General features: G+C 71.9%; 390 protein-coding genes, 15 tRNA genes, 6 rRNA genes, 5 pseudogenes and 2 riboswitches (2 of these 418 running past the window's edge). Of the genes and pseudogenes, 173 read left to right on the top strand and 243 right to left on the bottom strand.

Annotated elements, in window-relative coordinates; all coding sequences use genetic code 11:
• Positions 1 to 117: the end of a VOC family protein gene (locus tag SMD11_RS18330; RefSeq protein ID WP_087927474.1), read on the top strand. Its footprint begins 264 nt before the window's first position; 117 of the gene's 381 nt are visible here — the last part of the coding sequence; its start codon lies off the left edge, out of view; the stop codon is at positions 115 to 117.
• Positions 118 to 202: 85 nt separating this feature from the next.
• Here SMD11_RS18330 and SMD11_RS18325 read toward each other — a convergent pair whose 3' ends face one another.
• Positions 203 to 1,396, bottom strand: coding sequence for an RtcB family protein (locus tag SMD11_RS18325; RefSeq protein ID WP_087927473.1), 1,194 nt, complete (start codon positions 1,394 to 1,396; stop codon positions 203 to 205).
• A gap of 164 nt (positions 1,397 to 1,560) precedes the next feature.
• Between SMD11_RS18325 and SMD11_RS18320 the strand changes: the two genes are divergently transcribed.
• Both SMD11_RS18320 and SMD11_RS18315 read left to right on the top strand, forming a co-directional pair.
• Complete coding sequence (locus SMD11_RS18320; protein ID WP_087927472.1) at positions 1,561 to 2,424, top strand: hypothetical protein; 864 nt, start codon at positions 1,561 to 1,563, stop codon at positions 2,422 to 2,424.
• Positions 2,425 to 2,535: 111 nt separating this feature from the next.
• Complete coding sequence (locus SMD11_RS18315; protein ID WP_087927471.1) at positions 2,536 to 3,252, top strand: hypothetical protein; 717 nt, start codon at positions 2,536 to 2,538, stop codon at positions 3,250 to 3,252.
• Between the two features lie 82 nt (positions 3,253 to 3,334).
• On the opposite strand, the gene lysS is transcribed toward SMD11_RS18315, so the two are convergent.
• Positions 3,335 to 5,095: a lysine--tRNA ligase gene (gene lysS / locus SMD11_RS18310; RefSeq protein ID WP_418952452.1), complete on the bottom strand. Its 1,761-nt coding sequence runs from the start codon at positions 5,093 to 5,095 to the stop codon at positions 3,335 to 3,337.
• 144 nt (positions 5,096 to 5,239) lie between these two features.
• Between lysS and argS the strand changes: the two genes are divergently transcribed.
• Positions 5,240 to 6,994, top strand: a complete 1,755-nt coding sequence (gene argS, locus SMD11_RS18305; RefSeq protein ID WP_087927469.1) for an arginine--tRNA ligase — start codon at positions 5,240 to 5,242, stop codon at positions 6,992 to 6,994.
• A gap of 19 nt (positions 6,995 to 7,013) precedes the next feature.
• Here the strand turns inward: argS and SMD11_RS18300 are convergent, their stop codons facing one another.
• The 6 genes from SMD11_RS18300 to SMD11_RS18275 all read right to left on the bottom strand — a co-directional run bounded on the left by SMD11_RS18300 (position 7,014) and on the right by SMD11_RS18275 (position 13,441).
• Complete coding sequence (locus SMD11_RS18300) at positions 7,014 to 7,487, bottom strand: ATP-binding protein (RefSeq protein WP_087927468.1); 474 nt, start codon at positions 7,485 to 7,487, stop codon at positions 7,014 to 7,016.
• Positions 7,488 to 7,631: 144 nt separating this feature from the next.
• A complete protein-coding gene (gene hemB, locus SMD11_RS18295; RefSeq protein WP_087927467.1) occupies positions 7,632 to 8,624 on the bottom strand; it encodes a porphobilinogen synthase in 993 nt (330 codons plus the stop codon).
• A complete protein-coding gene (locus SMD11_RS18290) occupies positions 8,621 to 10,282 on the bottom strand; it encodes a uroporphyrinogen-III synthase (RefSeq protein WP_087927466.1) in 1,662 nt (553 codons plus the stop codon). The genes hemB and SMD11_RS18290 overlap by 4 nt, the downstream gene beginning before the upstream one ends.
• Positions 10,279 to 11,247, bottom strand: coding sequence for a hydroxymethylbilane synthase (hemC, locus tag SMD11_RS18285; protein ID WP_087927465.1), 969 nt, complete (start codon positions 11,245 to 11,247; stop codon positions 10,279 to 10,281). The genes SMD11_RS18290 and hemC overlap by 4 nt, the downstream gene beginning before the upstream one ends.
• Positions 11,244 to 12,665 carry a glutamyl-tRNA reductase gene (locus SMD11_RS18280; RefSeq protein ID WP_087927464.1) on the bottom strand — a complete coding sequence of 474 codons (1,422 nt, stop codon included), beginning with the start codon at positions 12,663 to 12,665 and terminating at the stop codon, positions 11,244 to 11,246. Before SMD11_RS18280 ends, hemC begins: the two co-directional genes overlap by 4 nt.
• Entirely contained in the window at positions 12,662 to 13,441 is a 780-nt protein-coding gene (locus SMD11_RS18275; RefSeq protein ID WP_087927463.1) for a redox-sensing transcriptional repressor Rex, read from the bottom strand. Before SMD11_RS18275 ends, SMD11_RS18280 begins: the two co-directional genes overlap by 4 nt.
• Positions 13,442 to 13,792: 351 nt before the next feature.
• Here SMD11_RS18275 and SMD11_RS18270 point away from each other — a divergent pair, with 351 nt between their 5' ends.
• From SMD11_RS18270 to SMD11_RS18255, 4 genes are all read left to right on the top strand, one after another.
• On the top strand, positions 13,793 to 14,071 hold the full coding sequence (locus SMD11_RS18270) for a glutaredoxin family protein (protein WP_418952451.1): 279 nt from the start codon (positions 13,793 to 13,795) through the stop codon (positions 14,069 to 14,071).
• A gap of 92 nt (positions 14,072 to 14,163) precedes the next feature.
• Entirely contained in the window at positions 14,164 to 15,120 is a 957-nt protein-coding gene (locus SMD11_RS18265; RefSeq protein WP_087927461.1) for an HAD family hydrolase, read from the top strand.
• A gap of 565 nt (positions 15,121 to 15,685) precedes the next feature.
• Positions 15,686 to 16,492, top strand: a complete 807-nt coding sequence (locus tag SMD11_RS18260) for an ECF subfamily RNA polymerase sigma factor, BldN family (protein ID WP_087927460.1) — start codon at positions 15,686 to 15,688, stop codon at positions 16,490 to 16,492.
• A 204-nt stretch (positions 16,493 to 16,696) separates the two neighbouring features.
• Positions 16,697 to 17,905 carry a DUF5667 domain-containing protein gene (locus SMD11_RS18255; protein WP_087927459.1) on the top strand — a complete coding sequence of 403 codons (1,209 nt, stop codon included), beginning with the start codon at positions 16,697 to 16,699 and terminating at the stop codon, positions 17,903 to 17,905.
• A gap of 93 nt (positions 17,906 to 17,998) precedes the next feature.
• Here SMD11_RS18255 and SMD11_RS18250 read toward each other — a convergent pair whose 3' ends face one another.
• From SMD11_RS18250 to SMD11_RS18205, 10 genes are all read right to left on the bottom strand, one after another.
• Positions 17,999 to 19,060: a lysophospholipid acyltransferase family protein gene (locus SMD11_RS18250; RefSeq protein WP_087927458.1), complete on the bottom strand. Its 1,062-nt coding sequence runs from the start codon at positions 19,058 to 19,060 to the stop codon at positions 17,999 to 18,001.
• Positions 19,061 to 19,074: 14 nt separating this feature from the next.
• Positions 19,075 to 20,121: an NAD-dependent epimerase/dehydratase family protein gene (locus tag SMD11_RS18245; RefSeq protein WP_199843907.1), complete on the bottom strand. Its 1,047-nt coding sequence runs from the start codon at positions 20,119 to 20,121 to the stop codon at positions 19,075 to 19,077.
• Positions 20,122 to 20,361: 240 nt separating this feature from the next.
• A complete protein-coding gene (locus tag SMD11_RS18240; protein WP_003948845.1) occupies positions 20,362 to 20,460 on the bottom strand; it encodes a 30S ribosomal protein bS22 in 99 nt (32 codons plus the stop codon).
• A 110-nt stretch (positions 20,461 to 20,570) separates the two neighbouring features.
• Positions 20,571 to 20,780: a helix-turn-helix domain-containing protein gene (locus SMD11_RS18235; RefSeq protein WP_067299677.1), complete on the bottom strand. Its 210-nt coding sequence runs from the start codon at positions 20,778 to 20,780 to the stop codon at positions 20,571 to 20,573.
• Between the two features lie 128 nt (positions 20,781 to 20,908).
• Positions 20,909 to 21,724 (bottom strand): phosphatase, encoded by an 816-nt coding sequence (locus tag SMD11_RS18230; protein ID WP_087927457.1) that lies wholly within the window; start codon positions 21,722 to 21,724, stop codon positions 20,909 to 20,911.
• A 257-nt stretch (positions 21,725 to 21,981) separates the two neighbouring features.
• Positions 21,982 to 23,154, bottom strand: a complete 1,173-nt coding sequence (locus SMD11_RS18225; protein WP_087927456.1) for an acetoin utilization protein AcuC — start codon at positions 23,152 to 23,154, stop codon at positions 21,982 to 21,984.
• A 57-nt stretch (positions 23,155 to 23,211) separates the two neighbouring features.
• Positions 23,212 to 23,856 (bottom strand): HAD family hydrolase, encoded by a 645-nt coding sequence (locus tag SMD11_RS18220; RefSeq protein ID WP_087927455.1) that lies wholly within the window; start codon positions 23,854 to 23,856, stop codon positions 23,212 to 23,214.
• A gap of 67 nt (positions 23,857 to 23,923) precedes the next feature.
• Positions 23,924 to 24,040: ribosomal RNA gene (gene rrf / locus SMD11_RS18215) — 5S ribosomal RNA — on the bottom strand.
• A 75-nt stretch (positions 24,041 to 24,115) separates the two neighbouring features.
• Positions 24,116 to 27,241, bottom strand: a 23S ribosomal RNA gene (locus SMD11_RS18210).
• Positions 27,242 to 27,516: 275 nt separating this feature from the next.
• A 16S ribosomal RNA gene (locus tag SMD11_RS18205) occupies positions 27,517 to 29,040 on the bottom strand.
• The 16S, 23S and 5S rRNA genes sit together here, the layout of an rRNA operon.
• Positions 29,041 to 29,787: 747 nt before the next feature.
• Here SMD11_RS18205 and trpS point away from each other — a divergent pair.
• Positions 29,788 to 30,786 carry a tryptophan--tRNA ligase gene (trpS, locus tag SMD11_RS18195; RefSeq protein WP_087927453.1) on the top strand — a complete coding sequence of 333 codons (999 nt, stop codon included), beginning with the start codon at positions 29,788 to 29,790 and terminating at the stop codon, positions 30,784 to 30,786.
• A 136-nt stretch (positions 30,787 to 30,922) separates the two neighbouring features.
• On the opposite strand, the gene proC is transcribed toward trpS, so the two are convergent.
• Positions 30,923 to 31,732: a pyrroline-5-carboxylate reductase gene (gene proC / locus SMD11_RS18190; protein WP_087927452.1), complete on the bottom strand. Its 810-nt coding sequence runs from the start codon at positions 31,730 to 31,732 to the stop codon at positions 30,923 to 30,925.
• A 356-nt stretch (positions 31,733 to 32,088) separates the two neighbouring features.
• On the opposite strand from proC, the gene SMD11_RS18185 reads away from it, so the two are divergent.
• Entirely contained in the window at positions 32,089 to 33,642 is a 1,554-nt protein-coding gene (locus tag SMD11_RS18185) for a SulP family inorganic anion transporter (protein ID WP_087927451.1), read from the top strand.
• Positions 33,643 to 33,758: 116 nt separating this feature from the next.
• Here the strand turns inward: SMD11_RS18185 and SMD11_RS18180 are convergent, their stop codons facing one another.
• The 6 genes from SMD11_RS18180 to SMD11_RS18150 form a co-directional block, all read right to left on the bottom strand.
• The gene (locus SMD11_RS18180; protein ID WP_087927450.1) at positions 33,759 to 34,844 is read right to left on the bottom strand and encodes an NAD(P)/FAD-dependent oxidoreductase; all 1,086 of its coding nucleotides are present in this window, start codon (positions 34,842 to 34,844) and stop codon (positions 33,759 to 33,761) included.
• Between the two features lie 57 nt (positions 34,845 to 34,901).
• Positions 34,902 to 35,777 carry an RNA polymerase sigma factor SigJ gene (gene sigJ / locus SMD11_RS18175; RefSeq protein ID WP_087927449.1) on the bottom strand — a complete coding sequence of 292 codons (876 nt, stop codon included), beginning with the start codon at positions 35,775 to 35,777 and terminating at the stop codon, positions 34,902 to 34,904.
• A 199-nt stretch (positions 35,778 to 35,976) separates the two neighbouring features.
• Positions 35,977 to 36,093: ribosomal RNA gene (rrf, locus tag SMD11_RS18170) — 5S ribosomal RNA — on the bottom strand.
• Positions 36,094 to 36,168: 75 nt separating this feature from the next.
• A 23S ribosomal RNA gene (locus tag SMD11_RS18165) occupies positions 36,169 to 39,292 on the bottom strand.
• Between the two features lie 275 nt (positions 39,293 to 39,567).
• Positions 39,568 to 41,091: ribosomal RNA gene (locus SMD11_RS18160) — 16S ribosomal RNA — on the bottom strand.
• 578 nt (positions 41,092 to 41,669) lie between these two features.
• Positions 41,670 to 42,218, bottom strand: a complete 549-nt coding sequence (locus SMD11_RS18150; RefSeq protein ID WP_087927447.1) for a MarR family winged helix-turn-helix transcriptional regulator — start codon at positions 42,216 to 42,218, stop codon at positions 41,670 to 41,672.
• 152 nt (positions 42,219 to 42,370) lie between these two features.
• Between SMD11_RS18150 and SMD11_RS18145 the strand changes: the two genes are divergently transcribed.
• Positions 42,371 to 43,693, top strand: a complete 1,323-nt coding sequence (locus SMD11_RS18145) for an MFS transporter (protein WP_234366080.1) — start codon at positions 42,371 to 42,373, stop codon at positions 43,691 to 43,693.
• A 113-nt stretch (positions 43,694 to 43,806) separates the two neighbouring features.
• On the opposite strand, the gene SMD11_RS18140 is transcribed toward SMD11_RS18145, so the two are convergent.
• Positions 43,807 to 45,714: an ATP-binding SpoIIE family protein phosphatase gene (locus SMD11_RS18140; RefSeq protein WP_087927446.1), complete on the bottom strand. Its 1,908-nt coding sequence runs from the start codon at positions 45,712 to 45,714 to the stop codon at positions 43,807 to 43,809.
• A gap of 266 nt (positions 45,715 to 45,980) precedes the next feature.
• The gene (locus tag SMD11_RS18135; RefSeq protein ID WP_234366418.1) at positions 45,981 to 47,276 is read right to left on the bottom strand and encodes an NAD(P)/FAD-dependent oxidoreductase; all 1,296 of its coding nucleotides are present in this window, start codon (positions 47,274 to 47,276) and stop codon (positions 45,981 to 45,983) included.
• A 450-nt stretch (positions 47,277 to 47,726) separates the two neighbouring features.
• On the opposite strand from SMD11_RS18135, the gene SMD11_RS18130 reads away from it, so the two are divergent.
• Both SMD11_RS18130 and SMD11_RS18125 read left to right on the top strand, forming a co-directional pair.
• Entirely contained in the window at positions 47,727 to 48,467 is a 741-nt protein-coding gene (locus SMD11_RS18130) for a TetR/AcrR family transcriptional regulator (RefSeq protein WP_087927445.1), read from the top strand.
• A gap of 417 nt (positions 48,468 to 48,884) precedes the next feature.
• A complete protein-coding gene (locus SMD11_RS18125) occupies positions 48,885 to 51,029 on the top strand; it encodes a sigma-70 family RNA polymerase sigma factor (RefSeq protein ID WP_087927444.1) in 2,145 nt (714 codons plus the stop codon).
• 44 nt (positions 51,030 to 51,073) lie between these two features.
• Here SMD11_RS18125 and SMD11_RS18120 read toward each other — a convergent pair whose 3' ends face one another.
• Positions 51,074 to 53,299, bottom strand: coding sequence for an asparagine synthase-related protein (locus tag SMD11_RS18120; RefSeq protein ID WP_087927443.1), 2,226 nt, complete (start codon positions 53,297 to 53,299; stop codon positions 51,074 to 51,076).
• An 823-nt stretch (positions 53,300 to 54,122) separates the two neighbouring features.
• Between SMD11_RS18120 and SMD11_RS18115 the strand changes: the two genes are divergently transcribed.
• The 5 genes from SMD11_RS18115 to SMD11_RS18095 all read left to right on the top strand — a co-directional run bounded on the left by SMD11_RS18115 (position 54,123) and on the right by SMD11_RS18095 (position 60,053).
• On the top strand, positions 54,123 to 55,571 hold the full coding sequence (locus tag SMD11_RS18115) for an MFS transporter (protein ID WP_087927442.1): 1,449 nt from the start codon (positions 54,123 to 54,125) through the stop codon (positions 55,569 to 55,571).
• Positions 55,572 to 55,881: 310 nt separating this feature from the next.
• On the top strand, positions 55,882 to 57,099 hold the full coding sequence (gene lhgO, locus SMD11_RS18110; protein WP_087930585.1) for an L-2-hydroxyglutarate oxidase: 1,218 nt from the start codon (positions 55,882 to 55,884) through the stop codon (positions 57,097 to 57,099).
• Between the two features lie 158 nt (positions 57,100 to 57,257).
• Positions 57,258 to 58,052: a tRNA (guanosine(46)-N7)-methyltransferase TrmB gene (gene trmB, locus SMD11_RS18105; RefSeq protein ID WP_234366079.1), complete on the top strand. Its 795-nt coding sequence runs from the start codon at positions 57,258 to 57,260 to the stop codon at positions 58,050 to 58,052.
• A 124-nt stretch (positions 58,053 to 58,176) separates the two neighbouring features.
• Positions 58,177 to 59,508, top strand: coding sequence for a PrsW family intramembrane metalloprotease (locus SMD11_RS18100; RefSeq protein WP_087927441.1), 1,332 nt, complete (start codon positions 58,177 to 58,179; stop codon positions 59,506 to 59,508).
• Positions 59,509 to 59,645: 137 nt separating this feature from the next.
• Complete coding sequence (locus tag SMD11_RS18095) at positions 59,646 to 60,053, top strand: very short patch repair endonuclease (protein WP_234366417.1); 408 nt, start codon at positions 59,646 to 59,648, stop codon at positions 60,051 to 60,053.
• Here SMD11_RS18095 and SMD11_RS18090 read toward each other — a convergent pair.
• The 4 genes from SMD11_RS18090 to SMD11_RS18075 all read right to left on the bottom strand — a co-directional run bounded on the left by SMD11_RS18090 (position 59,970) and on the right by SMD11_RS18075 (position 65,214).
• Positions 59,970 to 61,193, bottom strand: coding sequence for a DNA cytosine methyltransferase (locus tag SMD11_RS18090; RefSeq protein WP_087927439.1), 1,224 nt, complete (start codon positions 61,191 to 61,193; stop codon positions 59,970 to 59,972). The genes SMD11_RS18095 and SMD11_RS18090 overlap by 84 nt on opposite strands.
• Before the next feature lie 69 nt (positions 61,194 to 61,262).
• Positions 61,263 to 63,077 (bottom strand): DEAD/DEAH box helicase, encoded by a 1,815-nt coding sequence (locus SMD11_RS18085; RefSeq protein WP_087927438.1) that lies wholly within the window; start codon positions 63,075 to 63,077, stop codon positions 61,263 to 61,265.
• The gene (locus SMD11_RS18080; RefSeq protein ID WP_324614751.1) at positions 63,077 to 64,528 is read right to left on the bottom strand and encodes a hypothetical protein; all 1,452 of its coding nucleotides are present in this window, start codon (positions 64,526 to 64,528) and stop codon (positions 63,077 to 63,079) included. Before SMD11_RS18080 ends, SMD11_RS18085 begins: the two co-directional genes overlap by 1 nt.
• Positions 64,525 to 65,214 (bottom strand): hypothetical protein, encoded by a 690-nt coding sequence (locus tag SMD11_RS18075; protein WP_087927437.1) that lies wholly within the window; start codon positions 65,212 to 65,214, stop codon positions 64,525 to 64,527. Before SMD11_RS18075 ends, SMD11_RS18080 begins: the two co-directional genes overlap by 4 nt.
• A 325-nt stretch (positions 65,215 to 65,539) precedes the next feature.
• Between SMD11_RS18075 and SMD11_RS18070 the strand changes: the two genes are divergently transcribed.
• Positions 65,540 to 66,259 carry a hypothetical protein gene (locus SMD11_RS18070; RefSeq protein ID WP_087927436.1) on the top strand — a complete coding sequence of 240 codons (720 nt, stop codon included), beginning with the start codon at positions 65,540 to 65,542 and terminating at the stop codon, positions 66,257 to 66,259.
• Between the two features lie 351 nt (positions 66,260 to 66,610).
• Positions 66,611 to 67,447, top strand: coding sequence for a hypothetical protein (locus SMD11_RS18065; protein WP_087930582.1), 837 nt, complete (start codon positions 66,611 to 66,613; stop codon positions 67,445 to 67,447).
• Positions 67,448 to 67,467: 20 nt separating this feature from the next.
• Here the strand turns inward: SMD11_RS18065 and SMD11_RS18060 are convergent, their stop codons facing one another.
• The gene (locus SMD11_RS18060; RefSeq protein ID WP_087927435.1) at positions 67,468 to 67,935 is read right to left on the bottom strand and encodes an AtaL-like protein; all 468 of its coding nucleotides are present in this window, start codon (positions 67,933 to 67,935) and stop codon (positions 67,468 to 67,470) included.
• A 128-nt stretch (positions 67,936 to 68,063) separates the two neighbouring features.
• Between SMD11_RS18060 and SMD11_RS18055 the strand changes: the two genes are divergently transcribed.
• A complete protein-coding gene (locus tag SMD11_RS18055) occupies positions 68,064 to 68,504 on the top strand; it encodes a MarR family winged helix-turn-helix transcriptional regulator (protein ID WP_087927434.1) in 441 nt (146 codons plus the stop codon).
• Between the two features lie 85 nt (positions 68,505 to 68,589).
• Entirely contained in the window at positions 68,590 to 68,889 is a 300-nt protein-coding gene (locus tag SMD11_RS18050; protein ID WP_087927433.1) for a hypothetical protein, read from the top strand.
• A gap of 160 nt (positions 68,890 to 69,049) precedes the next feature.
• On the opposite strand, the gene SMD11_RS18045 is transcribed toward SMD11_RS18050, so the two are convergent.
• The 11 genes from SMD11_RS18045 to SMD11_RS17995 all read right to left on the bottom strand — a co-directional run bounded on the left by SMD11_RS18045 (position 69,050) and on the right by SMD11_RS17995 (position 82,535).
• On the bottom strand, positions 69,050 to 69,994 hold the full coding sequence (locus SMD11_RS18045; protein ID WP_087927432.1) for an aldo/keto reductase: 945 nt from the start codon (positions 69,992 to 69,994) through the stop codon (positions 69,050 to 69,052).
• 29 nt (positions 69,995 to 70,023) lie between these two features.
• Positions 70,024 to 71,514 carry an MFS transporter gene (locus SMD11_RS18040; RefSeq protein WP_087927431.1) on the bottom strand — a complete coding sequence of 497 codons (1,491 nt, stop codon included), beginning with the start codon at positions 71,512 to 71,514 and terminating at the stop codon, positions 70,024 to 70,026.
• Between the two features lie 89 nt (positions 71,515 to 71,603).
• A complete protein-coding gene (locus SMD11_RS18035) occupies positions 71,604 to 72,644 on the bottom strand; it encodes a M23 family metallopeptidase (RefSeq protein WP_418952528.1) in 1,041 nt (346 codons plus the stop codon).
• Between the two features lie 470 nt (positions 72,645 to 73,114).
• A riboswitch (cyclic di-AMP (ydaO/yuaA leader) is annotated at positions 73,115 to 73,283 on the bottom strand.
• Between the two features lie 234 nt (positions 73,284 to 73,517).
• The gene (locus SMD11_RS18030; RefSeq protein ID WP_234366078.1) at positions 73,518 to 74,693 is read right to left on the bottom strand and encodes a PP2C family protein-serine/threonine phosphatase; all 1,176 of its coding nucleotides are present in this window, start codon (positions 74,691 to 74,693) and stop codon (positions 73,518 to 73,520) included.
• A gap of 272 nt (positions 74,694 to 74,965) precedes the next feature.
• On the bottom strand, positions 74,966 to 76,651 hold the full coding sequence (locus SMD11_RS18025) for a DEAD/DEAH box helicase (RefSeq protein ID WP_087927428.1): 1,686 nt from the start codon (positions 76,649 to 76,651) through the stop codon (positions 74,966 to 74,968).
• Between the two features lie 241 nt (positions 76,652 to 76,892).
• Positions 76,893 to 77,096, bottom strand: coding sequence for a cold-shock protein (locus SMD11_RS18020; protein WP_037661310.1), 204 nt, complete (start codon positions 77,094 to 77,096; stop codon positions 76,893 to 76,895).
• 234 nt (positions 77,097 to 77,330) lie between these two features.
• Entirely contained in the window at positions 77,331 to 78,215 is an 885-nt protein-coding gene (locus tag SMD11_RS18015; protein ID WP_324614748.1) for a DUF6227 family protein, read from the bottom strand.
• A 614-nt stretch (positions 78,216 to 78,829) separates the two neighbouring features.
• Positions 78,830 to 78,902, bottom strand: a tRNA-Lys gene (locus SMD11_RS18010).
• 132 nt (positions 78,903 to 79,034) lie between these two features.
• Complete coding sequence (locus tag SMD11_RS18005) at positions 79,035 to 81,287, bottom strand: DEAD/DEAH box helicase (protein WP_087927427.1); 2,253 nt, start codon at positions 81,285 to 81,287, stop codon at positions 79,035 to 79,037.
• 204 nt (positions 81,288 to 81,491) lie between these two features.
• Positions 81,492 to 82,001: a hypothetical protein gene (locus SMD11_RS18000; protein ID WP_159395317.1), complete on the bottom strand. Its 510-nt coding sequence runs from the start codon at positions 81,999 to 82,001 to the stop codon at positions 81,492 to 81,494.
• A gap of 183 nt (positions 82,002 to 82,184) precedes the next feature.
• Positions 82,185 to 82,535 carry a metallopeptidase family protein gene (locus SMD11_RS17995; protein WP_087930580.1) on the bottom strand — a complete coding sequence of 117 codons (351 nt, stop codon included), beginning with the start codon at positions 82,533 to 82,535 and terminating at the stop codon, positions 82,185 to 82,187.
• A gap of 274 nt (positions 82,536 to 82,809) precedes the next feature.
• On the opposite strand from SMD11_RS17995, the gene SMD11_RS17990 reads away from it, so the two are divergent.
• From SMD11_RS17990 to SMD11_RS17965, 6 genes are all read left to right on the top strand, one after another.
• A tRNA-Glu gene (locus SMD11_RS17990) sits at positions 82,810 to 82,882 on the top strand.
• 39 nt (positions 82,883 to 82,921) lie between these two features.
• A tRNA-Asp gene (locus SMD11_RS17985) sits at positions 82,922 to 82,996 on the top strand.
• 23 nt (positions 82,997 to 83,019) lie between these two features.
• A tRNA-Phe gene (locus tag SMD11_RS17980) sits at positions 83,020 to 83,093 on the top strand.
• 97 nt (positions 83,094 to 83,190) lie between these two features.
• Complete coding sequence (gene hrpA, locus SMD11_RS17975) at positions 83,191 to 87,171, top strand: ATP-dependent RNA helicase HrpA (RefSeq protein ID WP_087927425.1); 3,981 nt, start codon at positions 83,191 to 83,193, stop codon at positions 87,169 to 87,171.
• A gap of 106 nt (positions 87,172 to 87,277) precedes the next feature.
• A tRNA-Asp gene (locus SMD11_RS17970) sits at positions 87,278 to 87,352 on the top strand.
• A 107-nt stretch (positions 87,353 to 87,459) separates the two neighbouring features.
• A complete protein-coding gene (locus tag SMD11_RS17965; protein WP_159395316.1) occupies positions 87,460 to 87,726 on the top strand; it encodes a DUF6274 family protein in 267 nt (88 codons plus the stop codon).
• Between the two features lie 470 nt (positions 87,727 to 88,196).
• On the opposite strand, the gene bldC is transcribed toward SMD11_RS17965, so the two are convergent.
• Both bldC and SMD11_RS17955 read right to left on the bottom strand, forming a co-directional pair.
• Complete coding sequence (gene bldC / locus SMD11_RS17960; protein WP_003949541.1) at positions 88,197 to 88,403, bottom strand: developmental transcriptional regulator BldC; 207 nt, start codon at positions 88,401 to 88,403, stop codon at positions 88,197 to 88,199.
• 501 nt (positions 88,404 to 88,904) lie between these two features.
• Positions 88,905 to 89,750, bottom strand: a complete 846-nt coding sequence (locus SMD11_RS17955; protein WP_087927423.1) for a hypothetical protein — start codon at positions 89,748 to 89,750, stop codon at positions 88,905 to 88,907.
• 201 nt (positions 89,751 to 89,951) lie between these two features.
• On the opposite strand from SMD11_RS17955, the gene SMD11_RS17950 reads away from it, so the two are divergent.
• Together SMD11_RS17950 and SMD11_RS17945 are read left to right on the top strand one after the other, a co-directional pair.
• Positions 89,952 to 91,058, top strand: coding sequence for a Leu/Phe/Val dehydrogenase (locus SMD11_RS17950; protein ID WP_087927422.1), 1,107 nt, complete (start codon positions 89,952 to 89,954; stop codon positions 91,056 to 91,058).
• A 386-nt stretch (positions 91,059 to 91,444) separates the two neighbouring features.
• Positions 91,445 to 91,702, top strand: a complete 258-nt coding sequence (locus SMD11_RS17945; RefSeq protein WP_087927421.1) for a DUF3073 domain-containing protein — start codon at positions 91,445 to 91,447, stop codon at positions 91,700 to 91,702.
• A 68-nt stretch (positions 91,703 to 91,770) separates the two neighbouring features.
• Here the strand turns inward: SMD11_RS17945 and purM are convergent, their stop codons facing one another.
• From purM to purS, 6 genes are all read right to left on the bottom strand, one after another.
• Positions 91,771 to 92,841, bottom strand: a complete 1,071-nt coding sequence (gene purM / locus SMD11_RS17940) for a phosphoribosylformylglycinamidine cyclo-ligase (protein WP_087927420.1) — start codon at positions 92,839 to 92,841, stop codon at positions 91,771 to 91,773.
• A 39-nt stretch (positions 92,842 to 92,880) separates the two neighbouring features.
• On the bottom strand, positions 92,881 to 94,398 hold the full coding sequence (purF, locus tag SMD11_RS17935) for an amidophosphoribosyltransferase (RefSeq protein WP_087927419.1): 1,518 nt from the start codon (positions 94,396 to 94,398) through the stop codon (positions 92,881 to 92,883).
• A gap of 336 nt (positions 94,399 to 94,734) precedes the next feature.
• A complete protein-coding gene (locus SMD11_RS17930; protein WP_087927418.1) occupies positions 94,735 to 95,535 on the bottom strand; it encodes a maleylpyruvate isomerase family mycothiol-dependent enzyme in 801 nt (266 codons plus the stop codon).
• A 218-nt stretch (positions 95,536 to 95,753) separates the two neighbouring features.
• The gene (gene purL, locus SMD11_RS17925) at positions 95,754 to 98,003 is read right to left on the bottom strand and encodes a phosphoribosylformylglycinamidine synthase subunit PurL (RefSeq protein ID WP_087927417.1); all 2,250 of its coding nucleotides are present in this window, start codon (positions 98,001 to 98,003) and stop codon (positions 95,754 to 95,756) included.
• Positions 98,000 to 98,680: a phosphoribosylformylglycinamidine synthase subunit PurQ gene (gene purQ, locus SMD11_RS17920; protein WP_087927416.1), complete on the bottom strand. Its 681-nt coding sequence runs from the start codon at positions 98,678 to 98,680 to the stop codon at positions 98,000 to 98,002. The genes purL and purQ overlap by 4 nt, the downstream gene beginning before the upstream one ends.
• The gene (purS, locus tag SMD11_RS17915; RefSeq protein ID WP_087927415.1) at positions 98,677 to 98,931 is read right to left on the bottom strand and encodes a phosphoribosylformylglycinamidine synthase subunit PurS; all 255 of its coding nucleotides are present in this window, start codon (positions 98,929 to 98,931) and stop codon (positions 98,677 to 98,679) included. Before purS ends, purQ begins: the two co-directional genes overlap by 4 nt.
• A gap of 305 nt (positions 98,932 to 99,236) precedes the next feature.
• On the opposite strand from purS, the gene SMD11_RS17910 reads away from it, so the two are divergent.
• The 10 genes from SMD11_RS17910 to SMD11_RS17865 all read left to right on the top strand — a co-directional run bounded on the left by SMD11_RS17910 (position 99,237) and on the right by SMD11_RS17865 (position 104,591).
• Positions 99,237 to 99,554 carry a histone-like nucleoid-structuring protein Lsr2 gene (locus SMD11_RS17910; protein ID WP_087927414.1) on the top strand — a complete coding sequence of 106 codons (318 nt, stop codon included), beginning with the start codon at positions 99,237 to 99,239 and terminating at the stop codon, positions 99,552 to 99,554.
• Positions 99,555 to 99,643: 89 nt separating this feature from the next.
• A tRNA-Gly gene (locus SMD11_RS17905) sits at positions 99,644 to 99,715 on the top strand.
• Positions 99,716 to 99,760: 45 nt separating this feature from the next.
• Positions 99,761 to 99,832 (top strand) — tRNA-Gly (locus tag SMD11_RS17900).
• 47 nt (positions 99,833 to 99,879) lie between these two features.
• Positions 99,880 to 99,951 (top strand) — tRNA-Gly (locus SMD11_RS17895).
• 78 nt (positions 99,952 to 100,029) lie between these two features.
• Positions 100,030 to 100,102, top strand: a tRNA-Gly gene (locus SMD11_RS17890).
• 270 nt (positions 100,103 to 100,372) lie between these two features.
• Positions 100,373 to 101,371, top strand: coding sequence for an ABC transporter ATP-binding protein (locus SMD11_RS17885; RefSeq protein WP_087927413.1), 999 nt, complete (start codon positions 100,373 to 100,375; stop codon positions 101,369 to 101,371).
• Positions 101,371 to 102,141, top strand: coding sequence for an ABC transporter permease (locus tag SMD11_RS17880; RefSeq protein WP_087927412.1), 771 nt, complete (start codon positions 101,371 to 101,373; stop codon positions 102,139 to 102,141). The genes SMD11_RS17885 and SMD11_RS17880 overlap by 1 nt, the downstream gene beginning before the upstream one ends.
• A 53-nt stretch (positions 102,142 to 102,194) precedes the next feature.
• Positions 102,195 to 103,829, top strand: a complete 1,635-nt coding sequence (locus SMD11_RS17875) for a histidine kinase (RefSeq protein ID WP_087927411.1) — start codon at positions 102,195 to 102,197, stop codon at positions 103,827 to 103,829.
• On the top strand, positions 103,826 to 104,485 hold the full coding sequence (locus SMD11_RS17870) for a response regulator transcription factor (protein ID WP_087927410.1): 660 nt from the start codon (positions 103,826 to 103,828) through the stop codon (positions 104,483 to 104,485). Before SMD11_RS17875 ends, SMD11_RS17870 begins: the two co-directional genes overlap by 4 nt.
• Before the next feature lie 33 nt (positions 104,486 to 104,518).
• A tRNA-Gly gene (locus tag SMD11_RS17865) sits at positions 104,519 to 104,591 on the top strand.
• 73 nt (positions 104,592 to 104,664) lie between these two features.
• Here the strand turns inward: SMD11_RS17865 and SMD11_RS17860 are convergent.
• Together SMD11_RS17860 and SMD11_RS17855 are read right to left on the bottom strand one after the other, a co-directional pair.
• Positions 104,665 to 106,047, bottom strand: coding sequence for a HAMP domain-containing sensor histidine kinase (locus SMD11_RS17860; protein WP_199843906.1), 1,383 nt, complete (start codon positions 106,045 to 106,047; stop codon positions 104,665 to 104,667).
• Positions 106,044 to 106,745 carry a response regulator transcription factor gene (locus SMD11_RS17855; protein ID WP_087927409.1) on the bottom strand — a complete coding sequence of 234 codons (702 nt, stop codon included), beginning with the start codon at positions 106,743 to 106,745 and terminating at the stop codon, positions 106,044 to 106,046. The genes SMD11_RS17860 and SMD11_RS17855 overlap by 4 nt, the downstream gene beginning before the upstream one ends.
• A 139-nt stretch (positions 106,746 to 106,884) precedes the next feature.
• On the opposite strand from SMD11_RS17855, the gene SMD11_RS17850 reads away from it, so the two are divergent.
• On the top strand, positions 106,885 to 108,096 hold the full coding sequence (locus SMD11_RS17850) for a UDP-N-acetylglucosamine--N-acetylmuramyl-(pentapeptide) pyrophosphoryl-undecaprenol N-acetylglucosamine transferase (RefSeq protein ID WP_087927408.1): 1,212 nt from the start codon (positions 106,885 to 106,887) through the stop codon (positions 108,094 to 108,096).
• 111 nt (positions 108,097 to 108,207) lie between these two features.
• Positions 108,208 to 109,248, top strand: coding sequence for an SDR family NAD(P)-dependent oxidoreductase (locus SMD11_RS17845; protein ID WP_087927407.1), 1,041 nt, complete (start codon positions 108,208 to 108,210; stop codon positions 109,246 to 109,248).
• Between the two features lie 70 nt (positions 109,249 to 109,318).
• Here SMD11_RS17845 and SMD11_RS17840 read toward each other — a convergent pair whose 3' ends face one another.
• The 4 genes from SMD11_RS17840 to purD all read right to left on the bottom strand — a co-directional run bounded on the left by SMD11_RS17840 (position 109,319) and on the right by purD (position 115,469).
• Positions 109,319 to 110,218: a phosphoribosylaminoimidazolesuccinocarboxamide synthase gene (locus tag SMD11_RS17840; protein WP_087927406.1), complete on the bottom strand. Its 900-nt coding sequence runs from the start codon at positions 110,216 to 110,218 to the stop codon at positions 109,319 to 109,321.
• A gap of 68 nt (positions 110,219 to 110,286) precedes the next feature.
• Entirely contained in the window at positions 110,287 to 111,777 is a 1,491-nt protein-coding gene (locus tag SMD11_RS17835; protein ID WP_087927405.1) for a N,N-dimethylformamidase beta subunit family domain-containing protein, read from the bottom strand.
• Positions 111,778 to 112,053: 276 nt separating this feature from the next.
• Positions 112,054 to 113,820, bottom strand: coding sequence for a hypothetical protein (locus tag SMD11_RS17830; protein WP_234366414.1), 1,767 nt, complete (start codon positions 113,818 to 113,820; stop codon positions 112,054 to 112,056).
• Positions 113,821 to 114,209: 389 nt separating this feature from the next.
• Entirely contained in the window at positions 114,210 to 115,469 is a 1,260-nt protein-coding gene (gene purD / locus SMD11_RS17825) for a phosphoribosylamine--glycine ligase (RefSeq protein ID WP_087930578.1), read from the bottom strand.
• 222 nt (positions 115,470 to 115,691) lie between these two features.
• Between purD and SMD11_RS17820 the strand changes: the two genes are divergently transcribed.
• A complete protein-coding gene (locus SMD11_RS17820) occupies positions 115,692 to 116,423 on the top strand; it encodes an SLATT domain-containing protein (protein WP_234366077.1) in 732 nt (243 codons plus the stop codon).
• A gap of 63 nt (positions 116,424 to 116,486) precedes the next feature.
• Here the strand turns inward: SMD11_RS17820 and SMD11_RS17815 are convergent, their stop codons facing one another.
• The 4 genes from SMD11_RS17815 to SMD11_RS17800 form a co-directional block, all read right to left on the bottom strand.
• The gene (locus SMD11_RS17815; RefSeq protein ID WP_087927403.1) at positions 116,487 to 117,137 is read right to left on the bottom strand and encodes a hypothetical protein; all 651 of its coding nucleotides are present in this window, start codon (positions 117,135 to 117,137) and stop codon (positions 116,487 to 116,489) included.
• Between the two features lie 81 nt (positions 117,138 to 117,218).
• The gene (locus tag SMD11_RS17810) at positions 117,219 to 119,666 is read right to left on the bottom strand and encodes a dolichyl-phosphate beta-glucosyltransferase (RefSeq protein ID WP_087927402.1); all 2,448 of its coding nucleotides are present in this window, start codon (positions 119,664 to 119,666) and stop codon (positions 117,219 to 117,221) included.
• A 159-nt stretch (positions 119,667 to 119,825) separates the two neighbouring features.
• A complete protein-coding gene (locus SMD11_RS17805; protein ID WP_087927401.1) occupies positions 119,826 to 120,530 on the bottom strand; it encodes a GntR family transcriptional regulator in 705 nt (234 codons plus the stop codon).
• Positions 120,531 to 120,655: 125 nt separating this feature from the next.
• Positions 120,656 to 122,011, bottom strand: coding sequence for an aspartate aminotransferase family protein (locus SMD11_RS17800; protein WP_087927400.1), 1,356 nt, complete (start codon positions 122,009 to 122,011; stop codon positions 120,656 to 120,658).
• A 391-nt stretch (positions 122,012 to 122,402) separates the two neighbouring features.
• On the opposite strand from SMD11_RS17800, the gene SMD11_RS17795 reads away from it, so the two are divergent.
• The 3 genes and pseudogenes from SMD11_RS17795 (at position 122,403) to SMD11_RS37080 (ending at position 124,559) form a co-directional block, all read left to right on the top strand.
• Positions 122,403 to 122,606 (top strand): cold-shock protein, encoded by a 204-nt coding sequence (locus SMD11_RS17795; protein WP_015607926.1) that lies wholly within the window; start codon positions 122,403 to 122,405, stop codon positions 122,604 to 122,606.
• A 127-nt stretch (positions 122,607 to 122,733) separates the two neighbouring features.
• A pseudogene (locus SMD11_RS17790) lies at positions 122,734 to 123,930 on the top strand (serine/threonine-protein kinase); the annotation flags it as partial.
• A gap of 74 nt (positions 123,931 to 124,004) precedes the next feature.
• A complete protein-coding gene (locus SMD11_RS37080) occupies positions 124,005 to 124,559 on the top strand; it encodes a hypothetical protein (protein ID WP_107421962.1) in 555 nt (184 codons plus the stop codon).
• A 103-nt stretch (positions 124,560 to 124,662) separates the two neighbouring features.
• Here the strand turns inward: SMD11_RS37080 and SMD11_RS17785 are convergent, their stop codons facing one another.
• Positions 124,663 to 125,949, bottom strand: a complete 1,287-nt coding sequence (locus SMD11_RS17785; protein WP_087927399.1) for an adenylosuccinate synthase — start codon at positions 125,947 to 125,949, stop codon at positions 124,663 to 124,665.
• Between the two features lie 265 nt (positions 125,950 to 126,214).
• On the opposite strand from SMD11_RS17785, the gene SMD11_RS17780 reads away from it, so the two are divergent.
• Entirely contained in the window at positions 126,215 to 127,321 is a 1,107-nt protein-coding gene (locus SMD11_RS17780; RefSeq protein ID WP_087927398.1) for a hypothetical protein, read from the top strand.
• A 149-nt stretch (positions 127,322 to 127,470) separates the two neighbouring features.
• On the opposite strand, the gene SMD11_RS17775 is transcribed toward SMD11_RS17780, so the two are convergent.
• The 13 genes from SMD11_RS17775 to SMD11_RS17715 form a co-directional block, all read right to left on the bottom strand.
• The gene (locus SMD11_RS17775; protein ID WP_087927397.1) at positions 127,471 to 128,130 is read right to left on the bottom strand and encodes a response regulator; all 660 of its coding nucleotides are present in this window, start codon (positions 128,128 to 128,130) and stop codon (positions 127,471 to 127,473) included.
• On the bottom strand, positions 128,127 to 129,416 hold the full coding sequence (locus SMD11_RS17770) for a sensor histidine kinase (protein WP_087930576.1): 1,290 nt from the start codon (positions 129,414 to 129,416) through the stop codon (positions 128,127 to 128,129). Before SMD11_RS17770 ends, SMD11_RS17775 begins: the two co-directional genes overlap by 4 nt.
• A 379-nt stretch (positions 129,417 to 129,795) precedes the next feature.
• Entirely contained in the window at positions 129,796 to 130,548 is a 753-nt protein-coding gene (locus SMD11_RS17765; protein WP_418952450.1) for an alpha/beta hydrolase, read from the bottom strand.
• Positions 130,545 to 131,753, bottom strand: coding sequence for a kynureninase (gene kynU, locus SMD11_RS17760; RefSeq protein WP_087927396.1), 1,209 nt, complete (start codon positions 131,751 to 131,753; stop codon positions 130,545 to 130,547). The genes SMD11_RS17765 and kynU overlap by 4 nt, the downstream gene beginning before the upstream one ends.
• Positions 131,746 to 132,621: a tryptophan 2,3-dioxygenase gene (locus SMD11_RS17755; RefSeq protein WP_087927395.1), complete on the bottom strand. Its 876-nt coding sequence runs from the start codon at positions 132,619 to 132,621 to the stop codon at positions 131,746 to 131,748. Before SMD11_RS17755 ends, kynU begins: the two co-directional genes overlap by 8 nt.
• 161 nt (positions 132,622 to 132,782) lie before the next feature.
• Entirely contained in the window at positions 132,783 to 133,196 is a 414-nt protein-coding gene (locus SMD11_RS17750) for a DUF3151 domain-containing protein (protein WP_087927394.1), read from the bottom strand.
• Between the two features lie 214 nt (positions 133,197 to 133,410).
• Entirely contained in the window at positions 133,411 to 134,859 is a 1,449-nt protein-coding gene (locus tag SMD11_RS17745; RefSeq protein WP_087930574.1) for an MFS transporter, read from the bottom strand.
• Positions 134,860 to 135,161: 302 nt separating this feature from the next.
• Positions 135,162 to 136,184: a class II fructose-bisphosphate aldolase gene (gene fbaA / locus SMD11_RS17740; RefSeq protein ID WP_087927393.1), complete on the bottom strand. Its 1,023-nt coding sequence runs from the start codon at positions 136,182 to 136,184 to the stop codon at positions 135,162 to 135,164.
• A gap of 200 nt (positions 136,185 to 136,384) precedes the next feature.
• On the bottom strand, positions 136,385 to 136,930 hold the full coding sequence (pyrE, locus tag SMD11_RS17735) for an orotate phosphoribosyltransferase (RefSeq protein ID WP_199843904.1): 546 nt from the start codon (positions 136,928 to 136,930) through the stop codon (positions 136,385 to 136,387).
• A gap of 4 nt (positions 136,931 to 136,934) precedes the next feature.
• On the bottom strand, positions 136,935 to 137,747 hold the full coding sequence (locus SMD11_RS17730; RefSeq protein WP_087927392.1) for an aldose epimerase: 813 nt from the start codon (positions 137,745 to 137,747) through the stop codon (positions 136,935 to 136,937).
• 52 nt (positions 137,748 to 137,799) lie between these two features.
• A complete protein-coding gene (locus tag SMD11_RS17725; RefSeq protein WP_087927391.1) occupies positions 137,800 to 138,606 on the bottom strand; it encodes an SRPBCC domain-containing protein in 807 nt (268 codons plus the stop codon).
• Positions 138,607 to 138,791: 185 nt separating this feature from the next.
• Positions 138,792 to 139,442: an NAD(P)-dependent oxidoreductase gene (locus SMD11_RS17720; protein ID WP_087927390.1), complete on the bottom strand. Its 651-nt coding sequence runs from the start codon at positions 139,440 to 139,442 to the stop codon at positions 138,792 to 138,794.
• 47 nt (positions 139,443 to 139,489) lie between these two features.
• Positions 139,490 to 140,113, bottom strand: a complete 624-nt coding sequence (locus tag SMD11_RS17715; protein ID WP_087927389.1) for a DsbA family protein — start codon at positions 140,111 to 140,113, stop codon at positions 139,490 to 139,492.
• A 198-nt stretch (positions 140,114 to 140,311) separates the two neighbouring features.
• On the opposite strand from SMD11_RS17715, the gene SMD11_RS17710 reads away from it, so the two are divergent.
• A complete protein-coding gene (locus SMD11_RS17710; RefSeq protein ID WP_087927388.1) occupies positions 140,312 to 141,265 on the top strand; it encodes a helix-turn-helix domain-containing protein in 954 nt (317 codons plus the stop codon).
• On the opposite strand, the gene SMD11_RS17705 is transcribed toward SMD11_RS17710, so the two are convergent.
• From SMD11_RS17705 to SMD11_RS17695, 3 genes are all read right to left on the bottom strand, one after another.
• On the bottom strand, positions 141,253 to 142,845 hold the full coding sequence (locus SMD11_RS17705; RefSeq protein ID WP_087927387.1) for a polyamine aminopropyltransferase: 1,593 nt from the start codon (positions 142,843 to 142,845) through the stop codon (positions 141,253 to 141,255). The genes SMD11_RS17710 and SMD11_RS17705 overlap by 13 nt on opposite strands.
• 171 nt (positions 142,846 to 143,016) lie before the next feature.
• Positions 143,017 to 143,535, bottom strand: a complete 519-nt coding sequence (locus SMD11_RS17700) for a DUF2617 family protein (protein ID WP_087927386.1) — start codon at positions 143,533 to 143,535, stop codon at positions 143,017 to 143,019.
• Between the two features lie 338 nt (positions 143,536 to 143,873).
• Positions 143,874 to 145,040, bottom strand: a complete 1,167-nt coding sequence (locus tag SMD11_RS17695; protein WP_087927385.1) for an aminotransferase class I/II-fold pyridoxal phosphate-dependent enzyme — start codon at positions 145,038 to 145,040, stop codon at positions 143,874 to 143,876.
• Positions 145,041 to 145,438: 398 nt separating this feature from the next.
• Between SMD11_RS17695 and SMD11_RS17690 the strand changes: the two genes are divergently transcribed.
• Positions 145,439 to 146,650 (top strand): hypothetical protein, encoded by a 1,212-nt coding sequence (locus tag SMD11_RS17690; RefSeq protein ID WP_199843903.1) that lies wholly within the window; start codon positions 145,439 to 145,441, stop codon positions 146,648 to 146,650.
• Between the two features lie 39 nt (positions 146,651 to 146,689).
• On the opposite strand, the gene SMD11_RS17685 is transcribed toward SMD11_RS17690, so the two are convergent.
• Together SMD11_RS17685 and clpB are read right to left on the bottom strand one after the other, a co-directional pair.
• Entirely contained in the window at positions 146,690 to 147,226 is a 537-nt protein-coding gene (locus SMD11_RS17685; protein WP_087927384.1) for a YbjN domain-containing protein, read from the bottom strand.
• A 162-nt stretch (positions 147,227 to 147,388) separates the two neighbouring features.
• Entirely contained in the window at positions 147,389 to 150,037 is a 2,649-nt protein-coding gene (clpB, locus tag SMD11_RS17680; protein WP_087930571.1) for an ATP-dependent chaperone ClpB, read from the bottom strand.
• A 258-nt stretch (positions 150,038 to 150,295) separates the two neighbouring features.
• On the opposite strand from clpB, the gene SMD11_RS17675 reads away from it, so the two are divergent.
• The 4 genes from SMD11_RS17675 to SMD11_RS17660 all read left to right on the top strand — a co-directional run bounded on the left by SMD11_RS17675 (position 150,296) and on the right by SMD11_RS17660 (position 152,315).
• The gene (locus SMD11_RS17675) at positions 150,296 to 150,703 is read left to right on the top strand and encodes a pyridoxamine 5'-phosphate oxidase family protein (RefSeq protein WP_087927383.1); all 408 of its coding nucleotides are present in this window, start codon (positions 150,296 to 150,298) and stop codon (positions 150,701 to 150,703) included.
• Between the two features lie 26 nt (positions 150,704 to 150,729).
• Positions 150,730 to 151,248 (top strand): hypothetical protein, encoded by a 519-nt coding sequence (locus SMD11_RS17670; RefSeq protein WP_234366076.1) that lies wholly within the window; start codon positions 150,730 to 150,732, stop codon positions 151,246 to 151,248.
• A 98-nt stretch (positions 151,249 to 151,346) separates the two neighbouring features.
• Positions 151,347 to 151,715, top strand: coding sequence for a hypothetical protein (locus tag SMD11_RS17665; protein ID WP_087927382.1), 369 nt, complete (start codon positions 151,347 to 151,349; stop codon positions 151,713 to 151,715).
• Between the two features lie 102 nt (positions 151,716 to 151,817).
• Positions 151,818 to 152,315, top strand: a complete 498-nt coding sequence (locus tag SMD11_RS17660; protein WP_087927381.1) for a peptidylprolyl isomerase — start codon at positions 151,818 to 151,820, stop codon at positions 152,313 to 152,315.
• A gap of 113 nt (positions 152,316 to 152,428) precedes the next feature.
• On the opposite strand, the gene SMD11_RS17655 is transcribed toward SMD11_RS17660, so the two are convergent.
• Positions 152,429 to 153,346, bottom strand: a complete 918-nt coding sequence (locus tag SMD11_RS17655) for a MerR family transcriptional regulator (protein WP_087927380.1) — start codon at positions 153,344 to 153,346, stop codon at positions 152,429 to 152,431.
• A 99-nt stretch (positions 153,347 to 153,445) separates the two neighbouring features.
• Between SMD11_RS17655 and SMD11_RS17650 the strand changes: the two genes are divergently transcribed.
• Positions 153,446 to 154,930 carry an alpha/beta fold hydrolase gene (locus tag SMD11_RS17650; RefSeq protein WP_087927379.1) on the top strand — a complete coding sequence of 495 codons (1,485 nt, stop codon included), beginning with the start codon at positions 153,446 to 153,448 and terminating at the stop codon, positions 154,928 to 154,930.
• 241 nt (positions 154,931 to 155,171) lie between these two features.
• On the opposite strand, the gene SMD11_RS17645 is transcribed toward SMD11_RS17650, so the two are convergent.
• Genes SMD11_RS17645 through SMD11_RS17630 form a run of 4 tightly spaced genes read right to left on the bottom strand, consistent with a single transcriptional unit; the run spans position 155,172 to position 156,591 of the window.
• Entirely contained in the window at positions 155,172 to 155,360 is a 189-nt protein-coding gene (locus tag SMD11_RS17645) for a DUF397 domain-containing protein (RefSeq protein ID WP_087927378.1), read from the bottom strand.
• Positions 155,361 to 155,540: a DUF397 domain-containing protein gene (locus SMD11_RS17640; protein ID WP_087927377.1), complete on the bottom strand. Its 180-nt coding sequence runs from the start codon at positions 155,538 to 155,540 to the stop codon at positions 155,361 to 155,363. It abuts the gene before it with no gap.
• A complete protein-coding gene (locus SMD11_RS17635; protein ID WP_087930569.1) occupies positions 155,541 to 155,726 on the bottom strand; it encodes a DUF397 domain-containing protein in 186 nt (61 codons plus the stop codon). It lies immediately after the preceding gene.
• Between the two features lie 10 nt (positions 155,727 to 155,736).
• Positions 155,737 to 156,591: a helix-turn-helix domain-containing protein gene (locus SMD11_RS17630; protein WP_087927376.1), complete on the bottom strand. Its 855-nt coding sequence runs from the start codon at positions 156,589 to 156,591 to the stop codon at positions 155,737 to 155,739.
• 229 nt (positions 156,592 to 156,820) lie between these two features.
• On the opposite strand from SMD11_RS17630, the gene SMD11_RS17625 reads away from it, so the two are divergent.
• A complete protein-coding gene (locus tag SMD11_RS17625) occupies positions 156,821 to 157,282 on the top strand; it encodes an ATP-binding protein (RefSeq protein WP_159395315.1) in 462 nt (153 codons plus the stop codon).
• Positions 157,283 to 157,298: 16 nt separating this feature from the next.
• On the opposite strand, the gene SMD11_RS17620 is transcribed toward SMD11_RS17625, so the two are convergent.
• The 6 genes from SMD11_RS17620 to dnaK form a co-directional block, all read right to left on the bottom strand.
• On the bottom strand, positions 157,299 to 157,895 hold the full coding sequence (locus tag SMD11_RS17620; protein WP_234366075.1) for an RloB family protein: 597 nt from the start codon (positions 157,893 to 157,895) through the stop codon (positions 157,299 to 157,301).
• A 52-nt stretch (positions 157,896 to 157,947) separates the two neighbouring features.
• Positions 157,948 to 159,276, bottom strand: a complete 1,329-nt coding sequence (locus SMD11_RS17615; RefSeq protein WP_087930568.1) for an AAA family ATPase — start codon at positions 159,274 to 159,276, stop codon at positions 157,948 to 157,950.
• Positions 159,277 to 159,496: 220 nt separating this feature from the next.
• Entirely contained in the window at positions 159,497 to 159,961 is a 465-nt protein-coding gene (locus tag SMD11_RS17610; protein WP_087927373.1) for a heat shock protein transcriptional repressor HspR, read from the bottom strand.
• A 1-nt stretch (position 159,962) separates the two neighbouring features.
• Positions 159,963 to 161,138, bottom strand: a complete 1,176-nt coding sequence (gene dnaJ, locus SMD11_RS17605) for a molecular chaperone DnaJ (RefSeq protein ID WP_087927372.1) — start codon at positions 161,136 to 161,138, stop codon at positions 159,963 to 159,965.
• Positions 161,139 to 161,180: 42 nt separating this feature from the next.
• Positions 161,181 to 161,819, bottom strand: a complete 639-nt coding sequence (gene grpE / locus SMD11_RS17600; RefSeq protein ID WP_087927371.1) for a nucleotide exchange factor GrpE — start codon at positions 161,817 to 161,819, stop codon at positions 161,181 to 161,183.
• Positions 161,816 to 163,678 carry a molecular chaperone DnaK gene (dnaK, locus tag SMD11_RS17595; protein WP_087927370.1) on the bottom strand — a complete coding sequence of 621 codons (1,863 nt, stop codon included), beginning with the start codon at positions 163,676 to 163,678 and terminating at the stop codon, positions 161,816 to 161,818. Before dnaK ends, grpE begins: the two co-directional genes overlap by 4 nt.
• Before the next feature lie 336 nt (positions 163,679 to 164,014).
• Between dnaK and SMD11_RS17590 the strand changes: the two genes are divergently transcribed.
• The 3 genes from SMD11_RS17590 to SMD11_RS17580 all read left to right on the top strand — a co-directional run bounded on the left by SMD11_RS17590 (position 164,015) and on the right by SMD11_RS17580 (position 168,258).
• Entirely contained in the window at positions 164,015 to 166,291 is a 2,277-nt protein-coding gene (locus SMD11_RS17590) for a (Fe-S)-binding protein (RefSeq protein WP_087927369.1), read from the top strand.
• Positions 166,292 to 166,482: 191 nt separating this feature from the next.
• Positions 166,483 to 166,989: a MarR family winged helix-turn-helix transcriptional regulator gene (locus SMD11_RS17585; protein WP_087927368.1), complete on the top strand. Its 507-nt coding sequence runs from the start codon at positions 166,483 to 166,485 to the stop codon at positions 166,987 to 166,989.
• Between the two features lie 249 nt (positions 166,990 to 167,238).
• Entirely contained in the window at positions 167,239 to 168,258 is a 1,020-nt protein-coding gene (locus SMD11_RS17580; RefSeq protein ID WP_087927367.1) for a Yip1 family protein, read from the top strand.
• Positions 168,259 to 168,341: 83 nt separating this feature from the next.
• On the opposite strand, the gene SMD11_RS17575 is transcribed toward SMD11_RS17580, so the two are convergent.
• Positions 168,342 to 168,839, bottom strand: a complete 498-nt coding sequence (locus SMD11_RS17575) for a phosphoribosyltransferase (RefSeq protein ID WP_087927366.1) — start codon at positions 168,837 to 168,839, stop codon at positions 168,342 to 168,344.
• 29 nt (positions 168,840 to 168,868) lie between these two features.
• On the bottom strand, positions 168,869 to 169,444 hold the full coding sequence (gene dcd, locus SMD11_RS17570; protein ID WP_030366976.1) for a dCTP deaminase: 576 nt from the start codon (positions 169,442 to 169,444) through the stop codon (positions 168,869 to 168,871).
• A 562-nt stretch (positions 169,445 to 170,006) separates the two neighbouring features.
• Between dcd and SMD11_RS17560 the strand changes: the two genes are divergently transcribed.
• Positions 170,007 to 170,080, top strand: a tRNA-Gly gene (locus SMD11_RS17560).
• An 87-nt stretch (positions 170,081 to 170,167) separates the two neighbouring features.
• Here the strand turns inward: SMD11_RS17560 and SMD11_RS17555 are convergent.
• On the bottom strand, positions 170,168 to 170,896 hold the full coding sequence (locus SMD11_RS17555) for a DUF4232 domain-containing protein (protein WP_087927365.1): 729 nt from the start codon (positions 170,894 to 170,896) through the stop codon (positions 170,168 to 170,170).
• A gap of 207 nt (positions 170,897 to 171,103) precedes the next feature.
• Between SMD11_RS17555 and SMD11_RS17550 the strand changes: the two genes are divergently transcribed.
• From SMD11_RS17550 to SMD11_RS17535, 4 genes are all read left to right on the top strand, one after another.
• Complete coding sequence (locus SMD11_RS17550; protein WP_087927364.1) at positions 171,104 to 172,513, top strand: helix-turn-helix domain-containing protein; 1,410 nt, start codon at positions 171,104 to 171,106, stop codon at positions 172,511 to 172,513.
• A 187-nt stretch (positions 172,514 to 172,700) separates the two neighbouring features.
• On the top strand, positions 172,701 to 173,228 hold the full coding sequence (locus SMD11_RS17545) for a DUF4232 domain-containing protein (RefSeq protein ID WP_087927363.1): 528 nt from the start codon (positions 172,701 to 172,703) through the stop codon (positions 173,226 to 173,228).
• 179 nt (positions 173,229 to 173,407) lie between these two features.
• Positions 173,408 to 175,084, top strand: coding sequence for a serine/threonine-protein kinase (locus tag SMD11_RS17540; RefSeq protein ID WP_087927362.1), 1,677 nt, complete (start codon positions 173,408 to 173,410; stop codon positions 175,082 to 175,084).
• 100 nt (positions 175,085 to 175,184) lie between these two features.
• Positions 175,185 to 175,433 (top strand): SCO4226 family nickel-binding protein, encoded by a 249-nt coding sequence (locus tag SMD11_RS17535; RefSeq protein WP_087927361.1) that lies wholly within the window; start codon positions 175,185 to 175,187, stop codon positions 175,431 to 175,433.
• Between the two features lie 57 nt (positions 175,434 to 175,490).
• Here SMD11_RS17535 and SMD11_RS17530 read toward each other — a convergent pair whose 3' ends face one another.
• From SMD11_RS17530 to SMD11_RS17450, 17 genes are all read right to left on the bottom strand, one after another.
• On the bottom strand, positions 175,491 to 176,369 hold the full coding sequence (locus tag SMD11_RS17530) for an SAM-dependent methyltransferase (protein WP_234366074.1): 879 nt from the start codon (positions 176,367 to 176,369) through the stop codon (positions 175,491 to 175,493).
• 102 nt (positions 176,370 to 176,471) lie between these two features.
• Positions 176,472 to 178,262 (bottom strand): immunity 49 family protein, encoded by a 1,791-nt coding sequence (locus SMD11_RS17525; RefSeq protein ID WP_087927359.1) that lies wholly within the window; start codon positions 178,260 to 178,262, stop codon positions 176,472 to 176,474.
• Positions 178,263 to 178,269: 7 nt separating this feature from the next.
• A complete protein-coding gene (locus tag SMD11_RS17520) occupies positions 178,270 to 179,037 on the bottom strand; it encodes a hypothetical protein (protein ID WP_087927358.1) in 768 nt (255 codons plus the stop codon).
• An 8-nt stretch (positions 179,038 to 179,045) separates the two neighbouring features.
• Positions 179,046 to 180,065, bottom strand: a complete 1,020-nt coding sequence (locus tag SMD11_RS17515) for a hypothetical protein (protein WP_159395314.1) — start codon at positions 180,063 to 180,065, stop codon at positions 179,046 to 179,048.
• A 98-nt stretch (positions 180,066 to 180,163) separates the two neighbouring features.
• Positions 180,164 to 181,396, bottom strand: coding sequence for an NlpC/P60 family protein (locus SMD11_RS17510; protein ID WP_199843901.1), 1,233 nt, complete (start codon positions 181,394 to 181,396; stop codon positions 180,164 to 180,166).
• Positions 181,397 to 181,400: 4 nt separating this feature from the next.
• Entirely contained in the window at positions 181,401 to 182,198 is a 798-nt protein-coding gene (locus tag SMD11_RS17505; RefSeq protein WP_087927355.1) for a hypothetical protein, read from the bottom strand.
• Complete coding sequence (locus tag SMD11_RS17500; RefSeq protein ID WP_087927354.1) at positions 182,195 to 184,252, bottom strand: hypothetical protein; 2,058 nt, start codon at positions 184,250 to 184,252, stop codon at positions 182,195 to 182,197. The genes SMD11_RS17505 and SMD11_RS17500 overlap by 4 nt, the downstream gene beginning before the upstream one ends.
• A 13-nt stretch (positions 184,253 to 184,265) precedes the next feature.
• Positions 184,266 to 184,877 carry a hypothetical protein gene (locus SMD11_RS17495; protein WP_159395313.1) on the bottom strand — a complete coding sequence of 204 codons (612 nt, stop codon included), beginning with the start codon at positions 184,875 to 184,877 and terminating at the stop codon, positions 184,266 to 184,268.
• Entirely contained in the window at positions 184,874 to 187,441 is a 2,568-nt protein-coding gene (locus SMD11_RS17490; protein ID WP_087927352.1) for an ATP-binding protein, read from the bottom strand. Before SMD11_RS17490 ends, SMD11_RS17495 begins: the two co-directional genes overlap by 4 nt.
• On the bottom strand, positions 187,438 to 188,034 hold the full coding sequence (locus SMD11_RS17485; RefSeq protein ID WP_087927351.1) for a hypothetical protein: 597 nt from the start codon (positions 188,032 to 188,034) through the stop codon (positions 187,438 to 187,440). The genes SMD11_RS17490 and SMD11_RS17485 overlap by 4 nt, the downstream gene beginning before the upstream one ends.
• Positions 188,031 to 188,264, bottom strand: coding sequence for a hypothetical protein (locus SMD11_RS17480; RefSeq protein WP_087927350.1), 234 nt, complete (start codon positions 188,262 to 188,264; stop codon positions 188,031 to 188,033). The genes SMD11_RS17485 and SMD11_RS17480 overlap by 4 nt, the downstream gene beginning before the upstream one ends.
• Positions 188,265 to 188,344: 80 nt before the next feature.
• On the bottom strand, positions 188,345 to 189,598 hold the full coding sequence (locus tag SMD11_RS17475) for a conjugal transfer protein (RefSeq protein ID WP_087927349.1): 1,254 nt from the start codon (positions 189,596 to 189,598) through the stop codon (positions 188,345 to 188,347).
• Positions 189,599 to 189,760: 162 nt separating this feature from the next.
• On the bottom strand, positions 189,761 to 190,792 hold the full coding sequence (locus SMD11_RS17470) for a hypothetical protein (RefSeq protein WP_087927348.1): 1,032 nt from the start codon (positions 190,790 to 190,792) through the stop codon (positions 189,761 to 189,763).
• The gene (locus SMD11_RS17465; RefSeq protein WP_087927347.1) at positions 190,789 to 191,280 is read right to left on the bottom strand and encodes a hypothetical protein; all 492 of its coding nucleotides are present in this window, start codon (positions 191,278 to 191,280) and stop codon (positions 190,789 to 190,791) included. Before SMD11_RS17465 ends, SMD11_RS17470 begins: the two co-directional genes overlap by 4 nt.
• Positions 191,280 to 191,963, bottom strand: a complete 684-nt coding sequence (locus tag SMD11_RS17460) for a hypothetical protein (RefSeq protein WP_087927346.1) — start codon at positions 191,961 to 191,963, stop codon at positions 191,280 to 191,282. Before SMD11_RS17460 ends, SMD11_RS17465 begins: the two co-directional genes overlap by 1 nt.
• Positions 191,960 to 193,126, bottom strand: a complete 1,167-nt coding sequence (locus tag SMD11_RS17455) for a hypothetical protein (protein ID WP_087927345.1) — start codon at positions 193,124 to 193,126, stop codon at positions 191,960 to 191,962. Before SMD11_RS17455 ends, SMD11_RS17460 begins: the two co-directional genes overlap by 4 nt.
• Before the next feature lie 26 nt (positions 193,127 to 193,152).
• On the bottom strand, positions 193,153 to 194,979 hold the full coding sequence (locus SMD11_RS17450) for a type IV secretory system conjugative DNA transfer family protein (RefSeq protein ID WP_087927344.1): 1,827 nt from the start codon (positions 194,977 to 194,979) through the stop codon (positions 193,153 to 193,155).
• Between the two features lie 240 nt (positions 194,980 to 195,219).
• Here SMD11_RS17450 and SMD11_RS17445 point away from each other — a divergent pair, with 240 nt between their 5' ends.
• Entirely contained in the window at positions 195,220 to 196,176 is a 957-nt protein-coding gene (locus SMD11_RS17445; protein ID WP_087927343.1) for a helix-turn-helix domain-containing protein, read from the top strand.
• Between the two features lie 109 nt (positions 196,177 to 196,285).
• Here SMD11_RS17445 and SMD11_RS17440 read toward each other — a convergent pair whose 3' ends face one another.
• A complete protein-coding gene (locus SMD11_RS17440; protein ID WP_159395312.1) occupies positions 196,286 to 197,374 on the bottom strand; it encodes a hypothetical protein in 1,089 nt (362 codons plus the stop codon).
• A gap of 360 nt (positions 197,375 to 197,734) precedes the next feature.
• On the opposite strand from SMD11_RS17440, the gene SMD11_RS17435 reads away from it, so the two are divergent.
• Positions 197,735 to 198,508, top strand: coding sequence for a 2,3-dihydro-2,3-dihydroxybenzoate dehydrogenase (locus SMD11_RS17435; protein ID WP_087927341.1), 774 nt, complete (start codon positions 197,735 to 197,737; stop codon positions 198,506 to 198,508).
• A gap of 324 nt (positions 198,509 to 198,832) precedes the next feature.
• Here the strand turns inward: SMD11_RS17435 and SMD11_RS17430 are convergent, their stop codons facing one another.
• From SMD11_RS17430 to SMD11_RS17415, 4 genes are all read right to left on the bottom strand, one after another.
• Positions 198,833 to 199,594, bottom strand: a complete 762-nt coding sequence (locus SMD11_RS17430; RefSeq protein WP_087927340.1) for an SDR family NAD(P)-dependent oxidoreductase — start codon at positions 199,592 to 199,594, stop codon at positions 198,833 to 198,835.
• A 73-nt stretch (positions 199,595 to 199,667) separates the two neighbouring features.
• Positions 199,668 to 201,203 carry an MFS transporter gene (locus SMD11_RS17425; RefSeq protein ID WP_087927339.1) on the bottom strand — a complete coding sequence of 512 codons (1,536 nt, stop codon included), beginning with the start codon at positions 201,201 to 201,203 and terminating at the stop codon, positions 199,668 to 199,670.
• Between the two features lie 109 nt (positions 201,204 to 201,312).
• The gene (locus tag SMD11_RS17420) at positions 201,313 to 202,980 is read right to left on the bottom strand and encodes an FAD-binding oxidoreductase (protein WP_087927338.1); all 1,668 of its coding nucleotides are present in this window, start codon (positions 202,978 to 202,980) and stop codon (positions 201,313 to 201,315) included.
• 20 nt (positions 202,981 to 203,000) lie between these two features.
• Positions 203,001 to 203,483: an SRPBCC family protein gene (locus SMD11_RS17415; RefSeq protein WP_159395311.1), complete on the bottom strand. Its 483-nt coding sequence runs from the start codon at positions 203,481 to 203,483 to the stop codon at positions 203,001 to 203,003.
• Between the two features lie 267 nt (positions 203,484 to 203,750).
• Between SMD11_RS17415 and SMD11_RS17410 the strand changes: the two genes are divergently transcribed.
• Positions 203,751 to 204,443 carry an SDR family NAD(P)-dependent oxidoreductase gene (locus SMD11_RS17410; protein WP_087927336.1) on the top strand — a complete coding sequence of 231 codons (693 nt, stop codon included), beginning with the start codon at positions 203,751 to 203,753 and terminating at the stop codon, positions 204,441 to 204,443.
• A gap of 123 nt (positions 204,444 to 204,566) precedes the next feature.
• Positions 204,567 to 205,745 carry a 3-hydroxybenzoate 6-monooxygenase gene (locus SMD11_RS17405; protein ID WP_087927335.1) on the top strand — a complete coding sequence of 393 codons (1,179 nt, stop codon included), beginning with the start codon at positions 204,567 to 204,569 and terminating at the stop codon, positions 205,743 to 205,745.
• 76 nt (positions 205,746 to 205,821) lie between these two features.
• Here the strand turns inward: SMD11_RS17405 and SMD11_RS17400 are convergent, their stop codons facing one another.
• Positions 205,822 to 206,346, bottom strand: coding sequence for a rodlin (locus SMD11_RS17400; RefSeq protein WP_324614746.1), 525 nt, complete (start codon positions 206,344 to 206,346; stop codon positions 205,822 to 205,824).
• A gap of 193 nt (positions 206,347 to 206,539) precedes the next feature.
• A complete protein-coding gene (locus tag SMD11_RS17395; protein ID WP_324614745.1) occupies positions 206,540 to 207,070 on the bottom strand; it encodes a rodlin in 531 nt (176 codons plus the stop codon).
• Positions 207,071 to 207,554: 484 nt separating this feature from the next.
• Here SMD11_RS17395 and SMD11_RS17390 point away from each other — a divergent pair, with 484 nt between their 5' ends.
• The gene (locus SMD11_RS17390; RefSeq protein WP_087927334.1) at positions 207,555 to 208,184 is read left to right on the top strand and encodes a TetR/AcrR family transcriptional regulator; all 630 of its coding nucleotides are present in this window, start codon (positions 207,555 to 207,557) and stop codon (positions 208,182 to 208,184) included.
• Between the two features lie 85 nt (positions 208,185 to 208,269).
• Here the strand turns inward: SMD11_RS17390 and SMD11_RS17385 are convergent, their stop codons facing one another.
• A complete protein-coding gene (locus tag SMD11_RS17385) occupies positions 208,270 to 209,448 on the bottom strand; it encodes an alpha/beta hydrolase (protein WP_087927333.1) in 1,179 nt (392 codons plus the stop codon).
• 267 nt (positions 209,449 to 209,715) lie between these two features.
• Between SMD11_RS17385 and SMD11_RS17380 the strand changes: the two genes are divergently transcribed.
• From SMD11_RS17380 to SMD11_RS17370, 3 genes are all read left to right on the top strand, one after another.
• The gene (locus SMD11_RS17380) at positions 209,716 to 210,270 is read left to right on the top strand and encodes a GNAT family N-acetyltransferase (RefSeq protein WP_087927332.1); all 555 of its coding nucleotides are present in this window, start codon (positions 209,716 to 209,718) and stop codon (positions 210,268 to 210,270) included.
• 137 nt (positions 210,271 to 210,407) lie between these two features.
• Positions 210,408 to 211,808 (top strand): carotenoid oxygenase family protein, encoded by a 1,401-nt coding sequence (locus SMD11_RS17375; protein WP_087927331.1) that lies wholly within the window; start codon positions 210,408 to 210,410, stop codon positions 211,806 to 211,808.
• 270 nt (positions 211,809 to 212,078) lie between these two features.
• Positions 212,079 to 213,461 carry a VWA domain-containing protein gene (locus tag SMD11_RS17370; protein ID WP_087927330.1) on the top strand — a complete coding sequence of 461 codons (1,383 nt, stop codon included), beginning with the start codon at positions 212,079 to 212,081 and terminating at the stop codon, positions 213,459 to 213,461.
• A 164-nt stretch (positions 213,462 to 213,625) separates the two neighbouring features.
• On the opposite strand, the pseudogene SMD11_RS17365 reads toward SMD11_RS17370, so the two are convergent.
• The 3 genes and pseudogenes from SMD11_RS17365 to SMD11_RS17355 form a co-directional block, all read right to left on the bottom strand.
• A pseudogene (locus tag SMD11_RS17365) lies at positions 213,626 to 214,662 on the bottom strand (sensor histidine kinase).
• Positions 214,659 to 215,312 (bottom strand): response regulator transcription factor, encoded by a 654-nt coding sequence (locus SMD11_RS17360; protein ID WP_087927329.1) that lies wholly within the window; start codon positions 215,310 to 215,312, stop codon positions 214,659 to 214,661. The pseudogene SMD11_RS17365 and the gene SMD11_RS17360 overlap by 4 nt, the downstream one beginning before the upstream one ends.
• Before the next feature lie 489 nt (positions 215,313 to 215,801).
• Positions 215,802 to 217,016, bottom strand: coding sequence for an RICIN domain-containing protein (locus SMD11_RS17355; RefSeq protein WP_087927328.1), 1,215 nt, complete (start codon positions 217,014 to 217,016; stop codon positions 215,802 to 215,804).
• 295 nt (positions 217,017 to 217,311) lie between these two features.
• Here SMD11_RS17355 and SMD11_RS35470 point away from each other — a divergent pair, with 295 nt between their 5' ends.
• The 5 genes from SMD11_RS35470 (at position 217,312) to SMD11_RS17335 (ending at position 220,443) form a co-directional block, all read left to right on the top strand.
• Positions 217,312 to 217,464: a hypothetical protein gene (locus tag SMD11_RS35470; protein WP_159395310.1), complete on the top strand. Its 153-nt coding sequence runs from the start codon at positions 217,312 to 217,314 to the stop codon at positions 217,462 to 217,464.
• A 66-nt stretch (positions 217,465 to 217,530) separates the two neighbouring features.
• The gene (locus tag SMD11_RS17350) at positions 217,531 to 217,794 is read left to right on the top strand and encodes a hypothetical protein (RefSeq protein ID WP_087927327.1); all 264 of its coding nucleotides are present in this window, start codon (positions 217,531 to 217,533) and stop codon (positions 217,792 to 217,794) included.
• Positions 217,782 to 218,051 (top strand): hypothetical protein, encoded by a 270-nt coding sequence (locus tag SMD11_RS17345; protein ID WP_087927326.1) that lies wholly within the window; start codon positions 217,782 to 217,784, stop codon positions 218,049 to 218,051. Before SMD11_RS17350 ends, SMD11_RS17345 begins: the two co-directional genes overlap by 13 nt.
• Before the next feature lie 132 nt (positions 218,052 to 218,183).
• Positions 218,184 to 219,902, top strand: a complete 1,719-nt coding sequence (gene metG / locus SMD11_RS17340; RefSeq protein ID WP_087927325.1) for a methionine--tRNA ligase — start codon at positions 218,184 to 218,186, stop codon at positions 219,900 to 219,902.
• Positions 219,903 to 220,074: 172 nt separating this feature from the next.
• Positions 220,075 to 220,443, top strand: a complete 369-nt coding sequence (locus SMD11_RS17335) for a response regulator (RefSeq protein ID WP_087927324.1) — start codon at positions 220,075 to 220,077, stop codon at positions 220,441 to 220,443.
• 66 nt (positions 220,444 to 220,509) lie between these two features.
• Here the strand turns inward: SMD11_RS17335 and aspS are convergent, their stop codons facing one another.
• Entirely contained in the window at positions 220,510 to 222,285 is a 1,776-nt protein-coding gene (gene aspS, locus SMD11_RS17330; RefSeq protein ID WP_087927323.1) for an aspartate--tRNA ligase, read from the bottom strand.
• A 176-nt stretch (positions 222,286 to 222,461) separates the two neighbouring features.
• Between aspS and SMD11_RS17325 the strand changes: the two genes are divergently transcribed.
• Positions 222,462 to 224,621, top strand: coding sequence for an ATP-binding SpoIIE family protein phosphatase (locus SMD11_RS17325; RefSeq protein WP_087927322.1), 2,160 nt, complete (start codon positions 222,462 to 222,464; stop codon positions 224,619 to 224,621).
• Between the two features lie 43 nt (positions 224,622 to 224,664).
• Here SMD11_RS17325 and SMD11_RS17320 read toward each other — a convergent pair whose 3' ends face one another.
• A complete protein-coding gene (locus SMD11_RS17320) occupies positions 224,665 to 225,618 on the bottom strand; it encodes a pirin family protein (protein ID WP_087927321.1) in 954 nt (317 codons plus the stop codon).
• A gap of 147 nt (positions 225,619 to 225,765) precedes the next feature.
• Here SMD11_RS17320 and SMD11_RS17315 point away from each other — a divergent pair, with 147 nt between their 5' ends.
• The gene (locus SMD11_RS17315) at positions 225,766 to 226,719 is read left to right on the top strand and encodes a trypsin-like serine peptidase (RefSeq protein WP_087927320.1); all 954 of its coding nucleotides are present in this window, start codon (positions 225,766 to 225,768) and stop codon (positions 226,717 to 226,719) included.
• Between the two features lie 17 nt (positions 226,720 to 226,736).
• On the opposite strand, the gene SMD11_RS17310 is transcribed toward SMD11_RS17315, so the two are convergent.
• Both SMD11_RS17310 and SMD11_RS17305 read right to left on the bottom strand, forming a co-directional pair.
• Positions 226,737 to 227,189, bottom strand: a complete 453-nt coding sequence (locus SMD11_RS17310) for an SseB family protein (RefSeq protein WP_087927319.1) — start codon at positions 227,187 to 227,189, stop codon at positions 226,737 to 226,739.
• 127 nt (positions 227,190 to 227,316) lie between these two features.
• Positions 227,317 to 227,925 (bottom strand): zinc ribbon domain-containing protein, encoded by a 609-nt coding sequence (locus tag SMD11_RS17305; RefSeq protein ID WP_087927318.1) that lies wholly within the window; start codon positions 227,923 to 227,925, stop codon positions 227,317 to 227,319.
• A 179-nt stretch (positions 227,926 to 228,104) separates the two neighbouring features.
• Here SMD11_RS17305 and SMD11_RS17300 point away from each other — a divergent pair, with 179 nt between their 5' ends.
• The 4 genes from SMD11_RS17300 (at position 228,105) to SMD11_RS17285 (ending at position 232,491) form a co-directional block, all read left to right on the top strand.
• A complete protein-coding gene (locus SMD11_RS17300; protein WP_087927317.1) occupies positions 228,105 to 229,934 on the top strand; it encodes an acyl-CoA dehydrogenase in 1,830 nt (609 codons plus the stop codon).
• Positions 229,935 to 230,005: 71 nt separating this feature from the next.
• On the top strand, positions 230,006 to 231,292 hold the full coding sequence (locus SMD11_RS17295) for a M18 family aminopeptidase (protein ID WP_087927316.1): 1,287 nt from the start codon (positions 230,006 to 230,008) through the stop codon (positions 231,290 to 231,292).
• 219 nt (positions 231,293 to 231,511) lie between these two features.
• Complete coding sequence (locus SMD11_RS17290) at positions 231,512 to 232,162, top strand: DUF4232 domain-containing protein (protein WP_087927315.1); 651 nt, start codon at positions 231,512 to 231,514, stop codon at positions 232,160 to 232,162.
• A 104-nt stretch (positions 232,163 to 232,266) separates the two neighbouring features.
• The gene (locus SMD11_RS17285; protein ID WP_087927314.1) at positions 232,267 to 232,491 is read left to right on the top strand and encodes a DUF6458 family protein; all 225 of its coding nucleotides are present in this window, start codon (positions 232,267 to 232,269) and stop codon (positions 232,489 to 232,491) included.
• Positions 232,492 to 232,591: 100 nt separating this feature from the next.
• Here SMD11_RS17285 and SMD11_RS17280 read toward each other — a convergent pair whose 3' ends face one another.
• Both SMD11_RS17280 and SMD11_RS17275 read right to left on the bottom strand, forming a co-directional pair.
• On the bottom strand, positions 232,592 to 234,391 hold the full coding sequence (locus SMD11_RS17280) for an NHL domain-containing thioredoxin family protein (protein WP_087930566.1): 1,800 nt from the start codon (positions 234,389 to 234,391) through the stop codon (positions 232,592 to 232,594).
• A 54-nt stretch (positions 234,392 to 234,445) separates the two neighbouring features.
• A complete protein-coding gene (locus tag SMD11_RS17275) occupies positions 234,446 to 235,228 on the bottom strand; it encodes a carbon-nitrogen family hydrolase (RefSeq protein WP_087927313.1) in 783 nt (260 codons plus the stop codon).
• 151 nt (positions 235,229 to 235,379) lie between these two features.
• Between SMD11_RS17275 and SMD11_RS17270 the strand changes: the two genes are divergently transcribed.
• Positions 235,380 to 236,210 carry a maleylpyruvate isomerase family mycothiol-dependent enzyme gene (locus tag SMD11_RS17270; RefSeq protein WP_087927312.1) on the top strand — a complete coding sequence of 277 codons (831 nt, stop codon included), beginning with the start codon at positions 235,380 to 235,382 and terminating at the stop codon, positions 236,208 to 236,210.
• Positions 236,211 to 236,268: 58 nt separating this feature from the next.
• Here SMD11_RS17270 and SMD11_RS17265 read toward each other — a convergent pair whose 3' ends face one another.
• From SMD11_RS17265 to pdhA (SMD11_RS17240), 6 genes are all read right to left on the bottom strand, one after another.
• Positions 236,269 to 237,573, bottom strand: coding sequence for an MFS transporter (locus SMD11_RS17265; protein ID WP_087927311.1), 1,305 nt, complete (start codon positions 237,571 to 237,573; stop codon positions 236,269 to 236,271).
• On the bottom strand, positions 237,570 to 238,244 hold the full coding sequence (locus tag SMD11_RS17260; RefSeq protein WP_087927310.1) for a GntR family transcriptional regulator: 675 nt from the start codon (positions 238,242 to 238,244) through the stop codon (positions 237,570 to 237,572). Before SMD11_RS17260 ends, SMD11_RS17265 begins: the two co-directional genes overlap by 4 nt.
• A 79-nt stretch (positions 238,245 to 238,323) precedes the next feature.
• Positions 238,324 to 239,169, bottom strand: a complete 846-nt coding sequence (locus SMD11_RS17255; protein ID WP_087927309.1) for a helix-turn-helix transcriptional regulator — start codon at positions 239,167 to 239,169, stop codon at positions 238,324 to 238,326.
• 239 nt (positions 239,170 to 239,408) lie between these two features.
• On the bottom strand, positions 239,409 to 240,881 hold the full coding sequence (locus SMD11_RS17250; protein WP_087927308.1) for a dihydrolipoamide acetyltransferase family protein: 1,473 nt from the start codon (positions 240,879 to 240,881) through the stop codon (positions 239,409 to 239,411).
• A gap of 22 nt (positions 240,882 to 240,903) precedes the next feature.
• Positions 240,904 to 241,884 (bottom strand): alpha-ketoacid dehydrogenase subunit beta, encoded by a 981-nt coding sequence (locus tag SMD11_RS17245; protein WP_087927307.1) that lies wholly within the window; start codon positions 241,882 to 241,884, stop codon positions 240,904 to 240,906.
• A gap of 1 nt (position 241,885) precedes the next feature.
• Positions 241,886 to 243,040 (bottom strand): pyruvate dehydrogenase (acetyl-transferring) E1 component subunit alpha, encoded by a 1,155-nt coding sequence (gene pdhA, locus SMD11_RS17240; protein WP_087927306.1) that lies wholly within the window; start codon positions 243,038 to 243,040, stop codon positions 241,886 to 241,888.
• Between the two features lie 364 nt (positions 243,041 to 243,404).
• Here pdhA (SMD11_RS17240) and SMD11_RS17235 point away from each other — a divergent pair, with 364 nt between their 5' ends.
• The 3 genes from SMD11_RS17235 to SMD11_RS17225 all read left to right on the top strand — a co-directional run bounded on the left by SMD11_RS17235 (position 243,405) and on the right by SMD11_RS17225 (position 245,929).
• The gene (locus SMD11_RS17235) at positions 243,405 to 244,064 is read left to right on the top strand and encodes a response regulator (RefSeq protein ID WP_087927305.1); all 660 of its coding nucleotides are present in this window, start codon (positions 243,405 to 243,407) and stop codon (positions 244,062 to 244,064) included.
• Between the two features lie 182 nt (positions 244,065 to 244,246).
• A complete protein-coding gene (locus SMD11_RS17230) occupies positions 244,247 to 244,708 on the top strand; it encodes a pyridoxamine 5'-phosphate oxidase family protein (protein ID WP_087930565.1) in 462 nt (153 codons plus the stop codon).
• Between the two features lie 180 nt (positions 244,709 to 244,888).
• Positions 244,889 to 245,929 (top strand): phosphotransferase, encoded by a 1,041-nt coding sequence (locus tag SMD11_RS17225; protein ID WP_087930564.1) that lies wholly within the window; start codon positions 244,889 to 244,891, stop codon positions 245,927 to 245,929.
• A 105-nt stretch (positions 245,930 to 246,034) separates the two neighbouring features.
• Here the strand turns inward: SMD11_RS17225 and SMD11_RS17220 are convergent, their stop codons facing one another.
• Positions 246,035 to 247,687 carry a protein kinase domain-containing protein gene (locus SMD11_RS17220; protein WP_087927304.1) on the bottom strand — a complete coding sequence of 551 codons (1,653 nt, stop codon included), beginning with the start codon at positions 247,685 to 247,687 and terminating at the stop codon, positions 246,035 to 246,037.
• A gap of 301 nt (positions 247,688 to 247,988) precedes the next feature.
• On the opposite strand from SMD11_RS17220, the gene SMD11_RS17215 reads away from it, so the two are divergent.
• Positions 247,989 to 249,704, top strand: a complete 1,716-nt coding sequence (locus SMD11_RS17215) for a protein kinase domain-containing protein (RefSeq protein WP_087927303.1) — start codon at positions 247,989 to 247,991, stop codon at positions 249,702 to 249,704.
• Between the two features lie 122 nt (positions 249,705 to 249,826).
• Here SMD11_RS17215 and SMD11_RS17210 read toward each other — a convergent pair whose 3' ends face one another.
• The 3 genes from SMD11_RS17210 to SMD11_RS17200 form a co-directional block, all read right to left on the bottom strand.
• Complete coding sequence (locus tag SMD11_RS17210) at positions 249,827 to 250,387, bottom strand: bacterial proteasome activator family protein (RefSeq protein ID WP_087927302.1); 561 nt, start codon at positions 250,385 to 250,387, stop codon at positions 249,827 to 249,829.
• A gap of 93 nt (positions 250,388 to 250,480) precedes the next feature.
• Positions 250,481 to 251,098: a hypothetical protein gene (locus SMD11_RS17205; protein WP_087927301.1), complete on the bottom strand. Its 618-nt coding sequence runs from the start codon at positions 251,096 to 251,098 to the stop codon at positions 250,481 to 250,483.
• A 92-nt stretch (positions 251,099 to 251,190) separates the two neighbouring features.
• The gene (locus SMD11_RS17200) at positions 251,191 to 252,168 is read right to left on the bottom strand and encodes an NAD(P)H-quinone oxidoreductase (protein ID WP_087927300.1); all 978 of its coding nucleotides are present in this window, start codon (positions 252,166 to 252,168) and stop codon (positions 251,191 to 251,193) included.
• 51 nt (positions 252,169 to 252,219) lie between these two features.
• Here SMD11_RS17200 and SMD11_RS17195 point away from each other — a divergent pair, with 51 nt between their 5' ends.
• Positions 252,220 to 253,323, top strand: coding sequence for a potassium channel family protein (locus SMD11_RS17195; RefSeq protein ID WP_234366073.1), 1,104 nt, complete (start codon positions 252,220 to 252,222; stop codon positions 253,321 to 253,323).
• A gap of 34 nt (positions 253,324 to 253,357) precedes the next feature.
• On the opposite strand, the gene SMD11_RS17190 is transcribed toward SMD11_RS17195, so the two are convergent.
• From SMD11_RS17190 to pdhA (SMD11_RS17170), 5 genes are all read right to left on the bottom strand, one after another.
• A complete protein-coding gene (locus tag SMD11_RS17190; protein WP_087927299.1) occupies positions 253,358 to 255,001 on the bottom strand; it encodes a molybdopterin molybdotransferase MoeA in 1,644 nt (547 codons plus the stop codon).
• On the bottom strand, positions 254,998 to 255,891 hold the full coding sequence (locus SMD11_RS17185; protein ID WP_087927298.1) for an NTP transferase domain-containing protein: 894 nt from the start codon (positions 255,889 to 255,891) through the stop codon (positions 254,998 to 255,000). The genes SMD11_RS17190 and SMD11_RS17185 overlap by 4 nt, the downstream gene beginning before the upstream one ends.
• A gap of 435 nt (positions 255,892 to 256,326) precedes the next feature.
• Positions 256,327 to 257,745 (bottom strand): dihydrolipoamide acetyltransferase family protein, encoded by a 1,419-nt coding sequence (locus SMD11_RS17180; RefSeq protein ID WP_087927297.1) that lies wholly within the window; start codon positions 257,743 to 257,745, stop codon positions 256,327 to 256,329.
• Positions 257,745 to 258,812 (bottom strand): alpha-ketoacid dehydrogenase subunit beta, encoded by a 1,068-nt coding sequence (locus SMD11_RS17175; protein ID WP_087927296.1) that lies wholly within the window; start codon positions 258,810 to 258,812, stop codon positions 257,745 to 257,747. Before SMD11_RS17175 ends, SMD11_RS17180 begins: the two co-directional genes overlap by 1 nt.
• The gene (pdhA, locus tag SMD11_RS17170) at positions 258,809 to 259,966 is read right to left on the bottom strand and encodes a pyruvate dehydrogenase (acetyl-transferring) E1 component subunit alpha (RefSeq protein ID WP_087927295.1); all 1,158 of its coding nucleotides are present in this window, start codon (positions 259,964 to 259,966) and stop codon (positions 258,809 to 258,811) included. Before pdhA (SMD11_RS17170) ends, SMD11_RS17175 begins: the two co-directional genes overlap by 4 nt.
• 182 nt (positions 259,967 to 260,148) lie before the next feature.
• Between pdhA (SMD11_RS17170) and SMD11_RS17165 the strand changes: the two genes are divergently transcribed.
• Positions 260,149 to 260,706: an Lrp/AsnC family transcriptional regulator gene (locus SMD11_RS17165; RefSeq protein WP_087927294.1), complete on the top strand. Its 558-nt coding sequence runs from the start codon at positions 260,149 to 260,151 to the stop codon at positions 260,704 to 260,706.
• A 67-nt stretch (positions 260,707 to 260,773) separates the two neighbouring features.
• On the opposite strand, the gene SMD11_RS17160 is transcribed toward SMD11_RS17165, so the two are convergent.
• A complete protein-coding gene (locus tag SMD11_RS17160; RefSeq protein ID WP_087927293.1) occupies positions 260,774 to 261,364 on the bottom strand; it encodes a TetR/AcrR family transcriptional regulator in 591 nt (196 codons plus the stop codon).
• Between the two features lie 2 nt (positions 261,365 to 261,366).
• Complete coding sequence (locus SMD11_RS17155) at positions 261,367 to 262,884, bottom strand: 3-hydroxyacyl-CoA dehydrogenase (protein ID WP_087927292.1); 1,518 nt, start codon at positions 262,882 to 262,884, stop codon at positions 261,367 to 261,369.
• Positions 262,885 to 263,061: 177 nt separating this feature from the next.
• On the opposite strand from SMD11_RS17155, the gene paaN reads away from it, so the two are divergent.
• Complete coding sequence (gene paaN, locus SMD11_RS17150; RefSeq protein ID WP_199843899.1) at positions 263,062 to 264,765, top strand: phenylacetic acid degradation protein PaaN; 1,704 nt, start codon at positions 263,062 to 263,064, stop codon at positions 264,763 to 264,765.
• 1 nt (position 264,766) lies between these two features.
• On the opposite strand, the gene SMD11_RS17145 is transcribed toward paaN, so the two are convergent.
• The 3 genes from SMD11_RS17145 to SMD11_RS17135 are packed head-to-tail and all read right to left on the bottom strand — an operon-like array spanning position 264,767 to position 267,424.
• The gene (locus SMD11_RS17145; RefSeq protein ID WP_087927291.1) at positions 264,767 to 265,525 is read right to left on the bottom strand and encodes a TrmH family RNA methyltransferase; all 759 of its coding nucleotides are present in this window, start codon (positions 265,523 to 265,525) and stop codon (positions 264,767 to 264,769) included.
• A 4-nt stretch (positions 265,526 to 265,529) separates the two neighbouring features.
• Positions 265,530 to 266,753, bottom strand: coding sequence for an HTTM domain-containing protein (locus SMD11_RS17140; RefSeq protein WP_087927290.1), 1,224 nt, complete (start codon positions 266,751 to 266,753; stop codon positions 265,530 to 265,532).
• Positions 266,750 to 267,424, bottom strand: a complete 675-nt coding sequence (locus SMD11_RS17135) for a DUF5819 family protein (RefSeq protein ID WP_087927289.1) — start codon at positions 267,422 to 267,424, stop codon at positions 266,750 to 266,752. The genes SMD11_RS17140 and SMD11_RS17135 overlap by 4 nt, the downstream gene beginning before the upstream one ends.
• Positions 267,425 to 267,614: 190 nt before the next feature.
• Between SMD11_RS17135 and paaA the strand changes: the two genes are divergently transcribed.
• The 6 genes and pseudogenes from paaA to SMD11_RS17105 all read left to right on the top strand — a co-directional run bounded on the left by paaA (position 267,615) and on the right by SMD11_RS17105 (position 272,578).
• Complete coding sequence (gene paaA / locus SMD11_RS17130; RefSeq protein WP_087927288.1) at positions 267,615 to 268,577, top strand: 1,2-phenylacetyl-CoA epoxidase subunit PaaA; 963 nt, start codon at positions 267,615 to 267,617, stop codon at positions 268,575 to 268,577.
• A complete protein-coding gene (gene paaB / locus SMD11_RS17125; RefSeq protein WP_087927287.1) occupies positions 268,574 to 268,861 on the top strand; it encodes a 1,2-phenylacetyl-CoA epoxidase subunit PaaB in 288 nt (95 codons plus the stop codon). Before paaA ends, paaB begins: the two co-directional genes overlap by 4 nt.
• Positions 268,858 to 269,607 carry a 1,2-phenylacetyl-CoA epoxidase subunit PaaC gene (gene paaC, locus SMD11_RS17120; RefSeq protein WP_087927286.1) on the top strand — a complete coding sequence of 250 codons (750 nt, stop codon included), beginning with the start codon at positions 268,858 to 268,860 and terminating at the stop codon, positions 269,605 to 269,607. Before paaB ends, paaC begins: the two co-directional genes overlap by 4 nt.
• A complete protein-coding gene (gene paaD / locus SMD11_RS17115; protein ID WP_087927285.1) occupies positions 269,601 to 270,110 on the top strand; it encodes a 1,2-phenylacetyl-CoA epoxidase subunit PaaD in 510 nt (169 codons plus the stop codon). The genes paaC and paaD overlap by 7 nt, the downstream gene beginning before the upstream one ends.
• Positions 270,111 to 271,202 (top strand): 2Fe-2S iron-sulfur cluster-binding protein, encoded by a 1,092-nt coding sequence (locus SMD11_RS17110; protein ID WP_087927284.1) that lies wholly within the window; start codon positions 270,111 to 270,113, stop codon positions 271,200 to 271,202.
• A gap of 168 nt (positions 271,203 to 271,370) precedes the next feature.
• Positions 271,371 to 272,578: pseudogene (locus SMD11_RS17105) on the top strand (acyl-CoA dehydrogenase family protein).
• Between the two features lie 149 nt (positions 272,579 to 272,727).
• Here the strand turns inward: SMD11_RS17105 and SMD11_RS17100 are convergent.
• From SMD11_RS17100 to SMD11_RS17085, 4 genes are all read right to left on the bottom strand, one after another.
• Entirely contained in the window at positions 272,728 to 273,075 is a 348-nt protein-coding gene (locus tag SMD11_RS17100; protein ID WP_087927283.1) for a rhodanese-like domain-containing protein, read from the bottom strand.
• A 10-nt stretch (positions 273,076 to 273,085) separates the two neighbouring features.
• Entirely contained in the window at positions 273,086 to 273,895 is an 810-nt protein-coding gene (locus tag SMD11_RS17095; protein WP_234366413.1) for a hypothetical protein, read from the bottom strand.
• Positions 273,896 to 273,999: 104 nt separating this feature from the next.
• Entirely contained in the window at positions 274,000 to 275,334 is a 1,335-nt protein-coding gene (locus SMD11_RS17090) for a DUF2252 domain-containing protein (protein WP_087927281.1), read from the bottom strand.
• A 252-nt stretch (positions 275,335 to 275,586) separates the two neighbouring features.
• A complete protein-coding gene (locus SMD11_RS17085; protein ID WP_234366412.1) occupies positions 275,587 to 276,576 on the bottom strand; it encodes a hypothetical protein in 990 nt (329 codons plus the stop codon).
• Positions 276,577 to 276,878: 302 nt separating this feature from the next.
• On the opposite strand from SMD11_RS17085, the gene SMD11_RS17080 reads away from it, so the two are divergent.
• Positions 276,879 to 277,313: a MarR family winged helix-turn-helix transcriptional regulator gene (locus SMD11_RS17080; protein ID WP_234366072.1), complete on the top strand. Its 435-nt coding sequence runs from the start codon at positions 276,879 to 276,881 to the stop codon at positions 277,311 to 277,313.
• A gap of 298 nt (positions 277,314 to 277,611) precedes the next feature.
• On the top strand, positions 277,612 to 277,947 hold the full coding sequence (locus tag SMD11_RS17075; protein ID WP_087927280.1) for a helix-turn-helix domain-containing protein: 336 nt from the start codon (positions 277,612 to 277,614) through the stop codon (positions 277,945 to 277,947).
• 63 nt (positions 277,948 to 278,010) lie between these two features.
• Here SMD11_RS17075 and SMD11_RS17070 read toward each other — a convergent pair whose 3' ends face one another.
• Positions 278,011 to 278,790 carry a hypothetical protein gene (locus tag SMD11_RS17070; protein WP_087927279.1) on the bottom strand — a complete coding sequence of 260 codons (780 nt, stop codon included), beginning with the start codon at positions 278,788 to 278,790 and terminating at the stop codon, positions 278,011 to 278,013.
• Positions 278,791 to 279,121: 331 nt separating this feature from the next.
• A tRNA-Leu gene (locus SMD11_RS17065) sits at positions 279,122 to 279,208 on the bottom strand.
• Between the two features lie 606 nt (positions 279,209 to 279,814).
• Between SMD11_RS17065 and SMD11_RS17060 the strand changes: the two genes are divergently transcribed.
• From SMD11_RS17060 to pknB, 6 genes are all read left to right on the top strand, one after another.
• On the top strand, positions 279,815 to 280,669 hold the full coding sequence (locus SMD11_RS17060) for an FhaA domain-containing protein (RefSeq protein WP_087927278.1): 855 nt from the start codon (positions 279,815 to 279,817) through the stop codon (positions 280,667 to 280,669).
• 10 nt (positions 280,670 to 280,679) lie between these two features.
• Entirely contained in the window at positions 280,680 to 281,207 is a 528-nt protein-coding gene (locus SMD11_RS17055; protein WP_087927277.1) for an FHA domain-containing protein FhaB/FipA, read from the top strand.
• 66 nt (positions 281,208 to 281,273) lie between these two features.
• On the top strand, positions 281,274 to 282,800 hold the full coding sequence (locus SMD11_RS17050; RefSeq protein WP_087930559.1) for a PP2C family protein-serine/threonine phosphatase: 1,527 nt from the start codon (positions 281,274 to 281,276) through the stop codon (positions 282,798 to 282,800).
• Between the two features lie 31 nt (positions 282,801 to 282,831).
• The gene (locus SMD11_RS17045) at positions 282,832 to 284,268 is read left to right on the top strand and encodes an FtsW/RodA/SpoVE family cell cycle protein (RefSeq protein ID WP_087927276.1); all 1,437 of its coding nucleotides are present in this window, start codon (positions 282,832 to 282,834) and stop codon (positions 284,266 to 284,268) included.
• Positions 284,265 to 285,722: a peptidoglycan D,D-transpeptidase FtsI family protein gene (locus SMD11_RS17040; protein ID WP_087927275.1), complete on the top strand. Its 1,458-nt coding sequence runs from the start codon at positions 284,265 to 284,267 to the stop codon at positions 285,720 to 285,722. Before SMD11_RS17045 ends, SMD11_RS17040 begins: the two co-directional genes overlap by 4 nt.
• A 161-nt stretch (positions 285,723 to 285,883) precedes the next feature.
• Positions 285,884 to 287,923 (top strand): Stk1 family PASTA domain-containing Ser/Thr kinase, encoded by a 2,040-nt coding sequence (gene pknB / locus SMD11_RS17030; RefSeq protein ID WP_087927274.1) that lies wholly within the window; start codon positions 285,884 to 285,886, stop codon positions 287,921 to 287,923.
• 70 nt (positions 287,924 to 287,993) lie between these two features.
• Here the strand turns inward: pknB and SMD11_RS17025 are convergent, their stop codons facing one another.
• The 6 genes from SMD11_RS17025 to SMD11_RS17000 all read right to left on the bottom strand — a co-directional run bounded on the left by SMD11_RS17025 (position 287,994) and on the right by SMD11_RS17000 (position 292,026).
• Positions 287,994 to 288,704, bottom strand: a complete 711-nt coding sequence (locus SMD11_RS17025) for a class E sortase (RefSeq protein WP_087927273.1) — start codon at positions 288,702 to 288,704, stop codon at positions 287,994 to 287,996.
• Between the two features lie 40 nt (positions 288,705 to 288,744).
• Positions 288,745 to 289,587: a class E sortase gene (locus tag SMD11_RS17020; RefSeq protein ID WP_418952449.1), complete on the bottom strand. Its 843-nt coding sequence runs from the start codon at positions 289,585 to 289,587 to the stop codon at positions 288,745 to 288,747.
• Entirely contained in the window at positions 289,584 to 290,222 is a 639-nt protein-coding gene (locus SMD11_RS17015; protein ID WP_087927272.1) for an aminodeoxychorismate/anthranilate synthase component II, read from the bottom strand. The genes SMD11_RS17020 and SMD11_RS17015 overlap by 4 nt, the downstream gene beginning before the upstream one ends.
• Positions 290,219 to 290,395 (bottom strand): hypothetical protein, encoded by a 177-nt coding sequence (locus tag SMD11_RS35910; RefSeq protein ID WP_087927271.1) that lies wholly within the window; start codon positions 290,393 to 290,395, stop codon positions 290,219 to 290,221. The genes SMD11_RS17015 and SMD11_RS35910 overlap by 4 nt, the downstream gene beginning before the upstream one ends.
• Before the next feature lie 68 nt (positions 290,396 to 290,463).
• A complete protein-coding gene (locus SMD11_RS17005; RefSeq protein WP_087927270.1) occupies positions 290,464 to 291,243 on the bottom strand; it encodes a class E sortase in 780 nt (259 codons plus the stop codon).
• 18 nt (positions 291,244 to 291,261) lie between these two features.
• The gene (locus SMD11_RS17000; protein ID WP_199843898.1) at positions 291,262 to 292,026 is read right to left on the bottom strand and encodes a DUF881 domain-containing protein; all 765 of its coding nucleotides are present in this window, start codon (positions 292,024 to 292,026) and stop codon (positions 291,262 to 291,264) included.
• Between the two features lie 144 nt (positions 292,027 to 292,170).
• On the opposite strand from SMD11_RS17000, the gene crgA reads away from it, so the two are divergent.
• Positions 292,171 to 292,428, top strand: coding sequence for a cell division protein CrgA (crgA, locus tag SMD11_RS16995; protein ID WP_087927269.1), 258 nt, complete (start codon positions 292,171 to 292,173; stop codon positions 292,426 to 292,428).
• Between the two features lie 332 nt (positions 292,429 to 292,760).
• On the opposite strand, the gene SMD11_RS16990 is transcribed toward crgA, so the two are convergent.
• Complete coding sequence (locus SMD11_RS16990; RefSeq protein ID WP_087927268.1) at positions 292,761 to 293,633, bottom strand: rhomboid family intramembrane serine protease; 873 nt, start codon at positions 293,631 to 293,633, stop codon at positions 292,761 to 292,763.
• 99 nt (positions 293,634 to 293,732) lie between these two features.
• Positions 293,733 to 294,260: a peptidylprolyl isomerase gene (locus SMD11_RS16985; protein WP_087927267.1), complete on the bottom strand. Its 528-nt coding sequence runs from the start codon at positions 294,258 to 294,260 to the stop codon at positions 293,733 to 293,735.
• 247 nt (positions 294,261 to 294,507) lie between these two features.
• Between SMD11_RS16985 and SMD11_RS16980 the strand changes: the two genes are divergently transcribed.
• Complete coding sequence (locus tag SMD11_RS16980; protein WP_087927266.1) at positions 294,508 to 295,170, top strand: DUF5324 family protein; 663 nt, start codon at positions 294,508 to 294,510, stop codon at positions 295,168 to 295,170.
• An 80-nt stretch (positions 295,171 to 295,250) separates the two neighbouring features.
• On the opposite strand, the gene SMD11_RS16975 is transcribed toward SMD11_RS16980, so the two are convergent.
• Positions 295,251 to 295,323: transfer RNA gene (locus SMD11_RS16975), tRNA-Ala, on the bottom strand.
• A gap of 118 nt (positions 295,324 to 295,441) precedes the next feature.
• Between SMD11_RS16975 and SMD11_RS16970 the strand changes: the two genes are divergently transcribed.
• Both SMD11_RS16970 and SMD11_RS16965 read left to right on the top strand, forming a co-directional pair.
• The gene (locus tag SMD11_RS16970; RefSeq protein ID WP_087927265.1) at positions 295,442 to 295,987 is read left to right on the top strand and encodes a helix-turn-helix domain-containing protein; all 546 of its coding nucleotides are present in this window, start codon (positions 295,442 to 295,444) and stop codon (positions 295,985 to 295,987) included.
• A 51-nt stretch (positions 295,988 to 296,038) separates the two neighbouring features.
• On the top strand, positions 296,039 to 297,220 hold the full coding sequence (locus SMD11_RS16965) for a serine/threonine-protein kinase (RefSeq protein WP_087927264.1): 1,182 nt from the start codon (positions 296,039 to 296,041) through the stop codon (positions 297,218 to 297,220).
• Positions 297,221 to 297,360: 140 nt separating this feature from the next.
• Here SMD11_RS16965 and SMD11_RS36430 read toward each other — a convergent pair whose 3' ends face one another.
• From SMD11_RS36430 to dnaA, 10 genes are all read right to left on the bottom strand, one after another.
• Complete coding sequence (locus tag SMD11_RS36430) at positions 297,361 to 297,495, bottom strand: DLW-39 family protein (RefSeq protein ID WP_003958712.1); 135 nt, start codon at positions 297,493 to 297,495, stop codon at positions 297,361 to 297,363.
• A 226-nt stretch (positions 297,496 to 297,721) separates the two neighbouring features.
• Positions 297,722 to 297,795 (bottom strand) — tRNA-Ile (locus tag SMD11_RS16955).
• 72 nt (positions 297,796 to 297,867) lie between these two features.
• The gene (locus tag SMD11_RS16950) at positions 297,868 to 298,710 is read right to left on the bottom strand and encodes a DUF3566 domain-containing protein (protein ID WP_418952527.1); all 843 of its coding nucleotides are present in this window, start codon (positions 298,708 to 298,710) and stop codon (positions 297,868 to 297,870) included.
• Positions 298,711 to 298,890: 180 nt separating this feature from the next.
• A complete protein-coding gene (gene gyrA, locus SMD11_RS16940; protein ID WP_087927261.1) occupies positions 298,891 to 301,521 on the bottom strand; it encodes a DNA gyrase subunit A in 2,631 nt (876 codons plus the stop codon).
• Between the two features lie 51 nt (positions 301,522 to 301,572).
• Positions 301,573 to 303,618, bottom strand: coding sequence for a DNA topoisomerase (ATP-hydrolyzing) subunit B (gene gyrB / locus SMD11_RS16935; RefSeq protein WP_087927260.1), 2,046 nt, complete (start codon positions 303,616 to 303,618; stop codon positions 301,573 to 301,575).
• A 393-nt stretch (positions 303,619 to 304,011) separates the two neighbouring features.
• Positions 304,012 to 304,554, bottom strand: a complete 543-nt coding sequence (locus tag SMD11_RS16930; RefSeq protein ID WP_087927259.1) for a DUF721 domain-containing protein — start codon at positions 304,552 to 304,554, stop codon at positions 304,012 to 304,014.
• Positions 304,551 to 305,675, bottom strand: coding sequence for a DNA replication/repair protein RecF (gene recF, locus SMD11_RS16925; RefSeq protein ID WP_087927258.1), 1,125 nt, complete (start codon positions 305,673 to 305,675; stop codon positions 304,551 to 304,553). Before recF ends, SMD11_RS16930 begins: the two co-directional genes overlap by 4 nt.
• Positions 305,676 to 305,718: 43 nt before the next feature.
• The gene (gene gnd / locus SMD11_RS16920) at positions 305,719 to 306,597 is read right to left on the bottom strand and encodes a phosphogluconate dehydrogenase (NAD(+)-dependent, decarboxylating) (RefSeq protein ID WP_087927257.1); all 879 of its coding nucleotides are present in this window, start codon (positions 306,595 to 306,597) and stop codon (positions 305,719 to 305,721) included.
• A 157-nt stretch (positions 306,598 to 306,754) separates the two neighbouring features.
• The gene (gene dnaN, locus SMD11_RS16915) at positions 306,755 to 307,885 is read right to left on the bottom strand and encodes a DNA polymerase III subunit beta (RefSeq protein ID WP_087927256.1); all 1,131 of its coding nucleotides are present in this window, start codon (positions 307,883 to 307,885) and stop codon (positions 306,755 to 306,757) included.
• 848 nt (positions 307,886 to 308,733) lie between these two features.
• Positions 308,734 to 310,701, bottom strand: coding sequence for a chromosomal replication initiator protein DnaA (dnaA, locus tag SMD11_RS16905; RefSeq protein ID WP_087927255.1), 1,968 nt, complete (start codon positions 310,699 to 310,701; stop codon positions 308,734 to 308,736).
• Between the two features lie 426 nt (positions 310,702 to 311,127).
• On the opposite strand from dnaA, the gene rpmH reads away from it, so the two are divergent.
• The 9 genes and pseudogenes from rpmH (at position 311,128) to SMD11_RS16860 (ending at position 317,887) form a co-directional block, all read left to right on the top strand.
• Positions 311,128 to 311,265 carry a 50S ribosomal protein L34 gene (rpmH, locus tag SMD11_RS16900; protein ID WP_003949374.1) on the top strand — a complete coding sequence of 46 codons (138 nt, stop codon included), beginning with the start codon at positions 311,128 to 311,130 and terminating at the stop codon, positions 311,263 to 311,265.
• Between the two features lie 25 nt (positions 311,266 to 311,290).
• Positions 311,291 to 311,659: pseudogene (rnpA, locus tag SMD11_RS16895) on the top strand (ribonuclease P protein component); the annotation flags it as partial.
• 62 nt (positions 311,660 to 311,721) lie between these two features.
• Positions 311,722 to 312,039, top strand: coding sequence for a membrane protein insertion efficiency factor YidD (gene yidD / locus SMD11_RS16890; RefSeq protein ID WP_087927253.1), 318 nt, complete (start codon positions 311,722 to 311,724; stop codon positions 312,037 to 312,039).
• A 3-nt stretch (positions 312,040 to 312,042) separates the two neighbouring features.
• The gene (gene yidC / locus SMD11_RS16885; RefSeq protein WP_087927252.1) at positions 312,043 to 313,137 is read left to right on the top strand and encodes a membrane protein insertase YidC; all 1,095 of its coding nucleotides are present in this window, start codon (positions 312,043 to 312,045) and stop codon (positions 313,135 to 313,137) included.
• A gap of 14 nt (positions 313,138 to 313,151) precedes the next feature.
• Positions 313,152 to 313,670: a protein jag gene (locus SMD11_RS16880; protein WP_087930557.1), complete on the top strand. Its 519-nt coding sequence runs from the start codon at positions 313,152 to 313,154 to the stop codon at positions 313,668 to 313,670.
• Between the two features lie 129 nt (positions 313,671 to 313,799).
• Positions 313,800 to 314,510: a 16S rRNA (guanine(527)-N(7))-methyltransferase RsmG gene (gene rsmG / locus SMD11_RS16875; RefSeq protein WP_087927251.1), complete on the top strand. Its 711-nt coding sequence runs from the start codon at positions 313,800 to 313,802 to the stop codon at positions 314,508 to 314,510.
• A gap of 308 nt (positions 314,511 to 314,818) precedes the next feature.
• The gene (locus tag SMD11_RS16870; protein WP_087927250.1) at positions 314,819 to 315,871 is read left to right on the top strand and encodes a ParA family protein; all 1,053 of its coding nucleotides are present in this window, start codon (positions 314,819 to 314,821) and stop codon (positions 315,869 to 315,871) included.
• Complete coding sequence (locus tag SMD11_RS16865; protein ID WP_087927249.1) at positions 315,868 to 316,968, top strand: ParB/RepB/Spo0J family partition protein; 1,101 nt, start codon at positions 315,868 to 315,870, stop codon at positions 316,966 to 316,968. The genes SMD11_RS16870 and SMD11_RS16865 overlap by 4 nt, the downstream gene beginning before the upstream one ends.
• A 301-nt stretch (positions 316,969 to 317,269) precedes the next feature.
• Positions 317,270 to 317,887, top strand: a complete 618-nt coding sequence (locus tag SMD11_RS16860) for a GNAT family N-acetyltransferase (protein WP_087930556.1) — start codon at positions 317,270 to 317,272, stop codon at positions 317,885 to 317,887.
• A 94-nt stretch (positions 317,888 to 317,981) separates the two neighbouring features.
• Here SMD11_RS16860 and trxA (SMD11_RS16855) read toward each other — a convergent pair whose 3' ends face one another.
• The 7 genes from trxA (SMD11_RS16855) to SMD11_RS16825 all read right to left on the bottom strand — a co-directional run bounded on the left by trxA (SMD11_RS16855) (position 317,982) and on the right by SMD11_RS16825 (position 327,527).
• Positions 317,982 to 318,311 carry a thioredoxin gene (trxA, locus tag SMD11_RS16855; protein ID WP_087927248.1) on the bottom strand — a complete coding sequence of 110 codons (330 nt, stop codon included), beginning with the start codon at positions 318,309 to 318,311 and terminating at the stop codon, positions 317,982 to 317,984.
• 51 nt (positions 318,312 to 318,362) lie between these two features.
• Complete coding sequence (gene trxB, locus SMD11_RS16850) at positions 318,363 to 319,331, bottom strand: thioredoxin-disulfide reductase (RefSeq protein ID WP_087927247.1); 969 nt, start codon at positions 319,329 to 319,331, stop codon at positions 318,363 to 318,365.
• Between the two features lie 116 nt (positions 319,332 to 319,447).
• A complete protein-coding gene (locus tag SMD11_RS16845) occupies positions 319,448 to 320,383 on the bottom strand; it encodes a hypothetical protein (protein WP_087927246.1) in 936 nt (311 codons plus the stop codon).
• Complete coding sequence (gene sigM, locus SMD11_RS16840) at positions 320,380 to 321,069, bottom strand: RNA polymerase sigma factor SigM (protein ID WP_087927245.1); 690 nt, start codon at positions 321,067 to 321,069, stop codon at positions 320,380 to 320,382. Before sigM ends, SMD11_RS16845 begins: the two co-directional genes overlap by 4 nt.
• 25 nt (positions 321,070 to 321,094) lie before the next feature.
• Complete coding sequence (locus SMD11_RS16835; protein ID WP_087927244.1) at positions 321,095 to 322,825, bottom strand: protein kinase family protein; 1,731 nt, start codon at positions 322,823 to 322,825, stop codon at positions 321,095 to 321,097.
• A 109-nt stretch (positions 322,826 to 322,934) separates the two neighbouring features.
• Positions 322,935 to 325,169, bottom strand: a complete 2,235-nt coding sequence (murJ, locus tag SMD11_RS16830) for a murein biosynthesis integral membrane protein MurJ (protein WP_087927243.1) — start codon at positions 325,167 to 325,169, stop codon at positions 322,935 to 322,937.
• 45 nt (positions 325,170 to 325,214) lie between these two features.
• Positions 325,215 to 327,527 carry a DUF6049 family protein gene (locus tag SMD11_RS16825; protein ID WP_087927242.1) on the bottom strand — a complete coding sequence of 771 codons (2,313 nt, stop codon included), beginning with the start codon at positions 327,525 to 327,527 and terminating at the stop codon, positions 325,215 to 325,217.
• A 206-nt stretch (positions 327,528 to 327,733) separates the two neighbouring features.
• On the opposite strand from SMD11_RS16825, the gene SMD11_RS16820 reads away from it, so the two are divergent.
• Positions 327,734 to 329,191, top strand: a complete 1,458-nt coding sequence (locus SMD11_RS16820) for a CCA tRNA nucleotidyltransferase (protein WP_087927241.1) — start codon at positions 327,734 to 327,736, stop codon at positions 329,189 to 329,191.
• A 102-nt stretch (positions 329,192 to 329,293) separates the two neighbouring features.
• Here SMD11_RS16820 and SMD11_RS16815 read toward each other — a convergent pair whose 3' ends face one another.
• The 3 genes from SMD11_RS16815 to SMD11_RS16805 form a co-directional block, all read right to left on the bottom strand.
• Positions 329,294 to 330,562 carry an MFS transporter gene (locus SMD11_RS16815; protein WP_087927240.1) on the bottom strand — a complete coding sequence of 423 codons (1,269 nt, stop codon included), beginning with the start codon at positions 330,560 to 330,562 and terminating at the stop codon, positions 329,294 to 329,296.
• A gap of 91 nt (positions 330,563 to 330,653) precedes the next feature.
• Positions 330,654 to 331,736 (bottom strand): inositol-3-phosphate synthase, encoded by a 1,083-nt coding sequence (locus tag SMD11_RS16810; RefSeq protein ID WP_087927239.1) that lies wholly within the window; start codon positions 331,734 to 331,736, stop codon positions 330,654 to 330,656.
• Positions 331,737 to 331,784: 48 nt separating this feature from the next.
• Positions 331,785 to 332,453 carry a PadR family transcriptional regulator gene (locus SMD11_RS16805; protein WP_087927238.1) on the bottom strand — a complete coding sequence of 223 codons (669 nt, stop codon included), beginning with the start codon at positions 332,451 to 332,453 and terminating at the stop codon, positions 331,785 to 331,787.
• A 371-nt stretch (positions 332,454 to 332,824) separates the two neighbouring features.
• On the opposite strand from SMD11_RS16805, the gene SMD11_RS16800 reads away from it, so the two are divergent.
• Entirely contained in the window at positions 332,825 to 335,455 is a 2,631-nt protein-coding gene (locus SMD11_RS16800; RefSeq protein ID WP_087927237.1) for a transglycosylase domain-containing protein, read from the top strand.
• Positions 335,456 to 335,589: 134 nt separating this feature from the next.
• Positions 335,590 to 337,086, top strand: coding sequence for a glycosyltransferase family 87 protein (locus SMD11_RS16795; RefSeq protein ID WP_087927236.1), 1,497 nt, complete (start codon positions 335,590 to 335,592; stop codon positions 337,084 to 337,086).
• Positions 337,087 to 337,118: 32 nt separating this feature from the next.
• Here SMD11_RS16795 and SMD11_RS16790 read toward each other — a convergent pair whose 3' ends face one another.
• From SMD11_RS16790 to SMD11_RS16780, 3 genes are all read right to left on the bottom strand, one after another.
• Positions 337,119 to 338,150: an alanine racemase gene (locus SMD11_RS16790; protein ID WP_087927235.1), complete on the bottom strand. Its 1,032-nt coding sequence runs from the start codon at positions 338,148 to 338,150 to the stop codon at positions 337,119 to 337,121.
• Positions 338,151 to 338,258: 108 nt separating this feature from the next.
• A complete protein-coding gene (locus SMD11_RS16785) occupies positions 338,259 to 339,377 on the bottom strand; it encodes a lipid II:glycine glycyltransferase FemX (RefSeq protein ID WP_087927234.1) in 1,119 nt (372 codons plus the stop codon).
• 101 nt (positions 339,378 to 339,478) lie between these two features.
• Positions 339,479 to 339,808 (bottom strand): hypothetical protein, encoded by a 330-nt coding sequence (locus SMD11_RS16780; RefSeq protein ID WP_087927233.1) that lies wholly within the window; start codon positions 339,806 to 339,808, stop codon positions 339,479 to 339,481.
• A 273-nt stretch (positions 339,809 to 340,081) separates the two neighbouring features.
• Between SMD11_RS16780 and rpsF the strand changes: the two genes are divergently transcribed.
• From rpsF to rplI, 4 genes are all read left to right on the top strand, one after another.
• Positions 340,082 to 340,372 carry a 30S ribosomal protein S6 gene (gene rpsF / locus SMD11_RS16775; RefSeq protein WP_058045341.1) on the top strand — a complete coding sequence of 97 codons (291 nt, stop codon included), beginning with the start codon at positions 340,082 to 340,084 and terminating at the stop codon, positions 340,370 to 340,372.
• 82 nt (positions 340,373 to 340,454) lie between these two features.
• Positions 340,455 to 341,045 (top strand): single-stranded DNA-binding protein, encoded by a 591-nt coding sequence (locus SMD11_RS16770; protein WP_087927232.1) that lies wholly within the window; start codon positions 340,455 to 340,457, stop codon positions 341,043 to 341,045.
• Between the two features lie 76 nt (positions 341,046 to 341,121).
• Complete coding sequence (rpsR, locus tag SMD11_RS16765) at positions 341,122 to 341,358, top strand: 30S ribosomal protein S18 (protein WP_004950692.1); 237 nt, start codon at positions 341,122 to 341,124, stop codon at positions 341,356 to 341,358.
• An 18-nt stretch (positions 341,359 to 341,376) separates the two neighbouring features.
• Positions 341,377 to 341,823, top strand: a complete 447-nt coding sequence (gene rplI, locus SMD11_RS16760) for a 50S ribosomal protein L9 (protein ID WP_087927231.1) — start codon at positions 341,377 to 341,379, stop codon at positions 341,821 to 341,823.
• Positions 341,824 to 342,057: 234 nt separating this feature from the next.
• Here the strand turns inward: rplI and SMD11_RS16755 are convergent, their stop codons facing one another.
• Positions 342,058 to 343,398 carry an MATE family efflux transporter gene (locus tag SMD11_RS16755; RefSeq protein WP_087927230.1) on the bottom strand — a complete coding sequence of 447 codons (1,341 nt, stop codon included), beginning with the start codon at positions 343,396 to 343,398 and terminating at the stop codon, positions 342,058 to 342,060.
• A gap of 469 nt (positions 343,399 to 343,867) precedes the next feature.
• On the opposite strand from SMD11_RS16755, the gene dnaB reads away from it, so the two are divergent.
• The gene (gene dnaB / locus SMD11_RS16745) at positions 343,868 to 345,376 is read left to right on the top strand and encodes a replicative DNA helicase (RefSeq protein WP_087927229.1); all 1,509 of its coding nucleotides are present in this window, start codon (positions 343,868 to 343,870) and stop codon (positions 345,374 to 345,376) included.
• Between the two features lie 12 nt (positions 345,377 to 345,388).
• Here the strand turns inward: dnaB and SMD11_RS16740 are convergent, their stop codons facing one another.
• Together SMD11_RS16740 and def are read right to left on the bottom strand one after the other, a co-directional pair.
• The gene (locus SMD11_RS16740) at positions 345,389 to 346,114 is read right to left on the bottom strand and encodes a dienelactone hydrolase family protein (RefSeq protein ID WP_087927228.1); all 726 of its coding nucleotides are present in this window, start codon (positions 346,112 to 346,114) and stop codon (positions 345,389 to 345,391) included.
• A gap of 111 nt (positions 346,115 to 346,225) precedes the next feature.
• The gene (gene def, locus SMD11_RS16735; RefSeq protein ID WP_087927227.1) at positions 346,226 to 346,888 is read right to left on the bottom strand and encodes a peptide deformylase; all 663 of its coding nucleotides are present in this window, start codon (positions 346,886 to 346,888) and stop codon (positions 346,226 to 346,228) included.
• Between the two features lie 155 nt (positions 346,889 to 347,043).
• Here def and SMD11_RS16730 point away from each other — a divergent pair, with 155 nt between their 5' ends.
• Entirely contained in the window at positions 347,044 to 347,613 is a 570-nt protein-coding gene (locus SMD11_RS16730) for an ArsR/SmtB family transcription factor (protein ID WP_087927226.1), read from the top strand.
• 45 nt (positions 347,614 to 347,658) lie between these two features.
• Here the strand turns inward: SMD11_RS16730 and SMD11_RS16725 are convergent, their stop codons facing one another.
• Positions 347,659 to 348,954, bottom strand: coding sequence for a PQQ-binding-like beta-propeller repeat protein (locus SMD11_RS16725; protein ID WP_159395309.1), 1,296 nt, complete (start codon positions 348,952 to 348,954; stop codon positions 347,659 to 347,661).
• Between the two features lie 251 nt (positions 348,955 to 349,205).
• On the bottom strand, positions 349,206 to 350,000 hold the full coding sequence (locus SMD11_RS16720) for an NAD(P)H-dependent oxidoreductase (protein WP_087927224.1): 795 nt from the start codon (positions 349,998 to 350,000) through the stop codon (positions 349,206 to 349,208).
• A 98-nt stretch (positions 350,001 to 350,098) separates the two neighbouring features.
• On the opposite strand from SMD11_RS16720, the gene SMD11_RS16715 reads away from it, so the two are divergent.
• Positions 350,099 to 351,061 (top strand): helix-turn-helix domain-containing protein, encoded by a 963-nt coding sequence (locus SMD11_RS16715; protein ID WP_087927223.1) that lies wholly within the window; start codon positions 350,099 to 350,101, stop codon positions 351,059 to 351,061.
• A gap of 13 nt (positions 351,062 to 351,074) precedes the next feature.
• Here the strand turns inward: SMD11_RS16715 and trxA (SMD11_RS16710) are convergent, their stop codons facing one another.
• Both trxA (SMD11_RS16710) and SMD11_RS16705 read right to left on the bottom strand, forming a co-directional pair.
• Positions 351,075 to 351,452, bottom strand: a complete 378-nt coding sequence (gene trxA / locus SMD11_RS16710; RefSeq protein WP_087927222.1) for a thioredoxin — start codon at positions 351,450 to 351,452, stop codon at positions 351,075 to 351,077.
• On the bottom strand, positions 351,449 to 351,883 hold the full coding sequence (locus SMD11_RS16705; RefSeq protein ID WP_087927221.1) for a MerR family transcriptional regulator: 435 nt from the start codon (positions 351,881 to 351,883) through the stop codon (positions 351,449 to 351,451). Before SMD11_RS16705 ends, trxA (SMD11_RS16710) begins: the two co-directional genes overlap by 4 nt.
• Positions 351,884 to 351,958: 75 nt before the next feature.
• Between SMD11_RS16705 and SMD11_RS16700 the strand changes: the two genes are divergently transcribed.
• From SMD11_RS16700 to SMD11_RS16690, 3 genes are all read left to right on the top strand, one after another.
• A complete protein-coding gene (locus SMD11_RS16700; RefSeq protein ID WP_087927220.1) occupies positions 351,959 to 353,368 on the top strand; it encodes a serine hydrolase domain-containing protein in 1,410 nt (469 codons plus the stop codon).
• A gap of 182 nt (positions 353,369 to 353,550) precedes the next feature.
• On the top strand, positions 353,551 to 354,678 hold the full coding sequence (locus SMD11_RS16695) for a pyridoxal-phosphate-dependent aminotransferase family protein (protein WP_087927219.1): 1,128 nt from the start codon (positions 353,551 to 353,553) through the stop codon (positions 354,676 to 354,678).
• Between the two features lie 313 nt (positions 354,679 to 354,991).
• Positions 354,992 to 355,675, top strand: a complete 684-nt coding sequence (locus tag SMD11_RS16690; RefSeq protein WP_234366069.1) for a TetR/AcrR family transcriptional regulator — start codon at positions 354,992 to 354,994, stop codon at positions 355,673 to 355,675.
• Positions 355,676 to 355,923: 248 nt separating this feature from the next.
• On the opposite strand, the gene SMD11_RS16685 is transcribed toward SMD11_RS16690, so the two are convergent.
• Positions 355,924 to 356,385: a MarR family winged helix-turn-helix transcriptional regulator gene (locus SMD11_RS16685; protein ID WP_087927217.1), complete on the bottom strand. Its 462-nt coding sequence runs from the start codon at positions 356,383 to 356,385 to the stop codon at positions 355,924 to 355,926.
• A gap of 201 nt (positions 356,386 to 356,586) precedes the next feature.
• Between SMD11_RS16685 and SMD11_RS16680 the strand changes: the two genes are divergently transcribed.
• Complete coding sequence (locus SMD11_RS16680; RefSeq protein ID WP_087927216.1) at positions 356,587 to 357,831, top strand: MFS transporter; 1,245 nt, start codon at positions 356,587 to 356,589, stop codon at positions 357,829 to 357,831.
• Between the two features lie 92 nt (positions 357,832 to 357,923).
• Positions 357,924 to 358,445 (top strand): GlcG/HbpS family heme-binding protein, encoded by a 522-nt coding sequence (locus SMD11_RS16675; RefSeq protein WP_234366068.1) that lies wholly within the window; start codon positions 357,924 to 357,926, stop codon positions 358,443 to 358,445.
• A 90-nt stretch (positions 358,446 to 358,535) separates the two neighbouring features.
• Here SMD11_RS16675 and SMD11_RS16670 read toward each other — a convergent pair whose 3' ends face one another.
• The gene (locus tag SMD11_RS16670; protein ID WP_234366067.1) at positions 358,536 to 359,177 is read right to left on the bottom strand and encodes a DUF2269 domain-containing protein; all 642 of its coding nucleotides are present in this window, start codon (positions 359,175 to 359,177) and stop codon (positions 358,536 to 358,538) included.
• Positions 359,178 to 359,269: 92 nt separating this feature from the next.
• Here SMD11_RS16670 and SMD11_RS16665 point away from each other — a divergent pair, with 92 nt between their 5' ends.
• Positions 359,270 to 359,902: an HAD family hydrolase gene (locus SMD11_RS16665; protein WP_087927215.1), complete on the top strand. Its 633-nt coding sequence runs from the start codon at positions 359,270 to 359,272 to the stop codon at positions 359,900 to 359,902.
• A 638-nt stretch (positions 359,903 to 360,540) separates the two neighbouring features.
• Entirely contained in the window at positions 360,541 to 362,058 is a 1,518-nt protein-coding gene (locus SMD11_RS36425) for a globin domain-containing protein (protein ID WP_267896831.1), read from the top strand.
• Positions 362,059 to 362,092: 34 nt separating this feature from the next.
• Here the strand turns inward: SMD11_RS36425 and SMD11_RS16655 are convergent, their stop codons facing one another.
• The 3 genes from SMD11_RS16655 to SMD11_RS16645 all read right to left on the bottom strand — a co-directional run bounded on the left by SMD11_RS16655 (position 362,093) and on the right by SMD11_RS16645 (position 364,255).
• Positions 362,093 to 362,611, bottom strand: coding sequence for an NUDIX domain-containing protein (locus SMD11_RS16655; protein WP_087927213.1), 519 nt, complete (start codon positions 362,609 to 362,611; stop codon positions 362,093 to 362,095).
• Between the two features lie 88 nt (positions 362,612 to 362,699).
• Positions 362,700 to 363,596, bottom strand: coding sequence for a LysR family transcriptional regulator (locus tag SMD11_RS16650; protein WP_087927212.1), 897 nt, complete (start codon positions 363,594 to 363,596; stop codon positions 362,700 to 362,702).
• A 278-nt stretch (positions 363,597 to 363,874) separates the two neighbouring features.
• Positions 363,875 to 364,255, bottom strand: coding sequence for a phage holin family protein (locus tag SMD11_RS16645; RefSeq protein WP_087927211.1), 381 nt, complete (start codon positions 364,253 to 364,255; stop codon positions 363,875 to 363,877).
• Between the two features lie 72 nt (positions 364,256 to 364,327).
• Between SMD11_RS16645 and SMD11_RS16640 the strand changes: the two genes are divergently transcribed.
• From SMD11_RS16640 to SMD11_RS16630, 3 genes are all read left to right on the top strand, one after another.
• Positions 364,328 to 364,645, top strand: coding sequence for a cupin domain-containing protein (locus tag SMD11_RS16640; protein ID WP_087927210.1), 318 nt, complete (start codon positions 364,328 to 364,330; stop codon positions 364,643 to 364,645).
• A 149-nt stretch (positions 364,646 to 364,794) separates the two neighbouring features.
• Complete coding sequence (locus tag SMD11_RS16635) at positions 364,795 to 365,016, top strand: DUF5326 family protein (RefSeq protein WP_087927209.1); 222 nt, start codon at positions 364,795 to 364,797, stop codon at positions 365,014 to 365,016.
• A gap of 373 nt (positions 365,017 to 365,389) precedes the next feature.
• Positions 365,390 to 365,836 (top strand): SsgA family sporulation/cell division regulator, encoded by a 447-nt coding sequence (locus SMD11_RS16630; protein WP_087927208.1) that lies wholly within the window; start codon positions 365,390 to 365,392, stop codon positions 365,834 to 365,836.
• On the opposite strand, the gene SMD11_RS16625 is transcribed toward SMD11_RS16630, so the two are convergent.
• Both SMD11_RS16625 and SMD11_RS16620 read right to left on the bottom strand, forming a co-directional pair.
• Positions 365,833 to 366,144, bottom strand: a complete 312-nt coding sequence (locus SMD11_RS16625) for a hypothetical protein (RefSeq protein WP_087927207.1) — start codon at positions 366,142 to 366,144, stop codon at positions 365,833 to 365,835. The two genes, SMD11_RS16630 and SMD11_RS16625, sit on opposite strands and share 4 nt — an antisense overlap.
• A 97-nt stretch (positions 366,145 to 366,241) precedes the next feature.
• The gene (locus tag SMD11_RS16620) at positions 366,242 to 367,612 is read right to left on the bottom strand and encodes a YibE/F family protein (protein WP_087927206.1); all 1,371 of its coding nucleotides are present in this window, start codon (positions 367,610 to 367,612) and stop codon (positions 366,242 to 366,244) included.
• A gap of 61 nt (positions 367,613 to 367,673) precedes the next feature.
• Positions 367,674 to 367,808, top strand: a riboswitch (TPP riboswitch).
• Between SMD11_RS16620 and thiC the strand changes: the two genes are divergently transcribed.
• The gene (gene thiC, locus SMD11_RS16615; RefSeq protein WP_087927205.1) at positions 367,802 to 369,577 is read left to right on the top strand and encodes a phosphomethylpyrimidine synthase ThiC; all 1,776 of its coding nucleotides are present in this window, start codon (positions 367,802 to 367,804) and stop codon (positions 369,575 to 369,577) included. It overlaps the preceding riboswitch by 7 nt.
• Before the next feature lie 79 nt (positions 369,578 to 369,656).
• Here the strand turns inward: thiC and SMD11_RS16610 are convergent, their stop codons facing one another.
• The gene (locus SMD11_RS16610) at positions 369,657 to 370,166 is read right to left on the bottom strand and encodes an NUDIX domain-containing protein (RefSeq protein WP_087927204.1); all 510 of its coding nucleotides are present in this window, start codon (positions 370,164 to 370,166) and stop codon (positions 369,657 to 369,659) included.
• Positions 370,167 to 370,280: 114 nt separating this feature from the next.
• Here SMD11_RS16610 and SMD11_RS16605 point away from each other — a divergent pair, with 114 nt between their 5' ends.
• The 3 genes from SMD11_RS16605 (at position 370,281) to SMD11_RS16585 (ending at position 374,151) form a co-directional block, all read left to right on the top strand.
• Positions 370,281 to 371,483 carry a helix-turn-helix domain-containing protein gene (locus tag SMD11_RS16605; RefSeq protein WP_199843897.1) on the top strand — a complete coding sequence of 401 codons (1,203 nt, stop codon included), beginning with the start codon at positions 370,281 to 370,283 and terminating at the stop codon, positions 371,481 to 371,483.
• 182 nt (positions 371,484 to 371,665) lie between these two features.
• Positions 371,666 to 372,166, top strand: coding sequence for an ATP-binding protein (locus SMD11_RS16600; protein WP_087927202.1), 501 nt, complete (start codon positions 371,666 to 371,668; stop codon positions 372,164 to 372,166).
• Between the two features lie 587 nt (positions 372,167 to 372,753).
• A complete protein-coding gene (locus tag SMD11_RS16585; protein ID WP_087927199.1) occupies positions 372,754 to 374,151 on the top strand; it encodes a VWA domain-containing protein in 1,398 nt (465 codons plus the stop codon).
• Positions 374,152 to 374,223: 72 nt separating this feature from the next.
• Here SMD11_RS16585 and SMD11_RS16580 read toward each other — a convergent pair whose 3' ends face one another.
• The 3 genes from SMD11_RS16580 to SMD11_RS16570 all read right to left on the bottom strand — a co-directional run bounded on the left by SMD11_RS16580 (position 374,224) and on the right by SMD11_RS16570 (position 377,782).
• Positions 374,224 to 375,111 (bottom strand): hypothetical protein, encoded by an 888-nt coding sequence (locus tag SMD11_RS16580; protein ID WP_087927198.1) that lies wholly within the window; start codon positions 375,109 to 375,111, stop codon positions 374,224 to 374,226.
• Between the two features lie 182 nt (positions 375,112 to 375,293).
• Entirely contained in the window at positions 375,294 to 376,400 is a 1,107-nt protein-coding gene (locus SMD11_RS16575) for a metallophosphoesterase (RefSeq protein ID WP_087927197.1), read from the bottom strand.
• Positions 376,401 to 376,684: 284 nt separating this feature from the next.
• Positions 376,685 to 377,782, bottom strand: coding sequence for a LacI family DNA-binding transcriptional regulator (locus tag SMD11_RS16570; RefSeq protein ID WP_087927196.1), 1,098 nt, complete (start codon positions 377,780 to 377,782; stop codon positions 376,685 to 376,687).
• A gap of 376 nt (positions 377,783 to 378,158) precedes the next feature.
• On the opposite strand from SMD11_RS16570, the gene hisC reads away from it, so the two are divergent.
• The 6 genes from hisC (at position 378,159) to SMD11_RS16540 (ending at position 388,814) form a co-directional block, all read left to right on the top strand.
• Entirely contained in the window at positions 378,159 to 379,238 is a 1,080-nt protein-coding gene (gene hisC / locus SMD11_RS16565) for a histidinol-phosphate transaminase (RefSeq protein ID WP_087927195.1), read from the top strand.
• 294 nt (positions 379,239 to 379,532) lie between these two features.
• Positions 379,533 to 381,110, top strand: a complete 1,578-nt coding sequence (locus SMD11_RS16560; RefSeq protein ID WP_087927194.1) for a cytochrome ubiquinol oxidase subunit I — start codon at positions 379,533 to 379,535, stop codon at positions 381,108 to 381,110.
• A gap of 24 nt (positions 381,111 to 381,134) precedes the next feature.
• Entirely contained in the window at positions 381,135 to 382,154 is a 1,020-nt protein-coding gene (gene cydB, locus SMD11_RS16555; protein ID WP_087927193.1) for a cytochrome d ubiquinol oxidase subunit II, read from the top strand.
• 13 nt (positions 382,155 to 382,167) lie between these two features.
• Complete coding sequence (gene cydD / locus SMD11_RS16550) at positions 382,168 to 385,803, top strand: thiol reductant ABC exporter subunit CydD (protein ID WP_087927192.1); 3,636 nt, start codon at positions 382,168 to 382,170, stop codon at positions 385,801 to 385,803.
• A 76-nt stretch (positions 385,804 to 385,879) separates the two neighbouring features.
• The gene (locus SMD11_RS16545; RefSeq protein ID WP_087927191.1) at positions 385,880 to 387,568 is read left to right on the top strand and encodes a GAF domain-containing protein; all 1,689 of its coding nucleotides are present in this window, start codon (positions 385,880 to 385,882) and stop codon (positions 387,566 to 387,568) included.
• Between the two features lie 106 nt (positions 387,569 to 387,674).
• Positions 387,675 to 388,814, top strand: coding sequence for a M23 family metallopeptidase (locus tag SMD11_RS16540; protein ID WP_087927190.1), 1,140 nt, complete (start codon positions 387,675 to 387,677; stop codon positions 388,812 to 388,814).
• A gap of 64 nt (positions 388,815 to 388,878) precedes the next feature.
• Here SMD11_RS16540 and SMD11_RS16535 read toward each other — a convergent pair whose 3' ends face one another.
• On the bottom strand, positions 388,879 to 389,760 hold the full coding sequence (locus tag SMD11_RS16535) for an HAD hydrolase family protein (protein ID WP_087927189.1): 882 nt from the start codon (positions 389,758 to 389,760) through the stop codon (positions 388,879 to 388,881).
• Between the two features lie 142 nt (positions 389,761 to 389,902).
• Between SMD11_RS16535 and SMD11_RS16530 the strand changes: the two genes are divergently transcribed.
• The 3 genes from SMD11_RS16530 (at position 389,903) to pspAB (ending at position 392,566) form a co-directional block, all read left to right on the top strand.
• On the top strand, positions 389,903 to 390,808 hold the full coding sequence (locus tag SMD11_RS16530) for an LLM class flavin-dependent oxidoreductase (RefSeq protein WP_087927188.1): 906 nt from the start codon (positions 389,903 to 389,905) through the stop codon (positions 390,806 to 390,808).
• 251 nt (positions 390,809 to 391,059) lie between these two features.
• Positions 391,060 to 391,962, top strand: a complete 903-nt coding sequence (htpX, locus tag SMD11_RS16525) for a zinc metalloprotease HtpX (protein ID WP_087927187.1) — start codon at positions 391,060 to 391,062, stop codon at positions 391,960 to 391,962.
• A 19-nt stretch (positions 391,963 to 391,981) separates the two neighbouring features.
• Positions 391,982 to 392,566, top strand: a complete 585-nt coding sequence (pspAB, locus tag SMD11_RS16520) for a PspA-associated protein PspAB (RefSeq protein WP_087927186.1) — start codon at positions 391,982 to 391,984, stop codon at positions 392,564 to 392,566.
• Positions 392,567 to 392,616: 50 nt separating this feature from the next.
• Here the strand turns inward: pspAB and SMD11_RS16515 are convergent.
• From SMD11_RS16515 to SMD11_RS16500, 4 genes and pseudogenes are all read right to left on the bottom strand, one after another.
• Positions 392,617 to 393,638, bottom strand: a pseudogene (locus SMD11_RS16515) (MerR family transcriptional regulator).
• Between the two features lie 114 nt (positions 393,639 to 393,752).
• Positions 393,753 to 394,679: a metal-dependent hydrolase gene (locus SMD11_RS16510; protein ID WP_087927185.1), complete on the bottom strand. Its 927-nt coding sequence runs from the start codon at positions 394,677 to 394,679 to the stop codon at positions 393,753 to 393,755.
• A gap of 51 nt (positions 394,680 to 394,730) precedes the next feature.
• Positions 394,731 to 396,506 (bottom strand): SDR family oxidoreductase, encoded by a 1,776-nt coding sequence (locus SMD11_RS16505; RefSeq protein ID WP_087927184.1) that lies wholly within the window; start codon positions 396,504 to 396,506, stop codon positions 394,731 to 394,733.
• Positions 396,503 to 397,351, bottom strand: a complete 849-nt coding sequence (locus tag SMD11_RS16500) for a M24 family metallopeptidase (RefSeq protein ID WP_087927183.1) — start codon at positions 397,349 to 397,351, stop codon at positions 396,503 to 396,505. Before SMD11_RS16500 ends, SMD11_RS16505 begins: the two co-directional genes overlap by 4 nt.
• 375 nt (positions 397,352 to 397,726) lie before the next feature.
• Here SMD11_RS16500 and SMD11_RS16495 point away from each other — a divergent pair, with 375 nt between their 5' ends.
• The 4 genes from SMD11_RS16495 to SMD11_RS16480 are packed head-to-tail and all read left to right on the top strand — an operon-like array spanning position 397,727 to position 401,379.
• Complete coding sequence (locus tag SMD11_RS16495; protein WP_418952448.1) at positions 397,727 to 398,791, top strand: ABC transporter ATP-binding protein; 1,065 nt, start codon at positions 397,727 to 397,729, stop codon at positions 398,789 to 398,791.
• Entirely contained in the window at positions 398,781 to 399,680 is a 900-nt protein-coding gene (locus SMD11_RS16490; RefSeq protein ID WP_087927181.1) for an ABC transporter permease subunit, read from the top strand. The genes SMD11_RS16495 and SMD11_RS16490 overlap by 11 nt, the downstream gene beginning before the upstream one ends.
• Before the next feature lie 49 nt (positions 399,681 to 399,729).
• Positions 399,730 to 400,641 (top strand): ABC transporter ATP-binding protein, encoded by a 912-nt coding sequence (locus tag SMD11_RS16485; protein WP_087927180.1) that lies wholly within the window; start codon positions 399,730 to 399,732, stop codon positions 400,639 to 400,641.
• Between the two features lie 18 nt (positions 400,642 to 400,659).
• Positions 400,660 to 401,379, top strand: a complete 720-nt coding sequence (locus SMD11_RS16480; protein WP_087927179.1) for an ABC transporter permease — start codon at positions 400,660 to 400,662, stop codon at positions 401,377 to 401,379.
• Positions 401,380 to 401,568: 189 nt separating this feature from the next.
• Here the strand turns inward: SMD11_RS16480 and SMD11_RS16475 are convergent, their stop codons facing one another.
• From SMD11_RS16475 to SMD11_RS16465, 3 genes are all read right to left on the bottom strand, one after another.
• Entirely contained in the window at positions 401,569 to 402,519 is a 951-nt protein-coding gene (locus SMD11_RS16475) for an aminoglycoside phosphotransferase family protein (protein ID WP_087927178.1), read from the bottom strand.
• A 157-nt stretch (positions 402,520 to 402,676) separates the two neighbouring features.
• Positions 402,677 to 403,945 (bottom strand): CynX/NimT family MFS transporter, encoded by a 1,269-nt coding sequence (locus SMD11_RS16470; protein ID WP_087927177.1) that lies wholly within the window; start codon positions 403,943 to 403,945, stop codon positions 402,677 to 402,679.
• A gap of 47 nt (positions 403,946 to 403,992) precedes the next feature.
• The gene (locus SMD11_RS16465) at positions 403,993 to 404,703 is read right to left on the bottom strand and encodes a FadR/GntR family transcriptional regulator (protein ID WP_087927176.1); all 711 of its coding nucleotides are present in this window, start codon (positions 404,701 to 404,703) and stop codon (positions 403,993 to 403,995) included.
• 86 nt (positions 404,704 to 404,789) lie between these two features.
• On the opposite strand from SMD11_RS16465, the gene SMD11_RS16460 reads away from it, so the two are divergent.
• The gene (locus SMD11_RS16460; RefSeq protein WP_234366066.1) at positions 404,790 to 405,590 is read left to right on the top strand and encodes a rhomboid-like protein; all 801 of its coding nucleotides are present in this window, start codon (positions 404,790 to 404,792) and stop codon (positions 405,588 to 405,590) included.
• On the opposite strand, the gene SMD11_RS16455 is transcribed toward SMD11_RS16460, so the two are convergent.
• The 9 genes from SMD11_RS16455 to SMD11_RS16415 form a co-directional block, all read right to left on the bottom strand.
• Positions 405,532 to 406,356 carry an HAD family hydrolase gene (locus SMD11_RS16455; protein WP_199843896.1) on the bottom strand — a complete coding sequence of 275 codons (825 nt, stop codon included), beginning with the start codon at positions 406,354 to 406,356 and terminating at the stop codon, positions 405,532 to 405,534. The two genes, SMD11_RS16460 and SMD11_RS16455, sit on opposite strands and share 59 nt — an antisense overlap.
• Positions 406,353 to 407,630, bottom strand: a complete 1,278-nt coding sequence (gene serS, locus SMD11_RS16450; RefSeq protein WP_087927175.1) for a serine--tRNA ligase — start codon at positions 407,628 to 407,630, stop codon at positions 406,353 to 406,355. Before serS ends, SMD11_RS16455 begins: the two co-directional genes overlap by 4 nt.
• A gap of 627 nt (positions 407,631 to 408,257) precedes the next feature.
• Positions 408,258 to 409,193 carry a prephenate dehydratase gene (gene pheA, locus SMD11_RS16445; RefSeq protein WP_087927174.1) on the bottom strand — a complete coding sequence of 312 codons (936 nt, stop codon included), beginning with the start codon at positions 409,191 to 409,193 and terminating at the stop codon, positions 408,258 to 408,260.
• A gap of 402 nt (positions 409,194 to 409,595) precedes the next feature.
• Positions 409,596 to 410,807: an iron uptake transporter deferrochelatase/peroxidase subunit gene (gene efeB, locus SMD11_RS16440; protein WP_234366408.1), complete on the bottom strand. Its 1,212-nt coding sequence runs from the start codon at positions 410,805 to 410,807 to the stop codon at positions 409,596 to 409,598.
• Positions 410,808 to 410,878: 71 nt separating this feature from the next.
• Positions 410,879 to 412,753: a FixH family protein gene (locus SMD11_RS16435; protein ID WP_199843895.1), complete on the bottom strand. Its 1,875-nt coding sequence runs from the start codon at positions 412,751 to 412,753 to the stop codon at positions 410,879 to 410,881.
• A 19-nt stretch (positions 412,754 to 412,772) separates the two neighbouring features.
• The gene (locus SMD11_RS16430; RefSeq protein ID WP_087927172.1) at positions 412,773 to 413,249 is read right to left on the bottom strand and encodes a copper chaperone PCu(A)C; all 477 of its coding nucleotides are present in this window, start codon (positions 413,247 to 413,249) and stop codon (positions 412,773 to 412,775) included.
• Positions 413,249 to 413,899 carry an SCO family protein gene (locus SMD11_RS16425; RefSeq protein WP_087927171.1) on the bottom strand — a complete coding sequence of 217 codons (651 nt, stop codon included), beginning with the start codon at positions 413,897 to 413,899 and terminating at the stop codon, positions 413,249 to 413,251. Before SMD11_RS16425 ends, SMD11_RS16430 begins: the two co-directional genes overlap by 1 nt.
• A gap of 96 nt (positions 413,900 to 413,995) precedes the next feature.
• Positions 413,996 to 414,736 carry a YcnI family protein gene (locus tag SMD11_RS16420; protein ID WP_087927170.1) on the bottom strand — a complete coding sequence of 247 codons (741 nt, stop codon included), beginning with the start codon at positions 414,734 to 414,736 and terminating at the stop codon, positions 413,996 to 413,998.
• A 103-nt stretch (positions 414,737 to 414,839) separates the two neighbouring features.
• Positions 414,840 to 415,667 carry a hypothetical protein gene (locus SMD11_RS16415; RefSeq protein ID WP_087927169.1) on the bottom strand — a complete coding sequence of 276 codons (828 nt, stop codon included), beginning with the start codon at positions 415,665 to 415,667 and terminating at the stop codon, positions 414,840 to 414,842.
• A 237-nt stretch (positions 415,668 to 415,904) separates the two neighbouring features.
• Between SMD11_RS16415 and SMD11_RS16410 the strand changes: the two genes are divergently transcribed.
• Positions 415,905 to 416,384 (top strand): ATP-binding protein, encoded by a 480-nt coding sequence (locus SMD11_RS16410; RefSeq protein WP_087927168.1) that lies wholly within the window; start codon positions 415,905 to 415,907, stop codon positions 416,382 to 416,384.
• Here SMD11_RS16410 and SMD11_RS16405 read toward each other — a convergent pair.
• From SMD11_RS16405 to SMD11_RS16385, 5 genes are read right to left on the bottom strand one after another with little or no spacing between them, the layout of a single operon-like run.
• On the bottom strand, positions 416,371 to 417,060 hold the full coding sequence (locus tag SMD11_RS16405) for an HAD family hydrolase (protein WP_087927167.1): 690 nt from the start codon (positions 417,058 to 417,060) through the stop codon (positions 416,371 to 416,373). The genes SMD11_RS16410 and SMD11_RS16405 overlap by 14 nt on opposite strands.
• Before the next feature lie 53 nt (positions 417,061 to 417,113).
• A complete protein-coding gene (locus tag SMD11_RS16400; RefSeq protein WP_087927166.1) occupies positions 417,114 to 418,118 on the bottom strand; it encodes a ScbA/BarX family gamma-butyrolactone biosynthesis protein in 1,005 nt (334 codons plus the stop codon).
• An 18-nt stretch (positions 418,119 to 418,136) separates the two neighbouring features.
• A complete protein-coding gene (locus SMD11_RS16395; protein WP_087927165.1) occupies positions 418,137 to 419,384 on the bottom strand; it encodes a beta-ketoacyl synthase N-terminal-like domain-containing protein in 1,248 nt (415 codons plus the stop codon).
• Entirely contained in the window at positions 419,381 to 420,622 is a 1,242-nt protein-coding gene (locus tag SMD11_RS16390; RefSeq protein WP_087927164.1) for a beta-ketoacyl-[acyl-carrier-protein] synthase family protein, read from the bottom strand. The genes SMD11_RS16395 and SMD11_RS16390 overlap by 4 nt, the downstream gene beginning before the upstream one ends.
• Positions 420,615 to 420,890: an acyl carrier protein gene (locus SMD11_RS16385; RefSeq protein WP_087927163.1), complete on the bottom strand. Its 276-nt coding sequence runs from the start codon at positions 420,888 to 420,890 to the stop codon at positions 420,615 to 420,617. Before SMD11_RS16385 ends, SMD11_RS16390 begins: the two co-directional genes overlap by 8 nt.
• A gap of 372 nt (positions 420,891 to 421,262) precedes the next feature.
• On the opposite strand from SMD11_RS16385, the gene SMD11_RS16380 reads away from it, so the two are divergent.
• The 3 genes from SMD11_RS16380 to SMD11_RS16370 all read left to right on the top strand — a co-directional run bounded on the left by SMD11_RS16380 (position 421,263) and on the right by SMD11_RS16370 (position 423,604).
• On the top strand, positions 421,263 to 422,327 hold the full coding sequence (locus tag SMD11_RS16380; RefSeq protein WP_087927162.1) for a 3-oxoacyl-[acyl-carrier-protein] synthase III C-terminal domain-containing protein: 1,065 nt from the start codon (positions 421,263 to 421,265) through the stop codon (positions 422,325 to 422,327).
• A gap of 82 nt (positions 422,328 to 422,409) precedes the next feature.
• On the top strand, positions 422,410 to 423,114 hold the full coding sequence (gene fabG, locus SMD11_RS16375; protein WP_087927161.1) for a 3-oxoacyl-ACP reductase FabG: 705 nt from the start codon (positions 422,410 to 422,412) through the stop codon (positions 423,112 to 423,114).
• A gap of 16 nt (positions 423,115 to 423,130) precedes the next feature.
• Entirely contained in the window at positions 423,131 to 423,604 is a 474-nt protein-coding gene (locus tag SMD11_RS16370; protein WP_234366065.1) for a hypothetical protein, read from the top strand.
• A 146-nt stretch (positions 423,605 to 423,750) separates the two neighbouring features.
• Here the strand turns inward: SMD11_RS16370 and SMD11_RS16365 are convergent, their stop codons facing one another.
• The 5 genes from SMD11_RS16365 to SMD11_RS16345 form a co-directional block, all read right to left on the bottom strand.
• A complete protein-coding gene (locus tag SMD11_RS16365; protein ID WP_087927159.1) occupies positions 423,751 to 424,959 on the bottom strand; it encodes an acyltransferase family protein in 1,209 nt (402 codons plus the stop codon).
• Positions 424,960 to 425,149: 190 nt separating this feature from the next.
• A complete protein-coding gene (locus SMD11_RS16360; protein WP_087927158.1) occupies positions 425,150 to 425,839 on the bottom strand; it encodes a response regulator in 690 nt (229 codons plus the stop codon).
• A gap of 80 nt (positions 425,840 to 425,919) precedes the next feature.
• Positions 425,920 to 427,044, bottom strand: a complete 1,125-nt coding sequence (locus SMD11_RS16355) for a sensor histidine kinase (RefSeq protein WP_159395308.1) — start codon at positions 427,042 to 427,044, stop codon at positions 425,920 to 425,922.
• A 353-nt stretch (positions 427,045 to 427,397) separates the two neighbouring features.
• On the bottom strand, positions 427,398 to 429,047 hold the full coding sequence (locus SMD11_RS16350) for an FAD-dependent monooxygenase (RefSeq protein WP_087927156.1): 1,650 nt from the start codon (positions 429,045 to 429,047) through the stop codon (positions 427,398 to 427,400).
• Positions 429,048 to 429,263: 216 nt separating this feature from the next.
• Entirely contained in the window at positions 429,264 to 430,874 is a 1,611-nt protein-coding gene (locus SMD11_RS16345; RefSeq protein ID WP_087927155.1) for an MFS transporter, read from the bottom strand.
• Between the two features lie 215 nt (positions 430,875 to 431,089).
• On the opposite strand from SMD11_RS16345, the gene SMD11_RS16340 reads away from it, so the two are divergent.
• From SMD11_RS16340 to SMD11_RS16310, 7 genes are all read left to right on the top strand, one after another.
• Positions 431,090 to 432,013, top strand: coding sequence for an LLM class F420-dependent oxidoreductase (locus SMD11_RS16340; RefSeq protein ID WP_087927154.1), 924 nt, complete (start codon positions 431,090 to 431,092; stop codon positions 432,011 to 432,013).
• Entirely contained in the window at positions 432,010 to 432,690 is a 681-nt protein-coding gene (locus tag SMD11_RS16335; protein WP_087927153.1) for a 4'-phosphopantetheinyl transferase family protein, read from the top strand. The genes SMD11_RS16340 and SMD11_RS16335 overlap by 4 nt, the downstream gene beginning before the upstream one ends.
• A gap of 130 nt (positions 432,691 to 432,820) precedes the next feature.
• Complete coding sequence (locus SMD11_RS16330) at positions 432,821 to 433,705, top strand: LysR family transcriptional regulator (protein ID WP_087930551.1); 885 nt, start codon at positions 432,821 to 432,823, stop codon at positions 433,703 to 433,705.
• 115 nt (positions 433,706 to 433,820) lie between these two features.
• On the top strand, positions 433,821 to 434,003 hold the full coding sequence (gene dmpI / locus SMD11_RS16325) for a 4-oxalocrotonate tautomerase DmpI (protein ID WP_087927152.1): 183 nt from the start codon (positions 433,821 to 433,823) through the stop codon (positions 434,001 to 434,003).
• Positions 434,004 to 434,195: 192 nt separating this feature from the next.
• The gene (locus tag SMD11_RS16320) at positions 434,196 to 435,896 is read left to right on the top strand and encodes a sensor histidine kinase (protein WP_087927151.1); all 1,701 of its coding nucleotides are present in this window, start codon (positions 434,196 to 434,198) and stop codon (positions 435,894 to 435,896) included.
• Positions 435,897 to 435,912: 16 nt separating this feature from the next.
• Positions 435,913 to 436,566, top strand: a complete 654-nt coding sequence (locus SMD11_RS16315; protein WP_087927150.1) for a response regulator transcription factor — start codon at positions 435,913 to 435,915, stop codon at positions 436,564 to 436,566.
• Positions 436,567 to 436,755: 189 nt separating this feature from the next.
• Positions 436,756 to 437,517, top strand: coding sequence for an SDR family oxidoreductase (locus SMD11_RS16310; protein WP_087927149.1), 762 nt, complete (start codon positions 436,756 to 436,758; stop codon positions 437,515 to 437,517).
• A gap of 66 nt (positions 437,518 to 437,583) precedes the next feature.
• On the opposite strand, the gene SMD11_RS16305 is transcribed toward SMD11_RS16310, so the two are convergent.
• Complete coding sequence (locus tag SMD11_RS16305; protein ID WP_418952447.1) at positions 437,584 to 439,041, bottom strand: aminopeptidase P family protein; 1,458 nt, start codon at positions 439,039 to 439,041, stop codon at positions 437,584 to 437,586.
• A gap of 143 nt (positions 439,042 to 439,184) precedes the next feature.
• Complete coding sequence (locus tag SMD11_RS16300; protein WP_087927147.1) at positions 439,185 to 440,756, bottom strand: PP2C family protein-serine/threonine phosphatase; 1,572 nt, start codon at positions 440,754 to 440,756, stop codon at positions 439,185 to 439,187.
• Between the two features lie 923 nt (positions 440,757 to 441,679).
• On the opposite strand from SMD11_RS16300, the gene SMD11_RS16295 reads away from it, so the two are divergent.
• Both SMD11_RS16295 and SMD11_RS16290 read left to right on the top strand, forming a co-directional pair.
• Entirely contained in the window at positions 441,680 to 442,444 is a 765-nt protein-coding gene (locus SMD11_RS16295; RefSeq protein ID WP_087927146.1) for a bifunctional DNA primase/polymerase, read from the top strand.
• A 451-nt stretch (positions 442,445 to 442,895) separates the two neighbouring features.
• Positions 442,896 to 443,714 (top strand): hypothetical protein, encoded by an 819-nt coding sequence (locus tag SMD11_RS16290; protein WP_234366064.1) that lies wholly within the window; start codon positions 442,896 to 442,898, stop codon positions 443,712 to 443,714.
• Between the two features lie 456 nt (positions 443,715 to 444,170).
• Here the strand turns inward: SMD11_RS16290 and SMD11_RS16285 are convergent, their stop codons facing one another.
• The 3 genes from SMD11_RS16285 to SMD11_RS16275 all read right to left on the bottom strand — a co-directional run bounded on the left by SMD11_RS16285 (position 444,171) and on the right by SMD11_RS16275 (position 447,565).
• The gene (locus SMD11_RS16285) at positions 444,171 to 445,139 is read right to left on the bottom strand and encodes a DUF5926 family protein (protein WP_087927145.1); all 969 of its coding nucleotides are present in this window, start codon (positions 445,137 to 445,139) and stop codon (positions 444,171 to 444,173) included.
• 945 nt (positions 445,140 to 446,084) lie between these two features.
• Positions 446,085 to 446,558 (bottom strand): ATP-binding protein, encoded by a 474-nt coding sequence (locus SMD11_RS16280; protein ID WP_234366407.1) that lies wholly within the window; start codon positions 446,556 to 446,558, stop codon positions 446,085 to 446,087.
• A 182-nt stretch (positions 446,559 to 446,740) separates the two neighbouring features.
• The gene (locus SMD11_RS16275; protein ID WP_234366063.1) at positions 446,741 to 447,565 is read right to left on the bottom strand and encodes a glycerophosphodiester phosphodiesterase; all 825 of its coding nucleotides are present in this window, start codon (positions 447,563 to 447,565) and stop codon (positions 446,741 to 446,743) included.
• Positions 447,566 to 447,863: 298 nt separating this feature from the next.
• On the opposite strand from SMD11_RS16275, the gene SMD11_RS16270 reads away from it, so the two are divergent.
• The 3 genes from SMD11_RS16270 to SMD11_RS16260 all read left to right on the top strand — a co-directional run bounded on the left by SMD11_RS16270 (position 447,864) and on the right by SMD11_RS16260 (position 451,954).
• Positions 447,864 to 449,546 carry a trypsin-like peptidase domain-containing protein gene (locus SMD11_RS16270; RefSeq protein ID WP_234366062.1) on the top strand — a complete coding sequence of 561 codons (1,683 nt, stop codon included), beginning with the start codon at positions 447,864 to 447,866 and terminating at the stop codon, positions 449,544 to 449,546.
• 168 nt (positions 449,547 to 449,714) lie between these two features.
• On the top strand, positions 449,715 to 451,724 hold the full coding sequence (locus SMD11_RS16265) for a SpoIIE family protein phosphatase (RefSeq protein WP_159395307.1): 2,010 nt from the start codon (positions 449,715 to 449,717) through the stop codon (positions 451,722 to 451,724).
• 140 nt (positions 451,725 to 451,864) lie between these two features.
• Positions 451,865 to 451,954 (top strand) — tRNA-Ser (locus tag SMD11_RS16260).
• 81 nt (positions 451,955 to 452,035) lie between these two features.
• Here SMD11_RS16260 and SMD11_RS16255 read toward each other — a convergent pair.
• The 3 genes from SMD11_RS16255 to SMD11_RS16245 all read right to left on the bottom strand — a co-directional run bounded on the left by SMD11_RS16255 (position 452,036) and on the right by SMD11_RS16245 (position 454,289).
• Entirely contained in the window at positions 452,036 to 452,752 is a 717-nt protein-coding gene (locus tag SMD11_RS16255) for a class I SAM-dependent methyltransferase (protein ID WP_087927140.1), read from the bottom strand.
• Positions 452,753 to 452,919: 167 nt separating this feature from the next.
• Positions 452,920 to 453,258, bottom strand: coding sequence for a DoxX family protein (locus SMD11_RS16250; protein ID WP_087927139.1), 339 nt, complete (start codon positions 453,256 to 453,258; stop codon positions 452,920 to 452,922).
• Between the two features lie 137 nt (positions 453,259 to 453,395).
• Positions 453,396 to 454,289, bottom strand: a complete 894-nt coding sequence (locus tag SMD11_RS16245) for a sigma-70 family RNA polymerase sigma factor (protein WP_087927138.1) — start codon at positions 454,287 to 454,289, stop codon at positions 453,396 to 453,398.
• A gap of 76 nt (positions 454,290 to 454,365) precedes the next feature.
• Between SMD11_RS16245 and SMD11_RS16240 the strand changes: the two genes are divergently transcribed.
• Complete coding sequence (locus SMD11_RS16240; protein WP_087927137.1) at positions 454,366 to 454,827, top strand: carboxymuconolactone decarboxylase family protein; 462 nt, start codon at positions 454,366 to 454,368, stop codon at positions 454,825 to 454,827.
• A gap of 75 nt (positions 454,828 to 454,902) precedes the next feature.
• Here the strand turns inward: SMD11_RS16240 and SMD11_RS16235 are convergent, their stop codons facing one another.
• The 3 genes from SMD11_RS16235 to SMD11_RS16225 form a co-directional block, all read right to left on the bottom strand.
• Positions 454,903 to 455,583, bottom strand: a complete 681-nt coding sequence (locus SMD11_RS16235) for a monooxygenase (protein ID WP_087927136.1) — start codon at positions 455,581 to 455,583, stop codon at positions 454,903 to 454,905.
• 47 nt (positions 455,584 to 455,630) lie between these two features.
• The gene (locus SMD11_RS16230; RefSeq protein WP_087927135.1) at positions 455,631 to 456,284 is read right to left on the bottom strand and encodes an antibiotic biosynthesis monooxygenase; all 654 of its coding nucleotides are present in this window, start codon (positions 456,282 to 456,284) and stop codon (positions 455,631 to 455,633) included.
• Between the two features lie 143 nt (positions 456,285 to 456,427).
• Positions 456,428 to 457,330 carry an SCO6745 family protein gene (locus SMD11_RS16225; protein WP_087927134.1) on the bottom strand — a complete coding sequence of 301 codons (903 nt, stop codon included), beginning with the start codon at positions 457,328 to 457,330 and terminating at the stop codon, positions 456,428 to 456,430.
• Between the two features lie 554 nt (positions 457,331 to 457,884).
• Between SMD11_RS16225 and SMD11_RS16220 the strand changes: the two genes are divergently transcribed.
• Positions 457,885 to 458,503, top strand: partial view of a S1 family peptidase gene (locus SMD11_RS16220; protein WP_234366061.1) — the 5' portion only. The gene runs 311 nt beyond the window's last position; 619 of the gene's 930 nt are visible here — the first part of the coding sequence; it begins with the start codon at positions 457,885 to 457,887; its stop codon lies beyond the right edge, outside the window.

Here is a 458,503-nt window from a genome sequence, read left to right as displayed (position 1 = left end):
ACCGTCACCGACGGCCCCGGCTCCCGCTTCGGCGCCCGCGGCGACGGCCAGTCCCTCTACGTCCTGGACCCGGACGGCAACACGGTCGAGCTGCGCTGGTACCAGCAGGACGCCTGACACACACGGCGAAGGGGCCCGGCACCCACCCGGGTGCCGGGCCCCTCCCGCGCCGGTCGCGTGCCCAGGCGCTCGACGCGGACGATCAGCCCTTGACGCAGACGACCTGCTTCAGCTTCGCGACGACCTCGACGAGGTCGCGCTGCTGCTCCATGACCTTCTCGATCGGCTTGTACGCCCCGGGGATCTCGTCGACCACACCGGCGTCCTTACGGCACTCCACACCGCGTGTCTGCTCCTCCAGGTCCCGCGTGGTGAAGCGCTTCTTCGCGGCGTTGCGGCTCATCTTGCGGCCCGCGCCGTGGGACGCGGAGTTGAAGGAGGCCGCGTTGCCGAGGCCCTTCACGATGTACGAGCCGGTGCCCATCGAGCCCGGGATGATGCCGAACTCGCCGCTGCCGGCGCGGATCGCGCCCTTGCGCGTGACGAGCAGGTCCATGCCCTCGTAGCGCTCCTCGGCCACGTAGTTGTGGTGGCAGGAGATGACCTGGTCGAAGGCCGGCTTGGCCTTGGCGAACTCCTTGCGGACCACGTCCTTGAAGAGCGCCATCATCAGCTCGCGGTTGTGCTTGGCGTACTCCTGCGCCCAGAACAGGTCGTGCCGGTAGGCCGCCATCTGCGGGGTGTCCGCGACGAAGACCGCGAGGTCGCGGTCGATCAGGCCTTGGTTGTGCGGCAGCTTCTGGGCCTGGCCGATGTGGTACTCGGCGAGCTCCTTGCCGATGTTCCGGGAGCCGGAGTGGAGCATCAGCCAGACCGAACCCGTCTCGTCGAGACAGAATTCAATGAAGTGATTCCCGGATCCGAGCGTTCCCATCTGCTTCGTGGCGCGCTCCTGACGGAACTTGACCGCATCCGCGACCCCGTCGAACCGCCCCCAGAAGTCGTCCCACCCCGACGTCGCCAGCCCGTGCAGCTTGCCCGGGTCCACCGCGGAGTCGTGCATCCCGCGGCCCACCGGGATCGCCTGCTCGATCCGGGAGCGCAGCCGCGACAGGTCGGCGGGCAGGTCCTCCGCGGTCAGCGAGGTCTTCACCGCCGACATCCCGCAGCCGATGTCCACCCCGACCGCCGCCGGGCACACCGCGCCACGCATCGCGATCACCGAGCCGACCGTGGCGCCCTTGCCGAAGTGGACGTCGGGCATCACCGCGAGGCCCTGGATCCACGGCAGGGTCGAGACGTTGCGCAGCTGCTGCATGGCGACGCCCTCGACCGTGGCCGGGTCGGCCCACATGCGGATCGGAACCCGGGCGCCGGGCACCTCGGTGTAGGACATGATTTTCCCCATTACCCCGTAAAAGAAAGATAACGCAAAAGCCGGACAAATCGCATGATTCATGGCAGTGAACCGGCGGACGCGGCGGCACGTGCGGTAGACATACTGTCCAGCCGCCGCCGGACCGGCGGCAACACGTTTTCGGGCGAGAGGGGCCACGGACAGTGCAGCGAAGGGCGTACGCACCGGCCGCCGCGCTGGTGGCGGCCGTGCTGACCGCGGGCCTCACCTCGTGCAGCGGGGCATCCGGCACCGGCGGCGGAGGCGACGACTCCAAGCCCGGCCAGCCCGGCTCCTCGGCCCCCGCCGGCGAGCCCGGGAAGTACCGCGGCCTCCCCGAACCCTGCGGCTACGTCAACCGCGACACGCTCCGCCGCCTGCTGCCCGCGGGCGAGAACGAGAGCGAGGCGGAGATCGAGAAGGTCTACAAGGGCCAGGCCGCCATCACCTACGACACCGACCGCCGCGTCGGCTGCCGCTGGCGGCTGGAGACCCCCGAGGGCACCCGCCACCTGTCGGTCGACTTCGAGCGCGTGGTGTCGTACCAGCCGGGCGTCAGCGACGAGCAGCGCGCGCAGCAGCTCTACGCCCGCGAGGCCACCGCCGCCCACATCCCGACCGCCGCCGCCTCGGCCTCCGGCTCGTCCGCCCCCGCCACCCCGGCGCCCTCCTCCGGCGCGCCGAGCGCCTCCTCCGGCGCGCACCCGCAGGGCGGCGCGGCGTCCGGCAAGCCCAGCGGCACCGCCTCCCCCTCCCCGTCGGTCCCGCCCTCTGGCTCGCCCTCGGGCCTGGCCCCGCGCGCCCTCGACGACCTCGGCGACGAGGCGTTCGTCGACGACAAGCTGAGCACCACGGGCTCCGGCGTGCACCGCGACATCGCGATCGTCTTCCGGTCCGCCAACGTCCTGGTGAGCATCGCCTACGACCAGTGGTCGACCGACCGGCAGCACGTCCCCAGCAGCGAGGACCTCCAGGGCCGGGCGCACGGCCTGGCCCGGGAGCTGGACGCGGGGCACTTCGGCAATTAGCCCGGCGAGTAACGTCCCACTTCGACCACGGCCGTGCGTCGGCCGCGTACCGTGCCGACCAGACCCGGGCGCAGCCCGGCCCGCCCTCGAACCTGAACGAGCGAAGGACCCATGCACCGAACAGCCCCGCGACTCGCCCGAATCCTCGCCTGCGCCGCAGTACCGGTGATGCTCGTCGCCACCGGCTGCTCGGACGACGACTCCGGCGACAAGAAGAAGGCCTCGGCCACGCCCTCCGCGGCGGCGACGCCCAGCGCCTCGCCGTCCGTCAAGGAGGCGACGTTCACCAAGCTGCCCGAGGTGTGCAAGACCGTCACCGAGAAGACGATCGACTCGATCGTGCCGAAGGCGAAGAAGAAGGAGGGGGAACCGCTCCCCGCCTCCGACTCCAACGACTCGGCGAGCTGCTTCTGGAACGGCCTCGACGACGAGGACCCCAAGGACATGCAGTTCCGCACCCTGACGGTCTCCCTGAAGCGCTTCGCCGCCGACCCGGCCCTGGGCTCGGGCGAGAAGCGCGCCCAGGCGTTCGTCGCCCAGCGGACCACCAAGGCGGCCACCGAGGACGGCGCCAAGGAGGCCAAGACCGAGAAGGTCGCCGACATCGGTGACGAGGCGAACAGCGTGGCCTCGGACTACCGCAAGAGCGACGACGACTACCGCAACGCGATCGTCGTCACCCGGACCGCCAATGTCGTGATCACCGTGAAGTACAGCGGCGCGGGCTACCAGGGTGCGAAGAACCCCGACGCGGAAGGTCTGATGAAGAACGCCCGGACCGCGGCGAAGGAGGCCGTCACGGCCGTCGCCGACGCCAACAAGAAGTAGCCGGCGAGAAGCGGCGGAACGGCGGAGGGCCGCCACCCGGTGTCACCGGGTGGCGGCCCTCCGCCGTGAACCGCTCGGGGCGTTACGCCGCCAGCAGCTTGCGCACCCGGTCCGCGCCCACGGCGAGGAGCAGCGTGGGCAGCCGCGGGCCGGTGTCCCGCCCGACCAGGAGCTGGTAGAGCAGGGCGAAGAAGGACCGCTGGGCGACCTTCAGCTCGGGCGTCGGCTTGGCGTCGGGCTCCAGCCCGGCCAGGACCTTGGGCACGCCGTAGACGAGCGTGGTGAGGCCGTCGAGCGACCAGTGCTCGTCGAGGCCGTCCAGCAGCAGCCGCAGCGAGGCGCGGGCCTCGTCGTCGAGGGCGGCGAGCGCCTCGGCGTCGGGCTCGGCGCGGACGACCGTGCGCGACTCGGCCGGGACCTGGGTGTTGATCCAGTGCTCGGCGCGGTCGAGCCGGGGCCGGGTCTCGTCCAGCGTGGTGACCGGGTTGGCCGGGTCCAGCTCGCCGAGGATCCGCAGCGTCTGCTCGTCGTGGCCGCCGGTGATGTCGACGACCGAGGCGAGCGTGCGGTACGGCAGCGGGCGCGGGGTGCGCGGCAGCTCACCGGCGGCCGTACGGGCGGCCCGGCTGTACGCGGCGGCGTCGGCGGGCAGCACCGTGCCGTCGGCGACCTTGGACTCCAGCTTGTCCCACTCGTCGTAGAGCCGCTGGATCTCCTGGTCGAAGGCGATCTTGAAGGACTGGTTGGGCCTGCGGCGGGCGTAGAGCCAGCGCAGCAGCGGTGCCTCCATGATCTTCAGCGCGTCGCCCGGCGTGGGGACGCCGCCCTTGGAGCTGGACATCTTGGCCATGCCGCTGATGCCGACGAAGGCGTACATCGGGCCGATCGGCTGCTCGCCGCCGAAGACCTTGCGGACGATCTGGCCGCCGACGACGAAGGACGAGCCCGGCGAGGAGTGGTCGACGCCGGAGGGCTCGAAGATCACGCCCTCGTAGGCCCAGCGCATCGGCCAGTCGACCTTCCAGACCAGCTTGCCGCGGTTGAACTCGCTGAGCAGCACGGTCTCGGAGTGCCCGCACACACAGGTGTAGGACAGCTCGGTGGTCGCGTCGTCGTACGCGGTGACGGTGGTGAGGTCCTTCTCGCACGCGCCACAGTACGGCTTGTACGGGAAGTAGCCCGCGCCGGAGCCGCTGCCGTCGTCCTCGGCGGCGGCGCCGGAGCCCTCGGCGGCCTCCAGCTCGGCCTCGTCGACCGGCTTCTGCTGCTTCTGCTGCGGCTTCTTGCCGGCCGCGGCGGGGTCCTTCTTCGTCCGGTACTGGTCGAGGATGGCGTCGATGTCACCGCGGTGCTTCATCGCGTGCAGGATCTGCTCGCGGTAGACGCCCGAGGTGTACTGCTCGGTCTGGCTGATCGGGTCGTACTCGACGCCGAGCTCGGCCAGCGCCTCGACCATGGCGGCCTTGAAGTGCTCGGCCCAGTTCGGGTACGCCGAGCCGGCCGGGGCCGGGACCGAGGTCAGCGGCTTGCCGATGTGCTCGGCCCAGGACTCGTCGATGCCGGGGACGCCGTTCGGCACCTTGCGGTAGCGGTCGTAGTCGTCCCAGGAGATCAGGTGCCGGACCTCGTGGCCGCGGCGCCGCATCTCGTCGGCGACCAGGTGCGGGGTCATGACCTCGCGGAGGTTGCCGAGGTGGATCGGGCCGGAGGGGGAGAGCCCGGAGGCCACGACGATCGGTTTGCCGGGGGCGCGGCGCTCCGCTTCGGCAATGACGTCGTCGGCGAAACGGGAGACCCAGTCGGCCTCGGTGCTCTGAGCCTGAGCCACGGCACTTCCTTCCATACGGTCCTGGCATGACCATTGTCCCAGACGAAAGGCGTGGCCCCGGGGTTGCCCGGGGTGCGGCGAAATCACCGAGGGGCCGTGGTACACGCATGGGATACTCGGTGGGACCTTCATGCCGCCTACCGGAATGGCACCCACCCCATGGCTTCGGTTCCCTCCCTCGCTTCCTCGCTCCACCAGCGCATCGCGGATGCCCTCTCGGCCGCCCTGCCGGAGGCCGGCGCCGCCGACCCGCTGCTGCGACGAAGCGACCGGGCCGACTTCCAGGCCAACGGGATGCTGGCGCTCGCCAAGAAGCTGGGGGGCAACCCCCGCGAGCTGGCGGCGAAGGTCGTCGAGGGCCTGCCCGCCGGTGACCTGATCAAGGACGTCGAGGTCTCGGGCCCCGGCTTCCTGAACATCACGATCACGGACGAGGCGATCGTTACGACCCTGGCCGCGCGCGCCGCCGACGACCGGCTGGGCGTGCCCTTCGCGGAGCACCCGGGCACCACGGTCATCGACTACGCGCAGCCGAACGTGGCCAAGGAGATGCACGTCGGCCACCTGCGCAATTCGGTGATCGGCGACGCGGTGGTGCGGATCCTGGAGTTCTCCGGCGAGCAGGTCGTGCGCCGGCACCACATCGGCGACTGGGGCACCCAGTTCGGCATGCTCATCCAGTACTTGATCGAGCACCCGCACGAGCTGGACCACGAGGGCGAGGTCTCCGGCGAGGAGGCCATGTCCTCCCTCAACCGGCTGTACAAGGCGTCGCGGACGCTCTTCGACTCCGACGAGGAGTTCAAGGCCCGCGCCCGGCGCCGGGTCGTCGACCTCCAGGCGGGCGACGAGGAGACCCTCGCACTGTGGCAGCGGTTCGTCGACGAGTCGAAGATCTACTTCTACTCGGTCTTCGACAAGCTCGACGTGGAGATCCGCGACGAGGACATCGTCGGCGAGTCCGGTTACAACGACATGCTCGCCGAGACCTGCCGCCTGCTGGAGGAGTCCGGCGTCGCCGTCCGCTCCAACGGCGCGCTGTGCGTCTTCTTCGACGACGTCAAGGGCCCGGACGGCAAGCCCTCGCCGCTGATCGTCCAGAAGTCCGACGGCGGCTTCGGCTACGCGGCCACGGACCTGTCCGCGATCCGCGACCGGGTGGGCAACCTCAAGGCCGACACCCTGCTGTACGTGGTGGACGCCCGGCAGTCCCTGCACTTCAAGATGGTCTTCGAGACCGCCCGCCGGGCCGGCTGGCTGCCCGAGGGCGTCAAGGCCGTCCAGCTCGGCTTCGGCACGGTCCTCGGCAAGGACGGCAAGCCGTTCAAGACCCGTGAGGGCGAGACGGTCCGCCTGATCGACCTGCTCGACGAGGCGATCGACCGCGCGACGGCCGTCGTCCGGGAGAAGGCCCAGGACCTGACCGAGGAGCAGATCGCCGAGCGCGGCGCCCAGGTCGGCATCGGCGCGGTGAAGTACGCGGACCTGTCCACGTCCGTCTCCCGCGACTACAAGTTCGACCTGGACCAGATGGTGTCCCTCAACGGCGACACCAGCGTCTACCTCCAGTACGCCTACGCCCGTATCCAGTCGATCCTCCGCAAGGCGGGCGAGGCCCGCCCGGCCGCCCACCCGGAGCTCGCGCTGGCCCCGGCCGAGCGCGCGCTGGGCATGCACCTGGACCAGTTCGGGGAGAACCTCGCCGAGGTCACCGCCTCCTACGAGCCGCACAAGCTGGCCGGGTACCTCTACCAGCTGGCCTCGCTCTACACCACGTTCTACGCCGAGTGCCCGGTCCTCAAGGCCGAGACCCCGCAGCAGGTGGAGAACCGCCTCTTCCTCTGCGACCTGACGGCCCGCACCCTGCGCCAGGGCATGACCCTGCTGGGCATCCGGACGCCCGAGCAGCTGTAGTCCGCGCCGGGGGGCGGGGTCAGTGCCCGCCCCCCAGTTCGAACCACATCAGCTTGCCGACCAGCCCCTGCGGCTGGTCCCGCAGCGCGAACCCGCCCCAGCTGTCGGCGCAGGTCATCACCAGCCCCAGCCCGCGCCCCTGTTCGGCCTCGCCGTCCGGCGGCGCGGCCCTGACCGGCGCCGGGAGCTTGGGGTTGGTGTCCCAGACGCTCACCCGCACCCGCTCCCCCTCGCCCTTCACCCGTACCGAGGCGGGGCCGTCGGAGTAGCGGTAGGCGTTGGTGAGCAGCTCGGAGGTCAGCAGCTCGGCGGTGTCGGCCACGGCGGCGAAGCCGTGCTGCTGGAAGATCGTGCGGAGGGTGCGCCGTGCGATGCAGGGGGCCAGCGGGTCGCGGGGGACCTGAAGCGTGTACTCCCAGTCGTCGGCCTGTTCCGGATCGGCCCGCTCCGGGTCGTCCTTCCTGACGTCGTCCTGCTCCGGGTCGTCGCCCATGCCCGCGCCTCCGTGGAGTGAGTGGCGTGGCACACACCGTAGAGCATCGGCTCTCCCCTGTGGCGGCCGGAGGCCGGGAACGCGAAGAGCCGGGAGCGGCCGTACGGATACGGTCGCTCCCGGCTCCGGCCGGATCGCGCGTGGCTAGAGCTGCCGCGCGACCTCGGTCGCCCAGTAGGTCAGGATCATGTTCGCCCCGGCGCGCTTGATGCCGGTGAGGGTCTCCATGATCGCCCGGTCGCGGTCGATCCAGCCGTTGGCCGCGGCGGCCTCGACCATCGCGTACTCGCCGCTGATCTGGTACGCGGCGACCGGCACGTCGACCGCCTCCGCGACCTTGGCGAGGATGTCCAGGTAGGGCAGGGCCGGCTTGACCATGACCATGTCCGCGCCCTCGGCGAGGTCGAGCGCGAGCTCGCGCAGCGACTCCCGGACGTTGGCCGGGTCCTGCTGGTACGTCTTGCGGTCGCCCTGGAGCGACGAGCCGACGGCCTCCCGGAAGGGGCCGTAGAACGCGGAGGCGTACTTCGCGGTGTAGGCGAGGACCGAGACGTCCTCGTGGCCGGTCTGGTCGAGCGCGTCGCGGATGACGCCGACCTGACCGTCCATCATGCCGCTCGGGCCGACCACGTGGACGCCCGCGTCCGCCTGGACCTGCGCCATCTCGGCGTAGCGCTCCAGGGTGGCGTCGTTGTCCACCCGGCCCTCGGAGTCGAGGACCCCGCAGTGGCCGTGGTCGGTGTACTCGTCCAGGCACAGGTCGGACATGATGACGAGGTCGTCGCCGACCTCGGCCCGCACGTCCCGGATGGCGACCTGGAGGATGCCGTCGGGGTCGGTGCCGGCGGTGCCGGCCGCGTCCTTCTTGGCGTCCTCGGGCACGCCGAAGAGCATGATCCCGGAGACCCCGGCCGCCAGCGCCTCGACGGCCGCCTTCCGCAGGGTGTCACGGGTGTGCTGGACGACCCCGGGCATCGCGGAGATCGGCACCGGCTCCTTGGCGCCCTCCCGCACGAAGGCGGGAAGGATCAGGTCGGCCGGGTGCAGCCGGGTCTCCGCGACCATGCGGCGCATGGTGGGGGTGGTGCGCAGGCGCCGGGGGCGGGACCCCGGGAACGTGCCGTACGTGGTGCTCAACTCCGTGCCCTTCTACGCGATCCGGGCCGCCGCTCGCTCGGGCGCGTGACCGGGTCGCCGGCCTCCAGGGCCGCGTCGCGCCGGGCCGCGCCGAAGTCCGCGAGCGCCTCGGCGAGCTTGTGCACCGAGGGCTCGGGCGACAGCACATCCACCCGCAGGCCGTGCTCCTCCGCCGTCTTCGCGGTGGCCGGGCCGATGCAGGCGATGACGGTGACATTGTGCGGCTTGCCGGCGATGCCGACCAAGTTCCGCACGGTGCTGGACGAGGTGAACAGCACCGCGTCGAAGCCACCGCCCTTGATCGCCTCACGGGTCTCGGCCGGCGGCGGCGAGGCCCGGACGGTCCGGTAGGCGGTGACGTCGTCGACCTCCCAGCCCAGCTCGATCAGGCCCGCGACCAGGGTCTCGGTGGCGATGTCGGCGCGCGGCAGGAAGACGCGGTCGATCGGGTCGAAGACCGGGTCGTAGGGCGGCCAGTCCTCCAGCAGGCCGGCGGCCGACTGCTCGCCGCTGGGCACGAGGTCGGGCTTCACACCGAACTCGATCAGCGACCTGGCGGTCTGCTCGCCGACGGCCGCGACCTTGATGCCGGCGAAGGCGCGCGCGTCGAGCCCGTACTCCTCGAACTTCTCGCGCACCGCCTTGACGGCGTTGACGGAGGTGAAGGCGATCCACTCGTAGCGGCCGGTGACCAGGCCCTTGACCGCGCGCTCCATCTGCTGCGGGGTGCGCGGCGGCTCGACCGCGATGGTCGGGACCTCGCTGGGCACGGCGCCGTACGAACGGAGCTGGTCGGAGAGCGAGGCGGCCTGCTCCTTGGTGCGCGGCACGAGGACGTTCCAGCCGAACAGCGGCTTGGACTCGAACCACGAGAGCGGGTCGCGCTGCGCGGCCGCGCTGCGCTCGCCGACCACGGCTATGACGGGCTGCCCGCCGTCCGGGGACGGCAGGACCTTCGCCGCCTTGAGGACCTGGGCGAGGCTGCCCAGGGTGGCGGTCCAGGTGCGCTGGCGGGTGGTGGTGCCGGCGACGGTGACGGTCATCGGGGTGTCGGGCTTGCGCCCGGCGGAGACCAGCTCGGCGGCGGCCGCGACGACCGAGTCGAGGGTGGTCGAGACGACGGCCGTGACCTCGCTCGCGCCGACCTCGGCCCAGCAGGTGGCCGAGGCGGTGCGGGCGTCCACGAAGCGGACGTCCGCGCGGCCCTTGCCGTCCCGCAGCGGCACCCCGGCGTAGGCGGGCACGCCGACGGCCGTGGCGACGCCCGGCACCACCTCGAAGGTGATGCCCTCGTTGGCGCAGGCCAGCATCTCGTCGGCCGCGTTGCCGTCGAGGCCCGGGTCACCGAGGACCGCACGAACGACCCGCCTGCCGCCGCGCGCGGCCGTCATGACAAGATTGGCGGTGTCCCGAAGGACAGGTACTTCCGGGGTACCGACGGTTTTTGATGACTCGTCAGTAACCGTCTGCGCAGGCATGTCCACATGGGCGCGCGCGTGCGCGCGCACCACGTCGAGCACCTGCGGATCGGCGATCAGGACGTCCGCTGCCGCGAGTGCCTCCACGGCGCGCAACGTCAGCAGTCCCGGGTCTCCGGGGCCGGCACCGAGAAAGGTGACGTGCCCGTGCACGGGGTGGTTCGGGGCGGTGGGGTTCAAAGTGCTCGCTCCCCCATAAGACCGGCCGCACCCTTGTCGAGCATCGCTGCGGCGAGCTCGCGGCCAAGGGCCACGGCTTCTTCGCTGGACGACGGCACGGGGCCGGTGGTGGACAGCTGCACCAGCGTCTTGCCGTCGGTCGAGCCGACGACGCCGCGCAGGCGCATTTCGGTGACAACCTGCCCGTCGGCCAACAGGTCGGCCAACGCACCCACGGGTGCGGAGCAGCCGGCCTCCAGGGCGGCGAGCAGGGATCGCTCGGCGGTCACGGCGACCCGGGTGTACGGGTCGTCGAGCTCGGCGAGCCGGGCGACGAGCTGCGCGTTGGTCGCTGCGCACTCGACTGCCAGGGCCCCCTGGCCGGGGGCGGGCAGAACTGCGTCGGGGTCGAGGAACTGGGTGATGTCCTCGGTCCGACCGATTCGGGCGAGACCGGCGGCGGCCAGCACGACGGCGTCCAGCTTCCCGTCGGTGACGAAGCCGATGCGGGTGTCGATGTTGCCGCGGATCGGCACGGTCTCGATCTCCAGCCCGAGCGACCGCGCCCAGGCGTTGAGCTGCGCCGTGCGGCGCGGCGAACCGGTGCCGATCCGGGCGCCCTTCGGCAGCTGCTCGAAGGTCAGCCCGTCCCGGGCGATCAGCGCGTCCCGCGGGTCCTGCCGGACCGGGATCGCGGCCAGGGCGAGGTCGTCCGGCTGCGCGGTCGGCAGGTCCTTCAGCGAGTGCACGGCGAGGTCGATCTCGTCCGCGAGCAGCGCGTCGCGCAGCGCGGAGACGAAGACACCGGTGCCGCCGATCTGCGCGAGGGACTCCCGCGAGACATCGCCGTACGTGGTGATCTCGACCAGCTCCACCGGGCGGCCGGTCAGCTGCCGCACGGTCTCCGCCACCTGCCCGGACTGGGCCATGGCGAGCTTGCTCCGGCGGGTGCCGAGGCGCAGCGGGCGCGTAGAGGTGTCGGTCATGCTGGCTCCCGTGCTGTGGTGTGCGTGTCGGCGCGCGAGTCGGCCCGGCTGACCGCGGCCACCGCCTGCGGGTCCAGGTCGAACAGCTCGCGCAGCGCGTCGGCGTAGCCGGCGCCGCCGGGGGTGGCGGCCAGCTCCTTGATACGCACGGTGGGCGCGTGCAGGAGCTTGTCGACGACGCGGCGCACGGTCTGCGTGATCTCCGCGCGCTGCTTGTCGTCCAGGTCGGGCAGGCGGCCGTCGAGCCGGGCGATCTCGCTCGCGACGACGTCCGCGGCCATGGTGCGCAGGGCGACCACGGTGGGGGTGATGTGCGCGGCCCGCTGGGCGGCGCCGAAGGCGGCGACCTCGTCGGAGACGATGGTGCGCACCTGGTCGACGTCCGCGGCCATGGGCGCGTCGGCGGAGGCCTCGGCCAGCGACTCGATGTCGACGAGCCGGGTGCCCTCGATGCGGTGGGCGGCGGCGTCGATGTCGCGGGGCATGGCGAGGTCGAGCAGCGCGAGGGTCACGGCCGGCGCGGCCGGCGCGTCACCGCTCTGCCGGGGCACGGCGGCGCCCCCGGGCGTACGGGCCGCGAGGGCGCCCCGTATGGCCTCGGCGGTCAGCACCAGGCCGGTCGCGCCCGTGCAGGACACCACGACGTCGGCGCGCGAGAGCTCCTCGGCGACGGCCGTCATCTCCACGGCCTCGGCCGTGAACCCGGCGGCCCCGGGGCCGCCCGGCTCGGTGAGGATCGCGGCGAGGCGCCGGGCCCGCTCGGCGGTGCGGTTGGCGACGGCCACGTGCGCCACGCCCGCGCGCGCGAGCGTGGCCGCCGCGAGGGAGGACATCGAGCCCGCGCCGATGACGAGGGCGCGCTTGCCCAGGGCCCACTCGGGCACGGCGGTGCCTGCCGCGAGCTGCTCCAGGCCGAAGGTGACCAGGGACTGGCCGGCCCGGTCGATGCCCGTCTCGCTGTGGGCGCGCTTGCCGACCCGCAGGGCCTGCTGGAAGAGGTCGTTCAGCAGCCGGCCCGCGGTGTGCAGCTCCTGGCCGAGCGCGAGGGCGTCCTTGATCTGGCCGAGGATCTGGCCCTCGCCAACGACCATGGAGTCCAGCCCGCAGGCCACCGAGAAGAGGTGGTGGACGGCCCGGTCCTCGTAGTGCACATAGAGATACGGAGTGAGCTCGTCCAGCCCGACGCCCGTGTGCTGGGCGAGCAGCGTGGACAGCTCGGCGACGCCCGCGTGGAACTTGTCCACGTCGGCGTAGAGCTCGATGCGGTTGCAGGTGGCGAGGACCGTCGCCTCGGTGGCGGGCTCCGCCGCGAGGGTGTCCTGGACGAGCTTGGCCTGCGCGTCCCGCGTGAGGGCGGCGCGCTCCAGCACGCTGACCGGCGCGCTGCGGTGGCTCAGTCCGACGACGAGGAGACTCATGCCGGCATCACGGCGGGGACATCCCCGTCCGGGCCCTTCCGGCTCGCCGAGGAGCGGACGCCCGCACCCGAGCGGGTGGCCGCCGCGGCGGGCGCGACGGAGGACGCGCTGTCCTCGCCGGCCTTGCGCTGCTCGTGGAAGGCGAGGATCTGGAGCTCGATGGAGAGGTCGACCTTACGGACGTCCACGCCCTCCGGGACGGAGAGGACGGTGGGCGCGAAGTTGAGGATCGAGGTGACCCCGGCGGCGACCAGGCGGTCGCAGACCTGCTGGGCGGCACCGGCGGGCGTGGCGATGACGCCGATGGACACGCCGTTGTCGCTGATGATCGCTTCGAGCTCGTCGGTGTGGCGCACGGGCAGCCCGGCGACCGGCTTGCCGGCCATGGCCGGGTCCGCGTCGATCAGGGCCGCGACGCGGAAGCCGCGGGAGGCGAAGCCGCCGTAGTTGGCGAGCGCCGCGCCGAGGTTGCCGATGCCGACGATGACGACCGGCCAGTCCTGGGTCAGGCCGAGCTCACGGGAGATCTGGTAGACGAGGTACTCGACGTCGTAGCCGACACCACGGGTGCCGTACGAGCCGAGGTAGCTGAAGTCCTTGCGGAGCTTGGCGGAATTGACGCCCGCCGCGGTCGCGAGTTCCTCGGAGGAGACCGTGGGCACCGAGCGCTCGGAGAGCGCCGTCAGTGCACGCAGATACAGCGGTAGCCGGGCGACGGTGGCCTCGGGAATCCCTCGGCTTCGGGTCGCCGGTCGGTGAGTTCGGCCAGTTGCCACGGTGCTCCTGCGGGTAGAGCGGGGCTGCGGGCGGCGCCTCGTCCCAGGACCGCCCCGTCGAACGCAGGCTATGCCTTTGTGAACGCGTGCACAAAGATGGTGTCCGCTTTGTCCGGGCAAAGTGACCGGCGTCACGCGGAGTTTCGACCCGATCCGGGAACCATCGACCGCACCTCCGCGACCGCCGTACGGGTGGGCCTCACACCCGGGGTGCACCGACGGGAACACGCGCCCACACTCCCCGTCTCCCTGACCCCGCTCACCGACAAATCGACACATGATGGTAGTCGACCCAGGCACCCATTCGGGACGTTTCGATCCCGGGCGAACGGGCGCGGCACAATGGCCGCCATGACTCCGCTGCTGGGCCGACGCGCCCGTAAGAACCCCGCCGACAGCACGGTCACCCTGATCGGCAAGCCCGGTTGTCATCTGTGCGACGCCGCCGAGTCCGTCATCGCCGAGGTCTGCGGCGAGCTGGGCGCCCGCTGGGAGAAGAAGGACATCACCCAGGACGAGGAGCTGCACCGCAAGTACTGGGAGCAGATCCCGGTGATCCTGGTCGACGGCGCGCAGCACGACTTCTGGCGGGTGGACCCGGCACGGCTGAGGCGCGCGCTCGGCGCATGACGCGCGGGGAGTGACCGGACCGTCGCAGGATGTTCACACCACCGAATCGTCCCGGCTCCGGTTACCCCGAACACACTGGCTATGCTCCCCGTATGGCCGCACTGGGATGGATCACTCCGCGCAGGCGCTCCGCCACGGCACGCAGCGTGCTCGCCGGCGAGGCCGCGGCGGAGGCAGCCCGCAAGTCCGCGCAGGAGAACGAGGAGGCCGCGGAGGCCGCCGCGCGCGCCGCGGAGGAGTCCGAGGGCCCCGCCGAGCCGGAGTTCCCCGTCGCCGGCGACGTCCGGGCAGCCGCCTTCTTCGACCTCGACAACACGGTCATGCAGGGCGCCGCGCTCTTCCACTTCGGCCGCGGCCTCTACAAGCGGCACTTCTTCCGCAAGCGCGAGCTGGCGCGCTTCGCGTGGCAGCAGGCCTGGTTCCGGCTCGCGGGCGTCGAGGACCCCGAGCACATGCAGGACGCGCGCGACAGCGCCCTGTCGATCGTCCAGGGCCACCGCGTCTCCGAGCTGATGTCCATCGGCGAGGAGATCTACGACGAGTACATGGCCGAGCGCATCTGGCCGGGCACCCGGGCGCTCGCCCAGGCCCACCTGGACGCCGGGCAGAAGGTCTGGCTGGTCACCGCCGCGCCCATCGAGACCGCGACGATCATCGCCCGCCGGCTGGGCCTGACCGGCGCGCTGGGCACGGTCGCCGAGTCCATCGGCGGCGTCTACACCGGCAAGCTCGTCGGTGAGCCGCTGCACGGCCCCGCGAAGGCCGAGGCCGTCCGGGCGCTGGCCGCGGCCGAGGGCCTGGAGCTGGCCCGCTGCGCGGCCTACAGCGACTCCGCCAACGACATCCCGATGCTGTCGCTCGTCGGCTACCCCTACGCCGTCAACCCCGACGGCCGGCTGCGCAAGCACGCGCGGGAGCACGGCTGGCGGCTGCGCGACTACCGGACGGGCCGCAAGGCGGCCAAGGTCGGCATCCCGGCCGCGGCCGGCGTGGGCGCGCTCGCGGGCGGCGCCGCCGCGGCGATCGCCCTGCACCGCCGCCGCCGCTGACCCGGGGCCGGGGCCGACGAGGCCCCGGCGGACACTGACGGGCACTGACCGGCACTGACCGGCACTGACGGACCCTCGCGGGCACTGACAAGGCGCTGCCGGGCCCCGGCAGGCACGGCGCCGGCCCCCGAGAGATCCCCGGCGGGCGCACGGCGGGCCCGCGGCCGCCTCCGGGCGTCAACGCGGGGCACTCACATCGCGCCACCGGAGAGCGACAGCCACCCGGCCGTTCGACCACGGTGCGTAATCACCCGTCACTCTCAGGCAATCCTTTCTTCATACCCTCACACGGCCCCCCTCAGTCCTCCCCTGCCCGGATTGCCACAACACGCTGCCCATTCGGCCACACCCTCGCCAAATCCGGTCAACTTCCTTTCATAGTTCGATATTTGATCGGTCACCAAGAGGTAAGAGATCGAACGGAAACGGTGATTTGAGCAACTCGGTGTAGTGCTGCCTGTACGAAGCGTTATTCTCCTCAGACGCAAACCGGTACCCCCTTGTCCCTACGACGAGTGAACGGTTCCGTACTGCACGTGATGGAAGCTCTGCCTCTGGGAGTCCCGTGTACCCACACGTCGGGGTTGACGCCTCGGGCCTGGCTACGCTGCGCGCAACGGTCCTCGACCGTCTGCGCGGCTTCGTCCCCACCGCGTACGCCGTCCCTGCCTTCGCCACACCCGTCCCCGCCGGTCCCTGCTACGCCGGTCCCTGCTACGCCCTCGCCGAGAGCGGTGCCGCGGTCGGCAGACGCGCCCGCCGCGGCGCCGGTTCCGGTACGTCCACGGCGCCCACGACCACCCGCCGTCCGAGCGCCGACAGCGACAGCGCCCGCATGCTCGACCTGGTCGAGCGCGCCCAGGCCGGCGAGGCCGAGGCCTTCGGCCGGCTCTACGACCAGTACGCCGACACGGTCTACCGCTACATCTACTACCGCGTGGGCGGCCGGGCCACGGCCGAGGACCTCACGAGTGAGACGTTCCTGCGCGCCCTGCGCCGCATCGGCACCTTCACCTGGCAGGGCCGTGACTTCGGCGCCTGGCTGGTGACGATCGCCCGCAATCTGGTCGCCGACCACTTCAAGTCGTCGAGATTCCGGCTCGAGGTGACCACCGGCGAGATGCTCGACGCCAACGAGGTCGAGCGCAGCCCCGAGGACTCCGTCCTGGAGTCCCTGTCCAACGCCGCACTCCTGGAAGCGGTGCGCAAGCTCAACCCCCAGCAGCAGGAGTGCGTCACCCTGCGCTTCCTCCAGGGCCTCTCGGTCGCCGAGACCGCCCGCGTCATGGGGAAGAACGAAGGCGCCATCAAGACCCTCCAGTACCGCGCGGTGCGCACCCTGGCCCGCCTCCTCCCGGACGACGCACGCTGACCCGGTGCGTCCGTTCACTCACCAGCGGTCACATCTCCCAGGGCGCGTAACCCGGCCGCCGCGCCGCTCGTTGTGCGGGATGCAGACTCCCTGCGGTCACGCCATGCCCGCAGCCACTCACTCGAAGGAGTGGATGCGCTCATGGCGTGCAACCCTCCAGGTTTTCAGGGGAGTCGACCGTCATGACGAGAGGAGGTGCCGCCTGTGATCGCGAACGTTTCGGCGCACCGGCGGGCGAACGCCTTCGCCCAGGCCCTGGAGGACCAGGAACTCCAGGGCGCGGCGGCCACACAGCCCGGCCCATCGGTGGACGACACCGAGAAGGGCAAGCTGCTGGCGCTGGTGGGCGAGCTCGGCGGCCTGCCCGCGCCCGAGCTCGACCCCGAGACGAGAACGGTCCAGCGGGCGCGGCTGATCGCCGCCATGGAGACGCAGTTCGCCGAGGGGTCCGCCGGGATCCCCGAGCCCCGCTCGGGCCGCTCGTCGAAGCGCGGCGCGCACCGCGCGCTCAACCGCCTCAAGCCGCGCTCCCGCTGGTCCAAGGGGCTCGCGGCCGGCGGCCTCACGGTCGGCGTGGCGGCGGGCGCGTTCGGCGGCGTCGCCGCCGCCAGCTCCAGCGCCCTGCCGGGCGATCACCTCTATCCGCTCAAGCGCGGCATGGAGGACTTCCGCCTCGGCCTCGCCGACGACGACTCCGACCGCGGCGGGATGCTGCTCGACCAGGCGGCCACCCGCCTCCAGGAGGCCCGCCGCCTCCTGGAGCGCGGCCGCTCGGGCCCCCTCGACCACGAGGACCTGGGCGAGATCCGCAAGACGCTGTCCGGCATGCGCCACGACGTCTCGGAAGGCCACCGCCTGCTCCACCAGGCGTACAAGCGGGACCGCTCCCTCGGCCCCATCCAGCGCCTCTCGTCCTTCACGGCGCTGCACCGGGAGGGCTGGAGCCAGCTGCGCGACAAGCTCCCGGTCCAGCTGTCCGACGTCGGGGACGACGTCAGCTCGCTGATGGCGGCCATAGACCATGAGGTCGGCCCGCTGCGGTCGCTGCTGCCCACCTCCTCGGGCAAGCACGGCGGCGCCGAGCCCCACCCCGGCGTGTCCTCCCACGGTGCCTCGGGCCGGTCCGGCCACTCCGCCCCGCCGCCCCAGGCGTCCGCGGAGTCCGAGGGCAAGCACCCCGGCGGCCACGGTCAGCGGCGCTCCACGGCCCCCGGCGGCCATGAGGACCACCAGGGCCTCATCGGCGGCACGGGGCTGCTCCAGCCCCCGCCCAGCCCCGGGGGCTCCACCCCCGCCGGGCCCACGCACGGCGGCAAGGACGGCAAGCAGTCCAAGCAGCCGGACATCACCATCCCGCCGCTCCTCCCGGAGATCCTTCCGGGCCTCGGCATCCAGGGCGACGAAGAGAAATAGGGCAGCGGCACCGGCCGCCGCCCCGGCGGTCGGTGTTCTTCCCTCGGACTCCAGAAGAACACCGGCCGCCGCGACCGCTTCAGAAGAACCCGATCAGAAGAAGACCGACCGACGCTGGACGAGCAGCTTGTACAGCGTGTGCTGAATCGTTTCTCGCACCTGGTCGGTGAGGTTGAACATCAGCATCGGATCGTCCGCCGCCTCCGGCGGATACCCGTCCGTCGGGATCGGCTCGCCGAACTGGATCGTCCACTTCGTCGGCAGCGGCACCACGCCCAGCGGTCCCAGCCAGGGGAAGGTCGGTGTCAGCGGGAAGTAGGGGATCCCGAGCAGCCGGGCGAGGGTCCTGGAGTTGCCCACCATCGGGAAGATCTCCTCGGCGCCCACGATCGAGCACGGCACGATCGGCGCCCCGGCACGCAGTGCCGTCTGGACGAAGCCGCCCCGCCCGAAGCGCTGGAGCTTGTACCGCTCCGAGAACGGCTTCCCGATCCCCTTGAACCCCTCCGGCATCACCCCGACCACCTCGCCGCGCTCCAGCAGCTCCTGCGCGTCCTCCGCGCACGCGAGGGTGTGCCCGAGCTTGCGGGCGATCTCGTTGACGACCGGCAGGACGAAGACCAGGTCCGCCGCCAGCATCCGGATGTGCCGCCCCGCCGGGTGGTGGTCGTGCACCGCGACCTGGAGCATCAGCCCGTCGACCGGCAGCGTGCCGGAGTGGTTGGCGACGATCAGCGCGGCGCCCTTGTCCGGGATGTTCTCGACGCCCTTCACCTCGACCCGGAAGTACTTCTCGTACAGCGGGCGGAGCGCGGACATCACGACCTGGTCGGTGAGCTCCTGGTCGTAGCCGAAGTCGTCCACCTCGTACTCACCGGTGATCCGCCGGCGCAGGAAGTTCAGCCCGTGGGCCAGCTTCCGGTCCCAGCCGCCGTCGCCCTCGGACGTACCCGCCCCGCCCCGGCCGCTCTCCGCCGGGCCCGCCTGCGCGGGGACGGTGGGCGCCTCGGCGTCCTGCTCGGGCGCGGCCTGCGTGAGGACCCTCCCGACGGGCGCCAGGGCCGACGTGCGGTCCGTACGGGCCCGGCCCACCCGCTTGCCCTTCCGCTTGGCCCGCGGCTCCTCACCGAACGGGATGACCTTCGCGTCCGCCATCGTGGGTGCGCTCCTCAGTTCTGGCCACGGCCGGCAGGCAGGGCCGCGGCGATCCGGTCGACGGTACGGGCGAGGGTGGCGGGTGGCAGCAGCCCCGGGGCCCGGCTGCGCGCGTAGTCCTCGAAGGCTCCCGCGGTGGTGTAGCGGGGTTCGAAGCCCAGTGTCTCGCGCATCTGGGTGGTCCGGACGACACGGCCATGGGTGAGGAGCCGGATCTGCTCGGGCGAGAAGTCCGTCATGCCGGCCGAACGCAGCGCGGAGCCGACCCAGGTGACGGTCGGCAGGAAGAACGGCAGGGTGGGCCGTCCGAGGCGCCGGGCGGCCTGGGAGAGCAGCAGCACCCCGTCGCCCGCGATGTTGAAGGTGCCGCTGTTGAGCGTGGCCCGGCGCGGCTCGCCGGCGGCTATCCGCAGCACCTCGATGACGTCGTCCTCGTGGACGAACTGGAGCCGCGGGTCGAAGCCGAGCACGGTGGGCAGCACGGGCAGCGCGAAGTACTGGGCGAGCGGGGAGTCCGCGCGGGGCCCGAGGATGTTGGCGAAGCGCAGCACGCACACGGCCACGTCGGGCCGGCGGCGCGCGAAGCCGCGCACATAGCCCTCCACCTCGACGGCGTCCTTGGCGAAGCCACCGCTGGGCAGGGACTTGGGCGGAGTGGTCTCGGTGAAGATCGCGGGGTCGCGGGGCGCGGACCCGTAGACATTGGTGCTCGACTTCACCACGAGCCGCTTCACGCTGGGGGTCTTCTGGCAGGCGCCCAGCAGCTGCATGGTGCCGATGACGTTGGTCTCCTTGACCGTGGCCCGGCTGCCGCGCTTGCCCAGGGGGGTGCCGTTCACATCCATATGGACGACGGTGTCGACACGGTGTTCGGCCAGAAGCCTGCCGATCGTGGGATGGCGGATGTCCGCCCGTAGGAAATCGGCCCCGCCGAGATGGTGCTCGGGTGGCACCGCGTCCACCCCGATGACCCGGTCCACGTCGGGCTCGCGCTGGATGCGCCGGACGAAGCGGCCCCCCAGTTGCCGTGCGACTCCGGTGACGAGCACGACCTTGCCCAAGATCAGCGCCTTCCTTCCCCGCCCATGCCCCGGTTTGCTCGGATCACTCGGGCCCGTCGCGTCGCGCCACGAGTGGTGCTGCCGCGGCCACCGTAGCGGGTCGTTGTTGCGCTGTGATGACCGGCCGCTGCACGGAGCTACATTTCAAGCCGTAGCGAAAGCTTCACGCACCGCAACGCACCGCAGCCCCCCCACCGCCTGAGCGGTGGAGGGGCTGCGGGTCGAGCACAGCGGCGCTGCTTACTTCTTGTTGCGACGCTGAACACGCGTGCGCTTGAGCAGCTTGCGGTGCTTCTTCTTGGCCATCCGCTTGCGCCGCTTCTTGATAACAGAGCCCACGACTACCCTCGCTTACATCGATTCACTCGGTGCGGGGCGTCCGAGCCCACACGACCTACATCGGGCCAGCCTACCCGGCACCGGGCGAACAGCGTAATCCGAGGTCCACGTCAGGCTGTTTCCACCCCCACGTAGGACTCTCGGAGGTACTCGTGCACCGCTTGCTCTGGGACCCGGAACGACCTTCCCACCCGGATCGCCGGCAGATGACCACTGTGCACCAAGCGGTACACGGTCATCTTGGACACTCGCATCACCGCGGCGACTTCCGCCACGGTCAGGAACACGACCTCGTTGAGAGGCCTCTCGCCAGCAGCCATGACACACCTGAACCTTCCGCACATGACGCGCACCGGCTTCCCCTCCGGTGACTCCTCGTCGCTGCGCGCTCACTCCCCAGGTTAGGGGCGCGTGATGCGAGTGGGGAAGAGGAGCAGCCATCGGCCGCCTACTGTGACAGACACGCTCGATTGAGTACATAGCGAGTAAGCGGTCGGTAGTAATCAGACCGCACAGTGTCATCAAGCGGAACCACGACGGACACCCGCCCCTCGGCCTCTCCGACGAACGGCGCGGGGTCGTCCGAGTCCGCCAGCCCAATGGCCTCAATGCCCAGCTGACCTGCCCCGCAGACCCATCCGTGGTCCCCCACGACCAGGGCCGGCAGTGGTCCGTCCCCGTCCATCGCGGCAGCCAGCGCCGTACGAAGCGGGAGCGGCGAATGCGTATGTGCGCCCGGCTCACTTCCCGCCCCTCGCGCGCCGGGTTCACGCACCAGCGCGACGCCTCGAACGTAGTCAAGGTTGTAAGTGCGTACCCCGAACCGGGTCGTTATGTCGACACTTCGACCCTGCGCCGGGGTGAGGACAGTGCATCCCTTCGCCGAGAGCCCGGCGGCCAACCCGGCGTAGAAACCCAGGAGTCGGTGGGGGTGCCCGGTACCGAGCAGCACCGGTGCGCCTGTGGCTGCCACCGTCGCGAGCCGGTCCGCGAAGGCATCGAGTGCCGCGATCGTACGATCGGGGTCGATCACATCCTGCCCCGAGGCATGGTCCGGGTCGGCCGAAACCCCACACCTTCGGCCCATCAGCTGTAACAAATCCCCCAGGAGCCAGTCCCGTTCGGGCTCCAGACCGATCAGCGCCCGGGGGTCCCGGGCCACGAACATGCGGTACCGGTTCAGGCTCCGCTCCCGCGTGGTCGCCACGGGACCGGCCAGCCGGGCGGCCAGCAGATGGGCACGCAAGGTGCCGGGGCTCAACACAGGTCCGATGCTGGCGGACGCCCGGGCACCGCGTCGAAGTTCACCCGGGAGTTCCCACGCCTGGCCTAACGTACCGGCAAGTAAGCAAGCCGCACAGGCCACTCCAAGGGCATCGGCACCACCAGACGTACGTCCATCCGGGTTGCACACCTGTCACTGGCGTACAGCCCGCCCCAGGACCTCCGTTGGCCCCTCGCCCGCGGGTTCCCCCGGCCACCCGCACGTGGACGGCGCGGAGAGCCCCCGGGCCGACCGGCTCAGGGCAGCAGCCCGTGCGCGGGGAACACCGCCCGCCGCGCCGCCAGTATCGCCTGGTCCAGCCGGTCCGCCGGGTCGTACCCGTGGTCGTCGAAATCCCGCCATTCCGGAGTCCGGCCGTCCGTCATCCGCAGCGGGCCCAACTGCCGTGTACGACGGAACACTTCGGCCCGCCACTCCTCCGGCACCTCCGACTCCGGCGGCACCGGCCGCCCGGCCGCGACGGCCACCAGATGCGTCCAGGACCGCGGCACGACGTCCGCCACGGCGTAGCCACCGCCGCCCAGGGCCACCCACCGGCCGTCCGTGTGCTCGTGGGCCAGCGCGTGGCACGCCTCGGCGACCAGCCGCTGGGCGTCGACCGACACCGCCAGGTGGGCCAGTGGGTCCTCGAAGTGCGTGTCGGCCCCGTGCTGGGTCACCAGCACCTGCGGCCGGAAGGCGGCCACCAGCTCGGGCACCACCGCGTGGAACGCCCGCAGCCACCCGGCGTCTCCGGTCCCGGCCGGCAGCGCCACGTTCACAGCGCTGCCCTCGGCCCCCGGGGCACCCGTCTCCTCGGGCCAGCCGGTCTGCGGGAAGAGGGTGCGGGGGTGCTCGTGCAGGGAGATGGTGAGCACCCGCGGGTCCTCCCAGAACGCCGCCTGCACCCCGTCGCCGTGGTGCACGTCCACGTCCACGTAGACCACCCGTTCGGCGCCCAGCTCCAGCAGCCGGGCCACGGCCAGGGCGGCGTCGTTGTAGACGCAGAAGCCCGACGCGCCACCGGGCATCGCGTGGTGCAGCCCGCCCGCGAAGTTGACGGCGTGCAGCGCCTCGCCGCGCCACACGGCCTCGGCGGCGCCCACGGACTGGCCGGCGATCAGCGCGGCCGCGTCGTGCATCCCGGCGAAGGCCGGCACGTCGGCCGTGCCGATCCCGTACGAGCCGTCGGCGGCCTCCGGGTGCGCCGAGGCCTCGCGGACGGCCGCGATGTAGTCCGCGCGGTGGGCCAGCCGGAGCGTCGACTCCCCGGCCGGCCTGGCCGCGGTGACCCGGAGGGCGCGGTCGAGCCCGAACGCCTCGACCAGCCTCATGGTCAGCGCGAGCCGTACCGGGTCCATCGGGTGCCCCGGACCGAAGTCGTAGCCCGTTACTGCCTCGTCCCACATCAGCTGTGCACGGCCGCTCATGCCCGACACCGTAGCGGGCGGTAACGGGCCCGGAGACGGGGGTCCACGGCACCGGGATCAGACCAGGAGCCGCGGGAGTTCCGTCATTTCGCCGAAGTACGCGGTGGCTCCGGGCATCCGATCGCGCGGGGTCATGGAGGTGAAGGCGAATACGTCCATTCCGGCGGCCACGGCGGCCTCGATTCCCCGTGCGCTGTCCTCGACGACGGCACAGCGCTGAGGGTCCACGCCCATGGACCGCGCGGCGTGGAGGAAGAGGTCCGGCGCCGGCTTGCCCTTGCCGACGTCCTCGGAGCTGAAGATCCACTCTTCTTCGAACCACTCGTCCATGCCGGTGCGCCGGTGTCCGACCCGGATCCGCTCATGGGTGCCGGAGGAGGCCACGCAGTAGGGAATGCCCTCGGCGACGAGGAGCTCCAGGACCTCGGTGGCACCCTTTATGGGCTGGAGGCGCTCTTCGAACGCGGCGAAGGTCCGCGAGTGCAGGGTGTGGTCGAAGTCCGCCGGCAGCTGCTGCCCGGTCCGCTCGAGTACGAGGTCGTGGACGCGGTGCACCGCGGCGCCCATGTAGTCGCGGAGGGAGTCCTCGTAGGTGGTGGGGTGACCCAGCTCCGTGAGGTATGCGGCGAGGATCGTGTTCGCGATCGGTTCGCTGTCGACGAGCACACCGTCGTTGTCGAAGATGACGAGGTCATAGCGCATGACGTCACCCTAAACGCAAAAATGCCTCAGGCCCCGAGTGAAAACTCGGGGCCTGAGGCTAAAAATTGTTCGGCGGCGTCCTACTCTCCCACACGGTCCCCCATGCAGTACCATCGGCGCTGAAAGGCTTAGCTTCCGGGTTCGGAATGTAACCGGGCGTTTCCCTAACGCTATGACCACCGAAACTCTATGAAATTAACGAAACCGGATATCGACACGGGTCGTTACTTCAGAACCTACACAGTGGACGCGAGCAACTGAGGACAAGCCCTCGGCCTATTAGTACCAGTCAGCTCCAACCGTTACCGGTCTTCCACACCTGGCCTATCAACCCAGTCGTCTACTGGGAGCCTTACCCTCTCAAAGGAGGAGGGAGTCCTCATCTCGAAGCAGGCTTCCCGCTTAGATGCTTTCAGCGGTTATCCTTTCCGAACGTAGCCAACCAGCCATGCCCTTGGCAGGACAACTGGCACACCAGAGGTTCGTCCGTCCCGGTCCTCTCGTACTAGGGACAGCCCTTCTCAAGACTCCTACGCGCACAGCGGATAGGGACCGAACTGTCTCACGACGTTCTAAACCCAGCTCGCGTACCGCTTTAATGGGCGAACAGCCCAACCCTTGGGACCGACTCCAGCCCCAGGATGCGACGAGCCGACATCGAGGTGCCAAACCATCCCGTCGATATGGACTCTTGGGGAAGATCAGCCTGTTATCCCCGGGGTACCTTTTATCCGTTGAGCGACGGCGCTTCCACAAGCCACCGCCGGATCACTAGTCCCGACTTTCGTCCCTGCTCGACCCGTCGGTCTCACAGTCAAGCTCCCTTGTGCACTTACACTCAACACCTGATTGCCAACCAGGCTGAGGGAACCTTTGGGCGCCTCCGTTACTCTTTAGGAGGCAACCGCCCCAGTTAAACTACCCACCAGACACTGTCCCTGATCCGGATCACGGACCCAGGTTAGACATCCAGCACGACCAGAGTGGTATTTCAACGACGACTCCACACACACTGGCGTGCATGCTTCACAGTCTCCCACCTATCCTACACAAGCCGAACCGAACACCAATATCAAGCTATAGTAAAGGTCCCGGGGTCTTTCCGTCCTGCTGCGCGAAACGAGCATCTTTACTCGTAGTGCAATTTCACCGGGCCTATGGTTGAGACAGTCGAGAAGTCGTTACGCCATTCGTGCAGGTCGGAACTTACCCGACAAGGAATTTCGCTACCTTAGGATGGTTATAGTTACCACCGCCGTTTACTGGCGCTTAAGTTCTCAGCTTCGCCTGGACGAATCCAAGCTAACCGGTCCCCTTAACGTTCCAGCACCGGGCAGGCGTCAGTCCGTATACATCGCCTTACGGCTTCGCACGGACCTGTGTTTTTAGTAAACAGTCGCTTCTCGCTGGTCTCTGCGGCCACACCCAGCTCAGGAAGTAAATTCCATCACCGGACATGGCCCCCCTTCTCCCGAAGTTACGGGGGCATTTTGCCGAGTTCCTTAACCATAGTTCACCCGAACGCCTCGGTATTCTCTACCTGACCACCTGAGTCGGTTTAGGGTACGGGCCGCCATGAAACTCGCTAGAGGCTTTTCTCGACAGCATAGGATCATCCACTTCACCACAATCGGCTCGGCATCAGGTCTCAGGCTTCATGCTGTCCGGATTTGCCTAGACAGCGCCCTACACCCTTACCCCGGGACAACCACCGCCCGGGCTGGACTACCTTCCTGCGTCACCCCATCGCTTACCTACTACAAGTCTGGTTCGTCGGCTCCACCACTCCCCTCAACTCCGAAGAGATCGGGGCGGCTTCACGGACTTAGCATCGCCTGATTCGATATTGGGCGTTTCAAAGCGGGTACCGGAATATCAACCGGTTGTCCATCGACTACGCCTGTCGGCCTCGCCTTAGGTCCCGACTTACCCTGGGCAGATCAGCTTGACCCAGGAACCCTTAGTCAATCGGCGCACACGTTTCCCACGTGTGTATCGCTACTCATGCCTGCATTCTCACTCGTGAACCGTCCACAACTCGCTTCCGCGGCTGCTTCACCCGGCACACGACGCTCCCCTACCCATCCCAGCCCCCGTTGGGGGTATGTGCTGGAATGACACGACTTCGGCGGTACGCTTGAGCCCCGCTACATTGTCGGCGCGGAATCACTTGACCAGTGAGCTATTACGCACTCTTTCAAGGGTGGCTGCTTCTAAGCCAACCTCCTGGTTGTCTCTGCGACTCCACATCCTTTCCCACTTAGCGTACGCTTAGGGGCCTTAGTCGATGCTCTGGGCTGTTTCCCTCTCGACCATGGAGCTTATCCCCCACAGTCTCACTGCCGCGCTCTCACTTACCGGCATTCGGAGTTTGGCTAAGGTCAGTAACCCGGTAGGGCCCATCGCCTATCCAGTGCTCTACCTCCGGCAAGAAACACACGACGCTGCACCTAAATGCATTTCGGGGAGAACCAGCTATCACGGAGTTTGATTGGCCTTTCACCCCTAACCACAGGTCATCCCCCAGGTTTTCAACCCTGGTGGGTTCGGTCCTCCACGAAGTCTTACCTCCGCTTCAACCTGCCCATGGCTAGATCACTCCGCTTCGGGTCTTGGGCGCGCTACTCAATCGCCCTATTCGGACTCGCTTTCGCTACGGCTTCCCCACACGGGTTAACCTCGCAACACACCGCAAACTCGCAGGCTCATTCTTCAAAAGGCACGCAGTCACGACGCACCGAGCAAGCTCGATGCGCGACGCTCCCACGGCTTGTAGGCACACGGTTTCAGGTACTATTTCACTCCGCTCCCGCGGTACTTTTCACCATTCCCTCACGGTACTATCCGCTATCGGTCACCAGGGAATATTTAGGCTTAACGGGTGGTCCCGCCAGATTCACACGGGATTTCTCGGGCCCCGTGCTACTTGGGTGTCTCTTAAACGAGCCGTTGATGTTTCAGCTACGGGGGTCTTACCCTCTACGCCGGACCTTTCGCATGTCCTTCGCCTACACCAACGGTTTCTGACTCGTCTCACAGCCGGCAGACTATGAAAAAGAGATCCCACAACCCCGCATGCGCAACCCCTGCCGGGTATCACACACATACGGTTTGGCCTCATCCGGTTTCGCTCGCCACTACTCCCGGAATCACGGTTGTTTTCTCTTCCTGCGGGTACTGAGATGTTTCACTTCCCCGCGTTCCCTCCACACTGCCTATGTGTTCAGCAGCGGGTGACAGCCCATGACGACTGCCGGGTTTCCCCATTCGGACACCCCCGGATCAAAGCTTGGTTGACAGCTCCCCGGGGCCTATCGTGGCCTCCCACGTCCTTCATCGGTTCCTGGTGCCAAGGCATCCACCGTGCGCCCTTAAAAACTTGGCCACAGATGCTCGCGTCCACTGTGCAGTTCTCAAGCAACGACCAGCCACCCGTCACCCCCACCTTGCAGTGGAGTTCACCGGGGCCGGCGTTAGAAGGTTCAGACCGAAGTCCGTACCCTCAGACACCCAACAGCGTGCCCGGCCCGACCCAGATGAAATTCACGTTCCACGCCGAAGCAGTACTAGTGATCCCACCGGATCGTGCCGAATAGTCAACGTTCCACCCATGAGCAACCGTGCGAGTCATTCGCTCGCAGTCGGCTATATGCTCCTTAGAAAGGAGGTGATCCAGCCGCACCTTCCGGTACGGCTACCTTGTTACGACTTCGTCCCAATCGCCAGTCCCACCTTCGACGGCTCCCTCCACAAGGGTTGGGCCACCGGCTTCGGGTGTTACCGACTTTCGTGACGTGACGGGCGGTGTGTACAAGGCCCGGGAACGTATTCACCGCAGCAATGCTGATCTGCGATTACTAGCAACTCCAACTTCATGGGGTCGAGTTGCAGACCCCAATCCGAACTGAGACCGGCTTTTTGAGATTCGCTCCACCTCACGGTATCGCAGCTCATTGTACCGGCCATTGTAGCACGTGTGCAGCCCAAGACATAAGGGGCATGATGACTTGACGTCGTCCCCACCTTCCTCCGAGTTGACCCCGGCAGTCTCCTGTGAGTCCCCATCACCCCGAAGGGCATGCTGGCAACACAGAACAAGGGTTGCGCTCGTTGCGGGACTTAACCCAACATCTCACGACACGAGCTGACGACAGCCATGCACCACCTGTATACCGACCACAAGGGGGCGACCATCTCTGGCCGTTTCCGGTATATGTCAAGCCTTGGTAAGGTTCTTCGCGTTGCGTCGAATTAAGCCACATGCTCCGCTGCTTGTGCGGGCCCCCGTCAATTCCTTTGAGTTTTAGCCTTGCGGCCGTACTCCCCAGGCGGGGAACTTAATGCGTTAGCTGCGGCACCGACGACGTGGAATGTCGCCAACACCTAGTTCCCAACGTTTACGGCGTGGACTACCAGGGTATCTAATCCTGTTCGCTCCCCACGCTTTCGCTCCTCAGCGTCAGTAATGGCCCAGAGATCCGCCTTCGCCACCGGTGTTCCTCCTGATATCTGCGCATTTCACCGCTACACCAGGAATTCCGATCTCCCCTACCACACTCTAGCCTGCCCGTATCGAATGCAGACCCGGGGTTAAGCCCCGGGCTTTCACATCCGACGCAACAAGCCGCCTACGAGCTCTTTACGCCCAATAATTCCGGACAACGCTTGCGCCCTACGTATTACCGCGGCTGCTGGCACGTAGTTAGCCGGCGCTTCTTCTGCAGGTACCGTCACTTTCGCTTCTTCCCTGCTGAAAGAGGTTTACAACCCGAAGGCCGTCATCCCTCACGCGGCGTCGCTGCATCAGGCTTTCGCCCATTGTGCAATATTCCCCACTGCTGCCTCCCGTAGGAGTCTGGGCCGTGTCTCAGTCCCAGTGTGGCCGGTCGCCCTCTCAGGCCGGCTACCCGTCGTCGCCTTGGTAGGCCATCACCCCACCAACAAGCTGATAGGCCGCGGGCTCATCCTGCACCGCCGGAGCTTTCAACCCACCGAGATGCCTCGGCAGGTATTATCCGGTATTAGACCCCGTTTCCAGGGCTTGTCCCAGAGTGCAGGGCAGATTGCCCACGTGTTACTCACCCGTTCGCCACTAATCCACCCCGAAGGGCTTCATCGTTCGACTTGCATGTGTTAAGCACGCCGCCAGCGTTCGTCCTGAGCCAGGATCAAACTCTCCGTGAATGTTTACCGGTAATCCGGTGCACACACACGAGAGCGGCACAACCGGACGGAATAAGTCCAGTCGTGCACAGCGTCCTCGCTGTGTTGTTGCCTGCCAGCCCCGAAAGGCTCACAGGACTTTTCAAAGGAACCGCGTCCCGACCGAACGGTCGAGGACGGGGTATTTTATAGTCTGGCGTTGACTTTTGGCACGCTGTTGAGTTCTCAAGGAACGGACGCTTCCTTTGTACTCACCCTCTCGGGCTTTCCTCCGGGCGCTTCCCTTCGTTGTTTCCAACCTTACCAGATCCGTTTTCCGTTCCGTTTCCGGTCCGAATTCCGTTTCCGGCCCCCTGTTGGAGCGGGGTGTTTCGCGCCTTCCGGCGTGATCACTACTTTAGCGGATTTCCCCCGCGACTCCTAATCGGAGTCCGTTCCGAATTCCGGACACGCCGAAATCCATCCCGTTCAAGGGCCGTGCAGTAGAGATTGCCACCGGTGTGGCGTGAGTGGCCGCCTCGCAGTCCCTGGGGACTCCGTGGCAACTCGAAGAACTCTACACGAGCACGTAGGACCCATCAAACCCGTGGCGCAACCGGGTTTCAGGGGCGTACGGTCGGCTCATGACTCAGCATGCGTGCAGCTGCACCCAGCAGTGGTGGACCGCCTGACGGCGGCCCCGACTCTGCGCATGCAACCAACGGCCGCCGCCTCGGCGGCCGTTTTGCTGTCTGTGGCGGTGGGCCCTCTTCAAGGAGGCAGGAACCGATGACACGGATCTTCAGCGGCATCAAGCCCACCGGCCATCTGACCTTGGGCAACTACCTGGGTGCCGTCCGGCAGTGGGTCGAAGTGGACCAGCACAAGGCCGACGCGCTGTTCTGCGTCGTCGACCTGCACGCCCTGACCGTGGACCACGATCCGGCCCGGGTACGAAGGCTCAGCAGGCAGGCGGCGACGCTCCTCCTCGCCGCCGGCCTGGAGCCCGCCCGCTGCACCGTGTTCGTACAGAGCCATGTGGACGAGCACACCCGGCTCTCCTATCTCCTGGAGTGCACGGCGTCCGACGGCGAGATGCGGCGGATGATCCAGTACAAGGAGAAGTCCGCGCGGGAGCGGGCGGCCGGCGGCGGGGTGCGGCTCTCCCTGCTGACCTATCCGGTGCTGATGGCGGCGGACATCCTCGCCTATTCGGCCGACGAGGTCCCGGTCGGCGACGACCAGGCGCAACACGTCGAACTCACCCGCGACCTGGCGGTCCGCTTCAACCAGCGGTACGGGCACACCTTCACCGTGCCGAAGGCCGTGGTCCCCTCCGTCGCCGCCCGGGTCATGGACCTCCAGGACCCGACGTCGAAGATGGGGAAGTCGCACGCGGAGACCGCGGGGATCGTCTATCTCCTCGACGAGCCGGACGCCGCGCGGAAGAAGATCATGCGTGCGGTGACCGACAGCGGCACCGAGGTCGTATACGACCGTGAGACGCGGCCCGGGGTAACGAACCTGCTGGAGATCCTCGCTTCGTGCACGGGCGGGAAGCCTGACGAGCTCGCCGGGACGTACGAGTCGTACGGGGCGCTGAAGCGTGACACCGCGGAGGCGGTGCTGGAGCTGCTGCGTCCGGTACGGGACCGGCACGCGGAGCTGTGCGCGGACCCGGGGTATGTGGACGCGGTGCTGCGCGAGGGTGCCGGGCGGGCGCGGGAGCTGGCCCGGCCGACGGTCGACGCGGCGTACGCGGCGATCGGTCTGCTGCCGCCCGCCTGAACTCCGCGGACGTCCCTCGCCCCGAAGTTCCGGGACGGCGTGCCCTGAGGCCCGCCGTCCCGGAGCTGCCCCGTCCTGTGTCCGGTACCGCCCGAAGCCCGGAGCCCGGAGCCCGTGTCCTGCTGCTGGCTGAAGCTCAGGCCTGCCCGGAAGCCAGTTCGCGGCTACGGTCGCGGGCTGCCTCGAGCGCGGCGATCAGCGCGGCTCGTACGCCGTGGCGCTCCAGCTCCCGGATCGCGCTGATGGTCGTACCCGCCGGGGAGGTCACCGCCTCGCGGAGCTTCACCGGGTGCTCGCCGCTGTCGCGCAGCATGACGGCCGCGCCGATGGCCGCCTGGACGATGAGGTCGTGGGCCTTGTCCCGCGGCAGGCCGAGGAGGATGCCCGCGTCGGTCATCGCCTCGACGAGGAAGTAGAAGTACGCGGGTCCGGAGCCGGAGAGCGCGGTGGCGGCGTCCTGCTGGGACTCGGGCACGCGGAGCGTCTTGCCGACCGGCTTGAAGATCGCCTCCGTGCGGAGCAGGTGCTCCTCCGCCGCGTGCGTGCCCGCCGAGATGACGGACATGCCCTCGTCCACCAGCACAGGGGTGTTCGGCATGACCCGTACGACCGCGGTGCCGGCCGGGAGCTTCTCCTCCAGGAAGGCCGTGGGGATGCCGGCCGCCGCGCTGATGACCAGCCGGTCCGCCGACAGGTGCGGGGCGAGCTCGTCCAGCAGCGCGGCCATGTCCTGCGGCTTCACGGCGAGGATCAGGGTGTCGGCGGCCTTCGCCGCCTCCAGGTTGCCGACCGCGTCGACGCCGTAGCGGGCGCGCAGGGCCTCCGCGCGCTCCGGGCGACGGGCGGTGACCAGCAGGTCGTCGGTCGACCAGCCGGCGCGGATCATCCCGCTGAGGAGTGCCTCGCCGATCTTTCCTGTGCCGAGGACGGCGACTTTCTGGGCCACGGAGCTCGCTCACCTCTTCGCTGCGCTGGGTTCCAGGGGCGTGCCCCGCCATCTTCGCACCCAGCGTGTGCGCCGCGCTCCGGCGCGAGGCGAACGCAAGACCACACAGGCACACGCCGGAGTGAACCGAGCATCCGATTCCGGCGGCCCGACCCCGCGTTTACACCGTGGTAACACGCCAACAGCTCAACCTACGGCGCCACTTGGACAGAATGACCGCGGGTGTCCACGGCACGCTCCGTCACCCTTTACCGTCCGCCGCCCCCACGACGACGTCTTCCCGCTGCCCGTACTCCCCCTTCGACAGGCAACGATCCGCATCGCTGTGCGCGCCGCCGCGCACTGGAGGCAAGCTCATGGACAAAATACCCTTCAGCCATGCCCGGAATGTGTTCTCCCGGGCCAAGCTCCGGTCAAACCATCCCCATGTCCGTCCCCGGACGAGCCTTGAGCGCAAGGCGGACCTCCGGGCCGACTTCACGGCTTCGCTCGTCGTCTTCCTGGTCGCGGTCCCCTTGTCCGTGGGCATCGCCGTCGCCTCCGGGGTCCCGGTCGAGCTGGGGCTCGTCACCGGCGTGGTCGGCGGCCTCCTCACCGGTCTCCTGCCGGGCAGCAGCCTCCAGGTCAGCGGCCCCGCCGCGGGACTGACCGTGCTCGTCTTCGAAGCCGTGCGGGAGTACGGGCTCGGGGCACTCGGCGCCCTGGTGCTCGCCGCCGGCCTGCTCCAGATCACCATGGGGGTGCTGCGCCTGGGGCGGTGGTTCCGGGCGATCTCCGTCGCCGTGGTCCAGGGGATGCTGGCGGGCATCGGCCTCGTCCTTATGGCCGGCCAGCTCTACGCCCTCGCCGACACCGCCCCTCCCGGCGGCGGCCTGGCCAACCTGGGCGGCCTTCCCGGACTGCTCGTCGACACCCTGGGCTCGTCGGACGCGATGTGCGCCGTCGCCGTCGGCGTCGGCACGATGGCCGTCCTGGTGCTGTGGCCCCGCTGGCGGCGCGGAGCCCAGGTCCTGCCCGGCCCCCTGGCGGCGGTCGCGCTGGCGACGGCCGCGGTGGCGGGCCTGTCGCTGCCGGTGGCGCGGATCCAGGTGAGCGGCCTGCTCGACGCCGTGCAGCCGCCCGGCTCCCGGGACCTCGCCCGGCTCACCGAGATGGGTGTGCTGGGCACCGTGCTGGCCTTCGCGCTGATCGCCTCGGCGGAGTCGCTCTTCAGCGCCGCGGCCGTGGACCGGCTGCACGACGGGCCGCGCACGGACTACGACAAGGAGCTGATCGCGCAGGGCGCGGGCAATACGGTGTGCGGGGCGCTCGGCGCGCTCCCGCTGACGGCGGTGATCGTCCGTAGCGCGGCCAATGTGAACGCGGGCGCCCGCACGAAGGCCTCTCGCGTCCTGCACGGGCTGTGGATGCTGGTCTTCGCCGCCCTACTGCCCTGGGCCCTGGAGATCATCCCGGTGGCAGCGCTCGCGGGTGTGCTGATCCACGCCGGCTGGAAGCTGATCCCCGGCCGCGACCTCGCCCGGCTGTGGCACGAGCACCGCGGCGAGGCGGTCGTGCTGGTGGTGACCACGGGAGCCATCGTCACGACGAACCTCTTCGAGGGCGTCCTCCTCGGCCTCCTCATGGCGATCGCCAAGGCGGCGTGGGAGACCTCCCATGTGCATGTGGAGACGGTCGGGGCGGAGGACGGCGTCGTCCGCGCCCGGGTGCTCGGGAACGCGAACTTCCTGCGCCTGCCGAAGCTGCTGGACGAGCTGGAGGAGTTGCCCCGCCCGGGGCACGGCGTGGAGCTCGACCTGAGCGGGCTGCGGCACATGGACCACGCTTGTAGGTCGGCGCTCTCCGCCTGGGCGGAGCGCAACGCCGCACCGCGGGGCGCGGTGGCGACGGGGCCACCGGTCGGGCCCTGAACCAGCACGCACCATCGGGGGCGCTCGGGGATTCCTGAGCGCCCTTCGACATGCGCCTCACTTCTTGCGCCGGCCGCACCCGGCTCTTCCACCAACTCCTCATGCCCCGAACGTCGTTACCGTCCCGCCTGGGCCCGCCGGAGCACGCGGGCCCGGGTCGCCGACAGGTGGAGGACCCGGACGGTGGACCGTACGACCTGCTCCTTGACGCGGGCTGCCGTGCGGCCGGTCAGGGCGGTGGGGCGGGGGCTGTCGTCCGCGTGCACCGGCTGGATGAGGCCGTCGGTCCGGCCGAGGCTGAGGCACTGCACGACGAAGCGGAAGTCGAGCGGCCGCGCGGGCCGGGACCGGAGGTCGGCGAGCACGCCCGCGGCGGCGTGGGCGCCGGTCGGCATGGCCGTCGCGCACGCCATGCGGAGGGAGCTGGCCGCCGCGTCGCCCGCCACGAAGACCGCGGGGTCGGTGGTCGAGCGGAGGGCGTGGTCGACGGCGATCCGGCCCGATGCGTCGAGGGCCAGGCCGGCCCCGGCCGCGAGGTCCGTCACCGGCCGCATGGCCGCCGCCCACACGACGACGTCCGCGTCGACATCGTGCGCCGACGCGGCCCGCCGGCCCTCCTCGACCCGTACGCCCATGGCGCCGAGGGTCGTACGGACGTGGGCGCGTCCCTTGGGCGAGAGGCCCGCGCCCAGGGTGCCGGCCGTGAGCAGGCGCGTCTCCCAGCGCGGGTTCGACTCGGCGATCTCCGCGGCGAGTTCGATGCCGGTGAGCCCACCGCCGACGACGGTGAGCCTGCCCGGTCCGTCCTGGAGCCGCTTGCGCAGTTCGGCCGCCGATTCCGCGGTGTAGGCGTGGTCGCCCACCGCGCGGGTGTCGGTGACGCTGCCGAGTGCGTAGACGAGTCGGTCGTAGAGGAGCGTGCGTCCGTTGTCCGTGCGGACCTGGCGGCCGGCCAGGTCCAGTTCGACGGCGCGGGCGGCGAGGTGCCGGATGCCGGTGCCCCGGAGGAACGCGGAGAGTGGGTGGCTCACCTCGGGGCGCCCTGCGGCGAGTTCGTGGAGCCGGACGCGTTCGGTGAAGCGGTCGGCGGGGTCGACGAGGGTGACCCGGGCATAGGGGGCCAGCCGGAGGGCCGCGGAGAGACCCGCGTAGCCGGCGCCGAGGACAACGACCTGCGAGGCGTGCGGAGAGTGCGTCATCATGCCCACTCGACGACGCGGCCGGCAGGAATGTGACATGGAGGCGGGGGCTGTTTCCGGTCACAGTGCCCGCACGTCCAGGTGCCGGAGTTTGTCGGGGTTGGCGACGGCGTCGACCTCGGTGATCCGGCCCTCGTGCACAGTGAACGCGAAGACCGAGACCCTGCCTCCCATGGGGTCGGCGAAAACCAGGCCGGGGGCGCCGTTGACCTCTCGCAGGAGGAGCCGCATGGTCAGCGGGTCGAGGCCGCGGCCGATCCCCAGGACGTAACGGGCCACCTTCTCCCGGCCGAGTACGGGCCGGCGCGCGGCCGAAACCTTGCCCCCGCCGTCCGACCGCCAGGTCACCTCGGGATCGAGGACGGCCAGCAGCCCGTCGAGGTCCGCGCCCAGGACGGCGGCGAGGAAAGCCTCGACGGTGCGCCGGTGCTCGTCCCGGTCGACGGACCGCCGCGGCGCTTCGGCCCGTACGCGCCTACGGGCCCGGGACGCCAGCTGCCTTACGGACACCGGGGTCCGCCCGACCACTTCGGCGATCTCACCGAAGGGCACGGCGAAGACGTCGTGGAGGATGAACGCCGTGCGCTCGGCGGGGGTGAGCCGTTCGAGGACGGCGAGCAGCGCTATGCCGACGGACTCGTCGAGCGTCACCCGGTCCTCGGGGCCGGGCGCGTCGGCGACGACGGGCTCGGGCAGCCACGGCCCCACATAGGTCTCGCGGCGCGCGCGGGCGGAACCGAGCTGGTCGAAGCAGATGCGGCTCACGACGGCCGTGAGGTACGCGCCCGGGTTGGCGGCCTCGTCGTCGGGCAGGTGCTGCCAGCGGAGCCATGCTTCCTGGAGGGCGTCGTCCGCGTCGGCCACCGAGCCGGTGATGCGGTAGGCGACGGCCCACAGTCGTGATCGGTGATTCTCGAAGTCGGCCAGCAGTGCCATGAGGGGCGCCGGCTCCTTCCGTCTCGTCCACGTCCGGTCCCACGGGGATTTCCATGGGACTCAAGGTGGGATCCGATGCGGAGCCCTATGCGGGGTCCGACAGGGGATCCATTGTGGAGACGAAAGAGGCCGGCAAAGTGTGACAACGCAAAAATGCCTCAGGCCCCGAGTGGAAACTCGGGGCCTGAGGCTAAAAATTGTTCGGCGGCGTCCTACTCTCCCACACGGTCCCCCATGCAGTACCATCGGCGCTGAAAGGCTTAGCTTCCGGGTTCGGAATGTAACCGGGCGTTTCCCTAACGCTATGACCACCGAAACTCTATGAAATTAACGAAACCGGATATCGACACGGGTCGTTACTTCAGAACCTACACAGTGGACGCGAGCAACTGAGGACAAGCCCTCGGCCTATTAGTACCAGTCAGCTCCAACCGTTACCGGTCTTCCACACCTGGCCTATCAACCCAGTCGTCTACTGGGAGCCTTACCCTCTCAAAGGAGGAGGGAGTCCTCATCTCGAAGCAGGCTTCCCGCTTAGATGCTTTCAGCGGTTATCCTTTCCGAACGTAGCCAACCAGCCATGCCCTTGGCAGGACAACTGGCACACCAGAGGTTCGTCCGTCCCGGTCCTCTCGTACTAGGGACAGCCCTTCTCAAGACTCCTACGCGCACAGCGGATAGGGACCGAACTGTCTCACGACGTTCTAAACCCAGCTCGCGTACCGCTTTAATGGGCGAACAGCCCAACCCTTGGGACCGACTCCAGCCCCAGGATGCGACGAGCCGACATCGAGGTGCCAAACCATCCCGTCGATATGGACTCTTGGGGAAGATCAGCCTGTTATCCCCGGGGTACCTTTTATCCGTTGAGCGACGGCGCTTCCACAAGCCACCGCCGGATCACTAGTCCCGACTTTCGTCCCTGCTCGACCCGTCGGTCTCACAGTCAAGCTCCCTTGTGCACTTACACTCAACACCTGATTGCCAACCAGGCTGAGGGAACCTTTGGGCGCCTCCGTTACTCTTTAGGAGGCAACCGCCCCAGTTAAACTACCCACCAGACACTGTCCCTGATCCGGATCACGGACCCAGGTTAGACATCCAGCACGACCAGAGTGGTATTTCAACGACGACTCCACACACACTGGCGTGCATGCTTCACAGTCTCCCACCTATCCTACACAAGCCGAACCGAACACCAATATCAAGCTATAGTAAAGGTCCCGGGGTCTTTCCGTCCTGCTGCGCGAAACGAGCATCTTTACTCGTAGTGCAATTTCACCGGGCCTATGGTTGAGACAGTCGAGAAGTCGTTACGCCATTCGTGCAGGTCGGAACTTACCCGACAAGGAATTTCGCTACCTTAGGATGGTTATAGTTACCACCGCCGTTTACTGGCGCTTAAGTTCTCAGCTTCGCCTGGACGAATCCAAGCTAACCGGTCCCCTTAACGTTCCAGCACCGGGCAGGCGTCAGTCCGTATACATCGCCTTACGGCTTCGCACGGACCTGTGTTTTTAGTAAACAGTCGCTTCTCGCTGGTCTCTGCGGCCACACCCAGCTCAGGAAGTAAATTCCATCACCGGACATGGCCCCCCTTCTCCCGAAGTTACGGGGGCATTTTGCCGAGTTCCTTAACCATAGTTCACCCGAACGCCTCGGTATTCTCTACCTGACCACCTGAGTCGGTTTAGGGTACGGGCCGCCATGAAACTCGCTAGAGGCTTTTCTCGACAGCATAGGATCATCCACTTCACCACAATCGGCTCGGCATCAGGTCTCAGGCTTCATGCTGTCCGGATTTGCCTAGACAGCGCCCTACACCCTTACCCCGGGACAACCACCGCCCGGGCTGGACTACCTTCCTGCGTCACCCCATCGCTTACCTACTACCACCTTGGGTCAGCGGCTCCACCACTCCCCTTTGTCCGAAGACTCCAGGGCGGCTTCACGGCCTTAGCATTAATGGATTCGATATTGGGCGTTTCAAAGCGGGTACCGGAATATCAACCGGTTGTCCATCGACTACGCCTGTCGGCCTCGCCTTAGGTCCCGACTTACCCTGGGCAGATCAGCTTGACCCAGGAACCCTTAGTCAATCGGCGCACACGTTTCCCACGTGTGTATCGCTACTCATGCCTGCATTCTCACTCGTGAACCGTCCACAACTCGCTTCCGCGGCTGCTTCACCCGGCACACGACGCTCCCCTACCCATCCCAGCGGGCGTTGGCCCTCATGCTGGAATGACACGACTTCGGCGGTACGCTTGAGCCCCGCTACATTGTCGGCGCGGAATCACTTGACCAGTGAGCTATTACGCACTCTTTCAAGGGTGGCTGCTTCTAAGCCAACCTCCTGGTTGTCTCTGCGACTCCACATCCTTTCCCACTTAGCGTACGCTTAGGGGCCTTAGTCGATGCTCTGGGCTGTTTCCCTCTCGACCATGGAGCTTATCCCCCACAGTCTCACTGCCGCGCTCTCACTTACCGGCATTCGGAGTTTGGCTAAGGTCAGTAACCCGGTAGGGCCCATCGCCTATCCAGTGCTCTACCTCCGGCAAGAAACACACGACGCTGCACCTAAATGCATTTCGGGGAGAACCAGCTATCACGGAGTTTGATTGGCCTTTCACCCCTAACCACAGGTCATCCCCCAGGTTTTCAACCCTGGTGGGTTCGGTCCTCCACGAAGTCTTACCTCCGCTTCAACCTGCCCATGGCTAGATCACTCCGCTTCGGGTCTTGGGCGCGCTACTCAATCGCCCTATTCGGACTCGCTTTCGCTACGGCTTCCCCACACGGGTTAACCTCGCAACACACCGCAAACTCGCAGGCTCATTCTTCAAAAGGCACGCAGTCACGACGCACCGAGCAAGCTCGATGCGCGACGCTCCCACGGCTTGTAGGCACACGGTTTCAGGTACTATTTCACTCCGCTCCCGCGGTACTTTTCACCATTCCCTCACGGTACTATCCGCTATCGGTCACCAGGGAATATTTAGGCTTAACGGGTGGTCCCGCCAGATTCACACGGGATTTCTCGGGCCCCGTGCTACTTGGGTGTCTCTTAAACGAGCCGTTGATGTTTCAGCTACGGGGGTCTTACCCTCTACGCCGGACCTTTCGCATGTCCTTCGCCTACACCAACGGTTTCTGACTCGTCTCACAGCCGGCAGACTGTGAAAAAGAGATCCCACAACCCCGCATGCGCAACCCCTGCCGGGTATCACACACATACGGTTTGGCCTCATCCGGTTTCGCTCGCCACTACTCCCGGAATCACGGTTGTTTTCTCTTCCTGCGGGTACTGAGATGTTTCACTTCCCCGCGTTCCCTCCACACTGCCTATGTGTTCAGCAGCGGGTGACAGCCCATGACGACTGCCGGGTTTCCCCATTCGGACACCCCCGGATCAAAGCTTGGTTGACAGCTCCCCGGGGCCTATCGTGGCCTCCCACGTCCTTCATCGGTTCCTGGTGCCAAGGCATCCACCGTGCGCCCTTAAAAACTTGGCCACAGATGCTCGCGTCCACTGTGCAGTTCTCAAGCAACGACCAGCCACCCATCACCCCCACCTTGCAGTGGAGTTCACCGGGGCCGGCGTTAGAAGGTTCAGACCGAAGTCCGTACCCTCAGACACCCAACAGCGTGCCCGGCCCGACCCAGATGAAATTCACGTTCCACGCCGAAGCAGTACTAGTGATCCCACCGGATCGTGCCGAATAGTCAACGTTCCACCCATGAGCAACCGTGCGAGTCATTCGCTCGCAGTCGGCTATATGCTCCTTAGAAAGGAGGTGATCCAGCCGCACCTTCCGGTACGGCTACCTTGTTACGACTTCGTCCCAATCGCCAGTCCCACCTTCGACGGCTCCCTCCACAAGGGTTGGGCCACCGGCTTCGGGTGTTACCGACTTTCGTGACGTGACGGGCGGTGTGTACAAGGCCCGGGAACGTATTCACCGCAGCAATGCTGATCTGCGATTACTAGCAACTCCAACTTCATGGGGTCGAGTTGCAGACCCCAATCCGAACTGAGACCGGCTTTTTGAGATTCGCTCCACCTCACGGTATCGCAGCTCATTGTACCGGCCATTGTAGCACGTGTGCAGCCCAAGACATAAGGGGCATGATGACTTGACGTCGTCCCCACCTTCCTCCGAGTTGACCCCGGCAGTCTCCTGTGAGTCCCCATCACCCCGAAGGGCATGCTGGCAACACAGAACAAGGGTTGCGCTCGTTGCGGGACTTAACCCAACATCTCACGACACGAGCTGACGACAGCCATGCACCACCTGTATACCGACCACAAGGGGGCGACCATCTCTGGCCGTTTCCGGTATATGTCAAGCCTTGGTAAGGTTCTTCGCGTTGCGTCGAATTAAGCCACATGCTCCGCTGCTTGTGCGGGCCCCCGTCAATTCCTTTGAGTTTTAGCCTTGCGGCCGTACTCCCCAGGCGGGGAACTTAATGCGTTAGCTGCGGCACCGACGACGTGGAATGTCGCCAACACCTAGTTCCCAACGTTTACGGCGTGGACTACCAGGGTATCTAATCCTGTTCGCTCCCCACGCTTTCGCTCCTCAGCGTCAGTAATGGCCCAGAGATCCGCCTTCGCCACCGGTGTTCCTCCTGATATCTGCGCATTTCACCGCTACACCAGGAATTCCGATCTCCCCTACCACACTCTAGCCTGCCCGTATCGAATGCAGACCCGGGGTTAAGCCCCGGGCTTTCACATCCGACGCAACAAGCCGCCTACGAGCTCTTTACGCCCAATAATTCCGGACAACGCTTGCGCCCTACGTATTACCGCGGCTGCTGGCACGTAGTTAGCCGGCGCTTCTTCTGCAGGTACCGTCACTTTCGCTTCTTCCCTGCTGAAAGAGGTTTACAACCCGAAGGCCGTCATCCCTCACGCGGCGTCGCTGCATCAGGCTTTCGCCCATTGTGCAATATTCCCCACTGCTGCCTCCCGTAGGAGTCTGGGCCGTGTCTCAGTCCCAGTGTGGCCGGTCGCCCTCTCAGGCCGGCTACCCGTCGTCGCCTTGGTAGGCCATCACCCCACCAACAAGCTGATAGGCCGCGGGCTCATCCTGCACCGCCGGAGCTTTCAACCCACCGAGATGCCTCGGCAGGTATTATCCGGTATTAGACCCCGTTTCCAGGGCTTGTCCCAGAGTGCAGGGCAGATTGCCCACGTGTTACTCACCCGTTCGCCACTAATCCACCCCGAAGGGCTTCATCGTTCGACTTGCATGTGTTAAGCACGCCGCCAGCGTTCGTCCTGAGCCAGGATCAAACTCTCCGTGAATGTTTACCGGTAATCCGGTGCACACACACGAGAGCGGCACAACCGGACGGAATAAGTCCAGTCGTGCACAGCGTCCTCGCTGTGTTGTTGCCTGCCAGCCCCGAAAGGCTCACAGGACTTTTCAAAGGAACCGCGTCCCGGTCAGAAGACCGGAGACGGGGTATTTTATAGTCTGGCGTTGACTTTTGGCACGCTGTTGAGTTCTCAAGGAACGGACGCTTCCTTTGTACTCACCCTCTCGGGCTTTCCTCGGGGCGCTTCCCTTCGTTGTTTCCAACCTTACCAGATCCGTTTCTCAGTCCGTTTCCGGTCCGAATTCCGTTTCCGGCCCCCTGTTGGAGCGGGGTGTTTCGCGCCTTCCGGCGTGATCACTACTTTAGCGGATTTCCCCCGCGACTCCTAATCGGAGTCCGTTCCGAATTCCGGACACGCCGAAATCCATCCCGTTCAAGGGCCGTGCAGTAGAGATTGCCACCGGTGTGGCGTGAGTGGCCGCCTTCGGACCGTCAGGCCCGTCTGGCAACCCGGAGAACACTACCCATGGGTCAAATCCGTGTCAACCCATGAGATGCCTTGCCTCAGTCGAGGTCGCTGAGCCTGCCGCCGGCGTCCGGCTGGGCCTCTTCCACCCGCCGCAGCAGGCGGGTGAGCATCTCGCCCAGCCGGTGCCGCTCCTCGCCCGAGAGGTCCTGGAGCAGCTCCTCCTCGAAGACCGTGGCCATCCGCATGGCCTCCAGCCACTTCGCCCGGCCCTCCTCGGTGATGCCGACGATCACCCGGACGCGGTTGCTCTCGTCGCGTTCCCTGGTGACGAGCCCCTCCGCGACCATCCGGTCGATGCGGTGGGTCATCGCGGCCGGCGTGAGGCCGAGGCGCTTGGCGAGGTCGCCGGGGCCCATGCGGTACGGGTCGCCGGCCAGGACGAGGGCCTTGAGGACCTCCCACTCGGGGTTGCTCATGCCGAGCTCGGCGGTCTGCCGCCCGTAGGCGACGTTCATGCGCCGGTTGAGGCGGCTGAGAGCCGAGACCACCTTCTCCACCTGCGGATCAAGGTCTTGGAACTCGCGCTGGTAGGCGGCGATCTGTTCGTCGAGGCTCGGCTCGGGGGCGCCGGGTGTGTCAGCCATGGGCCGCAGTATGGCACGAGTGATTGGCGTTAAAGCCCTTTGATGTGTACTCTTTAGCTTCGAAGTTTAGAGTTGAAGTCTTCAGCCTTGGACTGTCCCTCTCTATCGATCTTTCTTCCGATCTACCGATCTCTTCTACCTAAGGGGTGAGTGTGACCACCGCGATGGGCGCAGCACTGCGCCGGATCCAGCTGGGCAACGCGTTGAGCGCGTTCGGCAATGGCTTCACCGTTCCGTTCCTGTTCATCTATGTGTCTCAGGTACGGGACCTCGGCGCGAGCACGGCAGGCATCGTGCTCGCGACGTTCGCCGTGGCCGCGCTCGTCGTGCTGCCCTTCACCGGTCGGGTCATCGACCGGCGGGGTCCGCTGCCGGTCGCCGTCGCGGGTACGGTCTCCGCCGCCGTGGGTTCGATGGGCCTCGGGCTCGCGGACAGTCAGTCCCTGGTGGTCGCGGCCGCTGCCGCGCTCGGCGCGGGTATCGCGGTGGTCCAGCCCTCGCTGGCCACGATGATCGTGTGGTGCTCGACGCCGAGCACCCGCTCGCGCGCCTTCGCGACGCAGTTCTTCCTCAACAACCTCGGCCTCGGTGTCGGCGGTCTGCTGGGCGGGCAGCTGGTGGACACCTCGGACCCGTCGAGCTTCGTGCGGCTCTTCGCGATCGAGTCCGTGATGTTCCTGGTCCTGGGTGCGGCCATCGCGACCGTGCGGCTGCCGAAGGCGCCCAAGGTCGAGGACGCGGTGCCGACCGACGGTGCCAAGGGCGGGTGGCGGACGCTGCTCGCGGACCGGGCCATGGTGCAGCTGTGTGTGCTGGGCTTCGTGATGTTCTTCGCCTGCTACGGCCAGTTCGAGTCGGGTCTCGCGGCCTTCGCCGTCGAGGTCACCCGGATCTCGCCGGCGACGCTCGGCATCGCCCTCGCCGCGAACACGGCGGCGATCGTGCTGGCGCAGTTCGTCGTCCTGAAGCTGGTCGAGCGGCGGCGGCGCAGCCGGGTCATCGCGCTGGTCGGTGTGATCTGGACCGTGGCGTGGGTGGCGGCCGGGATCTCCGGGCTCGTCCCGGGGGCGCACGGTGTGGCGACCGCGCTGCTGATCTCGACGTACGCCCTCTTCGGCATCGGTGAGTCGATGCTCGCGCCGACGATGGCCCCTCTCGTCGCGGACCTGGCCCCGGCGCGGCTCGTGGGTCAGTACAACTCGGCCTTCGCGCTCGTGAAACAGCTGGCGCTGGCCGTCGGTCCGGCGGTGGGCGGTCTGATGGCCGGTGGCGGCATGTACGTGGCGTACATCGTGATGCTGGTCGTCTGCTCGCTCGGCATCTCCGGGCTGGCGCTGCGGATGGGCCGTCGGCTCACCCCCGCGCAGGAGATCCCGCCGCGGGTGTCGGCGGTGCGTGCGAAGGGTGGCGTGGTCCGCGCCGGCAAGGAGGCCGGACGGACCGAGGGTGTCGAGCGGGCGAAGGTGTCGGTCTGACCCCGCGGGGCTGCCGCTCCTTTCTCCCCTCCCCTTCTATAGGGGCCGCACATATATACGTGTCATCGAACGGCTGTGGCCCGGAAACCTGGTTTCCGGGCCACAGCCGTTCGTCATGGGTGCCCGGCCGGCAGCGCGAACTCGCACCACACCGCCTTACCGCCGCCCGGTGTGCGGCGCGAGCCCCAGGAGGAGGCGATGGTGGCGATGATCGAGATGCCGCGTCCGGCCTCGTCGACGGGCTCGGCGCGGCGGCGGCGCGGGAGGTGGTCGTCGCCATCCGTGACCTCGATGATCAGCCTGCGGTCGGTGCGGCGCAGGCGCAGCCGCATGGGCGGGGTGCCGTGCTGGAGGGAATTGGCCACCAGCTCGCTCGCGGCCAGGACCCCGAGGTCGCGCAGCTCGGTCGGGAAGCGCCAGCTGACCAGGACACCCGACGCGAAGGCGCGGGCGCGGGGTGCCGCCTCGACGCCGCCGAGGAGCTCCAGGGCGGCGTTGTGGAAGAGCTCGGCGTCGTGGCCCGTGCGGGCGGGGTGCTGGAGGACGAGGACGGCGACGTCGTCGTCGTGGTCGGCGGTGACGCCGAGGGCGCGGATGAGCCGGTCGCACATGACCTGGGGCGAGCCGGTGGCACCGGCGAAGGCACGCTCCAGGGCTTCGACGCCTTCGTAGATGTCCTCGTGGCGCCGCTCGACCAGGCCGTCCGTGTAGAGCACGGCGCTGGAGCCCGGTCCGAGGGGCATGGTGCCGGAGGTGTGGAGCCAGCCGCCGGTGCCGAGCGGGGGGCCGGTGGGCTCGGCGGCGCGGCGGACCGTGCCGTCGGGGTCGCGGACGAGGATCGGGAGGTGGCCGGCCGAGGCGTAGACGAGGCGGCCCTCGTTGGGGTCGTGGACGGCGTAGACGCAGGTGGCGATCTGGGTGGCGTCGATCTCGGAGGCGAGGCCGTCGAGGAGCTGGAGGACCTCGTGGGGCGGCAGGTCGAGGCGGGCGTAGGCCCTTACGGCGGTGCGGAGCTGGCCCATGACGGCGGCGGCGCGGACTCCGCGGCCCATGACGTCGCCGATGACGAGGGCGGTGCGGCCGGCGCCGAGGGTGATGACGTCGTACCAGTCGCCGCCGACGGCGGTGTCCTTGCCGCCCGGTTGGTAGGTGGCGGCGACGCGCAGGTCGTCGGGCTGTTCGAGCTCCTGGGGGAGCAGGCTGCGCTGGAGGGTGACGGCGGCCTCGCGCTGGCGGCGCTCGCTGGCGCGCAGCCGCTCGGCGGCCTCGACCTGGTCGGTGACGTCGGCGGCGAAGACGAGGACGCCGGGCCGGTCGGCGTCCGGGGTGCCCACGGTGATCGGGGAGCAGGTGAAGGTGTAGTAGCCGTGACGGCTGGGGCCCGGGGGCTCGGTGGCGGTCGCCGGCGTGTCGGTGGCGTGCGGGACGGGCCGGGTTTCCGTCGTACTGGTGTCCGGCCCGCTGCCGTCCGCGGGAGCGGCTTCCGTGGTGCGGGCTTCCGGGGTCCGGGCGTCCGCGGTGACACGGCGGGACTTGACCGTACGGGGCCGGCCGCTGCGCAGGACCTGGTCCATGAGGGGGAGCAGACCGAGCTCGGTCAGCTCGGGGAGGGCTTCGCGGGCGGGGGCGCCGGGGGCGCGGGGGCCGAAGAGGGCGGCATAGGCGTCATTGACGTAGGCGAGGCGGTGGTCCGGGCCGTAGACGACGGCCACGAGCGCCGGGACCTGGCCGAGGAGGTCGTGGACCGACAGTCCGTCGAGGGTGGGGACGGCGTCCTCGGGGCCGGGTGCGGGGCAGCTGGGGGCCGAGGGGGCCGGTGGAGCGGTCTCGGCGCGGGCGGCGGGCACGGAGCCGCCCGCCGGGGGCGGAGGCTGCGGTGCGGGTGCGCCGCGGTCGGTCCGGTCCTTACGGTCGGTCCGGTCCTTGCGGTCCTTACGGTCGGCGCGATCGTTACGGTCGGTGCGCGCTGCGGCTCGGCGCTGTGTTCCGGGGAACCGGGCGCTCCAGCGGGTGAAGTTCACAGAGGATTACCTCGCGGAGTCGTTCCGGACCAGCTCGGCGACGTGTGATGGCTGAGCCGCGCGCCCGGCGCGGGGCCGCGGTTGACGGTGCGGGGGCCGGCCCCCGGGGGAATGCTGCAAACGTCCGAATCCTCGTAATTGTCACTCTTCGCAGGGACGAGCCCACCCATGGTCACACGACCAGTGTGGCCGACCGGACTGACATCCGTCAGACGTCGACCCCCGTGGGGGAGTTCCCGGCCCGCTCTCCGGGCCCACGACCTGCGTCAACTCGCTTCCGGATGACGTCCGGTGTCCGCGGCGAGTTCGAATTCGGCGCGCGGGTTCTCCAGCGAGCCGAGGGAGACGATCTCGCGTTTGAAGAGCCCGGTGAGGGTCCACTCGGCGAGCACGCGCGCCTTACGGTTGAAGGTGGGGATCCGGCTGAGGTGGTAGGCGCGGTGCATGAACCAGGCGGGGTAGCCCTTGAGCTTCTTGCCGTAGACGTGCGCGACGCCCTTGTGGAGGCCGAGCGAGGCCACGGAGCCGACGTACTTGTGCCGGTAGTCCTTCAGCGGCCGGTCGCGCAGGGAGGCGAGGACGTTCTCCGCGAGGACCTTGGCCTGGCGCACCGCGTGCTGGGCGTTGGGCGCGCAGTACGTGCCCTCCTCCTCCGCGGTGAGGTCGGGCACCGCCGCCGCGTCGCCGGCCGCCCAGGCGTGTTCGACGCCGTCGACGGTGAGGGCGGCCGTGCACTTGAGGCGGCCGTGCCCGTTGAGCGGCAGGTCGGTCGCGGAGAGGACCGGGTGCGCCTTCACGCCGGCGGTCCAGACGAGGGTGCGGGTCGGGAAGCGGGCGCCGTCGCTGAGCACGGCCACCCGGTCGACGCAGGAGTCCAGCCGGGTGTCGAGGCGGACGTCGATGTTGCGGCCGCGCAGCTCCCGGAGGGCGTAGCGGCCCATGTCCTCGCCGACCTCAGGGAGGATGCGGCCGGAGGCCTCGACGAGGATGAACCGCAGATCGTCGGGTTCGAGGTTGTGGTAGTACCGGGCCGCGTAGCGGGCCATGTCCTCCAGCTCGGCGAGGGCTTCGACGCCGGCGTAGCCGCCGCCGACGAAGACGAAGGTGAGCGCCGCGTCGCGGACGTCCGGGTCCCGGGTGGAGGAGGCGATGTCCATCTGTTCGAGGACGTGGTTGCGGAGCCCGATGGCCTCCTCGACGGTCTTGAAGCCGATGCCGTGCTCGGCGAGGCCGGGGACCGGGAGGGTGCGCGAGATGGAGCCCGGGGCGAGGATCAGCTCGTCGTAGTGGACCTCGATGGCGCCCGTGCTGTCCTCGCGGGTGGCGAGGGTGCTGATGGTGGCGGTGCGTTTGGCGTGCTCGATGGAGGTGACCTCGCCGATGACGACCTGGCACTTGGGGAGGGTGCGGCGCAGGGGGACCACGACGTGGCGGGGGGAGATGGAGCCGGCCGCGGCCTCGGGGAGGAAGGGCTGGTAGGTCATGTACGGCTCGGGGTCGATCACGATGATGTGTGCTTCGCCCCGCTTCGCCTTCCGCTGGAGGCGGAGGGCGGTGTACATCCCGACGTAGCCGCCGCCGACGATCAGAATGCGCGCCGGTTCCTTCACCAAGGCCCCTCCTCGCGATGTCGCCCGGCCCGAGGGGTGTCCGGCCGGGGTGCCGGGTCGCCCCGGCGAGCACAGCTCCCTCCCATGACGCACCCCCGGCGACGGTTTGTCCACAGGCCCGGCGAAATGTATGACCGGTCATGGAGGTGATCCCTCCGCGGCCGGGGTCCTGGGGCGGGAGACAGGCGCGCAGGTCAGGGTGGCTGTGGTGGGGTTGTGAGGTGGTGCAGAATCAGGCCGGAAGGGGCCCGTACTCCAATCGGGGATGGCCTGTGCGGAACTACCTCTTCTTTCTTGACCTGGGCTCAACTATGTTCGTACTCCGTCGGGGTGTCAGAGACGTGCCCCGGCAGTCAGGGCGGGGAGTCTCCGGGGGGAGACGTCATAACCGGGGGAACACATATGCATATTCAGGGCTCTCATTGGTCGACCGCTGTCGCGTCCGCTGACGCAGGTGGTGGCCGGAGCACTCCGCTGCGCGTGGACGCGCAGCGGAATCTCGAGCATGTGCTGCGAGCGGCTCGCGAGGTCTTCGGCGAGCTGGGGTACGGGGCGCCGATGGAGGACGTGGCGCGCCGGGCCCGCGTGGGAGTGGGCACGGTCTACCGCCGCTTCCCCAGCAAGGACGTGCTGGTACGGCGGATAGCCGAGGAGGAGACGGCTCGGCTGACCGAGCAGGCCCGTACGGCGCTGGGCCAGGAGGACGAGCCGTGGTCGGCTCTCTCCCGGTTCCTCCGCACGTCGGTCGCCTCGGGCGCGGGTCGGCTGCTGCCGCCGCAGGTGCTGCGGGTCGGCGTCGACGTGGAGGCCGAGGAGCGGCTGGAGCCGAGGGTGCCGCAGCAGCGGCAGCCGGGCGCCACCGGTGGTCAGCTGCACGAGCTGCGGCTCGTCGAGCAGCGGCCGGCCCCGGTCGACGAGCGGGACGACTCGGGTGCGGCAGCGCTGCTGGAGGTCGTCGGCCGGCTGGTGGACCGGGCGCGGGCGGCGGGTCAGCTGCGCGCGGACGTCACGGTCGCCGATGTGCTGCTGGTGATAGCGACGGCCGCGCCGTCGCTGCCGGACGCGGTGCAGCAGGCGGCGGCGTCCTCGCGACTGCTGGACATCCTGCTGGAAGGCCTTCGGTCGCGGCCGTCGGAGCAGTAGGGCCGGGCGGAGCACGTCCGGGCGGGGCCGCGGGCGATCCGTGAGTGAGCCGCGGTGCGGGCCGTGAGAGCGGCCCGTGCCGCGGGCGCCTCGCTCAGTGTGCCGCGGTGGTGGCGGGCCTCTGGCGACGGGCACCGCCGTCGACAGGGGACTGCCGCCGACCGGGTCCGACGGCGCTCCGGCTTCCGTTCCGTTTCACGAACCGTCAGGCTCGCTTCACGAACCGTCAGGTGGTCTGCGGGAGCAGGTCACGGGGCGCGTTCGGGCAATCCTTCCCCTTTCGGGTGATCTCTAGTACTCCTGGTGCGCCAAGACACCACGGATGAGTGGTTGCGGCTCGCGCTGCCCTCGTGACGGCCGACGCTGTGCCACGCTTCCGGATGTCCAAATGTGCTGGTGTGTACAGGGGCCTCCGCTATGGGTGTTGACGGGCCGGAAGAACCGCGCGGGAGCGATGAGGAAGGTGAGTCACCGCTCCCCCGTCACCTGCCTGTGCACGACGACCTCTCCCTTCCCGCCCCCTTCTCGCCCGACCTGGGCGCGCGCGGCATCGACGCGAGCGTGCCCCGGCAGCGCCAGGGCAGACATCGCGGCGGGGCGGGCACGGGGGCCGGGGAGAGCACCGCAGCGGGGTCGAAGGGTGGATCGGACGGCGCATCGGACAGCGGGTCCGACGGCGCCCCCTCCGGTTTCCTCGCCGAGATCTTCTCCGGGGCGGCCGGGGATTCCGATGCGCCTCCCGGTGCGGGTGCCGAAGCCGACGTACCGCCGTCCGACCTCGAGCTCGTCTCGCGGATGCGGGGCGGCGAGAGCGTGGCGTACGAGGAGCTGTACCGGCGGCACGCCGCGGCGGTCCGCCGGTACGCCCGTAGCTGCTGTCGCGACGACCACACCGCCGAGGACCTGACCAACGAGGTCTTCGCCAGGACCTTGCAGGCGGTGCGGAGCGGCGCGGGACCGGATTCGTCGGTGCGCGCGTATCTGCTCACCACCGTCCGGCGGGTCGCGGCGGCCTGGGGGAAGACCGCCAAGCGGGAGCAGCTGGTCGAGGACTTCGCGGTCTTCGCGGCCTCGGCGGCCGGCGCGTCCACCGCTCCGGACGACGACACCCTCGACCTGGCCGCCGATGTGCTGGCCATGCGGGAGGCCGAACACTCGCTGGCCGTGCGGGCGTTCCGCAGCCTGCCCGAACGCTGGCAGACGGTGCTGTGGCACACCACCGTCGAGGAGGGCTCCCCCAGCGAGGTGGCACCGCTGCTGGGGCTGACCGCCAATGCCACGGCGGTGCTCGCGCACCGGGCCCGCGAGGGTCTGAAGCAGGCGTATCTCCAGGCGCATGTGAGCACCTCGCTGACGGCGGGCGGCAACTGCGCGCGCTACGCGGACCGGCTGGGCGCCTTCGCCCGGGGCGGGCTGCGGGTGCGGGCCGAGCGCGGCCTGCGCAAGCACCTGGAGGACTGCGCGCGCTGCCGCACGGCGGCGCTGGAGGTCGCGGACGTCAACGAGCGGCTGCGTGTGCTGCTGCCGGTGGCGGTCATCGGCTGGTTCGCCGCCGATTTCTCCGTCAAGGCGGTGGCGGGGCTGGCCACGGGTGCGGCGGGCGCCGGTACGGCCGTCGGGGCGGGTGCGGCGGCGGCCGCGAGCGGGACGGCCGGGGGCGCCGGGGCCGCTGGTTCCGGCAGTGCCGGAGGCGCGGGTGCGGGTGGTGGTTCGGGGGGTGCGGCGGCCGGCGAGGGCCTCGGCGCGCCCGCGAAGATCGGCATCGCGGCGGGGGCGGTGGTCGCCGCCGGTGCCGTGGCCGCGTACGCCCTGATCGGGAACTCCCCCGCGCCACCGAAGAAGCCGCAGGCCAAGGCCACCGCGGCGCCGGTCGTGCCCGCGCCGCCCCGGAAGCCGGCACCGACCCCCTCACCGACTCCTCCGCCTCGTCCGACACCCACCCCCAGCCCGAGTCCCACGCCGACGCCGTCCGTGAGCAGCAAGCCGCCGGAGCCGCGTCACGCGGCCGCGCCGAAGCCACGCCCCACGCCGACGCCGTCCGCGCCCCGGCCGCCGGCGCCCAGCCCGAAGCCCACGCCTCCCCGGCCGCCGGTACCCAAGCCGCCCCCGAAGCCCACCCCGCCGCCCGCCGCCACGTACCCCCTCAACGAGATGGACTACGCGGGCGTGGGCGACGGCACCGGCCCCGAGATCCGGCCGGGCGTCAGCAGCTGGCTCTGGCAGCGGTACGGGCTGCGGATCGGCGGCGTGACGTACCGCGACGGCGTGAGCGTGAACGCCATGTCCTCCGTGACCGTCGATCTCAACCGCTCCTGCACGTCCTACGACGCCCTGGTGGGCGTCGACGACATGACGTTCGGATTCGGCTCGGCCCGGTTCTCCGTCTACGGCGACGAGACACGGCTGTGGCGTTCGGAGGTCGTGCGAGGCGGCGAGGCGGCGGTTCCCGTGCATGTACCGCTGGCGGGACAGCGGACGATCCGGCTGGTCGTCGAGCCGGGCTCCGCCTGGGGCACGATGACGGTGGCGGACTGGGCGGCGGCCCGGTTCAGCTGCGGCTGAGGCCACCGGCCCCGGCTTTCCCGGTCTTCACCGGCCCTCGGACGTCACCGCCCCGTCCCCGGTCCCACCCCGCCCGCCACCGCGCGCTGCCGTGGGGCCGCCGCGCCCGTCCAGCAGGTGCCGCGCCGTGCGAGCAGCCGCCGCAGCCACACCTCCGTGGAGACCAGTTCCGCCAGGCCGTCCAGGGGCAGGGCCCGGCCGTCCGCGGCCGCGTTCAGGGCGGCTCGTACGACTCTGGCGTCGACGAGGCCCGCGTCGGCCAGCAGCGGGGCGTCGAAGAGCTCCAGCAGGGGCTTCACGGAGGCTCTGAGGCCCGCGCGCACGGCCGCGGCGTGGGCGGCGTGCGAGGTGGCGCCCCAGCCGGGCGGCAGTTCACGGACCCCGGCCCCGGCGAGGACCGCGCGCAGGACGGACGCGCGCGCCCCCGGCTGCACCCGGAGCGCCTCGGGGAGCGCGCGGCAGGCCCGTACGACCTGGTTGTCGAGGAAGGGGGCGTGCAGGCGCTGGCTGCGGACCTCGGCGGCCTGTTCGAAGACCCGGTGGTCGGCCGCATGCCGGGCGAGCGCGGCGGCGGCGCGGCGCTCGCCGGGGCGCTGGAGGAGCCCTGAGGGCCGTACGGCGGCGGCATGGAGGCGAACCGATACTTCGGCCAGTGCCTCACCGGTGAGCCAGCGCGCCGCCGGACCCGGCCGGCACCAGGTCAGGGCGGCGAGCGAGGCGTCGACGGCGCCGCCCGGAACCACCGCACCCGGGGGCGGGCCGACGCCGAGGCCGGCGCCCGGGACGGCGGGCCCGTGCGGATCCGGCGGCTCGTCCGCGACGGCCGGGAAGCCGGGTGCCAGCAGTTGGCCCGCCACCGTCTCCAGTCCTTCCCGGTAGGACGTACGGGCCAGCCGGCGCGCCGCGCGGTAGACGGTGAAGGGCACGAAGAGGGACTGCGCCGAGGGGCCCTCGGCGCGGGCCAGGGCCGAGACGGGCCGCAGCAGGTGGCGTCTGCGGCGGTCCAGCAGCAGGTCGGCGAGGCGCGCCGGGTGGGCGTCGAGCACCTGGCGCGCCCCGTGGCCCACGAGGTGGTCGGCGCTGCCCGCGGCCAGCCGTCTGCGGTGGCGTTCGGCGGTGACGAGGGAGGGGCCGGGCTCGTCGGTCAGCGGCCCGCTCGCGAGGTCGGCGTACGGGAGGGCCTCTTCGCCGGCCGCGACGACGACGTGGTGCAGGCGGGGGTTCGCGGCCATGGCGCGGGCCCGTTCGAGCTCGTCCTCCCGCGCGCGGCCGCCGTCGGCCGCCAGGTCGTTGAAGGTGACGGCGAGGAGGCGTTCGCCGGCGCCGCTGCCGTGGCCGAGCGGGGTGCCGGGCAGGCCCGGCAGACCGGCCGCGAGCAGCGCCAGGGTGGCGGAGGCACTGCCTCCGGAGAGGTCGGCGCCGATGCCGGGGGCGGGTACGGCGGCGCCGCGCGCCGCGCGCCGCTGGGCGGGGCCCATGCCGGGGACGGGACCGGGGTCGAGGCCGTCGAAGCCCGGCGGTTCCGGGGCGTGGCGGGGGGCGGCGAGCCGGGTGCGGACGGCCTCGACGAGGGCGTCCCGTATGCCTTCGACGGCCTGTTCGGGGGCGAGCTGGGGGCCCGCGACGGCGAGCGAGGCGGTGGGCTCGTACCCGGTGATGTCGCGGGCGCCGTCGCGCAGCACCAGCGCGTGGCCGGGCGGTACGCGCCGTACGCCCAGGTAGGGCGTGCCGTCGCTCAGGGCCTCCGGGGAGTCGGGGCAGGCGAGCAGGGCGGCGAGGTGGCCGACGTCGAGCTGTGCCTCGATGAGGTCGGCGAGGGGCAGGGCCGCCGTGGCGTACGCGGTGCCGCCCGCCCATGCCGTGTGGAAGACGGGGCGGGCGCCGGCGAGGTCGCCCGCGACCGTGATGCGCCGGCCCACCTGGGCGACCGCGGTGTAGCCGCCGGGCCAGGCGGTGAGGTGGCGGAGCGCGCCGCCGCGCGCCGCGATCAGCCCGACCCGCAGTTCCTCGTCGCCGGCGCCGCAGCGGCCTAGGACGGCGAGGCGGGTGAAGGGGTCGGCCTGGACGACGCGGACCTCGTCGGGGCGCCAGTCGCCGACGGCCCACAGGGGTGCCGGGTCGCCCCAGAGGAGCTGGGCGCCGACGGGGTGGACGGTGGGCCCGTCGAGGCCGGCCGGGGTGCCGAAGCGGTCCGGGCCGTCGCCGTAAGGGGGCGCGGCTCGGGGTCCGGCCCCTGAGGCGGTGCTGCTCCACCCCACCAACCAGCGCATCGCCGCCTCCACAGGCTGTGGACAACCAACAGGTGCAGTCATCATGCACAGTGGACCGTCATTTGCGACGGCGAAAGCGGCGACAGTTCTGTTTCCTTTTCTCCTCAACCCGCCTGATAGCGGGGCGAGGTGGCGCCCTGGCGCCGCCACCACGAGCGCTTCCACCCGGCTCGCCGGGGCGAACAACGGCCGTCCGTAAGGCCGTTGCGGAGCACCGCACCGACCGCCGGACCGGTCACGCCCACTGCACGGGACATGCTGTCACGAGCGGGGCCTTGGGTGCCCGAGGTGTGCGGGCGCGTCGCGGCACCGGCGGGCGGATGGCCGGCCGGTGGTGCTGCCGGGTGGACGGCCGGTCGGGCGGAAGGGCGCCATCCAGGCTTGCCCTGCGGCGAGTTCAGGCCAAACTCGGCGGCGACGGACAGCCGGGGGCGCACTCGCGGGACGCTTCTTTCCGCCTCGCCCGAAGTGTGGCGGTACGGGCCCGGCACGCGAAGGTCCGGGAGGCGGCAGACCGCCTCCCGGACCACTCCGCCGCCCGCGGGGAATGAGGCGGCGGCTCCCCCAGCCCACTGGATCCAGTACAGCGGGCCAACCCACGCGCCTTCCATGGAACCGCGGTTCCTATGGCGTGGACAGAGCGCACGATGGGCGCACAGCCACACACAACCGGAGCACGTGCCCCTCCGTGCACGTCCGCACGGACCAGAATCTCGCCATCCGGGACAACACCTCTTAACGGTCGGGATCCGGGGAACTACGCTGGGTTTACGAATGCCCCGCGCCTATGCCGGGCGGGCGTCGCCGTTGTCGAGGGGTGCGCATGTCCAGGGAGCCACGCGGGCCGAACGAGAAGCTCGGCACCGTCCTCGTCCTCGCCGGGATCAGCAACGCCGGTCTCGCGCGCAGGGTCAACGACCTCGGTGCGCAGCGGGGATTGACGCTTCGCTACGACAAGACGTCGGTGGCCCGCTGGGTCTCCAAGGGCATGGTGCCCCAGGGCGCGGCCCCCCATCTGATCGCCGCCGCCATCGCGAGCAAGCTCGGCCGGCCGGTGCCGCTGCACGAGATCGGCCTCGCGGACGCGGATCCGGCGCCCGAGGTGGGGCTCGCCTTCCCGCGCGATGTCGGCCAGGCGGTGCGGTCCGCCACGGAGTTGTACAGGCTGGATCTCGCCGGTCGCCGCGGGGGCGGGGGCATCTGGCAGAGCCTGGCCGGATCCTTCTCCGTCAGCGCCTACGCGACGCCCGCCTCGCGCTGGCTGATAACCCCGGCCGACAGCTCGGTCGCCCGCGAGGCCCATCAGGTGGCCAAGGAGGCCGAGGTCGGCGGTGGTTCGGAGGGCGGGGCTCCGCAGCGGGTGGGCCACAGCGACGTGACGAAGCTGCGGGAGGCGGCGGAGGACGCCCGGCGGTGGGACTCCAAGTACGGGGGCGGTGACTGGCGTTCGTCGATGGTTCCCGAGTGCCTGCGGGTCGACGCGGCGCCGCTGCTCCTCGGCTCGTACAGCGACGAGGTGGGCCGGGCGCTGTTCGGCGCCACCGCGGAGCTGACCCGGCTCGCCGGCTGGATGGCCTTCGACACCGGTCAGCAGGAGGCGGCCCAGCGCTATTACATCCAGGCGCTGCGGCTGGCCCGCGCGGCGGCCGACGTGCCGCTGGGCGGCTATGTGCTGGCCTCGATGAGCCTCCAGGCCACCTACCGCGGCTTCGCCGACGAGGGCGTCGACCTGGCGCAGGCCGCCCTGGAGCGCAACCGCGGCCTGGCGACGGCCCGCACGATGAGCTTCTTCCGCCTGGTCGAGGCGCGGGCCCAGGCCAAGGCGGGCGACGCGCCTGCTTGCGGTACGGCGCTGAAGGCGGCCGAGGGGTGGCTGGAGCGGGCGCGGGCCGGTGACCCGGACCCGTCCTGGCTGGACTTCTACAGCCAGGAGCGGTTCGCGGCCGACGCCGCCGAGTGCTACCGCGACCTGCGCATGCCGCGGCAGGTGCAGCGCTTCACCGAGCAGGCGCTGGCCCGGCCGACGGAGGAGTTCGTCCGCTCGCACGGGCTGCGGCTGGTGGTGTCGGCGGTCGCCGAGCTGGAGTCGGGCAATCTGGACGCGGCGTGCGCGGCCGGGACGCGGGCGGTGGAGGTCGCGGGGCGGATCTCGTCGGCGCGCACGACGGAGTACGTCCGGGATCTGCTGCACAGGCTGGAGCCGTACGGGGACGAGCCGCGTGTGGTGGAGCTGCGGGAGCGGGCGCGGCCGCTGCTGGTGTCTTTGGGGTGAGGGGGGCGGGTCCCCTGTTCCCTGCCCCCTGTTCCCGGTCCGCTGTCCGCTGTCCGCTGGGTGGCGGACCCGCCTCTACCCGCGGAACGCCCCCTTCCTCTTTCTTCCGTCTCCGCCCTCCCCTCCTTCCGCAGCCGTCTCCGCCTCCCCCGGCTCCGCCCCCTGTGTGATCCTTTCGGCTGGATCCCGGGCCTGACCTGGGTTTCGAGCCGTTGTCAGTGGCGCAGGTCATCATGGGGACGGTGGGTGAGGCGCCGAGGGCGCCGGGTGCCGGTCGCGGATGTCCGGCCGGCGCGGGGAGGTGACGGTGGTGAGGGCGTACGACTGCGACGTACTGGTGGTCGGGGGCGGGATCGTGGGCCTCTCGACGGCGTACGCGATCACGCGCGCCGCTCCGGGTACGCGCGTCGTCGTCCTGGAGAAGGAGGCCGGCCCCGCGCGGCACCAGACCGGCCGCAACAGCGGAGTGATCCACAGCGGGATCTACTACCGCCCGGGATCGTTCAAGGCGCGGTTCGCGGTGCGGGGCGCGGCGGAGATGGTGAAGTTCTGCGCCGAGCACGGCCTGCCGCACGAGGTCACCGGCAAGCTGATCGTCGCCACGGACCACGCGGAGCTGCCCCGCCTGCACTCCCTGGCCCAGCGCGGCCGGGAGAACGGCATCCCGGTGCGGGAGCTGGGTCCCGCCCAGATAGCGGAGCACGAGCCGCACGTCCGCGGGCTGGGCGCGATCCATGTGGGCACGACGGGGGTGTGCGACTTCGGCGCGGTGGCCGGCCGGCTGGCCCGCCTCGCGCAGGACGCGGGGGCGTCGGTGCGGTACGGCGCGGAGGTGCGGGTGATCAGCCGGCGGGAGTCGGGGGTCGCGGTGCGCACGGCCGCGGGCGAGGTGCTGCGCGCCCGGGTCCTGGTCAATTGCGCGGGGCTGTACAGCGACGCCGTGGCGCGGCTGGCGGGGGACGACCCCGGCATGCGGATCATTCCGTTCCGGGGGGAGTACTTCGCACTGGACCCGTCCCGCGCGGAGCTGGTGCGCGGTCTGGTCTACCCGGTGCCGGACCCGGCGTTCCCCTTCCTGGGCGTCCACCTCACCCGGGGTGTCGACGGCACGGTCCACCTGGGGCCGAACGCGGTCCCGGCGCTCGCCCGGGAGGGGTACACCCGCGGGACGGTACGCCCCGGCGAGCTGGCGGGGGCGCTGGGCTGGCCGGGCGCCTGGCGGATGGCCGGGCGGCACTGGCGGTACGGCGCCGGTGAGGTGCGGCGGTCGCTGTCGAAGGCCGCCTTCACGGAGGCGGTGCGGCGGCTGCTGCCGGAGGTCTCGGCGGACGACCTGATACCGGCGCCCGCCGGGGTGCGGGCGCAGGCGGTGCTGCGGGACGGCACGCTGGTGGACGACTTCCTGTTCGCCGAGTCCCCGCGCGTGGTCCATGTGCTGAACGCCCCGTCCCCGGCGGCGACGGCCTCGCTGCCGATCGGGCGGGAGGTCGCGCGGAGGGCGCTGGCGGGGCTGGCGGCGCTGGGCTGAGGGGGCGGCGGGGTCCGGGCGCGGCGGGTTCGGGTACCGCGGGCTCGGGCAGGGCTCCGTGGGTCCGGGCAGGGCTCCGCGGGTCCGGGCCTCTAGTGAGCGCGGTCACGCGTGAGCCCGGTCCGGGGCGCCGGCACGCCCGTAGAATTGGGAGCACTGTGCCCGAGAACAATGCCCCCACCCCAGACAGCAGCGTCCCGGCGTCCGACGCCCGCAGGCGTGAGCCGATGTTCCCCGACGGACCGGCCCCGGATCCGGCGGGTTCGCACCACGAGCGCCGCATCCGTTCGTTCCAGCCGCGCCGCAGCCGCGTGACCACCGGCCAGGGCGAGGCCCTGCGCCGCCTGTGGCCGAAGTGGGGCCTGGACATCGACGGCCTGAGCCGCCTGGATCTCGGGGAGCTGTTCGGCGACCCGAAGCTGCCCGTCGTGCTGGAGATCGGCTTCGGCATGGGCGAGGCGACGGCGCAGATGGCCGCCGCCGACCCGGGCACGGGCATCCTGGCCTGTGACGTGCACACCCCGGGCCAGGGCAATCTGCTCGGCCTCGCCGAGCGGAACGGCCTGGCGAACGTCCGGGTCGCCAACGGCGACGCGATCATCCTGCTCCGCGAGATGCTCGCCCCGGACTCCCTCGCGGGCATCCGGGTCTACTTCCCGGACCCGTGGCCGAAGAAGCGGCACCACAAGCGCCGGCTGATCCAGCCGGAGTTCCTCGCGCTGGCGGCGACGCGCCTGGCGCCGGGCGGGCTGCTGCACTGCGCGACGGACTGGGAGCCGTACGCCGAGCAGATGCTGGAGGTGCTCTCGGCGGCACCGGACTTCGAGAACACCCAGCCCGACGGCGGCTTCGCACCGCGCCCGGACTTCCGTCCGCTGACGCGGTTCGAGGGACAGGGGCTGGACAAGGGGCACGTGGTGCACGACGTGATGTTCACGCGCAGGGAGCGCTAGGCGGGACGCCGGTAGGACGGGCCCGTGCCGTGGGGGAACCCCGGCGGGGGCCCGTGGTGGGACGGATGTCTCACGGGCGGAAAACCGCCCACTCCCCGACAGGGCCCTTCGTTAGGGTCATCGGGTGCATGAGTCCCCGCCCCACCACCAGCCGATCGCCGGGCCGGCGCCCGCCCACGGACAGCAGCCGAGCTTCCCCGCACTGCCCGCGCCGGCGGGCTGGCGCTACAAGCCGCGCCGGGCCCTGTGGGACAACAAGGCGGTGCGCGCGGGCGGGCTGATCCTGCTGCTCGCGCTCTGCGGTCTGGTCATCCTCGCGCTGGTGCGGGAGCAGACGGGCACCGAGGGCTTCCTGGTGGGCCTGGGGCTGGCGGTGCTGCCCGTACCGCTGCTGGTGGCGGCGTTCCGCTGGATGGACCGGGTCGAGCCCAAGCCCTGGCGGAATCTGATCTTCGCGTTCGCGTGGGGCGCGTGCGCGGCCACCCTGCTGGCGATCCTGGCGAACGGTTACGCCACGAAGTGGCTGCTGAACACGGTCGACGCCACCCAGCGGGCGGACGCCAACACGTGGGGCGCGACGTTCGTCGCGCCGGTGGTGGAGGAGAGCGCCAAGGCCGCGGCGGTGCTGCTGCTGTTCCTGTACCGGCGCCGGGACTTCAACGGGATCGTCGACGGAGTGGTGATCGCCGGGATCACGGCGACGGGCTTCGCCTTCACGGAGAACATCCTCTACCTGGGCAACGCGTTCGCGAACGACCAGAGTTTCGGCTACTCGGGGCTGCGCTCGACGACGGCGGCGACCTTCTTCATCCGCGTCCTGCTGTCCCCCTTCGCGCACCCGCTCTTCACCTCGATGACGGGCCTGGGCTTCGGCATCGCCGCGACCCTCGCCCCGCACCGGCGCGTACGCCGCTTCCTGATCCCGCTGGCGGCCCTGCTCACGGCGATGGTCCTGCACGGGGTGTGGAACGGCTCGGCGAGCCTGCCCGCGGTCGGCTTCCTGGCGGTCTACAGCCTGTTCATGGTCCCGGTCTTCGGCGCGCTGACCTGGCTGACGATCTGGTCCCGCCAGAACGAGCTGCGCACCGTACGGGCCCACCTCCCCGCCTACCAGGCGGCCGGCTGGCTCACTCCGCCCGAACCGATCGCCCTGTCCTCGATGCGCGCCCGAGGCATGGCCCGCGACCTGGCCCGCCGCACCGGCGGCCCCCAGGCAGCCCGCGCCGTGGCCGAGTACATCTCCTTCGCGACGTCCCTGGCCTTCCTCCGCCAACGCGCCCACAACGGCACGGCGGGCCCGGACTTCACGGCCCGCGAGCAGGAACTCCTGCACCACCTCTGGCAGCGGAAGCACTTGGCGCAGCCGGCGCTGGCGCATGCGGCGGGTGCGGTGCCGCGGCCGTTTGTGCCCCCGCCAGCGTGGGGCTGGGCCCAGGGCCCTGGGCAGTATCGCTAGCGGATTCCTAGATCGCGCTGGTGGCCTACCGGACCGCCAGCGTCCAGGTCGGCACTACCCTCTGAACCGTGCCCGAAGACACCGAGTGGACGCCCCCGGAAGGCTCCTGGGCCTCATCAGCGGCCAGGCGCCGCAACATGCAGGCGATCCGCAACAAGGACACCAAGCCCGAGCAGCTGATCCGCCGCCTCGTGCATGCCCAGGGCCTCCGCTACCGCCTTCATGCGCGCCCCTTGCCGGACCTCCGCCGGACGGCAGATCTCGTCTTCCGCCCGGCGAAGGTCGCTGTCTTCATCGACGGCTGCTACTGGCACGGCTGCCCGGAGCACTACCTAGCACCCCGGGTTAACGCCGGCTACTGGTCCGACAAGGTCGCCCGCAACATGGCGCGCGACCGGGACACGGACGAGCGCCTTATCGCGGCGGGGTGGCTCGTGCTCCGCTTCTGGGAGCACGAATCCTCAGACGACTGCAGTCTGAAGATCGCCGACGTGGTCCGCCGACGCCGGGCTGAGCTCGGCCTCTTGCCGGGCGGCGGGGACTAGATCCTCCTGGTTGCCCTCAGGGCGAAGGACAGCGGCGATGGCCCTTCCTACCGCTTCGGCAACCGGCGGCGGGAAGGCATTGCCCACCTGGCGGTACCGGGCCGTCTTCCCGCCTTCAAAGTGCCAGTGCCGCGGGAATCCCTGGATGATGGCGGCCTGCTCAACCGTGAGCATCGGACCGTTCTTCCTGAAGAGGTCCCGGTCAGGATCACACCTATCAGGGTCGTTGGCTACGCCCATGCCATCGATACCCAGCTCAGCCCACGCAGCCTTTGCCCGGCTAGGTCCAAGATCAGCCCCACCATGCTTCTTGGATCCACCAACGAGAGTCGGCGCCACACCACGCCCCTTGGCATGATCCCGCCACTTTTCGAGCGCGGCCTGCCCTCTGGCTCCGTAGGGCTGGCATCGCTCGCTCATGGTTTGGTCAAGAGCTTCCGCCACGGTGAAGACGCTGTCATCGCCTACCGGCCACTCGAACTTCGCATCAACAGTGAACTTTTTGTCGATCATGACGAGGATGGCTCGAGGCCTGAGCTGCGGAACCCCGTAACGGCAGGCTTCAATCAGCTCCCAGCCGCAGAAGTCGTAGCCGTACCCTTTCAGCTCTGCGACGATCTCGTCGCGGTAGCCCTGGAACTTCTTCTCCAGGATCCCCTTAACGTTCTCGATCATCACCGCCTTCGGGCGGAGCAGATTCACCAGCTGCCGCATCCTGGGGAACAGGTCACGCTCGTCTTCTGCCCCCAGTTGCCGACCAGCGACAGAGAACGGCGGGCAGGGCACTCCACCAGCAAGGAGGTCCAGCTCTCCGGGCTTCAGCGCGAACTTCGCGAGTTGCTGGTGAGCGAAGGGATCGACGTCGATGACGTCACCCTCGACGACCTCACAGCCTGCCCATTCGGGGTGATCACGCACGTTCGTGCGCAGCGTCTTGCACGCGAACTTGTCGATCTCCAGAAGAGCCAGATGACGGAAGCCGGCGTTGTGCAGGCCAACAGCCTGTCCGCCAGCACCAGCGCAGATCTCGATCGAGGTCAACGGCTGGCGTTCTTCGGTGCCGGCGGTCACGGCGGGTTCCTCCTGGTGCGACGAAAGCAGTTGCTCAAGTTTCGCAGAGAGAGCGATGAGCAACAGCATCCCGCTCCAGGAGTGTCCCCCACCTAGATTTTCGTCACTTCCAGCAGGACAGGTACACGGAGCCTGTGGCTAGCTCCCGTCCATGTGGTGCAGCAGGGCCGCGATGTCACTCGTCCCGAGGCCCGCCCCGACGGCGGGCTCTTCCTGCAGGTCAGAGAGCTGCTGCACGGAGGGGTCATCGAGGATCTTGCCCATGAACTCCAGCTTCTGGTCAAGGCGCACCTCAACCACCTGATCGATCGTGTTGCGGGCCGCCAGCACGGTGACCCGCGTCTCAGTGCTGGGATCCAAACCGAGCCGATGGATGCGGTCAAGGCTCTGCAGGAAACGGCCAGCCATGAAGTCCCTGTCCACGTACACGGCGTCGTGGCACACATGGTGCAGGCTGATGCCCTCACCCAGGGTCGCCGGGTTGGAGATCAGGACCATACAGCTGGGGTCCTCCCGGAAGCGCCGGATCTGCTCTTCGCGGTCGGGGGTCCCGCCATAGACGACTGCGGGCCCATACGCCTCCAGCAGCTTTTCCAGCGTCGTCAAGCTCCGCACGAACGTCGTCCACACCAGCGTCTTGCGCCCCTGCGCCGCGTTCGCGGCAACGATCGAGACGGCCTCCTTGTACTTGGGGGACAGCTCGTAGTCCGGAAGGTCCTGCAGAAGAGTGAACAGCGAGTCACCCTGAGGTATCTCCAGAGGCGGCAGCTGATAGGCCAGGGGCTCGTACTGGGTGGCGCCTTCGAGCAGCAGCGCCGGGCTCGTCGCGGCCATCAGCAATCGAAGCGCCGTCTTGCCGAGCGTGCTGAGATCATCACGTGCCCCGTTGTTCACGCCGGTCACCAGGGAGTTGTAGATCTCCGCGTGCAGGCTAGGCATGTCCACGTAGCGCATACGCACCTCCATCGGAGGCAGCCCGAGCTCCTGCTTGGTGGTACGGGTAAAGAGCGGCCTCAGCACAGTACTGGCGTGGCGGAGGTCCCCCCCTGCCACGGCCTGCACCACAGACCGCTGGCCATGCCCCGGCCACACGAAGCCCAGGAGGTTTTCCAGGTCTTTCGGGCCGTTCGGGGCCGGCGTACCTGTCAGGATCAGCCGACGGCGCGCGAGCGGACCGAGCGCCATGCACGCCGCCCCGTACGTGCCGCGCGCCCCCAGCTTCATGCGGTGCGCCTCGTCAAGGATGATCATGGAGGGCGCCGCCTGAAGCCAAGCCGCCAGCATGCCCAGCGAGCGGTCCAGCCGCTCGTAGTTAACGATCAAGACCTCGGCAAACGGGTCATGCGGGCCATCGGGGAACCACGGCCGCAGCGCGTGAACGAAGCAAGCTCCAGTCTCGTACTGCCAGGACTCATAGGCGGACTTGGGGCAGACGACCAGCAGTCTGCTCACCTTTCCCTGTGCCTTCTGGGCGGCATACACCGCAAGGGCCACACGGGTCTTGCCGGCACCCGGGACACTGAAATTCGCACCGTGCTGAAGCGACAGAAGCTTGGCGATGTCACGCCGCTGGAAGGCATTCAGGTTGGCCGTCCAACCGTCCCCGAGCATGCCCGGAACGTCGTCAGGCGAGATTTCCGGTGCCTGGTCAGGAGCATCGAGGCGCTTCTTGACGGCATCGGCGTCCTGGAGGATGCCGAGCACCAGTTCGCGAAGCTCCGGGTCCCACTCCACGCCCGTGTGGTGGGGCCAGGTGCTGATCGCGTTCAGCTGCGCGAGCAGGTCATCGATCTCGACCGACACGGCCAGCGGGCCAAGCTGGCCGCCCGTACGAAAACGGGCAGCCAGCTGAACCAAGTCTTCGCGGTAGTCATCCGTGGTGCGCAGGATGACCTTCGTACGCGACTCGTCAAAGGAGAGGCGCAAGGACGCCTCTGTGGCCGATTCGGCCATCAGGAGACCTCCACCGTTGCGGCATCGATCAGCCATGAGACGCCATCGCCCGGGTGGGCAAGTCCGCGGCCGGCCTGCTGGGCGAGCTTGCGAAGGCTCTCCCTGAGCTTCAGGACGGCCTCGTCGAACGCCTCCTCGTCGAGAGTCCGGGAAGCACGGGCCTGCACCAGGTCCACCAGGCACTGGTCAATGTCCGCGCAGGCATCCGCGAGCCGCGCCGGGGCAAGCTGCTTCCGCTTCCGCACCCGTGCGTCTCGGCCGGCAGAGTCGATCGCCTTATCGAAGGCACCCTTCGCCTGGTCGAAAAGCTTCTGTGCGCTACCGCCCTGCGAGCCAAGCAGGTCGATTTCCGCGCTTCGAGCGGAAGCCTTGGCACGGAGCACTTGGTCGTTGAGCGCCCGCGCGGCGGCAACGGCCTTCGTCGCACCAGGAACTGTCGCACCGAGCCCGGGGACTGACACCGTCTCCGGCTCACCGACGCCCGACGCCTTCTTCAGCTCCTCCGGAAGCTCCTTCCCCAAGTAATCCTTCTTCAGGAATTCCTCGTCGATGTGGCGGACATCCGTCTTGGAGAACCCCAAGAGGATGGCGACCAGCCGCATCTCCTTGAGTACCTCCGCCTGGTCCCGGTCGACTACTGCCAGCTTCTCGTAGCTGCGGTGGAGCTCCTTCAGCTTCTCCTGGTCATCCTCGAAGTCGACAAGCCGGAGCGCCGCGCCACCCCCGCTCTTGCTGCGCTCGATCAGCTCGCGGACGGTGCCCAGGATCCAGCGCTCCTGATGGTAGGTAGCCGTGCGGATGCGGAAGTCCTTCGCGATTGCATCGGGGGTACGCCCCAGCGAGGCCTGCTCCTCCATGGCCAGCAGGCGGTTGATGTACGAATAGTCGCGGCGGTGGTCCTTACGGAGCTGGAGCGCCAGCTCCACCGCGTTGATGTCAGCCCAGGTAAAAGACTCCGGAAGGACGCCCACGCGCATGGACTGCGCACCGATTTCCCGCAAGGCGGCGGCACGGGTGTTGCCGTTCACCAGCACGCCGTGATGGGTCACCAGACCGGGGTCGTTCTGGCCGAACTCCTTCAAGCTGTCCTTCAGCTTGTCGAAGTCGACGTCCCGGCGATCCGGGTTCGCCGGCTCGGCCTGGAGCAGGAACTTCAGATAGTCCTGGCTTTCGGCGCTCCACGGGTCCTTGTCGAGTGCCGCGTCGAGCTCCGGCTTATGACTGCGCTGAGCGCGGATGCGGTGCGTTCCAGGGTTGAAGTAGAGCCCGTTGAGGGGGAGGGTGATCACCTCGACGTGCAGGGGCTGGCCATTCAGGTCGATCGTGACGGACTCCCGGGTACCGCCCTGGCTCTGCGCCTCCTTCAGCCTCGTCTTGATCAGCTCGCTGAACTCCTGCGCCCGCGGGGGCGTTGCAAACTCTCGCAGCATGGTTCCGATTCCCTCGCTCACTCTTCCTCGTTGGCCGCGGCCCGCTTGACCGCTTCCCGGGATTCCTCCGGAAGGGTCCGGTACACACCCCACAGCTTCTCCAGGGCACTGGGCTTGCGGCCGTCGGCCTCAAGCCATGCGGCGAAGACCTTCCGCTCCAAGGGAGCGAGAGCCGTCACCTGGCTGACCACCTCGCCGAGGTCCACTTCACGCTCCCGGCCGCCGATCCGACAGCGATTGCACTCGGTGACAAACTGCACCTGCACAGAACCGTCTGCCAGCACCACCTTCCGCCGGGCGATGTCGAGCTGGGAGTCCTGCCCGCCGTCGTAGTAGGACTCACCCGCGCCGATGCCACAGGACCGGCAGAGGAAGCTGTCGGCCATCATGACCTTGGTCCGCTGAGATGCGGTAAGGCTGGACTTCGACTTCAGCGTCTTCGCCTGGCCAGGGATCCAGACTTCGGCCCCCTTACTGACGTACCTCTGCTCCTCCTGCTTGAGGGCAGGGTCCTCACGGCGCGTGTGGATCGTCCAGTCATGGTCACGGAGATCACGCATCCGGCGGTCAATCTGTGCCACGTCCGGGAATGCCTCGCGCAACTGCGCCTTGGTGAAGATGTTGCCTTCCCCCACCTCGGACTCCAGCCACAGGGCCGCGCGCACCTTGGTCCCGTACTTTCCGTCCCGCCAAGACGGCAGCGTCATGTAGAGCCTCCGCTCATCGTGTCTGCGGGCTCCTCTGGCAGGCCTAGAGCCAGCCACCCCCGGAGCCCATCTGGCAACTACTTCAGCGCATGATCAAACGAAACGCCAGTGAAAACTCTTGTTGCGTCTGAGTTCGCAACAGACCACTGCTGCACACTTGGTGAGCACGCACCGGCACAGCAACCGTGGGGGATGGACTATGCAAAAGCGCCGTCAAGCGGGTGTCGAGATCGATGGTGGCCTGCTGCCAGGCAGGAAGGCTCTTGTCGATGGGCTCTCAGAGTTGCACGCATCGCTGGAGCCTTCGGCTGCCCCAGTCCGGACGGTGGCAGAGCTTCTTTCCAGCCACTGCCAGTACCGCATCGCCGCGAGCACGGTGCACCGCTACCTCAGTGGAAGGCTGCCAGCACCGCGGCACTTCATAGAGAACCTGCACACCCTGGCCAATCTCACCTCGGGAGATAGAGCAGCTATCAAGCCACTGTCTCACTACCTCGCGCTACGCCAAGCCGCCGAGAAGACGGACTGCAGCTCCTGCAGAGCTCTCCGCCAGCAGGTAAGCACTCTGGAAGAGAAGGTCACCGCTCTGGAAGACGAGTGCGCGCATACCCGAACAGAGACCGTCTCGCTTCGGCTGCCCGCCAAGGGGCCGCAGTCCCCGTCGGGGGCCGGCCACGCTGCCGTTCGAGGGGGCAGCGAACCGGCAGCGCACCTGCCGGTCCCCCCAGATAAGGGGGACCGGCAGCGCACCGCGTCAGATGTTGCCGCCGCCAGGCAACTCGCGCAGAGAGCGGCTGAGCTGCTGGCGGAGGATGAATCCTCCGCCCTCGGTCTCCTTCATGGGACCACCGACGTGCTGACACCACTGGAGAGCGCGGCGTCTCTCGTCCTTCTGCGACAGCAGCACGACCAGCTGGCTGACGCTTTCATCCAGATCTACGGGCGCGAGCAGTCAGAGCGTGCGGTGATGTCTGTCGCGTTGCAGCTCCACGAGTACGGCATGCCCGACGACGCCGGCGCTGTACTGCGGGCGGCGGTGAGATAGCTCTTGAGTTTTTGCCAACCCGCCCGAAGCTCGGGTTTCGGTGGCGGGTGGCTGCCATCCGGCCGTGTCACCAGGGGATTTGGGAACCTGAGACTCGGGAGTCGGGATCCGAGCGATCCATGTACGGAATGGACGGTGGGGCTCTCCCCACCCTCCCTCCCAGCTCGCGCGGGCACGCACGTAAAGCACATGTGTTGACTTTCTGCAACCGAGTCGCCACGCCATGCTGTTGCTGTGTAGCGTGCGGCGCAACAAACAACCCCGGCCGGTGCTACCAACACCAAGCCGGGGTCTGACCACCTAGATCAGGAACGTGATCTCGTGGCTGACGTCCAGCCTACCCCTGCCCCCATGGCCGCACCCGGCTACGGCAAGCGAACCGCCCCCGATCAAGCCCCGCGCACCCGGGACGACTTCGCTCATCTCCCCGCCCGCGAGGCGTCCATCGCCGCTCACCTCGACCGGCTCCCCGACGGTGCCGCCGTCGACATCAAGACCCTCGCCAAGGAACTTCCGGCCTACGGGCAGCAAGCCGTGGCCTCCGCGCTCAGGGCCCTGTCCGCGGCCGGTCACCTGCGGCGTTTCAGGGAGCCCGTCGAAGGCTGTACGCAGTGGGTGTCGCGCTCGTACTTCTCTCGCACCGCGCGTGACGATGCCTGGTGGGAGACCTTCCTGGCGCGCAACGCCCGGCAGTCCGCGCCTTCGCCGGCCGCGCCTCCAGCCCAGGAATCCGCCCGGCAACAGGCGCCGCATGAGCGCTCACCCGCGTACATCGCCCTGGCAAGCCTCGGCTGCTCCGACCCTCGACTGACGCTCTCCGCCGCCGAGTGCACCGCCCTCGAAGACCTCGCCGCCGAGTGGTTCGACCGGGGTGTCACGCCGTTGGAGTTCGCGCGGATCCTCACGGCCGGGCTCCCCGACGTCATTCACTGCCCGGGCGCTTTCACCCGCAAGAGGCTCATCGACAGGCTGCCTCCCGAGCGACCGGAGACCGCCTACGCACCATCGCCTCGCCGGGTGATGGAATGCACCGGCTGCGGCACCCCCGGCCGCCCCGAAGCGCTCCCTGGTGGACTGTGCCGTGTCTGCCGTAGTGAGGCGCCATCCCAGGAACCGTGGGAGCCAGCACAGGGCGTCGTCCACGCCCGTGTCTCTCAACTGCGCGCCCTCGCGCAGGCGAGCCGCTAGGCCACCCTCGCCACCACGGCCTAGCCCACGGAGACCATGCTCCCCGCGGCAACGTTCTCCCGAGTCCGCGCCAACGTCGTCCGCAAAGCCTCCAGGTACCCCACCCGCACCCGCGCCGCCTGCCCGTCGCCCTCCTCGCCCTCCTCGATCTCCATCGTGGCGCTGAAGGTGAGAGTGAGCCCGTTCTCGTCCTCGGCGATGTCGTTGTGGATCAGCCAGGTCGCGCGCTCGTCGTGGCGGGAGAAGGTGACCCGGCGCTTCGGGTGGAAGACCACCTCCTCGCGGATCCGCTCGCCGTGGATGACCACCTCGCGCACCAGGCCGTCCGGCCTGCGCTCCACGACCGTGCACTCCTGCATCCCGGCCACGTACGGCACCGCGTTCTGCGCCTTGTCGAGCAGCCCCGCCCACACGTCGTCGCGGTCCAGGTGGACCTCGTCCGGCCGGCCGGGCTCGTTGACGGGCACGGTCGCGCTGATGGTTCGCATGGCTTTCCTCCCCTGAGAAGCAGGATATTGCTTGTGCGGCCAATTAAATGTCTCGGGGGCGATCTTCGCAAGCAGTCCTAGGGGTCACCCGCCAGGATCGGCTACATCCTTGCTTGTACAATCACTTCATGTCCGCCACCCACGACACCGTCAGCCACGCCCTCGCCCGCGTCGCCCGCCTCCACCGCGCCGCCGCCGGCCAGCTGCTGCGCCGCCTCGGTCTGCACCCCGGGCAGGAGTTGCTGATGATGCAGCTGTGGGACCACGGGCCCCAGCCTCAGGCTCAGTTGATCGATCTGCTCGGCCTGGACGCCTCCACCGTGACGCGGATGGTCCAGCGGCTGGAGCAGGCGGGATTCGTCCGGCGGCGGCGCAGCGACACCGACCGCCGCGCTGTTCTCGTCGAGCCCACGGCCGCCGCGCAGGCGCTTCAGGAGCAGGTCGTCCAGGCCTGGCAGCAGCTGGAGGACCTCACACTGCACGGCCTCGACGAAGCGGACCGGGCCGCCGTCACCCGGCTGCTGGGCAGGATCGAGGGCAATCTCGGCCCTGCCGCCTCCGGCTCGTAGCGAAAGAACCCCGCCCGCCGAGCTCCGCGAGCCGTCGAGTTAGCTTGGGGCCAGGCAGTTCGTTCCTTGATGCGGAGGTTGCGGGATGGGTCGGATTCCGACGTCTGTTGTTGCCGCTGGTGGGCTCGTCGGTGGGTACGGCATCGCCCGGTGGACCAAGAAGCGGCCCCTTGGTGGGGTGGCGCTGGCGGCCGCCGGGGCCGTGGCCGCCCGGCAGTGGAGCGGCACGGTCGGGGCGCCCAAGGCCGCCGCGCTGACCGGGCTCTACGTGGCCGCGTTCGGCGGGTCGCACCCGCTGGCCAAGAAGATCGGGGCCTGGCCGTCCGTGTTCGCCGTGGCCGGCGGGGTCGCCCTCGCCTCCTGGGTCGTGGAGAGCCGGGCCTGAATACCTGGTCCGAAGAGCCGGGCCTGAAGGCATGGTCCGAAGAGCCGGGCCCGAAGGCATGGTCCGAAGGGCCCGAGTGTCTGGTCCGAAGGGCCTGAGTGCCTGACCCGGCAGGCCCCGGGTGGGCGGATCCTGAGCCGCCCACCCCTGCCCTCGGTCCCTACGCCGACGCCTCCGTCAACCGCGCCAGCTCCGCCTCCGTGAGCTTCAGGTCCGCCACCGCCAGCAGTGCCGGCAGTTGCTCCACCGTGCGGGCGCTCGCCAGCGGGGACACCACCGTCGGCCGGGCCGCCAGCCACGCCAGGGCGACCGTGGCGATCTCGGCATCGTGCGCCGCGGCCACCTCGTCGAGGGCCGCCAGGACGCGCGGGCCTCGCTCGGACGCCAAGTACTTGCCGGCTTTCTCCGCCCGCTGGCTGTCGACCGCCGTGCCGGGGCGGTACTTGCCCGTGAGGAAGCCCGACGCCAAGGCCCAGTACGGTACCGCCGCCAGCCCGTGCTTCGCCGCCACCTTCGCCAGTTCACCCTCGTACGTGTCCCGCGAGACCAGGTTGTAGTGCGGCTGGATCGCGGCGTACTTCGCCAGTCCCGCGGCGTCGGAGAATTCCAGCGCCTCCGCCAGGCGCTCCGGGGTGATGTTGGAGGCCGCGATCTCGCGGACCTTGCCCTCCTTCACCAGAGCGTCGAGTGTCGAGATGAACTCCTCGACCGGGACCGACGGATCGTCGTAGTGGGTGTAGTAGAGGTCGATGTAATCGGTGCCCAGGCGGCGGAGGGAATCCTCCACGCCCGTCTTGATGACGGTCGACGACAGCCCGCGCGGGTCGGGGATGCCCGCGCCGACCTTGGTGGCCAGGACGATGTCGGCGCGGTTGCCACGGGAGGCGAACCATTTGCCGATCACCGTCTCGGACTCACCGCCGCTGTTTCCCGGGACCCACGCGGAATAGACGTCGGCGGTGTCGATGAAATTGCCGCCCGCCGCCGCGTACGCGTCGAGGACCGCGAAGGACTCCGCCTCGTCCGCCGTCCAGCCGAAGACATTGCCGCCGAGTGCCAGCGGGTGTACGGAAAGGGTGCCGATCTTCTGGTGGATGTCAGCCATGTTCCGGTTTAACTCCCTTACGGAGGTGGTTATTCCGCGGTCGCCGGTACGGGCCCGGGGCGCTTCGCCGACAAGGGTTCCGCGATCGATTCCAGCGAGCGCCCCTCCGCACGTACCGCGAGGAACGCGGCGACCAGGCCCGCCAGGCACATCAGCGACGCGCCGACCTGGAAGGCCAGGACCGTGTCGCCGACGACGCCGCTGCTGGTCAGGTCGGAGAAGAGCAGGGGCCCGCTGATGCCGCCGGCCGCCGTTCCCAGGGCGTAGAAGAACGCGATGGCCATGGCCCGCGTCTCCATCGGGAAGATCTCGGAAACGGTGAGATAGGCGCTGCTCGCGCCCGCGGAGGCGAAGAAGAGGACGACCGCCCAGCACGCGGTGAGGGTCGTGGCCGTCAGCCGGCCGGCGCCGAAGAGCCACGCCGTGCCGAAGAGCAGGATCCCGGAGAGCAGATAGGTGGACGAGATCATGACCCGCCGGCCGACCGTGTCGAAAAGCTTTCCGAGCACCAGCGGGCCGATGAAGTTCCCCGCCGCGATGACCGCGAAGAAGTAGCCCGTACGCGAGGTGGAGACGCCGAAGAACGTCGTGAGGATGGCCCCGAAGCCGAACGTGATGGCGTTGTAGAGAAACGCCTGCCCGATGAAGAGCGACAGGCCCAGGACCGCCCGCCGCCGGTAGTCCGAGAAGACCGTGCGGGCTATTTCGCGGAACGTGATGGGGCCTCGCTGGTGGATGGTGATCTCACCCTCCGGCGGCGGCAGCCCGTGCCCCTTCTCCGCCTCCACCCGCCGCTCGATCGACGTGACGAGTTCCTCGGCCTCTTTTCCCCGCCCGTGGATGAAGAGCCACCGCGGGCTCTCCGGCACATGGCGGCGTACGAGCAGGATGACCAGCCCCAGGACGACGCCCAGCGCGAAGGTCAGCCGCCAGCCCACCTCCATGGGGAAGATGTCCGTGTCCAGCATGACGAGGGACAGCAGGGAGCCACCGACCGCGCCCAGCCAGAAGCTGCCGTTGATGATCAGGTCGACGCGGCCCCGGAAGGCGGCGGGGATCAGCTCGTCGATGGCGGAGTTGATGGCCGCGTACTCGCCCCCGATGCCGAAGCCCGTCAGGAAGCGGAACGCGAAGAACCACCAGGAGGAGAAGGACAGCGCCGTGAGCGCGGTCGCGGCCAGATAGACCGCGAGCGTCACGATGAAGAGCTTCTTACGGCCGTACTTGTCGGTCATCCGGCCGAAGAACAGCGCGCCACTACAGGCCCCCGCCACGTACAGCGCCGCCGCCAAACCCGTGACCTGCCCGGACGTCACGGGCAGGCCACTGCCGGACTCCGACAGCCGGCCGGCGATGTTGCCGACGACCGTGACCTCCAGGCCGTCGAGGATCCAGACCGTGCCGAGGCCGATCACCACCGTCCAGTGCCACCTCGACCAGGGCAACCGGTCGAGCCGGGCGGGCACGGAGGTGGTGAGCGCCGCGTCAGGGGTCGCGTCTGGCGTCGCGTGAGCCGTCACACGCGCCGGGTAACCACTCGGGCGCCGGATATGCAGCCCGGGCCCCCGCTACGGCGGACCGGACCTCCGCCAGGGCAGACCGGACCCCGCTACGGCTGAAGGCCCCTCGCGCGCAGCCACGACAGCGGGTCCACCGGGCCCGCGCCGCCCGGCCGGACCTCCAGGTGCAGATGCGGACCGGTGACGTTGCCCGTCGCCCCGACCCGGCCGATGACGTCCCCGGCCGCGACCTTCCCCGACGTCACGACCATCGACGACAGGTGGCAGAACCACAGCTCCGTACCGTCGTCCAGCCGCAGCACGATGCGGTAGCCGTACGCGCCCGCCCAGCCCGCCTGGGTGATCGTGCCGCCGCCCACCGCCTTGACGGGCGTGCCCGTCGGGGCGGCGAAGTCCTCACCGGTGTGATTCGCGGACCACATGTTGCCCGCCTGGCCGAAGCCCGCGGTCAGGGTGTACGAGCCGACCGGCAGGCTGTACGAGCCCGAGCGCGCGCCCGCACCGGACCCCGAGGACGACCCGGAGGACCCCTTGGAGGACCCATGAGAGGACCCATGAGAGGAAGGGGACGAGGACGCGTGCTCCCGCTTCTCCGCCTCCGCCTTCTCCTCCTTGGCCTTCGCCTCGGCTTCCGCCTTCTCCGCCTCGGCCGCCTCACGGGCCTCCGCCTTCGCGGCCTTCACCTCCGCCGCCCGCTCCCGGGCGGCCTCCCGCTGCGCCTCCACGGCCTCCCGCGTCTTGGCGTCGCGCGCCTCGTCGTCGGCGGCGTTCTGCTGGTACTCCGCCTGCTGGAGGATGCGGGCGCGCAGCGCCTCGCCGGCCGTCGCCGTGCCGCGGGCCACGTCCTCGGCGGACAGGCCCGCCCGGGTCAGCGGCTGATCGGCGCCGGGCGCGGCGGCGGCCGCTTCGACCGCGGCTCTTCCGGAGCCCGCGGCAGCCTTGCCCTTCCCGTCGGCGGCCTTCTCGGCCGTACCCGCGTCGCCCTTGCTCATGAACGCCCCGACGCCGGGGATCCCCGACAGGTCCGGCACGGATATCGGGGCCGGCGGACGGTCCTGGGCGCTCGCCATGCCGCCCGCGCCGACGGCCGCCATGACACCGACGCCGAGCACCGCGCCGCTGCGGGCCATCGTGCCGCCGCGCTGCTTGGCCACGCGGTGCCGGCCCCGGGCGGAGGCGGAGGAAGGAGCGGGGGCGGGGACCACGGGCCCGGCGCTCACCGGGCCGGAAGCCTCCTCCGGCTCGGCCCTCCCGCCCGGCTCGACGTACGCGGGCATGTATCCGGGAACGAGTCCGGGGACCGGTCCGGGCAACGGCTCGGACCCGTAATCGGCCGTGTACTCGGGTACATGGGCGTTTTCGTAACCGGCCGTATACGGGCCGGACGCGTACTCGGCCTCATAGCCGGACCCGTACCCGTACCCGGCCTCGTACTCGGGCGCGTATTCGGATGCGTATTCCGCCGCGTGTCCGGGCTCGGGCGCGTGTGCGGCGGCGTGGTCCGTCACGTACGGCATCCCGTACCCGGCGGGCAGCGAAGGGGCGTGCGGCAGTGGACTGTCGCCAAGGGCAGGCTCGTTGGACGCCACGGGGGCGTTCTCCTTTCCTTCCTTCTCGCCTACCGGGTTAGCTGACGGGTTCGGAGCAGGAAGGTCTCCTACGGGCCGGAGTGCGGCCCGATTCACCCCAGGGTTGGTGGTTCCCCGGTTCCCAGATACCGCTGGTGGATCAGGTGGAGCTGTGCCCGAGGGATTCGGCGAAGGCGCACGGCGCCGCCTCTTACGGCGGTTGTGAGGACCGCGCTGCGTTATCGAACGTTAATAGACTTGCCAGCCGGAATCCAAGCCGAAAGCGTGAATCCGCGGGCTTCTTGGCCAGACTTTACGATTCACGTCCAGGTGATCATTCGTCAGTTCGCACATCCGGGCGCTTACCTGAGCAGGCATCCGTTCGCACAACCGGCCGCCCTTCGGCCGTGCGCCGAGAGGGGAAATGCGCGCGGATCAAGATCCACTACGGACGGTGCCCGCCGGTTTCCGCACGGCCGTCGCACCGGACGCCGACCCGGTCACCGCGCGCTGATAGCGGCCGTCCCCGCGCCGAATGGCCAGCAGCGCCATGTCGTCCTCCGTGTGCCCGCCCGAGTGGTGGGTGACGTCCATGATGAGGACGTCGAGGAGCGACTCCGGGCTCCTGAAGGGGCGGCCCGACAGCCGGGTCCGTGGGTCGTAGAAGACGCCGTTCGCGTCACGGGCCTCTGTCACCCCGTCCGTGAACAGCAGCAGCATCGCCCCGGTGGGGAACTCCCACTCCTCCACCCGGTCCGGCCACATCCCCAGCTCCCCCATCCCGAGGGGCAGGGCCGGTACGGCCGGCTCCGCCTCCCCGACGCGGCCGTCCGCGTAGAGCAGGAGGGGCGCCGGGTGACCACGGTTGACCAGGCGCAGGACGGGCTCGCCGGGCGGCATCTCCCCCAGCACGGCGGTGGTGAAGCCCTCGAACTGATCAAGGTTCGCGCGCCGGGAGCCCTCCCTCTGCAACGCGCGCTCCAGCCGTGCCGCGAGCCCCTCCAGCGTGCGCTCCTGCTCGGCCGCCTCACGGAAGGCGCCGATCACCACGGCGACGGCCTCCACCGCCTCCAGGCCCTTGCCCCGTACGTCGCCGACGATGACGCGCACGCCGTGCGGGGTGTCCTGGACGGCGTAGAGATCGCCGCCGATCCGGGCGTCCGCCTGCGCCGCGACATAGCGCGCCGCGATCCGGAGGCTGTCGATACGGGCGGGCGGCACCGGCAGTACGGCGCGCTGGGCGGTCTCGGCGATGCCCCGGGCCGAGGCCAGCTGCTGGGAGCTGCGGCGGGCGAGACGGTTGATGCCGAGGGCGAGGAGGGAGACGACCGCGATGGCGAGGACCTCGCTCAGGGACGCCCCGACGTCGTCCGCGCTGGCGTGGAGGGCGAGCGCGATCGCGGCCGCGGTGGCCGCGGCGGCGGCGCCGGCGGTCGCGCGCCAGGAGGAGAGGGGGGCCGCGACGAGCGGCGCGGCGGAGAGGAGAGGGGCGCTGGTGTAGCGGGAGGGGGTGGCGAGGTCGAAGAGGACCCCGCAGGCGATCAGAACGGCCGGGAGTCGGCGGACGACCCGCCTGGCCACGGGGTTCCGGTGCCCGTTTCCGTTCCCCACCGCGCTCTCTCCTGACCGGACGTCCCGCACGTCACGCGGCCTACCCTTCCGGGTGGGGGGCGGTGGGGCGAACGGTGGTGGGCCAAGCGGGTGCGGCCTGGGGGGCGGGGGGGCGGTCTGTACGTGCCGGGTTTTCCCCTACCCGCCCCTTCCCGAACGTCCTCAGGCGCCGGACGGGCTGAAGAACAGCCCGTCCGGCGCCTGAGGGAACGAGGTCCGTACCGAACCCGGAGGAAGAAGAGCGAGGCCGGGAAGGCCCCGCCGGCTACGTCCTAGGAAGGACGCCGGGCGCCGCCGCCCGCGCCGCCGCCGCTGCGCCGGGGGCGGCCCGCCGCGGTGCCGGGGCGGGAGGCGCTGGACCGGCGGGAGCCGTTGCCGTTGCCGCCGGCCGCCAGGCCACGGAAGCCGCCGCCACCGGAACCACCGGAAGCGCCCGACTCCGCCGTACGCGTACGCCCGCGACCGCCCCGGCTGCCGCGCGAACCGGTCCCGGCGGAGGCGGCGGAACCGCCCGCCGCGCCCGAGCCGGAGCCGCGCGAACGCGAACGGGACGAGGACTTGCCGGAGCCCTGCGGCTGGGCCGGGGCCGGCGGCGCGATGACCACCGCGACACCACTGGGCTCACGGGCACCGGTGATCCGGACAAGCTCCGGGTCGCGCGGGTGGGTGTTGATGACGTTCGGGGTGATCTTCGCCGTGACCATCATGCGGCTCATCTCGCGCCGCTGCTCGGGCAGCACCAGCGTGACGACCGTGCCGGACTCGCCCGCGCGCGCCGTGCGGCCGCCGCGGTGCAGGTAGTCCTTGTGGTCCGTCGGCGGGTCGATGTTCACGACCAGGTCGAGGCCGTCGATGTGGATGCCGCGCGCGGCGACGTTCGTCGCGACCAGGGCGGTGACCTGGTCGGTGCGGAACAGCTCCAGGGTGCGGTTGCGCTGCGGCTGGCTCTTGCCGCCGTGCAGCGCGGCCGCCCGTACACCCTCGGACAGCAGCTTCTTCACCAGCCGGTCGGCGCCGCGCTTGGTGTCCACGAACATGATCACGCGGCCCTCGCGGGCGGCGATGCGCGTGACGGCGTCCTTCTTGTCCTGGTCCGTGAGGTGGAACAGGTGGTGGTCCATCGTGGAGACCGCGCCCACGGACGCGTCGACGGAGTGGGTCACCGGGTCCGACAGGAAGCGGCGCACGAGCCGGTCGACGTTGCGGTCCAGGGTGGCGGAGAACAGCATCCGCTGCCCGTCCGGGTCCACCTGGTCGAGCAGCTTGGTGACCTGCGGCAGGAAGCCCATGTCGGCCATCTGGTCGGCCTCGTCCAGGACCGTGATCGCCACGTCCCCGAGCTTGCAGTCGCCGCGCTGGATCAGGTCCGCGAGCCGGCCGGGGGTGGCGACCAGCACCTCGGCGCCGCGCGCCAGCGACTGGGCCTGCCGGCCGATGGACATGCCGCCGACGACCGTGGCGATCCGCAGGTTGACGGCGGTCGCGTAGACGCTGAGCGAGTCGGTGACCTGCTGCGCCAGCTCACGGGTGGGCACGAGCACCAGGGCAAGCGGACGCCCGGACTCGGCGCGGCGGCCGGCCGTACGGGCCAGCAGCGCGAGGCCGAAGGCGAGGGTCTTGCCGGAGCCGGTGCGGCCGCGGCCGAGGACGTCACGGCCGCTGAGGGAGTTCGGCAGCGTCGCGGCCTGGATCGGGAACGGCTCGGTGACGCCCTCGCGGGTCAGCGTGGCGAGCAGGCCGTTCGGCATGTCCAGGTCGGCGAAGGAGGCCACGGGCGGCAGCGCCGGCGTGGTGGAGACGGGCGTCTCGAAGTCCCCCTGGAGCGGAGCCGCGGCCGGGCGGCGGCGCGCGGACTGGCCGCCACGGCCGGACTGGCCGCCACGGGACGGCTGGCCGGCGCGGGAGCGGGGGGAACCGCCGCCGTCGGAGGGACGGGCGGGGCGGGCGGAGCGAGTCATACGGGGACCTTCCCTCAATGGGGTGGCACGCCCGAGATGAGGACTTCGCATCGCGAGGCCGTCCGGGACGGACGGGCGGCGGAAAAGCCTGGGCGCGCTGGTGCGGGGGCGACAATGGGGCCCGCACCCAGTGGTGCGGGCCCCATTGCGTCAAGCGTGATGCGTTGCCCGGCAGGGCCGTAGGGCCTGGGCCGGACCGGTCGGAGGACCGGTCAGCCTGCTGCCGGGCGGGCGATCATCGTCAGGCGGGGACGATGTTCTCGGCCTGAAGGCCCTTCTGGCCCTGCGTGACGTCGAAGGAAACCTTCTGGCCCTCGAGCAGCTCACGGAAGCCGGAGGAGGCGATGTTCGAGTAGTGGGCGAAGACGTCCGGGCCGCCGCCGTCCTGCTCGATGAAGCCGAAGCCCTTTTCCGAGTTGAACCACTTCACGGTGCCAGTAGCCATGTCTATCTCCTTGTGAATGGGATGGGCCCCACACCGGAATAGACCGGCTAAAAACAAAAATGCGCCTTCGGCTACATAACCGTCAGGCGCACACGAGTTCATGGGTACCACAACTGCAACTCGAACGACCATAACACACGCCGATGGCCCCCCGTAACCCCCTTCCACCGACGATCACACCTGGGGCCCGGCCGGGGCGGCCCGCCACCGGCCCCGGACCGCCCGTCCGGCCCGCTACAGCTCCACGCCCTGGGCGCGGGCGTGCCGGTCCGCCGCCACCTCGGCCTCCGCCTCGTCGAGATAGACCTCGCACACGAGCCTGCCGTCCGTGTTCATGTTGTGCTCCAGCTCCCAGAGGCTGACCTCGCCCCCGCCCTCCAGCAGGAACGCGTGCTCGTAGAAGCGGCACCAGGTCGCGTCGCGGCCCGCGCCCCGGCGCCTGGGCTTGGTGATCAGCGCGATGTGGTGGCCGAGCGCCCCCTGGAGCAGCTCGCGCACCACCTCGCCGGGGCCGTCCTCGTTCTCCGCGCGGCGCAGCAGGCGGCGGGCGTGGTCGGGCGAGGCGTCGCAGACGTACTCGCGGCGGGGCCGGGTGGGGCCCATGGCGAGCAGCAGCTCCTCGGCCAGCCACGCGGGCAGCTCCTCGGTCTCGCTGCCGGGGCCGATGCCGCCGCCGATCCGCTCGTGCACCCTGCTCTCGGCGCGGTCCAGGGCGTCCTCCCGGGCGTAGAGCTCGTAGCGGAACTCCTCCTCGGGGCCGGTGTCGTGCTCCAGCTCGTACAGCAGCAGGCTGCTGCCGTCGGCGAGCAGGAAGACGTGCCGGTAGGTGTTGCAGCGCAGGGGGCGCGATTCGTCGTTGCGCTGGCGGTACGAGCGGAGTTCGGCCTGGTGCATCAGGGCGGTCCGCAGCCGGGCGAGCAGCGGTTCGCCGATCTCGAAGCCGTTCTGCGCGCGGTCCAGCAGCTCGCGCACGTGCTCGGCGGGGGTGATGCCGTCGCCGCGCTCCCCGGCGGGCCGGCCGTGCGCCGGGCGGGCAGCGGGCCCGGTGCGCCCCTGGCACCGCTCGCGCTCCGTGCGCCCGCTCCCGCTTTCGCCCTCACCCGCTCGCGAGTTCTCCACGGCCCTCGACCTCCCGACCTTCGCCACACCCACCCCGCGCACTTACCGTAGCGGCGTGAACACGGCAGGGGGGCGGGATTCCGGCGAACTCGTCGGATGAGGGCCCGAGTCAGCGGAAGCAATGCTTCAGGGGGCTCGCCCCGGCTCTCCCCCGGCTCTCCCGCCGGGGCACGCCCGAAGCGCATGTCCCGTCGGCCGCCGGGGAATTCACGGCCGGGGCGGCCGGAGGGGGTGTCACCCGGCGGCCGGGCACCGGGCGTAGGCGCGCCGCCGCCCCGTCCGCCATGGGCGCCGGCGCGCCCCCTCCGGCGACCCGGTGCGCGGAAACCCCGCGCGGCCGACGAGACGAGACGTAGGAGACGACGCGCGGGCGCGTCACGCGACAAGAGGTGCGCGACAAGAGGTGTACGTGTCGTGCGATAGCCCTTTGGTACGACATCGACCTGAGGAAGCGGCGGAACGGTGCATACGGAAGAGATGTCTCCGCATACGTTCTCCGGCGGGGTGCCGACCGGCCCGTGAAGGGCCTCCCCAAACAGCGGAGCGCCCCGCCCGGTAAGCCCGGACGGGGCGCTCCTTCGCAGGTCAGCCGGGTTTCCCGGCGCCTGCCGCGGTAGGCCGTGTGGGACTCGAACCCACAACCAATGGATTAAAAGTCCACTGCTCTGCCAATTGAGCTAACGGCCCGCACCCCGCAGCATAGCCCGGCCGACCGCGTTATCCCGAGTCGTTATGGCCCACGCAACGGCCGGGGGTGGCGAAGCAGAGGGGCCCGTACGACACCGGTGTGTCGTACGGGCCCCAAGTCACCTGCGGTTATCAGCCGTTGCGCTTCCAGCGCGGCTTGTCGTCACGGCGACCGAAGGAGCCGGTGCCGGTGCCGCCGCGGTGGTCGTCACGACGGCCGTACGGGCGGTCGCCGCCGCCGGTGCGGTGGCCGCCGGAGGGGCGGTCGTCGCGGCGGTCGCGGTTGAACGGGCGGTCGCTGCCACCGGAGCGGAAGCCACCGGAGGGACGGTCGTCACGGCGGAAGCCACCGGACGGGCGGTCGTCACGGCGGAAGCCGCCACCGGCCGGACGGTCATCGCGGCGCTCGTCGCGACGGAAACCACCCGAGGGGCGGTCGTCACGGCGGAAGCCGCCACCGGCCGGACGGTCGTCACGACGCTCGTCGCGACGGAAACCACCGGACGGGCGGTCGTCACGGCGGAAGCCGCCACCGGCCGGACGGTCGTCACGACGGAAACCACCGGACGGGCGGTCGTCGCGACGGAAGCCACCCGAGGAGCGGTCGTCACGACGGTCGTCGCGACGGAAGCCACCCGAGGGACGGTCGTCACGACGCTCGTCACGGCGGAAACCACCGGACGGGCGGTCGTCGCGACGGAAGCCACCGGAGGAGCGGTCGTCACGGCGGTCGTCACGGCGGAAGCCACCCGAGCGGTCGTCGCGGCGGTCGAAGTTGCCACGCTCGTCACGGCGCTCGTAGGCCGGGGCGGCCTGGGCCGGCACAGCGGCGGCGGCAGCGGCCTTCTCGGCCTCGGCCTCGTTGGCGGCGGCCTCGGCCGCGGCGGCCACGGCGGCCTCCGGGTCCTCACCGCGCTCACGGGCGGCGCGCGCGGTCAGGCGGTCGGCCTCCTCGCGGAGCTCGGTCGCACGGCGCTGGGCGCGCTCGAGCTGACGGGTGAGCTCCTGGAGGTCGCGCTCGGCCTGCTTGGCGGCGTTGGCCGCGGAGTCGGCCTGGACCTCGGTGAGGGAGCGGGCGCCGGTGATCTTGGCGACCTCCTCGTCGAAGGCGCCGGAGCCGCCGACGATGTGGCGCGAGGCGTCGACGCCCGCGTCCTCCATCAGGCGGAAGATCTGCTTGCGCTGGTGCGGCAGGGCCAGGGAGACGACCGTGCCGGACTGGCCGGCGCGGGCCGTACGGCCGGAGCGGTGCAGGTAGTCCTTGTGGTCACCGGCGGGGTCGACGTTCAGGACCAGGTCGATGCCGTCGACGTGGATGCCGCGGGCGGCGACGTCGGTGGCGACCAGGCAGTTCACGTAGCCGGCCTTGAAGTCCTCGAGGACCCGGCTGCGGGCGCCCTGGGTCATACCGCCGTGCAGGGCGTCGGCCTTCACGCCGGCGTCGAGCAGCTGCTCGGCGACGCGGTCGGCACCCAGCTGGGTGCGGACGAAGATGATGGTGCGGCCCTTACGGGCGGCGATGGCGGCGGTGACCGGCGCCTTGTCCTTCGGCTTCACGACGAGGACGTGGTGGGTCATCGTGGTGACGGCGCCGGCGGAGGGGTCGACCTCGTGCGTGATCGGGTTGACCAGGTAGCGCTTGACCAGGGTGTCGATCTCGTTCTCCAGGGTGGCGGAGAACAGCAGGCGCTGGCCGCCGGCCGGCACCTGGTCGAGGATCTCGGTGACCTCGGGCAGGAAGCCCATGTCGGCCATCTGGTCGGCCTCGTCGAGGACGGCGACCTGGACCTTGTCGAGCTGGGCGGCACCGCGGTTGAGGATGTCGCGCAGACGGCCCGGGGTGGCGACGAGGATGTCGACGCCGCGCTCCAGGGCGTAGATCTGGTTGCCCATGGACGTACCGCCGCAGACGACCTTCATCTTCAGGCCGAGGACGTCGCCGTAAGGCTGGAGGGCGTCGGCGACCTGCATCGCGAGCTCGCGGGTCGGGGTGAGGATCAGGCCGCGGGGGCGCTTCTTCTCGGTGTGGCCGCCGGCCAGCGTGGACAGCAGCGGGAGGCCGAAGGAGAGCGTCTTGCCGGAGCCCGTGCGGCCACGGCCGAGGATGTCCTTGCCGGCCAGGGCGTCCGGGATGGTCGCGGCCTGGATCGGGAACGGGGTGGTGACACCGTTCTGCGCGAGCTTGCGGACGATCGCGTCGTCCAGACCGAGGTCACCGAAGGTGATCGTCGGCTCGGCGGGCTCGGCGGCCTCTTCGGCGACGGCCTCGGCGGCCTGGGGGGCGTCGGTGTCGAGGGCGTCAACGGCGTCGACGGTCTCGACAGCCTCGGTGACGACGATCTCGTCGCCCTCGGGCATGACGGTGTTCTCAGTGGAAATAGACATGCGAAATGCGAAACCTTCCGGAGTTTCGGCACGCGCCCAAGCTCCGTGTCGGCTTCACAAATGACCGCCTCGATGCGGTCAGCCACGGCAAGGTAAGGAACGCGCCACACGGCGCGCTTCTGTCAGGCGCCGGGCAAATGGGATCAAACGATCTACCACCATACGCACCCACCACCCCTGAGCGCAAGCCGCCCCCCGAATGGCCTACGCCACAGGGCCCGCCTGCGGGCCCGGCTGGGGCGCCGGCGGGGTGGTGGACGGCGGCGCCTGGGTGGCGGGCGGCGGCGGTGCGGGGCTGCTCGGCGGCGGCTGCGGCGCCTGGGAGGGCGCGGGCGGCTTGCCCGGTACCGGGACGGTACCGGGACCCGAGCCGGGCGGCTTGGGCTTGCCACCGGGCTTGCCCGGCTTCGCCGCCTCCGGGGACGCCTCGGGGTCGTCGGAGGGCGAGGCGGAGGAGGACGCGGCGGCCGCGCCCTTGGCCGCCGGGCTGCCGCTCGCGCCCTTCACGGCCCGCGCGTCCGGGCGGCCGGGCCGGCCGCCCGGGATCCGCACCCCGCCGTCCGGCTCCGGCGCGGCCTCGCGCCGCTTGTCCGCGCCCGGTGACGGGGTGGGCCGCTCCGGGTCGCTCACGCTCATGCACCCCCCGAGGGCCAGGGCCGCGACGGCCACCGCCGCGATCCGGGTGACGGCTGTGTGAGCTGAGGTGGAGCGCATGAAGGGGACCGCCTTCGGATCGCGTGGGACAGGCCCCCTGCCCAACTGGCCCCGCCCCGCGCAGGACACGCGCGGCACGCTGTCACGCGCCTCACCCGCCCCCGGGGCACCGGAGGCCCCTTCGGCCCCGCACTCCCGCCCTCTCCCACAGCCCGGCCCACCCCGCCCCCGGGGCGCGGCCGGTCAGCCGTACCCGAGCGCGTGCAGCCGCTCGTCGTCGATGCCGAAGTGGTGCGCGACCTCGTGAACGACCGTCACCTCCGTCTCGTGGACGACCTCTTCCCGGTCCTCGCACATCCGCAGCGTCGGGCCCCGGTAGATCGTGATCCGGTCCGGCAGCACCCCGGCGTACCACTCGCCGCGCTCGGTCAGCGGCGTCCCCTCGTAGAGGCCGAGCAGCTCAGGGTCGTCCGCCGGGGGCTCGTCCTCCACGAACACCGCGACGTTGTCCATCAGCCGCGTCAGCTCCGGCGGGATCCGGTCCAGGGCCTCGGCGACCAGTTCCTCGAACTCCTCGCGCGTCATCTCCAGCACGCTCGCCATTGTCCGGCACGGGCGCGCTCCGCGCCGTACCCCGGAACGGCCTTCGGCGCGGCCCCGGGCCCCGCACCCACCGGGACCGGCCACCCGCCCCCGCGGCCGCACCGGCCCCGCCCGTCACCCGCCCGCGCGGGGCCGCGCCCGGCCGCCGGCGAGCCGCCGAGCGGGCCGGCGACAAGCCGCCGGCAAACCGTTTTGGCGTTTCTCCCTGCATCCCATATGCTTCTCACGTCCCCGAGGCGCTGCGAAGCGCCCAGGTGGGCCATCAGCCCTCATCGTCTAGTGGCCCAGGACGCCGCCCTTTCAAGGCGGTAGCACGGGTTCGAATCCCGTTGGGGGCACGCTTTACCGTGTGCGAGACTAGTGCTCGCACATAGCAAGGTCCTGTGGAGCAGTTTGGAGTGCTCGCCACCCTGTCAAGGTGGAGGCCGCGGGTTCAAATCCCGTCAGGACCGCTGCGATCTCTCGTAGGTCGCGTGGCTGGGTAGCTCAGTTGGTACGAGCGTCCGCCTGAAAAGCGGAAGGTCGCCGGTTCGACCCCGGCCCCAGCCACAGCGTGAGCCCCTCGTCCTCGGACGGGGGGCTCAGTGGTTTGCCCCGGGAAATGCGTTCGCCGCTTTCCGGCGGCTGGTGCGATCCTGGACCTCGTATGTCTACGCAGCCTGCCTCCGCCACCTTCGCCGGCCTCGCCGCCCGCCTGCCCGAGCTGACGCCGCACGACGCGCAGCGGCTGGGCCGCCGGCTCGACGGTGCGCGCCGCATCCGCAAGCCAGAGGCCCGTACGGCCGTGCTGGCCGAGATCGCGACCGACGTCGACACCGCCGAGCTGCGCGTCGCGGCACGCCGGGCCGCCGTCCCCGAGATCACCTACCCAGAACAGCTGCCGGTCAGCCAGAAGAAGGACGAGATCCTCGCGGCGATCCGTGACCACCAGGTCGTGATCGTCGCGGGTGAGACCGGCTCCGGCAAGACCACCCAGATCCCCAAGATCTGCCTGGAGCTCGGCCGGGGCGTGCGGGGCCTGATCGGCCACACCCAGCCGCGCCGGATCGCGGCCCGCACGGTCGCGGAGCGGGTCGCCGAGGAGATGCGGACGCCGCTGGGCGGGGCGGTCGGCTGGAAGGTCCGCTTCACCGACCAGGTGGGCGGCGACACCCTCGTCAAGCTGATGACGGACGGCATCCTGCTCGCCGAGCTCCAGACCGACCGCGAGCTGCGCCAGTACGACACGATCATCATCGACGAGGCCCACGAGCGCAGCCTCAACATCGACTTCATCCTGGGCTACCTCGCCCAGCTGCTCCCCCGCCGCCCCGACCTCAAGGTCGTCATCACCTCGGCGACGATCGACCCGGAGCGCTTCTCCCGGCACTTCGGCGACGCCCCGATCATCGAGGTGAGCGGGCGGACGTATCCGGTCGAGGTGCGCTACCGGCCGCTGCTGGAGGAGGACTCCGAGGACTCCGACCGCGATCAGATCACCGCGATCTGCGACGCCGTGGACGAACTCCAGCGCGAGGGCGACGGCGACATACTCGTCTTCCTCTCCGGCGAGCGGGAGATCCGGGACACCGCGGACGCCCTGGAGAAGAAGTTCGGCCGCGCCGGCGGCGCCGTCGCGCAGACCACCGAGATCCTGCCGCTGTACGCCCGGCTGTCCCACGCCGAGCAGCACCGCGTCTTCCAGCGGCACACGGGCCGCCGTGTCGTCCTCGCGACGAACGTCGCGGAGACGTCCCTGACCGTGCCGGGCATCCGCTATGTGATCGACCCCGGCTTCGCCCGGATCTCCCGCTACAGCCACCGCACCAAGGTCCAGCGGCTGCCGATCGAGGCGGTCTCGCAGGCCAGCGCCAATCAGCGCAAGGGCCGCTGCGGCCGTACGAGCGACGGCATCTGCATCCGGCTGTACTCCGAGGACGATTTCCTCGCCCGGCCGGAATTCACGGACGCGGAGATCCTCCGGACGAATCTGGCGTCCGTCATCCTCCAGATGACCGCGGCCGGGCTCGGCGACATCGAGAAGTTCCCCTTCATCGACCCGCCGGACCGCCGCAACATCAAGGACGGCGTCGACCTGCTGGTCGAGCTGGGGGCGCTGGACCCGCAGCAGAAGGACCCGAAAAAGCGGCTCACTCAGCTGGGCCGCAAGCTCGCCCAGCTGCCGGTGGACCCCCGGCTGGCCCGTATGGTCCTGGAGGCCGACCGGAACGGCTGTGTCCGCGAGGTGATGGTGATCGCCTCCGCGCTCTCCATCCAGGACCCGCGCGAGCGGCCCTCGGAGAAGCAGGCGCAAGCCGATCAGCAGCACGCCCGGTTCAAGGACGAGACGAGCGATTTCCTCGCCTTCCTCAACCTCTGGCGCTATGTGCGCGAGCAGCAGAAGGCGCTGTCGTCGTCGGCCTTCCGGCGCATGTGCAAGTCGGAGTTCCTGAACTATCTGCGGATACGCGAGTGGCAGGACATCTACTCCCAGCTGCGTACGGTCGCCAAGCAGATGGGCGTCCACCTCTCGGAGGACGACGCCCCCGAGGACCGGGTGCACCAGTCGCTGCTGTCCGGCCTGCTCTCGCACATCGGCCTGAAGGACACCGAGAAGAACGAGTATCTCGGTGCCCGCAGCGCGAAATTCGCGGTCTTCCCCGGTTCGGCGCTGTTCCGCAAGCAGCCGCGCTGGGTGATGTCGGCGGAGCTGGTGGAGACGTCGCGGCTGTGGGCGCGGGTCAACGCCAAGGTCGAGCCGGAGTGGATCGAGCCGCTCGCCCAGCACCTGGTGAAGCGCAATTACAGCGAGCCGCACTGGGAGCAGAAGCAGGCGGCCGTGATGGCGTACGAGCGGGTGACGCTCTACGGCGTACCGATCGTGGCCCAGCGGAAGGTCAATTACGGGCGGATCGACCCGGAGACCAGCCGTGAGCTGTTCATCCGCAACGCCCTGGTCGAGGGCGACTGGCGGACGCACCACGAGTTCTTCCACGACAACCGCAAGCTGCTCGGCGAGGTGGAGGAGCTGGAGCACCGGGCCCGCCGCCGCGACATCCTGGTGGACGACGAGACGCTCTTCGACTTCTACGACCAGCGGCTGCCGGACCATGTGGTGTCGGGGGCGCACTTCGACTCGTGGTGGAAGCACAAGCGGCGGGAAGAGCCGGAGCTGCTCAATTTCGAGCACTCCATGCTCATCAACGAGAACGCCGAGGCGGTCACCAAGGACGACTACCCGGATTCCTGGCGGCAGGGCCGGCTGAAGTTCCGGGTGACGTATCAGTTCGAGCCGGGCGCGGACGCGGACGGCGTGACCGTCCACATCCCGCTCCAGGTGCTCAACCAGGTCTCCGCCGAGGGCTTCGACTGGCAGATCCCGGGGCTGCGCGAGGACCTGGTGACGGAGCTGATCCGCTCGCTGCCCAAGCCGATCCGCCGGAACTACGTCCCGGCGCCGAACTACGCCAAGGCGTTCCTGGACCGGGCCGTGCCGCTCCAGGAGCCGCTCGCCACCACGCTGACCCGTGAGCTCCAGCGGATGGTGGGCGTCCGGATGGAGCCGGAGGACTTCGACCTCGCCAAGGTCCCCGACCACCTGAAGATCACTTTCCGGATCGTCGACGAGCGCAAGCGGAAGATCGCCGAGGACAAGGACCTGGAGGCGCTGCGGCTGCGGCTCAAACCGAAGACGCAGGCCGCGATCACCAAGGCCTTCGAGCAGGCGTCGGAGGCCGCGGGCGAGAGCGGCGGCCCGCGCGGCCCGGAGCAGCGCTCGGGGCTCACCCGGTGGACCATCGGGACGCTGCCGCGCACCTTCGAGACCCGGCGGGCGGGGCAGCCCGTCAAGGCGTACCCGGCGCTGGTGGACGAGGGCGCCTCGGTGGCCGTGCGGCTCTTCGACACCGAGGCGGAGCAGCGGCAGGCGATGTGGCGGGGCACCCGCCGCCTCATCCTGCTCAACCTCCCCTCCAACCCCGCGAAATTCGCCCAGGACAAGCTCAGCAATCAGCAGAAGCTCGCCCTGTCGGCGAATCCGCACGGCTCCATCCCGGCGCTCTTCGACGACTGCGTCGCGGCCGCGGCCGACAAGCTGATCGCGGCGCGCGGCGGCCCGGCGTGGGACGAGGAGTCCTTCCGCAAGCTGTTCGACGCCGTGCGGGCCGACATCGTCGACGCGACGCTGGACACCATCCGCAAGGTGCAGGAGGTGCTGGCCGCCTGGCAGTCGTGCGAGCGCCGGCTGAAGAGTCCGCCGCTGTCCACGTCGCTGCCGCTGGTGCCGTCCGTCGCGGACGTCCGGGAGCAGCTGACCGAGCTCGTCGGCCCGGGGTTCGTCACCGCGCACGGCGTCCGCAGGCTGCCGGACGTGCTGCGCTATCTGGTGGCCGTCGACCGGCGGCTGACGCAGCTGCCGTCCAACGTGGACCGCGACCGGGCCCGGATGGCGAAGGTCAAGGAGATGCGGGACGAGCACGCCTGGCTGCTGGAGCAGTTCCCCAAGGGGCGTCCGGTGCCCCAGGAGGCCCTGGACATCCGCTGGATGATCGAGGAGCTGCGGGTCAGCTACTTCGCGCACGCCCTCGGCACGGCGCACCCGGTGTCGGACAAGCGGATCGTGAAGGCGATCGACCAGCTGGCCCCGTAGCTCGTCCGGGTCCGTTCCGGTGCGGGTCCGGATCGGGTTCGACTGCACCCCCTGACCTGCTGTAGAGTCTGTTTCGCAGCACCGCGAGAGCGGGAAAGCGAAGCAAGGTCCTGTGGAGCAGTTTGGAGTGCTCGCCACCCTGTCAAGGTGGAGGCCGCGGGTTCAAATCCCGTCAGGACCGCATTGTTTGAAGGCCCGGATCCCTTTCGAGGGATCCGGGCCTTCTTGCATCCGACCTTGACTGGGACACGTGCCAGGGGTACCCAGACAGTGGAGGTGCTGCGCTCCATGACGACGACCACCCGCACGACCGAGCCGAAGCGGACCGAGAGCATCCGGCATGAGACGAGGGCGCTCCTGCGCGCCCACCTCTCGGCCGCCTCGGGCTACCGCCATCTGACCCGACACTGCGCGGTGTGCCACCGGCTGCTGCGGCTCGCCCAGGAGGCGGCGGGAAGTCATCAGGAGAAGGTCCCCGACGGGACCCCCGTGCCCGGACCCGGGGCCGCCCCCGCGACCGGGCCGGCCCGGGACGAAAGTCCCCGCACCGGGTGACCAACGGCGGGCGTCGCGGCGGCAGTCGGGTGACAGGCTGGAGGCCGGACTCCCGCGCTCCGGACACCGCGCGCTTCATTACCGCACCGACACGGTGAGTGACAAGCGGGTTGCGCTGTGATGGGAGTCACCGAAAGAGTTTCCAGAGTGATGGAACTTACCCCCTCCCTACAACGGGTCAATTTAATATGTGCAATTGCACTCCACCCGAAAGGGTTCGGCGGGGCTCCGGCGCCGACCCGTCGGGGCGCCGGGGGAGCGCTCGGCGGGGATCCGGCGGAGGCCGGCCGGGCATAAAAAGATCGCGCTGGACCCGGCGGAGTCCAGCGCGATCGACGACCGGCCCAAGTCGGTGGGCAGGGAACCTGTTGGGGCAGGGTCCCCGGTCGTGTGAAGCAGGTGAAGCTTGTTCGGGCGTCCGTCCGGGTTGGGGGCCCCGGAAAGTGCCCGGCAGTGCGTCAGGCTGTTGTTCAGGCCTCGCTGCGCTGCTGCGGAATGCCCGCCAGCAGGGCGCGGACCTCCGCTTCGCGGTAACGGCGGTGTCCTCCGAGCGTGCGGATGGACGTGAGCTTGCCTGCCTTGGCCCAGCGGGTGACCGTCTTCGGGTCCACGCGGAACATCGTGGCAACCTCAGCCGGGGTCAGCAGCGGCTCGGCATCAGGGGTGCGAGCGGTCATGAGCGGCCTCCTCGGGAGAACCAGACATGGAGTCGGTTCTTTCCTCTAAATTCTGCACCTTGACCCACGTTGCCCGAAATGGCGGACGCGGGCCGAGTCGGTTATAGGACGAACGGCTTGTCCTCGGCACTACAACTACACCATCCGTCCAGCCACGTCGGCCAAACCGATGGAATTGCCCTCTCAGGTGTTCAACCTCGACGGAAGCCGATGGACCATGCCATAGCGGACAGTCACGCCACCGTGACGATCAGTCACAGCGGGATCAGGGGTCACCAGACCCGTCAAGGAGTGCAATACCGATCTATCCACCCGAAGTTGGACGGAAGGAGTCCTTCCCGGACTCCTTGTCCTATTTTGCCACGAGGCTGGGCGATGGGCGCAAGACCTAACGTAAGTGCGTTAGGTCACGGTTGCCTCATTGGCCCGGATCGGGACCTAGGTCCTGTCACCGGCGCCACAGGAGCCCTCGGGAACCTCTCCGAACACCGTTATGGGACTTCAGTTCGCGTACTGGCGGTTCCGCACTGCGCTCCAACGCTCCGTCAGCCGCTCGTACGCCTCGCCCGCCCGCGCGCCGTCCCCCGCGCGCAGCGCCGCCAGCCCCTCGGCCGTGTCACCCGCGGAGTGGTCATCCGCGAGGTCCGCCTCCGGCACCATATGCACCAGGCCGCCGTAGTCCAGCTCGACCAGGGAGCGCGGATGGAACTCCTCCAGCCAGCGCCCCACGTCCACCAGGCCGTCGATCAGCGGCCCCTCGTCGATCGCGTCCTTGAGCGTGCGCAGGCCGCGGGCCACCCGGCGCCGGGCCTCGACCATGGGCGTGCGGTAGCGCAGCACCAGTTCCTTGCGGGGGCCGTCGCCCTTGCCGTACTCGCGCTCCTCGTCGGCGAAGAGGACGAACCAGCGCAGCGGCACCTGCCAGGTCGCCGTGCGGATCCACGGCCGGGCGTCGGGATTGCGCTCCAGCCAGTGCTCGTAGTCCGCCTCGGCCTGGCGGCGGACCACCGGCGGCAGCGCCGCGTCCAGCACCGGGGTGGGCAGGCTCTCGGCGAGCTCCTCCAGCGCGAGCCAGCCCCGCAGCCGGGTCCGCCAGGGACAGACGCACAGGACGCCGTCGAGGAGCGCCACGAAGGCGTCACCGCTCTCGTGCACCGGCACCGGCACCGGCGGGGTGGGCAGCAGGTCCGCGAGCGAGCGACGGAGCTCGTCCTGCACCCCCGGGAGGTTCTCGCGCCGGGCGTACCGCTCCCAGTGGCCGCGTTCCGGTTCCGGGAATGCGCCCAGAGGTTCATAGACCCGCAGATATGCCGCGTACGGGACAGTCACCGACGACGCCGATCCCACACTCGCTCCCTCAAACCGGAGGACACTCCAGGGAGTTGCCGAGCCCTCCCCGTACTGTCCAAATCGTCCCATGGCGCGGCACCTCGGGAGAGTGATCCTCGGCACGGGACCGGCCCCCCGGGCCGGCAGGTCTTACCCTCGTGCCAACCGGCCCTCCACCACCCCCGGAGGGCGACCTCCGCGACATATGGAGTCACCACAGTGACTGACGTACGTCCCACCGATGAAGCTGACGGCGTGCTGCACACATTGTTCCGGTCCGACCAGGGCGGTCATGAGCAGGTCGTGCTCTGCCAGGACCGGGAGAGCGGCCTCAAGGCCGTGATCGCCCTCCACTCCACCGCCCTGGGCCCCGCCCTCGGCGGCACCCGCTTCTACCCCTACGCCTCGGACGAGGCCGCGGTCCTGGACGCGCTCAACCTCTCCCGCGGCATGTCGTACAAGAACGCGCTGGCGGGGCTCGACCACGGCGGCGGCAAGGCTGTGATCATCGGGAACCCCGATGAGATCAAGACCGAACAACTGCTGCTGGCCTACGGACGGTTCGTCGCCTCCCTCGGCGGGCGCTACGTCACCGCGTGCGACGTCGGCACGTACGTGCAGGACATGGACGTGGTCGCCCGGGAGAACCCCTGGACCACCGGCCGCTCCCCCGAGAACGGCGGCGCGGGCGACTCCTCCGTCCTCACGGCCTTCGGGGTGTTCCAGGGCATGCGGGCCGCCGCGCGGACCCAATGGGGCGAGCCGACGCTGCGCGGGCGCCGGGTCGGCGTCGCGGGCGTCGGGAAGGTCGGCCACCACCTGGTCGAGCACCTGATCGAGGACGGCGCGGAGGTCGTGATCACCGACGTGCGCGCGGAGGCCGTCGAGCGGATCATCGCCCGGCACCCCCGGGTGACCGCCGTGACCGACGCCGATGTGCTCGTCCGCACGCCGCTCGACGTCTACGCCCCGTGCGCCCTCGGCGGCGCGCTGGACGACGACACCGTGGCGGCGCTCACCGCCACCGTGGTCTGCGGCGCGGCCAACAACCAGCTGGCCCACCCGGGCGTCGAGAAGGACCTCGCCGACCGCGGGATCCTCTACGCGCCGGACTACGTGGTGAACGCCGGCGGAGTGATCCAGGTGGCCGACGAGCTGCACGGTTTCGACTTCGATCGCGCCAAGGCCAAGGCGACCAAGATTTTCGACACGACGTTGGCCATATTCGATCGGGCGAAGGCGGACGGGATCCCTCCGGCCGCCGCCGCGGACCGGCTCGCCGAGCAGCGCATGGCGGAGGCGCGGGCCGGTGTGCTGACCGGCTGAACCAGCTCTCCCCACCGGCCGGGCGCCGGTCACCCGAGGGTGGCCGGCGCCCGTTCACGAAGGGTGGTCCGGTCGCACGCTCGGTACCCGCACAGCGTTCCCTACAGACGGGCCACCCTGGCCGAAGTGCGAGAGATCCCTCACCACCTCATCGGCGGGTCGGCGCCCGAGACACGTTAAAATCGCTGCTGACCAGCGGGGACGGGGCTCCCCTCGGGTTGTGCTGCGTGGCACGTCATGCGGGCGACGTACCGTATGGCCGCGGAAGCAGGTACCGTTGAAGCCCTACAGGCCGGATCCTCCCCGAGGGTCCGCTCTGACTCATGAACGTGAACGCGTGTCAAGACTCTGGGGCCGTCGAGCCCCGTCACTGAGGGGGTCGAGCCATGGGGCGCGGCCGGGCCAAGGCCAAGCAGACAAAGGTCGCCCGCCAGCTGAAGTACAACAGCGGCGGGACCGACCTCTCACGTCTGGCCAATGAGCTGGGCGCATCGCCGACGAAGCAGCCGCCGAACAGCGAGCCGCTCGAAAAGGACGATGAGCTGGAGGACGATCCGTACGCTCAGTACGCGGATCGTTACAACGATGAGGACGAGGACGAGCAAGCGCCCGACCACTCCTCGACATATCGTCGCCGCGCTTGACGCTGTAACTCTCACCGGCCCGGTCCGAGGCCTTACCTCGGACCGGGTTCTGTGCTGCCCGGAGGCAATCAGCCGGCGTGGTGGTCACCCGTCAGCGTCACGGCCTCGGCGCGGTCGCCGCGCTCGGTGATCTCGCCCGCGACCCAGGACTCCACGCCCCGGTCCGCGAAGGTCGCCAGGGCCACGTCCACGGACTCCTGCGGTACGACCGCGATCATGCCGACGCCCATGTTGAGCGTCTTCTCCAGCTCCGGGCGCTCGACCCCGCCCAGCCGGCCGACCAGGTCGAAGACCGGGCCCGGCGTCCACGTCGACCGGTCGACCGTCGCGTGCAGGCCCGCCGGCATCACCCGGGCCAGGTTGTTGGCCAGTCCCCCGCCGGTGATGTGCGAGAAGGCGTGCACATCGGCCGTCCGGGTGAGCGCCAGGCAGTCCAGCGAGTAGATCTTGGTGGGCTCCAGCAGCTCCTCGCCGAGCGTCCGGCCGAACTCCGGAACCTCGCGGTCCAGCTCCCAGCCGGCCCGGTCGAAGAGCACATGGCGGACCAGCGAGTACCCGTTCGAGTGAAGTCCGGACGAGGCCATCGCGATGACCGCGTCGCCCTCGCGGATGCGGTCCGCGCCCAGCACCCGGTCGGCCTCGACGACGCCCGTACCGGCGCCGGCCACGTCGAAGTCGTCCGCGGCGAGCAGCCCGGGGTGCTCGGCGGTCTCGCCGCCGACCAGCGCGCAGCCCGCGAGGACACAGCCCTCGGCGATGCCCTTGACGATCGCGGCCACCCGCTCCGGGTAGACCTTGCCGACGCAGATGTAGTCGGTCATGAAGAGCGGCTCGGCACCGCAGACGACCAGGTCGTCGACGACCATGCCGACGAGGTCGTGGCCGATCGTGTCGTAGACGCCCATGCGGCGGGCGATGTCCACCTTCGTGCCGACGCCGTCGGTGGCGGAGGCCAGGAGGGGGCGCTCGTACCGCTTGAGGGCACTGGCGTCGAAGAGGCCGGCGAAGCCGCCGAGCCCGCCGACGACCTCGGGGCGGGTGGCCTTCTTCACCCACTCCTTCATCAGGTCCACGGCGCGGTCGCCCGCCTCGATGTCGACGCCCGCGCTTGCGTAGCTGGCACCAGTGGTCTCAGACATGTGTTTGAGATCTTTCGTGTCGTTCGGTACTACGGGGCGTTACGGGCGACGGAGGGCGTCGGCGGCGTCCGTGCCACCGGCCAGCTCGGTCTCCAGAAGCTGCTTGCCGAGGAGCTCGGGGTCGGGGAGCGGCATGGGGTACTCCCCGTCGAAGCACGCGCGGCACAGGTTCGGCTTGGCGATCGTGGTCGCCTCGATCATCCCGTCGAGCGAGATGTACGCCAGGGAGTCCGCGCCCAGCGACTTGCCGATCTCCTCGACCGACATGCCGTTGGCGATCAGCTCGGCGCGGGTGGCGAAGTCGATGCCGAAGAAGCACGGCCACTTCACCGGCGGGGACGAGATGCGGACATGCACCTCGGCCGCGCCGGCCTCGCGCAGCATCCGCACCAGGGCCCGCTGGGTGTTGCCGCGGACGATGGAGTCGTCCACGACGACCAGGCGCTTGCCCTGGATGACGTCCCGCAGCGGGTTGAGCTTGAGGCGGATGCCCAGCTGGCGGATGGTCTGGCTCGGCTGGATGAAGGTCCGGCCGACGTAGGAGTTCTTGACCAGACCGGTGCCGTACGGGATCCCGCTGGCCTCGGCGTAGCCCACGGCGGCGGGGGTGCCGGACTCCGGGGTCGGTATCACCAGGTCGGCCTCGACCGGGGCCTCGGCGGCGAGCCGGCGGCCCATCTCCACCCGGGAGAGGTAGACGTTGCGGCCCGCGATGTCGGTGTCGGGGCGCGCGAGGTAGACGTACTCGAAGACACAGCCCTTGGGCCGGGCCTCGGCGAAGCGGGAGGTCCGCAGGCCGTTCTCGTCGATGGCGACGAGCTCGCCGGGCTCCACCTCGCGTACGAAGGAGGCGCCGCAGATGTCCAGGGCGGCGGTCTCGGAGGCCACCACCCAGCCGCGCTCCAGACGCCCCAGGACCAGCGGGCGGATGCCCTGCGGGTCACGGGCGGCGTAGAGGGTGTGTTCGTCCATGAAGACGAGGGAGAAGGCGCCCTGGACGTCCGGGAGGACCTTGGTGGCCGCTTCCTCGATCGTCAGCGGCTTGCCGTCCTCGTCGGTCTGGCCCGCCAGCAGGGCCGTGACCAGGTCGGTGTCGTTGGTCGCCGCGACCTGGGTGGCACGGCCGTTCTCCCGGGGGAGCGCCGCGACCATCTCGGCGAGCTGGGCCGTGTTGACCAGGTTGCCGTTGTGACCGAGCGCGATCGAGCCGTTGGCCGTCGCCCTGAAGGTCGGCTGGGCGTTCTCCCACACCGAGGCTCCGGTGGTGGAGTAGCGGGCGTGTCCGACCGCGATGTGTCCCTGGAGGGAACCCAGGGAGGTTTCGTCGAAGACCTGGGAGACCAGTCCCATGTCCTTGAAAACGAGGATCTGGGAGCCGTTGCTCACCGCGATGCCCGCGGACTCCTGTCCACGGTGCTGCAGCGCATACAGCCCGAAATAGGTGAGTTTGGCGACCTCTTCACCCGGAGCCCAGACACCGAAGACGCCGCAAGCGTCCTGGGGGCCCTTCTCACCGGGGAGCAGGTCGTGGTTGAGTCGTCCGTCACCACGAGGCACGTGTACAAGTCTATTGCAGGTCCGAGGTTCATCCGAACCGGGGACGACAAGGAATGGCTCACACCACGGACAGCCACTTGACGGGTACAGGCAATCACCTTCAGGATCGCTGCCCGAGTGGCATCCGCGGTTCTTCGCGAGGCGCCTCCGTGACGGCCGCGGGCGCAATGCCGGGAGCCTCCCGCGCCGCGCCCGGCGGGCCTTTCCGAGGGAATCCTCCTCTCATTTCCTCTTTTCTCGGCAGATTCCCGCTCCGTCGGCCCTGGCGTTTTCCTGATTTCCCCTTCATTTCCGCCTCCGGACGCCCCGGAAGGGCCGCCCGGAGGCGGTGTCCGGTCAGCCCATGACGGGCAGGTGCGCGGAGAGGTCCGCGCGCTCCCCGCTCGCGGAGACGGCCGCCTCGTCGAGCGCGGCGGCCCAGTCCGTACGGCCGGTGGCGAGGCGGAGCCAGGTGACGGGGTCGGTCTCGACCACGTTGGGCGGGGTGCCCCGGGTGTGCTTGGGGCCTTCGACGCACTGGACGACCGCGAACGGCGGGACGCGGACCTCGACCGACCCGCCGGGCGCCTTGAGGGCGAGGGCGTCGGCCAGCATGCGGGTGCAGTTGGCGAGGGCCTGCCGGTCGAACGGGACGTGGACGCCCAGCGCGGCGGCCAGGTCGTCGGAGTGCACGACGAGCTCGACGCAGCGGGTGACCAGGAAGTCGTCCAGGCGCATCGCGCCGACCCGGGAGGCGAGCAGGCGGTCGTCCGGGGCGGGCACGACGATCCGGTCGAAGCGCTCGGCGACCTGGTCGAAGATCTCCGTCGGCGCGGCGCCGCGGTCAGCCATCTCATGGGCGAGTTCGTCGACCCTCCCGGCGATGGCCCGGGTCGCGAACGGCCATTCCTGGACCGGGACTTCCAGCTTCGGGGGCGCCGGCTTCTCCAGGGTGTCGCTCACGTGGTCGAGGATGATGGCGATGTGGGAGACGAGCTCACGGACGGTCCAGTCGCCCAGCCGGGTGGGCAGCGCCAGCTGCTCGGCGGACAGGCCGGCCGTCACCTCGCGCACGTGCTGGAACTGCGCGAGGACGGCGGCGCGGGTCTTGGCGGAGTCGTAGCGGCGGGCGCGCGGTTTACGCGGTGCGGCAGACATGGCCCGACCCTAGTCCGACGCGGCGAGCGGCGACCCGCACGCCACGAAGTGCTCTCCGTCACAAGGGACTCCGGGCGGGCACGCCCGTACGGACCCTCCGGAGCCCGGTATGTCGACAATCACTCGCGGGGCCGGGGGCTCGGAACGCCGGAACGCCGGAGGCGGCCCGCCCCTGCTGGGGTGGGCCGCCTCCGGCGGACGCGGGGAATCCGGTCGGCTCAGGCGAGCAGCGCCGGGATCGTGGCCTCGTGGGCCTCGCGCAGCTCGGCCAGCGGGATGCTGAACTGGCCCTGGACGTCGATCTCTTCGCCGTCCACGACACCGATGCGGGTCGCGGGCAGGCCGCGCGCTCCGCACATGTCGGTGAAGCGGAGTTCCTCGCTGCGCGGGACCGCGACGACGGCGCGGCCGGCGGACTCGGAGAAGAGGAGGACGAAGGGGTCGACGGCGTCGGGGACGACGATCCGGGCGCCCTTGCCGCCCCGCAGGCACGACTCGGCGAGGGCCTGGATCAGACCGCCGTCCGACAGGTCGTGCGCCGCGTCGACCATGCCGTCGCGGGAGGCCGAGATGAGGATCTCCGCCAGGAGCTTCTCCCGGCCCAGGTCCACGGCCGGCGGCAGTCCGCCGAGGTGGTCGTGGACCACCTGCGACCAGGCCGAACCGCCCAGCTCCTCCTTGGTGTCACCCAGCAGGTAGAGCAGGTGGCCCTCGTCGGAGAAGGCGATCGGCGTACGGCGGTTGACGTCGTCGATGACGCCGAGCACCGCGACCACGGGGGTCGGGTGGATGGCGGTCTCGCCGGTCTGGTTGTAGAGCGAGACGTTGCCGCCGGTGACCGGGGTGCCCAGCTCCAGGCAGCCGTCGGCCAGGCCGCGGGTGGCCTCGGCGAACTGCCACATGACCGCCGGGTCCTCGGGCGAGCCGAAGTTCAGGCAGTTGGAGATGGCCAGCGGCCGGGCGCCGGAGGCGGCCACGTTGCGGTACGACTCGGCGAGCGCGAGCTGGGCGCCCGCGTACGGGTCCAGCTTGGCGTAGCGGCCGTTTCCGTCCGTGGCGACGGCGACACCGAGATTGGTGTCCTCGTCGATCCGGACCATGCCGGAGTCCTCCGGCTGCGCGAGGACAGTGTTGCCCTGCACGAACCGGTCGTACTGGTCGGTGATCCAGGACTTGGAGGCCTGGTTCGGCGAGGAGATCACCTTGAGGACCTGCGCGCGCAGCTCCTCGGCGGTCTCCGGGCGGGCCAGCTTGGCCGCGTCGTCGGCCTGGAGGGCGTCCTGCCAGTCGGGGCGGGCGTACGGGCGCTCGTAGACCGGGCCCTCGTGCGCCACCGTGCGCGGGGGCACGTCCACGATCTGCTCGCCGTGCCAGAAGATCTCCAGCCGCTCACCGTCCGTGACCTCGCCGATCACGGTGGCGATGACGTCCCACTTCTCGCAGATCTCCATGAAGCGGTCGACCTTGCCGGGCTCGACCACCGCGCACATGCGCTCCTGCGACTCGCTCATGAGGATCTCCTCGGGCGAGAGGGAGGAGTCGCGCAGCGGCACGGTGTCCAGCTCGACGCGCATGCCGCCGGAACCGGCGCTGGCCAGCTCGCTGGTGGCGCAGGACAGGCCGGCGCCGCCGAGGTCCTGGATGCCGTCGACGAGGTCCTCGCGGAAGATCTCCAGGGTGCACTCGATGAGGAGCTTCTCCTGGAAGGGGTCGCCGACCTGGACCGCCGGGCGCTTGGCCGGGCCGGTGGAGTCGAAGGTCTCGGAGGCGAGCACGGACACGCCGCCGATGCCGTCGCCGCCCGTGCGGGCGCCGTACAGAATGACCTTGTTACCGGCGCCGGACGCCTTCGCGAGGTGGATGTCCTCGTGCTTCATCACACCGACGCACAGGGCGTTGACCAGCGGGTTGCCCTGGTAGCAGGCGTCGAAGACGACCTCGCCACCGATGTTGGGCAGGCCCAGGCAGTTGCCGTAGCCGCCGATGCCCGCGACGACGCCCGGCAGGACGCGCTTGGTGTCGGGGTGGTCGGCGGCGCCGAAGCGCAGCGGGTCCATCACCGCGACCGGGCGGGCGCCCATGGCGAGGATGTCGCGCACGATGCCGCCGATACCGGTGGCCGCGCCCTGGTACGGCTCGATGTACGAGGGGTGGTTGTGCGACTCGACCTTGAAGGTGACCGCGTAGCCCTGGCCGACGTCGACGACGCCGGCGTTCTCGCCGATGCCGACGAGGAGGGCGTCGTTCTCGGGGGCCTTGTCGCCGAACTGGCGGAGGTGGACCTTGCTCGACTTGTACGAGCAGTGCTCGGACCACATGACCGAGTACATCGCGAGCTCGGCGCCGGTGGGGCGGCGGCCCAGGATGGCCCGGATGCGCTCGTACTCGTCCTGCTTGAGACCGAGTTCGGCCCAAGGCTGGTCGACGTCGGGCGTTTCGTTGGCGTGCTTGACCGTGTCGAGGCTCATGCGTTGACCAGCTTCTTCAGGATCGAGGTGAAGAATCCGAGCCCGTCCGTACGGCCGGTGCCGACGAGGGGCTCGACGGCGTGCTCGGGGTGCGGCATCAGGCCCACGACGTTGCCGGCGGCGTTGGTGATGCCGGCGATGTCACGGAGCGAGCCGTTCGGATTGCCGTCGAGGTACCGGAAGGCGACGCGGCCCTCGGCCTCGAGCTCGTCCAGGGTGTGCTCGTCGGCCACATAGCGGCCGTCGATGTTCTTCAGCGGGATGGAGATCTCCTGGCCCGCCTCGTAGTCGGAGGTCCAGGCGGTGCCGGCGTTCTCCACGCGCAGCTTCTGCTCGCGGCAGATGAAGTGCAGGTGGTTGTTGCGCAGCATCGCGCCGGGCAGCAGGTGGGTCTCGGTGAGCACCTGGAAGCCGTTGCAGATACCGAGGACCGGCATGCCGCCCTTGGCCTGCTCGATGACGGTCTCCATCACCGGCGAGAAGCGGGAGATGGCGCCCGCCCGCAGATAGTCGCCGTAGGAGAAGCCGCCGGGCAGGACCACGGCGTCGACCTGCTTGAGGTCCTTGTCGCGGTGCCACAGCGGGACGGGTTCGAGCCCGGCGATCCGGACGGCGCGCTGGGTGTCGCGGTCGTCCAGGGTGCCGGGGAAGGTGATGACTCCTACGCGAGCGGTCACTGTGCTTCTCCGTCGACCTTCACGGTGAAGTCCTCGATCACGGTGTTGGCGAGAAACGTTTCCGCCATGGCGTGGATGCGGGCGAGGGCGGCCTCGTCGACCGGGCCCTCCACCTCGAGTTCAAAGCGCTTGCCCTGACGGACGTCGGCGATCCCCTCGAAACCCAGGCGTGGCAGTGCGCGCTGCACCGCCTGGCCCTGCGGGTCGAGGATCTCCGGCTTGAGCATGACGTCGACTACGACGCGTGCCACTGGCACTCCCGGTGGTGTGGTGCGTGAGCTGAAGCGGTAGCGCCAGAGTACAGTCCCAAAAAATCTACGCGCATAGATATGGTGGGCCTCCTGTCACGTTTACGCATCGACGCCGAAGAGGGGAGGGAAAATCCCGGGAAAAACGTACGGTCCCGATTGCCAAGCACCACGCGGACAGAATTAACTGGGCTTCACTTTGCAATGCCCTTTGTTGTACAAATGAATAACCATTGCACCGGAACAACCGGAACCCGGGCATCACCGCAGTTCACCTCGGCGATGCGCCCCCGAAAGGACCGATATTCGTGGCACAGCGCGTAGTGGTCACACTCTCCGACGACATCGACGGCGGGGAAGCCGCGGAGACGGTTTCCTTCGGCCTCGACGGCAAGTCGTACGAGATCGACCTCAACACTGCCAATGCGAAGAAACTGCGGGTCGCCCTGGAGCCCTACCTGGAGGCCGGCCGCAAGCAGTCCCGCTCCGGGAAGGTCTACCGCCGCACCTCCGTGGCGCCCGACCCCTCGGCGGTCCGCGCCTGGGCCCGCTCCCACGGCATGGACGTGCCGCCGCGAGGCCGCATCCCCAAGCGGGTCTACGAGGCCTTCAACGCCGCGGACTGAGCCGACTTGCCAAGCACCCCGGATGATCAGCTAGAGTCTGGATCACGCCGAGGGGCGCGGCCGGGAAACCGGAAGAACCCCCAGGTAGCGCGGGTGTAGCTCAGTAGTAGAGCGCCCCCTTTCCAAGGGGGAGGCGCAGTGTGCGATTCCTGTCACCCGCTCTGAACGTCCTCCGGACCACGTCTGTGGTGCGAGGGACGGATCATGCGGGTGTAGCTCAGTAGTAGAGCGCCCTCTTTCCAAGAGGGAGGCGCAGTGTGCGATCCCTGTCACCCGCTCTGATCGCTTACCGGTCCACAGCCGTGGACCGGGCCCGGCGATCCATGCGGGTGTAGCTCAGTAGTAGAGCGCCCCCTTTCCAAGGGGGAGGCGCAGTGTGCGATCCCTGTCACCCGCTCTCATCGCGTTACCGACCACGTCAGTGGATCAGGTAGAGTGATGCACGCGCCGCCCGGTGAAAGCCGGTCGGAAGCACGCGGACGTAGCTCAGTTGGTAGAGCACCACCTTGCCAAGGTGGATGTCGCGAGTTCGAGTCTCGTCGTCCGCTCAGAGAACGAAGGCCCCGGTCATTATGATCGGGGCCTTCGGCGTTTCCGGGGACGGGCCTTCGGCGTTTCCGGGGACGGGGCTTCGATGTTTCCGGGGACGGGGCTGGGGACGAGGGCTGGGGCCGGGAGTTGGGGTGGAGGGGGCGGGGCCGGGTCCGGCCGCGGGCCTGATGCGGGCTCGGGCGGCTCCGGGCCCTGATGACATTCGTCATCCGAGGTCATGACAGCTCGCACTGACTTCCGGGCGGCGCGGCCGGGAGCCTTGAGTCATGGACATCGGAGAGAGTGTGATCGCCGTGTCGGGGCTGCGGCGGCGCTACGGCCCGGAGGGTGACGGCGGGTTCGAGGCGGTGCGGGGCGTGTCCTTCACCGTGGGACGGGGCGAGGTCTTCGCACTGCTGGGGACGAACGGCGCGGGCAAGACCTCCACGGTCGAGCTGCTGGAGGGGCTGGAGCGGCCGAGCGGGGGCGAGGTCCGGATCCTGGGCCACGATCCTTACGCGGAGCGCGCGGCGGTGCGGCCGCGGATCGGGGTGATGCTCCAGGAGGGCGGCTTCCCCTCGGACCTGACGGTCGCCGAGACCGTCCGCATGTGGGCCGGCTGCACCACGGGGGCCCGGCCGACCGGGGAAGCCCTCGGGATGGTGGGGCTCACGGACCGCGCCTCGGTGCGGATCAAGCAGCTCTCCGGTGGCGAGCGCCGGCGGCTCGACCTGGCGCTCGCCCTGCTCGGCCGCCCCGAGGTCCTGTTCCTCGACGAGCCGACGACGGGCCTGGACCCCGAGGCGCGGCACAGCACCTGGGAGTTGGTGCGCCGCCTGCGCGAGGACGGCACGACGGTCCTCCTCACCACCCACTACCTGGAAGAGGCCGAGGCCCTCGCCGACCGCCTGGCGATCATGCGGCGGGGCGAGATCGTGGCCTCCGGGGCGCCCGGCGAGGTGATCGGGGCTTACCCGGCCCGGATCCGGTTCGCGATGCCCGTGGGCTGGTTCGTGGGGGATCTCCCGCCGCTGGCCGATCTGGGGGTGGAGGACCACGAGGAGTCCGACGGGCGCATAGAGCTCCGGACGCGCACGCTTCAGCGGACCCTCACCGGGCTGCTGATCTGGGCGCGGGAGAAGGACATAGAGCTGGAAGGGCTGGACGCCCGGACCGCCTCGCTGGAGGAGGCGTTCCTGGCCATAGCCGGTGGCGGCGAGCCGGGCGCGGACAGCGGCTCCGGTATGAGCGTGGGCGCCGGTGCGGGCGCGGGGAGGGGCAAGTGATGGCGATATCCACAGCGGCGCCGCGGATGCTGGCGCTGGGCCGGGCGGAGCTGATCCTGCTCGGACGGAACAAGATGGCGCTCTATGTGGCGCTGCTGCTGCCGGTGCTCATGGTGTGGACGATGCGCCGCACGGTCGGCGAGATGGATCTCGGCGACACCGGGATGTCGCTCAACGAGTCGTCGCTGACCGGTGCCTTCGGCTTCATCCTGCTCTTCGTCATCTATCAGAACCTGGTCAGCGCCTATGTGGCCCGCCGCGAGGAGCTCGTCCTCAAGCGGCTCCGCACGGGCGAGGCGGGCGACGCCGAGATACTCGGCGGCACGGCGCTGCCGGCTGTGGCGGTCGCCCTGGCCCAGATGGTGGTCCTGCTGGTGGCGGGGGTCTTCTGGATGGACCTGCGGGCCCCTTCCCGTCTCGACCTGATGCTGATCGGGATGGTGCTGGGAGTGGTGCTGTCCATCGCGCTGGCCGCGCTGACCACGGCCTGGGCGAAGACGGTGGAGAGCGCCCAGCTGGTCACCACTCCCCTGCTGCTGATCTCGCTGATGGGCTCGGGGCTCCTCATCCCGCTGGAGGCCATGCCGGACGTGCTGGCCGATGTCTGCGAGTTGCTGCCGCTTTCTCCGGTGGTCGAGCTGGTGCGCGGCGGCTGGCTCGGCGGCCTGAGCGCCTATGAGGCCGTGGGGCACGTGGCCACCGCGCTGGCCTGGACGTTTGTGGCCGTGTTTGCTGTACGTCGGTGGTTCCGGTGGGAGCCGCGCCGGTAGGACGATGAGCCTGCCGGACGAGGGATGACAGGGCGACGGGGGGAGCGCGGCCGATGTCGATATGGACGCGGGTACGGGACTGGCGGGGGCGGAGCAGGGTCGCCAAGGTCGACAGCTATACGCGGTGGACGCTGTATCTGCTGCCCTGTCTGCTTCCCGCGCTCGCTCTGAGCCCCATGCTGGTCAACGGCGTCGACCGGCCGTGGATGCTGGTCCTCGGCTGCCTCACCACCTTCCAGGGGCTGCTGGGCATCCCGGTCTTCCGGCGCGCTCTCGACCGCTATCTCTGGGACAAGCCGGCTCCGTGGTGGGGTGTGGCCGCGCAGGGGGTGCTGTTCGTCGCCGGGCTCGTCTGCATGGTGGTCTCCTTCCAGGTGGAGAGCCCGCGGGGTGCCTCGACCGTCGGGGTGTTCCTGATGAACAGCGCCCTGACGACCTTCGGTCCGCTCACCCTGATGGTCCGGCTCCGCCGGTACGTCCTGGGATGCGTCGTCGTCGCGCTGGCTCTGGGGCTCCTGGTCCTGCTGCCCGGCGGGGACTGGTCGGCCGCGGGTTTCCTGACCGCGGGGGTGCTCTTCATCTCCTTGTGGTGCGCGTCCGTCGGGCGGGCGTCGGGCTGGATGCTGCGGGTGATGTGGGAGCTGGAGACGGCGCGGGACGCGAAGGCGCGGCTGGCGGTGGCGGAGGAGCGGCTGCGGTTCGGGCGGGACCTCCACGATGTCCTGGGGCGCAACCTCGCGGTGATCGCGCTCAAGAGCGAGCTGGCGGTGCAGCTGGGGCGGCGGGGGGCGCCCCAGGCCCTGGAGCTGATGGCCGAGGTCCAGGGCATCGCCCGGGACTCGCAGCGTGAGGTCCGTGAGGTGGTGCGCGGCTACCGCGAGGCGGATCTGCCCACCGAGCTGGTGGGGGCCCGTGGCGTGCTCTCCGCCGCGGGGATCGAGTGCCGGATCGACGACACGGCGGGCGGGCAGCTGCCGGCGCCGGTGCAGTCGGCGCTGGCCTGGGTGGTCCGGGAGGCCACGACCAATGTGCTGCGGCACGCGGACGCCGGGCGGTGCGCGGTGCGGCTGCGGATCGTGAACGACGTGGCGGTGCTCGTCATGGAGAACGACGGGGCACCGGACACCGGGGCGGCGGACGGTGCGGACCGTGTGGGCGGCTCGGTGTCGGCCGGGGGCGGTTCGGGGCTGAGGGGCCTGGGGGAGCGGCTCGCGGTCCTGGGCGGCACGGTGACGGCGGAGCGGCGGCCGCCGGCGGTGTTCCGCCTCACGGCGAAGGTCCCGCTGGCCAAGGTCCCGCCGGCGAAGACCCCGGCGGCGAAGGCGTCGGCGGGCGATGTGCCGACGGGCGAGGGGCGGGCGGCGAAGGTCCCGGCGGCGGATGCCCCGTCGGCCGGGGTTCCGGCGGGCGGGGTTCCGACGGGCGGGGTGCGGTCGGGCGGGGTTCCGACAGGCGAGGTTCCGGGGGACAGAGTTCCGGCAGCCGGGGGGACGGCAGGCGCGGGGGCGGCTGCCGGATCGGTGGGCGGGGGGACCGTCCTGCCGGGGGCCGGGGGCGGGGAACCGGCCCCCGGCTGGGAGGCGTCGGAGAGGGGAGGCCGCGGGGAGCCCGTGGCCGTGGGAGCGGGTCTCGTCCGGGTTCCGGGCGACCGGGACGGGGCGGCCGGAGAAGGCGGAGGGGCGGCATGACGGACGACCGGTACGAGGGGGCACCGGCACCCGGGCGTTCCGCTCCCCCGCCCGTGCGGGTCATGCTCGCGGACGACGAGCACCTGATCCGGGGCGCGCTGGCCGCGCTGCTGGGGCTGGAGGACGATCTCCAGGTGGTCGCGGAGGCCGCGTCGGGGCCGGAGGCGGTGGCGATGGCGCGGACGTTCCGGCCGGATGTCGCGGTGCTGGATCTTCAGATGCCGGGGGCCGACGGTGTGATGGTGGCCACAACCCTGCGGGCGGAGCTGCCCGGTTGCCGCACCATGATCGTGACTGGTCACGGGCGTCCGGGGCACCTGAAGCGGGCCTTGGAGGCGGGGGTGCGGGGGTTCGTGCCGAAGACCGTCTCGGCGCAGCGGCTGGCCGAGATCATCCGCTCGGTGCACGGGGGAAGCCGCTATGTGGACCCGGAGTTGGCGGCCGACGCGATAAGCGCCGGGGACTCCCCGCTGACGGCGCGGGAGGCGGAGCTGCTGGAGCTGGCCGAGGACGGAGCGCCTGTCGCGGAGATCGCCGAGCGCGCCTCGCTGACGCCGGGGACGGTCCGGAACTACCTCTCGGCGGCGGTCGCGAAGCTGGGGGCGGAGAACCGTCATGCGGCGGCGCGCATCGCACGCGCTCAGGGTTGGCTATAGTGGTTCCCGCACCGCACGAGAGCGCGGTGCGATGCGGACGTAGCTCAGTTGGTAGAGCACCACCTTGCCAAGGTGGATGTCGCGAGTTCGAGTCTCGTCGTCCGCTCAGAGAACGAAGGCCCCGATCATCACGATCGGGGCCTTCGGCGTTTCCGGGGGGCAAGCGGAGGCGGGCCGCTTCACTGCTCCGGGGGGAAGTGGAGGCGGAAGCGGGCGCCGCCGCCCGGGGCCTGTTCGGCGGTGAGCTCGGCGCCGTGGGCGCGGGCGATCTGGCGGCCCATGGCGAGGCCGAGGCCGGAGCCGGGCAGGGCGCGGGCCTGGCGGGAGCGGTAGAAGCGGTCGAAGACGTAGGGCAGGTCCTCGGTGGAGATCCCGGGGCCGTGGTCGCGGACGGTGAGGTCGAGCCCGTCGGCGGTGCGGTCCAGGCGGACCTCGACCATGGCGCCGGGCGGGCTGAACTTGGCGGCGTTGTCGAGCAGGTTGGACAGCAGCCGGGCGAGGCGGGCCGGCACACCGGAGACGGTGGCCTCGGCGAACTCGGCGACGAAGGGGGTGGCCGGCCAGTGGCCGCGGGCCTCGCCGACGCAGCGCTCGGCCAGCAGGTCGAGCCGGACCCGTTCGACGAGCTGCTGCGGCTCCTCGTCCCGGGCGAGCTCGATGAGGTCGTTGACCAGGCCCGTCACCTCGCGGAGCTGCCGGCCGAGGGCTCCGGAGGCCCGTTCGCGCTGGGCGGGGGTGAGCCGTTCGGCGCGGGCCAGGAGTTCGGCGTTGGTGCGCAGCGCGGTGAGCGGGGTGCGCAGCTCGTGGGAGGCGTCGGCGACCAGGCGGCGCTGGGCGGCGACGGCCTCCTCCAGCTCGCCGAGCATGGTGTTGAAGCTGGTGGCGAGGCTGGTGATCTCGTCCTGGCGGCGCGCCTCGTACGGGGGCAGCTCGATGCGGTGGGCCGGGTCGCGGGTGGCGGCGATCCGCTCGGCCGTCGCGGTGAGCCGGGTGACGGGCCGCAGGGAGGTGCGGGAGGCGAAGTAGCCGAGCCCCGCCGCGAGGAGGACCCCGCCGCCGCCGACGGCGCCGAGCAGCAGGCCGGCCTGGCGCACGCCCTTGTCGACGGTGTCGGAGCGGACCGCGACCTGGAGGGCGCGGCCGCCCTTGACCGGGGTGGTGAACATCCGCATGGCGCGGCCGTCCAAGGTGATGTCGCTGTAGTACTCGCCGAGGGTGCCGGCGGCGACGCGGCGGGTGGCGCCGGTCACGGGAAGCACCAGGTCCGCCGGGTGCGCGGTCGGGTCGGCCCGCACGACCTGGGCGCAGGCGGGCGCGGCGAGCCAGGCGCACTCGCCGTACAGCGTCCCGGTCGTGGGGCTCTCCCGGCTCTGCTGGGCGGCGATCAGGCTGGCCTGCTGCTTGAGCTGGAGGTCGAGCTGGCGGACGAGTTCGTAGCGGATGACGACGTAGGCCGCCGCGAGGACGCCCAGGGCGACGACGGCGACGGCGGCGGAGGTGACGAGCGCCAGCCGGGCCCGCAGCGGTCTGCGGCCGAGGAGGCGCCGCCGCAGGGCCCTCACTGCTCGGCCAGCCGGTAGCCGACGCCGTGCACGGTGTGGACGAGCCGGGGCGCGCCGCCCGCCTCCAGTTTGCGGCGGAGGTAACCGATGTAGACGGCGAGGGAGTTGGAGTCCGTGCCGAAGTCCGTGCCCCAGACCCGTTCCTGGATCACCTCGCGCGGCAGCACCTGCCCCGGGTGCCGCATCAGCACGTCGAGCAGGGCGAACTCGGTGCGGGTGAGCTCGACGGGGACGCCGCCGCGCGTCCCGGTGCGGGTGGCCGGGTCGACGGTGAGGTCGGCGAAGACCAGCGTCTCGCTCTCCTCGGCCGGTTCGGCGGGGGCCGCGCGGCGCAGCAGGGCCCGCAGCCGGGCGAAGAGCTCGTCCAGGGCGAAGGGTTTGACGAGGTAGTCGTCGGCGCCCGCGTCCAGGCCCGCGACGCGGTCGGAGACGGCGTCGCGGGCGGTCAGGACGAGGACGGGCGTACGGTCGCCGAGGCCGCGCAGCCGCCGGCAGACGGCGAGGCCGTCGAGCACGGGCATGGCGAGGTCGAGGACGATCGCGGCGGGCGGCTCGGCGGCGACGGCGGACAGCGCTTCCAGGCCGTCGGCGGCGGAGCGGACCACGTATCCCTCGACGCAGAGGCCGTCGACGACGGCGGCCCGCACCTCGGGGTCGTCGTCGACGACGAGGACGGTCGGCGGCTCGGCAGCGGTCATGCGGGGACGGCCTCTCGCGCGGGTGCGGGCGGGCGCGTCCGGGGGCGGGCGGACGCGGTGGGGAACCGTCCGGTTCCCCCGCCCACCTTGGCAGAACGCGTCTTAGAAGGCTCTTAGACCGCCTCGCCACGCTGCGGCCATGGCTACAGCACACGACACCCTTTCGGTGGTCGTCGGAGCGGGCGGTACCGGCGGTCACATCTATCCCGGGCTGGCGGTGGCCGACGCGGTCCGCCGGGCCGTGCCGGACGCGGTCATCAGCTTCATCGGGACGGAACGCGGTCTGGAGACCCGGCTGATCCCCGCGGCCGGATACCGGCTGCACACGGTCGACATGATCCCCTTCGACCCGTCGCTCGGCTCGCGCCGCTTCCTGCTCCCCGCCGATCTGCTGCGTTCGGGGATGCAGGCGCGCCGGGTGATCGAGGAGCAGCGGGCGCAGGTCGTCGTCGGCATGGGCGGCTATCCCAGCGCGCCCGCGGTGCTCGGCGCCCGGCTGGCGGGGCGGCCCGCGCTCGTCCACGAGTCCAACGCGGTGCCGGGCCGGGCGAACCGGTTCGCCACCACCCTGACCCCGCATGTGGCGCTGGCCTTCGACCGCAGCCGTGAGCACCTCTCGGCGCGGGCCGGGGCCCGCGCCGAGACGGTGGGGATGCCGCTGGTGGGCGCGGTGGCCGGGCTGGACCGGGCGGCGCGGGCCGCGCTGCGGGCGTCGGCGCGGGAGTCCTTCGGGGTGCCCGTGGACGCGCGGCTGGTGCTGTTCAACGGCGGCAGCCTGGGCGCGGCGCGGCTCACCGAGGCGGCGGTGGAACTGGCCCGGCGGTGGCGCGGCGCCCCCGGCGTCCATCTGCTGATCAAGACCGGGCCGGCCGCGCTGGCGGCCGTACGGGCCCGGCTGGCCGCGGACGGCTGCGACGGCGTCGCCACGGCGGTCGGCTACCTCGACCGGATGGACCTCGCCTACGCGGCCGCCGACGTGGTGGTCTGCCGGGCGGGTTCGGCGACGGTGGCCGAGCTGGCGACCGTGGGCGTGCCGGCGGTGCTGGTGCCCTATCCGCACGCCCCGCACGACCACCAGACCCACAACGCGCGGGTGCTCTCGGACGCCGGGGCGGGGCTGCTGCTCCCCGACGGCGAGGCCACGGGCGACCGGCTGGCCGGGCTGATCGAGCCGCTCCTGACGGATCCGGCGCGGCTGGCCGCGATGGGGGCGGCCGCGGATCCCGGTACGCACGCGGTCGCCGCGGACCTGATGGCGGCGTGGGTGCTGCGGCTGGCCGGGTGGTCACCGGGAGGGGCCGCGCCGGTCCACGGCCCGTGGGATGCCGGGCGGCTGCCCGACGCCGCCTGACCGGCCCGGCCCCGGTCCTCCCCTCCCCCACCGAACCGCCGGACGCCCGGCGCGTACCCGACTTCCCCTCGCCACGGCGGGAACCGCTTCCCGCCTCCGAAAGGACCTCGCATGAGCACGCTCACCACCCCGTACCCGGCCTCGAACCCGGCTCCGGCCCCGCAGAGCTGGGCAGGGCGCACCGTCCTGGTCACCGGCGCCGAGGGATTCATCGGGTCGACCCTCGTCGACCTGCTCGTCGAGCGCGGCGCCCGGGTGCGGGTGCTCGTCCACTACAAGCCCTACGCCGAGCGCGGCCACCTCGCCCGGTACCTGGGTCCGGACTCCCCCGTGGAGACGCTCGCCGGTGACGTCCGGGACGCGGGGCGGGTGATGGACGCCGTCGCCGGCTGCGACACCGTCTTCCACCTCGCCGCGCTGATCGGCATCCCGTACAGCTACGCCTCGCCCGAGGCGTACGTGCAGACCAACATGGCCGGTACGGAGCACGTCGCGGCGGCCTGCCGACGCCATGGGGTGCGGCGGATGGTGCACACCTCGACCAGTGAGGTGTACGGGACGGCGCGGACCGTGCCGATCCGGGAGGACCACCCGCTTCAGCCGCAGTCGCCCTACTCCGCCTCGAAGATCGGCGCGGACATGCTGGCCCTGTCCTACGCGCACTCCTTCGAGCTGCCCGTCACGGTCGTGCGGCCCTTCAACACCTACGGGCCCCGCCAGTCCGCGCGGGCCGTGATCCCCACGATCCTGGCGCAGCTGCACGCGGGAGCCTCCGAGATCAAGCTCGGCTCGACGACGCCGACCCGCGACTTCACGTATGTGACCGACACGGCCGAGGGGTTCCTCGCGCTCGCGGACTGCGACCGGGCGGTCGGTCACGCGGTCAACCTCGGCACGGGCCGCGAGATCTCCGTCGGGGACCTCGCCGAGTCGCTGATCCGGGCGTCCGGGCGGGACGCGAAGGTCGTCGTGGACCCGTCCCGGCTGCGGCCGTCGGGGAGCGAGGTGGAGCGGCTGCTGTCGGACAACTCCCGGGCGCGGGAGTGGGCCGGCTGGCGGCCGGTCGTGGACCTGGAGGAGGGGCTGGCCCGGACGTCGGAGTGGGTCCGGGACAACCTGGGCCTGTTCGCGCCGGACCGGTACGTGGTGTGACGGACGGACCGTTACGTGGTGCGGCGGCCGGGCCGGGCGGGAATCAGCCCGTCCGGCCCGGCCACGCCGCCTACTGCCAGCTCATGCCCGTCAGGCGCTCGTACGCCTCCACGTACTTCGACCGCGTCTGCTCCACCACGTCCCGCGGGAGCTCCGGCGGGGGCAGCTCGCCCTTGCGGTCCCAGCCCGAGGCCGGGGAGGAGAGCCAGTCGCGGACGAACTGCTTGTCGAAGGACGGCTGGGCGCGGCCCGGCTGCCAGCTGTCGGCGGGCCAGAAGCGGGAGGAGTCCGGCGTCAGCACCTCGTCGGCCAGGACCAGCTCCCCGTCCGCGAAGCCGAACTCGAACTTCGTGTCGGCGAGGATGATGCCCCGGTCGCGGGCGATGTCGCGGGCCCGGCCGTAGACGGCGAGGGTGGCCTGGCGGAGCTGGGCGGCCGTCTCGGCGCCCACCTGCCGGGCCACCTCCTCGTAGGAGACGTTCTCGTCGTGCTCGCCGACCTCGGCCTTGGCGGCCGGGGTGAAGATCGGGGAGGGCAGCTCGGAGCCGTCGGTCAGGCCCTCGGGGAGGGCGAGGCCGCAGACCGTGCGGGTCTGCTCGTACTCCGCGAGGCCCGAGCCCGTGAGATAGCCGCGGGCCACGCACTCGACCGGGACCATGTCCAGGGAGCGGCAGATCAGCGTGCGGCCCTCCCAGTCGGCGGGGGCGCCGGGCGGCAGCTCGGTGGAGAGCACGTGGTTCGGTGCCAGGTCGGTGAGGCGCTCGAACCACCACAGCGAGAGCTGGGTGAGGACCCGGCCCTTGTCGGGGATCTCGGTGGGCAGCACCCAGTCGTAGGCCGAGACGCGGTCGGAGGCGACCATCACCAGCCGGCCCGCCCCGTCGCGGTAGAGGTCGCGGACCTTGCCCGTGTGCAGGTGCTCAAGGCCGGGCACCTCGACCGGTTCGGGCTTCTCTACGAATCCGGACACGCGTCCTCCTGGTGGTTTGTCCAAGCACCACGATTCTGCCGTACGTGTGCGAGCGCCGCGGACGAGGGTCAGCAGCGCTTGCAGATGCGGTCCAGCAGATTGGCGGTGGCCCGCTGGATCCGGGCGTCCGCGTGGCCGGGCCGGTCCAGGGCGGGCGACCAGGCGAAGGTGCCGGAGGCGAAGACGAGGGCGCCGCTGGGCGCGCGGTAGAGCGAGGTCTCCTGGTGGCGTCTGACGCCTTCGCTGTCGTCGTACGGGGAGTGGGCCAGCAGGATGCGGCGGGTGTGCTCGGGCAGGGCCGTCCGGGGGTAGTAGCGGTCGGCCTCGCCCGCGACCAGGCCGGGCAGTTCGTCGCCCTCGGCGGCGCCGGTGGCGTCCCAGAGCCAGTGCCCGGCGTTGCGGACGACCATCGGGGCGGGCTCGGGCACCCGGCCCGCGTACTGGATGCCGAGCAGCTGCTGCTCGGCGGGCGTGACGTCGCGCCACAGCGCGGAGCGGCCGGGGCCGCGGTGTTTTCGGCAGGTCAGCAGGTGGTCCGGCCCGGCCGGCGAGGGCGACAGGTCGACCTGCCAGTACATGGTGTTCGCGGACAGGAACACCAGCGATGTGCCGGAGTCCCGGGCCAGCTCGGCGGAGCGGCGCATGGCCGGCGACCAGTACTCGTCGTGGCCGGGGAAGACCAGGCCGCGGTAGCGGGACGGGTCGACGCGGCCGGCGTGCAGGTCACGGGTGTCGGCGTAGGCCAGGTCGTAGCCGTACCGCTCGGCCCAGCGGATGAAGTCGTAGGCGTGGCCGACGTGCAGAGGCAGGCCCGCGCCCGCGAAGGGGCGGTCGAAGGAGACCGTGGTGGCCGCGCCCTCCTCGCCCAGCAGCCGGCCGTCCTCGTCCCAGGCGTGGTAGAGGCTCGCGCCCGTGCGGCCGTCCTCGGGGTAGAGGTTGTAGGCCTGCCAGGTGATGTCGGGCAGGACGAGCAGCAGATCGGCCGGATGGGTGTCGCGGACCAGGAAGGGGATGTGGCTGCGGTAGCCGTCGGCGGTGGTCAGGACGGCCACATAGGCGCCCAGACTCCAGTAGCTGGGGATCTGGAGCCGCCAGGAGAGCCACCAGTGGTGGCAGGAGACCGTGCGGTCGACGGTGAGCGGGGGCGGCTGGACGATGCCGGACAGCCGCGGGCTGGTGGTGATCTTCGCGGCGCCGTCGCCCGCGTAGTGCCCGATGCGGTAGACGTCCACGCCGAACTGCTGCGGCGGGTCGACCGTGATCCGGAAGTCCATGGCCTCGCCGGGGGCGACGGCGCTGTCGGACGCGAAGCCCTTGATCTGCCGGTGGACGTCGTCGGCGGTTCGGGGGCGGCGCCCGCGCGGGGCCGGGACGCGGGACCCCGCGTGCTCCGGGGGCTGCTCCGGGGCCGGGTCCACGTACCAGGGGATGATCTGGCCCGTGCCGTCGAAGTAGCTCTCGGTGCCGCGCAGCCAGGGCAGGGGGCCCTGGCCGAAGGGGTCCGAGACGGCGTGCGCGAGCGCCCCCGACTCCCAGCGGCGGATCTGGTCCATCCCCATTGCGCTCCCTCCCCTACGCCCCCCGACGCGTACTCGTCTCCGTGGATGTTCGTCCTGACGCCCGGGCCGGTGCTCGTCGTCCCCGGCGTCGCGCCGGTCCGGGTGGTGCCTCGGTGCTCGTACTGGTCGGTGCCGGTGGTGCGGTGCCGGTTCCGGGCCCGGCCTGTCCGGGTCGGTGCCTGCTCGGTCGCGGGTCGGTCCCTTGCTCGGTCCCTGCTCGGTCGGCGGCTCGGCGCGGCGACGGGCGCGGGCCCGGGGGCCGCGCCCGTACCGGCCTCACACCAGACGGACCGGCTTCTCGGGGCGGACCCCGATCTCGCCGAGCCAGGCGCGCAGCGGCTCGCCGTCGCCGTCCTCGATCAGGCTGAGGACCGTACGGGCCAGGTCGGCGCGGCGGGCGCCGCCGACCAGCAGCGCGGGGCCGTCCAGCCAGTCCAGGCCGGGCGCGGCGCCGGCGGTGTCGACGGCGGCGCAGCACACCATGGCCGTCACATGGTCGGTGAGCAGCTCCCTGCCGCTGCGCGGGGGTTGCAGCGGGAACAGCGGGGCGAGCCCGTCGACCCAGGCGTCACCGGCGGCGCCGAACGGGCCCCGGTCCGCCGCGGGCCGCACCCGGGCGGCCTCCCGGGCCACCTCCGCGGTGAGCCGGGCCTCCAGCTCCTCCGCCACACCGGGGGCCGCGGGACCGGTGAGGCGCTCCAGGACGCGGGCCACGGTCGGGGCCGCGCCCGGAGCGGCGCCGAGCGCGGTGGGCACGGCCGCCACGCCGGGCCCTGTCCCCGGAGCACCGCCCGCCGCTCCTCCGGGCAGGCCGCCGGCGTCCGGGACGCCCTCGGGGACGGCTTCCGCGAGGGCGGGGGCGAGGGGCGCCGGGATGTCGTCCAGGACGCGGTGCAGGCGGGCCGCCTCCAGCCGCCATTTACGGTCCACGACCTCCTCGGGGTACTGGCTCCAGGCGACCGGGGACCAGTCGGGGCCGGACTCGGCCGGGCCGCCGTGGAACAGCCTGGCGGCCAGCAGGGAGGCCGCCTCGTCGATCGCGCCGGGCTCCTCCAGCAGATCGCAGGCGGGCCGCTCGCCCAGCCGGGAGGTGAAGCCCTCGGCGAGGCGGTCGCGCCGGGACAGCTCGGTGAGCGCCGAGACGACGCCGGCGTCCAGCCGGGAGGGCCAGCGGCCCATCCGCCAGGCGGGCAGCGCGACGCGGTTCAGCAGGCGGTCCCAGCCGGCGTAGGCGAGGCCGACCTGTTCCTGGGCGACGATCCGCAGGCCGTAGTCGACGCCCTGGGCGCGCTCGGAGGCGGCCGCGGCCACCCCGCGCTCCATCCGGGCGGCGTGGTCGCGGCAGGAGTGCAGCAGCAGCCGGGCGACGCCCCCGACGAACGCGAGGGCCGGCCGCCCCGCGGCGACGGCCACGGCGGCGTCCAGGCCCCGGACGAAGCGGCGGGCCGCCGCTATGTCGGGGTTGGCGGACGGGCCCGTGCCCGCGACGACGGGCGCCAGCAGCGCACGGAGCTCGGCCACCCGCATCCACCACAGGAACGGGGAGCCGATCACCAGCACCGGGGCCGCGCCGCTGCGGCGCCGCGGCCGGGGCAGCCCGGCGCGCGGGCGGCGCCGCGGGCCGTGCGCCGGGTGCGTACGGTCCTCCAGCCAGCTGTCGCAGTCGGGCGTGAGGGCCATGGCGGAGGGCGCGGGGACGCCCAGCCGGTCGGCCAGCTCGCGGACGAGGCGGTAGAGGTCGGGGGCCGTCTCCTCGGGGATCGGGACCGTGGGGCTCTGGGCGGGCCGGGCCCGGACGACCACGGCGGTGACCGCCGCGGCCAGCGCCAGGGCCAGCAGGGCGGCGCCGGTGACGGCCCAGCGGGCCGTGCTCCAGCCGCCGCCGTCCGGGATGCGCCCCATGGAGACGCCGGCCAGCAGCACGACGGCGGCGGCCGCCGGCAGCAGGGCGACGGCCAGCGCGACGCTGCGGATGCGCAGCACCGCGAGGGCTTGAGCACGCGCGATCAGCACGCCTGTCTCTGGACCTGCCACGGGACCGATCACCCCCTTGCCAGTTGGTGCTCCGCCGAGGAGTGCGACAGCGGGAGCAACGCCCGCTGCGTTGCCCTTCCCCCACTGTGGCACCGGCCTCTGACATCGCAATGCCGGTGGGCCAGTTGCCGGACGCGCGGCACCTGGCTTGCGCCGCACCCTAGTTGGGGGTGGGGCGCGCGTCAGCCAGTTGGACAACCGGTCACCCGATGGAATGGCTTTGGGTAAAGCCGCCCGGAAACCGCCGGACAGACTGCTCCACCGGTCAGCCGGCTGGCAAGTGGGCCTTCGCGGCCACCCTTCCCGGCCCCGGGCCCCGGCACACCTCAGCGGATCCGACAACCGGCCCGTACCGAGGCGGTACGGGCCGGTTGCGCGCGACGGAAGATGCCCCGAGGTCAGGGGCGCGCGGCGGCGGCCGCGGCCCGCTCGGCGATGTCGGTGCGGTGGTGGGAACCGTCCAGCCGGACGAGGGCGACGCCCTCGTAGGCGCGCTCCCGCGCCGTGGCGAGGTCGGGGCCCGTCGCCGTGACGGACAGCACCCGGCCGCCGGCGCTGACGACCCGGCCCTCGGCGTCGTGGGCGGTCCCGGCGTGCAGGACATAGGCCTCGTCCAGCGCGTCCACCGCCGGCAGGCCCTCGATCACATCACCGGTGCGCGGGGTACCGGGGTAGTTGTGCGAGGCGACCACCACGGTGACGGCGGCGCCGTCGCTCCAGCGCAGCGGCGGGAACGTGGCGAGGGTGCCGGTCGCGGCGGCGTGCAGCAGCCCGGCCAGCGGCGTCTTCAGGCGGGCGAGCACGACCTGCGTCTCCGGGTCGCCGAAGCGCGCGTTGAACTCGATCACCCGGACGCCGCGCGAGGTGATCGCGAGCCCGGCGTAGAGCAGGCCGGAGAAGGGCGTGCCCCGGCGGCGCAGCTCGTCGACGGTGGGCTGGAGGACGCTCTGGAGGACCTCCTCGACCAGCTTGGGGTCGGCCCACGGGAGCGGGGAGTACGCGCCCATGCCGCCGGTGTTCGGACCCTCGTCGCCGTCGAGGGCGCGCTTGAAGTCCTGGGCGGGCTGGAGCGGGACGACCGTCTCACCGTCGGTGACCGCGAAGAGGGAGACCTCGGGACCGTCGAGGAACTCCTCGATGACGACCCGGCCGCAGGCGAGCGCGTGCTCGCGGGCGGCGGCGAGGTCGCCGGTCACGACGACGCCCTTGCCGGCGGCCAGCCCGTCGTCCTTCACGACGTAAGGAGCGCCGAAGGCGTCGAGCGCCGCGTCGATCTCCTCCGGGGTGGTGCAGACGTAGGCGCGGGCGGTGGGGACGTTCGCGGCGGCCATGACGTCCTTGGCGAACGCCTTGGAGCCTTCCAGCCGCGCCGCTTCGGCCGAGGGCCCGAAGACGGGGATGCCGCGCTCGCGGACGGCGTCGGCGACGCCCGCGACGAGCGGGGCCTCCGGGCCGACGACGACGAGCTCCGCGCCCAGCGCTTCGGCGAGGGCCACGACGGCCGCACCGTCGAGGGCGTCCACCGGATGCACCTCGGCGACCTCCGCGATCCCCGCGTTTCCGGGGGCGCAGTGCAGCGCGGTGACGTCGGGATCGAGGGACAGTGAGCGGCACAGGGCGTGTTCGCGGGCGCCGCCGCCGATGACGAGGACCTTCACACCGGTCACCCTATTGCCTCGTCGACTGATCGATTCCCAGGGCCGGTCACTCTCCGTCTCCGCCGTCACCCACGTGCCCCACTCTTTCGGGTGAGTGCCGGGCGGCCCTATACCGGATTCCTCAGCGCTTACGGGCGGAAAACCATGGATCTTGTCCCCAAGACCGACCGTTCGGCGGTAGGAAGGTGGCTCGCGATCCGCAGCGGCAGAGGGAGTGCACGGGTGAGCCAGCCGGAGATGCAGCCCGAAGGGCTCCCCCGCGAGCAGAGTGGGAGGCACCGTGGCGACCTGCGCGGCCGGACCTTCCCGCTCGGCGACTGGGGGGAGCCCGCGGAGCGTCTCGATGAGCTGTACCGATGGGTGGAGAACGGCGCGCTGTATTTGGTCGACTGGTATCTCGCGGACCGCGCCTGGAAACGCCGCTGGGCGCGCGCGCTGCGCATCGGCGCCGCGGTCTGCGCCGTGGCGGGCGCCGCGCTGCCGCTGTTGCAGCTGACGGGCATCGTCCGCACCGGTTCGGCGTGGGGGTTCCTGGTGCTGCTCGGGGCGGTGGCGTGCGTCGCGTGCGACCGCTTCTTCGGGCTGACGTCGGGATGGATGCGGGCCGTGGCGACGGCCCAGGCCGTGCAGCGGCGGCTGGAGGCGCTCCAGTTCGACTGGGCGTCGGAGTGTGTGCGCGAGGTGCTGGGCCCGACCGAGGGCACGGCGAGCGAGGCCGCGGAGCGGTGCCTGAGCGTGCTGCGGCGCTTCTCCGAGGACGTCTCGGAGCTCGTGAGGGCGGAGACCGCGGACTGGATGATCGAATTCCGGGCGGGGCCGACGCCCTTGGTCACGCAGTCGCTGGTGTCGTGGGGGCCGCGCGGGGAGGGCGGCGGCCCGCTGCCGCGCTTCCCGCTGCCGCCGGGCACCCGGCCCAACATGCCCCGGCAGCGTCCCCCGGAGCCGCCCCGCTGAATCGTCACGCGGGGCGGCCCGCGACCGTTCACCGGCCGGTCAGGACCAGGACCGTCCGTCGGGTCAGCTGAAGACGATCATCGATCCCTGACCGAGGCTGCGCGTCGCGGCGGCGTGCAGTCCCAGCCATACGTGCCGCTCCCGCGCGAACGGGCTGTCGTCGTACGGGCCGGGCGCCGCGGGCTCCTCCAGGCCCGTGGGGCGGTCCGGCGCGGCCGGCGGCGCGGGCGGGTTGCCGGGGTCGATGCCCAGGACCGGCGCCACGTGGTGGAGTTCGCGCAGCAGTCCCTGGCTGGAGCCCAGGGGCCCGCCGCCTTCGAGGAGTTCCTCGCTGGCCAGCGGGTGCGCGAAGTCCACCGGTACGTACGCGCCCGCGTGGTCGTAGTGCCAGACCAGGTGCGACTGCTGGGCCGTGGTCTCGAACATCTCCAGCAACTGCTCGTAGTCCCCGCCGAGTTCGTCGACCGGTGTGACCGCGAGGCCGCACAGGTTCAGCAGGTGGGCGCGGCGCAGGAAGTGCAGGGCGTCGTAGTCGAAGCCCGCGACCGGGGCCACGTCCCCGGAGAGCCCCGGCATGTAGCCGAAGACGGGGACGGGGGGCAGCCCGGCCTCGCCGAGCGCCTTGTCGTACGAGGCGATCTCTTCGGCGAAGGGGTTGTCCGGGCTGTGGCACAGCACATCGACGAGGGGCACCAGCCAGAGGTCACAGGCCACGTGAACTCACTCTCGGTCGCGTTGAGTGCGATGGTCGGGCCAGAGTAGTGCCGTCGGCCCTGTTGTCATACCGGGCGGGCGTCAGCCACGCGCGAGGTCCCAGACCCACAGCCCGCCGAGGCGTTCCGGCTGCCGTCCGGAGAGCCGGGTGACGGCCTCGCGCAGTTGCGCGGCGTTCTGCCGGGGGTCGAGGACCAGGCTGTCGGCGCGCCAGTACCGGAGGTCCATACGGAACTCGCGGCGCTGCTGGGGGCCGATGGCGGGGATCCTGCCGGTGTCGTGGACGTCCTGGAGGAGGGCGGAGGTGGGGCGCGGCACGGCTCCGTAGACGCCGACGCGGTCCGGTCCCCAGGGGCCGTTGAAGTAGCCGCCGGGGATGGCGAAGCCGAGGCCGGTCCGGGTCTGCCAGTGGAGGGCGGCGGTGTCGGAGGGGCTCGGCACGGGGACGGGGACCAGGGTGCGGCCGGGGCGTACGTGCTCGCGCCAGGTGCCGTCCGCGACGAAGTCGGGCACCGGCTCGCGCTCGACGGTCCGGTACGGGGTGGGGAGGACGGGCAGGAGTGCCACGGCGAGGGCCGCCCAGCCCAGCAGGCGGTGGGAGCGCTCGCGTTCGCCGCGGAGCCTGCGCACGGCGAGCCGGTCACAGGCGAGGGCGAGGAGGATGCCGACGGCGGGCACGCAGACCATGGCCGCGCGCGATTCGATGACGGACTCGAAGACGGGCAGCTTGGCGACGAGCCGCCAGGGGCCGGGCAGCGTCCGGTCCGTGCCGGGCAGCGGGATGTTCTGTCCGAGCGAGAGGAGGGCCGCCGCGGCCGCGGTGAAGGCGAGGGCGCGGACCCTCGGTTCGGCGCGCAGGCGGACGGCGATCGCGACCGTAAGGACGACGAGGGGCCAGCCGAAGAAGGCGTTCTCCTCGGTCCGGTTGAGGGAGAGGGAGGCGGCGACGGACTGGTCGCCCGCCAGTGACCGGGTGGCGAACTCCAGGAAGGCCATCGGGTGGTTGCCGACCTGCCCGTGCAGGACGCTGCCGTAGCTCTGGGGGCCGAGGAACTGCCAGGCGAGCGGGACGGCCGTCAGGGGCACGGAGACGAGCGCGGCGATGCCGAGGCCGCGCAGCAGCCGTGGGGCGACGGCCCGCGCGAGGTCCGGGTCGGCGACGGCGTGGGCGAGGGCGTAGAGGGCGAGGCCGGTGACGGCCAGCAGCAGCGCTTCCTCGCCGAGGAAGATCTGGTAGGCCAGGAAGAGGCCGAGGAGCACCCCGTCGCGCCGGGTGCGGTCGTCCTCGCAGAGCCGCAGCAGCCGGTCGACGATCACCGGGATCATGAAGAGGACGGCGAAGTTGGGGTGGGCGTTGCCGTGCGAGATCATCGGCGGCGCGAAGGCGCAGAACCCGCCGCCGAGCGCGGCGGCCCACCGGGAGCGTACGAAGCGCTTGGCGAGCAGCCAGTACCAGGCGCCGGCGGTCGCGGCCAGACCGCCGGTGAGCACCAGCGCCCAGGTGACGTGGGCGCCGAGGGCCAGGGTGACCGGCGCGAGCGGGACGGACAGCCCGAGCATGGAGGTGTTCGCCATGAGGTTCACACCGAGCGGGGCGTTCTGGAGCTCCGTGAAGAGCGGGTTGCGCAGGTGGGCGACGTTGTCCGCGGCGACCGCGAAGAACCACTCCCACTGCGTCTGGTCGGAGCCGGAGTCGGCGAGGTAGCGGCCGCCGGGCGAGGCCCACAGGCCGGCGTAGAGCACGGCGGCGACGAGCAGGAAGAGCGCGGGTATCGCGAGCCGGACGGGGTCCGTGGCGCGCCAGCGGATGCGGGCGAGGTCGGCGAGGGCGCCGAGGTAGGCGCGCGGGCGGACCTTGGAACCGGGCTGGTGGGACCAGCGGACGGGCACCTCGGCGATCTCCCAGCCCTCCTGGTGGAAGAAGCGCAGGATCTCGGCGTCGAAGCTCCAGCCGTCCAGCCGGGAGCTCCCGAAGGCGGTGCGGACCTTGTCGCCGTCGAAGAGCTTGAAGCCGCACTGGGTGTCCCGTATGCCGGGCACCGCGGTGGCGCGTATCAGGCGGGCGCCGAGCCTGCCCATGAGCTCGCGCAGGGCGTGCTGGCGGACGGCGATGCGGGAACCGGGCAGCGCGCGGGAGCCGACGGCCGCGGCAGCGCCCTCGTCGAGCCTGCGGTCGAGGAGGTCGAGCTCCTCGACGGGGGTGGCCAGGTCGGCGTCGGTGACCAGGACGCGCGCGCCGCGCGAGGCGAGGACGCCGGTGCGCACGGCGTGGCCCTTGCCCCGGTTGGCGGGGGTGCGCAGCAGCCGGACGCGCGGGTCGGTGGCGGCGGCGGCCTCGGCGATCTCGGCGGTGGCGTCCGTGGAGCCGTCGTCGACGACGATCAGCTCCCAGGCGGCGGGAGCGCCCGTGGGGGACCGCAGGGTGGTGAGGTGGGACCGGACGGCGGCCAGCGTCGGGGCGAGCCGGTCCTCCTCGTCGTAGGCCGGAATGACGACCGTCAGATCGATCCGCGTCCGGTCGTCCGACACCGGACCGCCAGGTTCCGGCGGGCGGGCGGACGGGAGCGAGGACTGGCTGGAAGGTGACGTCACGAGCTGTGGACGCTCTCAATCAAACTACTGGTTGCGTGACGGCGTCGCTTTTCCGGAATTCATCACATCAACCGATGAACATATGAAGCTTCGACCCTATTCGGTCACGCTCGCGATCAATGCCAGAGAATGTTCGTTGTAGGCAGCAATGATCCGTTCGGCGGTGAGCGCGTCGCGCGCCGCCACCGCCTCGACCAGCTCGGCGTGACCGTGCCACAGCCGCCCGCGCAGCGTCGGCAGCCGGCGCAGCAGCGGCACGGTGAAGATCCAGCTCTGCACCCGGACCCGGTCCAGGAAATCCGATATGTACGGATTGCCTACCAGGCCCGCCAGTTCGCGCCAGAAGCGCAGGTCGTAGCCGATCAGGATGTCCAGGTCCCCCGCCTCCGCGGCCCGCGCGGCCTCCTCGGCCCGGCGCCGCACGGACGCCAGGGCGGCGGGCGGCACGGCGTTCAGGGTGTGCTCGGCGAGCGGGGCGCCCGTCGTGCCCTTGAGGCTGTGGGGCAGCCGGAAGATGCCCTCGACGATCAGGGCGCGGGCCTCGACCATGTCGCGGAAGTCGGCGTAGGAGAACGCGCGGACGCGGTAGCTCTTGTGCAGCTCCACGTCGAGCAGCCCCTGGGAGCAGAGGTCGAGCAGCGCCTCGCGCACGGGCGTCGCGGAGACGCCGTACTGCTCGGCGATCTCCTTGACCGTGAACTGGCGCCCCGCGGGGAGCCGTCCGGCGATCACCTCGTCGCGCAGGGCGTCGGCGATCTGCGAACGCAGCGTCGTCCGTCTGACCGCCTCGCTGCCGGGCATCGTGTCCGTCTCCCCTTCCGTGACCGTGCGCCCGCATGCGAACGGCCCTCGCAACAAGATAGGCGAGGGCCGTCGCGGAGCGTACGGGCGTGCGCGCGGGAAGGACGTACGGTACCCCGAGCGCGTCAGACGGTGTGCGCGTCGGCCGCCGTGAGCGCCTCGTCGAGCAGGGCCAGGCCCTGCCGCGCCTCGTCCTCGGAAACCGTGCACGGCGGCACCACATGCATCCGGTTCATGTTCACGAAAGGCCACAGACCGGACTTCTTGCAGGCGGCGGTGAAGGCCGCCATCGGGGCATTGGCCTCGCCCGACGCGTTGTACGGGACCAGCGGCTCCCGGGTGGCGCGGTCCTTGACCAGCTCCACCGCCCAGAAGACGCCGAGCCCGCGCACCTCGCCCACGCTCGGGTGGCGCTCGGCGAGCTCGCGCAGACCGGGCCCGAGGACGTCCTCGCCGATCCGCGCGGCGTTCTCCACGATGCCCTCCTCGGCCATCGCCTCGATCGTCGCCACGGCGGAGGCGCAGGCGAGCGGGTGGCCGGAGTAGGTGAGGCCGCCGGGGTACGGCCGCTCGTCGAAGGTGGCGGCGATCTCCGCGGAGATCGCGACGCCGCCGAGCGGCACATAGCCGGAGTTGACGCCCTTGGCGAAGGTCAGCAGGTCGGGCGTGACGTCCCAGTGGTCGGCGGCGAACCAGCGGCCCGTACGCCCGAAACCGGCCATGACCTCGTCCAGGACGAAGACGATGCCGTGGCGGTCGCAGATCTCCCGGACGCCGGCGAGGTAACCGGCCGGCGGCACCATGATCCCGGCGGTGCCGGGGACGGTCTCCAGGACGATCGCGGCGACGGTCCCCGGCCCCTCGAAGACGATGGTGTCCTCAAGGTGGCGCAGGGCGCGCGCGCACTCCTGCTCCTCCGTCTCCGCGTGGAACGGCGAGCGGTAGAGGAACGGCGCCCAGAAATGCACGACGCCCGCCGAGGCCGTGTCGGAGGGCCAACGGCGCGGGTCACCGGTGAGGTTGATCGCCGCGGCCGTCGCCCCGTGGTACGAGCGGTAGGCGCTCAGCACCTTGGCACGGCCGGTGTGCAGCCGCGCCATGCGCACGGCGTTCTCGACCGCCTCGGCGCCGCCGTTGGTGAAGAAGATCTTGTCGAGGTCGCCCGGCGTGCGCCCCGCGATCAGCCGGGCCGCCTCCGACCGCACGTCCACCGCGAAGCCCGGCGCGATCGTGCACAGCTTCGCCGCCTGCTCCCGCACCGCGGCGACCACTTTGGGGTGCTGGTGACCGATGTTCGTGTTGACGAGCTGGGAGGAGAAATCGAGGTAGCGATTGCCGTCGTAGTCCCAGAAGTACGAGCCCTCGGCCCCGGCGACGGCCAGCGGGTCGATGAGGCCCTGCGCGGACCAGGAGTGGAAGACGTGCGCCCGGTCGGCGGCCTTGACGGCGGCCTTGGTGCGGGGGTCTGGCTGCGTGTTCAACGGCGTGACCTCGGATCGCGTGGCGGGAGGAAGCGCGGACACGGCCAGCGTAGGGAGCGCCTCCGGGCACCGGAACAGGCACTGTGTCCCGACGCGCGCCCCGCCCACGGACACAGTGCCGGGCGGTCGGGGCAACGGGCCGCGCCCGGGGGCGGATCGGACCGGGATCGGACCGGGGGCCGGACCCGGGAACGGGCACGGTACGGTGGCGGCACGCCCGCGAATTTCCCGGCCGCGAAATCCACCGATGGCACAGGCCGCGTGCTACGGTCATTTTCGCGTTGCAGTTCTGAACCTATTTCATCTCGGCGCCCTGACGGTCTGTGACCTCGGGCGCCGTTGCATTATTCCGCGCCGTGCGGATTGTGCACAGCTCTCATAGGAGATCGTCTTGGCTACCGGCACCGTGAAGTGGTTCAACTCCGAAAAGGGATTCGGATTCATCGAGCAGGACGGTGGCGGCGCCGACGTCTTCGCCCACTACTCGAACATCGCGACGCAGGGCTTCCGTGAGCTCCAGGAGGGCCAGAAGGTCTCCTTCGACGTGACCCAGGGCCAGAAGGGCCCCCAGGCGGAGAACATCGTTCCCGCCTGACCCTTCCCCGAGGGTTCAACAGCGAGCCGGGGCCCCGTACTTTCAAGGTGCGGGGCTCCGGCCGTTTGCTGCCCCGCTATTCTCCGGCGGAGAACACACGGGGGACACGGGGGAGGAGACGGGTGCCATGGGAAATCTCGAGGGCCTGAGGTCCGACGATCCGCGCGTACTGGGCGCGTACCGACTGCTGGGACGGCTCGGCGCGGGCGGCATGGGCCGCGTCTACCTGGCCCGCTCGGACCGGGGCCGCACGGTGGCGGTCAAGCTGGTCCACCAGGAGCTGGCCGGCCAGGAGGAGTTCAGGCGGCGCTTCCGCGCGGAGGTGCGCGCGGCCCGGCAGGTGGGCGGCGAGTGGACCGCCCCGGTGCTCGACGCGGACACCGAGGCCGACGTCCCCTGGGTCGCCACCGGTTACATCGCCGGCCCCGCCCTGCGGCAGGTCGTGGACCAGGACTTCGGGCCGCTGCCCGAGCGGTCCGTGCGCATCCTCGCCGCGGGCCTCGCGCGCGCCCTCCAGGCCATCCACGCCGCGGGCGTCGTCCACCGCGACCTCAAGCCGTCCAACGTCCTGATCACCCTGGACGGCCCGCGCGTCATCGACTTCGGCATCGCCCGCGCCCTGGAGACCGTCACCGACGGCGGCCTCACCCGCACCGGCGCGGCCGTCGGCTCGCCCGGCTTCATGTCGCCCGAGCAGGTGCGCGGCGCCCGGGTGACGCCGGCGAGCGACGTCTTCTGCCTCGGCTCGGTGCTGGCGTACGCGGCCACCGGCCGGATGCCCTTCGGCACGGCCGACAGCGGCGTCCACGCGCTGATGTACCGCATCGCGGAGGAGGAGCCGGACCTCACCGGGATCCCCGCCCCGCTGCTGCCGCTGATCGAGGCGTGCCTGGCCAAGGACCCGGAGGAGCGCCCGTCCCCCGCGGAGATCCTGGCGCGCGCGGACGAGGCCGGCGGCGAGGGCGAGGGGACGCCGGCGGACGCGCGGTCCGCCGAGCCCTGGCTGCCCGGCGGCCTGGTCGCGCGGCTCGGCCGGCAGGCCGTGCAGCTGCTGGACGTCGAGGAGCCCGCCGCCCGCCCCGGCCCGCCGCCGCCCGAGCACCCGCCCACCGCGATAGCCGGCGCGGCGGCCGCGGCCCCGCCCGCGCCGCCGCCGGTCCACGAGCCGCTGCCGGAGCCGACGCTCATCGGCCGCCAGGACCCGCCCACCGTCACCGCGGGCCGCCCCATGGGCCCCCAGCCGGTGGCACAGCCGATGCCGCAGCCCGCGCCGCCGCCTTACGGCTACCCGCACGCCGGCCCGTACGGCAACAACCCTTACGGCACCGGCACCCAGACCGTCGGCCCGTACGTCCCCGCGCCCCGCGGCCGCTCCCGGGCCCGGTCGTACTGGCCGCGGTGGTGGCGGGCGGACTGATCGCGGGCGGCGCGACGGTCTTCCTCCTCAAGCAGGGCACCGGGAAGGACGACGCGCGCGAGAGCGCCTCGCCGTCCGCCTCCGCACCGCGGAACCCGGCCGGGCCGGGCCAGGCCACTCCGCGCGCCGCCACACCGCCGGCCGGTACGAGCGGGCCGAGCACCCCGGCCGCCGGGCCCGTGCCGCAGGGATTCGCCGGCACCTGGCAGACCAGCTTCGACAGCGGCTCCGGGGCCAACAACCGGATCATCACCATTTCGCGCGGCCCGGCCGCCGACGTCACCATCCAGGGGAGCGGCACCCTCGACGACGGCACCTCCTACACCTGCCGGTGGCACGCGACCGCGTCCGGCGACAGCGGCGGCACGACGTCCCTGAGCCTGGGGCCCTCCAGCGTCACCCAGGCCCGTCCCACCTCCGCCTGCCAGCCCGGTTCCGCCTCCGACCTGGTGATGCTCCCGGACGGCCGGATGCGGCGCGACTTCGCCGACTCGGGCACGAAGGACGCGTCGCTGGTCTACCGCAGGACCGGCTGACGGAGCCCTTCCTGAAACGCACGACGCCCCGGTGGCGGGAGCCACCGGGGCGTGTCGGGTGCGCGGCGCCCCCGGAGGGGCGGCGGTACCTGGGGTCCTGGCCTTACGAGAGGAAGGAGTTGATCTCGATCGTCTCGGTACGGCCCGGGCCGACGCCGATCGCGGAGATCGGCGCGCCGGACATCTCCTCCAGCGCCTTCACGTAGGCCTGCGCGTTCTTCGGCAGGTCGGCGAAGGTCTTGGCCTTGGTGATGTCCTCGGACCAGCCCGGCAGCATCTCGTAGATCGGCTTCGCGTGGTGGAAGTCGCTCTGGCTGTAGGGCAGCTCCTCGACGCGCTTGCCGTCGATCTCGTAGGCGACGCAGACCGGGATCTGCTCCCAGCCGGTGAGCACGTCGAGCTTGGTGAGGAAGAAGTCCGTCAGGCCGTTGACGCGGGTCGCGTAGCGGGCGATGACGGCGTCGAACCAGCCGCAGCGGCGGTCACGGCCGGTGGTCACACCGCGCTCGCCACCGATGGTCCGCAGCGCCTCGCCGTCCTTGTCGAACAGCTCGGTCGGGAACGGGCCGGCGCCGACGCGGGTCGTGTACGCCTTGAGGATGCCGATGACCCGGTTGATCTTCGTCGGACCGACGCCGGCACCCGTGCAGGCGCCGCCCGCGGTCGGGTTGGACGAGGTGACGAAGGGGTACGTGCCGTGGTCGACGTCGAGCAGCGTGCCCTGGCCGCCCTCGAAGAGGACGACCTTGCCCTCGTCGATGGCGTTGTTGAGGATCAGCGTCGTGTCGGCCACGTACGGCTTGATCTGCTCCGCGTAGGTGAGCAGCTCCTCGACGATCTTGCCGGACTCGATGGCGCGGCGGTTGTAGAGCTTCGCCAGGATCTGGTTCTTGAAGTCGAGAGCGGCCTCGACCTTCTGCTCCAGGATCGACTCGTCGTAGAGGTCCTGGACGCGGATGCCCACGCGGTTGATCTTGTCGGCGTAGGTCGGGCCGATGCCGCGACCGGTGGTGCCGATCTTCCGCTTGCCGAGGAAGCGTTCCGTCACCTTGTCGACCGTGGTGTGGTACGGCGTGATCAGGTGCGCGTTACCGCTGAGCAGCAGCTTGGACGTGTCGACGCCGCGCTCGTTGAGTCCGCTCAGCTCGGAGAGCAGGACCGCCGGGTCGACGACGACTCCGTTACCGATCACCGGGGTGCACCCCGGCGAGAGGATTCCGGAAGGGAGGAGATGCAGCGCGTATTTCTGGTCGCCGACGACCACCGTGTGGCCGGCGTTGTTGCCACCTTGGTAGCGCACCACATAGTCCACGGATCCACCGAGGAGGTCGGTGGCCTTTCCCTTGCCCTCATCACCCCACTGAGCACCGAGCAGCACAAGTGCGGGCACAGGCGTACACCCCTTCCGGGCGGGGCATGTCCAACGTGCGTGGTGGCGTCACCTCGCGTGCTCACGGCGTACACCACCGCTAGAGCCGTCGAACCCGTGCCCCGGATAGACGAAGCCCCTGGCGCAACAGCGACAGGGGCTCTTGCACCGAGAGATTACCGAATATTTCGCTCGGGGGACGAACAGAAAGACCCGGGGCCCCTCGGCACGGCCGGGGAGCCCGGGGCCGTCCCCCGGGAAAAACAGCACCTGAGGAAGGACCGAGGTGTCGGCTCCAGACTCCACAGAGCAGGCTCTGCTCGTGGTCATCGACCCGGTCGCCCGACGCGTGGACGGCGAGTCCGTGCGGATCGCGAAGGACGTCCTCTGCGGCGGCGCGGTGGCGAAGATATGCCTCCCGGAAGGCCCCGAGGACGTCGAGCGCGCACTGGCCCGGCGCGGCCGCCGGCGCCCCGTGGTCATCGGCGACGACCGGGCCCTGCTGCACGCCGTGAGGGTGCTGCACCGCCGCCGCGAGCTGCCGGAGGTGCCGGTGTCGCTCGTGCCCATCGGCGCCCTGCCGGCCGTCTCGCTGGCCCGCACGCTCGGGGTGCCCCTGGGGTCGGTCGCGGCGGCGCGGGCCGTCCTGGACGGCACGGAGCGGCGTCTGGACGCCTTGGTGGACGACGGCGACGGCGTGGTGCTGGGCGGTCTGTGGATCCCCGGCACGGGTGGCCTGGACCGGGCGGCGCCGCCCTTCGAGACGAACGAGACGATTAGGCCGAACGGGTCGGACGTGGCCGTGCCGGGGCCCGCCCGGGGGACGGCGGACGCCGTTGCCGAGGGCGACGCCGGCGGTGCGCCGGGAGGCGGGTCCGGCGGCCTCGCCGAGGCCTCGCGGGTCGCCGGGCTCGCGGAGACCGCCGGGCTCGGCGCCGGTGCCGAGGTGACGGCGGAGCTCACGGCGGAGACGGCCGCGGAGCTGACCGCGGAGGCGGCCTCCGAGGTGACGGGAGTCACAGGCCCGGACCGGCCGTGGTGGTCCCCCGCCGCCCGTACGGCGCGCTCGGCGCTGACCCTGCTCACCGGCCCGGCCGCGCGCCACCCCTCGCTCCCCTCGTGCACCCGGCTGCGGGTGGAGGCCGACGGCGTGCTGCTCGCCGACCTGGACCGGCCGGTCGCGCGGGTCGCCGTCTCCACCGTGGACGGCTTCGCGGAGGTCGTGATCCACACGCACGCGGGAGAACGGCCGCTGCGGACGCGGGCGCGCCGCGTCACGGTCTCGGGGCCGGGCTTCCGCTACCGGGCGGACAACGTGGCGGCGGGGCCGTTCCGCACGCGGACGTGGACGGTGGTGGAGGGGGCTTGGCGGCTGGTGCTGCCGAGGGTTTGAGCGGGGTGGGGTACGGCGGGGTGGGCGCGGGTGCGGGCGGGCGGTTCCGCCGCGCGGGGCCTTTCCCCCGCCCCTTCCCGTGACCGGGGTTCCGCCCCGGACCCCTTCCGCTCCGCGCGGTGTCCTCGAACGCCGGACAGGCTGTTCTCTCAGCCGCCCGGTGTGATCAGGCCCGCCTCGTACGCGAAGACCGCCGCCTGCGTGCGGTCGCGCAGGCCCAGCTTCACCAGGATGCGGCTGACGTGCGTCTTGACCGTGGACTCCGCCACCACCAGATGCGTCGCGATCTCGGAGTTGGAGCGGCCCTGGGCGACGAGGACCAGGACCTCCGTCTCGCGCTCCGTAAGGTCGCCGATCCGCTCCTGCGTGGGCGGCTTGGGCGCGCCCAGCCGGGAGAACTCCAGGATCAGGCGCTTGGTGACCGTGGGGGCGAGCAGCGCCTCCCCCGAGGCCACGACGCGCACGCCGTCGGCGAGCTGCTGTGCGGACGCGTCCTTGAGCAGGAAGCCGCTGGCCCCGGCCCGCAGGGCTTGGTAGACGTACTCGTCGAGATCGAAGGTGGTCAGGACGAGGACCTTCGCCTCGGCGTCGGCGGCGACGATCTCGCGGGTCGCCTCCAGGCCGTTGAGCACCGGCATCCGGATGTCCATGAGGACGACGTCGGGCCGCAGCGCCGCCACCTGCTCGACGGCCTGCCGGCCGTCCACGGCCTCGCCGACGACCTCGATGTCCGGCATGGCGTTGAGCAGGACGGAGAAACCCTCGCGGACCATCATCTGGTCGTCCACGATCAGCACACGGATGGTCATGCGGCGGCCGCCTCGTCCACCGTGACCGGGATGAAGGCCGTGACCTCGTAGCCGCCCTCGGGCGTGGCCTCCGCCGTCATCTCGCCGCCGAGCATGGCGACGCGCTCGCGCATGCCGAGCACGCCGTGCCCGGCCCCCGGCGAGGGCTTGGCCAGGCGGTTGGCCGGGCCGTTGACGATCCGCAGGCCGAGGCCGCCGAGGACGTAGCCGAGCTCGACGCGGGCCTCGGCCCCGGGGGCGTGCCGCAGCACGTTGCTGAGCGCCTCCTGGACGATGCGGTAGGCCGACAGCTCCACGCCCTGCGGCAGCGGCCGCACGGCGCCCGTGGTGACGTGCTCGACGGACAGCCCGGCGGAGCGGACGTTGTCGAAGAGCGTGTCGAGGGCGGCGAGGGTGGGCTGCGGCGCCTCGGGGTCGGCGAAGGCGTCGGGGTTCTCCGACCGCACGACGCCGAGCACCCGGCGCAGCTCGGTCAGGGCGGCGACGGCGTTCTCGCGGATGGTCTGGAACGCGGCGGCGAGCTCCGGCGGGGTGTCCTGCACCCGGTAGGGCGCGGCCTCCGCCTGGATGGCCACGACGGACATGTGGTGCGCGACCACGTCGTGCAGCTCGCGGGCGATGGTGGTGCGCTCCTCCAGCACGGTCCGGCGGGAGCGCTCGACCTCGGTGACGGCGACCTGGGCGACGACCTGCTGCTTGCTCTCGCGCAGCCCGCGTATGGCGAGGACGACGAAGAGCACCATCCCGTAGATCACCAGCATCTGGAACAGATCGCCGACGAAGTAGTTGCCGCCGTAAGGGCCGATCCCGCGCATGAAGAACGCAAGGAAGAGGCCCATGGCCCCGGTCAGGGCCAGCATCTCGGCCGCCACGCGCGGTCGGGTGCGCAGCGCCACGACCAGCAGCACGAAGAGGTGCGAGAAGAAGCCGCCGGGCGACCACAGCCCCATGTCGGAACCGGAGAGGACGACGCCCGTGAACATGACACTGCCGACCGACAGCCACCACGCGCCCACCGGACGGAACAGCGTCGTCACCATCGGCACCCCGACGAACAGCGCCGCCACGATCCCGAACAGCCCGCCGTGGCGCTCCACCGTCGCGAGCATGACCACGGCGGTGAACCCGACCAGGACGGCGTGCGGGAACCACCGCCCGTAGTGCCGGGCACGCCCCGGCAGCCTGCGGACCAGCCTGTGGTCGGCGGGCAGGGGCGGCAGCGGCCGGAAGGCGAACGCGTCGTGGAAGAGGTCCTCGCGGATGCCGCGGAGGGCGGTCTTCGCCATGCGCAGTTCGGTGCGGGGGCCGTTGTCGTAGGTCTCGGTCACGACATCAAAGGTAGGCAACGGTGGGTGGGGGCGGCGTCCTCAATGGTGGGGATCTGTCGGGGTCCGTCTCAAGTACTACGCGCGGGGTGCGGCGGCGGGGGCGGGTGGGGGCGGGTGAGGGGTGCGCCTGCGGCGGGCCTTTTCCCCACCCCGCCCCTTCCCGAACCGGGGCTCCGCCCCGGACCCCGGTCGAAGCGCGGAACCGGGGGCCCGGGGGCTTGCCCCCGCCACGCGGCGGAGCCGCACATCGGATGCAGCGGGAAGGGGCGGGGTGGGGACAAGGCCCCCGCGCAGCGGCACCCCGCCCCCCGGCACCCTCACCGCACCCCCACCCCCGTCACAACCCCAGCACCCCCAAAAGCTCCCCGCACGCCGACACCCCCGGCGTCACCGCCCCGAAGTGCCCCACCCCCCGCAACGCCCGCAGCACCACCCCGCCCCCACACCCCCGCATCGCCGACACGTACCCCCCGGACACCGACAGCGGCACGTCCGGGTCCGCCGTGCCGTGCAGGACCGTGACCGGCATGCGGGGTGGGGAGAGGCGGGACGGGTCGGCCTCGGGGTGTTCCCCGGGGCCCAGGAGGGCCGTGACGGCGCCGTTGCCTAGGCCCAGGGCGCGGGCCCGGCGCAGGTCCGCGACGGGTGCCACGGCCACGACCTCGGTGACCGAGCCGGGGGCGGCGCTCGCCGCCCACAGCGCGAGGTGGCCGCCGGCGGAGTGGCCCACCAGGACGTGCCGGGCGGGGGCGCCGGGCAGCGCGGTGATCCGCGCCACGTCCTCGAACGTGGCGGGCAGCCCGCCGCCCCCGCCCACCCGGCGGTACTCCGCCAGCGCGACCTCGACGCCCGGCCCCGCCAGCGCCGCCGCCAGCGGGGCGAGGTGGCGCCGGTCGTAGGCCTCGCGCCAGAAGCCGCCGTGCAGGAGCGTCACCCGGAGCTCGCGGGGGCCGGTCGCCCCCGCCGGGCGGTAGAAGTCGACGACCTGGCTGGGGTGCTCCCCGTAGGCGACCGTGGTGGAGGGCGGCTCGTACGGCAGCGCCATCAGCGCCCGCTCCTCGGCCTCCGCCCCGGGCCCGGGAACCGTCATCCGGCCAGCACCTCCCCCAGCACCCGCGCCGCCCGCCGCGTCTCGGCGAAGCCGGTGTAGAGCGGGGTGAAGCCGAAGCGCAGGACGTCCGGGCGGCGGAAGTCGCCGACGACGCCGCGCCGGATCAGCTCCTGCATGACGCCGGCCGCGCCGGAGGCGCACCGCAGGGAGACCTGGCTGCCGCGCTCGGCGTGCGCGGCGGGGGTGATCCTCTCGACGCGGCCTGTGGGGACGTACGCCTCGACGCAGCGCAGGAAGAAGTCCGTAAGGGCAAGACTTTTCGCCCTCACGTCCGTAAGGGCGACGTCTTCCCAGACGTCGAGCGCTGCGTCCAGGGCGAGCAGGGAGAGGATCTCCGGGGTACCGACCCGGCCCCTGGCCGCGCCGTCGGCGGGCGCGTAGGCGGAATCCATGGCGAAGGGGTCGGCGTGGGAGTTCCAGCCCGGGAGCGGGGAGTCGAAGCGGGGCTGGAGCTCGCGGCGCACATAGAGGTAGGCGGGGGCGCCGGGCCCGCCGTTGAGGTACTTGTACGTGCAGCCGACCGCGAAGTCCACGCCGTCCGCGTCGAGCCCGACGGGCAGGGCGCCCGCGCTGTGGCACAGGTCCCACACCACCCGGGCCCCGGCCGCGTGCACGGCCGCCGTCGTCCCGGCCATGTCGTGGAGGCGGCCCGAGCGGTAGTCGGCGTGGTTGACGAGCGCGACGGCGGTGCGCGGCCCGGCCACCGCGGGGACGTCCCAGGCGTCGACCGTCCGGATCCGGCAGCCCGTCATCCGGGCGGCGGAGGCGGCGATGTAGCCGTCCGTGGGGAACGTCGCCGCGTCGACCAGCACCTCGTCGCGGCCCGGCCCCGCCAGCCGGACGGCGGCGACGACCGCCTTGAAGACGTTGACGCTCGTGGAGTCGCCGACGACGAGCTGGCCGGGGGCGGCCCCGACGAGCCGCCCGAGGCGGTCGCCGACCCGCTCGGGCGCCTCCCACCACCCGGATTCGGTCCAGGAGCGGATGCGCAGCCGCCCCCACTCCTCGCCGACGACCTCGGCGAGCCGTCCGGCGACGGTGCGGGGCAGCGCCCCCAGGGAGTTCCCGTCGAGGTAGACGGTGCCGTCGTCGAGGGCGAACTCCTTCCGTACGGCGCGGAGTACGTCGCCCTCGTCGAGCGCCGCGGCCTCGGCGGCGAGTGCGTCCGGCTGCCCGTCAGACACGGCTGCGCGCCGTCCACAGCTCGGGGAAGACGTGTTTGGCGGCACGTTTCTCCAGCCAGGCGACACCCGCCGAGCCACCGGTGCCCACCTTGGCGCCCATCGCCCGCCGGGTGGCGACGAGATGGTCGTTGCGCCACCGCCAGACCAGCTCGGCGACCTCGGTCAGGGCCTCGCCCAGCCGGCACGCCTCGGCGTTCTGGTCGCCCGCGTAGACGCGCTGCCAGACCTCCTCGACGGCGGGGTCCGGGGCGTAGCGCTCGGAGACGTCGCGGTCGAGGACGGCCCGGGGTATCGCGTGGCCGCGGCGGGCGAGGTGGCGCAGCACCTCGTCGTACAGGCCCGGTTCACGCAACGCCTGCTCCAGCTCCGCGTGGAGGGCGGGCGCCCCGCGGTAGGGGACGAGCATCGCCGGGGACTTCTCGCCGAGCAGGAACTCCAGGCGGCGGTAGGTCGCCGACTGGAAGCCGGAGGCCTCGCCGAGGGCGGAGCGGAAGGCGTTGAACTGAGTGGGTGTCAGATGAGCGAGCGGCTTCCAGGACGCGTTGAGCGATTCGAGCTCGTAGGTGGAGCGTCTGAGCGCGGCCATCGCGGTCGCCAGGTCGTCCTCGCGCAGGGCGCGGGCGGCGGTCTGCCACTCGTGCACGAGGAGGGTGAACCAGAGCTCCATCACCTGGGTGGTGACGAGGAAGGACATCTCGCCGGGGTCGTCGGAGAGCGGTTCCTGGAGGTCGCCGAGGACGGAGGCCCGCACATAGTCCTCGTAGGGCGTGCTGCCGGTGAAGCGGATGTTCGGCGCGGTGTCGCCCGTGGTGTCGCCCGTACTGCCGGGCGCGGTGTCCTGAACGGTGGAACGTGGTTCGGAAGTCATGGTGTCTCCCCTGCCGTCGCTCCCGGGGTCGCCGGGTCACTGCGGGGATCATCCGTGCCGGACGCCGTCGGCTGCAAGGCCCGTGGAAGGTCTTCGAGGGCCTCGTGCCTCCCGCCGGGACCGGCGCCGTCACGGCTGTGGGCCGTGACGGCGTCCGTGGCTCAGCCCAGGGTGTTGGCGGCCGTCGGGGAGCTCTCCCGCAGGAAGGTCGAGCAGCGCTCGTACTCCTCCTGCTCGCCGATCGCCTGGGCGGCGCGGGCGAGGGCGTGCAGCGCGCGCAGGAAGCCGCGGTTCGGCTCGTGCTCGAACGGCACCGGGCCGTGGCCCTTCCAGCCGCTGCGGCGCAGGGCGTCGAGGCCGCGGTGGTAGCCCGTGCGGGCGTACGCATAGGACTCGACGACGCGGCCGCCGTCGAACGCCTCGTCGGCGAGCTGCGCCCAGGCGAGGGAGGACGCGGGGTACTTCGCGGCGACCTCGGCGGGAGCGGCGCCGGAGGCGAGCAACTCTCGCGGCTCCGGGTCGTCGGGGAGGTGGGTCGGGGGCGGTCCCCCGAGCAGGTTCTCGTGAATGGACATGCGGTCCAGTCTGCCGCAGTGTCCGGTACGGGCCGTAGGGTGCGGCGGGGTTGCCGCTGCGCGGGGCTTTGTCCCCAGCCCCGCCCCTTCCCGAACCGGGGCTCCGCCCCGGACCCCGGTCCTCAAGCGCCGGACGGGCTGAAAATCAGCCCGTCCGGCGTTTGAGGACATTCGGGAAGGGGCGGGGTGGGGAAAGGCCCCGCGCCGCGGCCCGCTACCCGTCCCCCGGATCCAGCGGCGGTGACGACACCCCGCAGTGGTACTCGCACTCCGCCCGGCCCCCGCCCCCGCCCCGCTCGGGGCCCCGCACCGTCGCCCAGGCCAGCACCGCCCCCACCACCAGCGCCCCCGCGCACATCAGCATCGCCCGGTCGAAGGTCCGGGAGAACGCCGCCGGGTCCCGGTAGACGTCCGGGCCCATGCCCGCCAGGAGCGGCAGCGCGGCGACCGCGATCAGGCCGGCCGCGCGGGCCGCCGCGTTGTTGATGCCGCTGGCCAGGCCCGCCCGGGAGACGTCGACGGAGGCGAGCACCGTGGCGGTGAGCGGCGCGACCAGCACCACCATGCCCATGCCCAGCACGACGAGCGCGGGCAGCACGTCCCGCCAGTACACCGCTCCGGCCCCGACCCTCGTCATCAGCAGCAGCCCGGCCGCGCACAGCAGCGGTCCGACGGTCAGCGGGAGCCGCGCCCCGATGCGCTGGGCGATCTTCCCGGAGCGGGCGGAGAGCAGCAGCATCAGCACGGTCGTGGGCAGCAGGGCCGTGCCCGCCGCGAGCGCCGACCAGCCCACGACGACCTGGAGCTGGAGCACCGCGAGGAAGAAGAAGCCGCTGAAGGCGGCGTAGACGAAGACCGTGACGACGTTGATCGCCGTGAACTGCCGGACGGCGAAGATCCCCGGCGGCAGCATCGGGTCCGCCCGCCGGCGCTCCACGGCCACGAAGGCGACGCCCAGCAGCACACCCGCGACGGCCGGGACGATCACCCAGGGCGAGGCGCCCTTGTCGGGCGCGGCGATCAGCGCGTACGTCACGGCGCCGAGGGCCAGCGCCCCCAGGGCCGCGCCGAGCACGTCGAACCGGCCGTGCGCCGTCGGGTCGCGGGTCTCCGGTACGTACCGCAGCGCGACCACCACGCACACGGCGGCCAGCGGCAGGTTGATCAGGAACACCCAGCGCCAGCCCGGCCCGTCCACCAGCCAGCCGCCCACGAAGGGGCCGACGGCCGACGCCACACCGCCCAGCCCCGACCAGGCGCCGACCGCGCCCGCCCGGTCGTCGGGGTGGAAGACCGCCTGGATCAGCGCGAGCGAGCCGGGCGTGAGCAGCGCGCCCCCGACGCCCTGGAGGGCCCGCGCCGCGATCAGCACCCCGGCGTCCGGCGCCACCCCGCACAGCAGCGAGGCCAGCGCGAACCACACCACGCCGATGACGAAGACGCGCCTGCGCCCGTACCGGTCGCCCAGGGAGCCGCCCAGCAGGATCAGGCCGGCGAGGGTGAGCATGTAGGCGTTGACGGTCCACTGGAGGGCCGCCAGGTCCGCGTCGAGGTCCCGGCCGATGTGCGGCAGCGCGACGTTGACGACGGTGCTGTCCAGCATCGCCATGCCCGAGCCGAGGACGGCCGTCAGCAGGACCCAGCGCCCGGCGGCGGTGCCCATGCGCACGACGGGCGCGCCGTCGTCCGTGGCGGCCCCGCCCGGTGCCGTGCCGGGCGGCGGCCCGGGTGGCGGGACAGGCTCGGGGCCGCGGCCGGGGTCCGGTGCGGAGTCGCTCATGCGGCGATCATCCCCCGGAGGGGCGGGCCGGGCCAGGCGAGGACGCCCGGCCAGGCCGTACGAAGCGGCCCGTACGTACGAAGCGGCCCGGCCACGCGAAAGGGCCCGGCCGCCGCTCGTCGGTGCGAGCGGGGGCCGGGCCCTTCCCGGGCCTCGTGGGGCTGCCCGGCAGCCCCGGAGAGGACCTACTTCAGCTTGGTGCCCGTGGCGCGCAGGTCGGCGCAGGCCTTGGTGACGCGCGCGGCCATGCTGCCCTCGGCCAGCTTGCCCCAGGTGCGCGGGTCGTAGGTCTTCTTGTCGCCGACCTCGCCGTCGACCTTCAGGACGCCGTCGTAGTTCTTGAACATGTGGGCCGCGACCGGACGCGTGAAGGCGTACTGGGTGTCGGTGTCGAGGTTCATCTTCACGACGCCGTTCTCCAGCGCGGTGCGGATCTCCTCCTCCGTGGAGCCGGAGCCGCCGTGGAAGACGAAGTCGAACGGGTCGGCCTTGCCGTGCTTGGCGGCGATGCCGTCCTGGAGGTCACGGAGCAGCTCGGGGCGGAGCACGACGTTGCCCGGCTTGTAGACGCCGTGGACGTTGCCGAAGGAGGCGGCCAGCAGGTAGCGGCCCTTCTCGCCCAGGCCCAGGGCCTCGGCGGTGCGCTCGACGTCGGCGACGGTGGTGTAGAGGTCGTCGTTGATCTCGTGGGAGACGCCGTCCTCCTCGCCACCGGTCGGGGTGATCTCGACCTCAAGGATGATCTTCGCCTTCACGGCCTCGGCGAGGAGCTCCTTCGCGATGGCGAGGTTCTCGTCGAGCTTCTCGGCGGAGCCGTCCCACATGTGGGACTGGAAGAGCGGGTTCTGACCGGCGGCGACACGCTCCTGCGAGATGGCCAGCAGCGGACGGACGTAGCCGTCGAGCTTGTCCTTCGGGCAGTGGTCGGTGTGCAGCGCGATGTTCACCGGGTACTTCTTGGCGACGACGTGCGCGAACTCGGCCAGCGCGACGGCGCCGGAGACCATGTCCTTGCTGTACTGGCCACCGAGGAACTCCGCGCCACCGGTGGAGATCTGGATGATGCCGTCGCTCTCCGCCTCGGCGAAGCCGCGCAGTGCGGCGTGCAGAGTCTGCGTCGAGGTCACATTGATGGCCGGGTAGGCGAACTTGCCTGCCTTCGCCCGGTCGAGCATCTCGTTGTAGACCTCGGGGGTTGCGATGGGCATCTGTCCGCTCCTTGTGATGTGCGGGTGGGCGAGGGGGCCCTGACCTAGGGGGCGACGTTCATCGTCGCCCCCATCTTCCCAGACTCCCCGAATTGCTCCACATGGTGCTCACGCCAGATGTGCCGGTGGGCGCGTGGTTTCACGTGAAACCACGCGCCCACCGGTCGCGCTTTTCTTGATCCAAAAACCAAACCCGCAGGTCAGCCCAGGTCGAGGTCACCCAGGGAGTAGCCCGTCACATAGCGCAGACCGGCCTCTTCGATGGCGGAGGCGGCACCGCGGTCGACGATCGTCGCCACGGCCACGACCTCGGCGCCGGCCTCGCGGGCCGCCTCGACGGCCGTCAGCGGGGAGCCGCCGGTGGTCGAGGTGTCCTCGACCACCAGGACGCGACGGCCCTTGATGTCCGGACCCTCGATGCGGCGCTGCATGCCGTGCGTCTTCTGCGCCTTGCGCACGACGAAGGCGTCCAGCTTGCGGCCGCGCGCGGCGGCGGCGTGCAGCATCGAGGTGGCGACCGGGTCGGCGCCCAGGGTGAGGCCGCCGACGGCGTCGTACTCCAGGTCGGCGGTGGCGTCCAGCATCACCTGGCCGACCAGCGGCGCCGCCTCGGCGTCCAGGGTGATCCGGCGGAGGTCGATGTAGTAATCGGCCTCCTTGCCGGAGGAGAGGGTCACCTTGCCGTGGACCACGGCCTTGTCCTTGATCTGCTGAAGAAGGGCGTCACGCGCATCGCTCATGGGCATGAGCTTAGGCCAGGGTCCGCCAGGTCCACGTCGTGGAGATCTCCAGCGGATCGATGGGCGTGACCAGGCGCGGCAGGGTGTTGAGCCCGTTCGGCGGCCCGGACTGCGGCTCGACGCAGACGGCCTCGGCCTGCTCGTCGTAGATCACGACCCACTCGCTGCGGCCGGCGACCTTCAGCTCCAGGGCGCCCGGCCAGGTGAGGGTGACGTCCACGCCGTCGGGCATCCCGAAGCAGTCGTCCCAGGGCCCGGGGCGGGGGTCGATGCGACGGCCCGTCGGCAGGTGGTCGTCGCCGCGCTCCTCCTGCCACCCCGCCTCGAAGCCGAGCTCGACGTCCTTGCCGGTGCCGAGGTTGCGCAGGAACCAGGGGTGCCAGCCGGCCTGGGCCGGGAAGGAGTCGGCGTAGGTCTCGACGCCCATGGTGAGCGTGAGGGAATCCGCCGTCAGCTCGGCCACCTGGGTGACGCGGCCGGGGTACGGCCAGGGGGCGGCCAGGTCGTAGAAGAACGCGGCCGAGGAGTCCGCCACCCTGGCGGTGTGCCAGGCGGTGTCCCGGCCGGTGCCGTGGATCGCGTGCGGGCCGGAGTTGACGGGCATCTGGTGCCGCTCGCCGCCGTTGCGGAACTGCCCGAGCTCGATCCGCCCGCACCAGGGGACCATGGGGAAGGCGCCGTATTTGGCACCCTGCCGGAGGAGTTCCGTGCCGTCGATCCGGAGACTGGTGATCCGGCAGCCGTTGCCCGGATCGAGCGTCAGCTCGGCACCGCCGGCCGTCAGATGCACGGTGCTGTGGTCTGTGCGTACGTCGTTGGTCACGGGTCCGACATTACGGGCTGAGGCGGGCCGAAGCGGTCCGGACCCCGAACCGCTAGCGACGGCGCCGCAGCACCCGGCCCACCACCACCGCGGAGGCCAGGGCCACCGCCGCGGCGGGCGCCGCCCAGCGCAGGGCCGCCGCGGTGGCGGACGCCGCCTCGGGGGCCGGCACCGGGGCGTAACGGCCCCTCGGCGGGGCATGGTCGACCTCCTCGGCGCTGCGGCCGATCATCGTGCGGCGGGCGTGGGCCGCCTCCGCCGCGGGCGCCTCGTCGTCGTCATCCTCGTCGTCGGCACCGTCGTCGTCGGCTTCGTCATCGTCGTCGTCATCGTCCGCCGACGGGTCGAGCGACGGCGACGGGACCTCCGTGTCGAAGACGCTGCCGCCTTCCAGGCGCGGGCCGTCGCCCGCCTCCTCCTCGGCGTCCTCGCGCAACTCCTCCGCCAGCGCGGCGGCGAAGCGGTCCAGCAGCCGGCGGGCCGTGGCCTCCGCCGTCTTCCCGTCGAACTCCGCGAGCCGGCCGGCGCTGCCGACCGTGGCCACGCAGACCAGCCGGGTGCCGCCCTCGACCGGCTCCAGCAGCCCGCGCAGCGTGAGCGTCACCGTGCCGGAGCCGCGCACCTCGCTGCCCTCGCCGGACAGGTCGTACCCGCCGTCGCGCTCGGTCAGGTGCAGCGAGCCCCGGTAGGTGATGGTCGAGCCGCCTATGCGCAGCCGGAGCCGCCCGGCCACGAGCGCGCCGGAGGCGTCCGCGACGTCCTGCTGGAGGCCGGGGACGCAGCGCACGACGCGCGCGGGGTCGGCGAGGACCCGCCGGACGGATCCGACGGGAAACGGAACGAACACCTCATGCTCCATGACAAGCGAGCCTACCCACCAGGCCCCGAACCCTTGCCTCTCCGGTCGAACTTTCCGTCGGACTTCGGCAGGCGGGGGTACGGGGCCGAGCGGGTCGGTACCGCGAGGGGCGGCACCGGGAGAGTGCCGCCCGGGCGCGCCACCGGCCCGCGTACGAGGATCAGTACGCGGGACGGGTCGCGGGATCAGTACGCGACGGTGAAGCGCTCACCGACGTGCTGCGGCTTCTCGACCTCGTCGATCAGGGCCACGGCGTAGTCCTCGGTGGAGATGCGGCTCTTGCCGTCCCCGTCGGTCACGAGGTCCTCCAGGCCGGTGCGGTACGCGCCCGTGCGCTCACCCGGCTCGATCAGCCCGGCGGGGCTGACGTTGGTCCAGCGGACGTCGGTGACGGTGCGGTAGAAGTCCAGCGCGTCACCGTGCGCGTGCATGATCTGGAGCAGGAACTCGGGGAGGCCCTCGGCGTCCCAGACCTGCTTGCCGTCGGGGGTGCGCAGCGAGCCCGCGCCACCGACCGCGATCAGCCGCGGGGCGTCGGCGCCGGCCGCGCGCACACCGGCGACCAGGGACTTGGCGGCCGGCTCGATGGTCGCGACGTGACCGGGGCCGTCGCCGCCGCCGACGGCGCTGATGACGACGTCCTGGCCCTGGGCGGCCGCGGTCACCGACGCCGGGTCGAGGACGTCGCCCTTGGTGACGGTCAGGTTGTCGTGGGTCTCGGTGACCTTGGCGGGGTCACGGACGACGGCCGTGACCTGGTGGCCGCGGTCCAGCGCCTCGCGCAGCACGCGGCTGCCGATCGTGCCGTTGGCACCGAAGAGAGCGATCTTCGCCATGGGGGGACTCCTTAGGGAGAGAAGGGGGATGTGGGGGGGCAGGAAGGTCAGTGCTGGTCGAGGGCGCGCGTCAGCGTCCGCGCGTCGGACATCGGGCCGCCGAGCCGCCGCACCCCGCCGGGCGTGTGCAGCAGCAAGGTGGGGAAGCTGTCGACGCCGAGTCGGCGGACCTCGCGGAAGTCCGCCTCCGCCGCGCGGCGGGTGGCGGGGTCGGCGTGGGCGGCGACCACCGCGTCGGCGTCCACACCGCCCGCGGTCTCGGCGACCGCGCGGAGCGTGGCCGGGTCGGACAGCGGGCGCCCGTCGACGTACCAGGCACGCTGGAGCGCGCCCGCGAACTCCAGTGTCCTCTCGGGGGCCTGCTGCCGCAGGGCGACGAGGGCCGTCGCGGCACCGGCCGAGTCGAGGACGGCCGTGCCGTCGGCGAAGGCCTTCGCGTAGCCCTCGCCGAAGACCGCGCCGGTCAGCTCGCCGATCCGGGCGTCCGCCTGCGGGATGTAGGGGTACGCGCTGACGGGCTGCGCCCGGGGGCCGGTGAAGAGCCCGCCGTTGAGGACGGTCAGCTCGATGCGGTCGGCGTTCGCGGCGGCGAACTCCCGGATCGTGGGTCCGAAGCCGTAGCACCAGCCGCAGTAGGCGTCGAATGCGTAGGTGAGCCGGTGCTGTGCCATGTCTTTCCCTGGATTCCGTCCGTGGTCGCTTCCGCGTGCCGTCTGTGGGGGGGATGCGGGCCGTTCCCGGGCCCGGGGGCCCTTCGCGGGGCCTGTGGGCCGGCCGCGAAGGCTGTGGGCCCCGCACACTCTTTGTTGTGCGTTACGACCAAGCTAAGCCCGGATCCGGGCCGCAACCAGGTACGCTCAGGTCTCCTCATGGTGAAAAAGCGACACGAGCGACATGAAGAGATCGTCGAGCTCGCCTACAAGGCCCCGCCCGGCACCCCCGCGGGCATCGAGGTGATGACGCTCGCCGAGCTGCGCCGCCGCGCCCCCGAGGGGCTGCTGGCCAAGCCCCAGCGGCTGGACTTCCACCAGATCGTCGCCGTCCGGTCGGGCGCCGCGGAGCACACCGTGGACTTCACCGGCCACTGGCTGGAGGCGGGCTCGGTGCTGTGGGTACGCCCCGGCCAGGTGCAGCAGTTCGGCGAGGGGCGGCCGGGGTCGGAGCCGGAGGGCGTCGTCGTCCTCGCCCAGCCCGGCTTCCTGCCGTCCGGCACGGCCGTGGCGGCCGTCGCGGACGACCCCTTCCGGCCGGTGCTGTGGCAGCCGGTCGGCCCCGACCGCGAGGCCGTCTTCTGCGCGGTGGGCCATCTGGAGGCCGACTTCCGCACCGGCGGCGGGCTGCCCGCCGATGTGCACACCGACGTCCTGCGGCACCTGCTGTCCGTGCTGGTGCTGCGGCTGGCGCACCTCTCGGCCCACGCCGGCAGCAGCGTCCCCGCGCCGGGCGACACCTTCGTGCGCTTCCGGGCGGCCGTCGAGCGCGACTTCGCCACGCACCACCGGGTCGCGGACTACGCCCGCGCCCTCGGCTACTCCACCCGCACCCTCGCCCGCGCCTCGCTGTGCGCGGCCGGGGTCGGCGCCAAGGAGTTCATCGACCGGCGGGTGATACTGGAGGCCAAGCGACTGCTCGCGCACAGCGACCTGCCGGCGGCCCGGATCGCCGGCCGCGTGGGCTTCGACGACCCGGCGAACTTCTCGAAGTTCTTCCACCACCGCGAGGGCTGCTCCCCGGGCGCCTTCCGCACGGCGCTGCGCCGCGGCGGCGAGCCGCGCGCGGAGCGGCCGGAGCACGGCCGGGGGGACGCGCCTCAGTCCGCGTAGCGCGGGTGCATCAGCGTCGACGGCAGCATGCCGGGCTCCCGGCCGCGCTCGGCGGCCCGCCAGGCGTCGGTCAGCCCCTTCGGCGACAGCGACTGGAGGTACGGCCGCACCGGCGGCAGCCGCAGCCACAGGGACTCGCGGGAGACCAGCAGGAAGCTCCAGCCCGTGCCCCCGCCGGACGCCCCGGACCGCCGGGAGGTGCGGTCGGGGCCGGTGGTGAAGCCGCTGCCGCTCACCCGGTACGGCCGGCTGGTCAGGCCCAGGGAGCGGACCGTGGCGTCGACCGTCCAGAAGACCTGCGGGCGGACGTCGACCGTGCCGGCGTGGATCGCGAGCCGGCCGCCGGGGGCCAGCCTGCGCTCCACCAGGCCGTAGAACTCCTGGGAGTAGAGCTTGGTGCTGGGTGTGATGCCGGGGTCGGGGAGGTCGGAGACCACCACGTCGTACGGGGGCGCGGCGGCGGGCAGGGCGCGCAGCCACTCGAACGCGTCGGCGGTGACGACGCGCACGCGGGGGTCGCGGTAGGCGGCGCGGTTGAGGGCGACGAGGTCGGGGGCGGTGCGCGCCAACCGCAGCACGGTGGGGTCGACTTCGACGACCGTGACCCGCTCGACGTCGCCGTAGCGCAGGAGTTCGCGGACGGCGAGGCCGTCGCCGCCGCCGAGGACCAGCACCCGGCGGTGCGGGCCGGACATCGCGGGGTGCACCAGGGCTTCGTGGTACCGGAATTCGTCCTCTCCGCAGACCTTCAGCCTGCCGTCCAGGAAGAGGGAGAGGGGGCGGCCGCTCCGGCCGCCGCCCGTGAGCACGACCTCCTGCACGCCCGACTGCACGGCCACCCGCACGTCCCCGCCGTAGACGGCGTGGCGCGCGGCCCGTTCGAAGGGGACGGTGAGGGCCGAGCCGACGGCCAGGACGGCCAGCACCAGGCCGTTGGCGACGAGGAGCGCCCAGCGGGCCCGGACGCTGAGGTCGCCGCGGAAGAGCCAGAGCACCAGGGCGCCGCCCGCGACGGCGTTGACCCCGCCGGTCAGCAGCGCGCCCGTCAACTGCCCCAGCACGGGGAGCAGGAGGAACGGGAAGGCGAGCCCGCCGACGAGGGCGCCCACGTAGTCGGCGGCGAAGAGGTCGGCGACGGCGCCGCCCGCGTCCTGCCGCCGGATGCGCTGGATGAGCGTCATCAGCAGGGGCACCTCGGCGCCGATCAGCACCCCGATGGCCAGCGAGAAGCCCACCAGGGCCAGGCGCGCCTGGCCGAACCAGGCGAAGCAGGCGTAGAGCGCCATCGCCGAGAGGCCGCCGACCAGCGCGAGGGCGGCCTCGACCGCGGCGAACCCCAGGGCGGCGCGGCTCCGTAAGCGCTTGGCGAGCAGCGAGCCGATGCCCATCGCGAAGACCATCACCGACAGGACGACGGACGCCTGGGTGACGGAGTCGCCGATGAGGTACGAGGCCAGGGCGACCAGCTCCAGCTCGTACACCAACCCGCAGGCGGCGCAGACGAAGACGGTGGTCAGGACCACGAGGCGGCCGAGCCCGGCCGGTACGGGCAGCCGCGCCGGTACCGGGCGGTAGATCATGCCGGGAACGCTACGTCACGATCCGGCAACCTTTTGTCACCCACAAGGGTTTATTACAGGTGTTCCATGACCGTTCGGAAGCGCGGAGCGAGCCCTGGAGCAGGCCCAGAGGGGGCCTAGAGGGGACCTAGAGGGGACCTAGAGGGGACCTAGAGGGGACCTAGAGGGGACCTAGAGGGGAGCGGCCGCGCGTGCGCCCACCCGCGTACGGGTGGCGACCAGGCGCCCCTCCTGCGGATACGCGTGCCAGGTGCGCCAGCTGACCTGGCCCTCGCAGCGCTGGGCGAGCAGCGCGGTGAAAGCGTGCGGGCTGCCCGGAAAGGTTCCTGCCAGGCCGTACGGGTGTTCGGCGACGAGGGCGAGCAACTCCTGCGCCCGGCCCGCGAAGGAGCCGCGCGAGAGCGTTTCTATCCGTGCGGCGAACTCGTACTCCCAGGCCCCCACGCGCTTGGCCACGCCGAGCGGCAGCGGGGTGGCGCTGCCCGGCAGGCAGGCCACCGTCTCCGAGCAGACGCCGTCGCCCTCTTCGAGGAGGACCTGGTGGGAGGCGCCGAGCAGGCGCAACTGGACCTGGGAGTCGGCGAGCCGCAGGTCGAGGACGGCCAGCGCGGGGAGGGGGTCCTTCCCCAGACACCAGGCGAGATCGGCGGCGCGGGTATCGGTGTAGGTGGTCTTGAGGGTGGTGAGCATGGGTCGGCTCCGCAAGCACGCAGTGGAGGGTGGGCCGGCCCGCCGAGGAGGACCAGAGTCTTCGAGTGCGCCGGCTCATGCCCACAGAGGGGGGTTCCGTGGGATCCGAGGACAGTGATTCCGAGGATTCCGAGAGGAGTCGTCTCCGAAACGTGTCTCTGAATGAGAGGGAATCATGAATTGAGCGGCGCCCACAGCGTTTTTACCCATCTCATCGTGCTTTCCATCCACGCGAGGGCCGAACAGTTCAACTGTTCAGAATCAATGTGACCGGCGGGCGGCCCACAACCCGCCGGACGCATATGCGATCAAGCATGGGCCAGCTGCAAATCTCCTGATCAAATAGCCTGAATCAGCTTCTCCACGGCGGTGCGCACCGATTCTTCACGCTTGCAGAACGAGAAACGCACGAGAGAGGACGGCGCGTCGGGGCGCAGATAGAAGGCGGACGTGGGAATGGCCACCACCCCGGCGCGCAGCGGGAGTTCACGGCAGAATCGCACGCCGTCCGGGTAACCCCACGCGCTGACATCGGCCTGGACGAAATATCCCGCCTCCGCGCGATAGGGACGCAACCCCGCCCGCGTGAGCCCCTCGCTCAGCAGGTCGCGATTGCGCCGCAGCGTGCGCCTGAGCTCCTCCGCCCACGCCTCCACGCCCCCCAGCGTCCGCGCGAGCGCCTCCTGGTACGGCGTGCCCGAGGCGTAGGTCAGGAACTGCTTCGCCGCCCCCACCGCGGCGACCAGCGGCGCCGGGCCGCACACCCAGCCGACCTTCCAGCCCGTGACGTTGAAGGTCTTGCCCGCCGACGAGATGGTCAGCGTCCGCTCCCGCATCCCCGGCAGCGCGGCGATCGCCCGGTGCCGCCCGTCGTAGACGAGGTGTTCGTAGACCTCGTCCGTCACCACCGTCAGTCCGTGCTCCTGGCACACCTCGGCGACGGCCGCCAGCTCCTCGGCGGTGAAGACCTTCCCCGTCGGGTTGTGCGGGGTGTTGAGCATCAGCACGCGTGTGCGCGGCGTGACGGCCGCCCGCAGCGCCGCCACGTCCAGGGCGAACGTGTCGTCGTCCAGGGCCAGCGGCACGGGCACCAGGGTGGCGCCGGCGAACCGCGTGACCGCCGGGTAGGCGTCGTAGCAGGGGTCGAAGGCGAGCACCTCGTCACCGGGGTCGCACAGCGCCAGCAGCGTCGCCGCGATCGCCTCCGTCGCGCCCGTGGTCACCAGCACCTCGTCCCGCGGGTCGTACTCCAGTCCGTACCGCCGGCTCTGGTGCGCGGCGACCGCCTCGCGCAGCGCCGGGAAGCCCACCGCGGGCGGGTACTGGTTGCTGCCCGCGAGGACCGCCGCCGCGACGTCCTTCAGAAGACCCTCCGGGGCGGCCAGCTCCGGCACGCCCTGGCCGAGGTTGACGGCGCCGGTCTCCCGGGCGAGCTCCGTCATCTCCGTGAAGACCGACGCGCCCATGCCCCGCACCCGTGCCGCCGGGCTCCATTCCGAATTCATGCGATCCCGCTTTCCACGTCCGTGAATCAAGTCGGTAAGTCGATTTCCATCTGTCCATAAGCCCATGGGTCGGCCTCACGATAGGCGGGCCCATGGGGCGCGGACCAGGACACCCGGGCGCGCAGCACACACCGGGCGCCCGGCGGTGCCGACACTCCGCGATGCCCGCCGAGCGGGTGGAAAGCGCACCGCCCACGGGCGTTCCGGGTCGCGCGCGCGCGAAGCGCGCCGCATGGTCGGTATGCCGAGACCGGCTCCGTCGTCCGCGCGCACGGAGTGCCCGGACCGGCGCCCGGCCCGTACCCGCCCCGTCCCCCGCCCGTCCCCGGGCCACGACCGGCCCGCCGCCCCGCCCCGCGGGCGCGGCGCCGGGCCGTGCCCGCACCGGAGGTGCCCCCGTGTCAGCCGACACCGCCGTGCCCGTCCGCGAGGCACCGGAACCGCGCCCCACGGCGGGCGGCGCCCGTGAGCGCCGCCTCGACCGGGTGCGCGACGCGCTGCGCCGGGCCGCGCCGGCGCTCGCGCTCTACGCGGGCGCCCGGCTGACCGGCATGGCGATCATGGCCGCCTGGGCCTGGTGGATCGGCCGCCACCCGCGCACGCTGCTCGGCCACTCCTGGGACGGCATCTGGTACGCGGGCATCGCCCGGCACGGCTACGGGCTGATCCTGCCCTCGCTCACCACCCGCGGCGTGGTCTTCAACGACCTGGCGTTCTTCCCGCTCTTCCCCGGTCTGGTCCGCGCCGTCACGGTCGTCCTGCCGCTCACCGTCGTCTCCGCCGGGCTGCTCGTCGCCTGGGTCTCGGCCGGAGCCGCGGCCTGGGGCATCTACGCGGTCGGCGAGCTGCTGCACGGCCGCAGGGTGGGCACGCTGCTCGTGGTGCTGTGGGGGCTGCTGCCGCACGCGATCGTGCAGTCGATGGCGTACACCGAGCCGCTGATGACGGCGCTCGCCGTCTGGGCGCTCTACGCCGCGGTCACCGGCCGTCCGCTGTGGGCCGGGGTGCTCGCGCTGCTCGCCGGGCTCTCCCGGCCCAACGCCGTCGCGGTGGCCGCCGCCGTGATCTGCGCGGCCGCGCTCACCCTGTGCCAGGACCGGCGCTCGCGCACCGACTGGCGGGTGTGGACGGGCGCGGCGATCGCCCCGCTGGGCTGGGCCGGCTACATCGTCTGGGCCGGCCACCGCTCCGGCGGCGGGCTCTTCGGCTACTTCGAGGTGCAGCGGCTGTGGGGCTCGCGCTTCGACTTCGGGGTGAACGCGCTGGGCTTCATCCGGCACCTGATCACCGGCCGGGACTCCATGGCGTACTACATGACCATGGCGGTCACCGGGATCGCGCTGGTCTGCCTGGTCCTGCTGCTGCTCGACCGGCCGCCCGCGGCCCTCTTCGTCTACGCGCTGGTGCTCGTGGTGATCGCGGTCGGCGGCTCCAGCTACTTCGCGTCCAAGCCGCGCTTCCTGCTGCCGGCCTTCCCGCTGCTGCTCCCGGCCGCCGTGGCCATGGCCAGAGCCCGGCCGCGCACCGTCGTCGTGACGGTCGGCGCGCTGGCCGGGCTCTCGTTCTTCTACGGGACGTACCTGCTGACGGTCGCCCGCATGCCGATGTGAGGCCGGTCCCCGCGGGGCCGGCCCGGCGGGGCCGGGGGCTCAGGCCTGGTCGTCGCCCGGCTTCTCGTCGTCACCGGACTCGGCGTCGGCCTCCAGGCCGAGCTGCTCGATCAGCCACTTGTCGAACTCGATCGAGGCGCGGACCCAGCTGACCGTGCTGGAGACGAAGTGCTCCAGGGACACGCCGACGCCGATCAGCATCTGCGCCTCGCCGATCAGGCGGACGGTGCCGTCGTCGTTGGTGTGGGTGTAGACCTTCGGCCACAGGGTGCGGCGGTTCCAGTCGTCGATGACCTCGAGAAGACGCAGCTTCTCGTCGATGCCGTGCGGGCGGTCGTAGAACGTGCGCACGGAGAAGACCTGCTGCTCCTCCTCACCGCGGAACATGAAGTACGTACGGAACTGCTCCCACGGTGCGGCGAGGTCTCCCTCGTCGTCCACGACGTACTTCAGCTCCATCTGGTCGAGGAGCTGCTTGACCAGGTCCTGGTCGGGGATGACGGGGCCGGCCGGGCCCGTCTCCTGCGGTTCGGGCTGGCCCCCGAAGTTCGGAATCGAGGACGGGTCGATGCTCACCGTGAATTTCCCTTCGTACGGTTGCCGCCATCCTCCCCCACACCAGCCCCTGCCCCGCAACCCCTGGCGTAACCAGATCAACACCCGAAAAAGGGATCACGCGGACACCAGGTCGCGGGCGGGCCCGCCCACAGCCTGTGGGCGGGCCCGGCGGGCGCGCTTCTACGGGGCCACCGGGGCCGCCGACGTCACCGTCAGCCCCTCGCCACGCTCCGCGGCCCGGTCCACACGGACGGTGTCACCGTCGCGGATGTCGCCCGCGAGGATGGCCCGCGCCAGCTGGTCGCCGATCGCGGTCTGGACGAGCCGGCGCAGCGGGCGGGCGCCGTAGGTGAGGTCGGGTGCGGCTCCGGCGTCGGTGTCGGGGTCGTGGCCGAGGGTGGCGAGCCAGTCGAGTGCGGCCTCGGAGACGTCGAGGGTGAGGCGGCGGTCGGTGAGGCGGCGCTGGAGGTGGTCGATCTGGATGCGGGCGATGCGCTGGAGCTGGCCGGTGCCCAGGGGGTGGAAGACCACGACGTCGTCGAGGCGGTTGAGGAATTCGGGGCGGAAGGAGGCGCGGACGGTCTGAAGGACCTTGGCCTTCTTCTCGTCCTCCTTGAGGAGGGGGTCCACCAGATAGGTGGAGCCGAGGTTGGAGGTGAGGATCAGGATGGTGTTGCGGAAGTCGACGGTGCGGCCCTGGCCGTCGGTGAGGCGGCCGTCGTCGAGGACCTGGAGCAGGATGTCGAAGACCTCGTGGTGGGCCTTCTCCACCTCGTCGAGGAGGACGACGGTGTAGGGGCGGCGGCGGACGGCCTCGGTGAGCTGGCCGCCCTCCTCGTAGCCGACGTAGCCGGGCGGGGCGCCGACCAGGCGGGCGACGGAGTGCTTCTCGCTGTACTCGCTCATGTCGATGCGGACCATGGCCCGCTCGTCGTCGAAGAGGAAGTCGGCGAGGGCCTTGGCCAGCTCGGTCTTGCCGACGCCGGTGGGGCCGAGGAAGAGGAACGAGCCGGTGGGCCGGTCGGGGTCGGCGATGCCGGCGCGGGAGCGGCGCACGGCGTCGGAGACGGCGCGGACGGCTTCCTCCTGGCCGATCAGGCGCTTGCCGAGCTCGTCCTCCATGCGCAGCAGCTTCTGGGTCTCGCCTTCCAGGAGGCGGCCGGCGGGGATGCCGGTCCAGGCGGCGACGACGTCGGCGATGTCGTCGGGGCCGACCTCTTCCTTGACCATGAGGTCCTTGGCGGCGACGGCCTCCTGGGCGGCCTCGGCGCGGGCGGCTTCCTCCAGCTCCCGTTCCAGGCCGGGGATCTCGCCGTAGAGGAGCTTGGAGGCGGTGTCGAAGTCGCCGTCGCGCTGGGCGCGCTCGGCCTGGCCGCGCAGCTCGTCCAGGCGCTCCTTGAGCTCGCCGACCCGGTTGAGGGACTGCTTCTCCTTCTCCCAGCGGGCGGTCAGGCCGCGCAGTTCCTCCTCCTTGTCGGCGAGGTCGCGGCGCAGCTTCTCCAGGCGCTGCTTGCTGGCCTCGTCGACCTCCTTGGAGAGGGCGAGCTCCTCCATCTTCAGGCGGTCGACGGCGCGCTGGAGCTCGTCGATCTCCACGGGGCTGGAGTCGATCTCCATCCGCAGCCGGGAGGCGGCCTCGTCGACGAGGTCGATGGCCTTGTCGGGCAGGAAGCGGGAGGTGATGTAGCGGTCGGAGAGGGTGGCGGCGGCGACCAGCGCGGAGTCGGCGATCTGCACCTTGTGGTGGGCCTCGTAGCGGCCCTTGAGGCCGCGGAGGATGGCGATGGAGTCCTCGACGGAGGGCTCGGCGACCAGCACCTGCTGGAAGCGGCGCTCCAGGGCGGGGTCCTTCTCGATGCGCTCGCGGTACTCGTCCAGCGTCGTGGCGCCGACCATGCGCAGCTCGCCGCGGGCCAGCATGGGCTTGAGCATGTTGCCCGCGTCCATGGCGGAGTCACCGCCCGCCCCCGCGCCGACGACCGTGTGCAGCTCGTCGATGAAGGTGATGATCTGGCCCTCGCTGGCCTTGATCTCGGCCAGGACGGTCTTCAGGCGCTCCTCGAACTCGCCGCGGTACTTCGCGCCGGCGACCATCGCGCCGAGGTCGAGCGAGACCAGGCGCTTGTTGCGCAGCGACTCCGGGACGTCGCCCTTCACTATCCGCTGCGCCAGGCCCTCCACCACAGCGGTCTTGCCGACACCGGGCTCACCGATCAGCACCGGATTGTTCTTCGTACGGCGCGAGAGGACCTGCACCACCCGCCGGATCTCCGCGTCCCGCCCGATCACCGGATCGAGCTTCCCCTCACGGGCGGCCGCCGTGAAGTCCGTACCGAACTTCTCCAGAGCCTTGTACGTACCCTCCGGATCCGGAGTCGTCACTCGCTGTCCGCCCCTCGCGGTCTCGAAAGCGTCGAGCAGCCTCTTGGCGGACGCGCCCTGCTGATCCAGCAGCTCACCGGTCCGGCCGCCCTTGGCGGCGAGCCCGATGAGCAGGTGCTCGGTGGAAATGTAGGTGTCGCCCAGCTCCCGGGCGCGCTGCGAGGCGTCGGCGATGACGGCCAGCAGCTCACGGCTGGGCTGCGGGGGCGCGACCGTCGAGCCCTGCACGCTGGGCAGCCCCGCGAGCTGACGCTCGGCCCCGGACCGCAGCACGGCGGCGTCGGCCTCCACGGCGGCCAGCAGATCCATGATGTTCTCGTTGTCCTGGCCGCCGAGGAGGGCGAGCAGCAGGTGCGCGGGCGTCATGTCCGCGTGCCCCGCGGACACGGCCCGCTCGCCGGCGCCGCTCAGCGCCTCCCGGCTCTTGTTCGTCAGCTCGGCATCCACCACGGTGCGCTCCTCCTCTGTGTCGGCGTCCTGGTCCGTCACGCCCGTCCTGCTGTGAGCAACGTGCGATAAGTTGAGCCTATTCCACTCAACCCTGTCACCGCCACCATGCGCCCACCGCCGCCTACAAGATCATCCACCGGCGGACGGCGGGCCCGGGTCCCATGTTCCGGCGCCGGGGCCCGGGGCGCGCCCCGACGGGCACCGGACTCCGGAGACCACCGGCTCCGGCCGGGGGCCCGCGGCTACGCTCTCCGCATGGCCCACGACCTCAGCGCACTCACCCCCGCATACGTCGACTTCTGGCGCGAGCGGCACATCTGCACGCTCACCACCACCCGCCCCGACGGCAGCCCGCACCTGGTGCCCGTCGGCGTCACGTTCGACCCCGAGACCGGCCTCGCCCGGGTGATCACGAACAAGACCAGCCGCAAGGTCGCCAACATCCTGGCCGCCGGCCCGGACGGCGCCCGTGTCGCGGTCTGCCAGATCGGCGAGCGGAAGTGGGCGACCCTGGAGGGCGTCGCCGTCGTGCGCACCGAGGCCGACGCCGTCGCGGACGCCGTGAACCGCTACGCCGAGCGGTACGGCCGGACGCCCTCGCCCAACCCCGACCGCGTCCTGGTCGAGATCACCGTGACGAAGGCGCTGGGCCTGGTTCCATGACCCCCGGCTGGGGCAGTGACCTTCCCGTGGACCCCGTCACCTCCTTCACCCACGATCCCGTCTTCGGCAGGATCGACCTCTCCCTCGACTCCGACGCCGGACTCCTCGACGTCTCGGGCCCCGCGATCCCGCACGTCGCCCTCCGCCGCGCCCCCGGCGGGCACACCAGCGAACACGTCCCCATCGGCAGCCGCGACGCCACCGCCCTCACCCTGGCCGTCGACGGCGCCGAGGCCCCCCTCACGCTCGGCCGGGGCCGGATCACCCGCCGCTCGTACGCGGTCACGGTGAAGATGAGGACCGACGGCAGATATCGCCTCGTCCCGTCGTCCGACGCGTCCAGCCGGCTGTCCCGGAACGGCACGCGCCTCGGCAGGCTCACCGCGCAGCGCGGCGGGATCGTCGAGCCCGCCGACTGGCGGCGGCGCGCGAAGATCATGCCGCTGGACGCCGCCCTCGGCTACGCCCTCGCCGCCGCGTTCGGCACGGGCGCGCGCGGGGCGCCGGGCATGCTCCTGGAGGCCGGCCTGGACCTGCTGCCCTGAGCAGCCCGGTTGGCCCCCGTACTGGTGCCGGGGCGGCCCGCGGCTCGTACCGTCGGGGGTGACAGACGGTCCCGGACGGCAGAGGGAGCATCCACGTCATGAGCGGCGCCGAGAGTGCGGACCACGTCAGCATCCATGTGACCGACTGCGGCCACCAGGACGCGGGCGCGGTCTTCCGCGCCCTGGAGTCGGCCTTCCCCGAGGTGGAGGAACCCACCCGCAGCGAGGTCAAGGCCGCGTCCGGCGCGGAGCACATGGTGTGGTGCATGGTCGTCGACACCCGCACCGGCCACGTCCCGTCGACGGCGACGCCCGTCACCCTGTCCGGCGGCGTCTCCGTCGACCTCTTCGGCGCGGCGGACCCCGTGCGCAAGGTGCGGCAGGAGCTCACGGCGGCGTTCACCGTGGAGGACCGCGGCACGGTGCCGGGCGAGCACGAGCTGGAGGTCCGGCTGCGGCTCACCTAGCCGTGGCCGGTCACGGGAAAGGCGGGCCCGGGGAAGATCACACCCGACACCCCACCCCCACCCCGCGCGCACCGCGCCCTCCCTAATGTCAGGATGGGCTCCATGAGTAACAACGTGTTCTTCGACATCACCATCGACGGCGACGCCGCCGGCCGCATCGTCTTCAAGCTGTACGACGACGTCGTCCCCAAGACCGCCCAGAACTTCCGCGAGCTCGCCACCGGCCAGCACGGCTTCGGCTACGAGGGCTCCGGCTTCCACCGCGTCATCCCGCAGTTCATGCTCCAGGGTGGCGACTTCACCCGCGGCGACGGCACCGGCGGCAAGAGCATCTACGGCGAGAAGTTCGCGGACGAGAACTTCAAGCTCAAGCACGACCGCCCGTTCCTGCTCTCGATGGCGAACGCCGGCAAGAACACCAACGGCTCGCAGTTCTTCATCACCACCATCGTCACCGACTGGCTGGACGGCAAGCACGTCGTCTTCGGCGAGGTCGTCGAGGGCCAGGACCTGGTCACGAAGATCGAGTCCCTCGGCTCCCAGTCCGGCGCCACCCGCGCCAAGATCGCCATCGCCAAGTCCGGCGTCGTCGAGCAGTAAGAACCCCTGGCAGGGCCACGCCGTAAGGCGAGAGGCCCCCGCCGGCACCGGCCGGCCCGTCCCCACCTCGGACGGGCCGGCCGCCCTTTTCCCGGCATGGGCCCCGGCCCCGCTCAGGCCGCCGCCCGCCCGGCGAGCTGGGCGTCCAGCGCCTCGCGCAGCCAGTCGTGGGCGACGCCCGGCGTCGGCGCCGCCGGGCCGTTCAGCTCCGCGACCAGCTGCCAGTAGCGGTCGAGCCGGGGATCCGAGGCGAGCTCGCGGCTCAGCTCCCTGCGGAAACCGGCCGTGTCACGCGCCCCGCGCGCCCCCGCGTACGCCGCGACGAAGCAGTCCAGCGCCTCCCCCTCGCGCGGCCGCCGCCCCGCCGTCAGCTCCGGCGCGGCCAGCGCGAACGCCTCGCCCAGCCCGTCGTACAGCACCGCCGGGCGGTAGCCCGTCCCCGACCGGTGCACGACCGGCTGGCAGCTCTCCCCCGCGCACACCGCCGAGACCATCGCGTGCAGCCGGGCGAAGGCCAGCACCTGCTCCGGCGTCGGCGCGTCCGGCAGCTCCGGGACCGCCTGTTCCAGGAACCGGGACAGCACCTCCGCCGGCAGCCTCGGCGGCAGCCAGAGCCGCCAGAACCGCACCAGCGACGCCGTGCTCGGCGGCGCCGTCACCGCCCCCACCAGCCGCAGCCGCTCCGCCCGCTCCTCCGGCGCGCAGTCCCTGACCAGTTGGAGCGCCGCCTCCCGCCACCGCAGCTCCGCCAGCCGCGAGCCGACCTCCAGGAGCTGCCCCTCGATGGCGGCCTCCAGCGCGCCCTCTCCGTCCAGCACCCGCCCCACCTCCGGGACCGGCAGGTCCAGCGCCCGCAGCGACCGGATCAGCCGCAGCCGCTCCAGCGCCTCCGGCCCGTACCGCCGGTGACCGCCCGCGCTGCGGGCACCCTCCGGCAGCAGACCGCTGTCCGAATAGAAGCGGACGGTCTTCACGGTGACCCCCGCGTGCTCCGCCAGCTCCCCGATGCTCCACACGCACTCTGACGACATGGCTTGAACCTCCCCCAGCAGGAGTTCCTACCGTAACGACGAGCGCGGGCGGCCCCCACGGCCGGCCGCCCGGCGACCGCAGCGTACGAGGAGGCATTCATGACGGCGTTCATCCTGGTGTCCGGGCTCCACACCGGTGGCTGGATCTGGCGAGAGGTCGCCGACCGGCTGACCGGATCGGGCGCCGAGGTCCACCCCGTCACACTCACCGGCATGGACGGAGCGTCCGCCGCGTCCGGCACCGGTCTCGACACCCACGTCCAGGACGTCGTCCGGGTCATCGACGGCCTGGACGCCCCGGAGATCGTCCTCGTCGGCCACTGCTACGGCGTCCACCCCGCCCTCGGCGCGGCGGCCCTCCGCCCCGACCGCGTCGCCCGCGTCGTCTGCCTCGACACCGCCATGCCGCAGAACGGCGACCCCGCCGCGAAGCTCGTACCCAGCCCGGCGGTCCACGCGCACCTCGCCGAGCGGCCCGGCCTGCCGGTCCCCGCGCCGGCGGCCGGCGGCTGGGACGTCCTCGGCAGCACCGCGGGCGTCCCGGCGGAGGCCCTCGCCGAGCTCGCGCGGCGCGCGGTCCCGCAGCCCGCGGGCACGCTCACCCAGCCGCTGCACCTCAGCGAGGCGCTCACCACCGTCCCCACCACGGGCGTCCTTTGCACGGGCAACGGCTCCAGCATCGCCATGGTCGAGGCCCTCCTCGGCCTCGGCGACCCCCGCCTCCTGGCCCTCGCCGACCCCCGCGTCACCTTCTTCGAGCTCGACACGGGCCACTGGCCGATGCTCTCCACGCCGGACGCGCTCACCGGTGTCCTGCTGAGCGCCGCCGCCGGCGAAGGCCACCGGATGACCGCGCCCGAACTCCCCGCCCACCTGCGCCCGTTCCTCCTGGACGTACCCGAGCGCGCCCGCGAGCGGGTCGGCAACGTCGACCTGTACTTCCCCGACGAGCCCGGCCCCCGTCCGGCCGTCGTGTTCGTCCACGGCGGGCCCGTCCCCCGCGACGTCGGGCCCACCCCGCGCGACTGGCCCGGCTACGTCGGCTACGCGCGGCACGTCGCCGAACTCGGCGCGGTCGGCGTCATGGTCGACCACGGCCTCCACGACCTCGCCGACTACCCGGTCGCCGCGTCCGACATCGCCGCCGCGGTCGAACGCGTCCGGGCCGACCCGCGTGTCGACGCGTCCCGCGTCGCCCTCTGGTTCTTCTCGGCCGGCGGCCTGCTCTGCGCGGACTGGCTCGCGAACCCGCCCTCCTGGCTGCGGTGCGTCGGCGCGACGTACCCGATCCTGGCGCCCATGCCGAACTGGGGCTTCCCGGCGGACTCCCGCTTCCGGCCGGTGGAGGCCGTACGTTCGGCGGGTGACCTGCCGGTCGTACTGACCAGGGTGGGGCAGGAGCGGGCGGAGATCGCGGCCACGGTCGCGGAGTTTTTGGCCTCGGCGGCGGCCTCCGGCGCGTGTGTCGACGTGGTCGACATTCCCTCGGCCCACCACGGTTTCGAGACGGTCGATGTCAACGAGGAGACGCGGGCGGGTGTGCGGGAGGCGGCTCGGGCCGTCCTCGGCCGTCTCGGGGTGTGAGTGCGCCTGCGGCGGGCCTTTCCCCACCCCGCCCCTTCCCGACCGGGGCTCCGCCCCGGACCCCGGTCCTCAAGCGCCGGCCGGGCTGAGTTGTCTCCCGGAACCGGGCGAATTTCAGCCCGGCTGGGGGCACCTCCCAGCGGTAGCTGGGGGAGTTTGAGGCCACCGCGCGCCAGCGCGGCAGGGGGTCTGGGGCGAAGCCCCAGTTTCGGGAAGGGGCGGGGCTGGGGAAATCTCCCGCTCACCCAGCCGCAGCGCCGCGCGCCTTGAGCGACCGGATGAGGGTGCGGAGGGAGCCCGGTGTGGTGGTCAGGACCACGCCGGGCTCGTCGCTTTCGCGAACGGCGACGGTGTCGCCGGTAGCGCCGACCTCAACACACTCGTTCCCCGGGGTGTCGGCCGAATACGTACTCTTCTGCCAGGCGCTCACTTAAACCACCTTCACTTTGACCGCGCGTATCAGCGCAGCGAGGTTGCTGGGCGTGGTCCTGATGACCACGCCGGGCTCGTCGCTTTCGCGGAGGCGAATCACGCCATCGTTACGAGAGACCTCCACGCACTCCTGGTTGTCCATGCCGCCCGAGTACGAGCTCCTTTGCCAGGAACCCATTCAGACGACCTGCACTTTGACCGCGCGTATCAGCGCGGCGAGGCTCCCGAGGGTGGTCTCAATGACCAGGCCGGGCTCGTCGCTTTCCCGGAGGAGCACTGCGCCATGGGCAGGGCCGACCTCGACACACTCGTTGCCCGTAGTGGATGCCGAGAACGAGCTCTTCTGCCAGGGGATATGAGCCATGTCCAAACCCTTACAACTCACGAGCGATACGTCGAATGAGATCCCGCGACTCGACTCTGGACAACGAGGCGCCCGCCGCCGCGTCGAGGACCGTCCTGTACCTCGAGAGAGCCTTCTCGTCGTACACGAAGATGCTGCCGTGCACGGCGTCGAACTGGACCGCGTCCAGCTGCTGCACAGGCCCCTCCGCGTAGAGCATCGAAAATGACGTCTCCGTGAAACCATCCCGCTCGAAGGGCACTACTCGCACGCTCAGTTCAGGCCGTTCGGAGAGCTCGAGCAGCAGGTCGAGCTGTTCGCGTGCAAGTTTGCGATCCCCCACCCGGATACGTAAGGCAGCTTCGTGAATCACGGCGTCGAGGCGGGGAGGATCGTCACGGTCGAAGATCTGCCGACGTCGCCGCATCCGGAACTCGACGATCGCTTCGACTTCCTGGGCCGACAGGTCCGGCATGGAGTTGCTGAACAATGCCCGAGCGTGACCCTCGCACTGCAAGAGCCCCGGGATATGGATCACCTGAAGAGCCCGCAGACCACGGGCGTGATGTTCCAGCTCCGCCAGGTCGAGGGCCAATGGATGGACCAGTTCACGGTACTTCTCCCACCAGCCGCGACGGCGCTCGGTGGCCATCGCCACAAGGGCATCCACCAGCCCGGCGTCGGCGACCCCTAGATGCTCCGCAAGCCTACGAAGCCGGTCCTCGGTCACCGCCGCGCGCCCCGACTCGATGTGGGACATCTTGCCTGCGTCCACCCCGACGACCCGGGCCGCTTCGATCGCCGTGATTCCGGCACGCTCACGCAGCCTCTTGAGCTCCGTACCCAACCGCACTTGGCGGGCAGTGGGGTTCGATCTCGGCGGCATGCCCTCTCCCTCTCGCAGGTCCTGGTGCCGGGCACTCTGCCATGACCCCACCCTGGTGGGCGAACTTTCCCCAACGGCTTGCACAGGAACAAGATTTGTCCCTACGTTGAGCGTTGCGCCGCTCACAGAGTGGCGAGATCCGGTCACCGGAAGCGCACCGCCATGCCCAAACACGCATGCGCGGCATGACACCGGGGCCGACACACCAAAACCCCCGCAGGAGGCGTTCGTGCTGCCCCTACCCGCGATCGACACCGTTCCCCCGGCCACCGCCGTCGAACCGTTCGAGTACATCCTGCACGTCCCCCACGACCCCAGAGCCGTCCGAGTAGCCCGTACGACCCTCCGGGCCGCCCTCAAGGCCCACGGATTGGACGAACTGACCGGCCGCGCCGAACTGTTGGCCGGGGAGATGCTCACCAACGCGATCGTCCACACCACCGGCGACGCCGAACTACGCGTCCGCTGGTCGGAATGGGACGTGCTGCGGATGACCGTGTGGGATTCCTGCCCGCAGCCGCCCGGGGTGCGGGTCACCCACCCGTACAGCGACAGCGGCCGCGGCCTCGCGTTGCTGCAACTGCTCGCGGACCGGTGGAACTACTTCTCGCTGCCCAGGGGGCTGGCGACCACCGAGTCCAAGGCGGTCTGGTGCGAGATCACCAGGAAGGCGCCACCGGCCTGGGGGTGATCCACAAGGAGACGGTTCAGCGGCCGGCGATGCGGTCCACCAGGGCCCACACCCCCGTCGACGGGTTCGTCGCGTGCTCGTGCCCCGCCTCCGCGAGGACCGCCGCGCGGCTGCCCGCCGAGGGCCACCCGTGTTCGTAGTCGCGGAAGTCCAGGCGGGCCTTGTCGTAGGCGGGGACGTACCGCTTCAGGTAGGGCAACAGCTCGCGGTAGGTGCCGACATGGGCCTTGTGGTCGGAGAAGTGGAGGACCAGCCACAGCTCGAAGCAGGGGTTGGAGACGGCGACCTCGATGCCCTCCCGGCGGGCACGGGTCACCGCGCGGGCGACGTCGTACTCGTCGACGTCGAAGACGCACCAGATCTGGTCGAAGTCGTCGCCCGCGCGGTCGCGTTCACCGGCCGCGTAGGCGATGAGCTGGGCCGGGGAGCAGGGCTTGGTCCGGATGCGGACGGTGACGGCCGGGTTGGCGAGGTGTTCGACGAGACCTTGGAGGTAGTGCTTCTCGGTGGCCTTGGCGCCGCAGACGACCAGCAGCCGGTCGCGGCCCGGCCGGGTGGCGGGGGCGCGCAGGACGCCGGACTCGAAGGCCGGCCCGCGGCCGGGGCCGCGCACGGCGCCACGGCCGGTGCCACGGACAACGCCGCGGACGACACCCCGGCGGCCGCTAAGTTTCGGCGTCCTCGCCATCCACTGTTCTCCCCCTGGCGGCCAGCGCCGCCTCGAACCGCTCGTCACTGAGGACCGGGACCGCACCATAACTCCCGCCGAGGTACCGCCGCTCGCGGTTCTCCGCTTGGCGGGGGGTGAAGTCCGAGAGGGGGAAGAGCGTGGTCTCGCCGTGGCGGTCCTTCTCGACGAACCAGATCTGGTCCCGCCGGAGGATCTCCTCGCCGGCGCTGCGGCCGAGGAGGCTCACGTCGTGGGTCGTCAGCAGGAGCTGGGCGCCGCGAGGGTTGGCCGCGGGGCTCTGGAAGAGGCGGATGACCTGGGCCGTCAGCCGGGGGTGGAGGCTGGCGTCGACCTCGTCGACGATCAGCATGCTGCCCTGTTCCAGGGCGTCGAGGACGGGGCCGGCGTAGTCGAAGAGCATGCGGGTGCCCTGGGACTGGTCCTCCAGGCCCAGGCGCGCGCTGCTGCCGTCGCGCGCCCTCTGCTGCACCCACACGCGGGCGGTCGTGGTGGTGAAGAGGAACGTGGAGAGCTCGGTGCGCCTGAGCTCGCGCATCAGCCGCTCGCGGAAGGTGAGGGCCGAGACCCGGTCGGCGCCGTCCGCCTCGAAGTCCTCGACGCCCATGTCCTCGATGCCCAGGTCGGCGGCCTGCAACAGGGCCACGACGGAGGCCGCGCGCGCGGGGTCCTGCAAGCGGCGCAGGCTGCCCGGGTCGGGGGAGCCGTGCGCGCCGCCCGCGCGGAAGCGGACCGCCCGGAACCAGGCGTACACCGGCTGGAGGAGCGCCTGCCGGGACCGGGCCGCGACCGTCAGGAACAGGACGTTCGGCTCGGTGATGCTGCGGACGAGCTCCAGCTCGGCCTTGGGCGCGCCCTCGCCGAAGTCGATCTCGTCGCCGGACCGCTGGAAGACCGTGCGCCGGGTGCCGTCGGGGTAGCTGTACAGCCACTCGTCGAGGACCCGCTCGTCGTCGACGCCGAAGCCGTAGGTGTGGCGGACACCGCCGAGGACGAGGTCGACCACGTACCAGGACGGGGCGGAGGCGCTCCGCTCGTCCAGCAGGAACGGGGAGCGGACGAGGCCGCCGCCGGGCTCGGCGTCGCGGTGGGAGCTGTGCACCAGGCCCGCCATGAAGTGCAGGGCGTCGACGACGTTCGACTTCCCGGCGGCGTTGGCACCGAAGAGCGCCGCGACGGGCACGGCGGAGGGGGGCGTGGAGGTGCCGTCGGCGGAGCCCGGTGCCGTCTCCTGGACGGGCGAGAGGAGCAGCTGCTGTTCCTCTCTGATGGACCGGTGGTTCGACACTCGGAAGCTCAGGAGCACCCGCGTCACCTTCCCCACGGCGATCAGGACCCTTCCGTGCAAGTGAACCGCACGATCATGACCCTGGTACCCACGGTACGGTCTGCCCGAGGTCAGGGGCGGGCACGCCACCCACTCGGGTGACAGGCCGTCAACTCCCCTGGCCCGCCGGGGCGGAAAACGCGAAGGGGCCGGGCGAGCGGAAAGCTCACCCGGCCCCCTGGCCGTGCCGCCTGCGGACCTAGCGGTCCTGGTCGCGCCGGGGCCGCCAGACCACCAGCGCGCTCGTCTGCTGCACGTCCTGGTACGGGACCAGGTCGCGGCGGTACGAGGCGTGGACGGCGGCCTCCGCCTGCTGCATGGCGGTGGCCGCGCCCTCGACCATGCCCTGGAGCTCGGCGATCCGCGCCTTGAGCGCGGACACCTGGTTCTCCAGCTCGATGATGCGCTTGATGCCGGCGAGGTTGATGCCCTCGTCCTGGCTGAGCTGCTGCACCTGGCGCAGGAGCTCGATGTCCCGGGCCGAGTAGCGGCGGCCGCGGCCGGCCGTCCGGTCCGGGGAGACCAGGCCGAGCCGGTCGTACTGCCGGAGGGTCTGCGGGTGCAGGCCCGACAGCTGGGCGGCGACCGAGATGACGTAGACCGGCGACTCGTCGGTCAGCTGGTAAGGCTGGGTGGGTTCGAAACGCCGTCGTCGGCCGTCCATCTCATGCTCCCTTCGCGGCCTGGAACAGATCGGCCCTCGGGTCGGCGCCCGCCGTCGCCTCGCGGTAGGCCTCCAGGGCCTCCCGCGCCTTGTCGTCGAGCTCCGTGGGAACGGCCACCTCCACCGTCACCAGCAGATCGCCCCGGGTGCCGTCCTTACGGACCGCGCCCTTGCCACGGGCGCGCATCGTGCGGCCGTTGGGCGTGCCGGCGGGCAGTTTGAGGGTGACCGGCGGGCCGCCGAGGGTCGGGACCCGCACCTCGCCGCCGAGCGCCGCCTCCACGAAGGAGACCGGCACGGTGATGGTGAGGTTGTCGTCCTTACGGCCGAAGACCGGGTGGCTGCCGACGTGCACCACGACGTAGAGGTCGCCGCTGGGGCCGCCGCGCTCGCCCGGGGCGCCCTTGCCGCGCAGCCGGATCCGCTGGCCGTCGGAGACGCCCGGCGGGATGCGGACCTGCATGGTGCGGGAGGACGTGGCCCGGCCGCTGCCCTTGCAGGTGTCGCAGGGGTTCTCGGGGATGAGCCCGCGGCCCTTGCAGTCGGGGCAGGGGTCCGTCAGCGAGAAGCCGCCGCCGGAGCCGTGCGAGACCTGGCCGGTGCCGACGCAGGTCGGGCAGACCCGCGGCGTACCGTTTTTGTCGCCGGTGCCGGAGCACGCCTTGCACGCCGCCGAGGAGGACATCCGGAGCGGGACCGTGGCCCCCTCCACCGCCTCGGAGAAATTGAGCGAGACCTCGGACTCGATGTCCTGGCCGCGCCGCGGCTGGGTGCGGGCACCCGCGCCGCGGTTGAACAGGCCGCCGAAGACGTCGCCCAGGCCGCCGCCGAAGCCACCGGCGCCGCCGCCCCCGCCCTGGGCGCCCCCGAAGAGGTCGCCCAGGTCGAAGTTGAAGGAACCGCCGGCGCCGCCGCCCGGCCCGGGACGGAATCCACCGTTCCCGAACAGGGCGCGGGCCTCGTCGTACTCCTTGCGCCGCTTGGGGTCGGCGAGGACGTCGTTCGCCTCGGAGATCTCCTTGAAGCGCTCCTCGGCCGAGGCGTCGCCCTTGTTGGCGTCCGGGTGGTACTCGCGGGCGAGCTTCCGGTACGCCTTCTTGATCTCCGCCTCGGTGGCGTCCTTGGGCACACCGAGGACCTTGTAGTAGTCCTTCTCGACGAAGTCCTTGGTACTCATCCCCGGTGTCCCTCCTTCCGGTCCCTGCGGTCGTTCATCGCGTCAGCCCTTGTCCGGGCCACCGCTCTCCTCGTCCGGCTCGTCGCCCTCGCCCTTCTGGGCGCCCGGCTGGGGCTCGGCCACGGCGACCCGCGCGGGGCGGATCGTCCGCTCGCCGATCCGATACCCCGGCTGGAGAATCTGCACGCACGTGGTCTCGGTGACGTCCGGCGCGTAGGAGTGCATCAGCGCCTCGTGGATCAGCGGGTCGAAGGGCTCGCCCTCCTTGCCGAACTGCTGGAGGCCCATCTTGGCGACGACCGTCTCCATCGACTCGGCGACGGACTTGAAGCCGCCGACGAGCTCGCCGTGGTCACGGGCGCGGCCGATGTCGTCGAGGGTGGGAAGGAGCTCGGACAGGAGGTTCGCGACGGCGATCTCCTTGACCGTGGCCCGGTCCCGCTCGACCCGGCGGCGGTAGTTCTGGTACTCGGCCTGGAGCCGCTGGAGGTCCCCCGTGCGCTCGCTGAGCGCCGACTGGGCCTGGTCCAGCTGAGCCTGGAGTCCTACCTCGACCAGCTCTTCCCCGGCCGGGGCCGGGCCCGCCTGGTCGGCGGACCCGGCGCCCTGCGCCGCGTCTTCGGGCGTGGCGTCGGAGGGGACGTCAGGCTTCTCGTCGAAACCCGGGGTCTCCTCCGTCACGCCGACGCACCGCCCTTCGGCTTCTCGTCGTCCACGATCTCGGCGTCGACGACGTCGTCCTCGGCCTTGGGCTGGCCGGCACCGGCGCCCGCGGCACCCTCGGCGCCGGCGGCACCCTGGGCGGCCTGCGCGTCGGCGTACATCGCCTGGCCGAGCTTCTGGCTGACCGCGGCGACCTTCTCGGTCGCGGTGCGGATCTCGGCCGTGTCCTCGCCCTTGAGCTTCTCCTTCAGCTCGGCGACGGCGGTCTCCACCTCGGTCTTCACCTCGGCCGGGACCTTGTCCTCGTTGTCCTTGAGGAACTTCTCCGTCTGGTAGACGAGCTGCTCGCCCTGGTTGCGGGACTCGGCGGCCTCGCGGCGGCGGTGGTCCTCCTCCGCGTACTGCTCGGCCTCCTGGCGCATGCGGTCGACCTCGTCCTTGGCGAGCGAGGAGCCGCCGGTGACGGTCATCTTCTGCTCCTTGCCCGTGCCCAGGTCCTTCGCGGTCACGTGCATGATGCCGTTGGCGTCGATGTCGAAGGAGACCTCGATCTGCGGGACGCCACGCGGGGCCGGCGGCAGGCCGGTCAGCTCGAACATGCCGAGCTTCTTGTTGTACGCCGCGATCTCGCGCTCGCCCTGGTAGACCTGGATCTGGACGGACGGCTGGTTGTCCTCGGCCGTCGTGAAGATCTCGGAGCGCTTGGTCGGGATCGTGGTGTTGCGCTCGATCAGCTTGGTCATGATGCCGCCCTTGGTCTCGATACCGAGGGACAGCGGGGTGACGTCGAGCAGCAGGACGTCCTTGACCTCACCCTTGAGGACACCGGCCTGGAGCGAGGCGCCGATGGCGACGACCTCGTCCGGGTTCACACCCTTGTTGGCCTCCTTGCCGCCGGTCAGCTCCTTGACGAGCTCGGCGACGGCGGGCATACGGGTGGAGCCACCGACCAGGACCACGTGGTCGATCTCGGACAGCGCGATGCCGGCGTCCTTGATGACGTTGTGGAAGGGGGTCTTGCAGCGCTGGAGGAGGTCCTCCGTCAGCTGCTGGAACTGGGCGCGGGTGAGCTTCTCGTCCAGGTGCAGCGGGCCCTCGGCGGACGCCGTGATGTAGGGCAGGTTGATCGAGGTCTCGGTGGACGAGGACAGCTCGATCTTCGCCTTCTCAGCGGCCTCGCGGAGGCGCTGGAGGGCCATCTTGTCCTTGGACAGGTCGACGCCGTGGCCGTTCTGGAACTGCTTGACCAGGTAGTCGACGACGCGCTGGTCCCAGTCGTCACCACCGAGGTGGTTGTCGCCGTTGGTCGCCTTGACCTCGACGACACCGTCGCCGATCTCCAGCAGCGAGACGTCGAAGGTGCCGCCACCGAGGTCGAAGACCAGGATGGTCTGGTCGTCCTTGTCCAGGCCGTAGGCCAGGGCGGCCGCCGTCGGCTCGTTGACGATGCGCAGGACGTTCAGACCCGCGATCTCACCGGCCTCCTTGGTGGCCTGGCGCTCCGAGTCGTTGAAGTACGCCGGGACGGTGATGACCGCGTCGACGACCTTCTCGCCCAGGTAGGCCTCGGCGTCACGCTTCAGCTTCTGCAGGATGAAGGCGCTCATCTGCTGCGGGTTGAAGTCCTTGCCATCGATGTTGATCTTCCAGTCAGTGCCCATGTGGCGCTTGACGGAGCGGATCGTCCGATCGACGTTGGTGACTGCCTGGCGCTTGGCGACCTCGCCGACCAGAACCTCGCCGTTCTTCGCGAAGGCGACGACGGACGGCGTGGTCCTGGCGCCCTCGGCGTTGGTGATGACGGTGGGCTCACCGCCCTCGAGAACACTGACGACGGAGTTCGTCGTACCCAGGTCGATGCCGACCGCACGTGCCATGTCGATTCCTCCAGCTGACTTGAGTGGAACAGGCTCAAGGGTGCAACACGGATCCGGACCTGTCAACGGACCTGAGTCGGGGACACTCAACTCTTATGCGGGTCTTATGCGCAGGACGGCAGGTCAGCGGGGTGCGGAGCGGGCCGCGAGGCGGGTACGGGCGCCGGGAAAGGCCCGGGATTCCTGACGCGCGCCTGACGATTTCCTGAGGCTTACCTGAGCGACACAGATCACCGGCGATGCGGCTATATCGCGGGCGCGCGAGTGAGTAGTCTCGTACGGACCGGATAAGTTACCCGTTAGTAGTAGTTCACTCCCGGAGGCCGAGGAGCCACCATGCAACTCGCCGCGATCATCGTGTCGCTGGTCCTAATCGCGGTCGGCGTCGCGCTGTTCGGCCGTGCCATCCTCCAGCTCTACCGCTTCATGCGGATGGGGCAGCCCGTACCCGCGGGCACCCGTACCGACGAGCCGGTGCAGCGCACGATCACGGTCGTCAAGGAATTCCTCGGCCACACCCGCATGAACAAGTGGGGCGTCGTCGGTGTCGCCCACTGGTTCGTCGCGGTGGGCTTCTTCTCGCTGCTGCTGACGATCGTCAACGCGATCGGCCAGCTCTTCCAGGCCGACTGGCTGATCCCGGTCATCGGCGACTGGCTGCCGTACGAGATCTTCGTCGAGTTCCTCGGCCTGATGACGACGGTCGGCATCGTGACGCTGATCGTCATCCGCCAGCTGAGCAAGCCCGGCAAGGCGGGCCGGAAGTCCCGCTTCACGGGCTCGAACTTCGGCCAGGCGTACTTCGTCGAGACCGTCATCCTCGTCGTCGGCCTCTGCATCATGACGCTGCACGCCCTGGAGGGCACCCAGCACGGCGTCGACCACTACGAGATCGGCTACTTCGCCTCGTACCCGATGGTCGCGGCCTTCAACAGCCTGAGCCTCGACACCGTCCAGAACATCACCTACCTCGTCGCGGGCATCAAGATCGCGACGTCGTTCATCTGGATGATCACGGTCTCGCTGAAGACCGACATGGGCGTGGCCTGGCACCGCTTCCTGGGCTTCCCCAACATCTGGTTCAAGCGCGAGGCCGACGGCGGCGTCGCCCTGGGCGCGCTCCAGCCGATGACGAGCGGCGGCAAGCCGATCGACTTCGAGGACCCGGGCGAGGACGACGTCTTCGGCGTCTCCAAGGTCGAGGAGTTCTCCTGGAAGGGCATCCTCGACTTCTCCACCTGCACCGAGTGCGGCCGCTGCCAGTCGCAGTGCCCGGCCTGGAACACCGGCAAGCCGCTGTCGCCGAAGCTGCTGATCATGGCGCTCCGCGACCACGCGCACGCCAAGGCGCCGTACCTGCTCGCGGGCGGCGGCAAGGACGCCGAGGGCAACGAGAAGGGCTCCGAGGAGCAGCTGAAGGACGTCCCGGCGGCGGCGCTGGCCGAGGCCGAGCGCCCGCTGATCGGCACCCTCGAAGAGAACGGCGTCATCGACCCGGACGTGCTGTGGTCCTGCACCACCTGCGGCGCCTGCGTCGAGCAGTGCCCGGTCGACATCGAGCACGTCGACCACATCGTCGACATGCGCCGCTACCAGGTGATGATCGAGAGCTCCTTCCCGTCCGAGGCGGGCACGATGCTCAAGAACCTGGAGAAGAAGGGCAACCCCTGGGGCCTGGCGAAGAAGCAGCGCCTTCAGTGGACCAAGGAGGTCGACTTCGAGGTCCCGGTCGTCGGCAAGGACATCGAGGACCTCAGCGAGGTCGACTACCTCTACTGGGTCGGCTGCGCCGGCGCCCTGGAGGACCGCGCCAAGAAGACCACGAAGGCCTTCGCGGAGCTGCTGCACATCGCGGGCGTGAAGTTCGCGATCATGGGCGGCGACGAGGCGTGCACCGGTGACTCGGCCCGCCGCCTGGGCAACGAGTTCCTCTTCCAGCAGCTCGGCCAGCAGAACGTCGAGATGCTGAACATGGCGTTCGGCGAGACCGACGGCGAGGACGGCGAACCGGCCGTCAAGGTCGAGAAGTCCAAGAAGAAGATCGTCGCGACCTGCCCGCACTGCTTCAACACCATCGCCAACGAGTACCCGCAGCTCGGCGGCGAGTACGAGGTCATCCACCACACGCAGCTGCTCCAGCACCTGATCGACGAGGGCCGGCTGATCCCCGTCACGCCGGTCGAGGGTCTGATCACGTACCACGACCCGTGCTACCTGGGCCGCCACAACAAGGTCTACACGCCCCCGCGCGAGATCATCGCGAAGGTGCCGGGCCTGCGGAACGAGGAGATGCACCGCCACAAGGAGCGCGGCTTCTGCTGCGGCGCGGGCGGCGCGCGCATGTGGATGGAGGAGCGCATCGGCAAGCGCATCAACAACGAGCGCGTGGACGAGGCGCTGTCCCTCAACCCGGACATCGTCTCCACCGCCTGCCCCTTCTGCCTCGTCATGCTGACCGACTCGGTCAACGGCAAGAAGAACGACGGCAAGGCCAAGGAGTCCATCCAGGTCGTCGACGTCTCCCAGCTGCTGCTGGAGTCGGTGAAGACCCCGGTGGAGCCGGAGGGCGACGGCGAGAAGGCGGACGCGCCGGAGCCGGAGCCGGTGAAGTAGCCGGTACGAGCACGCTGTGACGGCCGGTCCCCCGAAGGCTTCGGGGGACCGGCCGTTGTCGTACGGGCGTGACACGGTGGACGCGGACGCGGCCCTCCGCCGCCGACCCCGGCCCACCCCCGGAAGTTCTTCCTCCGAATGTCTCGCCGACCCTTGACCTCAACAATGCTTGAGGTCATAGCGTCGTGCACATGACGACGACACACCGCGAGCTCACCGACACCGCCGCCCTCGCCACCCAGCCGGTCGGCTACTGGACCTGGGCCGCCGACAAGGCGGTCATCCGGCACATCCAGAGCGCCATGGCCCGTACCGACGTCACCCAGCCCCAGTGGTGGACGCTCAACCACGTCGCGGGCGCCGAGGACGGCCTCACCCGCGAGGAGGTCGGCGACCGGCTGCGGCCGTTCATCGAGCTGGGGCGCGAGCTGACCGGCCACGCCGTCGACCACCTGCTCGCGCGCGGCTGGCTCCGCGAAGGCGCCGACGGCCGCCTGCGGCTCACGGAGGCCGGCCGGGAGGCCAAGAGCCGGACGAAGGACCTCGTCACCCGGCTGCGCTCGGAGATCCACGAGGGCGTCACGGACGAGGAGTACGCCGCCACGCTCACCGTCCTCCAGCGGATGATCGACAACGTGGGCGGCGTCGACGGGAAGGGCTCGCGCGGAGGCGTGCCGGTGAAGACCACACTGCGGTGAAGAGGGCGTCGCGGGGGCGCCTCGGCGCACCCGGGCACGCCTCCGCGCTCCCGTTCGTCCTCCCTGCGACGTACGCCCACAGGGGGGACGCCGGATGCCGCTGATACCCAGTGTGGAGCGAGAGTTGCCCAACCCCCGGTCTTTCCCTTAGGGGATGTCACAGCTCGGCCGCAAAGGCGGGCCCGTTCCCGGGGCCCAAGCGCCGCGACCTCGTGGAACGGGTACGTTCGAGGTGTGGCTGGATTCAGGATGGGACGCGGACGGGACGCACACGACCCCGCGCGGCAAGGACAGCGCCCGGGGCAGTACCAGGCCCCGTACGGCGGCCAAGGCGGTCAGGGCGGCCCCGGCGGGCACGGCGGCGGACCCGCCGGTGGCCACGGCGGCGGTCAGCAGTGGCAGCGGCCGTCGGCGTACGACGAGCCCGAGTACTTCGGCGGAGGCGCGCCCCAGGGGCACGGCCAGGGCCGGCCGGGCTACGACCCGCAGGGTTACGGGCAGCAGGGCTACGGCCAGCAGGGCCGGCCGGGCTACAACCAGCCGTACGGCGGGCAGCCGCAGCCCGGACCGGGACCCGCCCCGCAGGACCCGTACTACGCCCCGGGCCCCGGCGACGACCCCGGCCACACCCGGCAGTTCAGCATCGGCGACGGCCCCGACGCCTACGGCGGCCAGGACCCGTACGGCGGCCAGGACCCCTACCCCGCCGCCCCCGCGCCGCCGCCCGGCCCGCGCCTGCCGTGGAAGGAGCTGCTGACCGGCATCGTGCTGCGCCCGTCCGCCACCTTCTGGCAGATGCGCGACCACGCGGTCTGGGTCCCGGCCCTCGTCGTCACCTTCGTCTACGGCCTGCTCGCCGTCTTCGGCTTCGACAAGGCCCGCGAGGACGTGCTGAACGCCTCGCTCTCCAACAGCCTGCCGTCGGTGCTGATCACCGGCGTCGTGGTGGTGATCTCGGGCCTGATCCTCGGCGCCGTCACCCACACCCTGGCCCGGCAGCTCGGCGGCGACGGCCTCTGGCAGCCGACGGTCGGCCTGTCCATGCTGATCATGTCGATCACGGACGCGCCGCGCCTGCTGTTCGCGATGTTCATGGGCGGCGACAGCCCCTTCGTCCAGGTGCTGGGCTGGGCCACCTGGCTGGTGGCGGGCGTGCTCTTCACCTCGATGGTGAGCAAGTCGCACGACCTGCCGTGGCCGAGGGCGCTGGCCGCCTCGTCCATCCAGCTGATCGCGCTGCTGTCCATCATCAAGCTCGGCACGCTGTAGGCACCGGAAGCGCGAGAGAACGAAAGAGAGGGCCCCGGCCGCGTAAGAACGCGGCCGGGGCCCTCTCTCGTGTCAGCGGACGCTCACGCGTCGAGGACCTGGCCCTCGCGCCGCACGACCGGCGGCTCGACGCTCCACGGGAAGTTGATCCACTCGTCGGTCTTCTTCCACACGTACTCGCACTTCACGAGCGAGTGGCTCTTCTCGTAGATCACGGCGCTGCGGACCTCGGCGACGTGCTCCAGGCAGAAGTCGTGCACCAGCTTGAGCGTCTTGCCGGTGTCGGCGACGTCGTCGGCGATCAGGACCTTCTTGTTGGAGAAGTCGATCGCGTTCGGGACGGGGGAGAGCATGACCGGCATCTCCAGCGTGGTGCCGACGCCGGTGTAGAACTCCACGTTCACCAGGTGGATGTTCTTGCAGTCCAGCGCGTACGCCAGGCCGCCCGCGACGAAGACGCCGCCGCGCGCGATGGAGAGGATGATGTCCGGCTCGTAGCCGTCGTCCGCGATGGTCTGTGCCAGCTCACGGATGGCCTGCCCGAAGATCGGGTAGGTCAGGTTCTCGCGGATCTCACTCACTGTTGCTCTTCGCCTTGTTCCCTGGTCGCTCAGACCTGCGTGCGGTGGAAATTCTGGAAGGATCGCGAGGGCGTCGGCCCGCGCTGGCCCTGGTAGCGGGAACCGTGCTTCGCGGACCCGTAAGGATGCTCGACGGGTGAGGTCAGCCGGAACATGCACAGCTGCCCGATCTTCATCCCCGGCCACAGCTTGATCGGCAGCGTGGCCATGTTCGACAGCTCCAGCGTCACGTGCCCGGAGAAGCCCGGGTCGATGAAGCCGGCCGTGGAGTGCGTCAGCAGACCGAGCCGGCCGAGGCTGGACTTGCCCTCCAGGCGGGAGGCCACGTCGTCGGGGAGCGTGATGACCTCGTACGTCGAGGCGAGCACGAACTCACCGGGGTGCAGGATGAACGCCTCGTCGCCCTCCGGCACCACCTCACGCGTGAGGTCCGCCTGCTCGACCGCGGGGTCGATGTGCGGGTACCGGTGGTTCTCGAACACCCGGAAGTAGCGGTCGAGGCGCACATCGATGCTCGACGGCTGCACCATGGATTCGTCGAACGGGTCGATACGCACCCGGCCGGCGTCGATCTCGGTCCGGATGTCCTTGTCTGAGAGAAGCACGGGTCGAGGATACGCGGAGAAGCCGGACAACGCGGGCCCGGTCCGATCGGACCGGGCCCGCGCCGCTCATGACTCCCTGCTCGTCGCTCTCGGATCACTGCTCCGGCCCACTGCGCCGGCTCTTCGTTCGCGCTATCGCTTCTGTCCGCCGGCGGTCACCGGGACGGAGTGCCGCAGCCGGGCGCAGCGCGGGCAGCGGAGAAGCCGCCCGGGGCCGAGCCGGCCGGGGCCGAGATTCTGCATCGGGAACGAAGCGGTGCTGAACACGTGCCCTTCGGCACAACGAACGACGGTGCGCTCCATCGAGCTCCCTTTCCCCATGTACGTGAAAGACAAAAGCCACATTAGGGGATGTACGGGACGGGCTTGAAGGCGGCACTCCCGGAAGCCCCCCGACGGCTTGCCCCGCCCCACGGTACGCCCCAACTCCCGTCACCCACGGCCGCATCCCCACCCGCCCCACGGATCCCAGCCACGCCAAGAAGACCCCCGCGACCAGTGCGCCGGGGGCCTTCGATGGGGTACAGTGTGCGACGATGCGATGCCCGGAACGGGCGTCCTCGCGGGTGTAGTTTAATGGTAGAACATGAGCTTCCCAAGCTCAGAGCGCGAGTTCGATTCTCGTCACCCGCTCCACGCAGTTCCTCGAAGCCCCAGGCCAGCGGCCCGGGGCTTTTTCGTCGTCCGCGTCAGGTGAGCGGGTGCGCCGGATGAGCGAGCGCGTCAGTTGAGCGCGTCCGTGGACGAGGACACCCAGTAGGTGACCCGCAGTGAGTCGTCGATGTGCACCCCCTTGGCCTGGAGGGCGGCCTCCGCCATCCTGCCGCCGCCCTCGAAGCCGATCTCCAGGCTCTGTGCCGTGCGGCCCTCGCCGCCCGTGCCGTCGCCCGCGGACAGGATCACGCCGGCGTAGCCCTTCTTGCCCGGGGCGAGCGAGGTGACCGCCTGGGGCTTGGTCTGCTCCATGACCGGCGGCACGGACTGGGCCTCGTCGAACCTGACGATCGGGTAGCCCTTCAGGTCACACATCTTGGATCCGGTGTTGGTGATCGTGAGCAGCATGTGGTTGAGCGGGCGGGAGACCGGCGTGGCGATGATCTCGGTGTTGTCGGCGGTGCAGGCCACCCGGTTCTCGGGGGCGTACGGGTCGCTGTCGGCGGAGGCCGGTCCGTGGGCCGCGCCCTTGCCGCCCGTACCGCCCTTCCCTGCCTGGCCCGTGCTCGTACCGCCCGTCCCCTTCTCGCCGGAGGCGGCGGACCCGGCCGGGCGGTCGGGCTTCCCGGCCGGCTCGCTCGGCCCCGCCGGCTGCGAGGGGCGGTCCGCCTGGGCGGGCTGGGAGGCGGCACCCTCCGCGCGGGTACCCTCTCCGCTCTCGCACGCCGTCAGGGCGAGTGCGGCGAGCACGACGGAGGCGGCGGCGAACAGACGGGGCCGGCGGACGGAGGCGCGCATGGCGGATCTCTCTCTTCAGGGGGAGGGGAAGCGGAGCGCCGCTCGACCGGATCCGGGAGCGGCGTGCTTGGATGACGAAAGCTTGTGCGACGCCGCGTCCCTGGCGCCAGCACAACCGGCCCGTTAGGGACGCCGGAACGCTCGCACTGGCTCTGACCTGGGGGAATGGGTGTTCCCTGGAACGGGGACATGGGACGGAGGGGCGAAGTGGAGGCCAACGGTCTCGCGGATCTGCTGCGCGCGCTGAAGGAGCGCTCGGGCCTGAGTTACGGGGTGCTGGCCAAGCGGCTGCACGTGAGCACGTCGACCTTGCACCGCTACTGCAACGGGTCCACCGTGCCGGCGGAGTTCGCTCCGGTGGAGCGGCTGGCCCGCCTGTGCAAGGCCACGCCGGAAGAGATGATGCGGGTCCACCGGGCGTGGATCCTCGCGGACGCGGCACGCGGCCGTAAGCCCGAGGCCGACGGGGCGTCAGCCGGGGCCGCCCGCACGGAAGCTGTGGCGGCGACGGCCGAGGCGGCCCCGCCAAGACCGGAACCCGCGCCTCCGGTGGAGCAGGCTCCCCGGGCGGGAACCACACCACCGCCGCCGGAGGACACGACGGCGACACCGCCCCCGGCGGCCGTACCTGCCGACCACCCGCAGCGGAAGCGGCGGCCCCGTAAGGGCGTCCTGGCCGCCCTGGCCGTGGCCTGCGTCATGGGCGTGACGGGCTCCGCCGCGCTCGCCGTCGGCCTCGTCGGGAGCGACGGCGGCGACGGGAAGAAGGGGCCCGCCGCGGCCTCCTCCTCCAGGAAGCCCGGGGCGGCCGCGCCCGGGAAGCCCGGACAGGGCCCGTCCGGCACGCCGTCCGCCTCTCCGGAGGAGGAGAAGAAGGAGAAGGAGAAGGACGGCGACGAGCCCGCCGCGTCCACGGCCCCGGATGACGCCGCGTCACCCGGCGCCCCCGGCAAGCAGGAGGCCGGCGGCGGAGAGGCCGGCGCCGACCGCGACGACAAGGCCGGCGGTGACGGGGGCGACGCCCCCCTGACCGCCCACACCCGGCCGTACGCCTACGAGAGCCCCTGCTCCCAGCGCTTCCTGGTCAACCGGGCCCCGGCCGAGATGCCGAAGCCCCCCATCGAGCAGGACGCGCCCGCCTGGGCGTCCGAGCTCGGCGCCGTCGTCGCCGACCAGCAGTTCATCAAGATCACTTTGCAGGGCGCCGGCAAGGACACGGTCGTGCTGGAGCAGCTGCACGTCCGGGTGGACGGCACGGGCGCGCCGCTCGCCTGGAACGCGTACGCCACCGGCGTCGGGTGCGGCGGGGACGTGGCCACGCGCGCCTTCGGCGTCGACCTCGACGCCGGGTCGCCCGCCCTCACCCCGGTGGCCGGTCAGCGCGACTTCCCGTACAAGGTGAGCCGCACCGACCCCGAGGTCTTCTACATCAAGGCCGACGCGAAGCAACGCGACGTGCGGTGGCACCTGGAGCTCCAGTGGTCCAGCGGCGGCCGGCGCGGGACCCTCCGGATCGACGACCAGGGCAGGTCCTTCCGCACCAGCGGTTCCACGGGCAGGCCCTCGTACCAGCAGCCGCCGGGGGACACGAAGTGGGGTCCGGCGCCCGTGGAGTGACCGCCCGCGTTCCACCAAGGCGTTCCACGGGCTGACGTTTCCGCAGGTCAGACCGTGTGCAACCGTCCCGGCGTCCCGGATGGCCGGGCAGGCCCTTGAAGCCGGGACGGGCGGCGCCGCAGGCTGATCACGCCTCGGGGAACACCGGGGCGGTCACCACTCACTGACGTCTCATCAGGAGAACCCCATGCGCTTCGCACGCCTCCTCACCACCGCCGCCCTGTCCGGCGCCGCCGTTCTGGCGACGGCGGCCGTTCCCGCCCAGGCCGCCCCGCAGGCGGACCGCGGCCCGGTGCGGGCGCTCTGCTCCACGGCGAACGCCGACTTCACCGTGCGGAACGTGAGCCGCCCGATCAACCACCAGCTGATCACCGTCACCAACACCGGCTCCGAGCCCTGCAACCTCCTCAAGGCCCCGCTCCTGGGCTTCGACGACGACACGTACGTCGGCGCCCGGGCGATCGAGGAGTCGGCGCCGCAGGCGGTCGTGACGCTCAAGCCGGGCGAGTCCGGCTACGCGGGCCTCACGCTGTCGGCCGGCGACGGCTCCGGGGAGAACGGGCGGTACGTCCGTACCGCGCACGTCTTCCTCGACAGCGGCGACGGCTCCGAGGGCGGGCCCGACTCGGTCCGGCTCCCCAAGGGCACGTGGATCGACGACAGCGCGGCGGTCACGTACTGGCAGTCGAACGCGGCCGACGCCCTGGTGTGGTGACGGCGGCGCCCGCGCCATGAGGCCCGGCGCATCGGCGGGTCTCACGACGCCGCCCGGGCCGCTTCCGCCGCGCACGCCCCGCCCGTCCACCCGCCTCCCCCGGCGCTCCTGCCTTTACCCTTGGGGCCGCCCGATCATGAACGGGCGCACAGGCGGACAGTGACGGAACGGAGCGTGCGGTGACGGCGGGGGCAGCGAACGGCGAAGAGCTGACAGGCAAGGTCCTCGGGGGCCGCTACCGGGTGACCGCGACGATCGGGCGGGGCGGCATGGGCGTCGTCGCCCGCGCGGTGGACGAGCTGCTGAACCGGGAGGTCGCCGTCAAGGTCCTGCGGGCCTTCACCGACGCCTCCACGCACGAACTGTCCGACCTGCGGGCCCGGATGCGGCGGGAGGCGCAGGCCGCCGCCCGCATCCGGCACAGCGGCGTGGTCACCGTGCACGACGTGACCGAGGAGCAGGGCCTGCCGGTCATCGTCATGGAGCTCGTCGACGGGCCCTCGCTCGACGACGTCCTGGCGGAGCGCGGCCCGCTGGAGCCGCGCGAGGCGGCGGCGATCGGCGCCAGGCTGATGGACGCGCTCGACGCCGCGCACCGGGCCGGCGTGCTGCACCGGGACGTCAAGCCGGGGAACGTGCTGCTGGAGCACGGCGGGCGCGTGGTGCTCACCGACTTCGGCATAGCCAGCATGGAGGCCGCCGGCGACGAGGCCATGGCCAAGCTGACCCAGAGCGGCCAGCTCGTCGGCTCCCTCGACTACCTGCCGCCGGAGCGCGCGCAGGGCCGGGAGCCCGGCCCCGCCTCGGACATCTGGTCGCTCGGCATGACGCTGTACGCGGCGGTGGAGGGCACGTCGCCGTTCCGCCGCACGTCCGTGTGGTCCACCCTGTCGGCGATCGTCACGGAGCCCCTGCCGGAGCCGCGGCGGGCGGGGCCGCTCGCGCCGGTGCTGCGGGCCCTGATGGCCAAGGAGCCGGAGAGCCGGCCGACGGCGGACCGGGCGCGCGAGATGCTGGAGGCGGTGGCGGCGGGCGGGGCGACGGACCCGGCGCCCGTGCCGGCACCGGTCGTCACGCCCGTGCCGACGCAGGCGGTCACCCCGGTGCCGCCTCCCGGGTTCGGCGCGGCCCCGCCGTTCCACCCGCCGGCCCCGCAGTACCCGCAGGTTCCCCAGCACCCGCAGGTCCCGCATCCCCCGCAGAGCGGCTACCCGCAGCCCGCGGCCCCGGCCGCGGGCCCCGCGCCCGCCACCGGGCGCCCCCGCCGCCGCGGCCGTACGGTCGCCGCGGCGGCCGCCGCGGCCGTCGTGCTCGCGGGCGGCGGCGTCACGTACGCCCTGGTGGGCGACGGCGGCGCGAAGGGCGACGAGGCCCGGCCGCAGGCGTCCGCGGCCGGCTCACCGGCGGGCGGCGGCCAGGAGAACGGCGGCGGGGCGCTCACCGACGTGCGCACCCCGGACGCCTCCCCGTCCCCCGGCGCCTCCGGACGCCCGTCCGGGACGCCCTCGCGCGCGTCGTCCCCCTCGGCCCGGCCCAGCGGCACCACGAGCAGGCCCGGCTCCCCGTCGGCCAAGCCCACGCCGGTGTCGAAGAGCTGCAACGGCTGGGCGCACCAGGACCCGAAGCCGGGCACCTACGGCTACCTGACCGGCGACTACCACCTGGTGTCGGGCCCGTACCAGACGTGTTCGTCCGTCTCACGGGCCAAGTCCGGCACGAAGCTCTGGTTCCACTGCTCGGTCGTCAACGCCTACGGCAACAAGTGGATCTACGCCCGGGTGGAGGGCACGAAGACGGCGGGCTGGATGTCGGCCGACAACCTCACCCGGCAGAGCGGCCAGCCGGTCCGCTGCTGACGAAAGCCCTACGGGGTCGCGCCGCGGCGGGCCCGGGCCGAGGATGGGAGTAGGGCCCGCTTCACGGGTTCCCGGGGCGATCCACCGGAGGTGTCGGGCGATGGCCAAGTTCATGGACGTTCATCACGGGATGAAGGGGATCACCGCCGAGCAGTTGCACGCGGCGCACCGGGCCGACCTGGCCGTCGAGGCCAAGGAGAAGGTCCATTTCGAGCGGGCGTGGGCGGATCCGCAGTCCGGGACCGTCTACTGCCTGTCCGAGGCGCCCTCGGCGGAGGCGGTCAAGAAGGTGCACGCGATGGCGGGGCACCCCGTCGAGGAGGTTCACCCGGTGCCGCTGACGGTCTAGCGGCCGGCGGCGCCGCGCGGTGCCGCCCCGGGCCGGCCACGGCCCGGGGCGCCCGCCTCAGGCCAGCGGCTTCCGCAGCATCACGAGGAAGAAGCGCGTCTTGCGCGCCACCACCTCGCGCGCCTTCGGCAGCCCCTGGACAACCCCCTCCATGAACTCCGCGCCGAACCGCTCGGTGAACTCCTCCTTGCGGTCGTGGCAGACCAGGGCCATCACGTTCATGGTCATCGCGAGGTTCGCCGAGAGGTCCTTCAGCTCCAGGGTCTCGAAGCCGGCGTCACCGACCAGGCCGAAGAACTCCGGCAGGGTCGGCGGGAGGTTGGACGCCAGCATGACCTGGAAGACGGCCGTGTCCTCCGCGGTCAGCTCGCCGGTGAGGACCGACTCCAGGACCATGAGGTCCCCGCCGGGACGCAGCACGCGCCACGCCTCCTGGAGGGCCTTGGCGCGGTCCATGTGGCAGATGCTCTCCACCGCCCAGGCGCGGTCGAACGTCCCGTCCTCGTAGGGCAGCGCCTGGGCGTCCGCGTACGCGAAGGTGAGGCGGTCGGTCAGGCCGTGCTCGTTCGCCAGGCGGTCGGCACGGGCTATCTGCTCCTTGCTGATGGCGACGCCGGTGACCCTGGCGTCGCGCTGCTGCACCAGCCTGAGGGCCGAACGGCCCGTGCCGCAGCCGATGTCGAGGACGTGGTCGCCCGGGCGGGGATCCAGCGTCTCGATGAGGTAGTCGGTGTAGCGGTCCTGGGCCCGGGACGACAGGTCGACCAGGTCCATGCTCGTCGGGTGAGGCTCGTCCGGCGGGAACCACAGCCCGCAGTGCACGCTCTCGCCCAGCGTCTCGTGGTAGATGTCGCCGAACCGGTCGTACCAGTCGCCCACTTCGTCAGCGGTGACCTTGAGCTCCTGGGCGGACTCCTGCGGCATGTGCGCTCCCATCCGTACGGACCTTCGCGGTGCGCACAGCCTGCAAGATCGGTGAGACGTGCCACAAGAACGCCCCGCCCGCCGGGCGACCCTTTCCGGCCATCAGTGAAGGGCTCAGTGAAGGGCGAGGAGCGCCTCCGGCAGATAGGGCGAGCGGACCGGTACCGGCATGCCCACCGCGCGGGCCCGGCAGGCCAGCGCGAGGACGTCCAGGCCGGCCGCCGCGTCCACGCCCTCGGCCCGGGAGCCGACGCCGTAGTGGTCGCGGTGCTCCTCCAGCGCGTCGACGAGCGCGAGCGCGAACCCCTCGGCGTCCCCGGCGACCAGTTGCGAGAGCAGCACGACGGGCGGGCAGAGGTCGTCGGAGTCCCGGCCGAGCGCCCGCTCGCGGGCCGCGAGGGCGCGGTCCACGGCCGGACGGGCGTCGGCACCGCGCAGGTGGTCGTGGAGCGCGGCCCGGTAGGCCGCCGTCACGGAGGACGCGTCGGCGGCCCCGAAGGCGCCGGGGTCCACGGCGAGCAGCCGGTCCAGCGGTCCCCGCGCTCCGGCGACGAGCGCGGCGCCCACCGCGGACGTCCACCCGCCGGTCATCCTGTCCGGCTGCGGCCCGACCCGGGGCAGTGTCAGGGTGCGGCCCCCGATCGTCACCTCGACGCTCCCGCCGTCCTCGGCCACGCCGGTCGCGCAGGCCGCCACGCCCAGTTCGGCGGCCAGGGTGAGGGCCTCGCGCTGCCGGGGGTCGGTGCCCTCCGGGTCGTGGGCCGCCCGGCACTGGAAGCGCAGGACCTGCTGCCGGACCCCGCTCGGCAGCATCCGGGCGATCAGCCGCGGGTCGGCGTCCGGGTCCGCGTACTCCGCCAGCTTCCGGTCCGTGAGCCGGTCGTAGACCCCGTCGTCCCGCTCGTCCGTCCACGCGAAGGCCGGGCGGGCGACCGTGACGGGCCCGGCGGCCAGCTCGGCCAGCGCGGCCTCGCGCTTGTCCCGCCCGTACGGGCCGACCCGCGGGCCCTCCGTACGGACGCCGGTGACGAGCGCCGCCGGCAGATAGCCGGAGGTGACGGCCGGCGGCCACCCCTCGCGCCGGTGCGCCAGCGCGGCCAGGGCGATCGCGTCGAGGGGCAGCAGGCCGCGCGGCGACGCGCTGCCGCCCGCCACGTCGCGGTGCGCGGTGAGCAGCCGGGCGAGGGCCGCGCCAAAGGCGTTCTCGTCGCCCGTAAGGAGCGCGCGTACGGCCGTGAGCCCGGCCACGCGCGCGCGGTTGCGGTTCCCGTCGGCGGCGAGCTCGGACAGGAGGGCGTCGATCCGCCCGGCCGCCTCGGCGCGGGTCCTCGGCTCGGCGCCGTCCCAATCCTCGTCGAGGTCGTAGCCGCGGAGGTAGGTGAGCATCCCGTGCGCCTGGCCCGTGGCCGCGCGCTCCCACAGCGGGTGCCCGGGGCCGGAGGGCAGGTACCGCGCGGTCTCGCCGAAGGTCACGGCCTCGGCGGTGTAGCGGTCGCAGATCACCGCGAGGTCCAGGGCGCGGAGCCAGTCGGTCTCGTCCAGGGAGACCTCCGGGTCGCCGGCGGGGCCGTACGTCAGGCCGAAGTTGACGTAGTCGACGAAGACGTTGACCGACTCCCACTGGTAGACGCCGACGGTGACGACGCCCAGGGCCGCCGCGCCCGCCGACCGCAGGGCGGCCTCGGCGTCCTTGCCGCGCAGCTCGGGGTCGGTGAGGGACAGCGCGCCGACGTAGTCGAGGAACTCCTCGGCGATCATCTCCCAGCCGAAGGTGTCCCGGCCGGGGCTGTGCTGCATCAGGTCGACCTGACGGCCGATCCGCGAGGCGAAGTCCTCGACCGCCTCGGCGGCACGGGACTCCCCGACGGAGTGCCTGGCTATGTGCGCGGGCGACTTGGGGTTCACGGTGTTCTCACTCGTCCTTGGCAGGTGTTTCCCCGGTTGTCTCGCCGGTGGCCTCCGCCACCGTCTCCGGGTCCTCGAAAGGTGCTTCCTCGATGAGCCGTTCGGCGATGTCGTCGACCCATTCCTGCGCCCAGCGCCGGAGTTCCTGGATCTCGCCGTCGTCCAGCCCGTACGCGGCGAACTCGCCGTCGTCCAGCCACTCCGACCGGGCGAGGCGGGCCTGGAGGTCGGTGAGGTCGAAGGGCGCGCCGACCGTGTGACGGCGGGCCAGCTCCTCCAGCTCCACGTGCGACCAGCGCGCCGACGCGGCCCGTACGTCGACGAGGCTGCCCGCGAGCCCCAGGTCCGCGAGGGCGCGCACCGCCAGGCCGACGACGTCCTCCTCCGCCGGTACGGGCCCGTACGCGCTCTCCACCGCCGGACGCCACAGCGTCTCCTTACGGACGTCGACGGCGCGGTCCAGGCCGCTCTCCGGGTCCGTCACGACGAGCCGCGCCGCGAGCGGGCCGGCCTCCACCGCGCCGACCCGCAGGCCGCGCCCGGTCAGCCAGGCGCCGAGGGCGTCCGCGACCTCCGCCATGGGCGCGTCCGTGCCGGTGACGAACTCCAGGTCGCGGTCGGGCCCGCCGGCCGGCAGCAGCCCGTGCGCCCGTACCGCGAGACCGCCGGAGAGGAGCAAGGAGTACGGCGCGCCGGCGGCGAGGATCTCCAGGACGACGGCCGGCGGCCGCGGGGGCGGCCCTTCCGGGGCGGGCGGGGGCGGGTCGGGCAGCATGATCGCGATTATTGCGGACGCTCGCCCTCGATCAGCTCGGATACGCGCAGCAGCTCCGGGCGGATGTCCTCCGCCTCCAGCTTGTCGGCGGCCGCGAGCCGCTGCCAGGCGGCGCGGGCGTTGCGCAGCGTCCTGAGCGTCTCGGGCAGCGGGGCGCGGGCGGTGTCGCGGCGCTCAGCGGTGCGCAGGTGGAGGCGGGTGGCCGCGGCCCAGTCGTCCTGGAGGAGCAGCGCGAGCCACGCGCGTGTGGCGAGCGCGCCGATGGTGTGCGGGTGCAGCGGCCCGTACTCACGGTCGGCGGCCGCCTCCAGCTCCTTCGCCGCGACCGCGGCGGCGGCCAGGTCACCGCGCAGCTCCGCCGCGACGATGCGCGCGAAGACGGGGGCGTGGTGGGCGGGGAGGGGCGCGTGCCAGTCGGCGGGCGGCTTGGGCGGCGCGACGGGTGGGGCGGGAGGGACGGAAAAGGCTGAAGGGGCTGAAGGGGCAGAAGCGTCGAAGGATATGGGCGGGGCGGGGGTGGGCTCCGCCATGGGCGCGGGGGCAGCGGCGGGCGGGGCCACGGGGGCGGGGGCAGGGGCAAGGGGGGCCACGGGGGCGGGCGCGAAGGCCGGGACCGGTGCCGGCCCCGGCGGCGGTACGGGCGCCTCCGGGTAGCCGGGTGCCTCGGCCCGTACGGGCGCCTCCGCGTACCTGGGCGCCTCGGCCCGTAGGGGCTCCGCCGCTCGTACCGGCCGCTCCACCGGCTCCGGCGCCGGCACCGGGTGCGGCGCCCCCAGCGGCGTCACCGCCCCGTCGTGGTCGACTATCAGCGGCCACACCGAGCCGTCCGGCTCCTTGGCGTTGATGCGTATCGGGTGACCGCGCCGCGCCGCCCGCACCCGGATGTCCGCCAGCGCCGAGGTGCGGGCGTCCTGACCGGGCAGCGGGTCGACCGGCTCCCCTTCGATGGTCGCGTCACCCGCCGCGCTGATCACGATGGTGTACACGGGCGTCAGGGGCACCGAGTCGGGGTCCGTCACCACAGGCATGGTCAATCCTTCACTTACCGCCACTTACCGCTGTTTCCCGCCGGCCGGCCGGGGCCCGCGGCGGCGCGAGCCGCGGTCCCCGGCAATGATGACCCGGATCAGCCCCCCTTGGGGTAGTAGGGGGGTGACCAGCCCAGGTACTTCGCGCTCCACTTGGTCTCGATGTCGGTGGCCGGGACGACCGAGATCTCGCCCGGCGTCACGATGTCGTTGGACGCGATCTTTCCGTCGCCGAGGTAGATGGCGACGTGCCCGGCCCGGTGCCCGGTGTCCCAGAACATCAGGGCGCCGGGGGGCGGGTTGCGGTCGCCGTCGTGCCGCATGTCCTTCGGCATCTCCACCTGGTAGTGGTCGATGGCGTAGTTCGTGCCGGAGAAGCTCCAGCCGTACATGATCGAGGTGAAGGCGAGGCACTTCTGGTACCACTGCGACCGGTGGCTGTCGGCCTCGGCGCGCGCCTTACGGATCGCGTCGGCGGTCGAGAGCGGGTTCTTGACCCCGTTCGGCCAGCCGGCGTTGCCGTCGTGGAAGGGCTCGCCGGGCTTGCCCGGCTTCCCGGAGCCCTGCTGCTCGCAGTCCTGCGGCTCGTCGGGGTCGTTGTTCCCCTTGCCGTCGTCCTTACGGTCGCCGCCACCGCCGTTGGAGCCGTTCCTGCCCGGCTGCCCGGGGTGGTTCTCACCGGCCCGGTCCAGGTCGATGCCGGCTTCCTTGGCGATGCTGCGGGCCTGGGTCTCCTTCGGCCCGTAGGCGTTGGGGAAGCCGGACCGCTGCACCTTCTGGGCGGCGTCGTTCAGGGACAGGCTCTCCCAAGAGATGTCGGTCAGCCCGGGCGGGTCGCCGCTGTCGCCGCCGAAGAGGAACATGCGGGTCGCGTACTTGATGTCGTTGATCTGCGCCGGGGTGCCCCAGCCCGTCGAGGGGCGCTGCTGGAAGATGCCGACCGAGTCCCGGTCGCCGCCCTTGAGGTTCTCCAGCTGCGACTCCGCGAGGCCGGTCATCAGCGCGATGAGCGTGGCCCGGCCGGGCAGCTTCCCCTCCTTGGCCACCTCGTCGATGATCTTGGCGTGGGCGACCTGGCGGGACCGGAGCTCCTTGTCCGCGCCGCCCCGCGCGTCCCCGCCGGACTGCCCGTTGCCGTACTCCCCGTCGTCCGCGGGCAGGCCGGGCTGCTCACAGCCCGCCGCGGAGGCGCTCCCGCCGCCGAAGCCGGCCATCATGCCGACCAGGATGAGGAAGGCCATGAGCGCCGCCCCGAGCGGCAGGCCGACCTTGATCGCCAGGCCCCGGCGCGCGGCACCCGCCGCCAGGGCCATGACCTGACGTGAATCCACCGGCTCAGACCCCCAGGACCTTGCTCACGCGCCAGGAGCCGCCGCTGCGCACGATCTCGGCCAGGAGGACCGTGTTCTCGCTGTACTTCGTGTAGCCGGCGACGTCGACGTCCGCGGTGACCTTGCGCCACACCCTCGCCGGGGTGTCGGCCTGGAGCCGGGTCCGCTCGTCGTCGGAGGCCGCGACGGAGACGCGCTTCACCGTGGAGACGCCGCCGTTGGAGACCAGCCGGCCCCACGCCTTGTCCTCGGACCGCGTCAGGTTCTCGGTCAGCGTCTCCGTCATCCAGGGGGCGGCGCGCTTGACCGAGGCCGTGTGCTTCTTGTCGACGGGCGGGTTGCGTGCGAGGTACGCGCGGGCCCACCCCTCGGCCGTCCGCTCGGGCGTGCTGAGGTCCGCCGTAGGCGCCGGCGAGGCCGGTGCCGAGGGCGTGGGGGGCGCGGCGGGGGTGCCGGCGGCCGCGGGTTCCTCCGTACGGTCGCCGGAGCCCGCGCGGACCACGGTCGCCGGGGCGCCGCCGCGGTCCGGCCACCAGTGGGAGACCGCCGCGCCGATCGCCAGGATGCCGACGATCACCACGATCGCGCCGCCCGGTGTGACCGGCTCGCGGCGGCGCTCCTCCGCCAGCTGCCGCCGGACCTCCTCGCGCCGCTCCTGCCGGTACGCCTTACGGACGCGCCGCCGCACCCGGCGCTTGTTCAGCGCCTCGATCTCCTCCGGGTACTCGTAGCCGTTCTTGAGGAGCTCCCGCCATTCGGCCGGGGTGCCGGGCTGCTGCCCCTGCTTCGCCTTCTTCGTCACCGCTCATCCCTGCGCCGGCGCCCGGTCACGGGCGAACTGCGTTCGACGGAACGTTTCCGCTGGCTGGGCCGCGCGGTCCGCGAGCCGCCGCCGGCCGGAATCGTGCTGCGGCTGACGACCTCGCCCCGGATGACGCGCGGCGCCGCCGAGCCCGGCCGCGGGCCCTGGCGGAACGCGTAGCTCGCACCGGAGCCGCTCTCGGGGCGCAGGGCCGCCGAGGGACGGCCCGCGGGCTGCTTGGCGGCCTGCTTGGCTTCCTTGACCACCTTGTCGGCCTGCTTCTCGGCCGCCTTGGGGCCGGTCGAGGGCCGCGTGGTCCTGCCGCTCCCGGTGCTCCCGGCGGACAGCGCCGGACGCGGCCGCAGGCTGCCCAGCTCGGCCGTCCGGCGGGCGGGCAGGGCACCCCCCGCCGTCTCCGGGCGCACCCGGGTGAGGGTGGCCGTCGGAGCCATGTCGGGCCGCTTGGCACCCGCCGCCAGCTCGGCCTTGGCGGCCGCCGCGACGACCTCGCCCACCGGCCCCGCGCCGCCCTGCCGGGTGGTGGGCAGGGGCAGCGGGCGCTTCGGCAGCCGGGACAGGGTGGCACCGGCGTCGGAGGACCTGCCCGTGTCGCCCCGGGTGGTGTTCGGGTCCCAGTGCCGGGGCTTCGGGGAGCGCTCCTTGGTGAGGGAGTCCACGCCCCTGCCCAGTGTCCGGGCGCCGAGCTTGGCGACCCGGCCGGCGCCGCGCGCGGCGATGGACCCGATCCCGCCGCTCATGGCGCCGGTCACGCCGACGATGCTCTCCATGATGGTCCGGAACTTGAACGCCACCAGGGCGCTGGTGATGCTCAGGCCCGCGGCCGCGAACCACCCGAAGTCGTCGAGCAGCCGGACGCTCACCGTATTCATGATCAGCACACAGCCCAGCACCATCGTGCTGACCAGCGACTGGAGGGTGAAGCCCAGGAGCGTGTCGAACCAGCGCACGCCCCACTGCCGGGGCCTGCCGGGGATCACCCACAGACAGGCGAAGACCACTCCGGCGATCAGCAGCATGAACGCGCCGATCAGCGAGGCCAGGGAGGCGAAGGCCAGGGCGATCGCCAGCGCGGCGAAGAGGGCCACGCAGATGAACGCGGGGATCGCGACCATGATGCGGCCCTCGGGCGTGTGCCCCTGGCGCCAGCGCAGCGTGGCCTCGCCGCCGTTCTCGGGCTTGCCGTCGACGTTCTCGCTCAGCCAGTCCTTGCGCGCCTTGGAGTCGGAGCCCTTGTCCAGCAGGTCCTTGCCGAACTCCTTGCAGGCGTCCAGGCTGCCGAACTCGGCGATGCACCAGGGGGTGGCGACGTACGAGCGCCAGATCGCGTCGGAGGACTTGCGGAGCACCGAGTCCTGGGTGCTGTTGCCCTTGTAGCTGGGCTGTCCGACGTCGATCGGCTCCTTGCCGCCCTCGCCCAGCCCCGCGCTCGTCGCCTCCATGGCCACCGTGCTGCCGATGGTGCGGGTCGACTCGATGCCGTCGACCCAGGTCTTGGGCGTCGTCAGCAACGACGCGGCCAGGACCCCTGAGGCGAGGACCCAGCCGAGTTGGTTCAAGGCCGAGCCGTTGGCCTTACGGTGATTGATCCAGGCCACCAGCACGCCCACGGCCAGCGCCGTGGGCAGCAGGGTGGCCACCACCGCCTCCGAGGCGCCGGAGACGGCGCCGGCTATGGACTCGCCCAGCTTGTCGATCTTGGTGAACTTGAAGGACCACTGGACGACGACGATCGCGGCCAGGCCGAGCACGACGGTCAGGCCCATGAAGATGACGGCGATGCCGTTGAGCATGCTGTCGGCGACGTCCTTCCAGCCCAGCTCGCTGTCCAGCCGCCAGAGGTTCGGATTGCCGTACTGCTCGTACAGCGTCCCCGTCCCGGAGTAGCTGGACTCGGGCACCGGCAGCATGTTGCCGATGCCCGCCGGGCTGAACGCGTCCTTGTCGTCGGCCGCGGCGGCGGTCGCCGTCACCATCACCGTGGTGAGCGCGCCGACGATCGGAATCGCCAGATTCCGGAAACGGGGGAGCCTCATGCCAGGACCTCCCTCACGGCCGCGTCAGGGCGCTGCGGACCGGGCTGGGGTCCGACATCTCGGAGTCCAGGACCTCCTTGTCCTGGTCGACGAGCCATGCGCCGTCGACCTTGACCATGCGCAGGGCGTCCCGCTTGACGTGCACCCGGCCGCCGTCGCCGGGCGTCTCCTGCGTGACCATCAGCCCGGTGCCGCCGGGGTGGTTCTCGAACGGCGGCACCGTGACGGGCCCGCCGGTGACGGTCACCTTGGTGCGCTGCTCGGTGTCCGGCTTCCTGCCGCCCGGGGGCTTGTAGAAGTCGTGGCACTTCTCCAGGGAGTCGCCGTACCGGCCCTCCACCGTCTTCAGCGGGCAGGCCGTCCTCCCGTCGTGGGCGTTCACGGCCGTGCGGAACTTCACCGCGACCGCGGTCATCGCGGCCCGGTCCTTCTCGATCCGCTCGCGCTCGGCCCGGGCCTCCCGCTCGGCCTTCTCCTCGCGCTCGCGCTCGGCCTTCTCCTTCGCCGCCCGCTCCGCGCTGACCTTGGGGTCCTCCCCCGGCCCGCCGCCGGACGAGCAACCGCCGACCGCCAGCACCGCCGCGAGCGCCGCCGCCGTCACGGCCACCGTTCCCGCACGCTTCATGCGCCTACCCCCTGAGGTTCGGACCCGGCCGGTTCGGCCACGGACACCGGGGACGCCGCGGCGGCTTCCCCGGTCTTCGGCGTCGTGCTCAGCAGGTGCAGCAGCTCCACCGAGGGCACGTCGAACTGCACGGTCGCGCTGCTGAACCGCCGGTCGCGCATGATGCAGTGACCGTGCCGGATCTCCTGCGTCACATCGACGCCGATCGCCTGGATCAGCTGCCGGGTGTGCGGGCCGCGGGGCAGGTCCAGCAGGGCCGCCATCGCGTCCTGCTGCTCGGCCGTCGTCAGCTGGAAGCCGAAGACGGTCGTCATCTGCTCCACCAGACCCGTGAGGCTCGCCAGCGACTCCGGGTCCTGGGTGTCGACGACCAGCGCGGTGTGCAGCGCGCGGCCGACGCGCGCGATGTACTGGAGGAACGAGCTGCCCTCGCGGGTCGCCGTGAGGACGTGCACCTCGGGCACCGCGACGACCTTCCGCAGGCCCCGCAGGTCCTTCCGGCCCGCCATGCTGATGCCGTACGCGAGCAGCGAGTGGACGAGCGCGACCGACAGCCGCTGGTGCACCGACCAGTCGTCGCGGTCGTCGTCCGGCGACGGCAGGGTGATGCCCGGGACCTGCACGACCCACATGCCCGGCGACGGCGTGAGCAGCGAACCACCCCGCGGCCGGCCCATGAAGGGCGCGCCGAGACCCGTCAGCGACAGCTCGTACAGCGCGTCACCGGCCTCGCGGGTGAGCTCGTCCTCCGACCGACGGAGGTGCTCGATGACCTTCCAGGTGGCCGGGTCGCCCTCGGCGATGACCTCGTTGACCGCGCTCTGGATCGGCGTCTCCGCGCCGCGCATCCGCAGGTGCTGCGGCAGCGCGATGCCCAGCTGGGCCGGCACCTCCGTCTGCGCGCGCTCCGCGCTCTCGCCGCTGAGCAGGGCGAAGAGGTCGGCGACGCCCGCGAACTGGGCGCCCGTCTCGATCAGATGGGCGTTGAGCCCGTACCGCCGGCCCGCCGACACCAGGCCGCCCATGTCGCCCTTGAAGTCCAGGGCGAGCACGAAGGAGCCGCGGAAGGCGGAGTCCAGGAGCGACAGCATCATCGCCGTCGTCTTGCCGCGGCCGCTGCGCCCGATGAAGGCGGTCGTCGTCGCGTCGCCGCGCTCCGAGCCGCCCGTCAGGTCGTTGCGCACGACGCCCGGCGTGGAGCCGGTGAGATAGCCGATGACCGGGCCCGTGTCGTCGCCCACGGCCGCGCCGCCCCAGAACCAGGAGCCGGCGAACGCGCCGACCGTGCGGGTGTGCACCAGGTCGGGCACGCGCAGCATGTCGCCGGGCTGGGACTCCAGCCACAGCTCGCGCTGCTCCTCGGCGGCCACGCTGACCTCGATGCCGAGGCCGCCGTAGTAGCCGATGACGGCGTCGCAGCGGCTGCGCAGGTCGTCCAGCGAGACGTCGCTGCTGACGATCAGGCGCGGGTGGTCCTCCATGAGCGTGACATCCTCGCGCTTCATGTCGCGCGAGAGGGACGTCATCGTCTCCTCGGTCTCCTCGATCTCCTGCGCGGTCTCGCCGGCGGAGTGCTTGGCGGCGCTCTGCCGCTGCTCCTTCGCCAGCCGGCGGACCTCGTCGATCTGCTTGAGCGCGTCGCGCTTGTGGAGGACCTTGAAGCGGACGGACGGCTCGGGGTTGACCGGCTTGATCTGGATGTCCGCGTCGTTCTCGTCGTCCACGTAGTCGGGGACGTACGTGATCTCGGCGACCGCGCGCAGCCACTCGCCGGCGCCGGGCGACTCCATCTCCTCCGGGAAACCGTCCATGGTGAGGACGGCGGTCCAGCCGGTGGTCTCGCCGCGCTGGTCGAGGACGCGCACGTGGTCGGGGTAGGGCAGCACCCGGCCACGGGTGAGGTGGGCGAGCCGGGCACCCGTGATCATGCCCTCGCCGTTCGGGGTGGGCAGCACCGCGCCGCGCCGCTGCTCCCGGGCGATCATCCAGGCCAGCATCTCCACGGCGGCCGGCTGGGCCTTCCACGGAGTGGTCTCCAGCTGCCGGCCGAGCCGCCGGGTGAGGGCGTCGAGGCGGGCGAGCTCCTTCTGGGAGACCGAGGTCGAGCCGATGCCGAGGGCTTCCTGCACGCCGCGGCGGCCACGCGCCTGGGCCTGGTTGGAACGCTCCGAGATCCGCACGCCGAGCAGCAGCAGCCGGCTGGGCAGCTCCAGCTCGTCGAGCCGGTCCACGCGCAGGGCGGCCCAGGAGGCGTAGTCGCCCGCCGAGAAGAGGGTCTCCGCCTCGGTGCGGTACTCCTCCGCGTTCAGCGGCGACCACAGCACCTTGAGGTGGCAGTCGTAGCCGGCGAGGGTACGGGCCAGGGCGCTGCTCGCCTGGTCGTGCTCGGAGTCCCGGGCGCTCTCCGACATCAGGTCGGTGTTGGAGCTGGCCAGCACGAACCACGCCTCGGCGTGCGTCTCCGTGATGATCAGGCCGTCGGCGAGGGCGACGTAACGCGGCGGCGGCGCGGAGCGGTCCCCGCTGACGCCGAGGAATTTGGCGATGCCCTTGGCGATCTTCATCGCGTGCCTTTCTTGGCGTCGGCGCCGGCCGGTGAGGCCTCGGCACGGCGGCCGGACCGGGTGCGCATCCGGGCGCGGTAGACGTGGTCGGGCCCGTAGAGCCGGGGGCGGGAGTCCAGCTTCGCCGGGCGGCCGGCGGTGGGCTTCGGCTCCTCGCCGCCGAGGGCGCCCTCGAAGACGCCCATGCCGGGGAGGTCCAGGAAGGCCTCCGACCGCTCGCCCAGGCGGGCCCGCAGGGGCAGCCACTCGCTGCGGTCGGCGGCGCGCCGGCCGCCGTTGACGATCGGGCGGTGGCCGACCGTCAGATAGCGGATCACCAGGGCCCACCGGGTGAGGTTCCAGCGCCGTTCGTTACGCCGCGAGCGCTGGGCGCCGTAGTAGGTGATCAGCGCGGGCGGCGCGAAGTAGAAGGTGAAGAGCAGCTGGGTCGGCACGCCGAGGATCAGCAGCAACCCGCCCACCCACACCGTGTAGAGCGCCGCGCCGGTCACCAGGACCCGCCGGGAGGGGCCTTCGCCCAGGTCCATGCCGAACAGCTCGTGCTGCCGGGTCTCCAGGTCGAAGTGGCGGGTGAAGGTGTGGCCGACCCTCATTCCCCCGCCACTTTTTTCCACACGGCTATCAGCATGTCCTTGGACTCGTCCGGCGCGAAGACGAAGCCCGCGACGACGACGCCCGCGAGGAAGTGGCCGAGCAGCTCGCCCCATTCACGCTTCGCGTAGTGCCCGATGGCCCTGACCGCCAGGATGATGAGAAAGATGTTCCCGGCGATCAGGAACACCCATGACTTGAGTTCGGCGCCGCTGCTCAGGGCGATTTCCATCAGTTTCCCCTAGTTGTGAATACGTGCGGGCGGGCCCGCGGACTCCGGTCGGTGGGTGCGGGCGTGACCGCCCCGGCGCCTCAGGGCGCCAGTCCCCCGTGGACCTCCGCGACCTGCCAGCGCTCGGCCTTGGCCGAGGACACCCGGGTCAGCTTGACCCGGTAGGTCTGCTCCAGTTCGGCGCCGCCGACCTGCCAGGTGACCACGGCCGTACCGGTACGGTCCGTGCCGGAGCCGTCCTCGACCGTCCAGGTGCGCAGCGCGCCCAGCGTCATGCCCTGCGGCAGCGCCGGGATGGAGACGCCCGGCGCGGCGACCGAGCCCGGCTCGCCGGCGGCGTACTTGGTGAAGAACTCCTCGGCCGTGGCGCGGGTCTTGTCCGCGAACTCCAGGTCGGTGCTCTTCGCGGACGGCTGCGGCGCGGACGGACCCTCGGTGGGCACGCCGACGATGCCGGGCTGCCCGGTGACGACGATGTGCCCGGCGGTCTGGACGACGGGGACCTCCAGGCCCATCCACACGGGGGCGGGCCTGGTCTCCTTCTTGTCCTTGTCGTCCTTCTTCGCCTTGTCGTCCTTCTTCTCGTCTTTTTTAGCGTCGTCCTTCTTGGCGTCGTCCTTCTTGGCGTCCCCGGTGAGGGCGTCGGACTTCACCAGGACGTCGACCCGGACGCGGGCGTGCTTGTCCGCGAGCAGGGACACGGTGCCGGGCTGGGCCGCGAGGACCTCCTGGCGGCCCTTGGAGTTCCAGCCCCGCGTCGTGTCGGCGCCCTTCGGCATGTCCCGGGCCAGGGCCAGGGAGCGCGCCTGCGGGTCGGCCTCGTCCCAGCCGAGGTAGGCACGGGCGAAGCGGGCCGCCACGGCCTGGGCCTCCTGGACCGGGTAGTCGGGGGCGCTGTCCACCGTGACGGGCGCCTGCTTCGTCGGCTCCGGCGTCCAGATCCAGGACCGGACGCCGGTGATGGCGGCGAGCGCCACGACGCCCCAGAGCACACCACGGCCCGCCTTGACCGCGAACTTGGCGCCGCTCTTCTCGTCCTCGATCTGCCAGGGAGGCGTCTGCTCGGCCGTGCCGCGGCCCGGGGCGGCGCCCGGGGCGGTGGCCGCCGGGGCGGGCTCCGCCGCGGGGCGGGGCTGTTCCGGGGTCTGCGCCTGGAGCCGCGCGGCCGCGTCCGTCCACTGCTGGAGGGCGGCCGGCGGCGGGGGCGCGGCGGGCGCCGGGGCGGTGGCGGTCTGCCGCGGTGGCGCGTCGGGGAGCGGCGTCGTCGCGCCCTTGTCGCTCCGCGGCTCCGGCAGATTGAGAATCCGCCGCATGACCGTCTTGAACGTGCTCAACCCTGGTGACCCTTCCCCCGTACAAGGCCGAATGGCCGTGACAGTACTTCGATCAATACTGATCGTCAAACGCCTTGATTTGTAGCTGAACTGTTCCCGTGCGATCGAGAAGCGGCAACCAAGATCACTTATGAATTCACGACAATGCGGGCGGTTCAGGGCCTACTTCAGCGAAGGGCCCTGGCCCCGGGATTGGCTCGGCAGCGGATCGAGCGCGGGCGTTCCGGGTGCCTTCCGCTGTGCTCGCGGTGTCTCGGCCGCCTTCGCCGCCAATCGTTCGCGCAGTCCCGGCCCTTCGCTCCGGAGTGATTCCTCCAGGCCTCCACCGAGGCTGTTCGCCCGCGTCCGCTCCTGATTCACGTCCGGCTGATTCAGGTCCGGCGTCAGGGCGGAAGTCCGCTCCGGTCCGGGCCCGGCCGCCGCCGCGTGCTGCGCCCGGAGATCCGTCTCCATTTGCCGGACCTTCTGCACGATTTCGGGGTCGACTGCGGGATTCAGTGTGGCGCGGACCTTGCGCTCGCGCAGTTCCTCCACCCGGGGCGGGATACGGACACTCGCGTACCGCTCGTTCTGGAGCAGATCCGAGGCCTCCTGATATGCCTCGCTCTGCGCCGGCTTCCGCGCCGTATTGAATTTCTCGAAGGTCCCGGAACGGGCGAGTTCGTACAGCTCGTGATTTTCCGACTTCGCCTTGAAGCTCTCCGGCGTGTGGAACTGGAGCTCGAACTTCTCCCGGGTCTCGGGGTGCTGCCAGGACGTGTTGACGCCCTTGTAGACCGGGTCCTCCCAGGTGTTGGTCTCGGACGTCGGCTCGTAGCCGCGCTCGCGGAGCTGGGCGTACGTCCGCTGGACGCCCTCGGTGTAGCCCTCGGCCTCGAAGGTCAGGGTGTAGCGGTTGAGGTCGTCGACCTTGTCGCAGACCTTCTCGGCGTCCTTGCCTCGGCCGACGGCGACCGCGACCTTACGGCGGAAGGAGTCGAGCCCCTTGAGGGAGTAGTCGAGCCCCTCCAGCTTGCCGCCGTGCGAGACGGCCGAGCGCTCCTGGACGTCGGCCATGATGCCGTCGAGCCTGCCGCGCGCCTCCCGCGCGGCCTCCCAGCGCTGTGTGACCAGGCGGTTCTCGTCCGCGGTCAGCCTGAGGTGGTCCTCCGACTTGGCCGCGTCGCCCTGCCAGCCCCCCGTTTCCCCGCTCACAGCTCGGTCGCCCCCGTCACGCCGCGGAGCTCCTGGAGGAGGCGCTCGGCCTCGTCCACGCCGATCTCGACCAGGTGCGGCGGGTGGGAGCCGCGCGGGTGGAAGAACTCGTAGACGGCGCTGTCCGGCTGCCACTCGTTCGTCCGCATGAACGTTTCGTCGTAGATGCGCTCGGGGCTCCGGCGGCGCCGGACCACGGTGGTCGGCTCCTCGCCGTCGCGCCACTCGGCCTCGTCGAAGTAGAACGCCCAGTAGCGCACCCAGCCCTGCCGGTCGGCCTCCAGGGCGGCCGCGCGCTCGGCCGGCACCGGGCGCAGGACCTCGGCGGCGGGCGGGGCCGTGACACCCTCGGCGGAAAGGGCGTGCCATTCCCAGTCGAGCAGCGAGAGGTACTCCCACCGCCCGGCCAGACGCCGCCAAAGGCTGGAAGGGCGCTCCTCGGTATAGGGCGGGGCGGCCTTCACGAAGTACTCGTACGGGTCACTCATCAGTAACTCTCCTTTGCCGGAGTACGGCCGTAACGGCCGCTCTGCACCGCCTGGGCCGCCTGCTCGTGCGCCTTCGTCGCATTCCGCTCCCCGGCGAGCGACCGCCGGGTGTGCCGCGAGCGGTACAGATCGTAAAGCAGGTGATTCTCCGACTTGGCCCGGAAACTCTCCGGCGTATGGAACTGGATCTCGAACTTCACCTGGCCGTCGGGCTGTTGCCAGGAGGCGTGGAAGGCCTTGTACACCGGGTCCTCCCAGCTGTTGCGCTCGGACCCGACGACAATGACCTGTCCCCGGGCGTGCAGCAGCGCGTACGTCTGCCGCACGCCCTCCGTGTAGTGCGCCGGATCGAAGACCAGGGTGTAACGGTTGAGGTCGTTGACCTTCGCCACGACCTTTTCCGGCGTGACGCCCTCGTGGAGTTCCGCGGCGGCCTCGCGGCGGAACGCCTTCAGCCCCTTCAGCCGGTACTGCTTTCCCTCCCAGACCGCGCCGTGCGACCCGGCGAGCGCGTCCAGAAGGGATTGCACCAAGGCGTCGAGATGTTCCCGCGCCGCGCGGGCCGCCTCCCAGCGGGCGGTGACGACGGCGTTCTCCTCGGCGGTCAGCGCGAGGCGCGGTTCGGTGTCGTCCCGCCAGGCGGCGGTGCCGGTGCTCCCGGCGGTGGTCTCGCTGGTGCTCACAGCTCCGTGGCTCCCGTCACTCCGCGCAGGCTCAGCAGCAGCCGCTCGGCCTCCTGGACATCGATCTCGACGAGGTGCGGCGGGTTCGACGGCCGGGCGTCGAGGAACGCGTAGACGGACGCGGTCGGCGCCCAGCCGTCGCGCACCCCGTACGCCTCGTCGTACAGCCGCTCCGGGCTGCGGCGGCGCCGGACGACGGTGGTGGGGCCCTCGCCCGCGCGCCAGTCGTTCTCGTCGGCGTAGCGCGCCCAGTACGTCGCCCAGCCCTGCCGGTCCGCGGCCAGGGCGCCGGCCCGGTCGGCGGGGATCTCCCGCAGCGTCTCCACCGCCGGCGGGGGCAGTTCCGCGTCCGCGGGGTGCCACTCCCAGTCCAGCAGGGAGAGGTACTCCCAGTCGTCGCCGGCCCTGCGCCACAGCCCGTCGGGGCGCTCGGCCGTGAAGCCCTCCGGCACCTCGGCGAAGAAGGCGTAGCGCTCGTCCTCCTGCCGTCGCCGCTCGGCCGCGGCCTCGGCGAGGCGCGTCTCCAGGGCGGCCGGGTCCGTGGGGCGGCCCGGGCGGTCGGCCGCGTGCTCGGTCTCGCACTCGCTGAACATGTAGTGCTGACGGATCCGCTCGACCGTCGGCCACAGCCACATCTGGTGCCAGTACGCGAGCTCGCTGCCCTCCCGCGCCGGGTCCGCGTCCGCCTCCGTGGCGGCCCGCCACGCGGCGTGCAGCGCGGCCAGCTCCTCGACGACGCCGCCGTGCGCCGGCCAGCAGGGCCAGATGCGCAGGTGCAGCTGGGGCGCGTAGTGCCGGCCCAGCCAGTCCAGCCAGTCGGCCAGCTCCCGCCACTCTGCCTCGGAGGCGCGCAGGGACCAGGGCAGGTGGGCGGGGGCGCCGGGCGCGGCACCGCCCGGGCGGGCCGCCGCGCCGGCCTCCACCGCGTCCAGCCGGCCCAGGATCTCGGAGAGGATCTCCTCGATCTCCCCCTGGTCGCGCTTGACGCCCTGGGCGAAGCCCTTGACGAGCCCTTCCAGTTCGGACCGCCAGGCGCGCAGGCCCGCGACCTCCGCGCGCATCCGCGCGAGCTCGCCGTCCTGTGCGTAGCCGTCCTGTGCGTAGCCGTCCTGTGCGTAGCCGTCCTGTGCGTAGCCGTCCGGTGCGTAGCCGTCCGCGGTCATTCCCGTAGGCCCTTCGTCGTCCCTGTTCACACCGTCTCCAGCGGCGGCCCGATGCGCGCGGCCCGCGTCGCGTGCTCGCCCGCCCGCAGCGCCTGCCCGTCCCGCCGCTGGTCCCAGGGCAGCAGCTCGGCGATGACGCCGGGCGCCCCGCGGAAGAGCAGCAGGGCCTGGCCGTGCGGCAGCTGGCGGATCTCCTCGGGGCGCAGGATCCGGCGCTCGCGCTCGACCTCGGAGGTGCCGTGCCCGAAGAGCCGGCCGGTGTCCCGGGAGGTGGAGAGCTCGGTGAGCTCGGCCTCGCCGACCAGCTCCGAGAACCGGCGCAGCGCCTCGACGTCCTTGAGGCCGCCCATCACGAGGGTGGCCGCGGCGTTGTCGAGGAGGGTGTCGGCCTCGTGCCGGCCCCACCGCAGGACGGCCTGGGCCAGCGACTGGAGCGCGTAGACGATGTGGATGCCGTAGCCGCGCGCGTCGGAGGCCAGCGAGGGCAGCTTGGGCAGCGGGGCGACGTTCGCGACCTCGTCGAGGACGAGCCGGAGGAAGGGGTCCAGCCGGCCCGAGGGGAGCCTCGGCGCCCGCCGCTTGGCCGCGTCGACGACCTCGCCCAGCAGCATCGTCGTCAGCGGCGACACATTGGTCGAGGCGTTGGAGTCGCTGATGAGGACGAGCGTGTCGCGGGAGGCGACGAAGCGGTCGGGGTCGAAGGTGGGCACGCCCTCCTGCGGGGTGACGCAGCGCAGCACCTTGCGCAGGGCGAGCGGCTCGATCTGCGCGGCGAGGGTCTGCCGGGTGGAGGCCACGGTCTCGTCGGCGCCGGTGGACACCGAGCGCAGCAGGACGTCCCAGCCGGGCTCGGCGTTGGGGTGGTCGGTGAGGATGGCGCGCGGCTCGCTGGCCTTCTCCAGGTTGGTGGCCCAGCGCATCACGTGCTCGATGGTCTTGCCTTCGAGCGCGGCCGCGTGCAGCAGCCGGGTGAGCGCGGACGACGCGGTCTGCTGGAAGAAGCTGCCGTTGCTGGACGAGCTGTCGTCCGCGCCCATGCCGACGGAGAAGGACAGCGCGCGGGAGGTCGCCGTCTCGCCCTCCTGGCAGCCGGCGACCGGGTCCCAGACCATGCGGTGCGGCCAGCCCACGGTGTCGAGCGGGTCGAAGACCCACACCCGGCCCACGCGGGAGCGGGGTTCCGCGATGACGTCGAGGACGTCGGCCCGGGTGGAGGTGACGACGAGCGGGCCGGGCGCGTCCAGGCAGGCGGGGATGACGACGTTGCGGGACTTGCCGCCGCCGGACGGGGCGATGACCGCGACCGAGTCCTCCGGCGTGGCGACCAGCGGCTGCCCGCTGCCGAGCTGCCGGCCCAGCAGCCAGCCGACCTCGCTGAGCTCGGCACGGGCGGCGGCCCTGGCGTCGTACCGCCCGTCGGCGCCCTGGAAGGTCGTGGCGCGCGTCTGGGCGGCGGCGCGCCGGGCGCGGTCCTCGCCGAGGGCCGCGCGGGCCTCGACGGCGGAGGCCAGGCCCTCGCCGCCGGCGCCCTCGACCCGGCGCCGGCGCGCGCGTACGCCGAGGAAGGCGGCCAGCAGCGGGGCGAGGAAGATCGCGAGCCAGGCCGCGACGGTGACGCCCGTGGAGGCCGCCTCGACGTCGTCGCCGAGGCGGTCGAGGGGGTGGTGCAGGGCGACGGCGGTGGCCGTGGCGCGGACGTCGGAGAACGCGAGTCCGTCCGCGGTCGCCCAGACGGCCAGATGCCAGCTGACGCAGAGTCCTATGAGGACGGCGGCCGATTTGGCGAGGAATATCTCGCCCTGTGGCCCACCACCCCGTTCCTTCTTGCGTCCCAGTTCGCGTGCGCGTGCCACGCGGACCCCCGTCCTTGCTGCTCGCTCGTGGCGATCGTGTCGAATCGCGACGGTGACCGTAACACCGAAGGCGGACAGGCTTGCGGTTCCAAGGCGCAATACGCCTCACGCCTGGCAAGCAGACCTATCCACCCACTTAGGAGCTTTCATTCCAAGACGCATAATGGCGCCATGCACGATCACGTGGGGCATGATGCACATGCGGGGCATGAGGATCACAGTGCGGGCGGGGCGCACGGGATGCACGGGGCGGAAGAAGCCCTCTGCGCCGAGGGCCTGACGCGCTATCGGCAAGCCGTGGTCAAGGGCTGCACGTCCAAGGAGGACGTGCCCGAGTGCCTGCTGCGCCTGGGGTTGCTGGTGACACCGCCGGACGACCCGGAGGTCCTGGTCCCCGTCGCGCCCGACGTCGCGCTCGCCGAGCTCGTCCGGCCCATCGAGGAGCGGCTGGAGCGGCAGCGCGGGGACGTACGGGCGCTCACGGACAGCTTCTCGCCCGTGCACGCGATCTACACGGTCGCGAAGCGCGAACACCAGGGCTGGGCCACGCAGATCCACGGCGAACGGGTCATCGACTCGACCCTCGCGCACGCCGTCCGCTCCTGCCGGGGCGAGCTGATGACCGTACAGCCGGGCGGCCGGCGCCCGGCGTACGGTCTCGACGGCCTCGACCACCTCCGGGGCGGCGGCGTCCACCACCGGGCGCTGTTCCAGCACGCGGCGCGCTCGCACTCGGCGACGCTGCGGCACATCGGGGAACTGCTGGCGGCGGGCGCCGAGGTCCGCACGCTGGGCCATGTCATCGACCGCCTCGTGGTCGTCGACCGGACGGTGGCCTACGTCCCCGGGGCCGCGGCCGACGACGGGCGGACCTCCGCCCTGGAGATCCGCCAGCCCGACCTGGTCGCCTTCCTCGCCCAGATCTTCGACGACGCGTGGGAACGCGCGACCCCGGTCACCACGGCCGCCCCCCGCGCCCCGGAACCGGCCGTGGCCGACGACCTGCAACGCGCGACGGCCCGCCTGCTGGTGGCCGGCCACACGGACGAGGCGATAGCGCGGCGGCTGGGGATCAGCCGGCGGACGGTGGCGGCGCGGGTGGCGCGGCTGTCGGCGGAGCTGGGGAGCGGGAGCCGGGCGCAGCTGGGGTATTTGATCGCGATGAGCGGGCTGTTGCGGGGGGAAGGGGGCGGGTGAGGGAGTGTTTCCCCAGCCCCGCCCCTTCCCGATACCGGGGCTCCGCCCCGGACCCCGGTCCTCAAACTCCCCCGGCTACCGCTGGGAGGTGCCCCCGGACGGGCTGAAATCAGCCCGTCCGGCGATTGAGGACACCGCGCGGAGCGCGGAAAAGGGGGCCCGGGGGCTCGCCCCCGCCACGCGGCGGAGCCGCACATCGGATGCAGCGGGAAGGGGCGGGGTGGGGGAAACGCCCCGCGCGGCGGCAACCCGCCCCGCACCCCGCCCACGCCCAGCGCCCCACCACCGCCCATCCCACCAGCACCACGACAGGCCCAAGAGCCCCCGCCCCACCGAACGCCCCCACAGACCGCAGCAACGTCGCCCCCGCCCCCGGCGGCAAGTACTGCCCCACCGTCCCCAGAACACCCGGCAGCATCTCCGGCGCCGACCCCATCCCCGACAGCGGATTGCCCACCACGAACATCAGCACCGCGCCCACGGCCACCCCGGGCGGCCCCACGAGCGACCCGAGTCCCGTGATGACGGCCACCATCGCCAGCTCCAGCAGCGCCACGGCCCCCGCCGTGACCATCCAGCCACCAGGCAGCACCCCACTCACCTGAGTGAGCATCAGAGAACTCAGCAGGCCCGAGAGCACCGCGAAGCCCAGCACACCGAGCAGCCGCGCGCCCGTGTCACGAACCTTGAGGACCAGCAGCAGTCCCGCGATCACCGCGGTGATCAGCAGCGGCAGGAAGCCCATCGCGGCACCGGCGCCGTGCGGGTCGTCCGGGTCCGCGGGGACGGCGTCCACGACGCGTGACACCCGTACGCCGGGCAGTTCCCGGGCCTGCCGGGCCAGCGCGTCGGCCGCGGCGGGCGAGGCGGCGGACGCGAGGCGCAGCTCCGGTCCGCCTTCCCGCGCTCCGGGCACGAAGGCGCCGTACGCCTTACGGTCCCGCAGCGCCGCTTCGGCCGCCGCGGCGTCGGGCACCTCCTCGACGCGGTACGCGCCGGGGGCCGCGGCCCGCAGCGCCTCGGCGACGTCGGGGACGCCCGCAGCGACGACCACCGGCAGCTCGCGCGGCGCGGCCCGGGAGGCCGACCACGAGAACCAGCCGCCGATCACGAACTGCACGAGCGCGACGACGACGAGAATCTTCCGCGCTTCGCCGCGCGACGCGGAAGAGGAACGTCCTGGGGAACCGTTGGACACGGCCTGCTCTCCTGACAAGGGTCGGGACAATTGAATTGCGCGGCGCCCTCACATCGTGTCCGGTCGCGGCCCGGAATTTCAGCCGGAGCTGGCTCTTTTTCGCTGCACGATAGGGCGTTTCATCTATGCGCAGGGGTCCTGAACAGGGGCAGACCGGGGTAAAAAGGCAGGCTGCGGCGGTCATGTGCCGACGGCGGCCTGCCGCGGGCGCCTGCCTCCCCGCCGTTCGGGCACCCGCCACCTGACGGAGTGAGAATTCCTCGCTTCACACGCCATCCGGTTTTCCCGAGACTGATTTGTGGACGTGTATGAAGTCCCGTTGCTATTCGGCCGTGCACGCCGGGTATGGAGGTTTGTGAGATGGAAGGAAAAGTCGCTCTCGTCACCGGGGCGGCGGGTGGAATAGGAGAAGCGGTCGTCCGGACCCTGGGCGAGCGGGGCGTCACCGTCGCGGCGGTCGACAAGGACGAGGCCCGGCTGCGGGCCACGGTCGCGAAACTCACGGCGGACGGCTTCCAGGTGGAGGCGTTCCCCGGGGATGTCACGTCCAGCCCCGACGTGGAGGCGTTCGTCGACGCGGTCGAACGGCGGCTCGGACCGGTGGACTACCTGGTCAACGCGGCCGGCGTGCTCCGCCTTTCCGAGGCCCGGCGGCTGACGGACGCCGACTGGTCGTTCACCTTCGCGGTGAACACCAGCGGCGTCTTCTTCGTCTCCCGCGCCGTCGTCAACCGCATGGTCCCGCGCGGCCGGGGCGCGGTCGTCACCGTCGCCTCGAACGCCGCCGGCACCGCCCGCGTGGAGATGGCCGCGTACGCGGCCTCGAAGGCGGCGGCGACGATGTTCACCAAGTGCATGGGCCTGGAGGTCGCCAAGCACGGGATCCGCTGCAACCTGGTGGCGCCCGGCTCCACGGAGACGCCGATGCTCAGCAACATGTGGCAGGACGGGGAGAGCGCCCGCAAGGCGTCGATCGAGGGCGTCGCGAGCTCGTACCGCGTGGGGATACCCCTGCGGAAGCTGGCCCGGCCGGAGAACGTCGCACAGGCCGTGGTCTTCCTGCTGTCCGACCACGCGTCGCACATCACGATGCATGACCTGACGGTGGACGGGGGGGCTGCGCTGGGGGTTTGAGGGGGTGGTGAGCGCCCCGGTCGCCGGGTGGGAGCGTCCCACCCGGCGACCGGGGCGTTGGCCGCACGCGGACGGCGGGGTGCGGGTGGGTGGGCCTGCGGCGGGCCTTGTCCCCTACCCGCCCCTTCCCGAAACCGGGGAGGCCCCCGGGCCCCCTTTTCCGCGCTCCGCGCGGTGTCCTCAAACGCCGGACGGGCTGATTTCAGCCCGTCTGGGGGCACCTCCCAGCGGTAGCTGGGGGAGTTTGAGGACATTCGGGAAGGGGCGGGGTGGGGAACAGGCCCCGCGCAGCGGCACCCCCACCCGCACCCCGAACCCCCACCGTCAGGCCGTCGCACCCCCGTCCACCACCAGGTCATGCCCCACCACGAAGCTCGCTTCCGGCGAAGCCAGCCAGCACACCGCGTCCGCGATCTCCCGCGTCTCCCCCACCCGCCCGATCGGCACCGCCGCCCGCACCCGCGCGTCGCGGTCCTCGACCGTCTCGCCGGGCCGGAAGGACATGGGCGTGTTGGTGCCGCCGGGGCTCACGGCGTTGATGCGGACGCCCTCCGCGATGTACTCGCGGGCGGCCGTGCGCGTGAGGATGGAGACCGCGCCCTTGGACGCCGCGTAGGCGCCCATGCCCGGCTTGCGGCCGTGGAAGCCGATGTTGGAGGCGGAGTTCACGATGACGCCGCCGCCGTGCGCGCGCATGTGCTCGATCTCGTGCTTCATCGACAGCCACACACCGGTGGTGTTGACGGCGAAGACGGCGGCCCAGACATCGTCGTCCAGCTCGGAGCTGGGGCCGGGGCGGCCGACGATGCCGGCGTTGTTGAAGGCGATGTGCAGGCCGCCGTGGCGCTCCACGGTCGTCTCCACCATCCGCGCCACGTCGGCGGAGCGGGTGACGTCGGTGACGACGGCGGAGGCGGTGCCGCCCTCCTCCTCGATGAGCTTGACGGTCCCGTCGAGGTCCTCCAGGACGGGGCCGGCGACGACGACCGTGGCCCCGCCCCGGGCGAAGGTCAGCGCGGTCTGCCGGCCGATGTTGGATCCGCCGCCCGTGACCAGGGCGACCTTCCCGGTGAAGCGAGCAGTCATGTCGGGTTTCTCCTTAGAGCGAGTGAGCGAGTGAACGCGTGCGTGAAGGAACAGGTCGGGTAGGGGCGGGCGGCTAGGCACCCGCCGAGGTGAGCGGGGCCGCGGGCGCCGTCGCGGGCGGTTCCGCGCCCGGCGTCGGCTCCGGCCGGTCCGCACCGGCTGATCCGCCCGTAGCGCCGGCGGAGCCCGTACGCTCCGAAGGCCGCCGCCGCAGCACCAGCGCCGCCACGACCGCGCTCACCGCGAACGCCGCCGCCGCGACCGTCAGCGCGAACGCGTACCCGCCGCTCGTGGCCTCGGCCAGGCCCGTGCCGCCGTCCCGCAGGGCCGTCGTGCGGTTGGTGGCCAGGGAGACGAGGACGGCCAGGCCGACCGTCGGGCCGATCTCCATGGCGGTGTTCACGACGCCGCCCGCCAGCCCGGCCCGGTGGTCCTCGACGCCGTCCAGGGCGACGACGGTCGAGCCGGAGAAGACGCAGGCGATGCCGACGGGGAAGAGGATCAGGCCGATCAGCAGCGTGCCGAGGTAGGCGCTGCCGGCGTCGAGCATGCCGATCAGCAGCAGGCCGGCCGCGGCGAGCAGCAGCCCGCCCGAGGTGACGGCCCGGCCGCCGAAGCGGGCGATGAGCCGCCCGGCGAACAGCCCGGTCGCCAGTTGCGCGGCGCTGAAGGGCAGGAACGCCGCCGAGGTCAGCAGGGGCGAGACGTCCCGCACCTCCTGGAAATAGAGCGACAGCAGGAAGAAGATCGTGGACATGCCCGCCGCGCCGATGAACGTCGCCCACAGGGCCGTGGCCCGGCGCCGCCGCAGCAGGAAGCCCATCGGCACCAGCGGGTCGGACACCCGCAGCTCGACGGCGACGAACGCCGCGAGCAGCACGAGCCCGGCGAGCACCGGCAGCCACACCACCGTGGCGCCCCAGGACCGCTCGCCCGCCTCGACCAGTCCGTAGCTCATGACCGTCAGGCCCGCCGTCACCAGGACGGCTCCGGGCACGTCGAGCCGCACCCGCACCGGGGCGGGCCCGGTGGGCAGCAGCCGGCGGGCGGCGAGCACGGCGACGAGCGAGACGGCGACCGGCACCACGAAGGACCAGCGCCACGACACCCACGTCGAGACCGTCCCGGACAGCAGCATGCCCGAGGTCGCGCCGAAGCCGGCCAGCCCGCCCCACACGGCGAGCGCCCGCGCGTGCCGGCCCTCCTCCGGGTAGAGCGAGCGGACCAGGGACATGGCCGCCGGGGCGGCGAGCGCCGCGCCGACGCCCTGGAGGAAGCGGCCGCCGAGCAGCGCGGCGAAGCCCGGCGCGAGCCCGGCGGCCGCCGAGGCGAGCCCGAAGACGGCGGCGCCGGCGACCAGCGACCGGCGGCGGCCCAGCAGGTCCGCGAGCCGGCCGCCGAGCATCAGCAGGCCGCTGAAGGACAGCCCGTACGCGGCGCTGACGAGCGTCAGCTGGGCGCCGGACAGACCGAGGTCGCGCTGAATGGCCGGCAGCGCCGGCGACAGCATCGTGATGGCCAGGATCAGCACGACCTGCACGGCGCCCAGCAGGGCGAAGCCGCGTCCGGCGCGTGCGACGCCCGGGGCCGGTGCGGTACCGGAGGACATGGGGGCCTCTCTTTTCCGGTCTCAGGTGGCGGTGCTCGGGTGAGGTGTACGGGTGAGGTGTACGGGAGGGCCGGCGCGGCCGGCTGGACGGCCGCGCCACGCCCCTTGCCTAGGCGGGGAGTTGTACGGCCTGCGCGTGCCGGAAGACGTTCTTCGGGTCCCACTGCGCCTTGACCGTCTGGAGCTTGCGGTAGTTCCCCTTGAAGTACAGCTCGTGCCAGGGCACTCCGGAGCCGTTCCACTGCGGCGAATTCAGGTCGACGTCCGCGTAGTTGACGAAGCAGCCGTCGGTGACGTCCCCCGGTGTCGGCACCCCGCCGGTCGCCGCGTAGACGTCCTGGTAGAACTCCCGGATCCAGGCGAGGTGCCGGGCGTCGTCGGCGGCGTTCTGCCAGAAGGTGATGTAGTGCAGCTTCAGCACGGAGTCGCGCTGCGGCACGACGGTGTCGGCGGGCGCCACGGTGTTGACCTTCCCGCCGTACGTACTGATCATCACGACGGACATGGGGCCCTGGAAGTCGGTGCGGGTCAGGTGCTTGTAGAAGGCCTTGAGCTGCGCCTCGGGGAAGCCCTTGCGCATGTAGGCCGACTTGGCCTTGAAGCGGGTGGTCGGGTCGGGCGCCGTGAAGCCCGGCCAGTACGTGGTGGCGTGCAGCCAGGCGATCGTCCGCCGGTCGTCGACGCGGTAGTCCACGCCCGACCCCTTGTTGACGGCCGCGAGGAAGTCGTCGAGGAGCTTGGCCGAGTTCGGCGCCCCGGCGTCGATCTGGGTGGTCATGGAGAACGCGCCGGCCGACCTGTGGGTGGGCTTGAGCTGGCTGAAGAGGCTCGCGTAGGGCGAGCCGGGGGCGCTGTTGCGCTCGCACCACAGGCCGAAGTTGCGCAGGATCGTGGTGAAGGCCGCCTCGGTCATCCGCTCCCACGGCCAGGTGACGGTGGAGACGTGCAGCTCGGAGGGCGGCTGGGGGAGCAGCTTCGCGGGGTCCGCGCCGGAGGCGCCCGGCGAGCGCATCAAGTACTTGGTGACGACCGCGAGGGTGCCGCCGCCCGCCCCGGTGTGCGCCCACAGCAGATCGCGGTTGGGGTCGGTCTCCTCGCGGGTGGCGACGACCTTACGGGCCTTGCCGTTGCGGTCGACGACCACGGCCTCGACGCCGTACAGGTGGTCGACCACCAGTCCGTGCAGGCGGGCCAGCGCGCCGTAGCCGCCGCCCACGATGTGGCCGCCCGCCCCCACGGTGGGGCAGGTGCCGCCGGGTATGGTCACGCCCCAGCCCTTGTAGAGCGCGCGGTAGGCGTCGCCCAGGCGGGCGCCGGGCTCGATGAAGAAGGCCCGCCGGCCCGGGTCGTAGCCCACCTCGTCCATGCAGGACATGTCGATGACGAGCCGCACGCCGTCACCGGTCACGAAGTCCTCGTAGCAGTGGCCGCCGCTGCGCACGGCCAGTTGCCTGCCGCCGTCGACGGCCTCCTGGACGGCGGCCACCACATGGTCCGCCGTGCCGACGAGCCGCACGCTGTCGGGGGTGCCCACCCAGCGCCGGTTGGTGCCCCAGACGAGGTCCGGGTAGCGCCGGTCCGAGGGTTTGACGGTGACGGGGCCGAACGCCGGGACCACTGCCTCGCCGGCGCCCTCCGCCGCGCCGGTGGCCGTGGCCGGCGGGGCGCCCGGGAGGGTGCCCACCGTGCCGAGTACCGCCGCCGTCGCTCCGGCGGCGGCGGTACCGGCGAGAAAGCGACGCCGGGGGTACCCGGCGTCACGGGAGTTGTCGCGCATTCCGTTCTCACCTCAGGGCTTCAGTGCCGCAGCGCGTCGACCGCGCTGACCGCGTTGCGCCGCAGCACGGCGGTCATCGCCTCGAGCGTCGCGGCGAAGTCGGTGTCGAGTTCCCGCAGATAGGAGTTCTGGCCGAGCACGGCCTCCGACGGCGCGTCGGTGAGGGTGATGCTGAGCGTCAGGGTGAGGTTGCCGTGGGCGTCCTCACCGATCTGGTTGGTGATGGTGTGCAGGTCGGACGCGTCCGTGTGCCGGAAGGTGATCCGCCCCGACGTCTCGTCCGGGGTGACCCGCTGGACGAGCGTCCGGTCGCCGCGGGTGGCCTCGCGCAGGAACCCGTCGCCGTAGCGCTCCAGGATCCGGCACGAGGTGATGGCCGGGACGTAGCCGACCGGGTTCTCCGCCTTGTGGAGCAGCACCCGCCAGAGCTGCCCCCGGGTGGTGGCCGGCTTGCCGGCCTCTCCTGCGGTGTTGACCTGACGGGTCCACGAAAGCGTAATCATTCGTTCTCCTGATCGAGCGCCGGTCGAACTCCTCATCGATGCTGGCGCGAGAATTCTTCGATTTCGCGCACATCAACTTCAAGGTGCGTTCCAGGAGTTCGTCAGGTGACCCGGGGCGTGTCAGGTCGGCGCGGGCACCTGACGTAGTGCGCCGGAGGACCGGCACGGGCGGCGCTCCCGCGGATCAGGATGGAGCGCGTGACAACGCCTCGGCGGACCGCGAATGCCTTCCCCGGGAATGGTGAGAGCAGAAACAGGAGAGACACGATGTCCAAACGATTCGATGGCAAGGTCGTCCTGGTCACGGGTGGCGGCGAAGGCATCGGCCGCGCGGCCGCCTTCGCTTTCGCACGGGAGGGGGCCGAGGTCGTGGTCGCCGGACGGCACCCCGAGATGCTGCACGAGACGGTGGAGGAGATCAAGGCACTGGGTGGAAAGGCCAGTTGCGGGATAGCCGACGTCTCGGACACCGAGAAGGACGACGCGAAGGCCGTGGTAGCGGCCGTCGTGGCCCGGCACGGCCAGCTGGACATCGCCTTCAACAATGTCACCGAACTCGGCCCGGAGCAGCCGGTGGCGGAGATCGGCGAAAACGTCTGGGGCGAGACCCTGGCGGCGAATCTGACCGGTGTCTGGCTGTCGATGAAGCACGAGATCGCGCACATGGAGAAGAACGGCGGCGGGGTGATCGTGAATACCGCCAGCAATATCGGTTCCCAGGGCATGCTGCCGGGCCTCGGCGCGTATGCCGCCTCGAAGGCGGCGGTGAGCACGCTCACCCAGACCGCGGCGCGCGAGTACATCGACAAGGGCGTCCGTATCAACGCGATCAGCCCCTGCCCGCTGGGGCGCGGGGCGAAGGTCGAGGAGATCGCGGAGACGGTGCTGTGGCTGGCGTCGGACGAGGCGTCCTATGTGGTCGGCCACGATCTCGTACTCGACCGCAAGACCGCCGTCTGAATTCCCGCCCTTCCCCCCTTCCCCCCTTCCCCCCGCCCCCTCCTTCCCCCCTCCCCCTTATTCCCTTTCCCCAGCCCCGGCCCGGAAGCGGCGGGCAGGCCGAAGTCGAGAGGACAGCGAGACGTGGCCAACATCCTCATCGCCGGAGGCGGCATCGGCGGCCTCGCCGCGGCGATCTCCATCGCCCGGCAGGGCCATACGGTGACCGTCCTGGAGCGCAGCGAGGTCTTCGGGGAGGTCGGGGCCGGCATCCAGCTGGGCCCCAACGCCTTCCTCGCCCTCGACCGCCTGGGCGTCGGCACGGCGGTCCGCGAACGGGCCGTGCTCATCGACGAGTTGCGGTTCATGGACGGTGTCACCGGCGAGCGGGTCGCCTCCATGCCGCTGACCGGCGCCTACCGCGAGCGCTTCGGGAACCCGTACGCGGTCGTCCACCGCGGCGACCTCTACCAGGCGCTGCTCGACGCCTGCCGGGCCCACCCGGGCGTCCTCCTGCTCGGCGGCAACTACGTGGTGCGGTACGCCCAGGACCACGCCGGCGTGACCGCGGTGACCTGCACCGGGCGGGAGTTCCACGGCGACGCCCTGATCGGCGCCGACGGCATACGCTCGGCCGTCCGCCGGCAGCTCGTCGGCGACGGCGCCCCGCGGGTGTCGGGTCACACCATCTACCGGTCGGTGATCCCCATGGAGCGGGTGCCGGAGGAGCTGCGCTGGAACAGCGTCACCCTCTGGGCCGGCCCCAAGGGGCACTTCGTGCACTACCCCATCGCGCGCGGCAAGTCCCTGAACCTGGCCGCCACCAGGGACGACGCGGCCACGGAGGCGATGACGGGCGTACTGGTCGACGCGGGCCAGGTGGCCGCCGAGTTCCCCGACCTCGGGGACGCGGCCCGGCGCCTGCTGGCGCTCGGCGAGAACTGGCGGGCGTGGGTGCTGTGCGACCGCGACCCGATCGCCGGCTGGACGGACGGCCGGGTGGCGCTGCTCGGGGACGCCGCGCACCCGATGCTCCAGTACGCGGCGCAGGGCGCGTGCATGGCCCTGGAGGACGCGGTGCTGCTCGGCGAGGCCCTCGCGGGCGCCGAAGGGGGCGAGCCCGCGTTCGGGCGGCGGCTGGAGAAGTACAACGCCGGGCGCCGCGAACGCACCTGCCGCACCCAGTTGGTGGCCCGGGAGATGGGCAGGCAGCTCTACCACCCGACGGGCGAGGCGGCCCTGGCCCGCAACGAGATGCTGTCCTCGCTCAGCGCCGAGGACCTCTACGACAAGGTCGACTGGCTGCACGCCGGCGTGCGCTGACCCGCCGCGCGCGGGAACGCCGAGGAGCCGCCCCCGGGGGTACCGGGGGCGGCTTCCGGCTGCTCACGGCCGTGGGTCAGTGGCCGCCGCGGTGGCCGTCATGGCCGTCGTGGTGACCGCCGTGGTGACCGCCGTGGTGACCGTCGTAGTGGTCGTCACCGCGGTAGCCGTCGTGGCCGTGGTGGCCGCGCCCGTGCCCGTGCCCGCTCTCACGGTTGAACGAACCGTTGCCCGAGATGATCGGGAGTTCGTCCAGGATGTGCGACAGCGGGTCGTCGCCGTCATGGATCGTGGAGTTCTCGGTGCAGGTCTGCTGCTGCTGCGAGGACAGGATCGGGATGTCCTGGAGGCCGATGTTGAGCAGGGCCAGGAGCGACTGCGCGCCGAGCTTTCCGATGCCGATGCAGGGCTTGTTGAGGGAGCCGTTGACCAGGCCCATCTGGGGGCTCATATAGCCGCCCGTGTAGGTGTTGCCGTACTCCTGGTGCGCGCCGTTCGCGTTGGCCACGTCATCGCTGTTGCCCACCGCCATCGCCGGGGCGGTCGAGACGCCGGCCGCGGAAGCCACGAGCGCCGTTGTGGCCAGTACTTTCTTGATCACGCTATTCCTTCGCTCTGGTCGATATACGGGAGCGCTCTGGCTAACTCGGTAAATCCGCGAAGGTTATCGCCATTCACCCCATCGGCCCACCGATGCGGCCCGATCAGAATAAGTACGCCCGCGCACCCGGACGCGGAAAACCCCCGGCCGCGGGGCCCGCACACCCGCGGCCGAGGGAATTCCGGACCTGCGACTACTTCAGGCCGTGCCCGCCGAAGCCGCCGTGACCGTGGTCACCGAAGCCACCGTGGCCGTGGTCACCGAAGCCGTTGTGGCCGTGACCGCCGAAGCCGCCGTTCCCGTGGTCGCCGAAGCCCTTGTGGCCACCGTTCGAGTGGTTGCCCGAGCCGTTCCCGGAAATGATCGGGATCTCGTCGAGGAGGTGCGAGAGCTGGTCGTCCCCGTCCTTGATCGTGGAGTTGTCGGTGCACTGCTGCTGCTGCTGCGACGTGGCGATCGGGATGTCCTGGAGGCCGATGTTGAGCAGGGCCAGGACGGACTGGATACCGAGCTTGCCGATACCCAGGCACGGCTTGTTCAGCGTGCCCTGGATAAGGCTCATCTGCGGGCTTTCCTTGCCACCGGTCTTGGTGTTGCCGTAACCGGTCTTGGCGGCGTTGCCGTTGGCGACGTCATCGTCGTTGCCGATCGCCAGGGCGGGACCGGCGAGGGTGCCGACCGCGGATGCCGTCAGGGCGGCCGTGGCGATTACCTTCTTGAGCACGTCTATGCCTTTCGATCGTGTAGCGCCCCCACTGGGAAAGCGTTCTGAATAACTCCGGCCTTATGCAGAGGTTCCGGGCTTTCACTCATTCGAGCCATCGGCTCCGCCGCCCGAAGAAATTGATATGACGGGATCTCTTATGACCGGCGCTATTCACCGGGCGGCGGCCGGACCGTTCGGCACGAGGGCGCCGCGGGGCCGGCGCGGACCGCGGCCCGGGGCTGCCGGGCAGGTCACGGGCGGTGCCCCGGCCCGTGTTCGAAACAGCGCCCGGCGCGATCACGAAAATGTACGTATTACGTGCCGGTGGTGTCGCGGTCCCCCGTGCGCCCTCCGCCGGGCCCGCTTCCTGCGGCATGATCTCCACTCCCCACATCACGCGCGGCGGCGGTTCGAGGGAGACCGTCCGGGATCGGGCCGACCGTGTGCCGGAGCCAAGTACCGGCTGGGGACGGAAGGTTCACAACGACATCGGGAGAGACCCATGGGCAGCAGCACCCCCCAGGCGCGCAGGAGCGACACCCGTGAGCGCATCCAGAAAACGGCCCTGGACCTCTTCGTCTCGCGTGGTTACGAGAAAACGTCGCTGCGGGAGATCGCCGAGGAGCTCGGCGTCACCAAGGCGGCGCTGTACTACCACTTCAAGACGAAGGAAGACATCCTCAGCGCGATCTCCGAGGAGCTGGGCCGTCCGGTCGACGAACTCATCGCCTGGGCGAAGGAACAGCCACCCGGCCTGGAGACGCGGCGCGAGCTGCTGATCCGCTACAGCGCGGCCCTGAAGTCGGCCATCCCGATCTACCACATCCTCCAGGAGAACCAGGCGACGCTGCGGGACCTCGCCGTCGGCCAGACGCTGCGCGAGCGGGTGGAGTCCATCGCCCGCCTGATGCACGCGGGCGGCGTCCCCTTCGACACCCACGTACGGGTCGCCAGCGCCCTGCTGACCGTCCACTTCGGGGCGTTCACGCTGGACGAGGTGGGCGGCACGGAGGAGCAGAAGCGGCAGGCACTCCTCGCCGTGGCCCTGGAGACCCTGGACTCGGCCGGGGCGGGCGCGCCCGAGGGGGCCGCCACCGAGGCCGCGCAGGCCGTCAGCTCCCGTAAGGGCTGACCGGGCCCGGACGGAGGGCCCGTACGGCACCGGGCCGGAGCGGCACCCCGCCGCTCCGGCCCGGTCGTCTGCCTGGCCCGGACGGTCAGTTGTTGACGTCCTGCGGGAAGACCAGCTGCTTGCCCATCCACTCCATGGCGGGGGAGATCTCCCGCCGCCAGGTGGTGAAGTTGTGGCTGCCCTCGGCCAGGATCATCTTGTCCGCCTTCATCGGGGGCTTCACCGCGTCCAGGAAGCGCTCCGTCTCCTTCAGGTTCTTCTCGCCGTGCAGGCTGCTGGTGACGAGCACGGTGGCGCGGGGCGGCGGCAGGTTCCTCAGCCGCCAGATCAGGTCGTGCTCGTGGCGCCGCTGCTTCGCGTCCGGCCCCTTGCCGAAGAGGTCGCCGGTGGTGAGGTCGGTGCCGACCTTGTAGTCGCCGGAGAGGGCGGCGGCGGCCGGGTAGACATCCGGCTGGCGCATGGCGAGCAGCAGCGAGCAGGTGCCGCCCGAGGAGTAGCCGAGCGCGCCCCAGGCGCTCGCCTTGTGGCCGACCCGGTAGCCGCTGCGGAGCGCTTCGGGCAGGTCCTTGGTCAGGAAGGTCTCGGCCTGCGGGCCGCCGGGGACGTCCACGCACTCGGTGTCGCGGGGCATCGCGATGTTCGGCGAGAGCATCACGACCACGGTCGGCTGCATCTTGTTCTCGGAGATCAGCTTGCTCGCCGTCCTCGGCACCTGGAGGTGCTGGGCGAGGCTCTCGGTGCCGCCGGGGTAGCCGGTGATGGTCACGATCACGGGGAAGCGCTGACGCTCGTACTGCTTCTGGAAGTACTGCGGGGGCAGGTAGACGAACGCGGGGGCGGCCGCCTGGGCCCGGCGGCCGATGATCTTCACCGACTCCATCCTGCCGACCTGGTCCGGCGGGCCCTTGGGCAGCCCGGCCTTCTCCAGGCCCTCCGGCGCGCCGGGCTGCACCAGCCCGCCCTTGCCGGTGTCGACCCGGGCGCCGGTGCCGGTGAGGTCCGTGGCGCCGGTGACCTGGCCCTGCGAGCGGTCGTACTTGCCGATCAGCTGGCCCCAGGTGCCGTAGAAGCTCTGCGCGGAGTTCACCGCGAGCAGCACCGCGGACATGATCGTCACCTGGGTGGTGAGGATCGCGCCGAGCCGGCCCAGCACCGGCAGCGCGCCGCGCCCGGAGAGCCGGGGCCACAGCCAGACCGTGAGTCCCACGCACAGCAGGGCGACGAAGACCACCGTGTACAGAAGCGACCTGCTGGTCAGGCCCATGCGCCCCTCAACTCCCTGCCCCCGCGACGGGCACTCGTGTTCGGTCCGGCCATGCTCACCGAAGAAGAGGCCGTAATGGGTGGACAGGGTTGCTCTGGACCCATTTCTTCCCCTCCTCTTGTCCTGCCCGTGTCCTGTGCGCCCACCCCCGTTAGCGGGCGCGAAACCGGACCCCCGGGGCGCCGAAAGCGACAACGAACCTCCCTGTGGCCGGTTACCGGCCCCGTCCGGGGGTGGGTACGAGCCGCGCTGGGCAGGAAGGGCTGCATGGGCGACGTCTTCTTGCGCAGGTTGAGCCGGTGGCAGGCCGAGCAGTACCGCGAGCAGCTCGCGGATCTGCACGGAGCGGCGTACGGGAGCCCGCCGGGCGAGGCCCTCCGCGACCGCGCCCCCTTCCTGGAACAGCTCGCCGACGCCTCCGGGCGGCCCGGCTTCGACCTGGTGCTCGCCGACGGCGGGGGGCCGGTGGGCTGCGCGTACGGCTACCCGGCGGCGCGGGACAGCGCCCTGTGGCGCGACTTCGCCGGACCGGTCCCCGAGGAGCTGGAGGAGCTGACGGCCGCGGGCCGCGTCTTCGTCCTCGCCGAGCTGATGGTGCTGCCCCGCCACCGCCGCCAGGGCCTCGGCAGGCGGCTGCACGACCGGCTGCTGTCGGGCAGCGGCGCGGCACTGGCGGCGGTGGTCCTCGCGCCGATGGACGCCCGGAGCCAGGCGGTCCGCGCGGCCCGCCGCTCCTGGGGCTGGGCGGCGGCCGGCACCCTCCGGCCGGCCGCGCTGGGCGGGCCGGCGCCGGAGGTGTTCACGCGGCCGCTGCGCAGATGACCGCGGGCCGGGGCGGGGCCCGGGGCGAGGCGCCCCCGCGGCCCCTTCGCCCTCTGGCCGAACACCCCCTTCCGCTGGATGGTGGGGGGACGGCCCCACGGCCGGCGGAGCGGTGGGGCAGCGGGAGGGGAGCGCGCATGACCGAGGACGTCGGCACGGCCCGGGCCACCACCAACCGGTACCTCAGCGGCCTCTACGCGCCCGTGCGCGAGGAGATCACCGCGGTCGACCTGCCGGTGACCGGCCGGCTGCCCGAGTCGCTGCGCGGCCGCTATCTGCGCAACGGCCCCAACCCCCTCGGCGACCCGGACCCCGCCACGTACGGCTGGTTCGGCGGCGAGGGCATGGTGCACGGTGTGCGGCTGCGCGACGGCAACGCCGAGTGGTACCGCAACCGCTGGGTCCGCTCCGACGCGGTCGCCGGGCAGCTGGGCGAGAAGCTGCTGCACGGACCGCGCCACCTGGACCTGGACTTCGCTCCCAACACGCACGTCCAGCGGTTCGCCGGGCACCTGCTCGCGCTGGTCGAGGGCGGTTCGCTGCCGTACGAGCTGGACGACGAGCTGCACACGATCGGCCCGTTCGACTTCCACGGCACGCTGCCCGGCGGGCTGGCCGCGCACACGGTGATCGACCCGGCGAGCGGCGAGCTGCACACCGTCGCGTACTGCGTGGCCCGGCCGTACGTGCAGTATCTGGTCGCGGGCACGGACGGCCGGGTGCGGCACCGGGTGGACATCCCCGTCGAGGGGCACCCGCTCATGCACGACTTCTCGCTGACCGAGCGGCACGTCCTGCTGTACGACCTGCCGGTCGTCTACGCCGCTCCCGAGCCGGGCGGCGAGTTCCGCGCGCACTGGGACGACGCGCGCCCCGCGCGCCTGGGCGTGCTCCCGCGCGACGGGGGCGCGAAGGACGTGCGCTGGCTGGAGATCGACCCGTGCTTCGTCTTCCATCCCATGAACGCCCATGAGCGGGACGGTGTGATCACCGTTCATCTCGTCCGCTACGAACGCCTCTTCGACGCCCGCGCGGAGGGTCAGGTGACCCCCTCGCGGCTGGAGCGCTGGACGGTCGACCTGGCCGCGGGGTCGGTGCGGCGGGAGTTGGTCGACGACCGCCCGGTGGAGTTCCCGCGCGCGGACCCGCGCCGGCTGACCGGCCGGAACCGCTTCGGCTACGCGATGCTGGAGCCGTCCGGCCTCGTGAACTCCGCGGCCACGCACGCGACGGGCGGCGCCGGCGTGGACCGGCTGGGGGCGGGGCTGGTCAAGTACGACCTGGAGCGCGGCACGAGCGAGTGCTTCCTGGTCCACCCCGCGGGCGACGTCGGCGAGGGCGCGTTCGTCCCCGCCGCCCCGGACGCGGCGGAGGACGACGGCTGGGTGCTGGCCTACGCCTACGACCCGGAGCGCGCGGCGTCGGACCTGGTGGTGCTGGCCGCCCAGGACTTCGCGGCGGGCCCGGTCGCGAGGGTGCACCTGCCGGTGCGGGTGCCGCTGGGCTTCCACGGCAACTGGATCCCTGACGCCGAGTGAGCAGGCGGGCGGGGCGGCCGGTGAGCGGGAGCGGGCGGAAAGACCGCCGAAAAGGGCGGAAGGAAGGGAGAAATCCCCTCGCGGGGGCACACGGGTGCGAGTGGAGGCGGGGACTTTCCCCCAACGGTGTTTGCGGGGGAAGGCTTATGAGGGTCCTGAGCACGCTGGGGCGGGTGCGACAGCTAGCCTTACCTAGCCGTCCGGACACGGGACTTTTCCCCGCACTACGGACATTTCATAGCTCCCGAGACATGTGAAGGACTTCTCCCCATGGGCATTCGGAGTCTGCTGCGGAACGCGTTCGGCCGGTCCAGGACAGCGACAGCCGAGCGCGACGAACCCGGCCTGCCCCAGCAGAACGCGGGTCAGGCCGACGTCGACGGCGGGGAACCGGCCGCTGCCGGACCCGCCCCCGGGAAGGAGCCCGCCGGCACCGCGGCGACCGTACCGGCACCGGCCGCGGAGCCGGCGCCCACGGGCGGGCGGGACGAGGACGAGGCCGCCGGGGTGACGGCACCCGCGGCACCCGCCGGAGCGCCGGCCATCGCCCGGCCGCGGGCCTCCGCCGAGGGGGCCGTGCCGGAGCCGGCCGCCGAGCCCGTCGCCCCGGCCGCCGCCGAGCCGGCCGAGGCCCTCCGGGCGCCGGTGCCCGCGCAGCCCCGTCCGGCCGCCGCGGACACGGTCCCCGACCCCGGCCCGCTCGGCCCCACGCCGGGCCCGGTGCCCCACCCGGACCCGCTGCCCCAGCCGGAGCCCTCGCCGACCCCGATGCCGGCCCCCAAGCCCGTCCCCGAGCCGGACCCGGTGCCCGCGCCGCACCCCGAGCCGCTGCCGGAGCCCGAGCCCACCCCGCGCCCCGCGCCGCCCCGCCCGGAGCCCGTGCCCGGCCCCACGCCGGAGCCGTCCCCCGCGATGCCGCCGCGCGAGCAGGCCCCGGCGGTGAGCCTGGAGAAGCTGGAGCGGACCGCGCCCGCGCTCGTCAGCCTCTACAAGGAGGCCAAGGTCTCCCTGGAGAAGCAGGGGCTGGCCGGGCAGCGGGCGGCCGTCTACCTGGTCCTCGACCGCTCGGGTTCGATGCGCGAGTACTACAGGAACGGCACCGTGCAGCACCTCGCCGAGCAGGTCCTCGGCCTGTCGGCGAACCTCGACGACGACGGCACCGTGCCCGTCGTCTTCTTCTCCACCGACGTCGACGGCGTCGCCGAGCTGAGCCTCACCGACTACGCGGGCCGCATCGAGGAACTGCACGCCGGCATGGGGCACATGGGCCGCACCAACTACCACTGGGCGATGGAGGCGGTGATCGAGCACTACCGGAAGTCGGGTGCCACCGACCCCGCGTTCGTCGTCTTCCAGACCGACGGCGGGCCGTACAGCAAGCCCGCGGCCGAGCGCGCGCTCTGCCAGGCCGCGGAGCTGCCGATCTTCTGGCAGTTCGTCGGCTTCGGCGACCCGGAGGGCAAGGGCTTCGACTTCCTGCGGAAGCTGGACGACCTGCCGGTGCCGGAGAAGAGGGTCGTGGACAACGCGGGCTTCTTCCACGCGGGACGGGATCCGCGGGCGCTCGGGGACGCGCGTCTGTACAAGGAACTGATGGTGGAGTTCCCGGACTGGCTGACGGAGGCGCGGGCGGCGGGGATCGTGCGCGACTGATCCGCCGGGGCGGGTTGCCGGGCGGGCTGAAAATCAGCCCGTCCGGCGCTTGAGGACACCGCGCGTCAGCGCGGAACGGGGGCCCGGGGGCGAAGCCCCCGGTTACGGGAAGGGGCGGGGCGGGGACAAGGCCCCGCGCAGCGCCCCCCACCGGCTCGCCCCGCTCACGGCGCCGGCAGCTCCACCGTCACCCGCAGCCCACCCCCCACCGCCGGCACAGCCCGCACCACCCCCCGTGCGCCCGCGCGATCGACCGCACGATCGACAACCCCAGCCCCGCCCCCGCGCCCCCCGTCCGTTCCCGGCCACGCCCCCGGCGGAACGGCTCGAAGAGGCCGTCCACGTCCGCCGCCGCGACCACCGGGCCGGTGTTGCGCACGGAGAGCCGGCCCGGTTCGACCCGGACCTCGACGGTGCCGCCCCGGTGGTTGTACTCGACGGCGTTGCGCAGCAGATTGCCGGTCAGCTGGGCGAGCAGCACCCGGTTGCCCCGCAGCGGCGCCGGCCCCGCCGCCACGTCGATCCGGACCTCCTGCCGCCCGGCGCGGCCCGCGACGGCCGCCACCTCCTCCTCGACCACCTCGGCCAGGTCGACCGGGTCCCGCCGCTCCAGCCCGCGCTCGCTGCGGGCCAGCGCCAGCAGCCCGTCGATGAGCCGCTCCGAGCGGCGGTTCGCGGCGAGCAGGACCTCCCTGGTCCGGGCCAGCTCGGCCGGTGAGGGGTCGCCGTCCAGGCCCACCTGGATCGCCGCCCGCTGGGTGGCCAGCGGGGTCCGCAGCTCGTGCGAGGCGTTGGAGACGAAGCGGCGCTGGCTGTCGAACGCCGCGTGCACCGGCCGCAGCGCCCGGCCGGCGATCCACCAGCCGACGCCCACCGCGAGCAGCGCGGTGACCAGCAGCGCCACCCCGGACCAGAGCACCAGCTCGCGGGAGGCGGCCGCGCTGACGTCACCGGAGACGCGGTAGACCGTGGAGACGGTGGCCTCCCGGGTGTCCGACGGCAGCAGCGGCCCCGCGGACTCCGTCCGCCGCACCGGCACCGCCAGCCGCGCGATGGTCCCCGCCCGCTCGCGCGTCCCGGCCCGCGAGAGGAGGTTGACGGTGAGCAGCAGCAGCCCGCCCAGGACGACGAAGACCGCGCCGAAGGCGACGGCGATCCGCGTCCGGGCGGCCGTGGGGGCGAGCAGCCGGAGCGGGCTCACAGGGCGTACCCGACGCCCTGCACGGTACGGATCAGCGGCGGCTCGCCGAGCTTGCCGCGCAGCTTGCTCATGGCGACGCGCACCGCGCCCGTGAACGGGTCGGCGTGCGCGTCCCAGGCCCGCTCCAGCAGTTCCTCGGCGCTGACGACCGCGCCCTCGGCCTCCAGCAGGATCTGGAGCAGCGAGAACTCCTTGGGCGAGAGCTCCAGCGCCCGGCCGTCCCGCTCGGCCGTCCGCCGCACGGTGTCCAGCCGGACGCCGTCCCGCTCCAGGAGCGGCGGCGCGGGGCGCGCGCTGCGCCGCCGGAGCGCCCGTACGCGCGAGACCAGCTCGGGGAACTCGAAGGGCTTGGGCAGATAGTCGTCCGCCCCGAGGTCGAGGCCCGCGACCCGGTCCTCCATGCTGCCGGCGGCGGTGAGCATCAGGATCCGGGTGCGGGAGCCGGTGCCGACGAGGTGCCGGGCGACGTCGTCGCCGTGCACCCGGGGCAGGTCGCGGTCGAGGACGACGACGTCGTAGTCGTGGAGGGAGAGGTAGGCGATCGCGGCGTCGCCGCTGTAGACGGTGTCCACGGCGAAACCGGCCCGGCGGAGGCCGGTGGCCACGATCTCGGCCAGCGTCTCCTCGTCCTCGGCCACCAGTATCCGCATGACGTCGTCCCTCTCCTTCGGTGCGCCCCCTTCCAGGATGAGGGTGTACAGGAGGAGATGTTTCGCAAATGTCTCCTTATACGGCGACTATGCGGCGACTACGGGGCGGCTGTGCGAGGCCGGCGCGGCGACCGCCCGAGGCCGCCCCGGCGGCCGCCATGGCGACCACCCGAGGCTCGCGCGACGGCTCTGCGACGGCGGGCCCCCCGGAGGGCGGGGCGCCGCCGCCCGCCCTCCACGCCACCCGCGCCCGGGAACGCCCCAGCGCGCCCCTTCCCCGCCGTGACGGACGGCCCACCGACTGGCTACGCTGGGTAGCCGTAGGATCACGCTACGGATTCCGGAGTGACTTCCGGACGCCGGGGCGCGAGACCACGGAGGGGGAGGGGAACCCGGGTGGCGGGAGTGGCGGGAGGGCACCTCCCGCCACCTGGGTACACACGCACTCGCGGAACGGCCGCTACGGCCGCTGCGTCTCGCTACGGCTCGCTACGACCAGAGGCCCAGCAGGAAGGGGTACGCACCGAGGATCTTCGCCGGCCCCTGGATCACCTCGCGGAAGGTGAAGACGAGGTACTGGTCGCCCTTCGTGGCGAAGTAGTGCATCTCGTCGCCGACGGCGGCCGAGGCGATCGTGTCCGGGCTCCGGAAGTCCTCGGGCACATGCTCCAGGACGAGCTCGCGCACCTCACGCCCGTACCGCCCGTCCGGCACGTCGACGGTCGCCGTGCCCTTCTCACCGAACACCAGATAGCGCGAGCCGTCCGGGGCCGCGCCCACCGCCTTCAGCGGCCGGCCGGTCCGGCCCAGCTCCTCCTCGGGGAAGTAGAGCCCGAGCGGCACGTCTCTGGAGCCCCGCTCGGAGAACTCGACCGCGAGGTCGCCCTTCACCCCCAGGTAGGGGTGGAACCGGCCCCTCGGTGTGGTGGTGACGAAGTCGAAGCCGTCGTGGAACTCCTTCGGCAGGTGCGGGAACTGCTCGGCGATCTTCCGCGGCCCGCCCTCGACCCGGTTCCGCTGCGAGAACCGCACGACCTCGTCGCCCCGGAAGCCGTCGAAGCGTATGTACGGCGTCCGGTCGATCCCCGGCACCCACTTCGACACAGTGCCGAACACCCCGCCGGTGGCCTCCAGGGTCGACTTGAAGACGCTGGTCACCGCAGTGACCAGACCGCCCGGGTCCGGCTCCACGACCAGCCCGGCCAGCGCGTCGAAGGTCCTCTTCGCGCCACGCGGCTCGACCGGCTCGAAGTGCCACTGCTGGGCGGCCCTGCCCGCGTCCGTGCGCTCGTGCCACTGGTCGATCACGACGCCCTCGGCCGGGGCGTCGCTCCGGGCGTTCAGCCACAGCCCGCTGTGGACGTTCGAGAAGCGGTGCAGGTCCATGTTGGTGAGCAGCCAGGTCTGGCTCCGGTACGCCGGGCTGTTCTCCTCCAGGTGCTCCTGGACCACGGGCGCCCCGGCCTCCCTGCTGTAGCGCCGGGCCTGTAAGTACCGTCCGCTGTGCTGGTTCTGGATGCGGTACGTGTCCTTGCCGCCCTGGCCGGGCTCCAGCCGCCACGCCTGACTCGCCCGCAGCGGCCAGTCGTGGAGCTTCTCCTGGACGATCGCCGCCGGGGCGTCCTTGCTGGCGTCCTTCACGGTCAGATAGAGCCCGGTCTTCTCGTTCCTGAGCAGATACGCGGACGTGGTGCCGACGCTCATGGACCCTCCTCGAAGCGGGACGGCGACGGAACACCGACTGTTCCGGCGGCTGCTCACCCTAGGAGCCGCCCCGCCCCGGGTCGACCACGCCGAACCGGCCGGTGCCGGGCCGGATCCAGCCGTTCCGAATCGCCGCGGAGCAGGGCAGGGACCGGCTCGGCCCGCCGTCCGGCCCACCGGCCCGCCGACGATCCGGCGCGGCTCGCCGGCCACGCCCGGTACGCTGCTCCCGCGCCGGCCCGGACGCGCGGACTGGGGGCGAAAGCACGTACTGACCACGGGCGGTGCCGCACCGATGGTCAACACCCTGCCGTCCTTCGCCGCCGAGCCGCTCGGCCACCCCTCCGCGGCGGCCGGATTCGCCGCCAACGCCGTGATCACCCTGGGTGTACCGGCACTCCCCGGGTGGGCACACCGGTCCCTGCGACGCCACGTGACCACACCCTGAACAACGTCACCCTGCGTACCCGCACGGTCACCGATCAGGCCCCGTCTCAGTGGGCATCGTAAGAGTGTGAGCAAAGAAAACCCCCCCGCGCTCCCTGCCCCCACTCCCCCGCCGCCCGGTCACGCGGGCCCGGTCAGCTACGCCGTCGACACCCGCACCGACCGGCTCGGGCAGGTCATGGACCGGCACGCCGGACGGCTCCAGCTCCGCCCTCCCCAAGGCGGCGTCGAGTGGGACTGCCCTCCCGAGTACGCCCGCCCCGCGTCCGAGGCCGAGACCCTGCGCGCCCGCGTGGCCCGGCTGAACGCCGAGAGCAGGTGGGGGCTTTGACCGCGCGCACGGTGTTCCTGTTCGGCACCTGGACCCTCCAGCCCGACCGGGAGCCGGACGCGGAGCCGATCACGTACGCCATGCAGTGCGCGGTCTGCGAGGAGAGTTCCGCCGTCGTCGAGGACCTGACGCACGCACAGGGCTGGACCTTCCGGCACGCGGGCCGGAACCCCTCGCACCACACCTACCGGGAGGTGATCACCAGGCCCTGGCGCGCGTGGATGGCCGAACCGCCCCCCACCGCGCACCGCACCTGACCACCGGACCGTCACCCGGCCGCGGACACCCGGGCGCCGGCGCCCTTCGCTGCCCAGCCGACAGCGCAGCACAGGGCCGGCGCTCGGATACGCTAAAGACCTCTGTACACCGCGACCAGGGAGCAGCCGGAAATGGCTCGACACCTCATCACCAGCGCCCTTCCGTACATCAACGGGATCAAGCACCTGGGCAACATGGTGGGGTCCATGCTCCCGGCGGACGTGTACGCCAGGTACCTCCGCCAGACCGGCCGCGAGACGCTCTACATCTGCGCCACCGACGAGCACGGCACCCCGGCCGAGCTGGGCGCCAAGGAGCTCGGCCTGCCCGTGGCCGAGTTCTGCGCCAAGCAGCACGACGCCCAGAAGGCGATCTACGACGGCTTCGCCCTCTCCTTCGACTACTTCGGCCGCAGCTCCTCGCCGGAGAACCGGGAGATCACCCAGCACTTCGCCCGCCGGCTCCAGGAGAACGGGTTCATCGAGGAGCGCTCGATCCGCCAGGTCTACTCCCTGGCCGACGGCCGCTTCCTGCCCGACCGCTACATCGTCGGCACCTGCCCGCACTGCGGCTACGACAAGGCCCGCGGCGACCAGTGCGAGAACTGCACCCGCGTCCTCGACCCCACGGACCTGATCGACGCCCGCTCGGCGATCAGCGGCAGCAGCGAGCTGGAGGTCCGCGAGACCACGCACCTCTTCCTCCTCCAGTCGAAGCTCCAGGGCGAGGTCGAGGCCTGGATCGACGAGCACGGCAAGGACTGGCCCGTCCTGGCCTCCTCGATCGCCCGCAAGTGGCTGACCGAGGGCCTGAACGACCGCGCGATCACCCGTGACCTGGACTGGGGCGTCCCCGTCCCGGCCGACACCTGGCCGGAGCTGGCCGCCGAGGGCAAGGTCTTCTACGTCTGGTTCGACGCCCCGGTCGAGTACATCGGCGCGACGAAGGAGTGGGCGGCCCAGGACCCGGAGAACCGCGACTGGAAGTCCTGGTGGTACGAGGCGACGGACGTCCGCTACACCCAGTTCATGGGCAAGGACAACGTCCCGTTCCACACGGTGATGTTCCCCGCCACCCAGCTCGGCACCCGCGAGCCCTGGAAGAAGGTCGACTACGTCAAGGCCTTCAACTGGCTGAACTACTACGGCGGCAAGTTCTCCACCTCCCAGAAGCGCGGCGTCTTCACGCACGACGCCCTGGAGCTGCTGCCCGCCGACTACTGGCGCTACTTCATGATGGCCAACGCCCCCGAGTCGGACGACACCTCGTTCACCTGGGAGCTGTTCTCGGCCACCGTGAACAAGGACCTCGCCGACGTCCTGGGCAACTTCGTCAACCGCGTCCTGTCCTTCTCGAAGAAGCGCTTCGGCGAGCAGGTCCCGGCCGGCGCCGAGGCGGGCGAGGCCGAGGCCGCCCTGGGCCGCGAGATCGCCCAGCTGCTCCAGGAGTACGAGGAGCACATGGAGGCCATGCAGTTCCGCAAGGCGGCGCAGGCCCTGCGCGCCCTGTGGAGCGCGGGCAACTCCTACCTGGAGGCCAAGGCCCCCTGGCTGGAGATCAAGACCGACCCGGACGCCGCGGCCCTCACGCTGCGCACGGCGATGAACCTGATCCACCTGTACGCGGTGATCTCGGAGCCGTTCATCCCGCAGTCGGCGTCGGCCCTGCGCCTGGCGTTCGACCTCGCCGACGACACCCGGACGTGGGTCACGGCGGACGAGGCCCGCTCGCTGTCCTTCGTCCCGGCCGGTACGCCGTTCAGCGTCCCCCCGGTGCTCTTCGCGAAGATCACCGAGGAGGACCTGGAGTCCTACCGCGAGCGCTTCGGCGGCGGCGACGAGGCCGCGTGACCGTGTGAGACACCCGCCGGGCGGACGCCCGGCACACGACGAGGGCCCGGGACCTTTCGGTTCCGGGCCCTCGTTTATGCGCGTTGATCGATCGGCAATCGTTCGTTGAAGCCGTCCCGGCAGGCTGGAACACGTTCGAGTCACGGGGGAAGACGGGGAACGAGGAAGAGCAGTGTTCGTAAAGCGCATCACCGTGAGCGTCCACGCCACCGACGAGCTCAGCCGGGCCCGCTTCGTCCGCAGGCTCCGCGAGCTGCCCGAGGTGCGCGTGGTGCGCGGGCCGGGGGACGTCGAGGTCGTGCTGATGGGGGCGGACGACGCCGCCGCCGCGGCCGAGCTGCGCCGGCGGGCCCGGGACGGCGGGGCACCGGTGGTGCTGGTCGCGGAGGAGCTCGGCGAGACGGAGCTGATGGCGGTCGCGGAGTACGGGGTGCGGTCCGTGCTGTGGAACCGCCGGCTCACCCAGGGGCGGCTGGCGCGCGCCGTGCACGCCGCGGCGGGCTGCTGCCCCAGGCTGCCGCTGGTGACGGCACTGATGTGACGGCCGCGTACGCGCGAGGGCCCGGAACCATATCGGCGGTTCCGGGCCCTCGCGCGTACGTACGCCTTACTGGGCGGGCTTGGCCTGCGGCGCCTTGCGCAGCGACAGGTGGAGCTCCTTCAGCCGGGACTCGTCGACCTCGCTCGGGGCGCCCATCAGCAGGTCCTGGGCGTTGCCGTTGAGCGGGAAGGCGATGGTCTCGCGGATGTTCGGCTCGTCGGCCAGCAGCATCACGATGCGGTCGACGCCCGGGGCGATGCCGCCGTGCGGCGGGGCGCCGAACTTGAAGGCGCGCAGCATGCCGCCGAACTCCTTCTCGACCTCCTCGTTGCTGTAACCGGCGATCTCGAAGGCGCGGTACATCACCTCGGGCTCGTGGTTACGGATGGCACCGGAGGACAGCTCGGTGCCGTTGCAGACGATGTCGTACTGCCAGGCGAGGATGTCCAGCGGGTCCATCGTGTTCAGCGCCTCCAGGCCGCCCTGCGGCATGGAGAACGGGTTGTGCGAGAACTCGATCTGGCCGGTGTCCTCGTTCTTCTCGAACATCGGGAAGTCGACGATCCAGCAGAAGCGGAAGACGTCCTCCTCGAACTGGCCGGCGCGCTTGGCGGCCTCGACGCGCACGGCGCCCATGATCTTGGAGACCTCGTCGAACTCGCCCGCGCCGAAGAAGATCGCGTGGCCGGGCTCCAGGCCCAGGCGCTCGGCGAGGGCCTTGACGTTCTCCTCGGTGAGGAACTTGGCGATCGGGCCGGTCAGCGCCAGCTCCTCGCCCACGCGGACCCAGGCCAGGCCCTTCGCGCCCTGCTCGACGGCGTAGTCGCCGAGGCCGTCGAAGAACTTGCGCGGCTGGTCACCGGTGGCCGGGACGGCCAGGGCGCGGACGTGCTTGCCCGCGAAGGCCTTGAACTCCGAGCCGGCGAAGACGTCGGAGACGTCGACGAGCTCCAGCTTGGCGCGCAGGTCCGGCTTGTCGGAGCCGTACTTCAGCATGGCCTCGCGGAACGGGATCCGCGGGAACGGCGAGGTGACGTGGCGGCCGTTGCCGAACTCCTCGAAGAGGTCGGTCATGACCTTCTCGATGACCTGGAAGACGTCCTCCTGCTCGACGAAGGACATCTCGACGTCGAGCTGGTAGAACTCGCCCGGCGAGCGGTCCGCGCGGGCGTCCTCGTCGCGGAAGCAGGGCGCGATCTGGAAGTAGCGGTCGAAGCCCGCGATCATCAGCAGCTGCTTGAACTGCTGCGGGGCCTGCGGCAGGGCGTAGAACTTGCCGGCGTGCAGACGGGACGGCACCAGGAAGTCGCGCGCGCCCTCGGGGGAGGTGGCGGACAGGATCGGGGTGGCCATCTCGTTGAAGCCGAGCGCCGTCATCTTCTGCCGCATCGACGCGATGACGGCCGAGCGCAGCATGATGTTGCGGTGCATGCGCTCGCGGCGCAGGTCGAGGAAGCGGTACTCCAGGCGCCGCTCCTCGTTGACGCCGTCGTCGGCGTTGATGGTGAAGGGGATCTGCTCGGCGGAGCCCAGCACCTCCACCTCGGTGACCTCGACCTCGATCTCGCCGGTGGGCAGGTCGGGGTTGACGTTGTCCGCGCCGCGGCCGGTGACCTTGCCGTCCACGCGGACGACGGTCTCCTTGGTGAGGTGGCTCAGGGCCTCGTTGGCGGCGGTGCCGGGGCGGGCGACCAGCTGGACCAGGCCGTGGTGGTCGCGGAGATCGATGAAGAGGATGCCGCCCAGGTCGCGCCGATTGTGCAGCCAGCCACTCAGTCGCACGTCGGTGTCGACGTCAGCCGCACGGAGCTCGCCGCAGGTGTGGGACCGGTACCGATGCATCGTTCATCCAAGTCGTGGTCGAGGTGTGTTCGAGGTCGTGGGCCGAACTCGCTGATCGAGGCGTCTCGCGCTGGAGGGGCGCCGGGTTAGCGTCGCAGCAGCGCGTGTGCAAGCCTACCTACTGCCGCGGACGGCATCGGTGGTATCTATCCGGCATACCCGCATAAAGTGGGGCAATGCGCACCGAGGACGTACTTGCCGCCGTAGCGACGGGACTGTGGCACTGGGACAACGCCTCGCGCATCGCCACCTTCGACGCCGAGGCCGCGCGGCTCCTGGGCCTCCCGGCGGAGCGCGTGGAGCTGACCGAGTCGGCCGCCCGCGCCCGGTTCCACGCCGTGGACTGGGTCGAGATCATGGGCATCATCAATCTGGCCGTCACCGAGAACACCCTCGCCGAGGCCCGGCTGCGGGTCGTCGACGACGAGGGCCGGGTGCTGCGGACCGTGCGCAGCCGCTCCAGGCCGGTCCGGGGCGGCGCCGACTACCTCCTGGTGGGCACCCTCGAAGAGGTCCCCGCCGCGCAGCCGGGCACCTCCGCCGTCCGCACCCCCGTCACGGGCGACTGGCGCCGCAACAGAGAAGCGTTTCTGCTGGACGCGGGCCGGGCGCTCGCCGAGGCCCGCTCCACCTCCGAGGTGCTGCGGGTCGCCGCCGGCCTCTCGATGCCGGGCTTCGAGCCCTCCGCGCTGGCCGTCTTCGGCACCGAGGCCAACCGGGTGATCCTCATCGGGCACCACGGCTACGGCCCCGGTGACATGGAGCCCTTCCTGGACATGCCGCTGCACACGGCCTACCCGGCCGCCGAGGTCATCCGCACCGGCCGCGCGGTCTACATCCCCTCACCCGAGGAGTACGAGCGCCGCTTCCCGCAGCTGTGGCCCATGGTCGAGCGCTTCGGCCGGCGCTCCTGGGCCTTCCTGCCGCTGATCAACGCGGGGCAGACCATCGGCGCCTGGATGGCCGGCTTCAGCCTGCCCGTCGCCTTCACCCCCGACGAGCGCTCGGTGCTGACCACCGTGGCCCGGATGCTCGCCCAGGCGCTGAGCCGGGCGAGCGTGCACGAGTCGGAGCGCGAGCTCTCCGTGGGGCTCCAGCGCTCGATGATGCCCACGGTGCAGCCCGACATCAACGGGATGTCGGTGGCGGCGCGCTATGTGCCGACCGGCGGCGGCCTCCAGGTCGGCGGCGACTGGTACGACATGATCCCGCTGCCCTCCGGGAAGACAGCCCTGGTCATCGGGGACGTCCAGGGCCACGACGTACGGGCGGCCGGGCTCATGGGCCAGCTGCGGATCGCCCTGCGCGCGTACGCCTCCGAGGGCCACCACCCGGACGCGGTCCTCTCCCGCGCCTCCCGCTTCCTGGCCGGCGTCAACGGCACCGGGCCGGAGGACGTGGACCCGCGCTTCGCGACCTGCCTCTACATCGAGGTCTGCCCGACCAGCGGGGTCCTGGTGATCGCCCGCGCGGGCCACCCCGACCCCGCGATCCGGCTGAGCGACGGCACCCTGCTCGTCCGGGCGACCGCGGGCGGCCTGCCGCTGGGCATCGACCCGGACACCGACTACCCCACCACCCGGCTCGTCCTGGAGCCCGGCGAGACGATGCTGGTCTGCACGGACGGCCTGATCGAGACCGGCGGCCACGACCTGGAGACCGGCTGGACCCGGCTGCGCGAGGTCGTCGAGGGCTTCCCCCTGGACACCGGCGGCGGGAACCTGGAGAAGCTGGCCGACGCCCTCGTCCAGGCCGTCCACGGCCCGCCCTCGCACTACACCACCGGCCCGCTCGTCGACCGGCGCGAGGACGACATCGCCCTGCTGCTGCTCTGCCGCCAGGTGACCGCCTCGACGGCGGTGGGCGCCCCGGAGGCCCCGGTCCGCCCGGTCCGCCGCACGGCCCTGACCATCGCCCAGGCCGAGCCCGAGCGGATCGCGGAGGCCCGGCAGCAGATACGCCACCTGATGTACGACTGGCCGGACGAGGACCAGCTCGACTCGGCGGTCCTGATGGTCTCCGAGATGGTCACCAACGTGCTCGTGCACACGGACGGCGACGCGCTGCTGGTCGCGGAGATATCCGGCGCGCCCGGCGAGCGCCGGGTGCGCGTCGACGTGGCCGACGCCAGCGACGAGCTGCCGCACCGGCGGCACCCCGGTGAGATGGCCTCGTCGGGCCGGGGCCTGGTGCTGATGGAGCTGCTGGCCGGGGCGTGGGGGGTGGACCCGCGGGGCGAGGGCAAGAACATCTGGTTCGAGCTGTACGAATCGGACGGCGCGGCGTCCGTGCAGCCGGTCACCGAAGCGCCCCCGGCCCCCGAGCGGACCGTCTAGGTCCGCCCGGCACCGAGGGCGCCGTGGCCCGGAGGCCGCGGGCTCAGGCCGCGTCCGCCGGGATCGTCCCGAGCCGCCCGGCCTGGAAGTCCTCGAAGGCCTGCGCGAGCTCGGCGTGGGTGTTCATCACGAACGGCCCGTAGTGCATCATCGGCTCCCGGATCGGCTGCCCGCCGAGGAGGACGACCTCGAAGTTCGGGCTCCGGGACTCCTGCGTCTCGTCGGCCCGCAGGGTGAGCGAGTCGCCGTTGCCGAAGACCACCGTCTGCCCGGTCCGGAAGGGCCGCTTCTCGGTGCCCGCGAAGCCGCGCCCGGCGAGCCCGTAGGCGAGGGCGTTGAACTCCGGCCGCCAGGGGAGCGTGAGCTCGGCGCCCGGGTTCAGGGTGATGTGCAGCATCGTGATGGGCGTGTGGGTGATCCCCGGGCCCTCGTGCCCGTCCAGGTCGCCCGCGATCAGGCGCAGCAGCGCGCCGCCGTCGCCGGAGGTCAGCAGCCTGACCTGGCCGCTGCCGATGTCCTGGTAGCGCGGGGCCATCATCTTGTCCCGCTTGGGCAGGTTCACCCACAGCTGGAGGCCGTGGAAGAGGCCGCCGGCCATGACGAGCTCCTCCGGCGGGGCCTCGATGTGCAGGAGGCCGGAGCCGGCGGTCATCCACTGGGTGTCGCCGTCGGTGATGGTGCCGCCACCGCCGTGCGAGTCCCGGTGGTTCATGACCCCGTCGATGATGTACGTGACGGTCTCGAAGCCGCGGTGCGGGTGCCAGGGGGTGCCCTTGGGCTCGCCCGGCGCGTACTCCACCTCACCCATCTGGTCCATCATGATGAACGGGTCGAGGTACTTGTAGTTGATCCCCGCGAACGCCCTGCGGACGGGGAATCCCTCGCCCTCGAAGCCCGACGGGGCGGTGCCCACGTGCAGCACGGGGCGCTGCCTGCCGTCCGCCGGAGCGGTGACGCGCGGCAGGGTCAGCGGGTTCTCGACGGTCACGGCCGGCATGACAACCTCCTGGGTTCGTTACACCTTCAAGTTAGTTGAAGAATGAACAACCTGCAAGGGCCGCCGCATTCCCGCAGCTCACCCGCCCTCGCCGGGGCCCGCCCGGCCGCCGCGCCGGACTCCCGACCCACCATGGACACTGGATCAATGCGCGTGAAAGCCGGCGGAAGCCCCCGGACAGGCCCCATAGCCCTCGCCGCCCTCGTCGCGGTGGTGGTCCTGGGCCTGGCCGCCGTGGCCTTCCTGGTGGCCGACCGGGGCCTGGCGACGGACGCGCCGCTCGCCGACGGCGCCGCCTCCGGCCACTACACGGCACCCAGGGAGCTGGGCGACCAGGCCGCCGAGGCGATGCGGACGGTCGTGCGCGAGGGCGGCTCCCGGGCGCCCGCGACGCCCGCCGACCGCGCGGCCCGGACCGCGCCGCTGCCGCCCTCGGACCCGCTGGAGGCGGCCGCCACCGACCCGTCCCCGGCCGTGGGCCCGCTGTTCTACACCGGTCAGGGCAGACCCGGCCACGGCTGCACCGCCAGCGTCGTGCACAGCCCCCGGGGCGACCTGGTGGTCACCGCGGCGCACTGCGTGTACCAGGGCGGCTTCCGCACGGACCTGGCCTTCGCACCGGGCTACCGGGACGGCGAGGCGCCGTACGGGGTGTGGGTGCCCACCTCCGTGGACATCTCTCCGGAATGGGCGGAGGACCGGAACCCGGATCACGACGTGGCGTTCCTGCGGGTGCGCAGGATCGGCGACGACACCCCCGTGGAGAAGGTCACGGGCGCCGAGCGGATCCGCTTCTCACCCGACCCGGACCGGCCGACGCGGGTGATCGGCTACCCCGTGGGCGACGAGCGCCCGCTGGCCTGCCAGAACAGCACGGAGCGCTTCGGCCGGACCCAGCTCCGCTTCCCCTGCCAGGGCCTGCCCAACGGCACGAGCGGCGGCCCGTTCCTCACGGACGTCGACCCGGCGACGGGCCTGGGCACGCTCACCGGCGTGCTGGGCGGCCACGACGAGGGCGGCGACGAGCGGGACTCGTACAGCGCCTACTTCGGCGACCACGTGGCGAGGCTCTACGCCCGGGCGGCGGGCACCCGCGCCTGACGGCGCCCGCGCGGCGGTCAGCCGTACATCCGCCGCATGGCGAAGTCGACCATCTGCTCGACGGCCTTGGCGTCGAAGACCATGCGGTGGTCGCCCTCCATGTCCAGGACGAAGCCGTAGCCCGTCGGCAGGAGGTCGATGACCTCGGCGCCGGTGATCACGAAGTACTTGGACTCCTTGCCCGCGTACCGCCGCAGCTCCTTGAGCGACGTGAACATCGGGATCACCGGGTGCTGGGTGTTGTGCAGCGCGAGGAAGCCGGGGTTGTCACCGCGCGGGCAGTAGACCTTCGAGGTCGAGAAGATCACCTGGAAGTCCTCGGCGGACATCGATCCCGTGGTGAAGGCCCGTACCGCGTCGGCGAGCGACGGCGGGGACGGCTCCGGGTAGAGCGGCTGCTCGCCGTAGCCGTTGGGCTGCTGCGGCGGCGCGTAACCCTGAGCGCCCGCGTTCTGGTCGTAGCCGTACATGAGCCAAAGCGTACTCAGTGAACCTCCCCGACATGAAGGTCGGAGCTTCCGTCTTCACCCGGACCCGTCGGCGGCCCGGGCGAACACCCGGCCGACACCCCGTGAGGTGACGACACCGTCATCGTGGTCAGTGGCGTTCCCGCTGGCCGACCGACCAGCCGGGTTGGGCCCGTAGATACTTCACCCGAATCACCACTTCGGGTGGGACCGGGACGATCGTCCCGTCGTTGACGGCAAGGGTGTGAATGTTCACCCCGCCCACCGCGTCCCGGTGGAGCACCGAGCCGCAGTCCTTGTTCACACACACGTAGGAACGGCCGCGCACCTTACGGCGCGTCAGGCAGTACGGGCATGTCTGTGAGGAGTACGCCTCACAGATGTGCCGAATCATGAGCCCGGTCTTGTAGGCGAGCTGACGCTCCTGAGTCCCCCGCTCCCACTGGGAGAGTTGTCTACGGGTGGAACGTGATGCGTGACGTCTTTTCCTGGTGCCCCGTTCGATCCCCCGCACGTCCCCGACAACCAGCCGCACCACCACCCGCGTACCGGCCGGAGCCGCTTCTTCGTGATCGGCCACCCCCTCACGCCCCGGCGACCGGCCGGCCTCCCACTCCGCACGCACCCAGCCCACCAGCAGGTTCCACAGCAGCGCCGAAGCGTGACATGCCGCATGAGCCCGCTCGTGCTCGCTCCGGTTCAACCAGACCGGCACCGATGCCGCCGGCAGAGTGCCCATGGACCACGCGTTCCCCGGAAGCAGCGAATACGTACATACGTACGAGCGAGGCCCCCGCTTGAGCCTGGTCACAGTTGGGCGATCAGGGGTTGCGTCTTATTACCGACGGGTAGCATCATGGAAATTACTGCCCGGTACGTATTTTGAGGTCTACCTCCCAGCCTTACGGAGCCGTTGTCATGGGCCACTACAAGTCGAATCTCCGCGACATCGAGTTCAACCTCTTCGAGGTGCTCGGCCGCGACAAGCTGTACGGCTCCGGCCCGTTCGCGGAGATGGACGTCGACACCGCCAAGGACATCCTGTCGGAGATCACCCGCCTCTCGGAGAACGAGCTCGCGGAGTCCTACGCGGACACCGACCGCAACCCGCCGGTCTTCGACCCGGAGACCAACACCGCGCCGATCCCGGACACCTTCAAGAAGAGCTACCAGGCGTACATGGACGCCGAGTGGTGGCGCCTCGGCATCCCGGAGGAGATCGGCGGCACGACCGCGCCGCGCTCCCTCCTCTGGGGCTTCGCGGAGACGATCCTGGGCGCCAACCCGGCCGTCTGGATGTACTCCTCCGGCCCCGCGTTCGCGGGCGTGCTCTTCGCCGAGGGCACCGAGCAGCAGAAGCACATCGCCAAGGTCGCGGTGGAGAAGCAGTGGGGCTCCACCATGGTCCTGACCGAGCCGGACGCCGGTTCGGACGTCGGCGCCGGCCGCGCCAAGGCGATCAAGCAGGAGGACGGCTCCTGGCACATCGAGGGCGTGAAGCGCTTCATCACCTCCGGTGAGCACGACATGGCGGAGAACATCCTCCACTACGTCCTCGCCCGCCCCGAGGGCCACGGCCCGGGCACCAAGGGCCTGTCGCTCTTCCTCGTCCCGAAGTACGAGTTCGACTTCGAGACCGGCGAGCTGGGCGAGCGCAACGGCGTCTACGCCACCAACGTCGAGCACAAGATGGGCCTCAAGGCGTCCAACACCTGCGAGATGACCTTCGGCGACAAGCACCCCGCCAAGGGCTGGCTCATCGGCGAGAAGCACGACGGCATCCGCCAGATGTTCATGATCATCGAGTTCGCCCGGATGATGGTCGGCACGAAGGCCATCGCCACCCTCTCCACCGGCTACCTCAACGCGCTGGAGTACGCCAAGGAGCGCGTGCAGGGCCCGGACCTGGCGAACTTCATGGACAAGACCGCGCCCAAGGTCACCATCACCCACCACCCCGACGTCCGCCGCTCGCTGATGACGCAGAAGGCGTACGCGGAGGGCATGCGCGCCCTCGTCCTGCACACCGCCGCCGTCCAGGACGACATCCTGGTCAAGGAGCACGCGGGCGAGGACACCAAGGCGCTGCACGGCCTCAACGACCTGCTGCTGCCGATCGTCAAGGGCTACGGCTCCGAGACCTCCTACGCGCAGCTCGCCCAGTCGCTCCAGACCTTCGGCGGCTCCGGGTACCTCCAGGAGTACCCGATCGAGCAGTACATCCGGGACGCGAAGATCGACACCCTCTACGAGGGCACGACCGCGATCCAGGGCCAGGACTTCTTCTTCCGGAAGATCGTCCGCGACCAGGGCGCGTCCCTGAACACCCTGGCCGAGGAGATCAAGAAGTTCCTCGCCTCCGAGGCCGGCGGCGAGGACCTGGCCGCCGCGCGCGGCTCGCTCGCCAAGGCCGCCGTGGACCTGGAGGCGATCGTCGGCAAGATGATCGCCGACCTCACCGCCACCGGCGAGGACGTCAAGAACATCTACAAGGTCGGCCTGAACACCACCCGCCTGCTGATGGTCTCCGGCGACGTCGTCGTCGGCTACCTGCTGCTGCGCGGCGCGGCCGTCGCCGCCGAGAAGCTCGCCGCCGGCACCTCCGCCAAGGACAAGTCCTTCTACGAGGGCAAGATCGCCGCCGCGAAGTTCTTCGCCGCGAACATCCTGCCGGCCGTCTCCGTCGAGCGCGGTCTCGCCGAGGCCGTCGACAACTCCCTGATGGAGCTTGACGAGTCGGTGTTCTAAAAGCACCGGACCGGGCAAAGGGCCTGCTCTTCCACCCGGAAGAGCAGGCCCTCTGTCCTTATCCTGAGGCCATGAGCCCTGCGCACCGCTTCGACCGCGGCCACACCGACGACCTGATGACCTTCCTCGCCGCCAGCCCCTCGCCGTACCACGCGGTGGCCAGCACCGCCGCCCGGCTGGAGAAGGCGGGCTTCCGCCGGATCGCCGAGACCGACGCCTGGGACGCGTCGGCCGGTGGCAAGTACCTCACCCGCGGCGGCGCGATCATCGCCTGGTACGTCCCCGAGGGCGCCACCGCCGCCACGCCCTTCCGCATCATCGGTGCCCACACCGACTCGCCGAACCTGCGCGTCAAGCCGCTGCCCGACACCGGCGCGCACGGCTGGCGCCAGGTCGCCGTGGAGCTCTACGGCGGCACGCTGCTCAACACCTGGCTCGACCGCGACCTGGGCCTCTCCGGCCGTATCACCCTGCGCGACGGCAGCGACCACCTGGTGAACGCCGACCGCCCGCTGCTGCGCGTGCCGCAGCTCGCCATCCACCTCGACCGCGGCGTCAACGAGGGCCTGAAGCTCGACAAGCAGCGCCACATGACCCCGATTTGGGGCCTCGGGAAGCCGCGCGAGGGCGACCTGATCCGCTTCGTGGCGGAGGAGGCGGGTGTGGCCGCCGACGACATCACCGGCTGGGACCTCATGGTGCACAGCGTCGAGGCACCCGCCTACCTCGGCCGCGACCAGGAGCTCCTCGCCGCGCCGCGCCTGGACAACCTGCTGTCCGTGCACGCAGGTACGGCCGCGCTCACGGCCGCCGTCGGCGGCGAGCTGTCGTACATCCCGGTGCTCGCCGCGTTCGACCACGAGGAGAACGGCAGCCAGTCGGACACCGGCGCGGAGGGCCCGCTCCTGGGCAACGTGCTGGAACGGTCCGTCTTCGCCCGCGGCGGTACGTACGAGGACAAGGCCCGCGCCCTCGCCGGCACCGTCTGCCTCTCCTCGGACATGGGCCACGCGGTGCACCCCAACTACTCCGAGCACCACGAGCCGGGGCACCACCCGCTGCCCAACGGCGGTCCCATCCTGAAGGTCAACGTCAATCAGCGGTACGCGACGGACGGCGCCGGACGCGCGGTGTTCGCCGCCGCGTGCGAGCGGGCGGGCGTGCCGTGGCAGCACTTCGTCTCGCACAACGCGATGCCCTGCGGCACCACCATCGGTCCCATCACCGCCGCGCGGCACGGCATCGCCACCATCGACATCGGCCTCGCCTGCCTCTCCATGCACTCCGCCCGCGAGCTCTGCGGGGCGGACGACCCGTTCCTGCTGGCGGCGGCGCTGACGGCGTTCCTGGAGGGCTGACCCCCGGCCCCTGGCCTGTTCCGGCCTGCCCGGGCCTCTTCCGGCCTGATCGGGCCTGTTCGGGCGGGCCGGACCTGTCGGACCGAACCGAAGGACTAACGTCACCGGAACGTTAGCCGTTCGGCGGCAAGGTGCGGAATGATCCCTGCCGTATTCCGTATTGCCCGTGCCACGGGTGCCGCCCGGTACCGCCAGTGACGTCCCATCGGGGGAACCAGCATGACTCGTACCCGCAGCCTCCGGCTCGTCGCCGCGGCGTTCACCGCCGCGGCGGCCCTGACCCTGACCGCCTGCGGCGGCGGCGACGGTTCGGGCGCCAGGACCAGCGGGAAGGCAGACACCTCCGAGCTGGAGGAGACGGACCAGGGCGGCACCCAGGACGGGCGGGACGGCGCGGACGGGCAGTACGGGCAGAACGAGGCGGCCAAGGTCGGCAAGGACGGCAAGGCCGCCTGTACCTCCGACACCGTCAAGGTGGCGGCCAAGGCCGTCCCGTCGCCCGTGAACCACCTGCTCCTGGTGGCCACCAACACCTCCAAGGCCCCCTGCGTCGCACACGGCTTCCCCTTCCTCCGCTTCGACGCCGACCAGGCCACGGCGGGCGTCGTCGAGGAGAGCAGGCCGCAGTCCGTCGTCACCCTGGCGCCCGGCAAGTCGGCCTACGCCGGGGTGCTGGCCGCCGCGGCCGACGGGTCGGGTGGCAACAGCCGCAAGGCGCGCAAGCTCGCCGTCTCCTTCCAGGGCGCCGACGGCGGCGGCAGCGTCGGCGGGCAGATCCCGGTCCCCCTGCCCGGGGGCACGCTCGCCGTCGACGACTCCGCGCGCGTCACCTACTGGCAGGACGCCTCGGCGCCCGCGCTCAAGTGGTGACGCCCGCCCGCTGATTGGCCGCCCCGGTCCGGGGTACCCGCCCGGAGGACGACCGGAACGACCACGTCGGACCAGCGGGACCAAGGGCAACGGAGGCGGTCATCATGGGCATGGGCTGGTGCATCGGTCTGATCGGGATCGGCGCGATCCTCACCTTCGCCGTGGACTGGCGCGTGGACGGGATGAACGTCCACCTGGTGGGCCTGATCCTGATGATCGTCGGGGTCATCGGCACCTCGGCGTACGTGAGCGTCTTCAAACGCCGCCGCACCCAGCCGCCGCCCCCGGCGGCGACGGTGGTCGAGGAGGACCACCGGTTCACGCGATGAGGTTTCCTCGAACGCCGGGCGGGCCGCGGAAGCGGCCCGCCCGGCGTTCGAGGACGTACGGGGAGGGCAGGGGCCGGGAAGAGCCCCCGCCCGGCGCCCGTTACGCGTCCAGCCCCGCCAGGACCAGCGGCAGCCGCTCCGCCCCGCCGGCGACCACCCGGACCGGCACCCCCCAGTCCTGCTGATGCATGTGGCACGCGGGGTACTCGTTCTCCGGGTCGTCGTCGCACGACGCCGCCATCGCCGAGACGTGCAGCACGCCGGACGTCACCCCGTCCGCGAGGACCAGGTCGCGTCCGAGGTCCGTGCCGGCCCCCGAGCCCTCCGCGAGGAGCTCCGGCGGGGTCGAGCTGACCAGGAGGCGCGTCGACGGCCCGTAGCGGGTGTCGAGCTTCTGGCCCGCCGGAGCCTGGAAGATGACGTCGAGGCGGAGCCGGCCCGGCGCGATGTCGGTCGCGGCGCGCTGCGTGCGGTGGGCGACGGACTCGACGCGTACGGCCTCCTCCGGCAGGCGCAGCCGGGTGAGCCGGTGCCGGGCGGACTCGACGACGACGATGTCGTCGCCGTCCAGCACGGCGTCCGAGGGCTCGCGCAGGTCCGTCGCGAGGGTGGTCACCTCGCCGGTGGCCGGGTCGTAGCGGCGCAGGGCGTGGTTGTAGGTGTCGGAGACCGCCACCGAGCCGTCGGGCAGGGCCGTGACGCCGAGCGGGTGCTGGAGGAGCGCCTGATCGGCGGCGCCGTCGCGGTGCCCGAAGTCGAAGAGGCCGGTGCCGACGGCGGTGCGCACGGCGAAGCCCTCGCCGTCCCGCTCGACGTAGCGCAGGGCGCTGGTCTCGGAGTCGGCGATCCACAGCCGGTCCTCGGTGGCCGCCAGCCCGGACGGCTGGGCGAACCAGGCCTCGCCGGCCGGGCCGTCGACCAGGCCCTCGTTGGTGGTGCCGGCGGCGACCTCGACGGTGCCGGTCTCCGGGTCGTACGTCCACAGCTGGTGGACGCCGGCCATGGCGATCCAGAGGCGGCCGGCGAACCAGGCCACGTCCCAGGGGGAGGAGAGGTCGACGTCGAGGGCGGGGCCGCTGGTGGGACGGCCCTGCATCCACTGGCGTCCGGTGCCGGCGAGGGTGGTGACGGCGCCGGTGGCCGGGTCGTAGGCGCGCAGGGCGTGGTTGACGGTGTCGGCGACGGCCACCGTGCCGTCGGGGAGCGCCGCGAGGCCCTGCGGCTCGCTGAAGGCGTCGGGGCCGAAGCCGCGCTCGCCGCTGCCGATCCGGCGGACGACGGTCTCGCCGTCGGCGGCGAGCTCCACCAGCTGGTGGCGGGTGGAGTCGGAGACGAGGAAGCCGCCGCCGGGCAGGGGCAGCGCCTTGCCGGGGAAGCGCAGGTCGGTGGCCTCGGGCTCGGGCGCCACGTAGGGGCCGTCGCCGCGCCGGAGGGTGCCCTTGGCCTCGTGGGTGGCCTCCAGCTCCGCGACGAGCGCGGCCAGGGCGTGGGCGTGGCCCTCGCCGGCGTGCTGGGCGACGATGTAACCCTCGGGGTCGATGACGACGAGCGTGGGCCAGGCGCGTACGGCGTACTGCTTCCAGGTGGCGAGCTCGGGGTCGTCGAGGACGGGGTGGTGGACGCCGTAGCGCTCGACGGCGTCGACGACGGCCTGGTGCTCGGCCTCGTGGACGAACTTCGGGGAGTGCACACCGATGATCACGACGGTGTCGCGGTGCTTCTCCTCCAGCTCCCGCAGCTCGTCCAGGACGTGCAGACAGTTCACACAGCAGAAGGTCCAGAAGTCGAGGATGACGATCCGCCCTCGCAGGTCAGCGAGGGTGATCTCGGTGTCGCCGGTGTTCAGCCAGCCGCCCTTGCCGATCAGTTCGGGGGCGCGCACGCGTGCTCGGGATGCCATGGTCCATTGGAACACCGGGTCCGGCCCGGGCATTCCCCTGTCCACCACGTGGATCTATCGGCCCAGCACTCGGTCCTTGAGGGCCGGGAACTCCTCACGGGTCTTCGCCACCTTCGCCATGTCGAGGTCCACGGTGAGGACCTCCTCGCCGTGGCCCGCCTCGGCGAGGACCGCGCCCCAGGGGTCGACGACGAGGCTGTGCCCGGCCTGCGGCACGCCCGCGTGGGTGCCGGCGGTGCCGCACGCGAGGACGTAGGACTGGTTCTCGACGGCGCGGGCCCTGGCGAGCAGCGTCCAGTGCTCACGGCGGCGCTCGGGCCAGCCGGCGGGGACGACGAGGGTCTGGGCCCCGGCGTCGACGAGGGCGCGGAAGAGCTCGGGGAAGCGGAGGTCGTAGCAGGTGGCCAGGCCGAGCGTGGTCTCCGGCAGCGGGACGGTGACGACCTCGGTGCCGGCGGACATCAGGACGGCCTCGCCCTGGTCGAAGCCGAAGCGGTGGATCTTGCGGTAGGTGCGGACGAGTTCGCCGGCCGGGGAGAAGATGAGCGAGGTGTTGAAGACCGGGCCGCCGGGCTCGGGGCGCTCGGCGATCGAGCCCGCGTGCAGCCAGACGCCGGCGTCGCACGCGGCCTCGGCCATGGCACGGGCCGTGGGGCCGGCGACGGTCTCGGCGTCGCGGGTGAAGGACTCGTAGGCGAAGGCGCCGATGTGCCACAGCTCGGGCAGCACGACGAGGTCGCCGGCGTGCTGTTCGCGGACGAGGTGGGCGGCGCGGGCGCGGCGGGCGTCGGCCGGCTCGGCCGGGTCGACCGCCAGCTGGATCAAGGAAACGCGCACAGTACCACCACTTTCAGCGTCCGAAACGACTGCATGGCTGCCCTCGCGCAGCGTAACTTAACTGCTGAGCACCCAGACAGCTCATGCCCCGCAGCGACAAGTGACATACGAGCAGCCCATCCGCGCACGCACGCAACGCCCGAGGGATCCCGTGACCGTCCACCCCAGTCTGCAACCCGCCGTCGATGCCTGGACCCACTCCGCCGAAGCGATCCTCGAGTTGGTGAGACCACTCGCCGAGAGCGACTGGAACCGGGCCACGGAGTGCCCCGGCTGGTCGGTGCGCGATGTGGTCTCGCATGTCATCGGCGTGGAGAGCGAGATGCTGGGCGAGCCACGGCCGATCCACTCGCTGCCACGCGATCTCTACCACGTGACCGACGAGTTCACCCGCTACATGGAGGTCCAGGTCGACGTGCGGCGCTGCCACACGGCGCTGGAGATGTCGTCGGAGCTGGACCTGATGATCATCAGGCGGGGCCGGCAGCTGCGGAACGAGACGCGCAGCCCGCAGACGCTGATCCGCTGGCCGCTGGGCACCAGCACGGAGACCACGCTGGAACGGACGTTGCGGTACCGGGTGTTCGACGTATGGACGCACGAGCAGGACCTGCGGCGCGCGCTGGGTCTGCCGGGGAACCTGGACTCGCCGGCCGCGGTGATCAGCCGTGACTTCCTGCTGGAGGCGCTGCCGAAGGTCGTGGCGCGGGACGCCGGGGCGCCGCCCGGTTCGGCGGTGGTCTTCGACGTGCACGGCCCGCTGGAGTTCCTGCGGACGGTGCGGGTCGGCGAGCGGGGCCAGGCGAGGATCGACAGCCATGTGTCGCTGGGGCCGACGGTGACGCTGGCGCTGGACTGGGAGATGTACGCGCGGCTGGCGTGCGGGCGGGTACGGGCGGAGCGGGCGGGGGACCGGATCAAGCGGGAGGGGGAGCCGGGGCTCGCGGAGGCGATCCTCCGCGAGTTCGCGGTGACGTCGTGAGGCGGTGAGGCGGCGGGCCACCACCACGATCACGCCCGTCCCCTCATCCCCCGTCCCCTCACACCGGCACGTGCACGGTCTCCACTCTCGAAGCGACGATCCGCTCCTCCTCGCGGCGTTGCGCGCGGGTGCGCAGCCGGAGGATCTGCGAGAGGCCCAGGGCCTCCATGACGAACACCGAGGCGAAGGCGATCCGGTAGTCGTCACCGGTGGCGTCGAGCAGCAGGCCGATGGCGAACAGCGTGACGATGCCGGCGACGAAGCCGCCCATGTTGACGATGCCGGAGGCGGTGCCCTGGCGCTCGGGCGGGTTCGCGGGGCGGGCGAAGTCGAAGCCGATCATCGAGGCCGGTCCGCAGGTGCCGAGGACGACGCAGAGCAGGACGAGCACCCACATCGGCGCGTGCGCGCCGGGCCAGAAGACGGCGACGGCCCACATCAGCGCGGTGGCGGCGGCGGTGCCGAGGGCGAGGGGCAGCCGGGCGGCGTGGTGGCGGCCGATGATCTGCCCGTAGACGAGGCCGATGGCCATGTTGGCGAGCACGGCGACGGTGAGCAGCAGGCCGGCGGTGTCCCGGGAGAGGCCCTGTGCCTCGACGAGGAAGGGCATGCCCCACAGGAGCAGGAAGACCTGCATGGGGAACTGGGTGGTGAAGTGCACCCACATGCCGAGCCGGGTGCCGGGCTCCCGCCAGGCGCGGGCGATCTGGCGGCGGACGAAGCCGCGGCCGGAGTGGGTGACGGGGGCGGGCGCGTAGCCCTCGGGGTGGTCCTTGAGGAGGGCGAGCATCAGGACGAGGACGACGACGCCGGCGCCGGCGCTGCCGACGAAGGTCTGGGTCCAGCCCGCGCCGTGCAGGAGCCGGGCGAGGAAGACGGTGGAGACGAGGTTGCCGGCCATCCCGAAGAGGGCGGCGACCTGGGCGATCATCGGGCCGCGGCGGGCGGGGAACCAGCGGGAGCCGAGCCGCAGGACGCTGATGAAGGTCATCGCGTCGCCGCAGCCGAGGAGGGCGCGGCTGGCGAGGGCGGTGCCGTAGGAGTGCGAGAGGCCGAAGGCGAGCTGTCCGGCGGTGAAGAGGACGGCGCCGAGGGCGAGCACCTTCCTGGTGCCCAGCCGGTCGATCATCAGGCCGACGGGTATCTGCATGCCCGCGTAGACGAGCAGCTGGAGTATGGAGAAGGTGGAGAGCGCGGAGGCGTTGATGTGGAAGCGCTCGGCGGCGTCGATGCCGGCGACGCCGAGGCTGGTGCGGAAGATGATGGCGACGAAGTAGACGGCGACGCCGACGCCCCAGACGGCCATGGCCCGCCGGCCGCCGGGCGGGTCGCCGGGGAGGGCGGGCGTTCCGTGGGCGCTCATCGGACGTCGCCCTGCGCGAGGTTGCGCACCCAGCTGACGTGCTGGTCGATGATCTCGACGGCCGCGTCGGCGTCCCCGGAGCGCAGAGCCTCCAGGATCTCGGCGTGCTCGACGTGGTTCTTGGCGATCCGGTCGGGGTGCGCGTGCATGACGGCCACGCCCATCCGCAGCTGCCGGTCGCGGAGCTGGTCGTAGAGGCGGGAGAGGATCTGGTTGCCGATGCTGCGGACGATCTCGGCGTGGAAGGCCCGGTCGCTCACGGACACGGCGGCGAGGTCGCCGGCGTCGGCCTGCCGGCGCATGTCGTCGAGCAGCTCCTCCAGCCGCGCGAGGAGCTGCTCGGAGGCGGGGACGGCCTTGGTGGCGGCGTACTTCTCCACCAGCAGCCGGGTCTCGACCACGTCGGCGACCTCCTGCGCGGACACCGCGAGGACGAGCGCGCCCTTCTTCGGATAGAGCTTGAGCAGCCCCTCCGCCTCCAGCTTCAGCAACGCCTCCCGCACCGGCGTCCGGGACACCCCGACCGCCTCGGCCAGGTCCCCCTCGGTGAGCAGCGTGCCGCCCTCGTAATGACGGTGGAGTACGGCTTCCTTGACGTGCGTGTAGACGCGTTCGGCGGCGGGGGGCTGTTTGGTCTGGAGACCGGGCGCGGCGGGGGGAGCGGATGACATGCGCACAGCTTAGATACAACACGTATGCGTGAGGAGGGGGCGTCCATCATCCGGGACCGCGGGGGGCGGTCAGCGCCGGCTACGACCGGCCGGACCACCCCTCCAGGGGCGTGATGAAGACGAACCTCAGGTCAGGACGCTGTATCGGCAGCAGGACGTGCGTCGTCACGCGCGTCTCCGCGTTGCCGTGGTACGGCAGGCGGAGACGGAAGACGTGGCCGTCGCGGTGTTCGACGACGTCGTGTTCCTCGGCCCAGATGCGGCGGCAGTCGGCGTCGGCGTCGAGGATGTCGCGGACGAGGGTGCGCAGTTCGGTGTCGCCGGGGTCGCTGTTGGCGGCCACTCGGAGCATGGCGAGGTAGGCGCGGGCGCAGTTGTCCTCCCAGTCGAGCATCTGCTCGCGGGCCTCGGGGTCGAGGAGGGCCCAGCGCATGAGATTGGCGCCCGGGCGGCGGACCCAGGGAAACCATTCGCCCATGAGGGAATTGGCGGCGACGACATTCCACGCCACGTCGGAGAGATAAGCGGGATAGGAGACCTGCTGTTCCAGCAGGGCCTTTACGCCGTGCGGCAAGTCCTTGTGCTCCCGGGAGAGTTCACCGGGCGGGCGGCGGCCGCAGACCGCGAGGAAGAGGGTGAGGGTTTCCGCGTCGCTCAGCCGGAGCGCCCGGGCGACGCGGAGCAGAAAGCTTTCGGAGAAGTCCTGGCGGCGGCCCGCCTCCAGGGTGCGGTACCAGCCCTCGCTCACCCCGGTCAGCCGTGCCACCTGGGCCTGCGAAAGGCGCCTGCCCGGGCGGGGAACGGTGCCGCGCAGCTCCGGGACGGTACGGGCGTCGACGCGGGCGCGCCAGGCCCGCAGGAGGCGGCTTATGGATTCGCCGTCCACGCGGCCGTCGCCGTCCAACGCGACCTCCCATTCCGACACTGCAAGTGTTGGTCAATCTTAAGTAAATTGCGCAGCACGGGCCATTCCACCTCCTGCCAGGGGCGGAATCCCGAGGCCGCTCCGTTTCAGGACGAAGGGCCCGGACGCTGTTTCTCTCCTCACTGGAGGGGGGTGAGGAGGGACGCGTCCGGGCCCTTTGTCTTTTCTATTTCAACTTTCCCGACGGCCCGGAGAGCATTTACTGACCGGTCGGCCGGTCAGTAAATGCGTCCGCCGCGTCAGCCCCAGGTGATCAGCCGCTGCGGGTTCTCCAGCACCGCCGCCACATCGGCCAGCACCCTGGAGCCCAGCTCGCCGTCGACCAGGCGGTGGTCGAACGACAGCGCCAGCGTGGTCACCTGCCGCGGCTTGACCTTGCCCTTGTGGACCCACGGCTGGAGCTTGACCGCGCCGAAGGCCAGGATCGCGGACTCGCCGGGGTTGAGGATGGGCGTGCCGGTGTCGATGCCGAAGACACCGACGTTGGTGATGGTCACCGTGCCGCCCGACATGTCGGCGGGCGAGGTCTTCCCCTCGCGGGCCGTCGCGACCAGGTCGGCCAGCGCCTGCGACAGCTCCGGGAGCGTCTTGGCCTGGGCCTCCTTGATGTTCGGCACGATCAGGCCGCGCGGGGTGGCCGCGGCGATGCCCAGGTTCACGTAGTCCTTGCGGACGATCTCCTGGTTCTCCTCGTCCCAGGCGGCGTTGACGTCCGGGTTCCGCTTGATCGCGACCAGCAGGGCCTTCGCGACCAGCAGCAGCGGGTTGACCCGGAGCCCGGCCATGTCCGGGTCGGTCTTGAGCTTCTGGACGAGCTTCATCGTGCGGGTGACGTCGACGGTGACGAACTCCGTGACGTGCGGCGCGGTGAAGGCGCTGGCCACCATCGCCTGCGCGGTGGCCTTGCGGACGCCCTTGACGGGGATCCGGGTCTCCCGCGCGGCGAGCGCGCCCGCCCCGGGCGCGGCCTCCGCGCCCGGCGCCGCCTCCGCCACGGCGCCGGAGGCGAGGGGCGCCTGGGAAGGAGCCGTCAGCGCGGCGACGGCCGCGTGGACGTCCTCACGGGTCACCACACCGTCCGCGCCCGTCGGGGTGACCGTGGCGAGGTCGACGCCCAGGTCCTTGGCGAGCTTACGGACCGGCGGCTTGGCCAGCGGCCGGGCCGCGGCGGCCCCGGCCAGGGCGAGACCACCCAGCGCCGGCTCCGCGGCGGCCGGCGGCGCGACCGGCGCCGTGTGCCCGTTGAGCTCGGCCTGTACGGCAGCCGCCACCGAGGCGACCGCCCCCGGCTGCGGCTTGCGCGCGCGGCGCTTGGTCGACGACGGGGCGGCCCCGTAGCCCACCAGCACGGCCTGGCGGCCGCCGGCCTCCGGCTCGGGCTCGGCGGCCGGAGCGGCCGCGGCGGCGGGAGCCGCCTGCGGGGCGGCACCGGCCGGCCCCGCGCCCGGGTCCGTGTCCACGGAGATGATCGCCGTGCCCACGTCCACCGTCGTGCCCTCGTCGAAGCGCAGCTCGTGCACCACGCCGTCGAACGGGATCGGCAGCTCCACGGCCGCCTTGGCGGTCTCGACCTCGCAGACCACCTGCCCGTCGGCGACGGTGTCCCCGACGGCCACGTACCACTTGAGGATCTCGGCCTCGGTGAGTCCCTCGCCCACATCGGGCATCTTGAACTCGCGGAAGCGCTGGTCGTTGGCGGTGCTTGCAGTCATTGTCACGACTCTCCTCGTACCCCTAGTACGCCAGCGCGCGGTCGACGGCGTCGAGCACCCGGTCCAGGCCCGGAAGGTACTCGTCCTCCAGCCGGGACGGCGGGTAGGGCGCGTGATAGCCACCGACCCGCAGCACCGGGGCCTCCAGGTGGTAGAAGCAGCGCTCGGTGATCCGGGCGGCGATCTCCGCGCCCGTGCCCAGGAACACCGGGGCCTCGTGGACGACGACCAGCCGGCCGGTGCGCTCCACGGACGCCTGGATCGCGTCGAAGTCGACGGGCGACATCGAGCGGAGGTCCAGGACCTCCAGGGACTTGCCCTCCTCCTCGGCCGCCGCCGCGGCCTCGAGACAGGTCTTCACCATCGGCCCGTAGGCGACGAGGGTGAGGTCCGTGCCCTGCCGCACCGTGCGGGCGGCGTGCAGGGGCGCGGGGATCGCCGAGCGGTCGAGCTCGGACTTGTCGTGGTAGCGGCGCTTCGGCTCGAAGTAGATCACCGGGTCGTCGCTCTGGATGGCCTGCTGGAGCATCCAGTAGGCGTCCGAGGCGTTCGACGGGGAGACCACCTTCAGGCCCGCGACGTGCGCGAACAGCGCCTCGGGCGACTCGCTGTGGTGCTCGACGGCACCGATGGCGCCGCCGTAGGGAATGCGGATGACGACCGGCAGTTTGATCTTGCCCAGCGCGCGGGCGTGCATCTTGGCGAGCTGGGTGACGATCTGGTCGTACGCGGGGAAGACGAAACCGTCGAACTGGATCTCCACCACCGGGCGGTAGCCGCGCAGGGCCAGCCCGATCGCCGTGCCGACGATGCCGGACTCGGCGAGCGGGGTGTCGATCACCCGGTCCTCGCCGAAGTCCTTCTGGAGGCCGTCGGTGACGCGGAAGACGCCGCCGAGCTTGCCGACGTCCTCCCCCATCACCAGGACCTTGGGGTCGTTCTCCAGGGCGGTCCGCAGCGAGGCGTTGATCGCCTTGACGACGGAGAGCTTCTCGGCAGCCATCTCAGTTGCTCTCCTCTGCGAAGGACGCCTGGTACGCGGCGAACTGGGCGCGCTCTTCGTCCACGAGGGCGTGGCCGTCGGCGTAGATGTTCTCGAAGATCGCCATGTTGTCGGGGTCCGGCATGGTCCGGACGGCGTCGCGCACCCGCTTGGCGAGCGCGTCGGCCTCGGTCTCCAGGGCGGCGAAGAACGCCTCGTCGGCGAGCCCCTCGCGGTCCAGGTAGGTGCGCAGCCGCAGGATCGGGTCCTTGGCCTCCCACAGCTCGCGCTCCTCGTCCCGGCGGTACTTCGTCGGGTCGTCGGAGGTGGTGTGGGCGCCCATGCGGTACGTGAACGCCTCGATGAGCATCGGGCCCTGGCCGGTGCGGGCGCGCTCCAGGGCGGCCTTGGTGACGGCCAGCACGGCGAGGACGTCGTTGCCGTCGACGCGGACGCCCGGGAAGCCGTAGCCCTGCGCGCGCTGGTAGAGCGGGACGCGGGTCTGGCGCTCGGTGGGCTCGGAGATCGCCCACTGGTTGTTCTGGCAGAAGAACACGACCGGGGCGTTGTAGACCGCCGAGAACGTGAACGCCTCCGCCACGTCGCCCTGGCTGGACGCGCCGTCGCCGAAGTAGGCGATCACGGCGGAGTCGGCGCCGTCCTTGGCCACGCCCATGGCGTAGCCGGTGGCGTGCAGCGCCTGCGAGCCGATGACGATCGTGTAGAGGTGGAAGTTGTTCTCGTTCGGGTCCCAGCCACCGTGGTTGACGCCGCGGAACATGCCCAGCAGGTTGGTGGGGTCGACCCCGCGGCACCAGGCCACGCCGTGCTCGCGGTAGGTCGGGAAGACGTAGTCGTCGGCGCGGGTCGCCCGGCCGGAGCCGATCTGCGCGGCCTCCTGGCCGAGCAGCGAGGCCCACAGGCCCAGTTCGCCCTGGCGCTGAAGAGTGGTCGCCTCCGCGTCGAAGCGGCGGGTCAGCACCATGTCGCGGTACAGGCCACGCAGTTCGTCGGCGGTCAGGTCGATGGAGTAGTCGGGGTGCTCGACCCGCTCGCCCTCCGGTGTCAGCAGCTGTACGAGCTCGGGCTCGCCCGGCGCGGCGGCGCGGGTCTTGGCCCCGGCGCGCTTGCTGCTGCCACGGCGCGGCTTGCGCGCGGCAGTGCTGTCCACAGTCACGTGTGCTCCTCCGTCTGTCCGGCCCCCGGGGTCGCCGGCGGCCAGAGGGGGTTCCCCCGCCGTGAGGCAGGAGAAGGCTCGCTCGATCCCCGACGGCACACGGGGTGGGTGTGCCGAGGCCGGAAACCGGGCGTGACAGGCGCCCCGGCCAAAGGCCTGCAATAAGCACGTTACCCAGAAGGCCGCATTCCTGCGAAACCCCGCCTGACCTGCAATTTTGCTTGGATTTCCAAGTAAATCGAGAAAGCTGGGCAACGCTCCTGGTCACGTCCTTGTGAGCACAGCCCCTGCGGGCTGCCGGAACGACCGCACGTTATCCCGGAGAACAAGAGCAGGGGAAGAGTTGGTGTGTGAGACTGGCACTGTGCCCGAACAGCGAAAAATCACGGTATTTCTGCTCGACGACCACGAGGTCGTCCGGCGCGGCGTGCACGAGATGCTCTCCGTGGAGGAGGACATCGAGGTCGTCGGAGAGGCCGGTACGGCGGCGGACGCCCTGGTGCGCATTCCGGCGACCCGCCCCGACGTCGCGGTTCTGGATGTTCGCCTTCCGGATGGCAGCGGCGTCGAAGTATGTAGGGAAATTCGTTCTCAGGACGAGAACATCAAATGCTTGATGCTCACCTCCTTCGCCGATGACGAGGCGCTGTTCGACGCGATCGTGGCGGGCGCGTCCGGTTACGTTCTGAAAGCGATCCGTGGCAACGAGCTCCTGTCCGCGGTGCGGGACGTGGCGGCCGGGAAGTCCCTGCTGGACCCCGTGGCGACCGCCAGGGTGCTGGAGCGGCTGCGCGACGGCAAGGACCCCAAGGGCGACGACCGGCTGTCCAATCTGACCGACCAGGAGCGGCGGATCCTCGACCTGATCGGTGAGGGCATGACCAACCGGGCCATCGGCGAGCGGCTGCACCTCGCCGAGAAGACCATCAAGAACTACGTCTCCAGCCTGCTGTCCAAGCTCGGCATGGAGCGGCGCTCCCAGGCGGCGGCCTATGTGGCCCGCCTCCAGGCGGAGAAGCGCTGAGCCGGGCGGTCGGGACGGGCGCCGGGCCGGAGCGTCCCCATTCCCCGTCCCCCGCACCATCACCCGTTCCGCTGACACAATTCACCGTATCGAGTGGAAAATGATGATTCGGGACCAACGTCCCGCCGCATAGGGGCGGGTGCCCCTATAGGCCCCGGTGACCAGCGTGCACAGTGGTGACCATGCTCTCCGCGCCCACCGGGCTCTCCACCGGTCACCAGGACCACGACCAGTACCGCGCGCTCGAACTGCTCGACCGCACCCCCTACGGCAGGGTCTCGGTGAGCATGCGCGCGCTGCCCTTCGTCACCGTCGCCCGGCACATCGTGTCCGGCCGGCGGGTGCTGCTGCGCCTGCACGGCGGCTTCGGCTACGCCCAGGCCTGCGACGGCAACGTCGTCGCGTACGGCGCGGACAACCTCAGCGGGCGCCCCGAGGGCGACGAGACCGTCTGGACCGTGCAATTCGTGGGCACCGCACGGCTCTTCACGCCCGGCCCCGCCGAACTCGACCGCTTCGGCCGGCCCCCGCGCACCGCGGACGATTCGCCCTTCGATCCCGAATACCTGTGCATCGAACCGCAGTTCATCACCCTGCACCACCTCGAAGGCGTCCCGGCACGACAGGTCGCGCACTCAGCGTGATCTAACATTTGGAGCGTGCCGCGCTCACTTGTCCCGCCCCTCGTCGTCTCTCCCGTCGGCGGAGTCCGGGGGGACGCCGGCCGCCCGCGACCCGGCCGCCCGAGACCTGACGACCTCCGCGCGGACGCCGAGGGAACCACCGGCGGCCCCGCGGGAACGGAAGCGCTCGACAGCACCACCCTGCACAGCCTCCTGCGCCTCTACGGGCAGGCCGGCGAGCCGCTCGGGTGCGTGCCGCTGACCGAGGGCCTCCTCAACCGCGGCTACCGCCTCACCACCACCCGGGGCCGCTTCTTCCTCAAGCACCACCTCGACGGCGACCACGCCGCCATCGCCCGCCAGCACGCCGTCACCCTGCGGCTGGCCGCCCTCGGCCTGCCCGTCGCCCCGCCCGTCGCCGACGCCCAGGGCTCGACCGTCACGGTCCTGGACGGCCGCTGCTACGCCCTGCACCCCTGGGTCGAGGGCCGGCACCGCGACGGCGGCGAGCTGACCCGCGCGCAGTCCCGCCGGCTCGGGGCGCTGCTGGGCCATGTGCACATGTGCCTGGAGAAGGTCTGCCGCGAGGAGAGCCCGGCCCCCGAGAACCCCCACGGACCCCAGAAAGGCCCTGAGGGGCCCTCTGGCGGCCTCGGGGACCCCTGGCAGGCTCCGGACGCCGCGGCGGACCCCCAGGACACGTACGCCCTCATCGAGGACCTCCTGGAGCTCGTCCGGCGCCGGCCCCGCGACTCCTTCGACGAGCTGGCCGAGCACCGGCTCGTCGAGCGCCGCGCCCTGCTGGAGCGGCACGCCCACCGCCGCCCGGCCGCCACGCCCGCCCGGGGCTGGGTGCACGGCGACTTCCACCCGCTCAACCTGCTCTACCGCGGCGGCGAGCCGGCCGCGATCGTCGACTGGGACCGGCTGGGCGTGCAGCCCCGCGCCGAGGAGGCCGTCCGGGCCGCCGTGATCTTCTTCCTGCGCCCCGACGGCACGCTGGACCTCGCGAAGATACGGCCGTACGCGCGCGCCTACCGCCGCGCCTGCGGGGCGGACACCGCCGAACTGGCGGCCGCGGTGCACCGCGTGTGGTGGGAGCGGCTCAACGACTTCTGGATGCTGCGCTGGCGCTACCAGCTCGGCGACCACCGCGCCGACCCCGGCTTCCCCGCGTCGGCGGCGCTGTCGGTGTGGTGGACGCGCTCGTACGGGGCGGTGCGCGAGGCCTTCACGGACTGAGGGCGCCCCCGGGATCCGGCCGGAAACAGACGGAAACGAACGAGCCCGGTGGTGAGTACCGAGAGGTACCCGCCACCGGGCTCGTCAGCCGGACGCGCGCGTCCGTCAGGGCGTGGTGCCGGTGCCCTGGCCGAGGGTCGTGGTGCCGGGGCCGCCGACCTGGCCGGCCGAGGTGCCGGTGTTCGCGCCGCCGCCGTCCTGACCGGCGTTGGTGTTGCCACCGGTCGGGGGCTTCTCGTCGCCCGACGGCTTCGTCGACGGCTCGCCCGAGGGCGTCGGCGGGGTCGACGGCTCGTTCGAGGGCTGCCCGGACGGCTTGGACGAGTGGTGCGTACCGGTGTCGCCGTCCGGCTCCTGGCCACCGCCGGTGCTGGAGGTGTCGGACTCCCGCTCGCCCGTGGTGCCGCCCTCGGGCTGCCCGACAGGGCTGGGCTTCCGGGAGGTCTCCGGGCTGGGGGACGGGTTCGGGGACGAGGAAGAGCTGGTGGACGGCTTGGGATTCTTCGTCGTCTTACCGCTGTCGGACTTGTCCTTCAGGTTCATCGCGAAGGCCACGCCTGCCACGACCGCGATCAGGGCGACCACGGCGATCAGGATCATCTTGCCCCTGCCGCCACCGCCGCCCCGGCCGCCGCCGTAGCCGTCGAAGCCGCCGTCGTCACCGCCGCGCGGCGGGATCATCGGCTGCTGCGAGGTGTCGCCGTGCACCGGGTGCGGCATGGCGGTCGTCCCGGCCATGCCGCCGCCCATGCCGCCCATGCCCAGGGCCTGGGTGGCGGCGGTGGCGTGCGCGACCGGGCCGGTGTCCCAGGAGCCCGAGTGGGCGCCCGCGTCGTGCAGCATCTGGAGCGCGTACTGGACCAGCCCGCGCATCTCCTCGGCGCTCTGGAACCGGTCGTCCGGGTCCTTGGCGAGGGAGCGCATCACCAGGCCGTCGAGCTCCGGCGGCACGCTGCCGAGGACCTGCGACGGCGGGACGGGGGTGTCCTGGACGTGCTGGTAGACGACCGACAGCGGGGTCTCGCCGGTGAACGGCGGACGCAGCGCCAGCAGTTCGTAGAGGAGGCAGCCGGTGGCGTAGAGGTCCGAGCGCGCGTCGACCGTCTTGCCGAGCGCCTGCTCGGGCGAGAGGTACTGCGGCGTGCCCATGACCATGCCGGTCTGGGTCATGGTGGACGCCGCGCCGTGCAGGGCGCGGGCGATGCCGAAGTCCATGACCTTGACCGCGCCGTTGTTCGTGATGATCACGTTGGCGGGCTTGATGTCGCGGTGCACGATGCCGTGCTGGTGGCTGTAGGCCAGCGCCTCCAGCACACCCGAGACGATGATCAGCGCCTGGTCGGGCGGCGGGGTCTCGGCGCCCAGCAACAGGTCGCGAATGGTGCGACCTTCAACCAACTCCATGACGATGTACGGCACGACGTTGCGGCCGACGGTGTCCTCGCCGGAGTCGTAGACCGCGACCACCGCGTGGTGGTTCAGCCCGGCCACCGACTGCGCCTCGCGGGTGAAGCGCGCCTTCGAGACCGGGTCCTCCGCCAGGTCGGCCCGGAGCAGCTTCACCGCGACCGTACGGCCGAGGCGCACGTCCTCGGCGGCGAACACCTCTGCCATGCCACCGCGGCCGAGCCGGTGGGTGAGGCGGTAGCGGCCGTCTCCGACCAGGCCGCCATTGCCCCACATTTCAGGCACATCGGGCATGCCGCCCCCGTTGGCGTCAGGGTCTGTCGGACCCTGGGCGCTCTGCGTCTGTGCCATCAGTCCTCGCCGTCGTGTCTGTCCGCTGCGCGTGGGAGGCGCGGCGCGGGGAAAACGGTCTTCCGCTAAGGCACGCTACAGGCTCCACGGCGCGCGCCGGTCCGGGATGGACGCGCTATCAAACCCGCACGCCCCTGAGCAAGGCAAATCTCGTGACGTGTTGTCGCGCATCCCGTCACGGAACGGGCACGCGGCTTGACGTGCCCGCCGCCTCGGGCAGACTTGGCCGAGATCCATCGGCACAGCCGGCACCTGCCGGATCCGTACGCCAGGCAGTTTGCCGCAAGGGGGAAGTAGAACGATGAGCCAGGACGGCGCTCAGGGCCGCTACACGGGCCGGTCTGTCGGCGGCGGCCGCTACCAGCTGCGCGACCTGCTGGGCGAAGGCGGGATGGCCTCGGTCCACCTGGCGTACGACAGCGTCCTGGACCGTCAGGTCGCGATCAAGACACTGCACACGGAGCTGGGCCGCGAGGCGTCCTTCCGCGAGCGGTTCCGGCGCGAGGCCCAGGCCGTCGCCAAGCTCACACACACGAACATCGTCTCGGTCTTCGACACCGGCGAGGACGACCTCGACGGTTCGACCATGCCGTACATCGTCATGGAGTACGTCGAGGGCCAGCCGCTGCGCTCGGTGCTGGACGCGGACGTCCGGCAGTTCGGCGCGATGCCGACCGAGAAGGCGCTGAAGATCACCGCCGATGTGCTGGCCGCGCTGGAGGTCAGCCACGAGATGGGGCTGGTCCACCGCGACATCAAGCCGGGCAACGTGATGATGACCAAGCGCGGCGTGGTCAAGGTCATGGACTTCGGCATCGCCCGCGCCATGCAGTCCGGCGTCACCTCGATGACGCAGACCGGCATGGTCGTCGGCACCCCCCAGTACCTCTCCCCGGAGCAGGCGCTCGGCCGCGGCGTCGACGCCCGCTCCGACCTGTACTCGGTCGGCATCATGCTCTTCGAGCTGCTGACCGGGCGACTGCCGTTCGACGCGGACTCCCCGCTGGCGATCGCGTACGCGCACGTCCAGGAGGAGCCCGTCGCTCCATCCTCGATCAATCGTTCGATCCCGCCGGCCGTGGACGCCCTCGTGGCCCGCGCGCTGAAGAAGAACCCGAACGAGCGCTTCCCGAGCGCCGAGTCCATGCGGGACGAGTGCGCGCGGGTCGCGGGCACCGCGCAGTCCGGGGCCTCGCCGATCATCGTGGCGGGCGGCCCGCCGGCGCGCAGCGGCGCGGGCGTGAGCTCGGCCGTCTTCCCGCCCGTCGACGCGCAGACCCCCGGGCCGGGCCCGCAGGGCGTCCAGACGCCGTACCAGCCCGCCCCCGGGCCGTACGCCTCCTACGGGCCCTCCACCCCGCCGCCGGGCGCCCCGGCCTACCCCACGCCCGTCCAGCCGTTCCAGGCCGGCGGGCCGAACGGTCCGGGCACGCCCCCGCCGTACTCGATCAACCCCTCGCCCGCGCCGGCGCCGCAGGGCGGCAAGAGCAACAAGCCGGTCATCATCGGCTCGGGCATCGTCGCCGTCCTCGCGGTCATCGGCGTGATCGCCGCGATCGCGCTCAACGGCGGCAACTCCGACAAGGGCGACGAGGCGAACGGCGGCAAGAACTCGCAGCCGCCGGTGACGGGCGCCCCGGCCGGCGGCTCCGGCGGCGGTACGACGACGGGCGGCTCGGGCAGCGGCACGGGCGGCACCGCCGGCGGCACCCAGAGCAAGCACCGCGAGGGCGACCGGTCGAAGGTCATCGACAAGGAGAAGTGCACGAAGGCCTACGAGTACTACAACGACAAGTCGAAGAAGTCGGCGCCCGACTTCAGCTACTTCTACGTCGACTCGGTCAAGGCGTGCCTCCAGGCCGCCGGCTGGAAGTACCGCATCGACCAGCAGAACGAGAACACCTGGGGCAAGGGCACCGTGCTCAGCCAGACGCCCAAGCAGGGTGACGCGTTCGACCCGAAGTCGCCGAGCGACATGTTCGTGCTGACGGTGTCGACGGGCGACCCCGCGTCGTAAGGCGTCGTAGGGCGCCGTAAGGCTCGCAGGCCCGGCCATGTGTGTGCCCGGTACGTCCGTCGGACGTACCGGGCACACACACGTTCGCGCGTCCTTACGGAGACACGCTTACGGCTACACGCTTACAGATAGGGGCCGGAGCGGGCTCCGCCGTGCTGGTGGCCCTCGCCGTCGTCCTCACCCAGGACGCCGGGCGGCAGCGCCCTGCGCATCTGCTCCAACTGCGCGCGTGCCGCCATCTGCTGGGCGAACAGCGTCGTCTGGATGCCGTGGAAGAGCCCTTCCAGCCAGCCGACCAACTGCGCCTGCGCGATGCGCAGTTCCGCCTCGGTGGGGATCGTCTCGTCGGTGAAGGGCAGGGAGAGGCGCTCCAGCTCCTCGACGAGCTCGGGCGCGAGACCGTCCTCCAGCTCGCGCACGGAGCTGTGGTGGATCTCCTTGAGCCGGACCCGGCTCGCCTCGTCCAGGGGTGCGGCGCGGACTTCCTCCAGCAGCTGCTTGATCATGCTGCCGATGCGCATGACCTTCGCGGGCTGTTCGACCATCTCCGTCACGGGGACCTCGCGCGACTCGTCGTCACCTTCCCCGTTGCCGGGGTTGGTGCTGCCGAGAGCCATGCCGTCCGGGCCTACGACCAGGACGTGCGGGCTCTCCTGCGACCGTTCATTCCTCGGCATATCCATGCCGCCATTCTCTCGCACAGGTGATTTCCCCCTGGTGATGCCCCCGTACACGTCTGATCCACCGTGCGACGCGCCTTACCGCGCGCCCCCTTCTCACCTCGCGCGCCGCAGCCGGAGGGCGAAGTAGCCGAGTCCCAGGCCGGTGAGGGTCATTCCGGTGCCCAGCGGCAGGACGCGCAGGACGCGGTCGCCCTCCTCCAGGGCCTCGTCCTCCCGGGGGCCGGCCGCGGTGGACCCGCCCTCGGTGCCGTCGTCGCCGGTGCCGGAGGTGCCGCCGCCGGGCGTGTCGCCTCCGGGGGGCGACGCCGGTGCCTCTCCCGGGTCCGCGGGCGGCCACGCCTGGCCGGGCGCCCGTCCGGCCTCGGGGTCGTCGGGAGAGTCGTCGGGAGGGGGCGCTCCCGCCGAGGACGAGGTCGACGGGGACGGCCGCGCGTCGGAGGGCGACGGGGATCCGGGCCCGGTCTCCGCGGGCCGGCCGGGGTGGGTGCGGCCCTCCCCCGCGTGGCTCCCGGCGAGCCGGTCGTCCTCGCCCGGCGGGGGCCGGGACGGGCCCGGGGCGGTGGCGGACGCGGCGCGGGCGGCCGGCGCGTCGTCCGGTCGTTGCGCGTGGTGGAAGGCGGGGGCGGCCAGCACGGCCGCCGCCGCCAGCGCCGGCCCGGCGAGGGACAGCGCCCGCCGGGCCGGGGATATCGCACGCGGTCCACGGTCCACGCGTCCCAGCCTCGCCCGCCCGGTGCGGCACGGCACGCGCGCGCGTGCCGACCGGGTGAACCGACAGGGATACCTCCCCCCGCCGCGCCCGCTCAGGTCGTCAGCAGGATCTTCCCGACGTGGGAGCTCTCCTCCAGGATCCGGTGGGCCCGCGCCGCGTCCCGCATCGGCAGCGTGCGGTCGACCACCGCCCGGACCCGCCCGCCGGCGATCAGCGGCCAGACGTGCTCGCGCACGGCCGCGACGATCGCCGCCTTCTCCTGGAGCGGCCGGGCCCGCAGCGAGGTGGCCAGGACGGCGGCGCGCTTGGTGAGCAGCGTGCCGAGGTCCAGTTCGGCCTTACGGCCGCCCTGGAGGCCGATGACGACCAGCCGGCCGTTGACCGCGAGGGCGGCCACGTTCCGGGCGAGGTACTTGGCGCCGAGGATGTCGAGGATGACGTCCGCGCCGACGCCGCCCGTCACCTTGTCGAGCTCCTCGACGAAGTCCTGCTGCCGGTAGTCGATGAGGATGTCCGCGCCGAGCTCCCGGCAGCGCTCCAGCTTCTCCTGGCTGCCCGCGGTGACCGCGACGCGCGCGCCGACCGCCTTGGCCAGCTGGACGGCCATGGTGCCGATGCCGCTGCCGCCGCCGTGGACGAGCAGGGTCTCGCCGGGGCGCAGGTGGGCGACCATGAAGACGTTGGACCACACGGTGGCGGTGACCTCGGGCAGCGCGGCGGCCGTGACGAGGTCCATGCCGTCCGGTACGGGCAGCAGCTGGCCGGCCGGTACGCAGACCTTCTCCGCGTAGCCGCCGCCCGCCAGCAGCGCGCACACCTCGTCGCCGACGGCCCAGCCGGCCACCCCGGGCCCGAGGGCCGTGATCCGGCCGGAGCACTCCAGCCCCGGGTAGGGGGACGCGCCGGGCGGCGGGTCGTAGAAGCCCTGACGCTGCATCACGTCCGCGCGGTTGACGGCACCGGCGACGACCTCGACCAGGACCTCGCCCTCACCGGGCACGGGATCGGGCACCTCGGACCAGACCAGGGACTCCGGTCCGCCGGGTTCGTTGATGGTGATCGCATGCATGCCCGCGAGGCTACTCCCGGGCCCCTCGGCACATCACGGAACATGGAGCGCATGGCTACGGGCAAGATGACCAGAATCTCCCTCCTCCGGTCGCTGTGGCGACGCACCAGGAGCGAGGCCGAGGAGGACGCGGAGGCCGGGCGGGCCATCGTGATGCCGGTGCAGAACGTCGCGGCGCCGCTGCGGCAGGTGCTGCGACGGGTCGTCATGGCGCTGTCCGTGCTCGCGCTGACGACCCTGCTCGTCTACCTCGACCGGGAGGGGTACAACGACAACTCCGACAACGCCGTCGACTTCCTCGACTCCGCGTACTACGCGACCGTCACCCTGTCGACGACCGGCTACGGCGACATCACGCCCGTGAGCGACGGGGCGCGGCTGACGAATATCTTCTTGATCACGCCATTGCGCGTGTTGTTCCTGATCATTCTGGTCGGCACCACCCTGGAGGTGCTGACCGAACGGACGCGCCATCAGGTGCGCATCCACCGCTGGAGGTCCCGCATGCGAGAGCACACCGTCGTCGTCGGCTACGGCACCAAGGGCCGGCACGCCATCGAGACGCTGGTCGGGCAGGGCAAGCCCAAGGACAAGATCGTCGTGGTGGACCCGCAGAAGAAGGTCGTGGACGCGGCCTCCAGCGACGGCCTGGTGGGCGTCCTGGGCGACGCCACGCGCTCCGAGACGCTGCTCCGCGCCGAGCTCCAGCGGGCCTCCCAGGTGGTGATCTGCACGGAGCGGGACGACACGGCCGCCCTGGTCACCCTCACCGCGCGGCAGCTCAACAAGGCGGCCACGATCGTCGTGGCCGTGCGGGAGGACGAGAACGTGCCGCTGCTGCGGCAGAGCGGCGCGAACACGGTCGTGACGAGCTCCAGCTCGGCGGGCCGGCTGCTCGGCATGTCGATGATGAGCCCGAACGTCGGCACGGTGCTGGAGGACCTGCTGACGTACGGCAACGGCCTGGACGTCGTGGAGCGGCCCGTGACCAAGCGGGAGGCGGGCAACTCGCCGCGCGACTGCGCGGACCTCGTCGTCGCGGTCGTACGCGGCCACCGGCTGCTGCACTTCACGGACCCGGAGGCGGCGATGCTGCACCTCGCGGACCGGGTGATCACCATCAAGCAGGCGGCGGTGCCGGCCGCGGAGGGGTGAGGCGGGGCGCGCCTGCCGGGGGCGCCGTTCGCCCTTACGGGCCCGCCGCCGCCCAGGGCAGTTCGAGGAGGCCGGCCCGCGCGCCCCGGGCCGCGCCGCCCGGCGGGACGACGGCGAGCGCGTCGGCGGCGGCGAGACCGCGGAGCATGGCGGGCCCGTGGAAGCGGAGCGGCTCCGCGCTGTCGCTGTGCCGGCTGACGACCGGGACGAGCCGGGTGTCGTCGGGGTGCCCCTTGACGGCGTCGGTGAGGGCGGCCCGGTAGGGCGCGGGCGAGGGGCGCGCGGAGAGCGTGCGGAGCAGCGGCTCGGCAAGCGTCAGCAGGCCGGCGACGGCGGCCAGGGGGTTGCCGGGGAGGCCGACGAGGTGCCGGCCGGGGGCGAGCCGGGCGAGCAGCATCGGGTGGCCGGGCCGGACCGCGACCCCGTCGACCAGGAGCTCCGCGCCGAGCCCGCGCAGGATGGTGTGGACGTGGTCGACGGGGCCCGCGGCGGTGCCGCCGGTGGTGAGCACGACATCGGCGGTGGAGCCGGCGAGGGCCGCGCGCAGGGCGTCCGCGTCGTCGCCGAGGCGGCGGATCGCGGTCACCTCGGCGCCGAGGGCGGTGAGCCAGGGGCCGAGCATGGGGCCGAGGGCGTCGCGGATCCGGCCGCCGTGGGGCAGGCCCGCACGCAGCAGTTCGTCGCCGAGGACGAGCACCTCGGCGCGGGGGCGGCGCGTGACGTGGAGCCGGTCGTAGCCCGCGGCGGCGGCCAGGCCGAGCACGGCGGGGGTCACGACGGTGCCCTGGGGCAGGAGTGGGTCGCCGTGGCGGCACTCCTGGCCGCGGGGGCGGATGTCCTGGCCCTGGGAGAGACGGCGGGTGGCGTGGAGCTCGGGGTGCGGCGCGTCCCGGCCGGTCACCTCGCCGTGCTCGCTGCGCAGCACCGCGGTGGTGCCGGGCGGCACGGGCGCGCCGGTCGCGATCCTTACGGCGTGTCCGTCGCGCAGCGGCGGTGCTCCGCCGTGGTCGGCACCGGCGAGGACACCGGGACCGCCCTGGCCGGAGGGCAGCCGCCACGGTCCGGGCCCGGCGACCGCCCAGCCGTCCATGGCGGAGGTGTCGAACGACGGCAGGTCGGTGAGCGCGACGAGCGGCGCGGCGAGCACCTGCCCGAGCGCCTCGCCGAGCTCCTGGTCGGCGGGCGGCAGGGGCTCGGCGGCACGGGCGGCGACGGCACGGGCGTCGGGCCAGGGGGTGGACGTCATGGGGGCGGACTCACGTGCGTCGTCGGCCGCGAAGAGGAACTCGTACTCGCGGGGGGAGGGGATGGAGCCGGCGGTGGAGGCTTCGGCGGGGGCTTTGGCGGGGGCTTCCACCGGGCGGGGGTCGGCCTGGGGGCCGGGGCCGAAGGGGAAGCAGGCGTCGTCGAAAGGGCTTTCACGACGGGGCCGGCCGCTTTCGCCGTCCCGGTGGTCCTCCGCCCAAGGGACGAACTGCTCGGCCATGGGCGCCCGGCCGGTCAGGGGAGCGCCCTCGGCCGGGGTGGCGTCCTCGGCCGGACGGCCGCTCCCGGCAGCCGTGGGGGCCGTGGGCGCCCCGCCGCGCGGGCGGCCACGCTCCCGGCGGTCGTCCGCGACCAGCGCCAGCGCCTCGTCCGCCGCGCGGTCGAGCGCGGAAGCGTCGTCCCGGGAGGTCATTCCGACTCTTCGGGCGTGTGCGGGGCGTCGACGGGCTTGCCGCCGCCGTCCGCGGCCGCGGCCTCGTCGGCCCAGCGCAGGGCGAGCGCGACCGCCTCGCGGGTCGCCTGCGCGACGGCCTCCTCGCCGCCGCCGCGCAGCGCGGCCGCGTAGCCGACGAGGAACGTCGTCAGGGGCGCCGCGGGACGGGCCACACCGTGTGCGGCGTCGCGCGCGAGATCGAGGAGGGCGGTGGTGTCGACGTCGATCTCGATGCCGAGCTCGGCCTTGGCGGCGGTGATCCATTCTTCCAGCACGCCCCCATCGTCCCTGATGCGCGCGCGGGCCGTGGCGACGTCCTCCCAGGTGTCGCAGTCGAACGACGCCGTGGGGTGCGGGAGCCTGCCGAGCGACAGCTCGGCCGTGAGCAGGCGGAGCGGCAGCCCGGTGAGGGAGCCGTGCTCGGCGGCGAGCAGGGCGAGTTCCCGGCGGAGGGCCTCGCCGCGGTAGGCGGCGACGAGCGGCTGGTCCCGCCCGCCGGGGTCGGCGAGCAGCACCCCGTCCGTACCGGCCCCCGCCTCGGCGAGGGCGGCGAGGAGCGCCCGTACGGTGTCGGGGCGCAGGAACGGCAGGTCGGCGGAGAGTACGAGCGTCAGGGCGCCCTCCGTCCCCTTGAGACCGGCGGCGAGCGCGGCGAGCGGACCGCCGCCGGGCGGCTGCTCGCGCGCCCAGCGCACGGGCCGGACGGTGGGGCGGCGCGGGCCCACCACGACGGTGTCGGCGGCGTCCGCGCACGCACCGAGCACCCGGTCGAGCAGCGTACGGCCGCCCACGCGCAGACCGGGCTTGTCGGCACCACCCAGCCTGCGGGCCGCGCCTCCGGCGAGCACTACGGCGTCATAGTCAGTCACCCGACGAGTATGGCCGCGCCCCCTCCCGGCGCACCGGCCGCCGGGAGGGCACCTGCCCACGCCGCGCGGTCTGTGGGCGACATGGCGGGTCGGGGCGTCTCAGGGGGACTTCCGGCCGGCTCCTCCCCGCCGCGCCGATGTGCGCGCGACTGTGCGGCCGCTCGCCCCGCCCGGAGAGGGCGCTCCCCGGCCCGTCCGACGCCCGAGGAACCCGGAAGGCACGTGCGGGCAAGCGGCAGGCTGGGGAACGCCCAGCCCACACGCCCGGCCCCACCACCGTCACCGCAACAGCACCACGGACCGCTCGCGGCTCGCCCCGCCCGGAGAAGGCGGGTTCCCCGGCCCGTCCGACGTCCGAGGACACCGGGAAGGCGCGGACGGGCAAGGGCGGGCGGACTGGGGAACGCCCAGCCCGCACGCCCGGCCCCGCCACCGTCACATGGACCGCAACAGCACCGCGGGCCGCTCGACGCAGTCGGCCACGTACCGCAGGAAGCCTCCCGCCGTACCGCCGTCGCAGACGCGGTGGTCGAAGGTGAAGGACAGCTGCACGACCTGCCGTACCGCCAACTCCCCTTCCCACACCCACGGCTTCGGGGCTATCCGCCCGACCCCGAGCATCGCCGCCTCCGGGTGGTTGATGATCGGCGTGGAGCCGTCGACGCCGAACACCCCGTAGTTGTTCAGGGTGAAGGTGCCGCCGGTCAGCTCGGCCGGGGTGAGGCCGCCCGTCCGCGCGGCCTCGGTGAGCCGGGCGATCTCCTCGGACAGCTGGACGGTGTCGAGCGTGTGGGCGTCCCGGACGACGGGGACGACCAGGCCCCGCTCGGTCTGCGCGGCGAACCCGAGGTGCACCCCGGGCAGTCGCACGATCTCCCTGGCCTCGGTGTCCACCGTGGCGTTGAGCTCGGGGTGGCGGGCGAGCGCCGCCGTGGTGATCCGGGCCAGCACGGCGAGCAGCGAGACCTTGGGCCCGCCCGCGGCGTTCATCGCCCGGCGGGCGGCCAGCAGCTCCGTGGCGTCGGCGTCCACCCAGCACGTCGCGTCGGGGATCTCGCGGCGGCTCCTGCTGAGCTTCTCGGCGACGGCGCCGCGCACCCCGCGCAGGGGAACCCGCTGGGCCCCGCTCTCCGGCCCGCCGACAGCCGATGGCACCTCGGGCACGGCCGTCTCCCGCCCGGGAAGCGGGGCGGCCGTGGCGCGCTCGACGTCCGCCCGGGTGATCAGGCCGTCCGGCCCGCTGCCGCGCACCTGCGCGAGGTCGAGCCCGCGCTCCCTGGCGAGCCGCCGGACGAGAGGCGATATCACCGCCCGGGTGCCCGCACCAGCTGTCTCAAGGAGCCCGGCAGACCTGCCGGACCGGACAGCCCCACCGGCGTCAACAGCCTCCTGACGCGCCCGCTCCCCGCCCGCCGCAGGCGCACCCGCATCCGCCCCACCGCTCCGAGCGTTTCCCCCGGGCACCGCCCGGACCCGGCGGCGGCGCGCGGCCGGAGCCTGCGTGCCGTATCCGACCAGGACGTTCCCGGAACCCTCGCCCTCGGGGGAAGCGGGGGTTCCGGAGCCTTCCCCGGAGCTCTCGGGGCCGCCGCAGGATCCGGTGGCCGGCTCACCGACCGCCACCGTCAACAGCGGTGCGCCCACCGGGAGCTCCGTGCCCTCCTCGCCGAAGCGGGCCGTCACCACGCCCCCGTAGGGGCACGGGACCTCGACCATCGCCTTCGCCGTCTCGACCTCGACCACCGGCTGGTCGACGGCGACGACGTCACCGACCTGGACGAGCCAGCGGACGATCTCCGCCTCGGTGAGCCCTTCACCGAGGTCCGGCAGCGTGAACTCCCGCACCACGGCCATCAGCGCACCCCACCCTCGAAGCCGGCGAAGCCCTTGCCGCCCGACGGGGCGGTCCACTCCGATTCCCACTGCAAGCGGGCGACGGCGTCCAGCACCCGGTCGACACCGGGCAGATGGTGCTGCTCCAGCATCGGCGGCGGGTAGGGGATGTCGAAGCCGGTGACGCGCAGCACCGGGGCCTCCAGGTGGTGGAAGCAGCGCTCCGTGATCCGGGCCGCGATCTCCCCGCCCGGACCGCCGAATCCGGTGGCCTCATGGACGACGACGGCCCGGCCGGTCCGCCGTACGGACGCGCAGACCGTCTCCTCGTCGAACGGCACCAGCGAGCGCAGGTCGACCACCTCCAGGTCCCAGCCCTCGGCCCGGGCGGCCTCCGCGGCCTCCAGGCAGACCGGCACGGACGGGCCGTAGGTGATCAGCGTGGCGGACGTGCCCCGGCGGCGGACGGCCGCCCGGCCGATGCCCGGCACCTCCTCGGGCCGGCCCGGGTCCCAGTCGGCCTTGGACCAGTAGAGCCGCTTGGGCTCCAGGAAGACCACGGGGTCGTCCGAGGCGATGGCGGCCCGCAGCAGCCCGTAGGCGTCGGCGACGGTCGCGGGGGCGACCACGTGGAGGCCGGGGGTGGCCATGTAGTAGATCTCGGAGGAGTCGCTGTGGTGCTCGACGCCGCCGATCCCGCCGCCGTAAGGCACCCGCACGGTGATCGGCATGGGCATCGCGCCCCGGGTGCGGTTGCGCATCCGGGCGACATGGCTGACGAGTTGCTCGAAGGCGGGGTAGGCGAAGGCGTCGAACTGCATCTCCACCACGGGCCGCAGCCCGTACATGGCCATGCCGACGGCCGCGCCCAGGATGCCCGCCTCGGCCAGCGGCGTGTCCGTGCAGCGGTCCTCGCCGAACTCCTTGGCCAGACCGTCCGTGACACGGAAGACGCCGCCCAGGGCGCCGACGTCCTCACCGAGGACGTGGACGGACGGGTCGTCGGCCATGGAGTCGCGCAGCGCCCGGCCCAGGGCCTGGGCCATCGTGGCGGGCTTCCGGCCGGTGGTGACAGCCGCGGTGGTCATCGCTGCGCCCCTTCCTGAGGGCCCGGGGTGGTGTCCCCGGCGGCGTCGAGCTCGGCGCGCAACATGTCGGCCTGCTCGCGCAGTTGGTCGGTCCGCTCGGCGTAGACATGGGTGAAGAGATCCATGGGGTCGAGCGCGGGGTCCTGGTTCATCCGCTCGCGGAGGTCGGCGGCCATCGCCTCGGCGGCGTCCCGCTCCCGCTGTACGGCGTCCTCGTCGAGCAGCTTCCTTCCGGTGAGCTCCCGCTCCAGGAGGTCGACCGGGTCGTGCGCGCGCCAGGTCTCGACCTCGGCGTCGGTGCGGTAGCGGGTGGCGTCGTCGGCGTTCGTATGGGCGTCGATGCGGTAGGTGACGGCCTCGACGAGGGTGGGGCCGGCGCCGGCGCGGGCCCGCCGGACGGCCTCGGTGAGCACCTGGTGGACGGCGGCCACGTCATTGCCGTCCACCAGCCGGCCGGGCATGCCGTAGCCCACGGCCTTGTGGGCGAGGGAAGGGGCCGCCGTCTGCTTGGCGAGCGGGACGGAGATGGCGAAGCCGTTGTTCTGCACGAGGAAGACGACCGGGGCCTGCCAGACGGCGGCGAAGTTGAGTGCCTCGTGGAAATCGCCCTCGCTGGTGCCGCCGTCGCCGACCATGGCGAGCGCCACGACGTCGTCGCCCTTGAGCCGTGCGGCGTGCGCGAGGCCCACGGCGTGCGGGAGTTGGGTGGCGAGCGGGGTGCAGAGGGGCGCGATGCGGTGCTCGTGGGGGTCGTATCCCGTGTGCCAGTCGCCGCGCAGCAGGGTCAGGGCCTGCACGGGGTCCAGGCCCCTGGCGACGGCCGCGAGGGTGTCGCGATAGCTGGGAAAGAGCCAGTCGCGGTCCTCCAGCGCGAGGGCGGCGGCGACCTCGCACGCCTCCTGGCCGGTGGAGGAGGGGTAGACGGCGAGCCGGCCCTGCCGGGTGAGGGCCGTGGCCTGGGTGTTGTACCGGCGGCCGCGGACGAGCTGTCCGTACATCCGTCGCAGGAGCCCGGCGTCGAGCCCGGCGGCCTCGTCGGTGCCCAGCAGGCGGTACGGCTCCGCGTCGGGCAACAGCGGCGCGGGGTCCGTGCGGGGCCGCCAGGCAGGGGGCGGGGTGGGCCGGTACGAGCCGGGCTGCTCCAGAACCGTCATGACGAGCACCTCCTTTTGGGACGGGCTTGACCGGGCACGAGGCACATGGCGGCCGCGCTCCCTCCCTACCGATTGTTCGGTCGTCGGCACTTTTTGGCTACAGGCGGCCCGAGCCTGTGGACAAACGGTTCTCCACAGCCTGAGATATGGACAGGGCGTCCATGAGGGGGAGGCGGGGCGGCATGCCGGACGAACAGATGGCCTTCGCGGGCGACAGGCCGCCGGCGCGGCCGCTCGACGAGATCGACCGCGCGATCCTGCGCATGCTCCGGTCCGACGGCCGTGCGTCGATACGGTCCGTGGCCGAGCGGGTGCACGTCTCGCGCGCCAACGCCTACGCGCGGATCAACCGTCTGATCGACGACGGGGTGATCCGGGGCTTCAGCACCCGCATCGACCAGGAGCGGGCGGGCCAGACCGCGTCGGCGTACATCACCTTGAAGATCGTGCAGAACTCCTGGCGGTCGGTCCGCGAGAAGCTCCGGGCGCTGCCCGGGGCCGCGCACATCGCCTTGGTGAGCGGGGACTTCGACGTGCTGCTGCTGGTGCACGCCAAGGACAACCGCGCCCTGCGCGAGCTGGTCCTGACGCGGATCCAGGCCATGGAGGAGGTGCTCAGCACCCGCACGCTGCTGGTCTTCGAGGAGACGGACCTCCAAGAAGGTGGCGCGGGCGGCGCGGGCAGTGCGGCTGGGTCCGGCGGTGCCACAGGGCCGCAGGTCACGCCCGGGGACCGCTGAGGCCCCCGGGACGGGCGTCCCAGGGGCCTCAGGAGGTGCGGCAGGTGACCGGCCGGGCGCCGGCCGGCTAGCGGTACGTGCGCAGCCCCGCGAAGGCCGTGCGGACCACCGCGTCGGCCACCTCGTCGCTCGTCGACCCGCCGCGGCCCGGCCGGTACCACTCGACCACGGAATTGATCATGCCGAAGAGCAGCCGGGTGGCCAGCCGTACGTCCACGTCCTCCCGGAGGTCACCGTCGGCCGCCGCCTGCTTGAGCAGTTCGGCGACCCGGTGGTCGAACTCGCGGCGGCGTTCCATGGCCCAGCGCTCGGTGTCCGTGTTGCCCCGGACGCGCAGCAGCAGCGTCACATAGGGCAGCTCGGCCATCAGCACCTCCACGGTGCGCCGGGTGACGTGCTCCAGGCGGTCGACGGAGCGGCCCTCGACGGCGCGGGGCTCGTCCAGGACGGCGAAGAGTTCGTCCAGCGCGCGGCTTATCGCGAGCCGCAGCAGCTCCTCCTTGCCCTTCACATGGTGGTAGATGGAGGACTTGGAGATTCCGGCCGCCCGGGAGAGGTGCTCCATGGACGTGCCGTCGTAGCCCCGCTCGTTGAACACCTGGACGGCGACCGCGAGCAGCGATTCGGGCGTGTAGGTGTCGCGCTTGGCCATGGTCATGATTACAGCACCTGCCGTTCGATGTCCGCACGGCGCCTGAGCGCCCAGGACGGCGCGTAGCGGCCACCAGGGCTCTGGTGGTGCATGGAGTCCAGAAGGTCCCACAGCCAGTGTGCGCCGAGCCGCTCGGCCCACTCGAACGGGCCGCCCGGGTAGTTCACGCCCAGCCGCATGGCGGTGTCGATGTCCTCGGGGCTCGCGACCCCGCGCGCGGCGGCGTCGACGGCGAAGTCGACGATCATGGCGACGGTGCGTGCGACGATCATGCCGGGGACGTCGTCGACGACGCTGACCCGCTTGCCGAGCGCCTGGAAGAGGCCGACCGCCTCCCGTACCTGCTCGGGGGTGGCGTGCTGCGAGGGCGCGAGGGCGATCCGGGTGGCGGCGCGGTAGTCGAGCGCGAGGTCGAAGCGGATGAAGGGTTCGATCTCGCCCGTGGCGGGGGTGCCGTCGGTCAGTGCCAGGCAGGCGCCGCCGGGCAGCCGGATGAACCCCTCGGAGATGCCCGGGGTGCGGTCACGGGTGACCTTGATGCCCGCTTCCTCGATCATCTCGCGCAGGACGGCGGCCGGGCCGGCCGGCTTCGCGTGGACGGCCACCGACGCGGGCGCGGGCGCGGGCTCCGCGGTGTGCGGGGCGGGTCGCTCCGCGCCGTCCGCGTAGTCGTACCAGCCGCGGCCCGACTTGCGGCCGAGCAGCCCCGCCTCCACCAGGCGCCGCTGGGCGAGCGAGGGCCGGAATTTCGGGTCCTGGAAGAAGGAGTCGTAGACCGAACGGGTGACGGCTTCGTTCACATCCTGGCCGATGAGGTCGGTCAGTTCGAACGGGCCCATGGCGAAGCCGCCGCTCTCGCGCAGGACGGCGTCCAGGGTGGCCGGGTCGGCGGCGCGCTCCTCCAGGAGGCGGAAGGCCTCGGCGTAGAAGGGGCGGGCGACGCGGTTGACGATGAAGCCGGGGGCGTCCGCCGAGCGCACCGGCGTCTTGCCCCAGGCGGCCACGGTGGCCTGGGCGCGGTCGGCGGCCGCCGGGTCGGTCGCGTGGCCCTGGACGACCTCCACGAGCGGCAGCAGCGGCGCGGGGTTGAAGAAGTGCAGGCCGACGAAGCGGCCGGGCAGGCGCAGGGCTCCCGCGACGGCGGTGACCGACAGGGAGGACGTGTTGGTGGCGAGCAGGCAGTCGTCGGGAACGACCGATTCCAGCTCGGCGAACAGCTTCTGCTTGGCGTCGAGTTGCTCCAGAATCGCCTCGATGACGAGTGCGGAGTCGGCGAGTTCGGCCGTACTGGTGGCCGGGTGCAGGCGGGCGCGGGCCGCGTCGCGGCCGGCGGCGTCGAGCCTGCCCTTCTCCACGAGGCGGTCGAGGCGCGCGCCGATGGCCCGGGCGGCCTCGGCGGCGCGACCCTCCGCGGCGTCGTACAGGCGTACGGGGTGTCCGGCCACGAGGGCGACCTGGGCGATTCCCTGGCCCATGGTGCCGGTTCCGACGACGGCGACGGTGCGTCCCAGCTCGATAGCGGTCATGCCGGTGATCCTCCCCGATGAGTTGTCCACAGGTTCGCCGGGCCCCCTTGTCCCGACCGATCGTTCGGTTACTGTATCTACCGGGGGGTGCTCATGGGCCCCCGCAGTCTGTCGCCCGATCTGTTCCCGAAGCCTGCCGCCTCATCCGAGCCCAGCTCGACAAGGAGTTGGTCAGCCGTGACCGCCGGACTCACCACCGCCCAGTTGATCGAGAAGCACCGCCCCACCCTCGACCAGGCACTGGAAGCGATCCGTTCGCGCGCCTACTGGTCCCCCTTCCCCGAGCACCCGAAGGCCTATGGGGCGGAGGGCGCCGTGCCCGGCAGCCTGAGCGCGGCCGAGGGGCAAGCCGCCTTCGACGCGCTGCGCGGCCACCGCTTCGAGCTGGAGCAGCCCGGGACGGACGGCTGGACGGGCTCCGAAGTCTCGCCCTACGGCCCGGAGCTGGGCATCGAGTATCCGCACGCCGACCCCGAGGTGCTGCTGCCGGCCCTGCGCGCGGCGATGCCGCGGTGGCGCGAGGCGGGCCCGGAGGCGCGGGCCGCGGTCTGTCTGGAGATCCTGGCCCGGATCAACGCCCGCACGCACGAATTCGCCCACGCCGTCATGCACACCAGCGGCCAGGCGTTCATGATGGCCTTCCAGGCCGGTGGCCCGCACGCCCAGGACCGCGGCCTGGAGGCCGTCACCTACGCCTACGCCGAGCAGGTGCGCACGCCGGCCGCGGCGGAGTGGTCCAAGCCCCAGGGCAAGCGTGATCCCCTGGAGCTGCGCAAGGAGTTCACGCCCGTGCCGCGCGGTGTCTCGCTCCTCATCGGCTGCAACACCTTCCCCACCTGGAACGGCTACCCCGGCCTGTTCGCCTCCCTGGCCACCGGCAACGCCGTCCTGGTCAAGCCCCACCCGCGGGCCGTGCTGCCGCTCGCGCTCACGGTGCGGATCGCCCGCGAGGTGCTGCGCGAGGCGGGCTTCTCCCCCGACCTGGTGGCGCTGGCCACCGAGCGGGACGGCGAGGGCATCGCCAAGTCGCTGGCCGTGCGCCCGGAGATCCGCATCGTCGACTACACCGGCTCCACCGCCTTCGGCGACTGGCTGGAGGCAAACGCCCGCCAGGCGCAGGTCTTCACCGAGAAGGCCGGCGTCAACACGGTCGTCATCGACTCCACCGACGACTACAAGGGCATGCTGGGCAACCTCGCCTTCTCACTGTCCCTGTACAGCGGCCAGATGTGCACCACCCCGCAGAATTTCCTCATCCCGCGCGGCGGCATCACCACCGACGCCGGCCCCAAGTCGTTCGACGAGGTGGTGGCCGACCTGGCCGGCGCGGTCGAGGGCCTGCTGGGTGACGACACCCGGGCCAACGCCCTGCTGGGCGCGATCGTCAATCCCCAGGTCAAGGAGCGGATCGACACCGCCGCACAGCTCGGCGAGGTCGCCCTGGCCTCCCGGACGGTCGCCAACCCCGACTTCCCCGGCGCCACGGTCCGTACGCCGGTGATCGTGAAGCTGGACGGCGCCAAGCCCGACTCCGAGGCGGCCTATCTCTCCGAGTGCTTCGGGCCGGTGTCCTTCGCCGTCGCCGTCGACTCGGCGGCGGACGCCGTGGAGCTGCTGCGCCGCACGGTGCGGGAGCAGGGCGCCATGACCGTCGGCGCGTACACCACGTCGCCGGAGGTCGAGCGGCTGGTCGAGGACGCGTGCCTGGAGGAGTGCGCCCAGCTCTCCCTGAACCTCACCGGTGGGGTGTACGTGAACCAGACGGCCGCCTTCTCGGACTTCCACGGCTCGGGCGGCAACCCCTCGGCCAACGCCGCGCTGTGCGACGGCGCGTTCGTCGCCACCCGTTTCCGCACGGTCGAGGTGCGCCGCCAGGCGTAGGTCAGACCGGGGCCGGTCCGCCCCAGTGGAAGAGCGCCATGGCGACGCTCGTGGCGAGGTTGTAGCTCGACACCTGGGGCCGCATGGGAAGGGCGACCAGCCGGGTCGCCCGCTCCCGCAGCTCGGGCGAGATCCCGTGCCGCTCGGAGCCGAAGGCGATCAGCGCGTCGTCGGGGAGGGTGACGGACCGGATGTCGTCGCCCTCCGGGTCCAGGACGTACAGCGGGCCGGGCGGCAGTTCGGGCAGCGGCAGCCGCTCGACGGCCGTGGCGTAGTGCAGGCCGGCGCCCGCCCGTACGGCGTTCGGGTGCCAGGGGTCGAGGTCGCCGGTGGTGACCACGCCCGTGGCGCCGAAGCCGGCGGCGAGCCGGATCACGGCGCCGACGTTGCCGAGGTTGCGGGGGTTGTCCAGGACGACGACCGGGGCGCGCCGGGGCGCCCGCGAGAGGGTGTCGAGATTGGCCCGGCGGGCGGGCCTGGCCGCCAGCGCCGCCACCCCGGTGGGGTGGACCCGGGGCAGCAGCTCCTTCAGGGCCCGCGCCGGGATCTCGACCAGCCGCTCGTCGAGCGTCCCGGTGAGGTCGTCGGCGAGCTGCCCGGCGAGGGCCAGCGTCGCCTTCTTGTCCGCGGCGACCGCCAGGCGCACGTCCGCGCCGAAGCGCAGGGCGTGCTTCAGGGCGTGGAAGCCGTCGAGCAGTACGGCGTCAGGGGCGGCCTCGCCCCACTGCCGCACGGCGGCCACGGCTTCGTCCTCGGTCATGCCCTCAGCCTACGAGAGTGCGCGAGGCTCCCTCGCCCTCCCGCTGGGGCGGCAGCGGCTTCCGCCGGGCGGGGAGCAGCCTGTCCCGGGCGCGGCCGGTGAGGTCGCCCAGGCGGCGCAGGAAGCCGGTGGGCAGGAAGACCGCGTCCGCCACGATCATGGCGAGCGAGAAGAAGGGCAGGCCGAGGGTGACGGCGATGCCCACGTGCTCGGCCATCATCAGCGCGAGCAGGACGTTCTTGACCCGCCGGTTGAGCAGGGTGAAGGGGAAGGCGACCTGCACGGCGACCGTGCCGTAGCTGAGCAGCAGTACCAGGAGGCCGTTGCCGGCGAGGGCGTGCGAGAGCTCGGGCCAGGGCGAGAAGTAGTCGAGGTGCAGCGGGTAGTAGAGCGCGGTGCCGTCCTGCCAGCGCGTGCCCTGGATCTTGTACCAGCCGGCGGTGGCGTAGATCAGGCAGACCTCCACCATGATCACCAACAGGGCGGCGTTGTGTGCCAGGTGGGCGAAGCCGTCGAGGACGGTGCGGGGCTCGCCGGGCGCGTACCGGCACACGGCCCACCACACGCCCTGGACGAGCCAGAGGCCCCACAGCGCGGTCGCCCAGCCGAGGCCGGGGAGCGGGCCGTCGGTGGTCCAGGACAGCCCCGTTCCGCCGAAGAGCTGCGCGGAGATCAGCGCGAGTCCGCAGAGCGCCCACAGCACGATGCCGGTGACGTCCGGGCCGGCCGCCGGGTCCTGGCCGCGGCGCCGGGCGCGGCGGGCGTCGAGGGACCACACCAGGCCGCAGCGGGTGAGGACGGTGTAGAGGGCCATCAGGTGGATGACGTTGTCGCCGCCGTCCCCGAGGAAGACGCTGCGGTTCTGGAGCGACAGCACGCCGATCATGGAGAGCACCGACATGGTCCGGGTGCGCCAGCCGAGCATCAGCAGCGCGCCGGCGACCATGGCGCCGGCGTACACGCACTCGAACCAGAACGTGCTGTCGGACCACATCAGGACGGTGAAGGCGTGGTTGTCGGCGATCAGCCGGCGGGCCATCTCCCAGCTCCAGGGCCCGTCGGGCCCGTACAGCTCATGGCGGTTGGGCCACTCGCGGAGCAGGAAGCACAGCCAGGTGAAGGAGAGCCCGATCCGGATGACGGCCGTCTGGTAGCGGCCGAGGGAGGAGCCGGTGACGCGGTCGACGCCGCGTGCGAGAGCGGCGAGGGACGCCTTGGGAGTGCTCACCGGTTCGCCTCCGGAATGTCGGCGGTCGTGACCGGCCACCAGGCCAGGGTCCGGTAGGACGGCTTGCCGCCGCCCTTCTCGTCACTCCAGGGCGGTGGCGCGACGACCGTCGTCACGGACCGCACCTGGACGCGCTGGACCTGACGGCCCTCCTGGCCGCTCAGCCGTGCCACGGCGATCCGGCGTATGTACTCCTCGGACAGGCTGCCCCGGAGCCCGTTGGGGCGCTCCCGCACGTCGTGCGTGCCCGTGTAGAAGTCCCAGGCCCGCCGCAGCTGGTTCTGCTGGGTATGGCTGGGGAGAAGGTTGTGGTGGATGGCGGCACCGTCCTGCGCGGAGAGATCGGTCCAGCGGGTGAGGGTGGTGCGGCCGTCCGGGCCCCTCAGCTCGGCGCGCGCCTGGACGGCCACGTTCTGCTGGAGCGGGTTGGGGGCGAAGAACTTCCAGTTCTGTTCGAACTCCGGGTAGATGTAGTCGCCAATGGCCTCGGCGTGCTGCTTACTGACCGTGTTCGAGGGCGACACGTGCAGGAACACCATGGCTATGTGCACGGCCGCCGCGACCGCCACCACGGCGGCACCGGCGGCGAGGGCGACGCGTGCGGGAAGCGACAGTCGGGTCGGCCCGGCACCGCCACCGCCGGGCCCGTCGCGCTCGTCATCCGGCCCCATACCCCGCCCCGATCCTGCGTGTCACCAGTCGTCCCACCTGTCGTCGTGCACCCCGAACCGTACCGATGCCTTCCGGCCCGGCACAGCGCACCGGGGTTATCCACAGGCTTGACACCCCCGGAGGCGGCGGCCCACCATTGAACCGAACGATCGGTCGGTCGGGAGTCAATCGAGAGGCAGGGGGCATGCCATGACGACGATGGCGCCGGACACGGGGTCGTACGAAGCGGTGTTCGACGCCGCCGTGGCCGCCGACGAGCGCATCGAGCCACGCGACTGGATGCCCGACGCCTACCGCGCCTCACTCGTCCGGCAGATAGCGCAGCACGCCCACAGCGAGATCATCGGCATGCAGCCCGAGGCCAACTGGATCACCCGGGCCCCCTCGCTGCGGCGCAAGGCCATCCTGATGGCCAAGGTGCAGGACGAGGCGGGCCACGGCCTCTATCTCTACAGCGCCGCCGAGACCCTGGGCACCAGCCGCGACGAGCTCCTCGACAAGCTCCACTCGGGCCGCCAGAAGTACTCCTCGATCTTCAATTACCCGACGCTGACCTGGGCCGACGTCGGCGCCATCGGCTGGCTCGTGGACGGCGCGGCCATCACCAACCAGGTCCCGCTCTGCCGCTGCTCCTACGGCCCCTACGCCCGTGCGATGGTCCGGGTCTGCAAGGAGGAGTCCTTCCACCAGCGCCAGGGTTACGAGCTGTTGCTCACCCTGAGCCGGGGCACCGAGGCGCAGCACGCGATGGCCCAGGACGCCGTGGACCGCTGGTGGTGGCCGTCCCTGATGATGTTCGGCCCGCCCGACGACGAATCGGCCCACTCCGCCCAGTCCATGGCCTGGAAGATCAAGCGCCACTCCAACGACGAACTGCGCCAGCGGTTCGTGGACATCTGCGTACCGCAGGCGGAGTCCCTCGGCCTCACGCTCCCCGACCCCGACCTCCGGTGGAACGAGGAGCGCGGCCACCACGACTTCGGCCCCATCGACTGGGCCGAGTTCCATGAAGTCCTGCGCGGCAACGGCCCGTGCAACGACCAGCGGATCACCCGCCGGCGGCAGGCCCACGAGGACGGCGCGTGGGTGCGCGAGGCCGCCGCAGCGTATGCCGGGAAGCACCGCGACACCCAGGGGGAGGCAGGGGCATGACCAGCACCGATTGGCCGCTGTGGGAGGTGTTCGTGCGCAGCAGGCGAGGCCTGTCGCACACCCACGCGGGAAGCCTGCACGCACCGGACGCCGAGATGGCCCTGCGGAACGCCCGGGACCTCTACACCCGGCGTTCCGAGGGCGTCTCCCTCTGGGTGGTGCCCTCCGCCTCGATCACCGCCTCCTCGCCGGACGAGAAGGACCCCTTCTTCGAGCCGGCCGCCGACAAGCCCTACCGCCATCCCACCTTCTACGACATCCCGGAGGGGGTGCGGCACCTGTGAAGCAGGCACCCGTACCCACCCCTCCCGCCGCCGGCGCGGTGCCCGCGACCGCGGCGCTGGCCCTCGGCGACGACGCGCTGGTGCTCTCCCACCGCCTGGCCGAGTGGGCCGGGAACGCCCCCGTCCTGGAGGAGGAGGTCGCGCTCACCAATATCGCGCTGGACCTCCTCGGCCAGGCCCGCTTCCTCCTCTCCCTCGCCGGCGACGAGGACGAGCTGGCGTATCTCCGGGAGGAGCGCGCCTTCCGCAACGTCCAGCTGGTCGAGCAGCCCAACGGCGACTTCGCCCACACCATCGCCCGGCAGCTCTTCTTCTCGACCTACCAGGAGCTGCTCTTCGGGCAGTTGGCCGCCGGGGGAGGCCCGTTCGCCCCGCTGGCCGGCAAGGCCGTCAAGGAGGTCGCCTACCACCGCGACCACGCCGAGCACTGGACGCTCCGGCTCGGCGACGGCACCGAGGAGAGCCACCGCCGGATGCGGGCCGCGCTCGACGCCCTGTGGCGCTTCACGGGCGAGCTCTTCGAGCCGGTCGAGGGCCTGGAGGTGGATGTCACGGCCCTGCGCGACGGCTGGCTGGCCTTGATCACCAAGACGGTCCGGCAGGCCGGCCTGGAGCTCCCCACCGGCCCCCAGGTGGGCGCGTGGAGGGCCGGGGCCGGGCGCCAGGGGCTGCACACCGAGCCGTTCGGGCGGATGCTCGCCGAGATGCAGCACCTGCACCGCAGCCACCCGGGGGCGTCATGGTGACCGCCCGTGCCGCGCTGCCCACCCCACTGGAGGAGAGGCTCCGGGAGCTGGCGGGCGCCGTCCCCGACCCGGAGCTCCCGGTGGTGACCCTCGCGGAGCTGGGCGTCCTGCGCGGACTCCAGATGTCCGGCCCCGGCCGGGTAGAGGTGGAGCTCACCCCCACCTACACCGGCTGCCCGGCCATCGAGGCGATGGCCGCGGACATCGAGCGGGTGCTGCACGACGAGGGCATCCCCGAGGTCGAGGTCCGCACCGTCCTCACCCCGGCCTGGTCCACGGACGACATCACGGCCGAAGGCCGCCGGAAGCTCGCCGAGTTCGGGGTGGCGCCGCCGCGTGTCAGCGGCCCGGGCGGCCCGGTGCCGGTGTCCCTCGGCATCCGCTGCCCGCACTGCGGATCCACCGACACCACCCTCCTCAGCCGCTTCTCCTCCACCGCCTGCAAGGCCCTGCGCCGCTGCGAGGCATGCCGCGAACCGTTCGATCACTTCAAGGAGTTGTAGATGGCAGCGGCCCGCCATGGCGCCTTCCACCCCCTGCGGGTGACCGCCGTCGACGCCCTCACCGACGACTCCGTCGCCCTGACCCTCGCCGTGCCCCCGGAGCTCCGCGAGGCCTACCGCTACGCCCCCGGCCAGCACATCTCGGTCCGCCGTGACACCGAGGACGGCGAGATCCGGCGCACCTACTCCCTCTGCGGCCTCGCCCCGGACCCGGCGGACGCCGGGCCGGCGGAGCTGCGGGTGGGGGTGCGGCTGGTCGACGGCGGGGTGTTCTCCACGTACGCCCTGAAAGAGCTGGCGGCCGGGGACACCGTGGAGGTGATGACGCCGGTCGGCCGGTTCGTGCTGGAGCCCCGCGCCGGGCACTTCGCGGCGATCGTCGGCGGCAGCGGCATCACCCCCGTCCTGTCCATCGCCTCGACCCTGCTCGCGCGGATACCGGACGCCCGCTTCTGCCTGATACGCAGCGACCGCACCGCGGCCTCGGCGATGTTCCTGGAGGAGGTCGCCGACCTGAAGGACCGCTATCCCGACCGCTTCCAGCTGGTGCACACCCTTTCCCGGGAGGAGCAGCAGGCGGGCCTGCCGTCCGGCCGACTGGACGAGGAGCGGCTGGCGCGGCTGCTGCCCGCGCTGCTGCCGGTGGAGGCGATCGACGGCTGGTATCTGTGCGGACCGCACGGGCTGGTGCGAGGGGCCGAGCAGGCGCTGGGCGGTCTGGGCGTCCCCCGGGACCGGGTGCACCAGGAGATCTTCCACGTCGAGTCCACCGCCCCCGTTGCCGAGGCCTCGGCGACGGCGGTGCCCGCACCCGCCCACAGCACGGTGACCGCGCAGCTGGACGGGCGCAGCGGCAGCTGGCCGGTCCAGGAGGGGGAGTCGCTGCTGGAGGCGGTCCTGCGCAACCGCGCCGACGCCCCGTACGCCTGCAAGGGCGGTGTCTGCGGCACCTGCCGGGCCTATCTGGTCACGGGCGAGGTGCGGATGGAGCGGAATTTCGCCCTGGAGCCGGAGGAAGTGGCGGCCGGGTATGTGCTGGCCTGCCAGTCGCGCCCGACGACGGAAGAGGTGGAGCTGGACTTCGACCGCTGAACGAGGAGCGGTGCCTGCCGCGGGCCGGGCCACTGTGCGCCCCGGCTCCTCACCCGCCCACGACCCGCCGCCCGTTCCGGGCCGCCGACTGTTCCCAATTCCTGCAAACTGTTCTAAGTTGACGCCCCGTCAGTTCAGGTGTCGGCAGCGGCTCGCAGGAGGACGGCAGTGGACTTCACCTTCACCGAGGAGCAGCGGGCTGCCGAGGAGGCGGCCGGAACGGTCTTCGCCGGGGTCTCCCCCGACGGCGTCCCCAGCCCGGCCCTCACCCCAGGCGCGGTGGCCGAGGACTTCGACCGGGCCCTGTGGGACCGGCTCGCCGGAGCCGACCTGCTGAGCCTGTACAGCCCGGCCGAGCACGGAGGCGCGGGGCTCGGCCCGCTCGCCCTGTGTCTGGTGCTGCGCGAGGCCGGGCAGGTCCTCGCCCGGGTGCCGCTGCTGGAGACCGGCGCCGCCGCCCTCACGCTGGCCGCCGTGGGAGGCCCGGTGGCCGCCCGGCTGCTGCCGCCGATCGGTCGTGGCGAGCTGACCGTCACCGCCGCGTCCAGCGGCCGCACCGGCCACGACCCGGCCGAACTGGCCGTCACGGCCCGCCCGGTGCCCGGCGAGCCCGGCGGCTGGCTCCTGGACGGGGTGCAAACCGCCGTGCCGTGGGCGGCCGGCACCGACCTGGTGCTGCTGCCCGCGCGCAGGGCAGAACAGCCCGCGGAACCAGCGGCCGAGGAACCGAACGAGAAAAGCGGGGCGGGGCGGGGTGGGGGAGGGGGGAGGGCCCCCTCCTGGCGTTCGTTTCCCGCGGCCACCCCGGAGTCACCCTCGCCGACCAGGTCTCCACCAACGGCGAGCGCTACGCCGAGCTCCACCTGGACTCCGTACATCTCACCGGCGACGAGGTGATCACCACCGCGGGGGCGTGGGAGCGGCTGCGCGGCCTGCTCACCGTCGGCACCTGTGCTCTGGCCCTCGGCGTCGGTACGGCGGTCTCGCGGATGACGGGCGCGTACACCGCCAAGCGCGAGCAGTTCGGCTTCCCGATCGCCACGTTCCAGGCCGTGGCCGTCCAGGCCGCCGACCGCTACATCGACCTGCGGGCGATGGAGGCCACGCTCTGGCAGGCCGCGTGGCGGCTGGAATCCGGGGCCGACGGCGCGCTCCCGGCCGCCGCCGACCTGGCCGTCGCCAAGATCTGGGCCTCGGAAGGTGTCCGCCGTATCGTCCAGACCGCCCAGCACCTGCACGGCGGCTTCGGCGCGGACACCACCTATGCCCTGCACCGGTATCACGCCTGGGCCAAGCAGCTGGAGCTCTCGCTGGGCCCCGCGGCGGCACACGAGGAGGCCCTGGGCGACCTGCTGGCCGCCCACCCCCTCGGCTAGAAACCCGGCGGAGGCCGGGATAAGCCGGCGGCGGAAGCCGGGAAAACCCGGCCGACCCCTCAGCAGGACCCGGGCGGCGCCCCGGATCGTTCCGTCGACCCGCAAACCAGCCGACGTCGCGGCCGGTGGACCCGGCCCGCCCGCCCCGGCTAGATCACCGTGCCGGGCGCCCCGTCGGCGTCCACGACCGGGCGGCCGAGGGCCTCCCAGGCCTGCATGCCGCCGTCGACGTTCGCCGCGTCCAGGCCCTGCTGGACGAGGTAGGCCGTCACCTGCGCGGAGCGGCCGCCCGAGCGGCAGATCACGTTGATCCGGCCGCCGTCGGGAGCCTGCTCCGTCAGGGCGCCGTAGCGGGCGACGAAGTCGCTCATCGGGATGTGGAGCGCACCCTCCGCGTGCCCCGCCGTCCACTCGTCCTGCTCACGGACGTCGAGCAGGAAGTCGTCGGAGGAGAGCGCGTCGACGCCGACCGTGGGAACCCCAGAACCGAAATGCATGACCCCGACGCTACCCGACCAGCGAGGCCAGATGGGCCTCCCGTTCGGCGACCTGGGCACGCAGCCCGTCGGCGATCTCCGCCAGCAGACCGTCCGGGTCGTCCGGCGCCATCTTGATCATCGAGCCGATCGCCGAGCCCTCCAGCTCCGCGGCCAGCGCCGACAGCATCTCCTTGCGCCGGGCCAGCCACTCCAGCCGGGCGTACAGCTCCTCGGCACGGCTCGGGCGGAGCTCCTCGGGCACCGGGCCCGCCGCCCACTCCTCCGCCAGCTCCAGGAGCAGCGTCTCGTTCCCGGCCGCGTACGCGGCGTTGACCCGCACGATGAACTCGTCGCGGCGCACCCGCTCCGCCTCGTCGCGCGCCAGGTCCGGGTGGGCCTTGCGGACCAGCTCGCGGAAGACCCGGCGGGCCTCGTCGCTCGGCCGCACCCGCTCCGGCGGCCGTACCGGCCGCTCGGTGAGCATCGCCTGGGCCTCGGGCGACAGCCCGTCCGAGTCCATCCAGCCGCCGAACAGCTCCTCCACACCGGGCAGCGGCTGCGCCATGGCGCGCGCCTCCCGCGCCTTCCGCAGGTCCTCCGGGTCCTGTGTACGGGCGGCCACGGCCTCCGCGATCCGGGCCTCCAGCTCGTCCAGGTGCGCGTACATCGGGCCGAGGCGCTGGTGGTGGAGGCGGGAGAAGTTCTCCACCTCCACCCGGAAGGTCTCCACGGCGATCTCGAACTCGATCAGCGCCTGCTCGGCCGTCCGCACCGCCTGTTCCAGGCGCTCGGTACCCGGTTCGCGCGCGTTCGGGCTCTGCTCGGCTTCGGGTGTCATCACCCGCCCAGCGTACGAGCTCCCGAGTGCCTCACGGGCACGCCCGCTCCCACCCGCCCCGGCCGACCCCTGATCGGCCCCCGGCGGGGCCCGGCAGGGCCCGGCTAAACCCCCGCCTCCGCCGCCAGCCGCCCGCCGCGGACCGCCGTCACCAGCTCCCCGTGGTCCTCCTCCGTCCGGTCCGCGTAGGCCTTCGCGAAGCTCGCGACCGCCTCGTCCAGCTCCGCCGACTTCCCGCAGTACCCCGCTATCAGCCGGGGGTCCGCGCTGTGCGCGTGCGCGCGGGCGAGCAGGGCGCCCGTCATCCGCCCGTAGTCGTCGAGCTCGTCGGGGGCCAGGGCCGCCGGGTCGACGCTGCCCTTGCGGTTGCGGAACTGCCGCACCTGGTAGGGCCGGCCCTCGACCGTCGCCCAGCCGAGCAGCACATCGCTGACCACCTGCATCCGCTTCTGCCCGAGCACCACGCGCCGCCCCTCGTGGCCCGCCGCGGGCGGCGCGAAGCCGGCCTTCTCCGCGTACGGCAGCAGAACCGAGGGCCGGGCCTCCTTCACCTGGAGGACCAGCGGCTCGCCGCGGTGGTCGAGGAGCAGCACCACGTACGAGCGCAGGCCCACGCTCCCCGTGCCCACCACCCGGAAGGCCACGTCCTGCACCTCGTAGCGCCCGAGCAGCGGCAGCAGCTCCTCCGGCAGCGTGCGCAGATAGCCGGGGAGTGCCATGGCGACGGCCGTCGCCTCCTCGTCCGGCACCCGGCTCAGCACCGGCGGCGCGTCCAGGAACCGCCGCCCGCCGTCCGCCTTCTCCGTCGCCTTCGCGGCGAAGCGGGCGCTGGTGTTCCGGCGGGCCTTCTCCTCGACCCGCTCCAGCGTGCCCACCAGCTCCCGGGCGTCGGCGTGCGTGACGAGCCGCTCGTCGGCGATGGCGTTCCACGCGTCGGCCACCGGCATCCGAGCCAGCAGCCGCATCGTGCGCCGGTAGGAACCCACGGCGTCCCGGGCGGCCGCCCGGCAGGTGTCCTCGCCCGCGCCCGCCTCCCGCCCCGCGAGCACCAGCGAGGTCGCGAGGCGCTTCAGGTCCCACTCCCAGGGGCCGTGCAGGGTCTCGTCGAAGTCGTTGAGGTCGACGACCAAGCCGCCGCGGGCGTCGCCGTAGAGCCCGAAGTTCGCGGCGTGGGCGTCGCCGCATATCTGCGCGCCGATCCCCGTCACGGCCGTACGCACCAGGTCGTACCCCATCAGCCCGGCCGAGCCGCGCAGGAAGGCGAAGGGCGAGGCGGCCATCCGCCCCACCCGTATAGGCGTCAGCCGCGGCAGCCGGCCCGCGTTCGACGCCTCGACCATCTCGACCGCCCCGGGGCGGCCCGCGTCCGCCTCCCACTCGGCGTGCTCGGCGCGCGGCACCCGGGCCCGCAGCGCCTTGCCCGCCCCCTTGGGCGACAAGGCGGCCCCGAAGCCCCCGGCCGCCCCTCGCGCCCGTCCTCAGCTTCCCCCAGCGGCCCGGACCCCCCGCCCGGAACCGCCGCACCCGGTATCCCGGACGCCCCCAGCACCCCTGACTCCCCCGGGATCCCCGGCAGCCCGGCCCCCGCCGGACCCGCGAACCCCGGTACGTACGGCAGTCGCGACATCGTGCCCCTCCCCCTCCACGCCCACGCGGACTCCTTCGAAGCTACCCCCCGTCACTGACAGCGGTCAGACCCCGACCGCTTCCTCCATCTCCTCCTCCATGTCCCCTCCGCGCCGCCCGGGTTCGGCGGAACCGGAAGCACGCCGTGCCCGCGCGGCCTCGACGGCCCACGCCACGCCCACGACCACCGCTCCGGCCACCAGCCACAGCACCAGCGTCGTCACGTGCCCGCCCAGTCCCTCGCTGCCGAAGTAGACGAGGCTGCGCGTGCCCTCCACGAACCCGGCGCCGTTCCAGAAGCCGTGCAGCCCGGCGAAGAATCCGTTCTGGAGCTCGGGCCGGAAGACGCCGCCGGAGCTCGTGAAGTTGAGCATCACGAAGAGGACCATCACGCCCAGCGTCGTCCACCGCTTGAGGAAGGTGTGCAGCCCGACGCCGACGAACAGGATGCCCGCCGAATAGATCCAGGCCAGCCCCCACAGACCCGCCAGCCCGTGGTCGACCAGATGGAAGACCGGCCCGGCGAACGCCACCCCGATCAGGCTGACCACCAGCGACGTCCCGGCCGCCAGCAGCGCGCGCAGCCGCATCGGCAGCACCGCCCCCGCGCCGCCGAGCACCGCGACCGAGGCGTACGAGCCGATGCTCAGCGCGACCAGCAGGAAGAAGATGCCCTGCCCGGTCGGGTCGTCCTCGGCGGCCGGCACCACGTCGGTCACCTTCAGCGGGGCGCCCTGCGCCGCCGCGACCCTGGTGAAGACCTTCTCCACGGCCGTCGCGGTGGTGTCGGAGCCGGCCGTGGCCACCAGCAGCTCCGGCGGCCGCCCCCGGTCGCCGGGCACGTACGCGCCGAAGACGTCCTGGCTCCGCAGCTGCCGCACCGCCTCGTCCCGGCCGGCCACGGTACGGACCTCCAGGGCGCCGTCCGCCTTCTCGCCGAGGCTCCGCGCCAGCGCCTGGGGAGCGGCGCCGCTGCCGACGACCGCGACCGGCATGTCGTGCGGGGACGGGGTCGCGAACGCCCCCAGGTAGGCGAGCCCCATCCCGACGCACATCAGCAGCGGGGTGAGCAGGTGGATCAGGACATGGCGCAGCCCGGCCGCACCGGCGGCCCCGTGCGCCGTACGGGCCGCGTGGGCCCCGTGGGCCCCGTGGGCCCCGTGGGCCCCGTGGGCCCCGTGGGCCCCGTGGGCCCCCTGCGCGGAAGCGGAACTCATGGACGGTCCCTCCAGTCCCTCGGGCCGGCGCGTGGGGCCGGCACCCCGGCCGGTTCCCCGGCCCTCGGGACAGATAGTTGGCTTATACAACTCTTGCTCTAAGTTGTACTGTACAACTACATCCGGAAAGGGAGCCCTCCGTGCCGCACCGAGACGAGTCCGTCGAGACCATCCAGCGCGAGATGACCGCCTTCGCGCGCCGCGCGCGGGCCAGCGCCGCCCGGACCCACCCCGAGCTCTCGCTGGTCTCCTTCACCCTGCTGGCACACCTGGAGGACCGGCAGGGCTGCCGGGCCACCGACCTCGCCGCGCACTACCTGCTCGACAAGTCCACGGTCAGCCGGCAGGTCGCCGCCCTGGAGAAGCTGGAACTGGTCGAGCGCCGGGTCGACCCCGACGACCACCGCGTCCAGGTGCTGCACCTCACGGCGCACGGCGTCGCGACCCTCGCCCAGGTCGCCGCCACCCGCCGGTCGGCCTTCGAGGAGCGCCTGGCCGGCTGGGACGAGGCCGACCTCAGTCGGTTCGCCGCCTATCTGCTGCGCTACAACGCGGCGGCCGAACGACTCAGCTGAGGCCGCCGGGACAGCGGGGGTCGCGCTGGAGGTACCTCGCGGCCCACACGCCGCCGGACCACCGGACCGCCCGCGGGGCCCGCGTCACGAGGCCGGACCGGCGCGAGACCCCGGACGATTCCCGGAGTTGGCCGAATTCGACCGTTTGCCGCGTCGTCCCTGGTCACCCGGTGCCGAAGAAAGGCCGACCACGCCCGTGGCCCAATCTTTAGCCGAATCAAGGCTTTTAGCTAAGCCTAAAGGTGGCATCCTCTCTTAAGGAGCCGCCTGGCGGCACTACAAGTCCTGGGGGTAGAGCATGGCCTGGCGAACACATACCGAGGGTGGCAGGACGGCCGACGCGGCCGGCGCCCGCCTCGCACGCCACGCGACGGCCTCGCTCGCGGGCCTCCTGGCAGAACAGGGCATGTCCCGCAAGGACTTGGCGGACACGATGGGGGTCTCCCCCGGCAGGGTCAGTCAAATCCTCTCCGGCGACGAGAATTTGACCATGCGGTCCTTGGCGGCCGTCGCCGAAGCACTCGACCTACGCGTGGAGATCTCCTTCAGCGAAAGGCCGGCCGCCGAGCACCGCGAACCCGTGGAGAGCGCTCGTTCTCCGCACCACCGCCCCTTAGCTCCCGTCCACCGCTGACGTCCCGCCCCGTGCCACCGCTCCTCCGGCCCCACGCGGCCGGTCCACCCTCACCGGGCCCGCTCAGCCGCCCGGCGCCCCGCCCCCGGCGGCGTCCTCGGGACGGCTCCGCAGTTCGCGGATCCTCCTGTCGTCACTGCGCTTGCCATGGGCGTGCGCCAGATCCAGCAGGTACGCGCAGTACTGCTCGGCCTCGCCGAAAGCCCGCCGCGCCTGCCGCAGTTCCTCCCGCGTGCGCTCGCGTCCCTGCTGCTGACACGCCTTCTCGATGCGCGTTTCGATGGTGATCCACTTCTGGGCGGCGGTCCGCACGTCCCTGTGCCGCTCCACGATCTCCTTGCGGAGGTGGGTGCGGCTCCTGCCCGTACGCCCCGACGCGTCCACCCGGGCCAGAAGGTGCTGCCTGACCCGGTCTGCGAAGGTGTCGAGGTCCCAGCAGTCCTGAAACCCGCCGGCCATGCGGTACGACCACTCGGCGCGGTCGGCCTGGAGCCGCAGCGCGAGGCTGTTCAGCAACAGCGAGTCGCCGAGGGTGACGATCGCCATCAGAGGGTGCTCGCCCGACTGCTCCAGCTTCCGCTTGGGCACCAGACCCAGCCCGGCCACGACGCCGACCGCCGCGGGCGGCACGCTCGACGCGTGCGGCAGCAGCAGCCCGCTGGCCAGGGCGGCCATGGCGGCCGTCCACAGCACCACGGCGACCGCCGACGCCGCCGAGCGGACCGTACCGAGCAGCCGCCCGTCCTCACGGAAGCGCCAGACCAGGCAGACCCAGGTCACGGGCGCGCAGATGGCGGCGGGCAGCACCCACTCGGTCAGCACGGAGGTCTGGTCCCACGCCACAGCGTCCCCCATTCCGGTTGCAGACGACGCCCCCCTACGACACCGGACTTCGACGCCCTTCACACAGCGCCCCAGCGCGACTACAGAATGATGTTCCCACTGCTGTCACTCGCGCGGGCAATGATCCGGCCAAGCTCTCCCGTCACAGCCGAATTCGCGCCATCACACCGGCCGTCGGGCAAAGATCAGGGCAAAAATCCGAACAGGAGAGCCCAGGACATCCGCACGGAGAAACGTGGCGGGCGCGGGAAGAAGGGACCGACCGGCAAGCGGGCACAACGAAACGGACCCCTCCAGGTGACCGTGGTCACTCGGAGGGGTCCGTCTCGTATGGTGCGCGAGGGGGGAGTTGAACCCCCACGCCCTTTCGGGCACTGGAACCTGAATCCAGCGCGTCTGCCTATTCCGCCACCCGCGCATGGGTGTTGTCTTCGTTACCCCGCACCGTCTTCGGACTCGTCCGTCCGGGTCTTGTGCGTTCGCCTTCCGACATCGAGAACATTAGCACGCTGTGGAGGGTCTCTTCACACGCGTTTGCGGTGGCCCCCGCCACACGTCCCGCGCGACCGCCTCCGCACCGCCCCACCGCCGCCCACCAGGCGCGTACGAGCCGCCGCACCGCCTCCCACGAGCCGCTCCACGGCCGCCCACGAGCCTCACCGGAACCCCCGCCCCGGCGCCCGCCACCGCTCCGGATCCCTCCCCGGCACCCCGCGACGCGCCCCCGGGCTCCCCCCGTCCCGGCCGCGCTCGCGCCACACCCTCCCGGCGACCCTGCGGGGACTCCGGAACCCGGGTAGTGACGGCGGGGCCTACGGGGTACCCCACCGGTTGCGGGACACTGACTGACGGCCGCCTCTACGATCCCTAGTGAAGGCGACACGAAGGCGCCTTCAAGGCGACACTCGTCACTCCTGGCGCCGAAGGGGAACCAGCCGTTTTCCCGACGCGTGGATACGATCAGTAAGCAGTATCAGGAACGACACTGAGCATCAGGAACGTCACTGAGGGAAGGAGGTGCCCCGTGGGAGTACTGAAGCGCTTCGAGCAGCGACTCGAGGGTCTCGTGAACGGCACCTTCGCCAAGGTGTTCAAGTCCGAGGTGCAGCCGGTGGAGATCGCCGGCGCGCTCCAGCGTGAGTGCGACAACAACGCCACCATCTGGAACCGCGACCGCACCGTCGTCCCCAACGACTTCATCGTGGAGCTGAGCGCCCCGGACTTCGAGCGTCTGAGCCCCTATTCCGGGCAGCTCGGCGACGAGCTCTCCGGGATGGTCCGCGACTACGCCAAGCAGCAGCGGTACACCTTCATGGGGACCATCAAGGTCCACCTGGAGAAGGCGGACGACCTCGACACCGGGCTCTACCGGGTGCGCAGCCGCACCCTCGCCGCCAGCGAGTCGCAGGAGCCGGGCGCCCGCCCGGCCGCCCCGCGGCCCGGCACCGGCGGCGCCGTCACCCAGGGTGGCGGCGGCTATCCGGCCCCGCCGGCCGGTCTGCCGCCCATGCCCGCGTCCCCGCCGCCCGGCGCCACGCCTCCGGGACGCCCCGCGCCCCGTCCGGCGGGCCCCGCGGCCGGGGCCGCCGCCGGCGGCCAGACCAGGCGCTGGATCGAGATCAACGGCACCCGCCACCAGATCTCACGGCCCACGCTCGTCCTGGGCCGCAGCACCGAGGCGGACGTACGCATCGACGACCCCGGCGTATCCCGCCGGCACTGCGAAATCCGGGTCGGCACCCCCGCGACGATCCAGGATCTGGGGTCGACGAACGGCATCGTGGTGGACGGACAGCACACCACGCGCGCTACGCTCCGCGACGGCTCACGCATCGTCGTGGGCAGCACCACCATCGTTTATCGGCAAGCCGAAGGGTGAAGCGGGGGCAATGTCAGAGCTGACCCTCACGGTCATGCGGTTGGGTTTCCTCGCCGTCTTGTGGCTGTTCGTCATCGTGGCCGTCCAGGTCATCCGCAGCGACCTCTTCGGCACGCGCGTGACCCAGCGCGGCTCCCGCCGCGGCGGCTCCGACCGGCAGCCCCAGCGCGCGCAGCAGACCGCACCGCCGCAGCAGCGCCAGCAGCAGGGCGGCGGCCGCCGGGCCGACCGCGGGCGCCGTGGCGCGCCCACGAAGCTGGTGGTCTCCGAGGGGACGCTCACCGGCACCACGGTGGCCCTCCAGGGGCAGACCATCTCCCTCGGCCGCGCGCACGACTCCACGATCGTGCTGGACGACGACTACGCCTCCAGCAGGCATGCCAGGATCTATCCGGACCGCGACGGCCAGTGGATCGTCGAGGACCTCGGTTCGACCAACGGCACGTATCTCGACCGGACCCGGCTGACCACCCCGACCCCGATCCCGCTCGGTGCGCCGATCCGCATCGGCAAGACCGTCATCGAGCTGCGGAAGTAGTAGGACCATGACGACCGGAGGGTGGGCACCGTGCGGATGTACCCGGAGCCGACGGGCGAGGTGCGCATGAGTCTGTCACTGCGCTTCGCCGCCGGATCGCACAAGGGCATGATCCGGGAGGGCAACGAGGACTCCGGTTACGCCGGCCCCCGCCTGCTCGCCATCGCCGACGGCATGGGCGGCCAGGCCGCGGGCGAGGTCGCCTCCTCCGAGGTGATCTCCACCCTCGTCACGCTCGACGACGACGTCCCGGGCTCCGACATCCTCACCTCGCTCGGCTCCGCCGTGCAGCGCGCCAACGAGCAGCTCCGCGTCATGGTCGAGGAGGACCCCCAGCTGGAGGGCATGGGCACCACGCTCACGGCCCTGCTGTGGACCGGCCAGCGGCTCGGCCTGGTGCACGTCGGCGACTCGCGCGCGTACCTGCTGCGCGACGGCGTGCTCACCCAGATCACCCAGGACCACACCTGGGTGCAGCGGCTGGTCGACGAGGGCCGGATCACCGAGGAAGAGGCCACCACCCACCCGCAGCGCTCCCTGCTGATGCGCGCGCTGGGCAGCGGCGACCACGTGGAGCCGGACCTCTCCATCCGCGAGGTGCGCGCCGGTGACCGCTATCTGATCTGCTCGGACGGCCTCTCCGGCGTCGTCAGCCATCAGACGATGGAGGAGACGCTCGCCAGCTACCAGGGCCCGCACGAGACGATCCAGGAGCTCATCCAGCTCGCCCTGCGCGGCGGCGGCCCCGACAACATCACCTGCATCGTCGCCGACGTCCTCGACGTCGACGGCAACGACACCCTGACCGCCCAGTTCAACGACACGCCCGTGATCGTCGGCGCGGTCGCGGAGAACCAGGTCCAGCTGGGCGACGACGGCGCCATGCAGACCCCGGCCGGCCGCGCCGCCGAGCACGCCCGCGCCAACCGTCCGGTGCCCCCGCAGGCCCCCGCGGGCGGCTTCGGCCCGCCCGGCAGCGGTGAGCCCGGCATGGGCGGCATGCCGGACGGCTCCTTCGGCGCGTTCATGGACGAGGACTTCGTCAAGCCCGCCCGCCGGGGCAAGTGGATCAAGCGGTCGGTGATCGCCGCGATCGTGCTCGGCGTCGTCGCCGGCGGCCTCTACGGCGGCTACAGCTGGACCCAGACGCAGTACTTCGTGGGCGCCAAGGACAACAACCACGTGGCCGTCTACCAGGGCATCAACCAGGACCTCGCCTGGGTCGGCCTCAGCAAGCTGTACGAGGACCACCCCGAGATCGAACTCAAGTACCTCCCGGTCGACCAGCGCACCCGCGTCGAGGAGACGATCCCGCTCGACAGCCGTGCCAAGGCCGTCCAGAAGGCCAAGGACCTCGGCCTCCTCGCCGGCACCTGCAAGAAGGAAGACGAGCGGCGCAAGGCCGAGCAGAAGCAGCGGGAGGCGGAGAAGCAGAGCGGCGACAAGGCCGGCGGCGCCCTGGGCGACGCCCGCGACCCCAACCGGGCCGACGCCAAGCCGAACCCCGTCCAGGCCACCCCGACGCCCGCGCCGGGCCCCACCCTCACCGAGGAAGAGCAGAAGTTGGTCCCGCAGTGCAGCGCTCAGCAGTGAAGCCGTAGGGGGCCATCAACTCATGTCAGCCATGCCATCCACGCCGAGTACCACCACCACGACCACGATCAGCACCGTGGGCCCGCCCAGCCGGCGCAACACCGAGCTGGCACTCCTCGCCTTCGCGGTGATCCTGCCGTGCTTCGCGTACGCCAACGTCGGCCTCGCCCTCGACGGCGAGATGCCCTCGGGCATGCTCGGCTACGGGCTGGGCCTCGGCCTGCTGGCCGGCGTGGGCCACCTGGTGGTCCGCAAGTTCGCCAAGTACGCCGACCCGCTGCTGCTGCCGCTGGCCACCCTGCTCAACGGCCTGGGCCTGGTCATGATCTGGCGGCTGGACCAGTCGGAGCGGCTCGCCCGGCTGGCCAAGGCGCAGGGCTTCACCTTCCAAGCGTCGGCCCCCAACCAGCTGCTGTTCTCGGCGATGGGCATCGCCCTGTTCGTCGGTGTGGTGATCTTCCTCAAGGACCACCGCATCCTCCAGCGCTACACCTACATCTCCATGGTGGTGGCGCTGGTCCTGCTGGTGGCCCCGGTGTTCTTCCCCGGCAAGTTCGGCGCCAAGATCTGGATCACCGTCCCGGGCCTCGGCTCCATCCAGCCCGGAGAGTTCGCGAAGATCATCATCGCGATCTTCTTCGCCGGCTACCTGATGGTGAAGCGCGACGCGCTCGCCCTGGCCAGCCGCCGCTTCATGGGGCTGTACCTGCCCCGTGGGCGCGACCTCGGGCCGATCCTGGTCGTCTGGGCGCTCAGCCTGATGATCCTGGTCTTCGAGACCGACCTGGGCTCGTCGCTGCTGTTCTTCGGCATGTTCGTCGTCATGCTGTACGTCGCCACCGAGCGCACCAGCTGGATCGTCTTCGGTCTGCTGATGTCCGCGGGCGGCGCGGCCGTGGTCGGCTCCTTCGAGCCGCACGTGAAGGTCCGTGTGATGGCCTGGCTGCACCCCTTCGCGGTGTACGACACGCCGCGCCCGTCCTGGGCCACCACCGAGCAGATCGCCCAGGCGCTGTTCGCCTTCGGCTCCGGCGGCGTCTTCGGCACGGGCTGGGGACAGGGCGCCTCGGACCTCATCCAGTTCGCCGCCAACTCCGACTTCATCTTCGCCTCCTTCGGCGAGGAGCTCGGCCTGGCCGGCGCCATGGGGCTGCTGCTGATCTACGGTCTGATCGTCGAGCGCGGCATGCGCACGGCGCTGGCCGCCCGCGACCCCTTCGGAAAGCTTCTGGCCACGGGCCTGTCCGCCGGTTTCGGCATCCAGGTCTTCGTCGTGGCCGGCGGTGTCATGGGCCTCATCCCGCTGACCGGTATGACCATGCCGTTCCTCGCGCAGGGTGGCTCGTCCGTCATCGCCAACTGGGCCCTGATCGCCATCCTGATCAAGATCAGTGACACGGCGCGCCGTCCCGCACCGGCTCCCGCACCGTCCACCGACGCCGAGATGACCCAGGTGGTCCGCCCGTGAACAAGCCCGTGCGCCGGATCGCGATCTTCTGCGGGCTGCTCGTGCTGGCCCTGCTGATCCGCGACAACTGGCTCCAGTTCGTCCAGGCCGACGAGCTGAAGACCCACAAGAAGAACCGCCGCGTCGACATCGCCCGCTACAGCCAGCCGCGCGGCAACATCATCGTGGACGGCCAGGCGATCACCGGCTCGCAGGAGACCGGCGGCGTCGACTTCAAGTACAAGCGGACGTACAAGAACGGCGACATGTGGGCGCCGGTCACCGGCCGCTCCTCGCAGGTCTTCGGCGCCACGCAGCTGGAGAGCATCTACGACCGGGTGCTCATCGGCGACGACGACCGCCTGTTCTTCAACCGCACCGTCGACATGATCACGGGCAAGGGGAAGAAGGGCGGTGACGTCATCACCACCCTGAACTCCAAGGCCCAGGAGGCCGCCTTCAAGGGCCTGGGGGACAAGAAGGGCGCCGTCGCCGCGCTCGACCCCCGCACGGGCAAGATCCTCGCCCTCGCGTCCACCCCGTCGTACGACCCGTCGAAGATCGCGGGCGCCAACGACGGCGAGGCCTGGACGGCGCTGGACAAGGACAAGAACCAGCCGATGCTCAACCGGGCCCTGCGGCAGACCTACCCGCCGGGCTCCACCTTCAAGGTCGTCACGGCCGCCGCGGCGCTGGAGGACGGCCTGTACAAGGACGTCGACTCCAAGACGAACTCGCCGCTGCCGTGGACGCTGCCGGACACGGTCACGCCGCTGGACAACGAGGGCAACCTCCCCACCTGCAAGGACGGCACGCTGCGCGAGGCCCTGCGCATCTCCTGCAACACCGTCTTCGGCAAGGTCAGCGCCGACCTGGGCAACAAGAAGATGATGGCCATGGCGGAGAAGTTCGGCTTCAACAACAAGGAGATCTTCACTCCAGTCCGCGTGGAGCAGAGCGTCTACCCCAAGGACAACCGCCCGCAGAACGCGATGGCGGGAATCGGTCAGGCGTCCAACCGCGCCACGCCGCTCCAGATGGCCATGGTGGCCTCCGCGGTCGCCAACAACGGCAAGCTGATGGAGCCGTACATGGTCGACAAGGTGCGGGCGCCCAACCTCAACGTGATCGAGACGCACCAGCCGAAGGAGATGTCGCAGCCGTTCTCCAAGAAGACGGCGCAGCAGCTCCAGTCGATCATGGAGACCGTGGTCCAGGACGGCACCGGCCAGAACGGCCAGATCCCCAACGTCACGGTCGGCGGCAAGACCGGAACGGCCCAGCACGGCGTCGACAACACCGCGAACCCGTACGCCTGGTTCATCTCCTACGCCAAGACGGACAACGGCTCGCCGGTGGCCGTGGCCGTGGTGATCGAGGGTTCGGACACCGACCGCAGTGACATCGCCGGTGGCAAGCTCGCCGCGCCGATCGCGAAGAGCGTCATGGAGGCGGTGCTCAAGACGTCGAAGTGACGCCGTTCACCTCCGCACCAGTGCGCCGCAGGTGACGGTACCGGTCGTGTATCAGGTGACCGTCGCGGCCGGAAGGCGTGCGGCGTGCCGGGTACGGTATGCCGGACAGCACACCGCCGGACCCACGCCGGTGCGGTCAGGAAAACGGAAGGGCTGGAGCTATGGAAGAGCCGCGTCGCCTCGGCGGCCGGTACGAGCTGGGCTCGGTGCTCGGCCGCGGTGGCATGGCCGAGGTCTACCTCGCGCACGACACCCGGCTCGGTCGCACCGTCGCCGTGAAGACGCTGCGGGTGGATCTCGCCCGCGACCCGTCCTTCCAGGCCCGGTTCCGCCGTGAGGCCCAGTCCGCCGCCTCGCTGAACCACCCGTCGATCGTCGCCGTGTACGACACCGGCGAGGACTACGTGGACGGGGTCTCGATCCCGTACATCGTCATGGAGTACGTCGACGGGTCCACCCTGCGCGAGCTGCTGCACTCCGGCCGCAAGCTGCTGCCGGAGCGGTCGCTGGAGATGACCACGGGCGTCCTCCAGGCGCTGGAGTACTCCCACCGGGCCGGCATCGTCCACCGTGACATCAAGCCGGCCAACGTCATGCTGACGCGCACCGGCCAGGTCAAGGTCATGGACTTCGGCATCGCCCGCGCGATGGGTGATTCCGGCATGACGATGACTCAGACGGCGGCCGTCATCGGCACCGCGCAGTACCTCTCCCCCGAGCAGGCCAAGGGCGAGCAGGTCGACGCGCGGTCGGACCTCTACTCCACCGGCTGCCTGCTGTACGAGCTGCTGACGGTCCGTCCGCCGTTCGTGGGCGACTCGCCGGTGGCCGTCGCGTACCAGCACGTGCGGGAGGAGCCCAACCCGCCGAGCATGTTCGACCCCGAGATCACGCCCGAGATGGACGCGATCGTCCTCAAGGCGCTGACCAAGGACCCGGACTACCGCTACCAGTCGGCGGACGAGATGCGCGCCGACATCGAGGCGGCCCTGGAGGGCCAGCCGGTGGCGGCGACCCAGTCCATGGGCGCGGTCGGCTACGGCGAGGACCAGCCGACCACGATGCTGCGCTCGCAGGACCACGGGGCCGGCCAGACGTCGATGCTCCCGCCGGTCCGGCACGACGACGGCGGTTACGGCGGCTACGACGACGGCAGCGGCCACCGGCGCGGCGGCGGGGGCGGCAAGAAGGGCAACCTGTCGACGATCCTGCTGATCGTCGCGGGCGTCCTGGTGCTGGTCGGCGCGATCTTCATCGGCAAGTCCCTCTTCGGCAACAGCGGCAAGAGCGGTGACGTGACCGTGCCGCGGCTGATCGGGCAGACGCTGGCGGACGCCCAGAAGATGGGCGAGAACGTCGACCTGAAGGTGGTCAAGGGCGGCACCAAGGCCTGTGACCAGGACAAGGGCAAGGTCTGCGAGCAGAACCCGCAGCCCGACTCCAAGGTCGACCGGGGCGCCGAGATCAAGGTGACGGTGTCCGAGGGGGCGCCGAAGATCGAGGTCCCGGACGTCACCGAGAAGCAGGTCGACAACGCCCGCAAGGTGCTGGAGGACAAGGGCTTCGTCGTCAAGGTGAAGCAGAAGGTCACCGACGAGGCGTCCGCCGGCACGGTGCTCTCGCAGGACCCGGCGGGTCTCTCGAAGGCCGCGAAGGGCTCCGAGGTCACCCTGACCGTCGCGGAGGCCGCGCAGACCAAGCAGGTGCCCTCGGTGGTCAACCAGCCGTTCGAGGCGGCCAAGAAGCAGCTGACGGACCTCGGCTTCAAGGTGGAGAAGCAGGAGGAGGAGTCGTCCTCGGCTCCGGGCACCGTCATCCGGCAGAGCCCCGACGGCAACACCGCGGCCAAGCCCAACTCCACGGTGACGCTGACGGTGGCCAAGGCCGGTCAGAAGGTCACCGTGCCGGCCACGGCCAACACCAAGCTGAAGGACGCCAAGAAGGCCCTGACCGACCTCGGCCTCCAGATCGGCCCGATCAACGGCGCGCAGGACGACAACGCCGTGGTCATCAACACCAACCCGGGTCCCGGCGCCCAGGTCGACAAGAACACCCCGATCAGCATCTTCACGCAGCAGGGTGTCCCCGCCACCACCGGCGGTGACGTCGGCGGCCCCGGCGGCGGCGACACCGGCACCCCGGGCGGCAACACCGACGGCGGCCTCTTCGGCGGCAACTGGATCGGCGGCCGCAGGCACTGACCCGCCCGCTCCGGAACGGCCGAGGTCCCGGCACCCCCTGGGTGCCGGGACCTCGTGCTGTGCGGGCCGTCTAGCGCAGTTCCGCGGGCTTGGTGCGCTCGCTGTCGACCTTCTCCGTGCGCTCCAGCTCCGCCCACACGATGTAGCGGTAGTCGGAGGTGTAGACCGGCGTGCAGGTCGTGAGGGTCAGATAGCGGCCCGGCCGGGTCCTCCCGGACTCCTTGGGGACGGGGTCGATGACGTCGACGTTGTACTTCGAGGTCTGCTTGAGCTCCGCGTAGACCTTGTAGACGTACCAGACGTCCCGGGTCTCGAAGACGACCGTGTCACCGTTCTTGATCTTGTCGATGTTGTGGAACTTGGCGCCGTGGCCGTCCCGGTGGGCCGCCAGGGTGAAATTTCCCTGCTTGTCCCAGGGCATCGCGGCCTTCACCGGGGAGCGGTAGAAGCCGGCGACACCCTCGTTGAGGACGTCGCTCCCGGTGCCGCCCTTGACCAGGACCTCGCCGTTCCGCATGGCCGGGACGTGCAGGAAGCCGATGCCGTCCTTGGTGTCCAGGGCACCCGGCCCCTTCTTCGCCCAGTTCTCGCGGACGGTGCCGCTCTGGCGCTTGGCCTCGCGGTCGGCGAGGACGTTCGTCCACCACAGGGAGTAGACGACGAAGAGGGCCATCAGCACGCCCGCGGTGATCAGCAGTTCGCCGATCACGCCCACGGTGGCGGCGAGCCGGCCCCGCGCGGGGGCCGGCCGGTGGGGTTCGTCGCCGTCGTTCCGTGCCACCGCGTCGTACCCCGCTTCGCTCTGCTGTCCGGTAAGTGGTTCATCCGACGAGAGCGTCCGGCTTGCCCTTGCTCCGGGGGCGCTCGTCGACCATCTTGCCCCAGACGATCAGACGATACGTACTGGTGAATTCCGGAGTGCAGGTGGTGAGCGTGATGTAGCGGCCGGGCCGGGTGAAGCCGGATCCCGCCGGGACGGGCCGGATGACCGTGACATTCGCCGGAGGCGTCTGTTCCAGACGGGTGGTCATCTCATAGGTGTAGAAGGCGCTGCGGGTCTCCACCACGATCTTGTCACCGGGCTTCAGCCGGTTGACGTAGCGGAACGGCTCCCCGTGGGTGTTGCGGTGGCCGGCCAGCGCGAAGTTGCCTCGCTCGTCCCAGGGCATCGCCGTGCGCAGCGGGCCCTCGGCGTAGTGGCCGACCATGCCGCGGTCCAGGACCTTCTGCTTGCCGATGCCCTCGGCGATCGGCGCCTTCACGTCGAGCGACGGGATGTAGAGGATCGCGAAGCCCTCGCCCGGGGAGAAGGCGCCCGCGTCCCGGTCCTCGCCCGCGCCCTTCTCCCAGGTCTTCCGCAGGTCCTTCGCGGCGCCGCCGGCCTGCTGATGGGCGATCACATTGGTCCACCACAGCTGGTAGGCGACGAAGAGCAGCATCACCGCGCCCAGGGTGATGAACAGCTCGCCGACCAGCCGGCACAGGAGGACGCCCAGGCTGCCCCTGCGGGCCTGCCGGGCCGCCTTGCGGCGTGCCGCCCGCCCACCCGTCCGTACGGGCGCGGGAGCGGCCGCGGTGGCCTCTCCCGGCACCCTGCGCAGCACCATCGTCGCCCGGTCCTCGGGCGGCAGGGGCTGCGACACGACGCGCGGGCCGGTGGTCACGCCCCGGCCTTGCCCACCACCGGTGCGAGCCCCGCCGATCGCTCCACGGCCCCGGCGTCACCGCAGGTCACCAGCCAGTTGGCGAGCATCCGGTGGCCCCACTCGGTGAGCACCGACTCGGGGTGGAACTGCACGCCCTCGACGGGCAGGTCGCGGTGGCGCAGGCCCATCGCGATGCCGGAGTCGGTCCAGGCGGTGATCTCCAGCTCGTCGGGCCAGTGCTCGCGCTCGACCGCGAGCGAGTGGTAGCGGGTGGCGGTGAAGGGCGAGGGCAGGCCGTGGAAGACGCCCTTGCTCTCGTGCGTCACCAGCGAGGTCTTGCCGTGCAGCAGCTCGGGGGCCCGGCCGACGACGCCGCCGTAGGCGACGGCCATCGACTGCATGCCCAGGCAGACGCCGAAGACGGGCACCCCGGTGCCGGCGCAGTGCCGGACCATGTCGATGCAGACGCCCGCCTGCTCGGGCGCGCCCGGGCCGGGCGACAGCAGCACGCCGTCGAAGCCGTCCTGGGCGTGCGAGAGCTCCACCTCGTCGTTGCGCAGCACCTCGCACTCGGCGCCCAGCTGGTAGAGGTATTGGACGAGGTTGAAGACGAAGCTGTCGTAGTTGTCCACGACGAGGATGCGCGCGCTCACCGACTGACCGCCATTCCGTTGTCGACCGTGACGTCGTTGAACGGCAGCAGCGGTTCCGCCCAGGGGAAGACGTACTGGAAGAGGGCGTAGACGATCGCCAGTACGAGCACCAGCGAGATCAGCGCCCGCACCCACGCGTTGCCCGGCAGATGCCGCCAGATCCAGCCGTACATGCTGTCCCCATTTGCCGATGACGTTGAATTGCAGCACCAGAGTAAGGGGCCGACACCGGCGGCGGGGGTCAGCCGGACAAAGCCCCGGGCCTGCCGTCGGAGACCGGGCGGGTGCCGTCCAGGCGGGCCCAGACGATCAGCCGGTGGCTGTGCCCCCACTCGGGCTCGCAGGTGGTCAGGGTCAGATAGCGGCCGGGCCCGCGGAAGCCGGAGGCGGCCGGTACGGGGTCGATGACGCCGATGTCCTCGGGCCGGGTCCGGTAGGGCGCGCGGTCGACGCGATAGGTGTACCAGGTGGTGCCGTCGGTCAGGACGACGGCGTCGCCGGGGCGCAGCTCGGGGACGTCCTTGAAGGGGTCGCCGTAGGTGCGGCGGTGGCCCGCGACGGCGAAGTTCCCCACGGCGCCGAGGGGTGCGGTGCGGTCGTAGTGCCCGAGGCCCTTCTTGAGCACCTCGGTACCGGTGCCCTGGAGGACGGGCTTGGCCCAGCCGGAGCCGAAGCGGGGGATGTACATGACGGCGAAGGCGCGGCCGTCGCGGTAGCCGCCGGGGGCGGCCCCGGTGCCGCGGGCCCGGTCGCCGCCCCGCGCGGGCGGGGCCGCGGCGCGTTCCCCGCCGCCGCGTGCCGGGGGCGTGCTCCCGTCGGCGGCATCCCCGGTGGCCGGGGGCCGCGGCCGTTCCACGGGTCCGGCGGACCACTGGTCCTGGAGGCGGTCGATCGCGCCGTCCATGGCGTGGTCCGCCCGGACGCCGGTCCAGTACAGGACGTAGACCACCAGGAGGACGATCAGGGTGCCGGCGGTGACGCAGAGTTCGCTGAGTGTCCGGACGACGAGTCGCGCACGCACCGGCGCTCCCCTCCTCGGTTACCCCGTGGGCTTCGCGTAGTGGAGATCCACTGTGCCCGAGTAACCGGGAAGAGTCACCGCGTCGTGCTGGTCGACTTTCCAGCCGAGTCCGTAGGCGGTGACGTACTGGAGGTAGTTCTGGATCGCGGGGGAGGTGTCCAGGGCCTTGCGGAGGGCGCCGCGGTCGCCGACGGCGGTCACCTTGTACGGCGGGGAGTAGACGCGGCCCTGGAGGATGAGGGTGTTGCCGACGCAGCGGACCGCGCTGGTGGAGATCAGCCGCTGGTCCATGACCTGGATGCCCTTGGCGCCGCCCTGCCACAGGGCGTTCACGACGGCCTGGAGGTCCTGCTGATGGATGACCAGGTCGTTCGGCTGGGGGTCGGGGACGCCGGGGATCCGGGGGGTGGCGTTGGGCGGGGCGTCGGTGAGGGTGACGGTCAGGGCCGTGCCCTTGAGCTCGCGGGTGCCGGCGCCGTTCTCCAGGGCGGCGAGCTCGCGGTCCTGGGCGGCGGTGTTGCCGCTGTCGCGCCGGGCGAGGGCGTCGACCTCGGAGCGGACGGCGCCGGCGCTCTCGTCCAGGGCGGCGTTCTTGCGGCTGCGTTCCTGGATGAGGTCGGAGAGCCGGAGCATGGAGTCGTCGGTGCGGATGTTGGTGCCGTGGGCGGTGTTGAAGCTCATCCAGAAGATGAGGCCGGCCAGTGCGAAGACCCCGCCGGTCAGCAGCCGGACCGGCCGGAATCGCCGGGAAGGCGTGCTGGTGGAGTCCGCAGAATTGCTCAACGTACCCTTATCCTCTCCGACGCCGCGGAAGCACTACGCTAACGGACGCCCGAGGGAAGGTGGCGTCCCGTCGCTCGCCGACTCGGCGGTCAGCCCTTTGTATCCCCAGCGCGGTCACGCAGCGCATCGACAGGAGAGTTCCTCGTGCCGAAGTCACGGATCCGCAAGAAGGACGACTTCACGCCGCCGCCGGCGAAGCAGCAGCAGAGCATCAAGCTGAACAGCGGACGCCGCTGGGTGGCGCCGCTGATGCTGGCGATGTTCCTCATCGGGCTGGCCTGGATCGTCATCTTCTATGTGACCAGTGGCGACATGCCCGTGGAGTCCCTGCACAACTGGAACATCGTGGTCGGCTTCGGCTTCATCGCGGCGGGGTTCGTGGTCTCCACCCAGTGGAAGTAGCACCTCCGTAGGGCGGCGGCGGCCTTCCGCCACCGCCCTCCAGGCCGCCGGGGACGTTGTCCCCAGGGGTTGTCCACGCCGGTTGTCCACAGCGCGTACAGAATCTTGTGCATGCCGTGGGGAACAGCTGTCCACCCTCGCACAGAGCTACGTTTCCGCTGGAAGCGGCGCTGCGGCGGTGGATACGCAGCGCTTGTGATCAGTCACACCGGCGTCAACGCCGGGGAAGTTATCCACAGATCTTCTGAGTTTTTCCCCACTGTGGACGAGGGTGTGGATAACTCCCCGGAAAGCTCCCCGGAGGACTTGCGCGACGGGTCCCCGACACCCGCTCAGACCCCGAGCTGAAGCGTCCGCGCGACCACGGCGACGACCACCACCAGCAGCGCGGCCCCACAGGTGATCCGCTGCACCAGCACGCGCTTCTCCCGGGGGGCGTGCACCAGGCCGTACGCCACCGCGGTGCCCAGCACCAGGCCGCCGATGTGCGCCTGCCAGGCGATGTTGTGCCAGGTGAAGGTGAAGATCAGGTTGAGCACGAGCAGCGCGATCACGGGGCGCATGTCGTAGTTGAGGCGCCGCATCAGCACCGCCGTCGCGCCCAGCAGACCGAAGATCGCACCGGACGCGCCGAGCGAGGGCTCGTAGGGGCCGGTGACCAGATAGGTCAGCGCGCTGCCGCCGAGGCCGGACAGCAGATAGAGCGCGAGGAAGCGGGCCCGGCCGAGCGCCGCCTCCAGCGGTGGCCCGAGCCACCAGAGCGAGAGCATGTTGAACGCCAGGTGCATCGGCGCCTGGTGCAGGAACGTCGAGGTCAGAAGGCGGTACCACTCGCCTTCCGCCACCCCGTAGGGCCCCAGCCGGGTGAAGAGGTCGAGGTCGAAGACGAGCTCGTCGCCCACGGACATCACGGCGATCCACAGGGCGACGTTCAGCCCCAGGAGGACCTTGGTCACCAGCCGCGGGTCGGCCGAATGGGCGGCGCCCGCGATCGTGCGGGGCGTGGTGTCCCGCACGGGGACGGCCTGCCCGGCCCCGTGACCCGCGCCACCGGCGTCCGTACGGCCGCTCACGCAGTCCGGGCACTGGAATCCGACGGAGGCGCTGACCATGCAGTCCGGACAGATCGGGCGGTCGCAGCGGGTGCAGCGGATGCCCGTCTCCCGGTCCGGATGCCGGTAGCAGCCGACGGCCTGGTCGTTCATGCGTTCCCCTTGCACCTGTCGCGGGCGGGCCTGTGCATGCCGCGCGGCCCCGCCCGTCATACGGACGGGCGGGGCGCCGGGTTCCCGGAAGGACCGGGCTCAGCGGGTCTCGACGACGACCGACTCGATGACGACGTCGTTCACCGGGCGGTCGGTGCGCGGGTTGGTGTCCGTGGTCGCGATGGCGTCCACGACCTTCTTGCTCGCGTCGCCCACGACCTCGCCGAAGATCGTGTGCTTGCCGGTCAGCCAGGCGGTCGGCGAGACGGTGATGAAGAACTGCGAACCGTTGGTGCCGGGTCCCGCGTTGGCCATGGCCAGCAGGTAGGACTTGGTGAAGGCCAGGTCCGGGTGGAACTCGTCCTTGAACTTGTACCCCGGGCCACCGGTGCCGTTGCCCAGCGGGTCACCGCCCTGGATCATGAAGCCCTCGATGACGCGGTGGAAGACCGTGCCGTCGTAGAGCCTGTCCGTGGTCTTCTGACCCGTCTCCGGGTTGACCCACTCCCGCTCGCCCCGAGCGAGCTCGACGAAGTTCTTGACCGTCTTGGGCGCGTGGTCCGGCAGGAGCCGGATCTCGATGTCGCCCTGGTTGGTCTTCAGGGTGGCGTAGAGCTGCTCAGCCACGATCTACCTTCCATAGTCTTCACTGACGGCTAACGATCCTCGCACGTGCCGGTTCGCGGCGAGTAGCGGGCAAACGCCCGCGCGCGGCGCGGAATCGTGGCATTGTCGACCGAAGCTCCCCGGAAATCCGATGCCCTCCCGCTTGACCCGGATGCCCGCTCGCACGTGCCGGACCGCCCGACGGCAGGCATGATTTTCCACTGGGTGGAAAGGCGACAAAACATACGCCACCGAGGAGGAGGTTCTCGTGACCCGCAAAGACAGCGTGCGCGCCGCGGCCGGCACGGCGAAGGACAGCGTGCGACACGCCGCGGAAGTGGTGGCGCCCTACGCCGGCACGGCCAAGGACGCCGCCGTGCACTACGCGCACGAAGCCCGTGTCCAGCTCGCCCCCAAGGTCTCCACCGCGGCGCGCCAGGTCCGCAGCACCGCCGGGGAGCAGTACCACACCCGGGTGGCACCGCACCTGGAGCACGTCCGCGGCTCCCTCCCGCCGAAGGTCGACCAGGCCGCCGCGCGCGCCCGCGCCGTCGCCGAGCCGGTGCGCGACGAGGCGGTCGCCCGCTCCGCCGCCGCCCTCGCCGCCCTCCGCGGCCACGTCTCCGCCGAAGAGATCGACAAGCTGGTGAAGCGGCGCGACCGCCGCTGCCGCTCCGGGCGGGTCGCCAAGCGGTTCGCCCTCCTCGGGCTGCTGGCCGGTGGGGCGTACGCCGCCTGGAAGTGGTGGGACAAGCAGGCCAACCCCGACTGGCTCGTCGAACCGCCCGCCCCCACCGAGATCGCCGACCGCGCCCCGCTGACCTCCGTCGACGGCAGCGCCGAGGCCTCGCTCGACCCCGAGGTGCAGGCCAAGCAGGACCGCGAGGACCTGGTGGAGGACGAGATCGAGGAGCGCGGCGAGCAGCGCTGACCTGCGGCGACTCCACAAGCTGGGGAAAAAGCCGCGAGGCGGGAGACCTGATGGTCTCCCGCCTCGCGGCTTGTGGGCTGTGGAGCCTAGGAGAGTCGAACTCCTGACATCCGCCATGCAAAGACGGCGCTCTACCAACTGAGCTAAGGCCCCTTCGCCGATCAGGATACCCGGTAGCGGCGCTCTTTCCCGACCGGGTATCGCCGGGGCACACCACTCTCCGTAGGATGCACCGCAAGATTCGCGGCAGCGAAGCGAAGGGGAGAGCGAGATGGACGCAGCACAGCAGGAAGCCACCGCCCGCGCACGGGAGCTCCAGCGGAGCTGGTACGGGGAGCCCTTGGGCGCGCTCTTCCGCCGTCTCATCGACGACCTCGGCCTCAACCAGGCCCGCCTCGCGTCCGTCCTGGGGCTGTCCGCGCCCATGCTCTCCCAGCTGATGAGCGGTCAGCGAGCCAAGATCGGCAACCCCGCGGTGGTGCAGCGGGTGCAGGCCCTCCAGGAGCTCTCCAGCCAGGTCGCGGACGGCAGCGTGAGCGCCGCCGAGGCCGCCGACCGGATGGAGGAGGTCAAGAAGAGCTCGGGCGGCTCGGTCCTCAACTCCACCCAGACCACGGCCAGCAGCGGCGCGCCGACCGTGCGGCGCGTGGTCCGCGAGATCCAGTCCCTGCTGCGCTCCGTGGCGGGCGCCGGCGACATCATCGACGCGGCCCGCGCCCTCGCGCCGACCCACCCCGAACTGGCCGAGTTCCTGCGGGTGTACGGCGCCGGGCGGACCGCCGAGGCGGTCGCGCACTACGAGGCGCACCAGAGCTGACCGTGCCGGGGTGGGGCCGGGGACGGCCGACGCGGGGGTGATACGAGCGCCATGGGTGAGGTCTTCGCCGGGCGGTACGAGCTGGTGGACCCGATCGGGCGCGGCGGGGTGGGAGCCGTCTGGCGGGCGTGGGACCGGCGCCGGAAGCGGTACGTGGCGGCGAAGGTCCTCCAGCAGAGCGACGCGCACACCCTGCTGAGGTTCGTCCGCGAGCAGGGGCTGCGGATCGACCACCCCCATGTGCTGGCGCCGATGAGCTGGGCGGCCGACGACGACAAGGTGCTGTTCACCATGGACGTGGTGCGCGGCGGCTCGCTGGCCCATCTCATCGGTGACTACGGGCCCTTACCGCCGCACTATGTGTGCGTACTGCTGGAACAGCTGCTGTCGGGGCTCACCGCGGTGCACGCGGAGGGTGTGGTGCACCGGGACATCAAGCCCGCCAATGTCCTGCTGGAGGCGACCGGCACGGGCCGCCCCCATGTCCGCCTCTCGGATTTCGGCATCGCCATGCGCAAGGGCGAGCCGCGGCTGACGGACACCAACTACGTGATGGGCACGCCGGGTTATTTCGCACCCGAGCAAATGCTGGGGGACGAGCCGGACTTCCCCGCGGATCTCTTCGCCGTCGGGCTGATGGCCCTGTATCTCCTCACGGGCGCCAAACCCGACGCCGAGGCCCTGGTGCGCCGGTTCGTCGAGAACGGCACCCCCAACGCCCCTGAAGGGATCCCCGAGCCGCTCTGGCAGGTGATCGCGGGACTGCTCCAGCCCGATCCCTGCATGCGCTTCCGTACGGCCTCGGGGGCGCGCAAGGCGCTGGCGGCGGCCGTCGAGCTGATGGACGGGCCGGCCGGCGACGAGGAGCCGATCGAGGTCTTCGACCAGCTGGGCCCGCTGCCGCCGGGGTTCGGCCCGCACGGGCCGCTGCCGAAGGCGGAGGGGCAAGCGGAGGCGGCCGGCGGACCGGCACGCCCGGCGGCGTCCGGGCCCGGGTACGCGCCCGGTGACACCCCTCCCGCGACCCCGGCCCCGCCCCGGCCTCCGGTGCCCGCCTACCCGCCCACGCGCCCGTACACGGCGGCCGGCCCGGTCGGCGGGCAGTCCGGGAGCCCCGCCTCCGGCCCGAGGCCGGAGAGGCGCCCGGGGCCGCCCGCGAAGGTGGCCGTTCCGGTGCTGCTGGTGGCCCTGATCTGCCTGGCGGTGGGCATCTGGGCGCTGTCCGTCAGCTGATTCACTTTCGCAATCATTTTATTTGCATGAGTGAATTGCGAGCGGTGGGGTCGCCGGCCGCCCGGCCGCGGAAAGGCCCCCGGGAACGACAGAGCCCCGGCCGCGTCGGCGGCCGGGGCTCTGCTTCAGGACTTGTTGTCTCACACACCCGAACCTGCGGGCACGGAGTCGGTCGCCTCCGTCCACAGGTCCTGCTCGGCGCGATCCGCCTGGATCTGGCGGTACACGAGGAGCCCGCCGATGGCGGCCAGTGCGACCAGGAGGAGCTTCTTCACCGCGCGACCTCGTCTTTCCTTGACGTAAGGGGACCTCTGGTGGCCGATGATACACACCGGCCGATACCGATCGGTGACCTGGCGGGGTCCGCTTCCCGCACCGTGACACACCCCGGACGAGCCGCGGACGTGCCCCGGACAAGCAGCGGACGGGACGCCAACTTCCCCGCCACGCAAAACAGATCGGCCCGGGCGGAGAATTCTCCGTCCGGGCCGATCTGGCCGGTGGGGCTAACAGGACTTGAACCTGTGGCCTCTTCCTTATCAGGGAAGCGCTCTAACCGTCTGAGCTATAGCCCCGCGCTGCACCGAAAGATTAGCGCACTTGGGGCCCAGTCCCAAAATCGTCCGGGCCCCGGCCGCCGAGGACGGCTATTCGTCCTCGGCGAGCGTCAGCTCCACGCCGCCCACGAAGCCGGCGGAGAGGTTGTAGACGAAGGCTCCCAGCGTCGCCAGCGCGGTCGCCAGGACCACGTCGATCACCGCGATGAGCGACGTGAAGATCAGGACGTTCGGGAGCGACAGGAACGACTCCAGGTCGAGGCCGCCGCCCTCGCTGCCCGTGGTGGCGTCGCTGACGGTGCCACCGACGGCCTGGAAGACACCCATGGCGTCCATGACCGTCCACAGCACCGCGGCGGCCACGATCGTGCACACGCCCACGGCGATCGACAGCAGGAAGCTGACCTTCATCACCGACCACGGGTCGACCTTGGCCACCCGCAGCCGCGCCTTGCGCGTACGCGGGGCGGACGGGGCCGCCTGGGCCGTACGCGGCTCCGGACGGGGCCCGGGGACCCGCGGCTGCTCCGCGGCCCGCTGGGCGGCCGCCGGGGCGCTCTGGGAGCCGCTGGAGGCCGCGGCGCCCTTGACGAGCTTGGCGGGCTTCTCCGAGGACTGGGCCACCGGGGCGGGCCGGCGAGGATCGGCCTTCCCCGGCTTGCCCGCCTTACCGGCGGCGTCGGCCTTGGCGGCGGACTTCCCCGCCGGCTCGGCCTCGGCGGCCTTCACCGTGGCCGCGGCCGCCTTCTCGGGGGTCTTCCCGGAAGTCTTCTCAGGGGCCTTCCCGGCAGCCTTCTCCGCTGCCTTCGCGGACCCCTTCCCGGCGGTCTTCCCCGCCGTCTTCTCTCCGGCGGCCTCGGCCGGCTCGCCGGCCTCCGCGCGGTCGGAGTCTGTGGAACCGGAACCCGAAGCGGAACGCTCCGCCGGAGGCACGTACGCCTGCGGCGGGTGGTAGGGCTTCGGGTCTCGGGTGTCCGTCACGGTCCCCCCTTGGGAGTCGACGCCGTCAGCGCCTGAACCACGGGCACCGGGATCGTCGGCGACAGGGCCGGCGGGGCTGCGCCGCTTGGCACCAGCACCGCTCGCCGCGGTGCCCGTGGTTCGACTCACGACTTACTCCTCGGTGTCCTCGACCGAGGGCGCCTCGCCCTCGGCCATCTGAGACCCGTCGCCCTCGGCTGCGTCGACCAACTCGTCGACCTCTTCCGCCTCGCGACCGGCCTCGGCATTGCGTGCGATGCCCACGACGGCATCACGCTTGCCCAAGTTGATCAGCTGGACGCCCATGGTGTCACGGCCCGTCTCCCTGACCTCGTTCACCCGGGTCCGGATCACTCCGCCCCCGAGCGTGATGGCGAGGATCTCATCCGTCTCCTCGACCACCAGCGCGCCGACCAGCGAGCCACGATCCTCCACGATCTTGGCCGCCTTGATACCGAGGCCGCCGCGGCCCTGGACGCGGTACTCGTCGACGTTCGTCCGCTTGGCGTATCCACCGTCGGTGGCGGTGAAGACGAACGTACCGGCACGGACGACGTTCATCGAGAGCAGCTCGTCGCCCTCGCGGAAGCTCATGCCCTTGACGCCGGAGGTCGCCCGGCCCATGGGGCGCAGAGCTTCATCCGTTGCGGTGAACCGGATCGACTGGGCCTTCTTGCTGACCAGCAGCAGGTCGTCCTCGGCCGACACCAGCTCGGCGCCGATCAGCTCGTCCTCCGCGCCGCTGTCCGTCTCCCGGAGGTTGATCGCGATGACACCGCCGGAGCGCGGCGAGTCGTAGTCCTTCAGGGAGGTCTTCTTCACCAGACCGGACTTGGTGGCGAGCACCAGGTACGGCGCCGCCTCGTAGTCCCGGATGGCGAGGATCTGGGCGATCTTCTCGTCCGGCTGGAAGGCCAGCAGGTTGGCCACGTGCTGGCCGCGGGCGTCCCGGCCGGCGTCCGGCAGCTCGTACGCCTTGGCCCGGTAGACCCGGCCCTTGTTGGTGAAGAAGAGGAGCCAGTGGTGCGTGGTGGAGACGAAGAAGTGGTCGACGATGTCGTCCTGCTTCAGCTTCGTGCCGCGCACGCCCTTGCCGCCGCGCTTCTGCGAACGGTAGTCCTCGGTCTTGGTGCGCTTGACGTAGCCACCGTTGGTGATGGTGACGACGATGTCCTCCTCGGCGATCAGGTCCTCGATGGACATGTCACCGTCGAAGGGGATCAGCTTGGAGCGCCGGTCGTCGCCGAACTTCTCGACGATGGCCGTCAGTTCCTCGCTGATGATCAGGCGCTGCCGCTCGGGCGAGGCCAGGATCGCGTTGTACTCGTTGATCTTCGCCTGGAGCTCGTCGTGCTCGGCGGTGATCTTCTGGTGCTCCAGGGCCGCCAGGCGCCGCAGCTGCATCTCCAGGATGGCGTTGGCCTGGATCTCGTCGATCGACAGCAGGCCCATCAGGCCCTCGCGGGCGATCTCGACGGTGTCGCTGCGCCGGATCAGCGCGATGACCTCGTCGATGGCGTCGAGCGCCTTCAGCAGACCGCGCAGGATGTGCGCGCGCTCCTCGGCCTTGCGCAGCCGGAAGCGGGTGCGCCGGACGATGACCTCGACCTGGTGGGTCACCCAGTTGCGGATGAAGGCGTCGATCGAGAGGGTGCGCGGCACCCCGTCGACGAGCGCCAGCATGTTCGCGCCGAAGTTCGTCTGGAGGTCGGTGTGCTTGTAGAGGTTGTTCAGCACGACCTTGGCGACGGCGTCGCGCTTGAGCACGACGACCAGGCGCTGGCCCGTGCGCGAGGAGGTCTCGTCACGGACGTCGGCGATGCCGCCGATCTTGCCGTCCTTGACCAGGTCGGCGATCTTCTGGGCGAGGTTGTCCGGGTTTACCTGGTAGGGCAGCTCGGTGACCACCAGGCACTGGCGGTTCTGGATCTCCTCGACCTCGACCACCGCGCGCATGGTGATGGAGCCGCGGCCCGTGCGGTAGGCCTCCTCGATGCCCTTGCGGCCGACCACGAGGGCGCCGGTCGGGAAGTCGGGGCCCTTGATCCGCTCGATCAGCGCCTCGAGCAGCTCCTCGGGGGTCGCCTCCGGGTTGGCCAGGTACCACTGCGCGCCCTCGGCGACCTCGCGGAGGTTGTGCGGCGGGATGTTGGTGGCCATACCGACGGCGATGCCCGCCGAACCGTTGATCAGCAGGTTCGGGAAGCGCGCCGGCAGGACCGTCGGCTCCTGGTTGCGGCCGTCGTAGTTGTCCTGGAAGTCGACGGTCTCCTCGTCGATGTCCCGGAGCATCTCCATGGACAGCGGCATCATCTTGCACTCGGTGTACCGCATGGCGGCGGCCGGGTCGTTGCCCGGGGAACCGAAGTTGCCGTTGGAGTCGACGAGCGGCATGCGCATCGACCAGTGCTGGGCGAGGCGCACCAGGGCGTCGTAGATCGAGGCGTCACCGTGCGGGTGGTACGTACCCATGACGTCACCGACGACGCGGGCGCACTTGTAGAAGCCCTTCTCGGGGCGGTAGCCGCCGTCGTACATCGCGTAGAGCACGCGGCGGTGCACGGGCTTGAGGCCGTCCCGCACATCGGGCAGCGCACGCGAGACGATCACGCTCATCGCGTAGTCGAGGTACGAGCGCTGCATCTCCGTCTCGAGCCCGACGGGCTCGACGCGCATCCCGACGCCCTCCAGCGGGGCGGGCGCGCCCTCGGGCGTCACCTCGGGCACGGGGGCGGTGGGAGTCTCAGGGGTCTCGTCGGCCATTGCTGTTCAAAGTCCTTTCGCGCTGCGGCTGTTTCTCGTGGGCCGACAGGCTCAGATGTCGAGGAAGCGGACGTCCTTGGCGTTGCGCTGGATGAAGGAGCGCCGTGCTTCGACGTCCTCGCCCATGAGCACCGAGAACAGGTCGTCCGCCTGCGCGGCGTCGTCCAGGGTGACCTGGCCGAGCACGCGGTGGTCGACGTCCATCGTGGTGACGCGCAGCTCCTCGGCGTTCATCTCACCGAGACCCTTGAAGCGCTGGACCGAGTCGTCCTTGATCCGCTTGCCGTTCTCCCGGCCGAGCTGGATCAGGGCGTCGCGCTCGCGGTCGGAGTACGCGTACTCGAAGTCGTCCCGGCCCCACTTGATCTTGTACAGCGGGGGGCGGGAGAGGTAGACGTGCCCGGCCTCGACCAGCGGCCGCATAAAGCGGAAGAGGAAGGTGAGCAGCAGGGTGTTGATGTGCTGACCGTCGACGTCGGCGTCCGCCATCAGGATGATCTTGTGATAGCGGAGCTTCGCGATGTCGAAGTCCTCGTGCACACCGGTGCCGAAGGCCGAGATCAGGGCCTGGACCTCGGTGTTCTGGAGGATCTTGTCGATCCGCGCCTTCTCGACGTTGAGGATCTTGCCGCGGATCGGGAGGATCGCCTGGTACTGCGGGTTACGGCCGGACTTGGCCGAGCCGCCGGCGGAGTCACCCTCGACGATGAAGATCTCGCACTTCGTCGGGTCGTTGGACTGGCAGTCGCTGAGCTTGCCCGGCAGCGACGCCGACTCCAGCAGGCCCTTGCGGCGGGTGAGGTCACGGGCCTTGCGGGCCGCGACGCGGGCCGTCGCCGCCTGGATGGACTTGCGGATGATGTCCGCGGCCTCGTTGGGGTTGCGGTCCAGCCAGTCCGTGAGGTGCTCGTGGGCGACCTTCTGCACAAAGGTCTTCGCCTCGGTGTTGCCGAGCTTCGTCTTCGTCTGGCCCTCGAACTGCGGCTCGCCGAGCTTGACGGAGATGATCGCGGTCAGACCCTCGCGGATGTCCTCACCCGTGAGGTTGTCGTCCTTCTCGCGGAGCAGCTTCTTGTCGCGGGCGTACCGGTTGATCAGACCGGTCAGGGCCGCGCGGAAGCCCTCCTCGTGCGTACCGCCCTCGTGGGTGTGGATGGTGTTGGCGAAGCTGTAGACACCTTCGCTGTACTGGCTGTTCCACTGCATCGCGATCTCGACCGAGAGCATGCGCTCCTTGTCCTCGGCCTCGATGTCGATGACGGTCGGGTGGATCAGCTCGCCCTTGCGCGAGTTGAGGTACTTCACGAAGTCGACGATGCCGCCCTCGTAGTGGTAGTCCACCTTGAGCGGCTTGCCCTCTTCGTCGACGTGGTCGACGCGGGTGTCCGTCAGCGAGATCCGCAGGCCCTTGTTGAGGAACGCCATCTCCTGGAAGCGCCGCGACAGCGTCTCGAAGGAGTACTCGGTCGTCTCGAAGATGTCGCCGTCGGCCCAGAAGGTGACCGAGGTGCCCGTCTCGTCGGTCGCCTCGTTCTTCTGGAGGGGGGCCGTGGGGACACCGAGCTTGTAGTCCTGCGTCCAGCGGTAGCCGTCGGTCCTGACCTCGACCGCGACGCGCGTCGACAGGGCGTTGACGACCGAGACGCCGACGCCGTGCAGACCACCGGAGACGGCGTAGCCGCCGCCGCCGAACTTGCCGCCCGCGTGCAGGACGGTCAGCACGACCTCGACGGCGGGCTTGCCCTCGGAGGGGACGATGCCGACCGGGATGCCTCGGCCGTTGTCCACGACGCGCACACCGCCGTCGGGAAGGATCGTCACATCGATGGTGTCCGCGTGGCCCGCCAGGGCCTCGTCGACGGAGTTGTCCACGACCTCGTAGACGAGGTGGTGGAGGCCACGCTCACCGGTCGAGCCGATGTACATACCGGGTCGCTTGCGGACCGCGTCCAGTCCCTCCAGCACGGTGATCGCACTGGCGTCGTACGACGTCTCGCCGGCGACGGCGCCGGTGACGGCGTCCTCGGCCGTGGAGGGGGTGGTGTTCTCGTTGGGGTTGCCGGAATCGGCCACGAAGCGCCCTTTCTGGCACAGCACAGGCCCTCCCCTGCCTACGGCGGGGAGACCCCACCCGGAGCAGGCAGGAGCGGCTGCGTCGTTCTGCGTTGGTCGACGTGTCCCGCGAACCGGCGGGATTGTCACCAGTCTACCGGTAGCACTGACATGAATGGGGGTTTGGCGGTGCCTGAGTCCTCACGTGCCGCCCTGAACCGGCATCAGCCGACTCCCTATATGTGGACCCGGGCTCTAAGAGGCTCACAGCGGCACTCAGCGCTTCGGGCTGTCAACCGCCCGCTACCGTGCGCGGAGCACCGGCCCCGGTGTGTCGCGATCCCGCGCGGGCGCCGGGCGCGCGATGGGTGCGGGACGGCCTCGGACGGGCCGTGAGCAGGGCGGACGTGCGGAACGGCCGGCGCCGCCCCGGCCGCGTCATCCGTAGGTGTCGCCGGGGCCCGTGCTCCCGGGCGCGCGCAGCGGGCCGTACCGGCGGGCGGGACCGCCCGGACCCAGCACCTTGATCATCTTGACGGTGCCCTGGCCCAGGTCGGCGTTGAGCCGGGCCACCAGCTGGGGGGCCAGCAGCCGCAGCTGGGTCGCCCAGGCCGTCGAGTCGCACTGCACGGTCAGCACCCGCGCGTCCTCGTCGTACTTCTGCGGCTCGCAGTGCAGGGCGACCTCCGGCCCCACCATCTGCGGCCAGCGGCCCATCACACCGCCGACGGCCGCGGGCGTCTCCCAGCCGCGCTCGGTGATCAGCCGGTTGATGGCGGCGCCCAGCGGCAGGGGGTCGCGCCCGTCCGCCCGCGCGCCGGAGCGCAGGCCGCCACGGCGCGCCTGCTTCTTCTGCTGGGCGGCGTTGCCCCGCGCCCGGGCCTGCTCCTTGGCGGCCCGCAGCGCCACCCGCGCCAGGTCGACGCCGGAAGGCTCCGGCGTCTTGGAAGCCTTCGGGTCCTTCTCGCCGCCGTCGCTCACAGCCGTTCCACCACGCCTTCCGAGACCGCGTACCGCGCGCCCACCAGGACGTCCGGCACGTCGTCGTCGACCGCGGCCGTCACCAGCACCTGCTCGCCGGGGGCGACCAGCTCGGCCAGCCGCTCGCGGCGCCTGGCGTCCAGCTCGGCGAAGACGTCGTCGAGCACGAGGACCGGTTCGTTACCCTCGGCGCGCAGCAGCTCGTACGAGGCCAGCCGCAGCGCCAGGGCGTACGACCAGGACTCGCCGTGGCTCGCGTATCCCTTGGCGGGGAGCCGGCCGAGCTGGAGGAGCAGCTCGTCGCGGTGCGGTCCGACCAGTGTCACACCGCGCTCGATCTCCTGCTTGCGGACCTCGGCGAGGGCCGTGAGCAGCGCTTCGTAGAGCTCCTCGCGGGTGTGGGCGCCGGCCAGGGCGTCGGGCCCGCGGTACTCGAAGGAGACGGGGCCGCCGCCGGGCGCCAGCTGCTCGTACGCCTTCTCGGCCAGCGGCCGCAGGGTGGCGATCAGATCGAGACGGCGGTCCAGCAGCTCCGCGCCGGCGCGGGCCAGGTGCTGGTCCCAGATGTCGAGGGTGGAGAGGTCCAGGCCGCGGCCGCCGTGGCGGCGGGCCATGGCCGCGCTCTTCAGCAGGGTGTTGCGCTGCTTGAGGACGCGGTCGTAGTCGGAGCGGACGCCCGCCATGCGCGGCGAGCGGGCGGTGATCAGCTCGTCGAGGAAGCGGCGGCGCTCGCCGGGGTCGCCCTTGACCAGGGCCAGGTCCTCGGGGGCGAACAGGACCGTCCGCACGATGCCGAGGACGTCGCGGGGTCTGACCTGGGAGGAGCGGTTGATCCGGGCCCGGTTCGCCCGGCCCGGGTTCAGCTCCAGCTCTATCAGCTGCTGCCGGTCCCCCTGGACGACCGCGGCGCGGACGATGGCGCGGTCGGCGCCCATCCGCACCAGGGGTGCGTCGGAGGAGACCCGGTGGCTGCCGAGCGTCGCCAGATAGCCGATGGCCTCGACGAGATTCGTCTTCCCCTGGCCATTGGGCCCGACGAAGGCCGTGACGCCCGGGTCGAGCGGGACCTCGACCCGGGCGTACGAGCGGAAGTCGGCCAGCGACAGATGCGATACATGCATGGGGGCGCGCCGACCTCTCCCGGCTGTTCCTGCGAAGTGGTGCTTACTTCTTGTTCTCGACCGCGTGGCCGCCGAACTGGTTCCGCAGCGCGGCGATCATCTTCATCTGGGGCGAGTCGTCCTGGCGGGACGCGAAGCGGGCGAAGAGCGACGCGGTGATCGCGGGCAGCGGCACGGCGTTGTCGATCGCGGCCTCGACCGTCCAGCGGCCCTCGCCGGAGTCGGCCGCGTAGCCGCGCAGCTTGTCCAGGTGCTCGTCGTCGTCCAGGGCGTTGACGGCCAGGTCGAGCAGCCAGGAACGGATGACCGTGCCCTCCTGCCAGCTGCGGAAGACCTCGCGGACGTCGGTGACCGAGTCGACCTTCTCCAGCAGCTCCCAGCCCTCGGCGTACGCCTGCATCATGGCGTACTCGATGCCGTTGTGGACCATCTTGGCGAAGTGGCCCGCGCCGACCTTGCCCGCGTGGACGGAGCCGAAGTCGCCCTCGGGCTTGAGCGCGTCGAAGATCGGCTGGACCTTCGCGACGTTGTCGGCGTCGCCGCCGTACATCAGGGCGTAGCCGTTCTCCAGGCCCCAGACGCCACCGGAGACGCCGCAGTCGACGAAGCCGATGCCCTTGGCCGCGAGCTCCTCGGCGTGCTTCTCGTCGTCCGTCCAGCGGGAGTTTCCGCCGTCGACGACGACGTCGCCGGGGGAGAGCAGCTCACCGAGCTCGTCGATCGTGGACTGGGTGGCGGCGCCGGCCGGGACCATGACCCAGACGACGCGCGGACCCTTCAGGGAATCCACAAGCTCCTGGAGGCTGTGGACATCCGCGAGGTCCGCATTGCGGTCGTATCCAATGACGGTGTGGCCTGCGCGGCGGATGCGCTCGCGCATGTTGCCGCCCATCTTGCCGAGACCGACGAGACCGAGCTCCATGGGTGATCCTCTATGCCTTGATTGCGTGCGTGCCTGGGTCCGAGCCTACGCCCGAGGGTCCGTGCACAGCTGTGGGCTCAGCCGCTCAACGGGTGAGTGGGCCGACCGTGCGCGGCCGACCCACTCCTCCTCACGGCTTCGGCCGCTTCGGACTCGGTCAGCCCGACAGCCGCACCGGCATGATCAGGTACTTGTACGCGTCGTCCGCCTCGGCGTCCAGCGCGGGCTTGCCGCTGAGCAGGGCGGGCTTGGTGGAGGTCGTGAAGGACAGCTGGGCGACCGGGGAGTCGATCGCGGAGAGGCCCTCCAGCAGGAAGCCGGGGTTGAAGGCGATCGAGATGTCGTCGCCGTCGAGCTGGGCGTCGACGCGCTCCACAGCCTGTGCGTCGTCGCTGGAGCCGGCCTCCAGGATGAGGACGCCCTGCTCGAAGCTCAGCCGGACCGGGGTGTTCCGCTCGGCGACGAGCGCGACGCGCTTGACGGCCTCGACGAACGGCGCGGTCTCGATCACGGCGATGGAGTTGAACTCCGTCGGGAAGAGCGTGCGGTACTTCGGCAGGTCGCCCTCGAGCAGTCGCGTGGTGGTGCGGCGGCCGGCGCCCTCGAAGCCGATGAGGCCCTCGCCCGCGCCGGAGCCGGACAGGGCGATCGAGACGGTGTCGCCGCCGCTGAGCGACTTGGCGGTGTCCAGGAGCGTCTTGGCGGGCACCAGGGCGACCGCGGAGATGTCCGGCGTCTCGGGCTTCCACATGAACTCGCGGACCGCGAAGCGGTAGCGGTCGGTGGAGGCCAGGGTGACGGTGTCGCCCTCGATCTCGATGCGGACACCGGTGAGCACCGGCAGCGTGTCGTCACGGCCGGCGGCGATGGCGACCTGTGCGGCGGCGGCGGCGAAGACCTCGCCCGGGACGGTGCCCGTGGCGGTCGGCATCTGCGGCAGCGCCGGGTATTCCTCCACAGGCAGGGTGTGGAGTGTGAATCGCGAGGAGCCGCAGACGACGGTGACGCGCACGCCGTCGGTGGAGATCTCCACAGGCCTGTTGGGAAGCGCGCGGCAGATGTCGGCGAGGAGCCGGCCGGAGACGAGGACGGTGCCGTCCTCCTCCACGTCCGCGTCGACGGAGACGCGGGCCGAGACCTCGTAGTCGAAGCCGGAGAGGCTCAGGGAGCCGTCCTCCGCCTTCAGCAGCAGGCCCGCGAGGACGGGCACCGGCGGACGGGCCGGGAGGCTGCGGGCCGCCCAGGCCACTGCCTCCGCGAGTACATCGCGCTCCACCCGGATCTTCACCGGAACCGCCTCCTGCTTGTTGCTGGCTCGCCCTGCTGGCTTCTTCGTCGGCTGCTTGCCGGAGACCAGTCTGACGTACACCGCTGACAGCTCGTGCGTCTCGGGGTCAAGTCGGGTCGGAGGGCGTGGCGCGGCCCGCGGCCGAGTTGTGCACAGGAGCCACTTCGAAACCAGTTCCCCGCTAGATCTCTGTGGTCGTAGTAGTAGGGCCTGTGGAAACGGTGGAAAACCGCCTTTGCGCAGGTCAGACCCAATTTTTTGTCCACCGGGCCTGTGGGTGGCGGCGGTGGAAAAGCGGGGTGGTCTGTGGACCGGGGAAAGTTCTGCACACCCCGTGCACAGGCAGGGGGTACTTCTCCCCAGGGCTGTCCCCAGTTTTACCCAGGTTCCCCACAGCCCAACCCGGCAACTTCGTGTGACGCCTTTCACTCGCGCCGGTGAGCAGGGGTGTTTCGTTACCGAACAGTGGACAGGGGTGTGGACAGGCTGTGTACAACATCCACTTCCCTGTGGGCGGCCGGTGGACAACTTTCGATGGGCCTTGTGGGTGATCCCGTCGTCCACAGGCTGTGGAATCCCGTCAGCCACAAATCCACACGCCGCTGACCTCCCCTGATGGCCTATCAACAGCCCCGGCTGTGGACAGCCTATGGACAACTTCGCCGTCCCCAGGGTGTGGACAGCCGGTCGGCCGGAAATCTGTGGAGAACCGGCGGCCGGGCTTCCGTATTCGAACAGAGCTCCTGCCCCGCGACGGCCGCGGCGCCCTCCGGACCGTCCGCAGGACCGCGAAAAGGCGCTCCGGGAAGCCTCCCGAAGCGCCCTCAGCGGTGCTTCCGCGGTCTGTCTCAGCCGTTCTTGATGCGGTTCGTCAGCTCCGTCACCTGGTTGTAGATGGAGCGCCGCTCGGCCATCAGCGCGCGGATCTTGCGGTCCGCGTGCATCACGGTCGTGTGGTCGCGGCCGCCGAACTGCGCGCCGATCTTCGGCAGCGACAGGTCCGTCAGCTCGCGGCAGAGGTACATGGCGATCTGCCGGGCCGTCACCAGCACCCGGCTGCGCGAGGCTCCGCACAGGTCCTCGACGGTGTGCCCGAAGTAGTCGGCCGTCGCCGCCATGATGGCCGGCGCGGTGATCTCCGGGGAGGCGTCCTCGCCGCCCGGGATGAGGTCCTTGAGGACGATCTCGGTGAGGCCGAGGTCCACCGGCTGGCGGTTCAGGCTCGCGAACGCCGTCACCCGGATCAGCGCGCCCTCCAGCTCACGGATGTTCCGCGAGATCCGGGACGCGATGAACTCCAGGACCTCCGGCGGAGCGTTCAGCTGCTCCTGGACCGCCTTCTTGCGCAGGATCGCGATGCGCGTCTCCAGCTCGGGCGGCTGGACGTCCGTGATCAGGCCCCACTCGAAGCGGTTCCGCAGCCGGTCCTCCAGGGTCACCAGCTGCTTGGGCGGCCGGTCGGAGGACAGCACGATCTGCTTGTTGGCGTTGTGGAGCGTGTTGAAGGTGTGGAAGAACTCCTCCTGCGTCGACTCCTTGCTCGCCAGGAACTGGATGTCGTCGACCAGCAGGATGTCCATGTCGCGGTAGCGCTTGCGGAACGCGTCCGCCTTGCCGTCGCGGATGGAGTTGATGAACTCGTTGGTGAACTCCTCGGAGCTCACGTAGCGCACGCGCGTGCCCGGGTAGAGGCTCCGCGCGTAGTGCCCGATGGCGTGCAGCAGGTGGGTCTTGCCCAGCCCCGACTCGCCGTAGATGAAGAGGGGGTTGTACGCCTTGGCCGGCGCCTCGGCCACCGCGACCGCGGCGGCGTGCGCGAAGCGGTTGGACGCGCCGATGACGAACGTGTCGAAGAGGTACTTCGGGTTCAGCCGGGCCGTCGGCTCACCGGGGCCGGCCGCGGGCGCGGGCTGCGCGCCGAGCGGGCCGGGGGCACCGCCGGGCTTGGGGCGCCCGCCCTGGCCGCCGCCGCGGGAGTGGCTGTCGGGCAGCTCGCGGCGCTGCTGGGGCTCGTACGGCTGGCGCTCCGGCGGCTGCGAGCGGTAGTCCGGCTGCTGCTGCTCGTACGGCTGCTGCTCGTAGGAGGAGCCGTGCTGGGTCGCGTACGGGTCGCGCTCGCCGTCCTGGAAGCCGCCGAGGCGCTGCTGCTGCCAGCCGTAGTCGCCCCGGTCCGGACGGTCACCACGCTCCGGGCGGTCTCCGCGGTCGCTCCGGTCACCGCGCTCGCCGCGCTCCCCACGGTCCCCGGCGGGGCCGGACGGGCCGGAGTGGCGGGGCCAGGCGCCCGGCTCGCTCCGGGGCTGCTGGTAGTCGGGGTAGGCGGGGCGTACGGACGGGAGGTCCTCGCCCTGGGCCTGGCGGCCGTAGCTCTCCCGGCCGTCGTAGCCGCCGTGGTTCTCGTAGGTCTCGTAGCCGTCCCGGCCGTCGCGCGCGTCACGCTGGTCGTAGGCGTCGCGGCCCTGGCCGCCCTGGTGGGCGCCGCCCGGCTCGTCGTAGCGCGACTGCTGGGGGGCCTGGGGGCGCTCGGCGGGGGGCTCACCGGCGGATTCGTCGACGGTGATCGCGATCCGGATGGGGCGGCCGCACTCGCGGCTCAGCGTCTCGCTGACGATCGGCGCGAGCCGGCCCTCCAGGACGCCCTTGGCGAATTCGTTGGGCACGGCGAGCAGGGCGGTGTCGGCCACCAGCGCGAGCGGCTGGCACCGCTTGATCCAGTGCTCGTCCTTGCTCTCCACGCCCTGGCCCCGGCCTTCGCCCAGGAGCTGTTCGAGCACGCGCGGCCACACTGCGGCAAGATCGGCGGGCAGGTCAGCCACAGGGCACGCTCTCTCAGTCACTGGGGGGAACCCTGGAGTCCCACGAATGTGTGGTTCTCGGGACGGTCGGGAAGGATTCGGAGTTGAGCCACGGTAGTCAGGCCGAGGTGCGTGGTTCAAGTCGTTGTCCACAGGGTGTGTACAAATGTGCCATGAGGCGGGGCGTGGCGACTCACCGCCCTGCGGGACGCTACGGTGTATCCCTGGTGCACTGCCGGTTTGACCGAATGGCGTAGCCGCGCGTACCGTGACCAGGTCGAGTTGTCGATGGCTGCTGCCGCCTGCCTCCGATGGGCAACGGCCGCTTCCCCTTCGGGGAGGTGGTCATGAAGCGGTGCACTCGGGCGTATTGCGAGCTTCTCGTGGGCGCACGGTGACAGCCAGGCGATGTCCCGCCATCACACGATTCATTTCTGGAGCCCCCGAGTGAGCAAGCGCACCTTCCAGCCGAACAACCGTCGTCGCGCGAAGACCCACGGTTTCCGCCTGCGCATGCGCACCCGTGCCGGCCGCGCGATCCTCGCGTCCCGCCGTGGCAAGGGTCGCGCCCGCCTGTCGGCCTGATCATCCTGACGTCAAGGTCCATGACGTGCTGCCTTCCGAGTCTCGGCTGAGGCGGCGCGAGGACTTTGCGACCGCGGTTCGCCGAGGGCGCCGGGCCGGCCGCCCGCTCCTCGTCGTCCACCTACGCGCAGGTTCCACGGACCCGCACACGCCTGGGGAGAGTGTTCCCCAGGCGCGTGCGGGTTTCGTCGTGAGCAAGGCCGTGGGCATCGCCGTCGTCCGCAATCTGGTGAAGCGGAGACTGCGCCACCTGATGCGTGACCGGCTGGATCAGCTGCCCGCCGGTAGCCTTGTGGTCGTACGGGCCTTGCCCGGCGCGGGCGAGGCGGACCACGATCAGCTGGCCCGTGATCTCGACACCGCGCTTCAGCGGCTGCTGGGAGGGGCGCCGCGCTGTTCCGGTCCCCCGGGGGACACCCCCCGGAACCCTGGCCGAGGCCCGGGAGGGAGCGCACGGTGAAGTACCCGCTGCTGTGGTTGATCAAGCTCTACCAGTGGACCATCAGCCCACTCCTGGGCCCGGTCTGCAAGTACTACCCGTCGTGCTCGCACTATGGCTACAAGGCCATCTCCGTGCACGGCGCGGTCAAAGGAACGGCGCTGACGGCCTGGCGCATCCTGCGCTGCAACCCGTGGTCGCTCGGTGGCGTCGACCACGTCCCTCCCCGGAAGCGTCCGGTCTGGCACCAGCGGCTGAGGAGCCGACTGGGTGGGCACCCCCTCGCGGAGCCCGCCGCGCAGCCCGAGACCCAGCCCAACGCCCAAGGAGCCTGATTCGTGGACACGATCCTCGGTCCTCTCTATACCGCAGTTTCCTGGATCATCGTCCAGTTCCACTCGCTGTACAGCCTGGTCTTCGACGAGGACAGCGGCTGGGCGTGGGGTCTGTCCATTGTTTCGCTGGTGGTCCTGATCCGTATCTGCCTGATCCCGCTCTTCGTGAAGCAGATCAAGGCGACGCGGAACATGCAGGCGCTCCAGCCGAAGATGAAGGCGATCCAGGAGCGGTACAAGAGCGACAAGCAGCGCCAGTCCGAAGAGATGATGAAGCTCTACAAGGAGACGGGCACCAACCCTCTCTCGAGCTGTCTCCCGATCCTGGCCCAGTCGCCCTTCTTCATCTCGCTGTACCAGGTCCTGAACCACATCGCGCAGGGCAAGACGGTCGGTGTCATCGACAAGTCGCTGCTCGACAGCGCGCGGTCGGCGCACATCTTCGGTGCCCCGCTCTCCGTGAAGTTCATGGACTCCGCGTCCAAGGTCGAGAAGCTCGGCGCCACGCTGACGGACGTCCGCGTCGTCACGGTCATCATGATCGTTCTGATGTCGCTGTCGCAGTTCTACACCCAGCGCCAGCTGATGACGAAGAACGTCGACCTCACGGTGAAGACGCCGTTCATGCAGCAGCAGAAGATGCTGATGTACGTCTTCCCGGTGATGTTCGCCGTCTTCGGTATCAACTTCCCGGTCGGTGTCCTCGTCTACTGGCTGACCACCAACGTGTGGACCCTGGGCCAGCAGATGTTCGTCATCCGCCGTAACCCCACCCCGGGCAGCATCGCCTTCACCCAGCGCCAGGACCGGCTGCGGGCCAAGGGCAAGCTGAAGGAGGACCCGGCGGAGGTCGAGTCGAAGAAGGCGGCCGAGGTCGCCCGCGCCAACCGGCAGCAGCCCAAGCGGCAGCCGAAGGCCAAGCGCCAGCTCGCCGGCACCACCCCGCCCGCCGAGGCCGGCAAGACCTCGCTGGAGAAGCAGAAGCCCGAGGACGCCAAGCCCAAGCCCAAGCAGGCCGGCGGCGGCTCCGCCCGCAGTGCCAAGTCCGGGCAGCGCAAGGGCGGCCCGCAGCGGCCCAAGCACCCGACCAAGAAGTGACGAAGGAGTCCACCGTGACGGACACGCAGCCTCAGACCGGTGCCGCCGCCGAGGGCACCGACACCCTGTCCCGCCTGGAGCAGGAAGGCGAGATCGCGGCCGACTACCTCGAGGGGCTGCTGGACATCGCCGACCTCGACGGCGACATCGACATGGATGTCGAGGCCGACCGTGCCGCGGTGTCGATCATCAGCGACTCGACCAGCCGTGACCTCCAGAAGCTGGTCGGTCGCGACGGTGAGGTGCTGGAGGCGCTCCAGGAGCTCACCCGGCTCGCCGTGAACCGGGAGACCGGCGACCGCAGCCGCCTCATGCTCGACATCGCCGGCTTCCGCGCCCGTAAGCGCGAGGAGCTCGCGCAGGTCGGCGCCAAGGCGGCCGAGGAGGCGAAGAGCACGGGCCAGGCGGTCAGGCTCGACCCGATGACGCCGTTCGAGCGCAAGGTCGTCCACGACGCCGTGGCCGCCGCCGGTCTGAGCAGCGAGTCCGAGGGCGAGGAGCCGCAGCGCCGCGTGGTTGTCCTCCCGGCCTGAATCCAGCCCTTCTAGATCCCGCTTCTAGGTGTGTCCGGCCCCGTCTGCTCGCAGGCGGGGCCGATCCTTGTCAGCCTGATATTCAGACTCTGACTTTCAGAGAGACGTCGTACGGAAGGACGGTTCCCCGTGGAAGAGGCAGCGGAGCTCCCCCCGGCGCCACCGGAGGCGCAGGAGGTCTTCGGCGACCGCCTGCCAGAGGCCATCCGGTACGCGGAGCTGCTCGCGGACGCGGGCGTACGGCGTGGCCTGATCGGGCCTCGTGAGGTTCCGCGGCTCTGGGAGCGGCACCTGCTGAACTGCGCGGTGCTCTCCGAGGCCGTGCCGGACGGCGTCTCGGTGTGCGATGTGGGCTCGGGCGCCGGGCTGCCCGGTATCCCGCTGGCCCTGGTGCGTCCCGACCTCCAGATCACGCTCCTGGAGCCGCTGCTGCGCCGTACGACGTTCCTCCAGGAGGTCGTCGAGCTGCTGGGCCTGGACCATGTCACGGTCGTCCGCGGCCGCGCCGAGGAGATGCTCGGCAAGGTCCAGCCGGTGCACGTGGTGACGGCCCGGGCGGTGGCTCCGCTGGACAGGCTGGCCGGCTGGGGTGTGCCGCTGCTGCGCCCCTACGGCGAGATGCTGGCCCTCAAGGGCGACACAGCCGAGGAGGAGCTCAAGGGGGCCCGTGCCGCGCTGAGCAAGCTCGGTGTCGTGCGGACCTCGGTGCTCCAGGTAGGCGAGGGCATCGTGGACCCGATGTCCACGGTCGTGCGCGTCGAGGTCGGGGAGAGCCCCGGCGGGGTGCGCTTCGCGGCCAAGCGCGCGAAGGCCGCCGGCCGCTCGCGCCGCCGGCGCTGAGGGAACGGGCCGCCTGGCGGCGGCCCCGCACCGGGCGGTTCTCCACAGGGCGGGCCGCCCGTCACCGGACAATGCTCCATACAAGCTGCCAAACCTATGCAATGCGGAGTGTCGTGGCCTGGTAGCGGAGCGTCCGGTGCATCGTGTTTCACGTGAAACGTCGCTCCTTGCTCAAGGGAATCATCGGCCGTGGCCGGGCGGACGCCGAGCCGCGCGATCGCCGGACGGCTCGAAACCCGGGTTCATCCACAGGCCAGGTGGATTCATCCACAGGAGAACGGGCCTCACTGGTTCACGACCCCGAAACCATGGCAGGCTCTGTCCATTGCGAGCCTGAAGTCGAGGAGAGTGAATCCTTGCGGTCCGACGCCAATATCGCGGGGCCGATGGCCGACCCGGTCCCCGGTCCTCGTCCCGCCGACCCCCAACCGGTAGCCGACCTCGGTCACCTGCCGACGGGCGAGGTTGTTTCACGTGAAACGCCACCACAGCCGATGCCCCGGCCGGACAAGACCCGGGTGATGGTGGTCGCCAATCAGAAGGGCGGGGTCGGCAAGACCACGACGACCGTGAACCTCGCGGCCTCGCTGGCTCTGCACGGCAACCGCGTCCTGGTCATCGACCTGGACCCCCAGGGCAATGCCTCCACGGCGCTGGGCATCGACCATCACGCCGATGTCCCGTCGATCTACGACGTCCTCGTGGACAGCAAGGCCCTCTCCGATGTGGTGCAGCCGGTGCGCGATGTGGAGGGCCTCTTCTGCGCGCCCGCCACCATCGACCTGGCGGGCGCCGAGATCGAGCTGGTCTCCCTCGTGGCCCGTGAGAGCCGGCTCGACCGGGCGATCAAGGCCTATGAGCAGCCGCTGGACTACATCCTCATCGACTGCCCGCCCTCGCTCGGCCTGCTGACGGTCAACGCCCTCGTCGCCGGCGCGGAGGTCCTGATCCCGATCCAGTGCGAGTACTACGCGCTGGAGGGCCTGGGGCAGCTGCTCCGCAATGTCGAGCTGGTACGGGGACACCTGAACCCCGAGCTCCATGTGTCGACGATCCTGCTGACGATGTACGACGGCCGGACCCGGCTGGCCTCGCAGGTGGCCGACGAGGTCCGGAGCCACTTCGGGCACGAGGTGCTGAGAACCAGCATCCCCCGGTCCGTGCGCATCTCGGAGGCGCCCAGCTACGGGCAGACCGTCCTCACCTATGACCCGGGTTCCACCGGTGCGCTGTCCTACCTGGAGGCGGCCCGGGAGATCGCACTGCGAGGGGTCGGCGTGCGTTACGACGGCAGTAAGGCCCACACGGTGGGCCGCCAGCAACAGCAAGACCAGCACAGTATGTCGGAGGGGCTTCAGTGAGTGAGCGACGTAGAGGACTGGGCCGCGGACTGGGAGCGCTGATCCCGGCCGCACCCAAGGCCTCGGACAACGCCGGGCCGGCGGTGGGTCCCGGTGCGACGTCCCCGACGACGATCCCGGTGCTGACGGCCGAACGAGGGACGGGCAAGGTCTCTCGGCCGCCCGCGGCCGATGTTCCTGTTTCACGTGAAACGGAGACTGTGAGCCCCGCGGTGGACACGGATGCCGTGGAGAAGCCGGTCCCGGGGGCGTACTTCGCCGAGCTGCCGCTGGACGCCATCACCCCGAACCCGAGGCAGCCCAGGGAGGACTTCGAGGAGAACGCTCTCGCCGAGCTCGTCACGTCCATCAGCGAGGTCGGGCTGCTCCAGCCGGTGGTCGTCCGCCAGCTGGCTCCCGAGCGCTATGAGCTCATCATGGGTGAGCGGCGCTGGCGGGCCTGCCGCGCGGCGGGGCTGAAGGCGATTCCCGCCATCGTCCGGGCGACCGAGGACGAGAAGCTTCTGCTGGACGCGCTGCTGGAGAATCTGCACCGCGCTCAGCTGAACCCCCTTGAGGAGGCGGCCGCCTACGATCAGCTGCTCAAGGACTTCAACTGCACGCACGACCAGCTGGCGGACCGCATCGGCCGGTCGCGTTCGATGGTCTCCAACACGCTCCGGCTGCTGAAGCTGCCGCCGGATGTGCAGACGAGGGTCGCCGCGGGTGTGCTGTCGGCCGGCCACGCCAGGGCCCTGCTGTCGATCGACGACGCCGCGGAGCAGGACCGGCTGGCGACCCGGATCGTGACCGAGGGCTTGTCGGTGCGCTCGGTGGAGGAGCTCGCCACCCTGTGGAAGAAGGGGACGCGGACTTCGACGAAGGCCAAGGGTCCCCGTGCGGGCGCCCGGGTCTCCCCGGCGCTCACCGGTCTCGCCACCCGGCTCTCGGACCGCTTCGAGACGCGGGTGAAGGTGGACCTGGGCCAGAAGAAGGGCAAGATCGTCGTCGAGTTCGCCTCGATGGAGGATCTGGAGCGCATTCTCGGCACGCTCGCCCCCGGCGAGGGCCGGGTGCTGGAGCAGAAGCTCTCCGGTGAGGACGAGGACACGGAGTAGGTCTGCCGGCGGTAGTCGTGGAGGGCGGGTGGTGTTTCACGTGGAACACCACCCGCCCTTTTCCTTGCCCTGCTTCTCGGTCAATGCCCCTCCGGATACGATGCGTTGGGGTATGGCGCATCCACGTTGGACACAGTTCACGGAGGGGCGGGGCCATGCGAACGGTGAGCCGGACCGGACTGATGGCCACAGGCTTCGGCCTGGGAGCAGTCGGCGGATTCGTCGGCAGTCTCCTCAGGGAGCGGAGCGCGCTGAGCGCCGCCCGGCGTGTGACACACGACGGAAGTGAGGAATGGGCTCCATGGGGCGTCGGCTGGTACCGCTCACGCTGGACAACCTCTCGGATCTTCCTCAACGCTGTCGTGCCTGCGTCTTCTGGGAGCTCGATCCGGTCAGCGGTGAGGCCGCGCTGAGGGCGGGACGCCCGGAGCTGGAGAAAGAGGCCTGGATCTCGGCCGTACTGCTGGAATGGGGATCCTGCGGTCGCGTCGTCTATGTCGACGAGGTCCCGGTGGGCTTTGTGCTCTATGCCCCGCCCGCCTATGTCCCCCGCTCGGCGACCTTCTCCACGAGTCCGGTCGCCGCGGACGCCGTCCAGCTGATGACGTCCTGGCTGGCTCCGGCCTATCAGGGGCAGGGGCTGGGCCGGATGATGGTGCAGACCGTGGCCAAGGACGTCCTGCGACGGGGCTTCAAGGCGATCGAGGCGTTCGGTGATGCCCGCTGGAAGGAGCCCGCCTGCGTCCTGCCCGCGGATCATCTGCTGGCGGTGGGCTTCAAGACCGTACGTCCGCACCCCCGCTATCCCCGGCTCCGGCTGGAGCTCCGGACGGCGCTCTCCTGGAAGGAAGACGTCGAGCTGGCTCTGGACCGGTTGCTGGGAGCGGTGCAGAAGGAGCCCGCTCTCCGGCCGCTCTAGCCGCCGGTCAGCGTCGTGGAGACGGAACAGGCCCGCCCCTGAGAAGGGGGCGGGCCTGTTCGTTCCGCCGTTTCACGTGAAACAGCGGTGGGTCTTACTTGGCGCTGATGAAGGGGTCCAGGTCGCGCTCGATGGCGGCCTTGGGCTTGGCGCCGACGATGGTCTTGACGACCTCGCCGCCCTGGTAGACGTTCAGGGTCGGGATCGACATGACGCCGTACTTCGCGGCCGTGCCCGGGTTCTGGTCGATGTTCAGCTTGACGATCTCGATCTTGTCGCCGTGCTCGGCGGCGATGGCCTCCAGGGAGGGGGCGATCTGGCGGCACGGGCCGCACCAGTCGGCCCAGAAGTCCACCAGAACGGGCTTGTCGCTCTTGAGGACGTCCTCGTCGAAGGAAGCGTCGGTCACGGTCTTGAGAGCCACGGAGGTCTCCTTAAGTCTTCTCAGTGTGGGGGTGGTGGGGTGGGGGGTGGGTCAGGCGGTCTTCTCGGGCTCGCGAACGTGCTCGCTGTGGGAGAGGGAGGCGAGGAAGCGCTCGGCGTCGAGGGCGGCGGAGCAGCCGGTGCCGGCGGCGGTGATCGCCTGGCGGTAGGTGTGGTCCACCACGTCACCGGCGGCGAAGACACCGGTCAGGTTGGTGCGCGTCGACGGGGCCTCGACCTTGAGGTAGCCCTCGTCGTCCAGGTCCAGCTGGCCCTTGAAGAGCTCGGTGCGCGGGTCGTGGCCGATCGCGATGAAGAGGCCGGTCACCGGGAGCTCGGAGGTCTCGTCGGTCTTGAGGTTGCGCAGGGTGAGACCGGAGAGCTTGTTCTCGCCGTGGATCTCGGCGACCTCGCTGTCCCAGACGAAGGAGATCTTCGGGTCGGCGAAGGCGCGCTCCTGCATGGCCTTGCTGGCGCGCAGGGTGTCACGGCGGTGGACGACGGTGACGGACTTGGCGAACCGGGAGAGGAAGGTGGCCTCCTCCATCGCGGTGTCGCCGCCGCCGATGACGGCGATGTCCTGGTCCTTGAAGAAGAAGCCGTCACAGGTGGCGCACCAGGAGACACCGCGGCCGGACAGCTCGTCCTCGCGGGGCAGGCCCAGCTTGCGGTGCTGGGAGCCGGTGGTGACGATCACGGCCTTGGCCTGGTGGACGGTGCCGGCGGAGTCCGTGACGGTCTTGATCTCATTGCTGAGGTCGACCGAGATGACGTCGTCCGGGATCAGCTCGGCACCGAAGCGCTCGGCCTGGGCGCGCATGTTGTCCATGAGGTCCGGGCCCATGATGCCGTCGCGGAAGCCGGGGAAGTTCTCCACGTCGGTGGTGTTCATCAGCGCGCCGCCTGCGGTCACGGCTCCCTCGAAGACCAGCGGCTTCAGCGAAGCGCGGGCGGTGTAGAGCGCGGCCGTGTAGCCGGCGGGCCCGGAGCCGATGATGATCACGTTGCGGACGTCGCTCACGGGAGTCTTCCTTGTCTGCCGACTGCTGTCTCGGGACCTTGCGGGGTGTTCACCCCACCCAACGGATCCTAAGGGGCGAGCATTCCCGAAACGTGACAGCTTGGGCCTGGACAGGCTCAGGAGCGCGGCAGAGTGCGCTTCACCAGCACCTTTCCGGGGGACGGCGGGGCCGCGGTGACACAGCTCGAACTGACGACATAGGCGTCGACCAGCGTCGTGTCGCCCGTGTGCGGGAGGACGACCAGATGAACGTCCTGGCCGTTGTAGGAGTCCGGCTCCGCGGCGAGCGCCGTCTCCGCCCGGCCGATCCCCTCGCGCACACAGGACGGGGTCGGCGCACCGCCCGGGGCGCTGAGCGTGGTGTGCCCCGTCTCCTCGGGGGCGCCGTTCCCGGAGCTCATGCCTCGTGTCTCGGCCTTCTGGAACGGCCTTCCCAGGAGGTCCTGGACCCGGGTCCCCAGCTCACCGGAGGCGAGGACCACCGCCGGCGGCGGACTCTCCTGACCACCGTCCGCCCCGCTCGTGCCGCCGTCGTTCCCGCTCTGGAGGAAGAAGCTGCCGGCTCCGATCACCGCGGCGGCGCAGGCACTCCCGAGGAGGACCCTCGGCCAGCGCCGGGAACGCCGGGTCCTGCCCGCCTTGCCGGTGCCCGGTGTCTGCCGGCCGGGACCGGTGGCGGCCCGGGGGCGTCCGGCGGGACGGTCCGCCGTTTCACGTGAAACAGGCTCGGGGGACACCGGCTCGGGCGCGGGCTCCACCGTTTCACGTGAAACACAGGAGTCGGCCTCGGGCGATGTCGAGTCGAGGAGCGCTTCCGCGGCGAGGGCGGCCTCGATACGGCCCGCGACGTCCGCGGGCATCCGAGGCGGCCCGGGCAGGGTGCCCAGCAGCCCGCGGATCTCGTCCAGCGAGCTCCGTACGTCCTCGCACAGGGCGCAGTCGGCCAGGTGCCGACGGAGGTCCGAGGTCCTGGACGGGGACAGCACACCTTCGGTGAGCGCGGAGATCTCCGCGACCTCCGGGTGCTCATCCGTGCCGGTCGTCGAAGTCACGCTCGCCCACCTCCACCCTTCACTGGATCTGCGTCACTCTGTCCTGCCGGTGGTGGGACGGACGCGCTCTGCGACCGGTTCCTTCCCCCGCCGGGGGCCGGCCTACCCCCACCATCGGCGCGCAGATGGGTGAGCATCGGCAGCAGCCGTGCCCGGCCCCGCGCACATCTGCTTTTCACCGTGCCCACAGGGACATCCAGAACCCTCGCCGCCTCGGCGACCGGATAGCCCTGCATATCGACGAGGACGAGGGCCGCCCGCTGGTCCGGCGGAAGGGTGGCCAGCGCCTGGAGCAGCTCACGGTGGAGATCGCCGCGCTCGGCGGGCGCGGCCGCGGACTCATGGGGTTCGAGCAACTGCTCAAGCCGCTCGGTCTCGGCGAGCGGCGCCGTCCGCCGGGAGGCCGCCTTGCGGGCCCGGTCCAGACAGGCGTTGACGGTGATGCGGTGCAGCCACGTGGTGACGGCGGACTGCCCGCGGAAGGTGTGCGCGGCGCGATAGGCGGAGACCAGGGCGTCCTGGACGGCGTCCGCGGCCTCTTCCCGGTCGCCGAGGGTGCGGAGCGCGACGGCCCAGAGGCGGTCACGGTGACGCCGCACGAGCTCCGTGAAGGCATCGGGGTCGCCGCCCACGTGCTTCGCGAGGAGGTCGGCGTCGCTCAGGTCGTCATGGGTGACGTCGTCCAATGTGGGTCCCCCTCCCCGGGCTCCGCTAGTGTGCCAGCCCCTTGAACTTCACGTCATTGATGCCCTGCTTGTAACCGGGATCGCTCCAGTTGTAAGGGCCGTTCTGCGCCGGGGCATGAGGCATGGCGGTGATCCAGAGGAGGACGTACCGGGTCTCCGTGGGCTTCTTGACGGTGAACTTGAGCCGCTTGTCGTCCGTCTTACCGGACGCCAGCTTCTGCATGTCGTCCAGCGGGGTGGAGGGATTCAGCGCGTCTGCCGCGTAGAGCGTGATGGCGGTGTGAGGGCCCCCGAACTGGAGCTTCACCTCGGCGCCGCTGAACTTCTGCTTCGACCCGAGGTCGTAGACGATGCCGACACCGCGCTTGAAGGACGGGTCGAGCTCCGGGCCGTTGTAGAAGGAGCTGGAGTACCAGCCGGTGCGGGCGTCCTTGTCGTAGGTGTTCCCGACGTCCGCGGCGTGCTGGTACTTGCCGTCCGGCGCGTACTCCTTCGCGGCTTCGATGGCCAGCGTCCGCTCGTTCTTCTTCGAGGAGCCGTCATTGGCCGACGTGGAGCGCGGCGTGTCCGGCTCGCCCGTCTTCAGGAGCGTGTCCGCGAGCTGCCAGCTGCCCAGGCCCAGTGCCGCGATGAGCAGCGCCGCGACGCTCCACTTGAGCGCACGGCCGGTGCGGCTCTGGAGCGGCGGGGGCGGTGGGACGGGTGCCGGCTGCACCGGGACGCCGTTGCGCGTCGGCGGCTGACCGTACGCACCCTGGTGGTAGTTCGTGCGCTGGTAGCCGCCGGGGGGAGTGGCGAAGGGCGTCTCCGGTGGCCGGATGCGCGGCATCGCCGCGACCGCCTTGGCCAGCTCCTCGGGCGTGGCGCAGGGCTGCTCCTGCCGGGAGGCGGTGGCCCCGTCGTTGACGAGGGCGCGCATGGCGAGCTCGGAGAGGCCGCGGTGGATGCCGGCCCGGACCTGGTCCGGGGCGATGAGGCCGACGCCCTTGGGCAGGCCGGGCAGGCCGTAGGCGTTGTTCTCGTACGGCCAGCGCTGGGTGAGCGCGGCGTAGAGGAGCGCGCCGATGGCCTCGGTGTCGGTGCGCTGGGGGTGCTCCGAGGTGATGCCGCGCAGGGCGGCCATGACGGCGAGACCGCGGATGCGGTACTGGCCGGTCGAGGTGCGCAGCACCGAGCCGGGGTTGAGGCGGAGGTGGGCCAGGCCCTCCCGGTGGGCGGCGGCCATGGCCTGGGACACCTGGCTGACGAGCTGGTAGGCGTCGTGCGGCTCCATGGGGCCGGCGGAGAGGACGGCGCTGAGCTCGGTGGCGTCGGGCAGCCATTCGTGGACGACGTAGACGAGGTCGTTCTCCTCGACGGCGTCGAGGACCTGGACGAAGCGGGGGTCGCCGAGCAGGGCGGCGGAGCGGGCCGCGGCGAGCACCGGGCGGGAGCGCGGGTGGCTCGCCGGGAGGAGATGGACGCCCACGGCGCGGCGGAGCTTCTCGTCGACCGCGCGCCAGCTGCTGAATCCCTCCAGACGGGTGACGCACTCCTCCAGGCGGTACCGTCCGGCGAGCTTGTGGCCGCTGTGGAGCTCGGGGGAACGGGCGTCGCGCGTGGTGCCCCGCCGCTCCGCGGGCTCGCTGTCCTTCTGCGTGTCGGGCTTGATCGCGGTCTCCGCCCCGTCGGCCGTGGCCTTGCCCGCCTCGGCGGTCAGCGGCTTGTCGCCGCCGGTGCCTGCCACGTCGACGGCAGCTGTGCTCCGTTCCGCCACCGTCGTTCCTGCCTCCCCATCCGTTGCGAGCTGTCCACAGCCAAGACAATTGTGCCCACAGTCCGGCGCTATGCACGACACGCGGCGGCGGGCGATGGTTGTGCTCGGCTCAGCGTCCGAGTCGTCCGCGGACCATACCGACCATGGCGGTCAGTTCCTCGACGCGCATCCGCTTCGCGGCGATGTAGAAGACAGCGATCAGGATCAGGCCACCGCCGGTCAAAGAGGCGATGGATCCGGCGAAACCCCGGCCGATCAGCTGACCGATGCCGTAAGCGACGGCGCCACCGATCAGCGCGGCGGGGATGCAGGCACCGATGAGACGGGCGTACGTACGGATGACGTGGGAGCCGTCGAGCTCGCCGCCCAGCCGGGTGCGCAGGCGGCGCCACGCGACGCCTACACCGACGGCGTAGGCGAGACCGTACGAGGCGGCCATGCCGGCGACGGCCCAGCGGGCGGGGAGTACCAGGAAGCTCGCGACGGCGCCGGCGGCGTTGACGCCGGCGACGATCACCGTGTTGTAGAAGGGGGTGCGGGTGTCCTCGTAGGCGTAGAAGCCGCGGAGGATGACGTACTGCGCGGAGTACGGGATCAGGCCGAGGCCGAAGGCCATCAGGATGACACCGATGTTCACGGCGCTGTTGATGTCGGAGGTGCCGAACATCAGCGTGGACATGGGGACGCCGAGCGCGAGGAAGGCGAAGGCGCAGGGCACGATCGCGACGGCCGAGGTGCGCAGACCGTGGGAGAGGTCGTCGCGCACGGCCGAGACGTCGCCGTCGTGGGCGGCCCGGGAGATCCGGGGGAGCACCGCGGTCATCACGGAGACCGTGATGATGGCCTGCGGCATCTGCCAGAGCTGGAGCGCGTAGTTGAAGGCCGTGATGCCGGTACCGGAGTGGCCCTGGCCATCCGCGGTCGCGCCGGCCCGGGTGGCGAGCTGGGTGACGACGATCATGCCGAGCTGGTTGGCGAGGACGAAGAACAGCGTCCACTTGGCCAGGCCCGCGGCCTTGCCGAGGCCCTGGCCGCGCCAGTCGAACCGCAGACGGAGCCGGAAGCCGGTCTCCCGGAGGTACGGGAGCATGGCGAGCGCCTGGACCGTGAGGCCCAGCAGGGTGCCGATGCCCAGCAGCCGGATGCCCTCGGGGGTGATGGCGGAGGGGCTCATCTCCCCGGTCTTGTAGATGCCGAACACCCAGATGAAGGCGCCGAAGGTGGCGATGATGACGATGTTGTTGAGGACCGGGGTCCACATCATCGCGCCGAACTTGCCGCGGGCGTTCAGGATCTGTCCGAGAACGACGTGCACGCCCATGAAGAACATGGTGGGCAGGCAGTAGCGGGCGAACGCGACGGCCACGTCCATCTGGGCCGGGTCGTCGGCGTTGTCCGGCATCATCATCCGGACGAGGAGCGGGGCTCCCAGGACACAGACGGTGGTGACGCCCGCGAGCAGGACGACGACCAGGGTGAGGAGCCGGTTGGCGTACGCCTCGCCGCCGTCGTCGTCGTTCTTCATCGCGCGGACCAGCTGCGGGATGAACACGGCGTTGAGCGCGCCGCCGCCGACCAGGATGTAGATCATCGTCGGCAGGACGTTGGCGACCTGGTAGCTGTCGTTGAGGGTGCCGACGCCGATGGCCGCGGCCATCACGAGGTTGCGGGCGAAGCCGAGGATGCGGGAGACGAGGCTGCCCGCCGCCATCACGGCGCTGGACTTCAGCAGGCTCGCGGCCTTGCCGCCGCCCTTGGCCGCCGCCGGGGCCGCGGGGGCCTCGGGGACGGGCGTGGGCTCCGGCTCGGGGCCGGGCTGGGCCGGGCCCTGCGGCGGCTGGGCCGCGTAGTGCCCCGGTCCCGGGATCGGCTGGCCGGACGGGCGCTGCGGCTCGTACGGCTGCTGGTCCCGGTACAGGTGCGCGAAGGCGTCCCGTTCGGGCTGCTGGTCCGACGCCTGGGCGCCGATGCCGGCGAACTGCGTCGTCGGCTCGTCGCCGTACGGGCGGGGGCCGGGGCCGGGCTGCTGCGCCGGCGCCGGGGCCCACAGCTGCGGGTCGGGGCCGTGCTGCGGGCCGGTCGGCTGCTGGTGCAGCGGGTAGGTGTTCTGGTACGTGCCGGGCGGCGGGTGCGCGGCACGGTCGTACAGCGCGTCGCTCACCGGGTCCTGGGCGGACGGGTCCTGCCCGGGGTACGGCTCGGAGGCGTAGGCGTCCCGGAGGTAGGGGTCCTGGGCGTACGGGCCCGGACGGGGCGAGTCCGGGGCAGGCGGAGGCGGCGGGTAGTGACCCCGCTGTTCACCACCCGAGCCCTGCCCGCGGTCACCGTCGTACGGCGCGTTCATCGCTACCCCACCTCATCGTCCGCGGCCGGCCGGCCCCACTACACGTCAACGGTCCACTTTCTCACCTGTGCCGGATGGGTCAGTGCTTTCCGATCCGGTGTCCGGTGCCGGGTCGCCCGGCACCTCCGGCCGGTCGTCACCCGGGCCGCTGTCACCCGGGCCGTTCCCGTCCTCGCCGGGCGCCCCGCCGTCAGCCGCCCCACGGGCGGCGGACCGCTTGCGCTGGAGGTAGATGCGGAGCCCCGCGAGGATCAGGAGGAGGACGCCACCCGCGATGACGAGCAGAACCATAGGGGTGATCGACGTGACATGCACATAGAAGTACATCGGCTCGCCGTAGGGCTGGCCGTCGTCCGTGTACAGCCGGGCCGTCAGCTTCACCGGGCCGTTGGCGTTGGCCCGCGTCTCGAACTTCAGCGTCTGCCGGTGTCCGCCCTCGATCTTGACCGGCTGGGAGGCGTCGACCTTGAGGCGGTTCGGCTGGCTGGACTCCAGCACGAGCCGGAGGCCGTCGATGCCCTGGAGCAGGCCGTTCTGCACGGTGATCGGAAGCGTCGCGTCCCGGCCGGAGAGCGTGGCGTCGGACTTCTTGATGAGCTGCACCTGGCGGGTCAGCTCGTACAGGTACGACTGGACCGCGTCGCGGAAGTCCGCGGCGCCGTTGCGGTCGCCGCGCCACGAGGTGGACATCTCCCGCATGATCGCGCTGCCGAACGGGGTGACCACCCGGTCCTCGGAGGTGAGGATGACCTTGAAGCTGTCCAGGGTGCTCTGGGTCTTCTGGATCTCCTGGAACGCCTCGGTGGGCAGTTCCTGCGCGCGCAGCCCCTCGGGGTAGGAGCCGGAGCCCGGCACCTGCTGGTTGGCGGAGGGGTCCGGCTTGGCCCTGGCCGCGTCGCCCAGGTCGAGCGGCTGGGTCCAGCGGCCGTCCGACAGGCCGCCGATCGCGGCCGCCATGGCCTGCGCCTGGCTCGTCGTGGGCATCCGCTGGGGTGCCACGACGATGCTGCGCTCGTCGTCGGGGGCCTGCCGGTTCACCAGGAGGCTCTGCGCCAGGAAGCGCTGCACGGCCAGCGAGGCGTTGTCCGCCCGGACCAGATCGCCCTGGAAGACCGTGGACATCCGCGCGTCCGCGACGACGGCGGTGTTGCCGCCGCCGATCTGGCGGGCCGCGCTGGGCGTGTACGAGGCCTTGGGCTCGCGGATGCTGTCGCTGCGGGCGATGACGTTGTGGGCGCCCGCGGAGGTGGCCACGTCGACGATCGAGGAGTCGACCGCGCCGTCGACCGGCCAGGCGAAGTCCGTGCGCGGCTTCACACCGAGGATGGTGTCGACGGTGGTGGCGGCGAGCTCCGTCGCGGACTGGAGGTGGCTGAGGGTCCCGGAGACGTCCTTGCCCCGGTGGGCGAGCGAGGCGAGGTCCGGGTCGCCGAAGGGCAGCGCCACCACCTGGTGGCCCGCGACGGCGGTCTGGAGCTGGCTGAGCCACTGCTTGGCGACCGCCTGCCCCTTGCCCGGGACGACCTTCCCGTCCGGCCCGTCGACCCGGTAGCTCTTGGTCATGGCCTCGACCGTGGCGAGCAGGTCGGGGTCGATCACCCAGGTGATCTTCAGGTTCTTGCCCAGCGCCACGAGCTGGTTCAGGCGGCCGCCCGGGGCCAGCTCGGCGGCGAGGTCGTCGTTGGGGAAGATCGGCGTCTGCTGCTGGTCCTTCTCGGTGCGCGCCGTGAGGTGGGTGGCGGAGACCAGCGGCCACAGGAACGTGAGCTGCGTCTTCTTGCCCTCGACACCGGACGGCTGCCACGGCAGCAGGGTCCGCTGGATGCCCAGCACCCCCTCGTAGGGGTGGTCGGACGACCGCCCGGAGAGGGAGACGCCCAGCTGGTAGACGCCGTCGTGGCCGAGGTCGAGGTCCTTCGCCGGCAGGGAGATGCTGAATTCCCTGCTGACCCCCGGAGCCAGCTTGTCGATCTTCTGGGTGTGCTTGCCGAGCTCCGCGCCGTCGGTACCCGGCGAGAAGCCCGCCCGGTAGCCGATGTCGTCGATGTCGCTACGGCCGCTGACCTGCGGGCCCACCCGCAGTCCCACATGGGCGTCGGTGACCGTCGACCCGCTGTTGTTGGTGACGGTGCCGGAGAGCGTGATCGTGTCGTTCTGCGTCGGTGCGACGGGCGTCACGGAGTCGATGGCGACACCGACCGGTCTGGAGGTGGGCGACTCGGCGCGGGCCGTGGGCGCGGCGGGCAGCTGGACCAGGCCGGCCAGGAGCAGGACCCCGAGCAGCACCGTCATGAGGTGCCTGGCCCACCGGCAGGCAGGAGCGGCCGTCGTCCCCTGGAACTCTGCCGCCTCGGCCACGCGCTCGCCCGTCCCTCGTCGTCGTCAGTGGTCGTCCGTTGTGCGTCCACGAATGGTAACGAGGCCCGCTGTGGCTAAGTGCCGCGGACCGTTCCGCAAGATCGCCACGGGGCGGTTGTCCGGACTGCGCCCGCTTTGCCTGGGCTGTCGGCTTGTGCCCTTGACGAAGAGGCCCTCCGGCGTGCGGCCACGTACCCTCTTCTGTTGTGCCGAACGCCAACAATGACAGCCACACCACGCCGTCCACGAACGAGCTCAGCCACGTGCAGCGCCGCGCCGTGAGCGAGCTCCTGAGGGTCTCCCCCGTGGCCGACGACCTCGCCCGCCGATTCAAGGAGGCCGGGTTCTCGCTTGCCCTGGTCGGCGGATCGGTGCGGGACGCGCTGCTCGGCCGGCTCGGCAACGACCTGGACTTCACCACGGACGCCCGTCCGGAGGACGTGCTGAAGATCGTGCGGCCGTGGGCCGACGCCGTCTGGGAGGTCGGCATCGCCTTCGGGACCGTGGGATGCCGCAAGTCGGACTTCGACATCGAGGTCACCACATACCGGTCGGAAGCGTACGACCGGACCTCGCGCAAGCCGGAGGTCTCCTACGGCGACTCCATCGAGGAAGATCTCGTCCGCCGGGACTTCACCGTCAACGCGATGGCCGTCGCGCTGCCGGAGAAGGAGTTCATCGACCCGCACAACGGCCTGGAGGACCTGGCCGCGCGGATCCTGCGCACCCCCGGCACCCCCGAGGAGTCCTTCTCCGACGACCCGCTGCGCATGATGCGGGCCGCGCGCTTCGCCGCGCAGCTGGACTTCGAGGTCGCGCCCGAGGTCGTCGAGGCGATGACGGAGATGAGCGGCCGGCTGGAGATCGTCTCCGCCGAGCGGGTCCGGGACGAGCTCAACAAGCTCATCCTCTCCGACCACCCCCGCAAGGGCCTGCGGCTCCTCGTCGACACCGGGCTCGCCGCCCTCGTCCTGCCCGAGCTCCCGGCCCTGCGCCTGGAGCGTGACGAGCACCACCGCCACAAGGACGTGTACGAGCACACGCTCACCGTCCTGGAGCAGGCCGTCGACCTGGAGGAGAGCGGCCCCGACCTCGTGCTGCGCCTCGCCGCGCTGCTGCACGACATCGGCAAGCCGAAGACCCGGCGCTTCGAGAAGGACGGCCGGGTCTCCTTCCACCACCATGAGGTGGTCGGCGCGAAGATGACCAAGTCGCGGATGACCAAGCTCAAGTACTCCAACGAGCTGGTGAAGGACGTCTCCAAGCTGGTCGAGCTCCACCTCCGCTTCCACGGCTACGGAACGGGCGAGTGGACCGACTCCGCCGTGCGCCGGTACGTACGGGACGCCGGCCCGCTGCTGGACCGTCTGCACAAGCTGACCCGCTCGGACTGCACGACGCGTAACAAGCGCAAGGCGAGCGCCCTGTCCCGCGCGTACGACGGCCTGGAGGAGCGCATCGCCCGGCTCCAGGAGCAGGAGGAGCTGGACTCGATCCGGCCGGATCTGGACGGTAACCAGATCATGGGGATCCTCGGGGTGGGCCCCGGCCCGCAGATCGGCAAGGCGTACAAGCACCTGCTGGAGCTGCGCCTGGAGAACGGCCCGATGGAGCAGGAGGCCGCCGTCGCCGCGCTCAAGGAGTGGTGGGCGACGCAGAGCTGAACCGTCGCGCCGGCGTTTCCGTGGTTTCACGTGAAACACCAGCGCGGGGATGTGCCGAGGGGCGGTGTTTCACGTGAAACACCGCCCCTCGGCACATCCGGATCACCGGCGCCGGGGCCGGGCCATGGCGATCGCGGTCGCCGCGTAGATCAGGGCGACGGTCACCACCAGCGCGGCCGAGCGGCCGTCGGGCGGCAGCATCAGCGCGGCCACCGCCGCCGCGCCCACGAAGGCGACGTTGAAGAGGACGTCGTAGAGGGAGAAGACCCGCCCCCGGAAGGCGTCGTCGACCGACTCCTGGACCACCGTGTCCGTGGCGATCTTCGCGCCCTGGGTGCACAGGCCCAGGACGAACGCGGCGATCAGCATGGGCGCGGGGGCGAAGGGGAGACCCAGCGCCGGCTCCAGGACCGCCGCCACCGCGGCGCAGACGATCATCCAGCCGCGCCGGCCGAGCCGGGCCACGGCCCACGGCGTGAGCACGGCGGCCGCGAAGAACCCGGCCCCGGACACGGCCACCGCGACACCGAGCAGGGCCAGGCCCGCGGACTCGGTGTCCGTCCACGCGTACCGGCAGAGCATCAGCACGGTGACCAGCAGCGCGCCGTAGCAGAAGCGCATCAGCGTCATGGCGGCCAGGGCACGGGAGGCCGTACGGCGCTCCCCGAGGTGGCGCAGTCCCGCGGCCAGGCCGCTGACCGTGTCGGCCAGGGTCGCGCGCAGCCGGGACCGCGGCGCGGAGGCGTCGGGGCCGAGGAGGCCGGCGGGCATGGTCAGGGAGCTGAGGCCTGCGCACAGGTAGAGGGCGGCGCCCAGCAGGACGACGACGGCGTCGGAGCCGGTGCCCTCGGGTGTGACGAGGCGGACGGCGAAGGCGAGGCCGCCGCCCGCGGTGGCCGCGAGGGTGCCGGCGGTCGGGGAGAGGGAGTTCGCCATGACCAGGCGCTCGGGGGAGTCGACCACCCGGGGCAGGGAGGCGGAGAGCGCGGCCAGGACGAAGCGGTTGACCGCCGTGACGGACAGCGCCGAGGCGTAGAAGAGCCAGTCGGGGACGCGGGCGACGATCAGCAGGGCGGTGACGGTGGCCAGCGCGGTGCGCAGCAGGTTGCCGTGGAGGAGCACCTGACGTCGGCGCCGGCGGTCCAGCAGGACCCCCGCGAACGGGCCGAGGAGCGAGTACGGCAGTAGCAGCACGGCCATGGCGGAGGCGATGGCCGTGGGGGACGCCTGCTTCTCGGGGGAGAAGACCACATAGGTGGCGAGCGCGACCTGGTAGACACCGTCGGCGGCCTGGGACAGCAGCCGCACGGCGAGCAGGCGGCGGAAGTCACGCAGTCGGAGCAGGACACGCAGGTCACGCACTACGGGCATGCCGCCCAGCCTCACACAACGCGTGGGCCCCCGGGCGGATTACCCGGGGGCCCACGATCAAGCTCTGTACATCACCCTAGGAGGGTTCCGCTCAGCGCTCGACCTCGCCCTTGATGAACTTCTCGACGTTCTCACGGGCCTCGTCGTCGAAGTACTGCACCGGCGGCGACTTCATGAAGTAGGAGGACGCGGAGAGGATCGGGCCACCGATGCCGCGGTCCTTGGCGATCTTCGCGGCGCGGACGGCGTCGATGATGACACCGGCGGAGTTCGGGGAGTCCCAGACCTCGAGCTTGTACTCCAGGTTCAGCGGGACGTCGCCGAACGCGCGGCCCTCGAGGCGCACGTAGGCCCACTTGCGGTCGTCGAGCCACGCCACGTAGTCCGACGGGCCGATGTGGACGTTGTCCTCGCCCAGCTCGCGGTCGCGGATCTGGGAGGTGACGGCCTGCGTCTTGGAGATCTTCTTGGACTCCAGGCGCTCGCGCTCGAGCATGTTCTTGAAGTCCATGTTGCCGCCGACGTTCAGCTGCATCGTGCGGTCCAGGATGACGCCCCGGTCCTCGAACAGCTTCGCCATCACACGGTGCGTGATGGTGGCGCCGACCTGCGACTTGATGTCGTCGCCGACGATCGGGACGCCCGCCTCGGTGAACTTGTCCGCCCACTCCTTGGTGCCGGCGATGAAGACCGGGAGAGCGTTGACGAACGCGACCTTGGCGTCGATGGCGCACTGCGCGTAGAACTTGGCGGCGTCCTCGGAACCCACCGGCAGGTAGCAGACCAGGACGTCGACCTGCTTGTCCTTGAGGACCTGGACGATGTCCACGGGGGCCTCGGCGGACTCCTCGATGGTCTGGCGGTAGTACTTGCCCAGGCCGTCGTGGGTGTGGCCGCGCTGCACGGTGACGCCGGTCGACGGCACGTCGCAGATCTTGATGGTGTTGTTCTCGCTGGCGCCGATGGCGTCGGCGAGGTCGAGGCCGACCTTCTTCGCGTCGACGTCGAACGCGGCCACGAACTCCACATCGCGCACGTGGTAGTCGCCGAACTGCACGTGCATCAGACCCGGCACGCGGCCGTTCGGGTCGGCGTCCTTGTAGTACTCGACGCCCTGCACCAGCGAGGCGGCGCAGTTGCCCACGCCGACGATGGCTACGCGAACCGAACCCATTCCGGTTGCTCCCTGTTTGTACTCGACGAAGCCCTGCGAGTGCAGGGCTCAGTTGGCGGTGTCGCCGGACGCATCCGTCCGGGAACCACCCCGGTTCCGGGGTGTGCCGCCCGTTTCTCCTGATGTGTCCTGCGGTGCGGCGGCCTTGCGCATGTCGCGCCCGGTCCGCTCGCTCTCGATCAGCTCGTTCAACCAGCGGACCTCGCGCTCCACCGACTCCATGCCGTGGCGCTGGAGTTCGAGGGTGTAGTCGTCCAACCGCTCGCGGGTACGGGCCAGGGAGGCGCGCATCTTCTCCAGACGCTCCTCCAGCCGGCTGCGGCGGCCTTCCAGCACCCGCATCCGTACGTCCCGCGAGGTCTGCCCGAAGAACGCGAAGCGGGCGGCGAAGTGTTCGTCCTCCCACGCGTCCGGGCCGGTGTGGGCGAGCAGCTCCTCGAAGTGCTCCTTGCCGTCCGCCGTCAGCCGGTAGACGATCTTGGCCCGGCGTCCGGCGAGGGACGCCGCGCGGGCGTCCTCCGGAGCGCTGCCGGGCTCCTCGATCAGGTAACCGCCGGCGACGAGCGTCTTGAGGCAGGGGTAGAGGCTTCCGTAGCTGAACGCTCGGAACACCCCGAGCGAGGTGTTGAGGCGTTTCCGCAGTTCATAGCCGTGCATCGGGGACTCACGGAGCAGCCCGAGAACGGCGAACTCGAGGATGCCGGAGCGTCTGCTCATATGTCGCCCTCCTTCGCCCCTAGTGTCCCCTATGCCGCGCTATGCCGAGCTGATGTATCGACTCGATACATCCAGACGATAGAACGACCACCCTGTTGCGACAAGAGGGGGCACGGTGAACGAGGTCACATCACCGATTCGTGGGACACAACCTGCCTGAATTGGAGTGAACATCCCCAGTGGGCGGGATTTGGCCGTGCGTAGTCTGTGCGCCATGCAGACCACCGGGAACCGAGTGACGTCTTTCGGCGTCCTCGTCCTGGATGCAGTGCGCCCGGTTGCTCAGGGGGGCAGCCGGACAGCGCATCGGGGGGAACGCAAGCCACCTGCCGCTTCCAGGCGATAGCGCCTGCCCTAGGAGTAGTCGTTCGATGAGCGAGCACCGCCGCAAGCCGCCGCCGCAGCCTCAGGGCGGCGGCGGACGAGCCGCGGCCAGGCGCGCGGCCCAGCAGCCGACGTCCGGCCGCCGTGCCGCACCGCCCAGTAGTTCCGCCACACCGCCGGCCGGCGGAGGCGACCAGTACGGAGGCCGGGCCGGAGCCCGCAGGGGCGCCCAGCGGAGCGCGCCCGGCGGACGGAGACGTCCCGGCGACGCCGGTCCCGGAGGAGGGAGAGGGCGCCGGGACGGCGGGCGCCCCGGCAAGAAGCGCTTCATCGACTATCCGCGCGCGGGCAAGGACGGCGTGAAGCGCTGGCTGCCCTCGTGGAAGCTGGTGCTCGGTGCGTGCTTCACCTTCATAGGGCTGATCCTCGGCACGGTGGGCGTCGCCCTGGCCGTGGTGCAGGTACCCAGTGAGCAGAAGGCCGCCGCGGTCCAGAAGAACGTCTACTACTGGTCCGACGGCAAGCAGATGGTCGTCGCCGGCGGCGGCGCCCTGAACCGTCAGATCGTGCCGATCGCCAAGATTCCCAAGTCGATGCAGTACGCGGTGATCTCGGCCGAGAACGCCAGCTTCTACGACGACTGGGGCGTGGACCCGATGGGCATCGCGCGCGCCGTCGTGAAGATGGCGCAGGGCGGTGAGACGCAGAGCGGTTCGACCATCACCCAGCAGTTCGTGAAGAACACCTACCTGAGCCAGGAGCAGACGCTCAAGCGCAAGGCGACCGAGCTGCTCATCTCCATAAAGGTGGGGGCCACGAAGGACAAGGACGACATCCTCGCGGGCTACCTCAACACCGCCTACTACGGGCGCGGTGCCTACGGCATCCAGGCCGCGGCGCGGGCGTACTACGACAAGGACTGCACCCAGCTGACGGCCAGCGAGAGCGCGTATCTCGCGGCGACGCTGAACGGTCCCAACCTGTACGACCCCTATGGCGGTCAGGGCCCGGCGGCCACGCCGGAGAAGAACACCAAGCGCTCCATGGACCGCTGGAAGTGGACCCTGGACCGTGAGGTCGAGGTCGGTCACCTGAAGCCGGCGGAGCGCGACAGCTGGGTCGCCAAGGGCTTCCCGCAGCCGCAGAAGCCCAAGCCCGCGACCAACCGCGCGGGCCAGATCGGCTATCTCACCGACCTCGCCGACAACTACATCGTCGCCCATTCCACCATCAGCAAGAACCAGCTGGACCGGGGCGGCTACCAGATCCACACCACCTTCGACCGCGACAAGGTCGAGGCCCTGTCGAAGGCGGTAGAGGACGTACGGAAGGCCAACATCAAGCCCGACGTGCGCGAGAAGGACAAGTTCGTGCAGTTCGGCGGCGCCTCCGTGGAGCCGAAGACCGGCAAGATCGTCGCCATCTACGGCGGCGCGAACGCCCTGGAGCACTACACCAACAACGCCGATTACACCGGTGTGCAGGTGGGCTCGACCTTCAAGCCGTTCGTGCTCGCCGCCGCCATGACGCACGGCAAGCGGGATCCGGGCCTCGGCGCGCAGCAGGGCGACAGCCAGCGCACGCTGGTCTCCCCGGACAGCGTCTACAACGGCAACAACAAGCTGACGCTGCGCAATTACAACGGCTCGGTCTGGCACGACCAGAACGGCGGCGAATGGCGCCAGGTCAACGACGGTGACGAGGACCGTGGCCTCGTCACGCTCCGGACCGCCATGCAGTTCTCGGTGAACACCCCCTTCATCCAGCTCGGCATGGACGTCGGCACCGACAAGGTCAAGGAGGCCGCGCTCGCGGCCGGCCTGGACAAGGACCAGCTCGCCGCGACGACCCCCACCTTCTCGCTCGGCACATCGGCGCCCAGCGCGATCCGGCTGGCCGGCGCGTACGCGACCTTCGCGGCCAGCGGCAAGCAGATGGACCCGTACTCCGTGGAGAAGGTGGAGAAGGACGGCAAGCCCGCCTACGTCCACGAGGCGTCGAGCAAGCTCGCCTTCTCGCCGCGGGTGGCCAACAACGTCACCGACGTGCTGAAGACCGTGGTGGAGGCCGGTACGGGCACCTCGGCGAAGCTCGGTGACCGTCCGGCCGCGGGCAAGACGGGTACGACCGACGGCAACCGCTCCGCCTGGTTCGCGGGCTACACCCCGCAGCTGTCGACCGCGGTCGGCATGTACCGGGTCGACCCCAACGCCAAGAAGCAGGAGTTCCTCTCCATGCGTGGTGTGGGCGGTCAGACGACCATCCACGGCGCGTCCTTCCCGGCCGAGATCTGGGCCGACTACATGGGCAAGGCGCTGAAGGGCCAGCCGATCGAGCAGTTCGAGCGGGCCGAGCCGATCGGCGAGAAGGTCTTCGGCGACGGCGCCAGCCCCTCCCCCAGCGCGGTGCCGTCCACGACGCCGTCGGCCACGCCGTCGAAGTCCCCGTCCGCGTCGCCGTCCAAGCCGGCGACGCCCAGCCCGTCGCCGAGCAAGATCTGCCTGCCGTTCGACCGGCGGTGCCACCAGGGCGACAACGGCGGCCCCGGCGAGCCCGGTACGTCGGGCGGCCCCGGCGGGGCCGGCGGGCCGGGAGGCGACCCGGGCACCTCGCCGTCGCCCGAGCAGAGCCGCGGCCGCCCCGGCGGCGGTGGGTTGTTCGGCGGGATGCGCGACTGACCTGCTGAGACACCGGGCCCGGGCAGTCGCCTGAGCCATCCGACCCGAGGGCCGTCCCGCGTTCGCGTGAGGCGGCCCTCGAAGTTATCCACAGGCTCCGACGGCCCTCGGGCGGGTACGGCAGGATGGTCGGCATGAGGAGCGCCCGGGATGACCAGCTTGTACGGCCCACCGTCGAGGACGAGGTGGCCGCCGCCGGCAGTGAGCTCATCGGCGGGCCCGCGGGCCGCCGCGCCTTGCCCGGCGGGGGCTGGTGGACCCCGGTCCGGGTGATCGTGCTCGTCGCGCTGGGGATGTTCGCGCTCGGCATGGTGCAGAAGCTCCCGTGCTACGAGTACGGCTGGTTCTTCGGCGCCACCACGCAGTACACCCACGCCTGCTACTCCGACATCCCGCACCTCTACAGCGGGCGCGGCTTCGACGCCGGCCTCATCCCCTACTTCGACCGGATTCCCCAGGAGCTGTCCGGCGGGATGGACTATCTGGAGTATCCGGTCCTCACCGGCCTGTTCATGGAGGTCGCGGCCCGGATCACCCCCGGCGGCGGCACGCTCCAGCACCGGGAGCAGCTCAACTGGCTGGTCAACGCCGGGATGCTGATGGCCTGCGCGGCGGTCCTCGCCGTCTGCGCCGCCCGTACGCACCGGCGCCGCCCCTGGGACGGCCTGCTGGTCGCCCTGGCCCCGGCGCTCGCCCTGACGGCCACGGTCAACTGGGACCTCCTGGCGGTCGCCCTCACCGCCCTCGCGATGCTCATGTGGGCCCGTGAGCGGGTCGTCGTGGCGGGCGTCCTGATCGGCCTGGCGGCCGCGGCGAAGCTCTATCCGGTGCTGCTGCTGGGTCCGCTGCTCATCCTGTGCCTGCGGGCCGGGCGCCTGAGGGCCTTCCGTGACGCGGCGGTGGGCGCCGTCGTCGCCTGGCTGGCCGTCAACCTCCCTGTCATGATCACGCATGACGCGACGGGCTTCCACATCCGCGAGGGCTGGGCGAAGTTCTACACCTTCAGCCAGGAGCGCCCGATCGACTTCGGCTCGGTCTGGCTCCTGATCTCCCAGCGCACCGGGAATCCGCTGGAGAACGCCAACACGTATGTGACGCTGCTGATGATCCTGGGCTGTCTGGCCATCGGCGCCTTGGGGCTCTACGCCCCGCGCCGCCCGCGCTTCGCCCAGCTGGCCTTCCTGGTGGTGGCGCTGTTCGTCCTCACCAACAAGGTCTATTCACCGCAGTACGTGCTGTGGCTGATCCCGCTCGCCGTGCTGGCCCGGCCCAAGTGGCGTGACTTCCTCGTGTGGCAGGCGTGCGAGGTGCTGTACTTCCTCGGCATCTGGTCCTACCTGGCCTACACCGGCAGTGGTGACAAGCACCAGGGCCTGCCTGTGGAGGGCTACCAACTGGCCATCGCCCTGCATCTGCTGGGGACGCTGTATCTGTGCGCGGTCGTCGTCCGCGACATCCTCCTGCCGGAGCGCGACGTCGTCCGGCGTGACGGCTCCGACGACCCCTCGGGCGGCGTGCTGGACGGGGCCCCGGACATAGTCGTCCTCGGCTCCGCGCGCCGTGCCCGGCACGCGGAGCACTCCGCAGGCACAGGTGTCCGTCCGGGGACCGGGAGCCACCCGCTGTCGTAGCGGCTCTCCGGCCCCTTCCCCGAGGGGGTGGGTCAGTGGTCGAGCAGACGGTCGAACTGAGTGGTGGTGTTCCGCAGGTGGGCCACCAGCTCGTCGCCGACCTGGGGCGGGGCGACCTCGCCCGGCACGAAGAGGATCGAGACCTGCATGTGCGGCGGCTCGGCGAACCAGCGCTGCTTGCCCGCCCAGACGAAGGGCGAGAGGTTGCGGTTCATGGTCGCGAGACCGGCGCGGGCGACGCCCTTGGCGCGCGGCATCATGCCGTGCAGCGCCTTCGGCGCCTCCAGGCCCACGCCGTGCGAGGTGCCGCCCGCCACGACCACGAGGTAGCCGTCGCCGGCGGCCTTCTGCTGCCGGTAGCCGAAGCGGTCGCCCTTGGCGACGCGGGTCACGTCCAGGACGGCGCCGCGGTACTGGGTGGCGTCGTGGTCGCCGAGCCACAGCCGGGTGCCGATCCGGGCCCGGAAGCGGGTCTGCGGGAACTGCTGCTGGAGCTGGGCCAGTTCGTCGGAGCGCAGGTGGCTGACGAACATGGTGTGCAGCGGCAGCCGGGCGTTGCGCAGCCGCTCCATCCAGGCGGAGACCTCCTGGATGGCGGTGGAGCCGTCCGTGCGGTCCAGCGGCAGGTGGATCGCGAAGCCCTCCAGGCGCACGTCCTCGATGGCGGCGTGCAGCTTGGGAAGGTCCTCCTCGCTGATGCCGTGCCGCTTCATGCTGCTCATGACCTCGACGACGACCCGCGCGCCGACCAGGCCGCGCACGCCCTCGACCGAGGAGACCGAGCGGATGGCCCGGTCGGGCAGCGGCACCGGCTCCTCGCCCAGCCGGAACGGGGTGAGCACCAGCAGGTCGCCGCTGAAGAAGTCCTTGATCCGGGCCGCTTCGTAGGTCGTGCCGACGGCGAGGATGTCCGAGCCGAAGCGGGCGGCCTCGTCGGACAGCCGCTCATGGCCGAAGCCGTAGCCGTTGCCCTTGCAGACCGGGACGATCCCGGGGAACTGCTGGAGGATGCTCTGCTGGTGTGCCCGCCAACGCGCGGTGTCGACGTAGAGCGTGAGCGCCATGGCCGGTCCCGGAACCTTTCCCTGTGCCTGCTGGGTGACGTGGTCGTATGCCTCGCGGCATTGCTTCGTGGCCGTACGGGCCGGCGCGCGGCCGGCCGTGCGGAGAGGTCAGCGGCGCGACATGTACATGTCGAGGGCCTTGTGGAGCAGCTTGTTGAGCGGGAAGTCCCACTCACCGAGGTACTCCGCCGCCTGCCCGCCCGTGCCGACCTTGAACTGGATCAGGCCGAAGAGGTGGTCGCTCTCGTCGAGGGAGTCGCCGATGCCGCGCAGGTCGTAGACGCTCGCGCCCAGCGCGTAGGCGTCGCGGAGCATCCGCCACTGCATCGCGTTCGACGGACGGACCTCGCGCTTGTGGTTGGCCGAGGCGCCGTAGGAGTACCAGACGTGCCCGCCGACGATCAGCATCGTCGCGGCCGCCACGGCCTCGCCCTCGTGCACGGCGAAGTACAGCCGCATCCGGTTCGGGTCCTCGGTGTTGAGGGCCGTCCACATGCGCTGGAAGTAGCTCAGCGGGCGCGGGCGGAACTTGTCGCGCTCGGCGGTGATCTCGTAGAGGTGCTGCCAGGTGGGCAGGTCCTCGTAGCCGCCCTGGACGACCTCGACGCCGGCCTTCTCGGCCTTCTTGATGTTGCGTCGCCACAGCTGGTTGAAGCCCTTGTGGACGTCCTCCAGGGAGCGGTTCGACAGCGGCACCTGGAAGACGTAGCGCGGCTGGACGTCGCCGAAGCCGGCGCCCTCCTCCTCGCCCTGCTGCCAGCCCATCCGGCGCAGCTGGTCGGCGACCTCGAAGGCGCGCGGCTCGATGTGGGTGGCCTCGACGTCGCGCAGACGCTTGACGTCGGGGTCGGCGATGCCGGTCTTGATGGCGTTGGCGTCCCAGCGGCGGATCACCACGGGCGGGCCCATCTTCACCGAGAAGGCGCCCTGCTGCTTGAGGTGCGCCAGCATCGGGCGCAGCCAGTCCTCGAGGTTCGGCGAGAACCAGTTGATGACCGGGCCCTCGGGCAGGTAGGCGAGGTAGCGCTTGATCTTGGGCAGCTGGCGGTAGAGCACCAGGCCCGCGCCGACCAGCTGGCCGTTCTTGTCGAACCAGCCCAGGTTCTCCGAGCGCCACTCGCCCTTGACATCAGCCCATGCCGGAACCTGCATGTGACTCGCCGCGGGCAGACTCTGGATGTATGCCAGATGCTGCTCTCGGCTGATTGTCCTCAGGGTCAGGCTCATGCGGGGCGCTCCTCGGCAGGTGTGTCCCCAGGGTCGGGGCTCCGGCTCTCGCGCCGAAGCCTACTGCGACCGGGGAGCCGCCCGTCCGGGCGTACGACCCGCTATCCGATCACACCGCCGAAGAGCCCCCCGTGCGCCATGCCCAGGAAGAAGCCCAGCGCGGCGGCCCCGAGCCCGATGATCAGCAGGAACCGCTCACCGGTCGTGGCGGAGATGAACTGCCCCCACGCCCCCGTGAGGATCCCGACGAGCCCGCTCCAGGAACTGAGCAGGTGCAGCCCGGTCCACAAGGACGAGACGGCGGCGAGCGCACCCAGCACGACCGTCACGGCGACGAGGGTGTTCTCGACGGGATGGGGCTTTCCGTCGCTGTTGAGGACCGCGGCGAGGGTCGCGCGCAGTCCCCTGGGCTGCCGAACCGCCTGTGTCATGGAGCCACCTCCTGAAGGCAGGCGCAATGTAGCGCCGGTCACACCCGATGCGTACAGATTGCGGGGCCGGACGGTTCGATTTCAACCGGACGCCGGAGTGCGGGTACTCTGTACGGTCTGCACCGGTGTCTGCCCGGACCCAGCTTCGGTCCCGGGGGCAACCCAGGGACTTTCCGCTGATTGTCAGTGTCCGCCGATACCGTTGTTCACGCATCACGACCCTCCTGCCACGGAACGACCGTGGCCGCTGAGTCCAAAGGAGGTGGGTTCCACATGCGTCACTACGAGGTGATGGTCATCCTCGACCCCGATCTCGAGGAGCGCGCTGTCTCCCCGCTGATCGAGAACTTCCTCTCCGTCGTCCGTGAGGGCAACGGAAAGGTCGAGAAGGTCGACACCTGGGGCCGTCGTCGTCTGTCGTACGAGATCAAGAAGAAGCCCGAGGGCATCTACTCGGTCATCGACCTGCAGGCCACGCCTGCGGTCGTCAAGGAGCTCGACCGCCAGATGAACCTGAACGAGTCGGTCCTCCGGACCAAGGTCCTCCGTCCCGAGACCCACTGAACCCCAGCGGTTCAGAGGTAATCGGGCTGCATCGCATCTGAGTAGCAAGCAGCCAGCAGCACACCCGCCGAGAGGTTCATCCATGGCAGGCGAGACCGTCATCACGGTCGTCGGCAATCTCGTCGACGACCCCGAGCTGCGCTTCACCCCGTCCGGTGCGGCGGTCGCGAAGTTCCGCGTCGCGTCCACTCCCCGCACCTTCGACCGCCAGACCAACGAGTGGAAGGACGGCGAGAGCCTCTTCCTCACGTGCTCGGTGTGGCGTCAGGCGGCGGAGAACGTCGCCGAGTCGCTTCAGCGAGGCATGCGCGTCATCGTGCAGGGCCGTCTGAAGCAGCGGTCCTACGAGGACCGCGAGGGCGTCAAGCGCACGGTCTACGAGCTCGACGTCGAAGAGGTCGGCGCCAGCCTGAAGAACGCCACGGCGAAGGTCACCAAGACCGCGGGTCGCGGTGGCCAGGGTGGTGGCTTTGGTGGCGGCGGTGGCGGCCAGCAGGGCGGCGGCTGGGGCAACAGCCCCTCCGGCGGCCAGCAGGGCGGCGGCGGGGCTCCCGCCGACGACCCGTGGGCGACCAGCGCTCCGTCCGGCGGCCAGCAGGGCGGCGGCGGAGGCGGCTGGGGCGGCGGCTCCGGCAACTCCGGCGGCGGCTACTCGGACGAGCCGCCCTTCTAGGCCCGAAAGGGCCCGGGCCCCTCGGGGTCCGAGGGCGACAGCACCAAAAACTTCTTGATCACACAGGAGAGAGACAATGGCGAAGCCGCCTCCGCGCAAGCCTAAGAAGAAGGTCTGCGCGTTCTGCAAGGACAAGACCGCTTACGTGGACTACAAGGACACGAACATGCTGCGGAAGTTCATTTCCGACCGCGGCAAGATCCGTGCCCGTCGCGTGACCGGCAACTGCACTCAGCACCAGCGTGACGTCGCCACGGCCGTGAAGAACAGCCGTGAGATGGCGCTGCTGCCCTACACCTCGTCCGCGCGATAAGGGAAGGGTGACCGAAAAATGAAGATCATCCTCACCCACGAGGTCTCCGGCCTCGGCACCGCCGGTGACGTCGTCGACGTCAAGGACGGCTACGCCCGCAACTACCTGGTCCCGCGTGGTTTCGCGATCCGCTGGACCAAGGGTGGCGAGCAGGACGTGGCGCAGATCCGCCGCGGCCGCAAGATCCGCGAGATCGCCACGATCGAGCAGGCCAACGAGGTCAAGGGTCAGCTTGAGGGCACCAAGGTGCGCCTGGCGACCCGTGCCGGCGACGCCGGCCGCCTGTTCGGCTCCGTGACCCCCGCCGACATCGCTTCGGCGATCGAGGCCTCGGGTGGTCCGAAGGTCGACAAGCGTCGTGTCGAGGTGGGCTCGCCCATCAAGACGCTGGGCTCGCACCAGATCTCCGTGCGTCTGCACGCCGATGTCGTTGCCAAGCTCGGCATCGAGGTCGTCGCTGCCTGATCGCCTGGCGATCGGTAGCGTGTGAAGGGCCGCACCCCTCGGGGTGCGGCCCTTCCGCCGTTCCGGGGCGGGGCCCAGGGGCCCGCCCCTCAGGCACGGATGACTCGGACGACGGCCCGGGTGAAGGCCCGGACAGGGGCTCGGACACCGAGGGCTCCCGGCACGTGCGGCCGCACCGGGCTCGTACGGCTCAGGCCCGCAGGCACCGCCCGCCCCGCAGGCCCGCGCGGTGCCTCACGCCCGTACGGCCCCGGTGACTATCCAGCGGCCCGAGCGGCTCCGCAGCCACAGGGTGATCATGCGGACCGCCATCATCAGCGTCATCGCCCACCACAGCGCGGTCAGCCCGCCGCCGAGGGCCGGCACGAGCAGCGCCGCGGGTGCGAAGACGGCGAGCACCACCAGCATCGCCCAGGCCAGGTAGGGGCCGTCCCCGGCGCCCATCAGGACGCCGTCCAGGACGAAGACCACGCCCGCGACGGGCTGGCTCACGGCCACGACCAGGAGGGCGGGCAGCAGGGCGTCCCGCACCGCCGCGTCGGAGGTGAACAGCGGGATGAACAGCGGGCGCGCGGCCACCACCAGCACCCCCAGCACCACGCCCGAGACGGTGCCCCACTGCACCATCCGGCGGCAGACGGCACGTGCCCCCGCCGGGTCGTCGGCGCCCAGATACCGGGCGATGATCGCCTGGCCGGCTATGGCGATGGCGTCCAGGGCGAAGGCGAGCAGGCTCCACAGGGTCAGCACGATCTGGTGCGCGGCGACGGAGGCGTCCCCGAGCCGGGCCGCCACCGCGGTGGCGATCATGAGGACGGCGCGCAGGGAGAGAGTGCGGACCAGCAGCGGCACGCCGGCCTGGGCGCAGGCGCGGATGCCGGCGGCGTCGGGCCGGAGCGAGGCGCCGTGGCGCCGGGCGCCACGGACGACGACCGCGAGGTAGACGGCGGCCATGGCGCACTGCGCGATGACCGTGCCCCAGGCGGAGCCGGCGATGCCGAGGCCGGTGCCGTAGACCAGGGCGACGTTCAGGACGGTGTTGAGGGTGAAGCCGCCGACGGCCACGTAGAGGGGCGTACGGGTGTCCTGGAGGCCGCGGAGGACACCGGTGGCGGCGAGGACGACGAGCATGGCGGGTATGCCGAGGGAGCTGATCCGCAGATAGGTGACGGCGTGCGGGGCGGCCGTGGGGGAGGCGCCGAAGAGGCCGACGAGCGCGGGGGCGAGGGGCAGGACGGCGGCGATGACGGCGGCGCCTATCAGGAGGGCCAGCCAGACCCCGTCCATGCCCTGGCGTATCGCGGCCCGGAGGTCGCCCGCGCCGACCCGCCGGGCTACGGCCGCGGTGGTGGCGTAGGCGAGGAAGACGAAGACGCTCACGGCGGTGGTGAGCAGTGCCGCGGCGACGCCGAGGCCCGCCAGCTGGGGCGTGCCGAGGTGGCCGACGACGGCGCTGTCGGCCATCACGAAGAGCGGCTCCGCGACGAGCGCCCCGAAGGCCGGGACGGCGAGGGAGACTATCTCGCGGTCGTGCCGTCGGGCACTCTTCGGTCCGCGTGCGGTGGCCTGGGTCATGCTCCCAACCTAATCTTCCACAGGTAATCGGTGCAATTGATCTGTGACCCTTACATCGCGCGGGCGCGGGTGATCTTCCGCGCCCCGTTTGTCGCGATCTTCGGCCGATGGGGAAAGTTTTTCTCCTCAACAGCCGGTGGATGGCGAAACCGCAGGTCAGAGGCTTGTGCAGGGAGTGATTGTGTGTTTGTCCACAGCGGTTTCCCCCGCCCCGTGCACAGGTTCCGTGGACTTCTCCACAGGATGGGGCCGCTCATCCACATGCCCTGTGGATAACCAGATTGGCTGACGGTGCCCGCGGGCCTACCGTGGACCGGCGCCTGCCGCCTGTTCCGGCCTCAAGAACCTTACGAGATCGACACGAACTCGACCCGTCGGAACCGGAGTCGGGCGCCGTAATTGTCAGAGCCGTGCCGTAAGAAAGAACAGCACGGCGAGGTCCGCGTGGCGGACGGGAGGAGGTGGCGGGATGAGCATCCCCGAACCGCCCATGGACGACCCGTGGGCCGACGCGGGTCCGGGTGACCGGCTCCCCGTCTCCCGCCCCCGCCGCGGCGACGGCCCGTCCCGCGGCGAGCGGCACGACCGCGGTGGCGACGACGGCGGCTCCTGGTCCCAGGGCGCCGGTTCGGGTGGTCAGTCCGCGCCGAGCGGCTTCGAGCGCGTACCCCCGCAGGACCTCGACGCCGAGCAGTCCGTCCTCGGCGGCATGCTGCTCTCCAAGGACGCCATCGCCGACGTCGTCGAGGTCCTCAAGGGCCACGACTTCTACCGTCCGGCGCACGAGACGATCTTCCAGGCCGTCCTCGACCTCTACGCCAAGGGCGAGCCGGCCGACCCCATCACGGTCGCGGCGGAGCTCACCAAGCGCGGCGAGATCACCAAGGTCGGCGGCGCGCCCTATCTGCACACCCTCGTCCAGACCGTCCCCACCGCGGCCAACGCCGAGTACTACGCCGAGATCGTCCACGAGCGTGCCGTGCTGCGCCGCCTGGTCGAGGCGGGCACCCGCATCACGCAGATGGGATACGCGGCCGACGGCGACGTCGACGACATCGTCAACAAGGCCCAGGCCGAGGTCTACGCCGTCACCGAGCAGCGCACCAGCGAGGACTACCTCCCGCTGGGCGACATCATGGAGGGCGCGCTCGACGAGATCGAGGCCATCGGCTCGCGCAGCGGCCAGATGTCCGGCGTCCCCACGGGCTTCACCGACCTCGACTCACTGACGAACGGCCTGCACCCCGGCCAGATGATCGTCATCGCGGCCCGTCCCGCCATGGGTAAGTCGACCCTCGCGCTGGACTTCGCCCGCGCCTGCTCGATCAAGCACAACATGCCGAGCGTGATCTTCTCGCTCGAAATGGGCCGCAACGAGATCGCGATGCGCCTGCTCTCCGCCGAGGCCCGCGTCGCCCTGCACCACATGCGTTCCGGTTCCATGACGGACGACGACTGGACGCGTCTCGCCCGCCGCATGCCGGACGTCTCGGCCGCCCCGCTCTTCATCGACGACTCCCCCAACCTGTCGATGATGGAGATCCGCGCCAAGTGCCGCCGGCTCAAGCAGCGGGCCGACATCAAGCTCGTGATCATCGACTACCTCCAGCTGATGCAGGCCGGTGGCGCCAAGCGCGCCGAGAGCCGTCAGCAGGAGGTCTCGGACATGTCGCGAAACCTGAAGCTGCTGGCCAAGGAGCTGGAGCTGCCGGTCATCGCGCTCTCCCAGCTGAACCGTGGCCCCGAGCAGCGCACGGACAAGAAGCCGATGGTCTCCGACCTCCGAGAGTCCGGCTCCATCGAGCAGGACGCCGACATGGTCATCCTCCTCCACCGCGAGGACGCCTACGAGAAGGAGTCGCCCCGCGCGGGCGAGGCGGACATCATCGTCGGCAAGCACCGTAACGGCCCGACGGCCACGATCACGGTGGCCTTCCAGGGTCACTACTCCCGCTTCGTGGACATGGCGGGGGCCTGACCCGGCCGTACGTCACTCCGTCACGGGCACGCACTCGGTGAGCAGGCCGACGATGTCGTGCCAGGCCCGTCGCGCGTGCCGCGGGTGGTAGCCGACGCCGGGGAGCACGGTCTGGTCGACCGGCGGGTGGTGGAAGGCGTGCAGGGCTCCGCCGTAGACCGCGAGGCGCCAGTCGACGCCCGCGTCCCGCATCTCGGCGGCGAAGGCGTCCCGTTGCGCGGCGGGCATGATCGGGTCCTCCGATCCGACCCCGGCCCAGACGGGGCAGCGGATGCGCTCCGCCTCGCCCGGCCGGCCCGTGGTCAGGGCGTTGACCGTGCCGATCGCGCGCAGGTCGACGCCGGCGCGCCCGAGTTCCAGCACGATCGCGCCGCCGGTGCCGTAGCCGATGGCGGCGATCCGGCCGGGGTCGGTGCGCGGTTCGGCGCGCAGCACGTCGAGTGCCGCGTGGCCGATGTCCCGCATCCGGTCGTGGTCGGCGAGCAGCGGGGTCACGCGCGCCAGCATCTCCTGCGGGTCGGTGAACCAGCGCCCGCCGTGGATGTCGAAGGCCAGCGCCACGTATCCCAGTTCGGCGAGGGCGTCGGCCCGGCGGCGCTGGAAGTCGTTCAGGCCCGTGCCCTCGGGCCCGATCAGGACCGCGGGCCGGCGGCCGGCACCGGCGGGGAGCGCGAGGTGGCCGATCATCGTCAGGCCGTCGGCGGGGTATTCGACCGTGCGTGTGGTGACCGTCGTCATGGGAGGGGACTGTAGTGATCGCCGAGCCCGGCCGGTGAGGTCTTCACCGTCGGCGGAACGGCGCGGGCCCGGCCCGTAGGCGTCGTGAGCGGGAAGCGTCAGGCCCGGCTTTCACCGGCCCAGCCGGGCGGCCTTGGCCTCACGCCGCGCGAAGACGTCCTCACGGCGGTCCGCCATCTGCCGCAGCGCGTCCTTGCGGTCCCGCTTGGAGAGGCGGTCGAGGTACGTGTGGCCGAAGAGGTGGTCGGTCTCGTGCTGGAGGCAGCGCGCGAAGTACCCCGTTCCTTCGATGACGACGGGGTCGCCGTCCTTGTCGAGCCCGCGGACGACGGCCCGGTCGGTGCGGGGGGCCGGCAGCCCGGCGCCGGGCACGGACAGACAGCCCTCGAAGTCGTCGACGAGCCGGCGGCTCTCCGGGCCGGGCAGCTCCAGGACGGGGTTGACGACGTGGCCGACGTGCCGGATCCCCTGGTCGTCGGGGCAGTCGTAGACGAACAGCCGCAGGTCGACGCCCACCTGGTTGGCCGCCAGACCGGCGCCGTCGGCCACGTACATGGTCAGGAACATGTCGTCGATCAAGGCCGACAGCTCGGGCGTCCTGAACTCGGTCACCTCCCGGCACGGGCGGCTCAGCACCTCCTCGCCCACCACGGTGATCCTGCGCACCGCACCCCGCTCCGCCTCCGGTGCCAGGGCCGGGTAGGCGTCGACGGGACTGCCCTGCACGCGGACCCGCCGGTCGACGGGACGGGACCGCTCGTTCTGGACGGACATCGCTGTCTCCCCCTTCGTTCCGCGCACGCCTTCCGCGCACGCCGCAGTGCCGCGGAGGTCGCCGCGGCGGATGTCTTAGGCAGGGCCGACCACCTGGGCTGACCACTCGGTCCGGCCCCTTGCCAAGATCTTTGCAAAGTAGCAGACTTTGCAAAGTGACTGAAGAAGACCTCACCACGCCCGCCGACCGGACCGCCGGCGCCGGCGAAGGACTGCGCGAGCACGAGGTCCGCAGGGCCCTGCTGGACCTGCTCGCCGAAGTCGGCACCGTCACGGCGACGGAGGCCGCCTCCCGGCTGGGCTACAGCTCCGGGCTCTGCTCGTTCCACCTGCGGCAGCTCGCCCGCCACGGGCACATCGAGGAGGCCCCGCACAGCGGGGGCCGTGCCCGGCCGTGGCGTCTGCGGCGGGACACCGCCGCGGACGGCGGGCCCGCGGAGGACCCGTTCGGTGACCTGGCCCGGGGGCTGGAGGACGAGAGCTGGCAGCGGTGGCTGACCCAGCGGGACGGGGCGCCGGCCGAGTGGCGCCACGACGAGGCCTTCAGTGCCGTCGCCTACCTGACGCCCGAGGAGATGAGCCGGGTCGCGGACGCGGTCCGCCGGGCGCTCGCCCCCTACCAGGACCGCGAACAGCGCCCCCTGGCCCGGCCCGAGGGCGCCCGGCCGGTGGCCCTCATCACCCGGCTGTTCCCCCTGCTCCCCCACGCGTCGGACGAGGCCTGAGAGGTCCGCTGAAGCGCGTGAGGAGGCGGTCCGGTGGGCGCGCGCTCAGCCCGCGCTCGTGGTGGGGGCGCCGCTCCGGTAGACGTCGAACGCCCGGGCGGTGGTGTCGTAGACGAGCCCGTAGCCGTCGTTGACCAGCGCGGGGGAGACCAGGGCGATGTCCGTGCGGAGGTCCTCGCCCGTACGGGCGTCGAGCGTCATCGCCCGGTCGGCCTGGGCGTAGACCACCCCGTGCCACACCGCGGTGATCCCGGGCGCGACGCGGCCCGCCGCCTTGTCCGGCAGCCGCCACAGGACGCGCGCGTCGCGCACGTCCACGGCCCATACGGACGCGTCGCCGGAAGCGTCGGTGCCGGCGCAGACCGTGGTGTTCCGGCCGTCGTAACGGCACCCCTCCAGCGAGGCGTCCCCCGAGTCCAGGCGGGTCGCGCCGCTCGTGGGGTCGATCAGCAGGCTGCCGCCCGCCCCGACGCCGTCGGCCCACGTCAGCCCGGGGCCGGGGTCCGAGGTCAGGGCCTCGCCGAGCCGGAGGTCCCGCTTCCACAGCTGGGCGCCGTCGGTGGTGGACCTGCCCACGAAGTCGCCGTCGTCGCGGACGCCGACGGCCACCGACCGCTCCAGGTCCACGCCCTCGAAGTCGGTGTCCGTCCAGACGACCCGGCCGGTCGCCGTGTCGAGCAGCACGGACACGGGCGGGACCTCCGAGTAGCCCGGGGCGTCCGAGGCGACGAGCACGTGCCGGGCGTCGGCGCCGACGACACGGGGGACGGCCGTGGGGTCCACGTCCTCGCCGCCCCCGCCGGCCTTGCCCAGGGCTATCTCGCGCGTCCACAGGGTGGCGCCGGTGCCCGCCTCCAGGGCGACGACGGTGATGCCGCGCCGGCCGGCGTACGTCCCGCTGCCCGCTTCCTCGGTGGCGAAGGCGCCGATCACCTTGTCCCCGGTGAGGCGGGGTGCCTGTGCGACGCCGTCGCCGCCCGGGACGGCCGAGTGCCAGGCGACGTCGCCGGAGTCCAGCCGGAAGGCGGTGACGCCGACGTCGTCCCGGTCGTAGGCGTAGGCGAGGCGGGCGCCGAGCGTCAGCACGCCGGCGGGGCCGCCGCTCTCGGCGGCGGGGGAGGGCCAGGCGCCCTGGAAGGTGGTGGTGGGGTTCTCCGGGAAGGACTCGGGCGGCACCGCGGGCCCGGTCGCCGGACCGCTGCCGTGGGGCCGCCCCTCGCTGTCGGACGGCTGCCCGCCGCCGCACGCGGCCACGGCGCACAGGACGCCTGCGGCGGCGACGGCGGCACGCAGCCGGCGCCGTACGGAGGCACGCCGGTTCGCGGGATCCATGGGGTTCATGGACACCAGAGGGTGGCAGAACGGGGGTGCGGGCGAAGGCGTCTCCGCGGATCCGGCGGGGGCGCCGGGACAAGATCCCATCTTGTTCGAAGGGGCGGAGTTCGAAGGGGCGGAGGGGGACGGGCCGTTCCGGCGAGCGCGTCGAGCCCCTCGGGGACCGGCCGCGTCAGCCGCCGGGAACGGTCCGGCCGGTCCGGTCGTCGACGTGGCTGCCCGGCTGCCCGGCTGCCCGGCGGTTGACCACCCGGTGGTCAGCCGACCGGCCGCACATGGAGGTCGAGACCCGCCGTCCCCTCCGCCTCGACCCCGGGCAGCAGCCGCATGTCGTGGTCGTAGTCGCCGCCGACGAGCGACCGGAACGGAACCGGCTCGTCCGTGAACAGCCCGTCCAGCCGCCGCGCGTACGCCCGCTCGGCCGCCTCGAACCGCTCCTCCGGCAGCTCGTGGGCGCCGAACACCGCGAACGGTTCGAGCGGCTCCATGCCCGTGAACCAGAACAGCCCGTGCTGGAGCGGATGGAGGATGTCCGCCAGCCGCCCGTGGATGCCCCGGTCGGAGAACGAGGACTCCCGGGCGCCGGCCGTCACCGACACCAGCGCCCGCCGCCCCGCCAGCGCGCCCTCGCTGTACGGCGGGGGGACTGCCGGGCCGTAGCCGAAGCCGGCGGTGAACACCCGGTCGATCCAGCCCTTGAGGATCGCGGGCGCGGAGAACCACCACATCGGGAACTGGAGGACCACCGCGTCCGACCAGCGCACCTTCTCCTGCTCCGCCGCGATGTCGGGTGTCAGCCGGCCCGCGAGGGTGGCCCGTTCGGACTCGGCCATGACGTGCAGCGGCCGGTCCGCGGTGTGGCCGGGGAAGTCGTCGGCGTCCACCGCCGCCTTCCACTTCATCGCGTAGAGGTCGGACACCCGCACCTCGTGACCCGCCGCACGCAGGTGGTCCACCGCGAAAGTGGTCAGGGCGGCGTTGAGCGAACGGGGTTCCGGATGGGCGCTGACGACGAGGATCTTCTTCGGCTGCCGCGGCGTGGTTTCGGTCATGACGCCACGTTCCCCCGGGCGCCGTCGGACAGCCAGAACCCTGTCCGGCCAGCGGAACCGCGATCCTGGTACCGGGAGGGCCACGCATACTTGAGCGCATGGACGTGGTCGAGAACCGCATCGGGAACGACACCGGCACCGGTGTCGCGAAGAGCCCCGGGACCGGCATCGGAAGCAGCGGCGAGGCCGGGCCCGTCGACGGGGTCGGCGACACCCACAGGGCGCTCGGCGGCTTCCTGCGCGCCCGCCGCGCGCGTGTCGCGCCGGAGCACGTCGGGCTCGCCGGCGGCGGCCGCCGGAGGGTGCGCGGGCTGCGCCGCGAGGAGCTGGCCCAACTCGCAGGGATCAGCGTGGACTACTACGTGCGCCTCGAACAGGGCCGGGCCACCCAGCCCTCCCCCGAGGTGCTCGACGCGCTCGCCAGGGCGCTCGGACTCGACGCGGCCGAGCGCGGGCACCTCGCCACCCTGGCCGCGCCCCGCCGCGGCTCCGCGCCCACGGCCGGGGTGAGCCGCCCGCTGCGCCGGGTCCTGGACGCCCTGGGTCCGCTCCCCGCGTTCGCCACGGACCACCGGCTCGACGTGGTCGCCTGGAACAGCCTGGGCGCCGAGCTGATCGGCGGCCTGGCGGACCCGGACGGCCGCGACCGCAACCAGGCCCGCTATCTCTTCCTCGACCCCGCCTCCCGGGCCGTCCACCCCGACTGGCAGGAGCGGGCCGCGGAGGCCGTCGGGCAGCTGCGGGTCTCGGCGGGGCGCTACCCCGACGACGCGGAACTGGCCGCGCTCATCACGGACCTGTCCTCGCGGAGCGACGAGTTCCGGCGGATCTGGAGCAGCGGTGAGGTGCTGATGTGCGGGGCGGGGCGCAAGAGACTGCGGCATCCGGTGGCCGGGCTGCTGACCCTGGACTTCGAGGCGCTGCACGTGCCGGCCGCGCCCGGCGAACTGGGTCTGGTGGTCCATGTGTTCAGCGCCGAGGAGGGCGGCGAGGGCGCCGCGGCCCTGGCCCGGCTGGCCGAGGCCGTGGCGGAGGAGCAGGGCCCGCCGGTCCCGCCCTAGCGGGCCCGGTCCGTCAGCGGGGCTCCAGCCAGGGCAGCTCGGTGGCCAGGTGCTGGAGGAGGCGCCGCTTGGGGTGGGCGCCCACGAGGCTCTTGACCGGTTCGCCGGCGCGGAAGAGCAGGAGCGTCGGCATGGAGAGGACGCCGTAGGCCGCCTGCGTGCGGGGGTTGGCGTCCACGTCGAGCTGGACGATCCTGAGGCGCCCGGCCTGTTCCCGCGCGATCTCCGCGAGCACGGGCGCGATCATGCGGCACGGCGGGCACCAGGCCGCGGTGAAGTCGACGAGGACCGGCAGGCCGGAGCCGAGCACCTCCGCCGCGAAGGTGTCGTCCGTGACGACAGGGACGAATGCGGCGTGCGAGTCCGGTGTGGCGGTGGTGACGGTGGTCATGGCGTGCTCGTCTCCTGATCGGTGTCCGGTGGGCTGAAGGCGCAGCGCGGGGGCGGGCCGCCCGGGAGGTCCGCCGCGAGCTCCAGTTCGGCGCGGGCCAGCTGGCGGCCGACCTCCTCCCGTACCTGCCGGAGGCGCCCGATGACGTCGTCGAGCTCCGCCAGCTTGCGGCGGTAGACCTCCAGGGAGGCCGGGCACGCGTCCCCGGCCGGGTGGCCCGCCCGGAGGCAGTCCACGAACGGACGGGTCTCCTCCAGGCCGAAGCCGAAGTCCTGGAGGGTCCGGATCTGCTGGAGGAGCCGCAGATCGGCCTCGTCGTACGTGCGGTAGCCGTTGCCGGCCCGCCGCGCGGGCAGGAGCCCGAGCGATTCGTAGTGCCGCAGGGTGCGGGTGGTGGTGCCCGCCTGTTCGGCCAGTTCCCCGATGCGCATGGCACCGACCGTAGACCTTGACGTCGACGTCAAAGCCAGCGCCGGTGTCCGGCGGGCGTTGGCTAGGGTGCGGGAATGATCACGTATCGCGGACCCCACGAAGAGCGCCCGGAGGAGCAGCGGTTCACGGAGCTGCTGCCGGAGACCCGGCGCGCTCTGCTGCACCGTCTCGCCCTCGGCCAGCGGGAGGGCCGTACGCCCTCCATGACGGCGGCCGTGATGCGCGACGGGCGCGTGGTGTGGTCCGGCGGGCGGGGCACGACGGCCGGGAAGGAGGTCGACGCGGACACGCAGTACCGCGTCGGCTCGATCACCAAGACCTTCGTCGCCGTTCTGGTCATGCGGCTGCGCGACGAGGGGCTGCTCGACCTCGACGCCCCGCTGCGCACCTATCTCGACGACGCCCCCGAGGGCGGCGACGCGACCGTCGCACAGCTCCTCTCGCACACCGCCGGCCTGGCGGCGGAGGCGCGCGGGCCCTGGTGGGAGCGCACGGACGGCGACCTGCGCCCGGAGCTCGCCGACCTCTTCGGAGAGCGTTCCCAGCTGCACCGCGCCGGGCGCAGGCACCACTACTCCAACCCCGGTTACGCGCTCCTGGGCGCCGTCGTCGAGCGCCTGCGCGGCGAGCCCTGGGGCGAGGTGCTGCGCCGTGAGGTGCTGCTCCCGCTCGGCATGGAGCGCACCACGCTCGCGCCCGAGGCGCCCTACGCGGAGGGCTGGGCCGTCCACCCCTGGGCGGACGCCCTTCTTCCGGAGCCCGCGGTGGACACCGGCCGGATGGCCCCGGCCGGCCAGCTGTGGTCCACGGCCGGTGACCTCTGCCGTTTCGCGGCGTTCCTGCTCGACGGTGACGACCGGGTGCTCGGCGCGGCCTCCGTCGCCGAGATGCGCGTACCGGAGTCCGGCCCCGAGGACCCGGGCTGGACGTCCGGCTACGGGCTCGGCCTCCAGGTCGCGCGCCGGAACGGCCGGACCCTCGTCGGCCACATCGGGTCGATGCCGGGCTTCGTGGCGACGCTGTGGGTGAGTCCCGGCGAGGGACTGGCCGCCGTCGTCCTGGCCAACCGGACGTCCTGCTTCGAGGTGGCGCCCACCGCCACCGACCTGCTGAACACCGTCGCCGAGCGCGAGCCCCGCTTCCCCGGGCCCTGGCGGCCCCTCGACGAGGTGGATCCCGCGCTGCTCGCCCTGACCGGGCCCTGGTACTGGGGCGCGGCCGCGTTCGCCCTGCGCCTCGGCGCCGGCCGCGCGCTGGAGCTGGCGCCCCTGGCGGGCGGCGGCCGCGCCTCGCGTTTCCGCCCGGAGGAGGACGGCACCTGGACCGGCCTCGACGGCTACTACGCGGGGGAGACCCTGAAGGTCGCGCGCACGGACGAGGGCGCGGTGAGCCACCTGGATCTGGGCACCTTCGTCTTCACCCGGGAGCCGTACGAGCAGGGGGACACGGTGCCGGGCGGGGTGGACGAGGCGGGGTGGCGCTGAGGTGACGTGAGGGGCGGCCGGTTCCGTGGCCGGACGGCGGTCGCCTTCCGCGGGCGCGCGGTGGCCGGCCGCCCCGGGACCGGTACGGCCGCCCCTCGGCCGGGGCCGCCCCGCGGACGTAGGGTCAGGGAGAGACTGGCGGGCGCCGGCGGAACGGCGCGATCCCACCCTGGAAGGCCACCGTGACTGCGAACACCGCACCGGTCCTGCTCGACCTCGCGCCCCTCGGCGCCGCGCACTTCGCGCGCATCGAGGACAAGGTCGCCGCGCTGATGCGCACACGCGAGAGCGTCGTCGCCATGCAGGGCGAGGCCCTGCTGCCGCTGGAAGCGTGCATCCGCTCCGCCGTCCGCCCCGGCAGCACCGCGCTCAACATCATCACCGGCCCTTACGGCGAGACCTTCGGCGGCTGGCTGCGCTCCTGCGGCGCCGAGGTGATCACGGTGACGGCGCCCTTCAGCGGGGCCGTCGGCCCCGAGCAGGTCGCGGAGGCGCTGCGCGCGCACCCGGAGATCGACTTCGTGAGCCTGGTGCACGCCGAGGCGGCCACCGGCAACACCAACCCCGTCGCCGAGATCGGCGCCGTCGTCCGCGCGCACGGCGCGCTGCTGATGCTGGACGCGGTCGCGTCCGTCGGCGCCGAGCCGCTGCTCACCGACGAGTGGGGCGTCGACCTGTGCGTCATCGGCGGACAGAAGGCGATGGCGGGCCCGGCGGGCGTCTCCGTGGTGTCGGTCAGCGCCCGCGCCTGGGAGCGCATCGCGGCCAACGAGCAGGCGCCGCGCCGCTCGTACCTCTCCCTCCTGGACTGGAAGGAGCGCTGGATCGACGGCGGCCGCGCCGTCCTGCCGCACGCCCCCGCGCAGCTGGAGATGCTGGCCCTGGAGCAGGCGGCCGACAGGATCGAGGCGACCGGCCTCGACGGCGTCATCGCACGTCACCGGGGTGCCGCGGCGGCCACGCGCGCGGGCGTACGGGCCCTGGGCACCCTCACCCCCTACGTGGTGCGCGACGAGGACGCCGCCCCCGTGGCGACGACCCTGCGCGCTCCTGACGGAGTGGACGCCCGCGACATCGTGGCGGCCGCCCTCGCGGCCGACGCCACGGTGCCGGTGCAGGCCGCGGGTGGTGCGCTGGCCGAGGAGATGATCCGCGTCAACCACTACGGCCTGGCCGCCGACCTCGACACGGTCCTGGCCTCGCTGAAGGCGCTCGCGGCGGGGCTGCGCGCGCTGGGCGCGCAGGTGGCGGACGACGACGCGTACCTGAAGGCCGCGGGTGCGGCGTGGGAGGCCGTGCTCGTGGGCTGATCCGTCCCGCGGACGCCCCGCTCCGGGCCGCCGTCGGTGCTTCGCGCACCGGCGGCGGCCTTTTTGTTACCTTTTATCTCTTCAGACGTTTTATATGCATATGTCGCCTTCGGCGCCTCGCTCAACTGCCCGGATAGAATCGGAACGCCCGGCCCGTTTCGTTCCCGCGCCCTCGGAGGCCCCGCGCATGCCGCCACGCAGCAGATCGGCACCCCGCCGGCCCGCCTCCGCGCCCGCCGCGACGGCGGCGGGAGCCGCTTCTCCCTCCCCCTCCGTGTCCCTGCGGTCCGACGCGCGACGCAACAGGGCGCTGGTGCTCGAAGCGGCCCGATCCGCCTTCGAGGAAGGGGGGTTGGCAGTTCCGCTCGGCGAGATCGCGCGCCGGGCCGGGGTCGGTCCCGGCACGGTCTATCGCCATTTCCCTTCCAAGGAAGCCCTGTTCAGGGCGACGGTGGTGGACCGGATCCGGCTCTTCACGGACACCGCAAGGGAGTTGGCGGACGCGGCGGACCCCGGCGCGGTCTTCTTCCGCTATCTGGCGGCGGTGGTACGGCTGTCCGCCCGGAACAAGGCGCTCCAGGACGCCCTGGAGGCGAGCGCCGAGGGCCGTTTCCGCCCCTCCGAGGATGTCGAGCAGGGCTTCCACGCCGCCCTGCGTGTGTTGTTGACGAGGGCTCAGGAAAGCGGCGACGTCCGGAAGGACGTGGACACGGAGGACGTGGTGGCGCTGCTCTTCGGCTGCCTGTCCATGGAACGCCACCGGGGTACGGGGGCGCCGGCGGGACGGATGACGGCGCTGATGTGCGACAGCCTGCGGGTGGGGCGGGGCGGAAACGTAACGAAACTGCCGGTCGTGCGGGGTTCTCGTAACGAAACGGGGCGGTGTGCGGTGTGCGGGGAGGCGGTGAGGGTCGCGCGGACGGGGAGGCCGGCGCGGTATTGCGGTGGGGGGTGCCGGCAGAGGGCGCATCGGGAGCGGGTTCGGGGGCGGGGGTAGGGGGCTTTTCCCCTACCCGCCCCTTCCCGGAACTGGGGGCTTCGCCCCCAGGCCCCCTTTCCGCGCTCCGCGCGGTGTCCTCAAACGCCGGACGGGCTGGATGTGCCCCTGTCCGAGGCCGGCTTCCACTTGCCGGGGGCGGCTTTCCTGCCCGGTTCCGGGCAACCACTCAGCCCGACCGTCCCCCACCCACAGGCACCCCACCCGCAGGCACCCGCCCCCGGAGGGCCGAGGTCAGAGCGACCCGCTCACCCCACCGGCGCCAAAGACTCCACCGCCGCCACCAACGGCGCCAGCTCCGCCCGCTTCGCCGCCTCCCCCAGCGCCTCCCGCAGTGCCCTGTCGTTCGTCGGGCGGGCGTCCGCCAGGAGGGCCAGCCCCGCCTCCGTCACATCCGTGTAGATGCCGCGGCGGTCCGTGAGGCACAGGTAGCGGGTCAGCAGGCCGCGGTCCTCCAGGCGGTTGACCAGGCGCGTCGTCGCGCTCTGGCTGAGGACGACCGAGTCGGCGACCTCGTTCATCCGCAGGTGGCCGCCCTCGCCGCTGTGCTGCCGGCTGAGCACGTCCAGCACGGAGAACTCGCGCACGCTCAGGCCGTGCCCGGCCTGGAGGGCGCGCTCGATATGGGCCTCGATCCGGCCGTGCAGCGCCGACAGCGCGCACCAGCCCTGCGCCAGGCCGAGCAGTGCGGGGTCCGGGGTCCGGGACATGAGCGGCTCCTTCGGATGCGGAGTCCTTCGGATATGGGGACGTACGGACAGGATAGCCCTCTTCCGCAATAGCCCGCGCTTGCAAGTAACCCGCGCATGCAACTATTGTCGACGCCCGTAGGGCCCGCCTGCAAGAAACGTGGGTGAAGCGGCACCACCGTCCCCAAGCCCTTCCCGACCCCCCGCTCGAAGGATCCCGTCATGCCCCTCGCACTGCTGGCGCTCGCCATCGGCGCCTTCGGAATCGGAACCACCGAATTCGTGACGTCCGGACTGCTGCCCGAGGTGGCGGACGAGTTCGGCGTCTCCATCCCCACCGCCGGCCTGCTGACCACCGGATACGCCCTCGGCGTCGTCGTCGGCGCGCCGATCCTGGCGATCGTCGGCAGCCGCGTCCCCCGCAAGCGCATGCTGATGGCCCTGATGGGCCTCTTCGTCGCGGGCAACGCGCTCTCCGCTCTGGCCCCCGCCTTCGGTGTGATGCTCGCCGGGCGGATCGTCGCCTCGCTCGCCCACGGCGCGTTCTTCGGCATCGGCTCGATCGTCGCGGCCGGCCTCGTCGCCCCGCAGAAGAAGGCCGGCGCCATCGCGATGATGTTCACGGGCCTCACCGTGGCCAATGTGGTGGGTGTGCCGATGGGCACCCTGGTCGGCCAGAACCTCGGCTGGCGCGTCACCTTCTTCATCATCGCCGGGCTCGGCGTCCTCGCGATCCTCGGCATCGCCGCGCTCGTCCCCGAGCAGCCGCGCCCCGAGCGGAACCGGATCAGCGGTGAGCTGGGCACCCTGCGCAACCCGCAGGTCCTCCTCGCCATGGCGATGACCGTCCTCGGCTTCGGCGGCGTCTTCACCATGAGCACCTACATCACGCCGATGATGACCGAGGTCACGGGCTACGCACCCGGCTCCGTCACCTGGCTGCTCGTCCTCTTCGGCGTCGGCATGGTCGTCGGCAACCTCGTCGGCGGCCGGTACGCGGACCGCGCGCTCATGCCCCTGCTCTACGTCTCGCTGAGCGCCCTCGCCCTGGTGCTCGCGCTGCTGCCGCTCGCCGCGCACAACAAGATCGCGGCCGCCCTGGCCATCCCGCTGATCGGCGCGTTCGGCTTCGCGTCCGTGCCGCCGCTCCAGAAGCGCGTCCTGGACCAGACCGCCGACGCCCCCACGCTCGCCTCCGCCGTCAACATCGGCGCCTTCAACCTCGGCAACGCCATCGCGGCCTGGCTCGGCGGCGTGGTGATCTCGGCCGGGTTCGGCTACACGGCGCCCAACTGGGTCGGCGCGCTGATGGCCGCCGCCGCGCTCCTGCTGGCCGTGCTGTCCGCGTCGCTGGAGCGGCGGGCGCCCCGGGGCGGCCAGGCCGTCGCGGGGTCGGCCGAGGCCGGAACCGTGGCCGGAGCCGCCACCGCGGCCACTGCGACCACGGCGGTACCGGCGGGCCACTGAGACCACCGATACCCGCCGGTCCCGGCCCCGTCAACGGCTGGGACCGGCACCCCCAGGACCGTGTCCTGACCCCCTCCGCGGAACGGACCCCGGTGACCCGAATCCCCGGGAAACCGAAACCGGACCGCCACGGAACCGCACCACCGCACCACCCCTATCCCCCTCACAGGAGCACCCCCCATGTCCTCGACCACCCGCACCCTCGTCTCCCCCTCACCACCGACGACGCGGACTCCCTCGTCTCCGCCGCCCGCCGTGCCGCCGACGAGCAGGGCGTACGGATCGCCGTCAGCGTCCTCGACGCGGGCGGTCACCTCCTGGCCTTCCGCCGCGACGACCGTGCCGTCCTGATCGCGGGGGAGACCAGCACGCGGAAGGCGTTCACCGCGCTCCAGCTGGACGCGCCGACCGCCGACGTCGTCGACGCCGTCCAGCCCGGCGGCCTCTTCCACACCCTGCCGACCGCCCTCGACCGCCCGCTCCTCTTCATCGCCGGCGGCGTCCCCGTGCACCGCGACGGCCGGCTGATCGGCGCGATCGGCATCGGCGGCGGCGCCCCGGAGCAGGACCACGGCCTCGCGAACGCGGCGATCCAGGAGGTCCTGGGCGGCTGAGCCCGGCGGCCCAGGCCCGGAATGCGACGAAGCGTGCCCGGCGCGGACGGAGAGCTCTCCGTCCGCGCCGGGCACGCGCGTACGTACCGGCTACGCGCCCGTACCCGCCCCGGCACGGGAGCCCCGCCCCCGGACCGAGAGCCTCCGCGCCGAGATCTCCCGGTCGGAGACGCCCCGGTCCGAGGCGCTCCGGTCCGCGGCCGCCCGCCGGTCCGAGGCCCTACGAGCCGGGCCGGCGGCCCGCAGCCGGCGTCCCCGGCGCGTCAGCCCCCACGGCTTGAGCACGGAGATCGCCGTCATGAACACGTACAGGCTCAGCGACACGCTCGGCGCGGCGAGCAGACTGTCCGCGACCGCGCCCACCTCACGGCCGGCCGAGACGGCTGCGACCGCGTCGTCGAGCGAGGACCGCAGGGCGAAGGCGGAGGCGGCGGTGGCGCCCGGCGTCAGCCAGAACTTGAGGTACACCCAGCGGTGCCGGGCCAGCCCCCAGGGCGTGCCGAGCGCCAGCACCACCCCGCTGACCAGCGACAACAGACTGATCGGGATGATCAGCCAGTCCCCGAAGACCTTCATGGCGCGGTAGCACGCCGCCGCGGTGTCCGGCGAGGCGGTGACCGCTCCGGTGATCCCGAGGGTCAGCAGCCCGAGCGTGAGCCCGAGCCAGCCGACCGAGGCGGTGACATGGACGACGAGGAGTGCCCTGCGGGCGGGGCGAGCCAGCTGCTGCATGCTCCAAAGGTGCCGCGAGGAGGGCGGCGGGGCGTCCCACGGCGGGAGTATTCCTCCGTACTCACGGCCGAGTACGCCTACCCTCGGGACCTGTGACCAGACTGCATGTGTTCGATATGGACGGAACCCTGATGCACGGGTCCGCGGCGGCGATAGAGATATCCCGGCAGCTCGGGCTCGAACGCGAGATCGGCGAGCTGGAGCGGGCATTCGCGGCCCGTGAGCTGACCCCGGCCCGATTCGCGGCCCTCGCCGTCGAGCTGTGGCGGGAACTCACCGAGGAACAGGTCGCCGCGGCGTTCGAGGGCGCCCCCTGGATGGACGGCATCCGGGACGTGTGGGCCGAGATCCGGGCCCGGGGCGAGCGCTGCGCGGTGATCTCCCTGTCGCCCGGGTTCTTCGTGGAACGCCTGCTGACCTGGGGCGCCGACGCGGCCCACGGCTCGCTCTGGCCGTCGGTGCCGTTCCGGGACCCGGTGGATCCCGCGGGCATCCTCGACGCGGACGCGAAGGTGCGGGTCACCGACGAACTGTGCGCGGAATACGGGCTGACCCGCGCCGACTGCGTCGCCTACGGCGATTCGATGTCGGACGCGCGCCTTTTCTCCGTGGTGCCCGTGTCGGTGGCGGTGAACGCCGATCACCATGTGAGCGATATCGCCGTGCACGCCTATGCCGGCAGGGACCTCCGGGCGGCATACGAATTGGTGGCGGACGCAAGGTAATTGATGTGACGGCCCCTCTCCCGGGACACGTACGAGGCCGAATGGGGCGTCGCCTCCGGTGGCAGGGGGCCGTACTCCCGGATCCGCCCGGTATGGTCAACTCCACCGTGCTGTAAGGGCTTTGCCGACGCCATTGCGGCCTTTGCGTCCGGCACATGCGGAAGCGTCTCAGCCTAGCCTCAACCGGGTGCCCGGCAAGGGTACTTCCCATGAACCGCACAACGGCCACGCGGTTGATGGCATGCTTCGCGGACTGGAACGGCGACCCATGAGCAGCGCGGGGAATTGTCGGCACATTCGGGCGTGCCCGGACGTGCGAGGACGGACCGAGAGATGTTCGAGGCGAGACGATGAAGGACGCTCCGACCACGACGCCGCCCGACGGCGGGGGCAGCGGCGGGGGCGAACGGGACTGGTTCAGCCCACGGGACAGGCCGGGCGACAGGCCAGGTGACCGGCCCTGCGGCAGGGCAGGGGAGAGGGCGCGGGACGAGCCCCCGCCCGGACCCGGTGAACGGCCCCGAACGGCTCCCGGCCCGGCCCCGGCGGCGCCTCCCACGGCGCCCCCGGGCTCCGCCCCTCCCCCCACCGCCCCTCCCCCCACCGGCCCCGCCCCGGCGGCCCGTGCCGGCAAGTGGGTGGCCGTACGGGCGGTCGGCTCGGCCCGGAGCCGCGAGGAGCGGCGCGCGCCCGGCGGTGCGTATGCCGGACCGGAACGCGAGGACAGGACCCGCGACCACCCCGTGGCCCCCGGCCCCTGGGTTCCCCAGCAGCCGCAACAGCTTCAGCAGCCGCAACAGATCCAGCAGCATCAACAACTTCAGCAATATCAACAGCCTCAGCAGTACCAACAGGCCGAAGGCTTCCGGGAGTCGCAGGAGCATCAACAGCCTCAAGGATTCCGTGAGGCCTCGGAGCACCGACGTCCGGACGAGTTACCCACCGACGGCACGGCCCGCCGGCCACGGCGCCCGGCCGTTTCCGCTCCCCCCTCCGCCGCCGCCCCCTCCTCAGCCTCCTCCGGCCCCTCCGCCCCTTCCCCCGACGCCCTCCAGATCCGCCGCACCCTGGCCGAGATCGCCCCCGTCGCCGACAAAGCGACCTCGTACTTCTACGCACTGCTGTTCATACGGCATCCCGATCTGCGCGACCTTTTCCCGGCCGCCATGGACGCCCAGCGGGACCGCCTCTTCAAGGCGCTGCTCACCGCCGCCGAGCACGCGGACGACGCCGCCGCACTCACCGCATACCTCTCCCGGCTCGGCCGTGGCCATCGCAAATACGGGACGCTCCCCACGCATTACCCGGCCGTCGGCGAATGCCTGATCGCGGCACTCACCCGATACGCGGCGGCCTGCTGGGACGAGGCCGCCGAGGCCGCCTGGGTACGCGTCTACACCGCGATCTCCCAAATCATGATCGACGCGGCGGCCGAGGACGAGGCGAAATCCCCCGCCTGGTGGCAGGCGGAGATCGTCTCCCATGAGCGCCGCACACGGGACATCGCCGTCGTGACCGTACGGCCCGACCAGCCCTATCCCTTCCTCGCCGGGCAGTACACCAGCCTGGAGACGCCTTGGTGGCCGCGCACCTGGCGGCACTATTCCTTCTCCACCGCGCCGCGCCCGGACGGACTGCTCTCCTTCCACGTCAAAGCCGTGCCCGCCGGGTGGGTGTCCAACGCGCTGGTCCACCGCGCCCGCCCCGGCGACGTGCTGCGCCTCGGTCCCCCCACCGGTTCCATGACCGTGGATCACAGCACCGACAACGGCCTGCTGTGCCTGGGCGGCGGCACCGGCATCGCGCCCATCAAGGCCCTGGTCGAGGACGTCGCCGAGCACGGCAGCCGGCGGCCCGTGGAGGTCTTCTACGGCGCCCGCCGGGACGACGACCTCTACGACATCGACACGCTGCTGCGGCTCCAGCGCTCGCACCTCTGGCTGTCCGTGCGCCCGGTCGTCTCCGACGGGCCGACCCGCCGGCTGAGCGGGCAACTCCCCCAGATCGTCCGCCAGTACGGACCCTGGACCACCTATGACGCCTATCTCTCCGGCCCGCCCGGGATGATCCGCAGCAGCATCGACGCGCTGACGCACATCGGCATACCGCCCGACCGAATACGCCATGACTCGATCCATGAACTGATGGCGGGCTGAGGAGGCCGGGGCCGGGACCCGGCGGCGTGGTGCGTCAGCCCAGGTCGTCGGCGAGCAGGGCCCGCACGCCCTCGATGTTCGCGTCGAGGTAGGCCCGCAGCGACGGCGGGACGAGCTCGACCGAGGCGATGCCCGCCCTGGTGAAGGGGATGCGCACCACCTCGTACGTCCCGCACGGCTCGTCCACCTCGGGGCCGTGGCGGCGGTCGAGGTCCATGGAGGCGAGGCGGCAGACGAAGAAGTGCTGGATCTTCACGCCGTGGGCGGCGTGGTGCGTGGAGTGCGAGACGGTGTCGACGAAGGCCGGCACGACGTCGACGACCTTGGCCCCGAGCTCCTCGTCGACCTCGCGGTGGAGCGCGGCGACGACGGTGGTGTCCTCGGGCTCCATGCCACCGCCGGGGGTGATCCAGTAAGGGGCCTCACCGGGCTTCGTCCGCTTGATCACGATCATCTCGGGTGCTGCGGACGCGGAGGATCCGGGGGCGGCGCCGGGGGCGCTGTCGAGCAGGATGGCACGTGCGGTGCGCTTGACCACTGGACGTTCGGTCATAGGGGACATCTGCCGCGTAGAGCACCTCGCGAAACCCGCCGGTGGTCCCCTTTCTCTCCTGGTTCCCGCCCGGCTCCCCACCCGGTTCTCACCAGGAGACGGCGGCTCGCAGCAGCCACTCGTGCGCCCGGGCGAGGTGGGGGTGGGCCAGCGTTCCTGTCCTGACGACCAGGAAGTACGTGCGCAGGGGCGGCACCGGTGGGTCGAGGAGGGCGACGACCTCACCGGTGTCCAGGGCGTCCCCGCACAGATAGCGGGGCAGGACGCCCAGCCCGGCGCCCGCGGTCACGCAGGTCAGGACGGCGCGCAGGTCGGGCGCGATCACGTTGCCGGACGCCAGCGGCTTGGTGTCGAAGACGGCCGCCCAGTAGCGGGTGACGAGCGGCAGGCTCTCGTGCACCTCCACCACCGGCAGGTGCTCCAGGGCGCGCACGCCCTTGTCCCGCAGGACCGCCGCCCCGCCGAGCCGCGCCGCCCAGCGCGGGGCCGCGACCAGCACGTGCTCCTCGTCGCAGAGCGGCGTCGCGGTCAGCAGCCGGCCGCGCGGGCGCGAGGTGGTGATCGCCAGATCGTGGTGGCCCACCGCGAGCCCCTCGAACAGCTCCTCCGCCACACCGTGCGCCGCGCGCACCGTCAGTCCCTGGTTGATCAGCGGGGTCAGGGCGGGCAGCGCGCGCAGCGCCGTGAACTCCGGCGGCCCCGCGAGGTGCAGCGTCCGCCCGGCGCTCCGCTCGTCGAACCCCGATTCCGTGATCTCCAGCAGCGCGTCGACATGCGGGGAGATCTTCCGCGCGAGTTCGTCGCCCACCGAGGTCGGGGTGACCCCGCGCGCCTGCCGGACGAACAAGGGCCGCCCCAGCTGTTTCTCCAGCGTCCGGATCTGACCGGTGACGGCTGGCTGGGAGAGGCCGAGGAGGGCGGCGGCCCGGGTGAACGACCCGGCCCGGTGCACCGTGACGAATGTGCGTAAGAGGGCCAGATCCATGCTGTCTCCCCTGGCTCGACGCCGCCCGGTCGTACGCGAACTATAAATAAGTCGATAGGGCTGTGTCGCCGGTGTGATTGGACACTGACGCACAGTCAACTAGCCTTGGTCGCGCGGTTCCCCGCGTCCGGGGCGGGACGGGAACCGCGACGGCTCAAAGCCATGAGGGGGGAGGCTTTGAGCCGTCTCGGCGTGCGATGCCCGTGCGCGGTGCGTCCGTCAACTCCCTTGGTGTCCCGCCTCTTTCGTGGACGTCAACCGGATGTTGACGAGGGTCCTCAATCCTGCTCGTCCGGCAGGATCACGTGCATCGCCCAGGCCACGACCGAGATGATCACGCCGCCCACCAGCGCCGGCCAGAAGCCCCCCACGTGGAACGCCAGGTCCAGCTCGTCCGCGATCCACGACGTCAGCAGCAGCATCAGTGCGTTGATCACCAACGTGATCAGTCCGAGGGTGAGGATGAACAGCGGGAACGACAGCAGCTTCACGATCGGCTTGACGACGAAGTTGACCGCGCCGAAGACGAGGGCGACGACGAAGAGCGTGACGACCTTGCCGACGGTGGTCTCGCCGGACAGCGTGATGCCCTTGAGCAGCCAGACGGCGACCGCCAGGGCCGCCGCGTTCGCGATCGTCTTGACTACGAAATTCTTCATGGTGAGATCGTTGCAGACGAGATCGGCGGACGCGGATCGGCACAGGAGGCGGGGGATGAGGGTGAGCGAGCGATGAAGGCATTCCGGCTGGACGAGCTGGAGGTGGAGCGGGCCGCGAACGAGGGCGCGTACCTCCAGTTCCTCCACGAGCGGAACATGTCCGTCGGGCTGTACGCCCTGGCCGCGGGCGGCATGGATCCGCAGACCCCGCACGCCCAGGACGAGGTCTACATGGTGGTGAGCGGCCGGGCGTCGATCACGGTCGGGACGGAGACCACGGAGGTCGCGCGCGGCAGCGTGGTCTACGTGCCGGCCGGGGTCGCCCACCGCTTCCACCACATCAGCGAGGATCTGAGGGTTCTCGTCGTCTTCTCTCCGCCTGAGAGCTGACCCTTCCCCCGCCTACCCGTAGGGGACCGTTCAGGGACGGGCGGGGGCCGGGAGGCCCCCGTCGGCCCACCTGTCCGCTCTAGCATCGAATGCAGGGACGGAGCATCCGCGCTCCGGGCCCACGAAAGCGGAAAGCAGGGACGAACGACATGGCTGCGAAGGGGTTTCTCGAAGGTCTCCCGTGGTGGGTGAAGTGGATCGCCGTGCCGGTCCTCGTCCTCGCCGTCTTCGGCGGGCTGATCATGAGCGTGCTCGGTTTCGTGATCGCTCTCGTCTTCAAGGCGCTGCTCCTGGTGGCGCTCATCGGCGGCCTGATCTTCGTGGTGAAGAAGTTCACCTCCTCGTCGTCCTCGTCCAAGGGCGACTGGTAACGCCCTCCCGCACGGCCGGGAACGCCCTCCGCGAAGCCGGGATCGCCGCCCCGGGGGCTCCAACCGGTGTGCGGAAGACAGGAGTACGTCACCCCGCCCCACCGCCCGTACACCCTCACCACCGTCATTCCGGCCCACGCCCAGGGCCGGTGTTGACGTCTTATGGCGATTTCTCTGTCTTGAATCCCGTGGAACGACTCCGCCCCGTAGTCGAGTCGCTACGCTCCAGAGTCATAGAGCTCGTAAGCTCACTCTCGATCTCTATTGGTCTCCAAAAAATCACTCCCTGTGATCCATGGATGCGGCCGTACGGCGGTGTATATGGGCATAGAGAGCCAATCCCGGCTACAACGACGAATCGGGGCATTGGGCGATGCGTGAAACGGTTCAGGCAGAAGTGATCATGACCTTCCTCGTCTCCGAGGAGCTGTCCTTCCGGATTCCGGTGGGGCTGGACTACGACAGCAGCGACCCGTACGCGGTGAAGTTCACCTTCCACCTGCCCGGTGACGCGCCGGTGACCTGGGCATTCGCCCGGGAGCTGCTGCTCGACGGGCTCAGCCAGCCGTCCGGCGAAGGAGATGTGCACATCTCCCCGGCCTCCGGCGAACACCTCTCGGACGTCTTCATCCGGCTGCAAGTGGGCTGCGAAGGAGCACTGTTCCGGGCGGGCGCGGCCCCCCTGGTGGCCTTCCTCGACCGGACGGACCGGATCGCGCCCCTCGGCGAGGAGCGCTCGGTCGCGGACTTCGAGTACGACCTCGCGGCCGCCCTCGACAACATCCTCGCGGGCAACACGGAGGGGCAGAACGCCGGTTAGCGGGCCGCCCGTATGCCTCCGCCGTCCCAGCCTTCGCAGTCGTCCTCGACGGGCACACCCGCCCGGCACGCGGGGCCGCGTCGCCCCCGGTCGTGGCCGCGGAGCCCCGGCCGTACGTTCACCGACCCGTACGCCACCGTCCCGTACGTCACCGACACGTACGCCGCCACCGTCCCGTACGAACCCCGGCCGGTCGGGCCGGCCCGGCCGCTTTTCGGCCAGTTGTCGCGCGACCACGTCCCGCCCCGGTTCTCCGCCGGCCCGGCCGCCCGCCCCTTGACGGCCTCCGTCCGTCCGACGGCACCCACCCTTTGACGGCCCCCGTCTCGTCCCGCCCCGCGCCCCACCGGTAGCCCAAGGTCGCCGCCATCATGGCGGCGACCTCCAGCCGTGTCTCCCCCGCGGTCACTTCGCCCGGCGGCGCCTGCCACCCCGCGACCTGGCCTTCGCCGTCCCCGCGTGGTGCCGGTCGGCGCTGACGACGAGCGCCGCCAGCGCGGTCGTCACCGGGACCGAGGCCACCAGACCGATGCTGCCGACGAGCGTCCGGACGATCTCCTCCGCGACGATCTCGCTGGTCGCGACCGTGCCGATCCCGCTGTCCGCGATGGAGAAGAGGAGCAGCAGCGGCAGCGAGGCGCCCGCGTAGGCGAGCACGAGGGTGTTGACCACCGACGCGATGTGGTCCCGGCCGATGCGCATCGCCGCACCGTAGAGCTTGCGCCAACTCGCGCTCGGATCGGCCTCCTTCAGCTCCCAGACCGCCGACGTCTGCGTCACCGTGACGTCGTCCAGCACGCCCAGCGAGCCGATGATGATGCCCGCGAGCAGCAGGCCCTGGATCCCGATCTCCGGATAGAGGCCGTGCACCAGGCCGGTCTGGTCGTCGGTGTCGCCCGTCAGGTGCGCCCAGTCGGTGAACAGCGAGCCGAGCAGGCCGATCAGCACCAGCGAGGTGAGCGTGCCGACGACCGCCACGGACGTACGGGCGTTGAGGCCGTGGCACATGTAGAGCGCGATCAGCATGATCGCGCTGCCGCCGATCACGGCCACCAGCAGGGGGTCCGAGCCCTGGAGGATGGCGGGCAGGATGAACAGCGTCAGCACCCCGAAGCTGATCACGAGGGCGGCCAGCGCGAAGAGTCCGCGCAGCCGGCCGACCACGACCACCGCCAGCGCGAACACGCCGGCGAGCAGGGCCATCGGCAGGGTCCGGTCCACGTCCGAGACCGCGTACTGGAGGTTCTTCGGCGCCTTCGGGGCGTAGGAGAGCACGACCTTCTGGCCGACCTCGTAGCGCCGCGAGGCGTTCGGCTGCACGAGCTCGGTGAACTTACGGCCCTTGTCGGGACCCGAGGTGACCTCGATCTCCGACTTCTCGCAGGGGCCCTGCGGTTTCGGCGGCCCGCCGGGCCCGCCCGGCCCCCCGCCGCCCTGCTGGGGGCCGCCGCCCTGCGGCTGCCCGCCCGCCTTCACACAGTCCTGCTCCTCGATCTTCACCACCCGGCCGGACTCCGTGTGCTGGTCGACGCCGAGGCCGGTGTGCGTGTGCGGGGGAGCGCCGCCCGGCCAGAGCAGGACGAGCCCGGCGAGCACGGCGACGGCGAAGGGGATCAGCACCGCCGCGATGACCTTGCGCAGGTGGCCGGAGACGGGGGAGGGCGGTCCGTGGCTGTGGGCATGGCTGTGCCCGTGGCCGTGTCCGTGGGGGGTGTGGCCATGCGCGTGGTCATGGGACTGGCCGGGTGCGTGGGGCTGAGGGTCCGTGGGGGTCACGCACCGATCATCGCAAGCCCCTCTGGCACTCCGGTCGGGGGAAGCGCTAGCGTTGTGGCACCTTTGCAATCGCGGGAGCTCGGAGCACCGGGCTGAGAGGGCGCTGACCTCCGTAGGGATCTACGGAAGCCGCTGCGTCGACCGCCGAACCTGTTACCGGGTAATGCCGGCGTAGGGAGTTCTGGTCTCATGACCTCGCAGGATGCACGCACGTCCGAAACCGGTCGGCAGATCGGCTGGCACAAGGACTACGTGACCGGCTCGCGGCCGGACCTCAGGGTTCCGGTGCGGCGGGTGCATCTCACCAACGGGCGGGACGTCCAGCTGTACGACACCTCGGGCCCGTACACCGACCCGGCCGTGGAGACGGACGTCCGTCGCGGCCTCCAGCCGCTCCGGGAGAACTGGATCATCGGCCGCGGCGACACCGAGGAGTACGCCGGGCGCCCGATGCGCCCGGAGGACGACGGCCTCAAGCACACCTCTCCGCGCGGGGGTCTGAAGAACCTCGACGCGGTCTTCCCCGGCCGCCCGCGCCTGCCCCGCAAGGGCCGGGGCGGCGCCGCCGTGACCCAGCTCGCGTACGCCCGCCGCGGTGAGATCACCGAGGAGATGGAGTACGTGGCCCTCCGGGAGAACGTCTCTCCCGAGACCGTCCGGGAGGAGATCGCGGCCGGCCGGGCCGTCCTCCCGGCGAATGTGAACCACCCGGAGATCGAGCCGATGATCATCGGCAAGAAGTTCCTGGTCAAGGTGAACGCCAACATCGGCAACTCCGCCGTCACCTCCTCGATCGAGGAGGAGGTCGAGAAGATGACGTGGGCGACCCGCTGGGGCGCCGACACGGTGATGGACCTCTCCACCGGCCGCAACATCCACACCACCCGCGAGTGGGTGCTGCGCAACTCCCCCGTGCCGATCGGCACCGTGCCGCTCTACCAGGCCCTGGAGAAGGTCGACGGCAAGGCCGAGGAGCTCACCTGGGAGATCTACAAGGACACGGTCATCGAGCAGGCCGAGCAGGGCGTCGACTACATGACCGTCCACGCGGGCGTGCTGCTGCGCTACGTCCCGCTGACCGCCCGCCGCAAGACGGGCATCGTCTCGCGCGGCGGTTCGATCATGGCCGCGTGGTGCCTCGCGCACCACAAGGAGTCGTTCCTCTACGAGAACTTCGAGGAGCTCTGCGAGATCCTCGCCTCGTACGACGTCACCTACTCGCTCGGCGACGGCCTGCGCCCCGGCTCGATCGCGGACGCCAACGACGAGGCGCAGTTCGCCGAGCTGAAGACCCTCGGCGAGCTCAACACCATCGCCAAGCGGCACCACGTCCAGACGATGATCGAGGGCCCCGGGCACGTCCCGATGCACAAGATCAAGGAGAACATCGACCTCCAGCAGGAGATCTGCGAGGAGGCGCCGTTCTACACCCTCGGCCCGCTGACCACCGACGTCGCGCCCGCGTACGACCACATCACCTCGGGCATCGGCGCCGCGATGATCGCCTGGTGGGGCACGGCCATGCTCTGCTACGTCACGCCCAAGGAGCACCTGGGCCTGCCGGACCGCGACGACGTCAAGACCGGTGTGATCACCTACAAGATCGCGGCCCACGCGGCGGACCTCGCCAAGGGCCACCCGGGCGCCCAGGACTGGGACGACGCGCTGTCCGACGCCCGCTTCGAGTTCCGCTGGGAGGACCAGTTCAACCTGGCCCTCGACCCGGAGACGGCCCGCGCCTTCCACGACGAGACGCTGCCCGCCGAGCCGGCCAAGACGGCGCACTTCTGCTCGATGTGCGGCCCGAAGTTCTGTTCGATGAAAATCAGCAGAAGCATCACAGAGCAGTTCGCCCCTGACCTGGCCGGTTCGGCCAGCGATCAGGAGGTAGAAGCAGGGATGCTTCAGAAGTCGAAGGAGTTCGCAGCCGCAGGCAACCGGGTCTACCTGCCGCTCGCGGACTGACAGGAGATTGTCCGACCACCGAGCGGCTCTGGCTAATGCCTGGGTCGCTCGGCGGTTCGAGACTGTGTTGCCGAGCGCCTCAAGACAACTGTGATGTCGCCGTGGTCAGTGATCCATGGGGCGGTGGGGCGCCGTGCTCCAGGTACTGCGGATGATCTTGTTCGCGTGCCGTGATCGCTTGCTTTACGCGGCGGGCGAGCCTCGGAATCAGTAGCTGATCGACGGCATCCGCCGGATGGAACTCGGCGGCGAGGATCTCGTCGCCGTCAGGCTTGATCGCGTTCAGGTCCTCCAGACGCAGCTCACCGCCGTTGAAGACGTACAGCATCTTGTCGCCCTCGGCCGCGTTCGGTGCCCAGTCCACGACCAGGAGCGCGCCGATAGCCGGCGTGATCCCTAGCTCTTCCTCCACCTCGCGACGGCACGCGGCCAGAGGGGACTCCCCCTCCTCGATGTATCCGCCGGGGATCTCCCACTTGGGCTTGTATGAGGGGCGGACCAACAGCACGTGTCCCTTGTCGTTGAAGAACAACGCACCCGCTGCCATGCGCGGGCGGGCTGGGCGCCGGTTCTGCTCTGTCTCCGTCATGCGCCGACCCTACTGACCCAGCCTTCGGGCGCCGTACTCGCCTCATCGCCCTGTCGTTGGAACCTGCATCGTGTGAAACTCAGTTCGGCGGCTACGGAGGCAGCGATGCGTGGGATGACCGACCACATGGATTTCGGCAAGCGCGTGAGGTTCTACCGGGAGCGGCGGGGGCTGCACCAGTGGCAGCTGGGTGAGCTGTTGAACCGCTCCGAGGACTGGGTGTACCGCGTCGAGTCCGGCCGCATCCCGGTGAACACCGTCAAGATGCTGGCCGACTTAGCCGACGCCCTCCGCGTCCACCTCGAGGATCTCCAGGGAACTCCCGTGCTCCTTGAGGACCAGGGCGACCACAAGGCCAGCGTCCCGGCGATCCGCGACGCGTTGATGCAGTCGCGCTGGCTCTCCGACTCGCTGTACGACCGCAGGGACCCACCTCACCTTGAGCGCTTGACGGCGGAGGTTGATCGGGCGTGGCGTCTCTATCAGGGGTCGAAGTACGCGCGGCTCGGAGAAGTCCTCCCCGGCCTGCTGGCGGACGGACGGTTGGCGACCCAGGCGTACGCCGGAGGGGACGACAAGCGGCGGGCCTTACGAGATTTCGCGCTGGCCTTGCATGTCGCCGCGGCCTACCTCCGGAAGCTGGGTGAGACGAACCTGGCCTGGATCGCCGTGGATCAGGGCGCCATCGCTGCCAGCGAGACGGAAGACCCCACCGTGATCCTCGCGCTCCGGCGGGGCGCCGCTCACGTCCAGCTCGGTGCCGGCCTTGCGGAGAAGGCGGTGAACGGCACTCTCGACGCTGCCCGCGAGCTGCCCCCGGGCTGGTGGGAATCCTCACCGACAGCCCTCTCCCTCTACGGGACGCTCTTCCTTAACGGCTCGGTCGCTGCGTCCCGCATGGGCGATCGTGCCCAGACCAGGGAGATGCTGGGGCAGGCCAAGCGAGCGGCTGAACGGCTCGGCGTGGGCCATGACGAGATGTGGACCGCCTTCGGCCCTGCAAACGTGGAGATCCACCGCCTGGCCACGGCCCTGGAGTTCGAGGACTTCCAGTGCGCCGTGGACATAGTGCCGGGCATCCAGGGAACCGGCCTGCCGGCCGAACGCAAAGCCCGACTTCGCCTTGATGCCGCCCGGGCCTACGCCGAGACGGGTCAGACAGACAAGGCCGTGGCCGCCCTGAAGCGCGCCTTCACCACCGCGCCTGAGCAGATCCGTGCCCACGAGTTCGCGTGTGACCTCGCCCGGCGACTGCACAAGCGCACCCGCAGTCGCGACGTGGAGGAGCTGGCCATGAAGCTGGGCGCCCTCCAGTAGCGGCCGGAGCCGAAGCGGTTGAACGGACCCGGAATATTTTTCCGGGTCCACACGCGTTTCAGGGCCTACTTTCTCTCCCGTCCAGTTCCCCTGATTCAGGAGGATCAGCCGTGGGACCACGGGTCAGAAAGCCTTCGAGGGCCCTTTCCGCCCTCGCCCCCACTCGTGTACTGAAAGCCCCCATGGTGGAGCGTTGCCGCGCCTTGACGCTCTACGCGGAGGCCCCCGACACGGGCCGTGCCGCGCGCGGAATGGTGCGTTCCGCCCTGGAGGACTGGGACCTCGCCGCGCTGGAGCCGGATGCCTGCCTGGCAGTCTCCGAGCTCGTGGGCAACGCCGTCCACCACGCGGTACCCGATGCGGACCTGGCCGTCCCCGGCGCCCCGCGCCGCGTGGACATCAGGCTCACGAAATGGCCGAAGTGGCTGTTCCTCGGGGTGTCCGACGAAGACTCCACCCCGCCGGGCACCCCCATGGGGGATGTCTTCTCCCCCTTGCTCGCGGGTTCCCTGCCGGAAGCGGTCCTGCCCGACAACGGCCGGGGCCTCATGATCGTCCAGCGACTGACCGACGGCCTGTGGTGGGCGCCGGACGAGGGCGGCGGGAAGACCGTGATCTGCCGCTTCGACCTTTGCGAGATCGCCACCCGCGGCCCCGGCACCCTCGACAAGGCAGGTACGTGATGGGTGCGTCCAAGGGAATGAGGCGCGGGGACAAGGTCCAGGTCCGGGGCGAGGTTCGGGAAGTGAAAGCCGCCCGCCGGAAAGAGGGCCGCACGGAGGACCTCGTGATCGTCTTCAAGTCCGGGCCCACGCTGCGTGTCCGCGCTGAGGACGTGTCGGCGGGCAGGCGCGGCGGGTGGCGGGTGCGGTGAGGGCTGTCCTTGCTGTGCGGCGGCTCGACGCTGCGCTTGGGGCGCTCGACGGGTGGGCGGGGACGCGTCAGGTGCGGTGCGTGCTGTGCCGCGAGACCTCGGCGTCCTTCGATGGCCCGGCGGCCGGCCCCGCCGCCCAGGGGTGGGCTGTGGATCACGTGGCTGCCGCGCATCAGATGCTGCCGACGTGCTTCTTCACGGCCTTTCCGGCGGGTGTCGCCGCGTGGTGACGACGGCGTTGGCCCGGCGTCTGGTGACGGCCTGCTGGGGCGTACGGGAGACCACGGCGGAAGGCCGGCGCCGCCCCCGGACCCACCGGGGCGGCGCCGGCCGGGCCGTGACGGCGGATTACGCGACACCGTCCCCACTCGGCACACTGGCCGCGTGACGATATCCATGAGTAAGGGCGCCAACCTGCCGGTCGCCGCTTCCGCGGTGCACGCCGTGCTCACCTGGACCGAAGCCCCCGGAGCGCCGGACGCCGATGCCTCGGCGCTGCTGCTGACGGCGGCCGGGCGGGTGCGCGACGACGGTGACTTCGTCTTCTACAACCAGCCGGCGCACGCCTCCGGCGCCGTACGCCACCTCGGGAAGCGGCGGGCGGCCGGTTCCGTCAGCGACACCGTCGAGGTCGACCTGGGCGGCCTGGAGCCCGGGGTCGAGCGGGTGGCGCTGTGCGCGTCCGCCGACGGCGGGACGTTCGGCGGGCTGGCCGGGCTGACGCTTCTGCTGCTCGACGCCGGGACGCGGACCGAGCTCGCCCGCTTCGAGATGACGGCGACGGCCGAGACGGCGTTCGTCAGCGGCGAGCTGTACCGGCGGGCCGGACAGTGGAAGTTCCGCGCGGTCGGCCAGGGGTACGCCGCCGGGCTCGCCGGACTGGCCACCGACTTCGGCATCTCGGTCGACGACGAGCCGCCGGCCGCCCCGGCGATGCCGGCCGCACCGCCGGCACCTCCCGCGGCCGTGGCGCCCGTACCCCCCGCTCCCTCCCCGGCGCCCGCCTCCGCCCCCGCCTCCGCCCCGCGGCTCACCAAGGGCGAGGAGCGGCTCCCCGTCGACATGCGCAAGCGCCTGTCGCTCCGTAAGGAGCAGGTGGCCGTCAGCCTCAGCAAGCGCGGGGCCGCGGGCGCCCGGGCGCGCGTGATCCTCGTCCTCGACGCCTCCGGGTCGATGGCCCTGCTGTACTCCAAGGGGGTCGTGGCCGATGTGGTGGAGCGCATGGCGGCCGTCGCCGCCCAGCTCGACGACGACGGGGAGATGCAGGCCTGGGCGTTCGCCTCGCACCCGGCCCGGCTGCCCGACCTGCGGCTGGGCGAGCTGCCCGACTGGCTGCGGCTCCATGTGCGCGTCGGCGAACTGAGCTTCTTCGGCCGCCCCAAGAAGCCCAGGAAGGGGCTCCAGGAGGGCCAGGTGGACATGCGGATGGTCGGCATCCAGAACGAGGAGCAGAAGGTGATCGCCGAGGTCCGTACGTACGTCCGGGAGAACCCGGCGGCGGACCCCACGCTCGTCCTGTTCTTCTCCGACGGGGGCGTCCACCGCAACGCCGAGATCGAGCGCGAGCTGCGGGCGGCGGTCGAGGAGCCGGTCTTCTGGCAGTTCGTGGGGCTGGGGCGGGCCGACTACGGGGTGCTGGAACGCTTCGACACCATGCCGGGGCGCCGTGTCGACAACGTGGGGTTCTTCGCCGTCGACGACATCAGCTCCGTGTCGGACGCGGAGCTGTACGACCGGCTGCTCTCGGAGTTCCCGGACTGGATGGTGGCGGCCCGGCGGGAGGGCATCATCTGACGGCCCGCCCTCCCGCCCGGTACGGACGAGAGGCCCCGCGTCCGCAGGGGCCTCTCGTCCGTACCGTCCCGGTCACTCAGGACGGTCCCGCGCCGCGCCGTAGTCCGGACTGGTGAAGTCGGGACTGGTGTAGCTGGGGCGGGTGCTGGGGGTGGACTCGCTCTCGGGGCTGGAGAAACCGGGGCGGGAGTAGCCCAGCTGCGGGGTGCGGCTGTGGCTCTCGGGTCGTCTCGGGACGAACGAGGAGGGCGGGGCAGGCGGGGCGTCGGCCAGCGCCTCCCGGAGAAAGGGCAGTATGCCGCGGTGGAGCAGGGCCTGACGCCATGCCTCATGGGCCCGCTCGGTCTCCTCGGTCAGCCCGACCCCTCGCGCATCACTGCCCTCGCCGACGCCGTTGCGCAGCGCGGTGACGACCATGCCGACCATGGCGACGAACGCCCCGGCCGCGGTGAGGCCGGCGAACCACCAGCCGATGGTCACCATCGGGTCGGCGACGGCCGGCTCCGTGTCGAGCGTGCGCAGCACATAGCCGATCACGAGGAAGAGCAGGGCCGCGATCCCGGCGAGCACCGGGGCGAGCACGGCGAGGACCGCACCCGCACCCGCGCCCGCGGAACCTATGGCCTCACGGTCGGCGGTGGCCGAATCCGGACCCTCATCGAGGGCGCCTTCGTCGCCGTGCGCGCCCCCGGCGCTCACCGGTTGGGGGCGGGCGTTGGCGGAGAGCGCGCGCAGGGCGCCGCGCGCCTTTACGTAGGTCTGGTATTCGACGGCCGCGCATGCCGAGATGGCGGTCACGGCACTCCTCGCCATGGCACGCAGCTGTTCTGCATTGAGCCGCTGTCCTATCGCGGCGGCCAGTTCCGGGTCATGGTCGGCGGTACGCAACGCCTGGTCGAGTACCCGCTCGAATTCCGGGCGGTCCTCGTCCAGCAGGTGCGGAGCGCTGTTCATGTGCATCCCCCGATGCTCCGTAGGGCCTTGTTGCCGGCTTGCACCGGGCAGTGGGCGGAAACGGAGGAGAGCCTGCTACGGATAAGCCCGATGGTAGAGCCGTTCCGGCGCACGGTGACAGTGTGTTTCCCGAATTGCCCCTGCGCCGGTGGACTCCCTACCTGCCCGGACGTCTGCCCGCTGAACCCTCAGCCACTCAGCGGAAGTTGCACCACCAGCAGTTTTCCGGCCATCGTGACGCCGCCGTCCATCGCCAGGGCGAGCCCGTCCGCGTACAGATGAGGACCGTCGATGACCGGCGTGCCGCGCTCCTCGTCGTCCGCCTCCTCGGTGCCGACCTCGCCGAGCAGATACGGGATCGGGCTGTGTCCGTGCACGAGCCGGCCGCCGCCGTAGGTGTCCAGCAGCTCCCGGGCGGCCAGGGCGCCCGCCTCGTCGCGGAAGGCGAAGCGCTTGGTGAACTTCCGGAAGAGGTCCCAGACCTCGTCGGGGTCGTTGCGCTGGAGGGCCTCGGTGACGGCGTCGTTCACGTCCTCGATGGAATCGCCGAAGTCGAGGTAGGCCGTGGTGTCGGAGTGGACCAGCAGGTGCCCGTCCTCGTGCGCCATGGCGTCGAGCCGGGACATCCACTGGAGGTGGTGGTCCTCCAGGCGCTCCATGTCGGTGCGCTGGCCGCCGTTGAGCAGCCAGGCCGCCTGGAAGGAGGCGGTGCCGGCGCCGGAGTTGACCGGCGTGTCGGCGAACCGCTTGGCGCCGATGAGGAGCAGCTCGTGGTTGCCCATGAGGGCCTTGCAGTAGCCCCCGGCGGCCGCGGCCTCGGCGGACAGCCGCATGACCAGGTCGATCACGCCCACGCCGTCCGGGCCGCGGTCGGTGAAGTCGCCGAGGAACCACAGGCGGGTGTTGCCCGCGCACCAGCTGCCGTTCGCGTCGATGAGCCCCTGGGCGGCGAGCGCGGCCCGCAGCTCGTCCAGATAGCCGTGGACGTCGCCCACGACGAAGAGCGGTCCGGGGCCGGACGGCGGCGCCGGGACGTGGGCGTGGTGCTCGGTGATCGGCGTCAGCTCGACCGTCGGCATGTCCTCCGGAACGGCCGGCCGGCCGATCACCGGCAGGTCGCGCTCGGTCGGGGTGTAGCCCTCCGGGGCCTCCATGGGCGGCTGCACCGGGGGAGCCGCCTGGCCGTACGGCGGCATGGGGGGAGGCGCGGCGTACCCGGGGAAGGGCGGGATCGCCGCCGTGTGCCGTGCCGCGGGTCCTTGACCGGCCCCCTGAGTCATCGACCCCTCCACCATCGCGCCGCCGTGCACCTTGTGGACCTTGCCTGGTCGACGGCGGTCCGTGGTGTCGTGCGCCCATCATAGGAATGACCGTCGCGCCTTGTGACGCACCAGGGGCCGCGAATCGGTGCGGGAGGGCGCGTACGGCGGTTATTTCTCCCTAATTGACTCGTTCGCCCCCTGGTCTCCGCGCCCCGTGCGCCCTCCGCGCGACCTGGTGAAGGACGCGCTAAAGACACGGCGGCGCGGAACGGCGCGTTGACCCGGGCCGGCCCGGCCCCTGGTGCGCCGGGCGGGCCTCAGATCGTCGGGCCCCGCGGCGGGCTCACCGTGACGCGTGGTGGGCGGCGCTGCGAGGAGGTCCGGACGATCAGCTCGGTCGGTATCACCTGCTCGACCGGCCGCCCGGTGTCGAGCCCCTCGATGGCGTCGATGAGGAGCTGGACGACCGCGGTGCCGATGCGCCGCGGCTTCAGCGAGAGGGTGGTGATCGGCGGCTCGGTGGTGGCGTAGACCGTGGACTCGCTACAGCACACCAGCAGCAGGTCGTCGGGGACGCGCAGACCGTAGCGGCGGGCCGCGGCGAGCAGGTCCGTGCCGTTGGGGTCGAACAGGCCGTACACGGCGTCGGGCCGGTCGGGCCGGGCGAGGAGGCGGTCGGCGGCCACGGCGCCGGCGCAGGGGTCGTGCGCCGGGTACTTCTCGTAGACCGGGTCCTGGCCCACCCGCTCGCACCAGTGCAGGTAGGCGTGGGTGGAGAGCCGGGTGTACGTGTCGGTGGTGGTGCCCGTCAGCAGGCCGATGCGGCGGGCGCCGGCCGCGGCGAGGTGGTCGAGGATGCCGAGGACGGCGGCCTCGTGGTCGTTGTCCACCCAGGCGGTCACCGGCAGGGTGCCGGCGGGCCGGCCGTCGGAGACGACCGGGATGCCCTGGCGGACCAGGTCGGAGACGACGGGGTCGTGATCGGAGGGGTCGACCACGACGGTGCCGTCGAGGGCGACGTTGGACCACACGTCATGGCGTGAGGTGGCGGGCAGGATGACCAGGGCGTAGCCGCGGGCCAGGGCGGCCGAGGTGGCGGCTCTGGCCATCTCGGCGAAGTAGGCGAACTCGGTGAAGGTGAAAGGTTCATCCCCGTACGTGGTCACGGTGAGGCCGATGAGGCCCGATTTGCCCGTGCGGAGCGTGCGGGCCGCGGCGGACGGGCGATAGCCCAGCCGGTCGGCGACCTCGCGGACATGGCGGCGGGTCGCGTCCGGTAGCCGGCCCTTGCCGTTGAGCGCGTCGGAGACGGTCGTGATCGAAACCCCGGCGGCGGCGGCCACGTCCCGGATGCCCGCCCGCCCCAGCCGGCGGCCGGTCGACCGGCTCACCTGATGCTTCCCTGCTGCTGTCATGGCGAGCCGATAGTAGGGCTCGGGTGGTCCATTGACAGGGCGACGTATTTGGCTGTTGACAGGCACGTTTCTGCAAGCGCATTTCCACCCAATGACCATGGAAACGCAGAGGGTTATGGGTATCGACGGTGAACCGTTGGCCTCTGGCATATCCGGGTCTCGCGGATGGTCCAGGTCTCGAAGTGGTCTCAACTCACCTTCATGGGTGATGCGCGCCACGGCGCTCGCCACCGGCGCACGCCATCTCGACCAGCGCTCCCCCTGCTCTGGACGCCGCCCCGGTGAATCCTCTTAAGGTGTGCAGTATTGAAGTCCGCTATTCGTGTGCGGTGCGTCCCTGGCCGTCGTGCGCACGGGATGTCGAGGAGGACCCGCGGTGACCGAGAAGACCCCGAAGCTGCGCGCCGCCCTGGAGGGCGTGCCGACCTACAAGCCCGGCAAGCCGGCCGCCGCCGAGGGCCCGGTGGCGTACAAGCTGTCCTCCAACGAGAACCCCTATCCGCCGCTGCCCGGCGTGCTGGAGAAGGCCGTCGCGGCGGCCGGCACCCTCAACCGGTACCCCGACATGGCCTGCACGGGGCTGATGGCCGAGCTCGCGGAGCGCTTCTCCGTGCCGGTCACTCACCTCGCCACCGGCACCGGCTCGGTGGGCGTGGCCCAGCAGCTGGTGCAGGCCACGGCGGGCCCGGGCGACGAGGTGATCTACGCCTGGCGGTCCTTCGAGGCGTACCCGATCATCACCCAGGTCTCGGGGGCCACCCCCGTCCAGGTCCCGCTGACCGAGGGCGAGGTCCACGACCTGGAGGCGATGCTGGCCGCGATCACCGACCGGACCAGACTGATCTTCGTCTGCAACCCCAACAACCCCACCGGCACCGTGGTGCGCCGGGCGGAGCTGGAGTCCTTCCTGGACCGGGTGCCGTCCGGCATCCTCGTGGTGCTGGACGAGGCGTACATCGAGTTCGTGCGCGATGCCGAGGTGCCGGACGGGCTCGACCTCTACCGCGACCGGCCGAACGTCTGTGTGCTGCGGACCTTCTCCAAGGCGTACGGGCTGGCGGGGCTGCGGATCGGCTTCGCGGTCGCCCATGAGCCAGTCGCGGCGGCGCTGCGCAAGACGGCCGTCCCGTTCGGCGTGAGCCATATCGCCCAGGAGGCGGCGATCGCCTCGCTGCGCAGCGAGGACGCGCTGCGGGTGCGGGTGAGCGGCCTGGTCGAGGAGCGGGCGCGGGTGGTCGAGGCGCTGACGGCCCAGGGCTGGACGGTGCCGGAGACGCAGGCCAACTTCGTCTGGCTGCGGCTGGGGGAGCGGGCGGTGGACTTCGCGGCGGCGTGCGAGCGCGCGGGCGTGGTCGTACGGCCGTTCCCGGGTGAGGGCATCCGCGCGACGATCGGCGAGACGGCCGGCAACGACCTCTTCCTCCAGGCGGCGGAGGCCTTCCGCAAGGAGCTCTGAGCCCGCGGGCCGCTCGCCGGGCGCGGGCGCCCCGGCCACGGACGCCGCACACCCTCCGGGGTGTGCGGCGTCCGGCGTTCCCGGCCGCGGCCGGGCGGTTCCCGCCCGGGGCGCCCGCCGCTAGGGCCGAAGGGGTACCCCCCTGACTTGTCCGGAAAGTGGGTGCGCCATAATGCTTGTGAATGTGAACGCGTTCACAAGCTCTTCCTTTATGTCCCGCTTTACCTGGGGCATACAGGTGCATAACGTCGGCGACCCGTGTTGCCGGTGACGCGAGAGGCAAGGAGAGACCGAGTGAATCTGGCTTTGGCTCCTGAGACGCTGGCCCGCTGGCAATTCGGCATCACGACCGTCTACCACTTTCTCTTCGTCCCGCTCACGATCAGCCTCGCCGCGATCACGGCCGGACTGGAGACCGCGTGGGTCCGGACCGGCAAGGACAAGTACTTCCATGCCACGAAGTTCTGGGGAAAGCTCTTCCTGATCAACATCGCGATGGGGGTGGTCACCGGCATCGTGCAGGAGTTCCAGTTCGGCATGAACTGGTCGGACTACTCCAGGTTCGTCGGTGATGTCTTCGGCGCTCCGCTCGCGATGGAGGCCCTGCTGGCCTTCTTCTTCGAGTCCACCTTCATCGGCCTGTGGATCTTCGGCTGGGACAAGCTCCCCAAGAAGATCCACTGCGCGTGCATCTGGATCGTCGCCGTCGGCACGGTGCTCTCCTCGTACTTCATCCTGGCCGCGAACTCCTGGATGCAGCACCCGGTCGGCTACGCCGTCGACAAGGTGACCGGGAAGGCCGAGCTCACCGACATCTGGGCCGTCCTGACCCAGAACACCACCCTCGTCGTCGTCTTCCACACCCTCACCGCGGCCTTCCTCACCGGTGGCGCGTTCGTCGTCGGCATCGCCTCCTTCCACCTGTGGCGCGCCAAGCGCAGGCAACTGCGCGGCGAGGAGCTCGGCGAGAAGCAGCGGCACCAGGTCGGCGCGATGCGGACCTCGCTGCGCGTCGGCCTGACGGTGGCCGTGATCGCCGGCCTCGGCACCGCGATCAGCGGCGACGAGCTCGGCAAGGTGATGTTCGAGCAGCAGCCCATGAAGATGGCCGCGGCCGAGGCCCTGTGGGAGACCAAGTCGCCCGCGCCGTTCTCGGTCTTCGCCGTCGGCGATGTCTCCAAGGGCCACAACAGCGTCGAGATAGAGATCCCCGGCCTGCTCTCCTTCCTCGCGCACAACAACTTCACCGAGGCCGTCCCGGGCATCAACGACGTCGCGGCCCGGGAGGCCCAGCTCTACGGGGGCGAGCCGGAGGACTACATCCCCAGCATCTTCATGACCTTCTGGGGCTTCCGGCTCATGATCGGCTTCGGTATGACGTCCTTCGTCGCCGCGCTGATCGGACTGTGGACCACCCGGCGGAAGTTCTGGCTCGACCCCCGCTTCCGGACGGGCGAGAACGAGGTCCCGCGGCTGATGCTGACGCGCACCCGCGAGATGAGCCCCTTCTTCACCACCTGGTCCTGGCGGATCGGCATCCTCACCATGGGCTTCCCGCTGATCGCCAACTCCTTCGGCTGGATCTTCACCGAGATGGGCCGCCAGCCCTGGGCCGTCTACGGGCTGATGAAGACCGGCAGCGCCGTGTCGCCCGGCGTGAGCCAGGCGGAGGTCCTCACCTCCATGGGCGTGTTCACCCTGCTCTACGGAGTGCTCGCGGTGGTCGAGGTCAAGCTGCTGGTGAAGTACGCCAAGGCGGGGCCGGACACGGACGAGAAGCCGCCCGCGAAGGACCCCCGGCTGCGGCTCCCCTCCGGCGGCGCGGGCGACCGCCCCGAGGACGCCGACAAGCCGCTGACCTTCGCGTACTGACGCGGCCGAACGGAGAGACGAACCATGGCACTCCACGACTTCTGGTTCCTGCTGATCGCGGTCCTGTGGACCGGCTACTTCTTCCTGGAGGGCTTCGACTTCGGCGTCGGCATCCTGACCAAGGGCCTCGCCCGGGACCGCACCGAACGACGCGTGCTGATCAACACCATCGGGCCCGTCTGGGACGGCAACGAGGTCTGGCTGATCACCGCCGCCGGAGCGACCTTCGCCGCCTTCCCCGACTGGTACGCCACCCTGTTCAGCGGCTTCTACCTGCCGTTCCTGCTCATCCTGGTCTGCCTGATCGTGCGCGGCGTCGCCTTCGAGTACCGCCACAAGCGGCCCGAGGAGCGCTGGCAGCGCAGCTGGGAACACGCGATCTTCTGGTGCTCGCTGCTGCCCGCCTTCCTCTGGGGCCTCACCTTCGCCAACATCGTGCGCGGCGTGCCGATCGGGCCGGACAAGAACTTCAGCGGTGACCTGACGGACCTGCTGAGCCCGTACGCGCTCCTCGGCGGCCTCCTCACGCTGGTGCTCTTCACCTTCCACGGCGCCGTCTTCACCGCGCTCAAGACCGTCGGGGACATCCGGCACCGGGCGCGCTCGTACGCCACGGTCCTCGGCATGACCTCCGGCGTGCTCGCTGTGGCCTTCCTCGGCTGGACGCAGGCCGAGTCCGGCAACGGGCGCAGCCTCCCCGCGCTGGTCGTCGCCGTGGCCGCGCTGGCCGCCGCCCTGGTCATGAACCACTTCGGGCGCGAGGGCTGGGCCTTCGGGCTCTCCGGGGCCGCGATCGTGGCCGCCTTCGCGCTGGTCTTCCTCGCCCTCTTCCCCGACGTCATGCCGTCCTCGGTCAACCCGGCCTGGAGCCTGACCGTCGCCGACTCCGCCTCCAGCCCCTACACGCTGAAGATCATGACGTGGGTCGCGGTGCCGATGACCCCGCTGATCATCGCCTACCAGGGGTGGACCTACTGGGTCTTCCGCAAGCGGATCGGCACACAGCACATCCCCGCCCCCGCGGCCCCCGCCACCACCCACTGAGGACGGAACGCGCATGAAGCCCGTCGACCCCCGCCTGCTCCGGTACGCCTCCGCGACCCGCCTCTTCCTGGTCGCCTCCGTCGTGCTCGGGCTGGCGGGGGCCGGGCTCGTCATCGCCCAGGCGATGCTCGTCGCCGAGGTGGTGACGGGCGCCTTCCAGCACGGCCGCGGCGCGGACGACCTGGCCGGGCAACTCGCCCTGCTGGCCGCCGTCGCCCTGGGCCGGGCGGCCGTCTCCTGGCTGACCGAGCTGACCGCCCACCGCGCGAGCGCGGCCGTCAAGTCCCAGCTGCGCACCCGGCTGCTGGCCCACGCCGGCCGGCTCGGGCCCGCCTGGCTCGACTCGCGCCGGACCGGTGAGCTCACCACCCTCGCCACGCGCGGGATCGACGCGCTGGACGACTACTTCGCGCGCTACCTGCCCCAGCTGGGCCTCGCCGTCGTGGTCCCCGTGGCCGTGCTCGCCCGTATCGTCACCGCGGACTGGGTCTCCGCGCTCGTGATCGTCCTCACGCTGCCGCTCATCCCCCTCTTCATGGTCCTCATCGGCTGGGCCACGCAGTCCCGCATGGACCGGCAGTGGCGGCTGCTGTCCCGGCTCTCCGGGCACTTCCTCGACGTCGTCGCCGGACTGCCCACCCTCAAGGTCTTCGGGCGGGCCAAGGCGCAGGCCGAGTCGATCCGCGCGATCACCGCCGACTACCGGCGGGCCACGCTGCGCACGCTGCGCCTCGCCTTCCTCTCCTCCTTCGCGCTGGAACTGCTGGCCACCCTGTCCGTGGCGCTCGTCGCCGTCGGCATCGGGATGCGGCTCGTCCACGGCGAACTCGATCTCTACACGGGCCTGATGGTGCTCGTGCTCGCCCCCGAGGCGTATCTGCCGCTGCGCCAGGTCGGCGCGCAGTACCACGCGGCCGCCGAGGGGCTGGCCGCCGCCGACGAGGTCTTCGCCGTCCTGGAGACCGAGCCCGCGCCCGTCGGCGGGACGCCGGCGCCCGACGCGCGGAGCGCGGCCCTGGCCGTCGAACAGCTCGTCGTACGGCACCCGGGGCGGGCCGAACCCTCGCTGCCCGAGACCTCGTTCGAGGTGCGGCCCGGGGAGACCGTCGCGCTCGTGGGCCCGAGCGGGGCCGGCAAGTCGACCCTGCTGGACGTGCTGCTCGGCTTCGCCCGGCCCGCGGCCGGCCGGGTGCTCGTCGGCGGTACGGATCTGTCATCGCTCTCCCCCGAAAGCTGGCGGGACCAGGTGGCCTGGGTCCCGCAACGACCCCGTCTCCTCGCCGGGACGGTCGCCGAGAACGTACGACTGGCCCGGCCGGACGCCACGGACGACCAGGTGCGCGAAGCACTGCGGGCGGCCGGTGCGCTCGACTTCGTCTCCATGCTGCCCCAGGGCACTGACACCCGCCTCGGCGAGGACGGCGCCGGGCTCTCCGCCGGGCAGCGCCAACGCGTCGCGCTGGCCCGCGCGTTCCTCGCCGACCGGCCCGTGCTGCTGCTCGACGAGCCGACCGCGAACCTCGACGGGGAGACCGAGGCGGCGGTCGTGGACGCCGTGCGCAGGCTCGCCGTGGGCCGCACCGTGCTGCTCGTCGTCCACCGGCCGGCGCTGCTCGCGGTCGCGGACCGGGTGGTGCGGCTGCCCGGCGCGGTGGCTTCCCCCGCGGGTGAGGGCGCGCCGGCGGCTCCGGCCCCGGCCGCACCGGCTCCCGCGCCGTCCCCGCCCCTTCCGGAGGAGCGGGAGACGGACAGGCGGGACGCGCCCGGGACCGCCCGTAAGGCGGGCGTGCTGGCCCGGGTGCGTGCCTCCGGGCGGCCCTGGTGGGGGCGGTTCGGGCTGGCGCTGCTGCTCGGCAGCCTGGCGCTGGGCAGCGCCGTGGGCCTCATGGCCGTCTCGGGCTGGCTCATCTCCCGCGCCTCGCAGCAGCCGCCGGTGCTCTACCTGATGGTCGCCGTCACCGCGACCCGCGCGTTCGGCATCGGGCGCGCCGTCTTCCGCTACGCCGAGCGCCTGGTCTCCCACGACGCGGTGCTGCGCGCCCTGGCGGGCCTGCGGGTCGCGGTGTACGGGCGGCTGGAGCGCCTGGCCCCGGCCGGGCTCCGGGACACCCGGCGGGGCGACCTCCTCTCCCGGCTGGTCGCGGACGTGGACGCCCTCCAGGACTACTTCCTGCGGTGGCTGCTGCCGCTCGGCTCGGCCGTCGTCGTCGGCGCCGTGTCGGTGGGCTTCACGGCGTGGCTGCTGCCGGAGGCGGGCCTGGTGCTGGCGCTCGGGCTGCTGGCCGCCGGGGTGGCCGTACCGGCGCTGTCCGGCGCGGTCGCCCGGCGCGCGGAGCGGCAGCTCGCGCCCGCGCGGGGCGAGTTGTCGACACAGGTCGTCGACCTGCTCGCGGGCACCGCGGAGCTGACCGTCGCGGGCGCCCTGCCGTCGCGGCTGGAGCGCGTACGCCGCGCCGACGGCGCGCTCACCGCCATCGCGCGCCGGGGCTCGGCCGCGACCGCGCTCGGCTCCGGTCTGAGCGCCCTCGCCTGTGGGCTCACCGTCGCCGCCGCGGCCTGGGTGGGCACGCTCGCCGTGCGCGACGGCCGCCTGGACGGCCTGTGGCTCGCGGTGGTCGTGCTCATCCCCCTGGCCGCCTTCGAGGCCGTGGCCGGGCTGCCCCTCGCGGTGCAGTACCGGCAGCGCGTACGGCGCGCCGCGGAGCGCGTGTACGAGGTGCTGGACGCGCCCGTGCCGGTGACGGAGGGGACGGCCGAGGCGCCGTCGTCCCCGTTCCCGCTGCGGCTGGTGAACCTTACGGCGCGCCATCCGGGGCAGGCGGCGCCCGCGCTGGAGGACTTCGCGCTGGAGCTGCCGGCCGGCCGCCGGGTGGCCGTCGTCGGGCAGTCCGGGGCGGGCAAGACGACGCTGGCGCAGGTGCTGCTGCGCTTCCTGGACGCCGAGGCCGGTACGTACACGCTGGCGGGCGAGGACACCGCCAGGATGGCGGGCGACGGGGTGCGGCGGCTGGTGGGCCTGTGCGCCCAGGACGCGCACCTCTTCGACAGCTCCGTCCGGGAGAACCTGCGGCTCGCCCGTCCGGACGCGACGGACGGCGAACTGCGCGCCGTGCTGCGGGCCGCCCGGCTCCTGGAGTGGGTGGAGGGCCTGCCGGAGGGGCTGGACACGCTGGTCGGCGAGCACGGGGCGCGGCTGTCCGGCGGTCAGCGGCAGCGGGTCGCGCTGGCCCGCGCGCTGCTCGCGGACTTCCCCGTGCTCGTGCTGGACGAGCCCGCCGAGCACCTCGACCTGCCGACCGCCGACGCGCTCACCGCCGACCTCCTGGCCGCGACCGAGGGCCGCACGACCGTTCTGATCACGCACCGGCTGGCCGGCCTGGAGGCCGTCGACGAGGTGATCGTGCTGGACCGGGGGCGGGCGGTGCAGCGCGGGACGTACGGCGAGCTGGTGGCGGCGGACGGGCCGTTCCGGCGGATGCTGGAGCGGGAGGAGGCCACGGACGCCCTGGGCGCGGTGGAGGGCGGTGTCCCGGCCGGTGTCCCGGTCGTTGTCCCGGGCGGCGGGGCCGGTGCGGTGCGGACCCCCGCCGCGCGGACCGCGGAAACCTCCCTGGAGAGCCCCCTTTCCATGACAAATGGTGCTTATTAGGCTCTGGGGCATGTCAGCCACGGCAGGACCCTCCGACGCGCCGGGCGCGCGGCCCACGCAGGACACCCCACGCGTGATGGATCCGCTCGCCATCGCCACGGAGGCCACCCGCAGCCTCCAGGGCATGTCCACCGAGCTGACCGCGCGCGTGCCGCAGCTCCTGGAGGCCATGCGGTCCGTCGGCACCGGCCTGGAGCTCCACACCACCCTCGACCGGATCGCGCAGACCGCCGCCGAGCTCGCCGACGCCCGCTACGCGGCCATCGGCGTCATCGACTCCACCCGCGGCGGCCTCTCCGACTTCATCACCTACGGCGTCACGGAGGAGCAGCGCGAGCGCATCGGCGCCCTGCCGGACGGCCGTCACGGGCTGCTCGGCGCGCTCATCCACCACCCCGCGCCGGTGATGCTCGCCGACCTCACGTCCGATCCGCGCTTCTCCGGCTTTCCCGAGGGCCACCCGCCCATGCGCAACTTCCTGGGCGTGCCCATCAGCGTCGAGGGCGAGATCTTCGGGAACCTCTACCTCACGGACAAGCGCGGGGGCAGCGAGTTCAGCATCGCGGACCTCCACATGGTGAAGATCCTCGCCACCGAGGCGGGCATCGCGATCGGCAACGCCCGTGTGTACGACGAGGGCCGCCAGCGGATGCGCTGGATCGACGGCTCGGTGGCCGTCACGACCGCCCTGCTGTCGGGCAGCGACGCCGAGGACGCGCTGGCGGTCGTCGCCGAACAGGCGCGCAGGCTCGCGGACTCGGCGGCCGGGATCGTGCTGCTGCCGGACGGCGGCGGTGGCCTGGAGATGGTCGCGGTCTCCGCCGAGGACCCCACCGGCCTGCTGGGGACGGTGATACCGCCGCACAGCCCGGTCGTCTCCCAGCTGCTCGCCGGGGAACCGGTGTTCATCGACGACTCGGCCACCGACCCCCGCATGATCACGGGGGTGGCGCCGCGCTTCGGCCCGAGCATGCTCCTGCCGCTCAGGAGCGGCGACCGGGTGCTCGGCACGCTCGCCACGCCCCGGGCGCGCGGGGCCCGTCCGTACACGCCCGCCGAGCGGACCCTGGCCGCGCAGTTCGCCGCGCAGGCTGCGCTCGCCCTGGTCCTGGCCGAGGCGCAGCGCGACCGTGAGCGGCTCGCCGTCTTCGAGGACCGCGACCGGATCGCCCGGGACCTCCACGACCTGGTCATCCAGCGGCTGTTCGCGACCGGCCTGATGCTGGAGAGCGCCCAGCGCCAGGCCGTCGTGCCCGAGGTGAAGGTGAAGGTCGGGCAGGCCGTCGACGAGCTCGACGTGACCATCCAGGAGATCCGTACGGCCATCTTCGCGCTCCAGCAGGGGCCCGCGGAGGCGCCCGCCGGGCTGCGCACGCGCGTCCTGCGGGAGCTCGGCACGGCGGCCGTGCCGCTCGGCTTCCAGCCTTCGGCGAGCTTCCTCGGCCCGGTCGACGCGAAGGTCGGCGAACTCACCGGCAAGAACCTCATCGCCGCGCTGCGCGAGGCCCTTTCGAACGCCTTCCGGCACGCGCGGGCGTCCCGGATGGAGGTCGTCGTCGACGCGACGGCCACGCTGCCGGACGGGCGCGAGGCCGTGCGGCTGACCGTGGCGGACGACGGCGTGGGCATCCCCGAGGGCGGGCGGCGCAGCGGCCTGCGGAACCTGGCCAAGCGGGCGGAGTCGCTGGGCGGATCGAGCTCGTACGGGCCGGGGCTGGGGGAGGACGGCGGCGGGACGCGCGTGGTGTGGGAGGCGCCGCTCTGAGCCCCGGGGGCCGTCCGGGGCCCGGTTCCGGGGCCGGGGGAGCGTTTTCCTCCGAACGGGCGCTCAGCGGGCGCGCCCGGCACCGCCCCGGGACACGATCGCGTTCATGCGACCCACCGCACGCGCGAACCACCGCACCGGGCCGCGCCGCCTCAGCCGTACCGGCGGCGTCGTCCTGTGCACCCTCTGCGCCGTCGCCGCGGCGCCCCTGGCCGCCCCCGGGCCGCCGTCCGCCGGGCAGCCGCCGGACCGGCCCGCACGGGTGACCTCCGAGGTGCTCCGGCTGGCGGAGGAGGCGGGGCAGGTCCGGCAGCGGTACGAGCGGGCGCAGCGGTCCGCCAAGGGGCAGCGGGCGCGGGCCGAGGAGCTCCGCCGGACGCTGCGGGTGCGAGGGGTCGTGCGGTCGGCGCTGCGCGACGACGCGGGCGCGGCGGCCCGCGCGCAGTACCGCACCGGCGGCTTCACCGTCGGCCTCGACGGCGAGGGCGGAGCCGCCGAGGAGGAGCTGGACGACCCGGTGGAGCTGGTGGCCCGCCAGGTGCCCGCCGTGCGCCGCCGGGCCCGCCTGGGGCGGATGCTCGTCGAGGAGGAGCGCACCAGCAGACGGCTGGAGGCCGAGGCCCGGTCCCTGGCGGCGGCCAGGCAGGACCTCGACCGGGACAGCGCCCGGCTGGGTGAGGCCATACGCACGCTGGAGGCCCGGCTGGCCGGTGCGCGGGACGAGCTCGACGAGGTGGCGCGGGCGGCCGTCGACAGCGGGGAGTGCGCGCCGCCGGACCTGGCGGGCGGCCGCTCCGGACCGGCCGTGGAGCGGGCGGCGGCGCGCTCGGCGCGGGCGGCGCGCGGGTGGACCCGGCCGGTGGTCTCGTACGAGCTCTCGGCGGGCTTCGGCGCGGGCGGCGCGAACTGGGCCGACGGGCACACGGGGCAGGACTTCGCCGTCCCCACCGGCACCCCGGTCCGCGCGGTCGGGGCCGGCACGGTGGTGGCGGCGGGCTGCGGGGGCCCGTTCGGCATCAGCCTGGTGGTCGAGCACGAGAACGGCTGGTACTCGCAGTACGCGCACCTGGCCGCCCCCTTGGCCGCGCCGGGGCGGCGGGTGCGCGCCGGGCAGTGGATCGGGCTGTCCGGGACCACCGGCAACTCCACCGGCCCGCACCTGCACTTCGAGATCCGCAGGACGCCGGAGTTCGGGTCGGCGGTCGATCCGGTGGAGTGGCTGGGCGAGCGCGGTGTACAGCTGTAGGCGTGTGCCGGCGTCCGCCGGCGTCTGTGGCGTCGCCCTTACGGTCCTACGGTGCCGCCGGGTGTCAGGCCGCCCCGCGCGCGTGCAGGAGCTGTTCTATGACCAGGGCGACGCCGTCCTCGGTGTTGGCGGCGGTGTGGTGCGCGGTGACGGCCAGCACCTCGGGGTGGGCGTTGGCCATCGCGTACGCGGTGCCGGCCCAGCCGAGCATCTCCAGGTCGTTGGGCATGTCGCCGAAGGCCACGACCTCCTCGGGGGCTATGCCGCGCAGGTCGCAGCAGCGCGCCAGGGTGCTGGCCTTGCTGACGCCGACGGCGCTGATCTCCAGGAGGGCGGTGGGGCTGGAGCGGGTGAACTCCCCGTGCGCGCCTCCCGCCTTACGGGCCACGGTGAGGAATTCGTCGGGGCCGAGCCCGGGGTGGTGCGCCAGCAGCTTGAGGATCGGGTCGGTATACCCGGAGTCCTCGGCCAGCAGTTCCTCGGCGGGGGCGATCACAGCGCCCGGGTCGAGGAAGAAGGGCGGGTACTCCGGCTCGTAGTGGATGCCCGTGGTGTGCTCGACGGCGAACGAGGCGCCCGGGGCGGCGGCGCGCACGGCGTGGACGATGGCGAGGGCCTCCTCCCGCGGCAGCGGGCGGACCTCGACGAACCGCCCGCCGTCGTGGAGATCGACGACCGCGGCGCCGTTGGCGCAGATGGCCAGGCCGTGCCCGTGCACGTGGTCGCTGACCACGTCCATCCAGCGGGCCGGGCGACCGGTGACGAAGAAGACCTCGATGCCGGCGGCCTCCGCGGCGGCCAGGGCGGCGACGGTGCGGTCGGAGACCGTCTTGTCGTCGTGCAGCAGGGTGCCGTCGAGATCGGTGGCGATCAGCCTCGGGGTCGCGGCTGGGCGGCCTGCCGCCGGGGTGTCGGGCTGCTCGATAGCTGAAGTCACGGTTCCCATTCTCGTCCACAGAGCGGTCGGTTCGCACAGGCGTGCGCCCGAGCGCGCGCCTGAGCCGGTGACGCGACCGGCTCCTTCGCCCGCGCCTGTGTCATACCCCGTGCATAGGCTCTTGTCATACCCGGCCCGTAGGCTCGGGGTCATGCGACTGAGCACCGTGATCCTTCCTGACCGCCGCTGGTCCGAGGGCGGCCGCGAGAACTGGCAGCGAGCCGAGGCGCTGGGCTTCCACACGGCGTACACCTACGACCACCTGTCCTGGCGCACCTTCCGGGACGGCCCGTGGTTCGGCGCCGTGCCCACCCTGACCGCCGCGGCGACCGTCACCTCCCGGATGCGGCTGGGCACGCTCGTCACGTCGCCGAACTTCCGCCACCCCGTCACCCTCGCCAAGGAGCTCATCTCCCTGGACGACATCGCGGGCGGCCGGATCACGCTGGGCATCGGCGCCGGCGGCTCCGGATTCGACGCCACCGCGCTGCTCAAGGGCGGCGAGGAGCCGTGGACCCCGCGGGAGCGGGCCGACCGCTTCGCCGAGTTCGTCCCGCTGCTGGACCGGCTGCTCACCGAGGACGTCGTCTCGCACGAGGGCACCCACTACTCGGCGTTCGAGGTGCGGAACATCCCCGGCTGCGTCCAGCGCCCCCGGCTGCCCTTCGCGGTGGCCGCCACCGGCCCGCGCGGGCTGCGGCTCGCCGCCCGCCACGGCCAGGCGTGGGTGACCACGGGTGACCCGAAGCTGTTCGAGACGGGCACCCCGGAGCAGTCCAGGGCGGCCATCGCCGGGCAGGTCGAGCGGCTCGGCGTGGCCTGCGCGGAGATCGACCGGGACCCCGCCTCCCTGGACAAGATCCTGCTCACGGGCTTCACCCCGGACCGGCCGCTGGACTCCTTCGACGCCTTCGTCGACTTCGCGGGCTCGCACGCCGAGCTCGGCTTCGACGAGATCGTCGTGCACTGGCCGATCGCGGGCTCGTTCTTCGAGTCCGACCCGGCGGTCTTCGAGAAGATCGCCACGGACGGGCTCGCGCAGCTCACCTCCTCCTGAGGGCCCAGGGCCGCCCCTGAGCGCTCGGGGGCGGGTTCCGGCCCCCGAGCGGCCCCGGCCGCCCCCGGGCCCCCCAGCGGCACGCACGGGCGTCGTCCGGGTGCCGGTGGCGGGGCCGCCCGGGGGCCGCGGCGGCCCTTTACCCCGCCCACAGCCGGTGGCGAGGGAGAATCGGGGCAGAGGCATTCATCGGGGGCTCTCCCGCCGGGGCCCTGTCAGGGGGAGCGCTCCGCGGAGCCTGGAGGTACCCCATGTCAGACACCCGATTCGCGCCCGACCGGGGGCTGACCACCCGCATGGTGGGCACGATGTTCTTCATCGGACTGCTCTACGTGGTCTTCGTGGGTGTGCTGGTGGCCCTGCTGCGCGGGGCCTGGCCGATCGTGCTGGTCCTCGCGGGCGGCCTGTTCGTCGCCCAGTTCTGGTTCAGCGACCGCATCGCGGCCTTCAGCATGGGCGCCCGCGAGGTGACCCCGGAGCAGGCGCCCGAACTGCACGGCGCCGTCGACCGGCTCTGTGCCCTCGCGGACATGCCCAAGCCCCGGGTGGCCGTCGCCGACAGCGACGTGCCGAACGCCTTCGCCACCGGCCGCAACCGGAAGAACGCCCTGGTGTGTGCCACCACCGGGCTGCTGCGCCGGCTGGAGCCCGAGGAGCTGGAGGGCGTCCTCGCCCATGAGCTGTCCCATGTCGCCCACCGCGACGTCGCCGTCATGACGATCGCGTCCTTCCTGGGCGTGCTGGCCGGGATGATCACCCGCGTCGGGCTGTGGGGCGGCCTGCGCCGGGTCGGCGGGCGGGACAACAGCACCGCCGTCCTCGTGGTGCTGATCCCGCTGATCAGCGCGGTCGTCTACGCCATCAGCTTCCTGCTCACCCGGCTGCTGTCCCGCTACCGCGAGCTGTCCGCCGACCGCGCCGCCGCGCTCCTCACCGGGCGGCCCTCGGCGCTGGCCTCGGCGCTCACGAAGGTCACCGGGCAGATGGCCCGGATCCCCACGCGCGACCTCCGGCAGGCCGAGCCGTTCAACGCCTTCTACTTCGCGCCCGCCTTCGCCAAGGACAGCCTGGGCCGGCTGCTCTCCTCGCACCCGACCCTGGAACAGCGGCTCGACCAGCTCGGCCGGATCTCGGCCCAGCTGGGCCGGGCGTGACGGAAGGAGCCCGTGCGCCGTGGGATTCCTCGACACCCTCCTCGGCCGCAGCAAGCCGGTGCGGCCGGACCTCGACCAGCTCTTCGCGTTGCCCTCGGCCGCTGTCACCCTCCAGGCGGGGGCCGGACTCACCCCGACGGGCCGGGGATCGGTGTGCTTCGCGAGCGTGGAGGGCGGTGCCTTCGCCCGTATCCAGCAGGACGTACGGGAGCTGCTCGACGCCGACACCGGGCGGGGCGGCGTGCCCGTGGAGTTCAGCCGGGACGTGTACGGCTACACGTGGCTGCTGGTGCGGCGGCCCGCGGACGCGGACGGGACGGTGGCGCTCGTCAACGATCTGCACGCGGTCAACACGCTGCTCCAGGAAGGGGGTTTCGGCCCGCAGCTGCTCTGCTCCCTGCTGGGGTTCCGCGACGCGGACCGGCGCGCGCTGGCCCTCGTCTACCTCTACAAGCGCGGCTCCTTCTACCCCTTCGCCCCGGTGGCGGGCGAGAAGCGGGACAACGGGCTGGAGCTCCAGGTCCGGGCGCTGCTGGGCGACGATCTGCGGATCGAGGAGGACCTGGGGCGGTGGTTCCCGGTGTGGGGCGCGCCCGGCCTGTGAACGGCGTGGGACGACCGTCCGCGGTGCCCGGGAGTCGCCGGCCGCGGCGCTCAGGTGCCGCCGTCCCCGGGGAGCATGCCGTCCATCGTCCGGGCCAGGACCTCCCGCTCGGCGGCGGCCGCGATGAACGCCCCGACGTGCTCCGCGCCCACCAGCTCACGGACCGCCTGAACGGTCCCGGCGGGGAGCCGGACGGGTTCGCGGGCGGCGCCGGCGGGTGTACGGGGCGGTGCGGGGGGCGCGCCCCGGGAAGGTTCCGTGCCCGCCGCCGCGCCTTCGCCCGCCGCTGTCAGGGCCTCGGTTGCCTCGGATTCCTCCCATGCCTCGGATCCACCCGGCGCCTCAGGGCCCCCGGACGCGACCGCGGCGCCCAGGTGGTGGCGCAGATAGCGCGTGGCCAACGCCCGCATGGCGCGGGCGAGTTCCGCGTCCACGGTCTGCTGGGCCAGCGGCCGTAGCCGGCGGACCAGTGAGGCGGCCTCCGCGGCCGCCTCGTCGCTCGGGGGTGGTCGAAGTATTGATGGAATATATGTTCGGTCGTGAAGTCGAGGAAGCGGCCCGCGATGTACTCGACCTGGGTGCGCAGTTCGCGCAGGTGGCCGGAGATGGCGAGCAACGGCACTCCCGCCTTGTGCAGTTCGACGGCGACGGACAGCTCCCGTGGGCTCGGCACGAGGAACGCGTCCCGTGTGTCCGGCAGGCGGACGAGCACCCCCAGCTCCACGGCGTCGTCGACGGCCGCGTCGTCCTGCTCGCCGCCGAAGCGCCGGTCCAGCTCCGCCCGGGTGATCCGCTCGGCCGTCTCGTCGCTCCACGGCCCGTCCACCTCGGTGACCAGGCCGAGCACACCGCCGAGCCCCCGGCCCGCGTCCCAGGCCTCCAGGAGCTCCTTGATGCTCGCCAGGGTGTAACCGCGGTCGAGCAGGCCCGAGATCTGGCGCAGCCGTGCCAGATGGGTGTCGCGGTAGACATTGGCCCGGCCGCGCCGCTCCGCCTTGGGGAGCAGCCCGCGGTCCTGATAGGCCCGGATCGTCCGGACCGTGGCCCCGCTGCGGTGGGCCAGGTCCTCGATGCGGTACTCACCCGCGCGGCGTGACGTCCCTCCGGCTGATCCGGCCGGCCCGGTCTCTCCCGGCCCTCCGGCCCGTGCCGGCCGCTGCTGCTTCACAGGGTGCTCCTCACCGGCCTACGAGGCGGCCGCGCGGCCGATCGCGCCCGCCGCGGACCGGGCTCCGGGCGACGTCGCCAGGTAGGCGACGGCCTTGCGCAGCGAGCCCTCCCGCGAGGGGTGGTACGACCGCCGCAGATAGCGCGGCACCGCCGCGCCGAGCTCCCGCCAGCTGGGCAACAGCCCTTTCGCCACGGCTCTGTTGTGATTGCGCATGGTGTAGCGTAGGCGGCCCACGAGCCGGGGGTCGTTGCGGAGCAGGTACGCCGCTCCCCACCCCCACAGGTAGAAGAGGATCGGCGCGGTGATCGCCATGCCGAGGACCCGCCGGGCGTAGCGCCCCGGGTCCTCGCCGCCGCAGTGCTCGTACATGTCGAAGGCGACCGACCGGTGTTCGACCTCCTCCGCGCCGTGCCAGCGCAGGAGGTCCAGCATCACGGGGTCCGGTCCGGCCCGGTCCAGGCCGTCCGCGTCGAGCACCCAGTTCCCGAGGACGGCCGTGAACTGCTCGGTCGCGGCGATCACGCTGAGCCGGAAGCGCAGCCACTCCCGGTCGGTGAGCGGCATGCCGAACGGGGGCCGCTCACCGAGCAGGACGTCGAAGAGGAAGTCCACGTGCCGGGTGTACGGGCCGGTGTCCAGGCCCTGCCGGGCGAGGTGGTCGAGCACATACGCGTGCTGCACGCTGTGCGTGGCCTCCTGGCCCATGAACCCCTTGACGTCCTTCAGCAGGGCAGCGTCCCGCACGAGCGGGAGGGCCTCCTTGAAGACCTTGACGAACCACCGCTCCCCGGCCGGCAGCAGCAGATGCAGGACGTTCATCACATGGGTGGCGGTGGGCTCGTCCGGAACCCAGTGCAGCGGCGTGCCGTCCCATTCGAAGGAGACGCGCCGCGGCGCTATGGAGTGCGCCACGGCGTGGCCGGTGGGCTGGCTGTCGGTCATCTTCTGCTCCTCTGCGGGGCCACCAGGAAGGTGATGGGGGCCGCGGGCCGGCTACAGCGGGAGGTCGATCCGCGCGAGGGCGCGCAGCAGCCGCGGTGTGAAACGGGACATGAGGCGCAGGCCGTGGGCCTCGGGTGTGACCGGGACGACCGCCCGGTCGCGGAGGACGGCCCGCAGGACGGCGTCGGCGACCTTCTCCGGCGGGTAGTTGCGCCGGCCGTACAGCCGCACCGCCTTCTTCCGGAGCCGCCGCTGCTCCTCCTCGGACACGCCCGTGAAGCGCGCGGTGGCCGTGATGCCGGTGTTGACGATGCCGGGGCAGATCGCCGTGACACCGATGCCCCGGCCGGCCAGCTCGGCGCGCAGGCACTCGCTGAGCATCAGCACGGCCGCCTTGGACGTGCTGTAGGCGGTGAGGAACCTCGACGGCTGAAAGGCGGCCGCCGAGGCGGTGTTGACGATATGACCGCCCTGCCCGCGCTCGGCCATCTGCCTGCCGAAGACCCGGCAGCCGTGGACGACTCCCCACAGATTGACGTCGAGGACCTTCCGCCACTCCTCGGCCGAGGTGTCCAGGAAGGCGCCGGCCAGGCCGATGCCGGCGTTGTTGACCAGGATGTCCACCACGCCGTGCTCGGCGGCGACCTTGGCGGCCAGCTTCTCCATGGCCGCCTCGTCCGCGACGTCGACGGTCTCGGCCGCCGTCTCGGGCGCGCCCAGCAGCCGGGCCATCTCCGCCGTGCGCACCGCGCCCTCGGGGTCGCGGTCGACGGCGATCACGCGCGCGCCGGCCTCCGCGAAGGCGAAGGCCGTCGCCCGGCCGATGCCGCTCGCCGCGCCCGTGACCAGCACCAGCCGACCGCCGAACGCCTGGGCGTACGGCCCCGCGGGCGCCGGGGCGGGGCCGGCCGGGCCCCCGGCGCCGCGTTCCCGCTCCGTGACGAACCCGGCGATCCAGGCCGACACCTGGTCCGGCCGGGAGCGCGGCACCCAGTGCTTCGCGGCCAGGGTGTGCCGCACCAGACCGGGCGCCCACTCCTCCAGGCCGTCGTAGAGCCGGTCGGACAGGAAGACGTCCCCCGTCGGTGTGATCAGCTGGACGGGCGCGTGGGCGTACGCGTCGGTGCGCGGGCGGTGCATACGGGCCCGGACGTTGTCGCGGTACAGCCAGGCGCCGTGCGCCGCGTCCGTCGGCAGCGACGCCGTCGGATACCCGTCGGCGGGCAGCTTCTCCAGCCGCGCGAGGATCTTCGGCCACTGCTTCAGCAGCGGCCCGCGCATGAGGGCCTCCGGCAGCGCCGGGGTGTGCAGCGCGTACACGTACCAGGACCGGGCGCTCTGGCCCAGGAGCTGGGCCACCCGGCGCGGGGTCGGCCGGGTGGCGCGCCGGCGCAGCCAGAGCGCCAGGTGGTCGAGGGAGGGGCCGGAGATCGACGTGAAGGACGCGATCCGCCCCTCGGTGCGGCGCGCCGTGGTGAACTCCCAGCCCTGCACCGAACCCCAGTCGTGCCCCACCAGGTGCACGGGGGCGTCGGGGCTCACCGCCTCCGCCACGGCCAGGAAGTCGTCGGTGAGCTTCTCCAGCGTGAAGCCGCCCCGCAGCGGCCGCGGCGCCGTGGAGCGCCCGCAGCCCCGGACGTCGTAGAGCACCACGTGGAAGCGGTCCCGCAGCCGCTCGGCGACCTCGGACCACACCTCCTTGCTGTCCGGATAGCCGTGCAGCAGCACCACCGTGGGGCGCGAGGTGTCACCCAGCTCCTGGACGCACAGCTCGATCCCGCCCGTGCGGACCCACCGCTCGCGCGCGCCTTCGGTCCCTGCCCTCATGCGGCCCTCTCCTCCTGCCGGCGCCGCACGTGCGGCAGATCGTCGTCCAGCCAGAACGCGCTCTCCTCGGGGTCACGGGAGTCGGTGACCACCAGGAGCTCCTCGAACTTCGCGCCCACGCCCCGGAAGCCGAGGTGCGGTTCCACGGCCCACATGCCGGGGGCCGGCGGGTGGTCGGAGAAGCGGTGCGGGCTCCACAGCGGCGACCAGCCCTCCCGGTGGCCGCGCACAGCGTCCGAGGCCAGCCCCCGCAGCGCCTGGGTGCCGAACCCGAACACCCGCGGCGACCAGCGGCGCTCCCGGACCCGTCCCACCTTGTGCGCTATCACCCCGAAGGGGTACGCCCGGTGGCGGTTGGCGAGGCCCTGGCGCACCATGAGGCGGTCCACGTCCTCGTAGATCTCCCGGAGCGGGCGGCGCTCGCGCACCTCGCGCAGGATCAGCTCCCGGTGCTCCCGCAGATCGGCCGTCAGCCGCTCGTGCAGGGGGTGGGGCCCGAGGCAGCCCGCGTAGCCGATGTCGGCCGTGAAGCCCCGGTGCACCGGGGCCATGTCGAGGATGAACGGCATCCCCGGCTCCAGCCGCCGGTCCGTGGGGAAGAACTGGAGCGGCACCCGGAACCCCACGAACGCCGTGCGGTCCCCGAACCACGCGAAGGGGAGGTGGAACCAGTCGCGCACACCACGCTCGCGCAGCCACGCGCGCTGCATCCGGGCCGCCTCGCGCTCGGTCACCCCCGGTCTCAGCTGGGCGGCGACCTCCTCCGCGCAGTCGTAAGCGAGGCGCTGCACTTCCTTGAACCCCCGCTGATCCGCGGTCAGTTCCCGAGCCGTTGCCGAGGCCATCGCCGTCCCGCCGTTCCCTAGGGCCGCACGCCGGTACACGTTCCACAACTTGACACTGATGAATGTGACAATGCCCCGCGGCTGCGTCAAGAGTTGTGCACGGCCTGTGGATAACTTTCGGTAACCCGGCGGAGGATGCCCAGGGCCTCGATGATCAAGACGGCGCCCCGCTCACCCACTTCCGTCGATCATGACGGCGCCTCCGCCCGGCGGTCCCCGTCGCTCACGACAGCGCCCCGCCCGCCGGCCCCCGATGATCATGGCGGCCCCGCTCCCCGGCCCTCCTCCCCTACGGGGGTGTCAGACCTGAGGACTACGCACATCCAGCCATCCGGTCTGACGCCCTCTGTGGCGGGCGCCACTACCGTCGAAGACGTGACTGTGATCGCTACCGAAAGCCTCAGCAAGCGGTTCCCCCGGGTGACCGCGCTCGACCGGCTGTCCGTCGACATCACGCCGGGCGTGACCGGCCTGGTGGGTGCCAACGGAGCCGGCAAGTCCACGCTGATCAAGATCCTGCTCGGGCTCTCCCCGGCCACCGAGGGCCGCGCCAGCGTGCTCGGCCTCGACGTCGCCACCGAGGGCGCCGCCATCCGGGAGCGGGTCGGCTACATGCCCGAGCACGACTGCCTGCCGCCCGACGTCTCCGCGACCGAGTTCGTCGTCCACATGGCCCGCATGTCCGGCCTGCCGGCCACCGCCGCGCGCGAGCGCACCGCCGACACGCTGCGCCACGTGGGCCTGTACGAGGAGCGCTACCGCCCCATGGGCGGCTACTCCACCGGCATGAAGCAGCGGGTCAAGCTGGCCCAGGCGCTCGTCCACGACCCGCAGCTGGTCCTGCTCGACGAGCCGACCAACGGCCTCGACCCGGTCGGCCGCGACGAGATGCTCGGCCTGATCCGGCGGGTCCACACGGACTTCGGCATCTCGGTCCTGGTCACCTCGCACCTGCTGGGCGAGCTGGAGCGCACCTGCGACCACGTCGTGGTCATCGACGGCGGCAAGCTGCTGCGGTCCTCGTCCACGGACGACTTCACCCAGTCCACGGGCTCCCTCGCCGTGGAGGTCACCGACTCGGACGCCCGCCCCGACGGCACCGCCGCGCTCCTCGCGGCCCTCGCCGGGGCCGGCCTCACGGTCCGCCCGGCCGGCCGGACCGCCGACGGCGCGCCCGCCTCCGGCCGCGTCCTCCTCGTCGACGTCGTCGACGAGGGCACCTACGACACGGTCCGCGACGCCGTCACGGACCTCGGGCTCGGCCTGGTCCGCATGGAGCAGCGCCGCCACCGCATCGCGGAGGTCTTCCGGGACGAGACCGAGGACGAGGCCACCGCCGCCCCGGCGGACCCGGCCACCGGCGGCTGGGGCGCCGGCCGGCAGTGGGCACCCGCGGCCCAGCGCGACGAGCAGAACGAAGGCGCGCCCGATGCCGCCTGAGACCACCACGGCGCCCACCCAGGACGTCATCCACAACATCGGCTACCGGAACTACTCCGGCGCCCGCCTCGGCCGCGCCTACGCCCGCCGCTCGCTGTTCTCGCAGAGCCTGCGCGGCGCGTACGGCCTCGGCCGGTCGGCGAAGTCCAAGGTCCTGCCGATGATCCTGCTCGGCGTCATGTGCGTCCCCGCCGCCATCATGGTGGCGGTCGCCGTGACGACGAAGATGAACGACCTGCCGGTGGCCTACACCCGCTACGCGATCCTCCTCCAGGCCGTCATCGGCCTCTACCTCGCGTCCCAGGCCCCGCAGTCGGTCTCCCGCGACCTGCGCTTCAAGACCGTCCCGCTGTACTTCTCCCGCCCGATCGAGCGCGTCGACTACGTGGCGGCCAAGTTCGCGGCGATGGCCTCGGCGCTCTTCCTGCTCACCGGCGTGCCCCTGCTGATCCTGTACGTGGGCGCCCTGCTCGCCAAGCTGGACTTCGCCGACCAGACGAAGGGCTTCGCGCAAGGACTGGTCTCCGTCGCCCTGCTCTCCCTCCTCTTCGCCGGCCTCGGCCTGGTGGTCGCCGCGCTCACCCCGCGCCGCGGCTTCGGCGTCGCCGCGGTCATCGCGGTGCTGACGATCTCCTACGGCGCGGTCTCCACGATCCAGGGCATCGCCCTCGCCCGCGACAACACCGACGCCATCAGCTGGCTCGGACTGTTCTCGCCGATCACCCTGATCGACGGCGTCCAGACGGCGTTCCTCTCCGCCACGTCCGCCTTCCCCGGCGGCCACGGGCCGGGCACCGGCACCGGAGTCGTCTACGTCCTCGTCCTGCTCGCCCTGATCGCCGGGTCGTTCGGGCTGCTGATGCGCCGCTACCGAAAGGTCGGCCTGTGACCTCCCGCCCGTCGCCCGACCGCCACCCCTCAAGGAATGGGCTGCGCCCATGAGCACTGTCTCCATCGACAACGTCTCCCGCTGGTTCGGCAACGTCGTCGCCGTCAACGACGTCTCCATGACCGTCGGCCCCGGTGTCACCGGCCTCCTCGGCCCCAACGGCGCCGGGAAGTCCACCCTCATCAACATGATGGGCGGCTTCCTCGCCCCCTCCACCGGCACGGTCACCCTCGACGGCGCCACCATCTGGCGCAACGAGGGCGTCTACCGCCACATCGGGATCGTCCCCGAGCGCGAGGCGATGTACGACTTCCTCACCGGCCAGGAGTTCGTCCGCGCCAACGCCGAACTCCACGGCCTGGGCGCGAAGGAGGCGCAGCACGCCCTCGCCACGGTCGAGATGGAGTACGCCCAGGACCGCAAGATCGCGACGTACAGCAAGGGCATGCGCCAGCGCGTGAAGATGGCCTCCGCCCTGGTCCACCAGCCGTCCGTGCTCCTCCTCGACGAGCCCTTCAACGGCATGGACCCCCGTCAGCGGATGCAGCTGATGGAACTGCTGCGGCGCATGGGCGCGGAGGGCCGCACGGTGCTGTTCTCCTCGCACATCCTCGAAGAGGTCGAGCAGCTCGCGGCCCACATCGAGGTCGTCGTCGCGGGCCGGCACGCCGCCTCCGGCGACTTCCGCAAGATCCGCCGCCTGATGACGGACCGGCCGCACCGCTACCTCGTGCGCTCCAGCGACGACCGGGCCCTCGCCGCGGCCCTCATCGCCGACCCCTCCACGGCCGGCATCGAGGTCGACCTCAAGGAGGGCGCCCTGCGCGTCCAGGCCGTCGACTTCGGCCGCTTCACCACCCTGCTGCCGCGCGTCGCCCGCGCGCACGGCATCCGGCTCCTGACGGTCTCGCCCTCCGACGAGTCCCTGGAATCGGTCTTCTCCTACCTCGTCACGGCCTGAAAGGAGCCCTGGAGCGCCATGTACAACCGCACCGTCGCCCGGCTGACCTACCGGGGGCTCCTCGGCCGCCGCCGCGCCTTCATCCTCTTCGCGCTGCCCGCCCTCCTGATCGCCATCTCGGTCGTCATCCGCGTCCTGACCGGCGCCGACGACGACACCGCCGCGAACGTCCTGGGCGGCTTCGCGCTCGCCACGATGGTCCCGCTGATCGGCGTCGTCGCCGGTACGGGCGCGATCGGGCCGGAGATCGACGACGGCTCGGTGGTCTATCTCCTCTCCAAGCCCGTCAAGCGCCCCACGATCATCTTCACCAAGCTGGTCGTCGCCGTCGGCGTCACCGCGGTCTTCTCGGCGATCCCCACCCTGATCGCGGGCTTCATCCTCAACGGCAACAGCCAGCAGATCGCCGTCGCCTACGCCGTGGCCGCCGCGGTGGCCTCCGTCGCCTACAGCGCGATCTTCCTCCTCCTGGGCACCGTCACCCGCCACGCCGTCGTGGCCGGCCTGGTCTACGCCCTGGTCTGGGAGTCCCTCTTCGGCAGCCTCATCTCCGGCGCCCGCACCCTGAGCGTCCAGCAGTGGTCCCTGGCCCTCGCCCAGAAGATCGGCGCGGACGGCGCCATCACCTCGGACGTCGGCCTCCCCCTCGCCCTCGTCCTCCTCATCGGCGTCACCACCCTGGCGACCTGGTACGCCGGCCAGAAGCTCCGCACCCTCACCCTGGCCGGGGAGGAGTGACGGACCGTTCGCCCGGCGCGGCCTTACGGCGCGGCGCCCTCGGACCGGCAGTCGCCCTGGCGGCCGTGGCCGCGACAGTCGTCGCGGCCACGGCCGCCTGGCTGTTTCTCCGGGACGTCCGGGAACCGGAGCGGGCCGGGGGACGGTAAGGGGCGGGCTCCGTGGCGAGTGCCCCTTACCGTTCGTGGGCTACAGGCGGGACTCCAGGATCCGCGCTATGGCCATCTGCTCCGGTTCCAGCGCGACCTTCTCGCCCTCCTCGGTGTCCTCCACCTCCCACAGGGAGTTCTGGAGGACCCGGCCCAGCGTCCAGCGGGCGGCGCGGGCGCGGTCGAGGGAGAGGATCTCGGTCATCAGGTCGAAGCGGCGGAGCACCGCGCGTTCCACGTCGCCCGTGGCCGTGACGTCGTCCCAGCGGTCGCGGAGGGCGGGGAGGAGTTCGAAGCCGGGGTCGCCGACGAGGGGCTTGGGGTCGATGGCCAGCCAGGGCTCGCGGGGTGTGCCGGGCAGGGGGGCCAGGACGTTCTCGTAGTGCAGGTCCCAGTGCAGCAGGCGGTCGCCCGGTTCGGCGATCACCTCCCGCACGGCCTCGGCGCAGCGGTCGACGACGCGCCGGTGGGCGGTGTCGGTGATGTGGGGGAGGGCGCCGGGGGTATCGGCGAGCATCGCGCCCGCGATGTCCGCGAGCGGGCGCAGGCCGGCGGGGGCCGGGGTCTTCAGGAGCCGCGCGAGGAGCTCCGTAAGGACGCGCAGGGACGCCTCGTGGTCCTCCACGGCCAGCAGCGAGCGGTTCGCGTCCAGCCGCTCCAGGAGCATCGTGCCCGAGCCGGCGTCGTGGTCGAGCAGGGCCACGGCGCCGTCGCCGCCCCAGGCGCGCAGGGCGAGCGGCTCGCCCGCGCTCTCGTCGGTGACGGGCTGGAGCTTGAGCGCGGCCGGGGTGCCGTCCTCGCGCAGTACGGGCAGGACGAGCGCGACGAAGCCGTGCGAGGAGGGGCCGTCGGGCCGCAGCCGCCAGCGGTCGAGGAACTCCGCGGCCAGGTCCGGGAGGGCGGCGACCCAGGCGCGGCCCGCCTCCCCGTCGAACTCGTCGTGGTACGCGGCGAGCGTGGCGGGGACGGTGATGCGGGAAGGCACGTGCATGGCGGACGGACTCCTCACGACGGGTTCCACGGCTGTCGGCCAGGACCGTCGGACGGCTCCGGCCGCCGGACCCCGCGAACGGGAGGGGCGGCCGGGGCCGGCGGGGCCGGGACCGGCACGGGAGCCCCCGGAAGGAGCCTCCCGTCACCTCAACGTCTCAGATCCGCCGATCGCGCCCGGCGCCCAGACCCAGCAGCACCAGGCTCGCGCAGGCGACGAGGAGCAGCGCCACCGGCACCGTCCAGCTGTCCGTGACCTGGTGCACCGCGCCGAGCGCGAACGGGCCGACGGACGCCACCAGATAACCCCAGGTCTGCGCCATGCCCGAGAGCCGGGCCGCCGTGTGGGAGTCCCGCGTGCGCAGCACCATCATCGTCAGCGCGAGCCCCAGCGTGCCGCCCTGCGCGACGCCCATCAGGGTCGCCCAGAGCCAGGCACCGGCCACGGGCGCGACGAGCAGGCCGGTGACGCCCGCGGCCATCAGCGTCACGACGCCGAGCGCCAGCAGCCGCTGGTCGCGCAGCCGCCCGGCCAGGATCGGCACCACGAACGAGCCGGCCATCTGGACCAGCGTGTAGAAGGAGTAGACGAGGCCGGCCTCGCTCTTGCTCATGCCGCCGTCGGTGAAGATCGTCGGCATCCAGGCGATGCACACGTACGCGATCAGCGACTGCACGCCCATGAACAGCGTGACCTGCCAGGCGAGCGGGGTGCGCAGCAGCCCGCGCTCCGGCGCGGCGGGGCGGCGCTCCGTGGCCGCGGCCTCGCCGTGGTGGGTGCCGCGGCGCGCCAGGACCGCCTGGGGCAGCCAGACGACGGCGGCGACGGCCGCGAGCAGCGCCCAGGAGACCAGGGACCCCTGCCAGCCGCCGAGGGCTTCCTCCAGCGGCACGGCGGAGGCCGCCGAGACGGTGGCGCCGAGGATCATCGCGGTGGAGTACAGGGCGGTCATGCTCGCGGCCCGCTCGGGGAAGTCCCGCTTGATCAGGCCCGGCATCAGGACGTTCAGCAGGGCTATCGCCGTGCCGACGAGCGCGCAGCCGACGAACAGCGCGACGACGGGCGGCGCCACGCGCAGCAGGATGCCGCCGCACAGCAGCACGAGCGCGCCGCACAGCACGGCCTCGGTGCCCCAGCGACGGGCCAGCTTGGGCGCGACGATCGAGCCGAGCCCCATGAAGACGAGGGGGATGGTCGTCACCAGGCTGCTCGCGGTGGCCGCCAGGTGGAAGTGGTCGCCGATCTCGCCGACCAGCGGCGACACCCCGGCCAGCGCCGCCCGCATGTTGAGCGAGGCCAGCACGATGCCGAGGAGCACCAGCGCGGGGTGGGCGCGCAGCCGCCGCCGCGCGGCCGCCACGGGAGGCGCGGGCGCCAGGTCCTCCTCCGCGTCTATCAGGGGTGCTTGGGGCCTCGGCTCCGACATGGGTGATCTCTCCAGGGGGTGCGGGGAACGGTGGAAGAGGAGACGGGTCAGCTCTCCGGGAGCAGGGACTCCACGGCCCGCTTGGGCCGTTCGAGCAGCAGCCGGGCGGCCCGCGCGGCCGCTTCGGGGTCGCCGGAGGCGATGGCGGTCATCAGGTCGTGGTGGTCGCCGTGGATGATGCGCGGCATCTCGCGGTCGCCGAGCGCGGTGACGAGCGCCTCGCGCACCGAGCTGCTGAACCAGCTGTACGTCGCGGTCAGCGCGCTGTTGTGGGCGGCCTCCACGACTGCCCGGTGGAAGGCGACGTCGTGGTCCGCGTAGAGCTCCAGGCTGCCGGAGTCCGGCTGGCCGTCGGGGTCCTCGAAGGCGGTCTGGGCGTCCAGGGCCGCCCGCATCCGCTCCAGGTCGGCGGGCTCGTGGCGCACCGCCGCGAGGCGCGCGGCCTCGACCTCCAGGGCGATGCGCAGCTCCAGGACGTCCCGTACGCCGGCGCGCTGCACTCCGCGCATGATCTCGGCAGGGTCGGCCATGGAGACGACGAAGGTGCCCTCGCCCTGCCTCGAACGGAGCATTCCGGCGTGGACGAGCACCCTTACGGCCTCGCGGACGGTGTTCCGCCCGACCTGGAGCTGCTCGGCGAGCGCGTGCTCGGTCGGGATGCGCTCGCCGACCCGCCATTCGCCGGCGCCGACCTGGGCGCGCAGCTGATCCACGACGGTGTCCACGAGGGACTGCCGTCCCGCCGCCCGCAGTGCCATCCCGTGTTCCTCCGAAGCTTTATTCTCCCGGTTGCCCAGTCATCCTACAACTGCACCCCGAGGGCACCCCGGCTACCGTCGTAAGAGTGAAGGCAGACGCCGCCCGCCTGCGCTCCGCCGTGAGCTCCTGGGTCCGGACCTCTCCCGGCACCCACATCTGGCTGCTGATCATCGGGGTGACCAGCCTGGTCATCGCCGCGGCCAGCCAGGACCTGGAGACCTTCCTCCTGCACCGCACCAGCAGCAACATCCACCAGCTGAACAAGCAGCCCGTGGAATCCCTGCTGATCAGCGGCTTCTGGATCGAGAACCCGTCCTCGTTCCTGCTCTACGCCGGGCTCTTCGAGCTCGTCCACGCCAACGTCGAACGCTGGATCGGCACCCTGCGCTGGCTGTTCGTCGTCGCCGTCGCGCACGTCGCGGCCACGCTCATCAGCCAGGACATCGTCATGCTGGCCATCCAGGACCACTCGCTGCCGCGCTCGATGAAGCACGTGGTCGACATAGGCGTCTCCTACGGGCTCGCCGCCGCGGCCGGCGTCCTCACCTACCGGGTGCCGCGCCCCTGGCGGTGGCTCTACGCCGCGAGCCTGGTGGCCTTCTTCGCCGTCCCGCTGTGCGCCGGCGGCACGTACACCGACATCGGCCACGCGGTGTCCGTGGCCATCGGCCTGGCCTGCGGCCGCCCGCTCTCGTACGGGCTGCCGACGTGGGACCTCGGCCGGGCGGAGGCGGCCCTGCGGAGGTGGCGGGGACGGACGAAGGCCGTCCCCGGCCCACCGGGGGACCCCGGCGGGCCGGACGCGGCCTTCGGTGAAGCGAAGGGCCTCAGGCGAACAGGCGCTCCAGGACGACCGCGATCCCGTCGTCCGCGTTCGACTCGGTGATCTCGTCGGCCACGGCCTTCAGCTCGGTGTGGGCGTTGGCCATGGCCACGCCGTGGGCCGCCCAGCCGAACATCGGGACGTCGTTGGGCATGTCGCCGAAGGCGATCGTGTCGGCGGCCTTCAGACCCAGCCGGCGCGCGGCCAGCGACAGGCCCGTGGCCTTGCTCAGGCCGAGCGGCAGCAGCTCGACGATGCCGGGGCCCGCCATCGTCACGCCCACCAGGTCACCGGCGACCGCCCGCGCGACCTCGGCCAGGCCGTCGTCGTCGAGGCCCGGGTGCTGGAGGTAGAGCTTGTTCAGCGGGGCGGCCCACAGCTCGGTGGTGTCCGTGACCGAGATGACCGGAAGGGGGCCCTCCTGGACGCGGTAGCCGGGGCCGACCAGCACCTCGCCGTCCATGCCGTCCCGGCTGGCGGCCAGGAACAGCGGGCCGATCTCCGCCTCTATCTTGGCGACGGCGAGCCCGGCGAGCTGCCGGTCCAGCGTCACCGACGTCAGCAGCCGGTGCTCACCCGCGTGGTAGACCTGCGCGCCCTGCCCGCACACCGCGAGGCCCTGGTAGTCCAGCGCCTCCAGGATGTGCTTGGTCCAGGGCACCGAGCGGCCGGTGACGACGATGTGCGCGGCGCCCGCCGCCGTCGCCCGGGCGAGCGCGGCGCGGGTGCGCTCCGAGACGGTGTCGTCGGGGCGCAGCAGCGTGCCGTCGAGGTCGGTCGCGATCAGCCGGTACGGCAGCGGACCCGCGGGTGAGCCGGAGGAGGTCACTTGGCGACGGGCTCCAGGATCTCCCGGCCGCCCAGGTAGGGGCGGAGCACCTCGGGGACGCGGACCGTCCCGTCGGCCTGCTGGTGGTTCTCCAGGATCGCCACGATGGTGCGCGGGACGGCGCACAGCGTGCCGTTGAGCGTCGCCAGCGGGCGGACGTTCTTGCCGTCGCGCATCCGCACGGACAGGCGGCGGGCCTGGAACTCGTCGCAGTTGGAGGTCGAGGTCAGCTCGCGGTACTTGCCCTGGGTGGGGATCCACGCCTCGCAGTCGAACTTGCGGGAGGCGGAGGAGCCGAGGTCACCCGTGGCCACGTCGATCACCTGGAACGGCAGCTCCAGGCTGGTCAGCCACTGCTTCTCCCACTCCAGCAGGCGGGCGTGCTCCGCCTCCGAGTCCTCCGGCGCGATGTACGAGAACATCTCGACCTTGTCGAACTGGTGGACGCGGAAGATGCCCCGGGTGTCCTTGCCGTACGTGCCGGCCTCGCGGCGGAAGCACGGGGAGAAGCCGGCGTAGCGCAGCGGGAGCTGCGAGGCGTCCAGGATCTCGTCCATGTGGTACGCCGCGAGGGGCACCTCGGACGTGCCGACCAGGTAGAAGTCGTCCTTCTCCAGGTGGTAGACGTCCTGGGCGGCCTGGCCGAGGAAGCCGGTGCCCTCCATGGCGCGCGGCTTGACCAGCGCGGGGGTGAGCATCGGGGTGAAGCCGGCGGCGGTGGCCTGCGCGATGGCGGCGTTCACCAGCGCGAGCTCCAGCAGCGCGCCGACGCCCGTCAGGTAGTAGAAGCGCGAACCGGAGACCTTGGCGCCGCGCTCGACGTCGATCGCGCCGAGCGACTGGCCGAGCTCCAGGTGGTCCTTGGGCTCGAAGCCCTCGGCCGCGAAGTCGCGCGGGGTGCCGACGGTCTCCAGGACGGTGAAGTCGTCCTCGCCGCCGCGCGGCACGTCCGGGTGGACGAGGTTGCCGATCTGGAGCAGCAGGCGCTGCGCCTCGGCGGCGGCCTCGTCCTGCTCGGCGTCGGCGGCCTTGACGGCGGCGGAGAGCTCGCCCGCCTTCTTCAGCAGGGCGGCCTTCTCGTCACCGGAGGCCTTGGGGATGAGCTTGCCGAGCGACTTCTGCTCGGAGCGGAGTTCGTCGAAGCGGACGCCGGACGACCTGCGCCGCTCGTCGGCGGAGAGCAGCGCGTCGACGACGTCGACGTCCTCTCCACGGGCGCGCTGGGAGGCGCGCACACGGTCGGGGTCCTCACGAAGCAGGCGAAGGTCAATCACCCCACAAGGCTACCGTTGCGGGGACGATCACTCGACGCGATATTCCTCTACGTCCCATTTTGCCCTAGTTTAGGGTGGGTGGAAAAGGCTGTGAATAACGCCGTCGGCCGGGCCGTCGGAAAATGCGTGCGCATTTGATGAAAAGGGGCATAGAGGGGGGCGTGGCGGCGGGGGGCCGGTGATCGGCCTTGCGGGTGGCGGGAGTTGGGAAGGCCGTTGTCCACAGGAGTCGATACTTCCGTTTCTTTGTCCACAGGCTGTGCGTGAAATCTGTGGACGCCGGAATCAAACGTTCCGATCAGTTCCGTCCTGTGCCGAAGATTTGTAGGTCAAACCTCTCCGGCCCGCTCATTCGGGTGGTATTGCCTCGCCCTAAAGGGTTGTTTGGTGACATTCACCTGACGTTGCCGTGGCCTGGACCCTCTAAGGGGTGACCTAGGTGCTGTGGATGACGAGCCTGTAGTTAGAGAGATTTGTCGACCTTGACCGATTCGGACGGGCTTCGAGGTGCCTCGATCTGTCGACTTATCCCCAGGTCGAGATGAGTCTGTGGATAACTCCGCGGTTCATCCACACCGGGCCCCGGGAGGGGGCCCGTCCGCCCGTCGACCCCGTTAGCCCCGCCCGTCAGCCCCGGCCGTCCTGGCAGCGCGCGATCCAGTCCGCCGCCGCCGTGAAGTCCTCGTCCGACATCCCCCGCGCCGTCGGCGCCACCTCGGCCGGGTCGACCCCAGCGCGCGGATACGAGCCGAGGAACCGCACCTTCGGGCAGATCCGCTTGAGCCCCATCAGCGCCTCGGCCACCCGGCGGTCGGTGATGTGCCCCTCCGCGTCGATCGCGAAGCAGTAGTTGCCGATGCCCTCGCCCGTCGGCCGCGACTGGATGAGCATGAGGTTCACCCCACGGGACGAGAACTCGTGCAGCAACTCCAGCAGCGCGCCCGGGTGGTCGGCGCGCAGCCACACCACCACGGAGGTACGGTCCGCGCCCGTGCGCGCCGCCGGGCGGGCCGGGCGGCCCGCCAGCACGAAGCGGGTCTGCGCGTTCTCCGCGTCGTGGATGTCGGTGACCAGCGCCTCCAGCCCGTACGTCGCCGCCGCGAACTCACCGGCGAAGGCGGCGTCGTAACGCCCCTCCTGCACCAGCCGTGCGCCGTCCGCGTTCGACGCCGAGGACTCCCACAGCGCGTCCGGCAGGTTCGCCGCCAGCCAGTTGCGCACCTGCGGCTGCGCGACCGGGTGGCCGGTCACCGTCTTGATGTCGGAGAGCTTCGTCCCCGGCCGCACCAGCAGCGCGAACGCGATCTGGAGCACGACCTCGCGGTAGATCATCAACGGCGCGCCGGTGGCCAGTTCGTCGAGGGTCGCGGTGACCCCGCCCTCCACCGAGTTCTCGATCGGGACGAGCGCGGCGGCGGCCTCGCCGTTGCGCACGGCGTCCAGGGCGGCCGGCACGGAGACCATGGGGACGAGCTCCCGCGGGGCGGCCTCCGGCAGCGTGCGCAGGGCGGCCTCGGTGAAGGTGCCCTCGGGGCCGAGGTAGGTGTAGCGGCTGGCCGACATCACGCGATTTCCTCCGGGGGGTTGCCTTGGGCTTCGTCACGATACCGAGGGCCCGCGGCCGGCGGCTCCCGGACGGGGGCGGCCCCGGGACGGCCCGGCCGCGCTCCGAGTGGTGCCCCCGGGCCGAGGGGCGGGCCGTTCATGCCGCGGCCGGGGCTCCCGAGCGGGCCCGGACCGGGCCCCGGCGAGCGACTCCCGCCCGACCGGGGGGCAGAGCTCCGCGCCCCGGGCCCCGCCGGCGTCAGGGGCTGCCGGGCCCTGGGCCCCGCCCTCCGGCCGGGCCTTCCCGCCCGGCCGGCGCACGCCCGCGGCCGGCACGGCCCCCCTCGGGCCCGTGCCGCGCCCGGCCGGGCGTCCCGCGCCCGGTCGGCGTGCCTCCCCGCGGTGGCGGGGAGAAAGACGTCACCCCTCCAGCAACCGCTGCCCCACGTACTCGCCCGGCGCGCAGCCGCCCGGGACCGCGTACAGGCCGCTCGACTCGTGGCTGAGGAAGCGGGAGAGCCCGTCGCCGCGGTCCAGCTTGCGCTGCACCGGGACGAAGCCCTTCCCGGGGTCCGCCTGCCAGGCGATGAAGAGCAGGCCCGCGTCCGGGGCGCCGTCGTCGCGGTAGCCGTCGTGGAAGGAGAACGCCCGCCGCAGCATCGCGGCCCCCCGGTTGGACTCCGGGGCCGCGACGCGGATGTGCGCGTCGCCCGCGATCGCCAGCGAGCCGTCCGCGCCGATCTTCTCCAGGTCCACCGGGGTCGTCTCGGTGCCGCCCGAGAGGGGCGCGCCGTCGGACTTCCGGCGGCCGATGACCTTCTCCTGGCGCGCGAGCGACAGGTGGTCCCAGCTGTCGAGCAGCATCCGGATGCGCCGGACCACGGCGTACGAGCCGCCGGCCATCCAGTCGCCGGAGTCGTCCGGGACGAAGACCCGGGCGGCGAAGTCGGGGTCCGACGGCTTCGGGTTGTTGGTGCCGTCGATCTGGCCCATCAGATTGCGGCCGGTCATCGGCTTCGCGGTGGCGCCCGGCGCCCGGTTGAAGCCGTTCATCTGCCAGCGGGGCCGTGCCGCGTCCCCGGCCTGCTTCTGGAGCACCCGCAGCGCGTGGAAGGCGACGAGCGGGTCGTCCGCGCCGATCTGCACCCACAGGTCGCCCTCGCCGCGCTTGGCGTCGAGCGCGTCGGCGGTGAAGACGGGCAGCGGCTCCAGGGCGGCGGGCCGCTTCGCGGCCAGGCCGGTCCGGTCGAAGAAGGTGCGGCCGAAGCCGAAGGTGACGGTCAGGGATGACGGGCCCGCGTCGAGGGCGATGCCGGTGTCGTCGCCCTTGGGCGGCTCGCCCGCGGTCAGCTCCGCGGCCGTCGCCGACCAGCGGCGCAGCAGGGCGGCGGCGGCCTTACGGTCGGCGCCGGGCGCCAGGTCGAAGGCGAGCAGGTGGCCGTGGGCCTGCGCGGGGTCGGCGATCCCGGCCTGATGTTTCCCGTGGAACGGCACGGCCTTGGTGCCGACGCCGGAGAGCTCCGCCGGGGTCCCGCGCGCGGCCTCGGCCGCGAGCGCGCCACCGGCGCCGCCCACGACCAGCCCGGCCGCGCCGACGGCCCCGGCGGAGCCGAGCAGCCGCCGCCGGCTCATGCCCCGGTCCCGCCCGGCCGCCGGGCTCTCCGCCCGCGCCGTCTTCTCTGCCTGTCCAGCTCGTTCAGCCATCAGTTGATCTTCACGTTCCTGAGTTCCGTGATCTGGTCGATGTCGGAGGTCCGTACGGTCAGGGTGAGCCGCCACTCGCCGGCCATGGGGAGCTGGAGGCCGGTGGCCCGCCAGCGGCCCGCGGAGAGACGCTCCAGCGGGGCGCGCAGCGGACCGATCTTCTTCCGGGGCTCCGTGAAGGAGACCTCCAGCTGCGGTACGTCGACGGGCTTGCCGTCCGGGCCGGCCACGCGGACGTCCAGGGTGTTGTCGCCCGAGCGCGCCGGGTCGATCCGCACGGTGGCCGTGCCGCGGCCGCCCGGACCGCCGGTGTCGTACGGGATCCGCACCTCGGCCGGGCCGGCGGCGGGTGCCGTGGCCCGGGTGCCGCCGGCCGCCCCCGCCTCCCGCTGCTCGGTCTCCGCGCGGCCCGGCTGGGTGCCGGTGAGCATCGTGGTGACGACGAGGAGGATCACGGCGATTCCGGTCTCGGCGAGGACGGTGCGGCGCAGTCCGCTGCGGCCCTCGTCCGCGTCGCGCCGCCGCTTCCCGGCGGCCTTGGTGAGCGCGGCCTGCTGCCGGGCCAGCTGGGCGGCCCGCTCGGGAGAGGCACCGCCCTTGCCGGCGGCCGGGGCCTTCGGGACGGGCCTGGCCTTCCGCGGCTCCGCGCGGTCCGTGAGCCGGCCCGTCCAGCGCCGGGAGAAGAAGGCCGCCCCGACCAGGACGGCCACCAGGCCCGCCTTGATCAGCAGCAGCCGCCCGTACTCGGTGCCGGTGAGCGCGCCCCACGAGCCGACCTGCCGCCAGGACTGGTAGAGCCCCGTCGCCACCAGCACGCACACCGAGGCGAAGGCGAGCCGGGAGAAGCGCCGCACGGCCGCGCCGGGGACCGGGTCCCCGGCCCACAGGGTGGCCAGCAGGGCCGCCAGCCCGCCCAGCCACACCGCGACGCCCAGCAGGTGCAGGACATCGACCGGCATCGCCAGCCAGGTCTGGAGCCCGGCCGACGCGTGCTCGGCCATCGCCCAGGTCGCGGCCAGCCCGGTGGCGACGACCGTGCCGCCGATGCCGAGCCCGAACGCGACGTCCCGCCGCTCCTGCCCGGTGCGGCCGTCGTCCCCGCGGGCGAACGAGCCGAAGAGGACGGCCAGGAAGACCGCGGCGGCGCTCAGCAGCAGCAGCCGCGACAGCAGCGCCGCGCCCGGCTTGGTGTTCAGCACGTCGCCGAGCAGCGACAGGTCCAGAGCGGAGCCCGGCCCCTTGCCGCTCGTGTACGCGCCGCGCAGCAGCAACAGCGCGGCCGTCGAGGCGAAGAGGGCGACCCAGCCGCCCACCGCGACCCGCTGGACGGGCCGCGAGGAGCGGCACACGCCCGCGAAGACGCAGCCGCCGACGAGCAGCGCGAAGCCGGCGTACGCGGCGTACCGCGCGGTGCCGTACATCCAGCCGACGGTCGGGTCGACCTGGGCGGTCGTCACCTTGGCGGCCGTCTTCGACGGCGCGCCGACGGAGAAGGTGAAGGCCCCGGCCACCGGATGGCTGTCCGCGGAGACGGCCTGCCAGGCCACCGTGTACGTACCGTCCACGAGCCCGGTGCGCAGTCCCACGGACGCCGTGCTCGACTTGCCGTCCACGTGCGTGGGCCGGCCCTCGTCGACGCGCTCGCCGCGCGGGTCGAGGACCCGCACGGAGTCGGCGCTCAGCAGCACCCCCTCGGAGAAGGTCAGCGTGACCCGCTGGGGGGCGGCCGGCACCACCGAGCCGGTGGCGGGGTCGGTCGCGGTCAGCGCGGCGTGTGCCGACGCGGTGCCCGCGCCGGGTCCGAGCGCGCACAGCAGCGCGGCGAGCAGCGCCCCGAGGAGGGGCAGCAGCCGTCCGGCGGTCAGGGTCCTCATCGCATCCTCGTCGGTCCGCTCAGCCCTGGGGGCGGAAGGTGGTGGACTCGACCGGCACCTGGACCTTCACGGCACCGGTCGTGGCGAAGTGGAGCGTGAACTCGATCTTCTCGCCCACCTTCGGCTTGTGCCCGAGCTTGCCGAGCATCAGGTGGGTGCCACCACGGGTGAGCTTCAGCTCGCCCTTCGCCGGCACCTCCAGCTTCGCCGCGTGCTTCATCTGCGAGCCCTCGGTGGTGTGCATGGTGATGTCGCCCGAGAGCGGGCTGGTGACGGACGTCAGCTGGTCGGCCTTACCGCCGTCGTTCTTGACGGTCAGGTAGGCGGCGGCCATGTCCGGCATCGCGGGCTGCGGCAGGTAGGCGCCGCTGACCGAGAGCTCGGGCTTGTCGGACGCCAGGGCGTTCTTCTCCGACTGGCAGCCGGTCACCAGGAGCATGCCCCCGGCGAGCAGCAGCGGCAGGGCGGCGGCGGTGGCGGTGGTGGTCTTGCGCATCACGGGTTCTCCCCCTTGACGATCTTCGGGAGATCTTTGGCGTACTGGGCTGCGGTGGTTTCCGCGGTGTAGATCCAACGGCCGCCGTCGTCCTTGGGCGAGAACCCGACGACCTCGGCGCCATGGCTGACGGTGATGGAGCCGTCCTTCTCCTTCTTCGGCTTCTCCACGAAGATGCCGAGCGGCTTGGCGGCCGCCTGGATCGTGTCGAAGTCGCCGGTCAGGCCGACGATGTCCTGACCGCCCTGGGCGTCGAGCCACTCCCGCATCCGCTTGGGGGTGTCCCGGGCGGGGTCGGTGGTGACGAAGACGATCTTCAGGTTCTTCCGGTCGGCCTCCGGCAGCTTCTTCGCCGCGGTGGCCATGTCGGAGACGACGGTCGAGCAGACGTCCGGGCAGTAGGTGTAGCCGAAGTAGAGCAGGACGGGGTGGCCCTTGGTCTCCTTGACCAGCTCGTACTTCTTCTCGTCCGTGTCCGTGAGGACCAGGTCGGGCTTGGCCTTCGGGCTGTCCAGGGTGATCGCGGCCTTCTTGGGCGCGACGGAGACGTCCGCCGCGGGCTTGTCGCCGTCGCCGTCCGAGCCGCCGCAGGCGGTGAGGGCGAGCGCGGCGGCGGTGGCCAGTGCCACGCCCAGGATCTTGGTGCGCATGGAGCTCTTCTCCAGGGATGGGTCGGGGTGCGGGGGCGGCGCCGCGCGGCAGCCGCTGCTGCCTGGGGTGCCGCCCCGGTCCGTGCGGGCCGCGGGTCAGGCGGAGCGGCGGCGGCCGGCGAGCACGCCGAAGGCCACGCCCGCGATGCCGACGACGATGCCGACGACGCCGAGCACCCGGGCGGTCGTGTCGGAGGAGTCCTCGCTCTTGCCGGAGGACGCGGACGAGGCGGCGGCCCGGGTGTCCTTGCCGTCGGCGGACTTGCCGCCCTTGTCGGCGGCCTTGTCCTTGTCGCCCTTCGCGACGAGCTTCAGCACCGGCGCGGGGTGCTCGGCCTCCTCGCCGCCCGGCTTGGACGGGTCGATCCAGCGCACGACGTCGTCGTCGGAGTAGGTCTGGAGGGCCTTGAAGACCAGCTCGTCGACGTCCGTGGGCAGCTGGCCGACGGAGAGCGGGAACTGCTGGAACTGGCCCGGCTCGATCTTGCCGCCGGTCCAGGTGATCTTGCTGACGGCCTCGTCGATCGTCTTGCCGTGGGTCTGGAGCGGCTTGTCGAGCTTGGACTTCTCGACCTTGACGTCCCAGCCCGGGACGGGCTGCACGGTCACCGAGGAGAGCGGGTGCTTCGGGTCGAGCGTGACCTCCAGCTTCACCGTCGAGGCGTCGTTCTTCTCGTTCGGCACCTTGAAGGCGATGGTGCTGTAGCCGCCCTTCTCGGCGGTGCCGGGCTGCACGCTGACGTGCGCGAAGGCGGGACCGGCGAGGAGCAGGACGGCGCCGGCGGTGACGCCGCCGATGACGGGGAGACGGCGGAGACGGCCGAGAGAGGTGTTCATGGGGACACTCCACAGGCAGGAGGGGACGGAAGAGGTTCGGGCGTGCGCGTGCGGCGACGGCGCGACCGCCCTCCCGTGCTCTGTCGCCGGAGTGCGTCGCGTGTCAGGCCGCGAGGGTGAGGTGCGGCGGTCCCCGCCGGGTCACGAAGCGCTGGAGCGACGGCTCCACCACCGGACGGTCCTCTTCCGCGGACCGGCCCCGGCCGGCCCGCGGCGGCTCGGCGGCCGAGCGGTCCCACAGGGCGCGTACGAGCGTCAGGGCGGCGCGCAGCGACCGTACGAGCGCGGCCTCCGCGACCTCGCGCGCCGGGCGGCCGGACAGCGCCACCACCCGCCACAGCGCCACCTCGCCGCGCCGCAGCAGCCAGCCCGCGGCCAGCGCCGCGAGCAGATGGCCGAGCAGCATGGGGAGCGACAGCGGCAGCGCGCCGAGCAGGGAGTCCAGCAGCCGGTCCAGGGGCATGGAGGTGCCCGTACCGGGCGCGGCGGGCGCGGGTACGGCTCCCATCCGCATCGGGTGCACGGCGGGGTCGAGCCCGGCCTGCGTGATCACTCGGCGGGCGTCGGCGGCGGACATCGTGTGCGGCTGGTTGCAGATCAGCTTCGCGGCGAAGGTGATCAGCCGCCCCTCGGAGCCCGCCTGGCGCGGGGTCACCCCGGCACTGTGCTGGCCCAGTCCGAAGAGGGTGTGCAGCGCGAGCTGGCCGACGGCCAGTCCGGCCGCGATCCCCGGCAGCGAGCGCTCCCGGCCGGCCAGCGGCAGGACGAGCGCCAGCACCAGCGCGCAGCCCGCGCCCAGCGTCCACAGCGGGACGCTCGCGCAGGAGGCCAGCACGTGCCCGCCCGCGGACAGCAGAACACAGACCGCGGTGAACACCGCGGCCCGTATCAGTCGCAGATCGGCGCCGGCGCGCGCGACGGGGTGAGGCATGGCTGCGCCATCATCCCACCGGGCTTACTCCTTCCCTACGGCAGGGGGCGCACGTTCGCCACCCGGCCGGAAGGGGACCCGCGGACGCTCCGGCGCACCCCGGCGTATCACCCCATACACCGACGCACCCGCGCGCCGCATCGTCCGAATGAGCGGTCTCACACGCGCCGCAGGCTTACGGGGCGCCGGTGCTGGCTATACGTATCGGTATGTCGAGCCGCGGCCAGGAGGCTGAGCATGAGCATGTGGTGGTCACTCCATCTGCGACGCGAGGCCGCGAGCGTGCCGCTCGCCCGTAGGCTGCTGGTCGGCACCATGGAGACGGCGGGCGTGGACCCCGAGATCTCCTACGATCTGTCGGTCGCCCTCAGCGAGGCGTGTGCCAACGCCGTCGAACACGGCGGCGACTCCTCGACCGGCTATCTGGTCACCGCGTTCATCGACGGCGACACCTGCCGGATCGAGGTCACGGACTCCGGGCCGGGCTTCCCCGAGCAGCCCCGCCCCCGTGACCGCCGCCGCCCCCAGCGCCCCGCCCGCGCCACCCGCACCAGGACCCCGGCCCCCGCCCAGGACGAACACGGCAGGGGCCTCTTCCTGATCGAGTCGCTCACCGATCACGTCCGCGTGCGGAACCGCCCGGGGCGGCAGGGCGCGGTGGTCAGCTTCGACAAGATCCTCAAGTGGCGGGAGGGCGCGCTGCTCAAGGCGTCGTGAGCGCCCCCGCCGTGCCCGCGAGGCGCCGCCAGCCGAGGCGCTCCGCCTCCTCGACGACGGCCGGGTGCGCGCCCACGGCGACCGGGTGGCCGACCAGCCGCAGCAGGTCCAGGTCCGAGACGTGGTCCCCGTAGGCGTAGCAGTCCCCGGCCGCGACCTTCCGCTCCTCGATGACGGCGCGCGCGGTCTCCGCCTTGGCGTCGCCGATCATCGTCCGCAGGACCTCGCCGGTGTAGCGGCCGTCGCGCGCCTCCAGCACGGTCGAGTAGAGGCGGTCGGCCCCCGCGTACGCGGCCACCGGGTCCAGGCAGGCCGGGAACGAACCGGAGACGAGCACGGTCTCGACGCCGTCCGCGCGGTGGGCGCGCAGCGCGGCCAGCACGTCGTCGTGGAAGAGGCCGCCGCGCGCCTGGTGGTGGTCGAACCAGCGGCGGCCGGTCTCCGCGACCTGCTCCACGGCGTAGCCGGCGAAGCGCCGGTAGAAGAGCCGGTTCCCCTGCTCGCGGGGGAGCCCGGGGGTGAGCAGGTCCCTCGCGTCGCGGCTCAGCCGCTCCTTCTCCTCGTCGCTGTGGCCCAGCGAGTCGAGGAAGAAGTCGTAGAAGTCGAACATGCTCTTGAGGGTGATGAGCGTTTCGTCGACGTCGAAGAAGGCGACGCCGGGTGCGGCCGTGGACATACGGGTCTCCAAGAGGGCTGGGGTGGGAAGGGGGCTGCGGCGGGGCGGCGGGGTCAGCCGACCGTGATGGTCAGCCGCGCCACGGTGTCCTCCCGCTGCGTCGCGGTCAGGCGGTACGAGGCGGGGCCGTCCGCCGCCGGCTCGCGCGCGGCGGCCAGGCGCACCGGCGCGTCCAGCTCGGCGAACTTCGCGAACTCGCCGTCCAGCCGCAGCACCCGCCCGGGGCCGTGGCCGGTGCCTCCGTCGCCGCCCCCGAGCAGCGCCGCGCACTGCCGCGCCGCCTCGCTGAAGACCATCGCCGGGACGTGGTCGTAGGGGTGGTCGTACATGCTCCGGTTGCGGAAGGTGCGCGGGCTGAGGGCGGCCTCCAGGGTGCCGTCGGCCGTGCCGCGGACCGCGTCGAGCACCACGTTGCCCGGGTCGAGGCGGCCCACGGCCGAGGGCGCGGCCGGCTCGCCCGCCGGGTCGGCGGGCAGGGTGAAGGCGGTCGGGGCGTCCGAGCCGCGCTGCATCCGGCGCAGCGCGTGGTACTGGTCGGTCGGGGTGCAGCTGACGTCCATCGTCAGCCGGCCCAGGGGCCGGCCGTCGAGCCGCAGGTCCATGGCGAAGACCAGGCGGCGCAGCCGGCCGCCGCGCCGCTGCCGGTCGGTGACCCGGGCCTCGGCGACCAGCTCGCCGGGGCGCTCGCCGCAGGCCAGCGCGGCGGGGTCGGTCACATCCAGGGACCAGGAGGTGACCATGAACGTGGTCGAGAGCGGGACGTCCTCGTGCACGTGGGCCGCGTAGGTCACCGCCTGGCGGCAGCTCTCCAGGACGAGCAGCGCGTCGTGGAAGTCGCGGCCGGCCCCGCGGTGGTCGCGGAAGTAGCCGTGGGAGAGGGGCAGCTGGGCGGCCGCCGTGAAGCGCGCGTCGTCCCCGCCGATCGAGTCGGTCAGGAACACCTCGGAGAGGGCCCAGCGGTGGACCATCCCGCGCGGGACGGTCCGCTCGAAGGCGGGCGCCGGTACCGGCGGGGACAGCTCCTCGCCGGCGGCGGGGTGAACGGTCGCGGTGTGCATGGAATCTCCAGACGGGGGTCAGGCGGACTCGGGGCGTACGACGACGGCGCAGCCGACCGAACCGTCGGGGCCCACCGAAGTGATCACGGCGGCGCCCTCGGCGGCCGCCGCAGGCTGCTGCCAGCGGGCCAGGACCGCCGCGAGCTGGAGGGCGCCGCCCGCGCTGTGGGTCTCGCCCAGCACCGGCTGCACGCGCAGCCTGCGGGGCTCCGGGCCGGGCCCGAACGCCAGGCGCAGCCCGCGCTCCTCAACGGCGGCCCAGCCGCGCCGTCCGGCGGCGCCGACGGCCGCCACCGCGACGTCCTCGGGGGCGACGCCGCTGCGGGCCAGGGCGCCGCGCACGCAGTCGGCGAGCCTGCGGGCCACGCCGAGGGGGCCCGCCTCCGGGCCGGCGGAGCCGATGTCGCAGGCGAGCAGCCGGGCGAGCGGCGCGGGCCCGGCCGCGGGGCCCGGCCCGGCCGCCAGGCGGGTGACGAAGACGGCGCAGCCCTCGCCGAGCGCGGTGCCCGGGGCGAGCGCGCCGGCCCGGTGCCAGGCCCAGGCGCCGTGCGGCGAGAGCTCCTCGACGCCGCCCACGAGCAACTGCCGCGCGTGGCCGCGCACCAGCGCGTTCCGGGCGTAGCGCAGCGCGTGCAGGGAGGCCAGGGGGCCGCCCGACACCGTCGCGTTGAGCCCGGTGAGGCCGTGCCGGATGGCCGCCCGGCTCGCCGCCGAGTTCATCAGGGTGCTGGGGAAGGCGGACGGGTTCACGAGGTACGGGCGCTCCTGGACGAGCGTGTCCCGGGTGAACTCCGCGACGGCGCTCGCGCTGCCCAGCGCGCTGCCGAGCACCACACCCGTCTCACCGGCCACCGCCGAACCGTCCGGCCCGGCAAGGCCGTTCAACCCGCCGGGCCCGCCGGCCGCCTCCAGCGCCTCCGTGCAGGTGGCCACGCCCAGCAGGTCCGTACGGGTCAGCCGGCTCAGCCCCTTGCGGCCCAGGACGGCGGCCGGGTCGAAACCGGCCGCCGGGCGGACGTCCAGCGGGGGGTACGGCACGTCACCGGGGGCGGCCGGGCGGTCCGCCGCGTCCGCGACGGCCGGGCCCCGCCCCTCCAGCGCCGCGCCGAGCGCGGCCAGGCCGGGGCCCGCCGCGCTGTGGACCGCGCAGCCGAGGAGATCCACCGCGGGCACGGGGAACCGCGCCTCCGGCCGGGCCTCCGACCGGTCAGGTGCCCACGGGTCCGCCGCCCCGCCCGTGCTGCGCGGGGCCGTCGTCAGGGTCATGCGTCGAACCTTCCGAAGATCGCCACGGCGTTGTTCCCGCCGAAGGCGAAGCCATGGTTCTGGGCGATGGACAGCCGTGCCTCCCGCGCCCGCCCGGGCACGCAGTCCAGGTCCGGCCCGAGTGCCGGGTCGACGTCGCGCACGGTCGCGCTCGGCGGCAGGAAGCCCTCGTGCAGGGCCGCGCAGCACACCAGCGCGCCGAAGGCGGCCGCCGCGCCCATCGTGTGGCCGATCATCGACTTCACCGAGCTGATGGGCGGGAGCGGCGCGGAGTCGCCGAACGCCTCGCGTACGGCCGCGACCTCGGCGGCCTCGTTCGCCGGGGTCCCCGTGCCGTGGGCGCAGATGTAGTCCACCTCCTCCGGCTTGACGCCGGCCGTGCGGTGGGCGCGCCGGACGCACTCGGCGATGGAGGGGCCGTGCGGGTTGGTCATGTGCCGCGCGTCGCACGTCATGCCGTACCCCAGCACCTCCGCGTAGACGCGGGCGCCACGGGCGAGCGCGGCCTCCAGGGGCTCCAGGAGCAGCGCCGCGCCGCCCTCGGCGGTGACGATGCCGTCCCGGTGCTCGTCGAACGGCCGGGGGACGTCGGCGGCGAGCGCGCCGAGGCGGTGGAAGCCGGCGTGCGTCGCCCGGTTGGAGGCGTCGGCGCCGCCGCACAGCACCGCGTCCGCCTCCCCGGAGCTGACCAGGTCGAAACCGTAGCCGACGGCGTAGTTGCCCGCCGCGCAGGCGGTGCCGAGGGTCAGCGCCTCGCCGGTCAGGCCGAGTTCGTGGTTGACGGCGGTCGCGATGCGGCCGGCGTCGGCCCGGCCCGCCAGGGCGCCGTCGAGGTGCTCGACGCCCTGGCGCACCCGCTGGGTGGCGAGCCGCTCCAGGACCTGCGACTCGCCGTTGGTGGTGCCGAAGCAGCTGGCCGTGCGGAGGGCGGCGAGGGCGCCGGGGTCGATCCCGGCGTCCTCGACCGCCATCCGGGCCGCGGCGGCGGCGAACTGCCCGCTGCGGCCCCACTCACGGTGGTCCAGCCGCTCCAGGAGGGCGGCGGGGTCGAAGTCCGTCACCTCACCGGCCAGGGTGTGGTCGAAGCCGGTGGTGTCGAACTGCCCCGCCGGACCGATGCCGCTGCGGCCCTCACGGATCGCGGCGGTGAACTCCCGGGCGCCCAGGCCCAGACCGCTCACCGCCCCGAGCCCGGTGACGGCCACCCGGCGGACCTGCCCGGTGCTCCGCTCAGACACCGGCGACCTGGCCGGCGCTGTGCTTCGCCACCACCGCGTAGGCCGACGGCAGGTCGTCCAGCTCGGTCAGGTCCTCCTGCGGGATCTTGATGCCGAGGTCCCGCTCGAAGCGCGAGAAGATCTCGATGACGAGCAGCGAGTCCGCGTCGAAGTCGTCGGCGAAGCTGCTCTCGTCCGTGAGGGCGCCCTCGTCCTCCACCTCGAGGACGTCGCCGACGATCGCCCGGACCTTGGTCCGGAGCTCCTCGGAAATGGTGGCGTCGCTCATTTTTCCCCCTTCGCACAGTAAGTTCGCGCCGATGCCCGGCTGATGCCGGCGGGCGCCGCCCGGCGCCGGCCGCCCCGAGGGCGCCGGCGGATGCCCGGACGGCAGCCGATGTGTGCCGTGGACCGAGCCGGGCACCGGACCGGTTCCGACCGGTCGACCTGAATCGAAGCTCCAACGCGGCGGCATCGGCAAGCACCCCCAAAGTGGCATCGCCATGTGTCCGACGAGCCGCAACCGGCCTTCCCTAAGGGGCAATCGCGTGATCACGGGTGGATTCACCGGCACCCTTTCACCACGATCGCCCTGTCACGGCGGACGTCCCGCCGGCACGGCGTGGGACGACGGCCGGCAGGTCTGAGGGGGGCTTACGAGATGAGACCGGTGGAGGCCGTGGGGATCACGGCCGCTGAGCTCTGGCTGCCCGACGGGCGGGAGCGGGCGTCCGACGCCGTCGGGGACGGGAGGCTGCGCGCCCGCGCGGCCCGCGAGCTGGGCCACGACACGGTCCCGGCGGCCGAGGACGTCCCCGCGCCCGACATGGCGGTCGAGGCGGCGCGCACGGCGCTGGCCGCGGCCGGGGTCGCGGCCGGTGACGTCGACATGGTCTGCCACGCGTGGATGTACTACCAGGGCCACGACCTGTGGTCGCCCGCCCACTACATCGCCGCGCGGCTCGGCGCGCACGACGCCCTGCCGGTCGGCGTCCAGCAGGTGTGCAACGGCGGTTCGGCCGCCGTGGAACTCACCGCCGCCTGGCTCGCCGCGGCGCGCGCGAGCCGCCCCGGGACCCCGCGCCGGGGACTGCTGACCACGGGCGACCGCTTCGCCGGGCCCGGCTTCGACCGGTGGGCCGGCGACTACGGGGTCGTCTACGGCGACGCCGGCACGGCGGTGCTGCTGACCGTGCCCGCCACGCCGCGGGACCCGCTGGTGCTGCTGTCGGTCGCCACGGCCGCCGCACCGGAGCTGGAGGCCATGCACCGCGGCACGGACCCCTTCGCCCCGGCCGCCCGCACCGTGCGCGAACGGGTGGACATGCGGGCCACCAAACGCGCGTACCTGACCGAGTGGGGCAGCGACGGCTTCAACGCGACGAACGAGGCGGCCATCCGTAAGGTCGTCGCGGACGCCCTGCGCGACGCCGGGAGCGGGCCCGGCGACCCGCGCCTGCGGTACGCCGTCCTGCCGCGCTTCGGCCTCAAGTCCCTGAACGAGTCGTGGATCCCGGTCCTCTCCGCCACGCTCTCCGCCGACCTGCTGGACCCCGGGCGCGACACCGGCCACCTGGGCGCGGGCGACTCCGCCGCCGGCCTGGCCGAACTGGTGCGCGCGGGCACTCTGGCGCCCGGCGAGCGGGCGCTGGTCTTCAGCGCCGGCGCCGGATTCACCTGGTCGTGCCTCGTGGTGGAGCGCCCGGCCGCGCCTCCGGCGGGCTGACCGACCGCCGTTCACCGACGACCGACGGAGCCGGCCGCCGGGTGCGCACCAGGCACCGGCCGGCCCGAGTAAGGGGAAGAACATGTCACGTTCCGTTTTCATCACCGGGGGGAACCGGGGGATCGGCCTGGCCGTCGCCCGGGCGATGGCCGCCGACGGGGACCGGGTGGCCGTCGGCTACCGCTCCGGCGAGCCGCCGGAGGGCCTCTTCGGCGTGCGCTGCGAGGTCACCGACCCGGAGTCGGTCGACGCCGCCTTCGCGGCCGTCACGGCCGAACAGGGGCCCGTCGACGTCCTGGTGGCCAACGCGGGCATCACCCGCGACACCCTGCTGCTCCGTATGGACGACGCCGCCTTCGACGACGTGCTCGCCACCAACCTCCAAGGGGTGTTCCGCACCGTCCGGGCCGCCGCCGGCGGCATGCTCGCGGCGCGCGGCGGCCGCATCGTCCTGATGTCCTCCGCGCTCGGCTTCCTCGGCTCCCCCGGGCAGGCGAACTACGCGGCCACCAAGACGGCCCTGGTGGGTTTCGCGCGCTCCCTCGCCTGGGAACTCGGCTCCCGGGGCGTGACCGTCAACGTCGTCGCCCCCGGCATCATCGAGACCGACATGACCAAGCGGCTCACCGACCGCCGGATGAAGGACGTCATGCGGATGACGCCCCTCGGCCGGACGGGCACCGCCGAGGAGGTCGCCGCCGCCGTCCGCTTCCTGGCGGGGGAGTCGGCCTCGTACGTCACCGGGGCCGTCCTTCCCGTCGGCGGCGGTATCGGCATGGGCATCTGAGCCGCGGTCCAGGACAGTGGATTCGCGAGACGGGCGGGTCGACGGAGCCCCGCCCCCGGAGGGCGGGCATCCCCCGCTGTGCCGCGCGGACATGGTGGTGCTCGACCTGTGGGAGGGGCCGCGGACGGACCCCGCCGGCCGGGCGCGGCGCAGGGAGTCGGTCGTCCGGGCCCTGTACGCCGCGTGGCTCGCGCCCCTGGGGTTCACCGCGGAGTGGCCGGAGGCGGCCGACGGCCCCGGTGCGCCCGGGGTGCTGCTGCGGCACCACCGGCCGGTGGTGATCCACGAGGCGGCGCGGGCCCTGGCGCGGTGCGCCCGCTGGGAGCCGGTACCGCTCGGGGCCCTGTGGTGGGAACCGGGCGCCGAGGACGTGGGGTTCGCCGACCTGTGGGACATGGTCGCCGCGCTGCGGGACGCCGTGTACGCGCGGTCGGGGTGGGGCGCCCCGGCGGACCGGGACACCGTGCCCTTCCGGGAGGACCCCGGCTGAGGGCCGTGCCCCGCGGCCGTGCACCGGATGACCGTAAGGACGCCGGGAGGCTGCCGGGCCGATAAACGTACCGGCATCCGGCGGCACTTGGGCCGATGCGGACCAGGTGCGTACGGGCCCGGCCCGACGGGCCCGTACGGCGGCGGTCAGGCGTCGACCCGGGTCCGCTCGGCCGGTACGGACCGCCGCACCGTGAGCGACGTGCCCGCCCCGCGCGCGGCGCTCCAGCGGCGCATGGCGGGCCGCTCCACGCAGACCATGAGCAGCCAGCCCGCGACCAGGCTGAGCGCGCAGGCGCCCAGCAGCGCGAGCACGCCGCCCACCGGTCCGAATCCCCACTGGTCCCCGTCCAGCAGGGTCCGCCCGTAGAAGAGGACGATCGCCTGGCAGAGGTAGAACCCGAAGGACACCTCGCCCAGCCACTGCATCGTCCGCCCGCGCATCAGGGTGCGGGTGCCCCGCACATCGGCGGTGGCCACGGCGGAGATCAGGGCACCGACCGGCAGCACGGTGGCGGCGACGAAGCCGAACTGGAACGGCAGGACCATCGTGGCCGCGTAGCCCGCGACGACCAGGAGGACCGCCGGGACGATGCCGATCCGCGGCCACCGGCCGGCGGCGACGATGCGCGCCAGCAGCATGCCGAGGACGAACTCGAACATGCGCAGGGGCGGGAAGAAGTAGCCGAACCAGAACTGGGTCGGGGAGACGGGCAGCAGGGCGGGCCGCGGGGTGTCGGTGACCAGGTACGCGCCGGCGAGCGCGACCGCCACCGTGCCCGCCACCATGAGCCAGGCCCACATCCACAGGCGGCGGTCCGCGATCCGCAGGACCGGGCGCAGCGCGAAGGGGAACAGCAGGTAGAAGAGCAGTTCGCTACAGAGCGACCAGCTCGGCGGGTTGGCCCCGAGGTTGATGTCGAGCCGCGGGTACCAGGAGTTGACCAGCGCCAGGTTGGCGCCCCAGACGGCGGGGCCGACGGTGGCCCCGGCGAACAGGACCATGGCCAGCACCCAGGTCACCAGGTGGTTGGGGAAGATCTTCAGCAGCCGCCGGCGGTAGAAGTCCCGCAGGCGCTCGCCGGGGCGTGCCACCCAGGTGAGGACGAAGCCGCTCAGCACGAAGAAGAAGGAGACGCCGAGGTATCCGGCCCGGCTGAACAGCTTCTCCGTCGCGTGCGCCAGGCCCTGGTCCGCGAAGGGGTTCATCGGGGACCCGGGGTCGAGCGGCGAGTTCATCTGCGTCATGTGGAACAGGAACACGAACAGCGCGGCGAAGAAGCGCAGTCCGGTGAGGGAGGGGAGTCGGGACCGTCTGGCGTGCTCCGTGCGCTGTGCGGGGATGGTCGGGTGCATGTGCCGTACTGCCTTCCGCGGGGTGGGGCGCCGCCCGGCGGGCCGCGGGTGGAATGCCCGCGCGCCACGCCGTCCACCGGCCGGGGCCGGGCGGCGAAGGTCCCTGAACGGTAGGGCGGGCCCGCCCCCGCGCCGGGGCCCGCTGCGCCACAGGGGGCAGCGGATGTCACCAAGGAGGCACGAGGAGGCATCAGGCCGATTCGGGGTACTCCCGGTAGCGGCGGCCCATCCGCTTGGGGGCGGCGACGGGCGGCTCGATCAGGCCCAGTTCCACGGACTTGTTGGCGGCCTCGACGCGGGATCCCACGCCGAGCTTGTCGAAGATGTTGCGCATGTGGCGCTTGACGGTCCCCTCCGTGATGTCGAGCCGGCGGGCGATCTGATAGTTGCTCAGGCCGTGCGCGGCCAGCTCGACGACCTGCGCCTCGCGCGGGGAGAGCGGGCCGGGCGCGGGCGGCGGGGGCGCGGCCAGCGACTCGGCGGAGAGGGAGAGGGTGATCCTGCTGCCGGGGGTGGTGGCCTCGCGGACGGCGGCGAAGAGCGCCTGGTGGCTCACCGTCTTGTGCAGGAAGCCGCGGATGCCCAGCGGCAGCAGGGCCTGGACGAGCTGGGGGTCGTCGTGCATGGTCAGCACGAGAATGCCGCCCGAGGGGGCGGCTTGCTGGAGCTTGCGCACGGTGGTCGGCGGATGGGCGTTGCCGGGCATGCCGATGTCGAGGAGGGTGATGTCCGGCTGGTGCTCGGCCGCCAGCCGGATGGCCTCGGGGGCGCTGCCGGCGGTCGCGACGACCTCGAACTCCTCGGTGGTGTGAAGGATCTCCGCCAGCGCGTTGCGCAGCAGGGTGTGGTCGTCGGCGATGAGAATGCGAATGGTGTCCATGGTTCCCCCTCGGCGGTTCACTTGCTCGTCGCCCGCGCCGTCTCGCGGGGCGGGCGGCGGACCCGGGAGCCCCCGGGGAGTCAGGCGCGTGGCGCCCCGGCCGGCTCGCCGGTGACCACGGAATCCCCGGGGTCCCTGGTGCCGGGCCATTCCGGCAGCGGCAGCCACAGTGTCAGCCGGGTGCCCGCGCCCGGCCGGCTCTGCAATTGACAGGAGCCGTTGAGCTCCCTGGCCCGTTCCCGCATCATGACCAGTCCGCCCTGATGGCCGACGCGGTCCTCGGGATGCCCGGAGTTAACGATGCGGGTCTCGTCGTGGTCGAATCCACGGCCGTCGTCATAGGCCGCCGCCTCGACCCGGTTGGGTTTGATGCAGACGTCGATGGATATGGATTGCGGTGCGGCGTGCGTAAAGGAATTGCGAAGGAATTCCCGGAGAATGAGGAACAATTCGGTGCGGTGCGGTACGGGCAGCCAGGTCTCGTCCCCGCTGACCGTGACGCGCACCGGCAGGCCGCGGAAGTTCAGGGCGCCGGCGCAGTCCCGCAGCTCCGCCTCCAGGCTGATGAGCGGGGCCCCGTGGCGCAGGCCGGAGATGAGGCCCCGGGTGAAGCCGACGGCCTCCTGGAGGGCTTCGTCGAGGGCGGCGAGATGGGAGCGCCGCGGGCCTCCGGGGCCCGCGGCGGTCATGCGGTAGAGCTCCAGATGGCGGAAGGCGAGGGCGAGGCTGTTGCCCAGGAGGTCGTGGATGTCGCGGGCCAGCCGGTCGCGCTCGCCGGTGTTGACGCGGTCGATCTGGCGCAGCAGGTGGGCGTCGTAGCCGAACACGGCGGCCTGGGTGTGCTGCGAGCCGATTCTGTTGAGCACCTGGGCGGCGCGGCCCATCAGGCGGTGGCGCTCCTCGGCGGGCGCGTCGGCGGTGAACCGTTCGGCGGTGGCGAGGGCGGTGTGCGTGAGGGTTTCGAGGGCGCGGAGCGAGTCGACGAGCCGGACCCCGCTGATGGCCCTGCGGGTGCCCAGCGAGGAGGAGCCCGAGAGGTCGAGCGCGGCGGCGATGCCGGTGGACTCGTCCTCGTCGGGCAGGTCGAGGGCGCGCGCCCAGCGGGTGAGGATCAGATCGGCGTGGGAGCGCGTGTCCTCCCACAGTTCCGGGAGCTTCCCGAGCGGGTTGTCGGCCTTTTCTAATGCGTCACGGTATCGGGCCACCAGTGCGGGAATCTCTTCCTCCAGTTGCCCGCCCAGGGAATGTCTCGATGAACAGTGACCTTGCATGTGACCCCTCCCCGTACGCCTTCGCGCTGTCAACACGCACAGCGTTCTGCACCACCGGACCGTAACATGGGGTCTACAAACAAGATCGTTCATTTGCCAATTTTTGACCAATTCTCGAAGGTGTGGAGGGCGGGTCTCCGTGCTATTGGAGAAATCTCCCGCCCCGACCGCCCCCGCAATTGTTCAGATGCCTTTCGGCGCTCTTTTGTGGCCTTCTGTCCGGGCTGTCTCCCTCGTTACCTCAGGTATTAACGCCAGGCGCTTTGTCGCTACAAGTGCCGAAGTCTCTAGAAATGCCGAAGGGCGCGCGCGGCGCGCAGCGCCGCGGGTACCTCGTCCGGGCGGACCCGGCGGAAGAGGTGCCCGTCCGGGCGGACCACGGCGGCCACCGGGCCGGGGCCCAGGAAGCGGGTCAGCACCCCGTCGGGCGCCGCGCTCAGGTCCGTCCACCGGGTCTCCGCCGGGGCCCCGGCGCGCATCCGCGCGTACGCCTCGGACCGGTGGGCGGCGCTGTCGGCCGGGTCCCAGCGCAGCAGCACGGTGAACGCGTCGCGCTCGGCCGCCACCCAGCCGTCGGCCGTGAAGCCGCCGCCCGGGGAGGTCCCGTCGGGGAAGTCCGGGCCGGCGACGGCCCCTTCACGACTCTCCTCACCGACGGCCTGTCCCGCGGACCCCACGGCCCCCAGGAGCACCGGCACCCTGGCACCCGGCCGGGCACCGGTCCCCCGGGCCAGCTCCGTGGCGAGCTCGGTGGGCGTGGGCGCGGGCCCGTAGTGCGTGTCGGTCTGCGCCACGATGGGCGCGAGCGCCCGCTGCACCAGCCCCGCGCGGTCGGCGCCGCGCAGCGCGACGTCCCGCGCGGCGATCTGCGCGCGCCGGGAGACGAAGCCCCACCGCGTCTGCCGGCCGGTCGTGGCGGTCACCCGGTGGGCGGCCTCCCGGCGTTCGGCGTCGTAGCTGTCCAGGGCCGCCGGGTCGAGCCGGCCCCGGGCCACCCCGGCCAGCTTCCAGCCGAGGTTGACCGCGTCCTGGAGCCCGGTGTTCATGCCCTGGCCCCCGGCCGGGCTCATCACGTGCGCCGCGTCCCCGGCCAGGAAGCACCGGCCGGCGGAGAACCGCGCGGCGGTCCGCACCCGCACCCGGAAAGTCGTGCTCCACTTCAGCCCGCGGACCACGCCGTGGCCGGGCGCGCGCTCGTCGAGCACCTCCTGGAACAGCGCGAGCGGCGGCGGGGTGTCGTCCTCCGGGTGCGGCACGCTCACCGCGAGCCGGTACACGTCGTCCCCGAGCGGGCCGAGGGCGAGGCTGCCGCGCGGCGAGTAGCAGTAGCCCAGCAGCCGGTCCGACAGGTCGCCGTCCACGTGCGCGTCGGCGATCGCGAAGCTCACGTCCGGCTGGGTGCCCTCGAAGGGGATGCCGAGCAGCTTGCGCGTGGTGCTGTGCGCGCCGTCCGCGCCGACCAGCCACGGCACGTCGGTCTCCTCGGTGGCCCCGTCCTCGTGCTCCAGGGTCACCGCGCAGTGCTCCGGGTGCTGCGCCAGCCCGGTCAGCCGGACCCCGCGCTCGACCGTGCCGCCGAGCTCGGCCAGCCGCTTCTCCAGCACCTCCTCGGTGCGGCTCTGGGCCAGCATCAGGCCGAAGGGGTACGGCGTGTCGGGGAGCCGGTCCAGCCGGGCGGTGCCGAGCAGCCGCCCGGACGAGTAGTAGCCGACGCCGCTGACCCGGTGCCCGCGCTCCACCAGGGTGTCCGCGACGTCGATCCTGCGCAGCACCTCCAGGACGCGGGGCCAGACGCTGATGGCGCGGGAGTGCAGGGAGTGGCTGCGGTTCGCGTCGACGACACGCACCGGGACGCCCTGCTGGAGCAGTTCGCAGGCGACGACCAGACCGACGGGTCCGGCACCCACGACGAGCACGGGAGCTTCTGCTGCCGGCATGAGGGTGACTCCTTACGGGGGGAGGACGGGGTATCGGCCCGTCCGGCGTTTGAGGACACCGCGCGAAGCGCGCGGTAGGGGCCCGGGGCGGAGCCCAGGTCCGGGAAGGGGCGGGGAGGGGAAGATCTCGACGCGGCCCGCAGCCGACGGATCACGCCGGCCGACGCCCGCGGTCTGCGGACCCGCGGTCCACGGACCCGCAGACCGCGGAACCGCTCAGACCTCCACGCGCCCCGCCGCCGAGGACACCGCCGCGTCCGGCGAGGACGCCTCCACGGCGGCGCCCCGCGCCGCCTCCGCACGCCCCCGCAGCAGGAACGCGATCAAGGGCACGGCCACCACGCACAGCGCGGCCAGCACCCACAGCACGGTGTGCAGCGCGCTCGTGTACGCGTGCGCGGCGGTGTCCACGAACGCGTCGCGGGCGCCGGGCCCGCGCACGGTGTCGGCGGCGGTGGCCAGGTCGCCCTGGTTGAGCAGGTCGGCGACGCGGTCCGGCTCGTCCGCGTACGGGGTGTCGTACGAGCCGAGCTTGCCGTCGAGGCCGCCCCGGGTGAAGGTGACCATGAGCGAACCCACCACGGCGATCGCGGTGGCCTCGCCCGCCAGGCGCATGGTGTTGAACATGCCCGAGGCCATGCCGGTGCGCGCCGGTTCCACGCTGTCGGCCGCGGCCCCGTCCAGCAGGCCGAACGAGATGCCGACGCCGACGCCGATCAGCAGCATGGGGCCGAGCACCGGAAGGTTCCCGCCGCCCGGCTCGATGACCGTCAGCCACGCGCAGCCCACGGCGACCAGCAGCACGGACGCCACGATCTGCGTTCCGGCCGGTATCCAGCGGGTCAACGCCCCCGCCACCACGGGGAAGACCAGCGTGGGGGCCGTGAGCATCATGATCGTCAGACCGGCCTGCTGCGGGCTGAGCCCGTCCACCGCCGAGAAGTACGACGGCAGGTAGACCACCAGCGGGCTGAAGCCGAAGACGATGACCATCACGGACACGCACAGCCCGAGGAAGCGCGGGCGGCGCAGCAGCGTCAGGTCGAACATGGGCTGCGCCTGCCGCTTCTCGACGACGGCGAACGCGGCCAGCAGCACCACGAACCCGGCCAGCGGGCCCAGCACCGCGACATGCGCCCAGCCCAGCTGCGGGCCCTCCACCAGGCCGAACACCAGGAGTACGAGCGCCCCGGTGAAGGTCACCGTGCCCGCCTTGTCGACCCGGCCGCCGGCCGGGCCGCGGGACTCCGGCACGAACGGCGCGAGCAGCAGCACCGCGAACGCCACGACCGCCGGGACCAGGAACACCGACCGCCAGCTGAGGTTGCTCACCAGCACGCCCGCGATGCTCGGGCCGAGCGCCAGACCCAGGCCGACCGTCGTGCCGAACAGGCTGAACGCCCGTGCCCGCGCCCGGCCTTCGAAGACCTGGGCGAGCAGCGCGCTGCCGCTGGGCAGCGCCGCCGCGGCGCCCGCGCCGGACACCGCGCGGGCCACGTCCAGCAGCACCACGTCGTTCGACACCGCGGCGACCAGCGCGCCCGCGCCGAACAGGGCCGTGCCGATGAGGAACACCCGTTTGCGTCCGACAAGGTCCGCCAGCGAACCGGCGGCCAGGATGAAGCCGGCGAACGTCAGGTTGTAGCCGTTGACCGCCCACTGGAGCGCGGCCAGACCGCTGTTCAGATCGGTGGCGATGCTGGGCAGCGCCACGGACGTACCGGTGATCGACAAGGGGAACAGCACCGAGGCCAGGCAGACCGCCAGCAGCGTGAGCGAGGGGGACCGGCGTCCGCCCTGCCGCCGGGGGGCATCGGGGACGGGCATGGTGGCAACCTCCAAGGTAGACGAGCCCGGACGCTAGCCGCCGGCGCCGCGTCCGCCGGGCGCGATTACCGCGCAGGGAACAGGCGATGCCTCCAAAGAGGCAGTGGGCGGATCTCTGGGGGCATGGGCACCGGCCCGGCCGCGCGGCTACGTTGCCGATCGCAAAGCCGTGCGGTCAGAAGCCCGGCACGCCCCACGAACCGAAGGGTCCAGCCATGCTGCTCCGTATCCACACCGAGCCGTCCGAGCGCGGGGCTTCGTACGACACCCTGCTGCGCGTCGCGCGGGCCACCGAGGACCTGGGCTTCGACGCGCTGTTCCGCTCCGACCACTACCTCCAGTTCGGCGGGCACGGCCGCACGCCCGGCCCGTCGGACGCCTGGGTGACACTGGCGGGCCTGGCCCGGGACACCCGGCGCATCCGCCTCGGCACCCTCGTGAGCCCCGCGACCTTCCGCGCCCCCGGACAGCTGGCCGTCCAGGTGGCGCAGGTCGACGGCATGTCCGGCGGCCGCGTCGAACTCGGCCTCGGCGCCGGATGGTTCGAGGCCGAGCACCAGGCGTACGGGATGCCGTTCCCGGGCAAGCGCTTCGACCGGCTGGAGGAGCAGCTGCGCATCATCCGCGGCCTCTGGACCACCCCCGGCGACCAGCGCTTCGACTTCACCGGTGAGCACTTCACGCTGACCGGCGCCCAGCCCACCCTGCCGCCGGTGCAGCGCCCCCACCCGCCGGTCATCGTCGGCGGTACGGGCGCGGTGCGCACCCCGGCGCTGGCCGCCGCGTACGCCGACGAGTACAACGCCGCGTTCGTCACCCCCGAGCAGGCGGGCGTGCAGTACGGGCGGATCCGCAAGGCGCTGGCGGAGAACGGGCGCGGCGAGGACGCCATGCGCTTCTCCGTCATCCAGTCCGTGTGCGTCGGCCGGACCGACGCGGAGATCGCCCGCAGGGCCGAGGCGGCGGGCGAGGAGCTCCCCGACACCGCCTTCCGCGGCACCCCGGCGCAGGTGGTGGAGCAGATCGCGCGCTTCGCCGAGGCCGGCGCGGAGCGCGCCTACCTGCGGTTCCTGGACCTGGACGACCTGGACCACCTCGAACTGATCGCCTCCGAGGTGCTGCCGCACTTCGCGTCGTGAGGCGGCCGCCCCGGCCGGCCCGCCCGCACCACGCCCCGGCACCGGCCGGCCAGGGGACCATCGGCGTGCTGCGCTGGACGGGCGGCGACGGTGACGGGGGCGCCGAGGCGGGCCTGCACCCGGCGGAGCGCGACCTGCTGACCGGCCGTTCGCCGGGCCGGCGCCGGGACTTCACGGCCGGCCGGCACGCCGCCGCCGAGGCGCTGCGGCTGCTGGGGCGGCCGGGCCCGGTGCTGCGCGACGGCCGCCGGCCGCGCTTCCCCGCCGGGGTGCGCGGCTCGATCAGCCACTGCGAGGGCGCCGTCGCGGTGTGCCTGGCCACCGTCCGTGAGGACGTCCTCGGCGTCGGCGTGGACATCGAGCGCGTCGGCAGGCTCGGCGCCTCCGCCGCCCGCCTGGTGTGCACCGAACGCGAACGCGCCCGGCTCCGGCCCGGCCCCGGCGGCGGCGCCCGCCTGACCGCCGTGTTCTCCGCCAAAGAGGCCTTCTACAAGGCGTTCTCGGCCCTGGAGCCGGCGCGGGAACCGACGTTCCACGAGGTGGAGGTGGCCTTCCTGGAGGACGGCCGGCTGGCCTTCGCCACCGCCGACGGCCTGCTGCCGCGCGGCACGACCGCGACCGGCCGGATCGGCACCGTGGGACCGTACGTACGGACGTCGGTGCTCCTACGGGCGTGAGCCCGGCCCGGCCGCTACGGGCGTGCCGCCCGGGTCCGAGGCCGTGCCCCGGCGGCCCGCGCATACCCGGTGGTCCCTGAACATGTTCCTGGACATGTCCCTGGACACCGAGAAGAGGCTGGTCGGACCCGTGGAACTGCGTCAGCTCCGGTATTTCGTCACTGTCGCCGAGGAACTGCACTTCGGACGGGCGGCCGAGCGGCTGCACATCGTGCAGTCCGCCGTGAGCCAGCAGGTCCGCCGGCTGGAACGGGAGCTCGGCGTCGAGTTCTTCGACCGCTCGCCACGCCACGTCCGCCTCACCGCCGCCGGACAGCGCTTCCTGCCCGAGGCCCGGTCCGTGCTCGCGGCCGAGGAACGGGCGCGCGCCGTCGCCGCCGAACTGACCGGGGGCCGCGCCGCCACCCTCCGCCTCGGCACCAGCACCGGGCTCGGCGACCACCTGGACCGGGTGCTGGAATCGCTCGCCCGCCGCGCCCCCGGCCTCGGCGTCGAACTCCTCTCGGCGCCCGTCCGGTCGCGCCTGGAGCAGGTCGCCGCGGGCCGGCTGGACGCCGCGTTCGTCCGCGCCCCCGAGGAGCACCCCGGGGTGCGGCTGATACCCGTGTGGCAGGACCAGCTGGTGGTGGCCCTGCCCGCCCGGCACCCGCTGGCCGCGGCCCCCGACGTCGCCCTCGCGGACCTGGCCGCGCTGCCGCTGCGGCTCACCGACCGCCGCAACAACCCGCCCCTGGTCGACCTGGTCGTCTCGGCCTGCCGGGACGCGGGCTTCGCCCCCGTGCCCGGCCCCCGGTCGAGCAGCCTCCAGGACACCCTGGCCGCGATCGGCGCCGCCGCACCCATGTGGACCGTGGTCTACGCCTCGCACGCCCGGCAGCTGCGGACGAGCCGGGTGGCCTTCCGGCCCGTGCGCGGCGAGGGGCTCTCCCTGCCGACCGCGCTCGCCGTGCACCCCACCGACCCGCCCGCCGCGCTCGCCACCCTGTTGGCCGCCTGCGCCGATCACGATTCGTGATCGCTGCGTGGTCCGAGTGCTTCTAGGTCCCGGGGCGCCGGCGCGGTGGACTGGTGTCACACCGGTGAACGACCCGGAACGGCCGGGCCGCACCGCCGATCGAGGAGGCACCCCCATGCCCATCGTGACCGTCCAGCAGGGCCCCCGCACCGTCGAGCTCAAGCGGGACCTCGTCCAGCGCATCACCGACGCGTTCGTCGACGCCTACCAGATCCCGGCCGACGCCGTGCAGGTCTGGATCCACGAGACCCCCGCCGACAGCTGGGGCCAGGCGGGCGTCCTCACCGCCGACAAGTAGGCGGCGGACGGGGAGCGGGCAGGTAGGGGCCTGCCCGGCACCCCCTCCCACGCGCCCGGTCCGCTCCGGTCCCGGCTCCCTTCCCGGCTTCGGTCCCGGCCTCGGCCCCGACTTCGGTACCGACTTTGGTCTCGACGGTCGTAGACCTTCGGACCACGCCCCGGACCGGGAACCCTGCCTAGGCTGCCGACCATGAAGGCGACATCCTGGGCTGAGGCGAGAACGTGGGCCCATGGCCTGTGGCGGCGGGTGGTGGACCCCGGCCAGTGGACGCGGCGGCGGCTGGCCTGGGAGTGCGCGCTCGCCCTCTCGCTCGCGGTGCTCGCCGCGGGCACCGAATGGCTCGGCGACCACGGTCCCGTACGCATCGCGGCGGTGACCGTCGCCGTCGTGCTGCTCTCCCTGGTGCGCAGGGCCCTGCCCGGCACCGTGCTGATCGCGGCCGCCGCCCTGTCCTCGCTGAGCGGCGCCGGGATGCCGGTCCTCATCCTGGCCAGCTGGTCCGCCGGGCGCAGGATCGACGGGGCCGTCCGGGCCCTGCTGACGTTCTGCGCGGCCTTCGTCGTGGACCTGGCCGTCGGCCTGGCGCAGGTCCGCCAGTCGTTCGTGCTGATCCTCACCCTCGGCACCCTGCTCTTCCTGGTGACCTCGGTGGTCCCCGGCCTCACCAGCCGCTACTGGACCCAGCGCCGGACCCTGCTCCAGACCCTGCGGGAGCGCAACGCCCAGCTGCTCCGCGAGCGCCAGATGATCGCCGGGCAGGCGCGGATGCGGGAGCGCCAGCGCATCGCCCACGACATGCATGACAGCCTCGGCCACCAGCTCGCCCTCATCAGCGTGCACACCGGCGCCCTGGAGGTCGACCCGGAGCTGACCGGGCGGCAGCGGGAGGCCGTCGGGGTGCTGCGCGAGGCCTCGGTGGCCGCGATGCACGAGCTGCGCGAGGTCGTCGGCATCCTCAAGGACCCCGGCGTCGCCGAAGAGAGCGAGCCGGTGTCCCGCGCGGTGGCCGGGATCGAGGGCCTCGTCGGGTCGGCGGTGGCCGCCGGCGCCCAGGTCACCTTCGAGCGGACGGGCGAGCCGCGCCGGCTGGCCCCGACCGCCGACCACGCCGCGTACCGCATCGCCCAGGAAGGGCTCACGAACGCCTACAAGCACGCGCCCGGCGCCCGGATCGCCGTGAGCCTGCGCTACGAGCCGGACGCCCTGGTCGTGGAGGTCGCGAACGGCCCCGTCCCGGACGGCACCGGGGAGTGGGTCGCGCCCGTCAGCGGCGGCCAGGGGCTCACCGGGCTGCGGGAGCGGGCCCGGCTCGTCGGCGGCATGGTCCACGCGGGCCCGGTCGAGGACGGCTTCCGGCTCGCCGGGGTGATCCCGTACGAGACCAAGGAGGCCCGCGAGGCGACCTTCGTCGACGCGCACGACGACTTCCGGCAGCAGCTCCCGGGGGTCCCGCCGGGCGACGGTGGACCGGTCATCGACTGGTCGGATCCGCGCGAGGAGTTCGGGAACATCGTGAGCGACAAGAAGAGGAACGGGTGTCTGATCGGCTGCGGCGTCGCCCTGGTCGTGCTGGTCGGGCTCGTCGTGGCGGCCGTCATCGGCGTGGGCATGGTGTTCGAGGAGGCCGACAAGACGATGGTCGAGCCGCGCGTCTACAACTCGGTGCGGGTCGGCGAGGACGAGGCGCAGGTGCGCGACCGGCTGCCGTCGGGCAAGTCCTTCCTCACCTCCGAGGTGACGAAGGGGCTGCCGGACGACCCGCAGGGGATGTCGTGCCTGGTCCTGCTGTCCACCGACACCTCGCAGGGCCTGAACACGGATACCGTTTACCGCTTCTGCTTCAAGGACGGGAAACTGGCCGAGAAGCGCGAGTTCCACGTCAAGAATTAAGTGACCGGGAGACCAGGTGATCCGCGTCCTCATCGCCGACGACGAGCCCCTCATCCGGGCGGGCATCCGGATGATCCTCACGTCGGCCGAAGACATCGAGGTCGTGGCGGAGGCGCCGGACGGGCGGGAGGCCGTCGAGCTGGCCCGCCGCCACCTGGTCGACGTGGCGCTGCTCGACATCCGGATGCCGGTGATGGACGGGCTCGACGCCCTCGCCGAACTCCGGCGGACGGTCCCCGGCGTCCGGGCGCTGATCCTGACGACGTTCGGCGAGCGCGAGAACGTCCTACGGGCCCTCAGGCAGGGCGGGGCGGGCTTCCTGCTGAAGGACTCGGCGCCGGGCGAGCTGATCGGCGCCGTCCGCGCGGCCGCCGCCGGCGACGCCTATCTGTCGCCCGCCGCGACCCGGCACGTCGCGGACTCCCTGGTGCACACCCCCGACACCGACCGGGCCGCCCGCGCCCGCGCCCGGGTGGCCGAGCTCAGCGAGCGGGAGCGGGAGGTGCTGGCGCTGCTGGGCGAGGGCCTGTCCAACGCGGACGCGGGGCGGCGGATCCATATGAGCGAGGCCACGGTGAAGACGTACGTGAGCCGGATCCTGGCGAAGCTGGAATGCGAGAACCGCGTCCAGGCGGCCCTGCTGGCCCGGGACGCGGGCCTGGGCGCGTAAGGGCCGGGCGCGCAGGGGCCTGGGCAGGTAGGGGCCGGGCGTGCAGGAGCCTGGGCGCGTAGGAGCCGGGCAGATGAGGCAAGGCGCGCCGGGGCCGCCGCCCACCCATGTGGCCGCCGCCCACAGGCGCCCCCACAACCCCGCTCATAGCGTGGGCCCCACCCGCACCCCACGCCCCGGGAGACGCCCGTGCCCACCCCCGCCCGCACCCTCAAGGACAAGGTCGTCGTCATCGGCGGCGCCTCGCGCAACCTCGGCAGCCTCATCGCCAGGGAGATCGCCCCCGAAGGGGCCAAGGTCGTCGTCCACTACAACAGCCCGTCCTCCAAGGACGGCGCGGAGAAGACCGCCGGTGAGGTCGAGGCCGCCGGCGGCAAGGCGGTCGTGCACGGCGCGGACCTGACCAAGGTGGCCGGGATCGAGGGGCTGTTCGACGCCGCCGTCGGGGCGTTCGGCAAGGTCGACTGCATGGTGAACACCGCGGGCATGGTCATCAAGAAGCCGATGACCGAGACGTCCGAGGAGGAGTTCGACAAGATGTTCGCCGTCAACTGCAAGGCGGCGTACTTCATGATGCGGGAGGCCGCCAAGCGCCTGGAGGACGGCGGCAAGATCGTCACCATCGTGACCTCGCTGCTCGCCGCCTACACCGGCCTGTACTCCGTCTACGCCGGCAGCAAGGCGCCCGTCGAGCACTTCACCCGGGCGCTGTCCAAGGAGCTGTTCGGCCGGAACATCTCCGTCAACAACATCGCTCCGGGCCCGATGGACACCGGGTTCTTCTACCCGGCCGAGACGGACGACTCGATCGCGTACCACAAGTCGTCGGCCATGAACGGTGACCTCACGAAGATCGAGGACATCGCGCCGTACGTGAAGTTCCTGCTCACGGACGGCTGGTGGCTCAACGGCCAGACGCTCTTCATCAACGGCGGCTACACCACCCGCTGAGCGCGGCCGCGGCCCGTCCGTACGGACGGGCCGCGGCCCACGGACCCCACGGGTCCGGGGTGGTGATCAGCCCTTGAGGCCGGCCATCCACGCCTCGACGTCCGCGGACGTGCGCGGCAGCCCGGCGGAGAGGTTCCGGTTGCCGTCCTCGGTGACGAGGATGTCGTCCTCGATCCGGACGCCGATGCCGCGGTACTCCTCCGGCACGGTGGTGTCGTCGGCCTGGAAGTACAGCCCGGGCTCGACGGTCAGCACCATGCCCGGCTCCAGGACGCCGTCCACGTACGTCTCCGTACGGGCCACGGCGCAGTCGTGGACGTCCAGGCCGAGCATGTGGCCGGTGCCGTGCAGGGTCCAGCGGCGCTGGAGGCCGAGCTCCAGGACGCGCTCGACCGGGCCCTCGACCAGACCCCACTCGACGAGCTTCTCGGCGAGGACGCGCTGGGCGGCGTCGTGGAAGTCGCGGTACTTGGCGCCCGGCTTCACCGCCGCGATGCCGGCCTCCTGGGCCTCGTACACCGCGTCGTAGATCTTGCGCTGGAGCTCGGTGTACGTGCCGTTGATCGGCAGCGTGCGGGTGACGTCCGCGGTGTAGAGGGTGTGGGTCTCCACGCCCGCGTCCAGCAGCAGCAGCTCGCCGGAGCGGACCGGGCCGTCGTTGCGCACCCAGTGCAGGGTGGTGGCGTGCGGGCCGGCGGCGCAGATGGAGCCGTAGCCGATGTCGTTGCCCTCGACGCGGGCGCGCAGGAAGAAGGTGCCCTCGATGTAGCGCTCCGAGGTGGCCTCGGCCTTGTCGAGGACCTTCACGACGTCCTCGAAGCCGCGGACAGTGGAGTCGACGGCCTTCTGGAGCTCGGCGATCTCGAAGGCGTCCTTCACCAGCCGCTGCTCGCTGACGAAGACCCGCAGCTCCTCGTCGCGCTCGGCGGTGACCTTGTCGGTCAGCGCGGCCTCGATGCCCGCGTCGTGGCCGCGCACGGCGCGGACGGGGCCGGTGGCCTCGCGCAGGGCGTCGGCGAGCTCGCGGACGTCCGCGCAGGGCACGCCGTAGAGCCGCTCGGCCTCGCTGAGGCTGTGCCGGCGGCCGACCCACAGCTCGCCCATGCCGTCGAGCCAGAACTCGCCGTTCTCGCGGTTCGAGCGCGGCAGCAGGTACAGCGTGGCCTCGTGGCCCTCGGCACCGGCCGGCTCCAGGACGAGCACGCCGTCCTGGGTCTGGTCGCCGGTGAGGTAGACGTACTCCGTGGACGCGCGGAAGCTGTACTCCGTGTCGTTGGAGCGGGTCTTCAGATTGCCCGCGGGGATCACCAGGCGCTCGCCGGGGAAGCGGGCGGAGAGGTCGGCGCGGCGGCGGGCGGTCTCGGCGGCCTGGGCGACGGGCCGCAGGTCACGCAGCTCGGTGTCGGCCCAACCCGACTTCATACTGGCGGCAAGCTCGTCGGAGACGGCCGGGTAGAGGCCGTTCTTCCGCTGCTTGATCGGCTCGTCACCTTCGGGGTTCTCGGGCGCGGGCTGCTCGGTCACTGCGTTTCCTCCTCGGACGGGGCCGCTTTCCATCGTATGTGCGAGGAAATGCGCCGGAGAAGGCTGTGGACGGGGACTGGACGCGGCCCGGACGCGGACGGGACCGTCGCGGACCCGGCCCCGGGCCGGATCCCGTGCCGGGCCTAGTCGAACCGGGCGGCGAGCAGGATGACGTCCTCGCCGCCGGTGCCCGTCTCCTCGGGGCCGTCCCCGCCGTCCGGCAGCACGGCCCGCAGGATGTGCTCCACGACGGCGTCCGGGTCGCGCAGCGCGGCCCTGGGGACGCTCGCCGCCGCCGCGTGCAGCCGGGCGAAGCCGCGGTCCATGGCGTCGCCGGTGCGGTGCAGCAGCCCGTCGCTGTAGAAGATCAGCGTCTCGCCGGGTGCCGCCTCGACCTCCACGCTGGGCGCCTCCCAGCAGGCGAGCATGCCCAGCGGCGCGGACAGCGACGTCTCCACGAACTCGGCGCGGTGCTCGCCGACGATCAGCGGCGGGCAGTGCCCGGCGCCCGCCAGGACCACCCGGCGCTCGGCGGGCTCGCAGTACGCGAAGAGGGCGGTGGCCGAGCGGGCGGGCTCGGTGAGCCGCAGCAGGAGCTCCAGGTCGGACAGGACCGCCACCGGGTCCTCGCCCTCCATGACGGCGTACGCGCGCAGGGAGGCCCGCAGCCGGCCCATCGCGGCGACCGCGCTGGGCCCGGAGCCCGTCACCGCGCCCACGGCCAGGCCGAGCGCGCCCTCGGGCAGCGGGAGCGCGTCGTACCAGTCGCCGCCGCCGCGCGGCCCGGTGCGGTGGCGCACCGCCAGCCGGACCCCGGGGATCCGGGGCAGCCGGCTGGGCAGCAGCTCCTCGCGGAGGGTGGCCACGGTCTCCCGGGCCTCGGCGAGCTCCAGCAGGCGGGCGAGGTGCTCGGTGGCGTGGTCGCGGTAGAGGCCGAGCAGGTGGCGCTGCCGGTCGGTGGGCTCGGCGGGCTCGTCGTAGAGCCAGACGGCCGCGCCCAGCCGGCCGGCGGTTCCGGTCCGCGGGTCGGACTCCAGCGGTACGGCGTAGCCGGCGCCGTAACCGAGCCGGGCCGCGACCTCGCGGTGGCGCGGGTCCAGCGTCTCGTCGGCGGCGATGTCGGGGTGGGCGACGCCGCCCCGTGAGCCGAGCGGGGGGAGGTCGCCGAAGAGCAGGCTGTGCGGGCCGGGAGGGCCGGGCGGGCCGGTCGGGATCGTCTCGATGTGGCCGAGGTCGGCGCGGCCGAGCCCCAGCCCGACGGTGATCGGGTGCTCGTGGCCGGGGCCCCGGGCGGGGTGCAGGGTGACCAGGCCGCGGCGGGCGCCGACGAGGGCGGCACCGGCGCGCAGCACCTCGTGCAGCGCGGCGTCCAGGGTGCCGGTGCGCGTGAGCCGCTCGGTCAGCTCCTGGAGGGTGGTGAGGTCCGAGATCCAGCCCGCCAGCCGGTCCTGGACGAGGGCGTTGGGCGCGGGGGACGGAACGGCCGCGGAGAAACCGGAGTCATCGGATCCGTCCTGGCCCATGGGGTCCGTGGGGCCGGCGGTGCCGGGAGGGCCCGAGGGGCCGGCCGGGCCGGTGTGCCCGGTGGGTTCCGCGGACCCGGCGGAGTCCTCGGGATCCGTGGGGGAGGCGGCGCCGGAGGAGGACGGAGTGTGGGAGGGCGCGGGGAGCGGAGGGTTGATTCCGGCCACTTTCGGCAGATGGGGCGTGGTCATGACCGGCTGCCTCGGTGGAGCCGCGTGGCAGCGCGGGGGGCAGCCGTCCGGACGAGCGCCCGCGGCGACTCGCCGAGCCGTGTTGACCAGCTGATCGGCCTGTACTTTCGCGTCAATAGCATCGCAAGCCCCCTGTCGTGTTGCGCGCTATCCGTGCTCCACATGTACACGCCCGGGTAAGCCGATGTCCAGCATTGGGCCGGTGGGATTGGTGGTGTCTATGGGGTTTCAAACTTGGCCGGAAAATGGTCCCGCGATCCAGGATTCGCGATCGACTGACGTTGTTCGACAGCGCGTCATATCCACCCCGGTGGGTACGTACTCGGTGAAGGGCAGGGGCAGTTGGGGCCGCCCCGGAACCCCGCGGCGGACCCGAGCGTCTTATCCGGCAACGGCCGCGCCCGTCCCCGAGGGCGTGGGGCGACCCGCGCCACAGGCGAGGGGCGTACAGGCTCAGCACGAAGCGCCATACGCGCGCCACCCCCCGCCATGTTTCACGCTCGGCCCGTGGCGTGATGCGCTGCGTTGTACATGCAGTGACTTGGGAACCACGTGGTGTGCCGGCCTCGAAAGGGCCACGGCGTGTTGAGCAGCGCGCGAAGTCGGACCCGTAGTGCCATGGAGTCCGAGCAGTCCGTACGCGGCCCGGCGCAGTGCCCGGCGAATCGCCGGGCGGATCCACGCGGCGCCGCGCAGTTCACGCGGTTCACGCAGTTCAGGCAAGCAGCTCACGCAGTTAGCGCAGTTCGGTCAGCTCGTGCGGTTACGCGGTCTCCGCGGCGCGGGCGGTCCCCGTGGTCCTCCGCGGCCACGGCAAGCCGCCCCGTCCGCCGCGGCGGCTGTGCGGTGTCATGTAGTGCGATACGACCCTTGTTCCACGACAAGGGCCCGATTTCGGCGTTCACGGAAAGGAACGAGCGCTCATGCGCGAGATCCTCGGAAGGCGACGCAAGCTCTCGCTCAGGCGAGGCGGCCGGTCCGCGGTCCTCACCGCGGCCCTGGCCTACGCCACGGAATGGCAGTGGCCCGTACTCCCGGGTGCGGGCCTGCGGCCCGACGGCGGCCGCGGGACGGTGTGCGCCTGCCCGCACCCCGACTGCGCGGCCCCCGGCGCCCACCCCTTCGACCCCGGGCTCCTGGCGGCCACCACGGACGCCCGGATGGTCCGCTGGTGGTGGACCAACCGCCCGGACGCCCCCGTCGTGCTCGCGACGGGTGGGCGCGGGCCCTGCGCGGTGAGCCTGCCGGCGGTGGCCGCGGCCCGCGCCCTGGCCTCCCTCGACCGCGCGGGCGTACGGGTCGGCCCGGTGGTCGCCACCCCCGACCGCTGGGCCCTGCTGGTGGCCCCGTACTCCCTGGAGGTCCTCGGCGAGCTGCTCCACCGGCAGGACTGGGTGCCCGGTTCGCTGCGCTTCCACGGCGAGGGCGGCTATGTGGCGCTCCCGCCGTCGCCCACGGGCGCGGGCCGGGTGCGCTGGGAGCGGGCGCCGCAGGCGGGCGGCCCGGTCCGGGCGCCGCAGACGGCGCGGGCCCGGCGCGCGGACCGGGCGCCGCTCACCGAGCGGGCGGGCGGCGCGGGCGAGGGGAGGGGGCCGTGGCTGCCGGACATCGCCACCGTCGTCGACGTCCTCGTGGAGGAGAGCGCGGGCACGGGGACGCAGGGCGGCGGCAGCCGGCTCGCCTACTGACGCGGGTCACGGACGCGGGGGTCCGACGAGCCGGTTGAAGCCGCGCGGCAGAAGCAGTAACAGCATCAGCAACAACAGGCACGGAAAACACGGTGAACGCGTCCGGCCACGGCCGACGGGGACGGCGTGTTGACGGTCCCGGTGGCCGGCGGCCGGACGCGGCCGGCGCGAGGAGCGGCGCCCCTGAGGGGTTCCCGTATGAGCACATGAGAGCGCGTACGGACGGGAGACGCACGCGCTCTCACTCGTACGGGTGTAAGCCGCGCCGGGATCCGTGGGAAACCACCGCGCGGCCGCCCGGTGGGGCGTGCTCCGACCGCTATGTTCGGGTGAGGGTTCGCACCGGATTGTTGCCGGGCGCTGCCGCGTACCGCCGGACACCGGCGGCCGGGCGGGGCGATGTCGAAGGCGGCCCACGAATCAGCGTTCGCGGCGAGTTGCGGGTGGTCCCATGGAGCGTGCGTCCGGTGTGCCCGGTGCGACCGGTGCGTCGCAGTCCGGCACGGCCCGGCAGCGAGCGGCGAATCTACGGATGATCGCCCTCGCGAGTGTGGTGGCCCTGGCGATCGTGCTGCCGCTGGCGGCGGCGACGGCGGGGCCGGCGGGCCTGATGAGCCCGGAGAAGACGGGGAAGCGGGCGCACGGCAGCGGCCACGGGGGCGACGGCCGGGCGGCCGGCGCCATGGGCGCCCCCGGCGGCGAGGACGACGAGGCCGTCGATGACGGGGCCGACGACACCGCGGACACCGAGGACGACGAGGCCGCGGACAGCGCCTCCGGCGCCGTCGGCTCGGAAGGACCGCGGGAGGCGCAGGAACAGGGCGGAGCCTCGGGTTCCGGCGCGGACGGTGACGAGGGCGGTGACGAGGACGTCGTCGGCGACGCCGCGGACGGTGCCCCCGGCAGGGCGATCACCCGCTGCGGGCCCGAACTCTCCTCGCCGGCGGGCGTGGAGGCCCAGACCTGCGTCCTGGAGCGCGGCCGGGAGACCTGGGGCCGTACGTACTTCCGGAACGCCACAGGCGGCCCGCTGACGGCCGTACTGACCCTCATGGGCCCCGACGGCCGGACCGTCCAGGTGCACTGCCGTACGGGGGCCTCCGACGACCCCGACGGCTGCGAGACGCCGCACCGGCCGACGGTCCGGGGCGGGAGCGGCGGCCGGAGCGGCGCCGGGAGCGGGTACTCGGCGGTGGCGGAGTTCGCCTCGGCGGAGGGGAATCTTCTGCTCCGGTCGGGCAGCAACTCGCCGGACGACCGGGTGGATTAGCCGGGGTGCGGGCTGCGGGGTGGCTCCGGGAGCCCCCGGGGCGGCTGCCGAACGGTCGCTGACGGTCCGCTGACGGGACGGTGGAGTCGCGCTCGACGGGGCCTCGACCGGCCCTCGATGATCCTTCGGCGGGCCGCTGAGGGGCCTGCGCCGGGCCGCGGTGCGCCGTGGGCGCGTCCGGGCATGGAAACGCCCGGTCGCTGGCGACGGGGGATGCACCAGCGACCGGGCTCCTAGAACGGTAACAAGAGATCGGCCGTTCGCAAATTCGATCGTGGATTTCCGGACGCGTATTTCCGGTCTGACAGCGGGAGTTGTGACAGGAGTCACGTGAATGGTGGGTTCCGGGCCCCGGAATCCCCCGCTCCGTGTGACCGGCATCGCCCGGCCGGGGCCGCCGCGGTCACCTCGGAGGCTCCCCGCGCGCGACTTCGGCCGGCTCCGTGCCGACGGGTGTCAGTTCAGGGTGACCTGACGGCTGGTGAGGCCGCCGCGCGCCCGCCGCTCCTCGGCGGTCAGCGGCGTCCCGTCGGCGAGCGCCGCGGCCAGCCGCTCCGCGAGGGCGGCGGCCGGCTTCTCCACGTCCTCCGCGCGCATCTCGCGCGGCAGGTCCCAGACCGGCACGGTCAGGCCGTGCGCGCGGAAGGAACCCACCAGGCGGGTGCCCTCGCCGAGCGAGGACGTCCCGGCGGCGTGCAGGCGGGCGAGGGCGTCGAGGAGCTTCTCCTCGGGGTGGGGCATCACCCAGCGCAGGTGGTTCTTGTCCGGGGTCTCGCACCAGTACGCGGCGTCGACGCCGGACAGCCGGACGGTCGGGATCGCGGCGGCGTTGGCTCGATCCAGTGAGGCGGCGACCTCGCCGGTGGCGTTCTCGGCGTCCTCGACCCAGAACTCGAAGCCGGTGTGGACGGCCGGCTCGAAGGGCGCCGACAGGTCCAGCAGGTCCTGGAGGCGCGGGCCGTCGGTGCCGGCGCGCCCGGCCGCGACCGGGGTGCCCGGCTCGGCCGTGAGGGCGCGCCGGAGGGTGTCGGCGAGGTCGCGGCTGAGGTCGCCGGACGCGGTGTCGTTCTGGAGGCCGAGGAGCACGGCGCCGTTGTCGCGGCGGAGCGCGGGCCAGGCCATGGGCAGCACGGTGGCGAGGGTCACCGAGGGCACGCCCTCGGGCAGCCCGTCCTTGAGGGTGAGCTCGACGGTCGCGGCGGGCACCAGCTCGCGCAGCGCGACCCAGTCGGCCTCGCCGGGCAGGCCCTCGAACGGGCGCTGCACGAGCTCGGCGACGGCGTGCGAGGCCTCGCGGCCGTGGCAGGCCTTGTAGCGGCGCCCCGAGCCGCAGGGGCAGGGTTCACGGGCCCCGACGACGGGGATCGGACCGTCGACGGCCCCGGGCGTGGCGGCCTTGGTCTGGGGGCGGCGCTTCTTGGCCATGGCGTGCGTGTCTCCCGATCGTGCGGCGGTGCGTGCGGCTGGTGAGCCGTCCGGGCTGGTCTGCCTGACGGCGCGAGCCTAGCGCCCACGACGGAAGCCCCGGCCGGGCACGCGCGGGAGGCGCGGGGGGACGGCGGGGACTTGGTGAGGAGTTGGCCGGGACTCGGCGGGGAGGGCCCCTGCGGGGGGCCACGGGCGGGTCGCGCACGAGGCCGGGCGGGTGCCCGGGGGCGGGGTGCGGGGACCTCGGAGCGGGGGAGCGGGGTGCCGCACCATGCGGCGGGGCGGCGGGCGCGGGGCGCTGGACGGTGCGCGCCGGGACCTCGGGCCGGTGCGTCGGGTGCTGGCGGTGCGTGCCGGCGCCGGCCCGGACGATGCGCGCGTGAGAACCCCGAGCCGGGCGCGCGGGGCAGAGGCCGGGACCGGGGCACCGTGGGCGTCGCCCGCTCCGGATCCCTCCGCGCCGCTCGCGCCGACCGCCCGGCGATACGTGCCGGGACATGGCCCGGACGATGCGCGCGGACCTCGCGCCGGGCGCGCGGGCTGCCACGAGGCGGATCGGGATGTCGTGGCGGTGTGCGCGAGGTGCTGGGCGGTGCGCCGGGGTGTCCGGCGGTGGGTGCGAGGCGCCGGGCTGTTCGCCGAAGCCTCGGGCGCGGTGCGCGAAAGCGGTCCGGAGTGCCGGGGTTTCCGGGAGCCGGGGTTCATGGGGCCCGGGGTGGCCGGGGCGCGCGGGCGGGCTGTCTCTGACCGGCCGGTGTCGGGGTGCCGCTCCCCGGTCGCGCGTTGCGCTCCGGTCGCGAGGCACACCGGCCGTACGGGCGCGTGCCGTCTCGCCGCCCTGGTGGGAGGCCCGCGCCGCTGCCGTGCCCTGCTTCGGCGCCGTACCGCGCGCTGCCCGGGAGCTCTGCGATGTGCCACGGGTCTACGCGCGTCGCGCCGATGTCACGCCAGCTCGTCGATATCGGTGAACGCCATCTCCGGGGTCAGGTCGAGCCGTGAGACGAAACCGCCGCGCGCCGACAGGGCGGCCCAGACGGTCACCTCGCCGGAAGCGTCCCGTACGCCCCAGTCCTGGGAGAGGGCACTGATGATGTTCAGTCCGCGGCCGCCGCGCGCGGTGACCGACGGAGTGGCCGGAAGTGGGCGGGTCGGTCCGCCTCCGTCCGTGACCTCGACCGTGAGCCGGCCGTGTTTGTCCACCCGCCAGGCGGCACGTATCCCCCCGTCCTTCTCCCCGTCTCTGTCGCCGTTCTCCGGGCTCAGCGGGCGACCGTGCCGGTACGCGTTGCTGAGCAGCTCCGAAAGGATCAATACGGCGTCGTCGATGACCGAATCCGGTACCCCACTGATGCGCAGGTCCTCGCGCATCCGGTGTCTTGCCTGGCCCACAGCGGCTGGACCATGGGGTACGGCCATGATCGACGACGTGGGCACCTCCTGTGCCACCACCAACGCCACCCCCGAGACCTCCTTTGCCCCACGTCAGGGGATGGATGCCCCAATGGACTGGACCGGAAACCGGCCATCCAGCACCCGCTGGGGGCACTCGGGAAGGTCGAACACGTACCGAACGCGCCGGTGCACTCCTTGTAATGGACCTACGGGCGCCCGAGTTGGGAAAGCACCTGCTTGGGCCGGTTTGTGATCACCGCGTCCACTCCCACGCGCGCGCAGAGCTCGACGTCGGCCGGATCGTTCACCGTCCAGACGTGCACCTGGTTCCCGGCGCGGTGCAGCCGGGCCACGTAGTCGGGATCCTTACGGATGATGCGGATGCTCGGCCCGGCGATGTGGATGCCCGTGGGCAGCCGCCCGTCGCGGTGGCGCGGTGAGACGAACTGCATCAGGTAGACGGTCGGCAGGGCGGGCGCCGCCGCCCGCACCCGGTGCAGGGAGCGGGCCGAGAAACTCATCACCCGCACGCGCGAGGGTTCGTCCGGGGGCGGTGAGGCGAGGCCGAAGCGGCCGAGCAGGGCGAGCAGCCGCTCCTCGACCTGGCCCGCCCAGCGGGTCGGGTGCTTGGTCTCGACGGCCAGCTCGACGCGGCGGCCGGCGTCCGCGACGAGCTCCAGCAGCCGCTCCAGGGTGAGCACGGAGGTCGCGTCGAGGTCGGGTGCCTCGCGGTCGGTGGCCGAGCCCTTCCACGAGCCGAAGTCGAGGGCGGCGAGATCGGCGAGCTCCATGGTGGAGACGGCGCCCCGGCCGTTGGACGTGCGGTTGACCCGGCGGTCGTGGACGCAGACGAGGTGTCCGTCGGCGGTGAGCCGTACGTCGCACTCCAGCGCGTCGGCGCCGTCCTCGATGGCTTTGCGGTAGGCGGCCAGGGTGTGTTCCGGGGCGTCCTCGGACGCTCCTCGGTGGGCGACGACGGTGAGCGGGTGGCCGTCGGGGCTGAGGTCCCGGGCCCGGTGCGCATAGGTCACCGCGTTATGGTGCCACCGCCCGGCGCGCTCGCGCATGCCGTCCCTTTTTCCACGGTCTGTCCTGGAGTGCGAGTTCGCGGCGGCCCGCCGACGGCCCTCGGGCGGGGCTCCGGGGCCCGGGGCCGGAGCCGTGGGCACAGGATCCGCTTACGGTGGTCTGACGCGGCATGGGAAAGCATGGAAGAGCTGACCGTGGACCTGAGGCTTCCGCGTGGGCATGACATCCGTCGGGACGTGGCCGACGTCGCGAACGAGAACCGATGTGCACCCGGTGGTGCACGTGATTGAGGAGAGAACTGTGAGCACCGAGAACGAGGGCGCCGCCGTTCCGTCCGCGCCCGGTCCGGGTGCGGAGTCCACGACGCCGTCCCCCGAGCCGGAGCGCCCCGTTCCGTCGGTCCCTCCCGTGCCCAGCGCGCCGCCCGCGGCACCTGCGGCCTCCGAGGTGTCCATGGAGAAGGCCGGGACGCCCGCCGCCGCGCCCGCCGACCGCACGGCGCAGCTGCCGGCCGTCGGCGCGACCGGCGCGGAGGGATCCGCAGCGGGCGACCCTCACGGTGCCCCGTCCCCTGCCCCGCAGCACCCGCACACCCCGCCCGCCTCCGAGGCCCCCACCACCCCGCAGCAGCCGGCCTACGCGCAGGCCGGCGCGGTGGGCGCGGCCGGGCAGCCCCTCGGCGCGCCGGGCGCGCACGGTGGCCCCGGCGCCCCCGGCCCCTGGTACGGGCAGCCCGGCGGTGAGCCGCAGGTCCAGATGCAGCCGCAGGCGTACGGCGGCGCGCCCGGCGGCCCCGGCGCGCACGACGGCGTCTGGGGAGCGGCCCCCGTCCCGCCGCCGCGCAAGCGCGCGGGCGGTCTCGTCGCGGCCGTCCTGGTGGCGGCGCTCGTCGCGGGCGGCGTCGGCGGCGGCGTCGGCTTCTGGGCGGCCAACCGCAGCGACAGCGGCTCCTCCACGACCGTCTCCTCCTCCGGCGACCCCAAGGTCGAGAGCCGCAGCCCCGGCTCCGTCGCCGACATCGCCAACAAGGCGCTGCCCAGCGTCGTCACCATCGAGGCGCAGAGCGGCGGCGGCGAGGGCGGCACGGGCACCGGCTTCGTCTACGACAAGCAGGGCCACATCCTCACCAACAACCACGTCGTCGCCTCCGCCGCCCAGGGCGGCGGCAAGCTCACGGCCACGTTCTCCAACGGCAAGCAGTACGCCGCGGAGGTCGTCGGCCGCGCCCAGGGCTACGACGTCGCCGTCCTGAAGCTGAAGGACGCCTCCGGCGCCACCCTCAACCCCCTCCCGCTCGGCAATTCCGACAAGACCGCCGTCGGCGACGCCACGATCGCCATCGGCGCGCCCTTCGGCCTCTCCGGCACGGTCACCACGGGCATCGTCAGCGCCAAGAAGCGCCCGGTCGCCTCCAGCGACGGCGGTGGCGGCAACTCCAACGCCTCGTACATGAGCGCCCTCCAGACGGACGCCTCGATCAACCCCGGCAACTCCGGCGGCCCGCTGCTCAACGCCCAGGGCGCGGTCATCGGCATCAACTCCGCCATCCAGTCCGCCGGCAACGGCGGCGGCGGCTTCGGCGGCCAGCAGCAGGCCGGCAGCATCGGCCTCGGCTTCGCGATCCCGATCAACCAGGCGAAGAACGTCGCGGACCAGCTGATCAAGGACCGGGTGCCGACCTACCCCGTCATCGCCGCCACGGTGAACATGCGGGAATCCGGCAGCGGCGCCAAGATCTCCCCCTCGGGGGAGGGCAACGCCGCGTCCGTCACCCCGGGCGGGCCCGCCGACAAGGCCGGCCTGAAGCCGGGCGACGTGATCACCAAGCTGGACGACACGGCCATCGACAGCGGCCCCACGCTGATCAGCGAGATCTGGACGCACCGCCCCGGCGACAAGGTCACCCTGACCTACACCCGTGACGGCAAGCAGGCCACGGCCGAGGTCGTCCTCGGCGAACGCAAGGGCGACAACCGCTCGTAGCGCCGACCGGCGCGTTCGGGGACCTCACCCCGACCCGCCGGGAACCCGTCGAACGCGCCCCGGCCCGCCGCCCGGCCCCCTATCATCCGTGAGACGAAAGGGGCCGGGCGGAGGCGCGTTCCGGCCGGTGTCCGCGGGTGGTCCGGGCCGGTGAGGACGGTGCGCAAGGTGGTCCTCTCTCCTCGTTCGCGGGGCCTGGCCGAGGGGTCCCGCGCGTCGCGTCCGGCCGACGGGCCCCCGCCCGCCACGGCGCTCATCGACGCCGACGGCCGTGTCCAGCAGTGGAGCGACGGCGCCCGCGACCTGACCGGCTACGCCGAGCGGGAGATCGTCGGCCGGGACGCCGCGCTCCTCGCCGACGGAGGCCGGGTCCAAGGCGGTGACCTGGTCAAGGAGTTGCTGCGGTCCGCCGGGGAGGCGCGCGGCGACTGGGTGCGCCGCCGCGACGGCACCTGCCGCAGCGTCGTCTGGTACCCCGTGGCGGTGCCGCTGGCGGACGGCACGGGGGTGCTGGCCGTGGCCCTGCCCCAGGAGCAACGGCAGGGCGACATCGCCACTCTGGACCGCCTGTTGCACTCCTCTCCCGTGGGCCTGGCGGTCCTCGACACCGACCTGCGCTTCCGGTACGTCAACGACGTCCTGGCCCGGCTGAACGGCCTGACGGCCGAGGAGCACCTGGGCCGCTCCGTCCTCGAAGTGCTGGAGCTGCCGTACCCCGAGGCGTACGAGAAGGTGCTGCGCCGCGTCGTCGAGGACGGCGAGACCGTCGAGAACCTCCAGGTCGCGGCCGTCCGGCCGGACGGCGCCCCCAGGGTCGCCACCGGCAGCATGTTCCCGCTGCGCGACGCGGACGGCACGGTGGTGGGCGTCGGCGGCCTCGTCCACGAACGGGCCGACGCCGAACGGGAGGTCCTGGAGGCGGCCCGGGACCGGCGCCGGCTCGTCCTGCTCGGCAGGGTCGGCGCCCGGCTCGGCCAGGGCCTCGACCCGCGGACGGTCGCGGGCCAGCTGGCCGAGGGCTGCGTCCCGGAGTTCGCCGACGCCGTCGAGGTCGAGCTGCTGAAGGCCGCGGCCGAGCCGGACGTCGGCGCCTGCGAGATCCGCGGCTGGTACGCGACACCGGACAGTCCCTGCACGGCGATCCCGCTCGTCCACCCCCTCGTCCTGCCGCCGGACGCCCGGCGCCCGCGCCCCGAGGACGACCTCCCGCCGGCCCGCCCGGCGTCCCCGGCGGTCGCCGAGTGCGTCGGCACCGCGCGGCCCGTGACCTTCGAGACGGAGGTGGCGGGCGGGGTCGTCCGGCACGGGATCACGGTGCCGCTGACCGCCGTCGGCCGGGTGCTCGGCGCCGTCACCTTCCTCCGGCACGGCGCCGCGGGCTACGCGGGGGACGGCCGGATGCTCGCCGTCGAGCTGGCGGCCCGCGCCGCCACGGCGATCGACAACGCCCTCCTCTACCGCCGCGAACGCCTCGCCACCCTCGCCCTCCAGCGCCACCTGCTCCCCACCCGGCTGCCGTCGGAGAGCTGGTTCCGCGCGGCGTACCGCTACCGCCCGGCCGAGGACGGCACCCTGGCGGGCGGCGACTGGTACGACGCCGTGGCCCTGCCCGCCGGCCGGATCGGGCTCGGCGTCGGCGACGTGATGGGCCACGGCGTGGGCGCCGCCGCCGCGATGGGCCGCTACCGCGCCTCCGTCCACGCCCTGCTCGCCGTCGGCCTGCGGCCGGGCCAGTTGCTCACCCGCCTGGACGGGATCCTGGCCGGCAACGACGACGAACTCGCCGCGACCTGCGTCTGCGCGGTCTACGACGCGGGCACCGGCCGCTGCCGCATCGCCCTGGCGGGCCACCCCCCGCCCCTCCTGGTCCGCCCCGACGGCTCGGCCGCGCCCCTCACCTGCGACCCGGGCCCGCCGATGGGCATGGGCCTCCACCACATGTACGCGGACACGGAGATCTCCGTCGAGCCCGGCAGCCTGCTGGTCCTCTACACGGACGGCATGGTCGAGGACCGCAAGGGCGTCCTCGACCTGGAACAGGGCATCGCGATCCTCGGCAAGGCCGTCCGCGACCCCCGCGCCCCCCTCGACGAGATCTGCGACGCCCTCATGTCCGTCCGCCCGGCCGACTCCCCGGACGACGCGGCCCTCCTGGTCTCCCGCCTGGGCCGGCTCTGACACCCTGTCGGCCCGCGGCGGCACACACCGCCCCGGCCCCCCGGAACCGGGGCCCGTGTCCACCCTCCGACCACGGCTCCGCGCCGGACTCACGCAGCCGGTAGGCTGTCTCCGCGTCGGTGAGGATCTCTCCGACGCGGGGAGAGTTGCCCGAGCGGCCTAAGGGAACGGTCTTGAAAACCGTCGTGGCAGCGATGTCACCGTGGGTTCAAATCCCACACTCTCCGCCAGGTCGGCGTACGAGCTGATCAGAAGGGGTGCCGGGATCTCCGGGCACCCCTTTCGCGCGTTCCGGCGCCGGGCGGCCGGGCTCAGCCGAGGCTCCGGGCCAGGAAGAGGCTGGTGGTGATCCGCACCCGCGCGGTGCCGCCCTCCGCGGCCACGGTGCGGGCCGTCTCCTCGTAGAGGTGGCCGCGCGTCGCCGCGGGGAGCACGCGGTAGCCGGAGCAGGACGCCAGCAGTTCGACGAGGCCGGTGGGCGAGCGGTCGTGCGCGGACCCGTGCAGGCGGTGCGTCAGGTCGGTGAAGCCGCCGTCGGCCTCCGTCTCCCGCCACTGGCGGGCCTCCGGGCCGTGCCGCGCCGGCCGGGGGCGCGGGTCGAGGAGCGTGTACGACGGGACGTCCACCCCGTGCCGGGCGTGGACGGCGGTCAGCCGGTCCGACAGGTCACGGTCCGCCGGCCGCCAGTGGTTCCAGAAGAGGGCCGGCGTCCCGCCCGGCCCGAGTGCCGTTCTCGCGCGCGCCCAGCGCACCGCCGGGTCGATCCAGTGCCACGCCTGGGCGCAGTACAGCAGCCCGTAGGGGCGGTCCGGGCGCCAGGACTCGAAGTCGGCGACCTCGACGGCGACATGGGGCATCGCCGCGCGGTTGCGCCGCAGCACCCGCGCCATCCGCGCGTCCGGCTCCACGCAGGTCACCGGGGTGCCGCGGGCCGCGAAGGCGAGCGTCGCCTTTCCGGTGCCGGCGCCGACCTCGACCGCGGGGGCGCCCGCCGGCAGGGCGGCGAACTCCAGGGCGTCGTCGACCATCCGTTCCGGATACCCCGGGCGGCCCGCGTCGTACTGCTCGGCGTCGTCGCCGAAGACCTGCCGCCGCTCCCGGTCGCGCTCCTCGGTCGCCGTCCGGTCACTGTAGGGCGCCGCGGTGGCCCGTCGCCGCCGGTCGCCGCACCCTGGCCGGTGCGGGCGGTCCGGCGTCAGGCCAGGGCCAGGGCGGCGGCCACCGGCGCCGCGTAGAGCAGCGGGAACGGGACGTGCGCGTACCGGCGGGCGCGGAGGACCGTGACGACCGCACCGGTGAAGTACAGGATCAGGCCGACCGCGGCCAGGGCGCCGATGACGGGCACGAACAGGCCCGCCACCAGGCCCGCCGCGCCCGCCGCCTTCGCGGCACCCAGCCGGGTCCACCACGCGCGCGGTACGCCGTAGTCGGCCATGGGCTGGACGACCCACGGGGCGCGGAGGAAGACCGAGCCGGCCGAGAAGCCCGACATCGCGGCGGCCAGGAGGGTGACGACGAGGCAGGTGGTGGACATCGGGAGCGCTCCTCAGCGGGCCGGTGCCGGGGCGGGGCGCCCCGGCGGTTCTTGCGTCCTTCACCGCTCTGACCCGCCGGGTCCCGTGAATGTGACCGTGCTGAGGATTTTTCTTCCGCTCTCCCGGACCGATCGCCTCAGACGCCGAGTGCCTCCACGTCGATCCCCGCCAGGCGCTCCGGGTCGGTGAGGATGTCGAGGGCCGTGACCCGGCCGTCCTGAATGGTGAACGACATGACCGACATGACCCGGCCCTGAGCGAGCGCGACCACTCCGGGCGTGCCGTTGACCAGCACCGGTCGCGCGGCCTCGGCGAAGCGGGCGAAGGTGATCGCCTGGGAGGCGACCTCCGCCGCGCCCCGGCGGAGCGCGTTCGGCAGCAGGGAGCCGCCGTCGGACCGCGCCACGATCCCGGGGTCGAGCACGGCCACGAGCGCCTCGAAGTCCCCGCCGCGCGCCGCGGCCAGGAAGGCGTCGACGACCGTGCGCCGCTCGGCCGGGTCCGTGTCCGGGGCGGGCGCCCCGTCCTGGACGCGGCGGCGGGCGCGGCTGGCGAGTTGCCTGGTGGACGCCGGGGTGCGGCCGAGGACCGGCGCGATCTCGTCGAAGGGCACGGCGAACATGTCGTGCAGCACGAAGGCGAGGCGCTCGGCCGGGCCGAGCGTCTGGAGGACGATCATCAGGGCGAGGCCGACCGAGTCGGCCAGCAGGATCTCCTGTTCCGGATCCAGTCCGTCCGGGCCGCTCAGGATGGGGTCGGGCAGCCGGACCCGGCCTTCCGCGTCCTCCAGCGGCTCCTCGCGCCGCGTGGCGCGCGAGCGCAGCATGTCCAGGCACACCCGGCCGGTCACCGTGGTCAGCCAGCCGCCCAGGTTCGCCACCCCGGAGACGTCGGAGCGGTTCAGCTTGAACCACGCCTCCTGCACCGCGTCCTCGGCCTCGCCGAGCGAGCCGAGCATCCGGTAGGCCACCGCCCGCAGATGGGGACGGTGCTCCTCGAACCTCCGCGCCAGAAAATCCTTCTCGCTCACGTGTCACATCCTCGCGACGTCATCCGTCAGTGCAGTGACGGACGATAACCGGTCGCGAAAACGGAAGAAGGACGACATGAACGCTCGTATGAAGAACCCCGCCGTGGTCCTGCCCGACGTCACGAAGGGCGTGCAGACCCTCTTCAAGGCCGTGTACCAGGGCGGTGTGCCGCAGCAGGTCCTGGAGCTGGTCCACCTGCGCGCCAGCCAGATCAACGGGTGTGCCGTGTGCGTGTTCGGCGGGGTGGACAGCGCGAAGAAGGCCGGCGAGACCGACGAGCGGCTGCACATGGTCGCCGCCTGGCGCGAGGCCCCCTTCTTCACCGACGCCGAGCGCGCGGCGCTCGCCCTCACCGAGTCCGCCACCCGCATCGCCGACCGCACCGGCCAGGCCGTCCCGGACGCCGTCTGGGACGAGGCCGCCGACCACTTCGACGAGCGGCAGCTCTCCGCGATCATTCTGATGGTCGCCCTGACCAACTTCTTCAACCGCATAAACACCACCATCGAGGAGCCCGCGGGCCACACGTGGGGCTGAGCGGTACGAGCGGTGGGGCGGGAGGTCACAGGGGAGCCTCCCGCCCCACCGCTGCCGCGGTCGTCCCCCGGGGGATCAGCCGGCGAGCGGTGCCGTCCCCACACTGCCGTGCAGGATGTAGCGCTTGCCGCCGATGCCGCGGACTCCCGGCGTCTCGGCGGTCAGCCGGGTCGCGGCCGCGGCCTTCGGGCCGGCGAGGAAGTCCATGTGCGCCTGGTCGTCGGTGAACTCCGCGTAGTTCAGGACCCGGCTGCCGTCGAGGCTGTAGTGGAAGTGCGCGGCGAACAGCCCCGGGGGCCCCTCGGCCAGCGGGCCGTCGAGCAGCGCGTCGATGAGCCCGCGCTGGGCGGCACGGCCGTCGACGTCGAAGGCCGGGACCACGACGCGGGTCGGGACGCCCTCGGTGCCGTCGTAGAGGTTGCTGCGGTACAGACGGAAGGCGATGGGGGAGGAGCGTTCGATGTCCGCCCCGTCCTCGCCTATGCCGCGCAGCGTGGCCGGCCGCTCGTACAGACGGCCGGAGGCACGGTACGCGTCGAGGCCCGTCCACTGCTCGTACGTCCACACGTTCTCGCCGCAGACACTGACGTAACAACTCTGCGAGAGCAGGCCCCCGGGGCGGGGCGCGGCCGTCCACTCGGCGAGGACGGCGTCGGCCACCGCGCGCTGGATCCCGGGGGTGCCCACGTAGAGCGGGGTGACGAGCGCCAGCCCGGAGTCAGGGCGGTCGACGTCGGGGAAGACGGGTGCGGTCATGGCTCGTTCCTCGCTGTTCCGGTTCCCGTGCGGGGGCACGGAGGCGGTCAGAACCGGAGGCCGCGGTGGAAGTGGTAGCGCTTGAAGCCGATGGGCCGGACCCCCGGGGTGTCCAGGGAGAGTTGTAGCACCCTGCGGCGCGAGGCCCCGTCGAGGAACGCGGCGTGCGCCTCGTCGCTCGTCCACTCCGCGACGTTCAGCACCCGCGTGCCGTCCACGCTGACGTGGAAGTGCGCGGCGAGCAGGCCCGTCTGATCCTCCGCCGGCGTGGCCTCCAGGTGGTCCACGACCGTGTTCACGACGCGTCGCTGGCGCTCCGCGCCGTCCACGTCGAAGCTGGCGAGGATCAAGCTGCCCGGCGCGCCCGCCCCCGGGCCCCGCACCACGCTGCGGTACGGGCGGTAGGCGATCGGTTCGGTCCGCGCGGGCCCGGCGGGCAGGCTGCGCAGGAACGGGCGGTAGACGTCGTCGTTCGCGCACTGGGCGTACGTCAGCACGGTGTCGTGCTCGCTGCTCAGGTAGCAGGAGAGCGAGAGGACCCCCTCGAACCAGGGAGTGCGCTCCCACGCGTCCACGATCTCGTCGAGGACGGCGCGCCCCTGCTCGGCGCCGTCGACGAACCAGTGGCTCATGTACACCGTGTGCACGTCGGGGCGGGTGATCTCCGGGCCGGTGGACAGCTGGACGGCGGGGACGGTCATGGTCACCTCGGGTGGTGGGTGGTGGTCGTCGGTGGCCGGAACGGGTCCGGTCCGTTACGGGTTTGTTCGCGGGCGGCGGCCGGCCCGGGCGTCGGAGGCCCCGGCCGTGCCGGTGCCGAGGCGGCGGCAGGCGGGGCGACGCGTCAGAGCTTGTTCCAGGCGTCGGTGTCGGGGGCGAAGAACCGGAAGAGCTGCGGGACGAACGCCCCGGCGCGGCCGGCGGCGCTGACGAGTCCGTGGACGTACGTGGCCAGCTTCTCGACGCCGGCCTCGCCCAGGAACGCGTACGGCTCCCGGTCCAGGCGGTTCGTCTCGCGCTCAACCTCCTCGCGGAGCGCGACACCGCGGGCGGTCAGCGCGCCGGCACCGTCCATCAGGCCGCGGTCCCGGAGCTCCTCCTCGGCGGTGGACCACTCCTCCGCGGTCCAGCCACGCTTGGACATGACGATCTCCTTCGCCATGCCGAGGTCGCTGGCGCAGTCGACGACGAGCGCGTGCACGCCGGACAGCCCGGCGTGGGCGAGCGCGATGGTGTGCCCCTCGCCCCGGTACTCGCGCAGCAGCGTCGCCGCGTGCCACAGCGCGAGGTGCGGCTCCTCGGGCCGGTCGAGGGCCGCGTTCGCCGCGAACAGCGGGCGCCCGGGGAACCGGCCGGCCGAGGCCGCGACCCGGGCCAGCTCCGCGGCCTCCGCCATGGCGTCCGACCGCACGACGTCCGTACCCAGCAGCCGCTCCAGCGCCTCACCGGCGGTGCTCAGCCGCGCCTCGACCGCCCGCTCGGGTGAGACCTTCTCCCACAGCGCGGGCACCCGCTCCGCGACGAGACCCGGCGCGAACGTGTTGCAGACGGCGGTCACGACGGGCGCGGCCACGACCCCGAGCGGCGACATCCGGCCCGCGAAGTAGACGCCCATCGGGTCGGTCAGCCCGAATTCCGCGAGTTCTTTTGCCAGGTCGTCGGTGAAGTACGGAATCGAGTGCAGCGAATTGAGCGCGTGCGCGCAACGGCGCGTATAGGAAGGGGCACCGGTCGGCGTTGCAGTCATGACACCCTCAAGACGTCGGGGAGTGGTTCCGGACAGCGGTGCCGCACTGGAACCCAGCGTCACCGCGGCACCCGACCAGGCGTGGCGGGTCGTTTCCCTGGAATCCTGAATTCCAGCGGCGGGTGTTCCGCAATTGCCGGATCCGTAATTCCCGGGAAACCGCGAATAGCTTCTCCGGGGGTCGTGCGAGGCGGCAAGAAAGTTGACGAAAGGGTGACGTGCGCTGACGGAGATTTGTCGGCGGTGAGGGAACCGCTATACGTCCGGCGCCCTCGCGGGTGGCCGTGGCCGCGCCGTCGGGTGGGCCGTTCGGTGGAGGACCGTGGTGGTCCTGCGGCGGGGGTCGCTGTGGGTGAGGAGTACGGGGAATGTGCTCACGTGGTGCGAACACGCGAGGGAAATTATGTCGCTTATACGGGTGGTTTGGTTGCCTATGGTGCCCTCGCGCGCCCTGGAGACGTTCACTCCTTGTGATGATTGGTGGTCTTCCGCGCCCCAAGGCGCGGAAAACGCCCATCCGGACTCGTGGTTCCGGCATTCACTCGGGAGATGCCATGCAACGATCCGCCCCACTCCGGCGACGCCTCGCCGCGTGCGCCGCCGCGGCCCTGGCCGCGCTGACCGCCGTGGCCCTCGGCCCGGACAGCGCCGGCGCCGTACGGCCCGGCGACCCCAGGGCCGACGCCACCATGCTGACCCTGAACTCCAGCGACCTGATTCCCGGGACCGCGTGGGGCGCGGACCCGGCCACCGGTCGGGTCAATGTCATCGCCGACCCCACGGTCACGGGCGCGAAACTGGACAAGCTGAACGAGGTGCTCAAACCGCTCGGCCAGGCCGTGGAGCTGAAAAGAACGACAACGGAACTCCGGGCGTTCCTCGCGGGCGGCGACGCGATCTACGGATCGGAGCGGGCCGGCTTCCATGGGAAGTGCTCGCTCGGGTTCAACGTCAAGCGGCCCGACAATTCGGCGGCCTTCCTCACGGCCGGGCACTGCGGCAACCCGATCAAGAGCTGGTCCACCACCGACGGCGGCCCGGAGATCGGCCGCGTCCCCACGGGCGGGTCGCACTTCCCCGGCGACGACTACGCCATCGTCGACTACACCGACACCGCCATCGACCACCCGAGCCAGGTCAACCTCTACAACGGCAGCGCGCAGCCCATCACCG

It is taken from the genome of Streptomyces albireticuli (assembly GCF_002192455.1).
GTDB classification, from domain to species: Bacteria; Actinomycetota; Actinomycetes; order Streptomycetales; family Streptomycetaceae; genus Streptomyces; species Streptomyces albireticuli_B.
The sequence above is the reverse complement of the archived record's forward strand: the minus strand, read 5'-3'. Positions and strand labels throughout refer to the sequence as shown.

Bases quoted from the DNA above. Each gene is read 5' to 3' on its own strand.
- SMD11_RS16475 (WP_087927178.1), bottom strand. From the start codon at position 402,519: ATGCACGTGCCTTCCCGCATCACCGTCCCCGCCACGCTCGCCGCGTAC.
- def (WP_087927227.1), bottom strand. From the start codon at position 346,888: ATGTCCGTCCAGAACGAGCGGTCCCGTCCCGTCGACCGGCGGGTCCGC.
- SMD11_RS17280 (WP_087930566.1), bottom strand. From the start codon at position 234,391: ATGGCATCCCGAGCACGCGTGCGCGCCCCCGAACTGATCGGCAAGGGC.
- SMD11_RS16815 (WP_087927240.1), bottom strand. From the start codon at position 330,562: ATGCCCGTAGTGCGTGACCTGCGTGTCCTGCTCCGACTGCGTGACTTC.
- SMD11_RS16255 (WP_087927140.1), bottom strand. From the start codon at position 452,752: ATGGTCGACGACGCCCTGGAGTTCGCCGCCCTGCCGGCGGGCGCCCCC.
- SMD11_RS16360 (WP_087927158.1), bottom strand. From the start codon at position 425,839: ATGGACACCATTCGCATTCTCATCGCCGACGACCACACCCTGCTGCGC.
- SMD11_RS18025 (WP_087927428.1), bottom strand. From the start codon at position 76,651: ATGACTCGCTCCGCCCGCCCCGCCCGTCCCTCCGACGGCGGCGGTTCC.
- SMD11_RS17495 (WP_159395313.1), bottom strand. From the start codon at position 184,877: ATGAAGCGTGCGGGAACGGTGGCCGTGACGGCGGCGGCGCTCGCGGCG.
- SMD11_RS16295 (WP_087927146.1), top strand. From the start codon at position 441,680: ATGCGCGAGATCCTCGGAAGGCGACGCAAGCTCTCGCTCAGGCGAGGC.
- SMD11_RS17055 (WP_087927277.1), top strand. From the start codon at position 280,680: ATGTCAGAGCTGACCCTCACGGTCATGCGGTTGGGTTTCCTCGCCGTC.
- SMD11_RS18185 (WP_087927451.1), top strand. From the start codon at position 32,089: ATGGACAAAATACCCTTCAGCCATGCCCGGAATGTGTTCTCCCGGGCC.
- SMD11_RS17705 (WP_087927387.1), bottom strand. From the start codon at position 142,845: ATGATCTACCGCCCGGTACCGGCGCGGCTGCCCGTACCGGCCGGGCTC.
- SMD11_RS17660 (WP_087927381.1), top strand. From the start codon at position 151,818: ATGAGTAACAACGTGTTCTTCGACATCACCATCGACGGCGACGCCGCC.
- SMD11_RS17160 (WP_087927293.1), bottom strand. From the start codon at position 261,364: ATGACCATGGCCAAGCGCGACACCTACACGCCCGAATCGCTGCTCGCG.
- SMD11_RS16575 (WP_087927197.1), bottom strand. From the start codon at position 376,400: ATGGTGGAGGGGTCGATGACTCAGGGGGCCGGTCAAGGACCCGCGGCA.
- SMD11_RS17765 (WP_418952450.1), bottom strand. From the start codon at position 130,548: ATGACGGTTCCCGGGCCCGGGGCGGAGGCCGAGGAGCGGGCGCTGATG.
- SMD11_RS18050 (WP_087927433.1), top strand. From the start codon at position 68,590: ATGGGTCGGATTCCGACGTCTGTTGTTGCCGCTGGTGGGCTCGTCGGT.
- paaB (WP_087927287.1), top strand. From the start codon at position 268,574: ATGACCAGCACCGATTGGCCGCTGTGGGAGGTGTTCGTGCGCAGCAGG.
- SMD11_RS17195 (WP_234366073.1), top strand. From the start codon at position 252,220: ATGGCTACGGGCAAGATGACCAGAATCTCCCTCCTCCGGTCGCTGTGG.
- SMD11_RS17640 (WP_087927377.1), bottom strand. From the start codon at position 155,540: ATGGGTTCCTGGCAAAGGAGCTCGTACTCGGGCGGCATGGACAACCAG.
- SMD11_RS18220 (WP_087927455.1), bottom strand. From the start codon at position 23,856: ATGCGCTATGACCTCGTCATCTTCGACAACGACGGTGTGCTCGTCGAC.
- SMD11_RS16410 (WP_087927168.1), top strand. From the start codon at position 415,905: ATGAGCATGTGGTGGTCACTCCATCTGCGACGCGAGGCCGCGAGCGTG.
- SMD11_RS16965 (WP_087927264.1), top strand. From the start codon at position 296,039: ATGGGTGAGGTCTTCGCCGGGCGGTACGAGCTGGTGGACCCGATCGGG.
- SMD11_RS17075 (WP_087927280.1), top strand. From the start codon at position 277,612: ATGGCCTGGCGAACACATACCGAGGGTGGCAGGACGGCCGACGCGGCC.
- SMD11_RS17845 (WP_087927407.1), top strand. From the start codon at position 108,208: ATGAGCACGCTCACCACCCCGTACCCGGCCTCGAACCCGGCTCCGGCC.
- SMD11_RS17805 (WP_087927401.1), bottom strand. From the start codon at position 120,530: ATGCCCGGCAGCGAGGCGGTCAGACGGACGACGCTGCGTTCGCAGATC.
- SMD11_RS17520 (WP_087927358.1), bottom strand. From the start codon at position 179,037: ATGCTGCCCGACCCGCCCCCGCCCGCCCCGGAAGGGCCGCCCCCGCGG.
- gnd (WP_087927257.1), bottom strand. From the start codon at position 306,597: ATGGAGCTCGGTCTCGTCGGTCTCGGCAAGATGGGCGGCAACATGCGC.
- SMD11_RS17465 (WP_087927347.1), bottom strand. From the start codon at position 191,280: ATGAGTGACCCGTACGAGTACTTCGTGAAGGCCGCCCCGCCCTATACC.
- SMD11_RS18020 (WP_037661310.1), bottom strand. From the start codon at position 77,096: ATGGCTACTGGCACCGTGAAGTGGTTCAACTCGGAAAAGGGCTTCGGC.
- SMD11_RS16225 (WP_087927134.1), bottom strand. From the start codon at position 457,330: ATGACTGCAACGCCGACCGGTGCCCCTTCCTATACGCGCCGTTGCGCG.
- SMD11_RS17665 (WP_087927382.1), top strand. From the start codon at position 151,347: ATGAGCGGCGCCGAGAGTGCGGACCACGTCAGCATCCATGTGACCGAC.
- cydB (WP_087927193.1), top strand. From the start codon at position 381,135: ATGGCACTCCACGACTTCTGGTTCCTGCTGATCGCGGTCCTGTGGACC.
- SMD11_RS16705 (WP_087927221.1), bottom strand. From the start codon at position 351,883: ATGCGCATCGGGGAACTGGCCGAACAGGCGGGCACCACCACCCGCACC.
- SMD11_RS16230 (WP_087927135.1), bottom strand. From the start codon at position 456,284: ATGACCGTCCCCGCCGTCCAGCTGTCCACCGGCCCGGAGATCACCCGC.
- SMD11_RS16795 (WP_087927236.1), top strand. From the start codon at position 335,590: ATGAGGAGCGCCCGGGATGACCAGCTTGTACGGCCCACCGTCGAGGAC.
- SMD11_RS16240 (WP_087927137.1), top strand. From the start codon at position 454,366: ATGAACGCTCGTATGAAGAACCCCGCCGTGGTCCTGCCCGACGTCACG.
- SMD11_RS18325 (WP_087927473.1), bottom strand. From the start codon at position 1,396: ATGTCCTACACCGAGGTGCCCGGCGCCCGGGTTCCGATCCGCATGTGG.
- SMD11_RS18315 (WP_087927471.1), top strand. From the start codon at position 2,536: ATGCACCGAACAGCCCCGCGACTCGCCCGAATCCTCGCCTGCGCCGCA.
- SMD11_RS17775 (WP_087927397.1), bottom strand. From the start codon at position 128,130: ATGACCATCCGTGTGCTGATCGTGGACGACCAGATGATGGTCCGCGAG.
- SMD11_RS17885 (WP_087927413.1), top strand. From the start codon at position 100,373: ATGGACATCGGAGAGAGTGTGATCGCCGTGTCGGGGCTGCGGCGGCGC.
- rpsR (WP_004950692.1), top strand. From the start codon at position 341,122: ATGGCGAAGCCGCCTCCGCGCAAGCCTAAGAAGAAGGTCTGCGCGTTC.
- SMD11_RS17745 (WP_087930574.1), bottom strand. From the start codon at position 134,859: ATGGGCACCGCCGCCGGGCGCTGGGTCCTGCTGACGGCCGTCCTCGGC.
- SMD11_RS17415 (WP_159395311.1), bottom strand. From the start codon at position 203,483: ATGATTACGCTTTCGTGGACCCGTCAGGTCAACACCGCAGGAGAGGCC.
- SMD11_RS17455 (WP_087927345.1), bottom strand. From the start codon at position 193,126: ATGACCGCGGACGGCTACGCACCGGACGGCTACGCACAGGACGGCTAC.
- SMD11_RS17410 (WP_087927336.1), top strand. From the start codon at position 203,751: ATGTCCAAACGATTCGATGGCAAGGTCGTCCTGGTCACGGGTGGCGGC.
- rpsF (WP_058045341.1), top strand. From the start codon at position 340,082: ATGCGTCACTACGAGGTGATGGTCATCCTCGACCCCGATCTCGAGGAG.
- fabG (WP_087927161.1), top strand. From the start codon at position 422,410: ATGTCACGTTCCGTTTTCATCACCGGGGGGAACCGGGGGATCGGCCTG.
- SMD11_RS17880 (WP_087927412.1), top strand. From the start codon at position 101,371: ATGGCGATATCCACAGCGGCGCCGCGGATGCTGGCGCTGGGCCGGGCG.
- SMD11_RS17220 (WP_087927304.1), bottom strand. From the start codon at position 247,687: ATGGCACAGACGCAGAGCGCCCAGGGTCCGACAGACCCTGACGCCAAC.
- SMD11_RS17250 (WP_087927308.1), bottom strand. From the start codon at position 240,881: ATGACTGCAAGCACCGCCAACGACCAGCGCTTCCGCGAGTTCAAGATG.
- SMD11_RS18265 (WP_087927461.1), top strand. From the start codon at position 14,164: ATGGCCGCACTGGGATGGATCACTCCGCGCAGGCGCTCCGCCACGGCA.
- SMD11_RS16425 (WP_087927171.1), bottom strand. From the start codon at position 413,899: ATGCGCACCAAGATCCTGGGCGTGGCACTGGCCACCGCCGCCGCGCTC.
- SMD11_RS16465 (WP_087927176.1), bottom strand. From the start codon at position 404,703: ATGGCACTGCGGGCGGCGGGACGGCAGTCCCTCGTGGACACCGTCGTG.
- fbaA (WP_087927393.1), bottom strand. From the start codon at position 136,184: ATGCCCATCGCAACCCCCGAGGTCTACAACGAGATGCTCGACCGGGCG.
- SMD11_RS16810 (WP_087927239.1), bottom strand. From the start codon at position 331,736: ATGGGTTCGGTTCGCGTAGCCATCGTCGGCGTGGGCAACTGCGCCGCC.
- SMD11_RS17180 (WP_087927297.1), bottom strand. From the start codon at position 257,745: ATGGCCGTGGTGCGGGAGTTCACGCTGCCGGACCTCGGTGAAGGGCTC.
- purM (WP_087927420.1), bottom strand. From the start codon at position 92,841: ATGTCTGAGACCACTGGTGCCAGCTACGCAAGCGCGGGCGTCGACATC.
- SMD11_RS16715 (WP_087927223.1), top strand. From the start codon at position 350,099: ATGGACGTGGTCGAGAACCGCATCGGGAACGACACCGGCACCGGTGTC.
- SMD11_RS17430 (WP_087927340.1), bottom strand. From the start codon at position 199,594: ATGACTGCTCGCTTCACCGGGAAGGTCGCCCTGGTCACGGGCGGCGGA.
- pheA (WP_087927174.1), bottom strand. From the start codon at position 409,193: ATGTCGGCCAGCCGCTACACCTACCTCGGCCCCGAGGGCACCTTCACC.
- SMD11_RS16585 (WP_087927199.1), top strand. From the start codon at position 372,754: ATGAGTAAGGGCGCCAACCTGCCGGTCGCCGCTTCCGCGGTGCACGCC.
- SMD11_RS17165 (WP_087927294.1), top strand. From the start codon at position 260,149: ATGCCGGACGAACAGATGGCCTTCGCGGGCGACAGGCCGCCGGCGCGG.
- SMD11_RS16345 (WP_087927155.1), bottom strand. From the start codon at position 430,874: ATGCCCGTCCCCGATGCCCCCCGGCGGCAGGGCGGACGCCGGTCCCCC.
- SMD11_RS17515 (WP_159395314.1), bottom strand. From the start codon at position 180,065: ATGCCTGTGGTGACGGACCCCGACTCGGTGCCCCTGACGCCCGTGTAC.
- murJ (WP_087927243.1), bottom strand. From the start codon at position 325,169: ATGAACGCGCCGTACGACGGTGACCGCGGGCAGGGCTCGGGTGGTGAA.
- SMD11_RS18150 (WP_087927447.1), bottom strand. From the start codon at position 42,218: ATGGCTGACACACCCGGCGCCCCCGAGCCGAGCCTCGACGAACAGATC.
- SMD11_RS16645 (WP_087927211.1), bottom strand. From the start codon at position 364,255: ATGAAGAATTTCGTAGTCAAGACGATCGCGAACGCGGCGGCCCTGGCG.
- SMD11_RS17770 (WP_087930576.1), bottom strand. From the start codon at position 129,416: ATGGCGAAGACCGCCCTCCGCGGCATCCGCGAGGACCTCTTCCACGAC.
- SMD11_RS16680 (WP_087927216.1), top strand. From the start codon at position 356,587: ATGCCCCTCGCACTGCTGGCGCTCGCCATCGGCGCCTTCGGAATCGGA.
- SMD11_RS17725 (WP_087927391.1), bottom strand. From the start codon at position 138,606: ATGGAGCATGAGGTGTTCGTTCCGTTTCCCGTCGGATCCGTCCGGCGG.
- SMD11_RS18280 (WP_087927464.1), bottom strand. From the start codon at position 12,665: ATGAGTCTCCTCGTCGTCGGACTGAGCCACCGCAGCGCGCCGGTCAGC.
- SMD11_RS17590 (WP_087927369.1), top strand. From the start codon at position 164,015: ATGCAACTCGCCGCGATCATCGTGTCGCTGGTCCTAATCGCGGTCGGC.
- rplI (WP_087927231.1), top strand. From the start codon at position 341,377: ATGAAGATCATCCTCACCCACGAGGTCTCCGGCCTCGGCACCGCCGGT.
- SMD11_RS18075 (WP_087927437.1), bottom strand. From the start codon at position 65,214: ATGACGCTGCCGTCTTGGCGGGACGGAAAGTACGGGACCAAGGTGCGC.
- SMD11_RS18130 (WP_087927445.1), top strand. From the start codon at position 47,727: ATGCATATTCAGGGCTCTCATTGGTCGACCGCTGTCGCGTCCGCTGAC.
- SMD11_RS18125 (WP_087927444.1), top strand. From the start codon at position 48,885: ATGGGTGTTGACGGGCCGGAAGAACCGCGCGGGAGCGATGAGGAAGGT.
- SMD11_RS16530 (WP_087927188.1), top strand. From the start codon at position 389,903: ATGCGACTGAGCACCGTGATCCTTCCTGACCGCCGCTGGTCCGAGGGC.
- SMD11_RS17050 (WP_087930559.1), top strand. From the start codon at position 281,274: ATGAGTCTGTCACTGCGCTTCGCCGCCGGATCGCACAAGGGCATGATC.
- SMD11_RS17245 (WP_087927307.1), bottom strand. From the start codon at position 241,884: ATGGCTGCCGAGAAGCTCTCCGTCGTCAAGGCGATCAACGCCTCGCTG.
- SMD11_RS16405 (WP_087927167.1), bottom strand. From the start codon at position 417,060: ATGTCCACGGCCGCACCCGGCGTCGCCTTCTTCGACGTCGACGAAACG.
- SMD11_RS18115 (WP_087927442.1), top strand. From the start codon at position 54,123: ATGTCCAGGGAGCCACGCGGGCCGAACGAGAAGCTCGGCACCGTCCTC.
- SMD11_RS17870 (WP_087927410.1), top strand. From the start codon at position 103,826: ATGACGGACGACCGGTACGAGGGGGCACCGGCACCCGGGCGTTCCGCT.
- SMD11_RS16650 (WP_087927212.1), bottom strand. From the start codon at position 363,596: ATGGATCTGGCCCTCTTACGCACATTCGTCACGGTGCACCGGGCCGGG.
- SMD11_RS17215 (WP_087927303.1), top strand. From the start codon at position 247,989: ATGAGCCAGGACGGCGCTCAGGGCCGCTACACGGGCCGGTCTGTCGGC.
- SMD11_RS16350 (WP_087927156.1), bottom strand. From the start codon at position 429,047: ATGCCGGCAGCAGAAGCTCCCGTGCTCGTCGTGGGTGCCGGACCCGTC.
- SMD11_RS16725 (WP_159395309.1), bottom strand. From the start codon at position 348,954: ATGAACCCCATGGATCCCGCGAACCGGCGTGCCTCCGTACGGCGCCGG.
- SMD11_RS17695 (WP_087927385.1), bottom strand. From the start codon at position 145,040: ATGAATTCGGAATGGAGCCCGGCGGCACGGGTGCGGGGCATGGGCGCG.
- pyrE (WP_199843904.1), bottom strand. From the start codon at position 136,930: ATGCCCATGAGCGATGCGCGTGACGCCCTTCTTCAGCAGATCAAGGAC.
- SMD11_RS17355 (WP_087927328.1), bottom strand. From the start codon at position 217,016: ATGAGCGTCGGCACCACGTCCGCGTATCTGCTCAGGAACGAGAAGACC.
- SMD11_RS17425 (WP_087927339.1), bottom strand. From the start codon at position 201,203: ATGTCCTCCGGTACCGCACCGGCCCCGGGCGTCGCACGCGCCGGACGC.
- SMD11_RS17530 (WP_234366074.1), bottom strand. From the start codon at position 176,369: ATGGGAGCGCACATGCCGCAGGAGTCCGCCCAGGAGCTCAAGGTCACC.
- dnaK (WP_087927370.1), bottom strand. From the start codon at position 163,678: ATGGCACGTGCGGTCGGCATCGACCTGGGTACGACGAACTCCGTCGTC.
- SMD11_RS18120 (WP_087927443.1), bottom strand. From the start codon at position 53,299: ATGCGCTGGTTGGTGGGGTGGAGCAGCACCGCCTCAGGGGCCGGACCC.
- SMD11_RS17945 (WP_087927421.1), top strand. From the start codon at position 91,445: ATGGGGCGCGGCCGGGCCAAGGCCAAGCAGACAAAGGTCGCCCGCCAG.
- SMD11_RS17315 (WP_087927320.1), top strand. From the start codon at position 225,766: ATGCGCGTGAAAGCCGGCGGAAGCCCCCGGACAGGCCCCATAGCCCTC.
- SMD11_RS17135 (WP_087927289.1), bottom strand. From the start codon at position 267,424: ATGGGGCCGGATGACGAGCGCGACGGGCCCGGCGGTGGCGGTGCCGGG.
- SMD11_RS18000 (WP_159395317.1), bottom strand. From the start codon at position 82,001: ATGCGCTCCACCTCAGCTCACACAGCCGTCACCCGGATCGCGGCGGTG.
- SMD11_RS16800 (WP_087927237.1), top strand. From the start codon at position 332,825: ATGAGCGAGCACCGCCGCAAGCCGCCGCCGCAGCCTCAGGGCGGCGGC.
- pdhA (WP_087927295.1), bottom strand. From the start codon at position 259,966: ATGACGGTTCTGGAGCAGCCCGGCTCGTACCGGCCCACCCCGCCCCCT.
- SMD11_RS16285 (WP_087927145.1), bottom strand. From the start codon at position 445,139: ATGGCCAAGAAGCGCCGCCCCCAGACCAAGGCCGCCACGCCCGGGGCC.
- SMD11_RS16600 (WP_087927202.1), top strand. From the start codon at position 371,666: ATGGTGGAGCGTTGCCGCGCCTTGACGCTCTACGCGGAGGCCCCCGAC.
- SMD11_RS17085 (WP_234366412.1), bottom strand. From the start codon at position 276,576: ATGTGCGTCGGGATGGGGCTCGCCTACCTGGGGGCGTTCGCGACCCCG.
- aspS (WP_087927323.1), bottom strand. From the start codon at position 222,285: ATGCATCGGTACCGGTCCCACACCTGCGGCGAGCTCCGTGCGGCTGAC.
- SMD11_RS17720 (WP_087927390.1), bottom strand. From the start codon at position 139,442: ATGGCGAAGATCGCTCTCTTCGGTGCCAACGGCACGATCGGCAGCCGC.
- SMD11_RS16790 (WP_087927235.1), bottom strand. From the start codon at position 338,150: ATGGCGCTCACGCTCTACGTCGACACCGCGCGTTGGCGGGCACACCAG.
- htpX (WP_087927187.1), top strand. From the start codon at position 391,060: ATGTCAGACACCCGATTCGCGCCCGACCGGGGGCTGACCACCCGCATG.
- SMD11_RS17260 (WP_087927310.1), bottom strand. From the start codon at position 238,244: ATGTCATCCGCTCCCCCCGCCGCGCCCGGTCTCCAGACCAAACAGCCC.
- SMD11_RS17310 (WP_087927319.1), bottom strand. From the start codon at position 227,189: ATGTACGGCTACGACCAGAACGCGGGCGCTCAGGGTTACGCGCCGCCG.
- SMD11_RS18270 (WP_418952451.1), top strand. From the start codon at position 13,793: ATGACTCCGCTGCTGGGCCGACGCGCCCGTAAGAACCCCGCCGACAGC.
- SMD11_RS17715 (WP_087927389.1), bottom strand. From the start codon at position 140,113: ATGGCACAGCACCGGCTCACCTACGCATTCGACGCCTACTGCGGCTGG.
- SMD11_RS16480 (WP_087927179.1), top strand. From the start codon at position 400,660: ATGTACAACCGCACCGTCGCCCGGCTGACCTACCGGGGGCTCCTCGGC.
- pknB (WP_087927274.1), top strand. From the start codon at position 285,884: ATGGAAGAGCCGCGTCGCCTCGGCGGCCGGTACGAGCTGGGCTCGGTG.
- SMD11_RS17045 (WP_087927276.1), top strand. From the start codon at position 282,832: ATGCCATCCACGCCGAGTACCACCACCACGACCACGATCAGCACCGTG.
- SMD11_RS17610 (WP_087927373.1), bottom strand. From the start codon at position 159,961: ATGGACGGCCGACGACGGCGTTTCGAACCCACCCAGCCTTACCAGCTG.
- SMD11_RS17285 (WP_087927314.1), top strand. From the start codon at position 232,267: ATGGGCATGGGCTGGTGCATCGGTCTGATCGGGATCGGCGCGATCCTC.
- SMD11_RS18035 (WP_418952528.1), bottom strand. From the start codon at position 72,644: ATGGCCCGCAGCGGCGCGGTGCTCGGCGTCGGTGTCATGGCGGCCGTC.
- SMD11_RS17435 (WP_087927341.1), top strand. From the start codon at position 197,735: ATGGAAGGAAAAGTCGCTCTCGTCACCGGGGCGGCGGGTGGAATAGGA.
- purL (WP_087927417.1), bottom strand. From the start codon at position 98,003: ATGAGCCTCGACACGGTCAAGCACGCCAACGAAACGCCCGACGTCGAC.
- SMD11_RS17965 (WP_159395316.1), top strand. From the start codon at position 87,460: ATGACGACGACCACCCGCACGACCGAGCCGAAGCGGACCGAGAGCATC.
- dnaB (WP_087927229.1), top strand. From the start codon at position 343,868: ATGAGCATCCCCGAACCGCCCATGGACGACCCGTGGGCCGACGCGGGT.
- SMD11_RS16780 (WP_087927233.1), bottom strand. From the start codon at position 339,808: ATGACACAGGCGGTTCGGCAGCCCAGGGGACTGCGCGCGACCCTCGCC.
- SMD11_RS17155 (WP_087927292.1), bottom strand. From the start codon at position 262,884: ATGACCGCTATCGAGCTGGGACGCACCGTCGCCGTCGTCGGAACCGGC.
- SMD11_RS17535 (WP_087927361.1), top strand. From the start codon at position 175,185: ATGGCCAAGTTCATGGACGTTCATCACGGGATGAAGGGGATCACCGCC.
- trpS (WP_087927453.1), top strand. From the start codon at position 29,788: ATGACACGGATCTTCAGCGGCATCAAGCCCACCGGCCATCTGACCTTG.
- SMD11_RS17265 (WP_087927311.1), bottom strand. From the start codon at position 237,573: ATGAGCGCCCACGGAACGCCCGCCCTCCCCGGCGACCCGCCCGGCGGC.
- SMD11_RS17100 (WP_087927283.1), bottom strand. From the start codon at position 273,075: ATGCATTTCGGTTCTGGGGTTCCCACGGTCGGCGTCGACGCGCTCTCC.
- SMD11_RS17755 (WP_087927395.1), bottom strand. From the start codon at position 132,621: ATGACTTCCGAACCACGTTCCACCGTTCAGGACACCGCGCCCGGCAGT.
- SMD11_RS17095 (WP_234366413.1), bottom strand. From the start codon at position 273,895: ATGACACCCGAAGCCGAGCAGAGCCCGAACGCGCGCGAACCGGGTACC.
- SMD11_RS17320 (WP_087927321.1), bottom strand. From the start codon at position 225,618: ATGCCGGCCGTGACCGTCGAGAACCCGCTGACCCTGCCGCGCGTCACC.
- paaD (WP_087927285.1), top strand. From the start codon at position 269,601: ATGGTGACCGCCCGTGCCGCGCTGCCCACCCCACTGGAGGAGAGGCTC.
- metG (WP_087927325.1), top strand. From the start codon at position 218,184: ATGGCTCGACACCTCATCACCAGCGCCCTTCCGTACATCAACGGGATC.
- SMD11_RS17300 (WP_087927317.1), top strand. From the start codon at position 228,105: ATGGGCCACTACAAGTCGAATCTCCGCGACATCGAGTTCAACCTCTTC.
- SMD11_RS16535 (WP_087927189.1), bottom strand. From the start codon at position 389,760: ATGGGAACCGTGACTTCAGCTATCGAGCAGCCCGACACCCCGGCGGCA.
- SMD11_RS17290 (WP_087927315.1), top strand. From the start codon at position 231,512: ATGACTCGTACCCGCAGCCTCCGGCTCGTCGCCGCGGCGTTCACCGCC.
- cydD (WP_087927192.1), top strand. From the start codon at position 382,168: ATGAAGCCCGTCGACCCCCGCCTGCTCCGGTACGCCTCCGCGACCCGC.
- argS (WP_087927469.1), top strand. From the start codon at position 5,240: ATGGCTTCGGTTCCCTCCCTCGCTTCCTCGCTCCACCAGCGCATCGCG.
- SMD11_RS16540 (WP_087927190.1), top strand. From the start codon at position 387,675: ATGCGACCCACCGCACGCGCGAACCACCGCACCGGGCCGCGCCGCCTC.
- SMD11_RS16580 (WP_087927198.1), bottom strand. From the start codon at position 375,111: ATGCACATGAACAGCGCTCCGCACCTGCTGGACGAGGACCGCCCGGAA.
- SMD11_RS16380 (WP_087927162.1), top strand. From the start codon at position 421,263: ATGAGACCGGTGGAGGCCGTGGGGATCACGGCCGCTGAGCTCTGGCTG.
- SMD11_RS16500 (WP_087927183.1), bottom strand. From the start codon at position 397,351: ATGGCCTCGGCAACGGCTCGGGAACTGACCGCGGATCAGCGGGGGTTC.
- SMD11_RS18250 (WP_087927458.1), bottom strand. From the start codon at position 19,060: ATGGCGGACGCGAAGGTCATCCCGTTCGGTGAGGAGCCGCGGGCCAAG.
- SMD11_RS18045 (WP_087927432.1), bottom strand. From the start codon at position 69,994: ATGGCTGACATCCACCAGAAGATCGGCACCCTTTCCGTACACCCGCTG.
- SMD11_RS16420 (WP_087927170.1), bottom strand. From the start codon at position 414,736: ATGAACACCTCTCTCGGCCGTCTCCGCCGTCTCCCCGTCATCGGCGGC.
- SMD11_RS17750 (WP_087927394.1), bottom strand. From the start codon at position 133,196: ATGTCCATTCACGAGAACCTGCTCGGGGGACCGCCCCCGACCCACCTC.
- SMD11_RS17385 (WP_087927333.1), bottom strand. From the start codon at position 209,448: ATGGGCCTGACCAGCAGGTCGCTTCTGTACACGGTGGTCTTCGTCGCC.
- SMD11_RS16970 (WP_087927265.1), top strand. From the start codon at position 295,442: ATGGACGCAGCACAGCAGGAAGCCACCGCCCGCGCACGGGAGCTCCAG.
- SMD11_RS16320 (WP_087927151.1), top strand. From the start codon at position 434,196: ATGAAGGCGACATCCTGGGCTGAGGCGAGAACGTGGGCCCATGGCCTG.
- SMD11_RS16770 (WP_087927232.1), top strand. From the start codon at position 340,455: ATGGCAGGCGAGACCGTCATCACGGTCGTCGGCAATCTCGTCGACGAC.
- SMD11_RS18135 (WP_234366418.1), bottom strand. From the start codon at position 47,276: ATGTACACCGCCCTCCGCCTCCAGCGGAAGGCGAAGCGGGGCGAAGCA.
- SMD11_RS16470 (WP_087927177.1), bottom strand. From the start codon at position 403,945: ATGTCGGAGCCGAGGCCCCAAGCACCCCTGATAGACGCGGAGGAGGAC.
- SMD11_RS17445 (WP_087927343.1), top strand. From the start codon at position 195,220: ATGCACGGGGCGGAAGAAGCCCTCTGCGCCGAGGGCCTGACGCGCTAT.
- SMD11_RS16280 (WP_234366407.1), bottom strand. From the start codon at position 446,558: ATGGCCGTACCCCATGGTCCAGCCGCTGTGGGCCAGGCAAGACACCGG.
- SMD11_RS17650 (WP_087927379.1), top strand. From the start codon at position 153,446: ATGACGGCGTTCATCCTGGTGTCCGGGCTCCACACCGGTGGCTGGATC.
- efeB (WP_234366408.1), bottom strand. From the start codon at position 410,807: ATGAGCCGGCGGCGGCTGCTCGGCTCCGCCGGGGCCGTCGGCGCGGCC.
- SMD11_RS17305 (WP_087927318.1), bottom strand. From the start codon at position 227,925: ATGGGCACTCTGCCGGCGGCATCGGTGCCGGTCTGGTTGAACCGGAGC.
- SMD11_RS17360 (WP_087927329.1), bottom strand. From the start codon at position 215,312: ATGCGGATACTGGTGGCCGAGGACGAGGAGACGCTGGCCGAGATCGTG.
- SMD11_RS17710 (WP_087927388.1), top strand. From the start codon at position 140,312: ATGGTGAAAAAGCGACACGAGCGACATGAAGAGATCGTCGAGCTCGCC.
- SMD11_RS17190 (WP_087927299.1), bottom strand. From the start codon at position 255,001: ATGACCTCCCGGGACGACGCTTCCGCGCTCGACCGCGCGGCGGACGAG.
- SMD11_RS18065 (WP_087930582.1), top strand. From the start codon at position 66,611: ATGGCCGCACCCGGCTACGGCAAGCGAACCGCCCCCGATCAAGCCCCG.
- SMD11_RS16605 (WP_199843897.1), top strand. From the start codon at position 370,281: ATGACCGACCACATGGATTTCGGCAAGCGCGTGAGGTTCTACCGGGAG.
- SMD11_RS18090 (WP_087927439.1), bottom strand. From the start codon at position 61,193: ATGCTGTTGCTCATCGCTCTCTCTGCGAAACTTGAGCAACTGCTTTCG.
- trxA (WP_087927222.1), bottom strand. From the start codon at position 351,452: ATGACCACCGTCACCACCGCCACACCGGACTCGCACGCCGCATTCGTC.
- SMD11_RS35910 (WP_087927271.1), bottom strand. From the start codon at position 290,395: ATGTACGGCTGGATCTGGCGGCATCTGCCGGGCAACGCGTGGGTGCGG.
- SMD11_RS17875 (WP_087927411.1), top strand. From the start codon at position 102,195: ATGTCGATATGGACGCGGGTACGGGACTGGCGGGGGCGGAGCAGGGTC.
- SMD11_RS17545 (WP_087927363.1), top strand. From the start codon at position 172,701: ATGCGCTTCGCACGCCTCCTCACCACCGCCGCCCTGTCCGGCGCCGCC.
- SMD11_RS16670 (WP_234366067.1), bottom strand. From the start codon at position 359,177: ATGCAGCAGCTGGCTCGCCCCGCCCGCAGGGCACTCCTCGTCGTCCAT.
- SMD11_RS16395 (WP_087927165.1), bottom strand. From the start codon at position 419,384: ATGACCCTGACGACGGCCCCGCGCAGCACGGGCGGGGCGGCGGACCCG.
- SMD11_RS18005 (WP_087927427.1), bottom strand. From the start codon at position 81,287: ATGTCTATTTCCACTGAGAACACCGTCATGCCCGAGGGCGACGAGATC.
- gyrA (WP_087927261.1), bottom strand. From the start codon at position 301,521: ATGGCCGACGAGACCCCTGAGACTCCCACCGCCCCCGTGCCCGAGGTG.
- SMD11_RS18225 (WP_087927456.1), bottom strand. From the start codon at position 23,154: ATGAGCGGCCGTGCACAGCTGATGTGGGACGAGGCAGTAACGGGCTAC.
- dnaJ (WP_087927372.1), bottom strand. From the start codon at position 161,138: ATGAGTACCAAGGACTTCGTCGAGAAGGACTACTACAAGGTCCTCGGT.
- SMD11_RS16505 (WP_087927184.1), bottom strand. From the start codon at position 396,506: ATGAGGGCAGGGACCGAAGGCGCGCGCGAGCGGTGGGTCCGCACGGGC.
- SMD11_RS17295 (WP_087927316.1), top strand. From the start codon at position 230,006: ATGAGCCCTGCGCACCGCTTCGACCGCGGCCACACCGACGACCTGATG.
- SMD11_RS16300 (WP_087927147.1), bottom strand. From the start codon at position 440,756: ATGACCACGCCCCATCTGCCGAAAGTGGCCGGAATCAACCCTCCGCTC.
- paaA (WP_087927288.1), top strand. From the start codon at position 267,615: ATGACGACGATGGCGCCGGACACGGGGTCGTACGAAGCGGTGTTCGAC.
- SMD11_RS17555 (WP_087927365.1), bottom strand. From the start codon at position 170,896: ATGCGCGCCTCCGTCCGCCGGCCCCGTCTGTTCGCCGCCGCCTCCGTC.
- SMD11_RS16630 (WP_087927208.1), top strand. From the start codon at position 365,390: ATGCGTGAAACGGTTCAGGCAGAAGTGATCATGACCTTCCTCGTCTCC.
- SMD11_RS17420 (WP_087927338.1), bottom strand. From the start codon at position 202,980: ATGCGCGACAACTCCCGTGACGCCGGGTACCCCCGGCGTCGCTTTCTC.
- SMD11_RS18300 (WP_087927468.1), bottom strand. From the start codon at position 7,487: ATGGGCGACGACCCGGAGCAGGACGACGTCAGGAAGGACGACCCGGAG.
- SMD11_RS16685 (WP_087927217.1), bottom strand. From the start codon at position 356,385: ATGTCCCGGACCCCGGACCCCGCACTGCTCGGCCTGGCGCAGGGCTGG.
- SMD11_RS17485 (WP_087927351.1), bottom strand. From the start codon at position 188,034: ATGAGGGTCGGCCACACCTTCACCCGCCACTTCGACCTGGAGACCCGG.
- SMD11_RS16570 (WP_087927196.1), bottom strand. From the start codon at position 377,782: ATGACAGCAGCAGGGAAGCATCAGGTGAGCCGGTCGACCGGCCGCCGG.
- SMD11_RS16545 (WP_087927191.1), top strand. From the start codon at position 385,880: ATGGATCCGCTCGCCATCGCCACGGAGGCCACCCGCAGCCTCCAGGGC.
- SMD11_RS17375 (WP_087927331.1), top strand. From the start codon at position 210,408: ATGACCGAGGACGTCGGCACGGCCCGGGCCACCACCAACCGGTACCTC.
- SMD11_RS17585 (WP_087927368.1), top strand. From the start codon at position 166,483: ATGACGACGACACACCGCGAGCTCACCGACACCGCCGCCCTCGCCACC.
- SMD11_RS17325 (WP_087927322.1), top strand. From the start codon at position 222,462: ATGCGCACCGAGGACGTACTTGCCGCCGTAGCGACGGGACTGTGGCAC.
- SMD11_RS16430 (WP_087927172.1), bottom strand. From the start codon at position 413,249: ATGCGCAAGACCACCACCGCCACCGCCGCCGCCCTGCCGCTGCTGCTC.
- SMD11_RS17580 (WP_087927367.1), top strand. From the start codon at position 167,239: ATGGGACGCGGACGGGACGCACACGACCCCGCGCGGCAAGGACAGCGC.
- SMD11_RS17110 (WP_087927284.1), top strand. From the start codon at position 270,111: ATGGCAGCGGCCCGCCATGGCGCCTTCCACCCCCTGCGGGTGACCGCC.
- SMD11_RS16435 (WP_199843895.1), bottom strand. From the start codon at position 412,753: ATGAGGACCCTGACCGCCGGACGGCTGCTGCCCCTCCTCGGGGCGCTG.
- SMD11_RS17390 (WP_087927334.1), top strand. From the start codon at position 207,555: ATGGGCAGCAGCACCCCCCAGGCGCGCAGGAGCGACACCCGTGAGCGC.
- SMD11_RS18055 (WP_087927434.1), top strand. From the start codon at position 68,064: ATGTCCGCCACCCACGACACCGTCAGCCACGCCCTCGCCCGCGTCGCC.
- SMD11_RS17630 (WP_087927376.1), bottom strand. From the start codon at position 156,591: ATGCCGCCGAGATCGAACCCCACTGCCCGCCAAGTGCGGTTGGGTACG.
- SMD11_RS35470 (WP_159395310.1), top strand. From the start codon at position 217,312: ATGGTCAACACCCTGCCGTCCTTCGCCGCCGAGCCGCTCGGCCACCCC.
- SMD11_RS16340 (WP_087927154.1), top strand. From the start codon at position 431,090: ATGCTGCTCCGTATCCACACCGAGCCGTCCGAGCGCGGGGCTTCGTAC.
- SMD11_RS18060 (WP_087927435.1), bottom strand. From the start codon at position 67,935: ATGCGAACCATCAGCGCGACCGTGCCCGTCAACGAGCCCGGCCGGCCG.
- thiC (WP_087927205.1), top strand. From the start codon at position 367,802: ATGACCTCGCAGGATGCACGCACGTCCGAAACCGGTCGGCAGATCGGC.
- SMD11_RS16250 (WP_087927139.1), bottom strand. From the start codon at position 453,258: ATGTCCACCACCTGCCTCGTCGTCACCCTCCTGGCCGCCGCGATGTCG.
- SMD11_RS17175 (WP_087927296.1), bottom strand. From the start codon at position 258,812: ATGACCACCGCGGCTGTCACCACCGGCCGGAAGCCCGCCACGATGGCC.
- SMD11_RS16785 (WP_087927234.1), bottom strand. From the start codon at position 339,377: ATGAGCCTGACCCTGAGGACAATCAGCCGAGAGCAGCATCTGGCATAC.
- SMD11_RS17370 (WP_087927330.1), top strand. From the start codon at position 212,079: ATGGGCATTCGGAGTCTGCTGCGGAACGCGTTCGGCCGGTCCAGGACA.
- SMD11_RS16640 (WP_087927210.1), top strand. From the start codon at position 364,328: ATGAAGGCATTCCGGCTGGACGAGCTGGAGGTGGAGCGGGCCGCGAAC.
- SMD11_RS17200 (WP_087927300.1), bottom strand. From the start codon at position 252,168: ATGCATGCGATCACCATCAACGAACCCGGCGGACCGGAGTCCCTGGTC.
- SMD11_RS17500 (WP_087927354.1), bottom strand. From the start codon at position 184,252: ATGAGGCTCCCCCGTTTCCGGAATCTGGCGATTCCGATCGTCGGCGCG.
- SMD11_RS17480 (WP_087927350.1), bottom strand. From the start codon at position 188,264: ATGGAAATCGCCCTGAGCAGCGGCGCCGAACTCAAGTCATGGGTGTTC.
- SMD11_RS16235 (WP_087927136.1), bottom strand. From the start codon at position 455,583: ATGACCGCACCCGTCTTCCCCGACGTCGACCGCCCTGACTCCGGGCTG.
- lysS (WP_418952452.1), bottom strand. From the start codon at position 5,095: ATGGAAGGAAGTGCCGTGGCTCAGGCTCAGAGCACCGAGGCCGACTGG.
- SMD11_RS16365 (WP_087927159.1), bottom strand. From the start codon at position 424,959: ATGCACCCGACCATCCCCGCACAGCGCACGGAGCACGCCAGACGGTCC.
- SMD11_RS16860 (WP_087930556.1), top strand. From the start codon at position 317,270: ATGGGGCGTCGGCTGGTACCGCTCACGCTGGACAACCTCTCGGATCTT.
- SMD11_RS16805 (WP_087927238.1), bottom strand. From the start codon at position 332,453: ATGAGCAGACGCTCCGGCATCCTCGAGTTCGCCGTTCTCGGGCTGCTC.
- SMD11_RS16290 (WP_234366064.1), top strand. From the start codon at position 442,896: ATGGAGCGTGCGTCCGGTGTGCCCGGTGCGACCGGTGCGTCGCAGTCC.
- SMD11_RS16415 (WP_087927169.1), bottom strand. From the start codon at position 415,667: ATGCCTCACCCCGTCGCGCGCGCCGGCGCCGATCTGCGACTGATACGG.
- dmpI (WP_087927152.1), top strand. From the start codon at position 433,821: ATGCCCATCGTGACCGTCCAGCAGGGCCCCCGCACCGTCGAGCTCAAG.
- SMD11_RS17230 (WP_087930565.1), top strand. From the start codon at position 244,247: ATGCTCTCCGCGCCCACCGGGCTCTCCACCGGTCACCAGGACCACGAC.
- recF (WP_087927258.1), bottom strand. From the start codon at position 305,675: ATGCATGTATCGCATCTGTCGCTGGCCGACTTCCGCTCGTACGCCCGG.
- SMD11_RS16385 (WP_087927163.1), bottom strand. From the start codon at position 420,890: ATGAGCGACGCCACCATTTCCGAGGAGCTCCGGACCAAGGTCCGGGCG.
- SMD11_RS16490 (WP_087927181.1), top strand. From the start codon at position 398,781: ATGCCGCCTGAGACCACCACGGCGCCCACCCAGGACGTCATCCACAAC.
- bldC (WP_003949541.1), bottom strand. From the start codon at position 88,403: ATGACCGCTCGCACCCCTGATGCCGAGCCGCTGCTGACCCCGGCTGAG.
- SMD11_RS17700 (WP_087927386.1), bottom strand. From the start codon at position 143,535: ATGCTCACCACCCTCAAGACCACCTACACCGATACCCGCGCCGCCGAT.
- SMD11_RS16990 (WP_087927268.1), bottom strand. From the start codon at position 293,633: ATGAACGACCAGGCCGTCGGCTGCTACCGGCATCCGGACCGGGAGACG.
- SMD11_RS17835 (WP_087927405.1), bottom strand. From the start codon at position 111,777: ATGGGGATGGACCAGATCCGCCGCTGGGAGTCGGGGGCGCTCGCGCAC.
- SMD11_RS17210 (WP_087927302.1), bottom strand. From the start codon at position 250,387: ATGGATATGCCGAGGAATGAACGGTCGCAGGAGAGCCCGCACGTCCTG.
- SMD11_RS16655 (WP_087927213.1), bottom strand. From the start codon at position 362,611: ATGACCGAACGTCCAGTGGTCAAGCGCACCGCACGTGCCATCCTGCTC.
- SMD11_RS16740 (WP_087927228.1), bottom strand. From the start codon at position 346,114: ATGACGACGGTCACCACACGCACGGTCGAATACCCCGCCGACGGCCTG.
- SMD11_RS16510 (WP_087927185.1), bottom strand. From the start codon at position 394,679: ATGACCGACAGCCAGCCCACCGGCCACGCCGTGGCGCACTCCATAGCG.
- SMD11_RS16870 (WP_087927250.1), top strand. From the start codon at position 314,819: ATGGCAGGCTCTGTCCATTGCGAGCCTGAAGTCGAGGAGAGTGAATCC.
- hemC (WP_087927465.1), bottom strand. From the start codon at position 11,247: ATGACCGACACCTCTACGCGCCCGCTGCGCCTCGGCACCCGCCGGAGC.
- SMD11_RS17850 (WP_087927408.1), top strand. From the start codon at position 106,885: ATGGCTACAGCACACGACACCCTTTCGGTGGTCGTCGGAGCGGGCGGT.
- SMD11_RS17380 (WP_087927332.1), top strand. From the start codon at position 209,716: ATGGGCGACGTCTTCTTGCGCAGGTTGAGCCGGTGGCAGGCCGAGCAG.
- SMD11_RS18085 (WP_087927438.1), bottom strand. From the start codon at position 63,077: ATGGCCGAATCGGCCACAGAGGCGTCCTTGCGCCTCTCCTTTGACGAG.
- SMD11_RS17145 (WP_087927291.1), bottom strand. From the start codon at position 265,525: ATGACCGAGGACGAAGCCGTGGCCGCCGTGCGGCAGTGGGGCGAGGCC.
- SMD11_RS16720 (WP_087927224.1), bottom strand. From the start codon at position 350,000: ATGACCGAAACCACGCCGCGGCAGCCGAAGAAGATCCTCGTCGTCAGC.
- SMD11_RS17635 (WP_087930569.1), bottom strand. From the start codon at position 155,726: ATGGCTCATATCCCCTGGCAGAAGAGCTCGTTCTCGGCATCCACTACG.
- SMD11_RS16755 (WP_087927230.1), bottom strand. From the start codon at position 343,398: ATGACCCAGGCCACCGCACGCGGACCGAAGAGTGCCCGACGGCACGAC.
- SMD11_RS17930 (WP_087927418.1), bottom strand. From the start codon at position 95,535: ATGTCTGCCGCACCGCGTAAACCGCGCGCCCGCCGCTACGACTCCGCC.
- SMD11_RS18235 (WP_067299677.1), bottom strand. From the start codon at position 20,780: ATGGCTGCTGGCGAGAGGCCTCTCAACGAGGTCGTGTTCCTGACCGTG.
- SMD11_RS16610 (WP_087927204.1), bottom strand. From the start codon at position 370,166: ATGACGGAGACAGAGCAGAACCGGCGCCCAGCCCGCCCGCGCATGGCA.
- SMD11_RS17490 (WP_087927352.1), bottom strand. From the start codon at position 187,441: ATGAAGATCGCCAAGGGCATCGCCAAATTCCTCGGCGTCAGCGGGGAC.
- hrpA (WP_087927425.1), top strand. From the start codon at position 83,191: ATGTCTACGCAGCCTGCCTCCGCCACCTTCGCCGGCCTCGCCGCCCGC.
- SMD11_RS16485 (WP_087927180.1), top strand. From the start codon at position 399,730: ATGAGCACTGTCTCCATCGACAACGTCTCCCGCTGGTTCGGCAACGTC.
- SMD11_RS17855 (WP_087927409.1), bottom strand. From the start codon at position 106,745: ATGACCGCTGCCGAGCCGCCGACCGTCCTCGTCGTCGACGACGACCCC.
- SMD11_RS17675 (WP_087927383.1), top strand. From the start codon at position 150,296: ATGGCCCACGACCTCAGCGCACTCACCCCCGCATACGTCGACTTCTGG.
- SMD11_RS16700 (WP_087927220.1), top strand. From the start codon at position 351,959: ATGATCACGTATCGCGGACCCCACGAAGAGCGCCCGGAGGAGCAGCGG.
- SMD11_RS17655 (WP_087927380.1), bottom strand. From the start codon at position 153,346: ATGTCGTCAGAGTGCGTGTGGAGCATCGGGGAGCTGGCGGAGCACGCG.
- SMD11_RS18095 (WP_234366417.1), top strand. From the start codon at position 59,646: ATGCAGGCGATCCGCAACAAGGACACCAAGCCCGAGCAGCTGATCCGC.
- SMD11_RS16635 (WP_087927209.1), top strand. From the start codon at position 364,795: ATGGCTGCGAAGGGGTTTCTCGAAGGTCTCCCGTGGTGGGTGAAGTGG.
- SMD11_RS16400 (WP_087927166.1), bottom strand. From the start codon at position 418,118: ATGCACACCGCGACCGTTCACCCCGCCGCCGGCGAGGAGCTGTCCCCG.
- SMD11_RS18180 (WP_087927450.1), bottom strand. From the start codon at position 34,844: ATGATGACGCACTCTCCGCACGCCTCGCAGGTCGTTGTCCTCGGCGCC.
- sigJ (WP_087927449.1), bottom strand. From the start codon at position 35,777: ATGGCACTGCTGGCCGACTTCGAGAATCACCGATCACGACTGTGGGCC.